Below are 455,644 nucleotides of genomic sequence, written 5' to 3'. Positions count from 1 at the left end.
TCGACCGCGCCACGGACTGGCGCGCGGGAATCTCCCGGTTGCAGCTCCCGTTGCTCGTCATGGGCGGCAGCTCGGACCGGCTGGCCACGGCGGAGAACGTGGAGTCCCAGTTCGCGCTCGCCACCTCGCCGGACCGCGCGCTGCACATCTTCGGCAGGGACCACGGCGACAAGATGGACTACGGGCACGGCGACCTCATCTTCGGCGCCGGTGCGCCCCAGGAGGTCTACCCCCTCATCCGTGAGTGGCTGGAACAGCATGCCACGCGGCTTCCCTCCGAGGACGTGCCTCCTCCGGGGTGAGGTCCGCACCGCTCATCGACGAGTGGTTGGAGCGCCAGGCCACGCGGCTTCTCTCCGAGGGCGTGCCGCCTCTGGCGTGAGGCCCTCGCCGCGCACCAGGCGGAGCAGTCAGCGGGGCTCGGCTGGCTTTTCCGCACGGCCCGCGACGCAGGAGGACGACAGGCCGCGCGCGTCCTCCGAGCGCACGCGCTCCAGGCTCACGCGCGTTCCGCCCTGACAGTCCGCCCACACGAGCCCGTCCGCCAGTCCGCTCGCGGTGAGCACGTCCACCCGCAGCTCCCCCTGCCCCTGGACCGTCAGGGCCGCTCCGGCGCCGTCGATGACCACCCCCGTGGCCTCCAGCCGGGCCTGCGTGTCCACCGCCAGCCCCGAGTACCGACACCCGCGCAGCTCCGCATCGCGCAGCTTCACCCGGGCCGCCTGTGCCGCGAGGACGCACGAGCCCGCCACGTCACGCACCACCACGCCTTCCACGTCCGCTTCCACCTCACGCAGATGCAGGCCGTCCCCGGCCGAGCCATCCGCCGAGCGCACGCGGAGGATGGTGCCGTCGCGCAGCCGCAGCTTTCCGTGCAGGGCCGACAGGCCGTACTCGGCCGAGCCGTCCACGCGGAAGCGCTGGACCTGGAGGTCCCCGCCCACGAGCTGCAGCCCGCCGTAGTCGCCGCTGTCCCGCACCACCACGTCCTCGAGCACGCCCCGGGTCCCCACCACGCCCAGGCCGGCGCGCGCGGCGCGCACCGAGGTGAAGCGCCGCACCTCGAGCATCCGCGCCCGGGTGGCCGACAGGCCGTACTCGTGCCCCGTCACCTGTACGTCCTCGAGGACCAGCACGCCGTCCACCACGGAAAAGGCGGAGCCCTTGCCACCCTCCGCCATCGAGTGCCGCACCTCCGCGTGCCCGGCGTCCACGCCGACCGCGGAGTCCGGGCCGGAGAACTTCACGCCCTCCAGCTCCACGCGCGCCTGGGCCCCGCGCACCCGCACAGCGCGCCGGTAGGGGCCGGTGAAGGCGCTGGCGGTGATGCGTGCCTCCACGGCTCGGACGTCGGGTGCCCGTGGCGCGGCATCCGCCGGCTCGCTTCGAACCACTGCTGCGCCCGGCGCGGCATCCACCGACGTGCCTCGAACCACTGCTGCTCCCGACACGGCCTCCGTCGGCGTGCCTCGAACCGCTGCTGCTCCCGGCGCTGCATCCGCCGGCGTGCCTCGAACCGCGGGGGCTTCCGGCGCACTCACCTCCGCCCCGCCTTTCGCTTCCAGCCGCGCGCCCTCCACCAGCACCCCCGTGGTTCCCGATTCGGTGGCCTCGAAGCGGCCGGACTCCACCTCCAGCCGCCCGGCCTCCACCCGCACCGCGCCCGTCCGCTGGCCGCTGAAGCCCACCCGCTCCAGCCGCACCCTTCCTCCCCCCACGTCCAGCCCCCAGCCCCCACCCCGCACCGCGAGGTCCACGAGCACCGCATCCCCACCCGCCCGCAGCACCGGCGCCTCCGCCCCTTCCGCGGACAGCACCGAGTTCGCCCCCTGCCCCTCCAGCCGTACACCCTCCGGCAGCGAGAAGGGCCCCGGGTACGTCCCCGCCCCCAGGTGCACCGTGAGCGGACCGGGTCGGATCAGCGCCTCGGCCAGCGAGCGCAGAGGCTGCTCCCGCGTGCCGTCCCCGGCCCCAGGACCCGCCGCGTCCACCCACACGTGGGTGCGGGTCTCCCCGCCAGGGCGGGCCGCCTCGCGGGGCGACGGGCCCCGGCAGGTACACAGCGCGAGGAGCAGCGGGAGGACCGTTCGGAAGAGCACGCGGCCGGGCACTCTAGCGCCTCCCCGCACGGGTTCGCGGGAATGCGATCAGCACCACCCGCCAAGTGATCAATATTCCAAACACTTTCTCCCAATCACGATCACACACCCCACTCAAACCCTCACTGCGGGTGGAGTGTTGGAATGTGACACGCGCGGCGGACTTCTCCTCTGTAAGCCCGCTGTTTCAGAGAGCCAACTTTTCGTCCGAGGCCGATTTTCCGGCCCCGGAGCGCGGCCAGCATTGACAGGGAAAAGAGCGATTTGTTACCACCGTTCGGGTCAAGCACTATCAAGAACAGACAACGCAAGGACGGAGGGGCGTAATGACCAAGGCAGAGCTCGTCGAGGTGGTGGCGGCGCAGACACGTCTCACCAAGAAGTCCGCGGCGCAGATCCTCGACATCGTCTTCACCAACATCGGCAAGGCGGTGAAGAAGGACGCCCGCTTCAGCTACCCCGGCTTCGGCACCTGGTCGGTGCGCTCGCGCAAGGCACGGAAGATCCGCAACCCGCAGACGAACGAGATGATGAAGCTGAAGGCCTCGAAGACCGTCGGCTTCCGGCCCGCCAAGGAGCTGAAGAACTCGCTCTGAGCCGTCCGTCCGCCCTGGCGCGGAAGGCCCCGGTCCTCTTCAGGGGCGCTGACCTGACGGTCGGCGCCCCTGATGCGTTGCGGGGTCCGTGGGCCCGACACCCCGTGCCATGGGCGGGCCCTCCACCGCGGACGCCTCGTCGCCGCCCAGCGCGTCCAGCGGGTCCAGGGCCTGGCCGTCGCGCCACAGCTCGAAGTGGAGGTGGACGCCGGTGGCCAGCCCCGTCTCACCGGCGAGGCCCAGCGCGTCGCCTCGCTCCACGATTTCGCCCGGCTCCACCAGCACGCGCGACAGGTGGCTGTAGCGCGTCACCCAGCGGCCCGCGTGCTGCACCTCCACCTGGTTGCCGTGGTCGCCGTTCCACCCCGCGCGCAGCACCACGCCCTTCTCGGCGGTGTAGATGGCCTGTCCCTGCTGCGCGGCCAGGTCCACGCCGAGGTGGCGGCGGTTCTCCCCCGTAATCGGGTGCCAGCGATGACCGAAGAGGCTGGTGATGGAGACCGGAGCCAGCGGCCACGCCAGGCGCGGCAGCCCGTTCGTTTCCTCCGGATGCTCCAGGCGGCGCAGCTCCGCCATGCGCACGGCGAGCCGGCCCACGCGCAGCACCACCGCCTCCGCCAGCGCTCCCGGCATGTCGCCGTAGGTCCGTCCGTCCTGCTCCAGCTCGGCCTCCAGCACGCTCCGGGCCCGGAGCACGTCGCGAGCGTCCGTGCCCTTCACCGGCCGCGCCAGGAAGCCGTCCAGCGCGCGGTTCATCGCCTCCCAGTTCTCCGCCTGTGAGGCCGGCATCGCCCCGCCTCGCGTCACCTGGGCGCGGTACGCCCGGGCCCGCTCGGTGAACGCCGCGAGCGCGCCTTCGAGCGACCCGGAGAGTTCGGCGGAGGACGCGTACCCCGCGGGCTCGCGCGGGACGGAGGGACGCGAGTGCTCGTCGTCCGGGCCCCGGGCGCCGTAGAGCTCTTCGAAGCTCATCTTCGGCTCCGCGCGTGGCGCGGCGCAGGAGCAGGCAGTGAGGAGGATGAGGAGGCTGAAGCGGCGCACGGCACGGGCAGCCTACCACGCCCCGCCCGGGCCCCTCCTCACGCTCCGGGAGTGGGCGCCGGGTGTCGGACAGTCCCGCGTTTCACATGGCGTGGGGACGCGGGCCCCCCCGTGGGGAAGTGGAAGGAGCATTCCTTCCGGGGCACCGCCCCGAAGGGCCGAGGCGGAGTGCCTGCCCCGCGCCGTGACTCAGGCGACAGCGCCACGGATGCGGGCCACGGCCTCGTCGATGTCCGCGGCGGACACGTCGAGGTGGGTCACCAGGCGCAGCGTGCGCGGACCGCCGGCGGGATTCGTCAACACGCCCTGCTTCGCCAGCAGGGCCACCATCTCCGACGCGGGCCGCGAGAACTCCGCGAAGACCATGTTGGTCTCCACCTGCGCCGCGTCCACCTTCACGCCCGGAATCTCCGCCAGCCCGGCCGCCAGCCGGCGCGCGTGCGCGTGGTCCTCGGCGAGCCGGGCCACGTGATTGTCGAGCGCGTACAGCGCCGCCGCCGCCAACATCCCGGCCTGCCGCATGCCGCCGCCCAGCCGCTTGCGCAGCCGCCGCGCCTCGAGGATGACGTCCGCCCGGCCCGCCAGCACCGAGCCCACCGGCGCGCCCAGCCCCTTCGAGAAACACACCGACGTCGTGTCCGTCAGCTTCGACCACGTGGACACCGGTACGCCCGCGGCCACCTCGGCGTTGAACAGGCGCGCGCCGTCCAGGTGCACCGCCAGCTTCGCCTTCCGCGCCGCCTCCACCACCGCGCGGAAGCGCTCCACCGGCCACACCGAGCCGCCCCCGCGGTTGTGCGTGTTCTCCAGCGACAGCAGGCGCGTGCGCGGCGCGTGGATGTTCTCCGCGCGCACCGCCTCCGTCACCTGCTCCGGCGTCAGCAGGCCGCGCTGCCCCGGCAGCTGCGCCGGCTGCACGCCCCACAGCGCGGGCACCGCGCCGCCCTCGTACTGGATGATGTGGCTGCCCGCTTCAGTGAGGACCTCGTCGCCCTGGCGGCAGTGCGCGCCGATGGCAATCTGGTTGGCCTGCGTGCCCGACGGCACGAAGACGGCCGCCTCCAGCCCGAGCCGCTCCGCCACCCGGGCTTCCAGGCGGAGCACGGTGGGGTCCTCGCCATAGACGTCGTCTCCCACGTCGGCCTCGGCGATGGCGCGGCGCATGGCGGGGGTGGGCTTCGTGACGGTATCGGAGCGGAAGTCGATGGGCTTCATGGGTCTCTCGAAAAGGGTGGGCCCTGGCCGGTGCTTGGGCTCGCGTCAGGGGTGACATACAACGGCCGCGTGCCAGGACGTGAGAACGCAGCGGAGAAGCGCAGGCGCGCGGTGGCGGTGATGGACCGGCTGCAGGCCGACATGCCGGACGCCCGCATCGAGCTGGACTACCGGACACCCCTCGAGCTGCTGGTGGCGGTCATCCTCTCCGCGCAGTGTACGGACAAGCGCGTCAACCTCGTCACCCCCGCCCTCTTCCAGCGCTTCCCCGACGCCCGGGCGTATGCCGGAGCAGAACCGACGGACGTGGAGCCGTTCATCCGCACCTGCGGGCTGTACCGCGCCAAGGCGAAGAACATCGTCGCCGCCGCCCGGGCCCTCGTGCAGGAGCACGCCGGCCAGGTCCCCCTCCAGCGGGACGTGCTGGAGCAGTTGCCGGGCGTGGGGCGCAAGACGGCCGGCGTGGTGTGCATCCACCTGGGCGGCGACGCGGCCTTCCCCGTGGACACCCACGTGAAGCGGCTGGCGTACCGGCTCGGCTTCACCACGCGGGAGGACCCGGACAAGGTGGAGCTGGACATGCAGGCCGTGCTGCCCGCGGAGCGGTGGACCCTGGGGCACCAACTCCTGGTGTGGCACGGACGGCGGACGTGCTTCGCGCGCTCGCCCGAGTGCGGGCGCTGCGTCGTCGCGGACCTGTGTCCGAAGAAGGGCGTGCGCGCGGCGGCGGGGCCTCGCGAGGCCTCGGCCGTCGGTGTTGCTACCGCGAAGCCTGCGCGCCCGACTCGCGCGAGGTCTTGAGGCGCTTCATCCGCTTGCGGATGAGCTCGCGCTTCAGCGTGGAGACGTGGTCCACGAAGACGGTGCCGTTGAGGTGGTCCGTCTCGTGCTGCACGGCGATGGCGAGCAGCCCGTCGCAGCGCAGCGTCTGCTCCTGGCCCTCCACGTCGAGGAACTTCACCGTGACGACGGCGGCCCGGTCCACGTCCTCGGACTCACCGGGGATGGACAGGCAGCCCTCGGTGTAGGTCGTCTCGCCCTCCAGGGCGATGAGCTCCGGGTTGATCATCGCGATGGGCTTGGACTCGGGCTGGCTGGGGGTGGTGTCCAGGACGATGATGCGCTGGAGCACGCCCACCTGCGGGGCGGCGAGCCCCACGCCTTCGGCGGAGTACATCGTTTCGAACATGTCCTTCACGAGGACTCGGACGGCGTCGTCCACCTTCGCCACGGGCCGGGCCTTCTGCTTCAGGACAGGGTCGGGCCAGATCAGGATCTCGCGAACCATGGGGGCCGTCTTAACTCCAACCGGAGCGGCCGGGCAACCGCCGGTGACGGCCCCGGGCCTCCGGATGCACGGCGGGCCGCCGTGCGTCAGTCGAGCAGGCTGCGGGCGTACTCCGCGCGCAGCCGGTCATCTCCCAGCGCCTGGGCGGCCTCGGAGAGCACGCTGCGAATCTGCTGGGCGCGGTGCTGGAGCGCCGGGTCCGGATGCCCGGCGAAGCGCAGCGGGTGGAACTCGGCGGCCAGCAGCTCGTAGGCGCGCTTGACCTCCTCGCTGCCCGCCGTGCGGGTCAGCCCCAGCACGGTGAAGTAGTCGGCGTCCTGAATCTCCTCGAACTTCGCCTCCAGGCGGCGCACGTCCAGCTCCGGAGGCAGCTCGCCGCTGTCCTCGTCGCTGGCGTCCTGGAGCGAGATGAGGCCGAGCGTCCGCGCCACCGCGAGCGACTTGAGGGCGGACTCCTGCGGCAGCCCCGCGCCCAGCAGCAGCGCCTCCAGCGTGTGCTCGCCGTCCACCTGGGAGAGCAGCTGCAGGTCACGCGAGGACAGGCCGAAGTCGTCGGGGGCCAGGTGGAGGTCGCCCCGGGTGACGCGGGCGCGCAGGCTGCCGGCGGCCTCCAGCAGGGACTCGGAGGAGAGGGTGTTGCGCAGCGCCTCGGCCAGCAGGTGCAGCGGCGGACGCGTGGCGGCGGCGAGCGCCACCTCGTGCGGCGCGGGCTCTGGCACCAGTCGGTAGAGCGTGGAGGGCTCGGCGAGCGCGTCGAGGAAGACCTGCTCCGTGTAGCGCTGCACGAGGGGCACGGCCTCGGACTCGCGCAGGTAGCCGCGGCCCCGGAGGGCGTCCAGCAGCGCGCTGGTGGTGGCGCTGCGCACCAGGCGCAGCTCGCCTTCCTGGCGCGCGTCGATGAGGCCATCCGCGCGGGCCCGGTCGATGAGCGACTCCCCCGGTGCGGAGGAGACGGCACCGACAAGCGCACCGTCCCGCAGCCAGAGGACGCGCAGGGCGTTCATCACCTTCAGCTCCAGGCGCATCTCCATGCGCGCCTCGCAGAGCCGGAGCACCAGCTTCGCGAGGCCGTCCTGGGTGACGCTGCCGCTGCGGGCCACCGCCAGCTCGGGCCGGCCGGGCGGGGCCTCCAGCGGGAGGAGCGAGGCGCGGGCCTGCGCGGCGGCCTCCTCGGCCTCGCGGCGCCCGCGCTCTTCCAGCTCGTGGCGCTCGCGCTCGGCCTGGGCGCGCTGCTCGATGGAGTCGGCTTCCAGCTGGGCCTTCTCCGCTCGCAGGGCTTCCATCGCCTTCTCGAGGGCCTCGCGCGCCTCGCGCTCGCGTGCGAGTTCCTGGCGGATGACCTCGGAGGCCTGGCGGGCCTGCTCGAGCCGCCCTTGGAAGGTGGTGAGCTGGGTCTCCGCGGCCGTGCGCTGCTGGGTCTCCGCGTCCAGCCGGACTTCCAGGGCGGTGCGGTGGCGGCCCTCGGCCTTCGCGCGGGCGGCCGCTTCGGTGGCGGCCTGCGCGGCCTGCTGCACGCGGGCCTCGGCTTCCGCGCGGGCCTTGGACTCGGACTCCGCGCGGGCCTCGGCCTCGGCGCGCTGCTTTGCCTCGGACTCCGCACGGGCTTCCGCCTCGGTGCGCTGCTTCGACTCGGACTCCGCTCGGGCTTCGGCCTCGGTGCGATGCTTTGCCTCGGACTCCGCTCGGGCTTCCGCCTCGGTGCGCTGCTTCGCCTCGGACTCCGCACGGGCTTCCGCCTCGGTGCTGGACGTCACTCCGGCTTCAGCGCGAGCCTCGAATTCAGCACGGGCCCGGGCCTCGGACTCGGCGCGCTCCTCGGCCTCCGCGCGCTGCTTCGCCTCGGCGACAGCGCGCGCTTCGGCTTCGGTCCGCTGCTTCGCTTCCGCCTCGGCGCGGGCTTCCGCCTCAACACGCTTCGTCGACTCCGCCTCGGTGCGGGCTTCCGCCTCGGCACGCTTCGCCGACTCCGCCTCGGCGCGGGCCTCGGCTTCGGTGCGCAGCTTCGACTCCGCCTCGGCGCGGGCCTCGGCCTCTTCACGGAGACGGGCTTCGGCTTCGGCTCGGGCTTCCGCCTCGGCGCGCTGCTTCGACTCCGCTTCCGCACGCGACTCCGCGGCCTCACGAAGGCGGGCTTCCGCCCGGACGCGGTCCTCGGCCTTCTGGCGGGCCTCTGCTTCGGACTCCGCGCGCTCCTCCGCCTCGGACTGCGCCTGGGTCGCCAGCTCCGCGCGGACCTCTGCTTCGGCTCGGGCGCTGGCTTCGGACGTCGCCCGGGTCTCCGCCGCGAGCCGGGCCTCCGCCTCGGCCTCCGCGCGCGACTCCGCGGCCTCACGGGCGCGAATCTCCGCATCCGCCCGGTCCTCCGCCGTGGAGGTCGCCGTCTCCGCCGACTCGGCGCGAGAGTTCGCATCCCGGCGGGCCTTCGCCTCGGCCTCGGCGCGGCCTTCGGCCTCGACGCGTCCGGCCGCCTCGGACTCGAGCCGCGTCTCGATTTCCTTCAGCGCCTGCATCGCCGCCTTGGCGCGAGTCTCCGCCGCGGCGCGGGCCTTCGTCTCCTCCCGGAGTCGCGCCTCCAGCTTCTCGATGCGCACCTGCAGCTCGCTGCGCGCCAGCGCCTCCGCGTTGGAGCGCACCTGGGCTTCGTCGCTGGCGGAAGAGGCGTCCTGTGCCCGGACCTCCGCTTCCACCCGGGCCCGCTCCTGCGCTTCGGCTCGTGCTTCCGCGTCGATGGCGCGGGTCTCCTGCTCGGCGCGCGCTTCCGCTTCCTCGCGAGCCCGGTCCGCGGCCTCCTCCGCACGCGCCTGCGCCTCGGCGCGGAGGCGGGCCTGCTCCTGGACCTCCGCCTTCAGCGCGTCGAGCTGCCCGCGCAGCTCGGTGAAGTCCTGCTCGCGCTCCTCGATGCGTCCCAGCGCCGCCCTCGCGGCGGCGTCCACGGTGGCGCGCTCGCGGGCCTCGGAGCCAGCACGGGTCTCCGCCTCGTCGAGCTTCGCCTGGAGCGTGGCCACCTGCTCGCGCAGCTGCTCCAGCGCTCCGGCCCGCTCGGACTCCAGCCCGACGTCACGCTGCTGGGCGACCTCGAGCCGAGCCTCGGCCTCCCGGCGCAGCAGCTCGGCTCGCGAGTATTCCTCTTCCAGCGCCGCGAGCCGCTCCTGAAGGGCGTGGGCCTGTTGCTCCACCTCGAGCCGCAGCGCCGTCTCGCGCGAGTGCTCCTCGTCGAGCGCCTGCTCCCGATGACGGGCCGCCTCCGCCAGCTCCTCCGCCACCAGCCGGAGCGAGGCCTCCTGCTCCCGCGCGGCCTCCGCCTCGACTCGCAGCGCGGCCTCGCGGTCCAGGATGCCGCGCAGCGACTCGCTCAGCTCGCGCGCCTCCACGAACTGCTGCTCCGTCTCGCGGCGGAGCGCGATTTCCTTCTCCAGCTCGGCGCGCACCGCGTGCACCCGCTCGTACGCCTCCTCGAGCTGGCGCTCCGCCTCTTCCTGCTGTGCCTGCCACTGCGCCAGCAGCGCAGGCGCGGCAACGGACATGGCGACAGCGGCCTCCGCCCCGGGGGCCGGCGACGGCTCCGCGAAGGAGGAATCCGCCGCGTCGCCCGGCGCGTCCGCGTCCATCCCATCCGAAGGAAGGGCCGGGGACTCGGGCTCCATTCCGGCTTGCGGCCATTCCAGGAGCGTCGTCGGCCCGGCCTGGGGCGCGGCGGCGGCATTGTCCGTGTCCGAGTCGAACCAGTCCGCACCCGCGTGGGTGTCCGGCGCAACGGTGTTCGTTACGTCTGGGGCGGCGCCGCTCGGTTCCGAGATGTCATCCGGCTCCGCGCTGCTCCAATCCTCATCCGACCCCGCGGCCGGGGCCGTCTCGCCCTCGTCGGATGAGGACGTGCCCGACTCCGCCGCCTCGCGAGCCCGCACCGAAGCCTGCAGCTCCGCCTCCAGCACATCCCACGCGGACGGCACGGCCTCCTCTTCACCCGCGCCCTCCGCGAGCTCCCCGTCCGCCGTGCCCCCGCCCTCGAAGGAGTCACCCGCCGAGGCGCTTGCGTCGACAGCGCCCGTCCCCTCCGGCAGTCCCGCCGTGGGAGGCTCCTCGCCCAGCTCGGCCTCCGTCCCCCACTCCGAGCCCTGCTCGCTGAAGGACGCCTCCGCCGTCAGCGCACCGCTCGCGCTTCCTCCGACGGCCACGGCCGCCGGAGCCGTCTCGCCCCACCCCACCGCCATCCTCGCGGTGTTCTCCATCTCCGGGTCCGGAGGCAGCTCCATCCACGACGGAGTCTCCGCCGCGGCCGCCGCGAAGGGCTGCTCTCCCGGCGTCACGTCGGAGGGCCCACCGCCCTGCTCGGCTCCCGGCGTGTCGACGTCGAAGAACCCCGCGTCTCCCAGCCGCGGCGCCGGAGTCACCGGACGCGCCGCGGACTGCGACACGGGCTCCTCCGTCCACGCGAGCTGCCCCGGTGGCGGCGCAAGCTCCGACTCCAGCTCCGCCTGCTCCCGTGCCAGGGCCGCGTCAATCTCCAGCTGCGCCAGGCGCTCGGTCTCCGCGCGGACCTCCGCGTCCACGTCACCGCTCCCGGACGCAAGCTCCGCACCCGGCTCCTCGCCGGACGTCCCCGCCCCATCCACCGCCGCCGCCGCCGGGGCTTCCGCGAAAGCCTCGGGTGCGTCCTCGCCCCAGCTGTCCGCCGGGTCCGCGCCACCCGACGCGAGCGCCGTGTCGATGGAGGCCATCGCCTGCGCCTCCACCTCCTGGTGCGCCAGCTCCATGGCGGAGAACATGACGAGCGTCGTCTGGTGGTCCCGGTTCCGGGCCTCCTCGTGCGCGTTGCGCTCCTCGCGCGTCATCGCCGCCACTTCCCAGTCCGTCTGGTGCAGCGGCGCCAGGTCGCCGAAGAGCGCGTTCGCCAGCGTGGGGTCTCCCCCCACAGGGCGCGGCGCCGTCGCGTGCCACGCCTCACCGTCATCCGCCTGGGCTCCGGCGCCGGACGCGGGCAGGCTGCGGTTCTCCACCACGTGCCAGGCGTCCGCCTCCGTCGGCGCGCGGAGGAGCGAGGTCACCAGGGCCATGAAGCCCGTGCCGTCCAGCGGCAGCGTGGCCACCGGGGCGCTGAAGCCGGGAATCGGCTCGCCCAGCAGCAGCACGCGGGCCTTCTTCCCATCCGGGTGCTGGAGCAGCTCCTCCAGCACCACGTGGCCGCGTCCGCTCTCCACCCCCGGGGCGAGCACGACGAGCACGGGCTGGTGGTGACCGAAGCCGATGAGGGCGTCCGCGGCGGAGGTGGCGAGGATGACCTCGTACCCTTCACGCGTGAGCAGACGCCGCACCGCGGCGATGGTGGCGATGTCGTCGTGAACGAGGAGGACCGGTGCGCCCATGGGGGGCACTGAGTCTACAGCATGGCCCCCGGATCCACGTCGATCACGACCTTCACTCCGGAGGGGACGTCCCCCAGGGCCGCTTCCATCCGGCCGAGCAGCGGGGCAAGCGACGCATGCGTCGGCCCCTTCACGAGCAACTGCCAGCGCGTCTTCCCCCGGATGCGGGAGATGGGCGCCAGCGCCGGCCCCAGCAGGCGCACCCCCGCCGAGGCCGGCGGCATGTGCCGCGAGACGAGGTTGCCCAGGTGCCGCGCCACGCTGGCCACCTGCTCGGGGTGCTCGCCCTCCAGGCGGATGGCGGCCATGCGCGAGTAGGGCGGGTACGCCAGCGCCTTGCGCCAGTCCAGTTCCTGCTTCGCGAAGCCGTCGAAGTCGTGGGCCAGCACGCGCCGCACCGGCTCCGCCTCCGGGTTGTACGTCTGCACCAGCACGCGCCCCGGGTCCTTGCCCCGTCCCGCGCGCCCGGACACCTGGGTGAGCAGGTGGAAGGTGCGCTCGGCGGCGCGGAAGTCCGGGATGGCCAGCGACGTGTCCGCCATGACGACGCACACCAGCGTCACGCCCGGGAAGTCATGCCCCTTGGCCACCATCTGCGTGCCCACCAGCACGTCCAGCTCCCGGCGGGCGAACGAGGCCAGCATCTCCGTCAGCCGCTCCGCGCTGGTGGCCGAGTCCCTGTCCAGCCGCGCCACGCGCGCGGTGGGGATGCGCTCGAGGACTTCGGCCTCCACCTTCTCCGTGCCGATGCCCAGCTTGAGCATGGGGCCGGTGCACTCCGTGCACCGCTCGGGCACCGGCATGGCCAGCCCGCAGTAGTGGCACACCACCCGGTTCTGCGAGCGGTGGTGCGTGAGGCACACGTCGCACTCGCTGCACTTGAGCGACAGGCCGCACACCTCGCACAGGAGCACCGTGCTGTGGCCGCGCCGGTTGAGGAAGAGGATGACCTGCTGCCCCCGGCCAATCGTCTCCTCCATCGCCGCCAGCAGCGGCGGGCTGAGGATGGGCGCCTCCTCCGTCACCACGCCCTCGCGGGGACGCTCCACGCGCAGGTCCACCAATTCGATGGTGGGCATGGGCCGGTCGTCCACGCGGTTCTTCAGCTCCAGCAGCCGGTAGCGCCCGCGCCGCACGTTCTCCAGCGTCTCCAGCGACGGCGTGGCCGAGCCCAGCACCACCACCGCGTTGGCCTGCTTGCCGCGCACCACGGCCAAGTCGCGGGCCTGGTAGCGCAGCTTCTCCTCCTGCTTGAAGGAGGGGTCGTGCTCCTCGTCCACGACGATGAGGCCCAGGTTGTCCACCGGGGCGAACACCGCCGAGCGCACGCCGACGGCAATCTTCACGTCGCCCCGGCGCAGCGCCTGCCAGTGGAAGAGCCGCTCGCGGTCCTTCAGCGCCGAGTGCAGCACCGCCACCTCCGCGCCGAAGCGGCTGCGGAAGCGGCCCACCAATTGCGGCGTCAGCGCGATTTCCGGCACGAGGATGAGGCTGCCCTTGCCCTGCGCCAGCGCATGCTCCGCGGCGCGCAGGTACACCTCCGTCTTCCCGCTGCCGGTGACGCCGTGCAGGAGGAAGGGCTGGAAGTCGCCGGTGTCCAGGGCCGCGCGCAGCTCCGTCACGGAGGTGGCCTGCTCCGGGGTGAGGCGCTCGGGGCGGCCCTGCATGAGGCCGTCCTTCACGCCGGCCTCCAGCTTCTTCTCTTCAATCCGCGCCATGCCGCGCGCGGCGAGCTTCTTCAGCGTCTCGCGCGCGCCCGGAATCGCGTGGGAGACCTCCTCCAGCGGCGCGCGCCCTCCCACGGCCAGCAGGTAGGCGAGCGCGGCGGACTGGGCGGGCGCCCGGTGGAGCTCCGGGGGCACCTCGTTGATGAGGGCCACCGCGAAGAGCTGCACGTCGGGCTTGGCTTCCTTCTCGTCCACCGCCTTGGACAGGCCGGGCGGCAGCGCGCCGCGGATGACCTCGCCCAGCGGGTAGCGGTAGTGCACGGCCGCGAAGCGCAGCAGGGCGATGAGGTCCTTCGGCAGCGACGGCGAGTCCTCCAGCACGCGCTGGATGGGCTTGAGCTTCACGCCCTCCTCGGCTGGAGGGGAGGCGGGCCCGAGGTAGAAGCCCAGCGCGGTACCCCGGCCGAAGGGCACCAGCACGCGCTGGCCCGGCGACAGCTGGCCGGCGAGCGCGTCCGGCACCTTGTAGGTGAACTCGCCCCGGACGGGGCGGCCAACGGCGATGGAGGCCAGGACGGGAGCGTTCACTGCGCCGCCCACTGTAGCGGCGCCTTCGGGCTCGGACAGTTCCCGGCGACTCCTCGCACCGGAGGTGCGCACGGACATGGAACCCCGGGTGGGAGGGGCCTCCGTCCGCTCCGCCTGCGTGTCGTCCCACAAGGCTTGCTGCTCCATGATGCTCCCTTCAACCGCCGCCCCTGCCCCTTCCGTCCTGCTCCCGGGTGACACAGTGCCCCGCGGGTCTGACATGCCCTGCCGGGTCCTCCGGGGCGGCCACGACTTCCGTGTCGCCCTTGCATCCGGGCACCCGCGTGACTAGCGGCTGTCACGCCGGAAGCCCTCGAGCAGGCACAGCGGGTGGAACCGGGCCGCGAGGGCAGTGCCCTGCGAGCGGCGGGCGGACACCGGAGGCCCACGCCTCGACGGTGTCGCCAGGGGCACGGATGGCGGGGACGGCGCGCCACCCGTGCCGCGAAGCAGGGACTGCGGACTACTGGCCGGTGGCCTTCTTCCAGGACGGGCGGCTGCTGATGCGGCTCCACCAGGCGGCCACGTTCTTGTGCTTGTTGAGGACGTCCGCGCCGCCAGAGGCCGCGAAGAACTCCATGTACGGCATCCAGGACACCTCGGCGAGGGAGAAGCTGTCACCCGCGAGGAACTGCTGCTTGCCCAGCACCGGGTCGATGATGCCGAAGACCTTGTCCACGCCCTGGAGCCCTTCGGAGACACGGGCCTCGTCCGGCGCACCGCCGCCCATGTGCGGCTTGAAGAGGCGCTCCATGATGACCTTCATCGCCGAGGGCGAGAAGTAGGACTGCTCCACGCTGATGTACTGCTCCATCATCCCGAAGGCGCGCGGGTCCTTCGGCGAGAGCGAGGTGCCCGGCAGCTTGCGGTCCAGGTAGCGGATGATGGCGCGCGACTCGTAGAGCATCGTGCCGTCGTCCTCGAGCGCGGGGATGACGCCGAACGGCTGACGCGCCAGGTGCGCGGGCTGCTTGTGCTCGCCCTTCAGCAGGTCCACGAGGACGAACTGGGCCTCCTGCCCCTTCTCCGCCAGGGTGGTGAGGACCTTGCGCGTACAGGTGCTCATCGGGTGGCCGTACAGCTTCATGTGTCACTCCTCTTGTGTGGCGGGCCGGGTGGAGCCCCGGCCGGGCGCGGGCGGACTCTGCGTCGCCGGCCGCACGCGCCGCAAGCCTCCAGACGCGAGAGGTATGACCGCGCACACCGCGGCCGCATGTCGGGCCGCGTCAATGGCACGCGGGTGTGACGGAACGACTACGGCGTGAAGAGCTTGTCCGCCAGCGTGGCGCGGCTGTCGCCCTTGAGCGCGGTGAAGCGCAAGGCGCGCTGGCCGCCGCGCCAGACCTCGATGGTGCGCGGCATCAACTCGCCGGTGGCCGGCGACGTGTAGTCGAGGAAGCGGATGTCCCAGGCGGTGTTGGCGGTGTCCGTGTAGCGCAGCCGCGCCGGCTGGAAGGAGTTCTTGTAGACCCAGAACTGCGGGCGGCCCTCGGCCATCTCGCCGATGACGTACGCCACCTCGCCGCCGAAGCGGGCCAGCCCGGTGCGCCCCGTCTCCACGCCCAGCGTCTGCAGGTGCTGCTGCAGGGCCTCCTTGAGGTCCTGCACGTTGCCGCCGCCAGCGGCCAGAATCGGACACACCTGGGAGACGAGCACCGACATGGACGGCACCTCGGTGCCCTCCGAGCGGCGGCGGCCTCCCGCATGGATGGCGGCGGCGCGCGCGTTGCCGTCGGGCACGGAGGCGTCGAAGCGGCAGCGCCCCGGCACGCGGACGGAGAGGATGCCGTCGCCCTGCACCTCCGGGCGGTCCGTGGGCGTGCCCAGCGCCGCCCCCGCTTCCTTCACGGCGGAGCCGCTGAAGCTGAGCGAGCCTTCCACGCGGAGCGAGGACAGCTTGAGCTCGTCGCGCTCGGCGACCATGCGACGGAGGATGGAGCCTCCGGGCAGCACGTACGCGCCCGCGGCGAAGGAGACCAGGACTGCCAGGAGTGCGGCGGTGCGCTTCACGGCTTCTCCGTCTTGACGACCTCGCGCGGGGGTTCGGACCACCGGAGGGGCCCGGGCGCGGAGGCGGAATGGGTCAGATAGCCCACCTTTGGGGTTCGGAATGTATTGATGGCACCCGCCCCCTTCAAGCTGGATAGGATGCCAACGTCATGCCGCTCCGCTCGACTGTCCTGCTGATTGCGCTGTGTGTGTCCACCGCCGCCCTGGCCCAGCCCGCGGAGGACCTGCGGGATGTGACGAGCGCACGGGCCTACGGGATGGGCGGCGCCTACCGGGCGCTGGGCCTGGGCGCGGAGTCGGTGCTGGGCAACCCCGCCGCCATGGCCCTGTTCCCCGCCTACCGGGTGGAGGGCACGGGCGCGTGGGACGTCAATTCGAAGGAGGGCCTGCTGGGCATCTCCGTGCTGGACGCGTCCCTCGGCAAGCTGGCCATGGGCATCGACTACCACTGGGTGAGCCTGGGCCGCGGCGGCGCGCGCTCCAGCGCCCACCTGAGCTCGCTGGGCGTGGCGCTGCCACTGAGCCAGGCGGTGATGGTGGGCGCGGTGGCGCGCTACCTGCGCCTGAGCGGCGAGGCGCGGTACGCCAACTCCGTCACCGCGGACGCGGGCCTGCTGTTGCGGCTGTCGCCGCAGTTCATGGCGGGGGTGTCCGCGCACAACCTCATCGACACCGACAACTCGGAGCTGACGCGGTACTTCACCGGACACCTGGGCTTCCTGACGCAGCAGCTGACGGTGGCCGTCGACGTGCGCGCGGACTTCGTCACCGACGACAAGAGCACGTTCACGTACAGCGGGGGCCTGGAGTACCTCTTCGGGCAGCTGCTGCCAGTGCGCGCGGGCTACACGTACGACGGCTTCAAGCAGGTCTCCCAGTTGAGCACGGGCCTGGGCTTCATGACGGAGACCGGCGGCGGGCTGGACGTCGCCTACCGTCACGACCTGGGGGGTGAGAAGGGCCGGCTCCTGGCGCTCACCATCCGGATGCAGCTGAACTGAGTCAGCGCGGCGCGCGCAGCTCGAGGTAGCGCTCGGACGCGGCGAAGCGCAGCAGCTCCACCAGCTCCGCGTCCGGGTTGTGGCGCGCGCGCAGCACGGCGAGCGCCGGGCCCACGCTCCCGCAGGCGACGAGCCCCGCGCGGTTGGCGGAGTCGCGCGCCGCGTCCGCGAGCGAGGAGGCGTTGAAGTCGCGGGTGCCGGGGTCCAGCAGTGCGACGGCGCGCTCCAGGGCGCGTGGCGAGAGGGACTCGCGCACCACGCGGGCGTCGGCGCTGGAGGCGCGCGGGTCCTTCAGGATGGTGGACAGCAGGGCCAGGGCGCGCAGCAGCTGGCCGCCCTTGAGGGCGCGCAGGGCGAGCAGGTCCGGGGACAGCGACAGCAGTGCGCGGCCGGCGTGGAAGCGCAGCTCGGCGGCGGACGGCGGCTGCTGGACGGTGAGTCGCCCCACGAGCAGGCGCGGCTGGCCCACGTGGACGGCGGTGAAGGGCGGGCCCTCGTCCTCGGCCAGGACGAGCTCGGGCAGGTTGACGTCGAGCACGCGCGCGGCGGTGTGGAGCGCGTCGAGGACGGCGGGGGCGCCGGGGCCGGAGCCGGCGCGCAGGGGCGCGGAGGTGCCGGCGGCGCGCCCCTGGGCGGGGAAGAGGCGGCAGAGGGCGATGCCGGCGCAGGCGAGCAGCTCTCCCGAGGGCGTGCGCAGGCCGGGGTGGCGCAGGCCGGCGCGCTCCTCGGAGGTGAGCGGCGGGCGCTGGGGGCGCGGGGGCGACGCGGGGGACTCGCGGCCCTCGAGCGCGTCGGCGATTTCGCGCATGAGCGAGGCGCGGCCGGAGTCTCCCCGGCTGTCGAAGTACTCGGCGGACTCGCGGTAGGGCTTCGGGTCCAGCGGGCGTTCGCGCAGGTGCCGGAAGAAGTTGGGCTCGGTGTCGGGGGACGGCTCGGAGACGACGGGGGCCTCGCGCGTCTCGGAGGAGCCGGGGCCCACCCGGGCCGCGGGCTCGGGAGGCTTCGCGGCGGACGGGCGGGCCGGAGCGGGTGCGGAGACGGTGCCCTCCCCTCGCGCGCGGACGATGCGGCGCACCGGGTCCATGCGGCCGGGCGGCGCTTCCCAGGAGATGACGCGGGTGTTGGCGACGGGCTCATCGGAGCCCAGCTCCATGGACCCTTCGTCATCCATGAGGTCCGTGGCCTTCGCGGCACGGGCCGGTGACTCGCTGTCGGCGGCGCCCGGACGGGGCGGGGACGCGGTGGAACGGGCACTGAAGCCGAGGGCCCGCGTCGGCGGGATGGGCTCGTCGTCGCCCAACATGGGAGCGCGTGGCGAGGGCGGCGGGGGCGCGGCCTTGTCCGCGCGCGCGGCCGGGTTGCGGGACTTCGGCGCGGGGTCGGCGTCTCGCGGCGCGGGAGCGCGCGAGGGCGGTGAGGCTTGCGAGACTGGTGCGGCGGCCGTGGAGCGTGGCTCGCCGCGCAAGGGCGGCATCGCGGGAGGGTTGGCGGCGGGAGCGGTTGTGCCTGGCGCGGGGGCGCGTGGCTCGGCTCGGGCCGAGGGGGATGGGGACGCGCCGCCTGGCGCGGGTGCACGCTGCTCGGAACGGGCGGGCGACGCGGCGGGCGCCCCCGGAGCGGGAGCTGCGCCACCTGACGCGGAGGCACGCGGCTCGGCGCGGCTTGCTGACGCGCCAGGAGAAGCCGGAGCGGGAGCTGCGCCACCTGACGCGGAGGCACGCGGCTCGCCGCGGCTTGCTGATGCGCCAGGAGAAGCCGGAGCGGGAGCGCGCTGCTCCGAACGGGCGGCCGGCGAACCAGGGGACGCGGCTCCACCAGGGGCAGGAGCGCGCTGCTCCGAACGGGCGGCCGACGAACCGGGGGACGCGGCTCCACCAGGGGCTGGAGCGCGCTGCTCCGAACGGGCGGCCGGCGCGCTGGCGGGAGTTGCTCCACCCGACGCGGCTCGCGGCTCGCCCGCGGGCGGGCGCTCGCCACGTGGCGGCGCGGATGAAGCCCCACTGGCCCCGGCAGGAGCCGCCGTGCGCTCCGCACGTGCCGACGGAGCGTCCTTCTCCCTGGAGGACTGCGCGGCCTTCACCGCTGAAGACGCCGATGCCCGCTCGGCCCGTTTTCTCGAACGCGCGGAAGGCCCCGGTGAGGCCTCGTCACGGGACGCCGGGGACTCATCGCCTCCGCGCCCCTTCGCGCCTGCCTCGGCCTTGTTGGAGGCGGCCGGCGCTTCGACAGCAGCGGGCGGGACGCTGATGTCCGTGTTGGAGGTGATTTCGTTGGCGAGCGCCTCGATACCCGAGGGCGTGAGGGACAGCGTCGCGGGAGCCGGGACGAGCGGCGACTTCGGCCCGCTCGGCTCGCGCCGAGGCGTGGCGCTGCGAGGCGGCTCGGGAGGCGGAAGCTCGCGCTCCTCGCGCGCCTGTCGCAGGCCCTCCGCCCTGCGCGCGTACACCTGCGCGCGCTCGGGATTGCGCAGCACCTCCCGCCAGAGCCGCGCGAGCCGCTCCCAGGCCTGCTCGCGCTCCGACTCGTCCTCGGTGGCCGTCGCCGCGTGTTCGAGCGCCCAAGCCGCCTCGCCCATGTTGCCGCGCGCGGTGAGGCGGTCCACCAGCAGCAGCCACGCCTCCTTGTGGCCGGGCTCGTAGCGCACCGCCTGGCGCAGCTCGTTCAGCGCGGACTCGCCGTCGCCCAGCGCGTCCAGCGTGGCCACCAGCTCCAGCCGGGCCTGACGTGCCGCGGGGCCTCGCGACTCCCGGGCGAGCTGGGCCCGGAGGTGCTGGCCGAGCGTCTTCGGGTCCCCCAGCTTCCGCGCGAGCGCCACCAACTGCGCGCGGGCATGCTCGCTGTCGGGGCTCTCCGCGAGCACCTCCGTCCAGGCCCACTGCGCCAGGCGCAGGTCGCCCAGGGACTCCTCCGCCGCCTGCGCGAGCATGCGCAGCCCCTCGAGCCGGTCCAGCGCGCGGCGGGGCGCGGTGGCGAGCGCGAGCCGGAGCCGCTCGGCGATGGCGGGACGCTCCGCACCGGAGACACAGCGCAGGAGCCCCGCGAGCACGGGCAACATCCCCGGCGCGAGCGCCTCCGCCGCCTCGAAGTCCGAGCGCGCCCTGTCCGGCTCGCCCATGTGGAGCCAGCGCTCTCCGCGCGTCAGGAGCGCACCGGCGCGAGCCCGGGCCGTGCGGGCCCGCTGGATGGCCTCATCGAGCGCGCGCCGCACCAGGGAGGCATCACCGCGCGTGGACAGCAGCCGCACCTGCTCACGGAGCGCGGTGCGGTCGCCGGTCAGCTCGACGATTTCCCGGTACATGCGCGCGGCCCCGGAAGGGTCCTGGAGCTCGTTCTCCATCACCTCCGCGAGACGGGTCAGCGCCTCCGCGCGCACGGTTGCGTCGCTCGCCCGGTCCGCGCGCTTGAGGTAGAGCTGCGCCAGCTCGCGCCAGGCCTGACGCGCGATGAGCTGGGCCTCCAGCTTCTGCGAGCGGGCCAGCTCCTCCGAGTCCTCGGCGCGTGGGCCCGGCGTGGCGGCACGGCCCGCCGCCTGGGGGTCCGCGCCGTCCATTCGAGCGCGCCCCGTCGCCGCCGCGTTCGCCCCCTGAGCGGGAGCGGCAGTTGGAGGCGTGGCCTGTCCCGGTGCGGGAGCACCGACGCGGGCGGGAGCGGAGCCCGCGAGCGCGGCCTCCAGGTCCGCCATGGAGACTTCCTGCGTCTCCGCGGGCGATGCCGCCGGAACAGCCGCCTGCTTCTCGGGAGCGCTGGTGGCGGGCACCTGCGTGCGCTCGGGAGCCGCCCCCGAGGTCCGAGGCATCCCCTTCTCCGGCGACTTCGCTTCCGGAGGAGCGCTCCGGGGTGCATCGTCCGGCGGGACGGGTGGAGCCTCGAACGTGAGCTCGCTCGTCGGCTCGTCATCCGCCCAGGGGTTGGCGCGAGGGACCAGAGCCCTGCCATCCCGTACGGGAGGCTGCTCACGCTCCTCGAGCTCCGCGGGAGACTCCGCCCACGGGACGGACAGATGCCGTGAATCACCGGCACGCTGTGAGGGAGCGGCCTCACCCGCGCGAGGTGGCGCCTCCGCGGGCTTGCGCGACTCCGCGGAAGGTGCGCCCGAAGGCAGCTCGATGGCGGGCATCTCCACCACCGTCGGACGCGACTCAAATGCGGGCGCGCGCGAAGCCACGCCCACTCCAGGCGGCTCCCCCGTCGTCGCACGCACCTTGGGAGCTGGCTCGCTTGAAGCCGCTCCCACCGCGGGCATCTCCACCACCGTCGGACGCGACTCAAATGCGGGCGCGCGCGAAGCCACGCCCACCCCAGGCACCTCCCCCGCCGTGGAACGCGCGTTGGAAGCCGGCTCGCCTGAAGCCGCTCCCACCGCGGGCAACGCCCCGGCCGTCGGACGCGCGGGAGAAGTGGGCTCCTCCGAGACCATCCCCACGGCGGGCATCTCCACCACCGTCGGGCGCGACTCGGGGACGGGCGTGCTCGCGGCTGCGCCCACCGCGGGCAGCTCGACCGCGGACCTGCTCGACGGCGCGCCGCCCAGCGCCTTCGCCTCCACCACGGCCGCGCGGTGCTCCTCCGTGGGCGGAGCCACCTCCACCGCCGGAAGCTCCACCTCCGTCTTCGAGCGCGTCTCCGCCAGCGCGGAGCCGACCGCAGGAAGCTCCGCCTCCGTCCGCGTGCGCGGCTCGGACTGGGGCGCGTCGGGCATCCGTCCTGGCGTGGACCAGGGCACATGCGGAACGGGTGTCGACGCCGAGGGGAAGGCCACGGCCGTCTTTTCCCGGGGCTCGGAAGGCGCCGCCGTGGGGAAGGCCACGGCCGTCTTCTCGCGAGGCACGGCCGCCTTCGATGCACTGGTGGCGGACGACTCGACGAGCGTGTCCTCCCGGTAGCTGCTGGAGCCCTCATCCCAAACGGCTGGGGCCTGGACCGCGCCCTTCAGGGTCGGCAGCTTCCCCAGCACACCGCTGGCACCGGGCCTACCCGGCTGCGCCTCCGTGCCCCCACGAAGCCCGCGCTCCCGAAGCACCTGGAGCACGCGCCGGGCCCGCCGGTCCTCCGGACGCTCCGCCAGCACCGCCTCCAGCGCGGCGATGGCGCGGGGCTCCTGTCCCACCCGCCGCAGCACTCGCGCGAGCTGCCGTCGCACCGCGCGGCGGACCTCGGGCATCTGCGCCTGCGTGGCGTCGAGGAGGGTAATCGCGGCGGCCTCGGTGCCGGCGAGCAGGGCGAAGCGTACGAGCGCGGCGGCCAGGCGCGGCGTCATGGGCTCGGTGCGGCTGGCGCGGGCGAGCTGGCCGAAGGCACGGGCGGCGGAGCCCTCGCGCAACATGTCCACGGCGGACCGCAGGTGCCGGTCCACCGTGTCTCGCGCAGCCTCCTCCGGCCTCACGTCGGGCGCGCCGGCTCGCAGCGCGTCCTGTCGGGCGGCTGCGGGCTCCGGCGTGCCGGCGCTCTTGCCGTTTCTCACGCCACCCATGGGTGGGGCAGTCTACACAACGATGCCCGTCCCGGTTGTTACCGTCCTTCTCCCTGCAAGAAATGCCGGGTCCACCGTGGCCCGGGCCGTGGAGAGCCTCCTGGCGGGCACCCTCCGGGACGTCCGCATTCTCGCCGTGGACGACGGTTCCACCGACGGTACGCGCGGGGTGCTGGAGGGGCTGGCCGCCCGGGACGCCCGGGTGGAGGTACTTGACGGCGGGGGCCGGGGGCTGGTGGCGGCCCTGAACCTGGGACTGGGCGTGGCCACCTCGCCCTACGTGGCCCGGATGGACGCGGACGACGAGGCCCTGCCCCGACGGCTGGAGGCGAGCGTGGCGGCCCTCGAAGCCGAGCCCCACCTCGCCGGCGTGGGCACGGGCGTGGAGGTCTTCCGGGAAGACCAGCCGGTGAGCCCCTCCTTCCATGCCTATGCGACGTGGCTCAACGGGCTCACCTCCGCCGAGCGCCTCTACCGCGAGCGCTTCATCGAGAGTCCCGTGTGCCACCCGTCGGTGTGCCTGCGCCGCGACGCCGTGGTGGCCGCGGGCGGCTGGCGTCACGGAGACTTCCCCGAGGACTACGCGCTGTGGCTGGAGTTGATGGACCGGGGCCACGGCCTGCGCAACGTCGCGGAGGTGCTGCTGCGCTGGCGGGACAGCAGCCAGCGGCTGACGTGGACGGACCCGCGGTACGCGGTGCGGCGCTTCACCTGGACGAAGGCGCGCTACCTCGTGCGCGGACGGGGGCCGCTGGCGGACGGGCGCCCGTGCACCGTGTGGGGCGCGGGCCCGAGCGGAAAGACGCTGGCGCGCTTCCTCCGCGAGGAGGGCGCGACGGTGGAGCGCTTCGTGGAAGTCCACCCGCGCAAGGTGGGCACGCGCATCCAGGACACGCCCGTGGTGTCACCCGACGCCCTGGGCCCGCCCGGACGGAGCCACCTGCTGGTCTGCGTGGGCGTACGCTGGGCGCGCGAGGAGATTCGCGCGGACCTGACCTCACGAGGCTGGGTGGAGGGGAGGGACTTCACCTGCGCGGCGTGACGCTGCACGTGCTCGCGGGAGATGCGGCCTGACGCGAGCGCGGTCGGGAGCTGCTGGCCGCGGTCGCAACGTCGGGGACGCGGGCCGACCAGGGCCGGATGCCGGGTGAGTACCTCCTCGCGGCGGACGAGCTGGGCGGGGTGCCCTGGTCGCAGCCCCCGGCCACGGCGCGAAGTCCGTGACTCAGCGCCCCTCCGCGCCCCCGAGGGGCCCCCGCGGAACCGCGACACCCGCCGCCGTGAAGAAGCGCAGCAGGTCATCCGGCACCACCGCCTCCACCCGCAGCACCTGTCCCGTGCTCGGGTGTCCCAGCTCCAGCGCCTGCGCGTGCAGCAGACAGCGGGGCGCCTCCACCCCGCCCGCCTTCTTCGCCCCGCCATAGCGCGCGTCGCCGAGAATCGGCGCTCCGAGCGCCGTCAGGTGCGCGCGGAGCTGGTGCGTGCGGCCCGTGTGCGGCAGCAGCTCCACCACGCAGAACTCCGGGCCCGCATGGAGCGTGCGGAAGTCCGTCAGCGCGGGCACACCGTTGGCCGCGCGAGTCGCCCGCCAGCGCCCGGGGCGTGACGGGTCCTTCGACAGCGGCAGGTCCACCGTCCCCGACGGCGGCAGCCCCGGCCCCGTGGCCGCCACGTACCGCTTGCGCGCGCGTCCCTCGCGGAACTCCGCGGCCAGCGCCGACGTCGCCTCCGCCGACTTCCCGAACACGGTGACGCCGGACGTCTCGCGGTCCAGCCGGTGGACCAGCCCCGCCTCGCGGCCCAGGTGCGCGCTGACGAGGTCCACCAGGCTCCCACCCACGCGGCCCTCGGTGGGCTGCGCCGTGAGTCCCGCAGGCTTGTCCACGGCGATGACGTCCGCGTCCTCGTAGAGCACGCGCAGCACCGGTGCCGGGGCCGACTCCGCCAGGGCGCTCTGCCCGCCCTCCTCCAGCACCACCATCACCACCTGCCCCGCCGTGAGCTTCGCCGCCGCGTCCCGGCTGCGCCGACCCGCGATGTACACCGCGCCCACGTCCACCAGCTTGCGCGCCTCCGCCTCCGGCATTCCCAGCTCGGAAGCCACCGCGTCCGCCACGGCCCGCCCCACCACCGCGCCCTCCGCGCGGAATGTCCTTCGCTTCACGGCCGCACCTCACTCACGAACAACCCTCCACCGTGCAAGCCCGCTTCCTTCCGGTGCGGAAGGCCGTTCGCCGCATGCGGCCGCCTCACGAACAGGGCGCCACGCTCCACGGTGGTCCCTTCGCGCGGAACAGGCCTCGCTTCAAGCGCGAAGCTCCACCTCGTCCCAGGGGCCATGGCCACCCTGCATCCGGGCAGGCCCCTCCACCCCGTCCCGCTGCCGCCCTCCACGGGCAGCCCCATCCATGCACAGGGCTCGGGTGTCATGCGGCGGCACTCTACGCCCGCATCGCCCTTCCGCGCCGCCCGCTTCCTGTTACCTTCCGCGCCCATGGACCGTCCCCTGCACTCCGTGCGTACGCGGCTGGACGACTTCCTCGCCGAGCTGGCCACGCTCCACTACCGGCATGGCGCCGGCCTCTCGCCGACGCTTCCCGTCTCCAGCCTCCACGCCTCCTTCCCCGAGCTGTCCTCCCCGGACACCTTCGCCGCCGCCAACGAGGCCCTCGCCAAGGCCCGCACCAGGGACGACCCGCTCGCCGTCCGCCGCCTCCAGTTGCTCCGCGAGCTGGTGGCCACCCAGGTGGAGGAGGCGCTCGCCGCCCGTCCCGCCGAGGCCGTGGCCACCCTGGAGGCCCAGTCCCAGCTCCCCGTCGATGACAGGACGCTGTCCCTCGCCGAGGCGCTCGACGAGCTCCCCCGCGAGCCCAACCGCGCCCGCCGCACCCTGCTGGAGCGCGCCATCGGCAACTTCCTCTGGGAGCGCCGCGGCCCCTATGGAGACAGGCGCGAGGCGGCCCTCGTCGCCGTGGAGCGGCTGGGCGCGAAGGACTACCCCGCCCTGCGCGAGGACGTCACCGGCATCGCCTACGGCAAGCTCGTGGAAGCCGCCACGGAGACGCTCCGGCGCACCGAGGACGCCTACCGCGACGTGCTCGCCTACGTCCTCAAGAAGGTGGACCCGCTGCTGCGCCCGTTTCCCGCCGGAGAGGCGCGCCGGCATGACCTCCAGCACGCGCTCCAGGCGCCGTGGATGTTCCCCTTCTTCCGGCGCGAGGACACCTTCCCCGCGGTGGTGCGCTGGCTCGGGGAGTGGGGCCTCACGCCCAACGCCGGGGGCCGCATCCGCATCGACGACGAGGCGCGCCCGGGCAAGTCGCCCCGCCCCTTCGTCGCCAGCGTGCGCGTGCCGGACGAGGTGCGCCTGGTGATTCAGCCGCAAGGCGGCATGGACGCGCTGGGCAGCTTCCTCCACGAGATGGGCCACGCGCAGCACCGCGCCCACGTGTCGGACACGCTGCCCATGGAGCTGCGCCGGCTGGGCGACGCGTCGGTGACGGAAGCGTACGCGGCCCTCTTCGAGCGGCTGCTCCTGTCCCCCAGCTGGCTCAAGCGCTACCTGGATTTGCCCACGGTGACGGCGCGCGACACGGTGCGGCTGGCCGCGTTCCAGGCCCTCGCGGTGCTGCGCCGCCACTGCGCGAAGCTGTCCTACGAGCTGTCGCTCAGCACGCGCGGCCCCTCGGTGGAGCGCGCGGACGAGTACGCGGACGGCCAGCGCCAGGCGCTCTTCGTCGAGCCGCACCCGGGCTACTTCCTCCATGACGTGGACCCGCAGCTCTACACGGCCCACTACCTGCGCGCGTGGGCGCTGGAGACGCGGCTCACTGCCCGCCTCACGGAGCGCTTCAACGAGGACTATTGGAGGAATCCCGCTGCGGCCGCCTGGCTCGAGGGGCTGTTCGCGCGGGGCGGTACGGACGACGCGGAAGGACTGGCCACAGAGGTCTCGGGCACGCCGCTGGCAGTGCCCGAGGCCGGGGAGCGCCTCGTGGCCATCCTCAACCGGTAGTGGTGACTCCGCGAGACGACTACTTCTTCTTGCGGAGCGCCCGGACGATCTTGTCCTTCGTCGCGTTCGCCGACGCCTTGGCGGGCGCGGGCGTGGCGGGCGTCATCACCTGCTTGTTGTTGCCGCTGGCCACCGGCTTGCCGCCCGCACGGGCGCGCATGGCCTTGAGCAACTGCATCTCGATGACGAGAAGCTCGTCGCCGAGTTCCTCGTTGTCACCCGCGGCGCGGGGAAGTGGAGCACGGGTGCTGGAAGCGCCGGCACCGTGCCGCATGCGCAGAACCCTCTCCTCCTCGGCCGACAGCGTGCGCGTCTTCTCCAGCGCCGCCTTGACCTCCTTGGCCGTCACCGTGCTACTTCCGACCTTGCGCTCCATCGCCGCTCCCTTGCTGTGTGGCCCGCTGAACGTCCGTACATGTCGGACGCGTCCGAGCCGCAACCGTCGGGGATTGTAGAGGACGCAAGAGTGAGCGCAAATTTTCTTCCAACAGGTCGCTGCCGGGCTGTAGCGCCCGGGGCCTCGCGCTACAGGCGGAAACCGAGCCCGAGGTACCCCGAAGTCAGGGCCTGCCGTTCACCGGAGAACGGGTCTCCCCCGGCGGAGAAGTTCTGGTAGCGGGCCTCGGCGGAGAGGAAGAGCTGGCGCCCCAGCTCCACCCCCACCCCACCACACAGCTCCGCGCCCACCTGCAGCGCGCGCGAGGCGGCCACGTCCTGCTTCTCGTGGGCCACCAGCAGGCTGGCCCCGGCGCCCAGGTAGGGCCGCACGCGCCGGGGGCCCGGGGGCGTAATCCGGATGGACATGGGGGTGGCCTCGGTGCGCCGGCGGCTGGAGGCCACGTGCCCGCCCACCTCCATGACGGCGTACGCCTTGCGGTAGCCCCAGGCCAGGCTCGCGCTGTAGCCCCGCTCGTGGGCCCCGTCCGTGTCCGTCAGGACGTAGGCGCCCACCGGTGCGACGGTGACGCCCAGGTTGCGCAGGGGCGGCTCGGCGCGCGCCACGGGGGCGGCGAGGCCGGCGAGACAGGACAGGAGGATGGCGAAGCGACGCATGCCCGGCCGTTGAGCAAGGCACACGCCATGCCCGAAAGGCCCAGTGAAGTCAGGTGCTTGCGGGAAGGGAGCGGGCGCCCTGCCACCCGCGTCCGGGCGGGACGGTCAGGGCAGGCGAGCAGCCGCATTCCCAGTGTGAGCCCAGCGCGCCGGGCCCACATGACGCGGGGGCCAGGGGTGTGCCGCACCCGGTGGCCCCACGCGTCGACTCAGTTGCCCTCTTCCTCCTCGGGCCCGGGCGGGGCCTCGGCGCCGGGCTTGTCCTTGTCGGCGCCCTCGGGCTTCTTGCGCTCGATGCCGAAGGCGTCCAGCGCGTCGGCGATGCCCTGGGGCTTGTCCGCGTCGGGGAGGAAGTCCTCCGGCGGCTGGAGCTTCGGGTCCTGGCCCAGCTCGCTGAGGGCGGACTCGAGCGTCAGGCGCAGCTCGGCGGCCTCGGGCGTCTTCTCCGAGGGCACGCCGATGCGGCCGTCCAGCCGGGCCTTGAGGACCACGGACGTCTCCGCGTCCACCACCACCTCGCCGTCCAGCGAGCGCGGCACGCGGTGGGCGAAGAAGGCGGCGCGGCGGCGGGTGCTCTCGTCGGCCCCGCCCTTGGGCTCGAAGGCCGCGGGCAGCGGCCGGCCGGGGGTGCCTTCCGACGCGGGGCCCAGCGTCACGACGTAGCGCCACGCGGTGCGGCCCTCGTACGTCATCGTCCCCTCGGGGGACAGCTTGAGGCGGCCCTGGAAGAGGCTGTCGAAGTCGCGGATGGCGCCGGTCAGCTCCGTGCGGGTGCGCTCGGCCATGCCGCGGTCGCGAAGGCGCTGACGGAACGGGCCGTAGCGGTTGCGGGCGAACACCTGGCCGCCCACGCGCATGACCTCCAGGCCCTGGTCCCTGGAGTTCTCCAGCACGCCGTGGAAGTCACCGGAGACACCGCCGGGGCCGGCGCGGAAGGTGCGCGTCTCGGTGAGCTTCACCGGGTTGGAGTTGGCGGAGGACCACTCGTAGGTGACGCTGGACTGGAAGCGATGGGGGCCCAGCCGCTCGGTCACCTCGGCGGCGTCCATGCCCAGGATGCGGCGGGCCACCTGGGGGTTGCTGGCGACATCCTCGGGGGGCAGCTTCTGCTTCGCGGAGGCCACCACCTTCGGCGGGTCCTCTGGCGAGAAGATGCGTGCCTTGGCCGCCTTGTCGACCGGGTCGGAACAGCCCGCGGCGGCCAGCGCCAGGGCGAGGGTGAAGGCGGACTTCTTCAAACGGCTCACGGCTCCTCCAGAGGGGTACAACAGGGCCGGCAAGTTACGTGGGGCATACAGGTGCGGCAAGCAGTGGCTTGCGTGCAGCCGTGCAAGGGATAGAACGCCCATCTCATGCAGAACCTGCGCGACAAGTTATTGAAGGCGGGCCTCGTCACCGAGGAACAGACCAAGAAGGTGGAGTCCTCGCCCGGCCAGACGGAAGCCCGACGGTCCCCTCCCCAGGAGGGCGGCCGTCCAGGCGGAAACCGTTCGGCCCCTCCTCGTGACGAGAACCGGACACACGGAGGTCCACCGAGCCGTGAGGGCGGTCCCCGCGAGGGAGGTCCCCGCGAAGGCGGGGGCCGCCGCGATGCCGGTGGCCGTCCTCCTCCCGGAGGCGGTGGCCGCTTCGGCCCTGGCGGCGGTGGCCGTCCGGGTGGTGGTCGTCCCGGGGGCGGCGGTGGCCGTCCGGGTGGCCCCATCCCGCGTTTCGGCGGCCCGCCCCAGCAGGGGCGCCCGGGTGCCGCCGCGCCCGAGAAGGCCATCCCCAAGCTGCCGCCCATGCCCGGCTCCAAGGCGTATCAGCGCGCCGAGTCCAAGAAGCAGGTGGAAATCGACCGGGCGCTGAGGGAGCTGGTGCTCGGCGCACAGGTGCCCGTGGAGGCCGGCGAGACGGCGTTCTACTTCATGACCCGCAAGGGCAAGCTGCGGCGGCTGGAGCTGAGCCCGGCGCAGGCGAAGCAGCTCGAGGACGGGGAGCTCGGCGTGGTGGAGCGCCCCGAGCCCGCGCAAATCGAGCACTCGCTGGTGCCCTCGGCGGCGGCGGAGCAGATGTACGCGCTGTCGAAGAAGGCCGTGCGCTTCCTCAACCGCAAGGACAACCCCGTCGGCTTCATGAACGACGAGGAGCTCAAGGCCCAGCAGGCGTCCGAGGCCGCCGGCACCGCGCCGGAGCTGTCGGATGAGGCCGAGGGTGGCGAAGCCGCGGAGGGCGCCGAGGGTGAGGGCGCCGCCGAGGCCGCTCCCGAGGGCGCCGCCGAGGAGTCCTCCGGGCAGACGCCCGAGGGCGGCGACAAGGTCGGCGGCGGCTGAGCCGTCCCCTTCCCCTCCCCTGCTCACATCGGGGAGGGGGACCCGCACCGCATCAGCGGGCGTCGGCGGAACGCGCCGACGCCGACGCGGCTCCTGTCATCACCTCGAGCGGGTGGGGCCATCGCCACGGGCCCTGGCGCCTCACTCCGGCATACCGAGGAGCGGAGCCCGTAATGCCTCCGGGTCGCGACAGCGCACCGTGCGTGCGGGACTGATGCCCGCCGACAGTGGCGTTTCTGGCGCCCCGCAACCCGTCGTGGGCCTCGGGGTTAACATCGGCACGCCATGGTGGACCCCTACCTCCGGTTGCTGCCCGTCTTCTTCGTCATCTCCGGACTGGTGAAGGCCGTGCCGGTGACGGTGGGCTTCGCGTTGAGCCGCACGCGACTGGCCGAGCGCTGGCGCGTGTACCGGCGCGCCCTGGCACCGGGACAGCTCGAGAGCGAGGCGCGGGCGGCCATCGGCGTGGTGGTGTGCGACGCGCTGCTCATCACCGCCTTCCGCGCCGCCAACGAGCACCGGCTCGCGCCGTTCAGCGTGGGCGTGGCGCTGCTCAGCTTCGCGTGGATGTTCGTGGGCTTCGAGGTGTGGTTCTACGTGACGCACCGGCTGCTGCACACGCGCGCGCTCTACCGGCTGCACGCGCAGCACCACGTGGCGCAGGTGACGGACCCGCTCACGTCGCTGTCCTTCTCCGTGGTGGAGCGGCTGGTGCTGATGGGCGGCGGCTTCGGCCTCGTCCTCCTGGCCATGCGGTTCATGCCCGTCACGCAGGTGGGCATCATGGCGTACATCCTCACCAACTACGCCCTCAACGTGTTCGGCCACGGCAACACGGAGTGGCTGCCCGAGCGCTTCGTGCGCTCCCCGGCCGGGCGTTTCTTCTTCACGCCCACGTTCCACGCCCTGCACCACGCGCGCTACCAGGGGCACTACGGCCTCTTCACGCCGGTGCTGGACCGGTGGCTCGGCACGACGTTCGACGACTACGTGGAGGTCCACGCCCGCGCGCGCGCCGGCGAAGGGCTGGAGCGAATCGGCGAGCGCGTTCGCTCTGCGAAACAGCCCACCGCGCTCGCGCCCACTCCCTGACCCGGGGCACGGACGTGGTGCATGAGCGTTGATGCCGGAAGCAAGCTCCGGCGCTACGCTCCCGGCCCATGACGACAACCCGCAAGACTGTGGTGGTGACGGGCGCGAGCCGGGGCATCGGCCGTGCCGTGGCGCTGGCCTTCGCTCGCGAGGGCCATGGAGTCTGGGCCCTGGCACGCTCGGCGGACGCGCTGGCGTCCCTGCGCGCCGAGGGCGGCGACAACATCCGGCCTCACGCGGTGGATGTCGCGGACGAGGCGGCCCTGCTCGCCATCAGCAAGACCATCCTCGCGGACGGCGCCCCGCGCGTGCTCGTGAACAACGCCGGCATCACCGTGTCCGCGCCGCTGACGAAGACGCGCACGGAGGACCTGGCGCGCGTCATGGCCGTCAACGTCACCGCGCCCTTCATCCTCTGCCGCGAGCTGATGCCGGCCATGGCGCAGGCGGGCGGCGGACGCGTCATCAACATCGGCTCCATGGCCGCGACGCGCGGGGTGAAGTACACGTCCGCGTACTGCGCGTCCAAGCACGCGCTGCTGGGCCTGTCGCGCGCGCTGGCGGCGGAGTACGCGAAGAAGCAGGTGACGGTGAACGTGGTGAACCCGGGCTGGGTGGAGACGGACATGTTCACCAACGCCACCGCCGCCATCAGCAAGAGCACCGGCCGCACCGACGAGCAGGCCCGCGAGACGCTCGCGTCGATGAACGCCATGGGCCGCATCATCCAGCCGGAGGAAGTGGCCGCGCTCTGCGTGTTCCTCGCGTCGGACGCGGCGGGCGGCATCACCGGCGCCGCGTACGCCATCGACGGCGGCGAGCAGGGCTGACACTTCACTCCCAATCCGCCTGACTGGCTGCCCGGCCGCCACTCGTGGCCGGGCCTGTTGCGCACCGGGCACCTCATCCCCAGTCTCCGCCATCGCCCGGACGGCAACGGGTGCTTCGCGATGAGGAGGTAGGGCGTGAGGCGGTGGTGGGGTGCGGTGCTGGGCGTGTGTGTGTGGGCGGGTTGTTCGGCGGAGCACGGTGGAGGGGCGGCGGCGGAAGCACCCGCGCAGGAAGGGACGCCCGTGGCCGAGACGCCTCCCGCGGAAGCGGGAGACCCGGTGGCGGAGCAGCAGCCTCCCGCCGAGGAGCCCGCGCCTGGAGACGCCGGTGTGCCCGACGAGCCCACACCGCCCGCGGCCTGCTCGGGGCCGGACGGCACGGCGCGGCTGGCGTGGAGCTACGACGCCGCGTGGGACCAGAGCGTGGACTTCCGCGGGACGATGGACGCGGACGGCCGGACGTACTGGACGGAGTGCGAAAGCTCGTACTGGTCCGACAAGAACCCGAGCCAGCTCCAGTGCCACCTCGTCTCCGCCACGCGCGACGGCGCCATCCGCTACCGGCTCCTGCTGCCCCGGAGCGGGCTCACGGCCGTACACGCGGTGGACCCGGCGAGCCTCTACCTGACGTCCGGGAACACCACCCTCTCCGCGCAGGCGCTCGAGGATGGCCGCGAGCTGTGGAGCGCCGACCTCGCGAAGCTGCGCACCGAGGACCCGCAGGAGGCCCGGATGTTCCTCATCGACTCCGTGTCGCTCGGCTCGCCGTACGTGCTCGCGGTGCTGCGGAACACCTTCGAGGACGTGGACGGGAAGACGCTGCTCGTGGCGCTGCGCGCGGACACGGGCGCGGTGGCGTGGACGGCGCTGACACCCGCGCTGCGCACGCCCGTGGTGCTGGACGCGGAGGGCAACGTCTACGGCGGTTCCTTCGATGCCACGGCCGGGGAGACGACGCTCTTCTCGTACACGCCGGAAGGCCAGCCGCGCTGGCAGGTGCGCCGCGCGGGTGAGCTCCGGCCCTCCGCGGTGGAGGGCGGCAGGCTCGTGCTGGACCGCGCCGAGGTGGCCGACGCGGCCACGGGAGCGCCGGTCGCCACGCTGGCCACCGCGACGATGGTGGACGGCTACTTCTCGCTCGGCCTGTCCAGCTCCGCCCATGGGCGCGTGGCGCTCCAGGGGAGCTCGCTCTTCCTCCCGGCCCCGCCGTGCACCGGCGCGGGCTGCCCGACGCAGCAGCATCCCGGCCGCACGTTCCTCTACGGGCTGAGCCCGGAGGACGGCTCGCCGCGCTGGCACCGGGCCGTGGGCGCGTGGCCCATGTCGCCGCTGCTCACCGGGCGCGGCTCGCTGCTCCTCGTGGACCGCCCGGCCCCGGAGGGCTGCGAGGACAGCAACAGCTGCGTGGGAGATGACTCGTCCAGCGACTCGTTCCTGCGGGAGCTGGCGGTGGACGACGGGCGGGAGTTGGCCGCGTGCGCGCTGCCGGGCAGGGCGCCCTACATCACCCCGCCCGCGCTGCACACGGGGCGCGTGGTGCTGGGCGCGTGGACCAACTGGCTCGCGAGCAATGACTGGACGCGGCGCATGAGCATCCGCGCCTTCGACCTGTCCGTGCCCACCGGGCCCGCGGCCACCGGCTGGGTGAGCGCGGGCGGCGGCAACTCCCGCTCGGGTCGGGCGGCGCCGCGGCCCTGAGCCGGACCGTGCCGCTCAGAGCTGGTAGCGCCCGACGATGGCGCCCAGCTCGCTGGACGCGGTGGACAGCTGGATGGCGGCCTGCTCGCTGTCGGCCATGCGCTCGACAATCTGGTCCGCCAGGTCCGCCATCGAGCTGAGCGCGGCGAACAGCTCCGCGATGCCGGCGTCCTGCTGGCTGACGGCATCGGCGATGCTGCGCACCGTCTGGCCGTTGGTCTGGATGATGGTGGCCAGCGAGCGCAGGCTCTCGCCCGCGGCGCGCACCTGCTCCAGGCCACCCTCCACCTCGCGCGCGCCCCCTTCGCTGGTGCGCACGGCGTCGGAGATGGCCCGGCCGATGTCACCCAGGATGGCCTGCACCCGCGTCGTCGCACCCGCGGACTGGTCCGCCAGCGAGCGCATCTCCCGCGCGACCACCGCGAACGAGCGACCCGTCTCGCCGCTGCGCGCCGCCTCGATGGAGGCATTCAGGGCCAGCACGTTGGACTGGTCCGCCAGGTCCTTCACCGTGCGGGTGATGTCCCCCACCTGCCGCGTGCGCTGGTGCAGCTCGGAGATGGTCCGCCCCATCTGCTCCACGTGCGAGCGGATGTGGGTGAGCCCGCCCACACTGCCGGACACCGCTTCCTCGCCCGCCCGGCCGAACTCGGTGGCCCGCTGCGCCTCGCGCTGGATGGCCTCCACCCGCTTCGCCGCCGCCTTCGAGGCCTCCTGGAGCTGCTGCGCCGCCAGCTGCGTCTCGTGCAGCGCCACCGCCTGCTGCCCCACCGCCTCGTTCTGCACCGACGCGGACTCGGTGAGGTGCGTGGCGGCGGCCTCCAGCCGCTCGGACGAGGCGCGCAGCGCCAGCAGCATCGTGCGCAGCTGCGCCATCAGCGCCGAGAAGGACCCGGCAATCTGGCCAATCTCGTCCTGCGAGCGCACCTCCAGCGTGCCGCGGAAGTCGCCCTCCGCCACCACGTGGGCCGTGGCGGCGGTCAGCTCGCGCAGCGGCGCCATCATCCGGCGGATCAGCATGAAGACCCCCGCTCCCGCGGCCAGCGCGAGCGCGCCGTTCAGGAAGAGGAGCCAGAGCAGGGTGCCGAAGGAGAACGTCCCCGAGCCGGCCCCCACCACGGCCGCCGTGAGCGCGACGCTCACGAGGGTGAGGACGAAGAGGACCAGGGTGACGGCCACAGACAAGCGCGTGGCAAGGCTGTACGTCATTCGCTGCGAAGCCAGGGAGGGGAGCACGAGGAGGTACCGCCAAGCCTACCCCGACCCGTATGCCATTGTTGAGGGGTGAGCACTGAAATCAGACGTTGCCAGGAGGTCTGAATGACCCTGGTGGACCCGACAGGGCGCCACGGGTCGCCCTCATCCAGGTGACGTTCACGGTCGTCCGTGGATCTCCAACCGTGCGCCAACACGGCGACACTGTCCGCGACGCCGCATTGACGGGGGCACAACCCCTGCGCTCCCGTGTGCGCCATGCGCCCGCCCTCCCTGCTTCCGGCCATGGCCCTGCTCGCCCTCTCGCCCACAGGGCTCCGGGCCGAGGAAGCCCAGGCCGAGGTCCGGGCGAAGGCGGAGCCCGCTCCCTCGCCGCGCAACTTCGGCAACCTCCGCGTCGGAGGCTCCACGGCCAACGGCAACGGCCGGCCCGAGCTGTGCCTGGAGCTGTCGCCGGTGTCCGTCCTCTCCGTGGAAGGCTGCGGCACGGGCAGTGGATTCCTGCACGGAGACCCGGAGCCGGAGGTGGCGCACTTCCGCGCCAAGCTGCGCCTGTTGTCCCTGGACGCCGAGGACTGGGGCACCCTCCAGCCCTTCGCGTCCGCGGGCATGGCCGAGGCGCAGGTGGGCGAGGACGACCCGGGCTTCCAGTTCTCCGGCACGGACGCACGCCGCGTGTCCACGACGGGGCCGGAGCTGGGCGTGGGGCTGCGCTACCTGCGCCCGCTGGCCTCCGGCTTCGAGCTGGTGGGCGACTTCAACCTGGGCATGGCCTGGCTGCCACATGCCCCGGAGCTGGTGAAGCCCCAGGACACGTGGCTGCCCTCGGCCAGCCTCTCCTTCGGCGTGGGCTTCTGACGCTCACGCCTCCGCCGGGACGCGCAGCACCACGGCGGTGATGTTGTCCTTTCCACCGGCCTCGTACGCGTCCGCGACGAGCGCGTCACACACCTCGCGCGCCGAGGACAGCGTCAGGCGCCGCATCAGCCCGTCCAGGCCCAGCGGCTCGTAGAGCCCGTCCGAGCACAGCAGGAACACGTCCCCGGGCTCCGGGCGCAGCCGCTGCACCGTGGGCTCCGCGTTGTCCGTGCCCAGCGCGCGGGTGATGAGGTGCCTCAGGTTCCCCGCGCCGCCCGGCGGCTCCATGCCCGCCTCGCGCAGCTCCTCGATGAGCGAGTGGTCCCGCGTCAGCATCTCCAGCTTGCCCGCGCGCAGCCGGTACAGCCGGCTGTCACCCACGTGGGCCACGGCCGCGCCGTGCTCGCTCACCGCCAGGGCCACCACCGTGGACGCCATCTCCCTCAGGCGGCCCACGCGCTGCGCCTGCAGGTTGCGCTGCGCCAGCGCCGAGCACGCCGACAACAGGTTCTCCTCCCGGCTGCGCCCCGGGTCCGGCACCGTGGGCCACGTGGAGTCCCGGTCCTGCTCCAGGCGCAGGCCGAAGCCCACGAAGGTGTCCACCACACACCGGCTGGCCACCTCTCCACCCTCTTGTCCGCCCAGCCCATCCGCCACGACGAACAGCCCCAGCTCCGGCAGGACGCAGAACGCATCCTCGTTGTGCGGCCGCCGGCCAATGTGGCTCTGTCCCGCGCTGTCCATTCTCATGACTGCCTCCTCGGGCCTCTCCCCCAGCAAGCGGGAGGCCAGCGCCCGCTCCCCCGGTCGGGCTCCAGAACGGATACCTCCGTTCTGGGAACTGCTGGAGTGTGAGTGCCACAGGACCCCGACATCCAAGCCCCACCCGTCCGCTGGCCGACGCTGCGAGCGCCTTCCATCCATCAACGCGCACCTGGGCGTGGGGTAGACACCCCACTTCGCGGGGCCCGGACTGGAATTGAACATCTGAACGGAATGACGGCCGGACTGATCGACTCGATGGGGCCCGGCACGCCCCGGGTGACACGCCAGGTCGTTGGAGGCCCTGGCAACTTTCCTGGCGACCGCGCGACAATCCCGATGCGGCCACTCGTGCGTGCCGCGTGGGGTGCCTGATGTCATCCATCCGTCGCGTGCTGTCCGGCATCTCCTCCTCCATCTCCCGCACCCGGCTGGAGGTGGAGACGGAGCCCGTCACGCCGCTCACCCCGCGCGAGCCGCTGCAGCCGGTGGCGCCCGTGCGTCGCGGCTACTCCGACCAGAGCGACTTCCAGGTGGACGGAGAGGACCTGGGCGCGCCGCTCGCCGCGGATGCGTCCGACTTCACGGGCCGCGCCTCGTCGTCCGGGCCCACGCCGGAGCAGCTGCGCGTGTTCTCCGGGGAGAGCTCCTTCGAGGCCGCGGGCACGCGCTCGCGCTATGCGCAGATGCTGGGCTCGCAGCTGCCGTCGTCGCTGGGCGCGCCCCAGGAGCGCTCCGGCGGCGCGTCGGCGGCGTCGGGCGGCCGGGGCCGGGGCCTGGACTCGGCGGGCATGGAGGACCTGCTGTCGCCCGACGAGGCCGCGTGGGAGCTGCAGAACCTGGACACCTCCACGCCCAGCGTGGTGGAGCCGGAGGACCTGCTCTTCATGCTGGACCCGCCCGGCTCCGCGGGCCCCTCGGACCCCGTGCTCGAGCTGGGCCTGGACGACATCTTCGAGGAAGGGCCGGCCGGCATCTCCGGCGCGAGCGCCGCGACGACGCCCCAGGCCGTGGACGCCATCGACGACGTCGGCATGGACGCGCTCGACGACGCCAACCACGTCCCGCCTGAGTTCCTGGACCCCGCCGTGCGGCCCGCCGGTCCGGACGAGTTCCTCGCGGACACGAACGATTTGGGCTCGATGGTGCCGGAGGAGCCCTCCGTGAGTGACGCGGCCCTGGCCGGCGTGCTGGCCCCGCTCGCCGCCAACCCCGCGGCCGCCAGCGCGCCGGTGGCCGCGGCGCTCGCGTCGCAGGCCGTGGAGGCGGTGGCCGACTCGTTCGAGGTGGAGCCGCCAGCCCAGGCCACCGTCGACCTGGGCGCCGCCGCTCCGGGTGAGCCCGCTCCGCAGCCGTCCGTGACGTCCGAGAGCTGAAGCCCTTCAGGGAGCCTTGGCGTCGGCCCGCGCCGCGTCGAGCTGCGCCTGGGCCTCGTCCACGTCCTTGGTGAGCTCGTGCACGTAGCGCATGCGCTCCTCGCTCTGCCACTCGGCGGAGGAGAAGGTGGAGGCGGCGTACTCGTTCGTCGTGTGGACGTAGCCGCGCAGGCTGGTCATCAGCTCGCGGTCCGGGTCTCCGGACTCCTTGAGGAGGAAGCCCTCCACGTCGCGCAGCTTCAGCGGGAAGGTGGGCACCTCGTCCAGCACCAGCTTGCCGAAGACGGTGAGCTTCACCTCCTGCGGCCCCTCCTTCAGCTCCTCGTTGAAGGACACGTGCGCGAAGGGCACGCCGCTCTCGTCGTCCACGCGGCCCGCCACCACGTACCGTCCGGCCTTGCGGACCTGAATCCCGAGGTAGAGCTGGAGTGAGCCCGCCTCCACCACCTCGCGCACCTGGCCGGTGAACAGCGCCGGCGGAGACGGGGTGTAGAGGACGTCGAAGAAGGCCGCCCCCTGCGACGTGCCGGAGCTCACGCGCACGTCGACGCGCAGCGTGCCGGAGAACATCGGGAAGCCCTGCTTCGACGGCTGGAGCCTGCCGGTGAAGATGCCGTCGCCCGCGAGCGAGTCGCCTCCGGCGCCGTTGTCCACGAAGGCCAGCGGCACGGCGGCCGCCGCGGCGCCGCCCGTCATGTGCTCGGCCTCGTGCGCGGTGGCGGACACCACCTGGCAGGGCCTGGGCGCGCGCTGCGCGTCCTCGCAGGAGACGAAGAAGTGCACCGTCTCGTCACCGACGACGAAGACGCGGTCCTGCTTCAGCTTCAGCTGCACGTCCTGGTTGTCGCGGCTCAGCGGGCGCGTGCGCTCCGGCTCGGCCAGGTCCATCTGGTCCGGCTGCTCGCGGCTGGGGCGCGAGTCCGGCGGGTAGCGCGTGGCGGCCACGTACGTGTCCAGCGTGCGCTTCGCCCGCTCCAGCCGCTGCTCCCACAGCGTGCGCCGGGCCTCGCGCTCGGCGACCTCCGGGTCCGTCGCGCCCGCCTGCGCGGCGCCCGCCGCCAGGGGCGCTTCATGGGCCGCCCTGCCCTGCCCACCGGCGAGCTTCCCGGGAGCTTCCGGTGGCCCACCGGCACGCGCCGCCTCGTCCGCAGACGTGGAGGCGCTCGCGGTGGATGACGCGCCGGCACCGCCATCCCCCGTCCACCACCACCCGAGCAACCCCAGCGCCACGGGGATGAAGACGAGGGCCCACCGGGCGCGGCGGGAGCGGGAAACAGGAGGAGGGACGGTGCCGGGAGCAGTCATATCGCTTCGGGGGGGCGAGGCTCAGCGAGCGTAGTTCACCATGTCCTCGCGGACCTTGGCGACGATGCCACCCCAGTTGCCGTTGGCGTAGTGGTTGTAGGCCTCGCCGTCATCGCGCAGGTCCACCGAGTGGTAGCTCCACTTCGCCTTGCCGTCGCTGCACGCCGCGGTGCCGGTGTTCAGCGTGCCGCCGCAGAACCAGTCACCGGGGTTGCACTGCGAGCTGCCCGAGCTGCCGGACACGCCGCCAGTCGAGTGGTAGGACACCGCCTCGTCGTCCTGGCCCGGGAGGATGCCGGAGTACGCCGTGCCCTTGGCGCCCGCGAACATGTAGAACCAGATGTTGCGCGTGGTGTTGTGGTTGTACATGGCGCGCGCCGTCGTGGTGACCAGGTCGCTCACCAGCGGCTCGCTCACCGCCCACTCGCCCACGTCCGCCAGCTCGCTGCCGCCGCCGGCGCCGGACGCCACGTCCACCCACTTGATGTTCCAGCCCGTCTGCGTGGTGCCGTCCGTGTTGCCACACACGCCGCTCGAGTTGGGCACCGCGTTCTTCTTGTAACGCGCCGAGCCACCGTACAGCGACAGCGCGTAGCCGATCTGCAGGTCGCCGGCGCTGTGCGCGGCGATGTAGCACCAGTTGGCGCCGGTGCAGAAACAGTCCAGCGCGTCACGCACGCGGTAGTTCTGCCCGCCGATGCGCTGCCGGCCATCCCAGTTGACGGCCTTCTTGTTCACCCCGGCCGCGGTGGTGGAGGGGCCCCAATAGCTGAAGTCGTTGTAGTTGCCGGCCTGCGTCGAACCACCGTTACGGCCGTGAATCCACAGCGTGTAGTTGGTGGCGGCGGCCTCCGTGCCCGCCAGCAACGTGGCGGCGGCAACGGCCATACCGATGAACTTCTTCATATTGAGCGCCTCGCTCCGAGATGAGGGAAGACCCTGCACGGTGGGGGACCGGGCGGGGAAGCGCACACTCTAGGACGTCGGGCTGTAAAAGGTCGAGGTCACGGAAATCTTGAAGTGCGGGAAAGAACTGACACGTCGCGTCACACAATGACGCTGACGCACCAGGGCTCTGGCCGCGTGCGTCGGCGTCAGCGCGTGGCGATGACGTAGCGCTCCAGACGGGCGAGGGCGTCGGGGAGGTTGAGGCGGCCCAACCCCAGGCGGAAGTGGTTGCCGGGGAAGTCGTAGACGTCACCGGGCAGGAGCAGCACGCCCTCGCGCGCGACGAGCTCTTCGGTGAAGCGGGCCACGGGCGTGTCGCGCAGCAGGCGCGGGAAGGCCACGCTGCCGGCGCGCGGGCGCACCCAGCGGAAGGTGTCCGCGTGGCGCGCGAAGAAGGCGTCCAGCAGCGCGAGGTTCGCGGCGAGGATGCCGCGGCTGCGCGCGAGCACCTGCTCCTTCGCGCGCAACGCCATCAGCGCGAGCACCTCGCTGGGGGCGCTGTTGCAGATGGTGGTGTAGTCCTTGAACGCCATGCACCGGCGCAGCACGTCCGCGTCGCGGCAGGCAAGCCACCCCACGCGCAGCCCCGCCAGTCCCATCGCCTTGGACATGACGCCCAGGCTGATGCCGCGCGGCGTGCGCTCGGCGGCGGAGGGCAGCGTGTCGCGCGCGTCGTACTCCAGCAGGCGGTACACCTCGTCGGACAGGAGGTAGATGCCGCGCTCGTCGGCCAGCGCGCACAGCGCGTCGAACGTCGCCCGGTCCGGCAGCGCGCCGGTGGGGTTGTGCGGGAAGTTCACCACCAGCAGGCGCGTGTCCGGCCGCAGCGCGCGGCGGAGGGCGTCCAAATCCAACGCCCAGCCGTCCTCCTCGCGCAGCGGCAGCAGCGTCACCTCCGCGCCCGTGGCGCGCGCGACTTCGTAGAGGGACTGGTAGCCCGGCCAGGTGACGACGGCGTGCGTGCCCGGGCCCAGCAGCACGTTCATCAGCACGAAGACGGCTTCCTGCGCGCCGGCGAAGGTGAGCACGTCCTCGGCCGCGAGGCCCGGGTAGAGGGCGGCGAGCTCCTGCCGCAGGGCGGGCAGGCCGGTGGACTCCGTGTAGCCCAGCGTCAGCCCCTCCCAGCGGGCCAGGGCGTCCGGGTCCGCGAGCGCCAGCAAGTCCTTCAGTCGCCAGCCCTCGAGGTCCGACGAGCACAGCAGGTAGGGCGCGGAGAACTCGTACCGCGCGAAGTACCGCTCCAGCTTGAAGTCGGGGATGCGCATGGCCCGCCTGTCTGCCCTCTCCGGCGCCGGGCGTCCAGCGGCCTTGCGAGGCGCGGCCACTGTCCCCGGGGCGGAGCTTCGCCTGGACCAGGGCCCGTGCCGTCCGGGCAGGCGAGCGTCCTCGGAGGCGTCTTGGGGGGAGGACGGCGCCGGCCGATGCATAGCTTGAGTCGCGTCCTCCTGAAGCCCACTCGTGGGAGCCCGCATGCCGACGCTCGACATCCCCATCAAACTGTTGGACCCGGATGGCGGTTGGGTCAACGCCCCGGTCCATGTCTCGGAGCTGGATGAACTACCCGTCCTCCTCCACTTCTTCACCATGAAGGACGCGCAGACCGTCTCGGACTTCGATGAGCTGAAGCGCTTCATCGGAGAGTTCTCCCCGCGGGGCCTGCGCGTCATCAGCGTGGACGTCACGCACTCCGAGAAGGAGCTGCGCGACACCAACGCGGTGGAGGCCTTCGCGCGCAAGCATGACCTGACGCACCCCATCGCCGTGGACGACGGCTCCATGGCCCAGGCCTACGGCGTGACGCAGACGCCGGCGTGGCTCGTGTTCGACGGGGAGGCGGGCCGGCTGCGCCACCACTTCACCGGGCGCAACGGCGCGCACCACGTGCGCCAGGTGCTGGACCGCTTCACCCGGTACGACACCTCGGCCGCCGCCCCCGGGCCCTGACGCCGGGGCCTTCGCGCACCCGCCACACGGAGAACCGCACATGGCAGATCGCCGCAAGGACAAGGACGCCTCCCGCATTTCCCTGGGGACGCTGGCCGCCGCCGGTGTCGGCGCGGCCCTGGGGCTGCGCAGGATGCTCAAGCCGCGCTTCCAGTTCGCCGGCCGCACGGTGCTCATCACCGGCGGCTCCCGGGGGTTGGGGCTGGTGATGGCGCGACAGCTCGTGAGGGAGGGGGCGCGGGTGGCCATCTGCGCCCGCGAGGAGGCCACGCTGGAGCGCGCGCGCGAGGAACTGGAGCGCAGCGGCGGCGAGGTGCTGGCCATTCCCTGTGACGTGAGGGACCAGGTGCAGGTGGAGGCCATGGTGGCCGCCATCCACGAGCGCTTCGGCGTGGTGGACGTCCTCATCAACAACGCGGGCGTCATCCAGGTGGGCCCGCTGGAGTCGATGACGCTGGAGGACTTCCGCGAGGCCATGGACACGCACCTGTGGGCGCCGCTGTACACGACGCTGGCGGTGCTGCCGGAGATGAAGCGGCGCGGACAGGGCCGCATCGTCAACATCTCCTCCGTGGGCGGCAAGGTGAGCATCCCCCACCTGGTGCCGTACGCGGCGAGCAAGTTCGCGCTGGTGGGGCTGTCGGACGGGCTGCGCGCCGAGCTGCGGCAGGACGGCATCCTGGTGACGACGGTGTGCCCCGGCCTGCTGCGCACCGGCAGCCCGCGCAACTCGTACTTCAAGGGCAACCACGAAAAGGAATACGCGTGGTTCACCGTGGGGGACTCCATCCCCTTCATGTCCATGAACGCGGAGACGGCGGCGCGGAAAATCCTGGAGGCCTGTCAGCGCGGTGACGCGGAGGCGCTGGTGGGCCTGCCGGCGAAGCTGGGCGCCCTGGGCCGGGCCCTCGCGCCCACCCTCACCGCCACGCTCTCCGCCTTCGTCAACCGCTCCCTGCCACAGGACAGCAACCCGGACCGCGTCCGGGGCAGCGAGAGCGAGACGCCGCTCACCCGGTCCTGGCTCACCGAGCTGACGCGCCGTGCGGCCGAGCGCAACAACGAGAACGAGGTGCCCCTCCACTGAGGCACCCCGCCCCGCCGCCCTCCCCACCTCGAACCCGATTGGAGCCACGAATGAATGCCATTGACCTGCTGAAGCAGCAGCATCGCGAAGTGGACGTGCTGTTCGAGCGCGCCGTCCGGGCGGCGAAGCCGGGCGAGAAGGTCAGCCTGCTCGGGCAGCTGGCCGAGAAGCTCACCCTCCACGCGCGCATCGAGGAGCAGCACTTCTATCCCTTCGCCCGGAGCAAGGGCATCCAGGACATGGTGGACCACTCCCTCCAGGAGCACTCGGAGGTGAAGCGGCTCATCGCGAACCTGCTCCAGTCCAAGCGCAATGACCCGAGGCTGGACTCGGAGCTGGCCAGGCTCCAGCAGTCGGTGCAGCACCACGTGAAGGAAGAGGAGGAGAAGCTCTTCCCCCGCCTGACTGGCGTCGCGTCGGCGGAGGAGCTGGACGGGCTGGGCGACACCCTCCAGCAGTCCGCCGACGAGCTGTCGAACCAGGAACTGCTCCAGATGGCGGAGAACGAGGGCGAGGCCCTCCCGCCGGTGCAGTCCTAGTCAGTCCTTCGCGTCCATCTCCGCGCGCTCCATGGCCCAGTGGCCGCGGTGCTCGTACGCCAGGGCGAGCTGCTCGCGCAGGGCGGACAGCATCTTCGTGTTGCCCTCCTGCTCGTAGCCCTTGAGGGCTTCCTGGCACCGGGGGACGCGCTGGAGGAACTCCTTCAGCGCGTCCACGGACAGCTCCTTCACGTACATCCCGTACCCGAGCTTCTCCAGGTACAGCGCGTTGATGACCTGCTCGAACTGGCCCACCAGCGGCACGCTGAGCACCGGCTTGCGCAGGTACACCGCCTCGCTCATCAGCGTGTAGCCGCCGCTGGCCACCACGCCGCGCGCCGTGCGCAAATCGTCGATGAAGCCCTTCTCGCTGAAGGGCCGGTACGTGAGGTTGCCGTCCACCAAATCTTCGGTGATGTCCCGGCGCAGCCCGTACACGCGGCAGGGGATGCCCGCGGCCTTGAGGATGTCCGGCAGCGCCGTGTTCGTCGTCGCCGTCTGGTACACGAGCAGGTGCTCGCCCGGCTCCGACTTCGCCTCCAGGATTTCCGGCCGCAGAATCGACGGTGCCAGCGTGGTGCGGCGCTTGCGCACCGGCGGATAGAAGAACGTGGTGACGAGGTAGTGGAAGGCGCCCGGCAGCTTCGCCTTCACAATGGCCCGCGAGGTCTCGAAGCTGTCCTCGTACCCGGCCAGCAGCTCCGGCTCGTGCTGGCAGCGGTTGATGACCTGCATGTTGTCCACGCTGATGACGGGCAGCCGGTGCGTCTTCGCGAACAGGTAGCTGAACGTCTCGAAGTCGCTGACCACCACGTCCGGCTTGAAGTCATCCACCAGGTCGAAATACTGGCGGATGTTCTGCGGCAGTCCCTTCAAGGCGCCCGACACGTTCTGCAGCACCGTCTGCAGCTTCCTCACCGAGTTGCCTTCGTACGCCAGCGTCAGGCCCCAGATGCCGTGCACGTTCTGGAAGCGCTTCTTGAGGTAGTCCTGGGCCCGGCCGGAGACGACGATGTGGACCTCGTGCTCCTTGGTGAGCTCCTCGAGCAGCACGCGCGAGCGCGTCGCATGGCCCATGCCTTCGCCGACGACACCGTAGAGGATTCGCATGGCCCGGCAGCATACGCGGGCCGCCCCCTCCCCGTTGAGCCCGCCCCCGCCCCGGGGCTATAGCGGCCCCATGCCCTCCCCTCCGGAGCCCTGCCCTCCACGGCGTTCGTCTGTCGGCCGCTCGGCCGCGCTGGGGCTGTGCGGCGGCCTGCTGCTCGGGGGACTCGGCCTGCTGGCCGCGGGCCTGCGCGCCCTCTTCACCGCCGTGGACTGCGCCGGCCTGTCCGGCCCCGAGTGCGACTTGCTCCAGCAGGCCACCCGCGAAGTGGGCCGCATGCAGGCACTCAGCGGCGGCGCCCTCACCGCCCTCGGCGCGTCCCTCTTCGTCCTCCTGCGCCCCCGCCCTCCCGCGCCCTGAACGGCCGGGCAGGCCCGGGCCCGGTAAGGTCATTTCGCGGCGCCCGGTAGGCAAGCTAATTAATTCTGGCCTAATCATTAGGTTTGGGAGTAGGAGGCGACCTTATGCAGCTCGAATCCCTGAAGATGTTCTGCGACGTGGTCGAGACGGGCTCGTTCTCCCGCGCCGCGCAGCTCAACCATGTGACGCAGTCCGCGGTGAGCCAGCAGATCCGCGCACTGGAGAACCGCTACGAGCAGAAGCTGCTCTCGCGCAGCGCGCGGCAGGTGACGCCGACGCCCGCGGGCGAGCGGCTGTTCCGCGGGTGCAAGGAAATCCTCGCGCGCTTCGCGGAGGTGGAGCAGGAGATTCGCGAGCAGGCCACCGAGGTGGCCGGCACCAGCACGGTGTCCACCATCTACTCGGTGGGTCTGCACGAGCTGAACGCGGTGCAGAAGCAGCTGCTCAAGGCGCACCCCAAGGTGAACATGCGCCTGAACTACCGGCGCAACGACCAGGTGTACGACGACGTGATTCTGGGCGCGGCCGAGATTGGCATCGTCGCGTATCCGCAGCCGCGCGCGGGCGTGGACATCCTCCCGTTCCGCGACGACAAGCTGGCGGTGGTCTGCGCGCCCAACCACCCCTTCGCCACCAAGCAGAAGGTGAGCCTCACCGCGCTGTCCGGCGTGCCCTTCATCGCCTTCGACCGCGAGGCGCCCACGCGCAAGGCGCTGGACAGGCTCTTCCGCGAGAAGAACATCGACATCAACCCGGTGATGGAGATGGACAACGTGGAGACCATCAAGCGGGCGGTGGAGATGGGGCTGGGCGTCGCCATCCTCCCCATCTCCACGTCCCAGAGCGAGGTGAAGGCCGGCTCGCTGGTGGCCAAGCCCTTCGCCGAGGGGCCCGTGTCGCGCCCCATCGGCCTGCTCATCCGCAAGGGCAAGTACCTGGACCGCGCGTCCGCCGCGGTGCTGGAGGCCTTCAAGGCCGCCGCCAGCCTGCCCTCCGCCGACGAGGCGTGACGCCTCGGTAGGGCTTTCAGTCAGTAGAGCTTCCGGAGGCGCGCGGCGAAGAACCCGTCGAAGCCCTCCGGCCCCGGCAGCGTGCGCAGGTACGCCTGTGTCAGCGGCAGCTTGAGCCCGGGCAGCACCGGCGGCTCCGCCGTCCACTCCGGGTGGCTGCGCAGGAACATCTCCACCTGGTCCTGCGCCTCCTGCGCCTCCACCGTGCACACCGCGTACACCAGCAGGCCCCCGCCGGGCACCGCCTCCTGGCAGTTCTCCAGAATCCGCCGCTGCAGCGTGGCCAGCCGGGAGAGGTCCTCCTCCTTGCGGCGGTAGCGCAGCTCCGGGTGGCGGCGCAGCGTGCCCAGCCCGGAGCACGGCGCGTCCACGAGGACGGCGTGGAACTCGCCCCACGCTTCCGGGAAGGGCTCCGCCGCGTCGTGCGCGTAGGCCTTCAGCCGCCCGGTGAGGCCCAGGCGCTTCGCCTCGGCGTCAATCTTGCGGAGCTTGTTCGCGTGGAGGTCCACCGCCACCACCTCGTGCTCCTGCGCCAGGTGGCACGCCTTGCCGCCCGGGGCGGCGCACGCGTCCAGCACGCGCGCCGTCTCCGGAATCGCGCCGTAGACGCCGACGAGCTGGGCGGCCTCGTCCTGCACCTGCCACAGCCCCTCCGCGTAGCCGTACAGGTCCTCCACCCGGCCCACCGGCGGCAGGGTGATGCCCACCGGGGACACCGTGGTGGCCTTCGCGTCCACGCCCGCTTCCTGGAACTGGGCGAGCAGCGCGTCGCGCGTCACCTTCGCGGTGTTGGCGCGCACCACCACCGCGGGGGACTGGTTGTTCGCCACCAGCATGGACTCGGCGCGCTCGCGGCCGAACTGGCGAATCCACCGCTCCACCAGCCAGCGCGGGTGGCTCTCGCGCACGGACAGGTGCTCCACCATGTCCGACGTCGGAGGCAGCGGCGGCCCCGGCAGGTCCGCGAGCTTGCGCAAGATTGCGTTGGTGAAGCCCGCCGCGCGCGCGAGGCCCACTTCCTTGAGGGCCTGCACCGTCTCCGCCACCGCCGCGCGCGCGGGCACGCGGGTGTGGAAGATTTGGTAGGCGCCGATGCGCAGCGCCGCCAGCACCTTGTCCTCCAGCGCGTCCAGCTTGCGGTCGGCGAAGCGGGTGATGGCGTAGTCCAGCGCGAGCTGCCGGCGCGTGCTGCCGTACGCCAGCTCGGTGACGAGCGCGGCGTCGCGCGGGTCCTTCGGCGGGGACTCGGACAGGAGCGTGTCCAGCACCACGTTGAGGTACGCGTCCGTGGCGCGCACGCGCGACAGGACGTTGATGGCCAGTGCGCGCGCGTTCATCCTTCGTCCAGCCGGGTCAGCATATCCACGAGCTGCTCATCCGAGAGCCGCGTCGCGGGCAGCGTGGAGAGGGTGAGGCTCTGGAGGCTCTCCTCCAGCAGCTCCCGGTGCCCGCTCTCGGCGGGGGCGCCGCGCTGCACGGCCTGGTACTGCGTGCGCGCCCAGGCGGCCAGCTCGGCCGGGGTGAGCTTGCCCGCCAGCCGGTCGGAAATCTTCTGCCGCACCAGCGCCCGCGTGAGCAGGTCCGACGCGGGCGAGGGGGACTTCGCGCCCCGCCCCAGCGTCTTCCCCGGACGGGCCTCCGCCGCCTCCTCCTTCACGGGGGCCAGCTTGCGGCCCAGCGTCTTCGTGGACCCGCCGGCTTCCGCGGCACGGGCCAGCGACTTCGCCGTCGAGCCCACGGACTTCACCAGCGACATCGGCACGGGCTTCGCCGCGGGCGCGGCCGCCTTCGGGGCGGGCTCGTCCTTCTTCCGGCCGAGCGTCTTCTTCGGCCCCTCCTGCTCCGGCGTGAAGACGCCGCTGGCGAAGGTGTCGAGCGCCTGGAGGTACGGCTCGAAGCCGCCCTGCGTGCCGTGCACCTGGAGGACACACGCCTCGCCCACCACGGACTCGCGGGCCGGCGGGCGCAGGAGGACTTCAATCGCGGGCAGCCCCACCGCCTCCAGCCCTTCCTTCAGCGCGTACGAGCCGAAGAGGCCGGCGGGGTTGATGAGGATGCCATCCACCGCCTCGCGCTCGGCGGCGAGCGTGTCCAGCAGCACGCCCTCGTGGTTGGACTGGACCACCTTCAGCTCCAGCTCCAGCTCCTTCGCCCGCTCCTTCAGCGCGGCGTCCAGGTCCGACAGCCGCCCTCCGGACGTGCCCTCGCGCACGCCCAGGAGGTTCACGTTCGGCCCGTGCAACACCAGCAATCTCATGCCCATCCCCGCTTGCCCTCGTTCACGTTCAACACCGCCCGCCCCGCGCTAGCTCGCACTGAAGGGAAAGGTGCCCGGCGCCAGCTTGTGTCCCGCCAGGAAGTCCGCCGCGCTCATCACCCGCTTGCCCTCCGGCTGGAGCTCCAGCAGCACGAGCGAGCCCTCGCCGCAGGCCACCTCGATGCCGTCCACGTTGGCCGCGAGCACCGCGCCGGGCGCGCCCGTGCTGCCCGCTGCCCGCACCTTGTGCACCTTCAAGAGCTTCCCGCCCAGCGTGGTGAAGGCGCCGGGCCACGGGGTGAAGGCGCGCAGGCGCCGCTCCAGCTCCACCGCCGGCTTCGTGAAGTCCAGGCGGCCCTGGTCCTTGTCGATGATGGGCGCCAGCACCATGCCCTCGGACGGCTGCGGCACGGGCTTCAGCTCTCCACTGAGGTACTTCGGCAGGAACTCGCGCAGCACCTCGCCCCCGAGCGCGGCCAGCTTCACGTGCAGCGAGGCGCTCGTCTCGTCCGGCGTCATCGGCAGCCGCTTCATCGCCAGCACCGGACCGGTGTCCAGGCCCTCGTCCATCACCATCAGCGACACGCCGGTCTCCGCGTCACCGTGGGCGATGGCCCACTGGATGGGCGCGGCGCCCCGGAAGCGCGGCAGCAGCGAGGCGTGCACGTTGACGCAGCCCATGCGCGGCAGGTCCAGGATGTCCTTGGGCAGGATGCGCCCGTACGCGGTGACGACACAGATGTCCGGGTGGAACTTGCGCAGCTCCTCGGAGAACGGCGGGGTGCGCAGCTTCACCGGCTGCAGCACGGGCACGCCGCGCGACAGGGCCAGCTCCTTCACCGGCGGCGCGGCCAGCGTGTTGCCTCGGCCCTTGGGCTTGTCCGGCTGGGTGACGACGGCCACCACGTCGCCCAGCTCGAAGCAGGCGGCCAGCGACGACACGGCGAACTCCGGCGTGCCCATGAAGATGATGCGGGGTCGGCTCATAGCGGTTGCGCTTCTCCTGGGCGGGCGACTCAGGCCACGGACTTGAAGGTGCCGCCGGTGGGATTGTCCACCGCCTGACGCTTGCGGGCGTGGAGCGCGGACAGGGTGTCCAGCGCCGCACGGGCCTCCGGGGTGGTAGCCGTGCCCTTGAGGGCGTCCAGCGCGGACTCCAGGGCGTGCGCCTCGTCCGCCTCCCGCTGGCGGATGCGGTCGAACGCCTCGCTGAAGCGCTCGAAGAAGCGCTTGAGCTCGTCGCCCTTGCGCAGCGGCCGCAGCCGCGGATAGCGCCCCGCGGCGAGCGCCGCCACGTAGAGGCTCATCACGTGCACCGGCCCGGCGACCCGGTGGGTGAAGAGCAGGCCGAACAGCCCCAGCGCCACGCCCGTGCCCACCGTGCCCAGCCCCGTGAGCCACAGCAGCGACTCGCCGCCGTCCACCTCCGAGGCGATGGCGGACACGTGGATGCGGTGCGCCAGCAGCCCGAAGACGAGGATGCTCCCCGCGCCAATTCCGGCCAGCAGGGTGATGTATTTGAGCTGGAACTCTCGGTCGAGGATGTACGTCCGACGGGCATACGAGGGGCGCGTCGGCTTCTGGGAGTCATCGGCCATGTCGTTGACCAGCGTACCCCAGGAGACCTGGGTGGTTTGCTTCCTTCGTGCCAGGAGGTTTACACGGAAGACAGGACAAACCCGCAGACGCAAAGGAGACCGCATGTTCCGCTCCCTCGCCGCGTTGTGTGTCGCGCTCTCGTTCCTCACGCTGGGAGGTTGCAAAGGCGACCCGGCAAGTCCGGAGTACTGGGAGGCGAACATCCAGCAGTCGCGGCGTCCGGAGGACCGCATCCGCATGGTGGAGGCGCTGCGGACGTCGGGGAAGCTGAACCCGTCCTTCCTCCCCATGCTGCACGAGCACCTGGCGAGCGAGAAGAAGCCCGAGGTGCGCGCGGCGCTGGCGCGGGCCCTGGGCGACCTGAAGTCCACCGACTCGGTGGAGCCGCTGAAGGCGGCGCTGGACCCCACCGCCGCGGACATGTCCGCGCAGCTGGCCAACAAGGCCATGGTGACGACGCTGGGCGCCATCGGCGACGTGCGCGCGGTGCCCGCGCTGGTGCCCCTGCTGCGCGCGAAGGACAACTACACGCGAATCGAGGCCGTGCAGGTGCTGGGCGCGATGAAGGCGAAGGAGGCCGTGGAGCCGCTCATCGCGCTGGCCACCGACGACACCGTGGAGCCCTTCCTCAACAAGAAGGCCATTGAAGCGCTGGGCAACATCGGCGACCCGCGCGCGGCGCCGGCGCTGGTGCGGATGCTGACCAAGGAGCGCAAGGGCAAGTCCTTCTACGTGGAGAGCTCCTTCGCGCTGTTCCAGCTGGGCCAGCCCGCCGCGGACGCGCTGCTGCCCGCCCTGGAGGGCCGGGACGCGGACCTGCTGAAGTGGGCGCAGTCCAACGGCGTCAACCCCGCCAGCTATCCGATGAAGGCGGCGACGGTGCTGGGAGACCTGCGCGAGAAGCGCGCGGTGGGGGGACTGATGAAGCAGCTGTCCTTCACGCATTCGGACGCGCAGATTCAAGCGCTGGTGCGGATGCAGGCCGCGGACGCGCTGGCCCGCATGCGCGCGCCGGAAGCCGTGAAGCCGCTGGCGGCCATGCTGACGGAGACGGACCCCACGGTGCGCGACGCCTACGTGCGCGCCCTCACGCGGCTGGGCGGGCGTGACGCGCTGCCGGCGCTGGAGAAGGCCGCGGGCACGGGCGACTTCGACACGCGCGAAATCGCGGTGCGCGGCCTGGCCATGCTGGGGGACGGGCAGGACCTGCCGCTCCTGCAGAAGCTCATCGCCGCCGAGCCGGCGCGCACCGCGGCCGACTGCAAGAAGACGGGCGAGGAGGGCTGCGACAACCCGGCCGCGCTGGGCAAGAAGCGCGCGGACCAGCTGGCCCGCTACACGAAGCTGCTGGAGGCAGCGCAGGCGTGCACGGGCAACGCGGGCTGCTGGGCGCAGCGCCTGGAGAAGGCGGACCCGCTGATGCTGGAGCGCGCGGCGCTGGAGGTGGGCCGCTCCGGCTCGGCCGAGCACGCGGGCGCCCTGGCCGCGCGCCTGGGCGAGCGCAACACCGAGTCGCGCATGGCGCTCATCCTCGCGGTGGGCTGGCTGCTGGAGGACTCGAAGGACGCCGCGGCGAAGGTGCGCGACGGCGCGCTGCCGGCCCTGCGCAAGCAGCTCCAGGACGAGCAGGGCATGACCCAGTTCGCCAGCGTCAACGAGGACCTGCGCCGGCTGGTGGCGCGCATCGACCGCATCTGAAGACGGCTCACGTGAGCAGCACCGGCGGCAGGCGCTCCGCCGCGTGGTGCAGCACGGAGAGCTGGCGGACCAGCCGCTCCCCCTGGGTGCGGGACAGCGCGTCCCCCTCCAGGGGCGGCGAGTCCGCGGGCAGCGGCCCCGGCGCCCTGCGCTGCTCCACCGCCGTGGCCAGCTCCTCCAGCACGGCGGCGGTGTAGCGCGCCACGGGCTCCAAATCCCGGGCGCCCGGCCCGCGCCCGCTGGTGGACAGCGCCGTCACCGCGGACGTCAGGCGCCGCGAGTAGGTGAGCAGCGCCATGACGGGCTCGAGCTGCCGCGCGGGCCCCTTCCACTCGGTGAGCATCCGCTGGAAGGAGGCCTCCGCGGAGAGCAGCGCCAGGCCCATGCGCCGGCGGGCCTCGCGCACGGCGGGCTCGGCGTCGGAGCGCGCGGCGGCCACCTGGCGCAGGTAGTCGCGGTCCGCGCGCAGCGCGGAGGCCACCTGCTCGGGGAAGCGCAGGTGCTCCGGGCTGGGCCACAACAGCCGCGCCCCCATGAGCGCGAGCACGCCCCCCAGCAGCGTGTTGACGATGCGCACCCCGGCCAAATCCCAGTCGCCGGACTGGAGCTCGGCGAGCAGCACCAGCGCGGGCGTGAGCAGCACCTGGAAGGCGGGCAGGCTGATGGGCTGCACGCTCATGGCGAAGGCGAACAGCACCATGATGGCCACCAGGATGACCACCGGGTCTCTCACCAGCGCGACGAGCCCCGCCGCCAGGGCCGCGCCCAGCAGGGTGCCCGCCACGCGCTGCAGGCTGCGCTGGAGCGTGAGCCCCGAATACGGCTGGAGGACGATGATGACGGTGATGATGACCCAGTAGCCGTGGTCCAGCCCCAGCCCCCGCACGAGCGCGGTGGCGAGCGCCGCGGAGACGCCCAGCCGCAGCGCGTGGCGGAAGATGACCGAGCCGGGGTCGAGGTTCTCCCGCAGGGGCTCCAGCAGCGAGGGCGCGGGAGCGACCTCGGAGCGGGGCCCCAGCGGCAGGGCCTCCGGCACCGGCTTCCCGTCCTCCAGTCGCGCGGCCACGTCGAGGAGCGCCTGGGTGTACTCGTGCAGGCGGCCCAGCAGCGCGTGCGTGTGGGCGTAGGCGGCGCGGGCCGGCTCGGGGAGGGGCTCCTGGGCGTCGAGCATCTCCAGGGCCTGGCGCACCCGCTCGGGGCCACAGGCCTTACGCGCGTGCACGTCCTCGCCCTTCTCCAGGGCCCGGGCGATGCGCCGCAGGTCTTCGGCCAGCTCCGCCAGGGCGCGCTGCACCTCGGCGCGCAGGGCGAGGTAGCGGGGCTCGCGCGGCGCCAGCTCCAGCGTTTCCGTCAGCGCGACGAGCAGGGGCACCAGCGCGTCGGCGCCCTCGCGCAGCACGAGCAGGTGCTCACCCCGCCCGCTCTCCCCCACCCGGCTCCGCCGCGTGGCGGCGAGCACGGAGCTGGCGGTCTCCAGGGCCTGACGGATGCGGGGCTCCCACGGCACCGCGGGCACGGTGAATGCGGAGGCCGCCGGGCCTTCCAGGGGCCAGCGCCCCACCTCGTCCGCGCGCTCCGCGAGCACGTCGTAGCAGCGGGCGATGGACAGGCGCGCGGGACGGTACGGGCGCAGGGGCCACAACAGCAGCGCGAGCAGCATCGCCCACACGCCGCCCACCACGAAGAGGCCGGAGCGCGCCAGCGCATCGGCGAAGTCGTGCGCGGGGAGCGACAGCGACACCACGGAGAAGTTGGCGAGCACCACGCCGAGGAAGCCGGGCGTGTCCCCATAGGAGCGGGCGAAGCCGCACGCGGTCACCCAGCACAGCGTGAGCCCGACGGCGGCCCAGGTCGGCGGGTGCGCGGCCGAGACGAGCCCCACCACCGCGCCCATCAGCGTCATGGCCCCCATCGCCAGGGCCCTGTCGCGGTACGGCCCACCCCGGTCGACGAGGGTGACGAAGAGGCCCGCCAGGCCCACCCAGGTGGCCGCGGGCAGGTGCAGCGCGGCGGCCACCGCCATGGGGACACCGACGGCGAGCGCGGCGCGCAGCCCGGCGCCCATCGCGGGCCGCGCGGGCTCCACGTGGAGGAAGGACTGGAGCTGGCGCCGCAGGGGACTCATGGGGCGGAGGGTTCACCCGTCCATTCCAGGACTCCGGGCCCGGCGGCGGCGCGGAAGCAGTCGGAGAACCATGCCAGGGCCATGCGCGCGGCGGCGACGAGCGGGGCATCCTCGGGGAAGCCGCGCGAGGCACCTTCGACGAACCGCAGGGCCTTGCGAGTCGTCAGCGCGTCGAACACGCGGCGGTTGAGCGAGACACGGTCCGCGTCGTCGCCCGCGGCGAGGAGCAGCGTGGGGGCGCGCACGTCGTGGAGGAATTCGCCGGCCATGTCGGGCCGCCCGCCGAAGGTGACGACGGCCTGGACACCGTGAGGCTGGTGCGCGGCGGCCACGAGCGCGGCGGCGGAGCCCAGGCCCGAGCCGAGGTAGCCCACGGGCAGCAGGGACAGGGAGTCGTCGCGCTGGAGCCAGTCGCGGGCGACCTCCAGCCGGTGGGCGACAAGCTCCACGTTGGAGCCCTCGCGCAGCGTCCACTCCTGGGCCAGCTCCTCCTCGGCCGTGCGGAGCCCCAGCTTCAGCGTGGCGAGTCCCGAGTCGTGGAGGATGCGGGTGACGTGGCTGCTCCGGCGGCCGTCCTGGCCGGCCCCATCGGTGGCGAGCACCACGAGGCCCGAGGCGCGCTCGGGCACGGAGAGCTGCCCTTCCAACAGCCGCCCGGCGACACCAATCTCCACGTCACGGTCGTGTACGCGCATCGACCCTCCTCCCGACGCGGGCACAGCGTGTGCCCGGACCTGTTCAGTAAAGGTGGTGTCCATGGGCGCTCCTGGCCCGGGCCCCCTCCCCGGGTGCAAGGGGAGCGAGCGGCCGTGCGCTGCGTAGGACTCCGCCGCCGGGACAGGTGCCGGAGCCTGGAGCCGTGCTCACGGGAGGGGGCACCATGCGCGGCGCGCGCCACCTGCGTGTAGCCACTTGCGTTACAAGTGCAACCCGCCTGTGACACCACAGGTCACAGGCGTCGTCGCGCCGCACGCCATTTCAAGACATTCCGCGTTGGCACGGTGCCTGCCTACGGCCGTCGCCGCGGGATGAGGCAGGGTCATGGACCCGCGCTCATCCCCTCCAACCACGCCAGGGAGTCGCCCATGAAATCGGTAGCCGGAGTTCTTGTGATGCTGGGGATGATGCTGACCGCCTGCGACTCCATGCCGCCTGAGATGGACCCGGCCCAGCAGGAGACGGCCACGCTTCCCGAGGAGCAGGAAGTGACGCAGCAGAACACGCCCGTGAATGGGGACTGCACGGCGAGCATCTACTGTGGGAACTGGGCTTCGTGCACCGGTTCGCAGGGCCGGTGCCAGGCCATTCCCGCTTCACAGAATGGCTACTACTGGGGCGCCGTGCAGTGCACCACCGGCACTTCGACCGTGAATACGGTGGCCTGCAACCCCATCATCGTTCCCACGTGCGGCTGTACTCAGGACGGATGTTGCTCCGAGGTGTGTCTCCGGGACCCGGACTGCGGCGTCTGCGTCTCTGGCAAGTCCTGCACCTCCGACAGCCAGTGCGGCGGCACGATGAGTGGCAGGTGCAATGCCACGACCCGGAAGTGCGGCTGCTTCCTGTAGGCGCGCTGGCATCCCCACGCATCAAGACCAGCAGTGGGCGTCGACGCCGGTCATCCGTCCGTAGGACGGATGACCGATGCGCGGAGGAACACGGGGCCGGTATCGTCGTCCGCCATGGATACCCGCTCCCTGTCCGAACGGCTCACCATCGCGACGCCCTGCAAGATGCGCTGGGACGAGATGACCGGTGATGCGCGCGTCCGGCACTGCGGCGCCTGCCAGCTCAACGTCTACAACGTGAGCGAGATGAGCACCTCCGAAGTGGAGGCGCTGCTCCAGCCCGGTGGGCGTGTCTGTGCCCGGCTCTACCGCCGGTCGGACGGGACAGTGGTGACGGGCGACTGCCGGCGCGTGTGGCGCGAGCAGCGCGAGGAGGCGACCACGCTGCTGGGTACGGCCGTGACGGTGACGGCCGCGCTCTCGCTGGTCGCGTTGATCGGCCTGCTCACGCTCACCCTCTTCGGCGACAACATCCGGCGCCTGTTCGGTGCCACCGCGGGAGCCCTGCCGATGTCGCCCCCGAGCACGCCGACCTCGTCCTCCCGCACGCTCGCCACTCCGGGGATGAGCCAGAACCATTATTAGAAGCGGCGGCGGTGGCCACATGCGGGTTGCTTCGGCTCCCGTGGCCGGAGAGGCTGTCCGACGTGTCACGCCTTCTCGCGGCCCTCCTCGTCCTGTCCGCCCTGCCCGCCACGGCCCGGCCCCCGAAGCTCACCCTGTTCATCAGCGTGGACGCGCTGGGCAGCGACCTGCTCCTGCGCAACCGTTCGCGCCTCACTGGCGGACTGGGGAAGCTGCTCGACGCGGGGGCGTTCTACCCCTACGCGCGCTACGCCTACGCGGAGGCCCGGACCGCACCGGGCCATGCCACGCTGGCCACCGGTGCGAACCCGTGGCGCCACGGCATCGTGGACAACGACGTCCATGACCGTGCCACGGACCAGGACGTGCAGGCCTACGTGGACCCGGCGTACGCCATCCTGGACGGCGTCACCGCCCCGACGTCGGACACCAGCCCCGCGAATCTGATGGCGGAGACGCTGGCGGACCGGCTGCGCGTGTCCACGCAGGGCCGGGGCAAGGTGGTGGCGCTGTCGTTCAAGGCACGCTCGGCGATTCCGCTCGCCGGGCGACTGGGACAGGCGTGGTGGTTCGACGAAGCCACGGGGAAGATGGTGACGAGCACCTGGTACGCGAAGACGGTGCCCGCGTGGATGCAGGCGCTCAACGCGCGGAAGCTGGCGGACGCGGACTTTGGCAAGACGTGGGAGCTGCTGCGTCCGCGCGCCGAGTACGTGGGCGAGGACGACCGCGCCGCGGAGCCGCCGAACCCCTACGGCATGGGCCGCACGTTCCCCCACGCGCTCCACGGTGGGCTCGAGGCGCCGGGTCCCGCGTCGTACCGCGTCTTCGCCGTGTCGCCGCGCTCCCATGACCTGCTGGTGCAGGCGGCGAAGGCGGCGCTGGCGGGCGAGGGCCTGGGCAGAGACGACGTGCCGGACCTGCTCGCGGTGAGCTTCAGCGGCACGGACGCGGTGTTCCACGCCTTCGGCCCCACCTCGTGGGAGATGCAGGACACGCTGCTGCGCCTGGACCAGGCGCTGGGCGAGCTCATCACCGCCGCCGAGCGCGCGGCGGGAGGCCGGGCGAACCTGGTCATCGCGCTGTCGGCGGACCATGGGGGCGCGGAGCTTCCGGAGGCCTGGGTCCAGGCGGGCGTGCCCGCGGCACGCATCCTCCCGGTGGAGGTGGCCAGGGGGCTGGCGCAGGAGCTGCGCGCGAAGTTCGGCGTCGACGTGACGGTGAGGCAGCTGACGTTGGATGTGTACCTGGGCGGCAAGGCCCTGGAGTCGGGACAGGTGGAGGGCGTGGCGGTGCGGCGCGCGGCGGCGGCGTGGCTGGCGAAGCAGCCCTTCACGGTGATGGCGGTGGCGAAGGACGACCTGGACACGACTCCGGACCTCGCGGGGCTGGTGGCGCCGCTGCGGCGCGGCTACTACCCGATGCGCAGCGGAGACGTCCTCTTCGTGTCGAAGCCCTTCCACGTGGTGAGCGACTACCCGCGCGGGACGAACCACGGCACGCCGTACGCGTACGACACGCAGGTGCCCGTGGTGTTCGCGGGCCGAGGCGTCAAGCCGGGCCTGTACCTCCAGGAGATGGACCCGGTGGACGTGGCGCCCACGCTGTCCGCGCTCCTGGAGATGGGAATGCCCGCGTCGGCCGAAGGCAAGCCCCGCGCGGAGGCGCTCTCGGGGCGGTGAAGACCCCACCGAGGCTGAGCGGCGTTCCGTATAGCATGCGTCCGCCATCTCAGGAGGGGGGATTTCGCCATGCAACTCCACCGTGGAGCTGTCGTTGCGGTGTGCATCGCCGGACTCGGACTCGCGGGCTGTGGGGACGACACGGAAGCGGCCTGCGAAGACGGCAGCTCCGAGCCCCGCTGCGTCGAGGAGCCCACTCCCGAGCCGGTGCGCCTCGTCTTCCCCGACGCGGTCCTCATTCCCGGGCCCACGGGTCCACGGCAGCGCTCCATCCCCAATGACCCGAAGGACACGACGTTCGCCCGGGGGTACTTCTGGTTCGAGGGCAAGGCCGCGAACGCCTACCGCTTCTCCTGCGTGTCCTCGATGAGCGCGTGCATCGTGACGGTCTATGACGGCAACGGACAGGGCCTGAAGGCCGTCTCCGGTGGCGGCCCGGAGGGCACCGCCATCGTGACCTTCTGGAACCCGCGGCAGGAGAAGGTCTACATCGAGCTGAAGGCCCGGGACTTCGGACTGGGCGCCCCGGTGAGCTGGTCATTCGAGGACCTGGGCCCGGACGACCGTTCCAATGACTCCCAGGGCTCCATCGCGGGCACCCTGGGCACTTCTCTCTCGGGGCGGTTCGACTACCCGGGGGACGCCGACGTCCTCCGGTTCGACCTCCTCGGCAGCCACTACTACAAGTCCACCTGCACGAGCCCGGCGCCGCTGGACTGCCGGGTCTACGTCGGCCACGAGTACCAGGCCCTCCAGCAGTATGGCCTCCGGCCCACCTATGTCCGCACGCTCAGCACGGGAGCGTTCTTCTTCTCCCTCAATGTCTCCGGGGACGGAGTCGGGGCGTGGAGCCACCAGCTCGAAGACATGGGTGCGGATGACCGGATGAACACGGCGGAGTTCGCGGACGAGCTGAAGCTCCCCGCGGCTCCCATCCACGGACGCATCGAGGTACCCGTCGACACGGACACCTTCCGCTTCACCCCGGCCAGCACCGACTCGCGGTATCGCTTCGCGTGTGAGCTGGCCGCGGATGGCCAGCCCTGGGGCATCGAGCTGAGGGACTCGAGCGACATGGGCCTGGCAACCGCATCCCTCGAGCCCGGCAAGCCGAGCGCCCTGACCTTCACTCCCCCTCGAGGCCAGCGCTTCGCCATCGCCGTTTCCGCCGGCGGCAAACCGGACCGGATGGGGGACTACACCTGCCAGCTCGAAGACCTGGGGCCCGACGCGGGCGGCTGAGACTGTCCGGGCTCAGACCACCACCGTCCCGGCGAGCTGATTGTTGCCGCGGCGCGGGCCTGCAAGTTGCCTCCCAGCCTATTCTTGGGGCCCGTCCCGCGAGGTGCACGTACCCCATGCTCAAGCCCGTCCCCCTGCGCTCCTGGGGCCATGTCGAGCCCATGCCCAAGAGCGGGCGTGCCAGTCATGTCTGGAAGCACTTCTACAGCCCCGTGCAGCGCTGGGACTCGCTGGCGAAGGTCGACATCCGCGCGCTCCGAAGCGCATCCGAGGGGTGCGGCTGTCCCCCGCTGCCACTGAAACCACGCGGTGAGGTTCCCAGCACGGACGAGCGCTGCATCGCGCTGCTCAATCAGCATCATGACCAGTACTACGGACCGACCTACCTGGCCGAGCTCGGCAGCAAGGAGACCCGTTGCGCCAGGCAGCGCAGCAGCGAGAAGAAAAGCTCCTTGTTGTGCTGCACGCCTCGGGGCGTGCTCATCTCAGTGGGCCTGCAACCTCCAATCTGCGTGCTGACCGCCTTCCGCCCGGACCTGCCCATTGAGGACTCCACCGGGAGTGATACGGCCTTCCACAAGAAGGCCCTGCAAAGATGGATGAAGGGAGTCGGAATGTCCGTCCCGGGGGGCTGGAAGGCCCATGTGCTTCAGGAACTGGAGGCAGTCTCCAAGGCGCCCCTGTCGACCACGAACGATGCGTGGAACCTGGTCTGGGCCATCGCTCACGGCCGGGCGCTGGCGCCCCAGGGACCGGAAGTGGACGCACGCCTTCACGCGGCGGAGGCCCACTACGAGAGCCACCGGCAGCAGGTCCTTCAACTCCTGCAGGGAAAGCTGCGCGTCGAGCCCTTGCTGTCGGGGCTGGACGGCTCGCTCCAGGATGGCGAGGCGGACGAAGCCCAGGACAGGCTGCTGGCCCTCGAAGACGTCCTCGCGGTGTCCGAGGTGCTCGGCTTGGAGCCGCACGTGCAGCGCATCCTCGCGGAAGTCTCCCGGCAGGTCGCGCATGCACCCGCCATTCTGGCCGGATTCGATGAACTGGCCCGCCAGCGTCTAGACCTGGCGGGACCGGCCGCTCACGCGCTCTGGAGCACAGTGCTCGCTGCTGCATCACGCGTGCCCTCCCAGCGGCTTCCGGCGACGCTCGATGACTGGCTCGCACGGCTGGACGAGGCCAGGTCCCGGTTCGTGCACGATGTCGCGAAGGCGCTGGAGCGCTTCGAGGTGAGCGCCGCCAGCGTGAAGCCCGTGGTGGTCCTCGGACGTCCTCCAAGCCGGTTCGACGTCGGCGTCGAGGGGCTCTGCCCACCCGCGTGGCAGCTTCGCTTGTTCCTGGTCGACACCGCGCATCCCAGGGGTGAGCCCCTGCAGGAGGGAGGGGACTACCAGCGCAAGGGCGCACGCTGGACCTTCGCGTCCTGGCAGCTCCATGGGCATGAAGATGCGGCGCTTCTCGTCGCCGTTGCCGCCCCTGTGCTCCCGGAGGTTACCTCGCTGGACGCACTGCTCGATGCCGTCGCATCCATTCCAGAGGCTCGGGTGACGGAGGTGCTGCTCAGCCCACCCAGCGAACGAATGCCCTGAGAGACCACGTCTGCTCCTGCTGGCGCTGGGCCCGGCCTCCGAGTGCCGGGCCTGTCTCGGGGGCATTCAGTTGCAGGAGCGCCGCGGACAGGTCCGTGTTGCGGGCAAGGGCCTGGAGCAGGGCATGCCCCACCTTCCAGGCGGGGTCGAGCAACACGGGCCACAGGGGCGCCACCACGTTCCGTGCACCTCCCGCGAGCAGCGCGCCCGCGAGCCCCGTGGCCTGATGGAGCCAGTCCCCCACGCGCCCCGTCTCGCACGAGAGGAGGATGAAGGTGGTGCCCGCCACGAGATGCGGGTCCTCGGCGAGGCGCTGCATGGTCAACGGCGCCACGGCACCGGAGTCGTCCACCAGGAGCATTCTCGCGTCGGTCGGGCCATCCACCTCGCCGTGACACAGCAGCATCGCCACGTCCACCTCGGCCAGCTCGCGGAGGAGAGCCTCCGGAGAGGCAGGCCCCTCCACCAGCTCCGGACATGGGAATCCGAGGGCCCGTCCCCAGCGGGCCCCGCGGCTCAGTCGGACGCGCAGGGCCCCCATCCCCTGGGCCGCGAGCGCCAGGGAGGCGCCCAGCTCGACGGAGTCACGAATCGACCGGTCTGAATCAGGGCCTGGATCGGCTACGGCCAGCAGCGTGCGCCGTGGGCGAGGCGGCGCCGCCCGCGTCTCCAGGTCGAGCCGCACCGCGCACGTGACGGGCAGCGATGGCCAGAGGTCCGCGGGAGCCAGCACCCGCAACACGCCCCCGGGCACCCATAGAAGCTCGGAGGGAGCCTTCGGCAGAAGGCTCGCCAGCGGGGTGAGGACGCATCGTCGCGCCCACTCCAGCGAGGCACGGTACTCGTCTCCCGCTCCCTGCGCGGAGAGACTTCGGGCCACGGTCTCCGCATCGTGCGGTGGCGCGCTCGCCACCAGGTTCGCAATGAGGACCCGCGGCTGTTCTCCGTGGGTGAGGACGGCGACCAGCATTCCCCGGGTGCCCGGCAAGACGGCGACCGCCGCCGAGCCCGGACGCGAGCGCAGCCAATCCCATGTCCCTTCGAGCGTCGGCTCTCCCTGGAGGAACGAGGGCACGTGCCGCCGGATGGCGTCCAGCGCACGACCGATGCTGCGCCCGTGCCCAGAACGGCTCGCCTCCAGCCATTCGACCCAGGTACCATGCGGCACACCTTCGGGACGGGCCGTGCGCCCCGCGAGTCGGCGCTGGGCCGCGCCGGCTGCACGCACCATCCACCGAAGGACGGGAGTCGTCCGCTCCTCCCCCGACAGAACGAACTCCAGTCCTTCGGAAGTGCCCACCGGCCCACGCTCCACGAGCCGGCGAGCGAAGCGCTCCGCCATCGCGGCTGAGAGCCCTGCCTCCATGACGCCCGCCTGCGCATCGAAAAGCAGGTACGGCCTCGCCTCGTCCATCGCGCGCCAGCCCTCCGAGGATGCCGTCTCGAGCGCGGCCATCGACGGTGCCATCTGCGCGAGCGTCATCATGGTCGAAGCCGACTGAAGGAGTCGCTCGTGGCTTCCAATGAGCTTCGCTGCCGCGAGTGCGCCGCGCAGAGCACGCCGGCCGCGTTCCCAGTCCTGACGGACGACAGACGTGGGCAGCGAGGCGGACGCGAGCAGGAGCACCGTCGCCCTTGCCATGATCTCGCACGTCTCCCAGTGGTGGACCGGGTTGCGCTCCAACGTGCGGAACTGGAGGGCCTGCTCCGAAAGCTGGAGTCCTTCCCGGAGCCACTCCTGCCGGGTGCCCAGCCGGATGAGCGTGTCGGCCAGGTTGTGCACGGTATACGCCCGGACCTCCTCCGGCACGTCCGGCCCCAGCGACGAAAGGCGCTGGCGCCAGAGCCGCACCGCCTCCTCATGCCGGCCCTCGGCCAGCTCCAGGTCCACGAGACAGATGGTCTGGTAATTGTCCGCGCTGTGCAGCTCCGAGGGCAAGAGAAGGGAGCGGTCGAGGCTCGCGAAGACCTCCCGAGCCTCGGAGAGCCTGGCTTTGTTCTCGGGAGGCGGCAGCTTGGCGCCCATCATCGTCAGCTGGACGGCGAGTGTCAGCCGGGCCTTGGCCAGTTGCTCGGGAGGACCGCCTTCGTCGAGTCGTTCCCTGGCGGCGGCAATGCCTTCCTGCAAGTCCTCCCTCGAGGCGCCCGAGCCTTGCTCGGTCCGGAGCTCGGCGAGGTTCGACCGCACGTGCGCCGCGATGTCGCGCTCACCGGCGGCCTCGTACTCACGGACGCATTGCTCGTACAACCGCTCGGCCTCACCGAGACGCACCTGCGGATCCAGGTCCGTGCGGTAGCGCGTCGACCGGGCCAGGCTCTGCAGTGCGGACCGAGCCAGCTCTCCCGATGGTCCCGCAGCTTCGCGCACCTCCCGCGCGATTTCGGCAGCACGACGGAAATCCCGGACGGGGTGGCTGGAGTGATTCACGGGAGCCCAGACCCGTCCCAGCTCCAGCAGGAGCCGCAGCCGGAGGTCCCTCTCGGACATGCCCCGAACGAGCTGCTCGGCTTCGCCGGCCACGCGTGAGACTTCATCAGCCCGGGCCAGTCCGAACTCGGCCACATGGGCCAGCAGTACGGCCCTCCCCACGGCCGCACCGGGACGTGCGGCTACATCATCAACCCTCGCGAGTCGGTCCGCTCGCTCGCGAATCGCCTGTGGTGAGCGGTCTTCCGACTGGAGCGCCTGCTCGAAGCGCTTCTGGGCCTCTTCGGGCTCCAGTCCCAGCTGTCTGGCCTGACGCTCCAGCAGGCGCGGATCCGGGGAGTGCAGGCATGCAACGGCCTCGATGAACGCGACACCCGCCGGGTGCTCGACATGGGCACGGGCCGCGGCCATCACATCCTCGGGCACGACTCCCGCCAGTCCTCGCTTCGCGAACCGGACCTCCTCCGCCAGCTCCGGATGCTGGGACGCCAGTAGCTCCAGCTGCGCGAGCAGTGAAGCGTCGCCGGGATGGAGGCGGATGAGGCGGGCCAGCAGTTGCACCTGCATGGCGGCAACCGGCGTCCGGTAGTGCCCCTTCGCATGGCGCTCCGCTTCATTCATCCTGTCCAGGGCTCTCCGGAGGCGGAGCGACTCCTCCCGTCCCGGCTGTTCGCGCTCGGCCTGCGCGGCGGAGACCAGCGTCTCGACCCGAAGGAAGTCGGACTTCCGCACCGCGAGGGCGCGTTCGAGGAGCGCCAGGGCCTGGACGGCATCACCTTCATGCCCACGCGCCAGCAAGGCGTCGGCCTTCACCTTCCAGAGCTGAGCGGATTGATGCTCGTTGAGCCCCTCCAGGGTCTCCGCCTCCGCATAGAGCTCCAGGGCACGTACCAGGTCGGGAGCCCGCCCACGGCGAAAGGCATTCCCCGCGGACACGAGTACCGGGAAGAGCGTCCATGCATCGAGCCCGGCGCGACGCGTCTCGGCGAGGGCGGCCTCCAGAATCGGCCGGGCATCCTCGAACCGCTCCACCTCCATGCGCTGGACGCCCTGAATCAACATCGCTTCCACCCGCTCCTGGGGGGTTCGCGCGAACGCAAGCAGCGCCTCGACGGCCCTTTCATGGTCGGAGGCATCACTGGCCTTGCGGCAGAGCATCACCTGGAGCCGAAGCAGGCGGAAGCTGGGGCTCTCCGCCGCGAGCTTCGCCACGCGCGCTCGCAGCCCGCGCAGCGACGCGGCCGCCGAGGCGCGTCCCACTTCGTCCGCCAGGGCATCGAGTCCGCCCAGGTCACTCTCCCGTGCGAGCCACCACTCCAGTACGTCTTCCACGCGGTCGGGTCGGACCTCGAGGACGATGAGCATCGTGGCCCGCGCTTCGGTCCCCAGTACCACCTCTGCCGGGACAGGCTTGCCCTGGGCGAGAGCCACGGCCCACCCAGGCACCTCATCACAGGCTCCGCGAAATTCCGCAGACAGCGCCTCCGGACGTGCGGGCAGCTGTCGCGGTGACCTCAGGCACGCCTGTATCCATTGCAGCCGCATGCCCAGGGCCCTCGCCTCCTCGGAGGGCCGGATGCGCCCGAGCAATTGCTCCGCCACCGAGAGGGCCTCCGGGTGGACCAGCGGGCCCCGGAGAAGCAGGCACTTCACGACGTGGCAGCGGTAGCTGGAAAGCTCCTCCTCGGGCAAGGGCAGCTCGCGCGTGAACCACCGGCCGAGTGCGGCAAGGGAGGGCGTGGACACCGCCACGTCCAGCGACATCTGGTCGAGTCGAATCCGCGCGTGCGCCCTGGAATTGAAGGTCCGGGCCCGGGGCTCTGTCCCGAGCAGCCGCTCGGCCCGCTCCGCGTGCCACCATGCGCGCTCCAGCAGCCCCCGGTCCTTGCGTCCACACATCCACAGTCCCATGGCGAGGTCCGTGCGGATGTAGGGACTGTCATGCGTGCTCTCGAGCAGCTTCTCGACCTCATCGCACCAGCGCAGGCGCTCCGTGCTGGCGTCGTCTGGCAGCAAGGTGATGAGCAGCGCGGCGGCTTGCAGGCGGCGCTCTGGCTCCCGCGAGGTGGCCAAGGCCTCGCGAAGGGCGTCCAGCGCCTCCGAACGCCGTCCTTCGGCCTCCAGGAGCCGAGCGCGGACCGCGACATCCCGGATGATGTGCCCCCCCTCCTCCAGCAACTGGCGGCGCAGGTCCGCTGGAAGGAAGTGGAGGTGATTGGCCACCGCGTCCTGAAGCTCGGTGTCAGATGGGTCATCCCTCGGGAGCTGACGCGAGAGGTATCGCCGCACAAGCCCGATGAACTCATCGGAGGGCGCGTCCTCGAGCCTGGGTCTCAGCCGGATCAAAGACAGCAGCGTCTGGGCCGGAGTGCCCGACAGCCGGGCTTCTGCCTCGAGGAGCCGAGCCCCGGCCTCGCTGTCGCGACCTGCTTCAGCGTCGAGCATGACAAGGAGTCGGGTGGCATCGAGCAGGCCCGGATTGTCTCCTGAGCTCCGTGACTCCGCGAAGGTGAGCTCCAGCTGATGGCGGGCATCGTCGAGCTGCTCCTCATCGAGCAGCGCCTGGGCAAGATGCAGTCGGATGAGGTTGCGGTTGGGACCGGGCTTCTGGCGGACCATCAGCTTGAGGGCGTACTCGAGGTGACCGATGGCCTCGGCGGCGCGGCCGTGACGCCGGAGGACGTCCCCCAACGCGGCATGGGCTTGTGATGCGTGGACGTCGCCAGCTTCCGTGGGCAAGACCTTCACGGCCTCCTGTGCGACCTGGATGGCGGAGGCGCGCTCCTCGGCTCCACCGTGCAGGAGCAGGAGCTGCGCGAGAGACGCCAGTCGCGTGGCCTTCACCGCGGGAGGGGCTGTCATGGCCGCAGCCTGCCGTGCATGCGCGACGGCCCGGGAGGCGGCATCCACACGGCCGTGCGCGATGCCTCGACCTTCCAGCTCGGCCAGGATGTCGTGCAGATCCCCTTCCATGCCGAGCAGCCGGGCACGCGGGAGAAGCGCCTCGATATGGGCAATCCGCTCTTCGAGCTTGCCCGAAGGCAGGTGCTGGCGTCCCGGTAACGAGAGGAACTCAGCGCGTGCCAGGGCGCAGTCGGCCTCCAGTTCCACCAGCGTGAGTTCACGGGCATGCGCCAGACTCGCCGCAGCCCTCAGGTCTTGAATCGCAACGTCGAGCAAGGCGGGCTCCTCCTGAGCGAGCCCGAGACGGGTATTGCCCCGCCGGAAGAGCAGGTCGGCCATTTCCTCGTCGGAGGGAGGCGGAGTCGCGAGCAGTCCATCCAGCAGGCTCAAGCGGAGTGGGAAGAACTCCGTGCGCCCGAGCGAGTAGAGAGCACTGATTGCGATGCGCGCCGTCGGATACCGCAATGGACTCGCATGCGCGGGCCCGTCCAGCCAGCGCAACAACTGCATGCAGAGCACCAGCCGAGGCAGCAGGTCGAGCTCATCGAGCTTCGGGAGGATGAGCCCGAGAAGCGCTTCTGGGAGCGGCGACGGTGGCTCTCCCTGAATGGCTTCCAGCAGCGAGCCCGGAGTGACGCCGTGGATGCCCCCGGCCATACGGGCCAGTTCCACGGCCCGGGAGCGGAGTCGCTCCCACTCACGCTGAGCGCGGGTGAGAGCCTTTTCATCGTCAGCCGGGACGTGTGCCATGCAATGGCAAGGATAGCGCACGCGGCGGCGCTGGGATGAAGCGGGGCTCCACGAAGAACCGCAGTGGCTGGCCACCGCGCTCCTGCGCGGCGGCCTCATGCACCAGGCCGCCGCGCACCTTCAGCGCAGCCAAGACGAGGTCCCTCACAAGTGGCCCTCATCCGGGATGCGTACGAGACCTGGGAGCCTCCGGAGCCTCACCGAGCGGCAGGCAACGGCTGCAGCCGATGGGTCTCCACCTCCAACACGTCACCGGTGTCGATGAATCGAACCCTCGCCAACTCGGGCCCCCCTTTTCCAGAGAACGCGAGAACCTCGACCTCCCGAGGCGGCCGCCCGAAGATGGGTAGGCTGCTGGCGCAGAGATAGCGTCGGCCCAACGCCAGCGTCACCTCGCGGGTCTTCCCCTGCGGCCCGTGACTGACAATCGTCCACTCCTCATCGGAGGGCTCGAAGACATTCTCCTCGAACTCGGCATTGTAGTGGTCGTTGTCGGGCTCATACTCATGCCGTCGGAGCATCTGGTCCGCCGCCAGCAGCGCCGCGAGGCACTCCTTCGCCCGCAGTGCCAGGGCGTGCTGGCCCGCCTCATTCCAATGCTGCCGGACGGTCGCACGGACAGGCTCGGCCACCCCGTGGAACACGTTGTCGAAGAGGTCCCCCCACAACGCGGGCAGGTCCCGCAGCGAATAGATGTCCGAGTAGGGGTCTACCTGCATCCACCCGGTCTCCTCGAGCGCATGCATGAAGATGTCGTGCGCGAACCTCAGCGGGGCATCGACCCGCAGGACCAGCCAGTCATCCATCCCGAAATCCAGCACCTCCCGCTGCCCACGCTGCTGAAGAGCCAGCGCCGCGGAGATGCGAGGAAGCAGCTCCGGGTGTCGACGCTCGACGGCATCGAGCAACCTACCCACGAGCCGCTCGAAGGCAGCGCGTGAGCGGAACCACTCCTCCGGAGGCATGTCCGCAACACGGAAGAAGAGAAGATCGCCGTCGTCCGCGGCCTGGAGACGCAGCTCCATCGGGCTTCGGGCCTCATCTCCACTGTCTTTAGGACTGGGCTTGCTGGGGGCCGGATTGAACTCCGCCCACACTGACGTGTAATTGCGTCCCGTTTCGGCTGCCACGGCACGGATTCGCTTCTTGAGGGTCTTGCGCTGCGTCATGTTCCACTCCCGTGCGCCAAGAGCGAAGGGACCCACGCTCCCGCTGCTCCAAGCGCGGAAGTGAGACGATGTTTCCCGAGGAGAAAACTCCCCTTCGCTCCATGGTGTGACCCGGCGTGGGCAGGTCAGCGGAGCTGGGCGCGGGAAGGCGCAACACATTGGTAATCCCTGCGCGGACAGCAGTCAAGAACTGGCGTTCCACTGGGATTGCCGCCGCAATCTTCCCACTCAACCGCCCCCCGGCAGCGTTCAAACGCGTCGGCTCCTGTTGGCGAGTGGCGGGAAAAGGGGCTCGCCCGCGTCCCGAAATTTTAACGACGGCGTACAGGGTGGCTCGACGAATTCACGAAAACGCTGAGGTCGCCGGAGCCGCAAGTACGCGCTGTGCACCGACCTCATGTCTCGGCGTGTTGACGCATGACGAAGCAGTGGCACCTGAGCGCGTGAGCCCGGGCGGAATCATCGTGAAATCCGTGTGAGGGGAATGTGTAGCGGGGCTCGTTCCGGGAGAGCGGGCGATTTGACGCCCCCGAACCTCGGGAGTCCCGACCATGTCTGCCGCCATCCGTACCCTGAACCTGTCCCTCGCCGCCGCGCTCTCGCTGGCGGCGCTTGCCCCCGCCCGGGCGGCGAGCTCCACGCCCCTCGTGGCCACCACCACGCCCGCCCGCGTCATGGAAGTCGCCCGCGTCACCGGTGAGCGAGGCAGCGCCGTCACGTGGCTGGAGAACTCCGAGGGAGGCGTGGACATCGCCGTCCAGGTGACCCCGCCCGGCCGGCCGCTCGTCGCGGCGGAGTTCATCGAGAAGCACACGCCGGGCGAGGTGTTCCTCGCGGTGGCCCCGCGGCGCATGGAGCTTCCTGCCGCGCTCGCGCGGCGTGAGGCGGCGCTGCTCGCGGTCGATGACGCGCGGCGGGCGAGCCTCCAGCGGGAGAACGCGGAAGCACTCGCGAAGCTGCCGCTCGTGGACGTGTCGGCCTCGTCGTCACTGGCGGCCGGCTGCACGGACGGGTTCCGCGCGGCGGTGGGAGACATCTACGGAAGCCCGACCTGCGGCCAGGCCGGCCTCGCCGTCGTCGAGTACGCATACTCGGGCGGCGACACCTACTGCACCAGCGGCTGTGACTACACGCTCGGGGCCCAGGACAAGGGCTCCTGCATTCCGGCCCTCAAGTCGTGCGACATCGTGGAGGGCTCCACGTACCTCCGCCGCCTGCGCACCACGACCCGGGGCAGCCCGGTGATGAGCCACAAGGGGCACGGGGCGCACTTCGGCGTCGCCAACTGCTCCGGCGACGGCCCGGTCGTGTTCAAGTTCCAGCGGGGCGCGAACGTGTACACGCAGCAGGTGGACGTCGGTGAGATGTACCACTACTACACGGGCCTCAGGACGCTCGCGCCGGCGTCCGCGAAGGACTTCGTCGCCTACGGGAACTGGAACAAGGGCGTGCCGCCCAGCGGGTCGACGTACCTGGACAACTACATCACCGTCGAGAACAACAGCGGCACGGACGACCGGGTGATTGCCTGCGGCGACATCCAGGTGAGCTACGACATGCAGGACATCACGTCCCCGACCTGCCACGGCCCCGACATCTCGCTGTGCTACGGCTCGGACTGCGACAGCGCCTGCTTCGACTGCTCGGGCGGCAGCTGCGGCTGAGCGCGCGGCCCCGCCCTACCCCACCTCGCGCTCCGGGATGAGCTCGTCGTTGTCCGCCTCGACGGGCTCCTCCTCCTGGAACGAGCTGGGCAACAGGCTGAAGGGCAGCACCTTCGTCAGGGCCGCCAGCAGCAGGAACCCACCCGGCGCCGCGAAGATGGCGAGCGCCGGAATCGCCTTCGCCACGTCGATGAGCTGCGCGCGCATCCGCTTGCGCTCCTCACCCGTCAGCTTCTGCCGCCGCGCCGCCTTCGTCAGCAGCACCGCCAGGTCGCCCGTCTCGCGGACCTCCTGCATGAGCCGGTGGAAGTTCTTCTCCAGCGTCTCCTGCATCCCGGCCACCATGTCCTCGCCCATGGCGCCCGCCGCGTCCGTCACCGTGAAGACATCCACCAGCGAGCGGTGCTGGGCGTAGAACTCCGCCATCTCCAGCTCCAGCCGGTGCAGCTCCTCCTTCGGCACGTGGAGCGCGTCCGCCAGCTCGCTGATGAAGACGCGCTCACGCCGCGTGCGCCGGCCATCCACCAGCGCCGCCAGCAGCGTCTGCTCCAGCAGGAAGTGCCGCATGTCCACGCTGCGCACCTGCTTCACCACGTCGCGCACCGAGCGCCGCCGCTCGAAGGACTGCTTCACCGCCGCCTTCAGCTCCGACTCCATGGCGTCCGGCAGCCTCAGGTCCTCCACCTGCCGCAGAATCGCCCGCCGCGCGGGCACCCCGGGCAGGCGGTCCACGCACGCCAGCCCCGTCAGCACGTCCACCAGCAGCGCCTTCTGCTTCGCCGCGAAGTACAGCCGCCGCTGCGCGCGCTCGCGCTGGAACCGCCCGGTGGAGAAGTAGTCAATCGCCTGCCGGCAGAACAGCTGCGCGTCCGCGTACTGCGCGCCGTTGTGCAGCACCAGCCCGTACACCGGGTCGCCCGCCAGCGTCGGCTCGCGCTTGCGCAGCGCCGCCTCCACCTTGCCCGCCAGCCGCTTCGGCACCGGCTTGCCGGCCGCCAGGCACTTGTCGAGCGCGTCCGCCAGGTCCAGCTCCCCGGTCAGCACCGCGAACAGCAACAGCAGTTGCTCCCCGCGAGGCCCCGCCGGAGCGCCCACCAGGTGGGCCAAATCAAGCGCCAGCCGCGTCAGCGTCTTCACCACCGCGCGGAAGAGCTGCTCCTCCAGCGCGCGCGCCTGGAACTCCGTGGGGGCGCCCGTGTCCTCCGGCGCGGGGGCGTCCGCGGGCGTGCCATACAGCAGCCCGCTGGCGCGCAGCGTGCGGCGCAGGTACGCGCGGGCCCGGGCCCGGCCAGACGCCAGCGGCGCGGCGGACGGCTCCAGCGAGGGCGAGCTCGCGGAGGCCATCGCCTCGTCCAGGAGCGGGAGCAGCCATCCCGCCTTGCTGAAGTCCAACACCGGTACACCCCCTCGACCGCCGCCGACGGTCCGGGAGCAGTGAGCCCCGGATGTAACCCAGGCGCTCTCCGGATTCCACCCGGCCTGGGGAGCGGTCCGTTCCCCAGGAGTCAGCGGCCCCAGAACCCGCGCTACTGGAGCGCCGCGGGGCCGCCGACCTGGGGAAATGGACTACAGGGCAGTGGCCTTGCCGGGCTCCAGGTCCACCACCTTCGCCGGGCCGCGCAGCGTCTTCAGCTCACCCCGCAGTGCGTCGGGGTTGCCCTGGAGCAGGGGGAAGGTGCCGTAGTGCATCGGGACGATGCTCTTCACCTTCAGCAGCCGCGCCGCCTGGGCGGCCTCCGCCGGGCCCATGGTGAAGTGGCCGCCGATGGGCAGCATGGCCACGGTGGGCTTGAACTGGGCGGCGATGAGCGCCATGCCCTCGAAGGGGCCGGTGTCACCCGCGTGGTACAGCGTGGGCCCGTTGTCGATGGCCACCACGAAGCCCAGCGGCGCGCCCGCGTACTGGGCCGGGGACTTGGGGTCCGCCTGGTAGCTGCTCGAGTGCACCGCCTCCACCAGGTGGATGGTGGCGTCCTTCACCTTGAAGGTGCCGCCCGCGTTGGCGCCCACGGCCTGGGCCTCCGGAAGACCCAGCAGGTTGACCAGCTCGAACGAGCCGAACACCTTCGCGCCCGTCTTCTGGGCCAGCGCCTTCGTCTCACCCACATGGTCGAAGTGGCCGTGGGTGACGAGGATGGCGTCCAGCGCCTCCGGCTGGGCCGCACCCTGCGGGGCCTTGGGGTTGGTGAGCCACGGGTCGATGGCAATCACCGCGCCGCCCGGGGTGCGCACCACGAAGGCCGCGTGGCCCCACCACGTCACCTCCGTCTTCCCCTTCGTGGCCGCCGCCGGGGCCTTCGCGGCCTTGCCCTGCGCCGGAGTGCCCTGCGCCGGGGCGGCCGGGGCCGGAGTGCCCTGCGCCGCCGCCGTCCCGCCGAGGGTCATCAGCGCACCCACCACCACTGCCATGAGCTGCGTCCGCATATGAGTCCGCTCCTGTGCGTCGAGATGTCGAGCTGCCGCCGTGGCGCCCTGGAGGCACCCCACGGCCCGGCCGCCGATTGTCACCTTCCGGGCAACCACTCAAGGGCCTGTCGCCCTCGCCTGCCGCCCGGAGGACAGATGCCCTGGAGGAAGGCGCGCCTCAAGCTCGAATCGACCGTCGACATGACGGGCACGCGGACAGCCGGAAGGACTCCCGGGAGAGCTGAGCTTCGTTCCCCGCACGGGGCGGCCCCGCGCTAACGTCCCCGGCCGCCGTGGACCACCGATTCCAAGTCAGCCTCCGTGGGGTCATCGACCTCCTGTCGCACCATCTCTACAGCTCGCCGGGCGTGTATGTGCGCGAGCTGCTGCAGAACGCCACGGACGCCATCCGCGCGCGCCAGCTGCTGGAGCCCGGGCATGCGGGCACCGTCCGGCTGGAGCTGATGGAGAAGCAGGACGGCAGCCCGCCCACCCTCCTCTTCAGCGACGACGGCGTAGGGCTGACGGAGGACGAAATCCACCGCTTCCTCGCCACCATCGGCGAGTCCTCCAAGCGCGAGGACGTCCTGGCCGCCCGCCGCAACGACTTCATCGGCCAGTTCGGCATCGGCCTCCTGTCGTGCTTCATGGTGTGCGACGAGCTGCTGGTGGTGACGCGCTCGGTGCGCGGGGACGGGCGGACGCTGGAGTGGCGCGGCCGTCACGACGGCACCTACGCCGTGCGGGAGTCCGAGCACCCGCTCGACAGGCCGGGCACCCAGGTCTTCCTGATGGCCCGCGCGGACATGACGGAGTGGTTCACCGCCGAGCGCCTGCGCCACCTGGCCCGGCACTACGGCGGGCTGCTCCCCTTCCCCATCCAGCTCACCGCGGGTGGCCGCACCGAGCGCCTCAACCCGGACGGCCCGCCCTGGCGGCGCGACTACGAGAGCGCGTCCGAGCGGCGCAAGGCGCTCCTGGCCTACGGGCGGGACGTGTTCGGCACGGACTTCATCGACTGCATCCCCCTGCGCTCCACGGCGGGCGACGTGGACGGGGTGGCCTTCGTGCTGCCGGCCTCGCCGCACTTCAACGCGCGCCAGAAGCACCGGGTGTACCTCAAGCACATGCTCTTGTCGGAGAGCGCGGAGAACCTGCTCCCCGAGTGGGCCTTCTTCGTGAAGTGCGTGGTCAACGCCAACGCGCTGCGCCCCACCGCCAGCCGCGAGTCCTTCTACGAGGACGAGTCCCTCGCCCTGGCGCGCGAGGCGCTGGGCCAGGGGCTGCGCACGTACCTGGTGGAGCTGGCGCACGAGGACCCGCGCGCGCTGCAGCGGCTGATTGCCCTGCACGGGCTGAGCGTGAAGGCGCTGGCGCTGGACGACGACGACTTCTACAAGCTCGTCATCCACTGGCTCCCCTTCGAGACGTCGCTGGGCGTCATGACGCTGGCGGACTACCGGCGCGCGCACCCGGTGGTGCGGTACACGCCCACGCTGGACGGCTTCCGGCAGGTGGCGCGGGTGGCGGGGGCACAGGGGCTGTGCATCATCAACGCGGCGTACACGCACGACGCGGCGCTCCTGGAGAGGCTGCCGCACGTAGTGCCGGACGCGCAGGTGGAGCCCTTCTCCGCGGCGGACCTGCCGCAGAGCTTCGAGGAATTGACGCTGGACGAGCGCGAGGCCGTCTTCCCGCTCTTGCGCATGGCGGAGCGCGTGCTGGCGCCGTTCCGCTGCGGCGTGGTGGTGAAGAAGTTCTTCCCGGCGGAGGTGCCCACGCTCTACAGCTCGGACGCGGAGGGCGCCTTCCGGCGCGACGCCGAGCGGGCGCGCGAGGAGTCCGACGACCTCTACGCCGGGGTGCTCGAGGGCGTCATGGCGGCGGCGGGCGGTGAGCCGGCGCAGCTGTGCTTCAACCTGCACAACCCGGTGGTGCGCCGGCTGGCGGCGGTGGCGGACCGCGAGGTGCTGAAGCTGTCGGTGGAGATGCTCTACGTGCAGGCACTGCTGCTGGGCCACCACCCGCTGAACGCGCAGGAGATGGCGCTGCTCAACCAGGGCCTGCTGGGCCTCATCTCCGCGCAGCTCGGCGGCACGGGCGAGGGTGGAGAGGGCGGCGAGGACGGCGGCGGACCTGGCTCGCGGGGGTTCCACTGATGTCCGGCGACTGGCGCGAGCAGGCGCAGGACCTGTGGGAGCGCGCGGACGCGATGGAGCCCGGCGAGGGCAAGGTGCGGCTGCTGGAGGAGGCGGTGCGGCTGGCGGACGCGCACGCGGACACGGGCCTGGGCTACATGCTGCGCGACTCGCTCATCGACGCGGCGACCTTTGGCGGCTTCCCGGACAAGGCGCTGGTGGCCTTCGCGTGGTGCCGGGGCCAGCAGAAGAAGGACCCGAAGCGCTTCGACCCCGAGGGGATGCTCTGGAAGCAGAAGTGGGTGGTGGGGCGCATCAAGGAATTCCCACACATCTCCCGCAAGCAGATTGCCGACGCGCTGGACGACGTGGAGCAGTGCTTCGCGAAGGCGGACGCGGGCCGGCGCTCGGTGATGAAGCTGCGCTACATGGCGGCGCGGGAGATGGGCGACGAGGCCGACGCGGAGCGCCTGTGGGCCGCGTGGCTGGAGTCCCCCAGGGACCACCTCACGGACTGCCGTGCCTGCGAGCTGGATGACGAGCTGGACCACCACGTCGACAAGGGCGAGTGGGAGCAGGCGCTGCGCAAGGCGCGTCCCATCCTGGAGGGCCGGCAGGGCTGCGCGGAGATTCCGCACCTCACCTTCGGCACGCTGCTGTACCCGCTCTTCAAGCTGGAGCACCTGGAGCAGGCGCGGGAGCTCCACCGGCGCGGCTACGCGATGGTGGCCAAGAATCGCGAGTTCCTCGCCACGGTGGGCGAGCACATGGAGTTCCTCGCGCTGACGGACAACCTGTCGCGGGGGCTGACGCTGCTGGAGAAGCACCTGGGCTGGGCGCTGGAGCATCCGAGCCACCGGGACAGGTTCACCTTCTACGCCTCGGCCGCGTTCCTCTTGGAGCGCATCCAGGCGGAGGGCGGCCGGGACACGGTGAGCCTGCGGCTGACGAAGGCGTACCCCGGCTACCGCGCGGACTGCGGCTACGAGGTGAAGGCGCTGCACGCGTGGGTGGACGGACAGGCGCGCGAGATTGCATCCCGTTTCGACCTGCGAAACGGCACGGACCGCTTCGCCCGGCTGCTGGCGCGCAACCGGACGCTGGCGGACGAGGCGCGGCCGTTCGCCATTGACTGACTCAGCCGTGTGACAACTGCAATCCCGTGGACAGAGTGACTGGCTTTAAGGCCCGCGTCTGTTCAATTCCCACGCGGATACGTGAAACCCGCAATACCGCAATGACTTGAGACTCTGTACCTGTTGGCCCGCGTCCGAGACGGGCGCCTCCGGCGAGTGATTGCCCCCGCTCGCCAGGGTCCTCCCAACAATGACAGGTGAGCTCATGAGCTTCGTGAAGAGTGTCGTGCTGGCCGCGTTCGCCGCGGGTGCCGTTGCGTGCGGTGGTGCTCCGGAGATGGATGAGAGCAGCGCGCCGGAGCAGGCCGCATCCGACACGACGAACGGATCGGCTGTCGAGCGCTACATCGGCACGGAACATCAGGGCGTGAATGGCGCCGGGCAGTGCTGCTGGGGCCGGTGCCGCGGCGGCTACTTCATCGTGAATGCCGCCGTCACGCAGGACTGCAACGGCTACATGGGCCAGACCTGCCAGTCCTACTACGGCTCGTACCTGCTGGACGCCGCCTGGGCGGACTGCAACGACAATCCCTGGACCTGAGTCCTCAGGGAGTCACAGCCCACCCCGGAGCGCTCCGGGGTGGGCTGTTCTTTTCACGCGGGCCCGGACCATCCCCCAGGTCCGGCGGCATGCACGACTCGACGCGCTCAGCGCTTGAGGTTACGGAACGGATTGTTGAACGGCTCCGGGCCCTTCTTGTCTCCAGCGCCCTGGGAGCCTGACGCCGGCTTGCCGCCCGGGCCCGAAGCACTGGAGCCCGGCGGGCCGGAAGGCCGGCCACCCGCACCCGGTAACGGCCTGCCACCGGAAGCACCACCCGCGCCGGAAGGCCGCGAGTCCTGCCGGTTGCCGCCGCGCTGCTCCGTCATCCGCCCAGAGCCCGTCGCACCGCCCACGGCCGGACGGCCCGAGGGCTGCGGCGCCCCACCCTCCTGCGCCGCGCGCACGGAGAGGGCCAGTCGCTTGCGCGCCAGGTCCACGGTGAGCACGCGCACCGTCAAACGGTCGCCCACCTTCACCACCTCGGACGGGTCCTTCACGAACTTCGTCGAGATTTGCGACACGTGCACCAGTCCATCCTGGTGCACGCCCACGTCCACGAAGGCGCCGAACGCGGTGACGTTGGTCACCACGCCCTGCAGCACCATGCCCTCCTTCACGTCCTCCAGCGAGCGCAGGTCGTCGCGCATCTGCGGCGCCGTGAAGTCGCCGCGTGGGTCTCTACTGGGCTTCTCCAACTCCGCGAGGATGTCCTTCAGCGTCAGCTCGCCCAGGTCCGGGCCCAGGTAGCGCTTCGCATCAATCTTGCGCACCAGCCCCGCGTTGCCCACCAGCGCGCCCACCTCCACGCCCAGGTCCTTCGCCATGCGCTCCACCACGGCGTAGCGCTCCGGGTGCACGGCGCTCGCGTCCAGCGGCTCCGGCCCGCGCACGCGCAAAAAGCCCGCCGCCTGTTCGAAGGTCTTCGGCCCCAGCCCGCTCACCTTCAGCAGCTCGCGGCGCGTGGTGAAGCGCCCCTTCGACGCGCGGTGCGCCACCAGCTTCTTCGCCAGCGATGGGCCCACGCCGGACACGTGCTCCAGCAACTGCGGCGACGCGGTATTCACGTCCACGCCCACCGCGTTCACACACGAGTCCACCACCTCGCCCAGCTTCTTCTTGAGCAGCCCCTGGTCCACGTCGTGCTGGTACTGCCCCACGCCGATGCTCTTGGGGTCTATCTTCACCAGCTCCGCCAGCGGGTCCTGCAGCCGCCGGCCGATGGACACCGCGCCGCGCAGGCTCACGTCCAGGTCCGGGAACTCGTCGCGCGCCACCTCGGACGCGGAGTAGATGGACGCGCCCTGCTCGCTCACCGACACCACGGGCACCGGCGAGCCCAGCGCCTTCAGCGTGTCCTTCACGAAGCCTTCCGCCTCACGGCTGCCGGTGCCGTTGCCCACGGCAATCAGCTCCGGCTTGTGCTTCTGCACCACCGCGGACAGCAGCTTCGCGGCCCGGGCGCGCTCGTCCGCGCTGCGCTCGGAGTAGAGCGTCAGCGTCTCCACCACCTTGCCGGTGACGTCCATCATCGCCAGCTTGATGCCCGTGCGCAGGCCCGGGTCCAGCGCCAGCACCGCCCGCGCGCCTGCGGGCGGCGTGAGCAGCAGGTGGCGCAGGTTCTCCCCGAAGACGCCGATGGCCTGCTTGTCCGCGCGCTCCTTCAGCTCCGCGCGCAGCTCCGACTCCAGCGACGGCCCCATCAGCCGCTCCCACCCGTCCTCCACCGCCGCGCGCAATTCCGGCGCGAAGAGGGACTGCGGCTTCGTCACCACGCGCGAGCCCAGCAGCGCCTTCACCTCGTCGTCCGGCAGGGAGAGCTTCACCTTCAGCACGCCCTCCTCCTCGCCGCGCAGCAGCGCCAGCACGCGGTGGGACGGGGCCTGCGACAGCGGCTCCTCGTGGCCGTAGTAGTTCTCGAACTTGGTCTGCTCGCCCTTCTTGGAGGCCACCACGTCCGAGCGCAGCGCGCCCCGCTTCGCGCACACCTCGCGGGCCTCGCGGCGCAAGCCGGCGTCCTCGGCCACGCGCTCGGCGCAGATGTCGCGCGCGCCCGCGAGTGCCGCGTCCAGGTCCGGCACCTCCTTCTCCGCGTTGACGAACGGGCGCACCTTCGCGTCCCTGTCGTCTCCGCGCTTCCCCTCCTGCTTCCACAACAGGTCCGCCAGCGGCTCCAGCCCGCGCTCGCGCGCAATCGCGGCGCGGGTGCGGCGCTTGGGCTTGTAGGGGAGGTACAGGTCCTCCAGCTCGGTGCGCGTCTTCGCGGCCTTGAGCGCCTTCTCCAGCGCGGGCGTCAGCTTCCCCTGCTCTTCAATCGTGCGGAGGATGGTGTCGCGGCGGGAGTCCAGCTCGGCGCGCTCGGAGGCGCGGTCCAGGATGGTCTGGATCTGGACCTCGTCCAGACCGCCCGTGACTTCCTTGCGGTAGCGCGCGATGAAGGGAACGGTGGCGCCCTCTTCGCTCAGCGCGAGGGTCCGGTCCACCTGCTCGGGCTTGAGGCCCAGCTCCTGGGAAAGCTCGACGGCGTAGGCGTGCATGGCGCTATTTCTATAACCCGGCCCTCCACGGCCTCCCAGAGACCGGCCGCCGCAAGCGACGCGTGGAGAACGCCCCACGCGTCCGAAGCAAGGCATCTCACCGCAAGTGCGCCTGGCCGCGCCGCCGCGCCTCCCACTCCGGCCGCAACAGGCCCCAGGTCTGCTGGTCCCTGCGCTGGCCCTGGTGCATGCAGTGGCCGCGCAGCGTGCCCTCCAGCGTGAAGCCCAGCTTGCGCGCCACGCCCTGCGATGCCGCGTTCTCCACCAGCGTCACCAGCCACAGGCGCTGCAGGAAGGGCAGCGCGGTGAAGAGCTGCTCCAGCACCAGCCCCACCGCGCGCGTGCCCAGCCCGCGGCCGTGGTACGCGTCGGACAGCATGTAGCCCAGCTGCGCCCGGCCGTGCAGCCGCGACACGTCCCGCGCGGACACCGTGCCGATGAGCCGCCCGTCATGTTCCACGAACCAGCGGAAGCCCTTCGCGCGCGAGTCCCCCAACGTGCCCGCCTCGGCGATGCGGTGCAGCAGCTGCTCGCGCGAGTCCTCCTCCGTGTCCACGAAGCGGCGCGCCCCGGGCTCCGCGCGCAGCACCATCCAATAGTCCACGTGTTCCGGCCGGGCCGGGAGGAGTCGCACCTCGGGAGCGCTCATGCCCGGCAGCCTACTCCCCAGGGGAGCCCCGCGCGCACGCCGCTGTCCACCGCACGACGTCGGGCCACGCCCTACCTTCCCCTCGGGGCGCGCTGGAATCCACCACCCTCCGGCCGCGCCCCGTGCCATGCGCAAGCCCGACGACGTCGAGGCAGCACCGAGGCCCACGCGAGGACGGCCCTCGTGGGAGGAGCTGGAGACGGAGGCCCGCGAGCGCTTCGGCGTGGAGGACTTCCGCCCCGGCCAGCGCGACATCATCCAGGCGCTGCTGGACGGCCAGGACGTGCTGGGCGTCATGCCCACCGGCGCGGGCAAGTCGCTCTGCTTCCAGCTCCCCGCCCTCTTCCTCCCGAAGACCACCGTCGTCGTGTCGCCGCTGCTGGCGCTGATGCAGGACCAGCACGAGAAGATGCTGGAGGCCGAGGTGGACGTGGCGCGCCTGGACTCCACCCTCACCGCGCGCGAGGCCCGCGAGACGACGCGCGAGCTGCGCCGGGGCGAGCACGGGCTCGTCTACGTCACGCCCGAGCAGTTGGAGAAGCCCGAGCGACTGGAGGCCTTCCAGAAGGCCGGCGTGTCCCTCTTCGTCGTGGACGAGGCCCACTGCGTCTCGCAGTGGGGCCATGACTTCCGCCCCGCCTTCCTCGCGCTGCGCGACGCCATCCGCGCGCTGGGCCGTCCTCCCGTGCTGGCCCTCACCGCCACCGCCACCCGCGCCGTGCGCGAGGACGTCCTCTCCCAGCTCGGCATCCCCGACGCGCGCGTGGTGTGCACCGGAATCCAGCGCGACAACCTCTTCCTGGAGGTGGCCCGCACGGTGAACCCCGACGCCAAGCGCGCCCGCCTGCTGGAAATCCTGAAGCAGCAGGAGGGCACCGGCATCGTCTACTGCGCCACCGTGCGCCGCGTGGATGAATTGTGGAAGTGGCTCACCGACGCGGGCATCGACGCCGCCCGCTACCACGGCAAGCTCAAGCCGAGGGAGCGCGAGCAGACCCAGGCGCGCTTCATGGACGGCGGCCACCGCGTCATCGTCGCCACCAAGGCGTTCGGCCTGGGCATCGACAAGCAGGACCTGCGCTTCGTCGTGCACTACCACTTCCCCGACTCGCCGGAGAGCTACTACCAGGAGGCCGGACGCGCGGGCCGCGACGGCCAGCCCGCGCGCGCCGTGCTCCTCTACCGGCTGGAGGACAAGCGCATCCAGAGCTACTTCCTCGGCGGCAAGTACCCGCACCGCGACGAGTCCCGCCAGCTCTACTCCGTCGCGCGCGAGCTGTTCGCCGCCGCGAAGGGGAAGGCCCTCTCCCTCAAGGCGCTGGCGGAGGCGTCCGGCCTGGGCCAGCGGCGCACGCAGGTGCTCGTCGCGTGGCTGGCCGGCGCGGGCATCCTCGAGCGCGGCACCCGCGGACTGAAGCAGCTGCGCGACTTCGAGAGCCTGGAGGAGCTGGACACCTTCCTCTCCGCCTACGAGGAGCGCCACCGCAGCGACCGCGAGCGGCTCCAGCGGATGATGCGCTACGGACAGACCACGCAGTGCCGCTGGCGCTTCCTCGGGGACTACTTCGACGAGGCCATGGACGAGGCCTGCGGCCACTGTGACAACTGCCGCGAGCGCGCCGCCGGCCACTTCGACGCGCCGGCCGCGAGCGCCGCCTCCTGAAACGGCCGAGGGCCGCGGCCGGGAAGCACGTGGCTCCCGGCGCGGCCCTCAGTCCCTCAGGCGACGGCTGTCGCTTCAGATGGCGGTGATGTCGCCGTCCTTGACGCGGAACTTCTTCGGCGGCAGGAACTTCTCCGCCAGCTCCGAGTCGGCGCGCAGCGAGTAGTCCTTCGCGATTTCCGTGCTGGGGATGAGGTGGAAGGTGGCGATGGCCTCTTCCTTCTTCACCTCGAGCACCACGAAGCCGTGGGCGTCGCCGTTGGCGAACTTCATGCCCTTGTTGCCCTCCAGCAGCGTCTTCTCCAGCTCCTGGACGATGTACTTGTGCACCGCCGCGCCCGAGCCGTAGCCCGCGCCCAGCAGGGCCCGGCCCGCCAGCTCCTTGATGGAGCCGGAGGAGATGGCCGGCGCCGTCAGCGTGGGCACGCCCACCTTCGTGGGGTCCTGCGGGTCCAGTCCTTCCACGGACGCGAAGGACGCGTGGATGTCACCGGAGACGAACATCGTGTTCTTCTGCAGGTTGTTCGCCTGGATGTACCCCAGCAGCTCCTTGCGCTTGGTGGGGAAGCCGTCCCACTGGTCCACGTTGAAGTAGAAGGACTGGCGCAGGTTCGCCTCGGGGATGTCCGTCTTCTGCGACAGGTCGTACACCATGGCGGTGAGCGACACGGAGGACACGCCAATCTTCCAGGTGTTGGCCGCCTTCACCGTCTCCTTGAACCAGGCCTCCTGGGCGTCACCCAGCGCATTCTCACTGGCCCGCGCGGAGAGCTGGTACTTGATGCCCGCGTACAGGTCGAACACCGGCTTCACGACGATGTAGCGAGAGCCCTGGATGGTGAAGTTCGAGGGCTTGCCCATGTGCACGTACGCCACGCCGCGCGGCGTCTCCGCGGTGATGGCGATGCGCGGAATGGCCGTCTGGCCCGCGGCCACGCGCGCCGCGCTGACGGCGTCGATGACCTGGTTGACGTAGAACAGCGACAGGTTGCCCTTCACCCACGTGGCCGCCTTCGCCGCGGCCTGCTCCTGGTTGAGGCCCGCCTGCACCGCCTGCTGCACGTACGCGCCCTGCAGGGCCGCCTTGTACGTGGCGAGCGGCGCCGCGTCGATGTCGACGTACGCGAACGTGTCACCCGCGAAGGCCGGCTTGTACGGCGCCGGCATCGTCGCCGCGTCGATGACCACCGTGCCCGGGTACGCGTCCTCGGGGATGAGGTGGTCCGGACGCATCGTGCGCAGGTCCATCACCATCAGCTTCAGGTGCTGGCCGAAGTCGAAGTCGCGCCAGATCTTCGTCCCACCCGCCTGGGCGGCGACCACCGCGTCGATGTCGATGGCGCCCTCGGCCGCCGCGGTGTTGTCCAGGGGGACGTACTCGAAGAAGGCCTGCTCCGCGTTCTTGCGGCGCTCCGTCTGCTTCTCGTTGAAGCGCCCGTCCGAGTACGTCGCGGTGTCGCCCCAGCAGTCATCGGAGAACTCGTGGTCGTCCCACACGATGATGAACGGGTAGCGCTCGTGGACCTTCTGGATGATCTTGTCCGTGCGGATGTTCTTGTAGAGGTCGCGGTAGTTGGACAGCGAGTTGGCCGCGTAGAAGGCCGTCAGGCCCGTGCCCTCGCGCAGCGCCTTCTCCGGCTCGCTGAAGACGATGGAGCGCGTGCCGTTGGCGTCCTGGAAGGACGCGTCGCCCGTCGTCTCGTAGATGTAGTCGCCGAGGAAGACGATGAAGTCGAGGTCCTCGTCGAGCTGCAGCAGGCGCTGCCACGCGTTGTAGTAGCGGCCGATGTAGTCCTGGCAGCTGGCGAAGGCGAACTTCACCGGCACGTCCGCGCCCGCGGCCGGCGCGGTGCGGGTGCGGCCCGTCGCGGTGCTGACCTTCTGGCCGTTCACGTCGACGGTGAAGCGGTAGTAGTACGTCGTGCGCGGCGACAGGCCGGTGACCTTCACCTTGAGGGCGTGGTCATGCGCCGCGAGCGCGGTGAAGGGCTCGTTCACCACCAGGCTGCTGAAGTCCTCGCTGGTGGAGACCTCCAGCTGCACCGCCCGGTTGGCGCTGGCGTTGTCCGGGTCCACCGCGCGCACCCACAGCACCACGCTGTCCGGGCGCGGGTCGCCCGAGGCCACCGACTGCGGGAAGAACTTCGCGGTGTCATCCGACGGCAGCGTCGTTTCATCATCGTTGCAGCCGACCGCGGTGCTCGCCGCGACGGCGACGACGGCTTGAAGGAAACTGCGACGCTTGAATGGGTCGAACAAGGCAGGACTCCGGGCGGGTTTTGGAAACTGAGAGCGCGGAGTCTAAGTCGCTCAACTGCCCGCCAGGAAACATCCGCATGCGCTCAACGCGCAACGCACCGTGTCATCCACCAGCGGTACGTGCGGGCAGGGCGCGGGGCGAAAAGCACGAGGGCCGACCCCCTCGCGGAAGGCCGGCCCTCGTACTCAGGCTGCATGGACCGGACTAACGCCGGCTCACTTCACGGCCTTCACGCGGGCGCGCTTCTCGCTGCCACCCTCGGCGGGGGCCTCCTCCGCGGCGGGCGCGGCGGCGGCGGGCGCCTTGGTGATGCCGTACTTCTCCAGCACGCGGGCCTCGATGTCCTTGGCCACCTCGGGGTGCTCCTTGAGGTAGTCCTTGGCATTCTCACGGCCCTGGCCGATGCGCTCCCCGTTGAAGGAGAACCAGCTGCCGCTCTTCTCCACGATGTTGTCGTTGGAGGCGAGGTCGATGAGGTCGCCCTCACGGGAGATGCCCGTGCCGTACATGATGTCGAACTCGACCTCCTTGAACGGAGGGGCCACCTTGTTCTTCACGACCTTCACGCGGGTGCGGCTGCCCACCACGTTCTCACCGTTCTTGATGGCGCCGATGCGGCGGATGTCCAGGCGCTGCGACGCGTAGAACTTCAGCGCGTTGCCGCCCGTCGTCGTCTCCGGGTTGCCGAACATCACGCCAATCTTCATGCGAATCTGGTTGATGAAGATGACGCACGTCTGGCTCTTGGAGATGGTGCCCGTGAGCTTGCGGAGCGCCTGGCTCATGAGGCGGGCCTGCACGCCCATGTGGGCGTCGCCCATCTCACCCTCGAGCTCCGCCTTGGGCACGAGCGCGGCGACCGAGTCCACCACCAGCACGTCGATGGCGCCCGAGCGCACCAGCATCTCCGCGATTTCGAGCCCCTGCTCACCGGTGTCCGGCTGGCTCAGGAGCAGGTCATCGGTGCGCACGCCCAGCTTGCGGGCGTAGCCCACGTCGAGCGCGTGCTCCGCGTCCACGTAGCCGCAGATGCCGCCACGCTTCTGCGCCTCGGCGACGATGTGGAGACACAGCGTCGTCTTACCGGAGGACTCCGGCCCGAAGATTTCGATGATGCGGCCCTTGGGCACGCCACCCACGCCCAGCGCGATATCCAGGGAGATCGAGCCCGTCGAAATGGCCTGGATGTCACGCATCAGCGGCTCGTCCTTGCCGAGCCGCATGATGGACCCCTTGCCGAACTGGCGCTCCACCGCGGACATCGCCAGCTCGATCGCCTTTTCCTTCTCCTGATTCACGGCCATTTCTGACTGCTCCTTGTATTGGCGGACCACCCCGGTCCACCTGAACGCGCTTTTAGTACGCGATGGGTAGACCCTAGTCCACCCCTCTGACATCCGTCCTGCATCCTGGCCTTCAGCTCTCGCGGAGGGCAGCCAGGAGGGCGGCCACCAGCCCGCCCAGGACGGCCCACAGGCCCACCTGCCCGTCCACGAAGAGTGGCGCCACCAGCCCGAGGCAGGTGACGAGGGCCAGCAGACCGAGCCCCACTCGGTATACGGCGGACTTCGGCGGGGCAAGCCACAAGGCCACCAGGGCCAGCGCAGAGAAACCTACCTGCGTGGTGACCAGGCTGTCAGGCCCGGAGGACCTCGCCAGTTCCTGGGCCACCTGGGCCAGCAGCCCCGCCAGCAGCACGGCGCCGGGGACGGCGGGGCCCATGGCGTGGCCCACGCCGCGGCGCCCGTGGGCGCGCAGGTGCTCCAGGTCCTCCGGCCGCACCTCCAGGGCGTAGGGGAAGCCCAGGGACAGCAGCGCCTCCACCGCCACCGCTCGGCAGGAGCGCCCCCGGGTGTCCACCAGCCCCTCCAGCTTCCCGGTCTCCAGGAGCCGGTGGAAGGTGTCCGCCACCTGACGGCTTCCCCCGTCCGAGGCCAGCTGCTCCAGCAGCGTGTTCAGCCGCAGGGCCAGCTCCGGGCGCTCCGCGGCGGGCACGCGGCGGACCTGCTCCGTCAGCACCAGCACCGGCAGCGGCAGCTCCAGCGGCGGGGTGGGCTTGCCCGGCAGCGAGAGCCGGGACGGCTCGACGGCGGCGGCGGGAGGGCGGCGCTCGCCCTCGCGGGAGTGGCGCGGGGACGGGGCCACCGCGTCGGGCGGCGGGGGCTGCTCCAGACGGGAGGGAAAGGGCCCCTCCCAGTAGGAGTCCAGGTCCTCGTCTGCTTCCACGGGCGGGGCGTCCTGCTCCACGGCGCCGGGCACGACGGGCTCCCAGGCCGCCACGTCGGGAGGCCGCGTCTCCGGGGCCTCCTCCGGGAGCCGGTGCGTAGGCGGATGTAGACGAGGGGCGTCCGGCACGGAGGAAACTGTAGCCACGGGCCCGGTCTGGGTTCAAAGCGAAGGCGCCCGCAACTTCTTGCGGGCAACGGGGTTGATGTCCGCCGTGGACCTGGATTCGGACGCACAGGCGATGCTGAAGGTGGCCGCGGGAGACCGCCAGGCGTTTGGCTGGCTGTTCGACCGCTACCACGCGAGCGTGGCGCGGTTCGCCTTCCGCTTCGTGGGGGACAGGGAGCGCGCGGAGGAGCTGACGCAGGACATCTTCGTGAAGCTCTACCGCCACGCGGGCGCCTACAAGCCGACGGCGCGCTTCAAGACGTTCCTCTTCCGGGTGGCCACCAACCACTGCCTCAACGAGGTGCGGCGAGGAGAGTACCGGGTGTCCCATACCTCGACCGAGGCACCAGAAGGTGAAGAGACGGCGACGGTGGAGATGGCGGGGCCGGAGGGGGACAGGCCGGACCAGGCGCTGGCGGGGCGGGAGCTGGAGCGGGTGGTGGGCGCGGCGCTGGGGGACATGAGCGCCCGGGAGCGCGCGGCCTTCACCATGTGCCGCTTCGAGGGCATGGCGTACCGGGACATCGCGGAGGCGCTCGAGGCGAGCGAGGCCGCCGTGAAGAGCCTCATCCACCGCGCGACGCTGGCGGTGGCGCGAAGGATTGAAGAGCTGCAGGCGGGCACCGCGCCCGCGAGGAGCAGGGCATGAGCTGTGGTTTCGAAGAGGACCTGACGGCGTACGTGGACGGGGAGCTGCCCCCGGCCCGGCGCGAGGAGGTGGCGGCCCACCTGGGCACCTGCGCCGGCTGCCGCTCCACGCACGCGCTGCTGAGCAGCACCGTGGCGCGGCTGGCGGAGCTGCCCGCGTACGAGCCCTCCTCCGCCACCCGGCGCGCGGTGATGGCGAAGCTGGATGCGCTGCCGCTGCCCTGGTGGAAGCAGCTGGGGAAGTGGCTGCGGCCCGCGGTGCTGGTGCCGTCGGCGGGCCTGGCCGCCGCGGTGGGCATGGCGCTGCTGCTGGCGGGCCCCGGCCCCGACGCACCACCCGAGCTGGAGGACCCGGCGGTGATGGAGCTGGCCGCCAACCTGGAGGTGGCCGAGGACTTCGAGGTGCTCGGCCTGGACAGCGCGGAGGATTTGGAGGTCGTCGCGAACCTCCACGAACTGGAGGCGACACCATGATGAAGCGACTGGACCTGGCCGCGCTGGGGCTGGTGGTGACGCTGCTGGCGGGCGCCACGGCGCGCGCGGAGACGGAAGCGCCCCGCACGGCGGCCGAGCGCTTCGAGCAGATGACGCCCGAGCAGAAGGAGGCGCTGCGCGCGAAGCTGCGCGAGTTCAAGTCGCTGCCTCCGGACGAGCAGGCGCGCATCCGCGGCAACCTGGAGCGCTGGCGCAAGCTGCCGCCCGAGGAGCGCGAGCGCATCCGCGCCAACCTGCGCGAATTGAAGCGGCTCACGCCCGCCGAGAAGCAGGCGCTGCGCGAGCGCGTGCGCGAGCTGAGGAAGCTGCCCCCCGAGGAGCGCGCGGAGATGCGCGAGCGCGTGCGGCAGTACCTGCGCGAGCACCCGGAGAAGCGCGAGCAGATGATGGAGAACATGCGGCGCTGGCGGCAGCTGTCGCCCGAGCAGCGGCAGGAGGTGCGCGAGCGCCTGCGCGAGAGGCGGCGCCGGTGAGCCCCGGCCTGACAGTGCTTCCGGTGGGGACAGGCCACACGCGCGAGGCAGTGCCGGTGAGCGACGGCTCGAGGCGCGCTCTTGCGACGCCTGGCCACGCGCGGAGCGTGGCCCGCTGGAGCCGCGCCGTCCCCCTGTTCCTCCTGGCCCTCGTGCTGGGAGCCCTCCCCGCAGCCGCGCAGGAGCCCGCGCCTCCTCCACCTCCCCCGTCCGTCCCCGCCCAGCCTCCGCCGTCCAGGGACACACCGCGCGCCCAGCCACCCCTGACCGACGAGGACCGCGAGGTGGTGGAGAACCTGGAGCTGCTCGAGAGCCTGGACGCGACCGAGGACCTCGATGTCCTGCTGGAGCTGGGCCAGAAGGACTGAGCCGCAACGCCACCGCCGTCCACGCCTGACGGAATGATGCAATCAAGTTGCATGCGCACGCATCGTGCGCGTTGCATGCGGCGGGGCGGCGAGCGACGGAAGCGGGCTTCGCGGTACACTCGGGGCCATGCTCGTCGCGGTCCCCCGCCCCGTCGAGGTGCCCTCTCGCCGCTTCGGCCACTACCTGCTGCGCACGCGCCTGGGCAGCGGAGGCATGGCGGAGGTGTTCCTCGCGGACGCGGTGGACGCGCGCGGCCAGCCCTTCAGCGTGGCGCTCAAGCTGATGCGCCGGGACGTGCCCGCGGAGGTCTTCGCCGACGAGGCGGACCTGATGGGCCTCTTGGAGCACCCCAACCTCGTGCAGCGGCTGGAGGTGGGCGAGGCCTTCGGGCGGCCCTTCATCGCCATGGAGCTGCTGGTGGGGGGAGACCTGGGCGGGCTGATGCGCGCGCTGCACCAGCAGCGCCGGCCCTTCCCTCCCGACATGGCCGTCCACGTGGGCATCGAAGTGCTGCGCGGGCTGGCCTACTTCCACCAGGCGCGCACGCGCAGCGGCCGGCCGCTGGGGCTGGTGCACGGCGACGTCAACCCCGCCAACATCTTCTTCTCCGGCGACGGTGACGTGAAGCTCGGCGACTTCGGCGTGGCCAAGGCGCACGGCGCGGACATCGGCCCCGCGGACGGCGTGGCCGCGGGCAAGCTGCACTACCTCTCCCCGGAGCAGACGCGCGGCGAGCCGCTCACCCCCGCCTCGGACGTGTTCGCCATGGGCATCGTCCTCCATGAGCTGCTCGTGGGCACGCACCCCTTCCAGCGCGAGTCCACGGACGTGCACGTGGTGATGGCGGCCATCCGCGCGGCGCGCCTCCACCTGCCCTTCACCATGGACAGGACGCTCGCCGCCATCCTCCGCAAGGCCCTGGCGCCGGACGTGGCCAGCCGCTACCGCAGCGCGGGCGAGCTCGCCGGCGCGCTCCTCACCTGGTCTTTGGACACGGGCCAGGACCCCACGCGCACGGACGTGCGGCGCTGGCTGGCGGACGTGCTCGGCCTCATCGGCTGAGACGACGAAGCCCGGGCCCCCTCGCGGGGAACCCGGGCTCCTTGAAGTCACTTCACGTCGAAGGTGACGGCGGCTACTCCACCGTCACGCTCTTGGCGAGGTTGCGGGGCTGGTCCACGTCATTCCCGCGCATCTCCGCCACGTGGTAGGCGAGCAGCTGCAGGGGGATGGTGGCCACCACCGGCGCCAGCAGCGCGCAGGCGGGAGGAATCCGGATGACGTGGTCGGCCAGGCTGGCGACATGCGCGTCGTCCTCGTCGATGACGGCGATGACCTTGCCGCCGCGCGCGCGGACCTCCTCGATGTTGCCGATGATCTTCTCGTAGGCGACGTGCGGCTGCTTCGGCGCAATCACCACCACCGGCATCTTCTCGTCGATGAGGGCGATGGGGCCGTGCTTCATCTCACCGCCCGCGTAGCCCTCCGCGTGGATGTACGAGATTTCCTTCAGCTTGAGCGCGCCCTCCAGCGCCACCGGGTGCATGGGGCCGCGGCCGAGGAAGAGGAAGTCCTGCGCGTTCATGAACTCACGCGCGACGCGCTTCACCTGCGGCTCGCACTTGAGGACGTCCTCAATCATCTTCGGAATCTGCGTCAGGTGCGTCAGGTGCTCCTGCGCCGCCTGCACCGTGAGGGTGCCGCGCATCCGGCCCAGCTTCACCGCCAGCAGGTACAGCGCCACCAGCTGCGTGGTGAACGCCTTGGTGGACGCCACGCCAATCTCCGGGCCCGCGTTGGTGAGCACGGAGAACTCGGCCTCGCGCGTCATCGCGCTGCCGATGACGTTGCAGATGGCCATCGCGGTGGCGCCGCGGGCCTTGGCCTCCTTGAAGGCCGCCAGCGTGTCCGCCGTCTCACCGGACTGGCTGATGGCGATGGCCAGGTGCGAGCTGTCGACGATGGGGTCCCGGTAGCGGAACTCACTGGCCAGCTCCACCTCGACGGGCAGGCGCGCCAGCGTCTCAATCATGTGCTTGCCGGCGACGCCGGAGTGCCACGAGGTGCCGCAGGCCAGGATGGTGACCTTGCTCAGCGAGCGGACCTTCTCCGCGGAGAGGTTCCAGCCCTCGAAGTGGACGTCGCCCTCGCTCAGGAGCATCCGGCCGCGCAGCGTGTCGCCGACGGCGCGAGGCTGCTCCCAGATTTCCTTGTGCATGAAGTGCTTGTGGCCGCCCTTCTCCGCCATCATCGGCGTCCAGTCGATGCGGCGCGTGGGGCGGTTCACCAGCTGGCCCTGGCGGTTGTAGATGTCGATCTTCGCGGCGGTGACGACGGCGAGGTCACCCTCGTCCATGTAGACGATGTCGCGGGTGTGCTCGAGCACCGCCGGCACGTCGCTGGCGATGAAGTTCTGCCCCTGGCCGATGCCCAGCACCATGGGAGACGCGTTCTTCGTGCAGACGATGCGGTTGGGGTCCTTCGCCGTCACCACCGCCAGCGCGTAGGTGCCCTTCACGTGCTCGATGGCCGCGCGCACCGCTTCCGGCAGCTCCAGGCCGCGCTCCAGCTCCTCGGAGATGAGGTGGGCGAAGACCTCCGTGTCCGTCTCGGAGGAGAAGGCGTGCCCGCGCGCGCGCAGCTCCTCCTTCAGCGCGAGGTGGTTCTCGATGATGCCGTTGTGCACCACCGCCACGTTCTTGTACGTGTGCGGGTGGGCGTTCTCGTCGGACGGACGCCCGTGCGTGGCCCACCGCGTATGACCGATGCCGATGGTGCCCTGCGGCTGATCCGCCACCACCCGGCTCTCGAGGTTGCGCAGCTTGCCCGTGGCTCGCACCACGTTCAGCTGGTTGCGGCTCACCACCGCCACACCCGCCGAGTCATACCCCCGGTACTCGAGCTTCTTCAGCCCGGACACGAGGATGGGAGCAGATTCCTTGTCACCGACGTAACCAACAATCCCGCACATATCGACCTCTCTCTCACGCCCACGCCCGCCAGAGCAATCCGGGGCATTCCCCTACAACCCGTGTGGGCAGTTCTCTGGCTGCCCACCAAGCAAGAGCCGCGCCGATCAGAATCAGCCGGCTTGAACCTTGGACGCCTTGCGCGCCTTCTTCGCGGCCACCCAGCCCTCCTTGGTGACCTGTGGCGTACGCGACACAGCGAGGCTCCCAGGCGGCACATTTTTCGTCACCGTGGTGCCCGCGCCGACATACGCGCCGTCGCCGACCTTCACCGGCGCCACCAGCTGCGTGTCCGAGCCGATGAACACCCCGTCGCCCATTTCAGTGAGATGCTTGTTCACACCGTCATAGTTACAGGTGATGGTGCCCGCCCCGACGTTGCACCCGGCGCCAATCTTCGCGTCGCCCAGGTACGTCAGGTGGTTGGCCTTGGAGCCCTTGCCGATCTGCGCCTTCTTCGTTTCCACGAAGTTGCCCAGATGCACATCTTCGGCCAACTCCGTCCCGGGCCGCAGGCGGGCGAACGGGCCAATGACGTTCCGCTCGCCGACCTTCGCCTCCTCCAGCACGGAGTAGGGCTTGATGACGGTGCCGTCCGCCACGGTGGAAGCGGTGATGACGCTCCCCTGACCGATGGTGACACCCTTGCCGATGATGGTGCCCGAGGAGAGCGTCACCGAGGGCCCCACCTCGGTGTCCGTGCCGATGACGACGCCCTCTTCGATGTAGGCGGTGGCCGGGTCCTGGATGGACACGCCCGCGCGCATGTGCGCCTCGTTGATGCGCTGCTGGAGCACGCGGGCGCGCGCCGCCAGCTCCACCTTGTCATTCACCCCGGCCGTCTCCGTGGCGTCCGCCTCCACCGAGCCCACCGGGCCCTCCTTCGCGGCCATCTCCACCAGGTCCGTGAGGTAGTACTCGCCCTGCGCGTTGGCCGGCTTGATTTGCGCCAGCGCCTTCCAGAGGAAGGCCGCGTCGACGGAGTAGATGCCCGCGTTGCACTCGCGCACCGCGCGCTGCTCCGGGGTGGCGTCCTTGTGCTCGACGATGCGGACCACCTTGCCACCCTCGCGGATGACGCGGCCGTAGCCGGTGGGGTCCTCCAGCTGGGTGGACACGAGCGCCAGGGGCCCGGCGGCCTTGTCGTGCGCGGCGAGCAGCGCCTGCAGCGTCTCGCGGCGCAGGAGCGGCACGTCGCCATAGAGGATGAGGACGCGGCCGGAGTACCCCTTCAGGGCCTCCTCCGCCGAGCGCACCGCGTCCGCGGTGCCGCGCTGCTCACGCTGCAGGGCGAAGTGCAGCGGGGCATCCGGGAAGAAGGCGCGAATCGTCTTCTCCACCGCCTCCGCCTGATGTCCCACCACCGGCACCACGGTGGAGGCGCCCAGTTCGAGGGCCCGATTCAGGGGATACGCACAAATGGGCCTGCCAAGGATGGGGTGAAGGACCTTCGCCTTCTCCGACTTCATCCGCGTGCCCTTACCCGCGCACAGCACCACCGCCGCCAGAGCTGTCATGCGGCGGAGAATTAGGGACAGGGAATCGAGTCGTCAACCGCACCCGCAGGAGAAGACTCCCCGGTGTCAACCGGCGGAGGCCGGGCGCTGACCGCGACACTCAGCGAGTTGCTCTGCACGGAAATCCCGAAGCAGGGCTTCAGGAAGACCGTCACCCGACCCGAGGGCGGTACCGACCCGGGCGGCGTCTTCTTCTCGGGCGCGACTGGCGTGCTCATACGCTCCCCCGATGACGGTTCAGGATTTCCAGAGGATGCACCCATTCAGGACACAATCCAAGAGGAAAAATTCTACCTCGTTGAAACCCTGGTTCTGGGAGGTTCGTTCGTGCATACCGGGAGTCCTGTAGTCCGTCAGGCGCTCCGGAGTCCCGACCCCGAAGGGTGGGTTTCTGTCCCCTGGGTAACACATCACCCAGAACGAAGGCCAGGCAGGGATGCTCAGGCGCCGCGAGGAGGCTGGACCGGTGAAGGACACGAGCTTCAGGAGTGAAGCGTCGCGCCTCGGCGCACGCGTGGCGGTGTCGGTGGTACGCAGCCTGGCGGTGTCGGTGGTGCTGCTGGCGTGCGTGGCGCACGCGGCGCGCCCGTACCGTGGCGGCGCGGTGGCCACGGCCTACCCGCAGGCGAGCGCCGCGGCGCTGGAGATGCTGGAGAAGGGCGGCAACGCGACGGACGCGGCGGTGGCGGCGGCCTTCGTCGCGGCGGTGGTGGGGCCGTACCACTCGGGCATCGGCGGCGGCGGCTTCGCGCTGGTGCACGACGGCAAGAGCGGCGAGACGAAGGTGCTCGACTTCCGCGAGGTGGCGCCGAAAGCGGCCACGCGGGACATGTACGTGAAGGACGGCAAGGTGGTGCCGGGCCTGTCCACGGACGGCCCGCTGGCGGTGGCGGTGCCGGGCGCGGTGGCGGGCTACCTGCAGCTCCTGAAGGAGCACGGGAAGCTGTCTCCGTCCGTGGTGCTGGCGCCGGCCATCGCCGCCGCGAAGAAGGGCATCTGGGTGACGCCGCGCTACCACTCCATGGGGGCCGGACGGCTGGAGTGCCTGCGCCGGGACACGGAGGCCTCGCGCGTGTTCCTGGTGAAGAACGCGCAGGGCGTGCCGGACATGCCCCCGCTGGGGCACGTCATCAAGCAGCCGGACCTGGCGCGCACGCTGAGCGGCATCGCCAGGGGCGGCGCGAAGGCCTTCTATTCGGGCACCGTCGCCAAGGCGATTGCGGACACGGTGCAGGCCGGCGGCGGCGTGCTGACGGTGGAGGACCTGGCCGCGTACAAGACGCGCCCCCGCCAGCCGCTGGAGGGCAGCTACCGCGGCCACCGCATCCTCACCATGCCGCCGCCGAGCGCGGGCGGCGTGGCCGTCCTCCAGGTCCTGGGCGCCCTGGAGAAGCTGCGCCCGCAGGGCATGGCCTTCCGTGACGCGGAGGCGCTGCACCTGTACGTGGAGGCGGTGCGGCGGGCGTACGTGGACCGGGCGAAGTACCTGGGCGACCCGGACTTCTCGGACGTGCCCACGGCGCGGCTGGTGTCGCCCGGCCACATCGCGGACCTGGCGGGCTCCATCGACGCGAAGAAGGCCACGGCGAGCGCGTCGCTGCTGCCGCCGGTGCCGGGCGCGCAGGGCTCCACGCTGCCGGACAGGCCCGCGGTGCCGTCGACGGAGCCGGAGCGCAAGAACACCACGCACATCTCCGTCATCGACAGGGACGGCAACGCGGTGGCCCTGACGACGACCATCAACTACGGCTTCGGCTCGTGCGTGGTGGCCAAGGGCACGGGCGTGCTGCTCAACGACGAGATGGACGACTTCGCGGCGCAGCCCGGCGTGCCCAACGCGTTCAACCTCATCACCGGCGAGCCCAACGCCATCCAGCCCGGCAAGGTGCCGCAGTCGTCCATGTCGCCCACGCTGGTCTTCTCGAAGGAGGACCCGAAGAAGGTCATGCTGGCGGTGGGCAGCCCGGGCGGCTCCACCATTCCCACCACCGTCATCCAGGTCATCAGCCACGTGGTGGACAGCGGCATGGACGTGGGGCGCGCGGTGAACGAGGGCCGCGTGCACCATCAATACATGCCGGACGAGGTGTGGGTGGACAAGTGGGGCCTGGAGCCGGCGACGCTGTCCGTGCTGGAGGCGAAGGGCCACAAGGTGCGCCGGGTGGACCAGTGGGGCGACGCGGAGGCGGTGTTCGTGGACCCGAAGACGGGCCTGCGCTACTCCGCGAGCGACCCGCGCAACGAGGGCGTGGCCCTGGGGCAGGACTGAAGCCTTGGCGGAGCCCGTTCCCATCTTCGACGCGCACCTGCACCCCGAGGGCCTGAGCGACCAGGACCTGGAGTCGATGCGCTTCTTCGGGGTGGAGCGGGCCCTGGTCGTGGCGCACCACTTCCCGGAGCCCACGTCCAAGGCGCTCCTGCGCCACTTCGATGACCTGGTGGAGCGCCAGCTCCCCCGGCTGGAGCGCGTGGGCATCCGCGCCTATGCGGCCCTGGGCGTGCACCCGCGCTGCATCCCCCGGCGCGGGCTGTCGGAGGTCCTCTCCGCCCTGCCCGACTACTTCCAGGGCGGCCGCGTGGTGGCCCTGGGCGAGACGGGGCTGCACGTGGGCGGCGAAGAGGAGGAGGAGGCCTTCCTGGAGCAGCTCGCGCTGGCCCGGAGCCTCAAGCTGCGCGTGGTGGTGCACACGCCCACCGTGGACAAGGAGCGCCACACCCGGCGCATCCTCACGCTCTTGCGCCAGTCCGGCGTGCTGGCCTCGCGCGTGCTGGTGGACCACGCCAACGCGCGCACGGTGCGCACCATCCTGGAGGTGGGCCACTGGGCGGGGCTGACGCTGCACCCGGAGGCGCTCAAGGCCGAGCGCGCCGTGGCGGTGGTGCGGCGGCTGGGCAGCGAGCGGCTGGTGCTCAACTCCGACGCGGGCGACGGCGCGGGGGACATCCTCGGCCTGGCGCGCCTGGCCAATCTCCTGGCCAAGGCCAACCTCTCCGAGCGCATCGTCCACCGCATCGCCCGCGACAACGCCATCCGCTTCTTCCAGGTGAGCAGCTGAGCGCCTGCCTCCCCGCTCGCTTCAACTTCTCACAGCCGGAGAGCCGACCCGGGTAGCGCCGGCCCTTCCCGCGGATTTCTGCGACGAAATGGCGCGCTCGTCGTCATTGCTGGAGGAGCTTGCAGCGGAAATACCCCACGCCCCCACCCGTTGCCCCAGCCCCTTTTCAGGGAGGGCATTTGCATCTGACGCTCGTCATCATCGTCACCCTCGCGCTCGCGGGGTGCGCCGGCCGCCCATCCTCCCTCAAGCCCGCCCCGCCGACCGGAGCCGCGCGGCTGGAGCCCGATGCGGGGCGCCACCTCGCCACCCCCCCCGAGCGCTTCCTCGCGGCCTGCGCGGAGGACATCCAGCGGGCCCGGGCCCACGTGAAGGCGCTGCTGGCCCTTCGCGCGCCGCGCGACACGGTGGCGGCCCTCACCGCCTACGACGACGCCATGGCCCTGCTGGACGACGCCGTGGCGCGCTCCGGAATCGCCGCCAACGCGCACCCGGACGCGGCCTTCCGCGAGGCGGGCCGCACGTGCGAGCAGGAGGTGGAGGCGGCGCGCACGGACCTCTCGCTGGACCACCGCCTGTACGAGGCGCTGGCCTCGCTGGAGCTGGACGGGCAGGACGCGGCCACGCGGCGCTGGGTGGCGCGCGTGCTGCGCGACTTCCGGCGCGCCGGCGTGGACCGGGACGCGGCCACGCGCCAGAAGCTGCGGCAGTTGCACGAGCAGCTCACCTGGCTGGGCCAGGAGTTCGGCCGCCACATCCAGGAGGACGTGCGGAGCGTGGACGTGACGCCCCAGGCGCTGGAGGGGCTGCCCGACGACTACGTGCGCGCGCACCCGCCCGGGGCGGACGGCCGCGTGCGCATCACCACCGAGACACCGGACTACCTGCCCTTCATGGCGTACGCGCGCGGCGACGCGGCCCGCGAGGCCCTCTGGCGCGTCAACCGGCGGCGCGGCTACCCGGGGAATCTCGAGACGCTGTCGCGCCTGCTCGAGGCGCGCCACGCGCTGGCCACGCTGCTGGGCTACCCCAACTGGGCCGCCTACGCCTCCGAGGACAAGATGGTGCGCGGGCCCCAGGCCGCCGCGGACTTCATCGAGCGGCTGTCCACCGCCGCCGAGGCGCGCGCGCGCGACGACTACGCCGCGCTGCTGGCGCGCAAGCGGAAGGACTCGCCGGACGCCACCGGCGTGGAGCCCTGGGAGCAGGCCTTCCTCGAGGACCGCGTGCGCGCCGAGCAGTACCACTTCGACTCGCGCGGGGTGCGCTCGTACTTCGAGTACACCCGGGTGAAGCAGGGCCTGCTGGACATCACCGCGGGCCTCTTCGGCCTCACCTACCGCCGCGTGACGGACGCGCCCGTGTGGCACCCGGACGTGGAGGCCTGGGACGTCTACGAGGGCGGCACGCGGCTGGGCCGCTTCTACCTGGACATGCACCCGCGCCCGGACAAGTACACGCACGCGGCGCAGTGGGATTTGGCCACCGGCCGCGCCGGGAAGGCGCTCCCGGAGGCCGTGCTGACGTGCAACTTCCCCCGGCCCGGCGCCCACCCCGCCCTGCTCCAGCACAGCGAGGTGCGCACCTTCTTCCACGAGTTCGGCCACCTCCTGCACCACATCCTCGGCGGCCGCACGCGCTGGGCCGGCCTGTCCGGCTCGCGCACCGAGCGCGACTTCGTGGAGGCCCCCGCCCAGGTGCTGGAGGAGTGGGCCTGGCGCCCCGAGTCCCTCCAGCGCTTCGCCCGGCACGTCGACACCGACGAGCCGCTGCCCGCGGACACCATCGCCCGGATGCGGCGCGCGGACGCCTTCGGCAAGGGCCTGTGGCTGCGCCAGCAGCTCTTCTACGCCGCCGTCAGCCTCCAGCTGCACACGGCCGACCCGGCGAACCTGGACACCACCACGCGGGTGAAGGCGCTGCATGAGCGCTACCTGCCCTTCCGCACCGCGAGCGACGCCTACGTCCACCTCTCCTTCACCCAGCTCGACGGCTACTACTCCTCCGCCTACTACGCCTACCTCTGGTCACTCGTCATCGCGCGGGATTTGCTCACGCCCTTCCAGCAGCACGGGCTGATGGACCCCGCCACCGCGCGGCGCTACCGGGACGCCGTGCTGGGGCCGGGCGGCTCCAAGGACGCGGCCGACCTGGTGAGGGACTTCCTCGGCCGCGAGTACGGCTTCGGGGCCTACACCCGTTGGCTGGACGGCGCCTGACGCTCCACGCCAGGGGCTGTAAAAGCACGGGGCCCCGCGATGTGAATCGCGAGGCCCCATGTGTTGTGAATCGGTCAATTCCCGTCAGCTCCGCCAACGCGGAGTGAGGCGTCAGTGCACCGCGGGTGCGAGCGCGGAGACTTCCGGCTGCAGGGTGATGGCCTGCGCGTCGGGGTCCAGCCGCACCTGCACGGGCACGCCCTGGAACCGGTACTGGGCCAGGGAATCCGCCGCTCCGTCGAGCAGAAGCTGGTAGCGCTCCTCCAGCTCCACCGCGATCAGCAGCATCGTCTCGCCCGCGTCCTCGACGCCCGGGCGGTACACCTGGCACCGCTGGAACCGCGCCCAGCGACCGTTCTCCATCTTCACCAGCTCGCCGTCGTAAGCCATGCGCAGCTCCTCTGCCGTAAATCCGACGGTTGGCAATGTAGGGACGAATTAACTTCGTGTCATCCCCCCTCCTGAAAATTCGTCAATGGCCTCGAAATCCAGTCGCTTACACGACGCTTTCAGGGGTGGCGGGCCCCCTCGCCAGCGACGACTGCCCAAAAGTGTAAATTTTCGGGCCTGTCAATCCAGTCAAGCAGCCTCGCGGGTCGGCTGCGCGATCATCCCCTTGGAAAGGCGGGAGGTCGGCGGGCGCCGGGAGGCCGGTGGCGTGTGGCCGGCGCGTCCCTTAAATTGCCCGGGATGAAGTTGCCCGGGCTGTTCCGCAAAGAGCGCACCACCATCCAGGCCGCGGACGCGCAGGACCACGCGGAGCGACTGCTCGCCGAGTCCCTGCGCATGCTCGGCCAGGTGTGCGCCAAGGTCGCGGACGCCATCGAGTCCCAGCGGCTGGCGCGCCAGGGTTATTCGCACAACACCTACCTGCGGCGGACGGACGGCGAGGCAGAGGACGGCGGCGCGAAGAAGGAGTAGGCCTTCCCTCCGTGCCGACCCCCACCGACGCACCCGAGCCGTGCCTCGCCCACTCGCCCACGTGGCGTGACACGGGCATCCGCATGCCCATGCCCGCGCTCTCCGACACGGAGGGGCTCCGCCTGCCCGAGGGGCTTCCCCCGGTGGTGGACGCGCACGTCCACCTCTTCCCGGACCGCGTCTTCGAGGCGGTGTGGCGCTGGTTCGACCAGTACGGCTGGCCCATCCGCTACAAGCTGCACACGCCCCAGGTGGTGTCCTTCCTGCTGTCGCGAGGGGTGAGCCGGGTGGTGGCGCTCCACTACGCCCACCGGCCGGGCATGGCCCGCGCCCTCAACGCGTACGTGGCGGAGGTGGCCCGCGCCGAGCCCCGCGTGCTGGGGCTGGCCACCGTCCTGCCCGGCGAGGAGGGGGCCGTGTCGATTCTCGAGGAGGCCTTCGCCCTCGGGCTGCGGGGGGTGAAGCTGCACTGCCATGTGCAGTGCTTCGCCCCGGACGCGCCCGAGCTCCACGAAATCTATGCCGCGTGCGCGAGGGCGGGACGGCCGCTCGTCATGCATGCCGGCCGGGAGCCCTCGAGCCCGGACTACAAATGCGACACGTACGCGCTCTGCGGCGCCGAGCGCGTGGAGCGCGTGCTCGAGGCGCACCCCACGCTGAAGCTGTGCATCCCCCACCTGGGGGCGGACGAGTTCGACGCCTACGCGCGCCTGCTCGAGCGACATGACAACCTCTGGCTCGACACCACCATGGCGGTGTCCGGCTACTTCCCCGTCCCCCTGCCCCGTGGGGCGCTGGAGGTGCGGCCCGAGCGCGTCCTCTACGGGACGGACTTTCCCAACATCCCCTACGCGTGGGACCGCGAGCTCAAGACGCTGCTCGGCCTGAAGCTGGGTGACGAGGCCCTGGCGGGCATCCTGGGTCAGAATGCACTCCGGCTGTATGGGGAATGAGGGGGGCCGGCGTGTCCTGGAGGGGCCCGGAGCAAGTCCTCCGTGCGGGAGTCGTTGGCTGTTGAAAAGTGGCGGAGCCCCTTCCGGAATGGAATGGGAGTTCCCATCTTGCCCCCCATAGAATTTCGCGGTCTGAGAGCCGCTGCTCCCCTGAGGCCCTGCCATGTCCCACATCCTGGTCGTCGATGACGACGCGAGTCACCGCACGCTCATCTGCGATGCCCTCGAGGAGATGGGCTACCGAACGGTTCAAGCGGCCAATGGTCGCGAGGCGCTCGACTTGCTGGAGGGCGACATGCCCTCCGCCGTGCTGCTGGACCTTCGGATGCCCGTGATGAGCGGCTGGGGTTTGCTCGACGCGCTGAAGAAGATGCCCCGCGCGCGCGGCCTGCCCATCATCATCATCTCCGGCTACGGCTTCGAGTGGGAAGCGGAGCTGGTCGGCGCCGCCGGCTACATCTCCAAGCCCGTGGACCTGGACAAGGTGCGGATGACGGTGCAGCAGATCGCCGGCCCGCCGGAGATGGCCTTCGTCCACTGACGTGCGGCGGCCCCGCCTCCCGCCCATCCTCCCATCGTCCGAGGGGGGCTGTACCGGAGTGCCGGGCTCGGGTGTGATGGCGGGCACTTCATGTCGCCCCCCTCCTCCGATGATTTGGCCGTCGACGCACGCGGGCTCGTCAAGCGCTTCGGCGGCTTCACCGCGCTCAACGGCCTGGACCTGCAGATTCCCCGCGGGGCCTTCTACGCGTACCTGGGGCCCAACGGGGCCGGCAAGTCCACCAGCATCGCGCTCCTGACGGGCGTGTATGGCCCGGACGCGGGCACCATCCGCATGCTGGGCGTGGACGCGGTGGCCAGGCCCATGGAGGTGAAGCGGCGCGTGGGCGTGGTGCCGGAGGAGCTGAGCCTCTTCGAGCGGCTCACCGGCCGGCAGTACCTCACCTTCTGCGCGCGCATGTACGGGCTGGACGGCGACGAGGCCGCCTCGCGCGCCACGGAGCTGCTGGAGCTGACGGAGCTGACGTACAAGGCCGGCGCGCTGGTGGCGGAGTACTCCAAGGGCATGCGGCGGCGGCTGGCCATCGCCGCGGCGCTCATCCACGCGCCGGAGCTGGTGCTGCTGGACGAGCCCTTCGAGGGCATCGACGTGCTGGCGGCGGGCGTCATCCGCGAGCTGCTGCGCGAGCTGAGCCGGCGCGGGGTGACGCTGCTGCTCACGACGCACGTGCTGGAAATCGCGGAGCGGCTGGCCACGCATGCGGGCATCCTCCGCGGCGGGCGGATGCTGGACCAGGGGCCGGTGGGGACGCTGCTCGAGCGGTACGACTGTCCCTCGCTGGAGGCGGTGTTCGAGAAGCTCATCGCCGTGCCGGCCTCGCGCAACGCGCGCCTGTCCTTCTACGCGGAAGCGGCGCCGGCCCCCGAGCCCGTGCCGCGCCGGGAGTCCGCATGAGCCGCCCGGCCGTGCCCGGCTTCCTGCGGCACCTGTGGCTGTTGTGGGGGCTGCGCTTCGACATCGGGCTCAACCGGGGGCCGGGGAAGAGCCGGCTGCTGGCGGTGGGCGTGTTCCTGGCGTCGAGCGCGCCCGGCCTCTTCCTGGGCCTGTTCTTCTTCGCGCTGATGCGGCTGGGGCCCGTCGCGCACAGCGGCGTGTGGCCGTACTTCATCCTGAACCTCCTCTGCTTCGTCACCTTCTCGGTGTGGGTGACGTGGCCGCTGCTGTCGGCGGGCGTGGATGACCACTCGGAGCTGAGCCGGTACGCGGCGTTCCCCATCTCACCGTACCGGCTGCTCATCGCCTCCACGGTGGCGAGCCTCTTCGAGCCGCGCGCGCTGGTGTTCTACGCGCCGCTCACCGGGGCGGCGCTGGGCTTCGCGTCGGTGCACCGGCTGAGGGCGCCGTGGCTGGCGGTGGGGCTGTACGTGCTGTTCGCGCTGTTGTGCGCGGCGTGGAGCCGGGTGGCGCTGTACGCGGTCATCAACGTGCTGCGCGCGAAGCACAGCGCGCGAATCATGGGCGGGGGCATGGTGGCGTTCCTCGTCGCCGCGTCGTTCATCCCGCCCATCGACACGTCGTGGCTGACGGAGGTGGGCGAGGCGGGGGTGAGCGCGCTGGACATGACGCTCATCATCAACGCGGCGGTGGCGCTGGGGCAGGTGCCGCCGGGCTTCTTCGGGGACGGGCTGGGACAGCTCGCGCTGGGGCGCCTGCGCATCGCGCTGATGGAGGCGGGCGGGCTGTTCTTCTTCGCCTCCGTGGGCATGGCGGTGGCGTACGCGCTGCTGATGCGCTTCCACCGGCAGGCGGGACGCGCGGGCGCTCGGGCGACGGACTCGGGGGACACCAATCCCTTCGCGCGGACGCGGACGCGGTTCTCCACGCTGGTGATGCGCGAGGCCCTGGACCTGTGGCGCAACCCGCGCGCGCGGCTGCTCGCGTCGGTGCCCTTCATCCTGGCGATTCTGTTGAAGCTGCTGTCCGGGAGGGACCTGTTCGTCTTCCTGCTGGGCGCTTCCGCGGACGCGTGGCTGATGGGCGGCCTGTGCATCTATGGCGCGGTGGTGATTGCGTCGACGTTCTCGCAGAACACCTTCGGCTATGACGGGCAGGGCTTCGCCGTGTTCCTGGCGGCGCCGGTGGACCTGGCGGACGTGCTGCGAGCGAAGAACGGGGTGCAGGGCGCGGGAGCGCTCGGCATGGCGGTGCTGGTGGCGCTGTTCTACCGGGTGTACTTCGGCTTCGGGACGATGGTGGACATGCTGTGCGCCATGGCGGCGGTGGCGGCGGTGGTGCCGGTGCTGCTGGCGGCGGGCAACTTCCTGTCGCTGCTCTTCCCGGTGAAGTTCCACGCGAGCCTGAAGCGGCGGGACAAGGTGCCGCTGACGGCGTCGATGCTCGGCATCTTCGCGGCCAGCACCGGGTGCATGCCCTTCGGCTGGGCCCTGCGGCTGGCGGGGAAGGACGGGCCCACGTGGCAGACGGTGGCGATGCTTGCGCTGTGCGCGGGCCTCAACGTGGCGCTCTACCGGGGCGTGCTGCCCCTGGCGCTGCGGCTGCTGGACCAGCGACGCGAGCGGGTGCTGCACGCGGTGACGCGGGAGTAGCGCCGGCCTGAGCTGACCGGACGCTCCCGGCACCGTCCTGTTCGGAAATGTCGGGACATTTCGCGTCTCGAAACCCCCGACATATCCGAACAGGAGGCCGCAGAGCCTGCCCGGGCGCGCCCAGCGCAAGGTCTGGAAGGAGCTCCGCGTCCAGGTTCAGTACGCGATGCCGTGCTTCGCGGCCTGCGCCTTCACACCCTTCATCACGTTGGCATCGAAGGTGTCTTCCTTCTCGGACACGTTCTTCGTGAGCCACGTGTCCCGGTCCGCCGCCAGCTTCGCGGCCTTGGCCTCCAGCACCTTCTTCTCCTCGGCGAGCTGCTTCACCTTCGCCGTCTGGGCCTCCTTGCTCAGGCCCTTCAGCTCCGCCGGCAGCTCCTCGCCCTTCACGCTCGCCAGGGCCGCGGGGGCCGCGACAAGGTCCACCGCGCCGCCCACCGCCTCCGGAGCGCTGCTCTCCATCGCGGCCGAGGCAGCCCCGGCGGAGGGCTTCGCCGCGGCGCGCGTCTTCTTCATGTAGCTGATGCGCTCCGCCGCGGCCTCGGGGGCCAGGCCCGCCATGGCATCGGCGCGGGCGCGATTCGCCGCCTGCACCTCGGCGCGGCCGGTGTAGAGCGTCTTCGACGCCAGCTCGGAGTTCACCTTCGCCAACTCGGCGTCGAACGGCGTGGCGACGGCGACCATGCCGCCGGACTGGTCGATGCTGTCGAAGGTGCCGTCCGTGAGCTTCGCCACGTGGCGCCAGGCCACCTCCGTCTCGCCGTCCGAGCCGCAGCGCACCGTGTTCACCACGATGTGCTTCTCCCGGGCGCGCTTCGCCCAGTGCTTGAAGTTCCAGTCGTCGTTGCGCTCGGCCGGGGGCGCGTCACCCACGAGGAAGATGACCTTCATCACCTCGCGGTTCTGGCTCCAGGACAGCTTGGACACGGCCTCGCCGAGGCCCCGGCCCACGTGCTCCGGCGCGTCACCGCCGCCGCCCGCCTCGAACCGGCGCAGGTTGGCGAAGACGGTGTCCAGGTCATCGCTCAGCTCGAAGCGCTTCGTCACGTAGTCGTCGCCCACGTCGCGGTACGCCACGAGCCCGACCTTGAGGTGCGGCGTCGGCCGGCCCTGCGCGATGCGGGAGGCGATGGAGTAGATCTTCCGCTTCGCGCCCTCCAGGAGCCCGCCCATGGAGCCGGTGGTGTCGAGCACGAAGACGACCTCGATTTCCGGACGCGCGCCCTGGGCCTGATTCGGCGCGACCTGCGCCGGCTGTGGAGCGGGCTTCGCGACCTCGGCGGGCTTCCTGGCCTGGGCGGCAGGGGGAGCCTCGGCCAGGGCCGGAGCAGAAGACAGGGTGGTGGCGAGCGCGGCCGACAGCACGGCTCGCGTCAGGGACTTGAGGTCCATGGCGTTCTCCAAGGGGACGGAAACAGCGGTTTTTGGATGGGTCCTGCGCGCGCGTTCGACTCGTTAACGGACGACCCCGCCGGAAGTTCTACGCCCCGGGTTGCATGAGCCACACCCGGGCGCCAGGCTCCCGCCGCGCATGCGCGTCTTCCACTCGGACAGCTACGAGGTGCCCCTGCCGCCCGGGCACCGCTTCCCCATGGAGAAGTACCGCCTCGTGCGCGAGGCCCTCGTGGGGCGCGGCGTCCTCCACCCCGGCTCCCTCACCGAGTCACGCCCCTGCTCCCGCGAGGCCCTGGAGCGCGTCCACACGCCGCGCTACCTCGACGCCTTCTTCCAGGGCACCCTCACCGAGGCCGAAATCCGCCGGCTCGGCTTCCCCTGGTCTCCCGCCCTCGTCGCGCGCTCCTGCGCCGCCGTGTCCGGCACCCTCGAGGCCGCCCGTGCCGCGCTCCGCGACGGCATCGCCGGCAACCTCGCCGGAGGCACCCACCACGGCTTCCCCGACCACGGGGAAGGCTTCTGCGTCTTCAACGACATCGCCGTGGCCATCCGCGCCCTCCAGGCGGGCGGCCACATCCGCCGCGCCGTCGTCGTCGACCTCGACGTGCACCAGGGCAACGGCACCGCCGCCATCTTCGCGGGCGACGACTCCGTCTTCACCTTCTCCATGCACGGCGAGCACAACTTCCCCTTCCGCAAGCAGCCCTCCACCCGCGACGTGGGCCTGCCCGACGACACCGGGGATGACGGCTACCTCGACGCGCTCGCCCTCCACCTCCCCGAGGTGCTGGACACCGCCGGCGCCGACCTCCTCTTCTTCCAGGCGGGCGTGGACCCGCTCGCCGAGGATGCGCTCGGCCGGCTCTCCCTCACCCATGCCGGGCTGCGCGAAAGAGACCGCATCGTGCTGGAGGCCGCCCGTCGCCGGGGGCTCCCCGCCGTGCTCACCCTCGGCGGCGGCTATGCGAAGCCGCTCTCCGCCACCATCGACGCGCATGTGGGCACGTATGAAACCGCCCTCGCGGTGTTTCGCTGAGCACGCCTGCTCTCGGGTCGTCTTGCTCGCGCGACGCGTCGGGCGGATGCTGGACCCCGCTATGAGACCCACGAACCTGAAGTCCACCTTCCGCTGGAGCCTTCTCGTCCTGGGGAGCGTGCTCGCCGCGTCGTGCGGCGGCAACGAGCCCTACTACAGCGTCGAGGTCAATGCGCCCGACACCGTCAGCCTCGCCCCCGGGGAGAACATCCCCGTGGAGCTGACGCTCACCCGCATCGCCGACAACCGCGGGAACATCCGCCTCACCCTCGCCAGAGCCCCCGAGGGCATCACCCTCCTGCCCGAGGTCCTCCTCCCCGCCGAGGAGGAGAGCATCACCGCCACCCCGACGCTCGCGGTGGCCTCGACCATCACCACCTCGGGCCTCGTCCAGACGCTGCTCCTGGCGGAGGACCCGACCAACGAGTTCGCCGCGGGCGCCACCTTCTTCATCGTCGTGCTCCCCAAGCCCGCGCCCCAGCCGGACTTCTCCATCGCCGTGGAGCCCCGCCAGGTGAACCTCTACGCGGGTCAGAGCGTCCAGGTGCCGGTGACGGTGACGCGGGCCGAGGGTTTCACCGGGAAGCTGACGCTGACGTTCGAGGCCGCCACGTCCCGCGTGAGGGCGGACCCGCTGACCATCGAAGCGGGCGAGACCACCCGGCAGCTCTTCCTCTACACGGACCGCTCCACCACGCGGCTGCCGCTGGCCGCCACCCTCGTCGCCACCAGCGAGGATGGGCGCAAGGCCACCACCGGCATCACCATCAATATCCGCTGAGCCAACGGCCTGCGCGGAGCGCGGCGTGTCTCCACGCGCGCTCCGCGAGTCCTCAGGCGAGGTCGAACAGCAGCGCCTCGATGGGCTCCTGTGCGGCGAGCACCAACCGCGCCTCCTCGGAGACGGCCACGCCGTCACCGGCCTTGACCTTCACCCCGTTCAGCGTGCCCGAGCCCCGCGCCACCTGCACCCAGGCGTGCCGGCCCGGCGCCAGCGCGTACTCCGCCTGCTCGCCACGGCCCAGCAGCGTGCCGTGCAGCACCACGTCCTGGTGCACCGTCAGCGAGCCGTCACGCCCGTCCGGAGACGCCACCACCCGGAAGCGCCCCTGGCGCTCCCGCGCGTCGAACGCCTTCTGCTCGTAGCCCGGCTTCAGCCCCGCCGCGTTGGGGAGAATCCATATCTGCAGCAGGTGCAGCGGCTCCTCGGAGGGGTTCATCTCGCTGTGCAGCACGCCCGTGCCCGCCGTCATCCGCTGCACCTCGCCCGGCTTGATGATGGCGCGCGTCCCCATGCTGTCGCGGTGCTCCACCGCGCCGCCCAGCACGTAGGTGATGATTTCCATGTCCCGGTGCGGGTGCATGCCGAAGCCCCGCCGCCCCGCCACGGTGTCCTCGTTGATGACCCGCAGCGCGCGGAACCCCATGAAGTCGGGGTCGTGGTAGTCCGCGAAGGAGAACGTGTGGTGCGAGTCCAGCCAACCGTGGTTGGCATGCCCCCGCTCTTCACCGGAGCGAACGTAGATCATGGCCTGCCTCTCTTCCTTTCCTTGTTGCAACACAGATGCGGCAGGGGCCGCCTGAGTTTCGGGGCGGCGGGACAGCAGCGCGCCGCCCGCGAGCCCGGACGCGCTGGCCACAAGCCCTCCCGTCACCTGCCGCCGGCTGAGCGGGCGGCCCGGCGCGCTCCCGCTCACGCCGCCTTCTCGGTCGCGGGCACCGCCACCGCCTGCACGTCCACGGAGATGTCCACGCGCTCGCCCACCAGCACGCCGCCGGTCTCCAGCGCCTGGTTCCACTTCAGCCCGAAGTCCTTCCGGTCGATGCTCGTCGACGCCTGGAAGGCGAGGCGCTCATTGCCCCACGGGTCCTTCATGCGGCCCAGCAGCTCCGCGTCCAGCACCACCTCGCGCGTGACGTCGCGAATCGTCAGGTCTCCCGTCACGCGGTAGTGGCCCTTGCCCGCCGCCTCCACGCGCTTGCTGCGGAAGATGAGCTTGGGGAAGGCCGCCACGTCGAAGAAGTCCGGCGAGCGCAGGTGGTTGTCGCGCTGCTCCACACCGGTGTCGAGGCTCGCCGCTTCAATCTTCACCTCCGCCGAGCCGCGCGTGAGGTCCTCCCCGTCCAGCACCACCTTCCCCTCGAAGCGGGTGAAGCGGCCGTGCACCTTCGCCACCACCATGTGGCGAACCATGAAGCCGAGGGTGGAGTGCGTCGTGTCGAGGTTCCAGGTCTGGATGGCCATGTTCGTTTCTCCCGTGTTCAGCGTGTCCTGACCCCTCCTTGAGCAACCGCCGGGCCACCGCTCAACCCACTGGAATCACTGAAAAGCACCACGGCTCCAGCAGGGATATCTATCATAATGATACGGACATCCTCTCATTGGGAGAGTCCACACCGGGCACCGGGCGGCGGTGCCGACCGGGCGGCCGCAAGACGGCGCTCCACGATGACGGCCGCGAGGGCTAGGTTGAGAGGCGCCATGAGCACCTCACCCGCCCGCCGACAGGCCGCGCACGATGCCCTCGCCCTGGATGACGAGGCCCTGCTGAAGGCCTGCGAGGTGGACTACTTCATCGCCTCCGGCCCCGGCGGGCAGCACCGCAACACCACCGCCAGCGGCGTGCGCCTCACCCATCCGCCCACCGAGCTGTCCGTCAGCGCCACCGAGCGCCGCAGCCAGGTGCAGAACAAGGGCGTCGCCCTGGACCGTCTGCGCGAGGGCCTGCGCGCCCTCACCGTCGTGCCCAAGGTGCGCCGGGCCACCAAGCCCAGCGCCGGCGCCAAGCGGCGGCGGCTGGAGGGCAAGAAGCGCACGTCCGAGAAGAAGTCCCTGCGCAACACCAAGACGCTCTGGTGACGTGTTGGCGGGTCAACACCCGGCTGGCACCCGAGGGAGCGTGCGCTACGCAAGCGTTTGCGGCCTCGCAAAGTTTGCGTAGCAAGAACCTGCGTCTGCTTACAGGGACACCGCGATTTTCTGAGTGCCCCGGGGGATGGCAGACAGGTTGAGCAGGGCACAGGGCGTGCAACCGGGTGGTGCGAAGTCGACCCGGGCAGGGTCGGCTCACCCCCACGGTACGGAGCTCCCCCCATGCCCTCCACGCCGCCCCCTTCCCTGTTCCGTCGCGCCCTGCTGGCGCTGGCGCTGCTGAGCGCGCTGCCGGCCTCGGCGACGGACATCGTCACCTTCAGCCGCGGCTCGCTCATCATCCCGGAGAACGCCACCTTCCAGCAGGGCTGCGGCGCGCTGTCGGCCTACGGGCTGGTGTGGCGCATCCTCCAGTCCAACCAGGCAGGCGGGCCCAACGCGGCCAGCCCCATCACGGTGTACCTGGCCATCAACGACCAGAAGCAGTCGCCCAACCGGTGCGTGCCCTCCAACCGGCACGTCCCTCCGACGCCGGCCGCCGACTCGAAGTGGAACGACGGCTGTGACTTCACCATCACCAATGCCACCGAGCAGCCGGTGGTGCAGGTGGACTACAGCGTCCCGTTCCCCGCCAGCGGCATCTACCCGTACGGGGACGTGCAGGACTTCGAGACGGACAGCGACGACGCGCGCCCGTACTTCGACAACACGACGCTGGACAACACCATCAACAACCCGCGCTTCTCCACGGTGCGCTACAGCGGCGGCGCGTTCATCTTCGCCGCGGAGGACGCCCGGCGCGTCATCGACTTCATCCGCACGGGCAGCGGCGCGCAGTCCCCGGAGAAGTTCCGGACCACCTGCGGCTGCGGCACCTTCACGAACAACAGCGGCTGCCACTACGTGCGCATGCACCAGGCGACCATCGAGTTCACCGCGCCCATCGCCCGCCGCATCAACCGCACGCCGCCCAAGATTGCGCTGCTGGACCTGGACGAGACGACGGACGGAGACAGGCCCGGCAACGGTGCCTCGTACGTCAAGGGCGGCATGCTGGACGACTACCTGCGCAACGCGGGCCTGGACTTCCCGGGCGCGGGCGGCTGCCCCGAGGGCACCTCTTCCTACTGCGCGCTCAACAACGGCCAGCCCGGCCTCATCTACGACGCGCTCCACGCCAACGCGGACCTCATCTCCACCGCCACCTTCCCCCACGGCCTGCTCAACGCGGTGGACCCCACCACCCGCAAGCCCCGCTACAAGGTCTTCTGGGCGCCGCACTGGGAGCTCGGCAACAGCTCCTACAGCGAGTACCGGCCCAATGGCGACGGCGCCACCACGCAGCGCGAGAACCTGCTGAACAACATCGCGTACTTCGGCAACCAGCGCGGCAACGGCATCTTCGCCGAGTGCGCGAGCATCCACTCGTACGAGACGACGAAGCGCCCGGACAACACGCCGGTGCTGTCCTCGCGCTTCCAGGGGGCGAGCAACTTCGTGCGCAACCCGCTCGGCGGCCAGGACGACACCTGGAGCGGGCGCAACTGCACGGACCCGGACTACCTGGCCCAGAGCGTGAGCCGCCGCGGGGGCTGCATGCTCTACCCGAACCCGGGCGACCCCTTCTCCCAGGTGGGCGACTTCAAGTTCGACAGCGTGGTGGGCCACACGACGAACTACAGCGCCACGTACAAGGCCGGCGTCCGGCGGCTCTCGGTGAGCTGGTACCAGTACGAGAACGGCGAGCGCTACGACGACGCCGCGGACGTCGCGGAGCACACCTCGCGCGGCCACGACTTCTTCTCCTTCAACCAGAAGGACAATGACCCGGAGAAGGCGACCATCGTCTACCTCGCGGGCCATGACTTCAAGGCGGACGTCGCCGGCACGCGCATCGTGCTCAACACGCTGCTCAACCTGGGCTCCGAGCCCGTCGGCAGCGAGCGCGCGGTGACGGCGCCCGTGGCCTTCGACGACACCAACGGCACCGACGCCAACGGCACGCGGGCCCTGGTGTTCGCGGCCACCTACGACGCCGTGTCGGGCTACCCGCCCGGCGTGGACACGTTCGACCCCATCCAGGGCTCCAGCTGGGTGTACCCGTACTTCCCCGGCCACCTGCGCGCCCACTCGCTCATCGGCGGCACCGCGCTGCGCGCGGGTGAGAGCGCGCTGGAGGACGCCACCCTGTGGGACGCGGACGCGATGCTGCCGCTGCCGCGCGCGCGCAACCTCTTCACCTACTTCGGCGGGCAGGTGACGCAGGACCCGGACCTGGGGCCCGGGCGGCGCGCGCCGCGCGGGGTGATGCAGGTGGGCTGGAAGCCGCAGGCGGTGGCGGGCACCGCCATCAACAACAGCTACGGCGCGGCGCCCAACCCGAACTGCGTGGACGAAATCAAGCTGGGCCAGGCCACCGCGAAGGACGGCTCGCCCCGCTTCGACTTCGTGAAGGGCGCCGACGGCGTGTGTGACTTGCAGCAGGCGGTGCAGTTCACCCCGCAGCTGCCGGGTGCGGACTTCGGCGTGGCCACGGAGGCCCTCAACAAGGCCGCGCTCGCGGCGGACTTCCACAAGGTGGCGCAGCTGCTCCAGCGCGTGCGCGGCTTCTGCTTCGCCACCACCACCGGTGTCGACGGCACGGGCCAGCCCGTCCTCGAGCCCTCCGACAGCCAGTGCAACAACCCGGACGCGGACAACCGCGCGCACCTGGGCGGCTTCGCCAACTCCACGCCGACGGTGGTGCCCCCCAGCCCGGAGATTCCGGACGACGGTGCGCCCCGGCCCACGGTGGTCTACGCGGCGGGCCTGGACGGGCAGCTGCACGCCTTCTACGTGTCCGGCGGCAGGGGCTACCGCGGGCCCGCTCCCGCCCGCGAGGCGCTCAACCGCCCCGCCAGCGAGACGTTCCCGACGGACTACGCCCAGTCCTTCAGCAACGGCACCCTGCCCCCGGCGGGCACGGAGCTGTGGAGCTTCCTGCCGGCCACGCAGCTGCCCTGGCTGCGCAGCAACAACGCGCGCGTGGACAGCGCACCCATCGTCCGCGACGTCTTCGCGGACTTCGTGGGCAGCGGCCGGCGCGAGTGGCGCACGGTGCTGGTGGCCAACGTGGGCAGGACGGGCCGCGACTTGTTCGCGCTGGACGTCACCAACCCGCTCAAGCCGGCGCTGCTGTGGCACCTGGTCGGCAGCCACGCGCAGACGGGCGCCTTCCCGCCGCACGCGCCGGTGGTGCCCACGGACCGGGACACCGGCGGCACGCAGTGGACGGTGAAGTGGCACGAGCCCACCTCGGTCTTCAAGCTGGCGCCCCAGACGGACGTGGGCCGCCTGCCCACCGGCCTCTATGACTACAGCGAGCTGGGCGGCGCGCGCGGCCTGTCCATGGGCCGGGTGCGGCAGGGCATGGAGCCCACCTACGTGGTGTTCGCCGCGTCCAGCAGCTCGGGGGCCCCGGGCTCGCCGGCCAAGGGCATCGAGGTCTTCGCCATCGACGTCGCCAACGGCCAGAAGCTCTGGCAGTGGGAGCAGCCGTACACGCAGGCGTGGGTGGACAACACCGCGCCCATCGCCCCCACGGTGCTGTCGGACACCGGCGGCGCGGCCCGCGTGTACGTGGGTGACATGGAAGGCCGCGTCTGGGAGCTGGACGGCGCCACCGGGATGAATGTGAACGTGGTGCGGCTGGGCCCCTCCTGCACGGACGCCCTGCCCTGCAAGTACGCGGCGCTGGACACCGGCTCCACCAACACCGAGCCCCGCCCCATCACCACCAACGTGGCCGTGGCGCAGCTGCCCGCGACGATGACGGCCGGCAGTGCGTTCGCCAGCTACCCGGGCGAGTCGCTCGCGCTGGTGGGCACCGGCGGCGTGCCGTGGGTTCCCGCCAACGTGGCCGGCCAGCTCCACGTCGCGCTGCTGAGCCCCAACCGGCGGCTGCCCATGGGCGTGGCCGGCAAGCTGCTGAACGGGACGCCGGTGACGGATGCCATGGCGCGCAACCTGGCCCTGAGCCAGGGCGTGCTGCAGGAGCCGCCGCCCTTCCCGCTGAGCTTCGCGGGGCCCAAGCACCTCTACGGCTCCATCACCGTGGCGGGCCGCACCGCGTACTTCAGCACCGCCAACGGCGCGGTGAGTGACTTGATGTCGCTCGGCGCGCTCACCACCGGCTCCACCTACCGCATGGACCTGGGGGACACCGCGACGTCTCCGACGGCCGCGGCGGTGACGCTGCCCGGTGTGTCGCTGGCCAACTACGGCGGCGTCGCCGTGTACCACCGCAACACGGGCACGACGTCCACCGACTACGTGGTGGGCCTGGGCGTCAGCCGCATCTCCAACACCGTCATCAGCAACACCACCAACACGGGCGCTTCGAGCCCCGATGCCTCCCTGCGCGTCAACGGCCGCGACGGCTGGGTGTTCCGGCTCCTCAACTGGAGCCAGAGGTTCTTCGAATGAGCACGCACGCGTTCGTCCCGAAGCGCCGCGCTGCCGCGCGCGGCTCCAGCATGCTGGAGGTCCTCATCTCCATGGCGGTGCTGGCGATGACAGCCGCCGGCGCGGTGGGCGGCATGCTGTCCGCCTCCCGCCACGTGCGCGACGGGCAGCTGTACCAGGGGAAGCGGCTGCTGGCGGAGGCCCGCACGCAGCGGCTGTGGCTGGCCAACAAGACGGAGATGTTGAAACAGGCGGTGCCCTACCCCGGCCAGGACCCGTACGGCATCCCGCTGGGCACCGCGCCCTGGCAGGTGGACGCGACGGCCGCGGTGGCCAACGACCCGGGCTCCGGCGCGTACTTCCAGCTGTCCGCCACCGGGGAGCTGAAGCCCGCCACCGGGATTCCGCCCGGCACGGCGTGCACCGACGCGGCGGTGCCCTCGGGCACGTTCTGCCGCGAGGTGCTCGTCACCCGGGGGATGCGCGGCGGCGCGGTACCGGGTCCCAACTCGGTCCTCCCGCCGGGCGCGACGGCCGTCACGGTGTGGACGCGCGTGTGGCGCAAGGGTGAGGACCCGTCGAGCGCCATCGTGCACAGCGAGGTCTTCGTCCAATGAGCTTGCGCAACCCCTGGCGGGTGCCCGCCTCGCGGCGTGGCATGACGCTGCTGGAAACGATGATTGTCGTGGTGCTGGCGGCCATCGTCATCGCCGCCGCGACGGCGCTGCTGCTGGCGGGCGGGCGCGTGGTGCACAACACCGAGCACACCGCGGACAGCCACGACCACTCCCGCATCGCGGCGGAGAGCATCATGAACCTGGTGCGGCAGGCCGGCGCGGGCGCGCCCGGCGGCCTGTGGGTCGTCCAGGGCGGCGTGCCCGTGCGCACCACGCCCATCTTCGGGCGCGACGGCACCACCGGCGCCGGCACCGTCGGCAACGTCACCACGGCGGACGGCAGTGATGACCTGTGGCTCGTGCTCCCGGACCCCAACTACATGGGCGAGCCCTGCTCCACCGTGGCGGGCCAGCCCTCCGGCGCCGCGGTGCCGGTGACACGGGCCGGCACGGGCGCGCTGAGCGTCAACTGCACCGCCAGCCTGCGCGCCGGAGCCCTCCACGTGGCCAGCAACATGACCACGAGCGCGCTCTTGTCCAACGTCCAGCTGGTTCCGGAGAACCCCAGCACCCCGGGCCAGGTGACCTACGCCGAGCAGGGCGTGACGGGCTTCTCCAACGCGCCGGAGAAGGGGGGCTTCCAGAGCGGTGACTGGGTGTACCCGGTGCGGCTGGTGCACTTCTACCTCGCCCCCAACCCGGCGACGGGGCGCTCGGCGCTGTACCGCACCGAGGGCCGGGTGGCGCAGGACGCGCTGGGCCGGCCCTACTCGGACGTCGCCACGCCGCCGCAGCTGGTGCAGGACTTCGTGGAGGACTTCCAGGTGGCGTACGGCTTCGACCTCAGCAACACCGGGGACCCCAAGGACTACACCTGGCAGCACGGCCTGTCGCCCACGTTCGCCGCGGGCCTGCGCACGGTGCGCGTCAGCGTGGTGGCCACCGGCCGCAGCCCCCGCCGCGACAGCCAGAGCGTCGCCGTGCTGGCCGCCGACAAGCCCCTGGACGTGGAGAACAACGTGCGTCCGCCCGCGGTGGCCGCGGATGGCTTCTACCGCAGCCTCTACACGCGCCGCCTGGAGCTGCCCAACCTGGCCGCGGCCAGCCTGTGAGCCCCGCCATGCGCCCTTCCGCTTCCCGTCATGCCCGTGGTTCCACCCTGCTCATGGTCATCATCGTGGTGACGGTGCTGATGGGGCTCATCGCCAGCATCCTCGTCTACGCCGGCAAGGAGCGCGGCCGCGCCGTGGCCGCCGGCCGCAGCGGCCAGCGCCAGAGCTGCGCGGAGAGCGGCCTCCAGCTGGCGCGCAGCTACTACGGGCGCAACTTCCACAACTGGAACAGCTACCTCGCCGCCCCGTCCACGTATGACCCGGTGCGCTCCAGCACCAACACGAACCCGGCCGACCCGAGCGCCACCGCGCTCCAGACGGCGCACCCGGAGCTGTTCGCGGACCTGGACGGCGACGGCAAGCAGGACGTGTTCCTCTACATCCGCGACAACGACGACGAGCTCTTCCCGCTGCCCGCCGAGCGCACCCGCGACAATGACCACAACGTGGTGGTGGGCTCCGTCTGCATCTCCAGCACGCTGACGCCGCGCAGTGAGAACACCGTGTCTCCCACCCTGCTCGCGCACGAGGGGCTGCTCAGCTACAACGGAGAGAACGCCAACTGCCTCACGTCCAACGCGGGCAACGGCACCGGCAACTGCAACTGACAACCGGGGGCCTCCCCCGGGAGGCCCTCATGTCCACCCTCGAAGCCGCCCTCGCCCTCGCGGTGGAAGCGCACCGCGGCCAGCGGGACAAGGCCGGCCAGCCGTACATCCTCCACCCGCTGCGGGTGATGATGCGGCTGGAGACGGACGCCGAGCGCACCGTGGCCCTGCTCCACGACGTGGTGGAGGACACGCCCTGGACGCTGGAGCGGCTGCGCGGGGCCGGCTACCCGGAAGACGTTCTCCGCGCGCTGGACGCCCTCACCCGCAGGGACGGCGAGACGTACGAGGCCTTCATCGAGCGGCTGCGGCCGGACGCGCTGGCCCGGCGGGTGAAGCTGGCGGACCTGGAGGACAACATGGACGTGCGCCGCCTTGTCGCGGTGACACCGAAGGACGCCGAGCGACTGGCGCGCTACCGCGCCGCCTGGAGCCGCCTGCGCGAGCCGTGAGCGCCCGCCGCCCGCGGGCCCTGGAGCACCACGGCCCGGTCAGCGCCACGAGGGCACTGCCGGGCCGCGTTGCTACCGGGGACTGCGCGCGCCTCAGGCCTTGGCCAGCTGGCGCAGCACGAACTGCAGGATGCCGCCGTGGCGGTAGTAGTCGAGCTCGTTCGGCGTGTCGATGCGGCACAGCGCGGTGAACTCCTTGGTGCCGCCCTCGCCCGTGGCCTTCACGGTGAGCTTCTTCTGCGGCGCCAGGTTCTCCGCGATGCCCGTAATCTCGAACTTCTCCTGGCCGGTGAGGCCCAGCGACTGCGCGTCCTGGCCCGCCTCGAACTGGAGCGGGAGCACGCCCATGCCCACGAGGTTGGAGCGGTGGATGCGCTCGAAGCTCTTGGCGATGACGGCCTTCACGCCGAGCAGCTGCGTGCCCTTGGCGGCCCAGTCACGGCTGGAGCCGGTGCCGTACTCCGCGCCGGCCAGCACCACCAGCGGCGTGCCCTCCTGCTGGTACTTCATGGACGCGTCGTAGATGCTCATCCGCTCGCGGGTGGGGATGTGGACGGTGACGCCGCCCTCCACGCCGGGCACCAGCAGATTCTTGAGGCGGATGTTGGCGAAGGTGCCGCGCACCATGACCTCGTGGTTGCCGCGCCGCGCGCCGTAGGAGTTGAAGTCCTTCGGCTCCACGCCCTCGGCCATGAGGTACTTCGCCGCGGGGCTCGTCTTGGCGATGTTGCCCGCGGGCGAGATGTGGTCCGTCGTCACGGAGTCACCCAGCAGCGCCAGCACGTGCGCGCCCTTGATGTCCTGCGGCGCCTTGGGCTCCTTCGGCAGGTTCTCGAAGAAGGGCGGCTTGCGCACGTAGGTGGACTTCGCGTCCCACTGGAAGGTGGAGCCCTTGGTCACCTGCAGCTGCTGCCAGAGCGCGTCGCCCTCCATGGCGTTGGCGTACTGGCTGCGGAACTGCTCCGGCTTCACCGAGGTGCGGATGGTCTCCTTGATTTCCTCGTTGGTGGGCCAGATGTCCTTGAGGAACACCGGACGGCCGTTGGGGTCCGTGCCCAGCGGCTCCTTGTCCAAATCCAGCCCCACCTCGCCGGCCAGCGCGTAGGCCACCACCAGCGGCGGGCTGGCCAGGTAGTTCATGCGCACGTGCGGGTTGATGCGGCCCTCGAAGTTGCGGTTGCCGGACAGCACGGCGGCCACCACGAGGTCCGCCTCGGTGACGGCGTTGGCGACGGGCTCGGGCAGGGGCCCCGAGTTGCCGATGCAGGTGGTGCAGCCGTAGCCCACCACGTGGAAGCCGACGGCCTCCAGGTAGGGCAGGAGGCCCGCGTCACGCAGGTACTCGGTGACGACGCGGCTGCCCGGGGCGAGGCTGGTCTTCACCCACGGCTTCGGGTTGAGGCCGCGCTCCACGGCCTTCTTCGCGAGGATGCCCGCGGCCACCAGCACCGCCGGGTTGGAGGTGTTGGTGCAGGAGGTAATCGACGCAATCACCACCGCGCCGTGGCCGAGCTGGTAGCTGGAGCGGCCCGCCTTCACGGTGGACGTCTGGGCCAGGCGCTCCGGGGGGACTTCCGCCGCGGGGGCCTTGGCCTTGCCGCCGCCCTCGTCGTCCTCGCCCTTGCTCTTGCCGGCGGCCAGCATCTCCACGAGCGACTTCTCGTAGCCGGACTTCATGTCCTTGAGGGGCACGCGGTCCTGCGGGCGCTTGGGGCCGGCGAGGCTGGGCACCACGGTGGCCAGGTCCAGCTCCAGCGTGTCGCTGAAGAGGGGGTCCGCCGCGCCGTCCTTGCGCCACAGGCCCTGCTCCTTCGCGTAGGCCTCGGTGAGGGCCACGACGTCATCCGGGCGGCCGGTGAAGCGCAGGTAGTTGAGGCTCTCCTCGTCCACCGGGAAGAAGCCGATGGTGGCGCCGTACTCGGGCGCCATGTTGGCGATGGTGGCGCGGTCCGGCAGCGACAGGTTCTTCAGGCCGTTGCCGAAGAACTCCACGAACTTGCCGACGACGCCCTTCTTGCGGAGCATCTGCGTGACGGTGAGCACCAGGTCCGTCGCGGTGGCGCCCGCGGGCAGCTGGCCCGTCAGCTTGAAGCCCACCACCTGCGGAATGAGCATCGTAATCGGCTGGCCGAGCAGCGCGGCCTCGGCCTCGATGCCGCCCACGCCCCAGCCCACCACGCCCAGGCCGTTGATCATCGTGGTGTGGCTGTCGGTGCCCACCAGCGTGTCCGGGTACACGGTGCTGCCCTCGCGGAACGTCACGCGGGCGAGGAACTCCAGGTTCACCTGGTGGCAGATGCCGATGTCCGGCGGGACGACGCCGAAGCCCTTGAATGCGCTCTGGCCCCAGCGCAGGAAGGCGTAGCGCTCGCGGTTGCGCTCGAACTCCAGCTCCGCGTTCTCCTTGAAGGCCGCCGTGGTGGCGAAGGAGTCGATCTGCACCGAGTGGTCGATGACGAGGTCGGCGGGGTTGCGCGGGTTGATTTTCGCCGGGTCGCCGCCCATGGAGGCGAGCGCCTCGCGCATGGCGGCCATGTCCACCACCGCGGGCACGCCGGTGAAGTCCTGGAGGAGGACGCGGGCGGGGTGGAAGGAGATTTCGACGTCCGGGGTGGCCTTGGGGTCCCAGGCGAGCATCTTCTCCACGTGCTCGCGCTTGACGACGCGGCCGTCCTCGTTTCGCAGCAGGTTCTCCAGCAGCACCTTGAGCGAGAACGGGAGGCGCTCCACCGCGGGGTGGGCCTTCGCCAGTTTGGCCAGGCTGTAGTAGTCGTACGTGGCCGAGCCCACCTTGAGCTGGGACTTCGTGCCGAAACTGTCGGTCATGTGCGTTGCCGTCCTTCCGTGCGCGGGATGCGCCGACTTGTAGGCCCGCCTTTGACGCGTTGCAAAGGGTTCCTGCGCGGTCATCCAGGGTCGGACGGTTCCCCCCCGAGGCGTCCAGTCCCGCTCATCGGAACCATGCGTACTGCTGGGGTTCTTGGAGCTGCATTGAAGTGGTAATGACCCCGCCCCCGGCGGGCGAGGCGTGCCCACCCACCCGGCGGCCCCTGCGGTTGACGGAGCCGCCGGGCGGCTTCAGACGCCGCTCCCTTCGGTACATTCGGCAACACGCCGTACCGGACGGTCTCCGGGCGGACCGGGCATGGGCACCCTCTCGACCTGGAAATCCGACCTGTCATCGGGGCTCGTCCAGTCGAACCCCGGCGCGGGCACCCACCGGCCTTCCTCCTCGTCCGCCAGGACATGCGGGTGGGTTCCGTGCGGTTTTCCGGGCAGCCAGCGGGTCCTGTAGTCCCCCTCGAGCTCACGGTTCACCCAGATGTAGCCGGGCTGGGCCTCCCATTCGCCTTCTTTCCGCAAGGGGACCACTCCACCACGAGCCGTCCCGGGTCTCCTCGGTTGCGCCATGTGTCCCCGGGCAGCGGTGCCCAGACGCCGCGCTCCTGCTGCGCGATGCGCTTGTCGTTCTGGGGATGCCGCTCGCTGGGAGTCCACTGCTTCGGCGGAGACTCAACCGCGCGCGGTGGGGGTAGGGCTCCAGGCGATGATTGCCGTGCGCCTGCGGCGGCACTCCCGGGGAATGCTGGATGCGCTCCGGAATCACGCACGCACTCGCCGCGAGGTCGTTGCTGTCTATCAAATCGCCGGCGTGAATGACTTCCTCATCCACGTCGCGGTACGAAGCACCGACCACCTCTTGAAGCTCAGCATGGAATCGCTGATCCAGTGGCCTGAGGTCGCCCACCTCGAGACAGCACTCATCTTCGATTACTTCAGGACCTCGGGCTCCCACTCAATCTCTTGGATGAGGAGCAGGAGAATGGCGAAGCAGGTGTCAGGAGCATCCCTCCGCCGTACCACGCTCTGCCTGGGGCTGATGGCCGGCGCACTCCAGACGGCCTGTGCCACGACTCCCGCCGTGACAGGAAGCATTCCTCCTTCCGCGTTCCAGTTCGCCAACGTCGTACCCCACACCGGGAAGAAGCCGGGCGGTTGGAAGGCGGTGCAAGTCACCATCCTCCTGGGAAGAATGTCTCCGGTCGCCCCAGAGGCTGCGTGATGCGATGTCGAGGTTGGCGTACCGGAGGTGGGAAGGCTGGGGCCCATTTCCGACGGGTATGCCAGAGTCGAGTCGTCTGTCGCGGCAACCGCCTCCGCGCGAGAAGTGCTGCTGGAACCGTTGCCGACCGCCCTGCTCTGCGACAACTTCCGAGGGGCAATGAAGCGCAAGCTCGATGTTCCCATCCCTGGCTGCCGAGTGACGGGCTTCCTGACAAGCGGCATTCCTCGAACAAGGTACCCCGAGGCCGCGCCCGAGGGACCATGAGCCAGGAGACCTCTCTCCCAGCCCTCGTGGAGCTCGCTCATCGCTACTGGCCCGCGAACGTCGCCAGCTCCGATGACCCGCGGTACACCGATTCGAAGGAGCTCCAGCGGCAGGCGGAAATCCGCGAGGTGGCCCTGAAGGACAGCGGCAGGTGGGAGGCATTGCTAGGGGAACTCGGACGAGCATTCCCGGATGGGGAACCCTGGGAACTGCCCTACCTGCTGCATGAGCCCTGCCGCTACGTCCGGATATCCGTCCCCAGCCCCGGGCTGACGGAAGGATCCGGGGAATTGCGCGAGCTCGCAGGCATGGTGAGCGTGCTCGCTCCCGTGTATGCCCTCTTCGGCTCCCGCCAGCGCTACGAAGGCGAACGCATGGTGTGGAATGAACTCTACTTTCCTCCACTCCCACTCGAGTTCCAGTCCCCGGAGGCCACACTCGCGAGGCTCATCGAAGCCCATCTCGGCTGCACCCGGTTGGACAACGACGTCCTCTTCACTCCGGTCACAGACCTGAAGGTCCAGAATCTCCGACTCGGAGAGGCAAAGCTCATCGACTGCCTCTTCTCGACGAGCCGGTGGTGAGACGCCCGCGCTACAACACCTTGCGGAAGGCGTACAGCACGCGCTCCAGGGCGCGCTGCCAGAGGGGGCGGCGGCGGAACTCCTCCAGCGTCACCTCGCGGCAATTCCCGCAGTCGGTGCGGAAGGACTCCTCCAGCTGCCGGCCCAGGCGGGGGTCGGCGAAGACGGCATTCACCTCGTGGTTGAAGGCCAGGCTCAGGCGCTCCAGGTTGAACGAGCCGATGGTGCCCCACACCCCGTCCACCACGGCCGTCTTCGCGTGCAGCACGCCGCGCTGCCACTCGAAGATGCGGATGCCCGACGCCAAGAGCTTCTCGTAGAAGGCGCGGGTGGCGAACTCCAGGACGGGGTGGTCGCTGCGGGCGTTGAGCAAGAGGTGCACCTCCACGCCCCGCTTCGACGCCTCGCGCAGCGCCGCCACCATGCGCCGGTCCGGAATGAAGTACGCGGCGGCGATGAGCACGCTGCTGCGCGCCCGCTGAATCGCGTGCAGGTACGCCCGGTGGATGCTCCTCCGGCTGGACAGCACCGCCAGGCCCACCTGCCCGCGCCCGGGCGCCCGGGGCTTGAAGTGGCGCAGCCCCGTGGCCAGCCGGCGGATGCGGTCCTGGAACATCATCCGCCACGTGGCCAGGAAGCGCCGCTCCAGCTCGTGCACCGCCGGGCCTTCAATCCGCAGCACGTCGTCCCGCCACGCCGAGCCCTGCCCTTCCGGGGCCCAGTGCGCGGAGATGTTCACCCCGCCCGTGAAGGCGACCTCGCCGTCCACCACCAGAATCTTCCGGTGGTCTCGGCGCAGCAGGTGGCGCAGCCCCCGCGACAGGCTGAAGGGCTTGAAGGCGCGGATGTCCACGCCGCGGGCGCGCAGCCCCTCGAAGAAGCTGCGGCGGCTCGTCCACGAGCCCACCGCGTCGTAGAGCACCTTCACGTGCACGCCGCGCTCGGCCGCCTCCGCCAGCGCCTGGCCGAACAGCTCACCGACGGCGTCGGTGATGAACATGTACGTCTCGAGCCGGATGTAGCGCCGCGCCCGGCGGATGGCCTCCAGCATGGCCGGATAGGCCTCCACGCCGTCGCGCAACAGCTGGCAGGCGTTGCCCCGCTGCACGGCGTGGCCGCGCGGCAGGTAGTACCGCGACAGGAGCAGCCCGGAGACATTCGGGCTCCACACGGGCGGGTGCTCCGGCACCACTCCGGGGGAGTGGTGGGGCACGAGCCCCGTCTCACCGTCGCTCGAAACGCCTGACTGCTCTCTCATCACCTCCGGGTCGCGCATGGCCACCCAACGGTGAGGATGCCCCGGCGGCGCGGCAACCCGAGGCCCCGACGCATGCCCGCCCGGCGGGTGACAGCGTTGGTTGGCGGACGGAGCAAGCCCCCGTCATACCGGGCGGGGGCTTTTTAAACCACCTTGGCTCCACTCCCGGCGCTACAGCCCGTACTCGGAGCGCTTGTTCTCCGCGCGCGTGGCACACGGCTGGTCGTACTCGGGGAAGTACTCCTTCACGTGGTCCAGCGTGGCGGAGGCGGCCTTGAAGTTGCCCTGGTTGTAGTAGCCCTCGACCTCCAGGAGCAGCTTGGCGCAGGTGCGGTCCAGCTCCTGCTGCGCCGCCTTCATGCGCTCCTGGGCCTCGTAGTAGAGGTCCGGCTTGGGCTCCGGGTGGGCCTCCAGCATCAGCCAGGACTCGCGGAAGGACTTCCACGCCTCGTAGCGGTTGCGGGCGCCAATCTGCGACGTCTCGACGTGCTTGCGGCCGCGCTTGTAGGACTCGTTGGCCTGCCGCGCCAGCTCCTCCGGGAGCAGGTCCGGCAAGAGCGCGCGCTCCACCCAGACATTCCAGATGGCCCAGGGCTCCTCGCCCGGCGGGTTCTTGGTGTTGTCGAAGATGATGCGGTTGGGCTCGCCCTTCTTGAGGTTGCCGGCGGGAATCATCAGCTCCAGCGGGCGGTCCTGGCTGGCCAGCGTGTCGGGCGGCACCTTGCCCACGTCCACGCCGTTGACGCTCACCACCACCTCGTCCTTGGAGATGCCCTGCGCCTGGTAGTGGAGGATGACCACCGCCTTGGTGGCGGCGGTGTACTCCCAGGAGAAGACCTTCATGTCCGGGCGCTCCCACGTCACGTCCGGCCCCAGGCCGAACGAGTCGCGGATGGGCTGCGAGCCGAGCACCGCGGGCTCCTCGCCCTTGCCCTGCGTCTCGCCCTCGCTGAGCACCAGCCAGTACAGCAGGCCGAAGAGGCCCAGCACCATGGCCGCACCGCCGCCGAGGATGCCGCTGCGGATGGCCGGGGTGGCGTCCGCCCAGAACAGCTTCGCGCTGGCGATGACGCCCGGGGACTCGCGGCGGATGCGGGCGCGGTCGGCCGCGGACAGCCCCCCGCCCGCGGGCTGGGAGCCCGTCGTCCGGGCCCGCACGGGGACGTTCGTGGCCGTGGGCGGACGGCGCGGGGCCGGGGCCGGGGCCGACGGGGCCGCGCGCTCGATGGCGGCCTTGGGGCCCGAGGCCCGGGACGGGGGGGCCTGCGGCGCGACGGCGGGGCGCGAGCCGGACTGCGTCGGGGAGACGGGGCGCAGTGCCCGGAGGTTGTGGCGGGTGGCGCCCTGGCGCAGCTCCTCCAGCTCCTCCTCATCCGCGCCCTCGGGCGCCAGCGCCGAACCCTTGTTGCGCTGACGCTTCAGCGCGTCCACGGAGACGATGCGAGTGCTGTTCGCGCCTTCCTGCGCGCCGGCGGGAACCTCTTCCTCACCGGTGGACGGCTCGTCCGTCATCATCACGAAGACGAACGTCACCGGCCCGAGCGTCAGCTTGTCGCCGTCCTCCAGCACCTGCGTGGACACCGGCGAGCCGTTGACGAGCGTCCCGTTGGCACTGCCCTGGTCCTCGACGGCGAAGGCCTCTCCGTCGAGGAAGATGCGGCAGTGCTTGCGGGAGACGCCCGGGTCGAATAGGGCGACGTCGCAGTCCGTCGACCGACCGATGAGGACGGAGTCCTGGTCGAAGACGAACTCCTTGCCGGCTTCTCTACCCTCGGAGATCGTCAGCTGGAAAGGCATGGGGGGCTACTATCCTACCGAGGCCCGCGCCGCCCGGGCAACGGCGACCCGCGCGCTGGCGGGTTCCATCACCTGGGCCTCGCCTCCGAAGGACAGCACCCACTGGGTGAGCCAGCGCTCGCTGTCGCCCGCCACCAGCACCTCGACGCCCCCGTCGGCGAGCGGGCGGGCGTCCCGGCCGAAGCGCTCCTTCACATAGGGCGCGGCCACCGGGGAGAAGCGCACGCGCACGGAGACCTCCGTGCGGCTGCGCGCCGGGTTGGGCACGTCCGCCCGGGCGTCCGGCGGCGGGAGGAAGGCGGTGTCCGTGACGGAGATGTCCTCCATCCGGTCCAGCCGGAACAGGCGCGCGTCCTGGCGCATGTGGTCGAAGCCCTGGAGGTACCACTGGCCGCGGTGGCTGAGCAGCTCGTACGGCCGCACCCGGCGTGACTCGGGCGCGCGGCCCGGCGTGGCGTAGGCGAACGTCACCTCCAGCCGCTCGATGATGGCGCGGGTGAGGGGCGCCAGCGCCTGGGGCGCCTCCGCCGAGGCGTCGATCTTCCGGTACATCTCCCGGTAGCGCTCGCGGGTGGAGGGCGGGAGGATGCGCTCCAGCTTCTGGAGGGCGCTCTGCAGCGCGTCCCCCGCGGCCGGGCGCAACAGCTCCGCCGAGGCGGCCAGTGCCGCGGCCTCGCCCGGCGTCAGCCGGGGCGGCGCGAAGAGGCGCTGATCCAGGTCCACGTAGACGCGATCATTGTCCACGTAGATGTCGATGTAGTCGTCCGGGTTGAAGGGCGGCCGGCCCACGCAGGTGAGCAGGTCCAGCTCCTCCAGCAGGTCCTCCCGGCTGATGTTGAGCGCCTTGGCGAGCGCCTCCACCGTGACGCCGGGGTGCTTGGAGACGTAGGGGACGAGGAACAGCAGGCGGCGGAGCCGCTCATGGACGTTGCTCATGCGCTCACCACTTCCTGCGGGTCCTCGTGACGCTCCAGGATGCGCGTGGCCATGGCCTTCAGCCGCGCCTGGGCACTCTCCGGGCCCTCCACGCGGCAGTCCGGTCCCAGCGCCAGGCAGTAGCGCACCAGGCCGTCCAGGAACGACACCCGCAGGCGGGCGCGCACCACGCCCTCCTCCGCCGGCTCCAGCATGGCGCCGGGCAACAGGCTGCCGGCGCGAGAGGCGAGCGCGCCCGACAGGCGCAGCGTCACCTCCACCGGCTCGTGGAAGCGGTGCTGCCACGGGAAGTACGCCACGTGGGCGTCCAGCGAGAAGTCCTCCGGCACCTGGAAGTCCGGCGTGCGCGGGCGCGCGGTGTTCACCTTCAGCTCGCGGACGCGGTGCACGTGGAAGGTCCGCAGGCCGCCGCGCAGGTGGCAGTGGCCCACCAGCGTCCACACGCCCCGGCGCAGGGCCAGGCCATACGGGTCCACCTTGCGCTGCGTGGTGGTGGGCTGCTTCGGGCTGGCGTACGTAATCTCCACCCACTTGCGCGCGGCACACGCGTCCCAGAGCTGCTCCAGGCGGGCGGAGAGCTCCTTCTCCTCGCCCTCCTGCACGGCGCCCAGCTCCATGCGCACGCGGGGCGTGGGCAGCGACTCGCCGGCGAAGAAGCCAATCTTGCGCAGCGCATGGGCCAGGTCGTCCCGGCCGGGGAAGGCCCCCGAGGCGAGCGCGGCGGAGCCGGCGGCGTACAGCACGGCCAGCTCCTCCTTGGTGAGGTCCGCCTCCGGCAGGTAGTAGGCGTCGCGGTCGACGATGTAGCCGTCCCTCCGCTCGTCGTCGCCCTGCACGTAGGTCAGCGGGAAGCCCAGCTCCACCAGCTCCGCCTTGTCACGCTCGAACTTGCGCTCGGCGGCGTCGTCGGAGCCGCCGTAGTCAGCGGGGAAGTGCTCGCGCAGCTCGGCCCAGGAGATGGGCTCACGCGCGTCGAGCAGAAGGGCCACGAGGTCGAGGATGCGTTCGGTGCGTTCCATTCGGAAGGTCGGCCACGATGCCGGGCGGGCCCCGGGAGGTCAATTCGGTGGACGTGATGATGGGAAACAGGCGGCGCGTCCGCCCGCGTCCGCCCGGATATCCGGCCCTGGCTGAACAAACAAGCAGGTAATCGCCTGTATGTCCGTTGGACTCCAGCCCGGAAGAGGACAACCCGGGGCGGGGGGCTCGCACTCGGGGCGCGACTGGGATATTCCTGGGACGTCTGAAGATGTGAGAAGCACCGGTGGCAGGCTGTGGCCAGCCGGACGCTGCGCGGCCGGGGCAGCGAGGGTGCTTCGAAGGGACCTCACCATGGGCCGCACCTCCCTCGTCCGTAACATGGTTGCCGGACTGGCGCTGCTGGTGGGGCTGTGCTCCGTCGTGAGTCCCGCCGCCGCCCGGGCCGAGCCGCTCTACTTCGCGGTGGAGGTCCGCCGCGAGGGCCGCGTCGTGGCCACCCCGAAGCTGCTGGGCGAAACGGGCCGCACCCTGCGCGCCGAGCGCCGCCGCCCGGGCGCGTCCCTTCCGGACTACCGCCTGGTCCTCACCCCGAAGGCCGCGGGTGACTCCTTCCTCCTCCAGCTGGACCTGCAGCTGCCGGAGGCCAAGGGGCACTCCGAGCTGGCCCTCCTCCACGGGCAGGAGCGCAAGCTCCAGCTCGGCCGGGTGCCGGGCGAGCTCGAGGTCCACCTGCTCCTGATGAAGGTGGACTCCCCGGAGTTCCGCGCGCTGATGCAGCTGGGCGAGGACTCCGAGCAGGGCTCCTCCACCTCCTCCATCTAGCCAAGGCGCCCTGCCCCGCCGCCTACAGCACCGCCAGGTCGTCGCGGTGCACCGCTTCATCCAGGTAGCGGTAGCCCAGCACCGCCTCGATGTCCCCCGTGCGCCGGCCGGCGATGCGCCGCAGCTCGTTGGCGTCGTAGGCGACGAGCCCCCGGGCGAACACGGCGCCGGACTCGTCGGACAGGTCCACCGGGTCTCCCCGGTCGAAGTCCCCCTCCACGCCGCGCACGCCGCTGGGCAGCAGGCTGCGCTTGCCGGTGACGATGGCCTCGCGCGCGCCCGCGTCCACGCTGATCCTCCCGCGAGGCCGCAGGGCATGCGCAATCCAGGCGGCCCGGGCGCTGCGGCGGCTGCCGGTGGGCTCGAAGAGGGTGCCCACGGGCTCGCCCTCCAGCACCTGCCGCAGGCGGCCGGGCACCGCGCCGGACGTAATCACGCAGCGGATGCCGGACTCGGTGGCCCGCGCGGCGGCGCGCACCTTGGTGGCCATGCCGCCGGTGCCCACGCCGCTGGTGGTGCCGCCGGCCAGGGCCAGCACCTCGGGCGTCACCTGCTCCACCGCGAGCATCAGCTCCGCGCCGTCGTCCCTGCGCGGGTCGCCGGTGTAGAGCCCCTCCACGTCCGAGAGGAGGACGAGCGCCTCGGCCTCCACCACGCCCGCCACCAGCCCGGCGAGCGTGTCGTTGTCGCCGAACTTCAGCTCGTCCACGGACACGGTGTCGTTCTCGTTGATGACGGGCACCACGCCCGCCGCCAGCAGCCGCTCCAGGGCGTGCTTCACGTTGAGGTACCTGCGCCGGTCCTGCACGTCCTCGTGCGTGAGGAGCACCTGCGCCACCGCGCGCCCCGCCCCGCTGAAGGTCTCCTCGTACGCCTGCATCAGCCGGCTCTGCCCCACCGCCGCGCAGGCCTGCTTGCCGGGAATATCCCTGGGCCGGGCCGGCAGCCCCAGCCGCTCCACGCCCAGGGCAATGGCGCCGCTGGAGACCACCACCAGCTCCCGGCCCTGAGCGGCCCACAACAAATCCCGGCCCAGCGCATCGAAATGGTCGCGGTTGAAGCGCCCGGTGGCGTTCGTCAGCGCGTTGGTGCCGATCTTCACCACCACGCGACGGGCGGCTCGCAGGGCGGTGCGGCCAGCGGAAATCGGACTCACGTCCGGCAGCGTAGGTCAGAAATGGAAGAAACGCGCGTCAGCCGTGCGTTCACACCAGTCACGGTTTTCGGAACGGGCCGCGACATGAAACCCACCGCACGGGTGACCATATAGAATTGTGGGGAACGGAGAAAACGGTTTGAAGGAAATCTACGGCAACACCCTGGGCCTGAAGTCGAGCGAGCAGCACCGGCTGCGAAACACCTTCCGGCGACGCGTGTCGCCGCACGAAATCGTGTCGCCCGAGCTTGCCCGCCACCTCACCGAGCTGTCGCGTGAGACGAACCGGCAGGTGGGTGTGCTCATCAACCGCAAGGGCGAAATCGAGCATGTGGTGGTGGGCAACGCGCACAAGCTGGAGCTGCCGGACATCGGCCGCGCCCGCGCGGGCCAGATTCGTCTGCGTGGCCTCCGCCTGGTCCACACGCACCTCAAGAGCGAGCCCCTGACGAAGGACGACCTGACGGACCTCGCGCTGCTGCGCCTGGACTGCGTGGCCGCCATCGGCGTGGGCGAGGAGGGCCTGCCCGGCGTGCTCCACTACGCGTACCTCGTGCCGGAGAACGGCACCGGCGAGTTCTGGCACGTCAGCACGCTGCCCTCCGTCCACGGGGAGCAGCCGAACCTGGAAGACACGCTGGGCGCGCTGGAGGAGGAGTTCAACCGCAAGGCGGCCGCCCGCACCGTCGGGGGCCGGGAGAAGGCCATCCTCGTGGCGGTGTGCCTGGACGGCAACCGCGGCAAGGCCGAGGCCAGCCTCGCGGAGCTCAAGGAGCTGGCGCGCACCGCGGGCGTGGAGGTCATCGACAGCGTGCTCCAGGTGCGCCGCGAGGCGGACCCGCGCTACCTCATCGGGCGCGGCAAGCTGGAGGACCTGAACCTGCGCTCCATGCAGTCCATGGTGGACCTGCTCATCTTCGACAAGGACCTCACCCCGTCGCAGGGGCGCCACATCGGCGAGGCCACCAGCCTCAAGGTGCTGGACCGCTCGCAGCTCATCCTCGACATCTTCGCGCAGCGCGCGCAGAGCGCCGAGGGCAAGCTCCAGGTGGAGCTGGCGCAGCTGAAGTACCGGCTGCCCCGGCTGGTGCAGAGCGACGACTCGCTCAGCCGGCTCGCGGGCGGCATCGGCGGGCGAGGCCCTGGCGAGACGAAGCTCGAAATCGACCGACGCCGGGTGCGCGACAGGATTACCAATCTGGAGAAGCGCATCGACGCGGTCAGCCGCGAGCGCAGCGTGCGGCGGGCCCAGCGCAACCGGCGCGAGCTGCCGGTCATCTCCATCGTCGGCTACACCAACGCGGGCAAGTCCACGCTGCTCAACGCGATTACCAATGCGGAGGTGCTGGCGGAGGACAAGCTGTTCGCCACGCTGGACCCGACCAGCCGGCGGCTGCGCTTCCCGCAGGAGCGCGAGGTCATCATCACCGACACGGTGGGCTTCATCCGCGATTTGCCCAAGGACCTGGTCGCCGCCTTCCGCGCCACGCTGGAGGAGCTGTACGACGCCAGCCTGCTGCTGCACGTGGTGGACGCGGCGGACCCGAGCTGCGACGACCAGGTGGAGGCGGTGGAGAACATCCTCGAGTCGCTGGGGCTGATGGAGAAGCCGCGCCTCATGGTGTGGAACAAGGCGGACAGGCTGTCGCCGGAAGAGGTGGAGTCGCTCCTGCGGGCCCGGGGCGGCGTGGCCATCAGCGCGGCGACGCGCGAGGGCCTGGCGTCACTCCTGGCCAAGGCGGACACCACGCTGTTCGCCGAGGGCGCCACCGAGGCCATCGGCGCTGTCTGACGCGGCCTCACGGTATTGAATCGACCGCGGCCCCGGTGCGCCTCCCACGAGAGGACGCCGGGGCCGCGGCGCGTGTCATGGCGGGTTGCGGCAGCGGTGGGCTCCCCCTAGAGTCCGGGCCGTGGCGATGACCTCCCCGTCGATGATGCTGTTGAACGTCCTGCTCTCGCAGCAGCCCGCTTCGGACTACGCGAAGCCGGACTCCTCCCTGTCCCCGAGCTACTTCGAGGTGCTGGAGCAGAACAGCCACATCGTCTACCCCGCGCTGGCGGTGCTGACGCTGGTCATCATCGCCGCGGGCATCCTCCAGGCGTGGCGGACGCAGGACCTGGACGGCCTGCAGAAGAACGAGTTCAAGCGCGCCATCGTCAACGAATTGCGCCGCAACATCAGCGGCATGCCCGGTGACCTGCTGGCGAAGTCGGTGGGGCTGGACCGGTTGAAGACGAACCGGCTGCTGGAGCAGATGCAGCAGGAGGGACTGGTGGTGAGCCACACCAACTCCCAGCGGCTCACCGTCTGGCGCATCCGGGGCGCGTCGCCCGAGCCGAGCGTGCGGAAGTACTGAGCGCGCCAGCGGGCGTCCGCTTCACCCCGCGTGCGTGCCTGTCGATACTCCGTATCGCGGTGAGTCCTCCGCCGTGACACCGCCGGTGCAGGTGCTTCCGGCTCATGAACAGCTTTCACACATTGCCAACTAGTCTCGTTTAACGCGTATGCCCGCCATGCTTGAATCCGGCGCATGCAAGAGACTCCGCTGGAGACGTCGGCCGATGAGGGAGCCATCGCCGTCGTCGGCATCTCCCTGCGCGTTCCGGGCGCCTCCGACGTCCGCCGCTTCTGGGCCAACCTCGCTTCCGGGGTGAACTCGGTCACCATTCTCGATTCGGAGCAGCGCGCGAAGGCCGGGATGCCGTCCGAGGAAGGGTGGCTGGCGGCGGCCGGGCTCATCGAGAACCCCGAGCTGTTCGATGCCGCCTTCTTCGGCTACTCGCCGCGGGAGGCCGAGCAGCTGGACCCCCAGCACCGGCTCTTCCTCGAGTGTGCCTGGGAGGGGCTGGAGTCCGCCGGCTATGCGGTGCGCTCCCAGCCGATGAACGTGGGCGTGTACGCGGGGACGATGCTCAGCACGTACCTGCTGAAGAACGTGCTGCCGAGCCTGGAGCGACGCTCCAGTGACTTGACGGAGAGCCTGCTCGGGACGAACCCGGACTTCCTGGCGACGCGGGTCGCCTACAAGCTGAACCTCACCGGCCCGGCGCTGACGGTGCAGACGGCGTGCTCGACGTCGCTCACCGCGGTCCACCTCGCGTGCCAGGGGCTGCTGGCCGGCGAGTGCGACCTGGCGCTCGCAGGCGCCGCAGCGGTGCGCACGCCCCAAATCACCGCGTACCGCATCCAGGAGGGCGGCGTCTCCTCGCCAGACGGCGTCTGCCGCACCTTCGACGAGAAGGCCGCCGGCACCGTGCCCGGCAACGGTGCCGCCGTGGTGGTGCTCAAGCGGCTCGCGGATGCGCTCGCCGACGGGGACCCCATCCGCGCCGTCATCCGCGGCACGGCCATCAACAACGACGGCAGCAACAAGGCGGGCTTCACCGCGCCCTCGGTGTCCGGGCAGGCCGCCACCATCCGCGCCGCGCAGGCGCTGGCCGGCGTCGAGCCCGGGAGCCTCTCGTACATCGAAGCCCACGGCACCGGCACCCAGGTGGGAGACCCCGTCGAAGTCACGGCGCTCAAGCAGGTGTTCCGGGGCGTGGCACCGGGCTCGGTTGGCCTGGGCGCGGTGAAGACCAACGTCGGGCACCTCGACACGGCGGCGGGCGTCACCGGCCTCATCAAGGTCGTGCTGGCGATGGAGCACGCGCTGCTGCCGCCCACGCTGAACTTCACCCGGCCCAATCCCCAGCTGGAGCTGGAGGGCAGCCCCTTCTACGTCGTCGCCCGGCCGCGTCCGTGGACCGGGCCCCGGCCCCTGCGCGCGGGGGTGAGCTCGTTCGGCTTCGGCGGCACCAATGCCCACGCCGTGCTCGAGGAAGCCCCGCCCGTGCCGGCCTCCGACGTGCCCCGCCGGGGCGAGGAGCTGCTGCTGCTGTCCGCCCGCTCCGAGGAGGCGCTGGAGCGGATGACCACGGAGCTGGCCGAGCACCTGGGCCGGGCCTCCGAGCCGCTGGCCGACGTGGCCCACACCCTCCAGACCGGGCGCAACCGCTTCGAGTGGCGGCGCTTCGTCACCGTGGGCCGCAAGGAGGACGCCCCCGCGCTGCTGACCGGGGCCCGTGGCGAGCCGCCCCGCACCGCGTTCGATGAAGCCGAGCGGCGCGGCGCCGTCTTCCTCTTCCCCGGCATCGGAGCCCATGGAGTGAACATGGGCGCCGGGCTGCTGCGCGAGCCCGTCTTCCGCGAGGCCGTCGACCGGTGCGCCGAGCAGGTCCGCCCCCTCCTCGGCGGCGACCTGCGCGAGGTGATGTTCGCGGGACCCGAGCGCTTCGACGCCGCGCGCCAGGAGCTGGACCGCCCGCAGTGGGTACAGCCGGCGCTGTTCACCTGCGAGTGGGCCATGGCGCAGCTCTGGCGCTCCTGGGGCGTCCAGCCGGAGGCCCTGCTCGGCCACTCGCTGGGAGAGTACGTGGCGGCGTGCCTCGCGGGCGTCTTCTCGCTGGAGGAGGCGCTGGCGCTCGTCGTGGCCCGTGGCCGCATCGTCGAGCAGCTTCCTCCGGGCGGGATGACGTCCGTGCTCGCCCCGGCGGAGCAGGTCGCCCCCATGCTGGGCTCCGAGCTGTCGCTGGCCGCCATCAACTCCCCGTCGGCGTGCGTCGTCTCCGGTCCGCTGGAGGCGGTGGCCGCGTTCGAGGCGGTGCTCGCCGAGCGGGGCATCCCGACCCGGCGCCTGCGCATCACGCGGGCCATGCACTCGGCGATGATGGAGCCGCACCTCGCGGACTTCGCGCGGCAGGTCTCCCGCTTCTCCCTCAAGGCTCCGACGCTCCCGGTGGTGTCGAGCACCACCGGACGATGGCTGACCGGGCGCGAGGCCACGGACCCCGCCTACTGGTGCCGTCACCTGCGGGAGACCGTCCGGTTCTCCGACGCGATGGGCCTGCTGCTGTCCTCCGGGGAGCGGGCGTTCCTCGAGGTCGGTCCCGGCACCACCCTCACCTCGCTCGCGATGCAACACCCGGCCCGCACCACGCAGCCGGCCATCGCCACGGCACCGGGGCCGTCCACACCGCCGGGCGGCCTGCTGGCGCCACTGGGTGAGGCGTGGCTCGCGGGCATCCCCATCGACTGGGAGCGCTTCCGGGATGGGGAGCGCCGCCGCCGGGTGACGCTGCCCACCTACAGCTTCGACCGCGAGCGGCACTGGATTGAGCCGGTGGCGGGCGCCGAGGAGCCGCGCCCGTCGCGCGCGCCCCGCCGGAGCGCGCGCCGGGGCGCGCCACCGGCTCCGCCGCGCAATGCCACCGAGGAGCAGCTCGTCGAGTGCTTCCGCCACCTGTTCCACATCGAGGAGGTGGGCATCCACGACGACTTCTTCGCGCTGGGGGGCGACTCGCTGGTGGCCATGCGCCTGGGCGCGCGCATCGAGGAGCGCTTCGGCGTCCGGTTGCCGCTGAAGGTGGTGCTGGAGGCGCCGACGGTGGCCCGGCTCGCGGAGCGGTTGGGTGCGCGCCATGACGCCGCGCCCGCGAAGCCGGCACCGCCGGACTGCCTCGTGAGGCTCCAGGAGGGCACCCACGGGACGCCCGCCTTCTTCGTGCACGCCATCAGCGGGCAGGTGCTCTTCTACCGGAGCCTGGCGCGAGCCCTCTCCCCCGAGCGGCCGGTGTATGGCCTCGAGGCCGTGGGGCTGACCGGGGATGGAGCGTGTCACACCACGGTGGAGCAGATGGCGACGCACTACCTCGACGCCATCCGGAAGGTGCGGCCCTCCGGGCCCTACCTGCTCGTGGGAGCGTCCTTCGGCGGGCTCGTCGTCTACGAGATGGCCCGCCGGCTGGCGGCCGAGGGGCAGCCGGTGCCGCTGTGCGCGATGCTCGACTCGCCCCCACCCGGGCACCGGGCGACCTGGCTCGGCGACGCCACGGAGCTGCTGGCGTACCTGGTGCGCGGCACAGTCCCTGCGGAGCGCCTGCGCGGCCTGCCACTGGAGGCCCAGGTGCGGCTGCTCCACGAGGAGGCGGAGCGGAAGGGCACCGAGCCCCTCTTCCCGAGCGTCGAGCAGGCCCGGCGTCAGCTCGCGGTATGGCTCGCGAACGGAGAGGCGCTGCACCGCTACGCGCCGCCGCGCTGGGAGGGCGGGGAGCTGCAGTACTTCCGCGCCATGGAGCCCCACCCCGAGGATGGAAACCCGGAGCTGAGCTGGCTGCGCCAGGGTGCCGCGGTGCGGATGGAGATTGTCCCCGGCAACCACGACAGCATGCTGCAGCCCCCCCATGCGGAGGGGCTCGGCGCGCGGCTGGCGCGGCTGATTCCCTAGTCCGAGCCCGGACGCAGGCGCCGCTGTCGCGAGAGGCGGCGCCGTCCCTCCGCCCTGTCCTCGGCGGAGGCCGCTGGTGCTGGCGGCTGCTCCGCCGCCCCGGAGCCCTTCGCCAGGTGCGCTGCCAGCGCGCGCACGGTGGGGAACTGGAACAGCTCCACCAGCGGCACCTTGCGGCCCACGCGCGCCTCCATGCGCGCGTGCACCGCCTGCAGGAGCAGCGAGTTGCCGCCCAGGTCGAAGAAGTTGTCCCCCGCTCCCACCTTGTCCAGCTTCAGCACCTCCGCCCAGAGCAGTGACAGCGCCTTCTCCAGGCCCTCCTCCGGCGCCAGGTAGCCGCTGCTCAGCTCGGGCCGGTGTGCATCCGGCACGGGCAGCGCCTTCCAGTCCGGCTTCCCGTTCGGCGTCAGCGGAAGCGCGTCCATCACCACGAAGGCCGACGGCACCGCGGGCTCCGGCAGCGAGCGCCGCAGCCACGCGCGCAGCACGTCGGTCGTCAGCGTCTCTCCCTGCGCGGGCACGACGTACGCCACCAGGCGCGTCTCGCCGGGCACGTCCTCGCGCCCCATCACCACCACGGACTGCACGCCCGGGTGCTCCGCGAGCGCCTCGCGCGCTTCCGCGGGCTCCACGCGCACGCCGCGCACCTTCACCTGCGAGTCGGCGCGCCGCAGGTACTCCAGCCGGCCGTCGTCGCGGAAGCGCACCACGTCTCCCGTCCGGTACAGCCGCTGTCCCTCCCGGAACGGGTCCGGCACGAAGCGCTCCGCCGTCAAGTCGGCCCGGCCCAGGTAGCCCCGCGCCTGCCCCGCGCCGCCCAGGCACAGCTCACCCCAGACGCCGGGCGGCACCAGGCGTCCGGCCTCGTCCATCACCCGCACCACGAGGTTGCGCGCCGGGGTGCCAATCAGGGGCTTCTCGCCCGGCTGGCACTCGCCCAGCGTGGTGCACACCGTGCTCTCCGTCGGGCCGTAGCCGTTGATGAAGCGCCGGCCCCGGCCCCAGCGCGACACCAGGTCCGCCGTGCAGGCCTCACCCGCGGACACCAATATCTTCAGCTCCGGCAGCTCCACGTCGGGCAACACCGCCAGCACCGACGGCGGCAACGTCGCCACGGTGATGCGCTCGCGCGCCAGCAACTCGGCCAGCGGCTCGCCCGGGGCCACCTGCTCGCGACGGGCCAGACACACCGTCCCGCCGGTCAGCAGCGGCGGGTAGATTTCCCACACCGAGGCATCGAAGCTCATCGGCGCGAACTGCAGCACCCGGCTTCCCGGCCCGAGCCCCAATCGCTCGCGCGCGATTTCGACGAGGTTGGCCACGCCCCGGTGCTCGAGCAGCGCGCCCTTGGGGCGGCCGGTGCTCCCCGAGGTGAAGATGACGTAGGCGAGGTTTCGAGGTGAGACGTCACGCACGGGCCGCCACGGCTCCGTGGGGACGGGCACCACCCCGTCCTCCAGCAGCAGCGTGGGCCCGCGATGGGACAGCCGCGAGGAGTACCGCTCGCGCGTCACCAGCAGCGCCGCGCGCGAGCTCTCCAGCATGTACGCGAGCCGCTCGGGCGGATGGTCCGGGTCCATCGGCAGGTAGGCGCCTCCCGCCTTGAGGGTGGCGAACATGCCCACCACCAGGTCCATGCCCCGCTCCACGCACAGGCCCACCAGCACCTCGGGCCCCACGCCCCGCTGGCGCAGCACGCCGGCCAGCGCGTTGGCGCGCGCGTCGAGCTGGGCGTAGGTGAGCGACTGGCCCTCCATCTCCAGCGCCACGGCGTCGGGCGTCCTCGCCACCTGCGCCTCGAACAGCCGGTGGATGCAGTCGCCCTCGAAGGGCGCTTCGCCGCCACCCCAGGCCAGCACCCGCGCCTGCTCCGCGTCGCTCATCAGCGGCAGCTCGCGCAGCGCTTGCGTGGGCCCGGCCACCACGGCTTGCAGCAGGCGCTCCAGGTGCCGGGCCAGCCGCTCGATGGTGGAGGCCTCGAAGAGGTCGGTGTTGTACTCGAAGGCGCCGTCCAGCCCGCCGGGTGACTCGCGCAGCGACAGCGCGAGGTCGACCTTGGACGTCTTCGCGTCGATGTCCACCAGTCGCGACGTGAGCCCCGGCAGCGACAGGCCCGACGTCGGCGCGTTCTGCAGCGCGAAGACCACCTGGAAGATGGGCGAGCGGCTCAAGTCCCGCCGCGGGCGCAGCGCATCCACCAGCGTCTCGAAGGGCACGTCCTGGTGCGCGAAGGCGCCGAGCACCGTCTCCCGGACCTGGTGCAGCAGCTCACGGAAGCGCATCGTCCCCGACGCGCGGATGCGCAGCGCCAGCGTGTTGACGAAGAAGCCGATGAGGTCTTCCACCTCCTTCGTCGTGCGCCCCGAGATGGGGGAGCCGAGCACCATGTCCCACTGCCCGCTGTAGCGCGCCAGCAGCACCTGGAAGCCCGCCAGCAGCGTCATGTACAGCGTCACGCCTTCGCGGCGGCTCAGCTCCTTGAGGTCCGCCGTCAGCGCCTCCGGCAGGTGCACCCTGTGCCATGCGCCCCGGAACGTCTGCACCGCCGGGCGGGGCTTGTCGAGGGGAAGCTCCAGCACCCCGGTGGCGCCTTCGAGCTGCGTGCGCCACCACGCGAGCTGCTCCTCCAGCACCTCGCCCTTCAGCCACGCGCGCTGCCACACCGCATAGTCCGCGTACTGCACCGGCGGCGCCGCCAGCCCCGCTTCCTGCCCCTTCACCTGGGCCGCGTAGAGCGCCCCCAGCTCCCGGGACAGCACGCCCATGGACCAGCCGTCCGCCACGATGTGGTGCACCACCAGCACCAGGACGTGGTCCGCGTCCGCCACCCGCAGCAGCGTGGCGCGCAGCAGCGGCCCCCGCTCCAGGACGAAGGGACGGCGGGCCTCCTCACCGCTCAACCGCGCCACTTCCTGCTCGCGGAGCTCCTCGGGCACGGCGCGCAGGTCCACCGCCGGCAGCGGCATGGGCATGGGCGGGCCGATGCGCTGCACCGCGCCTCCCGCGTCCTGATGGAACGTCGTCCGCAGCGACTCGTGACGCCGTACCAGCTCGGCGAGGCTTCGCTCCAGCGCGGGGACGTCGAGCGGGCCCTCCAGCCCCAGCGCCAGGGGGATGTTGTAGAGCGGGCTCTGGGGCTGGAGCCGGTCGAAGAAGAACAGGCGCTGCTGCGCGAAGGACAGCGGAAGCGCCTCCTCGCCCACCGGCGCGGGCATCAGCGGCCGCCGTCGCGACTCGGGCGCGCCCTTCACCAGGTCCTGGAGCCGCTCGGCCAGCATCGCCACCGTGGGCGCCTCGAAGAGCAGCCGCACGGGCACGTCGCGGCCCAGCGCCTCCTTCAGCCGTGACATCACCTGCATGACGAGCAGCGAGTGGCCGCCCCGCTCGAAGAAGTGGTCCTCCGCGCCCACGTGCCGCAGGCCCAGCAGCGGCGCCCAGGTGGAGGCCACCAGGCGCTCCATGGCCGTGCGTGGCGCCACGTGTCCTTCCGGTGCCGACGCCGCGGCTTCGAGCGCGGGCAGGCCCACGCGGCGGCCACCGGCGAGCGCGGCCCGCACCTTCACCGGCGTGGCGAGCTGCTCGCGGACCTCCAGCGTTCCACCCGGCCTCCAGCGTCCGAAGACGCCGGTGCGGTACATCCTTCCTCCCAGCTCGCCCCACAGCGCGTCGGGAACGAACCGCTCCACCGCGGACGTCACGCCCGCGAGCCGCGCGCCTCCGAGCCACAGCGCGCCCCACACACCTACCGGCACCGGCTCCAGCGTCTCGTCCAGCACGTAGACGCGGGCCTCCGGCCTCGGCTCCTCCGGCACCTCGAGCCCCTCGGGGACGGGCACGTTCGGCGGGTACTCCGTCCGGTACGCGTTCCACTCCACGAGGACGAGGTGCCGCTCCGCCTCGCTCAAGAGCGGCAGCGTGCCCGGCACGGCGTCCGGGCGCGCGACGACTCCCTCCAGCAGCCGTGCGAAGTGCTCCGCCATGCGGGCGACCGTCACCTCGTCGAAGAGGGCGGTGTTGTGCTCCCAGAAGCCCGTCAGCCCGTCCGCGTCTTCCCGCACCGAGAGCGCGAGGTCGAACTTCGCCATTCCCGGGTCGAAGTCCACCGCCGTCGTCGTCAGCCCTGGAAGGACGGGCGTGGGCCCCGGCCCGTTGAGCGCGAAGACCACCTGGAACAGGGGCGAGCGGCTCAGGTCGCGCTCCAGCCGCAGGTCCTCCACCAGCGTCTCGAAGGGCACGTCCTGGTGCGCGAAGGCGCCGAGCGCCGTCTCGCGCGTGTGGTGCAGCAGCTCACGGAAGCTCATCGTCCCCGACGCGCGGATGCGCAGCGCCAGCGTGTTGACGAAGAAGCCGATGAGCCCCTCCACCTCCTTCGCCGTGCGGCCGGAGATGGGCGAGCCCACCACCATGTCCCACTGCCCGCTGTAGCGCGCCAGCAGCGCCTGGAAGCCCGCCAGCAGCGTCATGTACAGCGTCACGCCTTCGCGCCGGCTCAGCTCCTTGAGCCCCGCGCTCAGCGCGGGTGACAGCCTCACCGGCAGGCTCGCCCCCCTGTACGTCTGCGCCCCGGGACGGGGCCTGTCCGTCGGCAGCTCCAGCACGGCGGGCGCGCCATCGAGCTGCTCGCGCCACCAGGCCAGCTGCCGCTCCAGCACCTCGCCCTTCATCCACGCGCGCTGCCACACCGCGTAGTCCGCGTACTGCACCGGCAGGGCCTCCAGCGCGGCGTCCCCACCCGCCACACGGGCCGTGTAGAGCACCTCCAGCTCCCGGCACAGCACGCCCATGGACCAGCCGTCCGCCACGATGTGGTGCAGCACCACCACCAGCACGTGCTCCTCGGGCGTCACGCGCAGCAGCGCCGCGCGCACCAGGGGGCCGTGCTCCAGGTCGAAGGGCGTCTGCGCTGCCTCCACCACGCGCCGCCGCAGCGCGGCCTCCACCGCTTCCCCGTCCCGGACGTCCAGAGCCTCCACCGGCAGGGGCACCTCCAGCTCCGGGGCAATGCGCTGCACGGGCTGGCCCCGCACCTCCGCGAAGGTCGTCCGCAGCGCCTCGTGCCGCCGCACCACCCGCTCCACCGCATGCGCCAGGGCGGCCACATCCAGCCGTCCCTTCAACCGCAGCACGAAGGGCAGGTTGTACGCATGGCCCTCCGTGTCCAGCTGCCGCAGGAACCACAGCCGCTGCTGCGCGAACGACAGCGGCAACGCGCCCTGTCGCGGCGCCGGCACCAGGGGTGGCGCCGCGAGGTCCAGCGCGCCTCGCAGGCCCTCCAGCCGCTCGGCCAGCTCGGCCACGGTGGGAGCCTCGAACAACAGCCGCACCGGCACGTCGCGGCCGAGCGCCTCGCGCAGCCGGGACACCACCCGCGTCGCCAGCAACGAGTGGCCGCCCAGCGTGAAGAAGTTGTCCTCCGCCCCCACGCGCTCCAGGCCAAGCAGCGGCGCCCAGATGCCCGCCACCACCTCCTCCATGGCCGTCCGGGGCGCCGACGTCCCCCCCGCGCCCGAGCCCTCCGCCTCCGGCGCGGGCAGCGCCTTGCGGTCCACCTTCCCGTTCGCCGTCAGCGGCAGCGCGGACAGGCGCACGAAGGCCGAGGGCACCATGAACTCCGGCAGCGCCCCCTTCATCCCCTCCCGGACCTGCGCCGGCGACAGGGACTGTCCTGGCGACTCGACGTAGTACGCGACCAGCCGCTTGCCGCCGACGCCGTCGCGCACCACCACCAGCCCCTCCTTCACCCCGGGACAGCGCAGCAGCGCGGCGTCCACTTCCGCCAGCTCGATGCGGTAGCCCCGCACCTTCACCTGGCTGTCGCGCCGTCCGAGGAACTCCAGCACCCCGTCCCCGCGCCAGCGCGCCAGGTCTCCGGTGCGGTACAGCCGCTCTCCCGGCACCCGGCTGAAGGGGTTGGGAATGAAGCGGTCGGCCGTCACGTCCGGCTGACCGAGGTAGCCGCGCGCGAGCCCGTCACCGCCGATGAACAGCTCTCCGGCCACGCCGGGGGGCACCGGCTCGAAGCCGGCGTCCAGCACGTACACCTGCGTGTTGCCGATGGGCCGACCGATGGGCACGGCCGCACCCACGTCCTCCAGCCGCGTCATGCGGTGGGTGGACGTGAAGAGCGTGCCTTCCGTCGGGCCGTAGCAGGCCGTCACCGGAATGCGCAGCTCCTCCAGCGTCTTGCGCACGTGCGGCGCGGACACGACGTCACCGCCCGTCAGCAGCTGCCGCACGCCCCGCAGGCCCTCCATCCGCAGGTCCACCATCTGGCTGAACAGACCCGCCGTCAGGTGCAGCAGCGTCACCCCGTGCCGCGTCAGCACCTCCGTCAAGAGGTCCAGGTCGCTGGGCGAGCGCGGCGGGAAGACCACTAGCCTCCCTCCGAGGCACAGCGGCCCCCACACCTCCAGCGTGGAGGCGTCGAAGGAGATGGGCGCGATGAGCAGGAACGTCTCCTCCGGCCCCAGCTTCGCGTAGGGCGCGCCGTACAGCAGGCGCAGCACGCCCCGGTGCTCCACGGCCACGCCCTTCGGGCGCCCCGTGCTTCCCGACGTGAAGTCCACATACGCCAGGTTGCGCCCGCCCACCGCCGCGCGCGGCGCCACTTCCGGGCGCGACGCCAGCGCCTCCTCTTCCACCAACATCAGCTCCGGCAGCGCCCGCGCCGGCAGCTGCCCCAGCAGCGCGCGCGTGGTGAGCAGCAGGCGCGGACGCGAGTCCTCCAGCATCTGCTCCAGCCGCTGCGCCGGGTAGCTGGCCTCCAGGGGCACGTACGCGCCGCCCGCCTTGAGGATGGCGAGCAGCGACACGATGAGCTCCACCGAGCGCTCCAGACACACCGCCACCAGCACGTCCGGCCCCACGCCCCGCGCCATCAGCGCCCAGGCGAGCTGGTTGGCCCGTGCATCCAGCCGCGCGTACGTCAGTCGCTCCTCACCGAACTCCAGCGCCACCGCGTCGGGCCGCCGCGCGGCTTCCGCCTCGAAGAGGTGGTGGACGCAGGCGTCCCGCGGGAAGTCCACCCCGGTGGCGTTCCACGTCTCCAGGACACGCTGGCGCTCAGCGGCCGGCAGCAGCGGCAGCGCGCCCAGCCGCGCGTCGGGCTCGGCCACCAGCCCCCGCAGCAGCGCGAGGAAGCAGTCCGCCATCCGGCCCACGGTGGACGGCTCGAAGAGGTCCGCGTTGTAGATGAGCTGGCCGGCGAGGTCGTCCTGCCCGGCGTCGACGAGCAGCAGCTCCAGGTCGAACTTGGCGACGGTGCTCGCGAAGTCCCACGTGCGCGCGGTGAGGCCCGGCAGCGTCACGGTGGGAGAGAACCCCTGCAGGGTGAAGAGCACCTGGAACAGCGGCGAGCGGCTCAGGTCGCGCTCGGGGCGCAGGTCCTCCACCAGCTTCTCGAAGGGCAGGTCCTGGTGCGCGAAGGCGCCCAGCACCGTCTCCTTCACCTGCCGCAGCAGCGCGCGGAAGGAGGCGCGGGCCTCCATGCGCGCGCGCAGGGCCAGCGTGTTGACGAAGAAGCCGACGAGCCCCTCCACCTCCTTCGACGTGCGGCCCGAGATGGGCGAGCCGACGACGACGTCCCACTGCCCGCTGTAGCGCGCCAGCAGCACCTGGAAGGCCGCGAGCAGCGTCATGTAGAGCGTCACGCCCTCGCGCCGGCTCAGCTCCCGCAGGGCCGCGCCGAGCTCGGGGGACAGCTTCACCGGGAGGCTCGCGCCCCGGAACGTCTGCACCGCCGGGCGCGGCCGGTCTCCGGGCAGCTCCAGCACGGAGGGCGCCCCGTCGAGCTGCTCGCGCCACCACGCCAGCTGCTGCTCCAGCACCTCGCCCTTCAGCCAGTCGCGCTGCCACACGGCGTAGTCCGCGTACTGCACCGTGGGCGGCTCCAGCGCCGGCGGCTGCCCCGTCATGTTCGCCGCGTACAGCGCTTCCAGGTCGTGGCACAGCACGCCCATGGACCAGCCGTCCGCCACGATGTGGTGCACCACCAGCACCAGCACGTGCTCCCCGGCCGCCACGCGCAGCAGCGTGGTGCGCAGCAGCGGGCCGTGCTCCAGGTCGAAGGCGCCGTGGAACGCGTCCTCCACGCGCCGCCGCAGCGCGTCCTCCACCGTCTCGCCGTCCCGCGCCGCCAGGTCCTCCACCGGCAGGGGCACCGCCAGCGCCGGGACGATTCGCTGCACCGGCTGGCCTCGCACCTCCGAGAAGGTCGTGCGCAGCGCCTCGTGCCGCCGCACCACCTGCGCGATGGCGCCCTCCAGCGCCGCCACGTCCAGCCGTCCCGTCAGCCGCAGGATGAAGGGCAGGTTGTACGTGGCCCCGCCCGCGTTCAGCTGGCCCAGGAACCACAGGCGCTGCTGCGCGAAGGAGAGCGGCAGCACCTCCGGCCTCGGTGCGGGCACCAGCGGAGGCCGCTGCGGGGGCGGCGCGCTCGAGGCCAGCTCCTGCACGCGCTCGACCAGGGCGGCCACGGTGGGAGCCTCGAACAACAGGCGCACCGGCACCTCGCGGCCCAGCACCTCGCGCAGCCGGGACACCACCCGCGTCGCCAGCAGCGAGTGGCCGCCCATGGCGAAGAAGTCGTCCCGCACGCCGACGGGACGCACGCCCAGCACCTCTTCCCAGACCTGCACCAGCTGCTGCTCCAGCGCGTTGCGCGGCGCCTCGTAGCCGCTCCCGAGCGCCTCACGGCTGACATCCGGCGCCGGCAGGGCCTTGCGGTCCACCTTCCCGGTGGGCGCCAGGGGCAGCGCCTCCAGCCGCATCAGCACGGAGGGCACCATGTACTCGGGCAGCGCGCGCGCGAGCTGCCGCTTGATGCCCTCCGGGCTCCACTCCGTGTCCGCGCCCTGCACCACGTAGCCCACGAGCCGCTTCGAGCCCACGTCGACCGTCGCCGCCGCGTCCTTCACGCCCGGCAGCGCGCGGAGCGCCACCTCCACCTCGCCCAGCTCCACCCGGAAGCCGCGCACCTTCACCTGTCCGTCCAGCCGGCCCAGGAACTCCAGGTTGCCGTCCCCCAGCCACCGCGCCTTGTCGCCCGTCCGGTACATCCGCCCGCCGGGAACGCCGCTCAGCGTGTCCGGGAGGAAGCGCTCCGCCGTCAGCTCCGGCCGACCGTGGTAGCCGTGCGCGACGCTGGCGCCGCCGACGTACACCTCGCCGGCCACGCCCACCGGGCTCGGCTCACCGCGCTCGTCCAGCACATAGACCTGCACGTTGTGGATGGGCACGCCCACCGGCGGCAGCGCGGGCCACTTCGACGGTGCGCCCCGCGCGCGCCATGCCGTCACCACGTGCGCTTCGGACGGGCCGTACTGGTTCTCCAGCACGCACCCGGGCAGTCGCTCGAAGAAGGAGACCAGCGCCGGAGTCACCTGGAGCTGCTCTCCCGCCGTCACCACCTCCCCCAGCGGAGGGAGCAGGTCCTCCTGCTGAGCCGCTTCGCACAGCGCCTGCAACGCCACGAAGGGCAGGTAGAGCCGCCCGACGTGGTGCTCGCGCATGAGGCGCAGCATGGCGAGCGGCTCCCGGCGCAGCTCCGCGGTGATGAGCAGCACGCGGCCGCCCAGGCACCACGTGCCGAAGAGTTCCTGGAATGACACGTCGAAGTTCAGCGAGGCGAACTGCAGCGTCGTCGCCTTCGGGTCCACCGTGCGCTCCATCAGCCAGCGCAGCTGGTTGCCGATGGCGCGGTGGGACATGACGATGCCCTTCGGCCGGCCCGTGCTCCCGGACGTGTAGACGAAGTAGCAGGGCGTCTCCGGCGACAGCGGCAGTGCGAGCGCGTGCGGGGGCCTCGCGCCAATCGCCTGCTCTTCCTCCTCCAGCCGCACCACGCGTGCCTGGAGCCCGCGAGGCAGCGCCTCCTCCAGCCGCCCCTGCACCAGCACCACCGGCGCGCCCGTGTCCTCCAGCATCTGCGCCAGCCGCTCGGTCGGGTAGCTCGCGTCCAGCGGGAGGAAGGCCGCTCCCGCCTTGAGCGTGGCCAGCACCGCCACCGGCATCCGCAGGCTGCCGCGCTCCAGGCACAACCCCACCGTGCCGCCCGGCTCCACGCCCAGCGCCACCAGGTGGTGCGCGAGCTGGTTGGCCCGGGCCTCCAGCTGTGCGTACGTCAGCGCCTCGTGCCCGTCCGTCACCGCCACCGCGTCGGGCGTGCGCGCCACCTGCGCCTCCACCCACTGGTGCATCAGCCCCGGCCTGTACCCGGCGTCGACGCACCCGCTCCACTCCTTCACGAGCCGCCCGCGCTCCTCGGCCCCCAGCAGCGGCAGCTCGAGGACGGGCGTCTCCGGCCGCTCCACCGCCGCGCCCAGCAGCCGCACGTAGTGCTCCGCGAGGCGGCGCACCGTCGCCTCGTCGAAGAGGGCCGTGCTGTACTCCCAGACGCAGACCCAGCCGTCCGCCGTCTCCCGCAGGAACAGCGTCAGGTCGAACTTCGAGATGCCGGGCTCGAAGTCCACCTCCTCCGTGTCCAGCCCCTCCAGCCGCACCAGGGGCGGCGCGCTCTGCAGGACGAACATCACCTGGAACAGCGGCGCGCGGCTCAAGTCCCTCACGGGCTGCAGCGCATCCACCAGCGTCTCGAAGGGCACGTCCTGGTGCGCATACGCCCCCAGGCACGTCTGGCGCACCCGGCCCAGCAGGCTCCGGAAGCTCTCCCCCTGCTCCACGTCCACGCGCAGGGCCAGCGTGTTGGCGAAGAAGCCGATGAGGCCTTCCAGCTCCCCCCGGTTGCGCCCCGAAATCGGCGTGCCCACCACCACGTCCCGCTGCCCGCTGTAGCGCGCCAGCAGCGCCTGGAAGCCCGCCAGCAGCAGCATGAAGGGCGTCACCGACTCCCGCCGGCTCCGCTCCAGCGCCGCGCGCATCAATTCCGCGGGCATGGGCACGTGCAGCACCGCGCCCTGGATGGACTGCACCGGCGGCCTCGGCCGGTCCAGGGGGAGCTCCAGCATCGGCGACGCGCCCCCGAGCTTCTCCTTCCACCAGGCGAGCTGCTCCTCCAGCACGTCGCCCTTGAGCCACTCGCGCTGCCACAGCGTGTAGTCCACGTACTGCACCGGCAGGCTCCGCGACGAGGGCTCCGTGCCGGCATGGAAGGTGGCGTACTGCTCGCGCAGCTCCCGCTCCAGCACGCCGAGGGACCACCCGTCACACGCGATGTGGTGCAGCGAGAGCAGCAGCACGTGCTCCTCCGCCTCCACGCGCAGGAGCCTCGCCCGCAGCAGCGGCCCCGCCGCCAGGTCGAACGGCAGCCGCGCCTCCTCCTCCGCGCGCCGCACCACCTCGCGCTCGCGCGCCTCCCGCGGCAGCCCCTCCAGCGACTCCACCGGCAGCGGCACCGCCACCTCCGGCGAAATCACCTGCACGGGCCGGCCTTCCCGTTGAGCGAAGGTGGTGCGCAGCACCTCGTGCCGGCGCACCACCTCGGCCAGCGCGCGCTGCAGCGCCGGCACGTCCAGCGGCCCCTTCAGCCGTGCGAAGAAGGGCGCGTTGTACGCGTAGCCCTCCGGGTCCAGCTGCGCGAGGAACCACATGCGCTGCTGCGCGAACGACAGCGGCGGCGCACCCTCCCTGGGCACGGGCACCACCGGGGGCGGCCTGCGACTCCGGGACGCCGGGGGCTTCGGCTCGCGCGCGCTCATGTCGGGACCTCGTTGTCGTGGAGACTCACACCGCCGGCACGGAGCGGCCCTGCTCGCGGAGCTGCTCCTCGCAGAGCGCGGCCACGTGCTCCAGCGTGTTGAACAGGTCCACCATCGAGAGCTGGACGTCCAGCTCCTTCTCGATGCGGTTGGCGAGCATCGTCGCCATCAGCGAGTTGCCGCCGATTTCCAGGAAGTGGTCCTCCGGGCGGACGACCTCCACCCCGAGCAGCTCTCGCCAGTAGCCGGACAACCGCTGCATCAGCGGGGTGCTGGGTGGGTCGTTGCTCACGATGTCACTCCTCCAGGGGCACGGCGGGGGCCGTGTTCAGCTCGGCTTCGCTGCGGACAGCTCCTTCAGGCGCTCCCTCAACAGGTACTTGCGAATCTTCCCCGAGGGCGTCTTCGGCATCTCCGCGACGACCTCCAGGCGGTCCGGCCAGTACTGGTTGGACATGCCGAGCCCCTTCAGGTGGTTGCGCAGCTCGGCCAGCGTCGGAGCGTCCTCGCGAGGCACCACCACGGCGCACACCCGCTCTCCGCCGATGCGGTCGTCGGAGTGGCCGACGACGGCCACCTCCTTCACCTTCGGGTGGGAGTAGAGCGCCGACTCGACCTCGACGACGGGAATCTTCTGGCCATACCGGAAGATGACGTCCTTGAGCCGCCCGACGATGCGGATGCCGCCCCGCCCGTCGTCCCGCGCCAGGTCTCCGGTGTCGAACCAGCCGTCCGCGTCCACGCACGCGGCGTAGAGGTCCTCGCGCTTGAAGTAGCCCAGGCACTGGCTGGCGCCGCGCACCAAGAGCCGGCCCGTCCCCTCCGGGTAGGGCGTGCCGTCCTCGGCCAGCGCGGGGACGACCTTCACTTCCATCCACTCCACCGGACGCCCGTCGCTGCTCGACGGCCACTCGGGCGGGTCCTCCCGGCGCGTAATCGTCACCGCGCCGTTCTCCGTCATGCCCCAGAGCGTGTGCAATTGAACACCGAAGTCCTCACGCACCGCGGCAATGAGGTGCGGCGGGACGGGGATGGAGCCCGTCGCGAGCCGCCGGAGCGACGATGTGTCACGCCCGTGTTTACGCTTCGCGGCAATCACATTCATGACGTATGTGGGAATCCCATACATGAACGTGACGCGCTGCTCCTCGATGAGGCGCAGCGTGAGCTCCGGGTCCCCCACGTCCATGTAGACGGCGGTGGCTCCCAGGAGGATGGGCATCAGGTACAGGTACGTGAAGCCGCTCGACGCGGTGAGCAACGACGGCAGGGACACCACGTCATCGTTGCCCAGACCCAGCGTGTCACTGAGCGCGCGGGTGATGCCGTAGTTGGTGTTGTGGGAGTGGATGACGCCCTTGGGCTCGCCCGTCGTCCCGGACGTGTAGAGCACGTTGCACAGGTCGTCCGCGCGCGCCGACAGTGCGTCCAGCTCGCTCTTCGGGCGCTCGTCCTCCCAGTGCCGCTGGAGGAAGTGCGTATCAAAATCCAGCTCACCGTCTTCACGCGGTGTCTGGGTATCCAGTCCAATGAGGATGCGATGTTTCAGTGTCGGCAGCGCGCGCGCCAGCTCCCGGGCCATGTCGCGGTGCGAGTGGCCCGTCCAGCTCGCCGGCCCGACGTAGACGGACGCCTCCGTCCTGCCGAGGATGAACTCCACCTCGCGGCGCCGGTAGTCCGGGGGAATGGGCGCGATAACGGCGCCGATGCGCGCGCACGCGAGCGCCAGCGCTGTAAATTGCCACCAATTCGGGAGCTGCACTGCCACCAGCTGCCCGCGACCCACGCCCAACGCCAGCAGTGCGGCCGCGAAACGCTCTGTGTATTGGCCCAGCTGCGCGTATGTCAGCCGGGTGACATCCTTCGCGAAGTAACGGGCGGCGACAATCGCCAGCTTGTCCGGATGGGCCTGGATGGCGCGGCGCAGATCGTCGAGTACCGTCTCGTCACGCCACCAGCCACGACTCCGATACAACGTCCCCATCTCCTGCGCCGGGCCCCTGCCGATACCTCCCGCCATCTCGCGCACACTCCCTGGGATTTGGTGGCCCACCGCGGCCGCGCGCGACCATAGCTTTCACCCGTTTTTCGTGCAAGGCTGCGATTCCGCACACTCCAGTGCTCAGTATCTCAATCACACACATTGACTTGCGCGCATCAGGTTTCCTAGCTTGCGCCGCAAAGCCAGGAATCTTCGACAGAGACGATGACGTCCGGACCCCCTGCGGACGGAATGACACCCATGGCCCAGGCACCCCTCGAGGAGCGCGCGCGTCGCATCCGCCGGACCATCGTCCGGCTCGCGGCGACGTCCACCGGCTGCCACCTCGGCGGCTCGCTGTCGGTGGTGGACGTCCTGGTGGCGTTGCTCGGCCGCGTCATGAAGGTGGACCCGGGGGCGCCCCGCGCCGAGGTCAGGGACCACCTCATCCTGTCCAAGGGCCATGCGGCCGCCGGGCTCTACGCCGCGCTGGCGGAGTTCGGCTTCATCGACGTCGAAGAGCTGGTGCGCGGCTACAACGCGGAGGGCAGCCACTTCACGGGCCACGTGAGCGCGAAGGTACCGGGGGTGGACTTCCCCACGGGCAGCCTCGGGCACGGCATCGGCCTGGGCGTGGGGCTCGCGCTGGGGCACCGGATGCGGCAGCGGCCCAACCGCGTCTACGTCGTCTGCGGCGACGGGGAGATGGGCGAGGGCTCCAACTGGGAGGCGCTCCAAATCGCGGCCCACCACCGGCTGCACAACCTCACCGTCATCGTGGACCGCAACGGCGGGCAGAACGACGGGCCCACCGAGTCCATCCTGTCGCAGAAGGCGCTCGGCGAGCGGCTGCGCGCCTTCGGCCTGCGGACGGACGAGGTGGACGGGCATGACCTGAATGCGCTGTGTACCGCGCTGGAGTCCCCTGGCGACGGGCCCCGCGCCCTCGTCGCCAACACGCAGAAGGGCGCGGGCGTGCCCATGCTGCGTGGCAAGGGCCCGCACTACGCCGTCTTCAGCGCGGACCACCTGAAGCGCGCGCTGGCCTCGCTCGGCGAGGTGGCGTCGTGACGGCCCCCGCGCAGGGCGGCGCGGACCTGGCCGTGGCACCGGAGGCGTGGCTGAAGGAGCACCCCACCCTCTCCAACCGGCAGGTGTTCCGGCACGCGCTGGCGCGCTTCGCGGACGACGATGCGCGCATCGTCCTGCTGGAGGCGGACCTGGCGGGCGGAGGAGACGCGTTCGAGGCGCGCCACCCCGACCGCTTCCTCAACCTGGGCATCTGCGAGGCGACGATGATTGACGCGGCGTGTGGCATGGCCGCCGCCGGACAGGTCGTCTTCGCCCACACCTTCGCCGCCTTCGGGGCGATGCGCGCGTGCGAGCAGGTGCGGCTGGGCATGGCCTACGGGCGCGCCAACGTGAAGCTCGTCTGCGACTACGGCGGGCTGTCCGGCGCCTTCTTCGGGCCCACGCACCACGCGATTGAAGACCTGGCCATCCTCCGCTCCATGCCGGGGATGACGGTGGTGTCCCCCGCGGACGCGCTGGAGACGGTGCAGGCCCTGCGCGCGCTCGTGGACTTCGAGGGCCCCGTGTACCTGCGGCTCGGCCGCAACCGGGTGAGCCGGCTGGACGTGGCCCGCCCCGACTTCCAGATCGGCCGGGCCGCGTGCCTGCGCGAGGGTGACGACGTGGGCGTCGTCGCCCACGGCGAGGTCGGCGTGGCCGTGGCGCTGGAGGCGGCCGGGCTCCTGGAGGCGCAGGGCGTCTCGGCGCGCGTCCTCAACATGCACACCCTCAAGCCGCTCGACGAGGCGGCGCTCCGCGAGACGGCGGAGCGCACGCAGCTCCTCTTCACGGTGGAGGAGCACTCCGTCGTGGGAGGCCTCGGGGGCGCGGTGTGCGAGAGCATCTGCGCGCTGGGGCTGGGCGCGCGAGTGGTCCGCGTGGGCATCCAGGACCGCTACGACCCCACGGCAGGCTCGCACGAGGAATTACTGAAGCGTCACGGGATTGATGGGGCCAGCCTGGCCGAACAGATTCTGCACGCACTGCCGCGCCCGCGCCGGGCGGCTCTGAAACCTGCCCTCAGGAGGGGATGAGAATGCAGCCGCAGAAGCACGAGAGCGTCGGAGTCAACGAGTGCCCCACGTGCGCCGCCCCCATCAACGGGGACCGGTTCCAGGTGGGTGAAGTGGTGACGTGCGGAGGCTGCTCGGCCGAGCTGGAGGTGGTGGGCCTGGCCCCGCTGCGCTTCGCCGAGGCGCCGGAAGTGGAAGAAGACTGGGGCGAGTGAGCCCGGTCATGAAGGTCAACCTCGTCTACACGCGCCTGCGCACCGAGGAGCGGATGATTGCCGACGCGCTGCGTGCGCGCGGCTGCGCCGTGGACTCGTACGCGGACGCGGGGCTGGTGCTGCCCCTGGACCGGGAGCGCTGGGGTGACGGCGCCCCCGTGCTCATGCGCAGCATGTCCTTCACGCGCGCGCGCTACCTCGCCTCCATTTTGGAGGTGAAGGGCTCGCGGGTGCTGAACAGCGCGCGCGCCATCGCCACGTGTGGCGACAAGGCGCTCACCACGCTGGCGCTGGCCGCGAAGGACGTGCCCATGCCCTGGGCCTTCCTCGGCTTCGAGGAGCAGGCCAGCGTGGCCGAGGTAGACCGCCGGGGCTACCCGTCGGTGACGAAGCCGGTGACGGGCTCGTGGGGCCGCATGGTGGCGCGCATGGACAGCAAGAGCGCGGCGGAAGGCCTCATGTCCATGCGCTTCGAGATGGGCGGCGCGGCGGACCATGTCGCGCTCGTGCAGCAGTACGTCGACAAGCCGGGCTACGACCTGCGCGTCTACGTCATGGGCAAGACGGTGGGCGGCATCCGCCGGCGCTCGGAGCACTGGATCACCAACACCGCGCGCGGCGCCATGCCAGAGCGGTACGACGTTCCGCCCGCCCACGCGAAGCTCGCCGAGCGCGCGGCCCAGGCCGTGGGCGGCGACATCCTCGCCGTGGACCTGCTGGAGACGCGGGACGGCCAGGTGCTGGTGAATGAAATCAACCACTGCGTGGAGTTCGCGCGCAGCATCGAAGTCACGGGCATTCCCCTCCCGGAGCTGATGGCGGACTACGTCCTCGGGGTGCTGCGATGACGCGCGTCGCGGTGCTGGGGGCCAGCGGCTACACGGGCGGCGAGGTGCTGCGGCTGCTGCTGGCCCACCCCGCCGTCGAAGTCGTGCAGGCCACGTCCGACCAGTTCGCGGGCAAGCGGCTGGACTACCCCCACCCGCACCTGCGGGGCATGAGCACCCTGCGCTTCGTGCCGCACGAGCAGCTGGCGTCCTGCGACGTCCTGTTCAGCTGCATGCCGCAGGGCGGGCTGCTCCAGCGCTGGCCGCGCGTGAGCGAGCTCGCGGGCCGCGTCGTGGACCTCAGCGCGGACTTCCGGCTGGAGGGCGCCGAGCATGCGCGCTGGTACCGCAAGCACCCGCGCCCCGCCCACGCGCCGGAGTTCGTCTACGGCCTGCCGGAGTGGACGGCCGACGCGCTTCCGAATGCGCGCCTGGTCGCGGTGCCCGGCTGCATGGCGCACGCGGCGCTGCTGGCCCTGCTGCCGCTGGTGCGCGCGGGGCTGGTGAAGCCGGACATCATCGTCGACGCGAAGACGGGCTCCTCGGGTGGCGGCGCCACGCCGGACCGCGCGTCCCACCACCCGGAGCGCGCCTCCGCGCTGCGCTGCTACAAGCCGGTGGGCCACCGGCACACGGGCGAGCTGGAGGGCATCACCGCGCGCCTCACCGGCCAGCGCCCCACCATCCACTTCAGCGCCACGGCCGTCCCCAGCGTGCGCGGCGTGCTGGCCACGGTGCACGCCTTCGCCGCGCGTCCCCTGGACGAGTCCGAGCCGCTGCGCGCCCTGGCCTCCAGCTACCGGGACAAGCCCTTCGTCCATGTGCTGCGGCCCAACGCGAGCGCGTCCCCCTTCCCCGAGCCGGGCCCGCTGCTGGGCACCAACCACTGCGACCTGGCCGTGGACGTGGACACCGAGCGCGGCCGCATCGTGGTGAATGCCGCGCTGGACAACCTGGTGAAGGGCGCGGCCGGTACCGCGGTGCACGCCCTCAACCTGATGCTGGGCAGACCCGAAACGGAAGGCCTCGGCTTCCGCGGCCTCCACCCCCTCTGACACGAGAGCGAAAGGCACACCATGAGCACCCTGTCCACGGAGCCTACCCCCCTGTCTCCCGGAGCCGTCTTCGCCGCCGCCGTGAAGAAGGATGGCACGAAGGCACGCGCCCAGTTCTCCACCACCATCACCGAGGACTTCCCGGGCTTCAAGCGCCGCCCCCGCGTGGCCGTGCGCGCCCTCTTCAAGGTGAAGCCGTCGGACAAGCCCCAGGCCCGCTACTGGTACGAGACGCACCCCACCACCGCGCCCGGCGCCAACGTGCAGGACGTGAGCCTGCGCCCGGAGGCCGCGTTCGAGTTCCACTTCGACCAGCAGCCGCTGCGGCCCACCACGGGCTGGATCCAGGTGCCGCAGAACCTGCTGGATGACCCGGAGGCGCTGGCGCAGTTCATCGACTTCCGGCTGCTGGTGCGCCTGTGCACGGCGGAGAACCAGGCGCTCACCATCGGCAAGGGCGGAGAGCGCGTGCGCGGCATCCTGGAGACGCCGGGCGTCACCCGGCTGCCGGCGCGCAAGGACCCCGTGTCCTCGCTGCTCGCCGCGTGCGCCGAGGTGGAGCAGATGGGCGGCTCGGCGGACGGCATCCTCATCAACTCGGTGGACTACTACCAGTACCTCCTCGGGCAGAACGGCCTGCTGGCGGAGCTGTCCGCCATGGGCATCCGCATCTGCCGCACGCGCATGGTGGCGCAGGGCCACGTCGTCGTCGGTGACTTCACGGCGGGCGCCACCATCTACGACTCCGGCCGCTCCGAGATCCGCTTCGCGGAGCCGCCTCCGGGCATCTTCCCGCGCGAGGGCCTGGCGGTCTGCGGCGAAATCTACGAGGCGCTCGCCGTCCACCTGCCCACGCACTTCTTCCACGCCGCGCTGCGATAATGAGTCCGCTCACCGTCCTCTACGTCACCGGCTGGTGCCGCAGCGGCAGCACCATCATCGGCAACGTGCTCAACGAGGTCCCGGGGTGCTTCCACACCGGGGAGCTGAGCTTCCTGTGGAAGAACGCCCATGGGAACGGCTCCAACACGTTGTGCGGCTGTGGCGCGCAGCTGGTGGAGTGCGCGCTCTGGTCCAAGGTGCTCCAGCAGGGCGTGGCCCCCGGTGAGACGCCGCGGGAGCACGCCGCGCGCGTGGTGCGACGGCAGCAGGACACGGTGCGCACGCGCCACACGCTGCGCGTGCTGCGGCAGGACACGCCCACGCCGGCTTTGCGCGAGCACGCCGAGCTGCTGGCGAAGACGTACCGCACCATCTCCGACGCCACCGGCGCCAGCGTCATCGTGGACAGCGGCAAGTTCCCCTCCGAGGCGGCGCTGCTTCCGCACGTGGAGGGCATCCGCCCCTACTACCTGCACCTGGTGCGAGATCCACGCGCCGTCGCGCACTCGTGGACGAAGACGAAGCAGTACGTCGTCCCCATGTCCGCGGCGCGCAGCACCGTGTACTGGCTCGGGTTCAACGTGGGCTCCGAGCTCGTCACGCGGCGCTACCCGGAGCGCTCGCTGTTCCTGCGCTACGAGGACTTCATCGCCGAGCCGGCCGCCACCGTGGACAGCCTGCTGTCGCTCATCGGGGTGGAGCGCTCGAAGAACCCGGTGCACGTGCGCACCGTCAACCTGGGGAAGAACCACACCGTCACCGGCAACCCGGACCGCTTCCTCAGCGGGCCTACGCTGCTGCGGGCCGGCGACGACACGTGGCGCAAGGAGCTGTCCACGCGGGCGAGGGCCGTGGCCTCCGCGCTGGCGTGGCCATTGATGGGGCGCTACCGCTACGGTCGCGCGTCGCCCCCGTCCCTGCACGTCGTGCACCCGGAGCAGGCAGTGAACGCCGCGGACTCAAGGAGGGACACCTTTGGAACTCGGACTGGCCAATAAAGTCGCCCTCATCGCCGGCGGCTCGAGCGGGCTGGGGCTGGCCGTGGCGGAGGAGCTGGTGAAGGAAGGGGCCCACGTCGCCATCGGCGCGCGGGACGCGGAGAAGCTCGCCCGCGCGGAAGCGAGCCTCAAGGCGCTGTCGCGCGGCGGGAAGGTGCTCGCCACCCCCGTGGACCTGAAGGACCACGGCGCCGCGAAGGCGTGGGTGGAGGACGTCGCCAGCAAGCTGGGCGGCATCCACATCACCGTGACGAACAGCGCCGGGCCGCCGCCGGGACCGGCGACTCAGTTCAACATCCAGGCGTACCAGGACGCGATGAACGTGGTGACGCTGCCCGCCATCAACCTGGCCCTGGCCGCGCTGCCGTACATGAAGGCCGCGCGGTGGGGGCGCCTGCTGCTCATCACCTCCGAGACGGTGGTGCGCCCCGTGGCGCGCTTCGCCCTGTCCGGCATGTCGCGCATGGGGCTGGTCGGCTTCGCGTCCGCGCTGGTGCAGGAGCTGGGCGACTGCGGCGTCACCGTCAACGTGCTGGCGCCGGGCTACACGCGCACGCCTCCGGTGGAGCGCTCCGCCGGGGCGGACGTGGAGGCCGGCCTGCGCGCCATGGCCGCGCACATCCCCATGCGCCGGGTGGGACGCGCGGACGAGTTCGCCGCCGCGGCCGCCTTCCTCGCGAGCGAGCGCGCCTCGTTCATCACCGGCACGGTGCAGCTGGTGGATGGCGGCGCGAGTGTCATCGGATGAGCCCCGCCTCGCAGCAGCACGGCGGGCGTCCGCCGCTGGTGGTGAAGATTGGCGGGGCCGCGGGCGTGGACCTCGACAATGTCTGCGCGGACGTGGCCGAGCTGGCCCGGCGCGGTGAGCGCGTCGTCGTGGTGAATGGCGGCTCGGATGCCGGGGACGGGCTGCTCAAGGCCCTGTCCATGGAGCGCCCCGAGGCGACGACGGCGTCCGGCAACGTGGTGAAGCTCACCAACGCGGCCACCCTGCGCGTGCTGACGATGGCGTGGGTGGGGGACGTGAACAAGCGCGCCGTCGTGGCGCTGCTCGCGAAGGGTGTGTCCGGCCTCGGGCTGTGCGGCGCGGACGGGCGCGTGCTGCTCGCGCGGCGGCGGCCGCCGCTGAAAATCCAGGACGGCGAGCGCACGCGCATCGACCGGGAGCACCTGTCCGGCGAAATCACCGAGGTGAACACGCGGCTGTTGGGCCTGCTGATGGAGCAGGGGCACGTGCCCGTCGTCTGCCCTCCGGCGGTGACGGAGGACGGGACGCTGGTGAATGTCGACGCGGACCAGGCCGCGGCGGCCGTGGCCACGGCGCTCGGGGCGCGGGCGCTGGTGATGCTCTCCAATGTGCCGGGGCTGCTGGAGGACCCGAAGAACCCGGCGACGCTGGTGCGCTGGAGTGATGACCTGGGGCGGGCCATGGAGCTGGCGGGCGGGCGCATGCGCTACAAGATGGAGGCGGCGCGGCGGGCGCTGACGGGCGGCGTGCCCGTCGTCCACGTGAGCGCGTCTCGCAATCCCCGGCCGGTGCTGTCCGCGCTGACGGGAGAGGCCGGCACGAAGCTCACCCTTCCCCAGGCGGTGGTCGATGCGGGCGCGTGAGGCAAGCCCGGACCTGCTCCGGTGGATGGTGGAGCAGTACAGCCCCAGTCACCACGAGGCCGCCTTCTCCCGCGCGCTGGCGGGCCGCCTGGAGCAGCGCGGCTGGCGCGCCCACGTGGACGAGGTGGGCAACACGATTGCGAGCCTCGGTGACGGGGACACGTGCATCGCGCTGCTGGGCCACATCGACACGGTGCCGGGTGAGGTGCCCGTGCGGCTGGAGGGCTCGCGCCTCTTCGGGCGTGGCGCCGTGGATGCGAAGGGGGCGCTCGGCGCCTTCATCGAAGCCGTCGAGCTGCTGGATGCGCAGGAGCGCGCCGGCAAGCGCTTCCTCCTGCTGGGCTGCGTGGAGGAGGAGGTCGCGATTACGCGGGGCGCGCTCCACCTGCGCGAGCACCACCGCCCGGACTTCGTCGTCAACGGCGAGCCGAGCGGCGCGCATGCCGTCACGGTGGGCTACAAGGGGCTCACGCGGCTGGAGCTGGAGCACCGCGCGAGCCGCCGTCACACGGCGAGCCGCGACTACCGCGCGCCGGCCGAGCACGTCATCGAGGCGTGGAATGCGCTGCGCCGGCGGTGCGACGGGTGGAACGAGGGGCGCACCCTCTTCGAGCAGGACCTGCCGTCGCTGACGTCGTTCCACACCGGCACGGAAGAGGCGGAGGAGTGGGCGAAGGCCAGCGTGAGCATCCGCACCGGACCTTCGTGCGAGAAGGAGGCGCTGCTCGCGAGCCTGGCCGGAGTGCCGGGCGTGAATGTGCACACCCTGTCGAGCAAGGGCGCGGTCAGCGCGAGCCAGAATGACGCCCTCACCCGGGCCTTCAAGCAGGCGCTGCGCGAGCGCGGCGTGCGCCCGACGTTGCGCTTGAAGACGGGCACGTCGGACTGGAACACGGTGGCGTCGGCGTGGCAGGTGCCCATCGTCGCCTACGGCCCCGGGGACTCCGCGCTGGACCACACGCCGAACGAGCACATCGACCTGGCGGAGTACGAGGAGGGCATCGCCGTGCTCTCGCGCGTGCTCGCCCTGCTCCCCACGAAGGACGGGACGCCGGGCTGAAGACGCGTGTCCCGGAGACTCACGTCTCCGGGACGCTGACCTCGCGCGGGCGCTGGGCGCGCAGTCCCACCATCACCACCAGGAACAGCACCGCGGCGGTGGCGGTGACAACCCGTACGCCCAGCCGGTCCGCGAGCGCGCCCTGCATCCAGACTCCCAGCGAGAAGCCGACGTTGAGCAGCACCGCGCTGAGACTGCTCACCCGCGCCGCCATCTCGCGGGGAGCGCGTTCCTGGCAGCGGGTGCCCAGCCCGGCGAGGGCCACCATGTAGACCGCGCCCAGCACGAAGATGGCGGCCATGGCCAGCGGCAGCGTGGGTGACAGCCAGTAGAGCGCCGCCACCGGCCCCAGCACCAGCAGCGTCGTGTCGAGCAGCCGCTGCCGCCCCCACCGCTCCGCCAGCGAGCCCACCAGCACCGACGCCACGAGCGCCCCCACGCCCTGCATGGACACGAGCATCGACGCCGCCGAGGCGTTCTGGCCGAACACCTTCAGCGCGAGCACCGGGACGAGCGTGATGAACGGCGTAATCAGCACCGCCATGACGAACATGGCCATCAGGGCGAGCCACAGGGCCGAATCCCGCCGCGACACCCGCACGCCCTCCGCGATGTCCGCCCACAGCCCCCGGGACGGCGCGGCGGAAGCCGGACGGCGCTGTGGGCGCACCGTCATCACCGTCCCGAGCACCGCGAGGAAGGATACCGCGTTGAGCACGAACACCCAGCCCACGCTGCCCACCGCGAGCAGCGGTGCCGCCAGCAGGGGCCCGAGGACGCGCCCCAGGTTGAACTGGGTCGACCCGAGGCTCATCGCGCTGTGCAGGTCCTCCCGCGGCACCAGCCCGGCAATCAGCGCCGTGTAGGCCGGCATGGCCAGCACGTGCACGCACCCGTTGAAGAAGGAGATGACCGCCACCGCCGGCACGGAGAGGTGGCCGGTGAAGGCGAGCACCGCCAGTATGCTGGCCAGCACCACCTGCGCCAGCGTGCACAGCGCGATGAAGATGCGGCGGTCGAACCGGTCCGCGAGCGCGCCCCCCAGCGGCGAGAGCACCACCGCGGGCAGGTACGTCAGCGCGGCGATGCCACCCGTCCACTCGGCCTTGCCCGTCACCGCCGTCACGTACACGCCGAGCGCGACCACCTCCATCCACGCGCCGATGTTGGAGACGAGCGCTCCACTCCACACGGCCACGAAGTCACGGTGCCCGAAGGCGCGGAACGAAGGCAGGCTCGACAGGCGGCGGGCAGTCACGAGCGGCACGTTCTACCAGGGATGACGAAGCGGAATGAGTCCCCCGGAGCGCGCCGCGAAGCGGGTGTAGGACGATAGGCTCCCACTGGACTTCACCAACTGAAAGACCCGTGCCATGCGTTCGCGCACCTCTGTCGCACTGCTGCTCCTGCTGTCGGCCTGCGCCACCTCTACGCCGGCCCCGAGAGCGTCGGCGGACACCTCCTCGAGGCTCGCCAACCTCCAGCGAGCAGCGGCGCTGCCCTGGAAGGACGAGGGGCGGTGCGTCGCCCAACAGGCTTCCCATTCATGGCCCCTGTTGGTGGAGCGGTGCTTTCACGCGCTCGACACCCGGAAGATTCAATTTCGCGATACCGAGCGCCGCTGCCCCGTGGCATCAGCGGACGTCGCCAGTCTGGAAATGATGGTCGGCATCTGCCTCCTGACACAGCCGGAGCTTGTCATGGGCGCGGTGGTCATCATCGGCGTAGTGGTGGTGGCGGTCGCCATCGCGGAAGCACTGGATGCGTACGAACTGGAAGGAAGCCACCCCGAGGATGTGAGGCCCGTGGCCGAAACAGGGCCCGCTCCGCGAGAACCCCTGGCGGAGCGAAGGCTCAAGCCGGAGCCCTCAGGGCAGGACGCGTTGCCCCCGGCGCCCCCCGTGCTACCGGCGCGAGCGCGCAGCGCGGATTGCACGCCCCAGCCCGTTCCACACCTGGGCGGCGATGCGCTGCACAACAAGTGCGCCGACAGGGTTCCGCAAAATGGTTTCCCCGGCTCGGATGTGCTCGTCAACGGGAAGCGTTTCGACGCGCTGCAAGTGCGCGCACGCGTGTTGTGGGAGGTCAAGACCGACAACTTCGATACGTACAAGGCCGCCCTCCGAGAAATCGTGATTGGAAAGCAGGTGTCGGAGTTGCAGCGCGAGCGCAAGCTTGCAAGTACCTGTGGATTCGACTTCCAGGTCGGTGTGCGAGGTGCTGCGCACAAAGCCGCATTGGAAGAAGTAGATGACACCCTGAAAATCGTCGTCATGGACTGGTGCTGAAATGACAGCCACGCGAGGCTCCCTCATCCTCAGTGCCTATGCGCCTGCGCTCGGGGGCGAAGCAGAGCGCACTCTCGCCATCGCCCATGGGATGGAACGTGCGTTTCCCGGCTTGCACTTGGAGTGGACCATCTCTGACGAGGGGGACTTCGTCTCATTGCCGCAGCGCGATGCGTGGGTCTCCGAGGCTGCAGCGCGCGACAAGCTCCCGATGCTCTGTAACGGCAACGAGGATTACCTCGTGACGTTGATGGGGTGGGAACGCCCGGCGGAAATCTCCACGGGGGGACAGCCACAGTTCGAAGTCCATGCGAAGCTGCCGCTGGACGCCGCCGTCATCTCGGCGGCAATCGACGTGCTGGAGGGCGTGGCGGAGGGTGCACGCGCTTTCGTGGGGCACGTGTCGCCAAACCTCCTGGCACAGGAGTTCGCACGGCAGACGCGTCACTCACCAAGCGACCCGGTCGTTACGGAGCGGGGGCTGCCGTCCATCAAGCTCCCCGAGGACATTCCCTCCCCTGAAATTCCGCGCTATCTCGGGTGGCTGAACTACTGGTCGGCCGCCGCCGCACGAGCCATCGGCTTCCCGGACCCGGCGCGCGACGCGGAGCTGCTCTCGCGGGCGCGGCGGACCGCGACGGGCGGGTGGGTGGTGCGGCTCACGGACGCGCCGCTCGACCTCGACAACCCCGCCCACCTCGACACGCTCAAGCGGGCCTACGAGCGCTTCCCGGAGATTGGCGGACGCTCGACGCCTTGAGCGGAATCAGCGCACCTCAGACGCCCGACAGCTCCGACTTCGGCTGGCGCGTCATCAGGTCCACCACCGCGCTCTTCGCGTTCTTCCCCTCGTAGGCAATCAGGTACACCTGATGGCAGATGGGCAGCTCCACGCCCAGCTTGACCTCCAGGTCCCGCGCGCTCTTCGCCGTCTTCACGCCCTCGGCGACTTCCTTCATCTCCGCGAGGATGTCCGGCAGCTTGCGGCCCTTGCCCAGCTCCATGCCCACGTGCCGGTTGCGGCTCAGCTCGCCCGTGCACGTCAGCACCAGGTCGCCCATGCCGGACAGGCCGGAGAGCGTCAGCGGGTTGGCGCCCCTGCGCACCGCCAGGCGCGTAATCTCCGCCAGCCCGCGGGTGATGATGGCCGCACGCGCGTTGTGGCCCATGCCCAGCCCGTCCGCCATGCCCGCCGCAATCGCGATGACATTCTTCAGCGCGCCGCCGTACTGCACGCCCACCACGTCCGTGGACGTGTAGCTGCGGAACGTCTCCGTCTGCAGCGCCTTCTGGCAGCGCACCGCCACCTTGTCCCAGTGGGACGCAATCGTCACCACCGTGGGCATCCGCTTCGCCAGCTCCTTGGCGAAGCTGGGCCCGGAGAGCACCGCGATGTACGGGTGGAACTCCTCCGGAAGGCAGTCCTCCAAGAGCTCCGTCATCGTCAGGAGCGTCTCGTTCTCGATGCCCTTCGCCACCGTGACGATGGGCACGTGGCGCGGCAGGTACGCCTTCGCCTTCGCCACCACCTCGCGCGTGGCGTGGCTGGGCGTGGCGAGCACCACCAGCTCCGAGCCGGCGAGCGCCTCCTCGAGGCTGTTGGTGGCCCGCACCCGCTCCGAGATGGGGATGCCCTTCAGGTACGTGCTGTTCTCGTGCTTCGTGTTGATGGCCTCCACCACGGAGGGCTCCCGGCCCCACAGCCGCACCTCGTCGCAGTTGACCGCGAGCACGTTCGCCAGGGCCGTACCGAAGGAGCCGGAGCCGATGACACTGCCACGCATGCAGGACCTCGATGGAGGGGGAGGCAGCCGAGGCGCCTCTAGAGACCGGTGACGATTCCGACGGAGAGGACGGGCATGAAGTCCGCGTCGTCGGGGCGGGTGCGCACGTCTCCACCCACCGTCACAGAGTAGGACGTTTTCTCGCTCAGGGGCACTTCGGCGCCGAGGCGGATGGGAAAGGCGTTGCCAGACACCATCGAGGGCGGCAGCCCGCCCAGCGGCGTGCGCTGAATCGGCTCGGTGTCCAGGGAGAGGTGGTAGCGCACGTCGAAGAACAGCCGCGTGGCCCGCGAGTCCGCCCTGCGCAGGCTGCCCACGATGCCGGGCTGCACGTTCCAGTTGCGCCGGCCGCTCAGGTAGCGCGCGCCCCGCAGCTCCACGCTCGCCGGCCGGAGGAAGAAGGCATGGCTGCCCTCCACCACCAGCCCCAGGCTCCAGCGCGGGCCCCCGTCCAGCACCATCCACCGCCCGCCCAGCCGCACCTCGTTCATCATCCCGTAGAGGCTGTCCACGCCGACCAGGGCGTCCACGCGAGGCAGCACGCCGTACGCCACCCGGGCGGACAGCGTGGGGAAGCCCAGCGAGAAGCTCGCCCCCAGGCCCCCCTTCCCCATCGTCCGCGCGCCCAGCACGCTCACGAGGTTGTTGATGGGCTGCGACTGCACCTGCCCACGGCGGGGACGGCCCGGCGGCCTTCGCGCGGGCGCGGCCACGGCGTCGTCGTCCACCGGCACCAGGGGCGGCACCTCCGGCAGCTTCGGCAGCGCCGCCGCGTCCTTCCCCTCCGGCACCGCCGTGGCGCCGGGGAAGTCCTCCCACGTGCCCTCGTCCGGAGCGCTGTTGCGCCGGGGCGCCTCCACCTCGCCGGGCGCCGCCCAGGACTCGTCCGCGGGTGGGTTGCGCGCGGGCGGAGCCTCGGGGGACTGCGCCAGGGCGGGCACGCCCGGGACGAGCAACAACAGGGACAGGAGGCGGGCGGGGACCATGGAAGCGGGCGGCAGCTTAGTCCACGGCGCGGGACGACACGAGCGAAGCCCGCCCGCTCCCCCGCCCGGCGGGAGAGCCGTTCGGAAGCGGGCACCGGCGCTCGCGGAAACGTGGCCGCGCGAGCCCGGCTCCGGTCTACATTCCGCGCCGCGCACGACGTGCGCCAGGGAGAGATGACCGGATGAGGGCAGGAGGGCGCGCGGCACTGGTGCTGGCACTGACGGTGGGCGCGTGTCGCGCCCGGAGCCCGGACGTCACCTCGGCGCCCGACGCGGGCGCCGGCATCCGGGCCCAGGCCGCGGACCTGCCGCTCCCCGGCTGCGACGTGCTCGTGCCTGCGGACGTGCGCGACCTGATGCTCCCCGGCTTCTCCATGAAGGAGGAGCGCGCGTGCCCGACGTGCGGGCCGCTGTGCACCTTCCGCTCCACGTCCGAGACGGACACCTCCGCGTCGGTGGCCTGGGACTGCAACCCCCGCCACACGCAGGCAGACGTGAAGGCGCTGATGGCCCCCACCCTGCGGGCCGGCGGTGAAGAAGTCCCCGCGCTGGGCCGCGCCGCCGTCCGCCGCGCTCCCGCGCAGGGCATGCTCCAGGTGATGACGTGGGACGACGACACGCCCTGCGCGCTCGTCGTCACCTGGCTGGGCGCGGACACGGACCGGGCGCTCGACGTCGCGCGCTCCGTCCTCGTCGCCACGACGCCGGGCGTGCTCGCCACGCCCGCCGCCACCGTCGACGCCGGCGAGCCCTGAAACGAAGGCGGGGGCCGGCCCCCGCGTGGCGCGGAGAGCGGCCCCCGTGACGTCAGGCCCCGACGGGCCCCGCGCTCACAGCGTGCGCAGGTACTCCACGAGGTCGTCGACCTCCGCGTCGCTCAGCTGCGCCGTGGAGCCGTGCCGGTTCGTGTCACGCCCCTGCACCAGCCGCTCCTTCAGCGTCAGGGCGCTGCCGTCGTGCAGGTACGGCGCCGTGCGCGCCAGGCCGAGCAGGGACGGCGTGTTGAGGCCCACCTTGCGCACCAGCGGGTCATCCTGGATGGGGCCGTTGGTGATGAAGGTGCCCACGTCGGCCTGCTTGTTGTTGGTGAGCGTCTCGCCCTCGTGGCAGGTGTCGCAGGCGGCCTTCTTGAAGACGAGCGCGCCGCGGGCCTGCGCGTCGGTGAGGGCCTCGCGCTTGTGCGGGTTGTCCGGCACGGGGATGACTTCGATGAAGGACGACAGCTGCGACACCATGACGCTGTCCAGCGCCGCGCCGCCCATGCGCTTGCGCACCGTGGTGTCCAGGAAGTCACGCAGCGTGGGGAACTCGCCGCTCCAGTGGAACGGGCCCGTCTTCGTCACCTTGCGGCCCGCGAGGCTGGGCGTCTGGCGCGGGCCGTCCGGGAAGCCCCACACGTGGCCGTCCTCGCGGCCGTCCAGGTGGCAGGACGCGCACGACGCGCTCACCGAGGGGCTCGTCATGCGCGAGTCCAGCGCCGAGTAGAAGAGCTTGCGGCCGGCGACGGCCTGCGGCTCCAGCACGTCACCCACCAGCACCAGCGGCGCCCCTTCCGCGCGCACGTTGGCCACGCCCGAGGAGCCGTCGCTCACCAGCGTCGTCACCGTGTGGTCGAACGCGTTGTGGACGAACGCCTTGCGCCCGTCGCGCGTCATGGCGATGCCGCTGGGCCCGGAGCCGACGCGCACCAGCTGGCGCACGCTGCTGCCGGTGAAGTTCACGATGTCCGGCCCCGTGCGGCGGTCCATGGGGATGACGGCCACGTTGTCCGTCTCGCGGTTCACCACGAAGACCCACAGGCCGGATGGGTCCACCACCGCCGCCACCGGGCCCTGGATGGCGTGCGTGGACTCCGGGCTGACGATGGTGGACGGCGGGAAGTCCGGCGTCTGCTCCGGGGGCGGGCGGCACTGGTCCAGGTCATCCACCACCGGCCGGCCATCCTCCGTGTCGAAGGTGATGATGCCCGGGGCCACCACGCCGGACGTGCTGCACGGGCTGCCGCCGCCATAGAGCGACCCGTCACCGCCCCCGGGGTTGCCCGTCACGGGACCACCGAGGGGGTCCTCGCGCGCCCACAGCACCGGCGCCAGCGCGCGCTCGCCGTTCGGCGTCAGCACCACGTCCGACATGCCGCGGGGCCGGAAGCGGATGTTCAGCGCCACGCCCGGCATGGGCTCATCCGATGAGCTGGAGCCGCCGCCGCCGCTGGAGGCTTCGTTGACGTTGGCGCGCGCGTACAGGTCCGTGCGCTCGCGCTGCACGCGGGGCCGGCCGGAGTCCGACAGGTCCACCGTCACCAAATCGCTGTGCCGGAAGAGGCTGATGAGCGCGCGCCTGCCGTTGTCCACCAGCGCGATGCCGCGCGGCTCCTCGCCCACCGGCAGCTCCCAGCGGACCGTCAGGTTGCGCGTGTCCACGGCCATCAGCGTGCCGTGCTCGGTGGAGTCCAGCGCGGTGCTGTTCACCACGTACAGCGTGTCCCCGCCCGGCGCGACGGCCAGGCCCATGGGCTCCACGCCCACCGGAATGCGCGCCGCCTCGTTCCAGTCACCCCGGCGGATGACGGACACGCTGCGCTCGGCGCGGTTGGAGACGTAGACGGTGTCGTCCGGCCCCACCACCACGCGCTCGGGGCCGAGCCCCACCTTCACCTCGCCCACCTTCTCGTTGCGCCCGGTGTCCACCACCGACAGCACGCCGTTGTCGGCGTCCACCACGTACAGGAAGGCGTCATCGCGGCTGAGCGCCACCGAGCCCGACGCGTTGTTCCACGTCGCCTCGGCCTGGCGGTCACCACACGCCGTCAGGCCCAGCATCGAAGCCAGCACCGCGGCAAGAACGTGCCGTCTCATTGGAAGGTCCTCCTCGCAAGCACCCGGCCCCGTCACCCACGGCCCGAGCCCGACTCCGTAGCGCCTGCGGTATGTAGCGGTGGGAAATGACGGCCGGCCCTGGTCGCTCGCCTCCCCCGCGGGCCCGCATGCTTGCACCAGAAGGCCCCGGAAGTCGATGTCCTACCCACCCCGGGTGTGGGTGGTGGACAGTCTCCGGGCGGGCGTTCTGCCTGAAACGTCGCGAGCGTGTCGCCCCGGGTGGGAGTAAAGGAGGGGGGTCGTGTCGCGCTCTCCGCCCGTCATCCTCAACTTCCGGCGCACGTTCGCCCTGCTCATCGTCCTGGTGGTGGTGCCATCCGCCGGCCTGTCCGGCTTCGGCGTGGTGGCCATCATCAACGAGCGCGCCGCGGTGGAGAAGCGCCTGGAGTCCGCCTGGCGCGGCACCCTGGAGTCGCTGTCCTCCGAGCTGCCGAAGGCGCTGGCCTCCGCCCACCTGGAGGAGGAGGCGGGCACGCTGCGCCTCGTCATGCCCGACGGGCGGGTGGTGTCCGAGCCGGACGGCACCTTCCAGGTGGAGGGCGGCCGCGTGCACACCAGCGACCCGCAGCTGGCGGAGGCCTTCAACGCCGTGCTCCCGGAGACGGGCGCGGTGCCCACCGAGCCCACCGTCTTCTCCCTGACGGCCAGCGGGCGCGCGGTGCTGGTGGCCGCCGAGCGCCAGGGCGACGTGGTGCGCGGTGTGCGCCTGTCGGTGCGGGCGCTGGAGTCGCTGCTGGCCGAGCGCGTGGACCCCCGCGTGGTGTCCGGCGAGCCGGTGCGCTTCACGCTGCAGCCCGTGCCGCGCGAGGTCAACGAGGGCGGGCTGATGGGCCGGCTGGTGTCGGAGGTGGCGCAGGCCCGCGCGAGCGCCCTGGGCCCGGTGGGGCTCGCCGAGCGCGTACTGCCCTCGCCGCTCCAGGACTTCCGGCTGGTGGTGCTGCCCACCGGCGAGGACCCGGTGGCGCGCGCCTCCACGCGCAACCGCGTGCTGTACGGCGTGCTCCTGGGCCTCTTCTACCTGACGCTCACCTTCGGCGTCGTCTACACCGGCCGCGCCCTCTACCGCGAGGCGCAGCTGTCCCGGATGAAGACGGACTTCGTGTCCCTGGTGAGCCACGAGCTGCGCACGCCGCTCACCTCCATCCGCATGTTCATCGAGACGCTCGCCCTGGGGCGGCTGAAGGACCCGGCGCAGATGCAGGAGGTGCTCACCCTGCTGACGCGCGAGACGGAGCGCCTGTCCATCTTCATCGAGCGGGTGCTGGACTGGGCGCGCATCGAAGGGGGCCGCAAGGTGTACCAGCGCGCGCCCCTGCCGGTGGCGGACCTGGTGGAGGCGTCCGTGGCGGCCTTCCGCGCCCAGCGGCTGGAGGGCGGCGTGGACCTGAAGGTGGACGTGCAGGGCGGACTGCCGCGGCTGGACGTGGACAAGGACGCCATGGCCGGGGCCCTGCTCAACCTCCTGCAGAATGCCTACAAGTACAGCGGCCCCGAGGACAGGCGCATCATCCTTGCCGTGCGCGGGGGACACCGGCACGTGGACCTTTCGGTGGAGGACAACGGCGTGGGGATTGCCCCGAAAGAGCGCAAGCGCATCTTCGAGCGCTTCTACCGCGTGGACAACCTGATGACACGGCGCACGGAGGGCAGTGGACTGGGGCTGGCCATCGCCCGGCGTATCGTCGAGGCTCACGGCGGACGCATCGGCGTGCACAGCGAGCCCGGCAAGGGCAGCCGGTTCACCATCCACCTGCCGGTGGGGAAGGCATGACGGAGACGACGCGTCGCATCCTGGTGGTGGAGGATGACTTGTCCATCCTCGCCGGCCTGTCCATGAACCTGCGCTTCGAGGGCTACGAGGTCCTCCAGGCCCAGGACGGGCGCACGGGGCTGGCGCGCGCGCTGGACGAGGCGCCGGACCTGGTGGTGCTGGACCTCATGCTCCCGGAGCTCAACGGCTTCGAGGTCCTCAAGGAGCTGCGCCAGCGCGGCCGGGACACCCCCGTGGTGGTGCTGTCCGCCAAGGGCATGGAGACGGACAAGATTCTGGGCCTCAACCTGGGCGCGGACGACTACGTGGTGAAGCCGTTCGGCCTCCAGGAGCTGCTGGCCCGCATCAAGGCCGTGCTGCGCCGGCGCTACCCCAGCGCGGGCGCGGCGGCGGCGCCGGTGACGTTCGGCGACGTGAGCGTGGACATGGCCGCGCGCACGGTGGCCCGCAGCGGCACGCCCGTGGAGCTGACGGCGCAGGAGTTCAAGCTGCTGGCCCACTTCCTCGGCCACCCGGGGCGCACCTTCACCCGCGACGAGCTGCTGTCCGGCGCGTGGGGCTACCACTACGAGGGCAGCGCGCGAACCGTGGACAACTTCATGCGCCAGCTGCGCCTGAAGTTCGAGCCGGACCCCGAGGCGCCCCGCCACTTCCTCACCGTGCGTGGCCTGGGCTACCGCTTCGAGCGGTAGGACGCCCATGCCGGCTCACGGCCCGGCGATGCCGATGTGCCGCGAGTCCTCCAGGTCGAAGGGCTTGCCGTCGAAGCGGCCGTAGCGCTCGCGCGGGACGAGGCCGGCGGCGTTGAGGGCCGTGTCCAGCTCCTCCGGGGAGAAGTGCCGCAGCTTGAGGCGGCGGATGGGGCTGGGGCCCCCGGGCTGCTTGCGCTCGCGCAGGTGCAGGGCGAACAGCGGGCGGCGCGGCTCCAGACCGGCGCCGGGCTCCTCGTCGTCTCGCGGGAGCACCGGCTCGCGGGGCGTGTTGAGCACGTCGTAGACGAAGGTGCCCCCGGGGGCGAGGTGGAAGCGCACCGTGGCCAGGAAGGCCTCCAGGTCGTCATTGCCCGGCATCAGCCCCAGCGCGTGCTGCGGGGCCAGCACCAGCGGGAAGCGGTCCGGCAGGCGCAGGGAGCGCAGGTCCATCACCTGGAAGCGCGCGCGGTTGGACACCTCCGCGGACTCCGAGGCGCGGCGCTCCTCGGCGGAGCGAATCATCACCTCCGACGGGTCCACGCCCACGGTGGTGAAGCCATGCTCGGCCAGGGCCCACACCACGCGGCCATTGGCGGCGCCCAGCACCAGCACGGGCCCGCCATGCTCGCTTGCCTGCCGCGTGTAGAAGAGGAGGTCCGGCTCCTGCCCCACCAGGGAAAGCGGCGTCCGGCCCCGCGCGTCGTTTCCACCCATCCCTCCAGGAACTAGCACGTTTCCAGGGCTCTTCGGGACAGCCACGTGCACACGGTGGGAAACGCCTTGCCCACCGCGTGTCCGGGAGCGGACGGTGGCCCCCCTCCCTGGGACATGCCGCGCTGGCACCCCGCTTGCGATGCAGCGGCGCGGACGCGGCCGCCCGTCATGGGACGGGACTGGCCGGTTTCTTACGTAGGGGTGGGTGGCGGATATGACGCGCGGATGGCGTTGGGCGGGCGCGCTCTTCATGGCGGGCGCGATGTGGACGGCGGCGGGCTGCGACTCCAAGGGCACCGACGAGTCGGAGCGGGGCAACCCCGGGCTGGATGACCCCAAGCCCCCGGACGAGCGGCCGGGAGACCCGACGCCGGCCCCGCTGCCGGACGCCGGTGGGGTGCCGGACAGCGGCACGGTGGACCCGGAGCCGGACGCGGGCACTCCGCCTCCGGACGGGGGCACCCAGCCCCCGCCCGACGGCGGCACCCAGCAGCCCCCGCCCGACGGCGGGACGACGCCGCCCCCGGACGGCGGCACGCCGCCTCCTCCGCCGGGCAAGAAGGTGGAGATTCCGCCCCTGCCCGAGCCGAAGCCGGGCTGGAAGTTCTACGGCGTGGAGCAGGGCGGCCCGCAGAAGGTGTACGGCGTCACGGCCGACGAGGGCGGCAACGTCTGGGTGGCCGGCGGCGAGGAGGGCCTGTTCCTCCTGAAGCCGGGCGCGGAGACGCTCCAGCGCTTCGGCATGGAGGACGGCCTGCGGCCCTACGGCTTCATGCCGGACGGCAGCACGCCTCCGGGCCCCAAGTACCTCAAGGTCATCTCCGTGTCCGGCGGCCCCGCGGGCACCGTCTTCGTGGGCTACGAGGGCATGCCCGGCGCGGGCGATGACCACTGCGAGAGCAACTGGGACGGCAAGAAGCCGGACCCGGCCCGCTACAAGAGCGGTGACGCGGACAAGGTGACGCTGCAGCGGGACGGCACGCTGAGCGTGGTCCACTACGACATCTTCTCCGGCCCCGGTGTGGTGGCCGACGAGATGCACGGACGCGAGAAGCTCTGCAACGTCCTCCGCATCCGCTACGACAAGAGCACGCAGAGCGTCTGGTTCGGCGGCAACCACGGCTTCGCGCGCGGTGAGGCCGAGTTCAAGGGCGCGCCCATGTGCAACGGGCAGCTCAACTGCTCGGGCGTGCTGGAGCACGTGCACCCGCACATCAATGCGTACAACAGCTCGGGCGGCGTGATTCTGCTCACCGACGCATACTACGGCGTGGGCCTGGACCCGAACGGTGACGTCTGGTTCGGCGGCTCGGACCGCAGCACGCGCTTCCTCTACGGGACGCACGGCGGCAACTTCTGGCGCGCCCAGACGGGCACGGAGAACAACACCGCCAACAAGCTCGACCTCTGGCCGGACGCCAAGCCCGAGTACTCCAAGCCGAACGAGCGGGTGACGGACGGCGTCTCCGGCATGGTGGTGGCGCGGGACGGCACGGTGTGGGCGAGCTCGTTCGGCAACGGCCTGGCGCACCTCGACTCGAGCGGCAACGTGACGCGGCGCATGGGCACGGAGTCCGGCCTGGTGGCCAAGCACCTGTCGGCCATCGCCATGGACCCGCTGGACGGCAGCATCTGGGTGGGCGCGTTCTGGGGCGGCGGCATCTCCCGCGTGAAGGGCGGCGAGGTCACCAACTACAGCCTGGGCGTGTTCGGCACCAAGTACGGCATGCTGCGCATCACCGACATCCAGGCGGACCGCTCCGGCGACAGGCGCCGCATGCTCGTGAGCTTCATCGACTACGACGACCCCAAGCGCCCCACGTGGGTGGCGGGCGGCATTGGCATCTACACGGGTGACTGACCCCACCCGGGTAGCCTGAAGGCGCGGCGGCCGTCCCCACTCACCAGGGGACGGCCGCCGTCTTTTTCAGGCGCGCCCTACTTCGCCAGCGCCTTGTACTTGTCGAACAGCGCCTGCTGGCGGCTGGTGAGCGGCACCTGCCTGCCCCCCAGCCACATGCCCACCGGCCGCGAGGACGACTCCAGCGGGTCGCCGTTCCACAGCACCAGGTCCGCCGGAGCACCGGGCGCAAGCCGGCCGCCGTCGAGGCCGAAGGCCTCCGCCACGTCCTGCGTCACCGCGCGCAGCGCGTCCGTGTGGGGCAGGCCCCACGCCACCGCATTGCCCGCCTCCTGCGCCAGCGTGCGCACCATGGGGGGCTCGCCCATCACGGAGATGAGCACCTTCACCCCGGCCGCGCGCAGGAGCGCCGCCGCGTCCAGCCGGCTGCTCAGCCGGTCGAAGTCCGCCGGCAGGTTCTGCGTGGGCTGGAGAATCACCGGCACCTTCGCCGCCGCCAGCTCCTGAGCCACCATCCACGCCTCGCTGCCTCCGGCGATGAGGGGCTTGAGCCCGTACTCCTTCGCCAGCGCCAGCGCCGCGCGGATGTCCGAGACGCGGTCCGCCCGCACCACCACCGGCAGCCTTCCGGCCAGCACCGGCTGCAGGGCCTCCAGGTCCAACCGGCTCGCCGCCACGTCGCGCATGCGGCGCTGCTCGAAGTCCGCCTTGCGCCGGCCGTACTCGCGCGCGTCGAACAGCAGCTCACGCACCCGCTCCAGCACCAGCGCCCGCGAGCCGGACACCGCGTCCCGGCCCGCCCGGCCCAGGTTGAGGTGCATGGCCAGCGGCGTCCTGCGGACGGTGCCGTCCGTGGTGACGAACGCGCTCTGCCCCGACACCAGCCCGCCCTTGGGCGCGGACACCACGCCGGTGACACCGCCCAGCCGCGCCACCGGGAAGACGGCCGACGCGGCGTTGAGGCTGTCCGCGGCCAGCAGCGCCGCGCGCACGTCCTGCTTCGCCGCGTCCCCGCGCAGCACGTCGTCCTGCGTGGACTCCTCCGCGCTCACCTCCACCAGGCCCAGCTCCGTCAGCGGGTCGATGAGCCCCGGCGTGAGCAGCCGCCCCTTGCCCTCCACCACCGCGCAGCCCGCGGGCGCCGGCACGGCCCCCGCCAGCACGGTGTGCACCTTCCCGTCCGCCACCACGACGGTGGCCTCCTTCAGCCACCCGGTGCCGATGAAGGCCGTCACGCCCTGGAACGCGGTGCACGCCTCCTTCGCCAGCGGCAGCGACGTGGCACACGCCCCCGCGTCGCAGCGCGAGGCCAGGCCCAGCGCCTCCAGGGTGGGCGCGGGCGCGGCGCTGGCCACCAGCTTCGCGGAGGTGGCGGCGCTGTCACCCACCTCGAAGTCGCTCGGCTCCCCCGCTCCGGTGGCCGCGTCATAGGTGACGACGCCGTCGGACCACACGCGCTGCGCCCGCGCGTAGACGCTCAGCGGGTGGCCCTTCCACAGCACCACGTCCGCCATCTTCCCCGGCTCCAGCGAGCCGGTGACGCCCTCCACGCCCATCATCCACGCGGCGTTGAGCGTCACCCAGCGCAGCGCCTCCTCCTCGGTGACGGGGATGCCGGACTCGCGCGCCCGCCACATCGCCTTGCCCGCCTCCTGGTTCAGCCGCTGGATGCCGTACTCGGAATCCGAGTGGATGACGGCCTTGCCGCCCGCCTGCGCCACCAGCGCCGCGTTCTCCGGGATGCCGTCCCACGCCTCCAGCTTGAAGCCCCACCAGTCCGCCCACGTGGCCACGCCCACGCTCTTCTCCGCGAGCCTGTCACGCAGCTTGTAGGCCTCCAGCGCGTGGTGGAAGGCGCGAATCTGGTAGCCCGCCTCGTCCGCCACCTGGAGCATCACCGCCATCTCGTCCGCGCGGTAGCAGTGGTTCTGCACCAGGATGTTGCCGCGCAGCACCTCGGCCAGCGTCTCCAGCTTCAGGTCGCGCAGCGGCTCGGGGCCCGTCTCGTCCGGCTTCTTCTCCTTCTTCGCGCGCCAGTCGTCCCACTTGTTCATGTACTCGCGCGCCTGCGCGAAGGCCTGCCGGTAGCCGGCTGCGTTGCCCATGCGCGTGGAGGGCGCCGTCTTCTTCCCCTCTCCGTAGACGCGCCGCGGATTCTCGCCGCACGCCATCTTCAGCGAGTCCTTCGCCCCCGGAAAGCGCATCTCCGCCGCCGAGCGGCCGAAGTGCAGCTTCACCGGGAAGCCCCGCCCGCCAATCAGGTTGGCGCTGCCGGGCAGCACCAGCAGCGAGGTGATGCCACCCGCCGCCGCGCGCCGCAGGCCCGGGTCCTGCGGCCAGAAGGCGTGCTCCGCGGAGATTTCGGCCGTCACCGGCGCGGTGGCCTCGTTGCCGTCGGCGTTGGAGAAGCTGGACGGCGTGGAGTACACACCCAGGTGGCTGTGCGCGTCGATGATGCCGGGCGTCACGTACAGGCCGGTGCCGTCCACCTCCTCCGCCCCCGGGGGCGAGGCCACGTCCGCGTTACGACCCACCGCGGCAAGCTTCCCGTCCACGAAGGCCACCGCGCCGTCTTCAATCGCCGGCCCGCTGGCGGGCATCACCGTGGCGTGCCGCACCACCACCGCGCGCGGCTGCTTCCAGACGCGGGCGGGCGCGGGCGGCGCCGGTGCGGGCATTTGCGAGGGGGGAGGCGCTTCGGGGACGGTGGCGCAGGCGGTGGCCAGCGCCAGCAACAGGAAGGGGGTGCGCATGGGGTGCCCCTCGTAGCAGTTCACCCCGGGTCCGGCCACGCCTGGCTGCCTGCCCTGTGGGGGCCACCCCCCAGGATGGAGTCACCACGCGTCGCGAAGCCGTCTACAATCCCCCGCCAGTCATGCCTGCCCTCCCGCCAGCTCCCATCCCCACCCACACCGTCGTCGGCGCCCGGGCCCAGGGGGAGCGGCTGTCCGCTCAGCACTTCCACCTCGTGCTTCTCGACACCGAGCGCGCCGGCACCGTCTTCCCCCTCGCCAACGAGCACCTCAGCGTGGGGAAGGCCCCGGACAACGACGTCGTCATCGACCACCCCACGGTGAGCCGCAACCACCTGGTGGTCCGCCGCCAGGGCGACCGCTTCCTCGTGCAGGACCTCGGCTCCACCAACGGGACGTTCCTGGACGGCGCCCAGGTGCGCGAGGCGTACCTGCGCCCCGGCGCCCTGCTGGAGGTGGGAGACGTGCGCCTGCGCTTCAGCCCGCAGGTGTCCCCCGTCCAGGTGGAGCCCACCGCCGAGGACCGCCTCGGAGACCTGGTGGGCCGCAGCCTGCCCATGCGGCAGATTTTCGCCCTGCTCCAGCGCATCGCCCCCACCGACTCCACCGTGCTGCTGGTGGGCGAGACGGGCTCCGGCAAGGGCGCCGCCGCCAAGGCCATCCACAAGCTCAGCCCCCGCTCCCCCGGGCCGCTCGTCGTCTTCGACTGCGCCAGCGTGTCCGACTCCCTCATCGAGAGCGAGCTGTTCGGCCACGAGAAGGGCGCCTTCACCGGCGCCGTCGGCCAGCGCATCGGCTGCCTGGAGCGCGCCAACGGCGGCACCCTCTTCCTGGACGAAATCGACGACCTGGCGCTGGACCTCCAGCCCAAGCTGCTGCGCGCCATCGAAGACCGCGAGTTCCGCCGGCTGGGCTCCTCCACGCCCATCTCCTTCGACGCGCGCATCATCGTCGCCAGCAAGAAGGACCTGTGGGCGGAGACGCAGGCGGGCCGCTTCCGCGAGGACCTCTACTTCCGCCTCTCCGTCTTCACCTTCAGCCTGCCCGCGCTGAGAGACCGCAAGGAGGACATCCCCCTGCTGGTGGACGCCTTCGCGGGCGAGGGCCTCTGGACGCGGCTGCCGGAGAAGATTCGCGAGCAGTTCACCGGGCACACCTGGCCGGGCAACGTGCGCGAATTGCGCAACGCCCTGGAGCGCGCGCGGCACATGGTGGACATCCCCGAGCTGGCCGGGGACACCCTCCTGCGCGAGTTCACCCGCGAGGCCCCCGCCGCCGCCGGTGACTTCCTCCCCGTGGAATTCACCGGGCCCTTCAAGGTCTGCAAGGACGAGCTGATTCGCGCCTTCGAGCGCGAGTACCTCACCCGCCTGCTGGGCCGCGCCCGCGGCAACATCGCCCGCGCCGCCCGCGAGGCGGAGCTGGACCGCAAGCACCTGTACTCGCTCCTGCACAAGTACGGGCTGGTGCAGAGCGAGGGGGACTGAAGGCTTCAGCGCGGCGCGCAGGCCGGGTCCAGCAGCTCCGGCCGGTACTCGAAGTGCATCGTGTCGTAGTGGTACCAGCGCCCGCCCCAGATGAAGCCCTCCGCCTCGAAGGCCTCCACCACGGCCTGGGGCACGGCGTTGCGCCATTGCGGCGGCGCCCTGGGCCGCTGCCACTCCCAGTAGTGCGCGCGCGCCGGGTTCAGGTCGATGGACACGCCGAAGGAGTGCGCGCTGCGCCGCTGGGTGTTGGCGATGGTGCGCCAGTTGAAGGTGCCGCCCAGGTTCGTGAGGAAGGGCTCGAGCGACGCGTCCTTCGCGAGCAGCGCCTCCAGCCGCGCCCCCACGCGCTGGAAGGCGGGCGCCACCTTGCGGTGGACCTTCAGCCGCTGGCCGAGGAGGCGGATGGGCACCACGTCCACCTGGGCGGCGGACGCGCCATAGGTGGCGTGGAAGAGCGGGTCGAAGCGGATGCGGCCGGGGTCCTCGTCCTCGCGCGTCACCGGGGTGGGCGGGCCGGTGCGGTAGGGAATGGAGAGGGTGTCCTCCAGGTCGGGGGACTCGAGCTTCCGCGCGAAGCTCTTCACCTGCCCGTCGTCGAACGGGTACGTGCGGCCGTCGGGAAGGCGGAAGCCCCAGCCGGACTCCAGGCGCACCGGCACCACGGCGGGGTACCACTTCGCCACGCAGGCCAGCGGCGCGGGCGGTGGGCCCACGGCCGGGGCGCCCGCCTCCGGGGACGCCGCGAGCAGCAACACGGCTGCAAAGCACACACTCACGCCACCCTCCCGTCATGCCGGGGAAAGTGCATCACAGCGGACGCAGCCACGAAGAGACCGTGACAGCCGTGGCGCACGTGGCATGGTGGCCCCGCACCCGCAGTCATGCCAACCCCCTGAGGAGGTTTCACGATGAAGCGTCCTTCCCCCTGGCTCGCCGTTGTGTGCGCGGGATTCATCTCCATGCATGCAACGGGCTGCTTCGGCCAGTTCAAGCTCACGCAGAACATCTGGGAGTTCAACAAGGGCATCTCCAGCCAGAAGTTCGTGCAGTGGCTGATGTTCCTCGTGCTCGTCATCATCCCTGTCTACGGGATTGGCGCGCTCATCGACGCGCTCATCATCAACAGCATCGAGTTCTGGTCCGGCAGCAACCCCATGAGCAGCGCCGACGGCGCGGACGACGGCACGCGCGTCGTGAAGCTCACCCCCACCGACACGCTGCGCATGTCGCGCGACGCCGAGACGGGCGTCATGCGCATCGAGCTGGACCGCGAGGGCCAGGAGCCGGTGGTGCGCTTCTTCGAGCCGCTCGAGGACGGCATGGTGGCGCGTGACGAGGCCGGCAACCTGCTCGTCCAGGCGCGGGCGGCGGCCGACGGCGCGGTGGCCGTGACGGACGCGGCCGGCACCACCCTCACCGTCCACGCCAGCGAGGCGGTGCAGCTCGCCCGCCGCGTGTACGAAGAGGGCGGCGCGGCGGCCCTCGCGAAGCACACCGTGGCGCAGACCGCCGTGTCCCGCGGCCTCGCGCTCAACGCCTGCGTGGCCCCGTAGCCACTCCGGCAGCGCCCTGTTCGGAAATGTCGGGACTTTTCGCGGCGCAAAACCCCCGACATTTCCGAACAGCACGCCCCTGCCCCGCCCGCTCGGCGGCGCCTGATTTCAGCCGGGCACGGCCCGCCTGCTACCGTACGGCCCATGTCGGTGCTGGTGCTCGGTGGTTCGGCGGTCGTCCCGTCCCTGTTGCTCTTCTGGTACGTCTACGCGCGGGACAAGCGGCCGGAGCCGCATGCCCTGCTGCTGAAGACGTTCCTCCTCGGGGCCGTCATCTGCGCGCCCGTGGTGCCCACGGCCCTGGCGCTCCAGAAGCTGGGCGCATCCTTCTCCGACGGCGTCTGGGGCTCCGCGATGGTGCGGGCCTTCCTGGGCGCCGCCATCCCCGAGGAGCTCTTCAAGTTCCTCGTGCTGTACCTCTACGTCTGGCGCAAGCCCGCCTTCGACGAGCCGCTGGACGGCGTGGTGTATGGCGCCACCGCGTCGCTCGGCTTCGCCACGCTGGAGAACATCCTCTACGTGGGCGAGCACGGCCTGGGCGTGGCCGTCCTGCGCGCCGTCACCGCCGTGCCGGGCCATGCCTTCACCGGCGTGGTGATGGGCGCCTTCGTCGGCCGCGCGCGGCTCGCCCCGGAGGAGCAGCGCCTGGGCCTGCTGGCCTCGGGGCTCGGCTGGGCCACCCTGCTGCACGGCCTCTATGACGTGTTCCTGATGACGGGCACCGGCTTCGCCGTGCTCTCGCTCGGCGTGCTCGCCATCGAGGTGCAGTGGGGCCGCAAGCTCTACCGCGCCCTGCGGACGGAGCAGCTCACCCTCGCGTCCGCGCCCGCCGGCGGGCTGCTCGCGGCGGAAGGGGCGCTGATGCTGCAGGGGCCGGGCGGACAGGTGACCACCGCGAGCCTCGTCGTGATGGGCCCGCCGCCCTTCGGGCCGCCTCCGGCCGGGCGGCCCGCGGAAGCCTCGCGCACCGTGGGCTCGTGGCTGAAGCTCATCCTTGGGGGCCTGGGCCTGACGGCGAGCAGTCTGTGGCTGCTCGTCTTCGTCGTGGCCCTGTTCCAGGAGCAGCCCGCGGACGTGGCGAGCTCCGCCGCCTGGGTCATCATGGCGGCCTTCTCGGTGGCCTTCACGCTGCTCTTCCTGTGGCTGTTCCGCTCGGGGCTGCGAGGGGCGGAAGCCCGCCCCGAGCGGTAGGCCCGGGCCTCAGGGAGGAGGCACGCCCGCGTCGAGCAGCTCGCCCGGCTCCGGGCCGAAGCTGGCGTCCGTCGCCACCGCGTTGAACGCGCCCTCCAGGCTGCGGCCCGCGCCGTAGCCCTCGCCCTTCTGGAAGGACATGGAGAAGTCCCCGCGCGTGGACTCGCCGGGGTTGCCGCCCGTGTCCAGCTGGAGGTCGCCGTTCTCCACCGGCGCGAAGGCGCGCGCGGGCTCGCCCGCGTTGAGGTGCACCACCGTGGCGCGCGCCAGCCCCGAGGGCGTGGTGCCCCCCAGGTCCACCTTCGTGCCGGGCCGCAAATCGAGCCCCTCGGTGGCCACCGTGAGGCGCGCCACCAGGTCCACGTCCAGCTCGTTGTTGCGGTAGTAGCTCACCTGCAGCGCCTCGGCGTTGCGCAGCACCTCCACGCGGGAGATGTCTCCCAGCGGGAAGAGCTCGGACACGCTGCCGGACAGCGTGTTGTCCTCCAGCCCGCAGCCCGCCAGGCCCGCGCCGGACGCGAGACCCGCGAGCCCGAAGGCCACCAGTGCCCGCGCCGCCCGGCTCATTTCTCCACCGCGAGCTTCAGGGTGCCGTTGTCCGCCGCCACCACGGGGGCCCGGTAGAGCACCACGCGCTTGCCGTTGGACAGGTACGCCAGCTTGGGAGACCAGCCGCCGCCCGCGTCCACCAGCGTCTCGCGCCAGATGCCGGCGATGCGCGTGGACACCACCAGCTCGTCGTCGTTCGGGTTGCAGCCGGTGTCGTTGCGGCCCGACTCCAGCGCGCAGTTGTAGAAGGCGATGGACGGCTCGTGGTTCACCGGGTCGAACGCCAGCGAGGGGTACCAGCCGCCGGTGCCGGAGTTGAACACGGGGTCCGGCGTGGACCAGTCCCCGGCCGCCGTGCACTTCGTGGCGGAGTCACCGTCGCACTCGATGTAGGTCAGCTTGTCGCCCGTCTTTTCGAGGGCGGCGATGCCGAAGCCCGCCGTCGCGTCGTAGGCCACGGAGGCGCCCATCTGCGTGTTGCTCACCTGCTGCACGCGCACCGGCGCGGTCCAGGTGGTGCCGTCCGCGTTGCGCCGCTGGAACATGACGTCCGTCCCGCTGGCCAGAGCGGCCTCGGGCGCCTTGTCGTAGACGACGGCCGGCTGCGCGCCCGCCATGATGAGCTGGATGTGGCCGCCGAAGCCGAGCTTGTTGTCAGCCGAGGAGGGCGCCACCATGCGGTGCTGCCACGACGTGGGGCCGCCCACGGCCAGCTCCACGTCGCTCGACTCCCAGTCCTGGCGCCCGGTGTTGCCCCGGTGCCCGTCCCGATAGGCGACGAGCGCCTGGCTGCCGGAGAAGACGATGGAGGGATTGAGGCCCACCAGGAAGCCGCCGTCATTCAAGTCGTTTCCTGTCCCGGCCTGGTTGGACATCGTCACGGCGATGCGCTCGGTCCACTTGCCGTCGGCGCCGCGGTACGCCACCGCCAGGTCGCTCTGGAACCAGAACGTGGAGGTGTCGCTGCCGCCGCCCAGGTACGTCACCGCCGGCTGCCCGTTCGGCCCGAAGGCCACGGACACGCCGTACACGCGCTGCACCGTGGCCACCGTCTCCGCGGGCTTCACCTGGCCGCCGTCGACCTCGCGGTAGCGCAGCGCGAAGTCGTTCAAGCCCGCCTGCGTCTGGCTGCTCAGCTTGACGAAGTACGCGATGCCGATGCGGTCCTGGGGGCCCACGGCCATGGCGATGGAGGAAATCTGGTGGAACTCGCTCGGCTCCGAGTCCACCACCAGCCGGGTGAAGGGCGAGTTGACGTTGGGGTCCTCCGGGGGCTTGTTGCCCGCGTCGGGGTTGCCCGGGTTGTCCTTGCCGCAGCCCACCAGCGCGAGTGCCGTTCCCAGTACCCAGGCGTGCCGTTTCATGTGCCTCTCCTTGCGTTGTCGGCCCTGTACGTCGTCGCCCGCATCCTATGCCAGCGAAGCGTCATGGGGAGCAGCCGAGCAGGTTTCATCTTCGCGGCGATACACGAGGGGGCTGGGTTAGACTCGGCGTCCCATGCCCCGCGCACATGCCCCCCGGAGCCGCCTGTCCCGGCGCTCCTTCATCCAGCGACTCTCCTTCTTCGGCGGGGGCGTGGTGCTGCTCGGCCCCGCCTGCAAGCGCTCCGAGGAAAAGGCCAAGGCACCGCCCGCGGACCCGGGGCCCCTTGGCGCCACCGTCAACGGCCAGGCGCTTCGTACCTTCTCGACATTCGAGTACGCCGCGGTGGCCGCCGCCTGCGAGCGCATCCTTCCGCGTGACGAGGATGCGGGTGCGCTGGACGCGGACGTGCCGGTCTACATCGACCGCATCCTCCAGACACCGGCGCTGGAGACGATACGCGACGACTTCCTCAGCGGCGTGGCCGCGCTGGAGCGCCGCGCGCAGCGCATGTTCCAGAAGGGCTTCTCCGCTCTCACGGCCGAGCAACAGGACGAGCTGCTCGCCATCTTCCGGGACAGCCCGCCGAAGAGCGGCGAGGCGCACTTCTTCGAGCTGCTCACCGTCATGACGCTGGAGGGCTACCTCGGGGACCCGTCCTACGGCGGCAACAAGGGGAAGGTGGGCTGGAAGCTGATGGGGTTCGACACCGTGGGCACCGTGGCCATGGCGCCCCCGGAGGGCCATGACGGCCCGAAGTGCCTGCGCGAGTGCGGGCTCCACCACGGAGGCGCCCCCAAATGAGCCTGCCCGAGGTCGACGTCTGCATCATCGGCAGCGGCGCGGGCGGCGCGCCCATGGCGCTGGAGTTGGGCCGCGCGGGCTTCAAGGTGGTGGTGCTGGAGAAGGGCCGCCACTACAAGCCGCAGGACTTCGTCCACGACGAAATCCTGAACAGCCGTCGCAACTTCTTCATGCCGCTGCCGTGGGAGGAGCCGCACCTGGTGCGGCACGGCGCGCGGGGCCGCTACGAGCGCTCCAACGCCGCGTGGACGGCCAACTGCGTGGGCGGCGGCACCGTGCACATGAGCGGCTTCTTCTACCGGCTCAAGCCGGTGGACTTCCGGCTGCGCTCCACGCTGGGCGCGGTATCGGGCAGCACGCTGGCGGACTGGCCCATCTCCTACGAGGAGCTGGCGCCCTTCTACGACAAGGCCGAGGCCGAGCTGGGCGTGTCTGGAGAGGCCGTGCCCCACCCCTTCGCGGAGCCGCGCTCGGGGCCCTTCCCGCTGCCCCCACTGGACGTGCACCCGGTGGCGGCGGAAATCGACAAGGCCTGCAAGGCCATGGGCTGGCACTCGCTGCCCACCGCGCGCGGCATCATCAGCCGGCCGTACCGGGGCCGCGCTCCGTGCTCGTACTGCGCGCTGTGCGGCAGCTACGGCTGCGAGACGGGCGCCAAGAGCGGCACCAACGCCAGCCTCATCCCCGCCGCGCTGGCCACCGGCAACGTGGACCTGCGCCCCGGCTGCATGGCACGCACCGTGGAGGTGGACAAGCAGGGGCGCGCGAAGAGCGTCATCTACCTGGATGAAGATGGCGTGGCCCAGGAGCAGCCCGCCAAGGTGGTGGTGGTGTCCTGCACCGCGGTGGAGAGCGCGCGCCTGTTGCTCAACTCCACCTCCAGCCGCTTCCCGCGCGGACTGGCCAATGGCAGCGGGCTGGTGGGCAGGAATCTCCTCTTCAGCTCCTTCGGCGAGTCGTACGCGACGTTCCGCGTGTCCAAGCAGGGCGAGGCGCGGCCGTGGCTGAAGGACCCGGCGCCCTTCGTCAACCGCAGCGTGCAGGACTTCTACCTCCTGCCCGACAGCCGCTTCGGCTTCCGCAAGGGCGGCACGCTGGGCTTCATGTGGGCGCACCCCAATCCCATCCATGCGGCGGTGGAGCTGGCCGGCGGCGGGAAGAGCGCGCTCTTCGGCAAGGCGCTGAAGGACCAGATGCGGGCGTACCGTGACTCGCGCATCCTCCAGTTCGAAGTCTACGCGGAGTGGCTCCCCACGCCGGGCACCTACGTGAGCGTGTCCGAGGACACGAAGGACAAGTACGGCATCCCCGTGGCGGCCATCACCGTGGAGCGCCACCCCATGGACTTCGCCGCCACGCGCTTCCTGGTGGAGCGCGGCGAAGAGGTGCTGCTGCGGCTGGACCCGGATGACGTGCGGCGCAAGGGCGTCATGGGCGAGACGACGATTCTGCAGCACGGCACCTGCCGCTTCGGCAACGACGCGGCGGCCTCGGTGCTGGACAAGAACTGCCGCGCGCACGAGGTGCCCAACCTCTACGTGGTGGACGGCAGCTTCATGCCCACCGGCGGCAGCGTGCCGTCCACGCTCACCATCGCAGCCAACAGCTTCCGCGTCGCGCACCACCTGGTGCGCGCGATGAAGGGCTGAGAGCGCGCGCTACCGGTTGCGAAGGGGCAGCACGTCCACCTTCACGATGTAGCGCGCCTGCATGTCGGACTCGAACTCGATGAGGTGGTCCCCCACGCCGGTGAGGTCCGCCTCGCGGGTGAACTCACCGGCCTTCTCCATGGTGTCGAGCACCGCGCGTCCGTCCGCCGCCTGGCGCGTGCGTGCGCGACAGCCCTCTTCATGGAAGAGGACCACCATCTCCTCGCCCACGGACGTCACGTCCTCCAGGTAGAAGCGCACCTTGACGGTGGCGGCCTCCGGCACCTGGACGATGAACTGTCCGCGTCCGGGGAAGCGTCCCTCCGCGTAGCTCTCCGTGCCGAGGATGCAGCCGGCCACGCGGCTGCACACGGGCCACGACGCGTCACAGGTGTCCTTCACACGCGGGCCGATGAAGTCCTCGCGCGAGCCCCCACACGCGCCCAGGAACACCGCGAAGGACAGCACCGCGGCCACCTGTGCGTTGCGCTGAAACACTGTTACAAACGACATCATCTTCTGAACCCTCAATCCGAGGAGTGGACGTCCATGCAACTGCGTACCCGGTGGCTCCCCCTATTCTTCTTCGCCCTGGCCGGCTGTGGAAACGAGACGGAGATTCCCAAGGAGCCGACGCTCTTCACGGACCGCGACGAGATGGCCTTCAACCGTGAGTTCGGCAGCGGCACCTTCATCAACACCACGGGCTTCAACTCGCTCGTCCTGGAGAACCGCGGCGAGGGGACGCTGCAGATTACCGGCATCACCATGTCCGCTCCGTCGCAGTTCAAGCTGGTGCTCCCGGAGGGCTTCACCGCCGAAACCCCGCTCGCGCTGGAGACGTACAAGCGCGCCTTCGTGCAGGTGGAGTTCCGGCCCACGGAAGAACGGGAGTACACCGGCACGCTCACCATCAAGTCCAACGCGGGCAACACGCCGGAGAAGGTCATCACCCTCGACGGCCTGGGTGTGGCCCCTACGCCGTAGCGGAACTTCCTCCCCCGGCGGGGTCGTCCATCCCCCTGGCGGGAGCTCTGGCTCCCGCCGTACCGCCGCCGCGCTCATGGCTGGCGCGTGAAGACGCAGCCCCCGGTGATGGGTGACACGCCTCCGTCCGACTGCGCCACGCCACCATCCGGCGCCGGGCACGTCACGCTGGCCCCGCCGTCCACCGTGTAGCTCTGGGGATAGGCGCCGTAGCCGGTGCGCAGCGTGTAGTTGACCCGCTCGTAGTCCAGGCGCTCGGACGCGGACACGTCCACCCGCATGGTGCCGCCGCGAATGAAGCGCCGCTCCAGGCAGCCGCACGCATAGGGCGCCAGGGTGACGACGGTGGAGCCCGGGCGTTCCTCCAAGGCGTACTGCGGTTGCAGGCTGCTCAGCGTCGCGTCGCTCGGCGTGTGCCAGGCGCGCAGCGCGTCCGAGCGGTAGGCCAGCGACAACGAGAGGTTGCGGCTGCCCGTCGTCACTGGCGTGCAGGTGCTGGTCCCAGCGTCCTGCGCGTCGCCGTCGCAGAAGGTGAGGTTCAGCGCCAGGCCGTGCGGCGTGCCGCCGTCCGCCAGCTTCTCCACCTCCCACTGCACCAGCCACGCGCGGTCCTCGGGGGCCGCCACGGTGGGGAGCTGGAACTGGTACGAGTCCACGTCCGAGGGCACCGCGTCGTAGTCCCCCGGCCCACGCACGCCCAGGCCGTTGGTGCGGTCCATGTTGTCGGTGCGCAGCCGGCCGTAGCCGTGGGACAGCTGGCCCGTCACCGAGAACTCGGCGGTGTCCGGCGGCGCGGGGAAGGCGGTGGTGGACGCGAGGTTGCGGGCCACCGGCCCCTCCACGCCGCCCGTGTAGCGCGACACCTCGTCCGCGTCCTCCGCGTCCCAGGTCACCTCCAGCCGGTAGTCGCGGTCATCCGCCCAGTTGGTGCCGTCGTCCTGGACGACGAAGTAGTACGTGACGGCGGTGGCGTGCGCGGGCACCGGAATCACGCCGCGGAAGTTGCTCAGGTTGGTGAAGCGCGGGTTGTCCGTCGCCTCCTCGCGGTAGGAGTGCGTGCACATGGGCGCCGGCAGGTCTCCGCGGGTGCAGTAGCCCTCCACCAGCTGGCGCGCGTCCGGGTTCTCCCCGTACCCCTTGGGGCAGGCGGTGACGTCGCTGAGGCAGGCGGTGCGCCACTCGCTGACGGTGGCGCCCTTGTTCACCAGGGTGAACACCAGCACCTGCCGGTCCGCCGTGTCCGGCAGCGGCGGGAAGCGCCCCCCCGTCCCCAGCGGCACCACGCGGTAGCGCAGCGCCGTGGGCGCGGTGGAGGCGGGCAGCCTCAGCGAGTACCAGTCGCGGTCCGGCACGTAGCCCAGGCGACCGGTGAAGGACACGGCGGCGCCGGCGCTGCCGGGCGTGGCGGCATCCAGGTTGCGCGCCGTGGCACCCGGCACGGTGTCATTGCCGGCGCCGGTGCGGTCCTGCACGTCCTCCTCGTCCATGACGCGCACCTCCACCTCGTAGCGCTGGTTCAGGTCGCCCTGGGCGGTCTCCTTGTCGTTGAGGCCGCGGTAGCCCTTCACCACCAGCATCCACGTGCCCGCGAGCTTCACCTTGCGCGCCGTGGCCAGCTCGCCGCCGCTCACCCGGGGCGGCACCTGGCCCTCGTCCTCCTTCTCCGCGAAGCCCGGGCGGCGCAGCTCGTAGGACAGGCGCCAGTTGGGGATGAACCCCTGGTCGGGCGCGACGAGGCGCACGTACGCCACCTTCCCCGCCGTCAGGTCGAAGGTGTAGTGGTCCACGTCGTTGTCCGTGGCGAGGTAGCCCGTCACCGTCCCCACCTGCTCGGCGCCTTCGGCGGCCAGGGCAAGCGCCGTGGGCGTCTGCTGCGTGTCGTTGGGCTCGTGCGTGTCCGGGTTGGTGGCAATCTCCACCTTCAGCCGGTACGTGCTCTTCGCGTCGTAGTTGGGCCGCGTGGGCACGTCCGGCGAGTCCTGCACCAGCACCAGCAGCGTCTTGCTCTTCAAGTCATTGCGCAGCGGCAGCACCATGTCCACCGGCCGCGGCGCGCCCTGGCCGTGCTTGTCCTCCTTCTTCACCAGCGCCACGTCGCTGCCGTTGGGCAGCGTCTCCAGCACGGTGATGGACAGGTTCACCGCGGTGCTGGCCGCGAGGTACACGCCGTTGACGTTGAGCAGCGTGCGCGCGCTGGTGTCCGCGGGCAGGACGATTCGGTACCAGTCCTGGTCGCCAGCCTTCGTCTCGCCCGCCTGCACGAGGAAGCGGTCCAGCGCCTGCCCCGGCTTCAGCTCGCACTCGGCCAGCGACAGCGCCTCCTCGCGGCTGTTGCAGAGGTCCTCCACGGGGTTGGTGCCCGCGTCCGTGTCCCCGTCGCCTCCTCCGGACGAGCAGGCAACGAGGGCGAGCAGCGCGAGCGGCAGCAGTCGGACGTGGGTGGGCATGGCGTGATTTCTCAAGGCGAGGGGGGCGCGCCGACGCGGCCGGGGCAGCCGTCGATGAACTGCTCGGGCTCCACGCGGATGACGCCGTCGGCGGGCGATTTGATGCCGCCCACCGGGTAGCGCACGGTGTCCACGCGGTAGGTGCGGACGAGGGTGCGCGCGGTGGGGTCGTCCGCGGGCACCATGGCCACGGACAGGGAGACGTCATTGAAGCCCGCCCCGCGCGTCACCACGCCCGCGTCGTCCGCGGCGGCGATGGTGGGCGCCAGGAGGATGTTGTCGATGCGCAGCGTGTAGCACTGGCGGCCCAGCGCATCCGGCGCCCCGTCCGCCTCGAAGGAGTACCGGTAGCCGTCCACCGACAGGTTCGAGGTGTCCACCTCCAGCGGGCGCGTGTGCAGGCGCAATTCGGCGCGGCTCGTCAGCCCGTCGTTGTCGGGGTCCTCGTCCAAATCGTTGCTGGCGCCCTGGGTGCCGCCGCGCCACTCCACCCCGTCCGGCACGCCGTCGCGGTCGCTGTCGGCCAGGTTGGCGTTGGTGCCGATGAACTGCTCGTCGCAGTCCAGCAGCCGGTCGCAGTCCGCGTCCTCCGCGCGCAACAGCGGCGGGCAGCCCTTGTCCAGCCCGCCGCCGTCCGGCAGCGCAATCTGCGTGGGGTCGAAGTCCACGCCGCGCTCGCGGAAGTACACCTCCACGCCGTCGCTGAAGCCGTCGCCGTCGGTGTCCATGAAGTTGGGGTTGGTGCCGACCTCCGCCTCGCGCGCGTCCGTCAGGCCGTCGCCGTCCGTGTCCGCTTCGTCCACCGGGCTGCCCGGAGGCGCGGAGAAGTTGGAGGCCACCACCTCCTTCACGATGAAGGAGCGGCGCACCTGGCCGAAGGTGAAGTCCAGGAAGTTGATGGGCTCGTTGTTGCGGAAGTCGCGGAAGTTGCCGCCGCCCAGCGTGGCCATCTGCTCCAGCCGGTCCGCGTTCTGGTTGATGATGAGCAGCGGGCAGCCGCCATCCCCACCGATGTTGCACGACGTCACCGGCTGCGTGGGCAGGAAGACGTGCACGGTGTTGACGCGCACGTCCTCGACCAGGTCTCTCAGCTGGCGGATGCGCACCACCGCGTCGCCCTGGAGGAGCTCGTCGTCCTGGTCGTTGGTGGGCTTGCCGTCCGACAGGAAGACGACGGAGTAGCGCGCCTGCGCCAGCGCCTGGGCGCCGCCCGGCTCCAACCGGCTGCGGGCGATGTCCGTGTTGATGAGCGAGTAGATGTCCGACAGCGGCTTGACGAAGTCCGTCGAGTCCCGGTTCGGGGAGTTGTCCGGGTTGCGAAAGGTGAGCAACTGCGCGGCGAGGCGGCGGCGGGTCGCGTCGTCCATCGACGACACCTGTACGAAGCCGTCCTCCGGCGGGTTGCCCGGCGTCTGGGTGAGGAAGGCGGTGGTGCTGCCCGCGAAGAGCATCACCGCGATGGAGACCTCCGGGTCCCTGGGCAGGTTCTCGAGCAACTCCACCAGCGCGGTGGCGCGCGTGCCGTCCGGGTCGCTCACGCGCATGGACTGCGAGGCGTCCATGGCGATGATGAGCTTGATGGGGCGCACCACCTCATTGCTGCCCACGGTGCAGAAGCGGCCATCGAAGGACACGGCCCGGTCCACGGGGACTTCCGTGTCGCGGCGCGGGTCGTACAGGTAGGAATCCGTGCAGGCCACCACCACCGCGAGCGCGCACAGGCAGCCCGCCAGCACCCGTCCGGCGCGGCTCACGGGTTGCTCCCCGCGCCCGCGGGCGGCGTTCCGACACAATCGTTCGCGTTGTTCCACGGGTTGCTCATCTGGTCGGGCCGGCGGAAGTTCGTATCCGTGAGGGACAGCTCGGGGCCCGCGGGGACGCGCACGCTGGGCGGCGCGTACTGGGCCCAGGCGCAGGCGGTGCGCCACACGCCGTAGTCGGTGGAGACGCCGCTCTCCGGCGCCTCGGCGAACCACACCTTGAAGAGGTTGTGGCCCTGCTTCACACCCGCGCGGTCCGGCGGGGTGACGAGCTGCAGGTTGGACACCGTGAAGTCGTAGCAGATGCTGCCGTCCTGGCGGACCTCGGCGATGCGCGTCTCGTACTGGTAGCCGTAGCGCTCGTAGAAGGCGCGGTCCCTGCGGGTGGGGTTGGTGCCCGCGCGCAATTCCGCGTCGTCCGGCAGCCCGTCCCCGTCCGTGTCCAGGCCCGACACGTTGGGCGCCAGCGGGTCCAGGCCCCAGCGCGCCTCCATGCCGTCCGGGGCGCCGTCGCCGTCGCTGTCCACGATGCCGGTGCGCGTGTGCAGGTACTCCTCCGCGTACTGCGACAGGCCGTCGCCGTCCGTGTCGCGGCACACACAGTCGCGGGTGAGCGGGGACGCCGGGTCGCACCCGCGCGCATCCCGGTCATTGCTGGCCTGGAAGCCCTGGTCCAGGCGGCGGGCCTCGAAGCCGTCATCCAGGCAGTCCAGGTCGCTGTCCGCGGTGAAGGTGTTCGTCTTGAGCGTGAAGGAGTTGTCCTCCGAGTCCGGCACGCCGTCCCCGTCGCTGTCCAGCGTGCGCCCCTCGTCACCCGGGCCGGAGCTGAGCGCCTCCACCACCAGCGACTTCATCACGTTGCGCGAGGCGAAGGAGGAGTAGTCCAGCGCGCCCAGCCCCAGGTTGGAGATCTCCGACGTGTCGTTGAACTCCTGGTACACGCCGTTGCCCATCTCCGCGAAGCGCCTGAGCAGCCACGAGGCAATCTTCTTCGCGGCCTCCGGGTACTGCGCCTGGGGCACGCCCGGGTAGATGCCGTAGATTTCCTGGCAGATGGGGCCGCAGGCGCGGACGGCCTCCTGGTTGAAGAGCAGCACCGTGTGCATGCGCACGTCGCCCACGTTGTACTGGTCCTTCAGCTCCATCAGCCGGCGCACGTAGCTGAACAGCTGGTAGTTCTGGTTGCGGTCCGTGCCCACCTCGAAGCCGTCAATGGCGTCGGTGGTGCTGGTGGCGTTGCAGAAGTCGAGGAGGGAGTCCGCCCACGTCAGGTCCGGGCTGTCCGGGCTGGCGTAGACGCTGAGGTTGTCGGAGGCGGAGCAGCGCGGGTACGGGGTGCCGTCGGTGAGGAAGACGACGACGTAGCGGGTGCGCGGCAAGAGCTCCGGGTTGGACTGCGCCACCGCGTTGATGTCGCTGGCGATGATGCTGTACGCGTAGGACAGGGCGCCCTGGTAGTCGGTGCCCTTGCCCAGCTGGCTCTGCAGGCCGTTGATGTAGGTGTCGATGTTGTTGTCCGGCCGCGCGAAGCGGCTGCCCACCGTGGTGGGCGGCCACACGTTGCGCACGTTCGTCTCGAACGGGGCGACGGACACCTGCACGTTGCCGCCCTGCGCGTTGACCTGGCGGAACTGGTCCACCAGGCGCTTGAGGGCGCGCACGCGCGCGGGCTCGGTGACGCCGTCGGGGATGGTGTCCCGCACCTCCGGGCGGTCGCAGAAGCCGCCCTCCAGCTGCGCGCCCGGCGGGTCGGAGATGCACATGCTGCCCGACTCGTCGATGACGACCACCACCTTCACCGGGAAGCCGGAGGGGTTGGGCGGGCGGGTGCACACCCGCCCCTGGAGCGTCAGCCGGTCATCGAGGTTGTTCTGCACCTCCGCTCGCGGCTCGAGCAGCGAGTCGGTGCAGGACAGAAGGCCCGCGGCCAGGAGGCCCGCCGCGAGCAGCGGGAAACGAACGAGGCGGCGCATGCGGAACGGTCCTCCTGGCATGGGACTGCGAGGTTACTGCTGACGACGACGGCGGCGCATCAGCACGCTGAGCAGCGCGGCGCCCAGCGCGGTGGCGCTGAAGCCCGCGGGCACCGAGCTGCAGTTGGTGCCTTCGTCCGAGCCCTTGCCCACCCGGACGATGAGGTTGGACGTGGAGACGCGCTGGTCGGGGAAGACGCGGTCGGAGAAGGCCAGACGCGCCGTCACCTGCAGCTCGTACTCGCCCTCCGCGTCCGGCGTGAAGGTCGGCACGCTGCCGTCCACGTAGGTGTACTGCCAGTCACGGCTGAGCGTCACGGCGCCCTGCGGGTTCTCCACCACCGCGTTGGAGCCCGTGGGGCGCTTCGTCACCGTCCACTTGTACTCCATGGCCGCGCCGTTGCGGTTGGCGAACAGCGGCGGGCGCAGCGCCTTGCCGGCCTCGTCCACCACCATGCTGCCGCCGCCGCTGATGGTGAAGGGCGCCTTCGGGTCCAGGCAGTCATCCGGGCGGGTGGCATCCAGCACCAGGCAGTAGCGCGTGTCGCACGCGTCGCCGGCGCCGTCGCGGTCATCGTCGAGCTGCTCGCGGTTGGCGACGGCCGGGCAGTTGTCCGCCGTGTTGAAGATGGTGTCGTCGTCGATGTCCGCGTCGCACGCGTCACCCTGGGCGTCCCCGTCCGCGTCCGCCTGGTCCGGGTTGGCCAGGCCGGGGCAGTTGTCGCCGTTGTCGGAGATGTTGTCGCCGTCCGCGTCCACGCGGCACTGGCTGGCGTCCTCGGGCAGCTTCTGGTCGGGGTTGGAGACGCGCGGGCAGGTGTCCTGGCCGTCGTTGTAGCCGTCGCCGTCGTCGTCGAGGTCGCAGACGTCACCGGCGAGCCGGGTCTCGGTGTCCTTGTTGAGGTTGCTCTGGTCCGCGTTGGGCACCAGCGGGCAGTTGTCCGCCGCGTTCAAGACGCCGTCGTTGTCCCGGTCCTCGTCGCAGTCGTCGCCCTTGCTGTCGCCGTCCGCGTCGCTCTGCGCGAAGTTGGAGAGCGTGGAGCAGTTGTCGCACGCGTTGCCCACCGAGTCGCCGTCCTCGTCCGTCTGGTCGCGGTTGGAGACGAAGGGGCAGTTGTCGCGGTCGTCCGCCCTGCCGTCGCCGTCCGCGTCGTCCGTGTAGGCCAGCGTGTCGCCGTCGTCCGTGTAGTTCACCCAGACGGAGCAGCCGCACCCACAGCCACAACCGCCGCCCTCCTCCTGGGGCTTGCCGCAGCTGTCGCCGAGGCACTCCGGATTGTCGGGGTTGTTGTTGGACTGCGCCTGGGCCACCGACGGGCTCAGGAAGAGGAAGGCCCCCAGCGTGAGAGCCGAAGCAACGCGAACGAGTGACATGGTGACTCCTTTCAGGGCCTCGCTCCTAGCAAGGAACGATCCGTACCCAACACTCGCGTGAAACCCTGGAGAATCAAGAGGTTGGAGACAGGCTGGGGAAGCAGGTCGAGGGGGTGTGGGGGGCACTCCCCATTGGAGGCGTGGGGTGGACTCCACACCGGGGGCGTGGATCAGGTTCCGAGGATGAAGTCGTTGGGGTCCAGGGGGATGGTGCCCGCGGGGGTGCGGCCGGCCTCTTCGCTGTACTGGATGGGCTGGATGAGGAGCGAGCCGATGCCGGCGCCGCGGGGGTCATTGTCCCGGCCGGCCTGGAGGTAGAGGTACACCTCGTTGGTGCCCGCGGGGATGACCTCGCCCGGGATGAAGGGGTGGGGCCGCTCGCGGGTGGGGACGACGGTGATGTTCTCCGCGCGCGCCGCGTAGCAGGTGCGGCCGTCGGCGGAGGGCTCGGCCTCCACCAGGTCATAGCCATAGCCGCGCTCGACGTGGAAGTCGAGGTCGGCGCTGAGCGGGTCGCCGTGCGCCTCCACCTCCGCGACGTTGGTGATGCCGTCGCGGTCCGAGTCCAGCAAATCTTCGGGGACGAGCGGGTTGGTCATGGACAGCAGCTCCACCAGGTCCGGCAGCGCGTCCCCGTCCGTGTCGCCGATGCACGGGTCCGTGCCGAGCACGCGCTCCTCGCAGGTGTTGAGCCGGTCCCCGTCCTCGTCGAGCGACAGGTTGCAGCCGTTGATGACGTCCGGCACCAGCGGGTCCAGGCCCATGCGGACCTCCAGGCCGTCCATCAACCCGTCCTGGTCCGAGTCCAGCACGAGCGCGTCCGTGCCGAGCGCGTCCTCGTCCGTGTCCGGCAGGCCGTCCCCGTCGCTGTCGGGGAGCGTCTGGCCGGCGCGCACCACCACGTTGCGGTTGAAGGCGACGAAGCGCTTGAGCCGCAGGGAGTTGGCACGCGCGGCGTATTTGATTCCGGTGAGGGCGCCGGGCAGGCCGGCGAAGTCCACTTCGATGGGCTCCGTGCCACCGGCGCTGGCGATGGCGGCCACGAGCTGGCGGGTGAGCGGGTCCGGCGCGGTGCCGCGCACGTAGATGGGCTGCACCACCACCTCGCCCGCGCCGAACTGCTGGGCGAGCGCCTTGATTTCGCCGGTGACGGCCGTCAGCTCGCAGCTGCCGCACTGGGCATCACAGGCGTTGCGCGTCGGCGAGTTGGCCGGGCCGCAGAGCGCCGTGGTGGTCAGGGCGAGGCAGCGCGAGTCGAGCCCCACGCCGAAGTCCTCGTTGTCTCGAGCACGGGCGCACGTCCTGTCGCCGGTGCGGACGATGACGACCACCATGTAGCGCGTGCGGGCCACCTCGCCCCGGCAGGACGTCTGCATGTCGCCGGACAGGAGCGTCTTGGCCAGCCGCAGGGAGGAGCGGATGCTCACCGGCCCCGACTCCTGGTACGACGCGTAGCGCGGCAGCGTGGCCTGGAACTCCGCGGCATCGGAGAAGCCACCCAGCAGGCCGGTGGCCACCGTGTGGTAGGCCACGAGCCCGAACTTCACGAAGGGGCCGGAGAAGCGGCTCGTCAGCGTGGACAGGCCGTCGGTGGCGTAGCCCACCATCTCCGCCTCCACGCCCGCTCCGCCTTCGATGGCGAAGAGCACCTTGGTGGGGAAGGCTTCACCGCCCGCCAGCGGAACGCAGACATTGCCGGAGAAGGCGGCGCGGTCCTTTCCATGGGGGCCCCGGCCGTCCAGGGCATACAGGCCCGCGTCGGAGCACGACAGCAACAGCACGGGAACGAGGAGCCAGGCGGAACGCGAGAGGGCGCGCATCTGTCGGATTGTACACCGCAGTTCCCCGCGCTGGCGCAAGTCACACCGACGCAGGTCGGGGATTCAGGGGGAGAGTGGCACAGCGAGAGCCGAGATTTCGGCTCGCCGTGGAACATGCGTGCCGGGCTGGTTGCTCTCCTGGCACCGGAAGCGGATGGACGCGCGGCGCTGTTTCAGAGCGTCAGCAGGAACGCGAGCAGGTCATCGCGCTCCTCCGCCGTGAGCGCCATGGCGTCGCCGTGCTTCGGCCCGGACGTCTCCAGCACCGCGCGCAGCGGGAAGCGCGTGCCCACCACCAGCCGGTCCTCCTTCACCGCGTATCCGGCCGTTGCGCTCGTCAGCAGGGGCCACACGTCCCACGTGCCCACGAGTGACGGAGGCGCCGCGCCGGGCACCAGCGTCTGCTGCTCCAGCCGCAAGGGCAGCGCCACCGGCGTGCCCACATCGAGGTACTGCCCGCGCGTCGCCGGGTCCTGGTCCAGCGTATAGAGCGGCGCGGGGTGGCACTCCACGCACCGGCCCTTCCCTTCGAACACCTCGCGCCCGTGCGCGGGCCGGCCCGTGCGGCCGTCCGGCAATTCCACCGCCTCCAGCGGCGCGCCGTCCTCCCCGCGGAAGGGGTTGGGCGGCGTGGTCATCAACGCGTTGAAGAGGGAGAGCGCATCCACCTCGCCCGGAGAGGGGTCCGGGTTGTGGAAGCGGTTGCGCGCGCCCACGAAGCTCGCCGTCTCCGCGAGGCTGTCCTGGCTGGCCGGCGTGAAATACGGGGGCGTATCGCGGCTGCCCAGCAGCGTGGTGGAGCGGTAGATGCGGTTGGGATGTGTCTTCTCGTAGAAGACGCCGCCGGTGTGCCCTTCGATGTGGCAGCCGTCGCACGTGATTCCGGTGCGCCCCAGGTCCACGTAATAGAGGACCTGGCCCAGGCGGCGCCGGGCCTGCGCGCGACCCGGCACCACCGGAAGCTGGCGCACCACGCGGGCCCTGCCCGCTCGCGCCTCGCGCACGTCCACCACCGCCACCGTCCGCGTGAAGCGGTTGAGCACGTAGAGCGTGTGCCCGTCCGGAGACAGCGCCAGCGAGCGCGGGCCGGAGTGGAGCTCCTCCCCTGCCCGTCCCTTCGTCCCGAAGTCCGCGGCCGGGCGGATGCGCGGCGTGCCGTCCGGCGGCGCCATCGCCACCTCCTGCAGCACCGCCCCGCGTGCGCCCTGCTCCGCGCCCGCCAGCGCCCGCGCGTCCAGCACCCGCACCCGGCCCAGGCCCACATCCGCCGCGTAGAGCAGGCCCGCGGCGTCATCCAGCGCCAGCCCCTCCGTCACCCCCGCGCCGAACCCCCGGTGCCGCACGTAGCCGCCCGTCGCCGGGTCCACCACCGCCACGCCGCTGTTGGCGCTCACCTCCATGCGCTTCGGGTTGGGGCCCACGTTGGGCCCCAGGCTCGCCATGAAGAGGCGGCCGAGCCGCTCGCTCGCCACCAGCGCGCGCGGCGCCTTGCCGCCCATCACCTGCGCGCGGAACGGCTCCGTGTGGCCGCCCAGAATCGACACGCCCGGCCCCGGCACCACCGTGGCAACAGCCGCGCCGTCCTCCTGCCGCAGCAGCTCCAGCTGCCCCGTCTGGAGGCTGCCCACCGCGAGCAGCCCCTTCCACCGCGCCAGTGCGCGGGGGTTGGGGTCCACCTCCTTCGACCAGCGCGTCTTCCCGTCGGCGAGCGACACCGCGTGGACGCGGTCCCTCACGTGCTCCGCGACGAAGGCCATGCCGCGCGCGCCATCCACCTCCAGCCCGTGGGCGCCGAGCGGCGCGGGCAGCACCCTGGGCGCACTCCCCGGCGCGTCCAGCGCGTACAGGCGCAGCTCCGGCTGGTAGCGGTGCACCACGCCCAGCCACGGCCGCCCCTGCGCATCCTTGAAGGTCGCGAGCGCGGAGGGCCCGTCACCCGCGGCGAGCTTCTCCACGCGTCCCGACTCCACGTCGAGGGCGAACACCGTGTCCGTGGGCGGCGAGGCGAGGAGCAGCGTGCGCCCATCCGGAGACAGCGCCATCGCCGTGAGGTCCACGAAGGCCGTGTCATTCACCACGGTGAGCCGCGCGGAGCCCTCCGTGCCCGAGGCCCCCGCCAGCCGCGCCTCCACCACCACCTGCGGCACGTCCTCCGGCAGCGCCAGGCCGGCCGGCAGGCGGGCGTAGGCGTGGCCCGCGTCCACCACCGTCAGCGGCAGCTCGCGCGACAGCGGTGGGCCCAGCGCCAGCCGCAGCCCGGGCACGAGCCGCTCTCCATATATAGACAGGGGCTGAGACGTCTCGTTGCTGGTGAGCCGGGGCCCCACGGACACGAGCCGCGGGCCCGGCGCGGCCCGCGCGGGCGTCACGGGGCCGGGGGCCGGCGCCTCCTCCGCGCCCCGGCGCAGCGCCACCACGCCCGCCGCGGCCAGCACCGCCACCAGCGCCGCGAGCACTCCCCACCTGCGAGCCATGCGTGTCACGAGACCTCCTCGCGGCAGCATCCTTCATCGCCCGTCACACCGCGATGGATTCGAGCCCTGCCTGCTCGGCAGGACTCCGACTTCGGGAGCGGAGAATCACGCCCTCCCACGCCATCTTTCCAGCGAGCCGGCAACAGCCGAGCCGTTTCGGGGAGCACGCGCCCCACATGGGGTGGAGTGCCCCCCACACATCTGTGTGCTCGCATTCCTCACGGCCCCGGAGTGTGCGTTGACAGGTCGGTACACGCATCGCTTAACCTGTTGATGATGCGACGCTTCCTCCTCTGCATGGCCGTCGCCCAGCTCCTCGGAATCGGCACGCTGCTCACCCCGAGTGACTCCTGGGCCCAGGGCCGCGGCCGTACGGCGCGCTCTGCGAAGTCGAAGTCCAGCAAGAAGGCCAACAACAAGGCCCCTCCGAAGATTGAGACGAAGGGCTCCGCGGTGACGGACCCGGTGACGGGCGAGCCCGAGGCCAGCGCCTCGGCCGCGCCGCCGCAGCGCGGGCCCGCGCGCATCGACTTCGATGACCGGCTCATCCAGGGCCAGACGAACAAGTCCGGAGCCGTCTATCTCTATGACCGCAAGGAGCTGAAGACGCGGTCGATGATCCGCGAGCGCGAGAGCTTCCGTTCCGAGACGCTCTCCACGGTGTACGACCAGTAGGGAAGCACCGCCCACCAGCCCTTGAAGGGAGCGTCACCGTTGAGCGGCCAGCCCAGCGTCCTGCAAGTCGTCATCCTCCGCGACGGCCTCCTCGTGGGGACGGAAGTCTTCGTCCCCGGTACCTACTCGCTCGGCTCGGACCCCACGTCCGACCTGCGCCTGGATGACCCGTCCGTGGAGCCGCGCCATGCGCTGCTCTACTTCCAGAACGGCCGCGCGGCCGTCCAGGACGCGGGCTCCGCCATCGGCCTCTTCGTCAACGGCCATCGCGTCTCCGCGTGTGAAATCCGCTCGGTGGACGAGGTGCTCTGCGGCCCCTTCGTCCTCAAGACTCGCGTGCTGGCCCAGAGGCCACAGGAGGCCAAGCCCCAGCCGCCGCCGGAGCTCGCCTCGCTGCTCGGCGCCCCGCAGCCGCCTCCGGCCGTGGCCCCCGTCGCGGCGCAGCCCGCGGCCGTGCGGCAGCTGCGCCCGGCGACGCAGGTGGCCCCGCCCCAGCAGCCGCTGGCCACCACCGTCCCCGCCGTGCGCGCCGTGCCGCAGGCGCCCCAGCCGGCCCAGCCGCAGCTGCGGCCGGTGCCGCCGCAGCAGCAGCCCGCCGCGCGCCTGGGCAACGCGGTGACGCAGGCCGCCTTCCCCCAGCCCGCGTCCGTGCAGGCCGCCGCGCCCGCCATCGTCCCCATGCCGGCGCCGCCGCAGCAGGTCGTCTCGCCCATGCCGGTTCCGGGTGCGCACGCGCCGTGGCCCTCGCAGCAGCAGGCCCCCGTGGCCGTGCCGGCCGGCACGCTGCCCTCGGTGCGCCGCCGCGCCACGCAGGAGCCGCCGCCGAGCGCCAACCCGGGCCTCCTGCTCGCGGACGACCTGATGGCGGACGTCGCGCTCGACGCGTTCCCCGAGTCCGACGGCCCGCTGCTCCAGGAGCAGCGCGTGGCCACGCGGCCCACGCACGCGCCGAAGCTGGCCCCGGGCAAGGGCGCCGCCCAGCTCTACCTGGAGCTGTACTGGGGCGCCATCCGCCGCGACGCGCGCCGCTTCGCCCCGGACAAGAAGAAGCCGGTGCAGGCCTCGCTGGACCTGCCGGAGGCCATGCCCCTGTGGGGCTTCACGCTCCCGGAGACGGGCGCGCCCTTCACCCTCGCCGAGACGCTCAACGGCGCCTTCCGCCTCTTCGTGCCCCCGGGCACCGAGGTGGAGCGGAGCGGCAATGACGGCCGCTTCGCCCCCGTCACCGGTGCCGCGCTCGAGTCCGACGGCAGCCGCCGCTTCATCACCCTGCGCGACGGCACCGCCGCGCGGCTGACGCAGGGGCACATGTCGCTGGTGGCCTACGCGGCCCCCAAGCCCGAGCGCGTCTTCGTCAACCCGCTGCGCGGCATGCCGTGGCTGGCGCTGGCGAGCTTCATCCTGTTCATCGGCGCCTTCGCGGCCTTCATCGTCCTCAAGCCCCAGAGCCCGGAGACGGCGGACTTCCAGCAGAAGAACCTGCCCCCCGTGGCCCTGCGCCTCATCGCCCCCGAGCCGAAGAAGAAGGAGGAGGCGAAGAAGAAGCTGGAGGCCCTCAAGCAGAAGGCGCCCAAGCCGGTGAAGGAGAAGGTGGCGGAGAAGGCCCCGCCCAAGCCGGTGGAGAAGGCGCCCCCGCCGCCGCCCAACAAGGCCGTGGCCGCCGCGTCGGAGAACAAGGCGCTCAAGGCGCTGGCGAAGCTGTCCGCCGCCGGGCCCGCCACCAATGACCTGCTCGCCGCCGTGGACAAGCTGGGCAGTGGCCCTGGCAGCAAGAACGTGAAGAACAGCAACTACAAGCTGTCGGGCCTCATCGGGAAGGCGCCCATCGCCAACGCGGGCCTGGGCACCTTCGGCCTGGGCGGCGGCGGCAAGGGCGGCGGCGCCACGCTGGGCGCGGAGCTGCTGCGCGGCAAGGGCGGCGGCGGCATTGGCGCGCTGGGCGTGGGCGGCGTGGGCAAGGGCAAGGTGGGCGGCACCGTCACCCGCGCCACGGCCCGCAGCATCGCCTCCACCCAGGGCACCGTGGACCGCGAGGCGGTGGCCCGCGTCATCAACAGCCACCTCAACGAGGTGCACGGCTGCTACGAGCGCGCGCTGCTGAAGCAGCCCGGCCTGGCCGGCAAGGTGGTGCTGGAGTGGACCATCGGCGCCGCGGGCCGTGTCGTGGCCGCGAAGACCAAGTCCTCCACGCTCAGCAACGCCGCCGTCGAGGCCTGCATCCTCTCCAGCCTCAAGTCGTGGACCTTCCCCGCCCCCAAGGGCGGCGTCGTCATCATCACCTATCCGTTCCTCTTCAACTCGGTCGGCTACTGACGCGGGGCTCCCCCCTCCCGCGTCCGTTCCCTCCAACCTCCAGGAAGCCCCACCGTGCGATACGCCCTGCTCATCCTCCTGTTCCTGGCGCCCGGCCTCGCCCGCGCGCAGGCCGAGGCGCTGGAGAACCCCGGCGCCGTTTCCGCCATCCAGGAGCGTCAGTACCGGATGCACCACGAGCTGCTGCTGGGCGTCGGCGTGCTGCCGGATGACGCCTTCTACAAGGGGCTCGTCGGCACCGTCTCGTACACGTACCACTTCAGCGACACCTTCGCGTGGCAGGTGGGCCGGGGCACGTACAGCTACAACGTGCAGACGGGCCTGCGCACCCAGCTGGAGCGCGACTTCGAGGTGGCGCCCACGGCCTCCGCCTACGAGGAGCAGGTCCAGTGGATGGTGGGCTCGGACCTGATGTGGAGCCCGCTGTACGGGAAGATGGCCGTCCTCAACAACAAGGTGCTGCACTTCGAGGCCTTCCTGCTCGGCGGCGGCTCCGTGGTGAAGATCAACCGCGCGGACGGCTTCCGCCCCGCGGCCAACGTGGGCCTCGGCATGCGCCTCTTCAAGGGCAACACCGTGTCCTTCCGCCTCGACGTGACGAACAACGTCGTCTTCACCGGCACCCGCAACATCAACAACGTCCTCTCGGTCCAGCTCGGCACCGCGTTCAACTTCGGCGCCACGGAATGAATCCCCGCTCACTCGTCGCCGCGCTCGCCAGCGCCGCGCTCCTCGTGTCCCCGGCACCCGCCGCCGCGCAGTCCAGCGGCGGCGCGCTGCCCATGCCCCCGCCTCCCTCCGGTGCCCAGCGCCCGGCGGGCGGCACCCCTCCGTCCGCCCCCGCGGCCAGCGGCAAGCCCGCTGGCGCGCAGGCGGCCCCTCCCGCGCCCGCCGCCACCGGCAAGCCGGCCGAGGCCGGCACGCCCGCCGCGGAAGGCGAGGCCGCTCCGAAGAAGCCGGATGCCGCCGCCGAGGCCGTGCCCGCCGCGCCGAAGAAGGTGGACAACGCCGTCTTCGACAAGGCGCTGCAGGACTACTTCGACGGCGACCCGCGCGCCGCCGCCGGGCCGCTGTACGCCTGGCTGCAGCAGGCGCCCAAGACGGACGAGAACTACGCCTGGGGGCAGTACTTCCTCGCGCGCAGCCTCATCGACCTGGGCCTGTCGCACGCGGGCGCCACGTACCTGTCGCGCATCGCCCGCGAGCGCACCAACCCCAACGTGATTCCCCGCGCGCTGGACTCGCTCAAGCAGCTCACCGACAGGCCGCACGACGAGGTGATGATCGACGAGCAGGTCTTCGGCGCGCTGGACCTGGGCTTCCTGCCGGAGGAGACGGGCGCGTACGCCCACTACCAGCAGGGCCTGGTGGACCTGCGCGTGGGCAACGAGCGCTGGGCCAACACGCACTTCGCCAAGCTGGCGGAGACCAGCGCCGAGGCCAGCCGAGCGAAGTTCGCGCTGCTCGTCACCCGCCTCAAGTCGGTGAAGGAGCCCTCCGAGGAGCTCATCACCGACTTCCTCGGCCTGTCCCAGGACGAGAAGCTCACCCGCGAGTCGCGCAACGAGGCGGCGCTCGCGGTGGCCCGCCTGCGCTACGAGCGCAAGGACTACAAGGGCGCGCTGGAGGCGTACAACCTGGTGAAGCTGCCCGAGCTGGACCCTGGCCGCGCCAGCCTCTACCTGGAGGAGGCGTGGACCCGCTACAAGCTGGGCGAGCTGCGCGCGTCCATGGGCATCCTCACCACGCTGGACGCCCCCGTCTTCCGCGACGAGTTCCTGCCGGACAAGTACCTGTTGCGCGCGCTCATCTACCGCGACCTGTGCCACTACCTGCCCGCCAAGCGCGCCGCCAAGGAGCTGACGCGCCGCTTCGCGGACTCGCTGGAGGCGGTGAAGAACCGCGAGGACCTCACCCAGGACGCGCGCCTGCGCCGCGCGGCGGATGCCCACGGCGGCACCCAGCGCGCCGCGCGCTTCGTGGAGCTCTTGGATTTGGAGGGGGAGCGCCTGGGCCGCTACGCCGGCAGCTTCGGCGAACAGCTCTTCGCCCACCTCACCAAGATGTACGACTTGTCCCGCGCCGAGGCGGTCCGCGTCCACGACGCGCGGCTGGCCGAGGCGGTGCGGCAGGAAGCGGACACGCTCCTGCGCGCCGCCGAGCAGGTGCGACTGATGGAGTACGAAGTGGGCCTGAAGCTGTATGAGCGCGTGAAGAAGGGCGCGAAGGTGGTGCCGCCGGAGGACGCGCAGGAGATGTCCCCCGAGCAGGTCGCCTTCCGCTTCAGCGGGGAGTACTGGAACGACGAGCTGAAGTCGTACCGGGTCCGCATCGAGAGCCGCTGCATCGAGGAGACCCCATGACCGGCCACCTGACCGGCCTGATTGCCGCCGCCCTGCTGGCGGCCGCCCCCGGAGCGCCCGGACGCGCGGGCCCCAACATCAACCCGATTGTCTCCAAGGCGAAGGAGCGCGACGAGCTCATCGCCAAGCTCAAGCGCGACATCTTCAAGGTGGACCGCTCCATCGGCGAGACGGAGAAGCTCATCTCCAAGAGCCGCAACGCGCCGTACCTGCCGGACCTGCAGTTCCGGCTGGCCGAGCTGTACGTGGAGAAGAGCCGCTACGTGTACTTCCTCCAGGCCGAGTCCCGGCCGGAAGGTGCGTCGGGCGCCATCGTCTCTCCCGAGACGCGGCTGATGAAGCAGAAGGCCGTGCAGATGTACTACCGGCTGCTGCGCGAGTACCCGGACTTCAAGGACGGCGACCAGGTGACGTTCTACCTGGCGCACGAGCAGCGCGAGTTGGGCCAGTTCGACGAGATGCTCAAGACGCTCGGCGACCTGACGCGCAAGTTCCCCAACAGCCCGCTGCGGCTGGAGGCGGAGCAGATCCTGGGCGACCACTTCTTCGACAAGGCGGACCTCGTCGAGGCGGAGAAGCACTACCAGGCGATTCTGGAGGCCCCGCCCTCCCCCGTTCATGATTTGGCCCGCTACAAGCTGGGCTGGATTCGGGTGAACCAGGCCAAGCACGCGGAGGCGGTGACGTTCTTCGAGGCCGCCGCCGCCAGCGCGCCGCTGCCGGGCGTGGACGCGAAGAAGGCGCTCAACGTCAAGCGCGAGGCGCTGCTGGACCTCGTCTACAGCTACACCGAGGCCCGCCCCGCCAAGGGCGCGCTCAACTACTTCGAGAAGCTCAGCGACAGCCGCGCCACCTACGCGCTCGCGCTGGACAAGCTGGGCAACCGCTACTTCATCAAGCAGCAGTACGAGTTCGCCATCCCCGCGCTGCGCAAGCTGATGGAAATCCAGCACGACCCCGAGCTGGACATGGAGCGCGGCCAGAAGCTCTATGACGCCATCAAGGCGTCCAAGGGCAAGGTGCTCCCGGAGCCGGAGGACCTGCGCTTCCTCGTGCGCGCCGCGGTGGAGAGCAAGACGGACCCGGAGCTGCCCGACGCGGAGCGCAAGAAGCACCTGGTGGAGCTGGAGGAGATGGCGAGAGACCTCTCCACGCAGCTGCACCTGGCCGCGCAGAAGAAGGAGGAGAAGGACCTCTACCTGCGCACGGCCGAGGCCTACGAGGCGTACCTGAGCCTGTTCCGGCCCGAGCAGTACGTGCGGCCCATCATGAAGAACCGCGCCGACGCGCTCTTCTCCGCCAACGCCTTCCCGGAGGCCGCGCGCCAGTTCGAGGAGCTGGCCCGCTACGAGTCCAAGGCGAAGGACGCCAAGGGCGAGGAGGAGGCCCTCAACGCGGCGCTGCTCGCGCACTTCGCCACGCTCAAGCCCGAGGAGGCGCAGAAGCGCAACGCCTTCGAGGTGGCGGACGCGCGCCAGGCCATGAAGCTCCTGGGCGCGCAGTTCGTGTCGCGCTACCCGCAGAGCGCCAACGCGCTGAACGTGAAGTTCAACATCGCCCGCGCCTACTACGAGGACGGCGAGTACCCGAAGGCGGCGGAGCTCTTCACCGCGTTCGCGCTGACGCACCCGCAGCACAAGGAGGCCGCCGTCGCCGGCAACCTGGCGCTGGACAGCCTGCGGCAGCAGAACGACTTCAAGGGCCTGGAGGAGACGGGCAAGAAGTTCCTCGCCGCGCCGCTGCCGCAGAGCTTCCGCGCGGACGTGCAGAAGATTCTCACCGAGAGCAAGGCCGAGGCGCTGGACGAGCTGGCCCTGCAGAGCGCCCAGGAGACGGGCGACGTCATCTCCGGCCTCGTGAAGGTGGCGGACCAGAACAAGAACACCGACATCGGCGAGAAGGCGCTGTACGGCGCCTTCACCGCGGCGCGCGAGAAGCGCGACATGCAGGCCGAGCGCGAGCTGGGCACGAAGCTGGCGCAGGACTACCCGAAGAGCCAGTACCTGTCGGACGTGCTCCTCACGCTGGGCCGGCACGCGGCGGAGTCCGCGGCGTTCGGCGAGGCGGCGAGCTGGTTCGAGCAGGTGGGCCAGAAGCTGGGCGGCGACTTCGCCGCGGTGGACGGCTGGCTGGCCGGCGCGCGGCTGCGCATGGCGCTGGGCGAGTACAAGGAAGCGGCGCGCAACCTGGAGGCCGCGGCGGAAGTGGCCGGCGCGCGCAAGGCCGAGGTGCTGGTGCTGCTGGCCGAGGCGCGGCTGAAGCAGAAGGACTACACCCGCGCGAAGACGGCGGCGGACGCCGCGCTGAAGCTGGACGGCACCAGCGCGGGCGCCGCGGCGGTGCTGGCCCAGGTGCAGGCGGCCACCGCGCCCACGGCCCCCGCCGACACGCTCATCGCCAGCCTCACCAAGGCGGTGCAGGGCCCCAACGGGCAGACGGAAGAGGCCGCCAGGGGGCTGTGGTACCTCGGCGAGGTCCTCTACCGCGGCTACAAGGATTTGCCCGCGGACAAGGTGGAGGAGAAGGTCGCCGCGCTGCAGGGGCTGGAGGGCATCTACACCCAGGCCGCGCAGCTGGGCTACCCGGAGTGGGCGGTGGCCTCGCTGTGGAAGCTGGCGCTGGCGTACGGCCACATCGCCGACGTGGTGGAGGCGACGCCGGTGCCGGCGGGCCTGTCCGCCGCGGAGACGCAGCAGTTCCAGGCCGCGGTGAAGGAGCAGGTGGCGCCGCTGAAGCAGCGCTCGGAGGAGGCCTTCAAGGCGTGCCTGTCGCGCGCCGAGTCGCTGGAGGTCTTCAGCGCCGCGGTGGTGGGCTGCCGCACGCGCTCGGAGACGGCGGCGCTGCCGGTGCCGCAGCCGGGCTCGCCCACGCAGCCGGCCGCGCTGGAGGAGCTGCGCAAGAAGGCCGAGCGCACGCTCAGCGCGGAGTCGCTGGAGGCGCTGGGCCTGGCGTACCTGGACGCGCGGCAGTACGGCATGGCGCAGCTCACCCTGGGCCGCGTCACGGAGCTGCAGGACACGCGGGCCTCGGCGCACTCCGCGCTGGGCGTGGCGCTGCTCAACATGGGTGACGCCATGGGCGCGCGCGAGGCGTACGCGAAGGCCATGGACGCGGACCCCACCTTCGGCAAGGCCCGCCTCAACCTGGCCGCGCTGCGCTGCCGCTTCGGCGACGTGGACGGGGCCCGCCGCGAGCTGGCCGTCCTCAAGGACGTCAACACGCTCACCGGCGCCGACGTGGACGGAGGGTGGAAGGCGTGCAAGTGAGCCTCCTCACGCCACGCGCCACGGCGCGGGCCCTGCTCCTCGGGGCCGCGCTCCTGGCCTCCAGCGGCTGCTCCTCCGAGGGCGGCGAGCTGGAGGGCAGCGTGGCCCCGCTCATGGACCTCCGCTACCAGCGGGCGGAGGCCCAGTGGTCCCCCGGCGAGCTGGCCATCAACTTCGTCACCCCGCAGGGCTCGGGGGTGAACACCGTGCTGAAGGTCAGCGCCTTCGTCGGGGACATGATTCCGGAGGGCTATGACGGCCCGCTGGAAATCAACCTCGCGGAGGAGCTGGAGGGCGGCGTGCAGCGCGGCGCCATTGGCCGCAGCGTGCTGGAGGAGCCGGCGCGGACCTTCCCCCAGCTGGAGGTCGGCGTGCTGAAGGTGGGCAGCACCTCCGTCGCCGCCGACAGCCGAATCACAGGCGAGTTCCACGTCACGTTCGTCAACGGCACCGACGTCTTTTCAGGCCGCACCATCTTCGGAAGCTTCGAGGCTACGGTCCAACAATGAAGCGCATCGTCCTCATCACCCTGCCCCTCCTCGCCGCCTGCGGCCCGCGCTACGGCATGCGCGTGCCCGACTCGATGGAGAAGAAGCTGCCCTACGAGGCGCGCATCGAGCTGCTGGAGGCGGAGAACGACCTGGCCCTCTCCATCGACAAGGTGGACGTGGCCGACAACGAGATTGGCCGCGCGCGCGACAACATCCGCCGGGCCCGCTCCCGCCAGGAAGCGGCCGAGGACGAGGTGGACCGCGCCACCGACGAGGTGTCCCGCGAGGTGGCGAAGCTGGCCATCGCCGAGGCCGAGGCCCGCGTGGAGTACCTGCGCGCGAAGCAGCGGCTCAGCGTGGGCCTGCGCGAGGTGGAGAAGCTGTCCCTGCGCTGCGCCTTCGCGAAGTTCGAGCTCGCCCGCCTGACGGTGGCCCGGAAGACCAAGGTGGAGGGCAGCGAGAAGCTGGAGCCGAAGGAGTTCGAGGAGCAGGTGTCCGAGTGCGAGGCCGAGGTGAAGGAGGAGCGCGCCGGCCTGGCCGAGGACGAGAAGGAGGAGAAGGCGGCGCGCGAGGCGTGGGAGGCGAAGAAGGCCGCGCTCGCGAAGAAGACCTTCGACGCACGGGCCAGTCCCTACGTGGAGAACCTCTAAAATGTCGACGACCGCCGGCTTCCTCGTCCTGCAGCTGCTGACCGCGCAGGCTCCCGCGCCGGACGCGGCGGCCCTCGAGCGCACCGCCGCCGTGGAGAGCGCGCGCCTGGAGCAGTCCCCCGAGGACGCGGACGCGCTCTACCGGCTGGGCACGGCCTTCCTCGCGCTCAACAAGCCGAAGAAGGCGGTGGAGCCGCTGACGAAGCTGGTGGCGCTGGAGCCGGACCTGGTGCCGCCCAAGCTGGCGCTGGCCCGGGCGCTGCGCCTGGCGGGTGACGCGGAGAAGGCGCGCACGGTGCTGGACACGGCCATCGCCGCCTTCCCGGAGGACTCCACGCTGCGCGCGGAGCGCGGCCTGCTGGCGCGCGTGCTGGACGAGTCGGACGTGGCCATCAGCCAGTACTCGGTGGCCTCGGAGCTGTCCCCGCAGGACGCGGAGCTGCGCTTCAACCTGGGCGAGGCCCTGCAGCGCGCCGGCCGCACCGACGACGCGATTGAGTCCTACCGCGAGGCGCTGAAGCTGGACGCCAAGCTCAACGTCGCCCGCGTCAACCTGGGCAAGGCGCTGGCGGAGAAGGGCCTCAACGCGGAGGCCAAGGAAACGCTTCGCGAGGCCACCCGCGAGAAGCTGGGCGACGCGGAGGCGCACTACAACCTGGGCGTCATCCTCATGCGGGAGAACGACCTGGCCGGCGCCATCGCCGAGTACCAGCGCACGCTCGCCGCGGAGCCGAAGCACGCGCGCGCGCACAACAACCTGGGCGTCGCGGTGAACGAGATGGGCGACCCGCGCAAGGCCACCGAGGCCTTCCTCAAGGCCATCTCCGCGGACCCGAAGTACGCCGAGGCGCACTTCAACCTGGGGCTCGCGTACTTCCAGCTCGGCGACAACGTGCGCGCCACCAAGTCCTTCGAGAAGGCGCTGGTGCTGGAGCCGCGCCGCGCCAGCGGGCCGTACACCCAGCTGGGCCACCTGTACCTCGCGCAGGGCAAGAAGAAGCAGGCGGTGGTGGCCTTCCAGAAGGCCATCGAGAAGAGCACCGAGGACGGGAAGAAGACGCCCGAGGCGTACCAGGGCCTCGCGCGCGCGTACCTCGGGCTGGGCAAGGCCGACGAGGCGGTGGCCACGCTGAAGACGGCGGTGGAGGCCTTCCCCAAGGACGCGAGCGCCCGGGCGGCCTACGGCGACGCGCTCAAGGCCAAGGGCGACCTGGACGGCGCCATTGCCCAGTACGAGGCGGGCGTGGAGCTGTCGCCCACCGTGGAGTACCGGCTGGCGCTGGCGGACGCGTACGCGAAGAAGCGGGTGAGCGCGAAGGCGAAGCCGCTGTACGAGGCGCTGCTGAAGGAAGAGCCGGGCAACCGCGTGGCGCAGCTGGCGCTGGCGGACCTGCTGATGGCCATGGGCGACTACGTCACGGCCGAGGGCCTGCTGAAGCCGAAGGAGGGCGAGGAGCCCGACACGGCGGCGCTGGCGCGCCTGGGCATCGTCCACTCGCGGCGCGGGCGGCCGGACCTGGCGGTGACGGAGCTGGAGGCGGTGGTGGCGAAGGACCCGGCGCAGCTGGAGGCGCGGGCCGAGCTGGGCTTCATCTACCTGCGCGGCGGTGACGGCGCGAAGGCGAAGAAGGTGCTGACCGCCGTGCTGGCGGTGGAGCCGCGCAACGCGCTGGGGCTCTTGTACCTGGGCCACGCGCTGTACCAGCAGGGCAATGCGAAGGACGCGGAGAAGTCCTTCCGCGGCGCCACGCAGGTGGACCCCAACTTCGCCGAGCCCTACAACGCGCTGGGACAGTTGCTGGAAGCCACGAAGCGCACGGACGAGGCGAAGCAGGCCTACGAGACGGCGCTGAAGCTGCAGCCGGACCACGAGGACGCGAAGAACGCCATCAAGCGGATGGCGACGGCGTCCGCGCCGACGCCGTAGCGCTCAGCCCGGCACGCCCAGTAGCACCGCGCCCACCGCGACGACGGCCGCGCCCGCGAGCTGCCTCCGCTCCAGCCGCTCGCCCTGGAGCGCGGCGAGCCCCAGGGCGAAGGCGATGGAGGTGTTGCGCAGCGTCAGCACCGCGCCCGCGCCGCTGCTTCCCAGCGCGGACAGCAGCAGCGCGAAGGACAGCGTGCAGACGATGCCGGTGAAGACGACGAGCCCGGGACGCACCACCGCCTCCCGCTTGAGCGTGCTCCAGCCGAGCTTCCGCACCCGCTCCAGGACGAGCACCGGCAGCGCGACGAGGAGCCCCGTGGCGAACAGCGCCGGCGGCTGCGCGCCCTCGCCGAGCGCCAGCTTGTAGCTCAGGTGGTAGCCGGCGATGCACACCGCCGCCAGCGCCGCCCACGCCACCCCCGTGGCCGCGGGTCCTTTCGGACGGGACAGGTTCATCACCACCAGCCCCCCGCCCAGCAGCACCGCGCCGGACACCCTCCACACGGATACGGCCTCGCCCAGCCACAGCACGGACACCGGCCACACGAGCAACATGGCCCCGCCGCGCGACACCGTGTACGCGAGCCCCAGCGGCGCCTGCTTCAGCGCCCGGGAGAGTGAAGCCAGGTAGATGCTCTCGCACGCCCCCGCGCCCAGCGCCCACGCGAGGCCACGCGCCGTGGGGAAGGCCTCCCCCCGCATCCCCAGCGTCCAGAGGGCGCCGCCCACCACCGAGACGGTGATGACGCTCACCACGCCCACCTCGGGATTCGGGTGCCGCTTGAGCAGCGCGTTCCACGAGGCATGGAGGAAGGCGGACGACAGCACCAGCACCAGCGCGACGGTCTCCAACGCGGCTCCTCCACGACGACGGAGGCCCGTGTCTAACCTGGATGTCGCATACGCGCAGGCTCCGCTCGACACCGGGAGCGCGATTCCCGGCTGTGCTCCCGGAGACGGGCCAGGAGCGTACTGTTCGGAAATGTCGGGACATTTCGCGGCGCAGAACTCCCGACATTTCCGAACAGGGACCTCACGGCGCTACGCCGGGACGGGCGTCACGCCGCCCTGCTGGATGCGGACCTTCGTCCCGTCGAACTTCGTGAACTGGAAGAAGGCGGAGTCCTCGTTGAAGGTGAGGCTCATCTCCTGGAGCAAGCCGATGGCTACCGACTCACCGAGCCGCAGCGACTCCGTGTAGTCGCTGCGCCAGTGCACGCCGGCCGCGTTGCGGAAGAGGGCGATGTTGCCCGCCAGCTTGTTCAGCTCGCCGCCCACCGTGAGCTGCGATGCGCCCGTGCCGGTGTAGGCCACCAGTGACAGGCCGTCCGCGGTGGGCACCACCGGCGACTCGATGAGGGCGCTCTCGTCGAAGAAGGCCTTGAGGAGGGTGGCGCACGCGCCGGAGATGGTGGCATGCCCCGCGCCGTAGGCCGGATGCGTGGGCGCGCCCTCCGGGTACGCCTGGGGCAGCAGGTACGAGCCGTAGCGCTCCGGGAAGTACGGCGCCAGCCCGCCCGTGGACAGCGACGTGGTGATGGACGCATGCAGCGGATACGTGCGCCGGCTGTTGAGCTGGTTGTCGACGCGGCCGCCGTACTCCTCCGGGCGCAGCCGGCGGTGCACGCCCCACTTCTGCCACCACACCGCGCGGCCGGCGAGGCCCGCCACCTCGATGAGCGACTGGAGCAGGTGGATGGGGCCGAAGGTGGTGAAGCCCACCTGCGTGCGCGAGTCCGCCGCCGTGCCCGGCGGGTCGTACGGGTTGCCGGAATTCTTCGCGAACTCCAGGTCCACCAGCGGGCGGCCGGTGCCGGTGGCGTTGCCCATGAACTGGTTCCCCACGGGCTCGGAGAGCAGGTAGTAGGCCGCGTTCCACCAGGCGTCCACCACCTGGTCGAAGTGGACGAAGTTGGCGCCGTCGCGCAGGTTGCGGATGAAGCGCCGCTGCGTCATGTCGAACTGGTCCTGGCCCCGGTCGTCGCGGCCGTTCTGCACGGCGAGCCAGTTGGCGTGCGTCGTCAGGTAGTCCGCCGCCGCGCCCAGCTCCGGGTAGCCCTTCACCGTCCACTGCCGCTGGTCGATGACGCGCGAGCCGAAGGTGATGTAGCCCTCGGCGGCGTCGCGCCCCTGCCCGTCCGGCTTGCGCGGGTCGATGTTGCCCTTGAGCAGGAACTGCGAGACGTACGGCCCCACCTGCTCACCGACGTAGACGCCCCGGAAGACGTTCTGCGCGGTGACGGGCACGGTGCCGCCGAACTGGGAGAACTCTCCGTTGAGCGAGCTGATGGCGCGGTTGAGGATGCTGCCGCTGGTGCCCGCCTCGGTGGCGTAGTTGATGAAGGGCACGTCCCGTGCGAGCGCCATCCAGTACAGCTCGCCCATCTCCGCCGCCGTCTGCTTGCTGTCGAAGCGCGGCGCGGGCGGCTGCGTCAGCGCCTGCGCGTCCGGGCCCTCCAGGTCGAAGGCGAGGCCCGCCTGGGGGTTGGTGAGCTTCTTGGCGGTGCTGGACGCGAGGATGATTTCCTCGAAGTCGCCCGGGTCGCGGCTCTGCAGGGCGCGCAGCAGGGTGCCGTACGAGTGGGGCTCCGGGTCTCCCACGGAGTCGTGGCGCAGGGACTTGGAGTAGTTCCCGATGAAGGGCTGGCTCGGGTAGTTGACCTCGTCGTCGTTGTTGAAGTGCTCGGGGTGCGGCCGCTCGGCGGCGAGCTCCGCGGCCTGCTTGCGCACCGCCTCCGACGAGAGCCGCCGCTCCTCCACGCGCCGCGAGCGGCCGCCGGGCGGCAGGTTGAGCGAGTCGAAGATGGCCACGCCCGGAGTGGCCGTCGTCTGGTAGGCGCCCGCGCCAACGCCGAGGAGCACCGAGGTGAGGGCGAACGGGGTGGCCTTGCTGAAGAGCGCGTTCCAGGCCCTGCCGTCCCGAGACACTTCCCAGTACGTCGTTCCGCTGGTCTCCCGGAACCGCCACCAGCGGTGGAGCTGCGGGTCGTACGTGACGGTGGCGAGGATGGTCAGTGTGCCGCCGACCTCCTGGCGAGCACTGAGGTGCGTTCCCTCCATGGTGATGTACAGCACGCCCGCGCTGCTCCCCGCCTTGAGGTAGGTCTCGGTGCCCGGAGTCGGCAGCACCTGGATGACCTCGACCGCCAGGAACGAGTCCGTCAGGTCGTACTGGCCCTGGGTCTGGTAGCCGACGTAGTTCTGCGAGCTGGAGGTGGGCACGGGGCGCAGCTCGAGCCGCTGGTTGACCTCCTTCGAGTCGTAGTACGCCTCCCACACCGTGGTGTTGATCGTGTTGTCGTTGAAGTTGTCAGTCAGGGTATGCGCCTTGGCCATGGTCGTCCTCGTCCCCCGAATGTGGAGTTCGGGCTGCTGGGGGCGTGCAACGACTTCTACGAGCCACGTCTGACATTGATTGAGAAAGCGAGAATAACCTTGCACCGATGATGCCCGGAACATGTCTTCAATGAGACACCTCCGGAGCAGCTCCACGCAGGCCCTTCCCGGAGCAGAGCACCCTCTTGCGACAGCCACGGGACCCACGGAGGAGAATCCCGGCTCGAGACATTGAAACTCCGCAAGTCTTTTCACGAGAGCAGCGGCTCATGACGGCTGTCTTCGGATGAAAAGACCCGCCAGGGCGTCAATGCCTCTCAGGGCGACGGCTCATCGGCGCCATCCGTCGTCGGGCGCCCACCCATCAGGAGCGAGGGAGGCAGCACGGGGCCGTCCGGCACGGGGCGCGACTCAGCGGTGAACGCGCGTCCGAAGGCGTAGCGCTCCTCGGCGTGGGCGCCGAAGGACGCGCCCTCGGAGTGTGCCACCAGGACCAGGTCTTCCGTGGGCGGAGCTCCCGTCCCGAAGGTGACGACGTACGCGATGGTGCGGACATCCCCTCCCGGCCCTTCGGGCACGGTGAAGTCCTCGGGGCCTTCGAGGAGCGCCGCGTCGCGCGGCAGCGAGATGCGCACGGCCACCGGAGCGCCGAAGCCCATCCGCCGCTCCACCTCCGCGACGAGCCGCACGCGTCCGGCCGACGACTCCACCACCGTCCAGCCCACCCGCATCGGCGCGGGAATGCGGGCGGTGAGCCCGGACAGCGGGGCACCGTGGACATGCGCCTCGGCGTGGTCGTCCGGCGCGACGGCATCCGACGGCGGGACTTCCTCTCCGGTGCCGCCCTTCCACTCGGCGACGCGCCCCACCCTCGTCTGCTCGCGAGCCGCCTTCCGCTCGCTTCGCGCGACGGAGGAGACTCCGGCCTCGGACGCGGCGGCCTCCACCGGCTTCGCGGCCGCGGGGCGCGGCACCTCCGGTGTGGCTTGCGCCTGCGCGTCCACGCGGGTCCGAATCCTGCTCCCCTGGGAGAAGGGCGGCGGCGGCTCGGGCCGCTTCCGCGCCTTGCCCCGGACGCGCTCCACGCCGGAGGCCACTCCCGCGGACAGCGCTCCCGCGAGGGCGAGGGCGAGTACCACTCCCGCGATTCTCCGCCGCGTCAGGAGCACGAGGGAGCCTCCCGGAGAGGGCGCGGACGCTGCGGTGTCCGTCGCGTCAGGAGCACGAGGGAACCTCCCGGAGAGGGCGCGGACGCTGCGGTGTCCGTCGCGTCAGGAGCACGACGGCACCTCCTGGAGAGGGCGCAGCGCGGGTCGTTGTTCAGGAGCACGAAGAAACCTCCCGGAGTGGCTTCAGGCGCAGCGCGAGTCGTCGCGTCAGGAGCACGAACGAACCTCCCAGAGTGGCTTCAGGCGCAGCGGGCTTCGTCGCATCCGGGGGCAGCACGAGACCTCACACGGGAAGCACGGCGTCATCACACTCACCGGCACAGCGGGGCATGACTGGGGTACGGGAACGCCACGGCGGGCTCGGTGGCCAGGTCCATCACCGAGCGGGGAAAGCCGTGGCACATCAGCGTGTCCAGGAAGTCCGCGAGGCACGGCGCGGAGGCGTCCGTCTCCTTCACATCCACCATCTTCCCGTTCTCCATCCGCCAGCTGTGCCGCAGGTAGCCCCGCGCCCACGGCGAGGCATTCATCGCGGGCGCGGCGAGCGCCTCGTACAGCGGCTGCCGTGACGCCGTGCCCCTTCCGAGCCGGTAGAGGATGGCGGCCACCTCGTTCTCGTCGATGCGCTGGAGCAGGCCGTCCGCGGGCTTCGGCCGCGTCCACGTGCCCGTCGCGGGCGCACGCGTCGCCAGGTCCACCCAGAACATCGTCCCGCCCTGCCTGTCGTAGTACCGCGAGCTGCCACGCGCGTCCGAGCTGAACCACGTGGCCCAGCCCTCGCTCCACGCCTGTCCGGGGAAGGTGGGCACGCCGATGAAGTGGGGACCGCCCTCCTCCGGGCTGCTGCCGTGGCTGGCCATCACCCAGTGCCCCAGCTCGTGCAACACCATGGCCTCGGACCACCAGGCCGCGTCCGCGTCGCCGGGCAGCCACACCTGCGCCTCCCACCTGCGCCCCGCCGCCGTCACCGGCCGGGGCGAGAAGCAGGCACCGCAGGACCACGTGGTGCCGAAGCCGAGCCACGCCACCACCGGCAGGCCCGGGCTCCCGTAGCGCTCCCGCGCGCGGTGCCACGCCAGGCGCAGCGAGTCGAACACCGCCGCGGCCCCCGAGCCATCCGACTCGCGGATGCTGAACACCGGCCGCTCCACCAGCGCCTGCGTGGAGCGAGACCAACTCCAGATGCGCGCCGACGCCCCCGGCACCGCGGGCACGCGCTGCTCGCCGGACAGCGCCGGGTCCGCCACCGCGTAGTCCACCGTCGCGGCGCTGCCCCGCCCGGCCGCGTAGACGACGATGCGGTCCTGCGACTGCACCCCGGCCGGCACGCGCACGGTGAAGTGCCCGTCGAAGTCCGTCACCTCCAGGTCCACCAGCGTCTCGCCCTGGTAGGACGCGACGAGGAAGCCGCCCGCCGGCACCCACTCCGCCTCCGGCGTCCAGTCGTGGAACGTGGCATCGGGCCGGCGGCGCGCGTAGCGCACGGTGCCGCTCAGCGTACGTCCCGGCGCGCCACACCAGCCCCGGCGCCCCGCCTCCACGCAGCCCGCCGTGCACTCCCGCGAGCGCCAGCGCCCGTCCACACACGCCTCCAGCCCTCCGGACGCCGCGCAGCGCGTGACGCCCTCCACGCACGCCGCGCCCTCCGCGCAGCGGGCTCCGGCGTCCTCCTCCACGCACGCATCCCCCACGGCGCAGTCCTCGCGCAGGAGCACGCCCAGCAGGCACCGCTCCACCACGCGAGTCCCCAGGCATCTGCCGCCCTCGGGCAGGGCCGAGCAGTCGACGGTGGCGCGCTGTGCTTCTTCCGGTGCATCGGCGCAGGCTTGCTCGACGCACGCGGCATCATCCGGCGCGCACGAGGCCTCGCACGGCTCACCGCCCTGCCCCGGCCCGCAGGCCAGCACGAGCAGCAGCAGGACCCAGGACGCCCGCAGTTCGAAACGCAACGCCGTGGAACCTCCAGCCCCGCCAATCCCCGTCAGGGCTCGCGCAGGACAGCACGCGCCGCGCGCCGGGCGGCAGGACCGGGGAGCCCACGGCTCTCCTGCCCGCTCGCTGCCGCCCCTCGGGGATGTCCTTCAACCGACACGCGCTGCCCCTCAAGCCTGCCCGCCTGCTCCTCGCGTCACACGTTTGCGATGCAACGAGTTGGCAGTGGGTCATTGTCCGGCAACGGGTGGCCGGGGACCCGCGGGCTCGCGCTTCGGCCGTGTGTTGTTAGAGTCGGCTGCTGATTCATTGTCAGGGAGGGGGCTCATGACCAGGACCGACACACAGGCCTCGCGGCTGGACCCACGGCTGGACCTTCCGAGCCTCGGCGTCCATGCGCTCTGGGCCGTGTGGCTGGTGACGACGGCCGTGCTCTGGAGCGGCTGGAGCGTGCCGGCGCGCGTGGGCGCCATGGTGCTCGGCTGGGCGGTGATGTTCTGGAACTACGCCGTGCTGCACAACCACATGCACGTGCCCATCGCGAAGCCCCGCGCACTCAAGTGGGTGGTGTCGCGCACGCTCGGGCTGGCGTGTGGCTTCGCGTATCGCGGCTACTACCTCCACCACTTCAACCACCACCGCTACAACGACGGCGACGGGGACTGGGGACGGCGCCACCCGGGCGAGGGCGCGCTGCGCTACTGCGTGCGCTGGGCGCTGACGCCGTGGTTCTGGCCCTTCGAGACGCTGGTCAAGGTGTGGGGCGCGTGCAAGACGCGCGGGCAGAAGGCGGAGCTGTTCATCGACTTCGCGGTGGTGGACGGCACGCTGCTGGCGCTGACGCTGTGGCAGCCGTCGCTGGGCCTGTCGCTGCTGGGCACGCTCATCGTCACGCAGACGTGCATCCACTACCTCAACCTCGCGGCCCACCTGGACGCGGATGCGCGGGAGCGCTCGCGGCTGGCGGTGACGTCCACCTCGCCCTTCTACAACCGCTGGTTCTTCAACGCCGGCTACCACCAGGCGCACCACCTGAAGCCGCAGACGCCCTGGCGCGCGCTGCCCGAGGTGACGGAGGGACTGGAGCGCCAGGGACAGCTCCCCGCCGAGCTCCGGACGGACGTGTCTCCCATCAGCCCCGGCTGGGCCGCCCGGGTGTTCAGCCGCGTGGGTGCCGAGCCCCAGGCCACGCCCGGAGCGAGCACGTAGCCTACGGCGTCACCCGCGCGGTGAATGCCGCGAGCAGCTCACGCCGCTCCGCCGCGTCCGTCACGCCGTCGAGCGCCGGGAAGAAGTACGTCTCCTCCCGCAGCTCGTGGTGGTGCGAGAGGTGCTTGAACGTAGTCTCAGCGTCCAGCAGCCGCAGCACGGCGCGCTTGAAGCCCGCGGACGCCGGCTCCAGGGCGCGCAGCTCCGCGCGGAAGCGCGCGAGGAACTCCAGCAGGCGTTGGTGCTCACCGGTGAAGAGCTCCGGCGAGGCGCCCCGGATGCGGCCGGCCCTCGAGAAGACGGGCAGCAGCAGCGCCTCCTCCGCTTCGAGGTGCCGCCGCAGCGCCGCCTCGTAGGCGTCGAGCCGCCGCGCCGCCAGCGACACGTCCAGGTCCAGCAGCGCGTCCTGGTGCTGGAGAAACTCCTCCTCCAGCTCGCGGTGGAGGGAGGCCAGGCTGGCGAAGTCGGAGAACGGCGGGCTCATGCGCGAAACCTCGCCGCACCTTCGCCGGAGCTCCGGACCCACGCAACCCCGGAGCCCGGCTGCCCGCCACGGCTGAAACCAGGGCACGGGAGGCAGGAAGGTCTATCCCGCCCGGAAGGACCCTGCTCTGCCCCCGTGCCCCAGAAGCTGAAGACGCCGGCGGTAGCGCCCCCGCCCCCTCAAGGAGGTGGGGCTGTCCTTCCGGCCGGAAGGACCCACGGCCCGGGCGCGTCCGGCCACTCGGCGATGACCACGTCGAGGCCGAACGTCTCGGAGATGAGGTCCGGACGCAGCACCCGCGCTGGCGGCCCCTCTTCCACCGAGCGTCCACCGGCCAGGAGCACCAGCCGGTGCGCATGGCGCGCGGCGAGGTTCAGGTCATGCAGCACCGCGAGCACCGCACCGCCCTCGCTCGCGAACCGCCCCGCCGCTTCGAGGATGAGGTGCTGGTGGGCGAGGTCCAGGCTCGCGGTGGGCTCGTCGAGCAGCAGGTAGCGGTGTCCCTGCTCCAGCGGCGCGGAGAGCTGGGCCAGCACGCGCGCGAGCTGCACCCGCTGCTTCTCTCCTCCGGACAGCGTGGGGTACGGCCGCGAGGCGAGGTGCCGCGTGTCGGTGGCGTCCAGCGCCGCCAGCGCCGCCTCCAGGTCCGCGCCCTCCGAGCCCCGGCCGACGTGCGGGCTGCGTCCGAGGAGCGCCACCTCCAGGGCCGTGAAGCCGAAGCCCAGGGAGGACTCCTGGGGCAGCACGGCGAGCCGTCGCGCCCGCTCGCGCGGCAGCCAGCGGTTCAGCGGCAGCCCCTCCAGCAGCACGTCCCCGGCCGCGAGGCGGAGCTCTCCCGACAGCGCCGCCAGCAGCGTGGACTTGCCCGCGCCATTGGGCCCCACGACGGCGACCACCTCGCCGGGCTGGAGCACCAGGTCGATGGGGCCGAGCACCCTGCCCCGCCCACGCCACACCTCCACACCGCTCGCGGTGAGACTCATGCGGCCCCCTTGCGCGCCAGCAGGCCGAGGAAGACGGGCACGCCCAGCACCGACGTCAGCGCGCCGACGGGCAGCTCCGCGGGCGCCGCCGCCACGCGGGCCAGCAGGTCCGCGGCCACCAGCAGCGCGGCGCCGAGCAGCGCGGAGGCCCCGAGCAGGCGCCGATGGTCCGGCCCCATCGCCAGGCGCAGCAGCGCCGGCACCAGCAGCCCCACGAAGCCGATGATGCCCGTGGCGGACACGGCGGCGCCCACGCCCAGGGCCGCGGCGAGGACGAGCCGGCGCTTGAGCCGCTCCACGTCCACGCCCAGGTGCCAGGCCTCACGCTCGCCCAGCAGCAGCAGGTTGAGGGCGCGGGCCTCGCGCAGGAGCAGCGCCAGCGCCACGCACAGCGGCACCGCGGCGGCGCCCACCACGTCCCAGGACGCGCCGCCCAGGCTGCCCCAGCTCCAGAAGGTGATGGAGCGCAGTTGCGCGTCCGTGGCCACCTGGGTGAGCAGGCCGATGCCCGCGCTCGCGCCCGCGCTCACCGCCACGCCCGCCAGGAGGATGCGCGCCGTCTCCGTGCGGCCGTCTCCCCGGCCCAGGCGCTGGGCCAGCAGCGTGGCGCCCAGCGCGCCCAGGAAGGCCGCGCCCGGCACGGCCAGCAGGCGCAGGGAGCCCAGCCGCGTGCTCAGGGACACGTCCAGGACGATGGCCGCCACCGCGCCCAGTGCCGCGCCGCTGGAGGTGCCCAGCAGCCCGGGCTCCACCAGCGGATTGCGGAACAGCGCCTGCAGCGCGGCGCCGCACGTGGCCAGCACCGCCCCCACCATGACGCCGAGCACCACCCGCGGCAGCCGGATGGAGAGCAGCACCGCCTCCTGCGTGGGCGCGAGCCGGCTTCCCGTCTGAAGGCCCAGGGCGTCGAGGACACCGCCCACCAGCGCCAGGGGCGGCACGTGCACCGCGCCCACCGCCAGCGAGGCCAGCGCCACGCCCACGAGCAACAGCGCGAGCAGGCCCCAGGGGCGCGGCGGAGACGGGAGCGAGGCGCGCCCCGGGTACCCGGCGGAGACGGGAGCGACGCCCGACGCGCTCATGGCCCGCTCCCCGCGGGCAGGCCCAGCCCGTCCTGCAGCCGCGCCACCGCCCGGCCCAGCGAGGGCCCCAGCGCCATGAAGTGGACGTCCTCCACGGTGACGAGCCGCCAGCCCTTCACCTGGGACAGGCCCGGCACGCGCCCCAGGCCCTCCGCGCCGCCCAGGGACGACGCGGAGCTGGCGGGGAGCAGGATGAGGTCGGGCGCGGCCTCCACCACCGCCTCCGCCGTCAGCGGCTTGTGGCCGCTGAAGCGGGAGACGGCATTCACGCCGCCCGCGAGCTGGATGAGCACGTCGGACGGCGTCTGCGTGCCCGCCACCATGAGCACGCCGCCTCCCCGCGCGTAGAGCGACAGGACGCGCGGCCGCTTCCCATCCTTCCTCGCGGCCACGCGCGCGGCGGCGCGCTCCAGGTCCTTCTCCAGCTCCGCGATGAGCGCCGCCCCCCGCGCGCTCCTGCCCAGCCGCTCGGCCAGGGTCCGGATGCGCTGCCGCGCCGCCTCCACCGTGGGGGCGTTGGACAGCACCAGCACGTCCACGCCCGACGCCTTCAGCTGCTCCAGCACCCCCGGCGGGCCCGCCTCCTCGGACGCCAGCAGCCGCGACGCCCCCGTCGCCAGCACGGCCTCCGCGGAGAGGGCGCGCTGGTAGCCCACCTTGGGCGTCCGGGCCGCGGCCTCGAGTGCGAGGCTGGTGTCATCCACGCCGACCACCTGCGCCCCCGCGCCCAGGGCGAACACCGTCTCCGTGACGGCCGGGCCCACCGTCACCAGCCGGGGCTCGGCGCCCGGGCCCTTCGCGGGCGCGGCGGAGGGCGCCGGAGCCTGGACGGCGGGCGCCGGGGGCGGAGCGGAGCCAGCCGCGTGCGCACTGGCCGCCAGCATCAGGCCGGCGAGCCACCCGGCCACTTCCCGAGCGCGACTCACGGGAGCACCTCCCGCGCGGGCAGCGACTCCGTCAACTCACGAATCAGCGTCTGCCACGCGGGCAGCTCGGGGAGCCCCGGCTTGCGCTGCCCGAAGACGAGCGCGATGTTCTCCCCGTCCGCGTCGAACAGCTCCAGCGACGTCACCACGCCGTCGCGCGTGGGCTTGCGCACCACCCAGGCGGAATGGATGTGGTCCGCGCGCACGTGCAGGTTGAAGCCCGGGTCCAACACATTCATCCACGGCCCCGTCGGGCGCACCGTGCGCACCGGCCCGGTGTGAATCTGGATGCAGCCCGGGTTGCCGACGAAGACCATGATGGGCAACCCCGACGCGGCCACCCGCTCCAGCACCCACGCGAGGGACGCTGGCGCCACGGGCGTGGCCAGCTCCCGCCCCACCAGCCTCAAGGCCTGCGTCCGCGCCACCTTCAACCGCTGGAGCAGCGGGAAGAAGTCATGCGTGTCCTGGAGCGCCTTCCAGCCGGCGCGCAGTCCCTCCACGTCCACCTCGGCATCCGGACGCGGCGCGTCCACCGGCCGGGCCGGCTCCACGGGCAGGGTCGGCTCCTGGTCCACATGGGGCAGCGCCTCCACCAGCGCGTCGAACGCCGCCGCGCCCGCCGCGTCCTCCAGGAAGACCTTGTGCACGGCCGTCCCCGATGCATCGAAGAACTGGAGGCTGCGCCGCGGGCCGTCCGCCAGGCGCTCGACCAGCGCGAAGCCGAAGCGCCAGCGCGCCAGGAAGAGGCGCAGGTCGATGTCCTCGTCCAGCACCAGGCCCCTGAGCCCGTGCAGCTCCACGTTGCGCCAGGTGCCCCGCTTCTCGTGGACCGCGTGCGCGTTGCGGGTGAGCGACATCACCCGCCCCAGCGACTCCAGCCGGGGCAGGAGCACGTCGAAGCGCAGGTCGAGTCGGACGGCGTCGTCGCCTATCCCCGTGGCGAGGAGCTCCGCCTCGCTCACGCCAAGCAGGTCCGCGGCATCACGGGCCCGCGTGCGGGGCTGGGATTGTTTCAGCGCCTGCCAGCGCTGGCGCAGGAGGGCGGGCCCGGTCGCCGCGCCCGTGACGGAAGGCTGTTGCTCCATGAGGGACACCTCGGCGTCGGAGCGCATCAGCGGGAGCCAGGGGCCACGTCGACGTGCCCCCCCGAGACGGGGCCGGACACCTTCGCCCAGCGCAGCTTCATCATCGCGGGCGTGCCCGCGTCGTCGTAGTAGGAGAGCAGCTCCAGCTTGAAGTACGCGGCCGCGTCCGAGCGCACCACGTAGACGCGCGGGCGCGGGGTGAGCTTGTGCGTCGCCACGTCATAGACGTACCAGCCGTCCCCCGCCTGGAAGACGGTGTCCGGGTCCGTGCCCATGTCCTCACCATCCGCCGCGTCGATGGTGTAGCCGCTCGCAGGGGCCTGGGTCACCTGAGCGAAGGTCTTGTCGGTGAGCACCGCCACCTGCACGCCGCCAGTGCCGCTCACGCCGCCGCGCGAGCGGATGCCGAAGCGCTGGAAGGACACATCCCAGACGGTGTCCTGCGCCGCGTCCACCTGCTTGCCCAGGTCCAGGTCCAGGCCAATCCACGCCTCCTTGCTCGTCGCGTCCACCGTGGTGGTGAACGAGCCGTCACCGTTGTCCTGGTGGCGCACGTGGGTGCCGTTCTCCGGCTTGGGGGAGCCGGGCGTCTCCGGCCCGTCCTGCGGGTCTTCCTGCTCATCGCCGGGCGTGGGCTCGAGGTCATCACCACACGCCGTCAGCAGGCCCGCCAGCAGCAGGGCGGAGGCCCGGAGGAAGACGCGGGAACGCGGAGAGAAGCGGGACATGAAGGCTCCTTCAGGTGGGGGGTTGGGAGTTCACAGCCGGGCGGACAGCCCGGCCTGGAAGGTGCGCGGAGGAATGGGCAGGTCCGTGGGGTTGCCCGCATCCGCGAGGTTGGTGCCCATGACGAAGAGCTGGAGCTGCTCGCGGAGCCTCCAGCCGACGCGGGCGTCCACGGTGACGTAGGGCCGGGCGTCGTAGGGCTCCGCCTCTCCGTCGCCGTCGGCGTCCGGGTAGAAGGGCCGCGCGCCCACGAGCGCGCCGCGCGCCCAGGCCTCCACGCCCGACTCGCGGTGGCGCCAGGACACCTGCGCCGTGAGCCGGTGGCGGGCCTGCCCCTCCAGCGCGCGTCCGGTGGACTCGGAGCGGCCGTCGGTGAGGGTGTAGGCCAGCTCCGCGCTGACGCGCCCCGGGAGGCGCTGGCGCACGCCCAGCTCGCCGCCGCGCTGCGTGGCCCGCGCCACGTTGACGTAGGTGAAGAGCGACGCCTCGCCCCCCTCCTGGAGCGAGACACCAATCATGTCCCGCAGCGTGTGGTGGAAGGCGCCCACCCAGAGCAGCGACTCGCTGGCGGGCCGCGCCTCCGCGGACAGCGTCACGCTGCGCGAGCGCTCCGGCCGGAGGTCCGGGTTGCCTCGCACGGCGTAGCCGACGGAGGGGTTCTCGAAGTCGAGCAGCAGCTCCTGGAAGCCCGGCGCACGGTAGCCCCAGCCGTAGCCGCCGCGCAGCGTGAGCCAGGACAGCGGGTCCACGCGCAGCGCCAGCCGGGGCGTGACGACCGAGCCGAACTGCGTGTCCGTGTCCACGCGCGCGCTGGGGACGAGCACCAGCCCCGGGCCCTTCGCCACCGTCCAGCTGTCCTGCGCGTACACGGAGCCCCGGGCCCGCCTTCCGCGCCCCGTCTCCAGCCGGTCCGACGACAGCCACTCGCCCAGCAGCTCCGCGCCCACCACCAGCGCGTGGCGCGCATGGGGCCGGGCGTCGAGCTGCGCGCCCAGCCGTCCCTGCTGGTCGCGCGTGTCCTCCACCGTGTCCAGCGCGGACGAGCGCCGCTGGTCCCGCAGGTAGCGCCGGTCGAACCAGGCATACGCGGCGTCCGCGCGCAGCGTCGCGCCGCTGCCCAGCGTCCAGGAGGGTGCCAGCCGCGCGGAGATGGAGTCATCCCGGCTCGCGCGGTCGAAGATGGCGCCCGCCACGCCCAGGTCCACGCCCCGCTGCGTGCGCCGCGAGTAGGACGCGCTCCCCTCCAGCACATGGCCGCTGTCGGCGCGCAGGTCCCCCTTCGCGGAGACGTCGAAGCCCTCCAGGCTGCTGCCCGTGGTGCCCACGTCCGCGGGCTCCAGGTCGTACGCGTCCGAGCGCTGCAGGCCGCCGCTGAGCCGCACGCCCCAGCCGTCGCCCCGGGCCTCGCCCGTGCCGTCCAGCTCCAGCCGGCTCAGGCTTCCGTAGGAGGCACGCAGCTCCGCGCCCAGGGGCCGCCGCGCGCGCCGGGTGATGAGGTTCACCACGCCGGCCACCGCGTCGCTGCCGTACAACGCCGACGAGGGGCCCTTGACGATTTCCACCTGCTCGACGTCTTCCAGCGACAGCCGGGACAGGTCCACGCCTCCGGCCACCCGCCCGGCGACGCGCTCGCCGTCCACCAGCACCAGCACGTACTCGGACCCGAGCCCCTGAATCTGGAGCGTCGCCCCGGAGAAGGAGTGCACGACCTGAAGCCCCGGGTGCGCCGCGAGCAGCTCCGCCGCGTTGCGCGCTCCGCTCACCAGGATGTCCGCGCGGGTGATGACCTCCGTGGCCACCGGCGTCTCGCCCAGCCGCTCCGCTGAGCGCGAGGCCGTCACCACCGTCTGCTGCACGGCGGATGCGTCCGCCTCGACTTCGGGCGCTGGCGCGGGCACGGGCGCGGGCGCGTCCACGCCGCCATCCGCGAGCGCGTCCACGCCGCCATCCGCGGCCGACGGAGCCTCACCCCACGCCGCCAGCGGCAGGGCACACGCCAGGATGAGAAGACACCCGCGCCAGGACATACCGCGTCCTCCGGCTCACGGCCGGCGGGCCTCCTGTAGGAGACCCCGTAGGGCGCTGGGCTCAAGGGCCTCTGGCCTCAGGAAAGACACCACTTCCGGGCCCGGAGGCCCGGTGACTACACGGACTCAGCGGCCTCTGCCGCGACACCTCGCGCTCAGCGGCCCCACCACGCCACCTCGCGCCCAGCGGCCTCTCCCGCGCCCACCCTCCGCCGCCACTCACACCTCGCGCTCAGCGGCCTTCGCCCCGCCCGCCTTCCACTCCGCCCTCCGGCGTCCGCTCCAGCGGCACCACGCGCGTGCGGTGGCACCGCCGGCACTTCAGCTCCACGCCCCCGGGCACCAGCCGCGCCAGGAGGCTGCCGCACAGACACCGCAGCTCCCCGTCCCCGCCCTCTGGCTGGCATCCCTCGCGCATCCCGGCTCCGTGGCTCGAAAACGGCACGGATGATATTGATACTGATTATCAGAGTCAACCATCAAGCCCAACTCCACCCCTGGCGGACGGCAAACAGGGGTGACTCAGTGGACCTTGGCGCGAGCCTGCGCCTCACGCGCCGCGCGGGACTTGCGCGTCACCATGCGGGCGATGCCGTAGTAGAGCTGGTCCTCGGTGTAGACGCGGCGCACGCGGCGGTGGGTGCCGGGGAGGTAGGCGGACCCGGGGCGCTCCAGCCACTGGAGGACGCGCACCTCGCCGCTGTGGGCCAGCTCGGTGAGCAGCTCCGGCGGGCACAGCTTGAGGTAGCGGCGCACCAGCGGCCCCAGCTTGCGCGAGAAGGCCTTGCCCAGCACCGCGTGGCGCCGGCCGGAGTGCAGCGTCCCGTCGAAGCGGCGCGACAGGTGGAAGAGTTCGTGCAGCACCGTCTCCACCCGGGCCTGGGCGGTGGAGGCGCGGAAGAAGAGGGGCCGCAGGGTGATGCAGTAGAGCATCCGCTTGCCGCGAATCCGGATGATGGGCTTGCGGCGGCCGGTGCGGTCCGTGCTCTTGCCGCCCCGGAAGCACAGCGGCTTCACGGTGCCGCGGGAGGCCCGGCGCGCCTCGCCGGCCACCACCAGGATGCGGCCCGGCTTCACATGGCCGAACTCCGGCATCTTCGCCGCGATGTCGCGGATGAGGGTGCGGAGCGTCTTGTTGAAGTTGGGGCGGCGTCGGGCCACGAGTGGTGGACAGTCTAGCGGAAAAGTCCTTGGGTCGGTCCCCAGGGTGGCCACAATGTCTAACGCCATGCGCTCGACTTCGCCCCTCTTCCTGCTGTCCGCCCTGCTCACCCTGGGCCTGGGGTGTGCCTCGGCACCCACGAAGCCCTCGGGACCGGCCGTCCTCACCTCCCAGGAGACCACCGTCCTGTCCCAGGGCATCACCGATGCCGCCGTGCGCTACCGCGCCCAGGTGGCCAGCCCCGCCTCCGGCGTGGTGGAGCGGGCGGACTACGAGCTCGTCTCGGACGGCCAGGTGGTGAAGACAGGGAGCGCGAAGCTGGACGTGCGGCTGGAGCCGGGCGTGCCCGCGGACATCTCCTTCGAGGAGCGCGCCCCCTATGTGAAGAACGCCGAGGACCTGACGCGGCTGAGCGCCCAGGGCGGCACGCTGCTGCTCGCGCTGCGGGGCACGCTGGTGGTGCGCTCGGGAGACCAGGAGGAGAAGGTCCCCTTCGCCGCCAGCCGCGCGGCGCGCGTGCCCCGCCTGCCCACGGTGGTGGTGGAGGAGCTGGACGGGGCGCGCTACTCGCCCGAGGAAGTCCAGATCAACCTCCGCCTGGGTGTGCGCAACCCCAACCCCTTCCCGCTGAAGCTGGAGGGGATGACGTTCCAGGTGTCCGTGGCGGGAAAGAAGCTCGAGACGGGGACGCTCGCCCAGGCGGACAGTGTGGATGCGTCCGCCACGGGGGTGTACCCGGTGGAGGTGGCGGTGACGAAGGACACGTATGGCCCGGACGTGAAGGCGCTCATCGCCAAGGGCGTGCTGCCCTACGGGGTGACGGGCGAGCTGACCGCGCCGCTGATGCGCGTGCCCTACTCGCTGTCCGGTGAGGTGAAGCTGAACGTGTCCCGGTAGAATGCCGCGCGCGTGCCCATCTACCTTCTGAGTGACGAGCACCCGGAGCTGTTCCCCCCTCCGGAGCGTGCCGACAAGAGCGGCGTGCTCGCGGTGGGGGGCGACCTGCGGCCGGAGCGGCTGCTGGCCGCGTACTCGCGCGGCATCTTCCCCTGGTACAGCGAGGGGGACCCCATCCTCTGGCACTCGCCGGACCCGCGCTTCGTGCTGGAGCCGGGCCTGCTGCACGTGGGCCGCTCGCTGCGCAAGACGATGGCCCGCGGCGCCTACGAGGTGCGCTACGACACGGCCTTCGAGCGCGTCATCGAGGAGTGCGGCCGCGCGCCGCGCCCCGGGCAGACGGGCACGTGGATTACCGACGAGATGCTGCGCGCCTACGTCACGCTGCACGAGCTGGGCTTCGCGCACTCGGTGGAGGCGTGGGCCCAGGGCGAGCTGAAGGGCGGCCTGTACGGCGTGTCCCTGGGCGCGGCCTTCTTCGGGGAGAGCATGTTCGCGCTGGCGCCGGACGCGTCGAAGGTGGCCTTCGTCGCGTCGGTGGAGCGCTTCAAGTCGTGGGGCTTCCAGCTCGTCGACTGCCAGGTGGAGACCGAGCACCTCGCGCGCTTCGGCGCGGAGCAGTGGCCGCGAAAGCGCTTCCTCGCGGCGCTCGCCCGCGCGCTGAAGGAGCCCACCCGCCGCGGGAAGTGGACGGAAGCGGCGCCGACCTGAGAAGCCGCCCGGGGCCTCAGTGCCCGGACGCGGCGGACGCGGTGATTTCCTCGGACATCTGCCAGGTGAAGGCGAAGGGAACACTGGAGCGCGGCGTGCCGGGCACGCCCGACGCCGGCTTGCGGAACTGAGCGGCCTTCCAGCCGAGCACCCCCAGGGACGCCAGCCCCAGCAGCACGGGGACCACGGTGAGCGCACGCAGGCCGCGCGGCCGGGGCGCCCCGAGCCCACAGGCGGAGACCGTGAGCAGGAGGGGAACGGGGAGCCGGCTCGAACCGAGCCAGGAACGCAGCTTCGCGGAGAGGGAGAGGGGGCTCATGGCCCTCAACGGTAGGGCGTGTGCCTGCTCCTGGCGGGCCCGGCACGCACGCCCGGCCGTGGAACGAGCCAGAGAGCGGGCCATGCGTCCCAGGCCCGCCCAAGGCTCCCAGGCCGCCCCGCACACACATCCGGCGCCACCCGTCCCCTGGCGTCGGACACAGGCCCTGGAATCACAACCCAGACAGCAAAACCGCACCAACACCAAACCCCCACACCGCCCATGGCAAAGCCAGACGAACAGCCATACCAGCAAAAGGCCCCATCACCAGAACAGACATCATCCACAAGTCCGTGATTGCAATTGCAATCACAAAACCCTATTCAGACAGGGTGCGGGCCACCGCACATCCAGGTGCCGGAGGGGCACCTGACAACCCGAGGGACAACCATGAACCGTCAGGTCCGAGGCGTACTGCAGCTGGTCGCAGTGGTCGGAGTGGGTGCCGTCGTTGGCTTTGGTGTGAACACCGCATTTGCCCGGCCGACCGAGCCGAAGACGAACGTCCGGTGCAACCCGACCAACCTCACGTTCTGCAGGGACTACTGCGCCCCCTTCGGCGGCGCGTGCATCGAGTACGGCGACGGCGACTGGCGTTGCGAGTGCCTCAACTGATGGACTGTCTGGGTTTCGCCTGAGCAGCGACGCGGCAGCGCCCGGAGTGCGGAGCGCTGCCGTGCCTTACTGGTGGCGGCGGCCTCGTGGCGAGGCCCGCCGCTTACAGCCGCTTGCACGGAGACAGCGTGCGCTTCGCCGTGAGGAGGTCCTCCTCGGAGGGGCTGCCATAGCGCACGGACTTCGGCGCCGCCTTCGGCTTCGCCACGTCATGCACGTAGACGACGCCCAGGTTGCGGCTGAGCACGGTGCGCAGGCCGGTGCTGTCGTACAGCGCCCCGAAGAAGGCGCCGCCGGACTTCAGCTGCATCGGCGCCATCGCGTCGGGCGGGCGCAGCAGCAGAATCGAGAAGTCCTCCGTGTGCCAGTCACACGGGTCCTTCTTCCCCTTGCGCTCCATCCACGACACCGTGAGGTCCGTCACCGCGCTGCCGTCGTCCCACCGGCTGCCGAAGCTCTCCCACAGCCGCATGCACTCGGGGGCCTCGCAGTCGCGCGAGGGCACGAAGTCCATCACCTCCAGCGGCATCCCCACGCCCGCGCGCCCCGTGTCGTTGTCATTCGCCCGGCGCAGCTTGCACCCGTTGGGCGCGTCCTTCTGGCGCACTGCCACCGGCGTGCCGGACAGCCGGCCCGGGGGCAGCAAGTCGCACCCCACCTCCAGCTCCGCCATGAGGTACGTCTTGCGGTCCTCGTCCGTGCCCATGCGCACCGCCCACCAGGTGATGGGCACCGCGCGGCACGCAGGCGCGTCCGCCTTGCCGAACACCCACAGCGGCACGGCCGGGTCCGGTGCACCCAGCTTGCGCACGTCCTCCGGCGGCACCAGCTTCACGCCGGCACGGAGGGCCTCGCCGCCCCGGAAGAAGGTGTCCTTCGCGGGGGGGATGATGGCCTGGTGCGCCAGCCAGCCCGAGCCGGCCAGCCCCACCAGCGTGCGCGAGGTGAAGGGCACCACGTCCGGCTTCACCGGGCAGCCCCGCTCCGCCTCCTCCATGGGAATGACTCTCGCCTCGCCATCATCCTGCGCGAGCGCGCCTGGGGGCGTCAGCAGCAACAGGCCCAGCACCAGCGCCTGCGAAGTCAGCCGGACCACGGACATCATCGGGCTCCTTCCCTCGGGGTAGAGGCCCGTCGTCATACCTCAAGATGCCCACGCGTGAGGCAGCACGCGCACCCGCGCTCACGGCTTGCGATTCCGCTTCCGCGGTGGAGGCAGCACCTCCACCGGAACCGGCGCCTCCACCTCCACGGCCGGCCCCGCGTCCGGCGCCGCCACGGGCGCTTCGGGGGCCTTCACCTGGACCTCGTCATTCAGGGGCACGCGGCCCACGGAGCGGCGGAACAGCTCCCACAGCGCGCGGTGGTGCACCTGGGGCGTCGCCGTGCCGGACAGCACGATGCCCGCGCCGCTGTAGCGCGCCTCCAACCCCAGGGGTTGGAGCCCCACCCCCACCGACGCGAGCTGCTCCTGGAGCACGGCCACGTCGAAGGTCAGCTCCAGCTCGCGCGCCACGTACGCGTCCGTGCGCAAGAGCTCCATCAGCGCCGTGCGGCACGCGGCGTCCTTCACCGTGGCGGACAGGCCGCGCTCCGCGCCCTCCGTCGTCTTCAAGTCGGGGCACGCCTTGCGCGCTGCGGCCAGCCGGGGCGCGACGTCCTCCGGCGGAGGGGTCCCCACCGTGAGGCGCCACACCGCGAAGCGCCCCCCGGCATACAGGAGGAGGAGCGTGCGGCCCGTCGAGTGCCCGGTGAGCAACAGTTCGTTGCTGCCGGGGAGCACCTCCGCGGTGGCCACGGAGCCATCCTCCACCTCCACCCAGTCCACGGTGGACAGCTTGTGGAAGCGCTCCTTCCCGGGCTCCAGCGGGACGGACAGGTCCACCGGCCAGGCGCCGGCCAGGGCCGGGAGGAGGGCCAGGAGTGCTCCAACGGCGTACATGCGAGCGGGCATGGGGGCTCCGGCGGGGTGGTGCGTACCCCTAGCACGGGATAAGAGAGAGCCTCTATGCCTACCTGGACCCTCTGGGTCGCCTGCCTGGCCTTGTGCTTCATCCGGGCCCTGGTCGCCGCCGCGGAGTCCGCGCTCTACGGGACGTCGGACCTGCGCGCCCAGGAGCTGGTGGAGTCGCAGCCCGGCGCGGCGAGCCGCCGAGTCTATCGGCACAAGACGAACCGCGAGGCCACCGCCACCGCGCTGCGGCTGGGCACCCTGCTCAGCGGCTTCCTCGCCGCCGCCATCGGCGCCTTCGTCCCGCCCCGCATGCTGGACATGACCCAGTACGGGGAGGCCGCGTGGCTGCCCGTGGCCACCGTGGCCGCGGGCGCCCTCTTCGTGGGCGTGCTGGCCAGCCTCATGGAAGTCACCATGCGCGGGCTGGCCAACGCCAACCCGGAGCGCTGGGCGCTGCGGCTGTCCGGCGTGGTGTCGCTGCTGGTGCTCGTGCTCTACCCGCCCATGCGGCTGACGCTGAGCCTGCTCAACCTGGTGGCGCGCACCTTCGGCCGCACGCTGCGCTTCGAGCCCCCGCCGCCGCCGCTGGAGGAGCTGGAGAAGCTCCTGGCTGCGCAGGCCGCGAAGAACGAGGTGGACAAGAGCGCCCCGCAGCTCATCCGCTCCATCTTCGAGCTGTCCGACAAGCGCTGCCGCGACGTCATGGTGCCGCGCACGGACGTCATCACCGTGGACATCACCGTCTCCACCGACGAGCTGCTGCGGCTGCTGGCCGAGGAGAACCACTCGCGCATCCCCGTCTACCGGGACGACGTGGACCACATCATCGGCGTGCTGCACGCGCGCGACATCATCCCCCTGCTCCAGCACCCGGAGCTCATCGTCCTCCAGGACATCATCCGCCCCGCCCACTTCGTGCCCTGGCTGAAGCCCGTGGGGGACCTGCTGCGGGACATGCAGAAGCGGAAGATCCACATGGCCATGGTCGTCGACGAGTACGGCGGCTTCATGGGCATCGTCACGCTGGAGGACATCCTCCGCGAAATCGTCGGCGACATCGGCGACGAGTTCGAGGTGGAGGAGAAGCAGGTGGAGAAGCTGGCTGACGGCAGCTTCCTCGTGGAGGCCTCGCTGGAGGTGGACACCTTCACCCAGGCGTTCGGCTTCCCCCTGCCCGAGGGCGACTTCGACACGCTCGGCGGCTACCTGTCGTCGCTCGCCGGCCACCTGCCGGACGTGGGCGAGCGCTTCACCTACAACGGCTGGCAGTTCGTCGTCGCCACCAAGGAGGGGCCGCGCATCGACCGCGTGCGCATGTCCCGCCTGAAGTCCGCCACCGGCAAGGACGGGCGCGACGGGAAGGACGGCCGCGAGCCCCGCGACGGCCCTCCTCGCGACGGCAAGGACTCCGGCGTCCGCGACACGCGCGTGGAGAGCGTCACCGCGAAGAGCTGAAGCGTCAGTCCCCTTCCGGGCCGTTCAGCGGCGGCACGTACGCCAGGGGCAGCGCGCGCGTGTCGTCGAAGGGCGCGCGCCGCTCCGTGCCGCCGAAGCGCAGCACCACGCCGCCGCTCACCCGCACCCGGCGCGACACCGGCTCCGCGCCGCCCGTGGACGCCTCGCTGGCCAGCGGGAAGAACACCCGCAGCGGCAGGCGCCCGTCCGCGGGCAGCGCCACGGCCACCTGCTGCGTGCCCGTGGCCACGCGCCGCCCGTCCACCCGCAGCTCGAAGTCCACGGCGGACACGCTCGCGGCGTCCGAGGACGGGTTGGCCACCTCCAGCCCCAGGTCCAGCACGCCCGAGCCGTCCGGCCGGAAGTCCACGGCGACGGAGTCCACGCGCACGGCCTCGTCATAGGCACGCGGCCGGAAGGGCACCGAGCCCAGGCACCCGGACAGGACGCCGCCACACAGCAGGGCGATGACGGCGCGGCGCATGGGCCTCGACCTGCTCACGGGGGCCGGAGCGCCCTCACCACCCGGCGCCGTCGAGGCGCGGCGCCTAGGCATCGACTCACCAGCGGAGGCCGGAGCGCCCTCGCCACCCGGCGCCGTCGAGGCGCGGCGCCTCGGCATCGACTCACCAGCGGAGGCCGGAGCGCCCTCGCCACCTGGCGCCGTCGGGGCGCGGCGCACGCGGCTCAGCCACCCAGCAGAGGCTGGAGCGCCTCCACCGTCAGGGGCCAGCCCGCGCGCTTGGACAGCGCCTCGAGCGCCTTGAGGAACTCCGCGGCCGTCTGGAAGCGCCGCGCCCGGTCCGCGAAGAGCGCCTTGCGCGCCACCTGCACCGCGTAGTCCGGCAGGTCCGGCGCCACCGAGGACAGGAGCGGCACCCGCGCGTCGCGCACCCGGTGCATCAGGTCCGCCTCGTTGTCCCCGGAGTGCAGGCGGCGGCTGGCCCACAGCTCCCAGAGGATGACGCCCAGCGCGTACAGGTCCGTGCGCGCGTCCACCGGCTGGCCCAGCACCTGCTCCGGGCTCATGTACGGCAGCGTGCCGCGCAGCGCGCCCGCGTCGCCGCGCATCAGCCCCTCCACCTCCGCCACGCCAAAGTCGGTGAGCTTCACGTCGCCGTTGATGCCCAGCAGCACGTTGGCCGGATTCACGTCGCGGTGGACGATGGTGGCGCCGTTCTCCCCCACCTTCGCCCGGTGGATGTAGTCGAGCGCCTTCGCCAGGCACCAGGCGATGTAGCAGGCGGACTCGGGCGGCATGGCCGCGCCGGCCTTGATGAGCAGCTCCTGCATGTAGCCGAGCGTCCGGCCACTGACGAGCTCCTGCACCATGAGGTAGTCCGGCCCCGCCTTGAAGAGGCGGTAGGTGCGGACGATGTGCGGGTGGCGCAGGCGCACCGTCAGCTTCGCCTCGTCGACGAACGCCTTGACGTACGCGGTGTCACTGCGGAACGAGGGGTGCAGTCGCTTGATGACGACTTCTTCCGGTTCGCCTGGCGAGCGCTGCGTGGTGGCCCGGGCACGCGCCTGGTACACCTCCGCCATGCCGCCTACGGCCAACCGGCCGACCACCTCATAACCGCCCAGGTCCGGAGCTTCCGCCACGCGACAAGACTACTGCGAATTTCCGTCCGCACCCACTATTCCGCCATGAGGGCGGCGTAGACGGCCTCGTATTTCCGGGCGGAAGCGTCCCAGGAGAAGTCCTTCTCCATGCCCCGGCGCCGGAACTCCTCCAGCCGGGACGGGTCCGCGTAGAGGGCGAGGGCCCGGCGGATGGCCGCCAGGAGGGCGGCGGGGTGGAACGCCTCGAAGAGGAGGCCGGTGCCGTCCAGCCCGCCCTCCACGGTGTCCACCAGTCCCCCCGTGGCCCGGACGATGGGCACCGTTCCGTAACGAAGTGAATACATCTGGTTCAGCCCGCACGGCTCGTACCGGCTGGGCATGAGGAAGAAGTCCGCGCCGGCCTCCACCAGGTGCGACAGCGCCGCGTCGAAGCCGATGTGCACGGCCATCTGCTTCGGGTGACGGGCCTGCAACGCGCGCAGGCCGTCCTCCAGCGGGCCCTCCCCGCTGCCGATGCCCACGAAGCGGATGTCCGCCTGGAGCGCGGTGGGCAGCACGTCCAGCAAGAGGTCCATGCCCTTCTGCCACGCCAGCCGGCTGACGATGGCGAACACCGGCGCGTCCCCGTCCGGCAGCCCGAAGCGCCTGAGCAGCTCGCGCTTGCACACCGCCTTGCCCTGCAATTCACGCGGGCCGTAGCGGGCCGGGAGGACGGGGTCCGCCTGGGGGTCCCACTCGTGCGCGTCGATGCCGTTGAGGATGCCGTGCAGCCGGTGCGCGCGGCGGCGCAACAGGCCGTCCAGCCCGTAGCCCTGCTCCGGCGCCTGGATTTCGCGCGCGTAGGTGGGCGACACCGTGGTGAGCGCGTCGGAGAAGACGAGCCCGCCCTTGAGGAAGTTGACCGCGTCGTAGAACTCGAGCCCGCCCTCGGAGGTGAACAAGTCCCAGGGCAGCCCCAGTTCGTCCATGACGCCCTTGGGGAACTGCCCCTGGTAGGCCAGGTTGTGGATGGTGAAGACGCTCTTCGCGCGCGACAGCGCGGTGTTGCGGAAGCCGCGCTGGAGCGCCACCGGGGCGAGGCCCGTCTGCCAGTCGTTGGCGTGGACGATGTCCGGGACGAAGCGCAGCCGCTGCGCGGCCTGGAGCGCGCCCACCGAGAGGTAGGCGAAGCGCCGCGCGTTGTCGCCGAACTCGCCCCACGCGTCGCCGTAGAGGCCGGCGCGGTTGCCGTAGAAGTGCTCGTTCTCCAGGAAGAGGACCTCCAGCTTCTCCGAGAGGCGGGCGGAGAGGATGGGGCCGGACGCCTCGCCGGAGGGGAGGCGCACCACCAGCGACTGGCCGGTGGGGGTGAGCCGGGAGGTGTCGCGCACGTCGCGGTAGCGCGGGGTGACGACCTTCACGTCATGGCCCAGCGAGGCGAGCGCGGCGGGCAGGGCCCCGGCCACGTCTCCCAGGCCCCCCGTCTTGGAGAAGGGCGCCACCTCCGAGGAGATGAAGAGAATCTTCATGGGCCCACATTGACGTGTGGCCGGCATGAGTCAACCGCGAACGTGCGCCCGGGGCGGCCGTCCCCTATGTTTCAAACGTGCATATTCCACCGGACCCCATCCAGCGTTTCGCGGACCTCTTCGAGCGGGCGAAGAAGGCCGTCCCCGTGGACCCCAACGCCATGGTGGTGGCCACCGTCGGCGACGGCGGCCGCCCCAGCGCGCGCGTGGTGCTACTGAAGGACTTCGATGCGCGCGGCTTCGTCTTCTTCACCAACTACGAGAGCCGCAAGGGACGCGAGCTGCTGGCGCACCCCTTCGCCGCCCTGTGCTTCCACTGGGCGCCGCTGGAGGAGCAGGTGCGGGTGGAGGGCCGGGTGGAGCGCGTGTCCGACGCGGAGGCGGACGCGTACTTCCACAGCCGGGCGCGCGGCAGCCAGGTGGGCGCCTGGGCCAGCCTCCAGAGCCGCCCCCTGCCCTCCCGCGACGAGCTGGACGCGCGGGTGGCGGAGGTGGAGGCGCGCCACGCCGGCAAGCAGGTGCCCCGCCCGCCGCACTGGTCCGGCTTCCGCGTGGTGCCGGACCGCATCGAGTTCTGGCACTCCCGCCCCAGCCGGCTCCACGACAGGCACGTCTACCTGCGCGAGGGTGACGGCTGGCGCACGGAGATGCTGTACCCGTAATGCCTCCGGCGGCTGGCGCCCTACCAGGGGACTTCCGCGCCCTGGTAGTCGAAGAAGCGGCCGGTGTGCTCCGGCCCCATGCCGTCGATGATGCGCAGCATGCCGCGCACGGAGTCCGACGCCGGCAGGGGCGCCTGCGGCCCGCCCATGTCCGTCTGCACCCAGCCGGGGTGGAGCACCACGGTGGTGAAGCCCTCCGCGCGCAAGTCGTTGGCCAGCGTGCGCACGCCCATGTTCAGCGCGGCCTTGGACATGCGGTACGCGTAGGCCCCACCCTCGGTGTTGTCGGAGACCGAGCCCATGCGCGAGCTGACGTGGGCCACCTTGCGCACGCCGCCGCGGCGCAGCGCGGGCAAGAGCGCGGAGGTGACGCGCAGCGGCCCCAGGGCGTTGATGGCGAAGGTGCGCGTCAGGTCCACGTAGTCCACGTCGGAGAGGGCGCACCACAGGCCGGGCACCCCGGCGTTGTTGATGAGCACGTCCACCGGCGCGGCGCAGACGTCCGCGGCGAACGAGCGGATGCTGGCGTCGTCCTCCACGTCGAGCGCATGGATGCGCAGGCGGTTGCCCACCTCGCGCGCCAGCGGCTCCAGCCGCTTCGCGCCCTCGGGCGAGCGCACCCCCGCGTCGACGGTGTCCCCTCGCCGCAGGAGCTGATGGACGAACTCGAGCCCGATTCCCCGACTTGCTCCGGTGATGACGTAGCGCATGAGAGGCATTAACGCGCCGAATGGACCGCGCTGGCAAAACGCGCTTGTTGACGAGTGGGGAGTGTGAATGGGGAGTGCATGCTGGTCACCGGAAGCCCTGCTCACAGGTGGGGGTTGCGTGATGGTGTTTGAATGCACTGGGCATGGAAGGACAACCCGATGAGTGTCGTCGTCGTGGGAGGCGGGATTTCAGGACTCGTTGTAGCGCACCGGTTGCGCTCGCGCGGTAGGGATTGCGTGCTCCTGGAGTCCTCGGCCCGGTTGGGTGGCGCGGTGGGGACGCGTGCGCGAGGGGGGTACCTCGTGGAGCAGGGGCCGAACAGCTTCCTGGACCGCGAGCCGGCCACGCGCGAGCTGGCGGCGGCCCTCGGCCTGGAAGGACGCATCCGCGCGGCCGACCCGGCGGCGAAGCGTCGCTATGTGTACACGCGCGGCCGACTCAGGTCCGTGCCGGCCTCTCCCCCCGCGTTCCTCGGCTCGGACATCCTTCCGCTCGGCGCGAAGCTGCGCGTCATGGGGGAGCTGTTCACCGGCCGCGCGCCCCGGGGCGTGGACGAGTCGCTGGCGGACTTCGGCCGCCGGCACCTGGGGCGCACGGCGACACAGGTGCTGCTGGACGCGGTGCAGACGGGCATCTACGCGGGCGACGTGGAGCGGCTCAGCGTGGCGGCGACCTTCCCTCCCCTGGTGAAGCTGGAGCGCGAGCACCGCAGCCTCATCCTCGGCGCCATCCGCGCGCAGAAGGCGCAGAAGGCGCTGCTCGCGGGCGCCACGGGAGGCGCGGCCCCGGCGCCGAAGCTGAGCGGCGCGCTGAGCACGTTCGACGGCGGCCTGCAGACGCTCATCGACGCGCTGGCCTCGGCGCTGGGCGACGCGGCGCACCTGGGTGCCACGGTGGAGGCACTGGAGCGGCGCGAGGACGGCTGGCGGCTCCGGGTGCACGAGCACGGACGCGGCGCGGAGCTGTCCGCGAAGCACGTGGTGCTGGCGGTGCCCTCGCACGTGGCCACGGGGCTCTTGCGGCCGCTGGACGCGACGCTCGCCGCGCAGGTGGCGGGCATCGAATACGCGCCCATCGCCGTCGTGCACCTGGGCTTCGACGCGGGGACGACGCCCGCGCCGGACGGCTTCGGCTTCCTCGTGCCCTCGGGCGAGCGACGGCGGCTTTTGGGCGCCATCCACGCGTCCACCACGTTCCCCTTCCGCGTGGAGGGCGGGCGGGTGCTCTACACGTGCATGGTGGGCGGGGCGCGCCAGCCCGAGCTGGTGAAGCAGGACGAGGACGCGCTGGTGGCGCTGGCCCGCGAGGAGCTCCAGGCGCTCGCGGGGGTGACGGCGACCCCGTCCTTCAGGGAGGTCATCCGCTGGGAGCGCGGCATTCCCCAGTACAACGTGGGACACCTGGAGCGCATGTCCGCCATCGACGCGGCGCTCCAGCGCTGGCCGGGCCTCCACCTGGCGGGCAACGCCTACAAGGGCGTGGGCCTCAATGACTGCATCCGCAACGGGGCGCAGCTCGCGGACGCGCTCGCCGGGGCGGTGTAGGCGTCGCGGAAATAGCCCGGGCGACCCTTCGTTGTCCGTTAGCGACCGCTCGGGCCGGGAGCGTCAGCACAGCCAGGGAAGACGCGTCAGACTGCAAAGGCATGCTTCCCGGAGTCAGGAGCCCATCATGCTTGCCCTCCCCTCCCCCCTCCTCGTCCTCGCGGCCATCCTCCTCTTCCCCATCGTCCTCGCCGGCAGCATGGTGCTGGACGTCATGGAGACCGAGCTGGAGGAGGGCCCCGCGCGCTGAGCGCCCCGGCGGGGTAGGCTCCCGCTGGCGCATGTCGGAGAAGTCGGAAGCATCCATCGTCCGTGCCACGTGGCGGGCCCTCGTGGAGCCCCGGAGGCTGTTGCCCATCCTCCTGGTGGCCGCGCCGCTCGTGGCCGCCCAGGGGCGCTTCAGCCACGAGCCGCTGGCCGTGTACCTGGGCGTGCTGATGTGCCTGCTGTTCGTGGCCGTGGCGCCCGTCTCCTACCGCTTCCTCTTCCCGGAGGGGCTGGACCTGAGCCACGGCGGCATCCGCCTGCTGCTGTACTGCACCGTGGGTGTCGGCGTGGTGCTCACCTCCGGCTTCGTGCTGCCGAAGCTGCTCGGCATGGGGCCCACCTTCCTCACCCAGCGCCTCAACCTCGCGGTGTGCGGCGCCCTCTTCCTCGTGGGGGGCTGGGGCCTGGGGCGGGACATCGGCTTCGAGGAGAGCCTGGTGCGGGAGCGGGCCCGCGCCGCGCGCTTCGCCCTGGAGGCGGAGCAGGCGCAGTTGCTCGCGCTGCGCAGCCACCTGGACCCGCACTTCCTCTTCAACACCCTGAACGCCATCGCCGAGTGGTGCCGCGAGGACGGCGCCGTCGCCGAGGCCGCCGTGCTGCGGCTGTCCACCATGCTCCGCTCGGTGCTCGCCGGCGTGCGCAGCGCCACCTGGCCCCTGTCCCAGGAGCTGGAGCTCGTCCGCACCCTCTTCGAGCTGCACCTGCTGAGAGACCCGGACCTCTTCCAGCTCGGAATGAACGTTCCTTCCGGTGTGGGGGACCTGCCCGTCCCGCCACTGGTGCTGCTGCCGCTGGCGGAGAACGCCGTGAAGCACGGCCCCGCCGCCGGCCACCGGGGCCGCCTGTCGCTGGACATCGCCGTGCGCGGCGACGAGGTGGAGGTGGCGATTGAGAACCCCGGCGCCTCCAAGGGCCCGCGCGAGGGCAGCGCCGGCCTGCCCACCGTGGAGCGCCGCCTGGCCCTGGCCTATGGCGGCAGGGCCCGCCTCACGCTGGAGAGCGCGCAAGCGCGCACCCGCGTCACCGTCATCCTGCCCCGCTCGGGCCCCCTGCCTGGAGTCGTCACGTGAGTCAGAGTCTGCGTGTCCTCGTCGCCGATGACGAGCTGCTCGCCCGCAAGCGCCTGTCGCGCCTGCTGGCCGCCTTCCCGGATGTGGAGCTGTGCGGCGAGGCCGCGGACGGAGAGGCCGTCCTCACCGCCGTGCGCGCCGGGGGCGTGGACGTGGTGCTGCTGGACATCCACATGCCCGGCCTCAGCGGCCTGGACGCGCTGGCCCTGATGCCGGAGGGGCGCCCCCGCGTCATCCTCTGCACCGCCCACGCCGAGCACGCCGTGGAGGCCTTCAACCACGGCGCCGTGGACTACGTCCTCAAGCCCGTGGAGCCCGCGCGCCTGCAGAAGGCGCTGGAGCGCGCGCGCGCCCGGCTGGAGGAGCCCGCGCGCGAGAGTCCGGCCCCCGCCGGCACGGAGAAGGGAGCGGCGGCTCCGGCCTCGCGCGGACTGGGGCGGCTGCCCATCCCCACGCGGCAGGGCATCGTCCTGGTGGACCCGGAGACGATTTCGCACGCGGCGCTGGAGGACGAGCTGGTGACGGTGTTCACCGGCCAGGGCGACTTCCTCACCGACTTCACCCTCAACGAGCTGGCGGAGAAGCTGCCCGCGGAGCGCTTCCACCGCGTCCACCGGCGCGCGCTCCTGAACCTGTCCCACGTCACCCGGCTGGAGCCGCTGGACACGGGCGGCTACCTGGCGCGCACCGTCCGGGGCCACGCGGTGGAGGTGAGCCGCCAGTCCGCGCGCGAGCTGCGGCGCATGCTCGGCCTCCGCCGGGGCGCCGAAGACGAGGGCTGAGCCCGGACCTTCCGGGCGCCCGGCGTCGCACGTGCCTCACGACGGGAGATGAAGCCCGGCCGCGGCGAGGGAGGGCCTCCGTTGCCCCTCCCCACGGGCGCCTGCGCTCCGCTGCTTCCGCGCCGGCCCGCCTGCGGCCACTGCTCTTCATCCTGCTGCTTCGCTGCCCTGCTTCACGTCACTGCACGCGGGCTGCCGCGTCGCGGCCCCGCGCTGCTTCCACTCAGTCCACGCTGACTTCGATGGTGACGACCTGGCCATCCACGTCGCGCGAGAAGACGACGGTGCCGTGGTCGGTCCACTTCGGCGCGTAGCCCTCGCCCAGGCTGTAGGCCTCCACCACGTTGAGCGAGCGGTCGAAGCGGATGACGCGCACGTCGCCATTGGTCAGGCTGGTGGTGCTGTAGACGATGATGCGACGGTCCGCGTCCCACTCCACCGTGGTGCTCGAGAGCGGGTTGGGGACGTAATCGGAGCTGCTCCCGGTGCAGTCCTCGTTCGTCACCTGCTCCAGGTCGACGCCGGTCTCCTTCACCTTCCAGAGCGACGCCATCCCCGAGCGCTTCGTGGACTGGAACAGCAGGTTGCGGCCGTCCGGCGTCCAGACCGGCTCGGTGTCGTCATTGCCGCGCGTCACCCGCACGCCCTGTCCCGAGCGCGTGTCATACACGTGCAACTCCGCGCTCGTCACCGGGTCGCCCGCATCCCACGAGTCCGGCAGCTTCGAGTACGCCACCTGGCGGCCATCCGGCGACGGCACCGGCGCGCCACTGCGCTCCGCGAGCAGCCAGGTGCGGCCCTTCTTGTCCACCGCGTACAGCTGCAGCGACGGCGTCTGGTAGACGATGATGCGACGGTCGCTGGTGGCACCCTCGTCACCGCTCTCGTCCAGGCGCTGCGACTGCGTCGCGTACGGCTCGGCGCCGCCGGAGGCCTCCGCGCCGCCCGCCTCGCCGCACCCGGCGAGCGCCAGGGAAGAGGCCATCCACAGCGCGACGGTCTTCCGGGAGAGACGACTTCGGACTTCGGTTGGATGCATACGGTCCTCTGGTTGGAAATGTCCTACGAGAGGGCGGGCTTGACACCGCGTCAGGCCCGAACTCGCGGGTATTTCACGTCAGATTTCCTCAACAATCCACACAGTCCTGAATGACACCGGAGCGTCGTCGCCCAGACGTCGATTTGTCAGTGTGACGCGTAGAGTTGTGGCACCCGCGCCGCATCCTCACCCAGGACTTCAGAGAGAACACGGTAAGCGGGGGTGGGGAGCGTGGCACCGGCACGTGCACAGCGGGCGGCGTCGTCCAATGTGAGCGTGGGCGGGGCGCAGTAGGACTCGCGCCAGTGCTCCACGAGCTCCCGGGAGAAGACGCCCTCCAGCTGCGCCATGCGCTGCTCCAGCCAGGCGTGAGGGGGCGTGAAGGACACGTGCTGGGGGGACACGTTGGCGTCGGAGAAGGAGACGTCGTGCTCGTAGCCGGACTCGGAGAACTGGTCCTGGAGCACGGCGGTGAGGGGGCCGCGCCGCGCGTCGAGCACGCCGGAGGAGGACAGGGCCACGCGGTGGTCCACGGACAGGCGCAGCGCGTGGTACTCGAAGGTCCTCGCCACGTCGCGGAACTTCGTGACTTCCACGGTGAAGGTGCGGGTGTACTTGCGCGTCTTGGTGACGGTGCGCTTCTTCTTCTCGCCCTTGTCGTCCGTGTACTCCTCCTCCTCCGTGTAGGGCTCTTCAATTGTCTCCGTGCGGTCCTCGTGGTCCGTGTACGGCACCTTCTCGTAGTACGGCGCGGTGAGCTCCACCTTCTGGCTGTCGCGCGAGGTGGAGAAGCGTCCGGCCAGCGTGAAGTCCGTCCGGGGCGTGGCGTTGGGGGAGAACCAGGGTGAGGCCTCGAAGGCGCGCGTCAGGCGCTCGCGCAGGCGGTTCACCTGGGCCTCGTCCAGGCCGGAGATGTCGCCCTCGAAGGAGGCGGGGCCGAACAGCTCCGGCGCGGCGGGCGGCTGGGGCGCGTACTCGCGCCAGTGGGAGCAGTAGCGGAACACCAGCTCCTTCCAGTGCGGAGTGTCCTCGCTGCTGACGGTGCGAAGCCGCTGGCAGGCGTCCTTGCCGCTCTGGAGCACCGCGTTCTCCATCTCCCGCTGGATGACGACCATCTCCCGGTGGGCCAGCAGCGGTCGCTTGCGAATCAGCGACGCCTCGGCCGTCAGCGCCTCGCCCTTCTGGGCGGGGGCGCCGATGAGCGTGCGCAGGTGCTGGTGCGTCCCGCCCATCTCCTCCAGCAGCGAGCTCTCCAGCGCGCCGTTGAGGTGCGACTTCCACCGGGCGCGGTGGTCGAGGAAGCTCAGGAGGTCTGCTTCCGCGTCCTCGTCGCGGCCCTCCAGCCGGTAGCGCCGGGCATTGCCCAACAGCTGCTCCAGCGCCTTCCTGCGCAAGTCGTCGCGGGCGGAGATGAGCTCCGTGTCGTGGGGCGTCTTGCTGACGAGGTCGTCGTAGATGGCGGCGGCCTCGACGAACTGCCCCTTGCGGGCGAGGTCATCCGCGCGGCCGCGCAGGGAGGTGCAGGCGCACAGCAACAGGAAGGGCAGCAGTCGGAGGAGTCGGACCATGAGCGGCCGGGAGGTGAGCGGAAGGCTGCGCGGGAGTCCCGCCAGCCCGCTGACGTGGCAGGCAGGCGGATATTCACCGGCCGGCGCACCCTCCTGCAATCCGCCCCCGGAACGGAGGGCCGGGCCTACTCCACCGGCCAGGTATGCAGGGGCTCGCCCGAGTCGGCGTGGAGCAGGTAGCGCTCCAGCATCGCCGCCAGCGCGTCCGGGCGGGGCATCCGCGCCTCCAGCCGCGCCAGCTCCCGCCGCTGCCAGCGCGCGCCCGTGCGCCCGAGCGCCACGCGCCGCTCGATGATGCCCAGCATGGCGTCCGCCTCGGCCGCGTCCACGCCGGCCTTCACCAGCCCCCGGTGCGCCAGCGGCAGCAGCCGGGGTACCAGCTCCACCACCGACACCGGCCTGGGGCTGGGCGCCGCGTCCGCGGGCCAGAGCAGCTCCGCGTCCAGCCCCTGGCGCGCCGCCCGGATGAAGTTGCCGTACGCGTGCACGAAGGGCAGCGCGGGCAGCAGCGCGTCCACCTGCTCCGCCAGCGCCAGCGTCAGGCCCAGGAGGAAGGCGCCGTTGGCCACCATGTCCACCACCGTGGGGCCGGCCGGCAGGGCGCGCAGCTCGATGCGCAGGTGGCCGGAGTCCTTGGGGTCATAGATGGCGCGGTTCCACGTCCACACCGTGCTCTGGTGCAGCCGCAGCTCGTCCAGCCCCGGCAGCCCGCCGGCCCGCACGCGCTCCAGCGGCGACTCGCGCCCCAGCACGGGCAACAGCGGCGGGTGCAGGGCCACCGCTTCCGCGAACAGCTCGTGGGCCCCCTCGCGGACCCAGCCGTGCCCGAAGGACACGCGCGCGTGCGGATGGAAGCCGCCCTCGCCCGGCTCGCCGCGGTCGTCCACCGCCTGCCGGAACAGCGCCACCCGCGTCTCGTCCCACAGCCGGTGCCCGAGCAAGAGCGGCGAGTTGCCGGACACCGCCAGCACCGGCGCCGTCGCCAGCTGCGCGGCGTTGTAGGCCCGCGCGAAGTCCGCCGGAGCCACCCGCAGGTGGTACTGGAGCGACGTGTTGGCGCCCTCCAGCGTCACGTCGTCCCAGGTGAGCGCCAGCGTGTCCTCGCCGCGGATGGACACGTGGAAGGGCGCGGCGCGCCTGTTGCGGATGGCCGCGGACAGCGCGCGGTAGCGGGCCTGCCCCGTCATCGCGCCGCTGCCCAGGTCCGCCTCGCGCAGCGTGGGGAGGATGCCGATGATGGCCACCCGCGCGCCCTGCGTGGCCGCCGCGCGCCGCACCTCGCGCAGCGTGTCCTCGAACTCCGCCTTCAGCGCGGCGAAGGGCCGCCCGGCCAGCGGCCCCGGGCGCAGGTTGACCTCCAGGTTGAAGCGGTCCATCTCCAGCGTCACCCGCGGGTCCACCGTCTGCGCCAGCACCTGACGGTTGATGGGCAGCGGGAAGCCCGCCGCGTCCACGAGGAACAACTCCAGCTCCGCGCCGATGGTGCTCGGCCCCACCCCGAAGCCCGGACGCGCCAAGAGCGCGCGCAGCGCCTCCAGGCTCTCCTTCAGCCGCCGCGAGAAGCGCTCATGGTCCTCCGGGCGGAACTCCTCCTGCTGGATGGCCAGACCCATATGGGTTCAAGGTGGGCACGACTTCATTCCCCGGCACGAGGACGGTGGGCTCGCCAGCCCGCCCGCTCCGGGCCCCGAGGCCCGGGCCGGCTCGACTCCCCGGCGCGCGGCCGGCAGATGCCCGCCCGCCGGGTGTGTTATCTCCGTCCATGGCCATGCCGTCCGACACGCCCGCCAACCTGTACGACTTCACGCGCCCCGCGCTGGGGGAGCTGCTCTCCGGCTGGGGCTTTGGCCCCTACCACCGCGACCTGCTGTGGACCGCGCTGTACCGCAAGCAGGTGCGCTCGCTGGACGAAGTGGAGGGGCTGCGCCCGGACCTCCAGGCCGCCCTGCGCGAGCGGACCCGGCTGGGCCACCTCGCCACGCACACCGAGACGTTCAGCAGCGACGGCCACACCCACAAGCTGCTGCTCAAGCTCGACGACGGGCAGACGATTGAGACGGTGCTCATGCGCTTCAAGGGCCGCGCCACCGTGTGCATCAGCACGCAGGCCGGCTGCGCCATGGGGTGCGTCTTCTGCGCCACGGGGCAGATGGGGCTGTCGCGCCACCTGACGCCCGGCGAAATCGTGGGCCAGGTGCTGCATGTCAATCGCATCCTCCGCGAGTCCAACGAGTCGCTGCGCAACGTCGTCCTCATGGGCATGGGCGAGCCCCTGCACAACTACGACGGGACGATGGCCGCGGTGGACGTGCTGGTGGACGCGCTCGGGCTGGCCATGGGGCCGCGCTTCATCACCCTGAGCACCGTGGGCGTGGTGCCCGGCATCCGCCGGCTCGCGGACGAGGAGCGCCCCGTGCACCTCGCCGTCAGCCTCCACGGCGCCACCGACGCCGAGCGCGCCGCGCTGGTGCCCGCCGGCCGCCGCTGGCCCCTGGACGAGCTGATGGACGCGTGCCGCTACTACAGCGAGAAGCGCAAGCGCCGCATCTTCTTCGAGTGGACGCTCATCTCCGGCCGCAACGACACGGCCGAGCACGCGCACACGCTGGGGAAGCTGCTGCACGGCATGGACGCGCACGTCAACGTCATCCCCCTCAACCCCACCGTGGGCTACGACGGCGGCCCCAGCCGCCCGGAGTCCGTGCGCGCCTTCCAGGACGTGCTGACGTCCTACGCGGTGCCCAGCACGGTGCGTCAGCGTCGGGGCATCGACATCGACGCGGGCTGCGGCCAGCTCAAGTCCACCGTGGAGCGACGCTCGCGCCGTTCACTTCCGACCAGCCCTTGAGGGCAGGGTGGGAACGACGGGCGGGTGTCACCGGCGTCCGTTAACGTGCGCGACCTTCCCGACCCTGAGGATTGTGCATGTCCCCGACTCCCACCGCAGCCGCCGCCGGCACCTTCAAGCTGGGCGACCTCACCGTCAACCGCATGGGCTACGGCGCCATGCGCATCACCGGCGAGGGCATCTGGGGCGAGCCGAAGAACCCCACCGAGGCGAAGGCCGTGCTGCGCCGCGCCGTGGAGCTGGGCGTGCAGCTCATCGACACGGCGGACTCGTACGGCCCCGACGTGTCCGAGCGCCTCATCGGTGAGACGCTCCACCCGTACCCCGCCGGCGTCGTCATCGCCACCAAGGGCGGACTCGTGCGCCCCGGCCCCGGCGACTGGAGACGCAACTGCAGCCCCGCGCACCTCACCCAGGCGCTGGAGGGCAGCTTGAAGCGCCTGCGCGTGGAGCGCATCGACGTGTACCAGCTCCACGCGGTGGACCCGCGCGTGCCGCTGGAGGAATCCGTGGGCACCCTCGCGCGCCTGCGCGAGCAGGGGAAGATCCGCCACGTCGCGCTGTCCAACGTGTCCGTGGAGCAGCTGCGCGCGGCGCGGCGCATCGTCCCCATCGTCTCCGTGCAGAACCGCTACAACCTCACGGACCGGCAGAGCGACGACGTGCTGGCGGAGTGCGAGCGCGAGGGACTGGGCTTCCTCCCCTACTTCCCGCTCGCGGCCAACGCGCTGACGGGGAGCACCAGCCCGCTGGTGCAGGCGGCGCAACGCCATGGCGTGACGCCCGGGCAGCTCGCGCTCGCATGGCTGCTGCACCGCTCGCCCGTCATGCTCCCGATTCCCGGCACCTCCTCCGTCAAGCACCTGGAGGAGAACGTCGCCGCCGCACAGGTCAAGCTCACCGCGGACGAGCTGCGCGCGCTGGAGCGCGCCTGACTCACTCGAAGGTGCGGCCCCCGCCCCACACCCACGTGTGTGCGTCCTGTCGGTGACGGACACGTTGGGTGAAACCGGAGGGGGGCCCTTGCACGCGACATGGACGTGGGCACATTCTTTCCATCGGTTTCATCGGGGAGGTGGGCGATGCTTTCCATCCAGGAGCACGCAACGCTGGATGAAGCGAGCAGCGACTTGCTCGACTTCGTCCTCGAGCCGTCCAACTGGCTCTCGGTGGCGCAGATGGACCCGGCCGCATGGCCCGGTCAGAACGCCGTCTATCAGCGCCGCGTCGGCACCCTGCGCGTCTGCGCCTCGGTGGACGTGGGCGCCACGCTGGACGTCTACCTGCACGTCGCCTTCCGCGCGCCGGGCCTCACCCCCGTGAAGGCCGCGGACCACCTGGAGGGCTTCCTCAAGCAGCGCATGCCGCTGACGCCCAACTCCGAGTGGCAGGTGGAGGTGGACGAGCGCCGGTGGATCCACTTCTCCCGGCGCTACGCGGCCCCGCACCTCAAGGCTTGAGCGACTTCAGGCGCCCGGGCCGTCGAGCTCACGGCTTGAGCGACTCCAGCTGGTAGTGGCGCAAGGGCTGCGCCACGTTCTTCACCGGCGTCTCCGACAGCGGACCGAAGCGCAGCCCCTGGAAGAAGGGCTCGCGCGACGTGGCCAGTACGTCGCGCACGCTCGCCATCACCAGCGTCTCGCGGAAGCCCGCCAGGGACTGCAGGCGCGCCGCCTGGTTCATCCCGCTGGAGAAGGCCGTGTACTGCCGGTTGGGGCCGAACAGGCCGCAGTTGGCGTTGGCCAGGTTGACGCCCACCGCCACGCCCAGCCCGGGCAGCTTCACCCGCTGGCACAGCGCCGCGACTTCCTCGCGCGCGCCGAGTGACGCGGTGAAGGCCTGGATGTCGCACGCGGCCCTCACCGCGGCCTGCGCGCGCTCCAGCCGCGAGGACTTGAAGAAGGGCGGGCCGAAGAGGCCGATGACGCAGTCGCCGACCATCTTGTCGAACACGCCGCCGTGCTCCCAGATGCAGCCCACGGCGCGCTCGCTCCACTCGTCCACGAAGCGGCCGATGTTGCGCGGGCTGTCGAAGCCGTGCTCGCAGATGCGGGTGAAGCCGTTGATGTCCGCGAAGAGGATGCCGACTTCCTGGTCCTGCGCGCGCAGGTGCTGGGCGTAGTTCGGGTCCTGCAGCAGCGCGTCGATGACGGCGGTGGGGAAGAACTGCGACAGGTGGATGCGCTCGCGGTTGTAGTCCAGCAGGCGCTGGCTGAGCGTGGAGGCCAGCACGCGGATGAGGTCCATGGAGTACGCGGAGAAGCCCGCGTCGCTCCAGATGACGATTTTTCCCAGCGGCTCGCTGGAGGCCGCGCCGGAGATGAGCACCGCCTCGGTGGTGCGGCCGCCGAAGAGCTGGCGCAGCGCGGCCTCCTCGCTCGCGAGCAGCCGCGGGCCGTGCTGGCGGATGGCCTTCTCCAGCACCGGGCTGGGCTGCTCGCCGCTCTCGAACTCCAGGTAGCCGTTGCGGTAGGTGCGGTAGTGCAGCACGTGGGGCTGCACGGCGTCGCGGTACAGCAGGAGGAAGCCCGGCAGCCGCACGCGCTGCGCCAGCGTCAGCACCGCCTGGTCCATGCCCGCCTCGAAGACGGGGTTGGCCAGGTGCGCGTTGCACTGGAGGATGAGCTGGTGCTTCTCCGACGCGGTGTGCACGAGGCACAGCACGGTGTCGAGCTGCTCGGCGACGGTGTCCAGCACGCGCAGCGCGCGCGCCGCGGCCTCCGGGGCGGTGAGGTCCCCGGGGAAGAGCATGCCGAAGGTGCCCACGCGGGTGCCGGCCACGTCCAGCGCCTGGGTGACGAGCGTATCGCCCTCCACGCGCCTCGCGCCGGACGGGCCCTCCAGGAGCGAGCCGGGGAAGCGGTCTCCCCAGTCGCCCTCGCTCCAGGTCTGCTCCACCAATTCCTCGTCGCGGGTGGTGATGGCCACGGCCCGCGCGCCGGTGAGCTTGAGGACGGACGGGAAGCAGCGCCGGAACGACCAGGCGAGCGTCTCCCGCTCGCGGAGGCTCTCCTCGAGGAGGTCATCCACGGCGCGCTGGAGGGTGCGCAGGGCCTTGTATTCTTCGAGGGTGAAATCGCTGGGCGAAGGCTGCGGCGCGTTCGGCATGGAAAGGGTTTCTACCGCCGCTTGGCCGTGCTGTCACAGGGCGGGAGCGTGCGGCTGTCCCCCCACGACTCTTCCGCCTTCGACTTCGATGACCCAGTACCCCTCGTGGCCGGCCTCGGTGGAGGAGCCGGCACCGAAGAGGTGGGGCCGGTCGGCGGTGGCCGGGTGGTGGTAGCGCTCGTGGATGTGGCCGTGGAGGACGGCGAAGCGCGGGCCGGGGAGCAGGCGCAGCAGGGCGTCCGCGTCCCGCAGGCCGTGGTTCCACCGGTCCGCGCGGCCCTTCCGGTTGCGGGGCGCGTGGTGGACGACGACGAGCACGGCGCGGCCGTCCAGGCGGGCGTCCTTCAGCAGGGCAGCCAGGCCTCCGAGCTGGGCCTCGCCGATTTCGCCATAGGGGAAGGCAGGCAGGGGGGCGCGGCGGGTGGAGAGCAGGCCCACGACGGCGGCGTCGGCTCCGACGAGCCGGACGAAGGGATAGGGGCCCTCGCGCTGGTACTCGGGAAGGTCGCTGTGCAGCAGCTGGCCGAAGTGCCGGCCGAAGCGGTCGGCGCGGATGCTGCCCGGGGTGAAGACATCGTGATTGCCGGGGACGACGGTGAAGCGGCGGGGGTCCTCGGCCAGCGGGCCCAGGGCCCTGCGGGCTCCGGCGAACTCGCCGTCGAGCGCGTAGGCGGTGAGGTCGCCGGAGAGGATGACGTGGTCCACGGCGTGGGCCTCGGCGTCACGGACGATGGCGGAGAGGACCTGGGGGGCGCGGACGTAGCGCTTCGCGCGGCCTCCCAGGGTGAGCTCGACCAGGGCGAACCAGCGCCGCCAGCCGAGCCGGAGCAGGGGGAGCGTGGTGTAGTCCTCGGTGATGTGGACGTCGGAGCAGTGGACGAAGCGCATTGGGGGTATCCCGCCTGGGGAACGGCCGGCCGGAGGGCGGCATTCTCTCCGGTTCCGGCCTCCAGGGAAGAACAACCCGGAGGCGCGCTGAGATATCCCCCCTTCCGCAGACGCGTGCGGCTTTGTCTTGTCGCTCGACGCGCTCGTCTTGGGCTCGCAGATGAGCCATTGAGGGCTGATTGGAGGCGGTGCGGTGGCCGTCTCGAAGTGCCGCTCATGGGAACAGGCCGGGGGGCTATGATTTGCGGACCATGCGCGTCGTTCACGTTTTGTGGTTCGTATTGCTCGCCGCGCCCCCGTTGGGCTGTTCCACCGTCCCGCGCGCGCCCATGCAGCAGGCCTGGGATGAGGCGGAGGTGGGGTGCGACGAGTCTCCCGACGACCCATGCGTCAGCCTCCTGTGCTTGGGGGCGGCCTGCGGCTTCTACCGCTGCGGGGACCTGCCCGGTGAAGTCGAACTGGCGCGCTTCCCTCCTGCGCGCCCGCCCGCAGCGGCGGCCGCACCTGGCATGGGGCCTCGGCGAAACCAGGGCGCGGCGCAGAACCTGCCCAAGGGCGCCGTCATGGTCTTCCCCAACTGGAACGGGGCCCCCGACCGAATCACCCCGCCATCACGCCAGCTCACGCCCGGGCAATGGGAGAAGCACCACATCTTCCCGCAAGCACGAGAACTCAAGGAGTGGTTCGAAGCCCAGGGCGTCAAGATTCACGGCTACACCATGCCCATTCCGCGCGAGCTTCATCAGCGGATTCACAACGTGGGGGGACGCGGGGGGCCGTGGAACCAAGCATGGCGAGACTTCAGGAAAGCGAAGCCCAACGCGAGCCCAACGGAGATTTTCAAGCACGCCGGGGAACTCATCCACCGCTTCGACCTCATCGGAGGGCACATTCAGCCCTACCATTCGCGCCCCGGAGCGTGAGGGCGCATGAACCGATTCTTCTGGGTGGATGAGGACAGGGCCGTCGTGGACAGGTACGGCGGGGAGGCGCATGGGGCACACACGTGGAAGCTACCCGGCGCGAAGTGCGACACATGCGGCGTCATATGGAGCGGCGCAGGCCACAAGTACCCGTGCGTCGACCTGTCGCAACTGCCCGAGCAGCGCGAGTTCCTGAAGGCCAGACCCGAGCCCTTCCGTGAATTCGCACGTCTGCGCGAGCTGGTGCGTCCCCTGGCGCCCCCCCATGCCGTGCTGCCACCCGGTACAGGCTTCGGGCCGCTGCTGGGAACTGCCTTCGGAAGGCTTCCGTCCTTCAGTTGGATAATCGAGGTGCTTCTTGTGCGCCGAGACGCGCTGGAACGTCTCCAGGCGGAAGGCGTGCGCGGGCTGCTGGGCTGTCGCACGGAGCTGCGATTCCGCCAGAAGAACCCACCGGAGATGCTGGAGCTTCAGATTGAGCCGCACGGCCGCTTGCATCCGGACTGCATCCCCCCAGATGAGCCGCCACCGTGTGCCACCTGTGGGCGGTTCGGACTCACGCGGCCAGATGAACCCATCCTGGACGCGGCATCCCTGCCCCCAGCACTGGACCTGTTCCGGGTGGGGAACTTCGCCACGATGGTCATCGGCACCGAACGGTTCGTTGAGGCTGTACGCCGCCTGGAACTGGACGGCCTCACCTTCCGCGAACTGCCGACGCGGTAGCCGCGGCTCCAGGGCGGGGATGTTCATGCCCTGGAGGCGGCCAGGCGGAGGTTGAACTACCGCATTCCGTCCGATTCCACCGCGTCGGGTATTGTCTTCCCCGACGATGATTCGAACCGCGCTCCTGCTCAGCCTCATCCTCGGTGTCCTCCCCGCCGTCTCGGAGGCCGGCGCGCCCAGGAAGGCGCGCGCCGTGAAGGTCGCCGTCCTCCCGTTCCAGGCCGTCTCCGCCGACGTGCCCACGCGCACCGGGCCTCGTGTCACGGCACGCCTCGCCGCGGAGGTTCATGCCGCGGCGGGCCTCGCGCTTGCCGAGGTACCCCGGGCCCCCGAGGCGCCCCCTGGCGGGCCCGCGTCCGTGGCGCGCGCGGCGGGAGAGGCCACCTCCACGGCTCAGGCCGGTGCACGCGGGACCGCGCAGGACACCAAGGCCACCCCTGCCGTGGCACGTGAGACCGCGAAGGAAGCCACTGCCACGCAACGCGACGCCGTGCAGGCACCCACCGCTGAGCCTCTCTCCGTGGCGCGCGAGGCCATGAAGGAGGCCACCGCCGCACGGGACGCCCGTGACTTCAAGCGCGCGGACGTCGCAGTGACTCGCGCGCTGGAGGCCTACGCCGCCGGGGCCGCGCAGCTCACGGAGGCCTCCGAGCTGGCGGACGCATACGCCCTCCGCGCCGCCGTTCGCTACGCCACCGGCCGTGACGCGGACGGCGCCGCCAGCCTCACCCAGGCGCTCGCCCTCGCACCCCACCGTCCCCTCCCGCTCGCCGCCACCTCTCCCCTCTTCGCGAAGACGGTGGAGCGCGTGCGCGCCGCGCAGCAGTCCGCCCCTCGCGGCGGCGTGCGCTTCGAGTCCATTCCCTCTGGACTCGCGGTGACGCTCGACGGCAGGCCCCTGGGCACCGCGCCCCTGCGTGTCACGGACGTGCCTCCCGGCGCGCACCTGTGGCGCTCGGTGCTTCCCTCGGGCGATGTCGTCGGTGGCGTGGTGGAGGTGGCTCCGGACAAGCAGGCCGTGGTGCAGGTGCGCCCCTCCGGCACCGGCCCCGACGCGGCGCTCGCCCTGGCCCTCGCGAGCAACCGACTGGACGCCTCGGCGCTGGAGGCCGCCTCGGCGCTGGGGCGCGCTGCGGGCGCGGACCTCGTGGTGCTCGGCACGGTGGCGCGCACCGTGACGGGCCTCGCGGTGGATGCGTTCGTCCTCGCCCCCGGAGACACGACGCCGCGCCGACTGGCCCGCCTGTCGGTCGACACGGAGTTGCTGGAGGCCAGCGCGCCGCTGCGAGAAGGCGTCGCCACTCTCGCCGCGCGCGGCGTGGAGGCCGGCGTGTCAGAGCCCCTGCCCGTGGTGCCCGCGCCCGGCGAGGCCTTCGCGCCCCCGCCCTCGCAGGTGCCGTACCCCGTGAGCGTGGAGCCCGCCCCGGAAGCGCCGAAGCCCACCGCGCCGGCACCTGACCGCAAGCCCCTGCAGCCCATCCGCAAGCCCCTGGTCCGGCCGTGACCTCGTCTGGCACCAGCTCCGGCCCCCACGCCCCGGGTCCGTCCGTGAGCCCGTCTGGCACCAGCTCCGGCCCCCAAGCCCCGGGGCCGTCCGTGAGCCCGTTCCGCGGCCGCTTCGCGCCCAGCCCCACGGGGCGCATGCACCTGGGCAACATCCGCAGCGCGCTGCTCGGGTGGCTCCAGGCTCGCGCCGCCGGGGGCCGCTTCCTCCTGCGCATCGAGGACCTGGACCGCGCGCGCTGCAAGCCCCAGCACGTGGATGACCTGATGCGCGACCTGGAGTGGCTCGGCCTCACCTGGGACGAGACACCCCTCTTCCAGAGCCAGCGCGACGACGTCTACCGCGACGCCCTCGCGAAGCTGGAGCGCGACGGCCTCGTCTACCCGTGCTTCTGCACGCGCGGAGAAATCGCCCGCGCCGCCAGCGCCCCGCATGGCCTCTCCGAGGAAGGCCCCCGCTACCCCGGCACCTGCGCGCACCTCACCGCCGACCAGGCCGCCGAGCGCGCACGCACCCGCGCGCCCGCGTACCGCTTCCGCGCCCGCCCCGGCGAGGTGCGCTTCGAGGACGCGCTGCTCGGCCCGTACACGCAGGACGTGGACGCCGTGGTGGGCGACTTCGTGGTGCGCCGCAACGACGGCGTGGCCAGCTACCAGCTCGCGGTGGTGGTGGACGACGCGGCCACCGGCATCTCTCACGTGCTGCGCGGGGACGACCTGCTGTCCTCCACGCCCCGGCAGCTCCAGCTCTACGCGGCGCTCGGCCTCCCCGCGCCGTCCTTCCTCCACGTCCCGCTGGTGCTCGGGGAAGACGGCAAGCGGCTCGCCAAGCGCGAGGGCGCCTTCGCCCTGGCAGAGCTGCGCGAGCGGGGCCTTCCTCCCGAGCGCGTCCTGGGCCTGCTCGCCGCGTGGAGCGGGCTGGGCGAGGGCGCCCCGGTGACGCTGGCGGAGCTGGTGAGCAGGTTCCGAATCGAAGCGCTGCCTCGCACGCCCGTGGTGGCCCGCGAAGCGGTGCTCGTCGAAGCACTCGGCCTGCGCTGAGCTTCCACTCCCCCCTCCCCCCAGGACATCCGGGCGACGGGGAATCGTCCCCCCCTTGTCACATGCCCATCTTTGCCTCGGACCCGAGCGTCCACTCCATGCGGGCGCTCCTCGAAGCAAGGAGAGGCAACCATGGCAGCCATCGTGGAGAACGAAAGACCCGCCGTCGTCCCAGCCGTCGCGGGAGTTCCCTCCAAGCTCAGCTGGAGCGCCATCTTCGGAGGCACCTTCGTCGCGCTCGGCGTCTGGATTCTCCTCTACTCCCTCGGCCTCGCGCTCGGACTGTCCGCGATGGACCCGAGCGACCCGAGCAGCGCGAAGTCGGCGGGCATCGGCACCGGCATCTGGAGCCTCATCGCGCCCCTCATCTCGCTCTTCGTCGGCGGCTTCGTGGCCGCGCGCACCGCGGGCGTGCTGGACAAGGGCGGCGGCGCGCTGCACGGCGCCGTGCTGTGGGGCCTCACGACGCTGGCGGGCGTCATCCTCATGAGCATGGCCATCTCATCGCTCATGGGCGCGGTGTTCAACGTCGGCAAGACGGCGGTGGGCGCGGCGGGCTCGGCCGTGGTGGGCGCCGCCTCGCAGGGCGGTGAGGCCGCGAAGAGCTTCGGGCTGGACGCCAATGACGCGCTCGGCCCCATCAACCAGCGGCTGACCCAGGAGGGAAAGCCCACCATCACCGCCGACCAGCTCCAGGCGGCCACCGGCGACGTCCTCAACACCGCGCTGCGCACGGGCCAGTTGGACCGGGAGGTGCTCGTCACCTCCATCGCGGACAACACGAGGCTGTCCCGCCAGGACGCGGAGGACGTCGCCACCCGCGTCGAGCAGCAGTTCAATCAGAAGAAGGGACAGGTGCGGGAGCAGGCGGGCCAGATTGGCCAGCAGGTGCAGGAAGGCGCGCTCAAGGCCGCGGACACCACCGGCCGCGTCTTCTGGGGCATCTTCGGCGCCCTGCTGCTGGGCCTCGTCTCCTCGGTGCTGGGCGCCACGGTGGGCGTGAGCCGGCGCCAGCGCGTGCGGGCGGAAGGAGTCGTCGTGCCGGGCCCGCGCCGCGAAGTGCATCCGTAGAGAGGGAGCATCCTCATCCACGGACATCCACATCGACGGCAGCCGCTTCGACGCCAGGCGCTGCCGCTGCCGCTGCGGCCGCGTCCGCCTGGCCGGGTCCGCGCGCCACCGCTGAAGTCACGGGTGTCGCGGCTCCGCCTGCTCCCGCGCGTAATGCGTTGGCGGCAGTCCGACGTGGCGAGAGAAGGCGACGCTGAAGGTGCTCGCGGAGCTGTAGCCGACCTGCTCCGCGACCTCGGCGACGGTGACCTCCTTGCGCCGCAGCAGGTCCTTCGCCAGGGCCATGCGCCAGCCGAGCAGGTACTCCATCGGGGCAACGCCCACCGCGCGACTGAAGCGCTCGAAGAACGACGAACGGGACAGCGCGGCCTCCTTCGCCAGCTGCGCAACCGTCCACGCCCGGGTCGGGCTCTCGTGCATCCGTCGTATCGCGACGGCAAGGCGCTCGTCGGCGAGCCCGCGCAGCAGGCCCGGCGACGCCGCGGTGCCCGCCGTGGAGCGGAGGGCTTCGATGAGAAGGACCTCGAGGAGGCGGGCGAGGATGACCTCGCGCGCGGGCCGCCGCTCGCGGGACTCCTCCCTCACGAGCTCCACGAGGGTGGCGAGCCTCCGCTCGCCGCGAACGTGCACGAACCGCGGAAGGAGCGAGACGAGCAGGCTCGCGTCCGGGGAAGCGAAGACGCAATACCCCACCAGCATCCGAACATCCGGCGGGCCACCTGGATTGCCGTGTCTGATTTCGCCGCCGGGCAACACGACGTGCGCGGTGTCGCGCCTCCCTCTCGGCGGCTCGAGGCTCGACGCCGTGAAGTCGAACGCCGAGGGAATCAGGACGAAGTCCCCCTTTTCGAGGCGCACCGGCTCTCGTCCGTCGACCGCGAGGCGGCTCGCCCCCTCGAGGACCGCGCAGTAGAAGGGCCGCCCGGCTTCCGCGCGCCGAACGCTCCACCGGCCTGCCCCGCTGACGAGCTTCGAGAACGGGGCGCCCGGCTGGAGCAGGGTGACGACTTCCGCGAGCGGATCGATCATGTCCGGACTCCTGCCAACGAAATACGGACTTCCTATTGTAGTCCGTCCGGCCTCCGCTCCCTATCGTCTTGGGAGTCAAACCCCACCGACAGGAAACGCCATGAAGACGATTCTGATCACCGGCTGCTCGTCCGGCTTTGGCCTCGACACCGCCCGCTACTTCCTCGAGCGCGGCTGGAAGGTCATCGCCACGATGCGCACGCCGCGCGAGGACGTGTTGCCCCGGTCCGAGCAACTGCGCGTGCTCGCGCTCGACGTCAATGACCCGCGGAGCATTCGTGAAGCGGTGGAGGCCGCGGGTCCCATCGACGTGCTGGTCAACAACGCGGGCGTTGGCCTGCTGGGCGTCTTCGAGGGCACCTCGATGGAGACGGTCCGCGCCACCTTCGAAACGAACACGTTCGGTGCGATGGCCGTGACCCAGGCGTTCCTGCCTCAGTTCAGGCAACGCAAGGCGGGGGTCATCGTGAACGTCTCGTCGAGCACGACGCTGAAGCCGCTCCCGATGCTCGCCGTGTACACCGCGAGCAAGGCGGCGCTCAACGCGTTCACCGAGTCGCTCGCGCTGGAGCTCCAGCCCTTCAATGTGCGGGTCAGCCTCGTGCTTCCGGGGCAGGCCCGCGAGACCTCCTTTGCCCAGAACGCACAGGCCTGGATGCAGAAGCAGGGCGTCGCCATCCCCGAGGCGTACTCCGACTTCGCGCGGAGCGTTTTCGAGAGAATGACGGGGCAGCAGTCGGGGCTGTTCACCCGGTCGCTCGACGTGGCGGAAGCCATCTGGCGTGCGGTGAACGAACCGTCGGGCCCGCTCCGCCAGCCCGCCGGCGCGGACGCCGTGGAGCTGGCCAGGTCGCGCTGAGCCCAGGGGTCGCGCCGCTCCAACGAGGAGGAGGGGCGCCAACCTCGCCGGAAGCATCGTCTTCGGAGGCGAGGGGAGCAAGGCACGGTGGGCGAGGGGCCGCGCGGGAGAACACCCGCGCTCGCGAGGCCCGGTCCGCGCCCCCGCGCGTGCGTCCCCACGCGCGAAGCGTCGCTTTTCGCACGGAGCGCCGCCCATGTGGGGGCGATGCGCTAACGTCGAGCGAAGCTGATGCGGCGAGGGGCCGCTGGACCCGGCCGCCCGGGCCACGTCCCCTCCTGAAAACTCCCGACGGGGGACCCATGACCCGGAGCACCACCTCCCTGCTGTTCCTGGCCGCGCTCACCACGCTCGTGAGCGGCTGCTTCCTGCGCACCGACTACCTGCTGAGCGAGCTGAACAAGCCCTCGGAGCCCAAGGCCGCGCCGCCGCCCATTCCCGCCCGCGAGCGCGTGGCGCGCCTGACGCGCTCGCACCTCGTGGACTCGTACGTGGACCCGCGCGAGGTGGCCCGCTGGATGTCCGCCATGGGCCAGTCGCCCCAGGTCATCCTCGACCAGGTGGAGTGCCTCCGCAGGACTTCCGGCGGCACCAACCAGGCCTGCTTCCAGACCTTCATGGACAAGGCCGTGTCGGCGCCGCTCTGGGGCCTGCCGCCGCCTCCGAAGGACGTGGACCCCATCAACCCGGCCGCCGCGGAGGTGGACGCGGCGCGCTTCCTCGGCAACGCGCTGGGCATCGCCCAGTCGCTGGTGTCCCTGCAGGACTCGCTGCAGGAGCCGGTGGGGCCGGAGGTGCTCGGCCCGGGCATCCTCGAGGGCGCCGAGTCCGCCGCGCAGTACATCAGCGCCCGCCGCTGGCACCGCACGCTGGGGCGCCCGTCCAACGCCGTCGTCCTCAGCGGCGGCGGTGCCAATGGCGCATTCAGCGCCGGCATCATGTGGCGGCTGCTCGGCATCCTCCAGCAGTGCCGCGGCAAGCCCGCCCCCGAGGGCTGCGGCGATGCCCGCATCGACCTGGCCGCCGGCACCAGCACCGGCGCGCTCATCAGCACCCTCGTGGACCTGTTCCACACGCCCGGCCAGGAGGACAAGGCCCGGCAGATGCTCATCGAGAACTACACCTGCTCGGTGGAGTCGGACCTGTACTGCGTCAACTCCACCTGGATATGGAAGATTGCCTCGGACCTGCGCGGGCTCGTCCGCTTCGACGGCGTCGAAGCCAAGCTGCGCGGCGCCGTCACCCCCGCGCAGCTCACCAACGACACGGAGCTGGTGACTGTCTCGGTGGACTTCAACACCGGCGACGTCTACGGCATCAGCGACCAGGACCCGCAGGACATCAACCCGAGGGCGTCCGAGAAGCAGCGCGTGGACGGAGTCATCAACGCCGCGGTGGCCTCCATCGTCGAGCCCGTGCTCGCCGAGCCGGTGCCGTGGCTGCCCTCCAACGCCGGCCGCTTCCGGGGGACGTTCCTCGACGGCGGCGTGCGCTCCGGCCTGCCGCTGCTCCAGGCCGTCCAGCGCGGCGCCGAGCGCGTGCTCATCATCTCCACTGGCGGCCTCCAGGCGGAAACCGCCAACCCGCCGCCCCATGCCGTCAGCACGCTGATGCGCACCATCGACCTGTTCGTCACGCAGCCGCGCGTGGGCGAGGTGCAGCAGGGCGAGCTGGCCGCCGTGGGCCGGCGCTTCGCCGAGTACAACGTCTGCGAGGAGCGGCTGGCGGACGTGGACAACGAGGGCAACATCGGCCCGTTCTGCCGCCGCACCGGCCCGGGCTTCGTCCCGAAGGAGCCCGTCGCCCTGCAGGCGGCCACCAGCATGTGGCTGGGCTCCGCGCGCTTCGACCAGGTGGCGTCCAGCTGGCGCTCGGCGTGGATGTTCCGCCCGGAGTCCCAGCTGCAGACGGCCAGCGGCTACTCGTTCTCCCCGGACGTCATGCGGCCGCTCTTCCAGGACGGCGTGAAGACCTTCCAGCAGCGGTGCACGGAGGTGCTGCGCCTCTTCGACATCCGCGGCGACATCGCGAAGCGCGAGTGCGACAAGCCCGTGGACGCGGCGGTGGCCGAGGCCGAGGCGCAGTTCGCCCCGGTGGGCCAGTGCACGGCCAAGAAGCCGGAGCAGCGCGATTGCGACTGACCTCCGAGCAGATGCGGCGCGTGGTGCACGCCATCTCCGCCGGCACGGACCCGGCCCCGCCGCCCGTGTCCCCGCGGGCCGCCCTCTCCGTGCGGCCCCAGGTGAGGGCCCCCCTGCTCGCGAAGGAGCACGCGCGCTGGTGGACCGCGCCCAACGTGGTGGGCCTGTGCTTCGCGCCCAAGCTGAAGCGCGGGCGCGTGGACGACCTGGCGCTCCAGGTGCTGGTGCGCCTCAAGCGTCCGAAGAGCAGGGTGGCGGCAAGCCGCCGCATTCCCGACTCGGTGAACCTGGAGGCGCTGGGGCTGCGGGGCCGCGTGCCCACCGACGTGCGCGAGGTGGGCACGCCGTGGCTGGAGTCGCTCATCAGCAACGAGCGCCCGGTGCTGCCGGGCTTCAACATCAGCCACCGGCGCGGCGGCTCCGGCACGCTGGGGTGCGTGGTGCGCTCCTCCGAAACGGACGAGTTGCTGGGCCTGTCCTGCGCGCACGTCATCGGCAACTACGGCCGCGGCGCTCCCGGGGACCGCGTGCTCGTCCCGTCGAAGGAGGAGGCAAGGGACCACGGAGGCCTCGCGGCGGCGCGGTTCGGCACGCTCGTGCGCATGGGGCCGCTCGTCCCTGGCCGGGAGCAGGCCGCCACCAACGTGGACGCGGCGACGGTGCGCCCGGACAGGCCCGAGCTGCTCGGCACGTCCATCGCCGTGCTGGATTTGACGCCCCTCCGAATCCGGGACGACGTCCCCCTCGACTTGCCGGTGCGACTGGTGGGCGCCACCAGCGAGAAGGTGTCCGGCACCATCGCGGCGCTGCACCTCACCATCGGCCTGCCCTACCCCACCGGGGACGGTGGCGAGCAGGTGCTCTGGTTCGCGGACCAGCTCGGCGTCACGCCCTGCACCCACCCGGGAGACTCAGGGGCGCTGGTGGTGGACGACGCGGGCGCGGCGGTGGGCCTGCACCAGGCGGGCGCCGAGGGCCTGAGCGTGTGCACGCCCATCCGCCGCGTGCTCGACAGCGTCGGGTGCACCCTGACGGTGGAGTGAGACCTATCCTTTGCGGTGGGCGCCCATTGCCGGGCCCCGCGTGAGCGCATGTCCAACCCTTCCGTCATCCGCTGGGCCATCCTCCCCCTGGTGGGCCTGGGCATCCTGGTGCTCGCCGCCGCGCTGTCCTGGTGGCTCATCCGGCCCGTGGAGCCCCCCCGGCCCGAGCAGGCGCCGCCGCCCCCCATGGAGGCCGAGCGCCCCGAAGACCCCTCGCTTCCTCCCCTCGAAGCGCCGGCCGTCGTCCCGCCCCCGGCCTTCCCCTCCCACCCGAGCCAGCTCCCCGCGACAGCGGCACCGACACCGACACCGGCGCCGCCCCCCACCGCCACCGCGACGCGGCGGGTGGCGGAGGTGGAGCCCGTCATCGAGACCACCACCGGGCGTATCAGCCCCGACGACGTCCGCGTCGCCATCCGGGCCGTGACTCCGCTCGTGCAGCAATGTTTCGAGGACGCAGCACAGCGGAACCGGGGGCCACAGACGGTGCGGCTGCGCTTCACGGTGGAGGGGCGGGAGGCGGAGGGGCAGATGACGGGCGGGGAGCTGCTGGCGAGCACCATTCCGGACCCGATGGTGCAGGCGTGTGTGCTGGACTCGCTCCTGGACGCCCGGTTTCCCGCCCCGCCGGGTGGGGGGAAGGCAACGGTCGTCTACCCCTTCGAGTTCCGCGTACCGGAGGAGGCTGGCCGGTAGGGGCGGGTTTTGCGTAAGGTGGCGCTCCCCCACCCCTTCATGCCCGTCACCGTCGAACAGCTTGGGACCCAGGACGCGGAAGCCCTGCGGGCGCTGCTGTCGAAGGACCCCATCCACAACCTCTACCTGCTGGGGTTGCTGGAGGAGTTCGGCATCGCCCCGCGCGGGCGGGTGCCGTTCGCCTTCTACGGGCGCTTCGACAACCAGGTGCTCACGGCCGCCGTCTTCGTGGGCGGCGAGGGCGGGCTGGTGGTGCCCAGCGCGAGCGACGCCAGCGCCACCAGCGTCATCGCGGACGCGCTGGCCTCGTCGCTGAAGCTGCGGGGCACGGTGGGGGACAAGTCCGCGGTGGACGCGCTGGTGCGCAGCCTGTGCCAGGGCAAGCCGCGCCTGTCGCGCACGCAGCGGCTGTTCAGCGTGTCCGCGGATGACCTGGGCCCCTTCACCAACCCGCTGCTGCGGCTGGCGCGCGAGGAGGACCTGCCTCGGCTCCTGCCCCTGGCGCAGGGCTTCGTGCGCGAGGCGCTGGAGAGAGACCCGCTGGCGGAGGACCCGCGCGGCTACGAGGCCCGCGTCGTCCAGCGCGTGCGCCAGCGCCGCACGTACGTGCTGGAGGAGGCGGGCGGGCTGGTGTTCAAGGTCGACATCGGCAGCCGCTCACAGTACGGCGCGGAGCTGGAGGGGCTCTACACGCTGCCGGCCGAGCGGAAGAAGGGCCACGCCACGCTGTGCCTGGGCCAGATTTCCCGGCACCTGCTGTCCTCGCTGCCGCGCCTGACGATGCGAATCGACGAGCGCGACGAGAGCACCGCCCGCATCGCCCGCAAGGTCGGCTACCTGGCCGGCCGCACCCAGCGGCTCGTCCTGGTCGACTAGCCCCGCCGGGCCTGGTGGACTCTGCTCCAAGGTCGTCCGTACCCTGCCTGCCATGCTGAAGCCGACCATCCGGTCCGTTCTCGCGTTTGCCTGCGTCCCGCTGGCGCTGGGGTGCTCCAGCTCCGCGCACTCCACGGCGAAACGCGACCTCTACGCACAGTCCACCTGCATGGACAGCGAGACGTGCTGCTTGCAACGGAACCCGGGGGTCCCCGAGGCGTGTGGCTTCACTGCATCCGAAGCCGCCATCCTCATGGCTGGCGCGAAGGAGGCCGCCGACAGCGCCAGCAGCGCAGCTGTTCCCTGGGACGACTCGCACAACGCCGACCTGCCCGAATGGAAGCGGCGCTGCATCCGGAACTACGGTGATTGCCAGGAGCGCGGCTGGACGGGCTCCTGCTACGACTGCCTTCGCTACTGCGAGGGACAGCAGGAGTGGCCTGACGACAAGTGCAGCCCTCCAGAAAGGAAGAGGAAGTAGCGCATGACCGGGCAGCTCGATTGGGACCCCATCCGCGCGCTGGCTCGCCGGGTGCTCCGCGAAGGGGCTCCACTCGTCCTTGCTGACGATGTGCGCGCGCTGCTCACGCGCTCCGCACGTGAGGTCGCCATCAGCGACGAGGACACCGCGCGAGCCCTGGCTTCGGATGACGGAGCGCTGGAACTTCTCCGAGAAGTTTCACGACGTATCCGTGAAGGCTCCAACAGGCTCTCCGACGCCCTTCACTCCATGTACCGCCATCAGGACGCCGGCGACTACGACAGCGCACGCCAGTTGATGCGTGACCTGCTCGCCGTTGAAGTCGTCCCCTTCTATCGGGACATCGCAGAGGGGCAGCTCGACGCCATGGAGGACAAGCCGTGAGTGTGACGGTAGCCGGATGCTCGATGAGCGGGCAGGCTTGACCGAATCGCGGCGGAGTGACGGTGCTCCCGGTCCCCTGGCACATGTCACCGTGCACAGCAGGCGGAGGGATGGCATACAGTCCGCGCCCGCATGAGCCGTCCCACGCCTTCCCGCCGTCCCCTCTCCGGAGAGGGTCCCGTCATCCTCCACGCCGCCACCGACGCGCGCTGGCTGCCGCTGGCACTCGAGCGCTTCGACGAGGTGCTGGTGGACCATGCCCACTGCGAGAAGAAGGCCGCCGCCAACGCGCTGTCCCTCCTCCAGATGTACCCGGACCTGCCGGGGCTGCCGGCGCAGATGGCCCGCCTGGCCCGCGAGGAGAGCGCGCACCTGGCCAAGGTGCTGGAGCTCATGGACGCGCGCGGCCTGACGCTGACGAAGGACTCTGGCGACCCGTACGCCCAGGCCCTGCAGAAGCTGGTGCGCACCCCGTCCGCGGAGCGCCGCGTGGACCGGCTCCTGGTGGCCGCCGTCATCGAGGCCCGCTCGTGCGAGCGCCTGTCGCTGCTCGCCGAGGGGCTCACCGACCCGGCGCTCGCGCGCTTCTACGGAGAGCTGGCCCAGTCCGAGGACGGGCACCAGTCCCTCTTCTTCCGGCTGGCCGTCACCGCCGCCAACGGCGACGAGGCCCCCGTGCGCGAGCGGCTGGAGTGGATGCTGGAGCACGAGGCCCGCGTCATCACCGACGTGGGCCTGCGCGCCGCCATCCACTGAAGCCGCGTCAGGGCGACTGGGCCGTCGGCCCCGGGCTCGCGGGCGCCACGGCGCTCACCGGCGTCCCGCGCGCGGGCTGCTCGCCGGCCGCCTTCTGGAAGGGCCACACCCAGGGCACGGCCACCACCAGCGCGGCCACGAGCAGCGCGGTGAGCGGCGTGCCCAGCCGGAAGAAGTCCGTGAAGCGGTAGTGCCCCGGGCCGTAGACGAGCACGCAGCTGGGCTCCAGCGGGGTGATGAACGAGCAGCTGGCCGCCAGCGTCACGCCCATGGCGAAGGCGCGCGGGTCCACGCCGAGCTGCTCGGCGGCGTTGAGCGCCACCGGCAGCACCACCAGCGCCGCGGCCTGGTTGCTCATGGGCGCCGACAGGACGATGGTCAGCACCATCAACAGCCCCAGCACCGTGCGCGGCCCACCGTACGCCCCCAGCTCCGCCACCGCATTGCCGATGTACTTCCCCGCGCCGCTCTCCTCCATGGCCAGGCCCAGCGCCATCATGGAGCCGATGAGCAGCACCACGCGCCAGTCCACCCGGAAGGCGATGCGCGCATCCACGCACCCGGTGGCAATCATCGCCAGCATGCCGGTGAGCCCCGCCACCGACAGCGGCACCAAGCCCAGCGAGCCCGCTCCCAGCGCCCCCAGGAAGAGCACCACCGCCAGCAGCGCCTTGCGGTGGCGCGGCGGCTGGTAGTCGTGCCCGCCCAGCACCACCAGGTTGGCGCCCTTCGCCAGCTCCGACACCTTCTCCTTCGGCCCGCGCAGCAGCAGCACGTCGCCCACCGACAGCGGCATCATCGACAGCGAGCGCTCGCCGAAGATGCGCCCCAGCAGCTGCAGCTTGGTGACGCGCTGAATCGCCGGCTTGCGGTGCAGCGCCAGCGCGACCAGGCCGTAGCGCTCCAGGAACAGCGTCTCCTTCAGGCTGCGCCCCACCAGCGGGCTGCCCTGCGGCACGCTGGCCTCGATGAGGACGCTGTCCTTGTCGCTCAGCTCCGTGTCCGACAGCCGCACGTCCGGCCGGATTTCGATGCCGCGCAGGTCCTTCACCCGGAGGATGTCCTCGCGGTTGCCCTCCACGATGAGGCGCTCGTCGCCATGCAGCCGGTACGTCGGCACCGCCGGCAGCGTCTGCCCGTCGCGGATGATGCCGATGACGCGCAGGCCGAGCCCCTCCGTGATGTCCGCCAGCTCCTTGCCCACGTAGCGCGAGTCCGCCGGCAGCATCGCCTCCGTGAGGTAGTCGCGCAGCGTCCAGTCGTCCACGCTCCCCTGCCCCTCGCGCGCCGGCAGCAGGAGCGGCCCCAGCAGCACCACCACGAGTATTCCGATGACGGCCAGCGGGAAGCCCACCGGCGCCAGCTCCGTCACGCCGATGGCCGGCATCCCCATGCGCTGCAGCGCCGCGGACACCACCAGGTTGGTGGACGTGCCGTAGAGGAAAATCATGCCGCCCAGCATCGACGCGTAGGCCAGCGGCAGCAGCACCTTGCTCTTGGGCACCTTGGCCCGGTGCGCTGCGCCAATGGCCACCGGCAGGAAGGCCGCCGTCGTCACCGTGTTGGAGATGATGGAGGAGAAGGCCGCCACCGCCACCATCATCGCCATGACGAATGTCTGGTGGCCGAAGCGGGCGAAGAAGGCCAGGCGCTGCCCGATGAGCTGCACCACACCCGTGGAGGCGAGCCCCTGCGTCATGGCCAGCAGCGTGAAGATGAAGATGACGGTGTCGTTGCTGAAGCCCTCGAAGGCCTGCGTCGGCGTGAGCACGCCCGTCAGCGCCAGCAGGCACACCACCACCAGCGAGCTGACCTCGATGGGGATGGTGTCGAAGGAGAACAGCACCAGCGCGACGACGACGATGCCGAGGACGATGGCGATGGTCATGAAAGGGGCCCGCCACCAACCTGTGCCCTCTCCCCCCGCGGGGTCAGCCCCCTGGCGCACTGCGCCGTCCACTATTGAAAGCCCGGTCGCTGGTACGTGGAATCAGGAGCGCCCTGCCCGGAAGGCCGGTTCACCGCCGGACGCCCCCTCGCGAGCACCGCCGTCCGAAGGTCTCCCGTCTGGCCCGACGCGTGCTTGGGGCCCTGCCACCATGTCCGGCCCGCACGACCTCTTCGTCCGCTACACCTTCGGCCACCCCGAGCGGGCCGCGGCCGAGCTGCGCGCCGTGCTGCCCGCGCACGTCGTCTCCGCCGTGGACTGGACGTCTCTGCGCAGAGAGCCCAGCAGCGTCGTGGACCCGGAACTGCGAGAAACCGAGAGCGACCTGCTCTTCACGGCGCGCCTGCGCACCGGCCCCCCGCTGCTGCTGTACGTGCTGCTGGAGCACCAGTCCACGGTGGACCGGTGGATGGCGCTGCGCATGCTGCGCTACGTGGTGCGCCAGTTGGAGCGCTGGCGCCAGGAGCACCCGGACAGCACCGAGCTCCCGCCCATCCTCCCGCTCGTCATGTACCACGGGCCCGAGGGGGCCTGGACGGCGCCACGCCGGGTGGAGGAGCTCTTCGCGTTGCCGGAGAAGGAGCGGGCACGGTGGCGTGCACTGGTACCGCGCTTCGAGTACCTGCTCGATGACCTGACAACGGAGCGTGAGGAGGCGCTGCGCTCGCGGACTGGTCCACCCCTGGCCCGGCTGGCATGGCTGGCGTTGCGGTACGGGCGCAGCAGAGCGCTGGCGCGGAAACTGCCGGAGTGGGTGGCGCTCTTCGCGCAGGTGCAGGCAGGCTCCGAAGGCACCGACGGGTTGGCGGTGCTCATCCGGTACCTCATGTTGACAGGAGACGAGGCCACGCGTGAAGCCACCGGGCAGGTGTTACATTCGGTGCTGGGTGAGCAGCGCACGGAGGAACTGATGCGGGGCTACGGCGAGGAACTCATCGAGCGGGGACTCCAGCAGGGCCTGGAAAGAGGCCGGCAGGAGGGCCTGGAGCAGGGACTGGTTCGCGGACGCGCCGAGGCCATCCTGCGGATCCTCACCGCGCGGGACGTGCCGCTGAACGAATCGGCCCGGAAGCGCATCCTCTCCTGCACGGACATGGCCACGCTGGACCGCTGGTTCGACAAGTCCCTGAGCGCCACCACCTTCTCCGAGGTGTTCGATGACCGGGCGTAGTCGCCGCTGACAGCGTCGTCAGGTGCGGGCCTCCGTACGCGGTAAGCCCCCTGGCGCAGTGTGTCGTCAACTACTGGAAGCCCGGTCGCTGATAAGTGGAATTAGGAGAGCCCTGTCTGGTGGCCCGGTTGACTGCCGGACGCCAGTTGCATTCCCGGCCTCCTTCCAGAAGGTTTGTCGTCTCTCCCGTTGGTAGGTTCCGGCCCCCTTGGGACCGTACGCGGGAATCCCTATTTCGAGACGACACGAGGATACTTCGATGGCTTCGACGCAAGCGGCGGCGGTGGGTGAGAAGGCCCCCACGAAGAACCCCACGCTCCTGGCCTGGGTGGCCAAGATGGCCCAGATGACCCAGCCGGACAGCATCGTCTGGTGCGACGGCTCCGAGGAGGAGAAGAAGCGCCTGACGGAGCAGGCGGTGAAGGAGGGAATCCTCATCCCCCTGAACCAGGAGAAGCGCCCGGGCTGCTATCTGCACCGCTCCAACCCCAATGACGTGGCGCGCGTGGAGCACCTCACGTTCATCTGTACGCCCAACAAGACGGACGCCGGCCCCACCAACAACTGGATGGACCCGGACGAGGCGTACACCAAGCTGGGCCAGCACTTCGACGGCGCCATGAAGGGCCGCACCATGTACGTGGTGCCCTACGCCATGGGCCCCATCGGCAGCCCCTCCACCAAGATTGGCGTGGAGCTCACCGACAGCGTCTACGTGGTGCTCAACATGCGGATCATGGCCCGCATGGGGAAGCAGGCGCTGGACATGCTGGGCGACAGCGACGACTTCAACCGCGGCCTGCACAGCACCGGCGACGTGAATCCGGACCGCCGCTACATCTGCCACTTCCCCCAGGACAACACCATCTGGAGCTTCGGCTCGGGATATGGCGGCAACGTGCTGCTCGGGAAGAAATGCCTCGCGCTGCGCATCGGCAGCTACCTGGGCCGCGAGGAGGGGTGGCTCGCCGAGCACATGCTCATCCTCGGCGTCACCAGCCCCAAGGGTGAGACGACCTACGTCGCCGCCGCCTTCCCGTCCGCCTGCGGCAAGACGAACTTCGCGATGATGATTCCTCCGGCCGAGTACAAGGGCTGGAAGATTGAGACCGTGGGCGACGACATCGCCTGGATGCGCCCCGGTCCGGATGGCCGCCTGTACGCCATCAACCCGGAGGCCGGCTACTTCGGCGTGGTGCCCGGCACCAACTACAAGACCAACCCCAACGCGATGGAGACCATCGCCAAGGACACCCTCTTCACCAACGTGGCGATGACGCCGGATGGTGACGTGTGGTGGGAGGGCAAGGACGGCGAGGTCCCCGAGGAGCTCACCGACTGGCAGGGCCGCCCCTGGAAGAAGGGCAGCGCGGAGAAGGCGGCGCACCCGAACAGCCGCTTCACCGCGCCCATGAGCAACAACCCGGCGCTCAGCCCCAAGGCGAACGACCCGATGGGCGTGCCCATCTCCGCCCTCATCTTCGGCGGCCGCCGCTCCAACACCATCCCGCTCGTCATCCAGGCGTTCAACTGGACGCACGGCGTGTTCCTCGGCGCCACCATGGGCAGCGAGACGACGGCCGCCGCCACCGGCAAGGTCGGCGTCGTGCGCAGAGACCCCATGGCCATGCTGCCCTTCTGCGGCTACCACATGGGCGACTACCTCCAGCACTGGCTGGACATGCAGAAGGCCATTCCCCAGCTGCCGAAGATCTTCCAGGTCAACTGGTTCCGGCAGGACAAGAACGGCAAGTTCGTCTGGCCGGGCTTCGGGGACAACATGCGCGTGCTCGAGTGGATCGTGAACCGCGTCCACGGTCGCGTGCCCACGAAGGAGACGCTGCTGGGCTGGGTGCCGCGCGCCGACGAGGGCCTCAACCTCAAGGGCCTGGACATCTCCGCCGAGGCCGTCGCCGAGGCCACCTCCATCAAGGAGGACGAGTGGAAGACCGAGCTGAAGAGCCAGGAGGTCTTCTTCGAGCAGCTGGGCACCAAGGCCCCCGAGGCCCTCATGCTCCAGCGCAAGCTGCTCATCTCCCGCCTGGAGTCCTGAGCCTCCCTGTAGCGACCTGAAGCCGCCGTCCGGGGCTTCCTTTCGGGGCCGCTTCCCGCCTGCTCATGCCGGGCGTGGGGCGGCCCCGGTGTGTTTTCACGGGAAGTGAAGACGCCCTCTTCGCCGTGCGGGCGGCTCCGGGCTAGGCTCGGGGGCACCATGAGACTGGCTTTAGTGTTGTCGGTGGCCCTCGCGCTGGCGCCACCGGTGGCGCTCGCGCAGCGCGGCGGCGCCCGGAATCCGACGGCCCTCATCCGTGAGGGTGAGCGGCTGTACCAGGCAGGGAAGTACCGCGAGGCGGCCGAGGCGCTGAAGAAGGCGCACGAGCTGTCACCCAACCCGAAGCTCATCTACAACATCGCCGTCGCCCTGGAGAACGCGGGCGAGCTGCGCGAGTCGCTCTCCTGGTACCAGCAGTACGTCGGCAACACGGAGGGCACGGACCCCACGCTGCTCAAGCGCAGCGCGCGCGGCATCGACCGGCTCCAGGTCCTCATCAAGAAGGAGGAGCAGGCGCAGGCCACCGCGGACGCCGAGCGCGAGAAGCTGCAGGCGGAAGCGGACGCCGCGCAGCGCCGCGCGGAGCAGGAGCAGCTGGCGGCCCGGCGCGCCGAGGAGGAGAACCAGCGCCGGCAGCAGGCGGAGAACGAGCGCGCGCTGAAGTCCTACAAGCGCCAGAAAATCGCCGCCTTCGCCGTGGGCGGCCTGGCGGTGGCCGGCGTAGGCGCGGGCGTGCTCTTCGGCATGCAGGCGCGCGACGCGCGCGAGCAGTTCGACGCCGCCCGGAACCTGGAGGACAAGCAGGCCCGCGCGGACGACACGAAGAGCAAGGCGCTGCTCGCGGACATCGGCTTCGGCGTGGGACTGGCCGGGGCGATTACGGCCATCATCCTCTACCCGAAGGATGGGCCGCCCGTGGAGGGCGAGGTGCGGGTGACGCTGGCGCCCCGGGGCGCCGGAGCCGGAATGGAGGTCAGCTTCTGATGCGCGCGCTGAAACTGATGACGTGCTGCACCGTGCTGCTGTCCGGCTGCACCTTCACCACCGCCGGTGGGCTCACCGAGTGCGAGACGAGCGCGGACTGCGACTCGGCGCAGGTGTGCAACGCGGGCTTCTGCCTGCCGCAGCCGGTGGGCTGCGGCGACGTGTTCGGCCCCGTCTCCAAGCCGAACACGATTCCGCTGGGCGCGGCGCTGCCCCTGACGACGTCCGAGGGCAAGGACGAGTCGGAGGAGCAGGCGCTCAACTCCATCAAGCTGGTGATTGAAGAGGTCAACCAGCGCGAGGGCATCAACGGCCGCAACTTCATCCTCTACATCTGCGACACCGGCTCCGACGCCGCGCGCGCCCGCGAGCAGGCCGAGTGGCTGGTGACCGAGAAGCAGGTGCCGGTGGTCTTCACCTCCGGCAGCGCGCAGACGATTGCCGCCTCCAGCGTCACCATCGCCGCCGGCGCGCTGATGATGACGCACACGTCGACGAGCCCGGACATCGCCACGCTGCCCGACAAGTCTCAAGGCGCGGCGGGGCTGGTGTGGCGCACGGCGCCCTCGGACACGCTGCAGGGCCGCATCATCGGCGACCTGCTGCAGGGCACCATCACCGTGGCGGACGGGACGGCGCCCTTCGCCAACACGAACAAGGTGGTCCTCGCCTACGTGGACGACCCGTACGGCCAGGGCCTGTCCGCCACGGTGCTCCGCCGGCTGACCACGCCGCAGGTCATCTCCGCGAAGTACAACCGCAATGCGGACGTGACGCCGGCGGTGACGGCCATCAGCGCCAACCTGCCCGACATCACGGTGATGGTGGGCTTCTCCGAGGACAACGCCAAGATCATCAACCAGCTCGCCACCCAGGGCACCAAGGGACGGAAGTGGTTCTTCACGGACGCCGGCAAGGACCCGGGCCTCATCACCAACCTGGGCGCCAACAAGGACCAGGTGAATGGCTCCTACGGCACCGCCCCGGCCCAGGCCCGCGTCGACGCGGACGAGTACCGGCAGTTCCGCAACCGCTTCCAGGCCGCGTACGGCAAGGACCCGGGCCAGTTCTCCTTCACCGCGCACGCGTATGACGCCATGTACCTGGTCGCGCTGGGCACCGCCTACGCGGCGGGGCCGGACGCCAGCAAGCCGCAGCCCATCACCGGCGCCCGCATCGCCGAGGGGCTGACGCACGTGACGCCGGGCGCGGGTGTCACCGCCCCGTCCTTCGCCCTGGGCTTCACCGACTTCATCAGCGCCCGGGACGCCATGCGCACCGGCACCATCATCAACGTGAAGGGCGCCAGCGGCGACCTGGACTTCAACAACGAGACGGGCGAGGCCCCGTCCGAATACGAGCTGTGGAAGGTGGAGAACGGCGCCTTCAGGACGGTGCAGCTCATCAAGCCGACCGCGGACTGACGGGGCCCTCCCCCAGCACCCGCGCCAGCACCTCCACGGCGGCGGCGAAGACCTCGGGCGTCGGCAAGAGCGACAGCACGAGGAAGGCGCCGCCGCCGAAGTCGTAGAACCAGCCCGGCTGCACCCGCACGCCCGCGTCCAGCAGGGCCAGGCAGGTGGCCTCCTCGCCGGGCTCCGCCGGAATCCGCAGCACCGCGCTCCACCCGCCGTGCGCGGGCACCACGTCCCACGTGGCGCCCGCCGGGCGGGCCCCGCGCAGCCGCTCGCGGTTGCCCCGCACGCGCTCCAGCACCGCCGCCTGGAAGCGGGGCACGTGGGCCAGCAAGTCCGGCAGCGCGAGCTGCACGGGCGTGCCCACCGGCAGGTACATGTCCGCCAGCCACTCCAGCCGGGCCAGCGCCTCGTCGCGCAAGGCGGGCGGGCCGCCCACGTGCATCCACCCCAGCTTGAGGCCGGGCAGCCCCGCCACTTTCGACAGGCCGGACAGCGCGAAGGTGAGCGCGGGCAGCGCGCGCCCGGCCACGGTGGGCACGCGCGCGGGCTCGGCGTCCCAGGCGAAGTCGCTGAAGACCTCGTCGGACACCAGCGCCAGTCCGTGGCGCGCGCACGCGTCCGCCAGCGCCGCCAATTCGCCCTCGTGCAGGTAGTGGCCGGTGGGGTTGCCGGGGTTGACGACGAGCACCGCGCGGGTGCGGGCGTCTCGCGCGGCCTCCACCTCGTCCACGTCCAGGCCGAAGCCGTGCACGCGGGGCAGGCGGTAGGGCCGCGTCTCCACGCCCTCCAGGCGCGCCAGGTGCTCGAAGAGGGGGTAGCTGGGGGCGGGCACGAGGACGTTGTCCCCGGGCTCGCACAGGAGCTTGAAGAGCCACCCGTAGGCCTCGCTGGTGCTGGCCGTCAGCACGAGGTGCTCGGGGGACACGGCCGCGCCGCGGGCCGTCAGGTGCGTGGCCAGGGCGTGGCGCGCGGAAGGAAGGCCAAGGCTTCGCGGCGCGTAGCCACAGGCGCCGGGAGGGGCGAGCAGGCCTTCCGCGGGGGCGGGCAGCCCCACTCGCGTGGGGTTGGACTCGGTGACGTCCAACAGGGGGAGCCCGCGGGCGCGGTGCCGGGCGAGCGCCTCTGCCAGCGGGTTCGGAGTGCGCGGGAAGTCGGAGCGGGCGGAGAAGCCGCTCACAGGCCCGTCTGCAGCATGGCGTTGGCCACGCGGCGGATGAGCTCCCGGCGCAGCTCCTTGCGGCAGTGCTCGATGGCCTTCTCGTGAGGCCGGGGCAGCGCGGGGTCTCGGGTGCGCAGCGCGGTCCGCAAGACGAGCTCGACCTTCGAGGGCTCGATGTGGAACAGCCGAGGCCCCTCCTTCTGGAGGAAGTAGCTGAGCCCCCTCTGGTCGATGAGCTTCGTGAAGAAGCGCCGGACGTCCGCGTGGAACGTGAGGTCGATGATGTCCGCCATTCGCAACGCGTTCTCGCGCGGAAAAAACGGCCCGTCCATTTCACGACCGCGTGACTCGAAAACTTGCGCGACCTGTAGCACTCGTCCTGTAGCGAAAACGCGCCGGAGGCCGATTTTCCGGCCTCCGCGCGTTCAGGGCACCAGCGCGCGCAGGGCCTTGCGGAACGCGGCGTGCCGTCCGCGCGCGTCAGGCAGGTACGGCACCGGTCCCAGCACCGGGACGCCGTGGCGCTCCTCCAGCAGCAGGCGGTTGTCGCGCTCGGACGAGTCCCTCGCGGGGGTGCCGCGCGACAGCAGCACGGCCTTCACGGGGATGCGGCGCGCGGCGAGCGCCTGGAGCGACAGGGCCGTGTGGTTGAGCGTGCCCAGGCCCGCGCGGGCCACCAGCAGCACGGGCAGGCGCAGGGTGGCGATGAGGTCGATGACGTCGTGCCGCGAGTCCAGGGGGACGAAGAGGCCGCCGGCCCCCTCCACCACGGTGGTGCCGTGGGAGAGCCGCTTCCACGCGGCCAGGGTGACGTCCCAGTCCGGCTCGCGGCCCAGGCGGCGCGCGGCCACGCCGGGGGCCAGGGGCGCGCGGAAGCGGTGGGGGCAGAGGGCGTCCACGGGCAGCGTGCTGCGCGCCGCCTCGCGCAGGGCCAGCGTGTCCGCCGGGGCGCGCAGGGAGGCGCAGCCACTCTCGTAGGGCTTGAAGCCCTGGGGCTCGTGGCCCGCGTCCGCGAGCAGCGACAGCAGCGCGCACGAGGCCTGCGTCTTGCCCACGCCGGTGTCGGTGCCGGTGACGAAGATTTGGAAGGGCCGGCTAGCCATGGTGCACTCCCACCCGGCGCAGGGCGTCCAGCGCCAGGTCCACGTGGCCCAGGGTGTGGGCGGCGGAGAGACAGAAGCGCAGCCGGCTGGTGCCCTCGGGCACGGTGGGCGGGCGGATGGCCTTCACCAGCACGCCCGCCTCGCGCAGGCGGCGCGCGGCGTCCAGGGCGCGCTCGGGCTCGCCGAGGACGATGGGGAACACCGCGCTGCGGGCCTCGGCCCTCAGGCCCAGCGCGCGCAGCCCGGCCGCGAAGCGGCGGATGTTGCGCCACAGCCGCTCGCGCAGGGCCGGGTCTCCCTCCACGGCGTCCACCGCGGCCTCGGCTGCGGCGCACAGCGCGGCGGGCAGCGCGGTGGAGAAGACGAAGGGCCGCGCGCGCGACACCAGCAGGTCCGCCACCGCCCGCGAGGTGGCCACGTACGCGCCCAGGCCTCCCAGCGCCTTGCTGAGCGTGCCCATGCGCAGGTCCACGCGGGACTCCAGGCCCAGCTCCTCACACAGGCCGGCGCCGCGGGCGCCCAGCACGCCGGTGGCGTGGGCCTCGTCCACCATGAGGGCGGCGCCGTGCGCCTCGCAGGCCTCGACGATGGCGCGCAGCGGGGCCACGTCGCCATCCATGGAGAAGACGGTGTCGGTGACGACGAGCTTGCGCCGCGCCGGCGTGTCCGCGAGGGCACGCGCGAGCGCCTCCACGTCCGCATGCGGGTAGACGACGACGCGGGCGCGGGACAGGCGGCAGCCGTCCACGAGGGAGGCGTGGTTGAGGGCATCGGAGAAGACGGCGTCCCCGGGGCCGACCAGCGCGGGGAGGATGCCGGTGTTGGCGGCATAGCCGCTGTTGAAGAGGAGCACGGCCTCGGCGCGCTCGAAGGCGGCCAGGCGTGCTTCCAGACGGTGGTGCGCGGACGTGTCGCCCACGACGAGCCGGCTGGCGCCGGTGCCCATGCCGTAGCGCTCCAGCGCGGCGGCGGCGGCGGCGCGCACGGACGGCGAGGCGGCCAGCCCCAGGTAGTCGTTGGAGGAGAAGTTGACGAGCGTCTCCCCACCCACGCGAACCACCGGGCCCTGGGGCGAGTCGAGCGGCTCCAGGTGCCGGCGCAGGCCGCGTGCGGAGAGGACCGCGAGGTCCTCCCGCGCCCACGTGGAGGCCACGCCCCGGGCGGCAGGCGCCGGCTCCGTGACACCGGGCCCCGTCGGCGCAACGGGCTCCGGTACCTCCGGAGCCCCCTGCCTCCGTGCATCGGTGACAGGTGTCTCGGGGCCCGGCGCTTCCGGGGCGGGAAGGGCCAGCGCCACGTCCTCCGCCGCGCTCCCCTCCCCGGCCTCGCCCCGGGCCGACGATGTCGTGACGCTCACGCGCTCCGCCCTACCCGTCCCGCCGGGGCTCCAGCGGGCGGATGCCGGCCTTCTCCAGCAGGGCCATGTCCTGGCCGTACTCGGGGTTGCCGGTGGTGAGCAGCTTCTCGCCGAAGAAGAGCGAGTTGGCGCCCGCCATCATGCAGAGCAGCTGCGCCTCCTCGTTCATCTGCTGGCGACCCGCGGACAGGCGCACCATGGACTGCGGCATCAGGATGCGCGCCGTGGCGATGGTGCGCACCATGTCCACCGTCTCCACGCGGGGCTGCTCGGCCAGCGGCGTGCCCTCCACGGCCACCAGCGCGTTGACGGGCACCGACTCCGGGTGGTGCTCCTGGTTGGCCAGCGTGCGCAGCAGGTTGCAGCGGTCGTCCACCGACTCGCCCATGCCGATGATGCCGCCGCAGCACACGGAGATGCCCGCCTCGCGCACCCGGTTGAGCGTCTTCAGCCGGTCGTCATACGTGCGGGTGGAGATGATGTCGCCGTAGTGCTCGGGCGAGGTGTCCAGGTTGTGGTTGTACGCGTCCAGGCCCGCCTCGCGCAGGCGCTTCGCCTGGCTGTCGGTGAGCATGCCCAGCGTGGCGCACGCCTCCATGCCCAGGGCGCGCACGCCGCGCACCATCTCCAGCACGCTGTCGAACTGCGGGCCGTCCTTCACCTCGCGCCACGCGGCGCCCATGCAGAAGCGCGTGGCCCCGGCGGCGCGGGCCTTCGACGCGGCCGCCAGCACCTCCGGCACCGCCATCAGCCGCTCCGCCTTGACGCCCGTCTTGTAGCGGGCCGCCTGCGGGCAGTACGCGCAGTCCTCGGAGCAGCCGCCCGTCTTGATGGACAAGAGCGAGCACAGCTGCACCTTGTTGTCCTGGAACACGGCCCGGTGGACCGTCTGCGCCCGGTGGACCAGGTCCAGCAGCGGCATGGCGTAGATGGCGCGGACCTCGGCGAGCGACCAGTCATGGCGCACCTCGACGCCCGGAGGCGGCGGCGCGGCCGTGTGGGAATGGCCGTGAAAGGACTCGCTGGGGGCGGAAGCGTCGGGCATGGGCTCCTCGGCAGGTTTGAGGAGCGCGAAGGTGCGCGGGTGGCGGGAAGTTGTCAACGCCGCTGAGCGGACAGGTTGACGACTTCCCACGAAAGAGAAACGGGCCGGCGCCCACGGGGAAGCCCCGGGGCGCCGGCCCTGCGCTCGTCATTCCATCCCGTGCGCGTTGCGCACCGCGAAGCGGGCGCTAGACGCGGACGCGGCGCCGGCCGCCGGCCATGCCCACCAGGAACAGCACCAGGAGCGCGCCGAGGACGGAGAACAGCAGGCCGGTCGGGTGCAGGTCGAAGATGCGGCCGTCACTGCGGAACAGCGAGGCGATGAAGCCGCCCACGAACGAGCCGGCGACGCCCAGCAGCGTGGTGGCGATGAGCCCCATGGACTGGTTGCCCGGCATGACAGCGCGAGCGATGAGGCCGGCGAGAAGACCGATGACCAGGAAAGCGATGATCCCCATGACTACCTCCCTTTTGCTTGAGGGGCGCCGCGACTCGCGTCGCCCATGAGCAGCAAGGTGGGACGCTCCTCCTTCCCGTACAACTTGACAGCAGGGGGGTTGACACCGTGCCTGCCTGCTCTCCTGTCTGGCCAACCTGTAAGGGCGTAAAAACGTCAGGGTTCCGCGCTATGGCTCCCCCATGGCGAAGGCGAAGACGCACTACACCTGTCAGGCCTGCGGGTATCAGACGGCGAAGTGGCTCGGGAAGTGTCCGGACTGCGGCGCGTGGAGCTCCCTGCTGGAGGAGGCGGGAGCGAAGGACGACGAGAAGCGCCCGGCGTGGGGCGCCTCGGGAGGGGCCTCGAAGCCCGTGCGCCTCAAGGAGGTCACCAGCGAGACGGAGGTGCGGCGCCGCACCGGCATCGCCGAGTTCGACCGGGTGCTGGGCGGCGGCGTGGTGAGCGGCTCGCTGGTGCTACTGGGCGGAGACCCGGGCATCGGCAAGTCCACGCTGCTGCTCGCGGCGGTGGACAGGCTGGCGCGTCACGGGCCGGTGCTCTACGTGTCGGGTGAGGAGAGCCTGCGGCAGACGAAGATGCGCGCCGAGCGGCTCCGGGTGGAAGGCGACGCCCTCCACCTGTTCGCGGAGACGGACGCGGAGCGGATACTTTCGGCCGCCGAGGCGCTCAAGCCACAGGCGCTGGTGGTGGACTCCATCCAGACCATGTACCTGCCGGAGCTGGGCAACGCGCCGGGCAGCATCACCCAGGTGCGTGAGGTGGCGGGCCGGCTGATGGCGTACGCCAAGCGCACCGGGGTGCCCACCTTCCTCGTGGGCCACGTGACGAAGGAGGGCTCCATCGCGGGCCCGCGCGTGCTGGAGCACATGGTGGACACCGTCCTCTACTTCGAGGGCGAGCGCGGACACCCGTTCCGAATCCTGCGCGCGCACAAGAACCGCTTCGGCTCCACCAACGAGATTGGCGTCTTCGAGATGAAGGGCGCCGGGCTGGTGGAGGTGTCGGACCCGTCCGCCCTGTTCCTCTCGGAGCGCCCGGTGGGCAAGTCCGGCAGCGTCGTCACCAGCACGCTCAACGGCACGCGCCCCCTGCTGGTGGAGGTGCAGGCGCTGGTGGCGCCCACGGGCTACGGCACCGCGCGGCGCACGGCCATCGGCGTGGACGGCAACCGCGTGGCGCTGCTGGCGGCGGTGCTGGAGAAGAAGGAGGAGATTCCGCTGGTGGGCTGCGACCTCTTCGTCAACGTCGCGGGCGGCATGCAGCTCAACGAGCCCGCGTGTGACCTCGCGGTGTGCGCGGCGCTGGTGAGCAGCCTGCAGAACCGGCCGCTGGACGCGCAGACGCTGGTGCTGGGCGAGGTGGGCCTCGCGGGCGAGGTGCGCGCGGTGGGCCAGGTGGAGCCACGCCTGGCCGAGGCCGCGAAGATGGGCTTCCAGCGGGTGGTGATGCCCGCCGGAAGCGCACGGCGGCTCGAGGGCGCCGGGAAGATGAAGGTGGTGGGCGTGGAGACGCTCGGCGAGGCGCTGGCGGCGATGTTCGACTGAAGCACCGCGCGCCAGTGCCTCCGAGCCTCCTTCGGGGCCCGTGCGCCTACGGCGCTGCGGGCGTCTTGAACTCGGGGATGAGCCCGCCGGTGAGGCGGATGCTCTTCATCACCTTGTCATGCGGCATGGCGCCCACCTGGTGGAAGGACATGAGGGCGTCGATGCCCAGGGCCTCGTAGCGCTTGAGCCGCTTTCGCACCTGGTCCTGGGTGCCGACAATCAGCGAGTCCTGCTCGCTCAGGACTTCCCACACCTGCCCGTCCGGCACGTCCTCGCCGCCGACGATGCGGCCCAGCAGCCGCTGGGCCCGGGACTGGGGCGCGTTCGGGTCCTTCTTGCGCATGAGCTGCCCCGTCAGGCCGCCGCCCGCCGGGTCCTTCGCCAGCGACTCCAGCTCGGCGGCGGTGCGCATGAAGGCCTCCCTCGCCTCGAAGAAGGTGAAGGAGCCATTCGTGTACCAGGCCGCGGCCTTCGCGGCGCCGTTCTCCATCGCCTCCTGCTCGCTGTCCGCGCAGTGGACGAAGGTGAAGAAGGCGACCTGGTCGTTGACGAACTCGCCCACCGGCTCACAGCGGGTGCGCAGGGCCTCGCGGTAGATGTGAATCATCTCCGCGACTTCTTCGGGTGAGGCCCACAGCGTCACGCCCAGCGCGCCCACGCCGTTGCGTCCCGCCTGCTCGAACGAGGCCGGGCTGGAGCACGCCTGCCACAGCGGCGGGTGCGGCTTGCGGTACGGCTTGGGGATGACGTTGATGTCCTTGAGCCGGTAGTCCGGGCTGTCCCAGGAGAACTTCTCGCGGGTCCACATCTTGGGGACCATCTCGAAGGCCTGCTGCATCTGCCCGCGCGTGGAGTCCGGGTCGATGTTGAAGGTGCGCCACTCGGGGATGGTGCTGCGCGCCAGGCCCAGCTGGAAGCGGCCCCCGCTCAGGTGGTCGATGAAGGCCCCGCGCTCGGCGATGCGAATGGGGTGGTTGAAGCGCCCCGGCGCCAGCACCGACGAGTGCCCCACGTGCATCTTCTTCGTGCTCATGGCGATGGCCGTGAGCATGACCTCGGGCGCGGAGCTGTAGCTGAACTCCACGGCGGCGTGGTGCTCCACCTGCCACCAGACGCCATAGCCCATCTCATCCGCCAGCTTCGCCTGCTCCAGCGTTTCCTGGATGAGCCGGTGCTCGTGGTCCGGGCCGGTCCAGTGCTCCTTCGGGTGCTGCATCTCCGAGAAGATGTCGAGTCTCATGTCCCCCTCCTCTGCTGCACGGGTATGCGCCGCCCTCCGGGGCAGGGCGCCCACAGCCTAGACCAGGCGGGCAGGCGACTGAGATACACGTATCATCCCGGTGGTAGGCGGCTGGGCGACATCGCGGATGCTGACGACACCGGTGTACAATTGAAGCGCCGAGGCTCCACGAGAGAGCGGGCGTTCGCACCGCCGGCGTGAAACAGACACGCCACCCATGAGAGGGATTGTCTGCCCGCTCTGCCTCCAGGCGCATTCTCCTCTGGGAACCAATGCCTTGCATTCCCGCCACCCCACCGGCCTGACGTCCTCGGGGAGTGCCGAAATGACTCACAACATGGCTTGAAAGTCGACGGCGGCTTTTGATGTTTGTGCCCCCACTTGCCAGGCACCCCTTGCACGCCGGTCATCCCCGACGCGGCGGTTGAGCAGGCGAGGGCCCCTTCCGTCCGTCGTGTTCGGAGAAGCGGGGCCCGTGTCCGCTCACATTCCCTGGCTGCTGGAGCACCATGAGAAAGCAGCTCAAGTGGTTCATGTTGGCAGTCGGCGTCCAGGCCACCGCGTGCGGTGGCGCGTCCGACTTTCAAGGAAGCACGCCCGAGGTCACCACCCCCGAGGTGACGGCCCCCGAGGCCCCCACGCCGTCCGAGTCCGCGCCCGTCGAGGCCGACGCCACGGCGGTGGACCCCAATAGCATCTACGCGGACGCGCTCGGCTCGGGCTGGGCGGACTGGTCCTGGGCCACGCACAACCTCGCGGCCACCTCCCCTGTCGCGTCCGGCACGCGCGCCGTGTCCGCGACGTTCGGCGCCTGGACGGGGCTGTACTTCCACCACACGGGCGTCCCCACCACGGGGCTCGAGTTCGTGGAGCTCCAGGTCCACGGCGGCGTGACGTCCAACCCCGCCCTCACCGCGTATGCCACCGTCGCCAACGCCGCCCGCCCCACGGTGGGGGTGAACCGGTACTGTGACGGCGGCACCATCAAGGCCAACGCCTGGACGCGGTGCCGCGTGCCGCTGTCCGCGCTCGGCGTCGCCAACGTCACGATGGACGGCTTCGTCATCCAGGAGGGCGCCGGCCGCTCGCTGCCGGTGATGACCTTCGACAACCTCCGCCTGGGCACCTCCGTGGCCACGCCGTCCGCCCCCACCGGGCTGAAGGCCACGCCGTCCTCGACGAACGTGTCCCTGGCGTGGACCGCCGTCAGCGGCGCGACGGGCTACCACGTGTACCGCGCCACGTCCCAGGCGGGCACGTACACGAAGCTCACGGTGACGCCCGCCACCACCGCCACGTACAAGGACGCCGCCGTCACCGCCGGCGCCACGTACTGGTACGCCGTGTCCGCGGTGGGCACCGGCGGCGAGGGCGCCCGCTCCGCGGCCGTCTCGGCCACCGTGCAGTCCCCGGTGCCGACGGTGGCCATCTCCGTGACGCCCACCAGCGCGTCGCTCACGAAGGGCGCCACGCGCACCTTCACCGCCGCCGTGACGGGCAGCACCAACACGTCCGTCACCTGGTCCGTCCAGGAGGGCGCGGCTGGAGGCACCGTCACCAACGCGGGCCTGTACACCGCGCCGCAGACGGCGGGCACGTACCACGTCGTCGCCACCAGCCTGGCGGACACCACGAAGAAGGCGACGGCCACCGTCACCGTCACCGCGTCCACGCCTGTCACCGGCAAGTGGGTGTCTGGTTACTACACGGGCTGGAACGCGGACCTGTACCCGCCGGAGAAGGTGGACTTCAGCGCGATGACGCACATCATCGTCGGCCGCGCCACGCCCCGCACGGACGGCACGGTGAGCACGGCGTTCGACAACTCGAACGGCCCGGCCATGGCGCGCACCCTGGCGACGCGGGCCCACGCGGCCGGCCGCAAGGCCATCATCATGGTGGGCGGCGCCGGTGAGCACGCCAACTGGGTGGGCGCCGCCAGCAACGCCAACCGCGCGAAGTTCGTGCAGAACCTGCTCTCCGCCATGGACAGCCTCGGCTACGACGGGCTCGACATCGACTGGGAGCCGGTGGAGACGGCGGACAAGCCCAACCTGCTCGCGCTGGTGAAGGAGCTGCGCGCGGCGCGGCCGGGCATGCTGCTCACCTTCCCCATCGGGTGGATCAACACCAACTTCGCGTCCGACGTGGACCCCTGGTACGCGCAGCTCGCGCCGTACCTGGACCAAATCAATGTCATGTCCTACGAGATGATTGGCCCGTGGGACGGCTGGCAGTCCTGGTACACGTCCGCGCTGCACGGCCACACCGGCAACCACCCCACGTCCGTCTCCGCCAGCCTCAACGGCTGGGTGAGCGCGGGCATCCCCAAGGCGAAGCTCGGCATGGGCATCCCCTTCTACGGCATGGCGTGGCGCAACATCTCCGGCCCGTACCAGAACTTCACCAACTGGTCGGACTACGTGGGCAGCGACAACTCCTTCACGTACAAGAAAATCCTCCAGCTCTCCAAGTCCGGCACGTACCACTGGGACGCGGTGGCCGGCGCGAGCTACGTCACCTTCAACACGCCCGTGGAGGACGGCACCGTGCGGTGGATTTCCTATGACGCCCCGCAGACCATCGCCGCCAAGGGCGCGTACACCCGCGACAACGGCTTCGGTGGCACCATCATCTGGACCATCAACCAGGGCTGCACCGACCCCGTCACCGGCGCCAACCCGCTGCTGGACGCGGTGAAGAGCGCGTTCCTGCAGTAGCGGGAAACGGAAGAAGGGAGGAGCGGGGCCACCCGCCACGCTCCTCCCTCCCGTGTCACTCACCCGGCCTGGGGCAGACCCGGAGGGGGCATGGCGTTCGTCCCCGGGGCGCCTTCAGGCAGCACGGCGTAGCGCAAGAGCAGCACGCCGTTCTTGTAGACCTTGGTGGAGAGCAGCTCCAGGCTGAGCGTCGCCTGGAGCCGCGTGACGAGCGGAATGCCCGAGCCGAGCAGCAGCGGGCTCAGCTTGAGCACCACCTCGTCGACGAGCCCCGCGTCCAGCACCTTCGATGCGAAGTCCGCGCCGCCCGCGAGGTAGAGGTCCTTGCCCGGGCGGGCCTTGAGCTGCCGGATGACGCCCAGGGCGTCGTCGGCCACGAGCTTCACACGCGGGTTCGGGCTCTCCTTCATGGAGCGCGTGAAGACGTAGGGCTCCATCATCGGATAGGGGTCCGTCACCCCCACCTTCAGGCCCTGCTCGTACGTGCGGCGCCCCATCAGGACGGTGTCGTACGTCGCGAAGGACGCGAGGTAGTCGGTGATGTGCTCGCTGTCCTTCACGAGCCGTTCCTGCATGAAGGCCCCGTAGGTGTCGTCCTCGTGGGCGATGAAGCCGTCGGCGGTGGAAGCAACGTGGTACTTGAGCTTTCTCATACAGAATCTCCAAGAGCAGCGCGTACGCCCGGAGCACCGGGCGGATGGGAATGGAATTCGCGGCGGGGACTCGGGGGACCCACACGTCCGGACGGCAATCCTCGACACACCACGGCCAGGCTGCCGGGGCGACGAAGGAAGTCTCGGGAAGTGGGTCAGCGAGTGGAGATCATGGGACGACGCCGTGAGGCGCCGACGGGGACATTAAGCACGCCCACCGAGCGGCCGCAACCGGGTTGCACGCCCGGCTGTGTCTTGCCGCACGTCACATCCCAGGTCGGCGCGGTCCACCTCGAAGGGGGCATTGGCGCCTCCCCGAACAGGAGACGCCATGCCCGAACAGGAATCCTACATCCCAAGCACGGGGCGGCCCGCGAAGGCCGACCCCATCCTCCAGCAGGGCTCGACGGGGTCCGCCGTCGTCGAGCTGCAGATGCTGCTCACCCAGGCCGGCTTCAGCCCCGGCGCCGCGGACGGTGACTTCGGCGCGAAGACGAAGGCCGCGGTGATGAGCTTCCAGCGCGCGCGGGGACTGACCGCGGACGGAATCGTCGGTCCCGTCACCTGGACCGCGCTGCGCGCTTCCGCGCCCACGCCCGCGCCCGTGAGCGGGCTGCGCGCGAAGATTGTCGCGGAGGCGCAGTGGGCCCTCTCCAACGCGGCCGGCATCCACTACCAGCAGCTGCGGCCCATGGACGGCATCAACCAGCGCCGCAAGCTGCCGCTCAACACCGACTGCTCCGGGTTCGTCACGCTCTGCTACAAGTGGGCCGGCGCCGGAGACCCCAACGGGCTCGGCTTCAACGGCCAGGGCTACACGGGCACGCTGCTGGGCTACCTGACCTCCATCCCCCAGTCCCAGGTGAAGCCGGGAGACCTCTGCCTCTGGGCGCGCAACGGCAAGGGCGAGCACGTGTCCATGGTCAGCGAGCCGGGCAGCGACCCGCTGCTCATCTCCCACGGTGAGGAGTCCGGCCCGTACACCGTGCGCTTCTCCTCCTCCAACCGCTACCACTCGGGCGCGACGGTGTACTGGCTGAAGCTGCCCTCGGTGGACGGCGCCACCCGCGAGGCCCCCAAGGGAGCGCCCCAGATGCGCATGCGGCAGGCCGAGGTGGGCGACGCCTCCGACGCGCCCAGCGAGGCCGGGCTGGCGCGAGAGAGCGAGTCCCCGCCCGTCACGCACTGACGGGGCCCTCGGAAATCCGAGTCCCGCCGGGCGCGCGTGGCACGGCTGGCGGGAGGACGACGCCCTCGGGACACTCCCTCGTCCCGAGGGGCATGCGGCACCTGGCTTGCACACGTCAGGGGCCGTCATGCCGTCCCACCGGAGGAGTTCCTCGTGCGCTTCACCCCTGTCCTGATGCTGCTGGCCACCGCGCTGCTCACCGCCTGCGGAGACGAGGAGGAGCTGGTCGTCTGCCCCGCGATATGGATTCCCGCGGCGCAGGTCACCGTGGTGGACGCCCGGGGACAGGTCGTGGAAGACGCCCGCGTCACGTACCGCCACGACGGGGGCGCCGAGCAGGCGGCCTCCTGCGCCCAGCCGGGGCAGACCCAGGGGAGCTGCCTCGAGTGGGAGACCCGGAACAAGACGGGCGAGTACGTGCTTCGCGCCACCAGCGCCGACGGGCAGCGCAGTGTCGAGGAGGAAATCACCTCGACGGGCGGCGAGTGCGGCCCCATCGAGTCGGTGAAGGTCCAGCTCACCCTCCCGGACTGAGCACGTGGCCGTTGAAGGTTCCGCGCCCGGAGGCCTTCAGGGCGCGGGGAGCGGCGGCGCTCGGGTAGAGTCCGACGCGCACATGGCCGACGGCGCCGGACACAGCTCGCGGTGGAGGGACGCACTGGGCTCGCTCTCGGCGCGGCTGCTGGTGGCGTTCCTCGTCCCCACCCTGCTGTTCGTCGCGGTGGCGGGCACGGCGGTGTACCAGCTGGCGCGCGCCATCCTCGAGGAGGAGCTGGGCACGAGCCTCTCCGCCATCGCCGCCGCCACCGCCAGCCAGGTCAACGGCGAGCGCATGCTCACCGTGGAGCCCGGCGACGACGTCACCGGCACCCGCACCTGGCGCAACCTGGTGCGGACGCTGGAGGGCGTGCGCGAGGCCAGCGGCGTGCGCCGCGTCTACGCCGTGGACGCGCAGGGCCGCGTGCGCGTGGACGTGGGCGGCGGCCTGCCCGTGGGCGTGGAGATGCCGGAGCTGGCGCGCGACAGGTTGGAGCTGACCCGCGTCTTCGCCGGGGAGCGCGCCGCCAGCCAGGTGCTCTTCACCGGCACCGACGGCCGCCTCTACAAGACGGGTTATGCCCCCGTGCGCCAGGACGGCCGCGTGGTGGGCGCGGTGGGCGTGGAGGGCAGCGCCGCCTTCTTCGGGCCGCTCCAGTCCCTGTCGCGCACCTTCGTCATCATGGGCGCCGGGGCCCTGGCCGCGCTCGCCGTCATCGCCCTGCTCACCGCGCGCGGGCTGGCCCGCCCGCTGCGCCGGCTGATGGACTCCGCGCTGCGCATCGGCCGCGGAGACCTCACCACCCCCGTTCCGTCCGAGCCCACGCGCGAAATCGGCGTGCTGGCCCGCGAGCTGGAGGTGATGCGCGGCGCGCTGGAGAGCCGCGACAGGCAGCTCAAGATGATGCTCGCCGGCGTGGCCCACGAGGTGCGCAACCCCATTGGCGGCATCGCCCTCTTCTCCGGCATCCTCCAGGAGGACCTCCAGGCCGGCGCCCACTCCGAGGCCGGCGAGCACGTGAAGCGCATCCAGCGCGAAGTGGCCTACCTGCAGCGCATCGTCGAGGACTTCCTCGCCTTCGCCCGCGAGCAGCCCCTGGCGCGCGCGCCCGTGGAGGCCCCCGAGCTGCTCTCCGGCGCCTGTGAGCTGCTGGCCGTCGAGGCGGGCGCCCGGGGCGTCGCCGTCGAAGTGGACGCCGCGCCCGCGCGGCTGGAGGCGGACGGCAGCCTGCTCACCGCGGCCCTCGTGAATCTGGTGAAGAACGCGGTGCAGGCCTCACCCGCCGGAGGCAGGGTGCGCGTGTCCGGCAGCGCGGGGGACGGCCGCTACACCATCCAGGTGCGCGACGCCGGGCCCGGTGTGCCCGAGCCCGAGCGCGAGCGCATCTTCGAGCCCTTCTTCACCACGCGCGAGAAGGGCACCGGCCTGGGCCTGCCACTGGCGCGCAAGATTGCGCTGGCGCACGGAGGCGAGCTGCGGCTGGCCTCCGCTCCGGGCGACACCACCTTCATCCTCACGCTGCCGCTGGGAAGTGGAGACGCCACGCCGCCGCCGGGAAGCGGCGCGCTCAGCTCGCCGCGGTGAACTGCCCCGCCATCCGGCCCACCTCCTCGGAGACGCTGGACAGCGTGGCGGTGGCCTCCTGCGTGGACTCCAGGCGCTTCAAGGTGGAGTCCATGATTTGCGACAGGTCGCCGATGGCGGTGAAGATTTGCGAGAAGCCGGCGTTCTGCTGCGTCACCGCGGCGGCAATCTGGCGGGCGGCCGTGGAGTTCTCCTGGGAGATGCGCGACAGCTCCCGCAGCGAGTCTCCGGACGCGCGCATCTGGTCCAGGCCGGTGCCGATGGTGCGCACCCCCTGCTCGCCCATCAGCGCCGCGTCGCGGATGCCCTGGCTGATTTCCTGGAGGATGCCGCGGATGCGCCGCGTGGACTGGATGGACTGGTCCGCCAGCCCGCGAATCTCCCGGGCCACCACCGCGAACCCCTTGCCCTGCTCGCCCGAGCGCGCCGCCTCAATCGCCGCATTCACGGCCAGCAGGTGCGACTGGTCCGCCAGGTCCTTCACCGTCTCGGTGATGTCGCCAATCTGCGTGGTGCTCTCCGCCAGCCGCGCCAGCCGCTGCTGGATGCCGTCCACCGCGCGGCGGATGTCGGCCAGCCCGGTGACGCTCTGCTCCACCGCGGCCTCGCCCTTCTGGCCCAGCTCCTCCGCTCGGCGGGCCACCTGGAGCACCGCGTCCGCGCGGTCGGCCGCCATCAGCGACGTGCGCTTGATTTCCTCCGACGTCACCTGCGCCTCGTGAAGCGCGGCCGCCTGACGCACGAGGCTCTGCTGCTGCTCGTCGTTGGCCGCCCGCAGGTGGCTGCCCGCGTCGCCCAGCTGCGTGGCGGACGCCTGCAGCGCCAGGGGGAGCTTGCGCAGCTTGGCCAGCACCGCGTTCATGCCCGAGGCCAGGGTGCCAATCTCGTCCGTGGACACCCAGTCTGGCGAGATGGTGCGGCCATGCGCCAGCGCCTCAATCGCCACGCCCACCGCGCCGGTGCCCTGCGCCTGCCGACGCGCGAGCATGTACGTGGTGATGGTGGGGAGGATGAGCACCAGGCCCGCCACCCACGCCATGGAGCCCAGCAGCTCCGTCAGCAGCGAGCCGCCCAGCGAGTCCAGCACCTGCCGGGAGGTGATGGCCCCATCATTGGCCAGCTCCGCGCGGAGCACGTCCCGCAGCCCCAGCATCTTCACCGTCATCACACAGCCGCTCAGCAGCAGCGTGGAGACGATGGAGGCCACGAAGGTGAAGGGCAGGAACCAGGACTGGCGCGGCCAGAAGAAGCCGCCGCCGCGGGGCGTGACGCCCGGGTGCAGGCGCTGCTCCTCCATCGCGAGCGGGACGAGCCGCTTCTCCAGGCTCAGCGCGATGGGGAACGACATCACCACGCCGAAGCAGAAGGCGATGGTGGAGCCCAGCACCACGCGCAGCACCTCCTTGTCGAACTCGAGGCACACCGGGATGCTGAAGCTCAGCCCCCCCAGCGTCCACGCCGCATACGTGGTGAAGACGGTGCTCTGCCACGGCAGCCGGAGGATGCGCCCCAGGCGCTCCCCCGGCGCGTCCCCCTGGCGGTGCCGCAGCGCCCGCGCCGCGAGCAGGCGCAGCGCCGCGTACGGATAGATGGTGCCGAAGAAGAAGATGAGCGCGGGGGCGATGCGCGTGGTGGCCCACAGCCCCTCCTCGCTGTTGAGCCCCATGGACAGCGCGATGAGGTACGCGCAGTTCAGGCCGGGCAATGCCACCCAGCTGATGAACGTGAGCGCGCCCTTCCTGGCGAATTCACCGATGACCTGCTCATCCAAGTTGCCCATGACTCGTGTCCCCCCGGACGTGAGCGCGCCCCGCAGCGTGGCTGTCCCCCCGGACGTGGCATGTAACCGCGTTGTTTCCGCGGCCGCGCATGCCCCCGCTCACCCAATGCAGCTTAGTGAGCAACGCCTCGCGGATACCAGCCACCGGGTCCGATTCGAATGCTCACAACTGTGAGAAAGAAATGGAAACCCTGCACTCCCAGCGTGGATGTAACGGTTCAGGCGTACCGGCGCTCTACCCGCATGTGCAGACCGCCGGACGGGGCAATGGTGACCGCCCGACGTTGGGGCCTCACCTGCGCGTCCATGGGGGCCAGCTCGAAGCGCGAGAGCACGAGTCCGAGCACCACCTTCATCTCATACAGCGCCAACGCCATACCGATACATCGGCGCACACCGCCTCCAAAAGGCAGATATTCGAAGGGCGACCAGGCGCGCTCCAGGAAGCGCTCCGGGCGGAACGCATCCGGCTCCGAGAAGGTCTCCGGGCGGTGGTGGGCGAGGTAGATGCACGCGGCCACGGTGACGCCCGCGGGCACCTCGTGGCCCTGGACGCGGAAGGGCACCTGGGTGCGGCGTGCGACGACGGGGATGATGGGGTGCAGCCGCAGCGTCTCCTGGCAGACGGCCTTCAGCCAGGGCGCGGCGCTGCCGGCGAGCGCGGCCGGTGTCGGCTCCGCCCCCAGCCCGCGCAACTCCTCGCGCAGCCGCTCCAGCGCGCCGGGTGAGGCGTGGAGCCAGTGCAGCGCCCAGGCGATGGCCGTCGCCGTCGTCTCGTAGCCCGTCACCACCAGCGTCATCAGCTCGTCGCGCAGCACGCCGTCCTCCAGGGGCGCGCCGTCCTCATAGGTGGCGGCCAGGAGCATGCCGAGGATGTCGCCGCGCTCGCAGTCCTTCACCTCGCGCCGGTGGCGCACCTCCTCCAGGAGGAGCTGGTCGATGCGCTCCAGGCCGCGCTGGTAGGCGGCCCACGCCTCGGACTGCTGCTGCTCCTCGCGCAGCTGGCCGAGGTTGCCGAGGTTGAACTTGGAGTCGTTGAGGAAGGCCTGGATGCGCTCGCTCAGCTCGCTGGCGCGGGCGCCGCCCTCCAGGCCGAACACCGCCGTGAGGATGACCCGCAGCGACACGCGCTGCATGACGTCCTGGATGACGACGGGCTGCCCGGGGCGCCAGTCCTGGAGCGCCGCCAGCGTGGCCTCGCGCACCTGCGCGCCATACTGCTCGATGCGCCGCGAGTGGAAGGCCGGCCCCAGCATGCGCCGCTCCCGCTGGTGGGGCTTCTCCTCCAGCAGCAGCAGCGAGTGCGCGCCGAGCAGCGGCCGCAGCACCACGTTGCCCTCACCCGCGTGCAGCACCGCGGGGTCCGCGGAGAAGATGTCCCGCAGCGCATCCGGGTGGGAGAACATCGCGAACGTGCCGTGACTGCCGAGCTCCAGCGTGAAGGCGTCACCCAGCTTGTCGCGGCAGCTTCGCAGCAACTCATACGGACGCGCTCGCCACAGCAGGGATTGCTGCACCGCTGGAAGCTCGACGCGTGGAGGCAGTGAATTGACAGGCAGCATGCAGAAGCTCCCCCCGAGCTCCTGACGCTACTCCCCCGGGCCCCCGGTGGCTTCGTGAGGCCCGGTAGGGCTCTTCCCGACAGCCAGGGGAGTCAACAGCTCGCATGTCCCCTGTGCGTCGCTTGGGGCCGCCATCTGTCTTTCAGTGCGCAAGAACCAAGGAATGATACAGAGTCATGATACACCCGCTTCTCTTGCTTAGACCATCCCTGTATCTTTTTATCATTCGTTGATTTCAAGCCGGGTGGGGTGGGTTCGGCGCGGTGGGTGGAGGTCTCCCGGGCAATGGGGCGCATTGCTGCTCCTGGATTGGACAACCGGGTCCTGGTTCGCCAGCGACCCAGTGACGGGGGGTTCCGCGATGCAGACCGGGAGCAACACCGATTCCATTCTTCATGCCGTGGTGGCCGCGACGCGGGCCGCATGCCGACTGCCATTGCCCGAGGTCATCAGCCGCGGGCATTGCTTCGTCACGGACCTGGGCTTCGACTCGATGAGCATCGCCCGGCTCGCCCTGGAGCTGGAGGACCGTGTCCAGCAACCGGTGCTGCTGGACGACTGGATTGCCAGCGAGCCGGACCCGTCCGCGCTCACCGTGGGCTCGCTCTGCAACTACGTCGCCGCGCTCGGGTAGCCCCATGTCCACGAAGCTCTTCGGGACGCAGTGGGCGGGCGATGTCCTGGTGCTGACGCTGGACACCCCGGGCTGTGACTTCAACATCTTCAGCCACGAGGCGGCGGTGCAGCTGCTGGAGCTGCTGGAGGGCGTGGACCGCGAGCGGGTGCGAGCGCTCGTCTTCCGCAGCGCCAAGCCGGGCAGCTTCATCAATGGCGTGGGGCTGATGATGGCGGGCACCGCCCAGGTGCCCGAGGACATCCCCCGCATGACGGAGACGGTGACGCGGGCCTACCGCGCGGTGCGCGAGTTCCCCGCGCCCACCATCGCCGCCATCCGGGGCAACTGCTACGGCTGTGGAGTGGAGTTCTCGCTGCACTGCGACTACCGGGTCGCCGCGCGCACGTACGAGACGCACTTCTACATGACGGAGCTTGCCGAGTACCTGTTCATCCCGGCGTTCGGCAGCACACAGGATTTGCCCAGGCTCATTGGCCTGGAGAGCGCCACGGACGCGCTCCTGTGGGGCCAGCGCTGGTCCGCTCCGGAGGCGATGCGCCGGGGGCTGGTGGATGCCTGCTTCGATGACGAGGACTTCGACGACAGCGTGACGCGCTTCGTGAATGCGCTGCTGGAGTGCGGCGCGCCCAAGCGCGGGCAGGTGGACGCACCCGCCCGCGCGCCCGTGCCGACCGACTTCGAGGCGCACACGCGCGCCCGGATTTCGAGCCTGCCGCCGAGCTACCAGCCCGTGTACTCGGAGTGCTTCGACCTGATGCTGCACGCCTCGCGGCGGGCCCGGGCGGACGCGGCGGACTACCAGCGGGAGGTGGAGGCCTGCGGGCGCTCGGTGGTGAACCCCATCGCGAAGGCCGCGCTCTCCATCTTCTTCGTGAAGCGGCTCGCGCAGCACCACAGCCTGCGCGAGCACGAACTGCCGCCGCTCACGCACCTGCTCATCGACACCGAGGACGCGCGACTCGCCGCGTTCGCGGAGGAACTGCGCACCCGGCGCGTGCGCGGCCTGGCGGTGGAGGTGGCGCCGAGGACGCCGCCGCCGGGCGCTCCGGCGGTGCACGTCGCGCGCTACGCCCCCGAGCACGGGCCGCTGCCGGAGGGCACCGTGTCCCTGGCGGTGGACCTGGTGGAGGGCGCGCTGCTGGGTGCTTCGGACCTGGTGCTGTACGCGCCGCTGCTGGAGGCAGGCCTGCCGGTGGTGGAGGTGCGCGCGGGGAAGGACCAGCCCCCGGACAGGGCGCGTACCCTCTTCGCCCTGCTGCACCGCGCGGGCTTCCACCCGGTGCTGTCGCGCTCGACGGAGGAGCCGGTGCTCAACGCCCTGCTGGGCGCGTACCTGGGCCCGCTGGTGGCGCATGTGCTCGCGGGAGGAGAAGCGCGCGACGCCCTCGCCACGGTGCGCACCATCGGCTTCGTGCGCTCTCCGGCGGAGCTCATCCGGGCCCTTCCTCGCGCCACGCTGGCGCTGGCACTGGCGCCGCACCTGCCGGGCGTCGCCCTGCTCAAGCGCATCGAGCGGGCACTGGACGCGCTCGCTACGGCGGAGCCTCGGGGAGCGCATGGCTCCGCGCCGCTCGCGGACGCGGTGTTCATCTCGCTGCTGGGCTTCGTCACCCGGGCGCTCGCGGAGCGCACGCTGGGGCACCCCACGGTGGTGGACGTGCTGGCGCGGGAGCTCATCGACTTCCCGCTCGGGTACGGGAGCCTGTGCCGCTACCTCACCCGCGAGCGGGCCTCGCGCCTGCTGACGTCGGAGGCGGTGCGGGCGCTGCTGCCACGCGGGCCCATGCTGGCGCTGGAGGCCTTCGCATCCACGGGGCGAGACTTCTACCCGCAGGCGAAGCCGGCCGCGCGCCCCGCCAGCCCGGCACCGGCCGTGGCCTCGGCGGTCGCCGCGCAGCCCGTGCCGGAAGCGCGGGCGCCATCCACTCCAGAGCCCTCCGCGACTCCGCAGCCGAATCCACAGGCGCTGCATGTCTGAGCCACGCGTCGCCGTCATCACGGGGGCGGCGGGTGGCATCGGTCGAGCGGTGGTACGGCGCCTGCTGCGCGCCGGGCTGCACGTCGTGGCGACCGACCACGCGGAGGAGTCCCTGCGCGGGCTGGCGGAGGTCAGCGAGGACCAGCCCCGACTGAGCTGCGAGGTGATGGACGTGGCGGACGTGGCCTCCGTGCGCCGTGTGGCCGCGAACATCGACGCGGCCCACCACCGCGTGGACGTGCTCGTCACCTGCGCGGGTGTCTTCCAGCAGGTCTCCGCGCTCAAGGACGACGCGGAGGCCGTGGAGCGCGTGCTGCGCATCAACCTCACCGGCACGCTTCACACCACCACGCACTTCGGCGCCATCATGGCGCGCACCGGCGGGCGCATCGTCCACGTGAGCTCCATCGCCGGGCTCACCGGGGCCGCGCTCGCGGGGCCGTATGCGGCGTCGAAGGCGGGGATGGTGGCGCTCACGCAGTCGCACGCGCGGGAGCTGGCGCCGCACGGCATCTCCGTCAACGCCGTCCTCCCCGGCTACGTCGACACGCCGATGGCCGCGCCGATGCGCGCCACGCTGCAGCAGTTCGTCATGCCTCGCGTCCCCCTGCGCCGCTTCGCGCAGCCGGACGAAGTCGCCGAGGTCATCGAGTTCCTCGCCACCTGCAAGACGCCCTACCTGACGGGCGCGGCCATCCCCATCGACGGAGGTCTGCATGTCGGCTGAGCCCGTCCTCACGGCCCCGTCGTGGAGGCAGGAATCCGCGGCCTGGCTTCCCGACCCGGCGCTCACCTTCCCCGAAGCCTTCGCGCGGCGCGTGGCCCAGACGCCCGACCAGCCCGTGCTCCAGGTGGTCAGCTTCGCCGGACGCGAGCCCCAGGCGCGCCCGTTCACCTACGCGGCGCTCGCGAGCGGAGTCCATCAAGCCGCCGCGCTGCTCGTTCGCGCGGGCGTGCGGCCGGGAGACACCGTGCTGCTGTGCGTGTCCCGGGCGGATGCGTTCTTCTCCTTCCTCGTCGCCACGCAGGTGCTCGGCGCCATCCCCGCCCCGCTGCCGTCGATGGCGGATTTGCAGATGCAGTCGTACCAGTCCCGCCTCCGCTCCGTGGCCCGCGACGCGAAGCCGCGCGCCCTCGTGGTGGACGACGCGCGCGCCCGGCAGGCCGTGGCCGGGGCGCTGGAGGATGGGACGCTCGGCGTCGTGGAGGTGGCGGAACTCGACGGTGAGCCCATGCCCCTGGCGCGCGCCCTCGATTGGGGCTGCCGGCCAGAAGGCCTCGCCTTCCTGCAGTACACGTCCGGCAGCACCGGCGAGCCGAAGGGCGTGGTGGTGCGGCACGACAACCTCGTCGCCAACCTCCGCGCCATCATCGAGGGCGGGCGGATGGACGGGCGCGACGCCGTCTACTCGTGGCTGCCCGTGTTCCACGACATGGGGCTGGTGGCCGGGCTGCTGCTGGGCGTGTACCTGGGCATTCCCGCCTACGTCGCGCCGCTGAAGAGCTTCGTCTACCGCCCGGACTCGTGGCTGCGGGCCATCCACCGCTTCCGCGCCACGTTCAGCCCCGCACCCAACTTCGCCTACCACCTGCTCGCGCACCGCATCCCCGAGAGCGCGCTGCGCGAGCTGGACCTGTCCTCCTGGCGGCTCGCCTTCGACGGCGCGGAGCCCATCGACCCGCGCACGGCCGAGGCCTTCATCCGCCGCTTCGAGCCCGCCGGCTTCCGCGCCACCAGCTTCCGCCCCGCCTACGGGCTGGCCGAGGCGACCCTGGCCGTCTCCTTCGCTCCACCGGATGCCCCCCTGCGCTGTGACACCGTGGAGCGCGAGGCGCTCGCGGCCCGGGGTGAGGCGCGGCCGGTGGAGACCGGGAGCGCGGACAGCACCACCGTCATCAGCGTGGGCCGAGCCGTGCCCGGGCACCGGGTGCGCATCCTCTCCACGGAGGACGGGCGGGAGCTGCCAGAGCGGCACCTGGGCGAGGTGGCCGTGTCGGGCCCGTCCGTGACGCCCGGCTACTTCCATGAGTTGCGCGAGGGCGGAGCGCCGCGCACGGAGCTGCGCACCGGAGACCTGGGCTACCTCGCCGAGGGCGAGCTGTTCATCGTCGACCGGCTCAAGGACCTGCTCGTCGTGGGCGGCCGCAAACATGCCCCCGCCGACGTGGAGCGCGTGGTGGGCGCGCTGGACGGCGTGCGCGGAGGCGCGGTGGTGGCCTTCAGCGTGCGGGGCTCGGAGGGCACGGAGGAGGTCGTCCTCGCCGTCACCCCGGAGGCGGGCTCGGAGCTCGACGCGCTGGAAGGAGTGGTGCAACGGGCCGCGCAGGAGCACTTCGGCTTCCCGGCGCGCGTGGTGCTCGTCCGCCCGGGCGCACTGCCGAAGACGTCCAGCGGCAAGCTCCAGCGCTCCGCCTGCCGCGCGCGGTACCTGGACGGGACGCTCCAGCGTCTCACGCGCGTGCCTGCTCCGGCGACGTAGTCCCTCCCGTCAACGGCATTGACGGTGGGTGCCAACACCGTGGACAGGCTTGCCATGCGTGAGGCCGCTGTCCACCCGGAATGGCACCACGCCTGAGCACCTCAACGGTGCGGCATCCGCCATGCACCATCTCGCCGTGCCCGAGCGCGCGCGACATGACACGCGGGTGCGTGGGCAGGGGTGTCCCATGCGTGATAGCCGGTTCTTCCTCTGTCTGTACGTGACGCTCTTCCTGGCGCTTCCCTCTGCCTGCATGGAGACGGCGGGGCTCGCGGCTCCGGAGAGCGGCTGGGTCGCCTATCCCCTCTTCACGTTCATCATCCCCATCTTCGTGCTCATACAGGCGGTGCCCACCGTGGCGGCCATCGTCACCGCCCGGTTCGTGTACGGCCCGCACTTCCGGCCGCGGCACGCAAGGGGCTTCTGGCGCACGAGGAACGTCGTCGCATGCGTCTCCGTGCTGGCGATGCTCGTGGTCACCGTGGAATTGATGTTCCTCTTCTCGGGTTCCCACCGCATCACCCGCTTCGATGTGCAGTTCGCACTCCTCTTCGGAGCGGGAGCCGCCTGGGTCTACGGAAATCTCGCGGCCCTGCTGTGCCTCATGGTGGAGCTCTGTCGCGGCCATGACGATATGGCACGTGGACCTGGACGTTGAGCGTCGGGCATGAGGCCCGCGTTCATGTCCCCGCTGAAGTCGCTGACCGTGCTCGCCTCGGTCCTTGGACTCGCCTGCGCTTCATCCGCCTCACGGGAGCCCTGGCCCGAGGAACGCTTCCCCGTGGAGAAGCGGCCGGCAAGGTCACCCGACTGCGCCTTCGACCTGTACGAGCAGTTCGCCCCCACGCGGCCGTACCGGGTCATCGGCACGGTGCCGCTCACCCTCGCCGTGTCCGGGCGTGACGACGCCTTCTCCCTCAAGGGCTTGATGCGCAAGACGGTCTGCAAGACAGGCGCGGACGCGGTGCGCCTGGAGCCGCTGCAGACCCGCATCATCGGGCGCGCCTTCGAGCGGGAGTTCCGCGCGAGCCTCCTCGTCTACACGGAGGCCCCGCCTGCCCCCTAGCGTGAGGCCGCGGACACCACGCGCCGCGCCTTTTCCAGCATCCGCCGCAGCGGCGCCTCATCCGCGCGCGCGAGCGCCTCGTCCCAGGTGAGCCACTGCACCCCGGTGGACTCGGCCGGGTCATGCACCAGCGCCTCCGGGTTCTCCGCCACCAAGAGGTAGCGCACGTCCAGGTGGTGATGCTCCGGCTCGTCGCGGCGCGCCGGAATCGTGTGGATGTCCACGTCCAGCGGCCGGGGGGCGGCGGGGTGCACGTGGACACGGCAGCCCGTCTCCTCTCGCGCCTCGCGCAGCGCGGTGGCCTCCATGGCCCCGCCGTCCGCCGCGTCCGCATGCCCGCCCGGCTGCAGCCAGCGCTTCAGCTTCCCGTGGTGCAGCATCACCACGCGCGCGCCTTCCGCGTCCACCACCACCGCGCTGCCAGTGAAGTGGGCCGTGGCCTGCGAGCGCGAGAAGGGCTCTTCCAGCGTGGCGGCGAAGTGGCGCATGCGCTCCAGGTCATCACGCTCCTTGTCGTCCGTGGCGACATGGCGCGCGAGCAGGGTCAGCAAGGGCGTGGGAGCCTGGGAATCCATGCCCATCCACGTACCGTCCCGCGACGGCACGCGCCAGTGCCTTCGCACGGCAGGCGTGCAGGCGGCACGAGCCGGTGTAGGGTGCCGCCCGGGTGTGTTCTCATGCAGGCGCACCCGGGGCGGCCGGTCCCCGGCAGTGCATGGAGAATTCGAGCAACGCCATGGCGCGCATCCTCGTCATCGACGACCACGACACCCTGCGCGAGGGCATGGCCCTCACCCTCACCCGCGCCGGTCACACCGTCTCCGCGGTGAAGAGCGGCGCGGACGGGCTGGCCGCCTGGCGCAAGACGCCCTTCGACCTCGTCGTCACCGACCTGAAGATGGACGGCATGGACGGCATCGAGGTGACCCGGGCGCTCAAGGCGGTGGACCCAGCCGCCGTCGTCATGGTGGTGACGGCCTTCGGCACGATTGAGACCGCCGTGCGCGCCATGCAGGAGGGCGCCTACGACTTCATCACCAAGCCCTTCCCGCCCGAGGTGCTGCGCGCCAAGGTAGACAAGGGCCTGGAGCTGTCCACCACGCGCCGCCAGGTGGAGAAGCTCACCGCGCGCACCGCCGCGCACGACGCGGACGCGGCCCTCACCCACGGCAGCCTCGTGGGCGACAGCGAGCCCATGCATCGGCTCGTCGCCCAGGTGCGCAAGGTGGCGCAGAGCGAGGCCACCGTGCTGGTGCGCGGCGAGAGCGGCACCGGCAAGGAGTTGGTCGCCCGCATGGTCCACCAGATGTCCCCGCGCAAGGACGGCCCCTTCGTCGTCGTGCACTGCGCGGCGCTCGCGGAGACGCTGCTGGAGAGCGAGCTGTTCGGCCACGAGCGCGGCGCCTTCACCGGCGCGGTGAAGCGCAAGCTGGGCCGCTTCGAGCTGGCCGACGGCGGCACCCTCTTCCTCGACGAGATTGGCGAGATTCCCGCCTCCGTGCAGACGAAGCTCCTGCGCGTGCTTCAAGAAAAGGAAATCCAGCGCGTAGGCGGCGAGGAGACGCTCAAGGTGGACGTGCGCGTGGTGAGCGCCACCCACCGTGACTTGCAGGCCGAGGTGAAGGCGGGCCGCTTCCGCGAGGACCTCTACTACCGCCTGCACATCGTCCCGCTGATGCTGCCGCCCCTGCGCGAGCGGCCCGAGGACATCGCCGTGCTCGCCCGCCACTTCGTGGCCAAGCACGCCGCCCGCGTGAATCGCCGCGTCACCGGACTGGACGAGGGCGCCCTGCGCGCGCTCGCCCGCCACGCATGGCCCGGCAACGTGCGCGAGCTGGAGAACGTCATCGAGCAGGCGCTCGTCTTCGCCGAGGGCGAGGTGCTCACCGACGTGGACCTGCCCTCGCACCTCACCGGCGGCACGCCGCGCATGGACGCGGGCCTGCCCGTGCCCCATGGAGACAGGCCCCTGCCCGACATCCTCGAGGACCTGGAGCGGCAGCTCATCGCCCGCGCGTACGAGAAGGCCGGCCGCGTGAAGACGGAGACCGCACGCCTGCTCGGCATCAAGACGTCCGCGCTGTACTACAAGCTGGAGAAGTACGGCTTCCTCCCGAAAGGGACGCCTCCCGAGGAGGGTTGAGCCTCGAAAATCCGTGACACCCCGACCCGCCACCATGACTTTCCACCGCCGTCCCACCCCCTCCCACTCCCACCCGGTGACTCCAAGCCACTGGAATCACCCGGCTTTTCCCGCCGGAGTCGTACCGGAGGACAGGGTCGGTCTGGCATCCGCCTTGCTCAGGAAGCCCCGTCGATGAACCCCCGCCTCCCCGCCCTCCTGCTGTGCCTGCTGCTTGGCGTGCCCGCGTGGGGCGCGTCCGAACTGGAGGCGGTGCGTGGGCGGGCGCAGACGGCGCGCACGGAGGTGCGCTCGCTGCGCGGCCAGCAGCAGTCGCTGCGCGACGAGCTGAACGGGCTGGCGGCGCGAATCGAGGCGCTGAAGGCGGAGCGCCAGGGGCGGCTGACGGCGGGCACGGAGCTGGAGGCGGCGCTGCAGCGCTCGCAGGAGCTGAGCGGCTCGCTCACCGGGCTGGCGCAGTCGGTGGCGGCGGCGGAGGGCGAGTCGGAGCGCGCGCACCTGGCACTGCACACCTCGCTGTCGGAGGAGCTGTCGCGGCTGCGCGCGGCCTGGGATGCGACGTCGGACCGGGGCCAGCGCGCGAAGCTCCTGGAGGCCATGCGCACGGTGCGCGCCGAGCGCGAGGCCGTGCGCGCGGCGCTGCCGGCCTCGCGGGTGCCGGCGCTGGACGGCACGACTTCCGGCGGGGATGACCCCGAGGATTTGCTGGAGCAGGCGGACACGCTGCGCGACACCGAGGACAAGGTGCGCGAGCGGCTCAAGGCCCTGCGCGGGCGCATCACCGAGGTGCGCGAGGAGCGCGACCTGGACCGGCGCATGAACGACTTCCTCGGCGAGGAGTCGATGTTCGACGAGCAGGACCGCCGGCTCCGCGTGCGCCTGTCCGGGGACCGCGTGCAGGTGGACCGCGGCGGGAGTCGGGGCGGCAGCCCCGCCTTCCAGGAGGACATGGCGGGCGCTCCCCCCGGGGACCCCGCGCCACAGCCGGAAGTCGACACGCCCGGCAACGGCCCTGGCGAAGTGCCCCGAAACTACGTGCCGGTCGCCGGCCCGGCGCGCGCGAGCGACCGCCGGCCGCAGGTGGAGTCGGTGCGCGCCCAGGCGCTGGCCGCGGGCGGGCCGGTGGACCTGGCCGCCCTGGAGGCCGAGGCCGCGAAGCTGGAGTCCCTGGCCCGCGAGCTGGACGGCCGCGCCTCCTCGCTGGAGCACCGCGCCCAGGAGCTGCAGAAGCGCTGAAGCGGCCCGCTACAGCAGCCCGCCCTCCACCTCGAGCGTCACCACCGCCTGCAGGCGCACCTCGCGCTCCGGCATGCGCCCGCGGCCGCGGACGATGATGCTCATGGTGGGCGCGGACACGAAGGGCTGCAACTCCGTGTCGTCCACCTCCAGCGAGAGGACGGGGTTGGGCGGCCGGAGGTTCAGCCGGGAGATGTCCTGCCGCCGGGCGATGCGCTCCTCGCGGTCTCCGGCCCGCGCGAAGAACTCCACCGAGTCCAGGAAGGTGAAGTCCTGCTCGTTGGGACTGAGGACCTTGAGCGTCAGGGACTTCACCTTCGCGGACGTCACGTCGCTCTTCTGGACGTCCTGGTTCTTGAAGTCCTGGTTCTTGTCGAAGTCCAGCCCCGCGAAGCTGCTGATGCTCGGGAAGGCGTTGAGGTCGGTGGTGGCGCCGGGGGGCCCCGCGGGCACGGTGGCCTCGCCCTTCAGCTCGGTGGTGAAGGAAGAGGGGGCACAGGCGGCGAGCCCGAGGCCCGCCGCCGCCAGGAGGGACACGAGGCGCATGTATCAAGTGTATCGGTCCGCCGGGGGGCCGTCACCGTCGAGGCCCGCCTGCCGGACGGACGGGCGCGCCCTCCCGCGAGTGGGGCGTGCAGGCGCCGGGCCGGTTATGGTGCGCGCGTCGTGGCCCGCTCCCGCCCACACCTCCTGCTTGCCCTCTGCGTGCTCGCCGCCGGCCCCGCGCCCGCGGCCGAGTGGGAGGGTGCGCTGAAGGCCACCAGCCGGATGCTGGTGGACACCAACGCCTCGCGCGACTTCGCCGACGCCAGCACGGCCGCCAACAACGGCCTGGACGGCGCCTTCAGCCTGCTCGGCTCCGCGGAGGGGCGCGGCACCTTCGAGCGCTCGCAGCTGGTGGGCCGCTACGAATTGGGCGTGCGCAAGTACCTGGGCTTCACGGACGAGGACACGCTGGTGCAGGCCGGCGCGCTGGAGGGCTCGCTCGCGCTGGGGGCCGAGTTCGGCGTGGGCCTGGAGGGCCACGCGAAGGACAGGCGCGGCGGCTCGCGGGCGTACTCCGACTTGGGGACGAGCGCCTTCGTCGAGTACGCCCCCGACGTGCGCCTGGCGCTGCGCCTGCGCGCGGGGGCCCGGCGCTTCGTGTACCGGCCGGACGCCACCGCCAACTTCGGCGGCCCGGAGGTGGGCGTGCTGGGCCGCTACCGCTTCGACCGCCGGCACAGCGTGTCCGTCTTCGGGGACTGGGGCTCGCGGGGCTATGGCACCCAGGCGCGGACGCGGCCCGGAACGACGGTGCCCTCCCCGGGCCGGCGCGAGGACGGGGCCCTCACCGCCGGCGCCTCGTACAACTACCGGGGCCCCGTGGCGCTGGGCCTGACGTACGCCTACCAGGAGTCCACCTCCAACAGCTTCGGGGAGACGGTGCTGCGACACCGCGTCACGGGCAACGCCGGGGTGCGCCTGCCCTGGCGGGTGACGCTGCTGGCCCAGGGCTCGCTGGGCTTCAGCACCTACCCGGACGGCATCTTCCTCTCCCCCGAAATCATCCTCGTGGAGGAGGACGAGGGGCAGAACGCCCTCTCCCTGAAGCTGGCCCGCCCCGTGACGGCGAAGCTGGACGCGGAGGTGTCCTGGGGCCTGTGGAGCACGCGGCTGCCCCGCAATGGGCTCACCTACACGCGCCAGGTCTTCGGCATGGGCTTCACCTGGCGCGACTGACGCGCGGGCCTGCCCCTCAGTCCAGGTCGGCGATGCGCTCGTCGATTTCCTCGGCGAGGCCGGGGTGTCCCTGGGCCAGGGCGTGCTCCTTCGCCCGGCCGAGCACCTCCCGGGCCTTCGCCGTCTCCCCCGCCCCTGCCCAGGCGTCGCCCAGGGCCACCAGGGCGGCGGCATACCCCGGGTCCAGCCGGACGGCGGACTCCAGGGCCCGGGCCGCCTCAGCGTATTCCCGCCGCTCCAGGTACAGCTTCCCCAGGGAGAAATGGCTCATGGGGGAGTCTGGGAAGTTGGCCACCATCTTCTTGAACTGCTCCAGCCGGGCGTCGCTCATGGACACCAGGAGATATTGGACCGCTGTCCCCTTGCCAAGGGTGCGGTAGGGTGCGCGGCACATGGCCACAAAGAAGAAGACGAGCGCGAAAAAGAGCGCCGGCAAGGCACCGGCGAGGAAGAAGACGGCGGGCAAGGCCCCCGGGGGCAGGAAGCCCGCGGGCAAGGCCCCGGCGCGCAAGAAGACTGCGGGCCGGGCCCCGTTGCGGAAGAAGGCGAAGCTGCCAGCCGCCCCGCAGCAGAAGGCCGGCCCCGCGGAGAACCCCCAGGCGAAGGCGCTGGCCCAGCGCATCGCCCAGCTCCTCGTGGACAAGAAGGCCGTGGACGTCGTCATCCTCGACGTGCGGGGCATGACGTCCTACGCGGACTACTTCGTCGTCGCCTCCGGCGAGAGCGACCGCCAGGTGAGCGCCATGGCGGAGAACGTCCAGGTGCAGCTCAAGACGCCCGACGAGGGCGGCCACCGTCCCATCGGCACCGAGGGCCTGGAGACGGGCCAGTGGGTGCTGCTGGACTACGGCGAGGTGGTGGCGCACCTGTTCCTCACGGACCTGCGCGCGCACTATGACCTCGAGGGCCTCTGGGCCGACGCGGCGCGGGAGAAGGTGGCCTGAAAGTCAGGCTCCTCTCCATCGGCAAGGACCGCTCGGGCCTGTATGAGCCCGCGGTCCAGGAGTACGCCAAACGCCTGGGGCACTACACCCGCTTCGAGCTGGTGGAGCTGCCCGAGGCCAGCGGCAAGAAGCTCAAGCCGGGCGAGGCGAAGGCCGCCGAGGCCGACGCGATTCTCGCGAAGCGCAAGCCGCAGGACTGGCTGATTGCGCTGGACGAGCGCGGCTCGCTGCTCGACTCGGTGGAGCTGAGCCGCTACGTCGCCAAGGCGCAGACGGGCGCCAAGGACTTGCTCTTCATCATCGGCGGCGACGAGGGGCTGGACACGCGGGTGCGTGACGCGGCGAACCTCACGCTGTCCCTGTCGAAGATGACGCTGCCGCACCGGCTGGCGCGGGTGGTGCTCATCGAGCAGCTCTACCGCGCCTTCACCATCCTCAAGGGCGAGCCCTACCACAAGTAGGCAGCCGGGCAGGCTCGGGGACACCGGGCCTGTCCGTCAGGGCGGCGCCGGGCGTGGCGTCTGCGGGCCCATGAGCACCGCCGCCTCTCAAACCCCTTCCTCCGCGCCCACCGCGCACGTCCGCGTCATCGCCTCGCCCCAGTCGTGGGTGGAGGGCGAGGCGGTGCGACAACTCGAAGCCATGGCGCGACTGCCCGGCATGCGCCTGGCGGTGGGGCTCCCGGACCTGCACCCCGGCAAGGGCGCACCGGTGGGCGCCGCCTTCACCTCCGAGGGCTTCCTCTACCCCTATCTCGTCGGCAACGACATCGGCTGTGGGATGGGGCTCTTCGACGTGGACCTGCTGGCGCGAAAGGCGAAGGCGGAGCGGTGGGCGTCGAAGCTGGATTTGGAGGGGCCGTGGAGCGGGGACGCGGAGGGCTTCCTCGGGGAGCACGGGGTGAAGGCCACCGGCTTCGAGGCGGCGCTGGGCACGGTGGGCGGCGGCAACCACTTCGCGGAGGTGCAGCGGGTGGATGCGGTGCACGACACGGAGGCCTTCGCGGCGCTGGGGCTGGCGGCGGACCGGCTGCTCCTCCTGGTGCACTCCGGCTCGCGCGGCCTGGGTGAGGCCATTCTCCGGGCCCACGTGGACCGGCACGCGGCGGGCGGGCTGGTGGACGACTCGGCGGAGGCGCGGGCGTACCTCGCGCGGCATGACTCCGCGGTGGCGTGGGCCCGGGCCAACCGGGCGCTGGTGGCCCGGCGGGTGCTGGACGGGATTGGCGCGGTGGGCCGGCGGGTGCTGGACGTCTGCCACAACAGCGTCACCCCGCTGAAGGTCCACGGGCGCACGCAGTGGCTGCACCGCAAGGGCGCGGCGCCGCACGACGAGGGCCCGGTGGTGATTCCCGGCAGTCGCGGCGCGCTGAGCTACCTGGTGACGCCGGTGGGAGACGGGGCAGGCAGCGCGCACAGCCTGGCGCACGGCGCCGGCCGCAAGTGGACGCGCACCGCCGCCCGGGAGCGCATCAAGGAGCGCTTCACCGCCGAGTCCCTCACGCGGACCTCCTTCAAGAGCCACGTGGTGTGTGAGAACAAGGACCTCCTCTTCGAGGAGGCGCCGCACGCGTACAAGGCCATTGACCGGGTGGTGACGGACCTGGTGGAGGCGGGCCTGGTGCGGGTGGTGGCCACACTGGCCCCGGTGCTGACGTACAAGACGCGCTCCAAGGCGGAGTAGCCCGCTCCGCCACCGAGGACGCCCCGATGAAGCCCTTCGTCGCACCGGACTCCCCGCGGGTGCCCTCCGCCATGGAGGAGAACCTGGCGGACCACATGACGTACCTCGCGCGCCGGCTCCCCGAAGCCACGGTGCGGGACGAGCCCGGGCTGCTGCTCGTCGACTCCAGCCTTCCCACCAACACATTCAACGTGGTGTGCCGAACGCGGCTGGGGCCACGGGACGCGGACGCGAGCATCGCCGCCGCCGTGGCGCACTTCCGCGCGAAGTCCCTTCCCTTCTCGTGGTGGGTGGGCCCGGGCGCCCTGCCGGAGGACCTGGAGGCGCGCCTGACGGCCCATGGGCTGACGTGCGCGGAGGCGGAGACGGGCATGGCCGCGGACCTGTCTCGACTGCCGGCACTCACGCTCCCCGCGGGGCTCACCCTCCGCCGCGTCTCCACGGAGCGCGAGCTGGCGGACTTCGCCCGGGTCGTCGCCCGCAACTGGGAGCCGATGGACCCGAGCGTGCTGGACTTCTACGCCCGGACGGCGCACGCCGCGCTCGCGCCCGACAGCCCCGTCCGCTTCTACGTGGGCTACCTGGAGGGCGAGCCGGTCGCCGCCAGCGAGTGCTTCCGGGCGCACGGGGTGGCCGGGCTCTACTCGGTGGCCACCGTGAAGGCCGCCCGGAGGCGGGGCCTTGGCACCGCGCTCACGCTGGCACCGCTGCTGGATGCCCGGGAGGAGGGCTACCGGACGGCCACCCTCCAGGCATCCGCGGAGGGCCAGGGCGTCTACGCCCGGCTGGGCTTCGAACCCCGCGGCACCTTCCGGGAGTACCAGTAGGGGGCCGGACACGGCGCCCGGCGCGGCGCATTTTTGTCCCCTCCGCCCGCCGCCCCCATGGTTAGGGTTCGGCCATGACTCCCGCGCACAAGGTCCTGCTCTGCATCCTGGACGGCTGGGGCATCCGCCAGGAGCGTGATGCGAACGCCATCCTCCTCGCCGGCACGCCCCACCTCGACAAGCTGGCGAGCCCCTACCCCTTCACCGAGCTGCAGACGGCCGGCCTGGCCGTAGGCCTGCCCGAGGGGCAGATGGGCAACTCGGAGGTGGGCCACACCAACATCGGCGCCGGCCGCATCGTCTACCAGGACCTGGTGCGCATCAACCGCGCGGCCGAGTCCGGTGAGCTGGGGCAGAACCCCGTGCTGCGCGCGGCCATGGACGGCGTGAAGGCGGACGGCAAGGCGCTGCACCTGCTCGGGCTGGTGTCCCCCGGCGGAGTGCACTCGTCCATGGAGCACCTGTACGCGCTCTTGCGCGCCGCGCGCGAGCGGGGCGTCCCCCATGTCTACGTGCACGCCTTCCTGGACGGGCGCGACACGCCGCCGCAGAGCGCGCTGGGCTACGTGGAGGAACTGGAGCGCTTCCTCCATGAGACGCACACGGGCCGCATCGCCACGGTGAGCGGGCGCTACTACGCCATGGACCGCGACAAGCGGTGGGACCGGGTGCAGCTCGCCTACGAAGCACTGGTGTATGGCCGCGGCCCCAAGGCGCCAGACGCGCTGAGCGCCATCCGCGCGTCCTACGCGGAGAAGGTGACAGACGAGTTCGTGAAGCCCACGGTGCTGGCCAGCGGTGACGGCACGCCGGTGGGCCGCATCCAGGACGGCGACACGGTGGTCTTCTTCAACTTCCGCGCGGACCGGGCGCGGGAGCTGACCCGGGCGCTCGCGTACCCGGACTTCAAGGAGTTCGACCGGGGCGGGCTGCGGCTGGGCCGCTACGTGTGCATGACCCAGTACGATGAGACGTTCGATTTGCCCGTGGCCTTCGCGCCGGACCAGCCGCAGGACATCTTCCCGGAGCTGCTGTCGCAGAGGGGCCTGCGCCAATTGCGCACGGCGGAGACGGAGAAGTACGCGCACGTGACGTTCTTCTTCAACGGCGGCCGCGAGGTGGTGTACCCGGGCGAGGACCGGCACATGGTGCCCAGCCCGCGCGACGTGAAGACGTATGACTTGAAGCCGGAGATGGCCGCGCGCGAGGTGACGGCGGAGCTGGTGCGGCGGCTCGACTCGGGGACGTACGACTTCGCGCTGGTGAATTTCGCCAACCCGGACATGGTGGGGCACAGCGGCCAGCTGGAAGCGACCATGAAGGCGGTGCGCGTGGTGGACGAGTGCCTGGGCGTGCTGGGCAAGGCGTGCGAGCGCAACGGCTGGGTGATGGCCATCTCCGCCGACCACGGCAACTGCGAGCAGATGGTGGACCCGGTGACGGGCGAGCCGCACACCGCGCACACCCTCAACCCGGTGCCCTTCCACCTCATCCATCCGGACTTCCGCGGGCAGAAGCTGCGCCCCGGCATCCTCGCGGACATCGCGCCCACGCTGTGCAAGGTGATGGGGCTGCCGCAGTCGAAGGAGATGAACCGGATGGGGCTGTTCCCTTGAGCACCGCGGGGCCGTGCCGGTGCTGAAGGCGCTGCTGGATTTGCTCTACCCACCTTCGTGCATTGCCTGCGCGAAGGTGCTGCCGGGCCCGGGGGCCTTCTTCTGCGAGCCGTGTGACACCGCGCTGGAGCGGCTGCCGCCCGCGTGCTGCCGCACCTGCGCGGAGCCCGGGGCCTTCCCGGGTGGCGCCTGCCCCCGCTGCCGCGCGGCGCCGCCTCCGTTCTCCCGGGCCTGGGCACCGTTCGCGCACGAGGGGCCGGTGGCGCGCGCCATCCACCGGTTCAAGTACGAGGACCATCCGGAGCTGGCCGCGCCGCTGGGGGAGCTGCTGGCCGGTGAGGCCCGGGCGTTCCTGCGACAGGCACCGAAGCACGTGGTGGCGCTGCCGCTGCACACGCGCCGCTATCACTCGCGCAAGTACGACCAGGCGCAGCTGCTCGCGGGGACGCTGGCGAAGGCCACGGGCCGCGAGGCGCCCATGGGCTGGCTCACACGCACCCGCGAGACACAGCGGCAGGTGGGGCTGAGTGAAGCGGAGCGCGCGCACAACGTGGCCGACGCCTTCACCGCTTCCGCCGCCGCGAAGGGCCTTGAGGTGCTGCTGGTGGATGACGTCTTCACCACCGGCGCCACCGCGCGTGCCGCCGCCACGGCGCTGCGGGAGGCTGGCGCGGTCCGAGTCGAGGTGCTGACTGTGGCGCGGGCCTTCAGCCTCGCCTGAGCCGCCCGAGGCAGGCGGAGTGGCCGAGCCTCCAGGTGCCGGCCCGTCCTCTTCGCCCTCCTCCGCGCATTGCCCGGGTGCGGCCGAATCCCTCCTGGGGACTTGGAAACCGCCTGGCCTCCGCTGTCACGAGGCCGCCATTGCATGCCCCGGAAGGGCAGCCGCGTCTGGACTCCGGAAGTATACCTCCCCCTGCTTTCCGGTGTCTCCATGACGCCCCCAAGGTCCAGGGGCGCAAGCGGTACGTCATCAGCAACCCTCGCTGCCACTGACCCAGCTTCTCGCGCTCCTGGCGGCCTGCATGCCAGACGCGGTCGACCAGGCAGTGGCCGGTCTGCCCCAGGACTTCCAAGCCATTCTCCAACGTGTCCTGCGACGCAAGCCAGCCGGCCGCTACGCCACGGCCGGGCAGATGCGGGACGCGTTGCGCGCATGTCTCGCACGCGAATGGCAGGCCGGCCCCTACGGGCGCCAGGAAGCGGCGGCGGAACTCGCGCAGCTCATCAGCAAGGCCAGCGCCGCGCGGGACGCGGTGGACGTGGGGGATGAGCGCCTGTTCCCGCGGGGCCGGAGTCACATGAACTGGACGTCCTGGCGGGAGGCCGGAAGCGCCGGACGTAGCGAGCCGCCACGCTCGCGGCGCTCCAGCGGCCCTTGGGAGGCGATGGGGGCGACGGCTAGCGTGACAGCGCGCGGGCCATGACGACGAGCGCCTCCAGCTTCTCCTCGTCCAGTTCGCGCGCCAGTGTCACCAGCCGGCGCAGCAGCGGCGGTTCCTTCTGCGCGCCGCGCCGGGCCTCCTTGTCGGGCCGGGCCATTCCCAGCAGCTCGTCCGTGGGGGTGCGCAGGGCCATGCTCAGACGGCGCATCATGCCCGTGCTGGGCACCATCTTCCCGCGCTCCACCCGGCTGTAGACCATGGGATTCATGTCCACCATGGCGGCCACCTCCACCTGTGTCAGCCCCAGGCGCGCCCGAGCTTCGCGCATCGCCTTGCCCACCATCATTCCCAGTTGTTCGTCCATGCGTGCGGGTGAAGGTAGCGCACCTCGACCTGCGCGGCTTCATCCACCGGGCATTCTTTTGATGGATGGTGATATGTATCCCCGAGGTATATCCCGTGATAGACTTGAAGCCTGGGAGCGCCGCCCGCTGCCGCCCGCGGTGCGGCCACCTGGGGCCGTGCACGGCCGCGTTCCTGGGCCAGCTACCGCCCCTCTACTTCTGGAGGAAGTCCTGATGCGCCTGGGCGGCGCCGGTATTCATGAAGAAGGCAAGGGCGTCGCCGGCCGCCGGGAGGCGGGCACATGAGAGCCCCCTCTTCGCGGACGTGGAGCCCGGCACGGATGTGGGTGGCTTCTCGGTGGCGGGGCTGATGGGCCGGGGCGACTGCGGCGCCGTCTTCCGCGCGCGCCGCGGGGGCCACGCCTTCGCATTCAAGTTGCAGTCGCTCTCCGCGCCAGGTGGGTGGGCGCAACGCGAGGTGGCCATCCTCAAGCGGCTGGGCCACCCCAACGTGGTCCGCTTCCATGCCTGCGGGCTCTGGCCGAACAGAGCGCTCCTCGGACACCACGAGCCCGGGGCCGTACACGCTGACCGTCTGGGCCACGGGCGGCAAGCGGCCTCTCATCCTGGGCAACATCCGTTTCCCTGATGCCCCGGTAGAACGGACGCGCCCCTGACACGCGGTGGGCGGCAGGGGCACGTCTCAACGCAGGAACCTTCCGGCGTCAGGCGTCGCGAGGATTACCCGCCCGCCATGCGTCGAAAGAAGCCGCCCAGCCCCTGCGACGTGTTGCGCGGCACACCCTGGACCGGGCTGGTGGGCTGAGTGGGCGTGTGCTGCTGGGCGCCCGGGGCCTTCTCGGTGGGGGCGATGACTGCCGGATGGGTCTGCGGCGGGAGAATGCTCAAAACGGGGGTGTCCTTGCTGGCAGTGCTCTGCACGCTCGCCGCCGGGCTGACCGGGACGGCGGTGTCGTCATTGTGGGCCATGACCTGGGCCGGTGACACGGCGGGCGCCGCGGCGTCGGGAGTGCCGCTGGACGCAGGGGCGTGCACCACCGCTGAGACGTCTTGCGAGGTGGGCTCGTCCACCAGCGCCGCCGCCAGTCGCTTCATCTCCTTCTCCGGGATATCCCGCAGGGTGATGAACAGCTCGCCCAGGTGGTTGCGCGCATCCACTCGGATGCTGAGGCGGTCGGTGAAGTGCCGCTGGAGGTTGTCACGGTAGTGCTGCACGCGGGCGACGGCGGCCTCCGGCAGCGGCTGGACTGGCGAGCGCTTGTGCTTCACCGCATTCTGCAAGTCCTCCACGGAGCAGTCCGCGAAGGGCATGGGCAACACCGTCCCGTCTTCCTGGGGCACCGCGATGGGCAGGGCGCCCGGGTCGCTCTGCGCCACGGTGATGCCTTCCAGCCTCGCATACGACAAGAGCGTAGAGAGGTTGCGCATGCCGTACTTCACCGCCACGTCTTCCGAGAAGGAGCGCGCCACCACGCCGTTCAGCGACAGGCTGGCCTGGCTGACCACCCTGACACGCTTCTTGAAGAAGTCCTGGGCGTCCTTGAAGCCGCTCTTCTGGGCCAGCCCGCTGTCCACGACGTAGTTGTAGAGCCGGCCAATCTGGTGGCCATTGCGGTGGCCCTGCTCGACGAGCGTCAGGATGCGCTCGTGCACCTGCTCCAGCGTCAGGTCAGGCGAGGGCATGGTGTTGTTTCCGTTGAGTTCTTCCATGGTGCTTTCTGTGTCGCGCCGCGTGATTGCGGCGCAACGCGGGAGAGCAGGGACCGGGCCAATGCTGGCACCGTGTGATTACGCCAGCTTGCGTGCAAGTTCGGGCTCTGATTGGTCCCGAGACGGGCCTGTCATCTCGAACGCCGGACGGCTGGCCGCCATGACGGAGGCCCTCACTTCCGCACGTGCAGAAGTGAGGGGTGGCGCCTGCGCTGGATACCCTGCTTCTGCACGTGCAGAAGTGAGGGGTGGCGCCTGCGCTGGATACCCTGCTTCTGCACGTGCAGAAGTGAGGGGTAGCCCCCAGGCTGGGGGCGCCACGTTCGCCCCGAATACCGCTCTCGGAAGGATTTACGGCATCTCTCGCTCCGCGGTGCTGCACAGAGCAGCCGAGCAGTCGCCGTCGCTCGACTCGCTGCCTGAAGCCCTCCTGAACGCGGCTTCGCGACGCCGGTCCCCACCAGGTGACGAGGAGGAGTAGCCTCGCGGCATGCGCTGGCCCCTTCCCGTCCTCCTCGCATTCGTCGCCCTCCGCTGCGCCCACGCGCCCGAGCCGGCGACTCCTGCTTCCGCCCCTGCCCCCGTGGCGGCGGCGCCCACGTATCCCGAGCCGCAGCCGCCCACGCTGCGGCTGCCCGACACCGTCCGCCCCGTCCACTACGCGCTGGACCTGAAGCTCCTCCCCGCCGAGCCCACGTTCTCCGGCGCCGTCGCCATCGACGTGGAGGTCCGCGAGCACGTGCGCCAGGTGTGGCTGCACGGCCAGGACCTGGAGATAACGCAGGCCCGCGTGGAGACGGGCACACGCACCCTGGAGGCCCGCGCCGTCACCGCCAGCGATGGCCGCCTCGGGCTGCTGCTCCCCGAGCCCCTCCCGGCGGGCAAGGCCGTCATCCACCTGTCCTTCACCGGCCACATCGACCGCGAGCGCAGCCGCGGCATCTACGGCGTGGAGGAGCGCGGCGAGCCCTACCTCTACACCTTCTTCGAGCCCGTGGACGCGCGCCGCGCCTTCCCCTGCTTCGACGAGCCGGGCTTCAAGGTGCCCTGGCGCCTGCGCTTCACCGTGAAGGCCGGGCACGTGGCGCTCGCCAACCACCCCGTCGTCTCCCGCGAGCCGCTGCCGGAGGGCCTCGAGCGCGTCACCTTCGCGGAGAGCCGCCCCATGCCCAGCTACCTCGTGGCCTTCGTGGTGGGCCCCTTCGACGTGGTGGACGCGGGCACCGTGGGCCGCAACGCCGCGCCACTGCGCTTCATCGTCCCGAAGGGCCGCGGCCCCGAGACGGCGTACGCGGCCAGCGCCACCCCGCGCATCGTCCAACAACTGGAGGACTTCTTCGACCAGGCGTACCCGTACGAGAAGCTCGACGTGGCGGTGGTGCCCCGCTACTGGGGCACCATGGAGCACCCGGGCATCGTCGCGCTCGGCCAGCCCCTCACGCTCATCCGCCCCGGCGAGGAAACGCTCGCGCGCCGCAAGTGGTACGTCAACATCGCGGGACACGAGCTCGGCCACTACTGGTTCGGCAACATCGTCACCTGCAAGTGGTGGGACGACATCTGGCTCAACGAGTCCCTCACCTCGTGGCTGGACAGGAAGCAGATGGACGGGTTCGACCCGGGCTGGGGTTTCTCGCGCGAGGCCAGCATGCACTCGCTGTCCTCCGCGCTCGACGCGGACGCGCTCTCGGCCGCGCTCCCTGTGCGCAAGCCGGCGCAGACGCATGACGACGTGCTCGGCTCGTTCGACAACGGCACCACCTACGCCAAGGGCTCGGCCATCATCGCCATGTTCGAGGCGTGGCTCGGCCCGGAGAAGATGCGGGACTTGCTGCGCGTCCACATCCGCAAGCACGCCTGGGGCGTGGCCACGTCCGAGGACTTCGCCACCACCCTCTCCGAGGCCGCGAGCCCCGACCTCGCCCGCTCGTTCCGGAGCTTCATCGACCAGCCCGGCGCCCCGCGCATCTCCGCCGAGCTGCAGTGCAAGCCGGGCACGCCCACGCGACTGAAGCTGTCGCAGGAGCGCTTCCTGCCGGCCGGCTCCACCGGCAGCACGAAGCAGACGTGGTCCGTGCCCGTGTGCGTGCGCACCGGCACGGGCGGCGGCTCGCACCGCGTCTGCACCATGCTCAGCGAGGCCACCGGCGAGCTGTCGCTGCCCATGCGCGACTGCCCGAAGTGGGTGCTGCTCAACGCGGGCGGCATGGGCTACTACCGCGCCAGCTACACGCGCGAGCAGCTCGCGCAGGTGCTGGCCGCGCCGCCGAAGAGCCTTACCGTGGAGGAGCGGCTGGCCCTGCTGGCGGACGTGGAGGGCTCGGTGCGCCGGGGAGACTTGCCGCTCGGAGAGGCGCTGCGGCTCGTCCCCGCCACCGCGCGCGACGAGGACCGCCTCATCGTCCAGCGCGGCGCCCGGCTCCTCCAGCTCGTCAACGAGAACGGGCTGTCCGCGGCGGACCGCACCCGCTTCCGCGCCTGGGTGGGCGGAGTCTATGGCCCCCGCGCCCGCAAGCTGGGCTGGGAGCCGAAGCCGGGCGACAGCGACGACGTGAAGCAGGAGCGCGCACGGCTGCTGGAGCTGGCGGCGCTGCGGGGAGAGGACCCCGTGCTGAGCAAGGAGGCAGGCCAGCTCGCCAGGGGATGGCTGGCGGACCGCAAGTCCCTGGACCCGGAGGCGGTGCCCCTGGTGCTGGCGGTGGCCGCACAACATGGAGACAAGGCCCTGTTCGACACCCTCCTCGCCCAGGCCCGCAAGACGGAGGACCGCAACGAGCGCAGCCAGTTTCTCACCACGATTGCCACCTTCCGCGACCCGGCGCTCGTGAAGCAGGCCTTGCCCCTCGTGACGAGCACCGAGATGGACCTGCGGGATACGAAGGTCATCCTCACCGGCGCCTTCATGACGGCCGACACGCGCGAGCTGGCCTGGGCCTTCTACCGGGAGAACTTCGACGCGCTCGCGGACCGGCTGCGCTCGGACGAGCTGGGCTGGCTCGTCAGCCTCGTGGGCAACCTCTGCGGCACCGAGCGCCACGCGGAGGTGCAGGCGTTCCTCGCGCCCCGCGTCCCCCGCCTGGAGAACGCGCCCCGCGCGCTGGCCCGGGCCGAGGAGTCCATCCGCCTGTGCGCCGAGTCCGACCGCCTCCATCGCGAGGGTGTGCAGTCCTTCCTGCGCGCGCCCCCCACGGTGCCCGCACCCACCCGAACGCGGTGAGGGCCGGTGGCCAGTCCATCCTCCGGGAATGAATCGCCCCGGGGGACGGGCCGCGTTACACAGCACGCATGTTCGACGCCGCACGCTACCTGGAGCGCTTCGGAGCAGACGCGAGCACACCGCTCGCGCAGCTGCACCGGGCCCACCTCCAGGCCGTCCCCTTCGAGAACCTCGACATCCACCTGAAGCGGCCCATCCGGCTCGACGAGGAGGCCTTCTTCGAGAAGGTCGTCCTCCAGCGGCGCGGCGGCTTCTGCTACGAGCTCAACGGGCTCTTCGCGCGCCTGCTGCGGACGCTCGGGTACGGCGTGACGCTGCTGTCAGCGCGCGTGGCCACGCGGCCCGACGGCGGCGAGTACGGCCCGGAGCACGACCACCTGGCGCTCATGGTGGAGGACGCCGCCGGCCGCTGGCTGGCCGACGTCGGCTTCGGGGAATGCTTCGTGGAGCCGCTGCGGCTCGACGAGCGCGGTGTCCAGACGCGGGCCGGGCGTGGCTACCGGCTCGTCGAGGACGCAGGACGGCTCGTCTACTGGAGCGAGACCCCGTCGGGTTGGGAGGCGCAGTACACCTTCACCCTCGCCCCGCACGCGCTCGCGGACTTCGCCGGTATGTGCCTTCACCACCAGTCGTCGCCACAGTCCCCCTTCACGCAGCGGCGCCTGTGCACCCGGGCCACGCCCGAGGGCCGCATCACGCTGAAGGAGGGCGCGCTCGTCGTCACCACCGGGGACGGGCGCCAGGAGCAGCCGCTCGCGGACGAGGACGCCTGGCGGGACGCGCTCGCGCGGCACTTCGGCATCGCCCTCCGCTGAGCGCATGGCGTAGGCACACCTACCTGCGTCCCGGGTCGCCACGACACCGGCGCCCACTTGTCAGCTACCCGTCAAAGCGATACGCCTGCGCCTGCCTGCTCCGGAAGTCACGGAACGCACTCCAGAAGCGACACCATGATGAACGCCGGCACAGAGGGCAGAGCCGAGCCGTACCTCCACTTCGTCGTGGGCGGTGAGCACTACGCCGCGCCCAGCGCCTGCGTGGCGGGCGTGGTGTCCGAGGCCCGCCTGGAGCCGGTGAAGGGTGCGCCGCCCCACGTGCGCGGGGTGCTCGTCCAGGAGGGTGAGACGGTGCCGGTGGTGGACCTCTCCCACCTGCTGGGCCAGGCGCTGCGCACCGTGCGCGCGCGGCCCACCGTGGTGCTGGCCCAGGTGCGCTGCTGCGGCGAGCCCCTGCGGCTGGGCCTCGCGGTGGACGGCGTGGGCGCGCCGCTGGTGCTGTCCTCGCGGGACGTGGTGCCGGCGCCCTCCTTCGGCGCCGCCATGCCGGTGGACTTCCTGGTGGGCATGGGCCGGCACGGCGAGGGGCTGGTGCTGCTGATGGACGTGGAGCGCGTCCTCACCGAGAGCCAGCTCCACTCCGCCATCCAGCTGGCGTCGCCCGTCGGGCCCCGGGGCCACGGCAACTGACGCACCCACACCTACCTCGTCCCCTGCAGTACCCTCCGCGACGTTTTCGGTTGCCTGCCCGCCGCCCGGGGCCGCATGCAGGGGAAGGCCCGAAGAGGGCCACCTGTTCATCGCCGTCGGCGCCCCCTGTTTCGCTCGCGGGCGCCCCTACCGTAGACGTCAACGAGGAGAACGGATGTCCCGCTTCACATGGCTGGCCGCGGTTTTCGTGCTCACCTGCCCGCTCTGGGCGCAGGCGAGGCCGGCAGCGGACGAGACTGCGCGCGGGTACGCGGCCGAGGCGCTGAAGCAGGCCTCCTCCCCCCGCGGCGCCGCCGCCCTGCTGCGGATGCACGCCCTGGTGGATGACGTGGAGGACCTGACGCCGCTCATCAGCACCTACTCCCTCATCGCCTCGCGGCGCACGTCGGACCCGAACACCCGCGCCACCGCGCAGATGCTGCTGCTCGAGACTGAGCGCGCTCGCGGCCGGCTGGTGCGCGCCAACGAGGTGAAGCAGTGGCTCGGCTTCGTCGGCGACTACTACGTCGTCGGCGGCTTCGAGAACGAGGGCAAGGCCGGCTGCGACACCGACTTCGGCCCCGAGGCCGCCAACCTGGACCTGGCCGCCACGTACCCGGGCGCCAAGGGCCGCGAGGCCACGTGGCGCAAGCTCACCGCGAACACCACGGACGGCTACGTGGACCTGGCCACCGCGGTGCGCCCCAACCGCGAGACGGTGGCCTACGCCGTCACCTGGCTGGAGGCGTCGCAGGAGACGCGCGTGGCCATGGGCGTGGGCACCTCCGGCGCGTTCCGCTTGTGGGTGAATGGCCAGCTCGCTGCGAAGGAGGACCGCTACAACCTGCCCCGGCCGGACCAGTCCCGCGTGTCCGTGAAGCTGCGCAAGGGCCTCAACCGCGTCCTCGTGAAGGTGTGCCAGGAGTCCGGCCCGCTGGGCTTCTACCTGCGTCAGGAGACGCCCTCCGTGCGCGCGTCGCTGCCGGCGAAGGCCCCCGCGCTGGAGCGCGGCGCCGCCCCCGCGCCCCAGTCGCTGCCCACCCTCACCTCCGCGCTGCGCACCCTCGTCGAGAAGAACCCCAACGACGCCGAGTTGCGCGGCGACTACGCCCGCGTGCTGGGCTTCTTCCGCGCCTATGACGAGCGCGAGCACACCGCCACCGTGGAGGCCACGCGCGCCGCCGAGGCCGCTCCCGGCAACGCGGGCCTGCAGCTGCTGGCCGCGAGCCTGCAGCGGGACGACTTGAACGAGCGCCGCCGCTTCCTCGAGGCCGCGCTGAAGGCGGACCCGGACTCCGTGGCGGCGCGCGTCGCGCTGGCCGACCACGAGCTGGACCGCGGCCACCCGGAGCGCGTGGAGGGGCTGGTGGCGCCGGTGCTCCAGAAGGACCCGGACTCCGCCTCCGCCCGGCTGATGCTGGCGAATGCCGTGGAGGCGCTGAACGAGCGTCCCCGCGCGAGCGCGCTGGTGGAGGAGGCCTTCCGCCGTCAGCCCCGCGTGCCCCGCGCGGTGCGCGCCGCGGCGCAAGCCTCCCGGCAGCTCGGCCGCAACCGCGAGGCCATGGACCGGATGCGCGTGGTGCTGGCGCTGCGCTTCGATGACGTGAATACGCGCCGCGGGCTCGCCTCGCTGCTGGCCGACGCCGGCCAGGTGGAGGCCGCCCAGCGCGAGTACGCGCAGCTGGTCACCCTCAACCCCTTCGACAATGGCGCGCGCGTGCGGCTGGCGGAGCTGAAGGCCAACAACGGCGCGGTGGAGGAGGCGGTGGCCCTCTTCGCCGAGGCCCGCGCCCTCTCCCCCGACGAGCCCGAGGTGTACGAGCGCGAGGGCCGCGCCCTGCTGGCCGCCGGCCGCCGTGAGCCGGCGCTGGCCGCCTTCGAGAAGTCCCTGGCGCTGCGCCCGCAGAACCCGGGCCTGAAGGAGACGCTGCGCACCCTCAAGGGCGAGACGTCCGGCACGGGCATGCAGTACCTGGTGGACGCGAAGGGCCTGGAGAAGGAAGCCGAGGCCTACGTCCACGAGGACGCCGTGTACCTGGTGGACAGCACCTACGTGCGCGTCCAGAAGAGCGGCCTGTCCAGCCGCCTGTCGCAGATGGTGGTGAAGGTGCTCAACGCGCGCGGCGTGGACGCCTTCCGCATGATGCCCATCACCTACTCGCCGGACCGCCAGGAGGTGCGCATCCTCAAGGCCCGCGTGGTGAAGGCGGACGGCTCCGTGGTGGAGAGCTACGGCGAGAATGACCGCAACATCAACGAGCCGTGGACGGGCATGTACTACGACGCCCGCGCCAAGGTGCTGTCCTTCCCCTCGCTGGCCGTCGGCGACCTGCTGGAGCTGACGTACCGGCTGGACGACACCGCGCAGGACAACCTCCTCTCCGACTACTGGGGGGAAGTGGAGAGCGTGCAGGGCGTCTACCCGAAGGTGCGCTTCCAGTTCCTCGTGGACATGCCCAAGGAGCGCCCCCTCTACTGGAACAAGAGCAAGCTCACCGGCGTGCAGGCCGCGCAGGAGCCGGTGGACGGCGCTCGCGTGCTCTACCGGTGGAACGCGAAGCACGTCTCCAAGGTGGTGCCGGAGCCGGGCATGCCGGGCTGGGCGGAAGTCGCGCAGAACCTCCACGTCTCCACGTACCAGACGTGGGACCAGGTGGGCCGCTACTGGTGGGGCCTCGTGAGAGACCAGCTCCAGCCCAACGCCGAGCTGCGGCAGACGGTGGACCAGGTGCTCCAGGGCGTGGACCGCAAGGACGAGCTGGCGGTGGTGCGCGCCATCTACAGCTTCGTGGTGACGAACACGCGCTACGTGGCGCTGGAGTTCGGCATCCACGGCTACAAGCCGTACCGCGTGGACCGCGTGCTGGCGCGCCGCTTCGGTGACTGCAAGGACAAGGCGAGCCTCATCCACTCCATGCTGCGCGTGGCGGGCGTGGACAGCCGGCTGGTGCTCCTGCGCATGCGCAACCTGGGCGCCATTGGCGAGGAGCCGGCGAGCCTCGCGGCCTTCAACCACGCCATCGCCTACGTGCCCAAGTTCGACCTGTACCTGGACGGCACGGCGGAGTTCCACGGCGCGAAGGAATTGCCCAGCGCGGACCGCGTGGCCAACGTGCTGGTGGTGGAGCCGGACGGCAAGAGCACGTTCCTCACCACGCCCGAGGCGAAGGCCGAGGACAACGCCACGCGGCTGACGCTGGACGTGGCGCTGAGCGCCAATGGCGCCGCGCAGGTGACGGGCGCGAGCACGGTGGCCGGGGAGAGCGCGCCGGACTACCGCCGGGCGTACCGGCCGGAGGCCACGCGCAAGTCCACCTTCGAGCGCGCCTGGGCGCAGAGCTTCCCGGGCCTGACGGTGCAGGAGGTGAAGCTCAACGACACCACGCGGCTGGACGAGGACGTGGCGCTGGACTTCAAGATGAACATTCCGCGCTACGCGGAGGTGCTGCCCAACGGCATGCGCTTCCTGCCCTTCGGCACGGGCCGCACGTACCAGCAGGCGTATGCGTCGCTCGCCGAGCGCCGCTTCGACCTGGTGATGCCGGGGCCGTGGCTCAACAGCTTCACGCTGCGCTACGCGCTGCCCGCCGGCTGGACGGTGGCGGAGCTGCCGCAGGCGGTGGAGGAGAACACGAAGTTCGGCTACGTGAAGCTGAGCTACCGCGTGGACGGCGGCAAGCTGGTGGCGGACGGGCAGATGGCCCTCACCGCCGCGCGCGTGAAGGCGGAGGACTACGACGAGTTCCGCGCGTTCCTCGGCCGCGTGGACCGCGCCTTCGGGCGCCGGGTGCTCATCCAGGGCCCCGGCAACCGCACCGCGGCCTCGGCGCAGTAGCGCCATTTCAGGCAGTGACACGGCCCGCCGGTGGAAGGCCTCTTCCCCCCGCGGGCCGTCGTCTGTCCGGAGCCGCCGGCTACGGCTGCGAGGGCGCGCTCAGGGCGGCGGAGATGATGCCCGCCGCGATGCGGGGCTGGTCCTGTCCCATGCGGAGCGTGTTGACGGAGAAGACGAGGCGCCGCCGCAAGTCCCGCGTGGCGCCCATGCCGTTGTTGTAGCCGTGCCGGTCTCCGCTCTTCCCCCACAGGGTGAAGCCGTTGACGACGAAGCGGCCCAGCCCCGCGGCGAAGCTGGCGCGGCCTCCCTTCATGTCCGGCACGTCCGGCACGGTGAACATCTCCTCCAGCTGGGCGCGAGGCAGCAGCCGCCCCTTGAAGAGCGCGACGAGGAAGCGGTCCAGGTCGGCGGTGGTGGAGAGCATCTCCCCCGCCGCCCAGGGCACGGACTGGCTGGCCACGGTGACGTCCACCAGGCACATGCCCCGGTACGCGGTGGCCCCGTCCGGGCAGCCGTCCTCCTCCGGTGCGACGACTTCATAGCCATGGGCATGCGGCCCCGGAATCGTCACGCTGCTCCCGGGCACGGAGGTGTCCCGCAGGTGCAGCGGGCGGAGGATGCGCGAGTGCACCTCCTCGCCGTAGGGACGGCCCGTCACCTTCTCGATGAGCAGCCCCGCGACGATGTAGCCGATGTTGCCGTACTCCTGCCGCGTGCCCGGCGCGAAGCGGGGCCCCGCCGGCAGCGACAGCGCGACGAGCTCGCGGGGGCTGAAGCGGCGGTAGCGGTTCTCGAAGAACCACTCGGGGTCCTTCTGCGGCACCGGCACGCCGGGCAGGCCGTGGGTGTGGTTGAGCAACTGCCTCACGGTGATGGGGGCATAGACGCCGTCGGGCAGCAGGCGCGGCAGGTAGTGCTGGACGGGCCGGTCCAGGTCCACCCGGCCCTCGGCGACGAGCTGGAGCACCACGGTGGCGGTGAATACCTTCGTCACGCTGCCGATGCGGAAGCGCGCGTCCGCGGGAATCGGAGCCCCGGTGCGGATGTCCGCCACGCCCGAGCTCCCGAGCCAGTGCCCGTCCGCGCCACTCACGCGGACCAGCGCGCCCGTCACCTCCTCATTCGGCAGGTGGCCGATGGCCTGGCGCAGGGCCTCGCGATTCAACGGCGGCAGGGGTGACTGGCCTGTCTCCAGCGCCAGCCCGCCCGACTCCAGCTCGCCCACTTCCGGCTCGCTTCCAGACGGTGCCTCGGGTCCGCAGGCGGGGGCCATGAAGCTCGCGAGCAACGCCATGCCAACCCGCAGTCCGCGGTGAAGGACAGCCATGTTCCATCTCCTGTTGGGGGAAGGCCGGCGGCGGCCGGCTGGAGGATGGAACACCAGCGCCTCGCGGCGCTGTCACCAGGGCGTCAGGAGAGCAGTGCGCCCAGCAGCTTGCGGACCTCACCGGGCCCGTTGACGCGGAAGGCGGCGCGCGTGGGCTTGTGGCCCGCGTTGATGGTGAGCCCGCCCGGGGGGATGGCCGCGAAGAGGTCCTCGTCCGTGCGGTCATCGCCAATGGCCACCACCAGCGTGCCCGGCGCGAGCCCCTGCGTGGCCTCGCCCACCACGCGGCCCTTGTGCACGCCGTGCGGCCGCACCTCCACCACCCGGTCTCCGGGCAGCACGTCCATGTGCTGCCCGGCGAAGGTCTCCATCAACAGCAGGCGCAGCTCGCGGGCCTGGATGGCGCCGAACTCCGGGTCCACCATCCGGTAGTGCCACGCCAGCGACGCCGTCTTCTCCTCCAGGAAGGAGCCCGGCACCCGCTCGCAGAAGGCGCCCAGCACCGGCCGCGCGCTGGCCTTCCACTCGAAGGACACGCCCTCCAGCATGCGCCATGGCTGGCCCGGCCGCGTGCGGGACCAGAGGCCGTGCTCCGCGTGCAGGCTGATGGGCAGCTCGCCGAACCACGCCTCCAGCGTCTCCCTGGGCCGGCCGCTGACGATGCTCAGCGAGGTGGCCGGCCGCGCCAGCAGCTTCGCCAGCAGCGCCCGCAGGGCGTCGTCCGGCGCGGCCAGCTCCGGCCGGGACGCGAAGCCCACCAGCGTCCCGTCGTAATCCAGCAACAGGTGCAGCCGGGGTGCCGCCTTCATCAACTCCAGCGCCTCGGCGGCGCTGCCCGTCTTCCGCTCCGCCATGGAGGGCAGGGACTGGAGCCGGCTGAGGAAGCTGCCCGTCCACCAGTGCACGTCGTGGGCCTTCACGCCCTCCCGCAGGGCGCGCATCCGCTTGCGGCGCTCGTCCTCCCCCAGCTCCAGTGCCTCTTCAATCGCATCCGCCATGGCCTCCACGTCGAACGCGTTGACCATGAGGGCGCTGTCCATCTCCGCGGCGGCGCCGGCGAACTCGCTGAGCACCAGCACGCCGTCCTCGTCCGGGCGGGCCGCGCAGAACTCCTTGGCCACCAGGTTCATGCCGTCGCGCACCGGGGTGACGAGCATGACGTCCGCCGCGCGGTACAGGCTCACCAGCTGCTTCTCGTTGAAGGAGCGGTAGAGGTAGTGCACCGGCACGTTGTGGACGCCGCCGTACAGGCCGTTGATGCGGCCCACCAGCTCGTCCACCTGCTCGCGGTAGGTGGCGTAGGCCTCCACCTGGGTGCGGCTGGGGACGGCCACCTGGATGAAGCGCAGGCGCCCGCGCCAGGCGGGCTCGCGCTCCAGCACCCGCTGCACGGCGAGCAGCCGGCGGGGAATGCCCTTGGTGTAGTCCAGCCGGTCGATGCCCAGGAGGATGCGCTGCCCTTCCGCCTTCCGGCGCAGGGTGGCCACCTCCTCCAGCACGCCCGCGTCGTTGGCGAGCGACTCGAAGGCCGCGGCGTCGATGCCCATGGGAAAGGCGCCCACCCGCACCTCGCGGCCGTCCCAGATGACGCGGTCGATGTCCGTGTCCAGCCCGAGCTGCCGCATCAGCGCCCCGGAGAAGTGCCGCACGTAGCTCACCGTGTGGAAGCCGATGAGGTCCGCGCCGAGCAGCCCCTTGAGCAGCGCCTGGCGCCGGGGAAGGGTGCTGAAGATTTCCGAGGACGGGAAGGGAATGTGGTGGAAGTAGCCGATGCGCGCGTCCGGCAGCCGCTGGCGCAGCATGCCGGGCACCAGCATGAGCTGGTAGTCGTGCACCCAGATGGTGTCGCCCGGCTGGTAGTGGCGCACGACGAGGTCGGCGAAGCGCTCGTTGACCTTGCGATAGATTTCCCAGTCCCGGTCCTGCCGGGGGATGCGGTCCACCATGTAGTGGCACAGCGGCCAGAGGACGCGGTTGGCGTAGCCCTCGTAGTAGCGGCTCACCTCGCTGGCGCTGAGGTACAGCGGCACGCAGCGCAGCCCTTCGAGCTGGGCTTCCACCTTGGCACGCTGGGCGTCCGTCAGGCGGGAGACATCTCCGGGCCAGCCCAGCCACACGCCGCCGGAGCGCTCATGGGGGCGGCTCAGGCCGGTGGCCAGGCCGCCCGCGCTGCGCACCACGGAGACGTTGTCCTTCTCCGTCTTGACGGTGACGGGGAGGCGATTGGAGACGAGCAGGAGTCGGGACATAGGCCCCTGACGCTTATTCACTCCTTCCGGGAATGGCCATCGTTGAAAGGGGCAGCGTGCTGGATGGTGGACCCTCGGGCCCGCCCGGCGGGGCCCAGCCCAGGCGAGTCAGCAGCGCGGGCTCGCGGCCCGGCTTCCAGATGAAGGCATCCAGTACGTAGTGCGTGGCCTGCGGCAGCGCCAGCAGCGGCACCACCAGGGCCAGCAGGTCCTCCGGCAGGTCCACGGTGCCCACCCCGAAGAGGGGGGCCCGCTCGTGCCAGATGAGCCAATCCCAGAGCCCCTCCTCCAGCAGGGCCAGTGCCACGAGGAACAGGACGAAGCCCGGCAGCCCCGCGCGCAGCAGGGCTCCGCCCATGCCATAGCCGCCCTCCGCGCGCCGTCCGCGCGCGTAGCGGAACAGCAGCGCGAAGTACGGGACGCCGTGGAGCACGACGTTCATCACCGTGAAGGCGAAGTCATCCTTCGCCAGGACGATGCCGCCGAACCACGCCACCCACGTGGCCACCACCAGCAGCACCTTGCCCGCCTGCACGCCCTCGCCCCGTGCCACGCGCAGGGCCTGCAAGCCCATCCAGGCCGCGAGGACGACGGCATGGATGGCTAGCGCCACCGTCCCCACCCTGCGGGGAAGGCCGGCGAGGAAGTCGCCCTCCACGAACCACCAGAAGTCGCGGGGCAGATTGGCATGCCACCAGACGACGGGGCCCAGGGTGGCGGCGTAGATGGCGGCGGCGTCCAGGCGGCGCTCGGCGGTGGAGGCGCGGGCCTTGCGGCCGTAGAGGGCCACCCAGCCGTACTGCTGGCGGACGAAGTGCGTGAGGGCCACGTAGGCGAACAGCGTCCAGAAGGCCCGGGGGGACACGAGGTACGCCGTCACGCCCGCGACATACGCGGCGAGCGGCGCGCCCAGGTAGAGGCCGGGGCGGCGGCTCAATTCGCCGGTGTCCAGGTAGGTGCGGAACAGGGTGGACCAGACATGGGCCACGTCCACGCAGACGACGAAGAAGACCCAGGCCCACAGCGGCGTGTCCCCCGTCGCGCCCAGCCACGGCGCGGCGAGCACGAAGGCCACGGATAGCAACGCGCTGCCGGCGAAGACGGTCAGGTCCACTCCCGGACTGAACAGCCAGCCCTGGGAGGGCGAGAGGAGGCGGGGCATCGGAGGCGTGCAGGTTATCAGCTCTCCTGCCCCGCCCCGAGCCCCCCACGCGCTAACGCACGACGATGTTGACCACCTTGTCGGGCACGACGATGACCTTGCTCACCGTCTTCCCGCCCTCGAGCTGCCGGACGACGTTGGGCAGCGCCAGCGCCCGCTCACGCACCTCGGCCTCCGGCGTGCCGCGCTCCACCTCCACGCTGCCGCGCAGCTTGCCGTTCACCTGGACGGCGTACGTCACCTGCGCGTCCACCGTCAGCGCCACGTCGAACGCGGGCCAGTCCTGCTCCAGCAGGAAGCCCTTCCCGCCGAGCCGCTCCCACGCCTCGTCCCCCAGGTGCGGCGCGAAGGGGCCCACCAGCTTGACCAGCGTGACGAGGTCCTCGCGCGTGCTCCCCTTCGCGGTCAGCTCGTTCGTGTACGTCATCAGCGCGGCGATGGCCGTGTTGAACTGGAGCCGCTCCAGGTCCGCCGTCACGCGCTGAACCGTCTTGTGGCGCGTTTTCAGGTGGGGGTCGCCCTCGGGAACGCGGGACGGCGCGTGCTCCTCGACGAGGCGCCACACACGGCGCAGGAACCGGCCGCAGCCCTCGATGGCCCTCGGGTCCCAGGGCTTGGGCAATTCGAACTCACCCATGAACAGCTCATACAGGCGCAGCACGTCCGCGCCGTGCTCGGCCACCACGGTGTCGGGGTTGACGCCGTTGAGCTTGGACTTGGCCATCTTCTCGACCTGGACCTTCAGCGTCTCGCCCGTGGCGCGCAGAATCGCCGTCTCGCCGCGCAGCTCCACCTCCTCCAGCGCGTGGTAGTGCTCCGCCGAGTCCACGTACGTGTACGCCAGCACCGTGCCCTGGTGGCGCAGCTTGCGGAACGGCTCCTTCGTGGAGACATGGCCCAAATCGAACAGCACCTTGTGCCAGAACCGCGCGTACAGCAGGTGGAGCACCGCGTGCTCGGCGCCGCCCACGTACAGGTCCACGTTCATCCACTGGCGCTCGGCCTCCTTCGACCAGGGCGCCTTGTCGTTCGTCGGGTCCAGGTAGCGCAGGTAGTACCAGCACGAGCCGGCCCACTGCGGCATGGTGTTCGTCTCGCGCCGCCCCGGGCCTCCGCACTTCGGGCAGGACGTCTCCAGCCACTCGGGGATGGTGGCCAGCGGGGACTCGCCGGTGCCGGAGGGCTCGTAGCGCTCGACTTCGGGCAGCGTGACGGGCAGCTGGTCCTCGGGCACCGGCACGGCGCCGCACTTCGCGCAGTGGATGATGGGGATGGGCTCGCCCCAGTAGCGCTGGCGCGAGAAAATCCAATCGCGCAGGCGGTAGCTCACCGTGCGCTTCCCCTGGCCCCGTGTCTCCAAGGTGGCCACCACCCGCTGCTTGACGTCGGCGGTGGGCATGCCGTCCAGCTCGCCCGAATTCACCGCGACACCGCTGCCCGTGAAGGCCTTGTCCGGCTCCACCACTGCACCGTCCGCCGGGCGCACCACCTGGCGGATGGGCAGGCCGAACTTCACGGCGAACTCGTAATCTCTCGCGTCGTGCGCGGGCACGGCCATGATGGCGCCGGTGCCGTAGGAGGCCAGGACGTAGTCCGCAATCCAGATGGGGATGCGCTCACCGTTGATGGGATTGACGGCATGGCTGCCCGTGAAGGCGCCCGTCTTCTCCTTCGCCAGCTCCGTGCGCTCCAAATCACTCTTGAGCCGCGCGGCCGACTGGTAGTCCGTCACCGCGGTGCGCTGCTCCGGCGTCGTCAGCGACTCGACCAGACCGTGCTCGGGCGCCAGCACCAGGTACGTCGCGCCGTACAGCGTGTCCGGGCGGGTGGTGAACACGCGAATCCCGGCTTCTGCCGCGGGCCCGTCCGCCACGCGGAAGGACACCTCGGCGCCCTCGGAGCGGCCAATCCAGTTGCGCTGCATGGCCAGCGTGGACTCGGGCCAGTCGACCTCGGCCAGGTCCTCCAGCAGCCGGTCCGCGTACGCGGTGATGCGCAGCATCCACTGGCGCAGGTCCTTGCGCTCCACCTGGGTGCCGCAGCGCTCACACCGGCCTCCGGCGGCCTCCTCGTTGGCCAGGCCCGTCTTGCACGAGGGACACCAGTTGATGGGCATCACGCTCTCGTACGCGAGCCCCTGCTTGAACAACTGCAGGAAGATCCACTGCGTCCACCGGTAGTAGCGCGGGTCCGTGGTGTTGACCTCGCGCTCCCAGTCGTAGGCGAAGCCCACGGAGTCAATCTGCCTGCGGAAGTTGGAGACGGCCTGCTCGGTGGTGACGCGCGGGTGGATGCCCGTCTTGATGGCGTAGTTCTCCGCCGGCAGGCCGAAGGCGTCCCAGCCCATGGGGTGAAGCACGTTCCAACCCTGCATCCGCTTCCACCGCGTCAGCACGTCGGTGGCCGTGTAGCCCTCGCAGTGTCCGACATGCAGCCCCGCGCCGGAGGGGTACGGGAACATGTCGAGTGCGTAGAACTTCGGCTTCTTCGGGTCGAACGTCGTCCGGTGCAGGCGGGCGTCGCGCCAGCGCGCCTGCCATTTCGGCTCTACCTCACGGGGGTCAAAGGGCATGGTGCCTTTTAGTACGCCCACGTCGCGGCATTCCTGACCTGACCCGACGGGTCGTCGCCAGCAGGACCGCCCCACCGATGCGATATGACCCCAGCACCATGCGCAGCGCCCCGCTGTCCCCACACAGTCCCACTCCGCCGCCCCGGACGGCGACCGACAGCGCAACGGGAGCGCTCCCCCCTCCCCCTCCCCGCTTCCGCCGCAAGCTGCTGGTGGTGATGCTGCTCGCGGGCCTCGTGCCCCTGGTGCTGCTCGGCCTGCTCGCGCAGGACGCGCTGGAGCGGGTGCTGTCCGTCTCCGTCGCCCCCGTGGAGGGCGTGCTGGACGGCGTCTCCGCGGACCTGGAGCGACGGGGCCTGCCGCAGGACGCACTGAACGAAGCCCGCCTCAACCTCGCCCAGGCGGAATTGGCGCGGCGGGCCCTGGTGCGCCGCGTGCCCACGTTCATCGCCGCGCTGGTGCTCGTCTCGGGTGCGGTGCTCGCCCTGTCCGCCGTGCTGCTCGGCCGCGCCCTCACGCGTCCCGTGGCCACCCTCACCGAGGGCATGTGGGCCTACGCGCGCGGAGACCTCACCGTGCGCCTCGCCGCGCCGGAGGCCCCGCGCGATGAGCTCCAGTTCCTCCTGGGCCAGTTCAACCGCATGGGCCAGGAGCTGCTCGCCCAGCGCGAGCGCCTCAAGTCCGCCGAGCAGATTGCCGCCTGGCAGGACGTGGCCCGCGCCCTGGCCCACGAGCTGAAGAACCCGCTCACCGCAATGAAGCTCTCGCTCGCGCGTCTGTCCCGCACGGACGCGAGCATGCCCACCGACTCCACCCGAATCTCGGAGGCCGTGGCCCTCCTCCAGGAAGAAGTCGACCTCCTGATGCGGATGACCCAGAGCTTCTCCACCTTCGCGAGGCTCCCCGCCCCGCGCTTCCAGGACGTGGCCCTGCGCCCGCTGCTGGCCGAGGTCTGCACGCTCTACGCGGGCACCTCGCCCGTCCCCGTGGAGCTGGCCGCGGGCCCCGACGCCTCCCTGCGCGCGGACCCGGACGGACTGCGTCGCCTCTTCGGCAACCTGGTGAAGAACGCCACCGAGGCCTCCGCCGCCGGAGCCCCACCCGTGCGCGTCGCGCTGGAGCCCCTCGAAGGCGGCACCGTACGCGTCACCGTGACGGACGGAGGCAGCGGCGTGCCCGCCGTGCTGGAAGGCCCGGCCCTCACGCGCGGCCTCTTCAGCACCAAGCCCGAGGGCAGCGGCCTGGGCCTGCCCATCTCCCAGAAAATCGTCCACGAGCACGGCGGCACGCTGCGCCTGGAACCCGCGTCGGGGGGCGGTACGCTGGCGCGCGTGGACCTGCCCCTCATTCCTCCCTCCGCCCCGGCCACCGCATGAAGCCCGGCCCTCGCATCCTCGTCGTCGATGACGACCCCGGCGTCCTCAAGGCCCTGCGCGGGCTGCTGAGCGACGAGGGCTTCACCCCGGTGGAGGCCCGCTCCACCGCGGAGGCCACGCGGCTGCTCGACGCACCCGAGGGCCTGCCCGCGGCGATGCTGCTCGACATCCGCATGCCCGGAGAGACGGGACTGGAGCTCCTCGCGCGCCTGCCCCGCCCGCTGCCCGTGCCGGTGGTGGTGCTGTCCGGCGAGGCCTCTCCCGCGGAGGCGGTGCAGGCGCTGAAGCTGGGCGCCACCGACTTCGTGGAGAAGCCTCCCTCGCCCGAGCGGCTCCTCACGGCGCTGCGCAACGCCATGGTGCTGGGCGAGCTCCAGGAGGAGCGCGAGCGGCTGCTGGACGCGCTCGCCCGCCCCGGGCACCTCGTGGGAGAGAGCCCCGCCATGGAGGCGCTGCGCCGGCTCATCACCCGCGTGGGGCCGAGCGACACGGCGGTGCTCATCACCGGCGAGACGGGCACCGGCAAGGAGCGCGTCGCGCGGGCGCTGCACCTGGCCTCGGGGCGCAAGGGCCGCCTCGTCGCCGTCAACTGCGCGGCCATTCCCTCCACGCTGCTGGAGAGCGAGCTGTTCGGCCACGAGAAGGGCGCCTTCTCCGGCGCGGTGTCCCGGCGCGCGGGCCGGATTGAGCAGGCCCACGGCGGCACGCTGTTCCTGGACGAGCTGGGTGACATGCCGCTGGAGCTCCAGGCCAAGCTCCTGCGCGTGCTGGAGACGAAGGAGGTGGAGCGGCTGGGCGGCTCGGTGCCGGTGCCGGTGGACGCGCGCATCCTCGCGGCCACGCACCAGGACCTCGCCCGCGCGGTGAAGGAGGGCCGCTTCCGGCAGGACCTCTTCTTCCGCCTCAACGTGATGCCGCTGCAGCTTCCGCCGCTGCGCGAGCGCCCGGATGATTTGCTCCCGCTGGCCCGCGCCTTCGCCGCCGAGCTCGCCGGGCCCTACGTCCCGCTGGTGCTGGCCCCCGGCGCGGAAGTGGCCCTGCGCGCGTACGCCTGGCCCGGCAACGTGCGCGAATTGCGCAACCTCATCGAGCGCCTCAACCTGCTGCGCGGAGACGGTCCGCTCACGCTCAGCCCCGAGGCCATCCAGGGCCCGCTCGCCCCCGCCGCGCCCGCTCGCCCCGCACTGGGCGACAAGAGCTACCGCGAGCACGTGGAGGACTTCGAGAAGGAGCTCATCCGCGCCGCGCTCCAGGAAGGCGGCAGCATCGCCGGGGCCGCGAGGCTGCTGCAGGTCGACCGCGGCAATCTCTATCGTCGCATCAAGACCCTGGGTCTGCCTGTCTCCTGAGTTCCTTCGGACACCTCTGTCTGGATTTGACACGCTGTGCGGGCTGCTGATTCCATCCGAGCGCTCGGACTGCTCCGAGAGGGGGACCCGCCATCCAGGTGGGCCGCGAGGGACGAGGAGTCACGCACATGAAGACGAAGAACCTGCTGATGGGCTGCGCGGTGGGAGCGCTGGTGGCGAGCACGGCGGCGTGGGCCGGCTACAAGAGCACCTTCTACGTCAGCGTCAACACGACGACCCGCGTCGCCTACGGCTCGATGGGCTCCGCCCGGGGTAGCACGGACGTGAACCAGTCCATCGGCTGCATGGTGCAGGGCTTCAGCAGTGGCACCAACACGGTCATCTGCGAGGCCTATAACGCGAGCAACGTCTCCGCTTACTGCACGTCCAGCGCGCCCGCGATTGTGACGGCGGCGTCGTCCCAGACGGATGCCTCGTACATCTACTTTACCTGGGACGCGAGCGGCACCTGCACGTCCCTGACCGTGGGCAACGACTCGAGCTACGCGCCGCGCCAGCCGTAGCGCGCGTTCCTTCCGCGCCGGGAGCCTTCCGTGTTGCAGACCTCCGTGAAGCAGGCCCTGCTGGCCCTCGTGGCGACCTTGGCGCTCGGCGTCGCGCTCGGGCTGGCCCTGGGGCGGGCCGCGCCTCCTCCCGCTTCCCGGTGTGAGGAGGTGCTGAGCGCGCTCGAAGGGCAACAGGCACTCCTGGAAGCACTTCCGGCGCTGCTGTCCGCCCAGGCCAGCTCACGACAGGTGCAATGCGCGGTGGCCACCCCCTCCGGCTCCGGAGGGGACGCCGCCGCGCTGCGGGCGGAGCTGGCGCAGCTGCGTGAGGAGCTGGCCCAGACGCGAGGCGAGCCTCCCAGCGCCCCCGAGCCTCCGCCCGAGCCGCCTCCTCAAGCCCTCGCCGCCCAGCAACAGGGGCGGCAGCTGGTCGAGGAGGCCACGCGCTCCGGGCAGTGGAGGACCGAGGACGCGCAGGCGCTGCGGCTCCTCCTCGTCGACATGAACGATGCCCAGCGTCAGGATGTCATCCAGCGGCTCATCACGCAGCTCAATGCGGGCAAGCTGAAGTCGCAGGGGCGGGGCCCCATCTTCTAGACACCCAGGAGGCACGCGTGCGCATCCGCTTCGCACCCATACTCGGGTTGCTCCTCGCCATCGGCGGCGCAGCGCTCGCGGGGGAGCCCAAGGCCGCTGATGCACCCGCGAAGGCCGTCGACCCGTACCAGGGGCCCGAACCCCTCGTGGTCTTCATGCGGTCCCCACCCACGGGCGAGCTGGACGACAAGACAGCCCTCGTCCTCTACGAAGACCGGACCCTCATCTACCGGGACCCTCGAGAGCCGCGGTTCTTCAACTACCGGACCGCGCGGCTCGAGAAGCCTGCCTTCGACGAGTTCCTCGCCAGGGTCCGCAAGCACTGCGCGGATGCGAGCTGGAAGCCGCGCTACGCGCTGTATGAAGAACACGAAGCGCCCACGTGGCACCTGCTCGTGCGGCTCCAGGACTGCACCGTCACCACGGCGCTGCAGGGCTTCGGTTCGTTCTCCAAGTCCGACGGAAAGAAGGCGCCGGCCGAGCTCGTCGACCTCTTCAGGTACCTCTATGACTTCGAATCCGCCGACACCCGCGAGTGGGAGCCCGCCTTCGTCGAGGTCCTGTTGACGCCCTACCCGGGCAAAGGCGGCTACAGAGTTGACTGGCCGGCGCATTGGCCCTCCCTGGAGAAGGACGCGAGACAGCTTTCAGGGGGCCGACGGGGAATCCTCCTGCCGGCAGACCAGCGCGCCACCCTGGAAGAATTCCTCAGTCGCAAAAACTGTGAAGACCCCCTCATCTGGGTGATCGGCCGCAGCAGATGGACGCCCCGGACGCGCCTCGTGCTTCCCCAGGAGCCCGTGTGGATGCGCGCCTTCGGGAAGGAGTCCCTCTGAGCGGAGCGCCGCGCCCACCGCGCTCCGAGTCGCACTCCCATTGACACCCCCCGTGCGGCCACGCAACCCTGGCCGCATTGCGTCGATAATGCCTCCTGGACGCCGGAAGCCCCCACCGGGAGAGCAGTTTCATGTCGAACCGCATTGGCCGCCCCTCACTCACCTCCACCGTGCCGACGCCGGCCGCGCCCACCCCGGACCGCGCCGCACGTCCCGCTGGAGCCGAGAAGGCCCCCACCTCCCGCCCCCTGACCGACGGGTTCGAGTCGGGCGCCACCCGGCCAGGCCAGACGTCCCCGCGCGGCGCCGCGCTGCTCACGGGCGCGCCGGCCTCCGTCGCTCCGTCGAAGGCGGCCGAGCTCCAGCCCCAGGTCCACGGCGCCACCGGCTACGAAGCCCACTTCGGCAAGAGCGGCCGCACCGCGGGCGCCGTCGTGGAGGGCCAGGGCCAGGTCGCGCTGCCCACGGGCAACGGCCGGGGCCCCTCGTTCCACGCGGAGGCGGGCAAGCCGCTGACGGTGACGGTGGACCCCGAGCGCGTGTCGAAGTCGGCCGAGAAGGCCGAGCTGGTGTGGCGCGTGGCCCCGGGCGGGACGGAGGTCGCCATCCCCCTCACGGACGGCTCGCGCGACGCGAGCGGCCGGCTGAACATGCTGCCCGCGAAGATTGACGTCCCGGAGGACGCCTTCGGCACGCTGCGCATCTCCATCCGCACCACCAGCGCGGACGGCAAGCAGTCCAGCTCGTGGGACCCCAGCTCCGACGCGGCCATTGCTCCGAAGGAGGGCGCGGCCGTCGTCTTCTCCGACGACTGGAAGACCCAGGTCGAGGGCAAGCTGCGCGCGGGCGACAAGGTCGAGATTGCGTATGACCGGGACAGGCTCGCCGCGATGCTGGGCGGCGTGACGCCCTCGGACGTCGTCGCCTGTGTGTCCTTCAACGGCGAGCCCCCCCGCGAGGTGCCGCTCATCATGCAGCCGGGTGAGGGCGGCACGCAGGGGAGCATGTTCATGCCCTCGCTCCAGGTGCCCATGGAGGCGACGGAGATGACCCTGTGGTTCAAGGGTCAGGGCGCCGGCAACACGAGCTACGACTCGTCCTTCGGACAGAACTTCAAGTTCAAGGTGGGCCCCGCGCGCGACGACGCGGACCCGTCGTGGAAGGCGGAGCTGCTGCGCAGCAAGAGCTTCCCCAACCTCCAGGCGGAGGACTTCGTCGGCATTGGCCCGTCGTCGCAGCGCTACAACTGCATCGCCTGGACGCTGGGCATCCAGGACCAGTGGGTGTGGCCGGGCACGCGCGTCGAGGACTTCGACAAGCTGTACGCGCAGCAGGGCTACCAGCCGCTGTCCTCGGTGGACCTGAGCAACGACCCGAACATGGAGAAGGTCGTCGTCTACGGGCTCAAGCCCAAGACGGGCACGGGCCCGGTCGAAGTGACGCACGGCGCGCTCATGGACGAGCAGGGACGCCTGACGAGCAAGATTGGCACCCAGCCGCTCATCCGCCACAACAGCGCTGACGACCTCACCGGTCCTTCGTATGGTGAGCCGGTGCGCGTCTACGTCCGTCCCCGTCAGCCCGCGGTGAACAACTCATGAGCGGAGTGAGTGCCCGCTTCGAAGCCCTGGCGAAGGAGTGGGAGGCGCACTGCGCGGAGCACCGCGAGGCGTCCAACCCCTACGTGTTCCTCAACCACCCCTCGTTCGAGGCCATCGTCGCCCTGGGCCGGCCCGCCGTGCCCCTGATTGTCGAGCGCTACCGCGAGGGGAGCGTCTTCTGGGGCGCGGCCCTGCGGCGCATCACCGGCGTCACCACGTTCGGTGACGGCGTCGTGGGCAACCTGGACGCCACCCGGCGCGGCTGGCTCAAGTGGTGGGAGGAGCACCAGGCGTCCTCCGGCGGCCGGAAGGCCTGAGCGGCCTCACGGCCGGCCCGCATCCGCGGGTGGCGCCGGGGCGTTGGAGGCGACGGCGCGCAGCGGCGCATCGCGCCCGAGGCTGATGAAGGGCGCCCAGTAGTAGGGGTGCGGTCGCGACTCGCGCAGGGCCAGCATGGCGTCACGGAGCGCGGCGGAGCGCCCCCGGCCCGCGAGGAGGTGGCGGTAGTAGTCCTCCATGAGCAGGCGCGTCGTCTCGTCGTTGATCTTCCACAGGCTCATCACCACCGTCTCCGCGCCCGCGATGACGAAGGCGCGGCGCAGGCCCTGCACGCCCTGGCCAGGACGGGCGGCGCCCCGGCCCGTGTCGCAGGCGGACAGCACGACGAGCTCGGTGCCCCACAGGTCCAGTCCGGCCAGCTCCTTGGCCGTCACCATCGAGGTGGACCGGGGTCTGCCGGCCCGCGGCGCGGCCGCGCTCGTCTCGGGAAGGACCAGGCCCGAGCGCACCAGCGGGTCGGGGGGAAGCTGGCCGAGGCCCGGGGCGCCCAGCCCGCCGAACGAGCCCACCGCGCGAGCGTCCGGTGCGCGGGCGTCGTCGTCCAGGAAGAAGCCGTGGGTGGCGATGTGGAGGATGCCGGGAGCGGAGAGCTGGAACAGCCGCTCGCGACTGGCGTCCGCGCCGAGGAAGAGCTGGGCGTCGGGGAAGGAGCGCTGGACGGACTCCGCTTCCCGCCGCGTCCCGGGGAGGGCGCCCCAGGGCTGCTGCGCGAGCTCCGCGCGCAGCGCGGTGGAGGGCCGCGCCCTCTCCGGTGGGGCGGCACGTCGCGCCGGGCCGTGCCTGGACGTGGCCCCGGCCGGCTCGGCGCCGAAGTCCGGGTCCGCGAGCACGACCACCGAGCGCGCCGCCGGAAGACCCGAGGTGCGTGGCAGCAAATCCTTGCCCGAGGTGAGCCAGGTGACGTCGAACGTGTCGACGAGAAAGCCCGTGCCGTCATGCAGCGCGGCGAAGGGCACGAGGCCGAGCTGGCCATCGGGCGCGAGGTAGAGCCGGCGCGTGCCACCTGGCAGGGGCAACAGGGGCTGGAAGACGCGGGCGTGGAGCGCCTGCGAAGGGCCCGTGAAGCCCACGTCTCGGCTGGTGATGGCGCGGTTGAAGCGCGAGGCCGCGAAGTCGATGGGCGCCGCGGGCCCCAGGTCCACCGCGCGGCTGCTCCCGTCCGGGAAGAGCACCAGCGCCAGGTAGCGGAGCGGGTCCGTGGGCTTCGGCGCCCCCGTCGCGCCGGGCGGCGGCACGAGCGGACGGTCCCCATGCGCGATGAACTCCACCAGCGCGCCGTCCTTCGGGAGCGAGGCGGCCACGCGCTCGACGATGGTGTCGGGGGACGGCAGCGCGGTGAGCGCGCGCAGCGGCGCGGAGCGCATGGCGAGGCTGGCCTCGAGCGCATCGGCCTGCTCGCCAAGCGTCTGCAACCGCTGCTGGTGCTCCGCGGGGGGCACCGGGCCGGGGCCGTCGAGCGACAGCCGCGCGAGCTGCGAGCGCAGGCCGCGCAGCAGGAGGAAGCGCTCCCGGTCCGCATCCCCCAGGCTGCGGTAGACGGCATGGGAGGTGCCGGCAATCTCCCCTACGGAGCGGCCCTTGCGCAGCAGCACCGCGGACAGGGCGAGGCGCCGCACCCGGGCGTCCTCAGGATGCGCGCGCAGCAGCGCGTAGAGGCGCTCCTCGTCGCCGCGAATGTGCTGGAGGAAGCTCGCCAGGTACGCCTCGGAGAAGCCGAGCGACTCATTGCGAAGGTGCTGCTCGGAGATGCCGAACGCGCGGGCCAGCAGGGGCAGCGCCTCCGCCAGCCGGTGCTGCGCGAGGGACAGCACGGCCAGACGGTCGAGCGTGAGGGCGACGTCGGGATGCCCCTTTCCGAGCGCCGCCTCCTGGATGCCCAGCGCGCGCAGCAACAGCGGCTTCGCCCGCGCATACGCCCCCTGGTCCTGGTAGAGGCTCGCGAGCTTGCCGAGCGTGAGCGCCACGTCGGGATGTGTCCCCCCGAGCGCCGACTCCTGGATGGCGAGCGCCCGCTTCAGGAGCGGCTCCGCCTTTGCGTACTCGCCCTGCCGCCGATGGGTGGCGGCCAGCTCGTTCAGGGTGAGGGCGACATCCGGGTGGCGCTCGCCGAGCGTCGCCTCCCAGATGGACAGGGAGCGCAGGAACAGTGGCTCCGCCCGGGCATGGTGCCCCGCCGCCTGGTGCATGAGGGCAAGCCTGTGCAGGCATGAGGCGACCCGGGGATGGCTCGCACCGACGGTGCCCTCGTAGATGGTCAGCGCGCGCTGGAGGTAAGGCTCCGCCTGCGCGGGGAGCCCCATGTCCTGATAGATGGCGGCGAAGCGAATGAGCAGGTCACCGACGTCGGGATGGGATTTGCCAAGGGCCCCCTCGTAGAAGGCAATCGCGCGCGCCCCGAACCGCAGCCACTGCCGGACCTCCTCCGGGTTGTAGAGGTAGGCCAGGTTGTCGAGCGATGTCGAAATACGAGGGTGGAGCCGTCCCAGGGCGGCCGCCTCGTTGATGACGAGCGCTCTCTCGTGGAGCGGCTCGAGCCGTCCCTCCAGATTGATGAGCATGCTGGTGACACCGGCGGCGTTGCCGTCGAAGGTCGCCTCCAGGATGCGCAGCGCGTGCTCGTAGAGCGGCACGCTCTGGCCGTACATCCCCTGGATGTCATAGAGCTGGGCGAGGTGCAGGAGCGCATCGGAGACCTTGGGATGCTCCGGCCCCAGGGCCGCCTCATAGGCCGTGCGTGCGCGCTGGTAGAGGTCCTCGGCCCGTGCATAGGCGCCCTGCTCCTGGTGGAGGAAGGCGAGGTTGCTCAGCGAGTACGCGACGAGGAGCCGGTTGCCGCCGGCCGCCACCTCGTGGAGCGCGAGGGCGCGAGTGTAGAGCGGCTCGGCCCGGGCGTACTGCCCCCGGAGCTGGTACACGGCCGCGAGGTCCTCCAGCGACGTGGCGACGTCGGGGTGCCCGGGGCCGAGCGCCGCCTCGCGCAAGGCCAGCGCGCGCTCCAGCAGCGGCTCCGCCCGGGCGTACAGTCCCTGGAACTGGTACACGCGCCCGAGGTGGCGGAGCGAGGTCGCCACGTCGAGCGAGTCCCTGCCAGGCGCCGCCTCGCGGAGGGCCAGCGCACGCTCCAGCAGGGGCGCCGCCTGGCCATAGGTCCCCAGGTCCGCGCGGAGGTTGCCAAGCAGGTCCAGAGAGGCCGCGACGTCGGGATGGTGGGGGCCCAGCGCCGCCTCGCGGAGGGCCAGCGCGCGTTGCATCAAGCTCTCCGCCCGGGCGTACTTCCCCTGCAACCAGAGCACCTCACCGAGGACGTGCAGGCAGCTCGCGACGTCGGGGTGGGCGCCTCCCAGCGCGGCTTCGCGCAATGCGAGCGCGCGCTCCACCTTCGGTACGGCGTCGGCGTACCTGCGTGCGGCCTTGAGCGTCAGGCCCTCCGCGAGTGCCGCTCGCGCCTCCGCCAGGCGCACGGGAGGGCCTGACGCCGCCACTCCCACCGTGCACCACAGCACCGCAATCGCCACGCATCCGAGCACTCGCCCCACGTTCACCTCCCGGAGCTCCGACGGCGTCCTTCCCTCCCCCCAGGCCCGTGCAATCGCCGCAGCGGATGTCAGTATCACATCGCTGCTCGACATCAGGATGTGCCCGTGACATCGACGGGCTCGCCCGCCCCTCGTCCTTCCAGGCACTTGCCTCATGCCGGCGGTTGGAACGGCATGTGCTCTCCCCTCCGGACATGAACCGCTTCGCGCTCTTGCTCTGCTGCCTCTCCCTCGCCGCCGGTGCGCAGCCGGCCCCGGCCCCATCCATGCCCGGCCCCGAAGATGCCGGGACGACCTCCTCCTCCCTCCCCGCTCCCGCCGTGGACGCCGGCACGGAGTCCATGCCCGTCGAGGTCCGGCCCGCCGCTCCCGCGCGTGTCCGGAGCCAGGACCGCGACGACGCGCGGCCCCCCGAGGAGCGCAACGAGGCCCGTGACGAGGGCGACGACGAGGATGCCCGGCCCGGCGCCGAGGAGCACAACGAGGCCCGCGCGGAGGCCTCCGAGGACGCGCGGGACGAGTGCCCCGACGACTACGGCGACGAGGAGGAGGAAGAGGACGCGGACGACGCCGCCATCCTCGCCCCGCTCCAGTTCAGCGTGGACGGGCGCCCGCTCACCCCCGGGAGCATGGAGCTGCACGGCCTCCAGCGCCTCACGGACGCGCAGGTGCGCGCGCTCATCGGAGCCCCCCTCACGGCCACGCCGGAATCCCTCACCCCCAAGCAGGCGCAGACCTTCCTCCGCCGCCTCGCGCGCACGGGCCTCTTCGCCCGCGTCGAGCCGCGCCTGCGCGCCTCCGAGCAGGGCCCCGCCGTGCTGGAGGTCCACCTGGAGGAGAACCCCACGGTGACGTCCGTGGAGCTGGACGGCTTGCAGGACCTGCAGGCCCGCGAGGTGCTGGAGGAGTTGTTCCGCCTTCCCCACCGCTTCCCCTCCGAGGACCGGGACGAGGACGAGGACATCATCGCCACGCTGCGCGTGGACTCCCGGCGCGGGACGCTGTCCGTCGTCCGCCCGTGCCCGCCGCCGCGCCCGCCGCGCGAGTGGCTGGCCCGCGAAGAGCGCGGCGAGTACCGCCGGGGCATCCTCCTGGGCGGCGTGGCCCAGGCCCTGGAGCGCACGCTGAGGGACTTGCGCGACGACGGCTACCTCCTCGCGAGCCTCACCGCCACGCTGCACCCGGATGGACGGCTGGCGGTGACGGTGGACGAGGGCCGGCTGGAGTCCGTGGACGTGGAGGGCGTGGGCCCGGAGATGGCCACGCGGGTGCGCGAGGCGCTGGACCTGAAGCCCGGCGACGTCTTCCTCCGCAGTGACGCGCGCCGCGCCATGCAGCGCGTGGAGTCGCGGCTGCCCTTCCTGGAGCCCGCCGACGTGGATGACGACGACGACGGGCTGGACCGCCGGGCGAGCATCATTGAAGAGCGCGCCGCCGACGGCACGCGCCACTACCGCACGCAGGAGGACGAGCGGCGCCAGCGTCGCCGGAATGAGAAGGTGGAGTTCGAGCTGAGCTGGAGCCAGCTCGTCGACTGGTGGGAGACCGGCCGCGACGGCGAGGGCATCTCCCTCGACGGCAAGCGCCTCGTCGTCCACGTGCGCCCGCGCCGGCCGGACATGGACGTGGACCTGCTCCCCGTCCACACCCAGGTGACGGGCTTCGCGCCGGGCCTGGCGGGCCACCTGCGCATCTGGGACCCGAAGGACCGGGCGCACCTCACCGCGGACGCGGCCCTCTTCATCCCGCTGCGGCTGGGCGGCCAGCGCCTGCCGGACGACCCCGAGGGCACGAAGCGCCAGCGCCGGCTGAACCTGCTGGGCGGCGTGAAGGCGCAGGTGCCCGCCATCGGCCTCGCGGAGCTCGGCGTCCAGGGGCATGACTTCACGGACACGATGGACCGCTGGCGGCTGGGCGACATCGACTCGTACATCTACTCGTTCCTCATCAACCGGCCGGACCGCGAGTACTTCCGCCGCAAGGGCTTCTCGGCCTTCGCCACCTGGCGCTGGTCCGAGGAATGGCTCGCGGGCGTCGAGTACCGGGCCGACCGCTACGAGTCGATGCAGAGCTTCACCCCGCCGCTCACCCTCTTCCGGCGCGACTCGTCGCCCTTCCCCAACGCGCCCGTGAGCGAGGGCCGCTTCAAGTCCGTGGTGATGCGGCTGGAGTACACCAGCAACGCGGAGACGAACACGCGCGTGGGCTCGCTCTTCCGCACGCCGGAAACGTCCCTCTTCGAGCGGGATGGTGACTGGGAGCACAGCGCGTCCCTGCGCGGGCTCCTCACGCTGGAGGTGGGCGACGGCCCTGGCGCTTCCGGCGCGGATGCGCGCTTCTGGAAGCTGGTGAGTGACGTGTCGCTGGACGTGCCCACCGGCTGGAAGACGGGGGTGCATCTGCGCGTGCGCACCGCCGGCGGCAACGACTTGCCCGAGCAGAAGCGCGAGGCGCTGGGCGGTTGGACGGCGCTGCGCGGCCACGGCTTCAAGGAGTTCCGGGGGGACGTGTCGCTGCTCACCACCGCCGAGTACCGGTGGCACGCGTTCGGCGTCTTCGCGGACGTGGGCTCGGTGCGCGCGGACGACGCGTGGACGGAGGCGAAGCTGGGCCTGGGTGGCAGCTTCCACTTCGGCGACGACGTGCGGTTCGACGTCGCGTGGCGCACCGACGACAAGGCCACGGCCACTCCCGAGGCACGGCTGCTCTTCGTGCGGACCTTCTGAGGCGTATGGCACGGACGTGGATACGGGCGGGCAGGAGGCTCGGCGCGGCGTGGGTGGCCGCGGCGGGACTGCTCGCGCCCATGGCCCACGCGGAGGAGCCGCGTGCGTCCTGCACGGCCACCCTCTCCGGGCGGCGCGTCGTGGTGCGGCCGGAGGCGTTCGCCTTCATCTCCCCCGAGCTGGACCGGCTGGTGCGGCTGGGGATGGCGGGCCGGGTGGAGGTGGAGGTGACGCTCCTGAAGCGCCGCTCGCTGTGGTTCAACGCGCGGGTGGACAGCACGCGGCTCACGCAGGTGCTCGCCTTCACGCGCGGCGGCTACGTGCTGGATGGGCGCTCGCTGCCGGAGGGGCCGGGGGTGCTGGAGCTGGAGCGCGTGGCCTGGACGCTGGAGGACCGGCCCGGGGCGGAGGACCTCTTCCTGGTGCAGGTGGAGGTGCGGCTGCACGTGGTGACGGCCGCCAGCCTCGGCCGGGTGGCGTCATGGCTCACGCAGGAGAAGAAGGACGGCGAGGCAGAGGGCTCCAGCCTCACCAGCACCGTGCTCCGCTCCGTCGCGGAAGACTTGTCACGCGGCGCCTCGGGGCGCTGTGACGTCAGCCGCGCGCCCTGAGCGGTGCACGGCAATCCCAGACTCATGCATTGCCCGGCGCATGCGTCGAGGCGAGGAGGACCGTCATGTCCCGTTGGATGTCCCTGTTGCTCGTCATGGCGTCGGCGTGCACTCCCTGGCCCGAGCCCCTCTCGCGTCCCCTGGACTTCGACTCCGTGGCGACGGAGGTCATCGCACAGGTACGGCGCTTCACACGCACGGAGCCCCGACGGACGGTGCACGTCTACGTCCCCGACGGGGTGGAGTCCGGGGGCAGCCGCGTGCCGCTCCTCTACCTGGAGGAAGGACGGGCCTTGTTCTTCCCCGAGGGCGCGGCAAGCACCGCGCGCGCGGTGGTGCCCAGGCCGAGCGAGCTGGTCGCGCTGGGTCAGCGTCGGGACATCGTCATCATCGCGGTCGACCCGGAGCCTTCCGCCGAAACGGCCTCCGCGCCGTACGGCCGGACGCGCTACGTCACCCACGTCGCCACGCGCCCGCCACCGACCTGAGCGGACGGGTGGCGCCATGACGCGTTCATGTGACTCGTAGTACCCGCAGGCATCGACATCAGAATCGGGAGAGATGATGCGCAAGGACTCGTGGCTGTTGCTGGCGGCGCTGCTGCTGGGGAGCATCCAGGCACAGGCGCAGGAGGCGCCGGGCCCTCATGACCGGGCCGAGGCCATCAAAATCATCGCGGAGCTCCGCAGAATCGTGGCGCCCGAGGGGCTGGAGCGCACCGAGAAGGTCCGCATCGGAGGCATCGACCAATGGGTCTCGGTCCGCAGCCGCGACCTGCGCAACCCGGTGCTGCTCGTGCTCCATGGGGGTCCCGGCTGGGTGGCGATGCCGACGAGTTGGTATTTCGCGCACGGCTGGGACGAGTTCTTCACCGTCATCCAGTGGGACCAGCGCGGCGCGGGCAAGACTTATGTCGCGAACGACGCGGCCACCGTCACCCCGACGCTCACCGTCGAGCGGATGCACGCCGATGCCGAGGAGGTCGTCAGCTGGGCGCGAAAGACTTTCGGCAAGGAGAAGCTCTTCGTCCTCGGCCATAGCTGGGGCAGCATCCTGGGGCTCACCCTCGCGCAGAAGCACCCCGAGTGGCTCCACGCCTATATCGGCGTCGGACAGGGCATCGACGCGCGGGAGAGCGAGCGGCGCGGCTGGGCCTGGACGATGGAGCAGGCGCGCGCGGCGAAGAACGAAGAGGCCATCCGAGACCTCGAATCCATCGCGCCCTACGCCGTCGGCAAGACGCCGGTGCCGTTGAAGAGCATCCTGCTCCAGCGCCGCTGGCTCAGCTTCTTCGGGGGGGCCGCCTATCGGCGTCCGAACGCGAGCTTCGAGGCCGCGGCGGTGAACCTGTCGCCCGAATACACCGACGAGGACGTGCGCCAGGTCTGGAAGGCGGAGGCAGTCTCGGTCGAGAAGCTCCTGTCCCCGGTGCTGACGGCGGACCTGTCGCAGGTGAAGCGGTTGAAGACGCCGCTGCTCCTGTTCCTCGGGCGCCACGACTACAATGTCTCGGCCACGGTCGCCGCCGAGTGGTTCGCGGGCGTCAAGGCGCCGTCGAAGCAGCTCGTCTGGTTCGAGCAGTCGGCGCATGAGCTGATGACCGAGGAGCCGGGCAAGGTGCTGCTCTCGCTCGTCCGTCATGCCCGCCCGATTGCCGAGCGCGCGGGCGATGTCGCGCCCGCCGACGCCCGGTAGCCTCGCGGGCGCCCCCCTCCCTGGGTGGGCAGGGACGGGGCGGGAGCGCTCAAAAACCGCCCCTCCCGCTCCGGGCGCTGCTGGCCATGGGCTCGGCATCCTTCATAGGCTCCGGCCATGACGAGCCCGCTCCCGCAGCCCGCCCCTCTCCACGCCGAAGCCTCCCCGCACCCGATGCTGTCCGCCGCCGAGGCGCTGTTCCCCCGCCTGTCCGCGCGCTCGGATGAAATCGAGAGCGCCCGCCGGCTGCCTCCGGACCTGGCGGCCGAGCTGGCCCGGGACGGCTTCTTCCGGATGATGATTCCGGAGTCCCTCGGCGGCCTGGAGCTGCACCCGGCCGTGTCCTTCCAGGTCATGGAGGCGCTCGCGAAGGCGGACGGCTCCACAGGGTGGTGCGTGATGATTGGCGCGGCCACCGCGCTGACCTCCGCGTACCTCTTCGAGCCGGCGGCCCGCGCCGTCTTCTCCCGTCCGGACGTCATCACCGGCGGCGTGGCGGCCCCCATCGGCCGCGCCGAGCGCGTCGAGGGCGGCTACCGCCTCAGTGGCCGCTGGCCCTGGGCGAGCGGCTCGCAGCACTGCCACTGGCTGGTGGGCGGCGGCGTCGTGACGGAGGGCGGCAAGCCGCGCATGGTGCGCGAGGGCGTCCCGGAGACGCGCACGTTCTTCTTCCCCGCGGAGCGCGCGGTGCTGCACGACACGTGGTTCGCCTCGGGGCTGTGCGGCACCGGCAGCGGCGACATGGAGGCGAAGGACGTCTTCGTGCCGGACGAGTACAGCTTCTCCCTCGTGGGCCAGCCCCCGCGCGTGGCCCGCCCGCTCTACGGCTACCCCTTCGGCCTGCTGGGAATGGGCATCCCCGCCGTGGCGCTCGGCATCGCCCGCCGCGCCATCGACGAGCTGAAGGTGCTGGCCACGCAGAAGACGCTGATGCTGGAGCGGCGCCTGCTGGCCGCGCGTCCCGCCGCGCAGGAAGCGGTCGCCGACGCCGAGGCCACCGTGCGCTCCGCCCGCGCCTTCATGCTGGAGGCCCTCCACACCATCCACGCCGAGTCCACGCGAGGCCCCGTCTCCGTGCGCACCCGCGCCGAGCTGCGCCTGGCGATGACGCACGCCACCCGGGCCTCCGCGCGCGCCGTGGACCGCATGTACGAGGCCGCGGGAGGCAGCGCCGTCTTCCGCTCCAGCCCCCTGCAGCGCTGCTTCCGCGACGTCCACACCGCCACCCAGCACGCCATGGTGTCCCCGGCCACGCTGGAGCTCGCCGGCGGCCTGCTGCTGGGACTGGAGCTGCCCACCTTCACGCTGTGAGGCCCACGGGCTCGCGGCCACTATTCGTCAGCCCGGCGCGGCGAAGCGTTGAGAGGCGAGCACCCACACCGGTGTGACGTGCGGAGCGATTGAGGCGCCCGGGCGCTGTTCCTAGGTTGGCCGGCCTCAGACACCGGTGTGCGTGCCCCCGGGGCACGCGAGGAGGAGCCATGAGCCTGCAGGACAGCTACAAGGACGTGCTGGACGTCGCGAAGAGCGTGGGCGCGCAGGTCGAGTCCCGCGAGGAGAACGGCAAGCTCATCATCAAGGGGAAGGCGAACTACGCGTTCGACCGGGACCGCATCTGGGACCAGATCAAGGCGAAGCACGCCAACTGGCAGAACGAGGTCATGGTCATGCTCGACGTGACGAACAACGAGCCGTACGGCGTCTACACCGTCCAGTCGGGCGACACGCTGAGCAAGCTCGCCAAGGACATCTACGGGGACATGAAGCTCTACCCGAAGATTTTCGAGCTCAACAAGGACCAGCTGAAGAACCCGGACACCATCAAGGTCGGCCAGGTGCTGAAGCTGCCGCCCAAGTCCATCGCCAACGCCTGAGGCGGTACGTCTGAAGTGAAGGGCCCGGGGCCGCGTGCGCCGGGCCCTTCTTCTTGCGGGCCGCCTACAGCCAGCTCGCCTCGCGCCGGCCCAGCTCCGCCAGCACGCGCTCCGCGGCCTTCACGCCGAACCAGTTGGCCTCCTCGAAGAGGGCCATGCCGCCCAGGTCCGTGTGCGCGAAGTGCAGGTTGCGGCCCAGGCTCTCGCGGGCCGCCTTCTTCTGCGCGCCCCACATGAAGCCCGGCGAGGGCCGCACCATGGCGTGCCCCCAGCGCTGCACCTCCAGTCGCTGCGCCTGCTCGGCGATGCCCGGGTGCGCCGGCAGCAGGTCCGCCATGACGAGCGCCTCCCAGTCCGCGTAATTCGCCGACAGCGCCTTCTCGCGCTCCGCCTTCGCGTCCGCGCCGGCCATGGGCAGGTACCAGGTGAGCACCGTGGGCCCGCGCTCGTCCTGGAGCAACTGCTGGTGCGTGGCGACCACGTAGCCCAGGCTGCGGCTCTCGTAGAAGACGTTGTCCCAGGCCAGCGGGAAGCCGCGCGAGCGCGGCGGCGAGGACAGCGTCAGGTTGGCCACCACCCAGGGCCCGTAGGTGAAGGCGCCCAGCCAGTCGGGACGCTGCGTCCGCCAGGGCGCCACCACGTGCGCCGCCACGAAGCGCGGGCAGGCCAGCACCACCTGCCGCGCCTGGAAGGAGCGGGGCTTGCCGGTGCCGGCCTCCAGTGCGTCCACGCGGCAGCCGCCCTCGTTGGGCGTCACGGTGTGCACCAGCACGTTGCGCTCCACGGCGGCGGGTGGGAGCGCGGCCTGGAGCTGCTTCACCAGCCGGCCATTGCCCTCGGGCCAGCTCAGGAAGCCCTCGCTGCGCTCCCCCTTCCCGTCCTGCCGCGCGGCGAAGTACCAGATGCCCGCCCACGCGGAGACGTGCTCGGCCGTGGTGCCGTAGTCGTCGCGGCAGGCGTAGTCCACCAGCCACTTCAGCCGCGCCGACGTGAAGCCCTCGCGCGAAAGCCACGCGGCCATGCTGAGCGCGTCCAGCGCCGTCCACTCCGCGTCGTCGCTGGACAGTCCGGAGGGCACCGCGAAGGCCTTGCGCCCCTTCGCGTCGCGGGCGGCGGCGAAGGCATTCATCCGCGCGTCGAAGCGCTCCAGCTCCGCCAGGTCCGCGGGGCTGGCGCCCGCGCGCAGGTAGAGCCCCTCGTACCAGTGGCCCCGGTAGAACAGGCGCTCCTCCGGCTCGTGGATGAGCAGCGTCTCCTCGAAGGTGGGGTAGCCCTCCGCGTCCACCCCGGTGACGGCGCCCATCTCCCGGAGCAGCCGCACCACGGGGCCCCGGTCCTCCAGCGGCGCCGGCAGGTAGTGCGCGCCCCACGGGTACGCGGACACGGCGTTGTGGCCGGAGCGCGACGTGCCGCCCGCCTCCGCCTCCAGTTCCAGCACGCGCACGCCCTTCACGCCCGCGCCCGCCAGGCGCCACGCGGCGGACAGGCCCGCCACGCCCGCGCCCACCACCAGCACGTCCACGGGCTCCAGCACGTCCGCGCGCGGCAGCGGCCCGCCCCGCAGCTTGTGGCCCACCTCCACCGCGCGGTCGATGATGGCGCCGGGGACAACTTCACGGGGCCCGGTGCGCTTGCACGCGCTGGCCGCCACCGCCGAGCCGAGGAACGCGGCCACCAGCTCGCGCCGCGTCAGGTCCATGAATGCCACGCCTCGCCGGAGGGGGACGCAGCAGCCCGCGTCAGTTCCACCGCCGCCACTCCTCCTCGTAGTAGTGCACCAGCACCTGGTTGTTCAGCCGGTTCACCTCCGCCGGCAGCGGGCTCATGTCCGGGGCGAACTGCGTGAGCGACTCCAGCGTGGGCTCGTCCAGGAAGAGCAGCCCCTCGGGCAGCGGGCGGCGCCGGCCCGGCGGCTCGTGCGCCACCAGCACGAAGCCCCACTCCCCGAAGGACGGCACCAGCGCGTGGTACGGCTGCGTCCAGAAGCCCGCCGCCTTCAGCGTCGTCGCCACGCACCAGAAGGAGCGCCGGGCGAACAGCGGGCTGGTGCTCTGCACCACCGCCACCCCGTCCGGCGCCAGCCGCTTCTTGAGCAGCTTGTAGAAGCCCGTCGTGTACAGCTTCCCCAGCGCGAAGTTGTTCGGGTCCGGGAAGTCCACCACCACCACGTCGTACTGCTCGTCCCCTTCCGCCAGGAAGCGCATGGCGTCCGTGTTCAGCACCCGCAGCTTCGGGTCCGACAGCGAGTGCCCGTTGAGCTTCGCCAGCTCCCCGTAGCTCGTCGCCAGCACGGTAATCGCCGGGTCCAGGTCCACCAGCGTAACGGAGCGCACCTGCGGGTGGCGCAGCACCTCGCGCGCGGCCAGCCCGTCCCCGCCGCCGAGGATGAGCACCCGCTCCACCTTCCCCGCCCGCACCATGGCCGGGTGCACGAGCGACTCGTGGTAGCGGTACTCGTCGATGCTGGCGAACTGCAGGTTGCCGTTGAGGAACAGTGAGAAGCCCCGCTTGCCGCGCGTGAGGATGATGCGCTGGTACGGCGAGCTGGACGCGTGCACCACGTCGTCCGCGTAGAGCTGGTCCTCGTAGAACGTCGTGAGCCGGTCTCCCAGCACGAAGCCCACCAGCAGGAACACCGTGAGCACCACCGCCTTGATGCGCAGCCGCAGCGGGTTGCCCAGGAGCGGCTCCAGCAGCCACGTGCTCCACAGCCCCACGGCCGCGTTGAGCACGCCGAATATGAGCGAGGTGCGCACCAGCCCCAGCTTCGGCACCAGCAGGAGCGGGAAGGCGACGCTCGCCGCCAGCGCGCCCAGGTAGTCCAGCGACAGCACCTGGCTGACCAGGTCCTTGAACTTGAGCTGGTCCTTCAGGATGCGCAGCAGCAGGGGAATCTCCAGCCCCACCAGCGTGCCAATGGCAATCACGCTGCCGTACAGCGCCACCTGGAACAGGCTCGTCAGCGTGAAGGTGAGGAACAGCAGCGGCGCGCACAGGCCGCCCAGCAGCGCCACCGCCAGCTCCACCTCCACGAAGCGCTGCGCCACCCCGCGCTCGATGTAGCGCGACAGGTAGCTGCCGATGCCCATGGCGAACAGGTAGCCGCCGATGACGGTGGAGAACTGGGTGATGGAGTCGCCGAGCAGGTAGCTCGCGAGCGCCCCGACGACGAGCTCGTAGATGAGCCCGCACGTCGCGATGACGAGGACGGTGATGTACAGCAGCGTCTTGTTCAAGTCGTCACTTCACTTCGGGCGAGGCAGCGGGCGCAAAGCGCCCTCAACCCCCGATGGCGGCCGCCACGATGATGGCCAGGCCGATGATGAAGGAGCCGATGACGATGCCGACCGCCGTGTTCTGGTCGACCTCCAGCTCCTTGTGCACGTCGAAGGGCAGGATGAGGCGGATGACATAGAAGCCCGCCACGAACACCGCCAGGCCGATGAGCGAGTACACGACGCTCGCCAGCACTCCATCCAGGCTCACCACCACACCGAGCAGCAACATCACTTGCCTCCCATGTAGCCACCGGTCCACAGCAGGATGCCGCCCGGCCCGCGCCGCACGTTGCCCGGCACCTGGTCCTTCTGCTCGCTGCTGAAGGGCGACCACCCCGACATCGTCAGCGCCGCATAGCCCAGCAGCACCAGCCCACCGAAGTACTTCATTCCGTGCCTCCGTGAGTCATGGACCTCAATCCGCGAAGTTGCTCTCCGACCAGCGCTGCGTCTCGAAGCCGTGCGAGCGGAACAGCGCCCACGCGGGCCCCACCAGCAGCAGGACGAGCGCGAAGCAGAACCAACTGCCCTGGGGGGCGTCGTGGGTGAGCTTCACGTTGAAGGCGCGCGAGCGGGCCGGCCCCGGGTCGAAGGACGCCGTGGTGCGCAGCACGTACTTGCCCGGCGGCAGCGGGGACAGCGTGGTGCTCCCCGAGCGCGAGCCCTCGCTCCACGAGCCGTCGCTGTCACTGCCGCTGTAGTAGCTCAGCTCCTCGTAGAACCCCACCACCTCGCCCGTGTCCTGGTTCACCAGGTCGCCCTGGACGCCCAGCCAGTCGTTGTCGAGCCCGGCGGCGGAGACTTCCACCTCCATGTTGCCGCGCTTGGACAGCTCGAAGGGCTTGCTGAACTCCATCGCCGTCGGCGTACCGGGCTGCGCGTCCGGGGGCACCACCACCGCCATCTCCTGCACCACGCGGTTCTCCGCGCGCACGGTGAAGAAGCCGGCCATGACGAGCAGCCCCGCCAGCCAGGCGAGCGTCCACAGGAAGGTGGAGCGCATCCCCGCCTTGTGCGGGTTGGGCTGGCTGGGGGCGATGCCGTGGGGCGGCGGCGGGGACTCCTTCAGCTTGAAGGCCTCCTTCACCACGCCGGGCGCCAGGTACTCGCCGTGGGTGTACGTCACCTCGTCCTCGGTGGCGTCCACATTCACGGAGTACGGCGGCGCCACGTACTCCGTGGCCTGCGCCCGCTCTCCCGCCGTCACCTCCCAGTAGAACTCGCCCTGCACGGCTTCCGTGACGGCGGTGACGTTCTGGAAGGCCTTGTAGCGGCGGCGGTCGTAGAAGGCGGCCACCTGGGGTGCCAGCTGCACGTCACCGGCGGCCATCGGCTTGAGGAACACCCAGTGGCCGTTGGAGTGCATCAGCCACGTGAAGCCGCGCGCCGGGTGGTAGAGGAGGTACTCCTCCCACGGGTAGCGCACGCCCTCCACGGTGCACGAGCGCACCAGGTAGCCGATGCACAGCCACTCCGTGCCCTCCAGCGTCCCCTTCGCCCCCAGGGGGATGAGGGGCGCCTCGGTGGGCTTCTCCAGCAGGCGCAGGAAGGACAGCTGGCCGTGGCTGACGTCCAGCAGCGCGCCGCAGTAGGGGCACGCCACGCGCAGCGACTTGTCCGGCGCGCGCAGCTCCAGCGGGCCGTTGCAGTTGGTGCAGCGCGCCTGCTTCATCTCCACCTTGCGCGCGCGCGGGCGGAGCTGGCTCGGGGCAATGCCCAGCTGCTCCAGCTTCAGCGCCTCGCCGGTGAAGACCTCCGGGTCCTGCCCGCGCGTGCCGAAGTCCAGCGTGAGGAAGGTCCCCTTGCCGCCGGTGGCGTCCACGTACCAGGCGTCCTGCGTGGGGTCCACGTCACTGGGAAGCTGCCCCTCCGCGGACACCACCTTCCCGTGGCCGCGCTCCTCGATGACCCACGAGCGCTCTCTCAGGCGCAGCCGCTCGCCGGGGTGCAGGTCCTCCAGGACGAGGCCCTCTTCCACGCCCGCGTCGAAGAGCAGGTGGAAGGCGCCCTCGGACTCGCTGATCCACCCGGTGCGGTCGTCGTCGAACTCGACGTACCACTCGTCCCAGGGGCCGGCGCCGTGGTCCTTCTGGAGGTGGCCGATGATGCGGTAGCCCACCCTGCCGTGGCGCCCCTCCGCGCCCAGCTGCAGCGGCGAGTCGGTGGGGACGATGCGGCCAATCTTCCCGTGGGCCTCGAACGTGGCCCCGCTGCGCGCCACCACCGTCTGGCAGTGCGCGCACACCACCACCTGCGCCGAGCCGGCGGTGAACTCAATCAGCACACCGCATGATGGGCACTGTCCCTGCTGCGTCACGCCACCCCTCCCCGCTTCAGCTCTCGCACGTGGCTTTGCGCCGCGCCCAGGTGCCGCGCCAGCAGGGACTCGAAGTCCGGGCGCGCGCGGGTGCGGCGGCAGTAGACGTTGAGCGCGGCGAGCGCGGCCGCGTCCTCGAGGCGCTCGGGGGCGCAGCCACTGGCGTCAACCAGCCACTCCTGTCCGGTGGTCAGCGTCGGAACTCCTCCTGCGTGACGGCTTCTTAGCATGCCACCTGCCCTCGAAGGTGAGTCCATGTCGGCCATGCGGGCAGGCGGGGTGGGGCCGTTGGCGCCCGGGGACGGCTTCCCGGTACGCTTCCGCGGAAGATGACGCAGTCGCTGCCCGACGTCGCCCTTCCGCCGCCCACCCCCACTCCCGCCCCGGCCCGCGAGTCGGGTGCCATTGCCCGGCTGTCGCGGAGCCTGCGCGGCCTGCCTCCCGCGGAGCGCTGGTGGGGCCCCGGCTGTGGTGGCCTGGCCGGCTGGCTGCAGCGCTCCGCGCAGGGGCTCCCGGGCGAGGACCTCACCCCGCGCTTCAAGGCGCTGCTCTCGCGCGTGCGCGAGGGCGAGCCGGTGCTGCCGGACGCGGCGAAGCGGCACCAGTACGTGCTGGTGCGCGGCATGCTGGGGGACGAGCTGCCCGGCTACCTGCTGGACAATGTGCAGCGGCTGGAGCGCCGGGGCCTGGACGTGCTCGAGGCGCCGGTGGACACCGAGGGGCTCATCACCGACAACGTGGCGGTGCTGCGCGAGGCGCTGCTGGACGCGGAGCACTTCGGCCGCTCGGTGGTGCTGGTGGGCCACAGCAAGGGCGCCGTGGAGTGCACGGCCACGCTGGCCCTGCACCCGGAGCTGCGCCGGGTGGTGCGCGCGGTGGTGACGCTGCAGGCGCCCTACGGCGGCTCCTCCCTGGCCCATGACCTGGCCACCACGCCGGACATGCGGCGGCTCATCGACTTCGCCTTCCCTCTGCTGTTCCATGGGGTGTCCCGGTCCGTGGAGGAGCTTTCCTATACAAGTCGGATGGAGTTCATCCGAAAGCACCCCTACCCGGCCGGCATTCCCACCGTGTCGCTGGCCACCTCGCGCCTGTCGCGCCTGTCCAGCCTGTACCCGCTGCAGCGCTACCTCCGGGACAGGTACGGCTACGCGGCCGACGGCCTGGTGACGGCCCTGGACGCGGAGGTGCCCGGCGCGGGCGTGGTGCGCCTGGACGACATGGACCACGCGGAGGGCGCGCTGCGCGCCCTGCCCGGGTTCAACCGCTACCACCCCGGCGACGTCACCGAGGCCATGGTGGCCCTGGCGCTCGACGCCCGCTGACGTCAGGCCGGCGCCGTCAGCTTCACCTTCTTCATCACATGGTCCACGGTGGCCAGGTGCAGCGCCAGGTCGTACAGCCGCCGGGCGAGCGCCGCGTCCTCCTTCACCGCCCGACCCAAATCCTTCCGGGCCACGCCGGACAGGCCGGCGAGCTCGTCGATGAGCGCGTCCGTGGCCTTCTTCTCCGGCTGCACGCCGTCCCGCGTGGCGATGGCCCGCAGCGCCAGGGCCAGCGTCAGGCGCCGCGCCGCGTCCGCGCGGGTGAGCGCGTCCTTCTGCCACCCCTCCAGCGCCTCCTGCAGCTCGTCCGGCTGGAAGGCCTTGCGCGCGAGGATGGGGCGCTCGGTCTCCGCCCAGCGGCGGCGAATCTCCTCGTCCACCAGCGCGGTGGACAGCGACACCTGCGTGCGCTCCACCACCGCGTCCAGCACCCGCTCCTGGGTGAGGCGGTCCATCTCCTCGGTGCGCTCGCGGGCCAGCTCGTCGCCTAGGTGGCGCATGACGTCCGTGAGGCTGCCCATGCGCAGCCGCTTCAGCAGCTCCGGTGAGTCATCCGCCAGCAGCCGCAACTCCTGCGCCGCCTTCACGTCCAGGAGGAAGCGCGCCGTCTGCCCGCGCAGCGCCTCCACGGGGTAGCTGTCCGGCAGCTTCAGCTCGATGCCGAAGGACTGGCCCACCTTCGCGCCCGGGAGCGCCTCGAAGAAGCCGGGCAGCACCGGGTCCGCAATCACATGCGTCCGCCAGTCCTCCCGCGCGGAGAAGGGCAGCAGCCGGCCGTTGGCGAAGCCGAGCACGTCCAGGAGCACCTCGTCCCCGACGCCCACGTCCTCGCCCGGCTTGCGCTCGCGGCGGTCGGCGTGCTGGCGGCGGAGCGCATCGAAGCGGTCGACGAGGTCCTGCTCCGTCAGCGGAGCCGGGCGCACCAGGGCCACCGTCAGCCCCTCCAGCGAGGGGGCGGTGACGGTGGGGAGGTCCACCGGCTCGGTGCTGTCCAACGAGAAGGCGGAGGGCATCCGCTTCATGATGCCGAGCGCGTGAAGCTCGGCCAGCGAACGCGCACCGCCGCCCTTCGGGTCGTCCTTCGTCGTCATGACGCGAGTATGCGTCGGGACGGAGGCGGCTAGAAGAAGGAGCCGACGAAGCTGGACACCGTGGACACGGCGGCGCCCACCTGGCTGACCACCGGGATGTTGGTGGCGGCGGCGATGGAGCCCAGCGCGGTGATGCCGGCCGTCACCTTCTTGCCCGTGGAGGCGTTCGGGTCGGCAATCGTGCTCACGGCGGCGGCGGTGTCCGCCACGGCGATGGCCACGTTCAGGCCCGGGGCGAAGCGGCCGGCGGCACGGGCCGCCGCGGTGCCACCTTCGCGCAGGGCGTGGCGGGCGGCGTTGGCGCCCAGGCGGCCGGCGACCTCCAGGCCCTCACCCGCCGCGCGGGCGGCCACGTTGCGCACCACCTGGCGCGAGGCCCCTTCCACCGCCTCGCGGGCGGCGGCGCCAGCGACGCGGTTGGCCACCGCGCGGCCGGCGTCCGGGGCCGCCTGCGTGAAGGCCGTGCGGGCCGCGTTGGCGGCGGCGCGGTAGTTGCTGACGTTGCCGGCCGTCTCCAGGCCACCCTTCACCACGTTGAGGCCGGTGGAGGCGGCGCTGGCCACGGAGCCCGCCGCCTTGTTGGCGCCCTCCAGCGAGGGGTTGCGGAAGAAGTCGCGCGTGTCGCGGAAGGCCAGGTAGGCGGCGCCCGGCAGCTGCGCCACGCTGGCGGCGGTGCCCGCGGCGCCGGCCCAGCGCGCCCCACGGGTGTTGACGCCCTCCACGGTGCCGGCGCCGGCACGGCCCGGAATCTCCCAGGGGCCGAAGCGCTGCGGGCCCGGGGCGTTGCGCACCTGGGTGGCGGCCACGCCGTCGGAGATGGACTTCGCGCCGTTGGCGACCTGGCTCACCCGGTTGTGGGCCGTCTCGAACCGGTCCGCCTGCGGCTGCGCCGGAGCCGGCGGCCGGGGCGCGGGCGGCGTGGGACGCGCCGTCGGAGTAGGCGTCGGGGCGGGGCGGGGCTCGTTACGGATGGGCGCCATGAGAAAGGGACTCCAAGGGGATCTTCGCGAATCGCTATCCGGATCATCGCGCCTTCCGCCCCGGAGTTGCTTCGGGGGCGGGGGGGCCGTGTCTTTTTTACTCCAGGTGCGTGACAGTGGACAGGGGGCCCCCGCGTAAACCCCTGGAATCCGTCGAAGGTGGCGTCTAGGTTCGCCCGCCATGCGGACCCGAATCCTGACGACCGTCCTCCTCAGCCTTTCCCTCGCAGCCTGCAAGGACTCCGACAAGAAGGAGCCCTCCAGCGCGCCTCCCACCCCGCCTCCGGCCGCGCAGACGCGACCCGCGCAGCCCTCCGGGACGCCCGCGCAGCAGGCCCCCGCCGCCACGCCGCCGCCCGCCGAGGCCGCCGCCTCCGGTGAGTGGACGAAGAAGGTCCAGGCCGGCCAGGAGGTCTACGCCACCCTGAGCACCAACCAGGGCGCCATCACCGTGCGCCTGTTCTCCAAGGACGCGCCGAAGACGGTGGCCAACTTCGTGGGCCTCGCCACGGGCGAGAAGCCGTGGACGGACCCCACCTCCGGCCAGCGGGTGACGGACCGGCCGCTGTACCAGGGCGTCGTCTTCCACCGCGTGATTCCGGGCTTCATGATTCAGGGCGGAGACCCCACGGGCACCGGCCGCGGCGACCCGGGCTACCGCTTCGAGGACGAGTTCAAGAGCGGCCGCACCTTCAACAAGCCCGGCCTGCTGGCCATGGCCAACGCGGGCCCCGGCACCAACGGCAGCCAGTTCTTCATCACCACCTCCACGCCGGACTACCTCAACAACAAGCACACCATCTTCGGTGAGGTGGTGCAGGGCTATGACGTGGTGGAGAAGATCTCCAACGTCCAGCGCGACTCGCGTGACAGGCCGCAGACGCCGGTGGTCATCGAGAAGATTTCGATGAGCGACCAGGCCCCGGCGGGCGCGAAGTGATGGGTGGCCGCACCGCTCGACGCCTCGCCACGCGGCTGGGTGAGCTGGAGTGCAACGTCGTCGACGCGCTCCCCGACGGCGCGGCGCCCGAGCTGGCCGTCATCCTCTGTCACGGCTTCGGTGCTCCTGCGACGGACCTGGTGCCGCTCGCGCCGGAGCTGATGTCCGTGGAGGCGTCGCTCGCCGACCGCGTGCGCTTCATCTTCCCCGGCGCGCCGCTGACGCTGGCGGAGTGGGGCATGCCCGCCGGGCGCGCGTGGTTCCACCTGCCCGAGGCCATCATGCGCGGGCAGCTGCGCGACTGGGACCTCTTCGCCCGCGAGGTGCCCCCGGGCATGTCGGCCGCGCGCCGGGCGATGATGAGCGTGGTGGAGGCGGTGTCCCTGTCCATGAAGCTGCCGTATGGCCGCATCGTGCTGGGCGGCTTCAGCCAGGGCGGCATGGTGACGACGGACGTGGCGCTGCGGCTGGAGGAGGCGCCCGCGGGCCTGTGCATCCTGTCCGGCACGCTCACCTCGGAGGCGGAGTGGCGGCAGAAGGCGCAGGCCCGCAAGGGGCTGCCCGTGTTCCAGGCCCACGGCCGGGACGACACCGTGCTGCCCTTCGCCGCCGCCGAGCGCCTGCGCGACGTGTTGACGGAGTCCGGGCTGGCGGTGGACTTCCACCCCTTCGACGGGCCGCACACGATTGACGCCGAGGAGCTGGAGCGGCTGGCCGCCTTCCTGGTGGCGCGGCTGGGAGGGCGCTGACGGCATGTACCACGCGAAGGAGCTGACGGTGGCCACCCGGGGCCGCGGCTTCACCGACATCACCGCCGACGTGCAGCGCGCGGTGACGGAGAGCGGCGCGAGGCAGGGGCTGTGCACGGTGTTCCTGCACCACACGAGCGCGTCGCTGATTCTGTGTGAGAACGCGGACCCGGACGTGCGCAGGGATTTGGAGTCCTTCTTCGCGCGGCTGGTGAAGGACGGGGACTCGCTCTTCGTGCACGACGCGGAAGGGCCGGACGACATGCCCGCGCACGTGCGCACGGTGCTCACGCAGAACTCGCTGAGCATCCCCGTGAAGGACGGCTCCGCGGACCTGGGGACGTGGCAGGGCGTCTACGTCTGGGAGCACCGCACGTCGCCGCACCGCCGCCGCGTCACCGTGTCCGTGGTGGGGTGAGCACGGCCCGGCAGGACAGACCGGGCCGCGTCTGCTTGAAAGCGCCGAGCCAGCGCATCAACCACAGACGAAGAAGTCGTAATGGAAGACGAGTCCGGAGCTGGCACCCGTGGAATCCACGACGGTGACCCTGTACCGGGACGAGTAGTCACCGGGCGAGGTCGCATCGGGCTCCCAGCAGCTGAACGACTTGCTGGGCGAGGTCCCGTTGCCGTGGCCGATGAAGTACGTCTGCATCGGGACGAACAGGTTGCGCTGCTCGGACCAGTTATAGGTATACGGGGGCACACCGCCGGAGACGGACGCCGTGCAGGTGACGTCCTGATAGGACGTGCGGCTGCAAGAGAGTCCGGCTGACAGCCCGGCCTCGGAGGTCCCCAGGGTGGAGCCCTCCTCCGTCGCGGAGTCGAGCCCCTCCTGCGGAGGACCACCACACGCCGCCAGCATCAGCGTCGCGGGAACGAGGAGAAGCGCATCACGAAGGGACAAGCGTCGCATCGGGTCTGCCTCCAGTCAGGTGAGGCGCGGGAGTGCGCCTCCCCAAAGACAGACGTCAACACACCTACAATGGAAATCAAGAAACGCCAGCAACAGCCTGGCACCCAGGGTCAGACGTCCGACAGCCGCGCTACCGCTCCCGACGCGCGGTGGAGGCGACGGTGACCTTGCGCTCCTGGCCCTTCGCTCGCGCCTGCCCGCGGATGCGCACCCAGGAGCCGGGGGCGTCCGGTGTCGCATGGACCATGGACCAGCCGGTGGGGACCTCGGGCGCGGCCCAGGTGTAGAGGGCGCGGGCGTCCTTCGGCGCCAGGTTGATGCAGCCGTGGCTCATCGGGTCGCCGAAACGGTCATGCCAGTAAGCGGTGTGCAGCGCGTAGTCGTCCTGGAAGAACATGGTCCACGGCACCGTGGCCACGCGGTACGTCTCGCTGCCGGTGGTGCCGTTGCCCGTCATGTCCGCCTCCGCGAACTTGAGCCAGATACGGTAGAGCCCCTCCGGTGTGTCCGTGCCCGGCTTCCCCGAGGAGATGAGCGTCGCGTACACCGGCCGCTCGCCCTCGTAGGCCACCAGCACCTGCGCCTCCAGGTCCACGTCCAGCCACCGCTCGCCGGGCTCCACGCCGGGCGGCGCGGGCGTGAACCAGGCCACGTGCAGGTCATCCCGGGCCACCCAGTGGTTCTCCGAGATGAGCACCCAGTTGCCATCCGCGGACAGCTCCCGCACCGCCACCAGCGTGCGCGGCGGCAGCACCGTCTCCCGCGCGGCCTTCGCGTCCGGCGCCACGCGCACGTCCACATCGGAGCTCGGCCGCAGGCGGGACTGGGCCCACGCGAAGGGCGTCGGCAGCTCCGCGAGCAATTCCGCGCCCACGCCCTCGAAGGAGGAGGGCCGGTACTCGCGCAGCACGCGCGCCTCCAGGTACTGGCCGTCCGCGGTGCGCCAGAAGGTGCGGCGGCCCACGCGCACCTGCCCGCGCAGCTGCACCGTCACCGAGCCCTTCAGCAGCACGCCCTTCTTCTTCCTCTTCGCCAGGGCGAGGCTCGGGTACGCCCGCACGCGCCGGCCCACCACGCGCGCGTAGACGCCCGGCGTCAGCTCGCCCTCGCGCAGCTTCGGCAGGTCACGCACGCGGGGCTCGCGGAAGTTGGGCTCCAGGTAACGGTCGCAGACCCAGCCGCGCGGCTCGATTTGAATCCACGCATCGCAGTCCGGCCCGCGCATGGCCGTGTCGCCCTTCCAGCGCACGCGCATGTCCTGGGCCACCGTGCCCAGGGGTGGCGCATCCCGGCGGGGCTCCTGGCGCACGGCGATGGAGCGCCTCACCCGCAGCGAGCCCGCGTCGGGCGCGTAGGGAATGGCGAAGGGCGCCGTCCCCGCATCCGCGCCGCCGAGGGGCTCCGAGTCCGGCTCGAACTCCTCGGGGTCCAGGGACGGGTCGATGTCGCCCAGCACCAGCCCCGTGTCCTCCAGCGGCTCGCCGTCGGGCCCGAGCACCAGCTCCACGCCCGGGTTCTTCCGGTCCGGAATGACGACGAGCTGCTCGGCGGGCGGAGGCTCCACGTCCTCCGCCTCCCCATGCGGCGCGGGCCTGGGCATGACGCTGAGCGCCGGGTCGTTCGCGAGCGCGGGGCCCTCGGCTCGCGAGTCGTCGGAGTCGGAGGACTCGGAGGCCACCCTGGGCGCTGCCTTCGCGTCGGTGGAGGCCGTGCCACCATCCGGCGCGGTCCGCTGCCACGCGGCGAGCAGCTCTTCCGAGGAGGGTCCCTGAGCGCTCAGGCCCCCGTCGGAGGACGGAGCGACACCCGTCGCCGGCGCGGCCGCCGTGACGGGCGGCTCGCCCGCGTCACTCGCGCCGGCTCCCGCTTCCACCAAGGCGTTGGCACCGGTGGCCGACGCCCCCGAATCGGCGTCTGACGGGAGCGCAGCCACCCGCGCCGCGCCAGCCTCAGGCGCACGGCCGTCCTGCGCGGGCACGACGGCCACCGCCGCATCCAGCGCGGCCCCGCTCCCTCGCGAGCCCACGCCGTCCAGGCGCGGCGCCTCCGGACTGGAAGCAGGAGCACACGCGAGACCGGGCAGAAGCAGAGCGAGCGGGAGCCAACGACGCATGGATGCGACACGGTACGTAGGTGCTCACCGAGTCACAACGTCGTCCGAGGTGAGGTCGCCTGCGCTCGACTCCGCACGGGTGTGCATACCGTGCGCCCGGAGCGGCGGTTGTCACATGCAACGGAATGTCTCAGTCCGCGCGAGGCGAACGTGCGCTCACTTCCGAGAACCCACGGTGAGGTACGCGTTGAACAGGCCGGCCTGCGGGCCGGTGCCCAGCTCCGAAGAGACTTTGTCCAGCAGGGCCCGCTCGACGCCGCCCCACTTCTCACCGAGCGCCCTGCGCGCCAGCACGACGGGCGCGGCCGAGCGCACCATCGCGTCCACCAGCGCCGCCGTCGAGGCGTAGTCCACGCGGGCACTCGCCTCGTGCACGGAGACGTCCACGAAGCCCGCGTCGGACATCTCCCGCTGACACGTCTCCGGGTCCGACAGCGGCATCATCCCGTCGCGCGGCGCCCCGCCCCCGCCCCCTCCCCCGCTCATCAGCTCCGCGAAGCTCCGGTAGAACACGTTCATCACGGGCGAGCGCTCCAGCGGAATCCAGCTCGACACGACGGCGCGGCCTCCGGGGACGAGCACGCGCAGCAGCTCGCGGAAGCCGCGCGGCCGGTCGGGGAAGAACATCAGCCCGAACATGGAGAACGCCGCGTCGAACGTCCGCTCCGCCAGCGCCAGCGCCATGCCATCCCCGACGAGCGACTCGACCTCCAGCCCCTCTGCCGTCGCGCGCTCGCGCAGCGTCGCAATCATCCGGGGCGCGAAGTCCACCGCCGTCACCCGCGCGCCTGCCCGTGCCGCGAGGAGCGCCAGCGTCCCGGGCCCCGCCGCCACGTCCACCACGCGCGAGCCCCGCCCCACCGCCGCCCGAGTGAGTGCATCCCGGGCGAAGTTCTCGAACACCGGCTGCAGCTCGCGCACGTACTCCGGCACGACCAGCTCCCAGGCATCGGGGACGGAGAGGGGCGACGGGGTCGACATCGGAAGGTCTCCTCCAGGAAGGGGCTGCACGGGCTTCAACGACGCCAGGGTCACCGCAGGACGCCCACCACGCCCTCGGGGAGCGAGGTGCCCGCCGGCCACAGGACATACGCGGCATGGCGCGAGTGGCGCCAGGCCCGCCAGAGCTGGTCTCGCTTGTACGTCACCGACACCGTCTCGTCCGTCTTGAAGGCGGGGTCGTTGCACACCACGTCCCCCTCCGGGGTGAAGCCCTTCACCACGATGAGGTGCCCGTCCGAGCGGCGCACGGGAGAGCCGGCCAGCGTCCCCTCCTCGTACGCGATGCTGATGCTGACGGGGATGCCCGCGGCGATGAGCCGCTCCACCTGGTCGAAGCCATCCAGGCGCAGCACCATGCCGTGCAGCGCCCCGCCGCCCATGGCGGACGCGTACGCGGTGTTGAAGGGCCAGTTGCCGGTGCCCCGGTACGCCCAGTCATAGGTGCGCTCGGCCGACGCGGGCACCGTGGTGTGCAGCTCCGGCCGCCCCAGCTTCTGTCCCCAGTAGCCGAGCAGCATCGTGGTGGACGTGGGCGAGCACCACACCGGCCCACCCTCCGGATAGAGCATCTGCGAGTAGCCCGGCACGTCCAGCACCGTCCCCCACGCCGCGCGCGCCGACACACCGTCCTCGGCGAGCCCGCGCTTGTCGCTCACCGCGGCCGACAGCGCGCGCACGTGGGGCGTGGCGTCCGGCCGCGAGGAGTAGAGCCACACCTTCATCCGCAGCGCGTCCGCCCGGCGCTGGAGGTTGAGCGTGTCCGTGGACACCGCGCCATTCGCATCGCGCTGGCCGTCCACGCTGTGCCGCGCCACCGGCGCCGAGTCGAAGGCCCACACGCCCAGCTCGTAGTCCTTCGTCCAGGCGCCGTCGATGCGCGCGGCGAGCGTCACCTTCAGCCACGTCCCCGGCGGGGTGAGGGCGTCGAAGGAGGGCACCACGGTGGTGAACCCACCCGGGACGAGCTGCGTGTCGGAGACCGCCAGGCCCTGGCGATAGCCTCCACCGACGTAGCGCGTGCCCCCATCCGCCTCCACGCCCGAGGCGAACGGCTCGCTGACCGTCGGCGCCGCCGCGTCCAGCTCCAGCGCGCCATCCGCCGCGAGCACCGTCCCCTCGCGGGCGAAGCGCTCGAAGTCCCGCTCCGCCGCGCTCCGGCGCCACAGGCGCGCCGGGGGCCCGGCCTCCACGGGCGCCTCCTCGGGGCCACGCGGCTGGGAGACACAGGCCGTCATGTTGGAGGCCAGCAGAAGCGCGAGCGTCGGCAGGGAGCGGGAATTCACGGCACGGAGTCTGGAGGCCCCGGGCCCCGGGGCACAAGGCACATCCGCGCGGAGGCCCCGGGACGTTCACCGACGAGGAGCTTCTGCAGCCCTGTCCCCCGCCCCGGGGTACGTTGCGAGCCTGAAGTCTCCCCGGAGGATGTACCGATGAAGAAGTCCCTCGCCGCGTGTCTCGTGTTGCTCGCCCTGGCCGCTCCCGCCCTCGCCGCTCCGAAGGGAGAGGAGGCCGCCGTGCTCGAAGCGCTGCACTCGGGCTGCGAGTCCTTCCGCACCGGCAACGAGAGCCTCGCGGCCGAGTTCCTCGGCGACGGCTTCACCCTCATCGACACGTCCGGCAACCTCACGACGCGCGAGGAGACCCTCACCGAGCTGCGCAACAAGGAGCCCCGCTACGAGGTCTTCCGCAACCACGACATGAAGGTGAGGCTCTACGGCGACACGGCGGTGGTGAATGGCACCACCTCCGTGAAGGGCGTCGCCGGGGGCAAGGCGTTCGCCGCCGAGCTGCGCTTCACGGACACGCTCGTGAAGCGCAACGGCCGGTGGCGAATCGTCGCCAGCCACGTGTCCCCGCTGCCGAAGCAGAAGGAAGAGAAGAAGGAGGAGAAGAAGGGCGAGGCGGCGCCGGCCACGCGCTGAGCGCCCGCGCGGGCCGTCCGGGGCCCGGGACGGAGAGTGGCCGGCCCCCCTGATTCGTTGGAGGTGCGGGCTCCTGGCCGCATGGCCGCCCGCCCTCCCGCCGAGCCCGTGTCCACCACCGTCCTTCCCTCTGGTCCGCCCGGAGGGTATTCACCCAGGGAATGAAGGACGCCGAGACCTCCCCCGCCCTGCCCGAATCCACCTCACCGGCCGCCGTGTCCCTGGACGAAGTCCGCCAATGCACACGGCTGCTGCAAGCCATGGCCGAGAACCGGCGCCTGGTGACGGAGCTCCCCGAGGAGGAGAAGATTGCGTTCCTGAGCGCGGCCACCCGCGTGGTGTTTCCGGACCGCCAGACGAAGTCGCGGCTCACGAAGACCCTGCGCAGGGAGCGCAAGCAGGCGAAGCAGACGCATGACCGCGAGGTCCGCGCCACGACGGAGATTCGCTCGCTGCGCCGGTCCGCCGTCTTCACCGTGCCCCTGCTCCCGCCCCCGCCCCCTTCCGAAGGGCCGGAGCGGCTGCTGGCGGTGCCGCGCAAGTGCTACGTGTGCAAGGCGGAGTACCGCAAGCTGCACTTCTTCTACGACACCCTGTGCGTCGAGTGCGCGGACTTCAACTACGCCAAGCGCACCCAGCGCGCGTCGCTGACCGGGAAGGTGGCGCTCATCACCGGCGCCCGCGTGAAGATTGGCTATCAGGCGTCGCTGATGCTGCTGCGCTCGGGCGCGAGCGTCATCGCCACCACCCGCTTCCCCCAGGACGCGGCGCAGCGCTACCTGCGCGAGCCCGACTTCGCGGAGTGGTCCCACCGGCTGCACATCCACGGGCTCGACTTGCGGCACGCCCCCAGCGTGGAGCTGTTCGCGAAGCACGTGGAGCAGACGCACCACCGGCTGGACATCCTCATCAACAACGCCGCGCAGACGGTGCGCCGTCCCCCCGGCTTCTATGAGCACCTCCTGGAGGGAGAGCTGCGCCGGATGGACGAACTGCCGGAGGCGGCCCGTCCCCTGCTCGCGGGACACGCGGCGTGCATCGCGTCGCTGAACCCGGCCCTCGGCGCTGGCGGCGCGGACGCCCAGGCGCTCGCGCCCACGTGGCGCAGCAATGACCCGGCAATGGGCATCCACTCGTCCGCCGCGCTGTCCCTGCTGCCCTATACGCAGGAGCAGGAGGGCGACACGCGCGCCCTCTTCCCCCAGGGGCGGCTGGACGCGGACCTGCAGCAGGTGGACCTGCGCGGGATGAACTCGTGGCGGATGAAGCTGGCGGACGTGTCCACGGCGGAGATGCTGGAGGTCCACCTCATCAACGCGGTGGCGCCCTTCATCCTCTGCGGGAAGCTCAAGCCGCTGATGATGCGCGGGCGCTCCACGCCCGGCCACATCGTCAACGTCTCCGCCATGGAGGGCAGCTTCTCGCGCGGGACGAAGACGGACCGGCACCCGCACACCAACATGGCGAAGGCCGCGCTGAACATGATGACGCTGACCTCCGCGCCCGACTACGCGAAGGACAACATCTTCATGAACGCCGTCGACACCGGCTGGGTCACCGACGAGGACCCGGCGGTGCACGCGGAGCGCAAGCAGCAGGACCTCGACTTCCAGCCGCCCCTGGACATCGTCGACGGCGCGGCCCGCGTGGTGGACCCGGTCATCTCCTCGGAGAACTCCGGCGAGTACGTGTGGGGCAACTTCTTCAAGGACTACCGCCACACCGCGTGGTGAAGGCGGGCGGCCCCCCGCCGCGCCTGTGCGCACCGGACATGAGGCCGGCGGCTGACTTGCGGCGCGCCCCATTGAATGGTCCGCTGCGTCCCGCCGGGTCCTGCCCGGGCACCCACCGCCACCCCTTGTAGAGCCCGCCCGGACCATGCCCCTCCGCTCCCGTCATCCCCGGCCACTGCGATGGCACCTGGTGAGGCTCGTGCTGGGCGCGCTGCTGCCCGTCGTCGTCTTCTCGTGCATCCTCTTCGTCTTCCTGGCGCGCGCGGAGCGCTCGGCCTCCGAGCGGCGGGTGCTCACCTCGGCGCGCTCGCTGGCGGAGGCGTTCGACAGTGAAACGGCCGGCTCGCTGCGCACGCTCCAGGCGCTGGCCGCCTCCGCGTCGCTGGACGAGAAGAACCTCCAGCGCTTCCGGGTGCAGTGCGAGCGCGTGCTGCGGACGCAGCGCGGGTGGGTGACGCTCCTCCTCACGTCCCCGGAGGACGTCCCGCTGCTGAACACGGGCTTCCCCGAGGGCAGCGCCCTGCCACCCGTGGCGGAGCCCGAGAGCCTCGTCCGGGTGCGAGAGACGCTGCGGCCCCTGGTGGGCAACCTCGCCGTGGGACGGGGGCCCCGGAAGCAGCTCGCCGTGCCCCTGCGCGTCCCCGTGGTGCGTGACGGGAAGCTGCGCTACGTGCTCACGGCCGTCCTCTCCGTCGACGCGCTCCGCGAGGTGGTGGCCCGGCAGGCCTCGGACGACATCGAGTGGACGCGCACGCTGGTGGACCCACGCGGCATCGTGGCCGCCCGCACCCGGGACCCGGCGCGCTTCGTGGGGCAGTCCGCGACGGCCACGTTCCTCCAGCGCACGCGCGCCGCGCACGAGGGCGTCTACGCCGACCACTCCATGGAGGGCGAGCCCGTCTACGCCGCGTTCAGCCATACGGAATCCGGCTGGGCGGTCACCGTGGTCAGCCCGCGCCACGTGCTGGATGCCCCCGTGCGGCGCTCGCTGCTGGCCGGCGGACTGCTCGGGCTGGCCATGCTGCTGTTGAGCGCCGCCGGGGCGTGGGCGCTGTCGCGGCGCATCGGACGCTCCATCACCGACGCGGCGGACGCGGCGGACGCGCTCGCCAGCGGCGCCCCGGTGCGCGTGGACGCCTCGGACGTGCGCGAGCTGGCGCGGCTCAACGAGGCCCTGGTGCGCTCCGGGCACCTGCTGGAGGCGCAGGACCGCGAGCGCGAAGCCCACCTGGAGGTGGCCGAGGCCGCCCGGGCCGAGGCCATCGCCGCCACGCGGGCGAAGGACGCCTTCCTCGCCATGCTCGGCCACGAGCTGCGCAACCCGCTGGCCCCCATCGTCAGCTCGCTGGAGGTGCTGCGCCTGCGCGGGCTGGCGCAGACGCCCGAGCACGAGGTCATCCGCCGCCAGCTCAGCCACGTGGTGCGGCTGGTGGATGACTTGCTCGACCTGGCGCGAATCGTCCGCGGGCAGATGTCGCTCCACCGCGCGCCGCTCGAGCTGTCCACGGTGGTGGACCGGGCGGTGGAGGCGGTGACGCCGCTCCTCGAGCAGCGCCAGCACGCGCTCGACCTGGCGGTTGCCGCCAGGGGGCTGCCCGTCCTGGGCGACGCGGACCGGCTCACGCAGGTGGTGACGAACCTGCTCACCAACGCGGCGAAGTACACGCCGCCCGGGGGGCGGCTCCAGGTGCGCGCGGAGTCCGGCGCCGAGGAGGTCGTCCTCACCGTCTCGGACAACGGCGAGGGCATTCCCCCCGAGCTGGCGGAGCACATCTTCGCGCCCTTCGTGCAGGGGCCGCGCTCGGTGGACCGGAGCGCGGGAGGGCTGGGCATCGGCCTGGCGCTGGTGAGCAGCGTGGTGACGGCGCACGGCGGCCACGTCAGCGTGCACAGCGACGGGGCCGGCCGGGGCAGCGCCTTCACCGTCCGGCTGCCCCGCCACGCCGCGCCCCCGGAGGCGCCCGCGGAGCCCGCCCCGCCTCCGCGCCCGGCCGACAAGCGCACCGAGCCGCTGCGCGTGCTGGTGGTGGACGACAACGTGGACGCGGCCGAGGCGCTGACGGACCTGCTGGAGATGTCCGGCTACACGGTGGCCATGGCGCATGACCACCGCCAGGCGCTGCAACGGCTCGACGGCTTCACGCCCGAGGTGGCCATCCTCGACATCGGCCTGCCGGAGGTGGACGGCTACGGGCTGGCCGCGCTCATCCGCGAGCGCCTGGGCGACGCGAGCCCCACGTTCGCCGCCCTCACCGGCTATGGCCAGCACGAGGACCGGGCACGCAGCGAGGCGGCGGGCTTCCAGCGCCACTTCGTGAAGCCGGTGGAGCTGGCCGAGCTGGTGGCGTTCCTGGAAGAGGCCCGCCAGCCGCGCCGCGGCGCCGCCTGAGACGCGGCCTTCAGCCCCGGTGGAAGCGGGGCAGCCGCACCCGGAACAGCGTGCCCGTCTCCCGCGTGGAGGTCACCTGGACGTGGCCCCCATGCGCGGTGACGATTTCCTGCACGATGAAGAGGCCCAGCCCCACGCCCTTCAGCGCGTCGCCGCCGGCGTCCGCGCGGGTGAAGGGCTGGAAGAGCCGGGGCAGCAGCGAGGGCGGAATGGGGTTGCCCGCGTTGACCACCTCCAGCACCACCACGGTGCCATCGCCGTCCCCCCGCACCTCCACGGGGACGCCCCGGGCGCCGTGCGTGAAGGCGTTGACGACCAGGTTGCCCAGCAGCTGCGTCAGCCGGTCCAGGTCCCACTCGCCCGTCAGGTCGCCGCGCAGGTCCAGGTGGATGTCCCGCTCCGGGTAGGCGGCGAGCAGCTCGTCCACGACGACGTGGCAGGCATCCTCCAGGCTCATGCGCCGGCGATGGATGGGCAGCGCGCCGCCCTGACTCACGCGCGCGTAGTCCAGCAGGTCGCGGATGAGGTGGTCCATGCGCTGCACGCTCGTGAGGATGCGGGCCGCGCGCTTGCGCTGGGGCGAGTCGGGAGCGCTGTCCTTCAGCAGCAGGGTGCTGGAGGTGGCAATGGCCTGCAGCGGGTTGCGCAAATCGTGCCCCACGATGCCCATCAGCCGGTCTCTCGTCTCGGCCTCGCGGCGCAGGGCCTCGCGCATCTCGTGGTGCGAGGTGACGTCCATGGACACCGCCACGCCCGCGAGCGGCCGCCCCTGCGCGTCGTGGACCCGCGTGGAGCTGAGGTCGATGTGCTTCACCGTGCCGTCGTTCATGCGCAGTCGCACCGGCTCGCTCAGCACCGTCTCCCCCCGCAGCAGCGAGCGCGCCAGGGGCCACTGCTCGGGCCGGTAGGGCGTGCCGTCCGGGTGGGTGCCCTGGTAGGCCCCGTACCCGGGGATGCCCTCCGAGGCCACGAAGGGGTGACCCCAGATGGACTCCATCGCCGCGTTGCCCCGGGTGAGCCGGCCGCCGGGCTCGGCGATGACGACGCCCACCGGGAGCTGCTCCAGCACGGCTTCCAGCAGACCGCGCTCGGTGGCCAGCCTGTCGCGGAGCTGCTCGGCCTCCTCGCGGGCGCGGCGCTCGGCCTCGTACAGGCGCGCGCGCTCCAGCGCCAGGGCGCACTGCTGGCCGAGCGACTCCATGAACTGGAGCAGCTCCGGCTCGAAGGTCTGCGCGTGCGCGAAGGAGAAGCCGAAGGCGCCGAGGATGCGCCCGTCCACGCGCAGCGGCAGCGCGGCGAAGGCGCGGCCCAGCAGGGACGGCGCGCCCCTCAGGCCCGGGTAGTCCCGGAAGAGGTCGTCCAGGTCCGGGTACAGCATGGTACGGCCCGTGCGCACCGCCTCCCGGTACATGACGGGTGTGTCCACGGGGAAGCGCCGCCAGGCGTCCAGCGTCCCCTCGGGGAAGCCGTGCGCGCCGCGCAGCTCGAAGGATTGGCCGTCCTCGCTCAGCAGCGCCAGCGAGGCGGTGACGGCCTCGAGCGCCGCGGCGCCCTCGCGCACCACCACGTCGGCCACCTCCTCGGGCCGCAGCGCGCGGGACAGCGCGGCCGACACCGCCGCCAGCCGGTCCGCGCGGAGGCGGGAGCGCCGGGACGTGGTGACGTCCTTGAGGATGCCGGTGATGCGCAGGGGCCGCCGGTGCGCATTGAAGTGCACCCGGCCGAACGCGGACAGCCAGCGCTCCTTCTCCACGAGGGGGCCCGCCGCGCGAAAGTCGATGCGGAAGCTCCCGTCCCCCTCGGGGTCGAAGGCCGCCTGACGGGCGGCGTCCAGGCGGGGACGGTCCTCCGGGTGGATGCACTGCTTGAGGCGCTCATCGTCCAGGGGCGTCCCGGCGGGCAGGCCCAGCAGCCCCAGGCTCCTGGCACACACGCTTCGCTGGCCGGTGAGCAGCTCGGCGTCCCAGGTCCCCAGGTCCGCGCCCTCGAGCGTGAGGCGCAGCCGGTCCTCGCTCGCGCGCAGCTGCTGGGCGATGCGCCCGGCCTCCTCGCCCCGGCGCAGCTCGGTGATGTCGGAAATCATGCCCACGTACCCGGCGACGCGGCCGTCCACGTCCACGTGCGGCAGGTAGTCCGCCTGGACCACGCGAGTGCCGCCATCCCTGTAGGGCATGGCGCGCTCGAAGCGCACCGGCTGGCCCGACAGGGCCGCTTGCAGGTGGGGGAGGACGGCCCGGTAGGCGGACTCGCCCAGCACGTCACGCACGCGCCGGCCGAGGACCTGCTCGCGAGGCACGCCGAACCAGCGCTCGTAGGTCTGGTTGCAGAAGCGGTAGCGCTCGTCGCGGTCCACGTACGAGAGCAGCACCGGCGCGGCATCCACCGTCACCAGCAGCTTTTCGATGAGGCCCCGGTCGTCCAGCACCCCGCCCTCGCGGGGACGCTCGCGGTCCAGCACGAGCAACCGGTCGATGACTTCACGCAGGGAGGTGACGGACGGGGATGGAGTCATGACGGGGGGATGTGAGGGGAACAGTAGTGCGCACCCGTCCGCCCCACCCGGAGGGTCCGCCGCCTGATTGGCACCTGACGGAACGAACCGCAAGACCCCGCACCGTGCTCTGTCCGGCGGCCGGACAGGTGAGGGCCGTGTATCAGGCCAGACATGGCGTATGGCGAAGGGGACGTGCGACTCGAATGCTGGACCTCATACGAGTACGGGCGCTGGAGGATGGCGCGCAAGGGACGAGGGACTTTCGCGGCTTCCCCCGTTCAGCGTGTCAGTAGCGCTTTCTAGGCTTTCCTTGCCGTGCAGGGGTCCAGGCCCCCACGGCTGACGGGCAATGTCCCGAGGAGACAGCCATGAAGCGAGTGTCCCTTTTCTGCGCGGTGATGATGTCGGTGCTCTTCGCCGGTCCGGCCCATGCCGCGCTCGTCACGGCGACGGGCTACGTGTGCTTTGCGACGTACACGCGGCAGAACAACGTCAGCTATGGCCAGGGCTACGTGAGCGTCCAGGTCCACAACGCGCCGGGCTGCACCGGGGGCGTCGTCGGGACGTACCAGTACCTGGGCACGGGCGCGACCGCTGGCGGCTACCAGCACACCGAGGCCGAGCGGCTGCAGCTCTTCGAGCGCGCCACCATGGCGGCCACCCAGGGCACCCGCATCAGCATGCTCGTCGAGAGCGTGGGCGGGGGCATCTTCAACACGACCTACTACGCGAACTGAGCCAGGGCGGGCACCGAGCCACTCGACTGGGACCGCGCGGAGCGGCCCCGGTCGAGTTTCCCGTGACGCACGCCTACCGGTGCCGCGGCACCGGTGCGCACCGGGAGCAGGCACTCAGCGACAGCACCACCCGCACGAAGACAAGGCGCACCGCTACGACTCCGCCCCACCCTCCGACTCCAGCAGCTTGTAGAGCGTCTTGCGGTCCACATCGAGCAGCCGCGCCGCCTCGCTCTTGTTCCCACCCACGTGCTGGAGCACGTGCGCCGCGTACCGGCGAGACAGCTCCGCGAGGCTCGGCATGTCCCCCGCCAGCCCCGTGAGCTTCTGCGTCGCGTCGCCAATGGGCTCCGGGAAGTCCTGCGGCCCGAGCACGCCCGTCACGTTCAGCGCCAGCGCCCGCGCCACCACGTTCTCCAATTGCCGCACGTTGCCCGGCCAGTCGTAGCCCGTCAGCCGCGTCATCGCCTCCGGCGTCACCACCGGCCGCACCCCGCCCCGCGCGTGCCTCGCCGCGAAGTGCTCCACCAGCGCCGGCACGTCCTCGCGCCGCTCGCGCAGGGGCGGCAGGTGCAGGTGCACCACGTCCAGCCGGTACAGCAAATCCTCGCGGAAGTGCCCTTCCGCCACCCGCGCCTTCAAGTCCTTGTTCGTCGCCGCCACCACCCGCACGTCCACCTTCACCGGGACGCTCTCGCCCACGCGGCGAATCTCGCCCTCCTGCAGGACGCGCAATAACTGCGACTGCACCTTCATCCCCACGTCGCCAATCTCGTCCAGGAAGAGCGTCCCGCCGCTCGCCTCCTCGAAGACGCCCCGCCGCGCGCCCGAGGCGCCCGTGAAGCTCCCCTTCGCGTGGCCGAACAGCTCGCTCTCCATCAGCGACTCGGTAATCGCCCCGCAGTCCACCGGGATGAACGGCCCGCTCGCGCGCGGCGAGCGCTTGTGCAGCGCCCGCGCCACCATCTCCTTCCCCGTCCCCGTCTCGCCCGTAATCAGCACCGGCACGTTGCTCGCCGCCGCGCGCGCCACGTGTTTGTACACCTCCAGCAGCGCCGGGCTGCGCCCCACCAGCACCAGCGAGGTGCGCTCCACCTGCTGGCGCAGCGAGCGGTTCTCCTCCACCAGCCGCTTCTGCTCCAGCGCCCGCCGCGCCACGCGCAGAATCGCGTCCACGTCGAACGGCTTGGCCAGGTAGTCGAACGCGCCCAGCTGGATGCTGTCCAGCGCCCCCTCGATGTTGCCGAAGGCCGTCACCACGATGACCGGCGTGTCCGGCAGCTGCGTCTTCGCCGCCTGCAAGACTTTGAGCCCATCCCCCGGCTCGGGCATGGCCATGTCCGTCATCACCAAATCGAAGGGCCCCTCCGCCAGCCGCTCCGCCGCGCGCTTCGGGTCCGCGGCCTGCGTCACCGTCCCCAGCGTGCCCAGCAGCCGCTGGAGCAAGTCACGGGCCTGGGGGTCATCGTCCACCACGAGGATGCGGGCTGTGCTCATGTGCCGACCTTGCGCATTCCGGAAGCGGCGGAGGCCCCCTGTGACTCACCGATGCCACCCGCCGCCACCGGGCGCACCACGCGGGGAAAGCGCACCACCACCCGCGTGCCCCTCCCCTCTTCCGAGCGCACCACCAGCGTGCCGCCGTGCGCCTCCACCACGCGCTTCGTGGTGACGAGCCCCAGCCCGTGCCCCGGCAGGGTCCGCACCTCCGGCGCGCGGAAGAAGGGCTGGAAGAGCGAGCCCAGCGTCGCCGGCGCCATGCCGATGCCGTTGTCCTCCACCTCCAGCACCGCCTCCTCGCCCTCGGTGGACACCCGCACCCGCACCTTCGGCTCCGCCCGGCCCGCCGTGTACTTCACCGCGTTCGTCAGGAGGTTGCGCGCGCTCACCTGCAGCAGCTGCCCCGGGCAGTCCACCGCCACGCCCGGCGACAGCTCCCGCTCCAGCGCCACGCCCTGCGCGGCCGCCGTCTGCGCCACCTCCAGCAGCACCGTGGTGACGGCCGTGTCCAGCTCGCCCACCGTGCGCTCGCCCCGCGTGCCCGCGCGGCAGAAGCGCAGGAGCGCCTCAATCAGCTCGCCCATGCGCAGCGCGCTGGACTCGCACTGCGCCAGCATTTCCAGCGCCCCCGCGTCCTTCACCGCGCCCGTGCGGCGGATGAGCGTGAGGTAGCCCTTGAGCGGCGCCAGCGGGGAGATGAGGTCGTGCGCCACGCGCCGGGTGAAGGCGTCCAGCTCCTGGTTGTGCCGGCCCAGCTCCTCCAGCTGTCCCTGAATCGTGGCGTCCTGGCGCTTGAGCAGCGAGGTGATGTGCCAGCCCACGCCCAGCGACAGGAGCAGCGCCAGCAGCGTGGCGCTCGCGCCCAGGGCGGTGTTGCGCACGCGCAGGTCCGCCAGCCGGCCCACCAGCTCGCGCGCCTGGTCCGTGTTCTCCTGGGCCAGCTTGCCGGCCAGCGTGTCCAGCTCCGCGGCCAGCGGGCGGATGCGCTCGGCCAGGTGGCGCCGCGCCCGGTCCGCCTCCCGCCGCTGCGACAGCACCGCCGCCGTGCGCACCTGGTCCGCCAGGCCCTGACAGCCGGCGTTGAAGCGCTGCCACGCCGCCTTCTCGCCCGGCGGCAGGTTGCGCGTGTACGCCTCCGACGAGGCGCGGATGTCCGCGAGGATTTCCTCCATCACCGCGTCGGCCGCGCCGCGCTCGGCGTCGTCGGTGGCGCGGATGTGCGCCTCAATCGCGGACTCCAGCGACAGCGCGTCCACGCGGATGCGGCCGATGAGGCCCGCGCGCTCCAGCGCCTCCTGCACCAGCGCGTCCACCTGCCGTCCCGTGCGCACCTCCGTCCACAGCGTGAAGGAGGTGACGGCGGACAGCAGCACCACCACGAAGAAGAAGCCGGCGCGGTAGCCGCGGATGGGCGTGCGGGAGCTCACGGGGGATGATTCCTCTACCACGGCGGTGCCCGCGTCGCGCGCGCCCGCCCGTCACGTCCTACGGAGCGCCCGTCTTGCCGCCGTCGCGCGGCGTGGTGCCGGACTGCTGCGGAGGCTGCATGCGCCGCCGGGCGCGCTCCAGCGCGGACTCGTACCAGACGTCCGACAGCTCCTCGTGCATCTCCTTCAGTTCCTTCAGCTCGTGGAGCTGCCGCTCCAGCACCAGCAACTGCGCGTTGTGCTCCTCCAGCGCGTGCCGGTCCGCCTCCGTGCGCACCAGCTCCTCCAGCACCGCCGCGCGCCCCTGCTCCGCCTCGGCCCGCTCCAGCGCCAGCCGCTCCAGCGCGGACTCCAGCGCGGCCATCCGCGTCGCCAGGGCCTCGGTCCGCTCGCGCTCCGCCTCGTACTCGCGCCGCCAGCGCTCTGCTTCCAGCACCTGGGCCTCGAGCTGCACGGGGGAGATTCCCGCACACCCGCCTCCCAGCCATGCCACCGCCGTCACGAGCCGCAGGGACCGCATACACCGTCTCTCCCGCGCCGCGGCCGCGCGGCATGCGCGGCGTGAGGCCCGGGCCTGCCACCCATTGCCACCGGGTAGCGGATGCAGCTTGCTCAACTGCTCCGGTGTCGTCAAAGCGACAGGTGCTCGCCTGGGGAGCAGGCCCCCACCGTTGCTTTACCAACCGTGGAGTTTCTCCCCAGCGACATGCCGCTTGCGCACGCGCCTCCCTCTGAGCGGGGCCCTGGCACGCCGGCTGCTCAAGGGACGGGCATCAACGCGACGCAATCCAGCGTCGTCCCCCCCGAACGGAGCTTTCCATGAAGACCGTGTTCGCCGCCGCCCTCCTCGCCGCCGCCACCGCCTTTGCCAACACCCCCGCTCCGGCCGCCGCGGAGACGAAGCCGGCCGCCGCCGAGGCCAAGCCCGCCGAGGCCGCTCCCGCCGCCGAGATGAAGGCCCCCGAGGCCGCTCCCGCCGCCGAGGCCAAGGCCGAGGCGAAGCCGGAGGCCAAGCCCGCGAAGAAGTCCGGCAAGAAGGCGGCTCCCAAGACGGAGACCGCCGCCGACACCAAGTAATTCCAGCTTTCCAGGCTCCAGAAGCAACTGCGGGGGTGCCTCTCCAAGGGAGGCGCCCCCGCTGTCTTTTTTCCGGGTCCGACACCACCCGGCCCCTGCGTCGGCGCGGGCACGCACTGCGGGAAGGGTGAGAGGTCTGTTTCACCCCGCCCGGGTCATTCCTCCCAGAGCGCCGTTGCGTCATTCAGTGAGTTTGAGATTTGACAGGAACAGAGGAATCCTGCTTAATGTGACTTCAGTGAATGACAGACGGTTCCGGACAGTGACGGAACTCGTTGGCCCCCCCTCATCCTGGAAAGCCCCCCATCAATGATTGAAGCCTTCGCGAAGGTGTCAGAAGCCTCGAAGATGCTCCTGGACAAGGGCCTGGGCGCGGCCACCGGCGCGGAGGCGCTCCGCATGGTGGCCCACGCGCTCGGCGTGGACCGGGCCTACATCTTCGAGAACCGCGTCCACGGCACGTACGGCCGCTTCATCACCGACATGCGCCACGCCTGGGCGGAGGCGCCCACGCCGTCGCCGCTGGCCAACCCGGTGCTGCGCGCCTTCTCCTTCCGGGACTTCGCGCCGGGCTGGGTGGACATGCTGGAGGCGGGCATGGTGGTGGCCTGCCCCACGCGCGACGCGCCGCCCATGATGAAGGACCTGCTGGAGCGCCAGGGCACGCAGTCGGTGCTGCTGTGCCCCATCCACCCCTCGCGGCAGCAGTGGTGGGGCGTGGTGGGTTTCGAGGACTGCCAGCGTCCGCGCGCCTGGAGGCCGGAGGACATCAGCCTCCTCAAGTCGCTGTCGCGCGCGGTGGCCGCGTCGGTGCGCCACGGACAGATGCGCTCGTCGCTGGACCAGGTCCGCAACAGCCTCCGCCAGGCCGTGGGCCGCACCCCGGTGTCCGGGCACTGAGGGTCGCCAGGTCGCCTGCCTGGGGGGGCAGCAGCGACCCGCGATGACCGCCTCGTACGTCCCCGCGTTTCTGCTACCCTGGCGGCCCCTCGCTCACCGCCATGTCCTCAATCGACCCCACCGCGATCAGCCGGCCCCGCTCTGCGGACCTCATCAGCGGCTACCACCTGGAGAAGCTGGTCGGTAGCGGAGGCATGGGAGAGGTACACAAGGCCACCCAGCTCTCGCTGGGCCGCACGGTGGCCGTGAAGCTGCTCAACCCGGAGCTGGCGAAGGACCCGTCCTTCATCGCGCGCTTCCAGAAGGAAGCCGCCGCGCTGGCCGCGCTGAGCCACCCGCACATCGTCTCCATCGTCGACAAGGGCAAGACGGAGACCACGTACTACCTGGTGATGGAGTTCGTGGACGGCCCGTCGCTGCGCGAGCTGATCCGCGCGCCGGAGCTGGACGTCGCGGGCGCGCTGCGGCGGATGCTCGAAATCTGCCGGGCCATCGAGTACGCGCACGGCCGCGGCGTCATCCACCGGGACTTGAAGCCGGAGAACATCCTGCTGGACCAGCAGGCCGGCGGCATCGCCAAGGTGTCGGACTTCGGGCTGGCCTCGTTCCTCGCGGACGCCAGTCCCTCCTCGCGCTACGCGCTCACGTCCACGCACGTGTCCATGGGCACGCTGTCGTACATGGCGCCCGAGCAGCGCGTGGACGCGAAGAACGCGGACGCGCGCGCGGACATCTTCTCGCTGGGCGTCATCCTCTATGAGTGGCTCACCGGCGAGGTGCCGCTGGGCACGTTCGACCCGCCCTCGCGGCGCAAGCCGGGGCTGGACGCGCGGCTGGACAACATCGTCACCCGGTGCCTCAAGCCGGACCCGGATGACCGCTACCCGTCGGTGACGGCGCTCATCGCGGACCTGGAAGTGATGGTGCCCGGCAGCCTGCCGTCGCTGCTGCCGGTGAAGCTGACGCGCATGCAGCGCTTCCGCCAGGGCGCGCGCAAGGTGTTGCGCCGCGCGAGGCAGACGGCGGAGGTGGTGACGGTGCTCGCGGCCCTCGGCGTGCTGGGTGTGGCCTGGCTGCGCACCACCGAGCGGCCTGCGGTGGTGCAGCCGGGCGCGGCCCTCTCCGGGGAGTTGGGTTCCCTGTCGCCGCGCACCGGCCCGGGACGCCTGGAGACGGGCCAGGAGAAGCGCACGGTGTCGGTGGGCGACGGGCCGGACGCGCCGTCGCTGCTGGTGGCCGGCCGGGAGGTGGCGTTCGAGGAGAAGGCGCTCATCTTCCCTCCGGAGGACGAGGAGTCGCCCGTGGGCCTCGCCCGGGTGGACGTGGTGGGGATGGACGGCGACATCGCCTCGCTCAGTGCCCGCGTGCGTGCCGAGGCCCCGCCGCTGACGTGGGAGCGCCGCGCGCGCGCCATGGCCTTCGGACCTCCGTCGGCACCAGAGGCCGCGCTGCTGCTGCTGGGCACCAAGGGCCGCTACGTCGCGCTGGTCCACAACGGCGCCAGCGAACCGCTGCAGCTGGAGTGGGCGCTGGGCGAGCGCCGCGGCACCATGCTGGGCCTGGCCTCCCCCGAGGGCGAGGCGGCGCTGGAAATCAAGGTGGACGCGGACGGCATCCTCCAGGCGTACGTGGGCCGGGGCAAGGACCAGCGCGCCATCGCCGAGCCCCTCAACCTGGGGCCAGGGTGGATGGAGCACTTCGGCAACGAGCCCGTGCCCGCCTTCGGCTGCATCGGGGGCACCTGCCGCGCCGAGGGACTCACCTATGTCGTGCGCCAGGCCCCGCCTCCGGGGACGACGGCCCCGGTGCCGCCCATTCCGGTGGCGAAGACGGTGACGGCCACCACGGTGCCGGCCAAGGCGGTGACGCCCAAGAAGGTGACGCCGCCCCCGCCGCCCAGGAAGCAGCCCGTCAAGGCGCCTCCCAAGGGCGGCAAGCGGCGGTAGCGCGGGCCCCCAACGCTCGCAACCGACATCCCGGCGCAGGGGAATATGGCCACCCACGAGGGATTGCATTATCCCTTCGGCCCTCCTATGCGCACCTTCCGAAGCGGTCTCGCCGCGCTCGCAGTCCTCGCAACCCTGACGGGTTGCCCCCGCTCCTCCTCTTCCGTCACCCCGCACGTGCTCGAGTCCGCCGCCGAGCGGGCCCAGAAGGGCACCGACGAGGCGCGCACGCTCGCGCTCGCGGGCTTCCACGCGTACCTGGTGGCGGGTGACGCCGTGCTGGCGCAGCAGCGCTTCGACTCGGCCGTGGCGAAGGACGCGGGGGACGCGTACGCGCTGGCCGGGCAGCACCTGCTGGCCCGGCGCGCGGGCCGCACGGACCGGGCGGTGACGGCCGCGCTGGAGCTGGCGGCGCGCTCGCCCCGGCACCCGCTGGCGGTGTTCGCCGCGCGCTACGTGCTGGACTCGGTGGGCACGGCCAAGGCGCTGGACGACGAAATCCTCCAGGGCGTGGACCGGGCACTGGCGGCGGGCGCGGCGGGAGAGGCCGCCTTCCTGCTGCGCGGCGCGCGCCTGTCCGTGCAGGTGGTGCGGGGCGACGCGAAGGCGCGAGACGCGGCGCTGCGCGAGCTGGGCGGCGTGGGCGAGGCGGCCCTCGTGGGCCCCTTCTCCCCCTTCCACGTGCTGGCCTGGGACGAGGAGGACCCGGTGCGGAAGACGGGCTCGCTGGCGGGCCCCTTCACCGGCGCCTTCGGTCCGCTCACCCCGCGCACGCTGCGCGCGCCGGACGGGCGGCTGGACCTGGGCGGCGAGCCCGGCGAGGGCGACCTGTACCTGTGGGCCTTCGACGCGGAAATCACTGAGCCGGGCGCGTACGTGGTGCGCTCGGTGAGCGGCACGTCGCACCAGGTGCTGCTGGACGGCTCGCCGCTCCTGGAGCGCCGGGGCTTTCAGCGCGCCTCCTCCACCGTCACCGCGCGCACGGTGGACCTGCCCGCGGGCAAGCACCGCTTCCTCATCCGCCAGCTCAAGGCCGGCACCTCCGGCGTGCTCACCTTCTCCCTGCTGCGCGTGGACGGGCGCCCCTCCGGCGTGCGCTTCACCGCCGCCACCGGGCCCGCGCCCCAACCGTGGGGCCAGGGGCTGGAGTCCTCCGAGGAGACGCCGGGCGTCTACCCCACGGCGGAGTCGCTGAAGACGGCGCTGGAGGGCGAGGCGGGGACGCTGCTCGCCACCGTGCTCGCCGTGCGCGACGGCATGGGGCGGGACGCGGACGGCTCGCGGCGGCTGATGGCGGCGGTGGAGGCCAACACGTCGGCCCTGCTGACGCTGCGCGCGGAGCTGTCGGTGGTGGACCGCACCGTGCCCACCAAGGTGGCGCGCGGCCGGGCCACGCGCGACCTGGAGGCGGCGCTGGCGAAGGACCCGGGCAACGTGTCCGCGCAGCTGGTGCGCGCGGACCTCTTCCTGGACGACGGCCAGCCGGCCGCGGCGCTGGAGACGCTCAAGGCGCTGGACACGACGAAGGGCCCGCCCGCGTACCTCGCGTCGCTGACGCGGGCGCGCGCGGCGCTGGCGCTGGACGTGGAGTCGCTGGCGGAGGAGTCGCTGCAGGCCGCGCTGGACGCGCAGCCGGGCCTGTGTGAGGCGCTGGGGCTCCAGTACAGCCTGGCGCGCCGGCGCGACGCGGTGGAGCGCGGGGACACGCTGGTGGAGGCGCAGCGCGGCTGCCCCGGCATGGTGGTGCGGCAGGCGGAGCACGCGCGCACCCGGGGCGACGTGGAGGCCTCGGCGAAGCTGTACGTGGACCTGCTGGCCAGGGACCCGGCCAGCGTGAGCACCGGCACCACGCTGGCCAACCTCTACGTGGCCCTGCGCCGCTACGACGACGCCACGGCGGTGCTGCGGGATTTGGCGAAGGTGTGGCCGCGCAACGCGGACCTGGTGAAGCGCATGGCGGACGTGCGCGAGTACGCGGGCCAGCCGGCCGAGGCGCTGGCGCTGCGCGAGAAGGCGCTGGCCATGGAGGGGGAGGACCTGTCCCTGCGCCGCGCGGTGGAGCGGGCGAAGACGGGCCGCGAGGTGCTGCAGGAGCACGCCATCGACGGGCGGGAGGCCATCCGCGCGTATGAGGCGGAGCCCGTCGGCGGCGGCGCCGCGTCCGCCTTCGTGCTGGACGCGGCCGCGGTGCGCGTCTACCCGGACGGCAGCATCGTCAACCGCATCCACACGGTGCAGAAGGCGCTGGAGCAGTCCGGCGTGCAGGAAATCGCCGAAGTCACGGTGCCGCGCGGCGCGCAGGTGCTGGCGCTGCGCACGCTGAAGGCGGACGGCCGCGTCCTGGAGCCGGAGAACATCGAGGGCAAGGACACGGTGAGCCTGCCGGGCGTGCAGGTGGGTGACTACATCGAGGTGGAGTACCTGCTGGCCGAGGGGCCCCGCGGCCCCGCGCAGCCGGGCTTCACCGCGTCCGCCTTCTACTTCCAGATTGCCAACCAGCCCAATGCGTGGACGACGTACACCGTCGTGGCGCCCAAGGGCGTCGGCATGAAGGTGGACGCGCACGGGATGAAGGCGCCCGCGCCGAAGGTGAACGGCGACGTGGAGGTCTTCCACTACGAGGCGCGCCGGGTGCCGCCGTTCATCGCCGAGCCGGACGCGCCGCCGTCCTCCAACGAGTACCTGCCCTTCGTGCTGGTGGGCGCCGGGGCCACGGGCAACGACGGGCTGGTGCGCGTCTACGGCGACGTGTTCCAGGAGCGGTGGATGCGCACCGCGGAGGTGGAGGCCTTCGCGCGCAAGGCGGCGGAAGGCAAGCAGGGCCTGGAGGCGGTGAAGGCGCTGCACGCGGCGGCGATGCAGCGCTTCTCCGGGCGGGACTCGGGGCTGGGCCAGTCCGCGGCGTCCACGGTGGCGCAGGACCGGGGCAGTCGGCTGATGGTGATGAAGGCCGGGCTGGACGTGCTGGGGATTCCGGCGCGGGTGGTGGCCATCCGCACCTTCAACACGGACCCGGCGCCGTACCTCTTCCCGCAGGACAGCCTGCTGCCGTTCGCCGCGCTCCGCGTGGACGTGCCGGGCAGCGAGCCGGTGTGGGTGGACACGTCGGTGCGCTTCGGCCCCTTCGGCGAGCTGCCGGAGTCGGCCATGGGCGGGCGCGAGGCGTACCTGCTGCCGGAGCCCGGCAAGCCGCTGGAGAAGGTGGCGACGCCGCCGGTGAAGGAGGCGCCCGGCAAGGAGGTGCGGCTGAGCCTGAAGCTGGACGCGGACGGGCAGCTCACCGGCAAGGGCGAGGAAATCTACTCCGGCTTCGAGGCCGCGCAGATTGCCGAGGCCTTCAGCCAGCTGTCGGCGGAGAGCCGCAACCAGGCGCTCCAGGGCGCGGTGGCGCGGTACTTCGGCGGCGCGGCGCTGTCGGCCGTGAAGCTGGAGCACGAGGAGCAGGTGGGCGCGCCCTTCGTGCTGCGCTACGAGTTCACCGTGCCGCGCTTCGGCCGGCAGGAGGGTGACAAGCGGATGGCGCTGGGGCCCCTCACCTTCCCCGCGCAGCTCGGCCGCCGCTACGTGCAGCTGAGCACGCGCACCACGCCGCTCTTCATCGACAACACGGAGGCCAGCCGCACGCAGGTGACGCTGGAGCTGCCCGGCGGCTGGAAGCTGACGGACCCGCAGGCGTCGCTCGAGGTGGACAGCACCTTCGGCAAGTTCAGCCGCGCGGAGAAGCAGGAGGGCAACACCCTCACCATCAACGAGTCCCTGCGGATGCCCCGCACCCGCGTCGCGCCGAAGCAGTACGAGCAGTTCTCCGGCTTCACCGGCGACGTGGACCTCATCCAGACGCGCGAGCTGGTGCTGGTGAAGCAGTAGGCGCGGGCTAGCCCTCGGACGTCCGGGGACGCGGCGGGACGACTTCCGCCGCGGACCCGTCCGGGCTGGCGGTCTCCGGGACGACGGACGCCACCGTCGCCCGAGCCCCCGCCTCCTCCAGGAGGGACGCGACGGCCGCGTGCCCCTCGGCGCGGGCCACGTCCACGGGCTTCTGGCCCAAATCGTTCGTGGCGAGCGGGTTCGCCCCCGCGGCCAGCAGCCCGGCCACCAGGTCCTCCAGGCCGCGCAGCGCCGCCAGGTGCAGCGGGGTGAACTCCAGCGGCCCCCGGGCATGCGGGCTGGCGCCGTGGGCCACCAGCAGCGACGCCAGCGCGGTGCGCTTGTAGGCCAGCGCCAGCATCAGCGGCGTCTGCCCCAGGCAGTCCAGCGCGTCCACCGCGCAGCCCAGCGCCAAGAGCCGCCGCGCCACCTCCACCGAGCCGGAGCGGGCGGCCACCTCGTGCAGCCCCGTGAGCTCCCGCTCGTCCACCGCGTCCCAGGCGGCGCCCTTCTCCAGCAGCACCTCCAGCACGGCGAGCTGCCCGGCGCCGCACGCGAAGTGCAGCGGGGTGGCGCCCGGCCGGGCCGGCACCTTGTCCGAGGTGGCCCGCCGCGCCCGCTGATTCACGTCCACCCCCAGCTCCAGGAAGCGCCGCACCAGGTCCACGTGGCCGTGCAGCGCCGCCACGTGCAGCGCGCTCTGCCCCCAGCCGTCCACGCCCGCCGGGTCCACCCCGCGCGCCAGCAGCAATTCCACGATGTCGCGGCTGCCACGGGACGCGGCGGCCTGGAGCGGGCCCCGCACGGACTCGCGGGCGGCCACGAGCGCCTCCGGCTTCCTGCGCAGCAGCGCCTCCACCCGCGCGGCATTCCCCTGCCGGATGGCGGCCACCAGGTCCCCGCGTGAGCGCAGGACGCGGCGAACGAGCAGCGACAGGACCACCAGGGCTACCACGGCGGCGGCGAGGTACATGCCGGGAGTTTCTTCTGATTTCCCAGTCTTGCAACAGTGGGCAGGCAACACTTCGCGTTCCGCGTGAATAGAAGCGTCGGGTGCCCGTCCCTACCTTCAGACCAGGGCCCGGGTCTCCCTCTCGCCCTGCCGCGGAGAAAGTTCCGCATCCAACGGAGATGACGTCATGACTCCTCGATTCTGGGTCTGCCTGGTGGCCGTGCTGGCGGCGCCGACGGTGTACGGACAGACGACTCCGGTTCCCGCGCAGGACCCCGACGACTCCCGCTATGCGTCCGACGAGGGCGACTACGACGACGGCGCTCCGCAGGAGGATGACGTCCCCACCGCGCCCATGGCCCCTCCCGCGCTGCCCGATGAGCGCCCCTCGGCCCGGCCCTACGCGGGCGCGGTGTGGGCCTCCGGCCACTGGGACTGGGATGGCAGCCAGTGGCGCTACGTCAACGGCTCCTGGGTGGCGGCGATGCCGGGCTACCGCTTCATCAACGGCTACTGGGAGCAGGACAGCCAGGGCTGGCGCTGGGTGCCGGGCGGCTGGGCGCGGCCGGACTCGAACATGGTGGAGATTCCCGTCGAGCCCTCGGGCGAGGCGCTGACCACCACCCAGGCGCCGCCCGCGCCCCAGGTGGAACTGCCGCCGCCCGCGCCCGCCGAGCACCTCACGTGGACGCCCGGCTACTGGTACTGGGAGGGGGACAACTGGGTGTGGGTGGCGGGGACGTGGGTGGAGCCGCCCCGGCCCGGCCTGGTCTTCGTCTCGCCCCGCTGGGTCCACCGGGGCCCGTCCTGGCACTTCTCCTGGGGCGGCTGGGCCGTCCGCGGCTCGGTCCGGGTGACAGTCCCGGTGTACCCCTACGTGAGCGTCCGCACGCGCTGGGGCGTCCCCCACGGCTACCGCTACACCTGGTACCGCTACCCGGCCTACCACCACGGCTACCGGGTGCGTGACTACGGCTACCGCAGCCGCCACTACGTCTACCGGAGCCACGACCGCGGCTACCGCAGCCGGGACTACGGCTACAGGGACCACGGCTACCGGAACCACGACAACGGCTACCGCGGCCGCGACAACGGCTACCGCGGCCGCGACAACGACTACCGGAACCGGGGCTCCAACCGCTGGGGCGAGTCCCGCTCGCACGGCTCGCGCTCCCACTCCGCGTCTCCGGGGGGCCCGCACTCGCGCGGTCGCGGCAACGACCGCCACTGAGCGCGCCGCTCCGGCGGTGAACGGGCCCTGGCCTTCTGGCCGGGGCCCGTTTTCGTTCAGGCGTGGACAGGCGCGGATTTGCGACTCGCGCAAAACACGATTAAACAGCAAAAGACAAGGTGCTTAATGACCCTCTACGGAGTCATCAATGACACCTCGACTGCTGTCTCCCCTGCGCTTCACGTGGTTGCTCGTACTGGCCCTGGCCTGCGCGCCGGAACCCTCCTCGGAGGGGACTGACGGGGCGGAGCTGGAGGGTGCGGCCTCGGCCATCACCCTGCCCCCGTCGTACACGGACGCGCTGGTGGCGACCGTGGGGCAGCCCACGGCGCTGACCTTCACGCCGGATGGGCGGATGCTCATCACCACGCAGCCCGGGAGGCTGCGCGTCGTGTCGGGCGGCGCGCTGCTGCCGACGCCGGCGCTGGACCTGGCGTCCCGGCTCTGCACCAACTCCGAGCGCGGCCTGCTGGGCGTGGCGGTGGACCCGGCCTTCTCCACCAACCGCCACATCTACCTCTTCTACACGTTCAACAAGTTCAGCACCTGCACGACGAACATCGCCAACGTCGCCGTCAACCGGGTGTCGCGCTTCACGCTGCCGGACACCAACGTGGTGGACCCGGCGAGCGAGCTGGTGCTGCTGGACAACATCCCCTCCACCGCGGGCAACCACAACGGCGGCGACCTGCACTTCGGTCCGGACGGGCTGCTCTACATCAGCGTCGGTGACGGCGGGTGCCAGCTCGGCGACCCGAGCCGCTGCGCCGGGCAGAACACCACCGCGCGCCGGCTGGACGTGCTGCTGGGCAAGCTCCTGCGCATCCGCAAGGACGGGAGCATCCCCACGGACAACCCCTGGTACGCGGCCTCGGGCAGCCGCCGCTGTGGAAACCCCGCGGGCGTCCCGACCGGCACCGGCCCCTGCCAGGAGAGCTACGCCACCGGCCTGCGCAACCCGTTCCGCTTCGCCTTCCAGCCGGGCACCAGCACCTTCTTCATCAACGACGTGGGCCAGGGCGTCTGGGAGGAAATCGACGAGGGCATCAAGGGCGCGGACTACGGATGGAACACGCGCGAGGGCCACTGCGCCAACAACTCCACCACCAACTGCGGCGCGCCGCCCGCGGGGATGACCAACCCCCTCTTCGACTACAAGCACGGCACCAACGACGCCAGCTCGCCGTTCCAGAACTGCAACTCGATTACCGGCGGCGCCTTCGCGCCCGTCGGGGCCTGGGCGCCCGGGGACGACAACGCGTACTTCTTCAGCGACTACGTCTGCGGGAAGGTCTTCAAGCTGACGCGCTCGGGCGGCACGGTGGCGGTGAGCGCGTTCGCCACCGGCCTGGGTGGCAGCTCCGCGGTGACGCTGCGCTTCGGCCCCTCGGGCACGGGCCAGTCGCTCTACTACACGACCTACGCGAACGGCGGCGAGGTGCGCCGCATCAACTACACCGGCACGAGCAACCGGCCGCCGGTGGCCGCCGTCTCCGCGTCCCCCACTACCGGCCCGACGCCGCTGACGGTGTCCTTCAACGGCGGAGCCAGCAGCGACCCGGACGGTGACGTGCTGACGTACGTATGGAGCTTCGGGGATGGCAGCGTGACGGTGCAGACGACCACGCCCACCACGAGCCACGTCTACGCGACGAGCGGCGCCTTCACGGCGTCGCTCACCGTGCGGGACGCGCGCGGGGCCACGTCCGCGCAGGCGGCCACCGTGCGCATCGACGTGGGCAACACCGCGCCGGTGCCCACCATCACCTCGCCGGCCACCACGCTGCGCTTCCGGGTGGGCCAGACGCTGGTGCTGACGGGCAGCGCCACGGACGCCGAGGACGGCACGCTGCCGGACAGCCGCCTCACCTGGGAGGCGCTGCTCCACCACGACAGCCACACCCACCCGCTGCTCACGGCCACCTCCGGCAACAACCTCACGCTCACCGCGCCGGCGCCGGAGGAACTGGCCGCCGTCCCCACCAGCTTCGTCGAGGTGCGGCTCACCGCGACGGACTCGCAGGGGCGCAGCACCACGGTGGTGCGCAACGTGCTCCCGAACATCGTGGACGTGACGCTGGCGTCGGTGCCCTCGGGGCTGGCGCTCGGGGTGAATGGCAGCACCGTCACCACGCCGGTGACGCTGAAGTCGTGGGAGGGCTACACGCTGAATGTCACCGCGCCCGCGCAGGCGGACGGGACGGGCGCGTGGAAGGTGTGGGCGTCATGGTCCGACGGGGGCGCACGCGCGCACGGCTACGTGACGCCGGCCACGGCCTCCAGCCTCACCGCCACGTACCAGGACGGCCTGCGCGCGCGGGTGGACTTCCTGCCGGCCGGGGCGGCCGTGCCCGCGGGCTACGTCGCCGACGCGGGCCTCGTCTTCGGGGCGCGGGGCAGCGGGCTGAGCTACGGGTGGAACGCGGACAACAGCGCGCAGACGCGGCAGCGCAACAGCACCACGTCTCCGGACGCGCGCTACGACACCCTCACGCACCTGCAGAAGCCGGAGAATCCGAACGCCACGTGGGAGCTGGCCGTGCCGTCGGGGAGGTACCGCGTGACGCTGGCCGCGGGTGACGCACTCCACTTCGACAGCGTCTTCCGGCTCGCGGTGGAGGGGCAGCTCGTGCTCTCCGGCACGCCGACCACGGGGGCGCGCTTCGTCACCTCCAGCGCGGACGTCACCGTCACCGACGGGCGGCTGACGCTCGGCAGCGGCAGCGGGGCCTCCAACAACAAGGTCTGCTTCATCGACGTGGAGCAGCAGGAGTAGCGCTGCCCGCTCGCGCGCCAGCGTGCCCCGGAGCCACGGGGCGTGCGCTGGCGCGCGGGCCTCGCGGGGCCGCCGGCAGCGCTGACGCTCGACCCAAAGTCCGTGCCCAGCCGTCGCGCCTGAGCAGCTTCGGCCCCCGCCAGGGAGCGCACGACACCTGCCCCGCTCACGCCAGCATCAGCCCAACGAAATACCCGCGCGGCTTTGGGGCATCACGCGGAGGGGCGCCCACGCACCGCTCACACCGAAGCGCGTGCGCGGCCACTGCGCCTGCGCACCTTCGGCCCCGCGAAGGAGTACACGGGCACTGGCCCCCGCTCACTTCGGCATCAGCGTCCGGGCCACGTGCTGGACGTAGTCGGCGCGGGCGCGGCTCGAGCTCAGCGCCTCCGGGCTGGCGATGGCGAGGTGCAGGAGGCCCACATACGTGGAATACGCCTGCAGGGCCCAGTTGCGCGCCTCGCGAGCCGGCAGGCCGAGCGCCCGGTACAGCTTCACCAGGTAGTCGATGCGCCGCTGTGACACCCGCGCGAGGACCGGCTGGATGCGCGGGTCCGCGGCGGCGCCCGCGACGATGGCGACCTCGATACGCCCATGCGGCCCCGCCTCGAACGTCAGCGCCAGCAACTGGCGCAGCCGCTCCCTCGGCTCCGGCAGGGCCTCCAGGCGCTGGATGGTGTCCGTGGTGGCCAGCTGTTCCCAGCGCGCGAGCGCGGCCTGGAGCACGTCCGCGCGGTCCTTGAAGTGCCAGTAGAAGCCGCCCTTCGTCACGCCCAGGCTGCGGGCCAGCCGCTCCACCGACAGCGCGTCCACGCCGTCCGTGAGACTCCAGAGGGCGGCATCCGCCCAGTCCTCCGCCGACAGGCCCGGCCCCCGGTTCCGCTTGCGGATGTCCTCGATGCTGCGGAAGGGCGCCGGCTCCGGCGGGCGGGAAGTAGTGCGTCTCATCGTTGACCGCAGTCTGGCGGACCCCTTCCCTGGCGTCCAGGACGCGCCCCCGGTGGCTCGGCTCTATACGGTACCGTATCGGAATACGGTACCGTATCCGACGACAGGCACGGAGGCCGCGCATGCGAGTGACGAACGGGTCGCTGCTGATGCTCACCGGAGCGCTTCACGAAGTCGTGGGTCTGGTCCTCTTCAAGGACCCGCTGCTGGAGATGGCGCGAGCAGGCGTGTTCGACAGCGTGGGCGCGGACACCAGCGCCCGCGCGGCGGCCTTCTGGTTCCTGGCGGCGGGCGGCTTCATGTTCCTGGCCGGGACCCTGTGCCGCCATGTGGAGCATGCGCTGAACCGCCCGCCCCCTGCGGGCTATGGCTGGGGACTGCTCGGGCTGGCCCTCTTCTGCGTGGTGCCCATGCCCGTCACCGGGGCGTGGCTCTTCGTCCCGCTGGGCCTGCGCGTGCTCTTGCAGTCCCGGAAGCCTTCCGCGCTGCCGGAGGCGCTGCGCCCGTTCGCACAGGGCGCGGACCATGTGGACGTGAAGACGGTGGAGTCGGAAGCCACGCTGCGCGAGTTCCTCGCAGCGCTGATGTCCTACCAGCCGGCGTGGGTGACGGCCCTGTATGGGGTGCGCGCCGTCTTCGTGCGGCTGCTGGGGATGCGCCAGCACGGCCTGCCCCGGCCTCAGGCCCTGCGCCCGGAGGACATCCCGATGACGCCGGGCAGCGCGGCCTCGTTCTTCACGGTGCGCCACGCCGAGGAGGAGCACCTCTGGGTGGTGGCCGCGACGGACAAGCACCTGGAGGCCACGCTGGCCGTCGTCATGGAGCCGGAGCGCACGGGAGGCCCGCGGCGGCGCTTCCACGTCGTGACGCTGGTGCACTACCGGAACTGGGCCGGGCCCGTGTACTTCAACGTCATCCGGCCCTTCCACCACCTCGTCGTCGGGGGCATGGCCCGCAACGCGGCGGGCGCGCCGAGCCCCGCGTGAGCTGAAGCGGCCGCGGCGAGCCCTCGCCCGGGGCTCGCCGTACGAGAGGCTCAGGGAGGCAGTCCCACCGCGAGCACCGCGCTCAGCTGGGCGGCCGTGTACTGCGTTCCCCAGATGCCGTTGACCACCAGCGTCACCCAGTCCGCGCCGACCGCCACCTTGCCGGTGGTCGGCTCGTACAGCAGCACGCGCGGGTCCATGAGCTCGCGCAGCAGGGGCGCCACGGCCCGCACGTCACGGCCCAGCCACTGCAGCACCCGTACGTCCCACAGCCAGGTCGCCAACGTCACCTCCGTGAAGGGGACGACGAGGAACTGGGTGGGGCGGCCCAGGTCCGTCAGCAGGTGTCCCAGGCTCACCGTCTCGACGACGCTCCAGTACGTGGCGACCAACGGTCCGTGGGAGAGGTCCCGGCTGTTCCAGTCCACCGGGTCCCAGTGCTGGAAGTAGAGCGGCGTCACGAGCGGCCCCATCAAGGCCGAGAGCGTCTGTGTCTGCTCCACCGGCACGAGGGTGTCCCAGTCCTCGTGAAGCACGAGGAAGGGCACGCTCAGCTTCGAGGCGAGATGCTCACGCGTCCACCGGCTGAAATCCCAGCCCGGAGGCTGGCCGGTGGTGGCGAGGATGCGGCGGAGGTAGGGCTCGAAGAACGTCGAGTACTGCCCGAGCTTCACCGGGTCCGTCACCCGCGTGGGGAGGACGTTGAAGAGGTAGTCCACCTCGCGCGCGAAGTCGGAGAGCGGGAAGAGGGCCACACCGACGCGAGGACGCGCGCCGACCGGAGCATCGGCCGCGGCGTACAGCGCCTCGAAGCCACCCCATGAGCCGCCGTGGATGCCGATGCGCGAGCGGTCCACACCCGGCGCCTGCTCGAGGAAGCGCATCCCCGCGTGCATGTCGTCGCGGTCGTTCTGGATGTCGCCGCCCGCGTAGAAGCGGCCGAAGACGGCCAGCACGCCGAAGTCGTGGAACAGGTAGGAGAAGGCCTCCGCCGCGATGGAGTCGGGCGTGCTGAGCGAGTAAGCGATGGCCGAGGAGCCCGCGTGGTAGTGCGGCTCGCTGTCGTCCGGGTGGATACCGTTGCCCCGCGCGGCCCACTTCGCGTCCACCGCCTCTCCCGTCCAGGAGATGCCGTCGTAGGGACGTGTGAGCATCATCGTGGGCGAGACGCCCGGCTGGCGGGGTGGGAACCACTGGGCATACGTGGCCGCCTTGCCGGGCTCCTGCAATCGCAGGAACTGGTACGGCCACACATTGTCCCCGACCACGGTCTGCCCCGTGCCGAGCACCGTCACCGCGAGGTCTCCATCAGCCGCGAGGGCGGGCCGGCCCACGAGGGCCAGCCCCAGCAACGTCAGTAGGAAGGAGCGCATACCGCCTCAGACACAGCTGAGAGCTTTTCGTGAAAGCGGGGCGCGCGGATTCCTACTTCGCCTCGATGGGCGGCGGCCCGTCCTTGAAGATGGCCACCTGCGGCTTGCCGTCCTCGCCGATGTAGCCGCGGTACATGCCGCTGGAGTTGAAGGGCGTGGTGATGTTGCCCTGCCGGTCCATGGCGATGACACCGCCCTCGCCGTCGGCCTTCCGCAGCACATCGTTGATGACGACGTCGGCGGCCTCGGACAGGGGTAGCTCGCGCTCTCCGGCACGCCGGCCACGGGAGCGCGCTTCATCACCTCCAGCGCGAACGTCACCGTGACCGACGGGCGGCTGACGCTCGCAACGGGAGCGGCGCCTCCAACAACAAGGTCTGCTTCATCGACGTGGAGCAGCAGGAGTAGCGCTGCCCGCTCGCGCGCCAGCGTGCCCCGGAAGCCACGGGGCGTGCGCTGGCGCGCGGGCCTCGCTGGACCACCGCGGCGCACTGCATTAGGACTGGAGTTGAAGCGCGAGCGCCGGGTCGGGCCCTGTCACTCCCTCAATGGAGCGGTTCCGAATGCGTCGGCTGAAGCTGCTTCTGACCTGTGTGGTTCCGCTCCTGCTCGCGGGTGCCGGTGGGACGGACGCGGTGAGGGAGGGCTCCACCGGGGACGTGGCTCCGGTGGACCGGAGCACCTTCGTGGAGGGGACCACGGGGCAGGGCGATGGAGTCCTGCCCGGTGCCTTTCTGCCTGAAGGCTGGGAGCACCTCGTCTGGGGGGCTGGCACGGGCCCACTCGATGGCGCCGTTGCCGTGCGGCCTCCGGTGCGGCGCGGAGGCGCGGCAAGGGCGCTGCGTCAGCCTCCACTGCTCGCTCCTGCCCGGCCGACGCCGCTGCAGGCCCAGGTTCGCGCGCAGCGGACCGCGAACCAGGCGGTGGTGCTCCAGGCGAGGCAGGCCTACTTCCAGCGGCTCAAGGAGGCGCAGGCGACGTATCCCAACAGCCCGGGCTACGAGAACCACCACCTGATACCCAGGTACCTGGGAGGTCCGAAGGCGGGGCAGACGAACCGACTGCCCACCGCGTACCACAAGGCCATTACCCAGGCGTTCCGCCGTGAGTGGCAGTACGGTCAGCCGCAACCCAGCCCTCAGCGACTGACGGACATCCTCGTGTGAGTCTACGCTCAGTATCCGATTCCCCAGCTCATCGGCATCACTCCTTGAACATGCGCGAGACCTTCGAGTTCAGAATCGCGGAAGAGCGCGCCCGGAAGTTCCTTGAGCCCGGCGTGGGTACTCCCCTGGGCGAAAGTTTGCGGAAGGTGATGCTTCCAGGTGATGACCGACTCGTTCAGGAGATCGGCAACATCGAGCGGTCTCAGATGAAGAAGGGAGACATCTTCTTCACCTACTGGCGCATCCATCGCAAGTACACGCAGGAAGAGCTCGAATCCGCGGAGCTGCTGAACCTCATCATCCGCACGTACTTCGAGCCGCCGGGTACCGATTTCGGCACGGAGTACGACGAGTCGGCCGCGTGCACGCACTGTGGCGCGGGAGCACCCTTGAAGTCCGAGCTCATCCTCAACACGAAGCGCGTCTCCAGGAACAAGGACATCGCCCAGACCATCGCAGGCGAGGTCGTCGTGTCCTCCCGGTTCGTGGCGGCCTTCCAGCAACATGGCCTGCGGGGAGCGGAGTTCCGTCCCGTCCTCCACAGCGGGCGCAGGAGCACCCCGTCCTCCGAGTGGTTCCGCCCCGTGTTCACCTCGAAGCCCCTGACGCTGGATTCGAGGACGGTGGCGGGAAACCACCCCTTCGACCTCGACGAGCGCAATGAGCACCGTTGCCCCAAGGGACACCTCGCGGGGCTCAACCAGGTCTCCGAGCTGTACCTGAAGCGCGCCAGCCATGATGGCAGCGACCTGTGCCTCACCGACAAGTACTTCGGCTGCCGACGCGGCGACCTGCGGCCCGAGCGCCGGTTGCTCATCTCCCCCAGGCTGCGCGACGTGCTGAAGGCCATCGACGCCAAGGGCTACACGCTGGAGGTCGCCCACTTCGTCTGAATCCCGCGGACGACGGCCCTCCTCACCGATTCACGAGGAGGAGGGCCCGTGCGGCGTCAGGAGGAAGAAGCGCATCCCCCTACTTCGCCTCGATGGGCGGCGGCCCGTCCTTGAAGATGGCCACGTGCGGCTGGCCGTCCTCGCCCATGTAGCCGCGGTACATCCCGCTGGAGTTGAAGGGCGTGGCGACGTTGCCCTGCTTGTCCATGGCGATGATGCCGCCCTCGCCGCCGGCCTTCAGCAGCACGTCGTTGATGACGAAGTTGGCGGCCTCGGGCAGGGGCGACCGCTGGTACTCCACGCGGGCGCAGATGTCGCGCGCCACGGTGTAGCGGATGAAGAACTCGCCGTGGCCGGTGGCGGAGACGGCGCAGCCCGGGTCGGCATAGGTGCCGGCGCCGATGATGGGCGCGTCACCCACGCGGCCGAAGCGCTTGTTCGTCATGCCGCCGGTGGACGTGCCCGCCGCGAGGTTGCCGGCCTGGTCCAGCGCCACCGCGCCCACGGTGCCGAACTTGTGGTCTCCCGTCACCGGGTCATACCCGGGCTGGAGCGAGGACGACGGCGGCTCCCCGCGCTCCTTCTGCAGCGCGCGCTGGAGCCCCTGCCAGCGCTCCTCCGTGTAGAAGTACTTCGGGTCCACCAGCTCCACGCCCTGCGTCTTCGCGAAGGCCTCGGCGCCGTCGCCCACCATCATCACGTGCGGCGACTTCTCCATCACCGCCCGGGCCAGGTCGATGGGGTTCTTCACGCGGTGCAGGCCCGCCACCGAGCCCGCCATGCGCGTCTTGCCGTCCATGATGGCGGCGTCCAGCTCGTTGACGCCGTCATGGTTGAAGACGGCGCCCTTGCCCGCGTTGAAGTGCGGCGAGTCCTCCAGGATGCGGATGGCGGCGCCCACCGCGTCCAGGCTGCTGCCGCCCCTGGCCAGCACGGCGTGGCCGGCCTGGAGCGCCTGGGTGAGCACGGCGCGGACCTGGGCCTCGCGCTCGGGGGAGAGGTTCTCCCGGGAGATGACGCCCGCGCCGCCGTGGATGACGAGGCCCCACTTCGGCTTCACCGCGGGCGCATCTTTCGTGGAGAGGCGGGACTCCTCCACCCGGGCGGACTCGACGCTGGTGCAGCCCACGGGGCCGAGCAGCAGCGCGGTGCCCGCGAGCAGGCCACGGTGAAGGGGAGAGAGCGAGGCGAACATTCGGGGGACCTCCGGGAGCATCCGAGGGGACGAGGACCGCGCGTCATCAACCGGAACCGCCTGGGAGGAGCGCACGCCGTGTGCCGCCACCCACCGGTTCGCCGGGTCGGTAGCACGCCCTCCAGGGAGGCACAACGCCCCAGCCGCGAGCGCTGACGGGCCGGAGGGAGAAGGGCCTCCCTGCCCGCCCCCTCCTCCATTCACGGAGCCGCCGGCCATGCACAGGGTCAGGAACGACAACCTTCCTTTCCGGATGACAGGGGCGAGAGATGAAGAAGCTCAAGGGGCTGCGAGTGGCCGTGCTGGCGGCGGATGGCTTCGAGCAGGTGGAGCTGACCCTTCCCGTCAAGAAGCTGAAGCGCGAGGGCGCGGACGTGACGATTGTCTCGCTCCACTCGGGGAAGATTCGGGGGATGAACCACCTGTACCCGGGGAAGCGGGTCGACGTGGATGCGACGCTCCACGAGGTGAAGGCCGCGGACTATGACGCGGTGCTCATCCCTGGCGGCCTCGTGAATCCAGACACCCTGAGGCAGAGCGCGCTGGCGCAGGACTTCGTGCGCGACGCGGACACGCTGGATTTACCCATGGCCATCATCTGCCACGGGCCGTGGCTGCTGGTGTCCGCGGGTCTCATCGAGGGACGCAAGGTCGCCTCGTGGCCGGCCATCAAGGACGACGTGAAGAACGCGGGCGGCGAGTGGGTGGACGCGTCCGCCGTCCGGGACCGCAACTGGGTGTCCAGTCCGGGCCCGCAGCACATGCTCGCGTTCCTCGACGGCATGGTGGAGCTGTTCGCGGAGAAGATGCCGGAGGTGGAGGCGCGCGTCCCGGCCCACGTCGAAGCGCCCCGGAAGCGGTGGCCGAAGCTGCTCGCGGGGAGCCTGGCCACGGCGGTGCTCGGCGTGGGCGCGCGCAGGCTGGCGGCCCTGCGCTGAAGTCACCGCCGCCGCGCCGTCACATCCACCCGAGCTGGAGCTTCGCCACGTCCGTCATCCGGTCCTGGCTCCAGGGCGGGTCCCACACCAGGTCGACGTTGGCCTCCTTCACGCCGGGCACGGAGGACACCTTCTGCCGCACGTCGTCCACCAGCACCGGGCCCATGCCGCAGCCGGGTGCGGTCAGCGTCATCTGGATGTCCACGCGCTGCCCACCCTCGGGCAGCGGCTCGGCCTTGCACGCGTACACCAGGCCCAGCTCCACGATGTTCACCGGAATCTCCGGGTCATACACCGTGCGTAGCTGCTCCCAGACCTGCTCCTCGTTGAAGGTGCCGTCGTCGGCGGCGGCCTTCTCCTTCGGCGCGTACTCCTCGCCCAGCGCACCGCCGTCCCTCTCGTCGATGCGGAAGAGCTGGCCGTACGGGTCCTGCACGGTGATGTTGCCGCCGAGCGTCTGCATCACCCGCAGCTCCGCGCCCGCCGGCAGCAGCACCCGGTCTCCACTGGGGATGATGGTGGCGGATACGTCCTGCCCCAGCACCGCGGTCATTCCTCTCATGGTGCTCATCCCTCCCCTACTCCGTGGACACGGCCTCGCCGCGTCCGTCCAGCGCCGCGCGCAGCGTGTGCCACGCGAGGCTCGCGCACTTCACCCGGGCCGGGAACTCGCTCACGCCGGACAGGACGGCCAGCTTCCCCAGCGCGTCCACGTCCATGCCCTCCGGCCCCTCCGTCACCAGCTTGTGTACCCGCTCGAAGAGGGCCTCGGCCTCCGAGCGTGTCTTGTCCTTCACCGCCCCCGTCATCAGCGACGCGGACGCCTTGGAAATCGCGCAGCCCTGCCCCTGGAAGCCGATGTCGCGGATGACGTCGCCCTCCACCTTCAGCGTCACCGAGAGCTGGTCGCCGCACAGCGGGTTGTGCCCCGCGGCCTCGGCGTTGTGGCCCTCCACCACGCGGTAGTTGCGGGGCCGCTTGGAGTGCTCCAGGACGACCTCCTGGTACAGGTCCGACAGGTCCGAGCTCACTTGAACACCTCCAGCACCTTGTGCAGCCCGCGGACGAGCGCGTCCACGTCCTCCGTCGTGTTGTAGAGCGCCAGCGACGCCCGCGACGTGGCCGGCACCTTGAAGTACTGCATCACCGGCTGCGCGCAGTGGTGCCCCGTGCGGATGCAGATGCCCTCGCGGTCCAGAATCGTCCCCACGTCGTGGGGATGGATGTCTTCCAGGAGGAACGACAGCACCGCGGACTTCTCGCGCGCGGTGCCCACGATGCGCAGGCCCGGCACCGACTCCAGCGCCTTGGTCGCGTACGCCAGCAACTCCTGGTCGTGCGCGGCGACGTTCGCCATCCCCAGCGCCTCCAGGTATTGGATGGCCGCCGCCAGTCCCACCGCGCCCGCCAGGTCCGGCGTGCCGGCCTCGAAGCGGTGCGGCACCCGGTTGTAGGTCACCTTCTCCATGGTGACGGAGAGGATCATGTCCCCGCCGCCCTGGTACGGAGGCAGCGGCTCCAGGCGCTCCAGGCGGCCGTACAGCACGCCGATGCCCGTGGGGCCGAACATCTTGTGCCCGCTGAAGGCGTAGAAGTCGCAGCCCAGGTCCTGCACGTCCACGGGGAAGTGCGTCACCGCCTGCGCCCCGTCCACCAGCACGGGGATGCCCTTGGCGTGCGCCCGGCGCGTCAGCTCCTTCACCGGCACCACCGTGCCCAGCGCGTTGGAGACGTGCGTCACCGCGAGGATGCGCGTGCGCTCCGTCATCAGCGCGTCCACGGCGTCCAGCTTCAGCTCGCCGCGCTCATCCACCGGGATGACCTTCAGCACGGCGCCGGTCTGCTCGCACAGCATCCGCCAGGGGACGATGTTGGCGTGGTGCTCGATGTGCGTAATCAGCACCTCGTCGCCCGGGCCCAGGTGCTTGCGGCCGTACGTCTGCGCCACCAGGTTGATGGCTTCGGTGGTGCCGCGCACGAAGATGATTTCCTTCGCGTCGCGGGCGTTGATGAAGCGGCGCACCGTCTCTCGCGCGCCCTCGTAGGCCTCGGTGGCGCGCTCGGAGAGCACGTGGACGCCGCGGTGCACGTTGGCGTTGTCGTGCTGGTAGAAGCGGACGATGGAGTCGATGACCGCCTGCGGCTTCTGAGAGGTGGCCGCGCTGTCCAGGTACACCAGCGGCCGGCCCCGCACCTCCTGACGGAGGATGGGGAAGTCGGCGCGAACCTTCTGCACGTCGAAGCCGCTCATGCCCGCACCTCACGCCGGGCCGCGCCCGGAAGCTTCAGGGCCAGCAGGCCCTCTACCCTGTCGCGCACCGGCCCCGCCGGCACCGCGTCCACCACCTCGCGGGCGAAGGCATACGTGAGCAGCCGCTCGGCCTCCGCCTGCGGAATCCCGCGCGAGCGCAGGTAGAACAGCGCCGCCGCGTCCAGCCGCCCCACCGCCGCGCCGTGCGCGCACTTCACGTCGTCCGCCAGGATTTCCAACTGCGGCCGCGCGTCCGCCTGCGCCGACTCGGACAGGAGCAGGTTGCGGTTCTGCTGCCGAGAGTCCGTGCGCTGCGCATCCGGCCGCACCCGGATGAGCCCGTGGAACGTGCCGCGCGACGTGTCGTCCAGCACGCCCTTGTACAGCTCGCGGCTGGTGCAGCGGGGTACCGCGTGGTCCAGCGCGGTGCGGTTGTCCAGGTGCTGCGCGCCCCGGCCCACGTAGAGGCCGTTGAGCGTCGCGTCGCCGCCCTCGCCCGCGAAGGCGGAGTGCACCTCGTTGCGGGACAGCGCGCCGCCGAAGGAGAAGGCATGCGACGCGAAGCGGCTGTCCCGCCCCTGCCGCACGTGCAGCCCGCTCACGTGCACCGCCGCGTCCGACTCCGCCTGGAGCTTGTAGTGGTGAAGGCTGGCGTTGTCCTCCAGCGTCACCTCCGTCACCGCGTTGGTGAAGGTGGAGCCCGTGCCCACGCCCGCGTACGTCTCCACCAGCGACGCCTCGCTGCTCTCGCCCGCGAGCACGAGGATGCGCGGGCTGGCCAGCACCGGCGCGTCCCCGAGCGTGAGGAAGAGGAGTTGCACCGGCACCTCGCTCACCGTGCCCGGGGCCAGCCGCAAGAGCGCGCCGTCCTCCAGCAGGGCCGCATTGAGCGCGGTGAGCGCCGACTCGCCGGCCAGCGCCCGCTGTCCCAGGACGGCCTCCAGCAGCTCACCGTCCTCGCGCAGCGCGTCCCGCAGCGGCTTCAGCGTCAGCCCGCGCGGAAGTCCGGCCAGCGACGACAGCTCCGGAGCCAGCCGCCCGTCCACGAAGACGAGCCGCGGGCCCGGCAGCCCGAGCCGCTCCACCACCGCCGACAGCGCTCCCGAGCCGCGCGCATCAGCGGCCGGAATGAACGTTCCTTCCGCACCGGTCGCCAGCCGCCCCGCCCCGGTCGGAATGAACGTTCCTTCCGCGCCGGTCGCCAGCCGCCCCCCGCCCCGCGTCTCTCCAGGTGGAAGGAACGTTCCTTCCGCGAGCGGCGCCAGCCGGGTGTACTTCCACGCCTCATCGCGATTCGTCGGCAGCCCCAGCCGCTCCAGGTGCGCAAGCCCCTCGGCGCGCACGCGCTTGAGCCACGCCGGCGCGGACGCGTCCGCCGCATGAAGGCGCGAAGCCACGTCCAGGTAGTGCGCCAGGGCCGGCGTCATCGCCGTGCCTCCCCGCCCTTCGGTGCGCCCGGCTTGCCGTCCTGCAGGCCCAGCCAGCCGTAGCCCTTCTCCTCCAGCTCCAGCGCCAGCTCGCGCCCGCCCGAGCGGATGATGCGGCCCGCCGCCATGACGTGCACCCGGTCCGGGACGATGTAGTCCAGCAGCCGCTGGTAGTGCGTAATCAGCACCATGCCGCGCTCCGGCGAGCGCAGCGCATTCACGCCGCCCGCCACCGTCCGCAGCGCGTCGATGTCCAGGCCCGAGTCCGTCTCGTCGAGAATCGCCAGCCGCGGCTCCAGCACCGCCATCTGGAAGATTTCGTTCCGCTTCTTCTCGCCGCCGGAGAACCCCTCGTTGACCGAGCGGTTCATGAACGCCGCGTCCAGCTGCACCAGCTTCGACTTCTCCTTGGCCAGCTGGAGGAAGTCCATCGCGTCCAGCTCCTCCAGCCCCCGCACCCGGCGCTGCGCGTTGAGCGCGGTGCGCAGGAAGTGCAGGTTGCCCACGCCCGGAATCTCCACCGGGTACTGGAACGCCAGGAAGACACCCGACGTGGCGCGCTCCTCGGGCGACAGTCCCAGCAGCGGCTTGCCGTCGAACAGCACCTCGCCCTGCGTGACTTCGTAGCCGTCACGGCCCGCGAGCACGCTGGCCAGGGTGCTCTTCCCGGAGCCGTTGGGGCCCATGATGGCGTGCACCTCTCCGGGGCGCACCTCCAGGTCGATGCCCTTGAGGATGTCCTTGCCCGCCACGCGGGCGTGCAGATTGCGAACGGTCAGCAGTGCCATGACCTACCCCACGCTCCCTTCCAGACTCACTCCGAGCAGCTTCTGCGCTTCCACCGCGAACTCCATCGGGAGTTCCTTGAACACCTGGCGGCAGAAGCCGTTGACGATCATCGACACCGCGTCCTCCTGGGAGATGCCGCGCTGCCGGCAGTAGAAGAGCTGGTCCTCGCCAATCTTCGACGTGGACGCCTCGTGCTCCACCTGCGCGGACGCGTTCTTTACCTCGATGTACGGCACCGTGTGGGCGCCGCACTTGTCGCCGAGGAGCAGCGAGTCGCACTGCGTATAGTTGCGCGCGTTCTCCGCGCTCTTCAGCACCTTCACCAGGCCGCGGTACGTGTTCTGCCCGCGTCCGGCGGAGATGCCCTTGGACACGATGGTGCTGCGGGTGTTCTTCCCGATGTGCACCATCTTCGTGCCGGTGTCCGCCTGCTGCAGGTTGTTGGTGAGCGCCACCGAGTAGAACTCGCCCACCGAGTCATCGCCCTTGAGGATGACGCTCGGGTACTTCCACGTAATCGCCGAGCCGGTCTCCACCTGCGTCCACGAAATCTTGGACCCGCGGTGCGCAATCCCGCGCTTGGTGACGAAGTTGTAGATGCCGCCCCGTCCCTCCGCGTCGCCGGGGTACCAGTTCTGCACGGTGGAGTACTTGATGTTGGCGCCGTCCAGCGCGACCAGCTCCACCACGGCCGCGTGCAGCTGGTTGGTGTCGCGCTGGGGCGCGGTGCAGCCCTCCAGGTAGCTGACGGTGGCGCCCTCGTCCGCGACGATGAGGGTGCGCTCGAACTGGCCCGTCTCCGCCGCGTTGATGCGGAAGTACGTGGACAGCTCCATGGGGCAGCGCACGCCCCTGGGCACGTAGACGAATGAGCCGTCGCTGAACACCGCCGAGTTGAGCGCCGCGAAGAAGTTGTCCGAGTACGGCACCACCGAGCCCAGGTACTTCTTCACCAGCTCCGGGTGCTCGCGCACGGCCTCGGAGAAGGAGCAGAAGATGACGCCCGCCTTGGCGAGCTTGTCCTTGAACGTGGTGGCCACGGACACCGAGTCGAAGACGGCGTCCACCGCGACGTTCTGCAACAGCTTCTGCTCGTGCAGCGGAATGCCGAGCTTCTCGTACGTCTTGAGGATTTCGGGGTCGACCTCGTCCAGGCTGCCCTTCTTCGGCTTCTGCTTCGGCGCCGAGTAGTAGCGGATGGCCTGGTAGTCGATGGCGTTGTACTTCACGGCCTGCCAGTTCGGCTCCTTCATGGTGAGCCAGTGGCGGAAGGCCTTGAGGCGCCACTCGAGCATGAAGGCGGGCTCGCCCTTCTTCTCGGACAGCTGGCGGATGACGTCCTCGCTCAGCCCCGGGGGGAAGGTGTCCGACTCCACCTCGGTGACGAAGCCGGCCTCGTACGGGCGGCGGGTCAATTCCTGGAGGGTGTCGGTGCTCATGAACGGACTCCTGTGGCGGAAGCGGAAGCGGTGGGGGCGGCGCCGGCCGGAGCCGCGGGCCGCGACGGCACACCCAGGCCCACCAGGCGCTCGGGGATGCGGGGCGCGGGGGCGACGAGGTCCGCCAGCGTCAGCCGGCCCAGCGCGTCTTGAATCGCGGTGTTGATGAGGCGCCAGTGGCCGCGCACGTGGCACACGGACTCCAGCTCGCACGGGGCGCCGCCCGAGGTGTGGACGCCGCACTCGGTGAGGGCGACGGGGCCCTCCAGCGCAGTGACGAGCTCCGCCAGGGTGAGCTCGGCCGGTGGGCGAGCCAGGCCATAGCCGCCGTTGGCTCCGCGGTGGGACACCACGAGGCCCGCCTGGAGCAGGCTCTTGAGCACCTTGCTGGCCGAGGGCAACGGCACGCGGGTGCGCGCCGCCAGCTCGCGGGTGGTGCGCGTGTCACCCTCCGCGCGAGCCAGCTCGGTCATCAGCACGATGCCGTAGTCGGTCATCTTGCTCATCCGAAGCATGGGTGCGGGTGTCTCCTCTCCGGGTCGGATACCTGCGGGGGCCCCGGGACTCCCGGGGGGCGTCATATGTAATGTGGACCAGTTCAGTCCACATTGCATTTTGAGGCACTGGCCGGGAGCCGCTGGTTGGAGGGCAGGTAGGAGAGGGCTAGGGTGGCAGGCCCCGTCCCGGAGGAGCCCACACGATGCGTCGTCCCCTGCTGCTGCTCGCCACCCTGGCCCTGGCCGCGGTGGCCTGCGAGAAGAAGTCCACGCCCGCGCCCGCCGAGCCCGCGCCGGGCGGCCAGAGCGCCGGGGCCCAGGCGCCCGGCCCGGCCCCGGCGGATGCGAACACCATCCTGCTGGGCGAGGTGGGCAGCCTGACGGGCTCGGAGGCGACCTTCGGCGTCTCCGCGCGCAACGGCATCGAGATGGCCATCAACGAGGCCAACGCGGCGGGTGGGGTGAAGGGCAAGAAGCTGGCCGTGCGCGTGTACGACAGCCAGGGCCGTCCGGAGGAAGGGGCCCAGGCGGTGACGCGGCTCATCACCCAGGACAAGGTGGTGGTCATCCTGGGCGAGGCGGCGTCCTCGGTGTCCATGGCGATGGCGGAGAAGGCACAGGCGGCGAAGGTGCCGATGATTACGCCGACGTCCACGAGCCCCGAGGTGACGAAGAAGGGCGACTACATCTTCCGCGTCTGCTTCATCGACCCGTTCCAGGGCCTCGTCATGGCGAAGTTCGCCCGGGAGAACCTGAAGCTGTCGAAGGTGGCGATGCTGCGCGACAACAAGAGCGCGTTCTCCATGGGGTTGGCGGACGTGTTCAACGAGAAGTTCACGGAGTTCGGCGGCAAGGTCGTCGGGGACGAGAGCTACTCGAAGGGTGACACGGACTTCCGCGCGCAGCTCACGGCGCTCAAGCAGCTCAAGCCGGAGGCCGTCTTCGTGCCGGGGTACTACACGGACGTGGGCATCATCGCGCGGCAGGCGCGCGAGGTGGGGCTGAAGGTGCCGCTCTTGGGCGGTGACGGCTGGGATTCCGACAAGCTTTTCGAGCTGGGCGGCTCCGCGCTGGAGGGCAGCTACTTCTCCAACCACTACTCGCCGGACAACCCGGACCCGAAGCTCCAGCAGTTCCTGGCGAAGTACAAGCAGACCTATGGCAGCGTGCCGGACAGCGTGGGCGTGCTGGCGTACGACGCGGCCCAGGTGGCGATTGAAGCGATGAAGCGCGCTCCTGACTTGAGCGGCCCGGCCCTGCGCGACGCGATTGCCGCGACGAAGGACTTCCCGGGCATCTCCGGCCGCATCACGCTCGACGCGAATCGCGACGCGGTGAAGGAGGCCGTGGTGCTGAAGGTGGCTGGTGGGAAGGCGGAGTTCGTCACCACCGTGAAGCCGTAGAAGGCTCCGGGCGGTTCCAGAGAAGAATGTGGCGCCCCTCCGGCCAGATGCCCATCATCGCCGGAGGGGCGTTTTCAGTTTGAGGTGAGGAGGCGGTTCATGGAGTTCACGCTGGAGGTGCGCAACTTCCGTGGCCTGCGCCGCGTCGAATGGACGCCCTCGGGTGTGTGCGCCGTCGTGGGGCCCAACGGTAGCGGCAAGACGACGCTCATCGATGTGCTCCAGCTCTTGAGCGATGCGGTGAGCCAGGGCTTCACCAGGGCGCTGGAGCAGCACGGTGGCGCCCATGGCCTGCGTCACTTCGGAGCGCCTGATGATGAACCGGTCCTTTTTGGCGCCCGGCTCGGAAACATCCATTGGACGTTCCAGCCGGAAGTCAGCCTCGGCCCCGGAGGGGCTCGCATTCCCTTCACCGAGAAGTTCCTGAAGGACAATACGGTCATCTTCGAGCAGAACCGAGAGAGTCCCTCGGCCGGACGTCATGGGTCTCATCTGCCGGATGACCGGTTGTTCCGCCACGTCCCCGATGAGCTGGTCCTCGGTACTTCCAAAGAGGATGTCCTGGGCCTCATGTCGAGGATGGGTGGCTACCGTCACCACCGTCATTACTCGCTCCCATCCCTGCGCACCGAGGGCTCTCGACTGAGCGGGGAGCTGACGCTCGCAAAGGATGGACGCAACGTCTTCTCGGTCCTGATGAATTGGCGCAACCGGCGGGACGAGGCTGAGCGCATCCGGTTCGTCACGGACAACCTGCGAACCTGCTTCCCAGAGTTGATGGAGGACTTCTCCTTCCCCATCGCCGCCAACATCGTCTCGTGCGAGGTACATACGCCGCGCGGAGACACACTGACACCCAGCCTGCTGCCGGATGGATTCCTCGTCATGATGATCCATCTCTGCGCCATCGCGTCTACGGAGGAGCACTCCGTCGTAGCGGTCGATGAGCCGGAAAACGCGCTGCACCCCTTCGCCATCCGGCAGTTGGTCGCGGCATTCAGGGAGTGGTCTGACAAGCACGATGTCACCGTGCTCCTGGCGACCCACTCGCCCGTCCTGCTCGATACCTTCAAGGAACATCCCGAGAAGGTCTTCGTCATGGAGCCGGGCCACGACGTATTGCCGGTGCCGCTCGACAAGCTCAAGACGCGGAACTGGCTGGCACACTTCTCGCTCGGAGACCTCTACGAGCGCCTCCAATACGGAGCGCCGACAGGGGTCGAAGAAGAGTGAGCGCACGTGTCGGGCTGCTGGTGACGGGGAAGTGCGAAGAGAAGGCCCTGGCGGACTCCCTGGGACGCATCTTCCCCGAGGCCCGATTCGAAGTTCTCAACCGCATCGAGTCCTTCACCAGCGCTGACCTGCGGGACGTACCGGAGTCGAACGTACCGACGACGCTCGATAAGTTCGCCAGGAACATCGTCGCGGCAGTGGAGGACGAGCCACCTACTCTGGTGCTGGCCATCGATGACCTGGAGCTCGTCAATGCGCCCCATCCCGAGCTGGTCGGGAGCCGCGTCCGGGACGCAGTCCGCCGGCATCTCGAAACCCACGACTGGTCGTCGGAAGCCACGCGCCTGAAGGTTGTCGACCGCGTCCGGGAACGCTGCTCGTTCCACCTGTTCGCGCCCATGGTCGAGGCCTACTTCTTCGCCGAGCCCGAGGCGCTCAAGCGCGCAGGAGCAACACGGCCTGCACGCCTCGACACCACCACCGCGCCCGACCTGGAGGACTTCCTCACGGACGACCCGGATTTCCTTCAACACCCCAACGTCCCGCACCAGCAGAAGCGGAAGTCCTGGGCGAACCCGGAGCGCGCCCGGCATCCAAAGCACTACCTGCGCTTCCTCTGCGAGCCGACGAACCCCCTCACGGACCGCTACGCGGAAACACGCGGAGGAGCCGCCGCCCTGAGCCATCTCGCGTGGAGACAGGTGTTCGAGCACGCGGACCGTGTCCGCCTCGCCCGCTCCCTCTTCGAGGACATCGCCGACGCGCTCGGCGTCGCACACCCGTTCCCTGGGAGAACCACCCGGCCACGGCGAGCTTCAAGACGGCGAGCGTCCTCCGAAACCTCTGACAGCCGTCAGGGAATGGGCGACTGGATGATGTAGTAGATGCCCTGGAAGTACCGCTGCAGGCCGTTGATGAGCTGCACCAGGAACGGCCAGCCCAGCACGGTGAAGCCCAGCATCGCGGCGGTGATGGCGGAGTACTCCACCATCGCCTGACCGCGCGCTCTCGCGAGCAACCCGGCCTTCATTTCCCACCTCCAGCGGGCGCGGGAGCGTTCCCAGGCACCGGTACCTTGGCAGGAGGAGGCGGCGCCTTCGCCGCGCTCTCACAATCCTCCAGACACTTCTTCTTCGTGTCCGCGACGAGCTTCTGGCACTTCGCCAGGGCCGCGCCCGCCTTCGCTATCTGCTTGCAGGTATCGTCGAAGGCGACCGCGTCGTCTTCACACCTGCGCGTGCACGCATCCGCCGCGCCCGCGGGCCCGGCGGCGAGCCACACCCCCAGCCCGGCCAGCACGGCCAGCGCCCCCTGGGTCATCTTCATCGGTCCTACCCTCCAGAATCCCGTCATGGCGTGCCGCCCCGTCGCAGCAGGGACAACTGCAGCTCCACGCCCGGAGCACGCTCGCGCAGCACCGCCCGGCCCCGAGTGCCCTGCCGCTCCAGCTCGAAGGCGACGCCCCCCGTCTGTATCGGCTCCGTCCCCCCCGCCTGCCAGCCCTGCTCCCGCAGCACCGCCCGGTACCGCGCCTCCGCCCCTCCGAGCGTGTCCTCCGGCATCTTCCCGGACACCACCTGGTGCGTGGCCCCCTCCATGTCGAACGTCATCGCCATCGGCTCCATGAGCCCCGACGGCACCGGCACCCACGCCGGCACGCCCCGGCCCCGCTCCAACAACCCCTTCACCTGTCCGGACGACACGAAGACCAGCGTCTCCCCGCCCTGCGCCAGCACCGACACCAGCCGCACCTCGAGCGAGTCCGGGCTCCAGTAGCCCACGTACCCACCATTGTCCCCGTGCGTCTCCCGGACGACGGGCAGCCCCATGTCCAGCAGCACCTTCGCGTAGTGCCCCAGCACCTGCGCCGGCGTGTCCCGGGTGGAGAACCACGCCACCGCCATGGACGTGTCCGGTCCCAGGTAGTCGGCCGCCAGGACCTCGGGGCGGCTGCTCGTTCGCGGGTAGGGCGGGAAGTGCGACAGCGCCCGCTGGAGGATGGCCTCCTCGGCCGGCGTGCGCGTCAGCCCGCGCGTGGAGCCCTCCTCGCCGTGCCCGGGGAACGCTGGCGGCTCCCACTCTCCCGACGGCGCGCTGCCGCCGTACGAGACGCGCTCCCAGGCGAAGCCGATGAGGCCGCCCACCACCGCCACGGAGAACAGGAGGGCGGGGATGCGGACGGCCCGCCCGGACGCCGCCACCATCAGCAGGGCTCCTCGGGCTTGCACCCCATGTACCCGGTGCTGCGCGCATCCCAGGTCTTCTCGTTGCCGTCCTGGTCCCAGTCGCGCCACTCGCTGTTGAAGTAGCTCTGCGAGCTGCCCTGCTGGGTGATGCTCTCCTCCGGCGGGCCGTCCCCGAACGCCTTGATGGCCATGCTGGCCTCGCGCGGGTCATCGCCCGCGGGCTTGCCGTCCAGGCTCATGTTGTCCTCGAGCAGCTTGTTGCTGATGGCCTCCTCGACGTAGTCGGAGGCCGCCTGCTGCATGTCCGAGTACCCCTGGTTCTCCTGGTGCTTGTACAGGTGGGACACGCGCTCGAAGAGTTCCCCCGACTTCGCGCCGGGCCGGATGTCGGCGGGCTCGGTGAGCGCCCAGGTGTCGGTGACGACGGAGAGCCGCTCCCACGGCAGCAGGTAGACGTCGCCGGCCACGCCCCCCGGGTCCGCCTGGTACGTGCCGCCCCGGGCGTTGTTGTGGACGCCCGCGCCCTTGTCCTGCTTGTCCTTGGCCAGGTCCACCCTGGAGAACTCCGCGAAGACGCTGCGCTGCAAGAGGTAGTTCTGCACGCCGATGCGCGCCGAGCAGCGGATGAGGCCACCCTTGCCGTACTCGTCCATGTACGACTGGTGCATCGACACCCCGTACGCGCCCACCTCGGAGCCGCCCCCGTTCAGCGTGCACTCCACCTGCTGGGAGCCGGGGTTGAGCCAGCAGGCGTGGGACACGATTTCCTGGTGGTGGATTTCCTCGTCCCCGCACTCGCGGGGATTGGGGCCCGTCTCGAAGCTGTCGATGCCCGACTCGTGGTCGCAGTACGTCTGGCGCGCGTAGCCCTGGACCATGCCGAAGCCCGCGAAGCTCTCGCCGCCCTGCGGCGCCTTGGCGTAGTCCTGGACCACGTAGTCCCAGACGGTGGCGAGCGCGGCCTCCTGCGCATCCAGGGTGTGGCGCAGCAGGTCGTCCAGGAAGAGCGAGTAGAGGAACACGGGGATGATGACCAGCATGCTCAGCGCCAGCTCCACCGAGGCGGCGCCCCGGGCCGCACGGGCCTGCGCGCGCCTCACAGCGACACCCCCGGCACGCGCGCCAGCTGGGCCGCGTCCTGGTTGCCCGCCGCCTCCAGCACCTGCCCCGCCTCGTCACCGTCCCGGAAGGGGTGCAGCTTCGCGCGCCAGTAGGGGCCGAAGAGGTTGGGCGGCTCGCGCCAGCCGTTCTCCCCGAAGCGGTGGTAGTAGACGAGCGCCTTGGACAGGCCCACGCCCTCGTCCGCGGACAGGGTGATTCTGCCCGAGCCCTGCGCGCCGTGCTTGAACTCCAGCGTGGCGGAGGAGTTGAGCTCCCAGGGCGTCTTCTTCGGGTCCCCGCCCCGGAACTGCTTGGTGACGTAGCTGTACACGCGCGGCTGGCCCCAGTCCCGCGTCGCGGAGGGGTTGGCGCGGAACTTCATGAAGCAGTTGCCGGACTGCGAGCAGGCCGTCAGCGCCCGGGCGTTGACGCCCTCGAACGGGTGCTGGCCCGAGTGCGCGCCGCTCGGCTCGTGGCCGCCGTTGCTCTGGTCGCTCCAGACCTCCGCCGAGTAGGGCGACGTGCCCACGCCGTGCTTCCACTTGTGGAAGATCATCCCCTCCTCCGACGCCGCCACCACGAGGCCCGAGTTGCCGCCCTGCTGGCCGGAGCCGTTGACCTCGCCCTTGTCCTGCACCGTCTTCGCCGTGCCCACGTGGCGCAGCACCTGGTAGTTGCCCTCGTTGGGGATGTCCTCGAACTTGTCCATGAAGTCCGAGTGCAGGTACGGAGGAATCTGGATGGAGGGCATGCCGCCCGTCTCACGCGTCGCCGGCCAGCCGGAGCGGCTCGCGTTGGCCACCTCCGTCATCACCCGCGCGCGGGCCTCGGGCTCGGTGCTCTCCACGCTGCCCTCGCAGTCCATGCCATCCACCGCGCAGTTGAACTCGTTGGCGTTCATGCCGCCCACCTGCTGCGCCAGGAAGGTGGCGCCGGGGGCGTTGTATTCCGTCAGCTGCTCCAGCCCGCCGCTCCTGCCGTCCTTCACCGACTTGAGCGTGTTGTCGTGGACCGACCGCTGGGCGATGTGGAGGTTGTCCACCATGAGGTCCAGGCCCTTCATGGCGTTGACGAAGCCCGTCTCCCCGCCTCGGACCTGCTTGTCGTAGTCACTGCCCTCCTGGCTGAACCGGCTGGCAATCTGCACCGCCTCGGCGGCGTGGAAGCAGTGCTCGATACAGGTGTAACACATGCATCGAATCACCTCGATGGCGGCAATCTGGTAGAAGTTGTTGCGCGCCGCGCGCATCATCTCGCCCGTGACGCTGGCGGCGGCCACGTACGCGTGGATGCTGTTCATGGCCACGTACGAGCCGGCGATGGCCCGGTTGCCCACCGCGTAGTAGTTGAGCGCGCGCGCCTCCAGCACCGCCATGGAGTAGGCCAGCGCGTCGCTGTGCTGCTGCAGGCTCATCTTCTGGCGCAGCGCATGGCTGAGGTTGAAGCTCAGCGTCACCATCAGCGCGAGCACCAGGAGGGACAGGGCGCTGAGCACCATGGCCTGCCCGCGGCGTGCCCTCATCCTCATTCGTAGGAGAACGGGAACTTGCATAGGTTGCTCTCGGGCAGGCTGTTCTTGTTCAGGTAGAAGTTGGATTGCATCCGCATGGTGTAGGTGGCGCGGATGGGCATGATGTAGACGTCCTGCGCGGCCGCGTCGTCGTACGTGCTCTCCGACTTGCCGGCGCTCGCGAACCTGCGCCCCTGCACCTTGTCCTTCTCCGCCTGCTTCATCTTCCCCATGCGCAGCACGGACGTCACCTCACGCCCGCGGGCCGCGTGGTAGATGACCCAGTCCGCGAAGGGGATGATCATCCGGTAGTTGAAGGTCACCTGGACGCGCAGCTTGGTGCGCGTGCTCTCCCGCCACCCGTCCGGGCTGGTGTTCTTCGGGTCATCGAAGTCCAGCTCCGACGAGCCGGAGGTGATGTCCGACTTTATCGGCCCGCAGATGGTGACCTCCGCGTACTTCAGCGAGACGCCGGGCATCTCGTTCGTCGACAGCTCGTTCCACTTGGTCTCGAACTCGCTCGCGCTGCCGACGGGGCGGATGACCTCGATGCCGTCCTGGCCGCCCGTGCGGGTGCCCACCATGGGCAGCAGCACCGCGAGCGCGGCCTTCTCCATCACGTCGACGTTGGCGTTGTGCAGCGAGCCGGCGCGCACCGCCTTGTAGGCGGCGTACTTCGTCATCAGCCGCGCCTGGTGCATCAGCCCCAGCTGGAGGATGCCCAGGATGAGGAAGACGAACAGCGGCAGGACGATGGCGGACTCCACCGCGGCCTGGCCCGACTGGGTCTCCGTCCCCGCGCGGAGTGGATTCGTCGAGCGACGCATGTGCGGAAACTACTTGGGGTTTCCAACATGGGGCAATTCCGACAAGTGGCCGCGCGAGCACGCCCGGACAGTGAAGCCTCGCTGCAAACAGACAGACGCAGCGCATGCCCTAAGTGGTTCCACGGAAGGTGTAGACGTCAGGCCCCAGCCATTTTCCCATTCGCTACGAAAACAGGGCCGCTCCCCGCCTGCTCGCCTGCCGCTGAAGCAGGGAATTACCGGCGCTTCACGATTTCCTGGATGAGCTCCACGTAGCGGCGGTTCTTGGGGTTGAGCTTGAAGGCCTTGCGGAAGGCGTCTTCCGCCAACGGCCACTGCGCCTCGCCCTGCGCCACTTCTCCGAGGAAGGCCCAGCCCTCCTCCAGGCCCGGCTCCTGGCGCACCACGTCCTGTAGCTCCTGGAGCGCGAGCCGGCCATGCGCCTCCGGCTTCATCAGGTAGCGCGCGAAGGCGCGGTGGGCCTTGTAGAGCGGCTTCGGGTCGATGTCGCACGCGTACTCGAAGTACTCGAAGGCGCCCGCGAAGTTGCGCGCGTCCAGCCGGCGCTTCGCCTCGTCGAACTGGGTGCTGGCGTCCAACAGGTCCGTGCGGATGCGGAACTGCTCCGCCGTGCTGGGCCGGTTGGTGCCGCGCTCCTTCTCCCGCTGCGCGGCGCGCCGCTTGCGCCAGAGCAGGTTCTGCTCCGCGTCCGACAGCGCGCCGAAGGCCTTCGCGTACGCGGCCAGCAACGCCTCGGCCTTCTCGCGCAATTCGGGCGTCTGGAAGCGCAGCGGCGAGTGGCGGTCCGCCCAGGCGAAGAACGCCTTGCGCAGCGGCACCGGCTGCACGTCCTCCGGCACCTCCAGCAGCGTGAAGGGGTCCTTGCTGCGGTGCGCGAGGAAGGCGCTCACCAGCGCGTTGCGCGCCGCCTCGTCCTCGTCGGAGAAGGGCGTGCCCTGGGGCTGCTGCGCCACGGGCACGGGCGCCGGAGTCTCCACGGGCACGGGGACGGCCACCGGCTCTGGCACCGGGGCCGGCGCTGCGGCGGCCAGCTTCGCCGCGCGCTCGTCCACGTCCTCCGAGAAGCCCGACACCTCCAGCAGGCACAGCGCGTACAGCCGCCGCAGCACCGTCTCCGTGTCGAAGCCGGTGCGCTCCAGCAGCTCGTTGAAGGTGGGGCGCTGGCGCAGGGCCTGGAAGAGGCGCGCGTCCTTGGAGGACAGCTTCAGTCCCGCCTCCACGCCGGGCATCTGCCCGAAGCGGCGCTCGTCGGTGAAGGTGAAGTGCGTGGCCACCGCGTCGAAGGGCATCACGCTGGCCACGCCGGTGAGGATGAGCTGCGCGGTGTTCATGCGCACGCTCGCGTCCGGAGTCTCCACGTCCGCGATGAGGCGGTACTTCGCGTCCGTCCACCGGAAGCAGTCGAGCAGCTTGTGCGCGAGGTTGGCCTGCAGCTGCTTGTAGAGGTCGAAGGGGCTGATGAGCCCCTTCTGGATGAGCAGCGCGCCCATCTGCAGGCCCGACGACACGCTCTCCGCCAGCGTCTTCTGGTAGTCCGCCTCGGCGAGCCGCCCCTTCTCCACGAGGTACTTGCCCAGCGTCTCGTGCAGCAGGTTGGACTGGCACGCCACCGGCGCGCCGTCCTCGAAGACGATGCGCTTCTCGCGCTGGCGCACCTTCAGCTCCAGCGTGCAGGTGCGCTCCTCCACCATGAGCGAGTGCAGGAGCAGCGGGAAGGGCGTGTCGGCCAGCGTGCCGTCGCGCTGACGGAGCACCTGCGAGGGCGTGGGGAACATGCGGTGGGTGCCTCCGGTGCGGCGCTATTCGCCCAGGTCCTCTTCCAGGCCCGAGGCCGTGGGTGCCTCATCGTAGTACCCGTGGCCGTACGTGGGCGGGTTGGACTGCACCTGGCGCATCACCCAGCCGGCGGAGCCCAGCACCACGGCCAGCGCCGCGGCGTACATCAGCGGCCGGCTGGGACGCGCGCGCCAGGCCCACTTGCGCTCCCGGCGGCGCTGGAAGCGCGGCGCCACCACGTAGTCGCTCCACGACAGCTCGCGCATCCGCTGCGCCTCGTCCGCCCGCCCCGCCTTCGCCAGCGCCTGGGACAGCAGGTAGCGCCCCTCCACCGAGCCGTGCCGCACGGTGTTGAAGCGCTCCAGCGCCTCCACCGCGCCCTTCGCGTCCCCGCGCTTCAGCCGGAAGCGGCCGCGCTCCAGGTGGATGGCGCCGAGCTGGTAGCCCTCGTCCAGCCGCTCCGCCTCGTCCAGCAACAGCTCGCCCCGCTGCGAGTCCCCGGCGCCCAGGTAGGCCACGCCGAGCAGGTACAGCGTGTCCACGTCGTCGTCGCCCGCCTCGAGGTTGGGCTTGAGGATGTCCACCGCCTCCGCGTACCGCTTCTGCGCCACGCGGATGTCCGCCAGCTCGTGCCGGGCGCGCCGCTCATGCGGGTTGGTGAGGATGACGCCGGCCAGGTGTCCCGCGCGCTGGAAGCGCTTGAGCATCCGCACCGGGCTGGGCAAGAGCTGCCACGTGAAGCGGTCCGCCGTGAAGACGATGACCACCATCAACGCCAGCGCCACCCACGGGCTGCCCGTCAGCATCGTCAGCAACACCCACAGTATCCACTTGCTCATTCGCCCCTTGGCTCCTTCACAGGCGCCGCACGGTATCAGGGCGAGAACGCGCACAGGGTGAGGATGCGCCGTACAGACGGGATGCGCGTTCCGCTGGCTCGCCGGGACGGCAGCAACCCGGGCTTGCAGCCTGGCAGCCGTTTACGCACCCGGGTGCTCGATGAACCGGAGGGTCGTCTGCGAGGGAGGCGCTGACCTGCTCCGCCGACACGTCGGTCGCTCTATACCCAGTGCTATGCGGGCGGCTCCAGGCACGTCAGGCCCGCGTCCCCCATGCGGCCCTTTTCAGCCCCTCTACAACCGCCCGCACCCTCAATCAGGCCCCTATCCCTCCTCTATAGTCTTCCAGGTGGTCCGGCTTCGGGGGTTCCTGTGCGTCCAGTCGGAGTTGTCGCGTTGTTGCTGCTCGCGTCGGGGTGTGCGGCCACTCGTGTCGTCCAAATAGATGCTGGGAATGGGCAGCGAGTCATCCACGAGTCGGTGGACGTTGAGCCGGTCGAGGTGAACGAGGCGGAGTTCAAGGCTGCCCTCACGCGGCTCATCCTCGACCTGCGCATGGACGTTGCCTTCCGCGAGACCGATGCGGCGGACCAACGTAGCTGGGCCCGGTCCAGGACCCTGCTTGCGTCCTCGAAGGGCATCGCGGCTTCGGGGGCGGACGGTACCCCCGAGTCGTTGTATGCGCGCATCTGCCCCGACCCAGATGACTGCCTGCCCCTCGTGGGCGGGACGGGACTGACGTTCTCGCGCAAGGACCGGACGCTGATGGCGTTGTCCTTCGCGCTCGATACGGTGTGGGAAGGCGTCGAGGCTGAAGTAGGCAAGCTGCTGAACCCGGCCGCACTCAAGGCCATGGTGACGTCGGCGGCCCTCACCGTGCTTCTCACGATGGCCCTTCCCGAGCCCGTCACCAAGGTCGTCGCGGTGGCCCTGACGGCAGCGATGGTTGCGTACCTTGGTGTCGTGCCGGTCTGGGAGATGGGGCGAGGCTTCGTCCGGTTGTGGGACGACGCAGAGAGAGCCACGAGCATCATCGAGTTGCAGGACATCGGCCACCGCTTCGGAAAAGTGCTCGGCACGAACGGCACGCGCGTCCTGGTGCTGCTGGTCACTGCAGCCCTCGGCGGAAAGGGTGCGATGGCGGCCCAGGGGCCCAAGCTCCCCGGCTTCGCCCAGGCGGCCGTTCGGGCAGAGGCTGAGGCCGGCTTCCAGCTCGGGGCAGCCATGAGCGGCGGCGTGACCTCCATCGCGATGCCCGCCGCGGGTGTTCTGAACGTTGCCCTGGCGCCTGGAGCAGCCGCTGCGCTGGCGATGTACTCAGATGGGCGGTTTCCCGGTGACGAGGTGGGGCCCGTTCATCACATCTGCACGAACAAGAACCCGACTTCGGATGTTACAGGGGGTCCTTGGACGCCAATATGCGAGAAGATTTTCAAGAAGGCCGGCATGACGCTTGAGGACGCGGCAAACAAGGTGCGGCTCAATGGCCACGAAGGGCCTCACCCCGAGCTGTATCACAAGAAGGTCGTGAGTCGGCTACAGGATGCCGTCAGTCGCTGCAAGACACATGAGACCTGTCGCGCGAGGTTGATGGAGGAGCTTGCAAGCATTGCCAACGAGCTTCTGACGCAAGGCTCTGAGTTGCGAAACTTCATTGTCAAAGTGGAGGGGTGAGGTGGAGCCTCAATTTCATTGGGTTGAAATGGGCGATGTACCCCAGTGGCTCATTGAAACGCCGACACGGGATTCCGGTGAGGCGTTTGATGAGCCTTGGATGTTCGCAGAGGGTCGCGTGCTTCCAGCACCTGGGCCCATCAAGGCCCAGATTTCACATCCTGGCAGGAAGCGAACGTTTGTGTTCTCTGTGATAGAGAAAGCCCCCATCGTCAGCGAAGAAGTCGCGAACGTCTTCAGGACACTGGCTCCCGACGATGTTCAGCTCTTTCCGGTGTCTATAGAGGGAGAATCCGAGCAGTACTTCGTTGTCAATGCAACCAAGGTTGTTGATTGCATCGATGAAGCGAAATGCCGAGAAGTGCAGCACCATCCCGAGGGCTCTTTCCCTGAATACGAGGGCGAGTACCGCTGGGTCTACGGCCTCCGCATCGACCCCTCGAAAACCGAGGGCGCTCATGTCTTTCGGCTGAAGAAGTTCAAGACTGCGTTCGTCGTGTCGGACGACGTCAAGGCAGCCCTCGAAAAGGTCGGGAACCTGGGCGTGTCGTTCGAGCGGGTGACGGCGCCCAGTGGAGGACAAGATGAGCAGCATGCCTGAGTGGCGGGAGTTCAGTGTTGGCGTGCGGTAAGCGTTCACGGGGGCAGGCGACTGTGAGCGTGAACTGAGATTACGAGCCGGGCAGCAGCGAGGGCGCGGGAGTGCCGTGGAGATGAGCTTCGAGGGCAGCCGTGAGATAGTCGAGCACGTTGCGCTCCTGCTTCCTGAGGCTCATCACGGCGGTGAGGATGCGTTCGACGAAGTGGCTGCCGTCCTCGCTCTGGGTGCCGAAGTTCGTCTTGCGCCAGATGACCGCATGGCGCACGTCCCTCTCCGCGACGTTATTGGTGGGCTCGACACCCTCGGTATTAATCGACATCCTCACAAGCCTGAGACAGCAAATGCTTTCTGGCACCTTCCCATGAACAACATGGAGCCACCTCTGAAGCTATTTACGTTTGACGGAGAGGAGCATTGCGAGTTCGTTCAGCCAGCCCATCCTGACAGCTACGCGTTGATTGACGAGCTCATCAATGGGACCCCACGCGGGGACACCTGGGCTCCTTTTGCCGTGAAACTCATCAACCAAGGCGAGCGGCGTCGTCTCCTGCACCGGGCGGATGCGCCATTTCTGTTCAACAGCATGCTCGTTCTCAGGATGAATGCCATTGAACTGTTGAAGCCACTCCTCATGAACCATGGCGAGCTGCTACCCCTGGCATGCGAGCAGGCCGAGCTACGCGTCTTCAATCCCTTGCACGTACTCGATGCGCTCGACGAAGAGGCCTCGAGCGTCAAGCGGCTCAACGATGGACGCATCTGGCAGGTCACCAGGCACGTATTTCGTAAACCCCTTGTTCAGACATCGCAGGCCTTCAAGGTCACAAGCCTCCACCCCAGCCCCCTGTTCATGGGCGAGGAGTTCGTGGAGCAGTGGCGCGCCGCTGGCCTCAGGGGAATCGAGTTCCGGCAGGTATGGGAGGGCTGACGCCCACCCGGGACAGTAGGAATCGAGCAGCCAGACGGTGTCAGAGCAGCCGCGCGCACACGGCGCTGTGCACGTCCGCGCCCTTCTCCGTCAAGGCCAGCCGCCCGTCCTTCAGCGTCGCGAAGCCGTGCTCCACCAGCCGTGCCACCTCCGCGCGCCGGGGCTCCACCTTCTGGCCGTACCGCTCGCACACCGCTTCCCAGTCCACCCCGGACACCAGCCGCAGGCCCATGGCCAGCCTCTCCGCGAACAGCTCCTCCGGCCCGAGCGCCTCGCGGCCCTCCTCCGGCAGCCGCCCGGCCTCCGCCTCCACGAGGTACTTCTCCGCGCTGCGCAGATTCACGTACCGGTGCGGCGTGGGCGTAAGCAGCATCCCGGACGCGCCCACGCCCAGGGCGAGGTACTCGCCGCCCGTCCAGTAGAGCGCGTTGTGCCGTGAGCTGTAGCCAGGCAGCGCGTGGTTGGAGACCTCGTACCGGTGCAGCCCCGCCGCCCCGTACACCTCGCGCACCACGCGGGCCATCGCCACCACGTCGTCGTCCGGGGGCAACTCCAGCTCGCCGCGCTTCAGCCGCTTCGACAGCGGCGTGTCCTCGGCCAGCACCTCGCGCTCCACCGTCAGCGCGTACGTGGACAGGTGCTCGGGCGCCAGCGCCACCGCCCGCTTCGCGTCCGCCTCCACCTGCGCCACCGACTGGCCGTGCACCCCGTAGATGAAGTCCATGGCCACGACGTCGAAGCCCGCCCGGCGCGCCGCGTCCACCGCCCCCTCCACCATGGCCGCGTCGTGCGCGCGCCCCAACGCCTTCAGCGTCTCCGCCTGGAAGGACTGCACGCCCAATGACAGACGATTCACCCCCGCCGCCCGGTAGCCCGCGAAGCGCTCGGCGTCCGCGCGCTCCGGGTTGGCCTCCAGCGACACCTCCACGTTGGGCGACACCGACAGCCGCGAGGAGATTCCCTCCAGCACCTGCGCCACGTAGCGCGGGTGCCACAGCGAGGGCGTGCCGCCGCCGAGGAAGATGGACTCCAGCGGCTTGCCCTTCAGCGAGGGCAGGGCGGCCACCCGCGAGTCCAGCTCCGTGAGCACCGCGCGCGCGTAGCGCTCCTCGGGCACCTGCCGCGCCACCGCCACCGCGAAGTCGCAGTACGGGCACTTCGCCAGGCAATAGGGAAAGTGCAGGTACAGCCCGAAGCGGGCCGCCTGCATCCCCGTGAGTGAGTCCACCGGCGCGTCGAAGGGCATGAGGGGGAAACCTCTACTTCTTGCCCTTCAATTGCGCCTCCAGCCGGGCAATCTTCGCCTTGTAGCCAGCCGCGTTCTCGAGCGCTGTCTCGGCTGCCATCAGCTTGCGCTTCAGGTTGGCGACGTCCGCCTTGAGCCCCTCGCGCTCGGACTCCCAGTCGGCCGGGGCCGCCGAGGCCGCCGCCCCCGCGAGCTTCTCCTCGAGCGCCTTGCGGGCCTCCTGCTCGGCCTTCAGGGAGGCCTCCGCCTGCGCCAGCTTCGCCTCCGCCGCCGCGCGCGCACTCGCCGCCTGCGTCGCCTTCGCCTCGGCGTCCGTCCGGGCCTGGCCCGCCTGGGCCAGCTTCGCCTCGGCCTCCGCTCGCGCCGCGCCCGCCTGCGTCGCCTTCGCCTCGGCTTCCGCCCGGGCCACTCCCGCCTGCGACAGCTTCGCCTCGGCTTCCGCGCGGGCCGCGTCCGTCTTGCTGGCCGCCGCCGTCTGGGCCTTGGCCGCCTGGAGGGCGCCCTCCAGCATCTTCACCTGCTGCTGCAGGCGCTCCGACTTGTCCGCCTCCGCTCGCGCGCCCTCCAGCTCCTCCTGGAGCTCCGCCAGCTTCGCCTCGGCGCCGCCCTGCCCCACCGTCAGCGCGTCCACGCGCGCCTCGGCCTCCGCCGCCTTCACCTCCGCGTCCGCCCGCTCGGCCTCCGCCGCCTCGCGCCGCACCCGCTCCAGCGACACTTCCTCTTGCGCCTGCGCCGCGGCGCTCTGCGCCTGCGTCAGCGCCCCCTGCAGCCGGGCCAGCTCCGCCTCGCGCTGCGCGGACGCCGCCTCCAGCATGGACACGCGGGCGGCGAGGCCCACGCGCTCGGCGTCCTTGGTGGCGACCTTCATCTCCGTCGCGGCGAGCTGCTTCTTCAGCTCCTCGCGCTCGACCTGCGCGGCCTCCACCGCGCCGGACAGCTCGGCCACCCGGGCCTCGGCCTGGTGCACGGCCTCGCCCAGCGCCGCCGCGTCCGACTCCATCCTGTCGCGCAGCGACACCTGCTCGACTTCGGCCACCTCCAGCGCTTCCTTCAGCGCCGCGGCCTCGCCCTCGGCCACCTGCGCGCGCTCGCTGGCCTGGGACAGCCCCTCCTCCAGGGCCTGCGTCCGCTCCGCCGCCTTGGAGACCTCGGCCTCCAGCCGCGCGTTGAGCTTCGACAGCTCCGCGGTGCGCCCCTCCAGCGCCTGGCGCAGCGCGGGCAGCTCCGCGGCCTCCGCCGTGCGCGCGGTGAGCGCCGCCCGCAGGCCGACGATTTCCGCGTCCTTCAGCGCCAGCGCGCGCTCCAGCTCCGTCACCTGCCCCTGCAGGCCGCGCAGCCCGTCCTCCACCACCGACAGCTGCTTGCGCGCCGCGTCCCGCTCGGCCTCCAGCGTGCGGGCCCGGTCCTGCGCCTCCTCCAGCGAGCTCTTGGACCACTCGCTCTCGGACTCCAGCGCGCTCAGCCCGCCCTGCGCCTCCGCCAGCGCCGCCTCGAGCTGCCCGGTGCGCAGCGCCAGCGACTCCCGCTCCGCGCTGACCGCCTCCAGCTCGCCACCCAGCCGCTCCACGTCGGCGATGGCCTGCTGGTACTGCTCCTGCACCGCCTCCAGCGCGCCCTGCGCTTCCGACTTCTGCGCGGCCAGCTCCGCCACGCGGTCCTGCGCCAGCGACAGCGCCTCCTTGGCGCCAATCAGCTCCTCGGCCACCGCCCCGCGCGAGCCGCGCTCCTCCTGCAGGTCCGCGGTGAGGCGCGGGACTTCCGACTCCACCTCGGCCAGCGCCCGCGACAAGTCCTTGCGGTCCGCCTCCGCCGAGGCCAGCTCCGCCTCCAGGGCGGACACCTTCGCCTCCGCCTCGGCGGCCCGCGCCTCCGCGCCCGCCAGGGCCTCGGACACCTGGGCCAGCTTCGCGGGCGCGTCCTTCACCGCCGCCAGCTGCGACTTGGCCTCCGCGGCCTCCTTGCGCGCCAGCGTCAGCGACTGCTTCACCCCGTTCAGCTCGCCGTCGCGCTCCGCGTACAGGGTGCGGGCGCGGCCCAGCGTCTCCGTCTTCTGGCGGACGACGGCGCGGAAGTACTCCAGCTTCTCCTCCGGAGAGCCCCCCATGGGCATCCGGATTTCGGGCGGCTCCCCGAAGGGGTCATTGCCCGGCACCCGCACGGCGCGTGCCGCCGGGGCCGCACCTCCAGCGGGCACGGCGGACGCCGTCCCCAGGGCGGACGCAATCGCACCGGGGGCCGCCACCGGGGAGGCGGGCGCACCCGTGCCAGCAGGCGCGGCGGCCTGGGGGGCGGCCGGACGGCGGGGTGGCAGCGGTGGCGGAGCAGCGGGCGGTGGGGCCGAGGGCGGGGGCTTCGGCTGGGGCCTGGGGACAGCGGCGACGGGGGCGGGGGGGGCCGCTCCGGCGCTGGTGTCGTCCAGGCCCAGGCTTTCGAGCATGTCCGCGAACGGATCCACCTCTTCCGGAGGTGACGGCATGGGCCCGCCCACGTTACCGCCCACAGGCGCGCATCACCAGGGACGCGTAGGGCGAGGGGGAGGGCCTGCTCCGACCTTCCGGCCGGACGGCAGCCATACAGTCCCCTCGACGCCGGGGGGGCCGGACGTTAGCCAGTAGGGGAAAACATCACACCTTGTCTTGCCGGCCCCGGGGGCCGGTGACAGCTTCGGACGTTCCTTATGGCCATCCGCTACGCGCTACCCAACGGGCTCACCGTTGTCTTCGAGGAGCAGCACGCCGCCAAGGTCGCGGCCTTCCAGGTCTGGGTCAAGGCCGGGAGCGCCGACGAGCGGCCGGACCAGGCGGGCCTGGCGCACCTGCACGAGCACATGCTCTTCAAGGGCACCGAGCGCCGCGGCCCCGGTGAAATCGCCCGGGACGTGGAGTCCCACGGCGGCGAAATCAACGCCTGGACCTCCTACGACCAGACCGTCTACCACATCGTCATCGCCAGCCAGTTCGCCCGCACGGGCCTGGACATCCTCGGCGACGCGGTGCGCCGCTCCTCCTTCGACGCGGACGAATTGGCCCGCGAAATCGAGGTGGTGTGCGAGGAAATCAAGCGCAGCCAGGACACGCCCTCGCGGCGCGCCTCGCGTGACTTGTTCTCCACCGCCTACCAGGTGCACCCCTACAAGCTGCCCGTCATCGGCACCGAGCAGAGCGTGCGCAGCTTCACGCGGGAGAAGGTGCTGGAGTTCTACCACCGGCACTACACGCCGAAGAACCTGGTGCTCTCCGTGTCCGGCGACTTGCGCGAGTCGGAGCTGCGCGAGTGGGTGGAGGACATCTTCGGAGGGGACTGGGGCCGCCCGTACGAAGGCGGGGTGAAGCGCCCGGACGAGCCCCTTCCCACCGGCCGCCGCGTGCTGCTGCGCCCGGACGACGTGAAGGAGGCGTGGCTGCACCTGTCCTTCGGCATTCCCCAGGCGGACCACCCGGACACGCCCGCGCTGGACGTGCTGGCGATGATTGCCGGCCAGGGCGACGCGTCCCGGCTGGTGCGCGAGGTGAAGCGCCGCCACAACCTGGCCAACGACGTCCACACCTTCGCCTATACGCCCAGGGACCCGGGCCTGTTCTCCGCGTCGCTGACGACGCAGCCGGCGCACGCCGCCCGGGCCATCGAAGAGACGGCCCGCGTGCTGGCCACGCTGCGCGTGACGCCGGTGACGGCGGAGGAGCTGGCCACCGCCAAGTCGCTGGTGGAGGCCGAGGCCGTGTACCAGCGCGAGACGGTGCAGGGCGTGGCCCGGAAGATGGGCTTCTACCAGTCCGGCATGGGCAGCCTGGAGGCGGAGGCGCGCTACTACGAGGCCGTGCGGGGCCTGACGCCCGAGCACCTGCGCTCGGCGGCGGAGCGCTACCTGCGCTTCGACCGCGCCGTCGTCACCGGCCTCTTGCCCCCCGGCACGGACTTCACCGAGGCCCAGGTGCACGCGCTGCTCGACAAGGTGGACCGCGAGCCGGCCGCCCCCCCGCCCGAGCGCAAGCCGCGCAAGGTCCCCGCGGGCGAGCCGTCCATGCGGATTGCCAAGGCGGCGGCGTCCGGCCCCAGCGACATCATCGTGGAGAAGCTGCCCTCGGGCGCGACGCTGGTGGTGCGCGTGGAGCCCGCGGTGCCGCTGTTCGCCATGCGCGCCGCCTTCTCCGGGGGCCTGCGCTACGAGACGCCGGCCGACAACGGCATCAGCACCCTGCTCACCCGCTGCCTCACGCGCGGCACGCCGTCGCATGACGCGGAGGACATCTCCCACCTCATCGACGCGTATGCCGGCAGCCTGGGCGGCCAGGGCGGGCGCAACTCGGTGAGCCTGCGCGGCGAGTTCCTCTCGCGCCACTTCGAGCCGGCCTTCCGCCTCTTCGCGGACTGCCTCCTCAACCCGTCCTTCCCCGAAGTCGAGGTCGCCCGCGAGCGCACGCTGCTGCTCCAGGACATCCTCACCCGCGAGGACAAGCCGTCCAGCGTGGCCTTCGACCTGTTCGGCAAGACGCTGTACCAGTCGCACCCGTACCGCCTGCCGTCGCTGGGCGAGCAGGCCTCGGTGGAGACGCTGACGCCGGAGAAGCTGCGCGCGTGGCACGCGGCGCACATGGACCCGTCCCAGCTCACGCTCAGCGTGGTGGGCGACGTGAAGGTGGACGAGGTGCTCGCCCTCGCGCGCGAGTACTTCGGCGCCTCGCGCGGGAAGGCCGTCCCGCCACCGAAGGTCGCCGCCGAGCCGCCTCCCGAGGCCGCGCGCGAGGCGAAGAAGGTGCTGGCGCGGGCCCAGTCGCACCTCGTCCTCGGCTTCCCGGGCGCTCGCCTGGATGAGCCGTGGCGACACGCGCTGGAGGTGCTGTCCACCGTGCTGTCCGGCCAGGGCGGGCGGCTCTTCGTCGAGCTGCGCGACAAGCGCTCCATGGCCTACAGCGTCAGCTCGTTCGCGATTGAGGGCGTGGACCCGGGCTACTTCGCCGTCTACATGGGCACCAGCCCGGAGAAGGTGGACGCGGCGCTGGCCGGCATCCGCGCGGAGCTGCAGCGCGTGCGCGACGAGCCCATCCCCGAGGAGGAGCTGGCGCGCGCGAAGCAGCACCTCATCGGCACGCACGAGATTGGTCTGCAGCGCAACGGCGCCCGCGCGGGGCTCCTGGCCATGGACACCTGCTACGGCCTGGGCCTGGACAACTTCCTCCACTACGCGGACCACGTGGCCGCGGTGACGTCGAAGGAGGTCCAGGAGGTGGCGCGCCGGGTCATCGACTTCGACCGCGGCGCGCTCGCCATCGTCGGCCCGTAAGGCTCCGGAGCGGCTCCAGAGCGGCTCCGGAGCCTACTTGCAGGCGCGCGCGTCCACGTGGCGGCACACGTGGACGCTGCGCGGCACCTCCACCCAGGAGATGTCCTGGGCGGGGCTGTCGTTCTGCCGCAGCGTGTCCTGCGTGGGCGACTTGCCCACCCCCATGTCCAGCGTGGTGTAGCGGATGGCCCCCGTGCGCGAGAGCGTAATCACGCTGGCCGGCTCGGCCGGCGGTGACAGCACGTCGCGCGACTTGAAGGGCATGTAGCCCACCAGGTTGCCGTCGTCGTCGAAGAGCTTGAAGCCCTCCGCCTGGTCCGGCCAGCCGGTGATGATGTCCATCTGCCACGAGCGACCCACGTCCCCCGCTCCCGCCCCCCGGCAGTCTCCGGGCAGCGTCAGCGGCGGCAGGAAGGACGGCCAGGAGACGATGCCGCCGAGGATGCTCGAGCCCGCGGCCGTCTTCTCGTCCAGCCCGCCGTAGCGGACGAACCAGCCGGCGCCGGTGGTGGACGCGCGCGGCAGCGCGGCCAGCGCCTCCGGGGTGATGTAGCTCTGCAGGTCGCCATCCGGGAGCCTTCGAGACCGCAGCACGTTCGGGGGCACGGTGACGTCGCGCAGGCCGCAGCCCTGGCCGGTGGGGCACGCGTCATCCGTGTCCGTCCAGCGCTGACCGTCCAGCACCTGCGCGGAGGCCGCGTCCGAGAACACACGCGCGCCGCCGTAGTTGTAGAAGCCCACGTAGGTGTTGCGCGGCACCTGGCTCCGGTCCCCTTCGCTCAACTGCAGCCGGCCCTTGGTGCCCGAGGCGAGCCGCTGCGTCTCGCACTGCCACTGGCTGCCCTGCAGCGTGCACTCGCTGCGCGAGCCCGACGGCACGCTGTCGGTGGGCGGGAATTTGTAGCTCCCCGAGCCCAGCGCGCCGCCGCCGCAGTCGATGGACAGCCGCGTCAGCTCCAGCTTCCCGGGCGCGCAGACATTCACCGGCGCGCCCGACGTCATGTCCTGGTTCCGCGTGAGCACGCCGCCGGAGTACTCGAGCACATGATTGCGCGACACGCCTCCCACCGCGCCAGCCAGGGAGAGCGAGACGTCGCACTTCATCCGCACGCAGGCCAGGAGGTTGTCGGGGCCGCACGCGTCGCCCTCGGTGTCGCGCAGGTGCTGCCGGTCTCCCGTGCCCAGGTACGTCCGCAGCCAGCCCGTCTCCGGCTGGAGCGTGTTGGAGGCGATGTTGAAGAACGGCGTCTTCTGGTGGGCGGGCTGGCCCTTCGCAATCTCGAACGTCCGCGCGCCGTGCCAGTTCGTCACGGTGCCGGAGGTGTCGTCGCCCGGCTCGAAGAGGCGGAACGTCCACACCTGCCCGCCCAGGTCGCCCACCACCACCGTGTCGAAGAAGCCGTCCTGGTCCGCCTTGATGTCCAGCGCCTTGCCCACGTCCACCAGCGCGGGCGCGGCGGCCACCGGCATCAGCGTGTCCGCGCCGAACGTCCACAGCTTCTGCCCCGTCCACGCGTCCAGCACGTACAGGCCGCGGCCCCGGGTGAGGTCCGCGCTGTAGCCGCCGTTGAGGAAGACGGCCCAGCGCTCCTCCCAGCCGCGCGCCTCGCGGGAGCTGCGCAGGCGCACCGGGCCGATGGGCGGCGGCTTGGGCGCGAAGTTCATCCACGCCTGCCCCATGCGGGCGGCTTCCGCGTCGCACGCCTGGGGGAACATCCAGCGGAACGGGCCGGCCGCGCCCGCGGCATTGGCCAGCATCCCGTACGGGTCCGTCACATCCAGCGCGCTGTAGCGCTGTCCCCCTTCCCGCTCGGTGATGATGGCCAGGGTGCGGAACTCCCCCGGCTGCTTCACGCCGTCGCCCCGATTCTTCCCCTCGGCCGGGTCCACCCGGTTGTCGTCGAGCCCGTCCACCCAGACGTCGCGCACCATGGCCGTGCCGTCCACCAGGTACTCGTGGCCCCGGACGAGCAGCCCCAGCTTGGGCAGCAGGTCCGGAGGGATGAAGGCCCACAGCTCCTGGCCCGTGCCCAAATCATAGAGGTCGTCCAGCGCACTGCCCCGCTCGCGGGTGGTGATGGCCCGCCCCGCGTGCACCGCGTGCAGCATGCCGCCGTTGCTGCCCACCAGCAGGAAGCGGTCCCTACGGCCCTGGTCCTGGAGGTACTGGCCATAGGCGCCGTAGTTGCCCTCGGCCAGGCGCAGCGGCGGCTGCATGGGCGTGGCCCGGTAGCAGGGCTTCGCCAGGTTGCCGCCGCCGCACACCGGCTCGGCCGTGGGCGGCGTGCCCTCCTGCACGTAGTCCGCGTAGAGCGTGCGCAGGCACTGCGGGGCGAGCCCGAGGTCACACAGGAAGGGCTCCGCGGGCGGCTCCACCAGGATGGGCGACGAGTGGAAGATGTCCCCCAGCTTGCAGGAGCGGCTGCCGTCCCCCACACACGGCCGGTCCTCGTCGCGAGCGCCATCGCCGTCCGCGTCGAAGACGTCCTGTCCCCGGACGAAGGCGACGACGGCGCGGGCGCACTCGAGCTGCTCCGCCGCGGCGCCCGTCCACACCCTGTCCAGCCGGGTGAAGACGTCCGCGCAGAAGGTGTCACCACCGGCCAGCAGCAGCGGGCTCAGCTCGTCCGCGTGCTGCAGGTCGAAGGGCACGGGCGGGTTGTCCTCCTGGTCATACCGCCCGTTGCCATCCCGGTCCTTCAGGGTGAAGAGGCAGCGGCCGCCCGTCTCGCTGATGGGCCGGCCCGGGCTGCCCAGCTGCTCGCATGGCGCGGAGGCGCTGCGGCGGCCCACCGTCTCGCCCAAGTCCCAGAAGGGCACCGCCGGGTCCCCGCCCTCCAGCCGCCCCTCGGCGTTGCGGCGGGCCGTGTGGGCCTTCACCCAGTCGCCGGAGACGTTCTCCTCGACGATGTTGTCGCGCGTGAAGGCCGTGGGCTGCGGCACGTTGCCGGGCCCGGGCGTGAAGCCCGCCGGGCGGTCCAGGTAGAACGAGTCGTCACAGTCGCCGTCGCCATTGAGGTCCAGCGGGTCTCCCTGCTGCGTGCGGGCGCGGGCCCCGTCGCAGCCCTGGGCGAACTCGCCGTAGAAGTAGAAGCGGTAGAGGTGGCCCTCGTAGGGCTGGCCCTTGCGGGGGATGAAGCGCGGCACGTACGCGGAGGTCTGCGCGCTGCCGGCCTGCACGCTGGCGACGCTGGCGGAGGAGAACGAGGTGGCCGTCTCGCGCAAATCCCCAATGGCCGTCATCAGCGCGTCGCGGAGCTGGCCCGGCTCGTCCGCGCGGTAGAAGTGGCCCCCGCCCGCGCGCGCCATGCTGCGCAGCATGGGGCTGTTGTCACCGTAGCCAATCGTGTACGTGCGCACCGACTGCGTGCCGTCCAAATCCCCGCGCAGGTCCGCGTTGGCGAGGAAGAAGGCGACGTCGTCCATGAAGTTGCGGTTGCGCGCATCGCCCCCCTTGGGGCCGCTGTCGTCGTCATCCACCCCGTCACCGTCGGTGTCGATGAAGTAGTCGCAGTCCTCCTTCGTCGCGCCGTACAGGTCGCAGTAGTTCACCCCGCCCGGGTCCACCGCGTCGGTGGGATTGAAGGTCAGCGGCGTGCCGTCCGGGTGCTTCGCGCCCCGCTCCACCAGCAGGTTCAGCATCCTGGAGACGGGCACGGTGTTGTCATTGTCCGGGCGGCCGTCGGACAGGATGATGACGGCGTTGGCCTGGCACGCGGCGCACACGGACTTCTGCTCGCCCGGGCCCTCCAGCGGCAGCGGGTCCTCGTAGTCACCGCCCAGGTGGGTGAAGTCGAACTCCTTGCGCGCCCACGTCAGGCCCGTGCCGGCCGTGTCGCCGCGCGTGCCGGCCGGCTCACCGGGGTAGCCCGCGGTGGCGCCCACCGGGTTGGTGAACCACTTCTCCCAGATGCCGTCCTGCCGCTGCGAGGAGAAGTACGCCCCGAGGCTGTAGAGGGACTCGCCGATGGAGCGCTCACTGTTGATGAACTCCACCGCGTTGACGGCCGCCACCAGCCCGGAGCGCTGCAGGTCGCTCTCGGAGAAGAGGGGCCAGGTCTTGTCGCACGTCGGGAGCACGGGCCGCAGGAGCCAGGCGGGGTCGAAGAGGTCGTCGCTGTGGCTGAACGTCGCCACGCCCATGCGCAGGTCGGGCACGGTGTTGACGACGTCCTTCAGCACCTTGCGCGCGATGACGAACTTGGGCGGCCGCACGTTCAGCACGCGGCCACTGAGCACCCAGCGGCGGCGGGCGCCTCCGCCTTCCGTCCCGCCGCGGTACCAGCCCGCGGTGCGCAGGCAGGCCTCGCAGGCCGCCTGCTCCGCGGAGTTGAGGGACCACAGCCGGCAGGCGTCCCCGGGCTGGGTGAATCCCCGGGTGCCATTGAAGTGGCGCAGGACGGCATACCGCTGCGTCGAGTCACCCTCGGTGTCCGAGTTGCCTTCCTTCTGCAGCGGCAGCCGCGTGCCGTAGGAGACGTAGTACTGGTCCGGGTCGAAGAAGGCGCGCCCGCCGCCCAGCGTCGTGTCCGGGTCGAACACGCGCGAGCCGTTGAGGCGCGCGTCGGAGGACTGGAGGTCGAACCAGGCCATGCCCGCGCGCAGCGTCGGGTCCTCGCAGCCGGTGACGGTGGGGCCGGGCTCCGGCAGCGGCGTGTGGAAGTCCTGCATGGAGGCGTTGTTGCCGAGCAGGAAGATGGCCGCGGGCGGACGCGAGCGGGCCTCGAAGAAGTCCTTGTCCGCGCCGGAGGGGGTCTGGAGCATCGCGTCCCCCATGGCCACGGGGCCCGTGCAGCACGCGGCGAGCGGCGGCGGGGCCATGGCGCCGGAGACGGCGAGCCCGGTGGTGAGGAGGACGGCGCCCCCGGCCACGGCGCCCACCAGGGCGGCGCGACGGCGCGGGAGATGACGACGGAAGAGGGAGGACAGGCGCATGGGGGCGCTCCTGTGTGGGAAGGGAATGGGGCTACAGGCCGAAGCGGAGGGTGAACTCGACCTCGCTCTCCGCGCCTCGGGCGTCCAGGCAGTGGACGATGACTTGATAGGTCTGCCCGCCGAGGCCGGAGGCGGGAGCGACGACGTTGGTGAGGTCCCTCGCGCTGGAGCGGCGGCCGTGCGTCACCTGCGGCACCAGCCTCACGCCGCTGACGGTGGGCGCCTCGCCCACGTGCCCGCTGCGGATGCAGCGCGCGTCATCGCCGGACACGCCGCCGTCGCAGCCGGGCAGGCCCGCCAGGTCCAGGCGCTGGTCCGTGGGGGTGAGCTGCGTGGGTGAGCTTCCGATGAGGCGGAAGCGGGACAGGAGGTACTGGCGGCCGGCGTCGGCGCAGGCCACCAGCTCCTCGCTGGAGCGGAAGCTGCTGGCCGCGCCGCGCTCGGCGCCGGAGAAGCCGATGGCGGCCATGGCCAGCACCGTCACCACGGCGAGCAGCACCACCACCAGCAACAGCACCGAACCGCGGGGAGAGGACGTGGGCTTCATGGTTCAGCCTCCAGCACAGAGGAGCCCGTCGGCGGGCATGCGGCCCGTGCATGCGCCGGGCGTGGTGGTGTCCTGGGAGTAGGCCGGCAGCGGCATCTCCGTGGAGCGCAGGTTGCGGGGCACGAGCGTCGTCTCGTAGAGGAAGCGCCGGTAGCCGGCCGGCGCGGGCAGCGCCGTCTCACCCACCATGGCGGGGATGCGGGCCTCCATCCCCGCCTCGCGCAGCACCGAGTCCGCCACCGAGGCGCGCGCCACCAGGCGCAGGCGCACGGCGCGCACGTTGGCCGGGTTGTCGTTGCGGCGCAGCGGAGAGCCCGACGGCGTCTCGTAATCCGGAGGCGGGTGGGCCACGTCCCACCGGGGCACGAAGGCGTCACCGCTCTCCCGCAGGAAGGTGACGCGCAGGGCTTCGATTCCCTCGGCTACCGGCTCGCCCACCGCGTCCGGCCGCTCGCCCAGCCCGTGCGCGCGGAAGAGGTAGGGCCGGGGCGGCGTGCCCGGCAGGCCGTCGTCGTCCACCAATTGCACCGAGTAGTCGTGCACGTCCACCTTGAAGACGCGCGCGGGCAGCCCCGCCACCCCGTCGAAGCAGGGCTCGTCGAACACCGCCCCCAGGTCCGGGAAGGTCCCCGTCGCGGGGTCCAGCGGCAGCACCGTGGAGCCATCCGACGCGGGCACGTCCACGGACAGCCGGCCGTAGCCCCAGCGCATCGCCCCGGGACAGACGACCTGGAGCACCTGCCCCCGCCGCAGCGACACGGGCAGCGACGTCACGCTGATGCTCCCGGCGGAGGCGCCTCCCGTCTGCGCGACGGCGGCGCTGAACATCAAGTCCCGCGAGCGCACCACCAGCCGGTCCGACGCGTTGGGCCCCGAGCCCGCCCAGCCGTCCGGCAGGCCGAAGGCATACGCGGGCTCCAGGCCGTAGCCCGCCATGCGCAGCTGCCTCGTCAAATCATGCAGCGCCTGGCGCATACCGGCCTGCCCGCCGCGGATGCCCTCCTGCGTGTAGATGCCCCGGGTGAAGGCGATGAAGGCCGCGGCCACCGCGAGCACGGTGAGCATGGCCACCGAGGTGCCCATCAACATCTCAATCAGGGTGAAGCCCCGCCGAGCGCGCATCACCGACCCCCGCCAATTCCCGTGAGTGACACCGGGTTGAACTTGATGACCTGGCTGGAGACGCGGCGGACCGTGCGGCCCTCCTTCCACGTCACCAGCACCCACACGACCTTGCGCGCCCCGGAGTGCGCCTGCGCCGCCGGCACCGGGAGGCCGTCCGCGTCCACCTCGTTGACGACGAAGTAGCGCCGGTAGCGGTCCCACTGCCCGGCCCCCACGGGGAAGTCCGACTCCGGCAGCCCGTGCCAGGGCTGGGAGCGCAGCTGCGCCTCGCCATGGAGGCAGGCGACGTAGGCATTGTGCCCGGGCGCCGCCGCGTCCAGCAGCAGGCCGGCCGCGTCGGTGGGGTCCTCCGCGCACGGCGAGCCCGAGGGCACCAGCCGCGCGTCGTCGTACGCCCAGAGCTGTACCTGCGCCACCAGGTCCGTGGCCACGGCCACCGCATGCACGTGGCGCCGGGCGGCGGCGGTGGCCGTGCGCGCCTGGATGATGGCGCCGAGCAGGCCCGTCATCCCCAGCATGAAGACGATGGAGGCAATCATCGCCTCGATGAGTGTGAAGCCGGCGCTCCGGCGTGAGGGCTTGCGAGTCATGGCAGTCACGGGTGGCCGTCGAAGGAGCGGATGAGGCCGGTGCCCAGCAGCACGAGCGCGCGCACCTCGGCGCCCTCGCCATGCCCACCGAAGACGATGGAGCCCGCGCCGCGCACGTCCTCGCCCCCCTGCGCATCGAGGAGCGACACGCGTCCGTCCGGCTCGAAGAGGATGGCGCCGCGCACCGTGCCCCCGGACGACGAGCAGAAGGTGCAGGGCGCGTTGTCGGGCACCTGGCAGAACGGGGGCGGGAAGGCCCAGGCGCCATCCGCGCGGCCCGAGGCCAGCTCCACCGAGGGCGCGCCCGCGTCGCCGCAGCTCGCCCGGATGGGAGGGCTCACCAGCGAGCGGAAGCCCCTGGGCGCCAGGCGCACGGCGTCGCCGAAGTGGCCCGCGTCCAACACGCGGAACGCGGCGCCGGAGGGCGCGGGCAGCGGCGGCACCAGCTCCTCCGGCGTGCGCCAGCGCGGGGACTCCGACATGGCCTCATCCAGCAGGAACCACGGGTCCACCAGCGTCCAGAAGCGGATGCGCGCCTCCGTCCCGGGGGCCCCCTCCGCCGTGTCGATGAGCACCGCCGTGCGCACCCCACGGCCCATGCTGTGCGCGCGTGCCGCGGACAGCGCGGCATTCAGCTCCAGCACACCGCCGGACATCCGCGCCCGCGCGGGCAGCACGCCCAGCGCCATGACGGACAGGGTGACGAGGATGGCGAGGATGGCGAGCACCACCACCATCTCGATGAGCGTGAAACCCCCAGGGCGACTTCGCATCGGCACTCCGCAACGGCTGCACCGCCGTGGACCCGCTGCGGGAGACAGGAACCTGCTTCGAGTACGTCGCGCCGACGCCCCCGCCCCAGCCCCCCGAGCTGTGAGACCTTGTGCGGACCCGTGCCCCCAAGAATGCGTGCACGTCCGCTCGCCGCCCGCCAACCCCGCCCGGAATGAACGGTGGACATGGCTTTCCGGTTCCACGCCGTACCGGAGGGCAGGTGCGTGGATTAGCGAACGGTGCTCCGTGAAACGAAGGGGCGGATGTCCGCCGCGCGCCTGCGCGGGTGTTGGCCCGGAGGCAGGCGCCTACTCAGCGCCGAGGGCCACGTCGAGCGCGTCCAGCAGCGCGCCCGTCGGAGCACCGGGAAGCGCGGTGCACATGCGCACGAGGCCGCGCTTCATGCGCAGCCGGTGCGGGTGTTCCTGCGCCTCGCGGGCCAGCGCCTCCGGCGTCACCGGCTGCGCCAGCAGGATGGCGCAGGTGCGGAACGTCTCCAGCGTGTCTTCACCGTCCGACTGGAGGGTGACGGGCTCGCCGTCCAGCAGCAGTCCGGTGAAGGTCTCCTCGCGCACCTCGTCCGCGGTGAGCACCAGCGTCCCGTTGGACGTGAGGCGGGGCGCGGGTGGTGGCCCCCTGCCGCCGGCCAGCTCCACCAGGCCATCCACGGGTGTGTGCTGGCAGGGCAGCTCGCGCAGGGCCACCATCTCATCCCCCTTGCGCGTCTCGCGGACCTCGCCGCTTCGGGAGAGCATCACCAGGCCCGACACCAGCGCGGGCACCCCGAGGATGAGGAGCCCCGCGCCCCACGCGGTGGCCAGCTTGCGGTTGGACGCGCCGTAGTGGCCTTCAGGGTCGATGGCGCTCGTGTGCGGCGCGTCCGAGAAGAGCGAGCGTCCCAGCACCAGGGCTCCGCCCACGGCGGTGAACATGCCGCCGGTGCTCACCGCCGCCGCCGCGCCCCGGTTGGAGTACGTGGTGGTGACGGTGTCCGCGTACTCCTCGTGGAACTCCGTGCGGCAGACGTCCGCCGCGGTGAAGTGCAGGGTGAGGCGGGGCCACTGCGCGTCGACTCGCGCGTAGGCCAGCCGCTCTCCCAGCACCTTCTGCTGGGTATAGGTGCGCACCACGGGGCCGCGCTCGGTGCGCCGCTCCATGTCCAGGGGCGCGCACCCCACCGCGAGGACGAGCACCGCCGCGCCGAGCCGCTTCATGGCTGACCTCCCTCGGGCCGGAAGAAGCCCGCCACGTCCTGGCACTGGTTGAGGAAGCGCAGGGCGTCGTCACACGACGTGGGCGTCTCCGTGGTGGTGCCGTTGCTCAGCAACAGCTCGCGGCAGTCCAGGAAGCGCTCGCGCGAAGGCGTGGTGAAGGTGAAGTCCTCCGCCCCGCACCCGGTGCGTTCCTCCAGCGAGAACTGGCAGTCCAGGCCCGTGGCGAGCTGCGAGCCCACGCCGGGACAGGTGGCTGTCTGGCACAGCCGGTTGACGACATCCTGGCAGACGGCTGCGTCCGGCGCGGCGGGGCCAGAGCAGGCAGTCAGACAGAGCAGGGGCCACAAGACGTGAATGGTTCTCACGGGGCTTCCACGCTAGGCACAGGGGGATTAAACGGCCCGCATGTCCCAGACCTATCTGTCACTCACAGTGGAGTTGCCCGAAGAAGCGTCGGAGGCCGCACAGGATCTCCTCCATGAGTCGGGTGCACTAGGCCTCGAAGTGAGGGATCGCGAGACGCCCCCGATGCCGGGAGTCCGCGGCCCGAAGCCAGGCGAGGCCATCGTCATCGGCTACTTCGAGGACCGCGACACGGCCGAGGCCGCGCAGGCCGAGGTGGAGGCGACCTTCCCCGCCGCCCGCGCGGGATTGGAGGAGCAGCCGCAGCAGGACTGGAGCAACCAGTGGAAGTCGCTCATCAAGTCCGTGCACGTGGGCCGGCTGTGGGTGGGGCCGCCGTGGGACGTGGCGAACGCGCCTGCGGACGCGGTGCGGCTGGTGATTGAGCCGAAGATGGCCTTTGGCACGGGAGACCACCCGACGACGGCGCTGTGCCTGGCAGCGGTGGACGCGTACATGAAGGACCACCCCGGCGCGAGCGTGCTGGACGTGGGCACGGGGACGGGCGTGCTGGCCATCGCCGCGAAGAAGCTGGGCGCGGGCCGCGTGGTGGGCACGGACAACGACCCGACGTCGGTGGAGCTGGCGCGGGAGAACCTGACGGACAACGGGACGCCGGACATCGACGTGTCGGGGAAGGAGCTGACGGCGGTGGAGGGCACCTTTGATTTGGTGCTGGCCAACATCCTGGCGAACACGCTGATCGAGCTGGCGCCGCTGATTGCGCCCAAGGTGAAGGACCGGGCGATTCTCGCCGGCGTGCTGGCACACCAGCGCGCCGACGTGGAGGCGGCCTACCGCAACCTGGGCTTCACCGTACTCGCCGGTGCCCAGCAGGGCGAGTGGGTGCGCATCGACTTGCAGCGGTAGCGCCCACTACTGCGTGGGCGCGACCGGCCTGGTGGGAGTGGAGGCCACCGCGGTCTCCACTGCCGCGCCACCTGTCGCGGCAGTCTCCCTCGGCGCCTCGGGCAACCCACCCATGCTGGCGGACAGCACCTCGGTGGCGGGGCGCGAGGCACGCTCGGACGCCTCACGGGCGCGGGTGCCCTCGCCATCGTCCACGAGCTGATACAGCAACTGGATGCGCATGGCCTGGGCGTCCTGGGACAGGCGCATGGCCACGTCCCGCAGAACGGGCGCGCTCAAGCCATCCGTCTTCGCCAGCCCCTCGAACCCCTCTGCCTTCGCCTCGACGGCGCCAGTGACATACCAGACCAGGTCCCTGGCGCCGCGCAGGCCCTTCTTCTCCAGGTCCACCCAGGCCTCGGGCAACGCCTGGGCCAGCAGGGCGGAGTCAATCCACCCGAGAATCTGGTGCTTGTCGAAGTTGGTGTTGCGCTGGAGCCGCAGGGGGTCCGCCATCGCCATGCCCACCACGTCGTGGATGCCCTCCTCCTGGAGCCGCTCCTCGATGGGAGGGGTGATGCCGCGAATCATCGCCAGCGGCATGGAGCGCTCGGGAGGGACGTACGTGGGCTCCTTCCCGATTCGCTGCGCCTGCCGGGCGATGGCCTGCGCCACATACCGAGGCGCCATGCCGACACCGAGGTACAGCACCTGCATGCCCCACTCCGCGGGCTTGCCATTTCCTCCCAGGCCCGCGACCCACACCTTCGACAAGGCCGCGGCCATCAAGGGCCCCAGGGCCAGGGTGACGGCACACCAGAAGGCAGCTCCGCTGGTGATGTCATGGCGGAAGCTCCGCTGGCCCAGGTACAACAGCACGTAGACGTACGCGCCCAACGCCCCCAGACGCGCTGCTTCCAACGTGCTGTCGGCAATCCTCTGCGTCCCGTCCTTGACGAGCACGACGTTCAGCGCGCCCTCCGAAACGGGGTTGAGGACATAGGCGGCGACGGCGCCCATGGCGATGATGGCCAGGGCGGGCAGCCCATAGCGCAGCGCGATGTTGTTCGTATTGAAGTAACGGTCATTCGCTTCGACCATCTCCTTGAGGTTGGCCATGTCGCGATGGCCGAACCTATTGCCCTCCAATACTTTTCGAGAGATGAGGCGGGGCTTGATGAGCCCCAGGTAGAGCCCGTGGTGGAAGACCAGCAAGGCAGGCAGCGCCGACAGCGTCCAGGTCCAGAACGCGTACCGCGGAAGCAGGTTGCTCGCCAGGGCCGCGAAGATCATGGCCACCAGCACCAGGCCCCAGAATGTCCGCTCTCCCTGGAGCTCCTGTCGCAAGCAGAGCATCCCCAGCAGCACCAGGACCACGAAGACCAGGAGCACGCCCGTCCCGCTCCGCTTGCGGTTCTCCTGGGCGGGAGCCTCCCCTGGCGGTGGCGCTTTGACTTCCGAGGCCGCCTTGTCTTGGGTGGCGACTCCGGTTTGCTTTGCCGCCTTGCCTTGTGTGGCGGCTCCGGCTTCCTGGGCCACCTTGCCTTCACGGAAGTACGTTTGAAGCACTCCGGGCCACTTCCCTGGCAGGACGGCGCCCAGGTAGTTCACCGCCAGGACTCCCGCGGCGAGGATGAACAGCGATACGCCAAGCACGACCCGGAGTGCCTGCCAGGTTTTCGACCCGCGACTGCCGGATTGCGCTGCACCCAAGGCATGCGCCTCGGCCTGTGGCTCTTGCTGTGACATGTGTTCCCCCGACTGCCGCACGCCCCCAGTCTAGGCGTGAACGAAGGCCGGACGAAACCGGGGCCTGGCGGCGTCAGGGAGCCGGGTCAAGGTCTACTCAACCCGGGAGCGCGGCCTACTCGCCCGTCCGCGCGCGCACGGGCCGCAGGTCCCGGTCCAGCTCCACCACCGCGGTGCCCAGCCCGCCGCTCTGCATGCGCGAGTAGCGCACGTCGCGGATGGCGACGCGCCAGCCGGCCTCCGTCTGCGCCACGTCGTACGTGGGCAGGCGCAGCCAGTTGGCGAGCCCGCGAATCTCCGGCGCGGAGAGCGCGGCCTGGATGACGGGGCTGGGGTTCGGCTCGCGCGGCTGGCTCGGGCCGCTGAAGTGGAAGCGGTTGTCCTCCGCCTCCAGGAAGTCCGCGCTGACGAAGTGATAGCGGTCCGGCGCCAGCGCGATGATGTCCCGCACGAAGGGGTTGGCCGGAATGGGCCCGGCGATGGTGCGCTCCACCGGCAGGTTCTGCTCGCGCAGCCACGCCAGCGCGCCCGGCGCCGCCACCTGCGAACCCACCAGGATGGCGCCCAGGTACAGCACGAGCCCCACGCCGCACACCGTGGCCACGCGCTGCGCCGACACCGCGGGCGTGCCACGCAAGCGCAGCCACAGGATGGCGATGATGCCCACGCTCCACAGCACCTTGGCGGGCCAGGGCACGAAGTCGGGAATGGTGACGAGCGCGGTGGTGGCGGCGCCCAGCACCAGCCAGCCCGCGACGGAGCGGCGCGTGCGCGCATCCGCCATCACCACCGAAGCCCCCGCGAGCAGCCACACCCACGGGTCGATGATGAAGAGCGCGTCCCCGTAGAACCACGTCCCATCGAAGGGCATCAGCAACCGCACGCCGTACGTGTTGAGCCAGTCCAGCGCGGGATGGCTGAGCACCGACAACACCGAGCACACGAGCAGCGGACCGAAGCGCGCGGGAGCCAGCTCCGGGTGCCGCCGCCTGCGGACGTGTCTGTCCCAGAGCAGCATCAGCCCCGTGAGCACGAACGGCCACAGGGACAGCGCGAGCACGCCGTGCGTCCACCCCCGGCGCCAGTAGAGCGAAGCATCCGAGCCCGCGAGGGCGATGACGGCATCCACGTCCGGGAGGTTCGCGCCAATGACGAGCGTCGCGGTGGCCAGCGGCGTGGTCCGCTTCAGCCCCGCCTCCGCCATCCACGCACCGACGAGCGAGTGGGCCAGGTTGTCCATGGGCGCGAAGCACTCCAGTGAATGGACACCCCGGCACCACGAGCCCGGTCATCCAAGGGGAACTCGAGTATAGAAGAGGCGCGATGAGCAGATGGACCAATCCAGACGAGTGGGCCCGGCTGTGCAGCGGTGAGGCGTGTGTCATCTGCCTTCGCGGAGGCCCGCTGGACGTCCTCACGGAGCTGGAGTCCTCGTGGCTCACGCTGGGCGAGGACTCGCCGATGCGCGGCTACTGCTGCCTCGTGTTCCGCCGCCACGCCGTGGAGCTGCACGACCTCACCCCGGACGAGGGCGCAGCGTTCATGCGTGACATCCAGCGGGTGTCCCGCGTCCTCAAGCCGCTCACCGGCGCGGTGAAGCTGAACTACGAGGTGCACGGCAACTCCCTGCCCCACCTCCACATGCACTTCTTCCCGCGCTACGTCGGGGACGCATTCGAGGGCGGCCCCATCAACCCTCGCGCGGTGATGGGCCCGGTGTACGCCCCCGGCGAGCTCGAGGCGCTCCGCCAGCGCCTCCGTGCCGCGCTGGGCGGCGAATAAGCCGGGCCGGCACGGGCTCGACCTGTCGCCTGGCTCACGTCCGGACGAAATGACGGGTGGCTGACGTCCAGGGGCGGACGCAGATTGCCGGCACCATGACGCGTCCCACGGTGCTCCTCCTCAATGCCAGTGAGGACCTCCTATCCATCCTGAGTGAATTGCTCCAGGCAGAAGGGGTGAATACGGTCTGCGCGCGCATCGCGAACATCGAGCGGGGCCGCGAGGACTTCCCCAAGCTGGTGCTGCAGCACGACCCGGCGGCCATCGTCTTCGACGTGAGCGTCCCCTTCGGCCGGAGCTGGGCCACCTTCCAGGAGCTGTCCACGCGCCCCGAGGTCTCCGGCCGCCCCTTCGTCCTCACCACCACCAACCGGGAAGGGGCGGCGGAATACACCGGGCGGGACATCATCGAGCTGCTCCTCAAGCCCTATGACATCGGCCAGTTCCTCTCCGCGGTGAAGGGGGCGCTGAGCCGCTCCTCGCCCATCCCGCGTGGACGGACGCTGATGGCGGGCCCGGAGGACGACGCTCCCCCGGAGCTCTCCTCCTGAGACGGGAGCGCCCGCCTGTACCTCCGTGCTGGCGCCGGTGCCCAGGCCCACCGCTTCGCCCTGGCCTCGCGCCGCACCGGTGCCCGCGCCACGTTGGGCCCCGCGCCCGGGACGGGGTAGCGTCTCCGCCCGCGTGGAGACGCCGACCCCTTCCAGGCCCCCGGCCGACGTCCGGTCCCAGCTCGTGGGCCCGCTGCTCGCGTACCTGCGCGCGACGGGGCATGACCCGGCGCCGCTGGTGGAGCGCTTCCGCCTTCCCGCCAACGCCGCGTCCCTGCCCGAGGTCAGCCTCCCGCTGGCCACGCTGCACGCCTTCCTCGACGCCGCGGAGGCGCTCTCCGGCGACGCCTTCCTCGGACTGCACGTGGCGCAGCGGGTGCCGCGCGGCACCTACGGCCTGGTGGAGTACATCGCCCGGGCCTCCGCCACGGTGCGCGACACCTTCCGCGCGCTGGCCCGGTACATGGCGCTGCTGGAGCCCGCGTGGCACGCGTCGTTCCAGGGCACGGACGACGGCGGCGGCACCTTCGCCTACGGCATCCCCGGCGAGCCGCTGGCCTACGGCCGCCACGCCAGCGAGTACGGCCTCGCCCTCTTCGTCCACGTGGGCCGCCAGCTCACCGAGCGCCCGTGGACTCCGCGCGCCGTCGCCTTCGCCCACCCCGCGCCCGTGGACGTGCGCCCCCTGGTGGAGCACTTCGGCGTCACCCCGGCCTTCGGCGGCGGCCTCAACGCCCTCACCCTGGACGCGGCCAGCCTGGACATGCCCGTGGTGGGCGCCGACCCCGTCCTCCTCTCCGTGCTGGAGCGCGCCGCCGGGACACCTCCGCCGGCCGCCGCCCCTCCGCCCGTGCCCGACTTCGTGCAGCGCGTGCGCGAGGCCATCCGCGCGGCCCTGAGCGAAGGAGCGCCCCAGGTGGGTGACGTGGCGAAGGGGCTCCACGTCAGCCTCCGCACCCTCCAGCGCCGCCTCACCGAGCACGGCACCTCCTTCCAGGACGAGGTCGACACCGTGCGCCGGGAGCTGTCCTTCCAGTACCTGAAGGACCCGCACCTGGGCGTCAGCGAGGTGGCCTTCCTCCTGGGCTACGCCGAGCTGAGCACCTTCGACCGCGCCTTCAAGCGCTGGACGGGTTTGACGCCCCGCGTCTGGCGCGAGGGCGCCGAGGGCTGAGCCCCGGCAGGTGGCGTCCGCTGCCAGGAGATTGGCGCGTGCGGCCAGGAAACGCAGGCCGGCTTCACCTACCGTGCACGTCCCGCATTCCCTTTCCCCCGGAGGACGCATGCTCAAGCCCCAGGTGGTCGCCCTCTTCGACGAGTACTATTCCTCGCACCAGCACCCCACCAACCGCCTCACGCACAAGATTGCAATCCCTCTCATCGTCCTGCACATCGTCACGATGCTGGACTGGGTGAAGCTGGTGGCCCTGCCGGTGCTGCCGGGCGGAGTGCTGACGCTGGGCATGGTGGCGTGGGCGCTGACCGCCATCTGGTACCTGCGGGCGGACGTGAAGCTGGGCCTCATGGTGGTGCTGTTCATGGCCGCGTGCTTCCCCGTGGGCCGCATGCTGCCGACCTGGAGCGTGGTGGCCATCGCCGTGTTCGGCTGGCTGGTGCAGCTGGCCGGGCACAGCGTCTGGGAGAAGAAGTCCCCCTCGTTCCTCACCAACCTCGTCCACGCGCTGGTGGGGCCGCTGTTCTTCGTCGCGGTGCTCTTCGGGGACTACGTCCTCAAGCCCGTGCAGCAGGCGGCCGCCGCCCCGGTCCGCGCCTGAGAGTGCCACGCCCATGAGCTTCGCCGACAAGCTGCGCGCCTGGATGCCCCTGCACGAGAACGGCGTCAGCCGCGCCGTGCACTTCGTGGGCGCGTACATGTTCACCTTCGCCCTGCTGGTGCCGCTGAGCCTCGTGCGCGTGCCGGTGGGAGGCCTTGAGCTCACCGCGGCGCACGCGCTGGTGATGGCCGTGGCGCTCTACGCCGTCTCCCTGGAGTGGACGGCGGGGCTGCTGATGGCGCTGCCCCTGGTGCCCACGCTCGCCGCCGCGCAGTCGGTGGCGGGACTGCCGGGAAGCACCGCCGCGGGTGTGGCCGTGGGCGTCATGGCGGTGCGCTTCGCGCTCGTCGTCGGCGCGCACGTCGTCTTCGAGAAGAAGACCCACGGCCTGTCGCTGGGCGGGCCGCTGCTCTTCTTCATCGAGCCCGTGTACCTGCTCACCCTCGCCCTGTTCGCCCTGGGGCTGAAGCGCGAGCTGCACGCCCGTGCGACGGCGGGCGGCGCGCCCGCGGCCCGGCTGGCGACGTGACGGGCTGAAGCAGCACGGGCCGCCGCGCCAGAAGCGCGTCGAGCGGCGAGCCCCCCCGCGGCGCGACGACTACGTGCCCGCGGCGACCGGGAGGGGCGGGACGACGGGCGCCAGCTCCGAGGCGGGGAGCCGGCCTTCGAGCGTGTAGACGACCACCGCCTCGCGCCGGCCCCTCACGTGCGTCTCCGGCAGGCGCTCACCGACGAAGCGTCCACCGCCCTGCCGCCAGGTGCTCTCGCTCACGAGGATGTCCACGCCAAGCGCCTTGGTGAGCCCCTCCACGCGCGAGGCCAGGTTCACCGCGTCGCCGATGACGGTGTACTCGTGCTGCTCGGCGCCCCCGAGCATGCCCGCCGCCACCACGCCGGTGTGCAGGCCGATGCCGATGCGCAGCCGGGGCTTGCCCTGCTGCTCCCGGTGCGCGTTGATTTCCTCCAGCCGCGCCCGCATGTCGAGCGCCGCGCGCATGGCCAGCTCCGCGTGGTCCTCGCGGTGGTCCGGCACGCCCCAGCACGCCAGCATCCCGTCCCCGAGGAACTTGTTCACGATGCCGTCGCGCGCCATGACGATATGGGACATGTGCCCGAAGTACGCGTCGAGCAGCTCCAGCACCTCGCGTGGCTGAAGCGTCTCGCTCAGCGCGGTGAAGTCGCGGATGTCGCTGAAGAGGATGGTCACCTCGCGCTGCACCGGCTCCAGGGACACGTCCCCCAGCCGCATCACCCGCTCCACCACCTGCTTTGGCAGGAAGCGGGACAGCCCGTCGCGGCGGCGCAGGTTGAGGAACATGCCGCCCACCTCCGCGTTCGTCAGGGCGATGAGCGCGCCCAGGGCCACGTAGCAGCACACGACGAAGCTGACGCGCGCCGCGGAGCCGTGGTTCGTCACCCCCGCGAGCAGCGCGTACGCCGAAGACGACAGCGCCGTGGACAGCAGCACGTGCAACCACGAGTAGCGCGCCACCGAGAACGCCAGCACCATGCCCAGGCTGGCCGCGAGCATGCCGGCGTCGAAGTGGTTGGAGCGCGTGAAGGTATGCCACGCCATGTAGGAGAAGAAGCCGGTGTCCACCACCGTCGTGGGCAGCGGGAACCACCGGGCCTTGTTGGCGTGCGGCTTCTGGAAGCGCAGCACGATGAAGGCGACGAGGGCGAACAGCGCGTAGCCGCCGATGGCCAGCATGCGCTCCAGGTCCATCACCGGCCGGATGCGCTCTCCGGTCAGCTCCGCGAGGACGCCCTGGGTGAACGCCAGCAACCCCAGCACGGCGAGGCGGAGGAAGGACACCCGACGCTCGCCCACCAGCGAGCTCTCCGCCAGCACCACCGCCTCGTTGGCGCGGCCCTGCTCGAAGCGGGCCGCCGTGGTGTCGCGGCCCATTCCGTGGCGCTTGTGACGTCGGCGCATGATGAGGTGTTCCTCCAAGTCGTTCGAGCGGCGGCCTTCAGTGGAAGCGCAGCGCGCCGGTGGCCCGCAGCTCGCCCACGGGCTCGCCCCGGGTGGTGCGAAGCACCGGCTCCGCATGGTGCCTCAAGTCCGCCAGGGGCAGCGACAGTCCCCGGCGCTCGGCCACCTGCCCCAGCACGGACAGCAGGGCGGGAGCCGAGCAGCGCCCGTCCCCGTCCTCCACCTTCAGCGCCAGGCCCAGCCCCAGCGCCGGCAGCGCCGCGCAGTAGATGCCCTCCGCACCCACCTTCGCCACCACCGCGCCCCGCGCCGCCGCCAGGACGTCCGTGCACGGCCGCCCGGTGCCCGCCACCAGCTCCGGGTGCGCCACCATGGCCTCACGCAGCCGCCGCGCCGCGGGCTCCGGAGAAACGCCGAAGCGCGCGTAGGAGGTGGCCATGGCGCGCAGGGACAGCGCGAAGCACACCGCCGTACACCCATCCACGCCCAGCCTCACCGCGTCGCGGGACTGGCCCGTCCAGCGCAGCACCTCCGCCAGGGCGCGCTCCTGCACCGGGTGGCCGGCGCGCTCGTAGCCCTGGGTGGCCCAGCCGTGGTGCCGCGCCAGCGCGAGCATGCCGGCGTGTTTGCCCGAGCAGTTGCTCCAGCGCGGGGTGATGACGACGCCCGCGCGCAGCGCCTCGTCCGCGACGGCCTGGGACAGCGGCGGGTGCGGGCCACAGGCCAGCTGGTGCTCCTCGCAGCCGCACGCGCGCAGCATGGACGCGGCGAGCGCCCGGTGCATCGGCTCGCTGGAGTTCGAGCCACACGCCAGCGCCAGCTCGCGCGAGCCGAAGCCGTAGTGGTCTGCCGCTCCGTCCTGCACGAGCGGCAGCGCCTGGAAGGGCTTGGCCGCGGAGCGCCACCAGGTGAAGCGCAGCGGGTCCCCGGCCTGCGCGACGAGCGCGCCCTCCGTGTCCACCACCGCGACGGACACGGCGTGGACGGACTCGACCAGCCCCGAGCGGGTGGTCTCGATGGTCAGCGTGGACATGGCCCCGCCAGATACCAGGACCGGCGCCGCTTTGCTCGGCCCCTTCCCCTGCGTGGGCCGTCCGCCTCCCTGCCTGCCTTACGCCACCCGACAGCCCGGGAAGCGACGGCGCGGAGCAGCGCGCTGGCGCGGGGCGGCGGCTTGCTGTTGAAGTCGCGCCCCCTTGCCTGACGCGGGACGCCCCGAGCCCGCTGGAGGAAGCCGCCGTGGTCCGCCTCTTCGTCCCGCTGCCCGAGCCCGCCCCCGCCGTGGTGGAGCTGACCGGAGAACGCCGCCACTACCTCCTCCACGTGCTGCGCCTGGTGGAGGGCGACGCGCTGGAGGTCTTCGACGGCACGGGCCGCGCCTTCGAGGCGCGCGTGGCGGGCGTGGGCGCGGAAGCGGTGCGCGTGACGCTCGGCACCGCGCGCGTGGCGCCTCCCCGCCGCGCGGTGAGCGTGCTGCAGGGGCTGCCCAAGGGGGACAAGCTGGAGTGGGTGCTGCAGAAGGGCACGGAGCTGGGCGCCACCGCGTTCTTCCCAGTGGCCACCGCGCGCAGCGTGGTGAAGCTGGAGCCGAAGCGCGCGGAGGAGCGCACCGCGCGGTGGCAGAAGATTGTCGAGGAGGCCTCGCGCCAGTGCCGCCGCGACGACGTGCCGCGCGTGGAGACGCCGCGCCCCCTGCTGGAAGCGGCGCGCGCGCTGGCGGCTGGCACGGTGCTGCTGGTGCTGGATGAGGAGGAGTCCGCGGTGCCGCTGGGCGAGGCGTTCCGCGCGGCGGGGCCGGGCACGCCGGTGGCCCTGGTGGTGGGCCCCGAGGGCGGGCTTGCGCGCGACGAGGTGGATGCACTCGGCAAGCTGGGGGCGCGAAACGTCACCCTGGGAAAGCGCATCCTTCGTACCGAGACCGCGGCTCTGGCGGCTCTGGCGGTGATGATGCACCTGGATGGGGAACTCGGGTAGCGAGCGACCAGTCGTGCGCCCGGGCCCGGCGGGTTCCCAATGTCGGATGGTGATTCCTAGGTTTCTGCCGTCCGGGACCTGATGGTCCCTCAACACAGGAGAGACACTCATGGGGATCATCGCATTCATCGTCATCGGCCTCATCGCGGGTCTCATTGCCCGCGCCATCCTCCCGGGGCGGCAGAGCATGGGCCTGGTGGCGACGACGTTGCTCGGTATGGTGGGCTCGCTCGTGGGCGGCCTGATTGGCTCGCTCTTCCAGCGTGATGGCCGTCTGTTCGACCTGCATCCGTCGGGCATCATCATGTCGGTGATTGGCGCCATCGCCGTCCTCTTGTTGGTCGGGGCAGCGGGACGACGTCGGGTTCATGCCTAGGGGTGACTCACCCCATACGGAACGTCTCGAACGGGACGGTCGATACAGCGGTTGACGAGCCCCTGACGGTTCCTCAAGCGAGGAACCTCGGGGGTTCGCACTTTTCTTGCCCCCCGCGCGTGAACGCCCTTTCATGTGGATGTCGTTCAAGCCGGGAGGAGTCCGTTGTCCAAGTGCCTGAAGTGCGGTGCCATGCTTCCGCCCGTGGGGGATTGCACCTCCTGCGCATCAACCCTCCACGACACCCCGGTGCCGAGCCTGCTCGACCGGGACATCCGGATTGACCGTCGCTCGGCGGAGCGCGCCTCGGAGCCGGCCTTCGTCGAGAGCGCGAACGCGCCGCCGTCCGTGGCGCCGCTGTCCGGGCTGCTGCCGACGCCCGCGGCTCCGCGCGCCGCCGCGCCGCAGCCCGGCCACCCGGGTGTCGCCGCTCCGCGCATGCCCGCGCCCCAGCCGGGTGTCGCCGCTCCGCGCGCCGCGGCTGCGCAGCCGCCTGTTCCGCCCGCCGCTCCGCGCGTGGCGCCTGCGCAGGCCGCGCCCGGTGCCGCTCCGCGCGCCGCCGCGCCGCAGGCTCCGGCCCCCGCCGCCACGCCGCGCGTGGCACCGCCGCAGGCTCCCGCCGCGCCACGCGCCGCGCAGCCTCCGGCCGCCGGCTCTCCGATGACGCCCGCCTACGGCACGCCCACGGCCGCCACGCCCCGCGCGCCCGCGCCGTCCGGCCTGCCCCGCATGGAGTCCCCGGCCCCCGCGCCGTCCGGCCTGCCCCGCATGGAGTCCTCGGCTCCCGCGCCGTCCGGGCTGCCCCGGATGGAGTCTCCGGCCTCCGCGCCGTCCGGCCTGCCTCGCATGGAGTCCCCGGCCCCCGCGCCGTCCGGCCTGCCTCACATGGACGAGCTGCCGGTGACGGCCGCGCCGTCCGGCCTGCCCCGCATGGAGTCGGTGCCTCCGGCGTCCTCCGCCGCGGCCACCGTGGGCATCGCGCGCTCCGAGGCGATTCGCGCCCCTGCCGCGAAGAGCGTCTCCGCCACCGGCAACCCGGCGGAGGTGCACGCGCGTCCGGCCTCGCTGTGGCGCCGGCTGCTGTCCTTCACCGTCGACACGGCGGCCATCGCCGGCGTCGCGGCGCTCTACATCACCCTCGCCTCCTCGGTGACGGGGACGAAGGCGCCCGAGGCCGGGCTGGTGGGCCTGGATGCCTTCGTCGCGTGGCTGCGCGCGCTCCATACCGTCCTGCTGCCGGGGTTTTTCCTGGTGCTGGTCCTGGCGCTCGTGTACTGCGCGGTGGCGGCCTTCCTCTGGAACGGGCGCACGCTCGGCCGGCTGCTCCTCGGGCTGCGGCTCGTGGACACGCACGGCGTCGCCCCGGCGCCGGGTCGCGCCATCGTGCGCGCGATACTCGCCAGCCTGTCCTTCGTGCTCTTCCTGGGCGGATTCTGGATGGCGCTTTTCGACCGGCGCGGGCAGACACTGCATGACAAGCTGACGTCCACCTTCGTCGTCCAACCCAGCTGACCCCTCCGTTTCATTGTGCCTTGCGGCCGCGGCCGTAAGATGCCGCGTCCTACATGCCCGCCCGCCTCGCCCAGCTCCTCGTCTCGCGCATGCTTCTCTCGCAGGAGAAGGCGGGGGAGGTGCTGCGCCAGCACCAGGCACAGGGCGGGCACATGGACACCGTGCTGCTCGAGCACGGCGTCGCCGGTGAGGCGGACGTGCTCGCGCTGCTGGGCGAGGTCTCCGGCTTCCGGCCGGTGAACCTGATGGACTTCGAGCCCAACACGGACGTCGCCTCCTTCATCCCCCCGAAAATCGCCGAGCGCCTGTGCGTGGTGCCGCTGTCCCTGGACGGCAACACGCTGCACGTGGCGTGCGGCTATCCGGTGCCGAAGAAGGAGCTCGACGAGGTGGGCTTCCTGCTCGGCAAGCCGCTCGAGCTGTGGGTGGCCACCGAGGTGCGCATCCGCGAGTGGGTCTCCACCATCTACCGGCAGCCGCTCTCGCCGCGCTTCTCCCAGCTCGCGGCCGCGCTGGACCCCGAGAGCAAGGCCGCCACCCCGCCCGCGCCGCCGCCCCAGGCCCAGGAGGACTCACTCACCGCGGACATGGTGGAGCGACTGGCGCGCTCCGTGGCGCAGGAGCCGCTGCCCTCCGAGGTGCGCTCCGCGCCGCGTGAGCCGGCCGCGCGCGCCGAGCCTCCCGCGCGAGAGCCGCAGCGCCCGCCCCCGCCGCCGGCCGAGGCGCTCGCCCCGGCTCCGCCCGCCTTCGTCCGTGCTCCGCTCCGGCTGAACATGCCGAAGGGCGAGCAGGCCGCGCCGCCGCCTCCGCCCGCGAAGGCCGCGCCGGCCGTCGTCGCCGCTCCGCAGCCGCCCGTGGCGACGGCCGCCCCGCCCGCCGTTTCCGCTCCGCAGCCCGTGGCGAAGGCCGCGCCGCCCGTCGTCTCCGCTGGCTCGCAGCAGCCCGCACCGAAGGCCGCCCCGCCCGTCATCGCCGCTGGCCCGCAGCAGCCCGCACCGAAGGCCGCCCCGCCCGTCATCGCCGCCAGCCCGCAGGCCGCCGTCGGCGGCGCTCCACAGTCCTCGGCGAAGCCCGCGGTGGCCACCGCGCCGGTGGCTCAGCCCGCGGCAGCGTCGACGCCGGGCCCGGCCAACGGCGCTCCCCGGACCGCGACTCCGCCCACGCCTCCGCAGCGGCCCGCCTCGGGCACCCCGCAGGTGTGGCCTCCCGCGCCCGCCGCCGCGCAGCCGGGTGCCAACGCCGTCGCTGGCACCCCGCAGGTCTGGCCGCCGGGCACGCCCGCGCAGCCGCCGGCCCCCGAGTCCCCTGCCACGCTGCGCTTCGCCTCGCCGCTGGCCAGGGCCGACGTCCCGCCGGCGCCCGCGCGCGCCGCGGAGCCCGCGTTCCTCGTCTTCCCCAACCCCAACGCCGCGCCGAAGCCGCGCGCCTCCGAGCCGGCCGCGCCCGAGGCCCGCCCGCAGCCTTCCGCCGCCGCGAGCCAGGACGTACCGGACTGGACGCTGTCCCAGGCGCGCGCCGCGCTGAAGGAAGCCACCAAGGACCGGGACCGGCTCATCGACGTCGCGCTGCGCTTCGGCCGCCGCACGTTCGACTACGTGGCCTCCTTCGCCGTGGTGCGCGGGGCCGCGCAGGGCCTGGAGGCCCGTGGCGAGGGCATGGCGGGCGAGCAGCTCACGCAGGTGTCCGTCCCGCTCGACGCGAGCAGCGTCTTCCGGACGGTGGCCGTCACCCGTGGCAGCTACGCGGGCCCGCTGCCGCCGGACGCGCTCACCCGGCACTACCTGGAGCTGTTCGGCCGGCAGACGCCGCGCACCGTCTTCCTGTACCCGGTGGAGGTGAAGGGCCGGCTGGTGGCCATCCTCTACGGCGACTGCGGCCAGAAGCCCATCAGCCAGCGCCGCCTGTCCGACTACATCCTGTTCTGCCAGGACCTGCCGGCCGCCTTCCAGGAGCTCATCCTCTTCCGCAAGCAGCGCGTGTCGGAGCTGCGCTCGACGGAGGAGATGGAGCTGACCATCGACGTGGATGTGCCGGTCGCCGCCCTGCCGGCCCCCGCGCCCGCCGTCGTCGCGGGCCTGGGCTGGAGCCCCTTCTTCGGCCGGGGCGCCACGGGCAACATGGGCCGCGCCGCCGCGCTGCCTCCGCGCGCGCAGTCGCAGGAGGAGCGCCCGCCGCCGGACTTCGCGCCGCTGCTCAAGCGCCTCACCGGCCCGGACGCCGCGCAGCGCGCCAACGCCATGGCGGAGCTGGCGCGCTCGCCCGAGGCCAGCGCCAAGGTGCTGTCGCAGCACTTCCCCGGCCCCACCGCGTGGAGCCGCCTGCCCGTGGTGGAGCTGCCCGAGGCGGACGAGCTGGGCCCCATCCCCGGCGCCCTCTCGCGGCTGGGCCGCCCCGCCGCGCACGCGCTGGCGCCGCTGCTGGACTCGCATGACGCGGACACGCGCTACTTCGCGCTGCTCACCGCGGGCAACCTGCCCTACGTGGAGCTGGTGGACGGCGTGCTGCGTGGCCTGTTCGACATGGAGCCGGACATCTCCAGCGCCGCGCGCGTGGCCGCCTCCGCCCTGAAGCAGCTGCCCCGGCTGGACGCGGCCCTGCGTGACTTGCGCCAGGAGCTGGGCAACCGGGACGCGATGCGCCGCTCGCTCGCCGCGCGGGCCCTGGGCGCGCTGCACGACCGGGAGGCGATTGAGGGCCTCATCCAGCTCACCGGCAGCGACGACGAGATGTGCGCCCAGGCCGGCGCCGAGGCGCTGCGCGAGGTGACGCGCGCCACCTTCGGACTCAGCCCGCGCCAGTGGGCGACGTGGTGGGCGGAGAACCGCAGCCGCCGCCGCGCGGACTGGCTCGTCACGGCGCTGCGCCACCGCGAGCTGGACGTGCGGCTGGCGGCGATTGAAGAGCTGAGCCGCGCCCTCAACGACACGCTCGGCTACTACGCGGATGCCCCCGAGGCCGAGCGCGAGGTGGCGGTGCGCCGCTGGGAAGCCGCGGCGGTGGACCCGGCCAACGCGCGCCGGCTGGGCATGCTGTAGCCCTCCCCTGCCTGGGGGCCCGGGAGGTCGCCACCGGGCCGATGCTGGTAGCCTGCGGTCATGCTCCTCGCGCAGCTCTCCGACCTGCACATCAGCACTCCCGACTCGGACGTGGAACGCAGCTCCGACAGCTCTCCGTTCCTGGAGCGCGCGGTCCAGCACCTGTGTCGCCTGGAGCCGCGCCCGGACGCGGTGCTGATAACGGGAGACCTCGTCCACGACGGGCGCCCCGAGGAGTACGTCCGGCTCGCGGCCCTGCTGAAGCCGCTGCCCATGCCCTGGTTCGTCATCCCCGGCAACCACGATGACCGGGAGCACCTGCGGACCGCCTTCGGGCACCTCGGCTACCTTCCCGCGAAGGGCTTCCTCCACTACGTGGTGGAGCAGGGCCCGCTGCGGCTCATCGGCCTGGACACGCACGTGCCGGGCAAGCCGGGCGGACTCCTGTGCGGCGAGCGGCTGGCGTGGCTCGACGCGCGCCTCGCCGAGGCCCCGAAGAAGCCGACGCTGGTGTTCATGCACCACCCGCCCTTCCTCACCGGCCTGCGCGTCATGGATGGAATGGGGCTGGAGGGCGCGAATGCGCTGGCCGAGGTGATTGGCCGCCATCCGCAAGTCGAGCGCGTCCTGTGCGGACACCTGCATCGGCCCATCGTGAAGCGCTTCGCGGGCACGGTGGCCAGCACCTGCCCGAGCACCATGCTCCAGCTGGTGCTCGACCTGGAGGTCCCCGGCCGCCTCGCCATGGTCCGCGAGCCGCCCGCCTGCCAGCTGCACCTGTGGAGCGAGTCCGGGGGGCTCGTGACGCATACGAGCTACATCGACGACTTCCGGTCCCGCGCATGAAGCCGCTGTCGTCGCACTGCACCGCGTACGGGAGCCCCCCATGACGGGCGGGATGTGGCTCAGCCTGGTGGCGTGCCTGGGGCTGCTCGCGCTGGCGGGAATCGCGCTCTCGCGCGTGGGGAGAAGCCCGCTGGCGCTGCCGCTGTCGCTGCTGTCCATCACCCTGGCCACGTGGAACTTCTCCGGCTTCGCGCTGGAGCGCTCGGGAGACCCGGGCTGGCCGCTGGTGGGCTTCGCGGCGGGGCTGATGACGGTGCCCTGCACGCTGCACTTCATCCTGTCCTTCGTGGGAAGCCGGCGGCGCCTGGCGTGGGCCATGTACGGCACCTACGCCGTCTCCAGCGCCCTGGGCATGGCGATGATTGCGGGGCTGGGCGCGCCCTCGCTGGTGGAGCGCCTGCTCACGCTGCGCTTCGGCCTCCTCGTGACGGTGCTGGTGGGGCCGCCGCTCGCCGGTGGCTTCGCGCTGCTGGTGCTGCACCTGCGCCGGGCCCAGCACGCGGACGAGCGGGCGAGAGCGGGGCTGGTGCTGCTGGGCCTGACGCTGCTGGTGGCGTTGCTCCTGACGGAGCTGACGGCGGAGCTGGGGCTCGACGTTCCACGGCTGGGCAACCTGGGCACGCTGCTGGGCGTGCCGGTGATGGCCACGGTGGCGCTGCGCTTCGGCCTCTTCGGCCGGGACGCGGGGGCGCCGCGCATGGCGCTGCACGCGGCGGTGGTGGCGGGCGCGGGCGTGCTGGCGTACCTCACCGTCTTCCGCTTCTTCGCCGGGCAGGCTGGCACGCTGGTGGTGTGCACCACCGCGGTGACGTTCGGCCTGGTGGCCGCCACGCGCCGGGGCGTCACCGCCTTCGTCACCCGGAGCGAGCGGATGGAGCGGCTGGCCACGCTGGGCCGCTTCTCCGCGCAGATGGCGCATGACCTGAAGAACCCCATCGCCGCCATGAAGGGCGCCGCGCAGTACCTCAAGGAGGAGCACGCGCGCGGGCAGCCGTGGGACGGGCACGGGGAGTTCCTCGACCTGCTGCTGGAGCAGGTGGAGCGGCTGGACCGGGTGGTGGACACGTACCAGCGCCTCGCCCGGGTGGAGCCGCTGCCGCGTCCCGTGGACCTGGGCCGGCTGGTGGACGGCGTGCTGTCGCTCCAGTCCTTCGCGAGCCCGGGCCAGGTCTCCATCGTCCGCGAGCTGACGCCGGGCCTGCCGCCCTGCTCGGGGGACGAGGACCTGCTGGCCAACGTGCTGGAGAACCTGGTGCGCAACGCCTTCGAGGCGATGACGAAGGGCGGCACCCTCACGGTGCGCACGCTGCGGGACGGCGCGGGCGTGGCGCTGGAGGTGGAGGACACGGGCGAGGGCATGGACGCCCGCACCCGTGAGCGCGCCTTCGACGACTTCTTCACCACCAAGGCCACGGGCAGCGGCCTGGGGCTGGCCTTCGTGCGGCGCGTGGTGGAGGCGCACGGCGGCGAGGTGTCCCTGACAAGCCGTGAGGGCCACGGTACGGTGGTCCGCCTGCGCCTGCCGTCGGGCGTCCAGGACCTGTCGAACGGGGAAGGAGAGGCCGCGTGAGCGAGCCATTGAAGGGGAACGTACTGCTGGTGGATGACGACCCGGCGGTGGCCAAGGTGCTGGGCGCGCTGCTGACGCAGGCGGGGCTGACGACGCACACCGCCCGTGACGGGCAGGAGGCGCTCGCGCTGCTGGGGCGCAAGCCCATCGACGTGGTGGTGAGCGACGTGCGCATGCCGGGCATGGACGGCATGCAGCTGTTGGGCGAGGTGTCGCGAAGCTGGCCGGACGTGCCCGTCATCCTGCTCACCGCGCACGGCACGGTGCCGCTGGCGGTGGAGGCGATGAAGGCGGGGGCGGCGGACTTCGTGCTCAAGCCGTTCGACCGGGAGGAGATTCTCTTCACCATCCGCAAGGCCCTGCTGCGCGCGCACGACGACACGGCGAGAGAGCCGCTCCGCGGGCCCGGCCCCTTCATCGGCCGCAGCAAGGCGATGGCGGACGTGCAGGTGATGCTCGCGAAGGCGGCCACGGGCACGGCCACGGTGCTGCTGCGAGGCGAGTCCGGCACCGGCAAGGAGCTGGCGGCGAAGGCGGTGCACGACGGCAGCCCGCGGCGCGCGGGGCCCTTCGTGAAGCTGCACTGCGCGGCGCTGCCGGACACGCTGCTGGAGAGCGAGCTGTTCGGCTACGAGAAGGGCGCGTTCACCGGCGCGGCGACGCGCAAGCCCGGACGGGTGGAGCTCGCGCACGGCGGCACGCTGTTCCTGGACGAGGTGGGCGACATCCCCCTCTCCATGCAGGTGAAGCTGCTGCGAGTCATCCAGGAGCGCGAGCTGGAGCGGCTGGGCGGCACGCAGCCGGTGAAGGTGGACGTGCGCTTCGTCGCGGCGACGCACCAACCGCTGGAGGAGCTGGTGAAGGCGGGCCGCTTCCGCGAGGACCTCTTCTACCGGCTCAACGTGGTGCCGGTGGAGCTGCCGCCGCTGCGCACGCGCCCGGAGGACATCGAGCCGCTGGCCCGGCACTTCCTGGAGGCGCACGCGAAGGCCAACGGCCGGCCGCCCTTCACGCTCACCGCGGAGGGGCTGGCGGTGCTCCAGGCGCAGCCGTGGCCGGGCAACGTGCGCCAGCTCCAGAACTTCCTGGAGCGACTGGTGGTGCTGTCGGACGGGCAGGTGCTCACGGGTGAAGAGGTGACGCGCGAGCTGGCCCGCCAGCCGGGCCTGTCCCCCGCCCCCACCGTGGCCGCGCCGGCCGCGCAGCCCGGAAGTACGGGCGGCACCACGGACTCGGGGCTCACGCTGGAGTCCCAGCGCAAGGGCATGGAGCGCCAGGCGATGGTGGACGCGCTGAAGCGCGCGGGTGACAACCGCACGCTGGCGGCGCGGCTGCTCGGCATCAGCCGGCGCACGCTCTACAACAAGCTGGAGGAGCACGGGCTGCTCTGAGGCAGGGGCCGGGTCGTGACACCGGCTTCACGCAGTAAGCCCGTGTTTCTGCTTTGCTCCCGCCGGGGCCGGACAGTGCCGCCCCGAAAAGCGAGAGCCTCGTGCAGAAAACCACCCCCTATTCACTCCTACCGTTCCTCCTGGCCCTGTCGGGCACCCTCCTCGCCTCGGGCTGTGGCGCCGGTGAGCAGCCCCCGGCGCCCGTCGAGCAGGCGCAGTCCGTCGCGACGGACGCGCAGGACCTCTACGTCGACACCACCTCCCTCTGGGGTTCCCCGGTCATCAGCGTCTGCTGGGAGAACCCGACGACCGCGAACGCCACCGAGCGGGCCTGGGTGCAGAACGCAGCCGAGAGCACCTGGGGCAGTGTCTCGCGGGTGGACTTCGTCGGCTGGGGCACGTGCACCTCGACCTCGCGCGGCATCCGCATCCGAATCGCGGACACGGGGCCACACGTGAAGCAACTCGGCAGCCGGCTGGACGGCTACGTCAACGGCATGGAACTCAACTTCACCTTCGTCAACTGGGGCCCGAGCTGCCAGTCCCAGCGGGAGTTCTGCATCCGGGCCATCGCGGTGCACGAGTTCGGCCATGCGCTCGGCTTCGCGCACGAGCAGAACCGCCCGGACCGCCCGTCCACCTGCACGGAGCCCGCGCAGGGCTCCAACGGCAACCTGATGATTGGCGCGTGGGACCTCCAGTCGGTGATGAACTACTGCAACCCGAACTGGAATGGGAACGGGCAGCTCAGCGCGACCGACATCGCGGGCGTCGTGCAACTCTACGGTGACGTACTGTGGAGCCGGGAGTTTGGCTACAACCAGGGCTGGCGTGTGGAGATGCACCCGCGCACCACCGCCGACGTGAATGGGGACGGACGTGCGGACATCGTCGGTTTTTCCAATGGAGGTGTGTACGTCGCGCTGTCCACCGGCACCGGCTTCACCGCTGGCCAGTACTGGCTGACGGAGTTTGGCTACAACCAGGGCTGGCGCGTGGAGATGCACGCGCGCACCGTCGCCGACGTGAATGGGGACGGCCGCGCGGACATTGTCGGCTTCTCCACTGTGGGTGTGCACGTCGCGCTGTCCACCGGCACCGGCTTCACCGCTGTCCAGTACTGGCTGGCGGAGTTTGGCTATGACAACAGCGTTGGAGGCTGGCGCGTGGAGATGCACCCGCGCACCGTCGCCGACGTGAATGGGGACGGACGTGCGGACATCGTCGGTTTTTCCAATGGAGGTGTGTACGTCGCGCTGTCCACCGGCACCGGCTTCACCGCTGGCCAGTACTGGCTGACGGAGTTTGGCTACAACCAGGGCTGGCGTGTGGAGATGCACCCGCGCACCGTCGCCGACGTGAATGGGGACGGACGTGCGGACATCGTCGGTTTTTCCAATGGAGGTGTGTACGTCGCGCTGTCCACCGGCACCGGCTTCACCGCTGGCCAGTACTGGCTGACGGAGTTTGGCTACAACCAGGGCTGGCGCGTGGAGATGCACGCGCGCACCGTCGCCGACGTGAATGGGGACGGCCGCGCGGACATTGTCGGCTTCTCCACTGTGGGTGTGCACGTCGCGCTGTCCACCGGCACCGGCTTCACCGCTGTCCAGTACTGGCTGGCGGAGTTTGGCTATGACAACAGCGTTGGAGGCTGGCGCGTGGAGATGCACCCGCGCACCGTCGCCGACGTGAATGGGGACGGCCGCGCGGACATCGTCGGCTTCGGCAACGCGGGTGTGACCACGCACTTGAACTGAGGTACCCGGAATCTTTTAAACCTCGCGCCGCGCGCCGGCCCCACGGCGCGCGGCCCCGAGTTCGGTGCCCGCTCAATCGCCCGTAAGCACTGCCACCCCCGCCAGCGCCTCCATCTCGTCGTGGAACGCGCGGATGAGCGCATGCGGGTCCGGCATCCGGCCCGCATCCGCGGCCACGCCCACCGTCACCTGCCCCGCGTAGCTGAAGAGGCTCACCCCCAAGCCCAGGTGTCCGGCCTGCGGCACCCAGAACGTCAGCCCGCCCAGCTTCGTGCCCGCGACGGACACCGCCTCGCGCGGGCCGGGGACGTTGGTGGCCACCAGCGTGGCCTTGGAGCCGAAGGCGTCCACCATCGCCCGCTCCACCGCCGCGGGCGCATACCCCAGCACCTCCAGCGCGCCGAACGTCAGCACCGCCTCCGGCGACTGCTTCACCTGCCCCATCCGCCGGGCCAGCTCGCGCAGCCGCCGCTGGGGCTCACCGAGGTGCACGGGCAGCCGCAGGAACACCACGCCGAAGCGGTTGCCCAGCTCGCGAGGCACCGGCGCGTCCAGCGGCCGCAGATTCACGGGCACCAGCGCATGGACGTCCTCCGTCGACGCCTCGCGCGCCTCCAGGTAGCGCCGCAGCGCCCCCGTCACCGCCGCCAGCAGCACGTCGTTCACCGTGCCGCCCAGCGCCCGGCCCACCGCCTTCACCTGCTCCAGCGGCACCGGGGAAGACCACGCCGCGAGCTTCTGCGTCCCCAGCGGCCCGCGCAGCGGCGTGTGCGGGTCCGGAGGAATCACCAGCAGCTTCCCCAGCGCCGCCGCGCCCCGGGCCCCCTGGCGCACCAGGTCTCCCGCGAGGATGGGCTCCGCCGCCAGCTCCGCTCCCTTCTTCAGCACCGTGCGCGCCGTGCCCGCCACCGCCCGCGCCCCGCGCACCCACCGCGCCAGCCCGCTCGACGGCGCACGCCGCGGCTCGCGCAGCTGCGCCGCCACGCCCTCCTCCGCGCCCTCCATGTCGGTGAGCGTCAGCAGCACCCGCGCCAGCGCAATCCCATCCGCGAGGCAGTGGTGCAGGCGGCACAGCAGCACGTCGCCGCCATCCGCCCCCTCCAGCACGTGGAACTGCCACAGCGGCCGCGAGCGCTCCAGGGGCGTGCTCATCCACTGCCCCACCAGCGTCTCCAGCGCGGCGCGGTCTCCCGGCGCTGGCACCGTCAGGCGCGACAGGTGCGCGTCCAGGTCCAGCTCCGCCACCTCCTCCCAGTGCGGGACGGCCAGCCGCCCCGGCACCACCCGCTGGCGGAAGCGCGGGTAGCGCTCCACCAGCCGCTCACGCACCACCGCGCGGAGCCGCTCGAAATCCAGCCGGCCCTCGAACCAGAGCACGGCGGTAATCATCATCAGGTTGGCGGGTTCCTCCATGTGGAACCACAGCGCGTCCACGCTCGCCATCCGCTCCTGCGCCGCCATCGCTCCACGTCCCTCCGGGTGTGCCGGCCGGGTGCCTCCCGGCCGGACTGCTCATGGACTCAAGCTCTCGAGGTCCGCCCTCACATGAAGGCGAGCCAGAGCAGGGTGCCCAGCCCGCCGAGGATGATGCCAGCGATGGACTGTCCCCTCCTCCCGATGGGCGGGTGCGCGTCCGGATTCACCCGGCGCAGCGCGATGATGGAGCAGATGAGCGCGAGGATGCCGATGCCGGGAACGAACAAGCCGAACACCCCCAGGAGGATGCCCATTCGCGCCATCGGGTTGTTGTTGTAGATGTCCCACGCCTTCTTCAGCGCCCCGGGGGGAACCTCCTGCTTGAAGAAGAGCTTGTTGCGGGTGTCGTTGTAGGCGGCGATGGTGAGGAGCAGCGGAATGACCGCGCGGAACGCCAGCGCCGGCTCCGCCACCAGCGCCCCCACCCCGATGGAGACGATGGGCACGCCGATGAGCGCCGGGCGCGCCCACGGCATGCCCAGCCAGAAGCACACCCCTACCCCGCCCGCCAGGAGCCCGACGCCCCCCAGGGGTATCGCCTCGAGCTTGCCTTCCGCGAAGGCGAGGGCCGCGATGGCGAGGTTGACCAGCGCGCCGAGCCCCACGAACCAGGCCCAGCCGTCGCGCCGGCCCCAGCACTTCAGCCGGAAGGCCTCCAGGTAGTTCAGCTCCGGGCGCGCGGCGCAGGCTCCGCAGTACGCCTCCCCGCTCATCACCTGGCGGTCCTGCTCGCAATAGAAGGTGCCGCACCGGGTACACGTCCCCAGGGCGGGCCGGTCCGGGTGGACGTGACACCGGCCGCCTTCGACCTCGAGCGCATGGGACAGCGGCTGGGCGTTCATCGCTTCCCCCTCCGGAGAGTCACGAGAGCTTCGCACAACCCATGTCCCGTCCGCGTCCCCCTACTGCTTCTCCGGCTCCGGGGGCCTGCGGTCGAACTGGAAGGTCTGCTTGCTGGCGTCCTCCACCATCAGGGTGAGGATTTCCTCCTCGATGTCCCAGCGGTACGTGCCGCCGCGGAACTTCAGCTTCTTGCGAGACAGCGGGATGACGCGCTTGTCGCCGCACACCGGGCCCACCGCCTGCCCGTCCTTCGTGCGCAGCGTCACCCGGTCCTTGCCAGCCAGCTCCACCGTGCCCCAGGCGCGGACCACCAGCTCGTTGCCCCGTCCCAGCGTCGCCTCCTCCAGCGTGGTGCGCAGGATGAAGCAGCCGTTGGGCAGCACCTGCAGCGTGCGCTCATAGTCCGCGCGCGGCTGCGCCTCGATTCGCTCGGGCCCGCCGTCCACCTCCTCCGGCAGGCTGGCGGCGGACAGCGTCCAGGTGCCCAGCAGCTCCTCGGGGAGCTTCTTGGCGGAAGCGGGCAGCCCCTGGCACGGGTCCACCCGCTCCTTCTCCGGGCTCGGCGGGGCCGGCTCGAAGGAGCGCTTGCAGGTATTGCCACACGTGCGCGCGGCGCACTGCGTGTCGTCCGGCGCGCAGCCCGCCTTCTCCGTGCAGAGCTTGAGCCGCTCCAGCGCCTTCTCGCAGTCCTCGCGCATGCACCGGTCCACGCACTCGGCGTCGATGCACTCGGCCACACACGCCCAGTTGGTGGCGCCGCACACGCCGGCCACGGTGCGCGGGCGCTCGGAGCTCGTCTGGGCGGCGGCCAGCACCGCGACGCCCAGCGACAGGGACACGACGACGAGGAGGACTCGGGAAGAGGGCATGCCGTTGCGAGAAAGCTAGCCACACCCCTCCCGGCGCTCACCCTCGCGCCGCACGGGCTGTCCACCCGCGAGCACTGCGACTGCCCTCAGGTGAACTGCCAGCGCCAGGTGCGCACGTCGCTCGGGTCCACCAGCTCCAGCTCGAAGGAGAGCGTGTCGAAGCGCTCGAACTCGCGCGAGTCCACGCGCAGGAGCGTCATGCCCGCGTGGTTCTGCCCGCGCAGCGGCGACACGGTGAAGGACAGCTCCGCGTCGAAGGCCACCTTGTAGAAGAGGCAGAAGCCGTCCACCCGGCCCTCGTCCACCACCGGCCGCTCGTAGCGCACCCGGTGCGGCAGGCCGTCCGCGGCCATCGTCTCCAGGTCGAAGGCGAAGGCAGGCTCCGGGTCGCACAGGAGGTGGTCCACCTCATACGAGCGGATGACGCGCGTGAAGTAGGACGGGTTCATCGCCTCGCGCAGCGTCTGCAGGCAGCTGTAGTCCACGCTGGGGAAGCGCTGGCTCCAGATGAAGGGGATGCAGGCCTCGTCGCGCAGCTGCACCGGCTCCACGAAGACCTCGAAGCGGTTGGGGAGGATGCGCCCGCCCGGCTTGAGCATCCGCGTGCGCAAATCCAGCATCCTCGGCACCAGCCCCGCGTCGAAGAGGGCGTCGCCCAGCAGCTCGTGCAGCAGCACGTCCACCTTCTCCGGCGGCTGGTACTGCCACGGGTGCGAGCGCACGAAGTCGATGTGCTCCAGCCCGTTGCGCCGCGCCACCCACTGCGCCGTGTCCAAGAGGCGCGAGCCGTCCACCGCGTACAGCTTCTTCGGATGGCGGCTGGCCGCGAGGAAGGTGCGCAGCCCCGTGCCGGTGCACGCGTCCATCACCACCTGCCCGGGCCGCACGTACCGCTCGCACGCCCGCTGCCAGACCTCCACCCGCTCCGGGTCCGCCAGCGCGTGGTCCTGCGGCGCCGGGCTGGAGAGGGACAGGAAGTCCGGCGTCACGTTCCGCAGCGGGAACTGGGACACCAGCGGCAGATGGCTCAGGCGTGAACGCAGGTCCATCAATGCCTGTCGAGGCAGGTCGAGCAGATTCGGCATGGCATCCCCCCGGATGCTTGGATGTTTCGAGCCACAGACCCCGGCCGTGCCTGCACCGGGATTTCCCACCATGCGGGACTTACGGACTCGGGCCCATCGAGCCGGAGGGCAGGAGGACTGTCCCGGTGTGAACAGGCCCTGCCCGCGTCATGACTTCAGCTTCGCGCCGAAGGCCAGCAGCCGCTCGCGGGCCTTCAGCAGCTTCTCGCGGGGAATGGAGAATACCGCGCGCACGCGCTCCGCGTCTCCACACCACGGGCCGCCGTTGAGCACCACGTGGGTGTGCGCGTAGATGAGCGCGGGCAGGTTCTCCGGCGTGAGGCGCTCGCCGTCCACCTCGCGGCCCAGCCACGCCGTCATCCGGGGCGCGAGGAAGAGTCCGCCCGCGTCGCTCGCGTCCGAGCGTCCGTCGCCCGGCAGCGCCTGCGCCAGCAGCTCGCGCTTCTCGGCCAGCTCGCGGCGCATCTTCGTCAGGAAGGTGCGCAGCGCGCGGTGCCGTGACGGGTAGAGGAGCTGTCCGTCCGGGCTGCGCGCATAGGCCGCGTACAGGTACGCCGCGGCGCGCGCCGTCACCAGGTGCAGCACGCCCGGGCCGCTGTCGCGCACCGCCGCGGCCAGGGCCCTGTCGCGCGTGGCCAGCCAGCCCACGCGCAGGCCGCCGGCGGCGAACTCCTTGGACAGGCCGCCCAGCAGCACCGTGCGCGCGCCCACACCGGGCACCGCGCCCTCCAGCGTCACCGGGCTGTGCACCGTCTCCGCCGTGGGGCTGGTGAGGTTGACCAGCCCGAAGATTTCGTCCGACACCAGCAGGCACCGCTGCTCCACTACATAGGTGGCCAGCGCCACCAGCTCCTCCTGCGTGAGGTAGGCGCCGGTGGGGTTGGAAGGCTGGGAGACGACGACGGCGTCCGGGGCCCCGCCGCCCTGCCCCCGCCGCGCGAGCAGCCCGGACAGCGGGCCCTGCTCCACGTCACAGCCGGCGGACACGAAGGTGGGCGGCAGCACGCCGTAGCACGGCGTGGCCAGGAAGACGCGCGGCGCGCGCCCCAGCCTCCGGCGCAGCGCCACGCCCAGGTGGTGGATGAGCGGCCAGACGCCCGGCGCCACCGCCAGGTCCTCCGGCGCGTAGCGCGCGGCGCGCGACTCCAGCAGGAAGGCGGCCACCGCCTCCGTCAGCCCCGTCTGCGTGCCCGATTCGCGCGGCGCGGTGCCCGCCGCGATGAGCCCCTCCACCAGCGGCGCGGGCAGCGGCCCCTCGTTCTCCCCGTAGTCCAGGCGCACCAGCTCCGCGTCGTCCTCGCGGAACACCTTCGGCGCGAAGGCGGGGAAGGTGGCGAGCTTCGCGATGCGCCTGGAGCGGGGCAGCGGCACCGCCGGGGCCTTGCGGGCCGCGGGCGCCTCCGGCTCCGTGAAGGAGATGCGGAAGGACAGCAGGTCCGCGAAGGTGCGCTCGTAGAACCACTCCGCCAGCGTGCTGATGCGCGAGTACGTCACCTCCGCCGCCACCTCCAGGTCCGCGCGCAAGGGCTCCGGCACGGGGAGCAGCAGCGTCAGCTCCAGGTCCGGCCACACCGCGTTCTTGATGAGCCCGTAGAGCACCACGAGGTTCGGCGCATACGGCTCGCGCGCGAGGAACTCGAAGAGGGTGTGGGGCTCCACCGCGCCGGTGATGTTGAAGAAGGCGCTCTCGTCCAGCACCACCCAGATGCCCCGCCGCGCCGTCTCCGCGAGGATGTCGCGCAGCACCGCCAGGTTGGTGCGCTCGCCCGGCTCCACCGTCAGCAGCACCAGCTTCACGTCGAAGGCCGTCAGCAGCTGGCGGACCTCGTCCAGCGTGGTGTGCGTCACCGTGGTGCGCACGCCCGCCTTCTCCAGCGCCCGCGCGTAGAGCGGCTGCAGGTTGCGCGACACCAGCACCTCGTCGCCCGCGTCGCACGTGGCCATCAGCAGCGAGTAGACGGCCTGCTCCCGCTCGGGCGCGACGAACAGCTCCTCCTCCGTCAGCTGGAGCCCGAAGTACCGGTCCAGGTAGCGCACCACGCGGCGGCGGAAGGACGCGTCCCCCGCCTCGTGCGCGTACGGCATCAGCGGCCCCTTCGCCAGCCGCGCCGCCAGCTCCGCCACGAAGCCCAGCTGCTCCGCCGACGCCGCGCCCAGGTCCAGCTCCTCCTGCAGCGACGCGGCGCCCAACTCACGCAGGGCCGCGCGCAGGGCCAGCGTCTCGCGGGGCAGCGCGAGCTGCGCTTCCCACACCGCCACCTCGTGCCACACCGGGTGGCCCGCCTGCAGCCAGCCCAGCGCCGTGGCCGCGCGCAGCGGCTCCGGGCTGCGGGCCTCCATGAAGAACTCGAACTCGCGCCCGGTGCGCTGCTCCAGCGCCACCAGCGGGCGGATGTCCGTGTCCGCCGCCTGCATCACCCGCCGCGCCACGCGGACCCTGGGCGTGAAGCCGCGCCGGGTCAGCATGCGCTGGATGATGGGACGTCCCGGCCGGCCCGCCAGGTTGAGCAACAGCCGCCCTCCCGGCGACAGCCGCTCCGGGGCCTCGTCCAGCAGCCGCGCGATGAGCCCCAGCCCGAAGTGGTCCTCGTAGACGTTCTGCAGCGTGCAGTAGTTGGACAAGTCGTACAGCGCCTGCTCGTCGGCCTGGGACAGCTCGGCCGGCAATTCCTGCTCCTCGCCGCGCAGCACCTGGGGGATGCAGCCCACCACGAAGTCCCACGGGGCCTCCGAGGGTACGCCGCGCAACAGGTCGCTCTCCCCGAAGGACAGGCGCGCCACCAGCGCCTCGTCGCCGTTGAGCCACGCGTTGCACCGCGCCACCACCGGCGAGTGCGGGTTGAGGTCCGCGCCGTGCACGTGCGCCAGCCGGGTGAACTTCGCCAGGGCGATGCAAATCCAGCCCGAGCCCGCGCCCACCTCCACCAGCCGCTTCCCCGCGTACTCGTCCAGCGGCACGCTCAGGAGGCCCTCCATGAAGGTATAGGCCCACGCCTCGGGGGCGAAGATGGACGGCAGGAGGAACAGCTCCAGCCGCTCCTGGGACGCGCCCACCGCCACCGTCACCGTCACCAGCCGCAGCGGCGCCGTCTCCGGACGGCCGCGGGCGGCCTCGGCCAGCTCGCGCAGCTCCGTCAGCGCCCGGGGACGGCGGTCCGGGTGGGACAGGTCCTCCGACAGTGCGCGCAGCAGGTGGAAGGCGTCGCGAGGTGAGGCGGGGTAGGTGGCCATGACGCGCGGACTGTCCCGGGGGACCCGTCGCCTGTCAACGACGACACCTATCTCCTGTCCACGAGTCTCGTGGCGCCCCGACGCAACAGGTTGGCGCCCCGGGACGAGTCAAGAATTCAAGGCATGGCCGTAATAAGGGGTGAGCGGTCCGGCGCGCGGGACTGACGAAGCAACATCGATGTCGCTCATGCCTGTGGATGGAACCCCGTAGTGGAGAGGGGGAAGTGATGGAGATGAACATCTGGTCGCCGGTGCTGACCGGCGTGGTGGGGATGACGAGCGCGCAGCCACTGTCGCAAAGGGTCTCCAGGGACCCCGCGCGCAAGCGGTGGGAGGCGCAATCGTGGCGGAGGCAGCTTCGCAACCCGGGGGAGTACGAGACGCCGGTGGCGCGTGGCGCGCTGGTACAGGCGCTGGTGGCGGAGGGCCTCACGGTGGACGCGGAGGTCGCCCGCTTCGCGGGGGCGGCGGAGGACCGGGCCTGCATCAGCATCGCGCAGGTGGTCCGCTTCGCGGACACGCTGGCCTTGCGCATGGCGCTGGCCCGCACGGATGACCAGGTGCTGCAGCTCGCGCACCTGCGCCGCAACGCCGAGGAGCTGGCGGAGCGGATGATTGAGTGGGCCAACGCCGGCCGCCTCTAGCTTGAGGCACGGCGGGCGCCCACATGAGGAGCGGCATCATGATGAGGGCAGCCCGTCCCAGACAGCCGCGCCGGGAAGTACCGGCGCGCGACACACCCGTGGGGCCACGCACGCGCCGCTCCCACGCGCCCGGTGCGCTGCGACGCGCGTCCGGGAGGAAGATGACCGTGACTCCAGACGGGCTGGCGCCGCCCTGCTGGCTCGCCCGCCTTCTCTCGAACGGGTGACACTCCGGGAGGGGGAGCGGGCGCGTCATCCTTGACAGCCCCGGAGCCCGGCTGTTCTCACGGGGGCATGTTCTCCTCGCTCGTCCTGGCGGCCACCCTGGCCGCGGCTCCCGCTCCCCGCTCCGCCGCGTCGGCGCAGACTGTCGTCCACGTCCCCAAGCTGGATGCGATGGCGGGCCTGTCCGCGTTCCTGGAGCGCGCGGGCACGCACGCGGCGCTGCTGCGCCCGTCCGCCTGGCGCGCGGAGCTGCACCCCTTCCTCGTCATCGACCCGACGAAGCCCGAGACGCTCTCCGAGGCGGGGTTGGACCCGGCGGGCCCGGCCACGGTGTCCCTGCGCGAGGACGGCCGCGTGTCCTGCCTGCGCATGAAGGACGCGAAGCGCTTCCAGACGAAGGCGGCCGAGGCCATCGCCGCCGCCGGGGGTGACGAGGCGAAGCCCGCCACGTCGAAGGGCGTGACGACGGTGAGCGTGTCGCGCGCGGCGGGCGGCAGCATGGGCTATGCCCTCAAGGGCCAGGACGTGTGCTCCTTCGGCGCCACCGAGTCGGGCGGCCCCGCGCTGCTGAAGGAGGCGGTGAGGCTGGTGGGCAGGGCCCCCGCGCCGGACGCGCGGCTGGGCAAGGTGACGGGCGTGGCGTACCTCGCGTCCGGCGACACGGTGCTGGGGCTGGACGGCACGGGCACGGCGCTGAAGGTGGACGGCACGGCGCTGAAGCTGCCGCTGCCGCCCCTGCAGGCGAAGGGCACCAGCCCCTACGGGGCGATGAAGGCGGACGGCATGCTCTTCTCGCGCGCGGCGGTGGCCCCCGCGGGCGTGGCGCAGGCGGTGGGCTCGCTGCGCGCCACCATCCAGTCCGTGTGCCCCGCGTGTCCGAAGGAGCAGGTGCAGGCCATGGCGGACGCGGTGGGCAAGCAGCTCACCGGAAATCTGTTGGTGAACATGGACACCGTGCAGGTGCGCGGCTCGCTGCGCGCGCCGGAGACGCGCTTCTTCGCCGTGCGCCAGGCGCTGGCCGCGGAGGTGACGGACGCGGCGGCGGTGAAGTCCGCGCTGGCGCCCATGTCCAGCTTCCCGGGCGCGAAGGCGCTGGCGGACGGCTGGGCCCTGACGGTGAAGGGCGGCAGCGTCTTCGTGCGGCTCAAGGACCAGCAGCTGGTGGTGGGCAACGACGAGGCGGTGACGCAGGCCACGCTGGCCGCGCTGCCGGCGGCGGGCGCGAAGCTGGAGCGCGCGGCGGACTTCTCGCTGGACCCCAAGCGCCTGGCGCGCGGGCTCAACCAGGTGTCGCTGTCGGACGTGCTCGCGGACGAGCAGCTCGCCGCGCTCTTCGCCATCAGCTCGGAGCTGGGCCCGCTGCTGGAGCAGAGCGACCGGATTACGGGGTGGATGGACAGCGCCCCCGGCGGCGCGCACCGCTTCTTCCTCACCTGGACGCTGCCGGCGGCGAAGTAGGCCCGCCCGCCCCCACCTGGAGCGCGGCCCCGCAGTGACGGGGCGTTCCAGACGCCGGGGAAGCGCGGCATGATAGATGGCGGGAACGCACGCGCCGGGCAGCCCCGGGCGCTCGCGTGACTCGAGGGGCGCCGTTGCCGCCCCATGAGGGGGACCTGCCGAGATGATGATCTTCCTGCCCCTGGGTGTGGACGGAGCGGAGCTGGACCGCCTGCCCCGCGTGTCCATCGGCATCGCCGTCGTGTGCGCCCTGGCGTTCGTCGCCACGTGGGTCATCCCCGCCGAGCCGCTGGGCGTGGGCGATGACGACGTGAATCAGCTGGCGGAGCAGTCGCTCGAGCACTCCGAGCTTCAGTTCCCCGCCACCTGCTCCGAGCGCTTCCTGTCCGACCATGGCCGGAAGCTGATGGCGCGCCTGCGCGAAAAGGTGAAGGAGAACGACGACCCGTCCGTGGACGTGGCGAAGCGCCAGCAGCAGCTGGACGCGCGCTGCGATGAGCTCATCGTCAGGACCGACAGCGCGTCGCTGCGGCGCTTCGCGCTGGTGCCCGCGCGCGGCATCGCGCAGCCCGGCTGGCTGACGTACATGTTCCTGCACCTCGGGTGGATGCACCTGCTGGGCAACCTGCTCTTCTTCTACGTCGTGGGCCTGCTGCTCGAGGACGCCTGGGGACGGCCCCTCTTCGCGGCCTTCTACCTGGCGGGAGGCCTGGTGGCGGGCCTCGCCCACTTCGCCATCGAGCCCTCCTCGCAGGGGGTGATGGTCGGCGCGTCCGGCGCCGTGGCCGCGTGCATGGGCGCGTTCTGCCTGCGCTTCGCGCAGCGCCGGGTCCGCGTGGGCTACTTCATCTGGTTCCTGCGCATCTGGCGCGGCACCGTGCCCGTGCCCGGCTGGGCCTGGGCGGGCCTGTGGTTCGGCAACGAGGTGCTGAACTACCTCCTCTGGGGCAACAACACGGGCGTGGCGGTGATGGCCCACATCGGCGGCTTCGCCTTCGGCTTCGCGGGGGCCTCGCTGATGCGCGCCACGCAGCTGGAGGAGCGCGTCGTGGCACCCGCGCTCGCGGCGGCCCAGGGCGGCTGGGTGGCGGACCCCCGCGTGGCGGAAGCCCAGGCGGCGCTGGACCGGGGAGACCTGAAGGAGGCGCGAGAGGGCTTCATGCGCGTGCTGTCCGGCCAGCCGGACCACACGGACGCGCTCCTGGCCCTGGGACGGATGGACCTGGAGGACGGGAAGCTCCAGCTCGGCCTCACGCGGGTGGAACGGGCGCTGAACGTACTGGCCGGACGCGCGTCGGCCGAGGCCCTCTGGCTCGCGGTGGAGCAGCTCGGCACGCTGCTCCCCCTGGAGCGGATGCGCCCCGCCACCGCCTGGCGCGTGGCGCAGGCCCTGGAGGGAGAGGACGCCCCACCCGCCGCGACGCCCACGACGGAGGCCCTGTACGTCGTGGCCGGTACGGCCTCGGGCGCCGTCGCCGTGCGCGCCCTCATCCGCGCCGCGGAGCTGCGGCTGGCGCAACACAAGCATCCGGAGAAGGCGGGCGAGTACCTGGCCCGCGCGAAGCCGCTGCTGACGGGAGACACCGCCACGCTGGCCGAGCGCGTCCAGGCCCTGGAGGCGGAGGTGGCGGCGGCGCTGGACAGGGGCGGCCGGCGCGGGGTGGAGCCGGGCCAGTCCGCGCCCGCCATCGACGCGCCCGCCGCGCCGCCGCGCATCATCCCCTGCCGCCTCCTGAGCCTGAGCGACAAGGCCGTGAGCCTGGAGTCCGCCAACGGCCAGCGCCGCACCCTCGCGGTGACGGAGGTGCTGGCGGTGGCCGTCGGCATGCTGCCCATCGCCGGGGCGCCGGGCACCCCGCCCCGCCAGACGGTGCTCACCGACCTGGTGGTGTCCTGGGGCAGCGGCGCCCAGGGGCCGGTGGTGCTGCGCATCAACGTCCCCGGGCTGTCGCTGCCCCAGCTGTACCCGGGCCTCGCCCAGCGCGACGCGTTCGCGAAGCTCCTCACGGACTTGCTGGAGGCCTCCTCCGCCACCGCGCTGCCGGACAGCGCGTCGCTCAAGCAGGGCCGGTACCCGCGGTTCGCCAGCGAGGCCGAGCTGAGCCAGCAGTTCTACGGCGTGGGCGCGGCGGCGGCCTGACGCGCCCTCACGCGGGGCGCTCCTGCTGGAAGTCCCGCGGCCTGGGCCCGGGGCGCTCCGCCCGCGCCTCGTACAGCGCCAGCCCGCGCTGCACGTCCGCCAGGTCCAGCGTGCCCACCAGGCTCCCGTTCGCCGCCACCACGGCGAGGTGCGGCACCTCGTTCTCCGCCATGCGCCGCAGCGCGGTCCACCCGTCCTCCTCCATCTCCGCCATCAGCGCCGGCCGCATCAGCTCGCGCGTGGTGCGCGTGGCCCGCTCCACCTCCGGCACCTGCTGCACGGGCTCCAGCCACACCCAGCCCACGGGCCGCCCGTCCTCCGTCACCGGCAGCACCAGCCGCCGCGCCTGCCGCAACGCCCACATCGCCTCCCACAGCGACGACGACGCCTCCACGCCCGCCAGCCGCGGCGTCATCAGCGCCGACACCGGCACGCGCGCCAGCGTGTCCTTCATCCGCACCTGCCGCGCCTCGCCCTCCGCGCCCAGGTAGATGAACACCGCGATGACCACCAGGAACGGGTTGAGGACCAGCGCGCCCACCAGGCCGAACAGCACCGCGAAGCCCTTCCCCATCAGCGACGCCACCCGCGTCGCGCGCACCGCCCCCAGCTTGCCCGTCAGCGACGCGCGGACGATGCGCCCCCCGTCCATGGGGAACGCGGGCAGCAGGTTGAAGGCGCCCAGGAAGAAGTTGAGGCTCGCCAGGTAGAAGCACGCGAACTGGAGGTTGAAGGAGCGCGTGCCCTGCAAGAGCCACGTCAGGACTCCGAAGATGGCCGCCATGAGGAGGCTGGTGAGCGGCCCCACCAGCGCCATCAGCGCCTCGTCCCTCGGGCGCGGCGGCGCCTCCGTCAGCTCCGACACACCGCCCACCATCATCAGCGTAATCGAGCGCACCCGCCCGCCCCGGGCCAGCGCGTAGACGGTGTGCGCCAGCTCGTGCACGAACACGGAGAAGAACAGGCCCACCGCCACCCCCAGCCCCCACCACGCGGGCGAGCCGAGCAGCCGCTCCGGAGGCACCTCGGCCACCTCCGCCGCCTGGCGGAAGGCCCCGCCGAAGCTGAACGCCAGCAGGGGCAGGATGAGCAACAACGTGAAGTGGACGCGGATGGGAATGCCGCGAAACGCGCCCACCTGCAAAGAACCCCGCGCAGCGCGCATGGCGGACCTCCAGGCCCGAAACGTCCGTCCCCGCCGCCCGGTCCGCACGGACCCGGGAGTTGCCCGTTCGGCCGCCCGCCTCCTGAGTGTCCGCTCCCGGTCGCTCGGGATGTCCGCCCGCGAGCACCGCCCCACCTCACGCGCCCGCCTCCGTCCCCCCCGGCGCATACCCTGAAGGCCCCCCCAGGACGCCCGGCGCGGCGGCGTCCCCACAGCTCGAGAGGCAGGCATGCGCAACCCCGTCGCGTATGCCCGGACAGCGTGGCGCATGGCGCGCGCGCTCCGGGACCCGGAGCAGCTCCAGGACATCCTGGAGCTGGCCGCGGTGCTCGCCCCACCCGCCGCCATGCGCAGGCTGGTGGAGCGGCTGATGCAGCACGACTCCGCCGCCCGGGCCTTCGTCGAGCGGCCGCGCGTGGGCTTCCTCCACCTGGCCTCGCTGCGCCACCTCCCGGAGGGGACGCTGGGCCGCGCCTTCGCGGACCATCTGGTGGAGAACGGATTGGACCCGGACGCCCTCCCCGCCCTGGAGGCCCACACGGACGAGGAGTACGTGCGGGCCCACATGCTGGAGTCCCACGACGTCTGGCACGTCCTCACCGGCTTCCACACCGACGTGGCCGGAGAGCTGGGCATCCAGGCCTTCAGCCTCGCCCAGGTGGGCAGCCCCTTCGCCCTGGGCATCCTCGCGGGGGGGCTGGCCAACACCCTCCTCTACGCCTTCTCCGAGCGGGACGTGCGCATGCGCGCCATCGTCCGGGGGTACCTGCTGGGCCACCGCGCGCGCCTGCTCTTCGGCGCGCCCTGGCGCCGGATGTGGGAGCTGCCCCTTGCCGAGGTGCGGCAGCGGTATGCCCTGGACCTCGAGGCGGTGGAAGCCGTGCTTCCGGGGAGCGCGGAGCCCGCCCAATCGTGCTAGAGGGGGCGCCCATGGACGAGACCTCCGAGAACCCCCTCCGCGCACGGCTCCAGCAGCTGGAGAAGCAGGCCGAGCTGGGCGGCGGTGCCGACCGCATCGCCAAGCAGCACGAGGCCGGCAAGCTGACGGCCCGCGAGCGCATCGACCTGCTGCTCGACCCGGGCTCCTTCTGCGAGCTGGACAAGTTCGTCACCCACCGCTCGAGCGACTTCGGCATGGGCGACAAGAAGATTCCCGGCGACGGCGTCGTCACCGGCTACGGCACCGTGGAAGGCCGCAAGGTCTTCGTCTTCGCCCAGGACTTCACCGTCTTCGGCGGCTCGCTGTCCGGCGCCTATGCCCAGAAAATCTGCAAGATCATGGACATGGCCACCCGCGTGGGCGCGCCCGTCATCGGCCTGAACGACTCGGGCGGCGCGCGCATCCAGGAGGGCGTGGAGAGCCTCGCCGGCTACGCGGACATCTTCCTGCGCAACACCCTGGCCTCCGGCGTCGTCCCCCAGATTTCGCTCATCATGGGCCCGTGCGCGGGCGGCGCGGTGTACTCGCCGGCGATTACGGACTTCATCATGATGGTGAAGGACACCTCCTACATGTTCATCACCGGTCCGGACGTCATCAAGACGGTGACGCACGAGGAGGTGACGAAGGAGGCGCTGGGCGGCGCGCTCACGCACAACCAGAAGTCCGGCGTGGCGCACTTCGCGGCGGAGAACGAGCAGGCCGCCATCGTCATGACGCGCGAGCTCTTGTCCTTCCTGCCCTCCAACAACCAGGAAGACCCGCCCGTCCAGCCGTGCGAGGACGACCCGTTCCGCGCCGAGGCGTCGCTCAAGGACATCGTCCCGAGCAACCCCAACAAGCCCTACGACATCAAGGAAGTCATCAAGGCCGTCGTCGACGACAAGCACTTCTTCGAGGTGCAGGACCAGTTCGCCAAGAACATCGTCGTCGGCTTCGCGCGCATGAACGGCCGCAGCGTGGGCATCGTCGCCAACCAGCCCGCGGTGCTGGCCGGCGTGCTGGACATCGACGCGAGCGTGAAGGCCGCGCGCTTCGTGCGCTTCTGCGACTGCTTCAACATCCCCCTCATCACCTTCGTGGACGTGCCCGGCTTCCTCCCCGGCACCTCGCAGGAGTGGGGCGGCATCATCACCCACGGCGCCAAGCTGCTGTACGCCTACGCCGAGGCCACCGTCCCCAAGGTCACCATCATCACCCGCAAGGCCTACGGCGGCGCCTACGACGTCATGGCGTCCAAGCACATCCGCGCGGACATCAACTACGCCTGGCCCACGGCCGAAATCGCCGTCATGGGCCCCGAGGGCGCGGTGAACATCATCTTCCGCAACGAGCTGCTCAAGGCCCCCGACGCCGCGGCGGAGCGCGCGAAGCTCACCGCCGAGTACCGGGAGAAGTTCGCCAACCCGTTCAAGGCGGCGGAGCTGGGCTACATCGACGAGGTCATCCGTCCGGAAGACACCCGTTCCCGCGTCATCCGCGCGCTGGAGATGCTGAAGGACAAGCGCCAGGAAAACCTGCCGCGTAAACACGGCAACATCCCGCTGTAGGCTGTTCCCCGGGCGGGAGGGCTGCCCTCCCCTGGCTGGAGGGCAGGCAGGCACGCGCCATCCTGGAAATTTGAGGGTGGCGCGCGGGCTTTCAGGTTGCCAGGAAAGGAACCCATTTTGTCCCACCGCCGACTCATCCTCTTTCTCTCCGACGTTGAAGGTAACCTCACCGCGCTGCGCCAGACGCTGAAGCGCGTATGTGAGGCAGTCGACCTGGCCACGCCTGAAGTGAAGTGGCTGGAGTCGCCGCCCGAGGGCCTTTCCGAGGCGGGCTGGCACGCCGCCGAGCTGGAGCTGCCCCCCGCTCCCGGCCGCAAGGCCCGCAAGTCCGAGCAGCCCTTCCTGGAGGAGCAGCTGGACGCCATGACGCAGGCCCTGGCGCAGGAC

General features: G+C 71.6%; 363 protein-coding genes and 2 pseudogenes (2 of these 365 only partly in view). 197 read left to right on the top strand and 168 right to left on the bottom strand.

Going from position 1 to position 455,644, the window contains the following annotated elements; all coding sequences use genetic code 11:
* Positions 1-302: the 3' portion of an alpha/beta fold hydrolase gene (locus ACX9TP_RS09100; protein ID WP_482979340.1), read on the top strand. 817 nt of this gene lie to the left of the window's left edge; 302 of the gene's 1,119 nt are visible here — the last part of the coding sequence; its start codon lies off the left edge, out of view; it ends in the stop codon at positions 300-302.
* 108 nt (positions 303-410) lie between these two features.
* On the opposite strand, the gene ACX9TP_RS09095 is transcribed toward ACX9TP_RS09100, so the two are convergent.
* On the bottom strand, positions 411-2,099 hold the full coding sequence (locus ACX9TP_RS09095; RefSeq protein WP_482979339.1) for a hypothetical protein: 1,689 nt from the start codon (positions 2,097-2,099) through the stop codon (positions 411-413).
* Positions 2,100-2,425: 326 nt separating this feature from the next.
* On the opposite strand from ACX9TP_RS09095, the gene ACX9TP_RS09090 reads away from it, so the two are divergent.
* Positions 2,426-2,695: an HU family DNA-binding protein gene (locus tag ACX9TP_RS09090; protein ID WP_410467121.1), complete on the top strand. Its 270-nt coding sequence runs from the start codon at positions 2,426-2,428 to the stop codon at positions 2,693-2,695.
* A 39-nt stretch (positions 2,696-2,734) separates the two neighbouring features.
* Here the strand turns inward: ACX9TP_RS09090 and ACX9TP_RS09085 are convergent, their stop codons facing one another.
* Complete coding sequence (locus tag ACX9TP_RS09085) at positions 2,735-3,736, bottom strand: M23 family metallopeptidase (protein ID WP_482979338.1); 1,002 nt, start codon at positions 3,734-3,736, stop codon at positions 2,735-2,737.
* A 189-nt stretch (positions 3,737-3,925) separates the two neighbouring features.
* The gene (ltaE, locus tag ACX9TP_RS09080; protein ID WP_482979337.1) at positions 3,926-4,951 is read right to left on the bottom strand and encodes a low-specificity L-threonine aldolase; all 1,026 of its coding nucleotides are present in this window, start codon (positions 4,949-4,951) and stop codon (positions 3,926-3,928) included.
* A 30-nt stretch (positions 4,952-4,981) separates the two neighbouring features.
* On the opposite strand from ltaE, the gene nth reads away from it, so the two are divergent.
* Positions 4,982-5,752: an endonuclease III gene (nth, locus tag ACX9TP_RS09075; protein ID WP_482979336.1), complete on the top strand. Its 771-nt coding sequence runs from the start codon at positions 4,982-4,984 to the stop codon at positions 5,750-5,752.
* On the opposite strand, the gene def is transcribed toward nth, so the two are convergent.
* The 5 genes from def to ACX9TP_RS09050 all read right to left on the bottom strand — a co-directional run bounded on the left by def (position 5,712) and on the right by ACX9TP_RS09050 (position 15,867).
* A complete protein-coding gene (gene def, locus ACX9TP_RS09070; protein WP_482979335.1) occupies positions 5,712-6,239 on the bottom strand; it encodes a peptide deformylase in 528 nt (175 codons plus the stop codon). The two genes, nth and def, sit on opposite strands and share 41 nt — an antisense overlap.
* Before the next feature lie 86 nt (positions 6,240-6,325).
* Positions 6,326-11,602: a DnaJ domain-containing protein gene (locus ACX9TP_RS09065; RefSeq protein ID WP_482979334.1), complete on the bottom strand. Its 5,277-nt coding sequence runs from the start codon at positions 11,600-11,602 to the stop codon at positions 6,326-6,328.
* Positions 11,603-11,616: 14 nt separating this feature from the next.
* On the bottom strand, positions 11,617-14,004 hold the full coding sequence (gene priA, locus ACX9TP_RS09060) for a replication restart helicase PriA (RefSeq protein WP_482979333.1): 2,388 nt from the start codon (positions 14,002-14,004) through the stop codon (positions 11,617-11,619).
* A 316-nt stretch (positions 14,005-14,320) separates the two neighbouring features.
* Positions 14,321-14,944 (bottom strand): glutathione S-transferase family protein, encoded by a 624-nt coding sequence (locus tag ACX9TP_RS09055; RefSeq protein ID WP_482979332.1) that lies wholly within the window; start codon positions 14,942-14,944, stop codon positions 14,321-14,323.
* 167 nt (positions 14,945-15,111) lie between these two features.
* Positions 15,112-15,867 carry a hypothetical protein gene (locus tag ACX9TP_RS09050; protein WP_482979331.1) on the bottom strand — a complete coding sequence of 252 codons (756 nt, stop codon included), beginning with the start codon at positions 15,865-15,867 and terminating at the stop codon, positions 15,112-15,114.
* 149 nt (positions 15,868-16,016) lie between these two features.
* On the opposite strand from ACX9TP_RS09050, the gene ACX9TP_RS09045 reads away from it, so the two are divergent.
* A complete protein-coding gene (locus ACX9TP_RS09045) occupies positions 16,017-16,868 on the top strand; it encodes a PorV/PorQ family protein (protein ID WP_482979330.1) in 852 nt (283 codons plus the stop codon).
* 1 nt (position 16,869) lies between these two features.
* Here the strand turns inward: ACX9TP_RS09045 and ACX9TP_RS09040 are convergent, their stop codons facing one another.
* Entirely contained in the window at positions 16,870-22,338 is a 5,469-nt protein-coding gene (locus tag ACX9TP_RS09040) for a tetratricopeptide repeat protein (RefSeq protein WP_482979329.1), read from the bottom strand.
* Positions 22,339-22,414: 76 nt separating this feature from the next.
* On the opposite strand from ACX9TP_RS09040, the gene ACX9TP_RS09035 reads away from it, so the two are divergent.
* The gene (locus ACX9TP_RS09035; protein ID WP_482979328.1) at positions 22,415-23,380 is read left to right on the top strand and encodes a glycosyltransferase; all 966 of its coding nucleotides are present in this window, start codon (positions 22,415-22,417) and stop codon (positions 23,378-23,380) included.
* 183 nt (positions 23,381-23,563) lie between these two features.
* Here ACX9TP_RS09035 and ACX9TP_RS09030 read toward each other — a convergent pair whose 3' ends face one another.
* Positions 23,564-24,502: an RluA family pseudouridine synthase gene (locus ACX9TP_RS09030; protein ID WP_482979327.1), complete on the bottom strand. Its 939-nt coding sequence runs from the start codon at positions 24,500-24,502 to the stop codon at positions 23,564-23,566.
* 330 nt (positions 24,503-24,832) lie between these two features.
* On the opposite strand from ACX9TP_RS09030, the gene ACX9TP_RS09025 reads away from it, so the two are divergent.
* Complete coding sequence (locus ACX9TP_RS09025; protein ID WP_482979326.1) at positions 24,833-26,353, top strand: peptidase M3; 1,521 nt, start codon at positions 24,833-24,835, stop codon at positions 26,351-26,353.
* A 19-nt stretch (positions 26,354-26,372) separates the two neighbouring features.
* Here the strand turns inward: ACX9TP_RS09025 and ACX9TP_RS09020 are convergent, their stop codons facing one another.
* From ACX9TP_RS09020 to ACX9TP_RS09010, 3 genes are all read right to left on the bottom strand, one after another.
* The gene (locus ACX9TP_RS09020; protein WP_482979325.1) at positions 26,373-26,729 is read right to left on the bottom strand and encodes a hypothetical protein; all 357 of its coding nucleotides are present in this window, start codon (positions 26,727-26,729) and stop codon (positions 26,373-26,375) included.
* Positions 26,730-26,878: 149 nt separating this feature from the next.
* A complete protein-coding gene (locus ACX9TP_RS09015; RefSeq protein WP_482979324.1) occupies positions 26,879-27,406 on the bottom strand; it encodes a hypothetical protein in 528 nt (175 codons plus the stop codon).
* A 209-nt stretch (positions 27,407-27,615) separates the two neighbouring features.
* Entirely contained in the window at positions 27,616-28,653 is a 1,038-nt protein-coding gene (locus ACX9TP_RS09010) for a hypothetical protein (protein WP_482979323.1), read from the bottom strand.
* Between the two features lie 534 nt (positions 28,654-29,187).
* Here ACX9TP_RS09010 and ACX9TP_RS09005 point away from each other — a divergent pair.
* The 4 genes from ACX9TP_RS09005 to ACX9TP_RS08990 all read left to right on the top strand — a co-directional run bounded on the left by ACX9TP_RS09005 (position 29,188) and on the right by ACX9TP_RS08990 (position 33,338).
* On the top strand, positions 29,188-29,718 hold the full coding sequence (locus ACX9TP_RS09005) for a DUF2058 family protein (protein WP_482979322.1): 531 nt from the start codon (positions 29,188-29,190) through the stop codon (positions 29,716-29,718).
* Between the two features lie 285 nt (positions 29,719-30,003).
* Positions 30,004-30,810, top strand: coding sequence for a sterol desaturase family protein (locus ACX9TP_RS09000; RefSeq protein ID WP_482979321.1), 807 nt, complete (start codon positions 30,004-30,006; stop codon positions 30,808-30,810).
* A 68-nt stretch (positions 30,811-30,878) separates the two neighbouring features.
* The gene (locus tag ACX9TP_RS08995; protein WP_482979320.1) at positions 30,879-31,640 is read left to right on the top strand and encodes an SDR family NAD(P)-dependent oxidoreductase; all 762 of its coding nucleotides are present in this window, start codon (positions 30,879-30,881) and stop codon (positions 31,638-31,640) included.
* 243 nt (positions 31,641-31,883) lie between these two features.
* Entirely contained in the window at positions 31,884-33,338 is a 1,455-nt protein-coding gene (locus ACX9TP_RS08990; protein WP_482979319.1) for an outer membrane protein assembly factor BamB family protein, read from the top strand.
* 15 nt (positions 33,339-33,353) lie between these two features.
* Here the strand turns inward: ACX9TP_RS08990 and ACX9TP_RS08985 are convergent.
* A pseudogene (locus ACX9TP_RS08985) lies at positions 33,354-34,382 on the bottom strand (methyl-accepting chemotaxis protein); the annotation flags it as partial.
* Positions 34,383-34,811: 429 nt separating this feature from the next.
* Between ACX9TP_RS08985 and ACX9TP_RS08980 the strand changes: the two are divergent.
* Positions 34,812-35,411, top strand: a complete 600-nt coding sequence (locus ACX9TP_RS08980) for a hypothetical protein (protein ID WP_482979318.1) — start codon at positions 34,812-34,814, stop codon at positions 35,409-35,411.
* A gap of 3 nt (positions 35,412-35,414) precedes the next feature.
* Here ACX9TP_RS08980 and ACX9TP_RS08975 read toward each other — a convergent pair whose 3' ends face one another.
* Positions 35,415-36,161: a PP2C family protein-serine/threonine phosphatase gene (locus tag ACX9TP_RS08975; RefSeq protein WP_482979317.1), complete on the bottom strand. Its 747-nt coding sequence runs from the start codon at positions 36,159-36,161 to the stop codon at positions 35,415-35,417.
* A gap of 386 nt (positions 36,162-36,547) precedes the next feature.
* Between ACX9TP_RS08975 and ACX9TP_RS08970 the strand changes: the two genes are divergently transcribed.
* Positions 36,548-37,549, top strand: a complete 1,002-nt coding sequence (locus ACX9TP_RS08970; protein WP_482979316.1) for a hypothetical protein — start codon at positions 36,548-36,550, stop codon at positions 37,547-37,549.
* Positions 37,550-37,555: 6 nt separating this feature from the next.
* On the opposite strand, the gene ACX9TP_RS08965 is transcribed toward ACX9TP_RS08970, so the two are convergent.
* The 3 genes from ACX9TP_RS08965 to ACX9TP_RS08955 form a co-directional block, all read right to left on the bottom strand.
* Positions 37,556-38,854, bottom strand: a complete 1,299-nt coding sequence (locus tag ACX9TP_RS08965) for a choice-of-anchor X domain-containing protein (protein ID WP_482979315.1) — start codon at positions 38,852-38,854, stop codon at positions 37,556-37,558.
* Positions 38,855-38,875: 21 nt separating this feature from the next.
* Positions 38,876-39,760, bottom strand: coding sequence for a hypothetical protein (locus ACX9TP_RS08960; RefSeq protein WP_482979314.1), 885 nt, complete (start codon positions 39,758-39,760; stop codon positions 38,876-38,878).
* A gap of 188 nt (positions 39,761-39,948) precedes the next feature.
* Positions 39,949-41,067 carry an aminotransferase class I/II-fold pyridoxal phosphate-dependent enzyme gene (locus ACX9TP_RS08955; protein ID WP_482979313.1) on the bottom strand — a complete coding sequence of 373 codons (1,119 nt, stop codon included), beginning with the start codon at positions 41,065-41,067 and terminating at the stop codon, positions 39,949-39,951.
* Positions 41,068-41,272: 205 nt separating this feature from the next.
* Here ACX9TP_RS08955 and ACX9TP_RS08950 point away from each other — a divergent pair, with 205 nt between their 5' ends.
* The 3 genes from ACX9TP_RS08950 to ACX9TP_RS08940 are packed head-to-tail and all read left to right on the top strand — an operon-like array spanning position 41,273 to position 43,372.
* Positions 41,273-41,746, top strand: coding sequence for a TlpA disulfide reductase family protein (locus ACX9TP_RS08950; RefSeq protein WP_482979312.1), 474 nt, complete (start codon positions 41,273-41,275; stop codon positions 41,744-41,746).
* Positions 41,747-41,786: 40 nt separating this feature from the next.
* On the top strand, positions 41,787-42,833 hold the full coding sequence (locus ACX9TP_RS08945; protein ID WP_482979311.1) for an SDR family NAD(P)-dependent oxidoreductase: 1,047 nt from the start codon (positions 41,787-41,789) through the stop codon (positions 42,831-42,833).
* A 50-nt stretch (positions 42,834-42,883) separates the two neighbouring features.
* Positions 42,884-43,372, top strand: coding sequence for a hemerythrin domain-containing protein (locus ACX9TP_RS08940; RefSeq protein WP_482979310.1), 489 nt, complete (start codon positions 42,884-42,886; stop codon positions 43,370-43,372).
* On the opposite strand, the gene ACX9TP_RS08935 is transcribed toward ACX9TP_RS08940, so the two are convergent.
* Positions 43,373-44,482, bottom strand: coding sequence for an MJ1255/VC2487 family glycosyltransferase (locus ACX9TP_RS08935; RefSeq protein WP_482979309.1), 1,110 nt, complete (start codon positions 44,480-44,482; stop codon positions 43,373-43,375).
* Between the two features lie 70 nt (positions 44,483-44,552).
* Between ACX9TP_RS08935 and ACX9TP_RS08930 the strand changes: the two genes are divergently transcribed.
* The gene (locus ACX9TP_RS08930) at positions 44,553-44,840 is read left to right on the top strand and encodes a hypothetical protein (protein ID WP_482979308.1); all 288 of its coding nucleotides are present in this window, start codon (positions 44,553-44,555) and stop codon (positions 44,838-44,840) included.
* A 104-nt stretch (positions 44,841-44,944) separates the two neighbouring features.
* On the top strand, positions 44,945-45,850 hold the full coding sequence (locus ACX9TP_RS08925) for a LysR family transcriptional regulator (protein WP_482979307.1): 906 nt from the start codon (positions 44,945-44,947) through the stop codon (positions 45,848-45,850).
* A 20-nt stretch (positions 45,851-45,870) separates the two neighbouring features.
* On the opposite strand, the gene rsmB is transcribed toward ACX9TP_RS08925, so the two are convergent.
* The 4 genes from rsmB to ACX9TP_RS08905 are packed head-to-tail and all read right to left on the bottom strand — an operon-like array spanning position 45,871 to position 49,705.
* Positions 45,871-47,187, bottom strand: coding sequence for a 16S rRNA (cytosine(967)-C(5))-methyltransferase RsmB (gene rsmB, locus ACX9TP_RS08920; protein ID WP_482979306.1), 1,317 nt, complete (start codon positions 47,185-47,187; stop codon positions 45,871-45,873).
* Positions 47,184-48,107: a type II 3-dehydroquinate dehydratase gene (locus tag ACX9TP_RS08915; protein ID WP_482982137.1), complete on the bottom strand. Its 924-nt coding sequence runs from the start codon at positions 48,105-48,107 to the stop codon at positions 47,184-47,186. Before ACX9TP_RS08915 ends, rsmB begins: the two co-directional genes overlap by 4 nt.
* 48 nt (positions 48,108-48,155) lie before the next feature.
* A complete protein-coding gene (gene fmt, locus ACX9TP_RS08910; RefSeq protein WP_482979305.1) occupies positions 48,156-49,094 on the bottom strand; it encodes a methionyl-tRNA formyltransferase in 939 nt (312 codons plus the stop codon).
* A 29-nt stretch (positions 49,095-49,123) separates the two neighbouring features.
* Complete coding sequence (locus tag ACX9TP_RS08905) at positions 49,124-49,705, bottom strand: signal protein (protein WP_482979304.1); 582 nt, start codon at positions 49,703-49,705, stop codon at positions 49,124-49,126.
* 103 nt (positions 49,706-49,808) lie between these two features.
* Here ACX9TP_RS08905 and ACX9TP_RS08900 point away from each other — a divergent pair, with 103 nt between their 5' ends.
* Entirely contained in the window at positions 49,809-51,404 is a 1,596-nt protein-coding gene (locus ACX9TP_RS08900; RefSeq protein ID WP_482979303.1) for a HEAT repeat domain-containing protein, read from the top strand.
* 7 nt (positions 51,405-51,411) lie between these two features.
* On the opposite strand, the gene ACX9TP_RS08895 is transcribed toward ACX9TP_RS08900, so the two are convergent.
* Together ACX9TP_RS08895 and ACX9TP_RS08890 are read right to left on the bottom strand one after the other, a co-directional pair.
* Positions 51,412-53,529, bottom strand: a complete 2,118-nt coding sequence (locus ACX9TP_RS08895; protein WP_482979302.1) for an FUSC family protein — start codon at positions 53,527-53,529, stop codon at positions 51,412-51,414.
* The gene (locus tag ACX9TP_RS08890; RefSeq protein ID WP_482979301.1) at positions 53,526-54,224 is read right to left on the bottom strand and encodes a dienelactone hydrolase family protein; all 699 of its coding nucleotides are present in this window, start codon (positions 54,222-54,224) and stop codon (positions 53,526-53,528) included. The genes ACX9TP_RS08895 and ACX9TP_RS08890 overlap by 4 nt, the downstream gene beginning before the upstream one ends.
* Positions 54,225-54,614: 390 nt before the next feature.
* Here ACX9TP_RS08890 and ACX9TP_RS08885 point away from each other — a divergent pair, with 390 nt between their 5' ends.
* The 5 genes from ACX9TP_RS08885 (at position 54,615) to ACX9TP_RS08865 (ending at position 60,192) form a co-directional block, all read left to right on the top strand.
* Entirely contained in the window at positions 54,615-55,097 is a 483-nt protein-coding gene (locus ACX9TP_RS08885; protein ID WP_482979300.1) for a hypothetical protein, read from the top strand.
* A gap of 114 nt (positions 55,098-55,211) precedes the next feature.
* Positions 55,212-55,682, top strand: a complete 471-nt coding sequence (locus tag ACX9TP_RS08880) for a hypothetical protein (protein WP_482979299.1) — start codon at positions 55,212-55,214, stop codon at positions 55,680-55,682.
* Positions 55,683-55,744: 62 nt separating this feature from the next.
* Positions 55,745-57,364, top strand: coding sequence for an alkaline phosphatase family protein (locus tag ACX9TP_RS08875; protein WP_482979298.1), 1,620 nt, complete (start codon positions 55,745-55,747; stop codon positions 57,362-57,364).
* 69 nt (positions 57,365-57,433) lie between these two features.
* Positions 57,434-58,606: a hypothetical protein gene (locus ACX9TP_RS08870; protein ID WP_482979297.1), complete on the top strand. Its 1,173-nt coding sequence runs from the start codon at positions 57,434-57,436 to the stop codon at positions 58,604-58,606.
* Between the two features lie 212 nt (positions 58,607-58,818).
* Positions 58,819-60,192, top strand: coding sequence for a hypothetical protein (locus tag ACX9TP_RS08865; protein WP_482979296.1), 1,374 nt, complete (start codon positions 58,819-58,821; stop codon positions 60,190-60,192).
* Here ACX9TP_RS08865 and ACX9TP_RS08860 read toward each other — a convergent pair.
* Together ACX9TP_RS08860 and ACX9TP_RS08855 are read right to left on the bottom strand one after the other, a co-directional pair.
* Complete coding sequence (locus ACX9TP_RS08860) at positions 60,164-66,181, bottom strand: CHAT domain-containing protein (protein ID WP_482979295.1); 6,018 nt, start codon at positions 66,179-66,181, stop codon at positions 60,164-60,166. The two genes, ACX9TP_RS08865 and ACX9TP_RS08860, sit on opposite strands and share 29 nt — an antisense overlap.
* Positions 66,182-66,471: 290 nt before the next feature.
* Positions 66,472-67,443 carry a hypothetical protein gene (locus ACX9TP_RS08855; protein WP_482979294.1) on the bottom strand — a complete coding sequence of 324 codons (972 nt, stop codon included), beginning with the start codon at positions 67,441-67,443 and terminating at the stop codon, positions 66,472-66,474.
* A gap of 551 nt (positions 67,444-67,994) precedes the next feature.
* Here ACX9TP_RS08855 and ACX9TP_RS08850 point away from each other — a divergent pair.
* Positions 67,995-69,107 carry a hypothetical protein gene (locus ACX9TP_RS08850; RefSeq protein WP_482979293.1) on the top strand — a complete coding sequence of 371 codons (1,113 nt, stop codon included), beginning with the start codon at positions 67,995-67,997 and terminating at the stop codon, positions 69,105-69,107.
* A 15-nt stretch (positions 69,108-69,122) separates the two neighbouring features.
* Here the strand turns inward: ACX9TP_RS08850 and ACX9TP_RS08845 are convergent, their stop codons facing one another.
* Both ACX9TP_RS08845 and ACX9TP_RS08840 read right to left on the bottom strand, forming a co-directional pair.
* Positions 69,123-70,502, bottom strand: coding sequence for a hypothetical protein (locus ACX9TP_RS08845; RefSeq protein ID WP_482979292.1), 1,380 nt, complete (start codon positions 70,500-70,502; stop codon positions 69,123-69,125).
* Between the two features lie 171 nt (positions 70,503-70,673).
* Positions 70,674-71,531: a metal-dependent hydrolase gene (locus ACX9TP_RS08840; RefSeq protein WP_482979291.1), complete on the bottom strand. Its 858-nt coding sequence runs from the start codon at positions 71,529-71,531 to the stop codon at positions 70,674-70,676.
* Positions 71,532-71,806: 275 nt separating this feature from the next.
* Here ACX9TP_RS08840 and ACX9TP_RS08835 point away from each other — a divergent pair, with 275 nt between their 5' ends.
* The 3 genes from ACX9TP_RS08835 to ACX9TP_RS08825 all read left to right on the top strand — a co-directional run bounded on the left by ACX9TP_RS08835 (position 71,807) and on the right by ACX9TP_RS08825 (position 75,328).
* Positions 71,807-73,672 carry an HSP90 family protein gene (locus ACX9TP_RS08835; RefSeq protein ID WP_482979290.1) on the top strand — a complete coding sequence of 622 codons (1,866 nt, stop codon included), beginning with the start codon at positions 71,807-71,809 and terminating at the stop codon, positions 73,670-73,672.
* The gene (locus ACX9TP_RS08830; RefSeq protein WP_482979289.1) at positions 73,672-74,787 is read left to right on the top strand and encodes a hypothetical protein; all 1,116 of its coding nucleotides are present in this window, start codon (positions 73,672-73,674) and stop codon (positions 74,785-74,787) included. The genes ACX9TP_RS08835 and ACX9TP_RS08830 overlap by 1 nt, the downstream gene beginning before the upstream one ends.
* Positions 74,788-74,992: 205 nt before the next feature.
* On the top strand, positions 74,993-75,328 hold the full coding sequence (locus ACX9TP_RS08825; RefSeq protein ID WP_482979288.1) for a hypothetical protein: 336 nt from the start codon (positions 74,993-74,995) through the stop codon (positions 75,326-75,328).
* A 107-nt stretch (positions 75,329-75,435) separates the two neighbouring features.
* Here the strand turns inward: ACX9TP_RS08825 and ACX9TP_RS08820 are convergent, their stop codons facing one another.
* Complete coding sequence (locus ACX9TP_RS08820; RefSeq protein ID WP_482979287.1) at positions 75,436-77,865, bottom strand: Tex family protein; 2,430 nt, start codon at positions 77,863-77,865, stop codon at positions 75,436-75,438.
* Positions 77,866-77,962: 97 nt separating this feature from the next.
* The gene (locus ACX9TP_RS08815; RefSeq protein ID WP_482979286.1) at positions 77,963-78,514 is read right to left on the bottom strand and encodes a GNAT family N-acetyltransferase; all 552 of its coding nucleotides are present in this window, start codon (positions 78,512-78,514) and stop codon (positions 77,963-77,965) included.
* 127 nt (positions 78,515-78,641) lie between these two features.
* Between ACX9TP_RS08815 and ACX9TP_RS08810 the strand changes: the two genes are divergently transcribed.
* A complete protein-coding gene (locus ACX9TP_RS08810) occupies positions 78,642-80,177 on the top strand; it encodes a RecQ family ATP-dependent DNA helicase (protein WP_482979285.1) in 1,536 nt (511 codons plus the stop codon).
* A 75-nt stretch (positions 80,178-80,252) separates the two neighbouring features.
* Here ACX9TP_RS08810 and ACX9TP_RS08805 read toward each other — a convergent pair whose 3' ends face one another.
* The 3 genes from ACX9TP_RS08805 to ACX9TP_RS08795 form a co-directional block, all read right to left on the bottom strand.
* A complete protein-coding gene (locus tag ACX9TP_RS08805) occupies positions 80,253-82,436 on the bottom strand; it encodes an alkaline phosphatase D family protein (RefSeq protein WP_482979284.1) in 2,184 nt (727 codons plus the stop codon).
* A gap of 216 nt (positions 82,437-82,652) precedes the next feature.
* Positions 82,653-83,741 (bottom strand): recombinase RecA, encoded by a 1,089-nt coding sequence (recA, locus tag ACX9TP_RS08800; protein ID WP_482979283.1) that lies wholly within the window; start codon positions 83,739-83,741, stop codon positions 82,653-82,655.
* A gap of 112 nt (positions 83,742-83,853) precedes the next feature.
* A complete protein-coding gene (locus ACX9TP_RS08795; protein WP_482979282.1) occupies positions 83,854-84,663 on the bottom strand; it encodes a hypothetical protein in 810 nt (269 codons plus the stop codon).
* 205 nt (positions 84,664-84,868) lie between these two features.
* Between ACX9TP_RS08795 and ACX9TP_RS08790 the strand changes: the two genes are divergently transcribed.
* The 5 genes from ACX9TP_RS08790 (at position 84,869) to ACX9TP_RS08770 (ending at position 87,878) form a co-directional block, all read left to right on the top strand.
* A complete protein-coding gene (locus ACX9TP_RS08790; RefSeq protein ID WP_482979281.1) occupies positions 84,869-85,480 on the top strand; it encodes an RNA polymerase sigma factor in 612 nt (203 codons plus the stop codon).
* Positions 85,477-85,953, top strand: a complete 477-nt coding sequence (locus ACX9TP_RS08785; protein ID WP_482979280.1) for an anti-sigma factor family protein — start codon at positions 85,477-85,479, stop codon at positions 85,951-85,953. The genes ACX9TP_RS08790 and ACX9TP_RS08785 overlap by 4 nt, the downstream gene beginning before the upstream one ends.
* A complete protein-coding gene (locus ACX9TP_RS08780) occupies positions 85,950-86,447 on the top strand; it encodes a DUF3106 domain-containing protein (protein WP_482979279.1) in 498 nt (165 codons plus the stop codon). Before ACX9TP_RS08785 ends, ACX9TP_RS08780 begins: the two co-directional genes overlap by 4 nt.
* A 107-nt stretch (positions 86,448-86,554) precedes the next feature.
* The gene (locus ACX9TP_RS08775) at positions 86,555-86,815 is read left to right on the top strand and encodes a hypothetical protein (RefSeq protein ID WP_482979278.1); all 261 of its coding nucleotides are present in this window, start codon (positions 86,555-86,557) and stop codon (positions 86,813-86,815) included.
* Positions 86,816-86,942: 127 nt separating this feature from the next.
* On the top strand, positions 86,943-87,878 hold the full coding sequence (locus ACX9TP_RS08770) for a serine/threonine-protein kinase (RefSeq protein WP_482979277.1): 936 nt from the start codon (positions 86,943-86,945) through the stop codon (positions 87,876-87,878).
* Positions 87,879-87,951: 73 nt separating this feature from the next.
* On the opposite strand, the gene glmS is transcribed toward ACX9TP_RS08770, so the two are convergent.
* Positions 87,952-89,787 carry a glutamine--fructose-6-phosphate transaminase (isomerizing) gene (glmS, locus tag ACX9TP_RS08765; protein WP_482979276.1) on the bottom strand — a complete coding sequence of 612 codons (1,836 nt, stop codon included), beginning with the start codon at positions 89,785-89,787 and terminating at the stop codon, positions 87,952-87,954.
* Between the two features lie 111 nt (positions 89,788-89,898).
* Positions 89,899-91,302 (bottom strand): bifunctional UDP-N-acetylglucosamine diphosphorylase/glucosamine-1-phosphate N-acetyltransferase GlmU, encoded by a 1,404-nt coding sequence (glmU, locus tag ACX9TP_RS08760; RefSeq protein WP_482979275.1) that lies wholly within the window; start codon positions 91,300-91,302, stop codon positions 89,899-89,901.
* A gap of 466 nt (positions 91,303-91,768) precedes the next feature.
* On the opposite strand from glmU, the gene ggt reads away from it, so the two are divergent.
* The 3 genes from ggt to ACX9TP_RS08745 all read left to right on the top strand — a co-directional run bounded on the left by ggt (position 91,769) and on the right by ACX9TP_RS08745 (position 96,577).
* A complete protein-coding gene (gene ggt, locus ACX9TP_RS08755) occupies positions 91,769-93,571 on the top strand; it encodes a gamma-glutamyltransferase (protein WP_482979274.1) in 1,803 nt (600 codons plus the stop codon).
* Positions 93,572-93,575: 4 nt separating this feature from the next.
* Positions 93,576-94,358 carry a TatD family hydrolase gene (locus ACX9TP_RS08750; RefSeq protein WP_482979273.1) on the top strand — a complete coding sequence of 261 codons (783 nt, stop codon included), beginning with the start codon at positions 93,576-93,578 and terminating at the stop codon, positions 94,356-94,358.
* A gap of 179 nt (positions 94,359-94,537) precedes the next feature.
* The gene (locus ACX9TP_RS08745) at positions 94,538-96,577 is read left to right on the top strand and encodes a M3 family metallopeptidase (RefSeq protein WP_482979272.1); all 2,040 of its coding nucleotides are present in this window, start codon (positions 94,538-94,540) and stop codon (positions 96,575-96,577) included.
* Between the two features lie 111 nt (positions 96,578-96,688).
* On the opposite strand, the gene ACX9TP_RS08740 is transcribed toward ACX9TP_RS08745, so the two are convergent.
* Entirely contained in the window at positions 96,689-96,967 is a 279-nt protein-coding gene (locus ACX9TP_RS08740) for a hypothetical protein (RefSeq protein ID WP_482979271.1), read from the bottom strand.
* 300 nt (positions 96,968-97,267) lie between these two features.
* Between ACX9TP_RS08740 and ACX9TP_RS08735 the strand changes: the two genes are divergently transcribed.
* The 5 genes from ACX9TP_RS08735 (at position 97,268) to ACX9TP_RS08715 (ending at position 101,559) form a co-directional block, all read left to right on the top strand.
* Positions 97,268-97,498, top strand: a complete 231-nt coding sequence (locus ACX9TP_RS08735; protein ID WP_482979270.1) for a hypothetical protein — start codon at positions 97,268-97,270, stop codon at positions 97,496-97,498.
* A gap of 83 nt (positions 97,499-97,581) precedes the next feature.
* Positions 97,582-98,451, top strand: coding sequence for an amidohydrolase family protein (locus ACX9TP_RS08730; RefSeq protein WP_482982136.1), 870 nt, complete (start codon positions 97,582-97,584; stop codon positions 98,449-98,451).
* A gap of 163 nt (positions 98,452-98,614) precedes the next feature.
* Positions 98,615-98,992 (top strand): response regulator, encoded by a 378-nt coding sequence (locus tag ACX9TP_RS08725; protein WP_163996180.1) that lies wholly within the window; start codon positions 98,615-98,617, stop codon positions 98,990-98,992.
* A 90-nt stretch (positions 98,993-99,082) separates the two neighbouring features.
* Positions 99,083-99,907 carry an ABC transporter ATP-binding protein gene (locus ACX9TP_RS08720; protein ID WP_482979269.1) on the top strand — a complete coding sequence of 275 codons (825 nt, stop codon included), beginning with the start codon at positions 99,083-99,085 and terminating at the stop codon, positions 99,905-99,907.
* On the top strand, positions 99,904-101,559 hold the full coding sequence (locus ACX9TP_RS08715; RefSeq protein ID WP_482979268.1) for a hypothetical protein: 1,656 nt from the start codon (positions 99,904-99,906) through the stop codon (positions 101,557-101,559). The genes ACX9TP_RS08720 and ACX9TP_RS08715 overlap by 4 nt, the downstream gene beginning before the upstream one ends.
* A gap of 156 nt (positions 101,560-101,715) precedes the next feature.
* Here ACX9TP_RS08715 and ACX9TP_RS08710 read toward each other — a convergent pair whose 3' ends face one another.
* A complete protein-coding gene (locus ACX9TP_RS08710) occupies positions 101,716-102,951 on the bottom strand; it encodes a vWA domain-containing protein (protein WP_482979267.1) in 1,236 nt (411 codons plus the stop codon).
* A gap of 139 nt (positions 102,952-103,090) precedes the next feature.
* Between ACX9TP_RS08710 and ACX9TP_RS08705 the strand changes: the two genes are divergently transcribed.
* The gene (locus ACX9TP_RS08705) at positions 103,091-103,990 is read left to right on the top strand and encodes a histone deacetylase family protein (protein WP_482979266.1); all 900 of its coding nucleotides are present in this window, start codon (positions 103,091-103,093) and stop codon (positions 103,988-103,990) included.
* A gap of 61 nt (positions 103,991-104,051) precedes the next feature.
* Entirely contained in the window at positions 104,052-104,771 is a 720-nt protein-coding gene (locus tag ACX9TP_RS08700) for a hypothetical protein (protein ID WP_482979265.1), read from the top strand.
* 52 nt (positions 104,772-104,823) lie between these two features.
* On the opposite strand, the gene ACX9TP_RS08695 is transcribed toward ACX9TP_RS08700, so the two are convergent.
* A complete protein-coding gene (locus ACX9TP_RS08695; RefSeq protein ID WP_482979264.1) occupies positions 104,824-105,519 on the bottom strand; it encodes a pirin family protein in 696 nt (231 codons plus the stop codon).
* 164 nt (positions 105,520-105,683) lie between these two features.
* Positions 105,684-106,235 carry a YceI family protein gene (locus ACX9TP_RS08690; protein WP_482979263.1) on the bottom strand — a complete coding sequence of 184 codons (552 nt, stop codon included), beginning with the start codon at positions 106,233-106,235 and terminating at the stop codon, positions 105,684-105,686.
* Positions 106,236-106,472: 237 nt separating this feature from the next.
* Here ACX9TP_RS08690 and ACX9TP_RS08685 point away from each other — a divergent pair, with 237 nt between their 5' ends.
* From ACX9TP_RS08685 to ACX9TP_RS08660, 6 genes are all read left to right on the top strand, one after another.
* Positions 106,473-106,850, top strand: a complete 378-nt coding sequence (locus tag ACX9TP_RS08685; protein WP_482979262.1) for a peptide chain release factor-like protein — start codon at positions 106,473-106,475, stop codon at positions 106,848-106,850.
* Between the two features lie 234 nt (positions 106,851-107,084).
* Positions 107,085-111,326: a hypothetical protein gene (locus ACX9TP_RS08680; protein ID WP_482979261.1), complete on the top strand. Its 4,242-nt coding sequence runs from the start codon at positions 107,085-107,087 to the stop codon at positions 111,324-111,326.
* Positions 111,323-111,922: a PulJ/GspJ family protein gene (locus ACX9TP_RS08675; RefSeq protein WP_482979260.1), complete on the top strand. Its 600-nt coding sequence runs from the start codon at positions 111,323-111,325 to the stop codon at positions 111,920-111,922. The genes ACX9TP_RS08680 and ACX9TP_RS08675 overlap by 4 nt, the downstream gene beginning before the upstream one ends.
* Positions 111,919-113,034: a PilW family protein gene (locus tag ACX9TP_RS08670; RefSeq protein ID WP_482979259.1), complete on the top strand. Its 1,116-nt coding sequence runs from the start codon at positions 111,919-111,921 to the stop codon at positions 113,032-113,034. Before ACX9TP_RS08675 ends, ACX9TP_RS08670 begins: the two co-directional genes overlap by 4 nt.
* A gap of 8 nt (positions 113,035-113,042) precedes the next feature.
* A complete protein-coding gene (locus tag ACX9TP_RS08665; protein WP_482979258.1) occupies positions 113,043-113,642 on the top strand; it encodes a hypothetical protein in 600 nt (199 codons plus the stop codon).
* Positions 113,643-113,671: 29 nt separating this feature from the next.
* Entirely contained in the window at positions 113,672-114,094 is a 423-nt protein-coding gene (locus tag ACX9TP_RS08660; RefSeq protein ID WP_482979257.1) for an HD domain-containing protein, read from the top strand.
* Between the two features lie 93 nt (positions 114,095-114,187).
* On the opposite strand, the gene acnA is transcribed toward ACX9TP_RS08660, so the two are convergent.
* Positions 114,188-116,920: an aconitate hydratase AcnA gene (gene acnA / locus ACX9TP_RS08655; protein ID WP_482979256.1), complete on the bottom strand. Its 2,733-nt coding sequence runs from the start codon at positions 116,918-116,920 to the stop codon at positions 114,188-114,190.
* A gap of 721 nt (positions 116,921-117,641) precedes the next feature.
* Between acnA and ACX9TP_RS08650 the strand changes: the two genes are divergently transcribed.
* Entirely contained in the window at positions 117,642-118,157 is a 516-nt protein-coding gene (locus tag ACX9TP_RS08650; RefSeq protein ID WP_482979255.1) for an Lrp/AsnC ligand binding domain-containing protein, read from the top strand.
* Between the two features lie 263 nt (positions 118,158-118,420).
* Positions 118,421-119,008: a hypothetical protein gene (locus ACX9TP_RS08645; protein WP_482979254.1), complete on the top strand. Its 588-nt coding sequence runs from the start codon at positions 118,421-118,423 to the stop codon at positions 119,006-119,008.
* A gap of 10 nt (positions 119,009-119,018) precedes the next feature.
* Here ACX9TP_RS08645 and ACX9TP_RS08640 read toward each other — a convergent pair whose 3' ends face one another.
* The 4 genes from ACX9TP_RS08640 to ACX9TP_RS08625 all read right to left on the bottom strand — a co-directional run bounded on the left by ACX9TP_RS08640 (position 119,019) and on the right by ACX9TP_RS08625 (position 124,018).
* Positions 119,019-120,266 (bottom strand): phospholipase D-like domain-containing protein, encoded by a 1,248-nt coding sequence (locus tag ACX9TP_RS08640; protein WP_482979253.1) that lies wholly within the window; start codon positions 120,264-120,266, stop codon positions 119,019-119,021.
* A gap of 171 nt (positions 120,267-120,437) precedes the next feature.
* Positions 120,438-122,063 (bottom strand): FHA domain-containing protein, encoded by a 1,626-nt coding sequence (locus ACX9TP_RS08635; RefSeq protein WP_482979252.1) that lies wholly within the window; start codon positions 122,061-122,063, stop codon positions 120,438-120,440.
* Positions 122,064-122,072: 9 nt separating this feature from the next.
* The gene (locus ACX9TP_RS08630; RefSeq protein ID WP_482979251.1) at positions 122,073-122,999 is read right to left on the bottom strand and encodes a helix-turn-helix transcriptional regulator; all 927 of its coding nucleotides are present in this window, start codon (positions 122,997-122,999) and stop codon (positions 122,073-122,075) included.
* On the bottom strand, positions 122,996-124,018 hold the full coding sequence (locus tag ACX9TP_RS08625) for a helix-turn-helix transcriptional regulator (protein WP_482979250.1): 1,023 nt from the start codon (positions 124,016-124,018) through the stop codon (positions 122,996-122,998). The genes ACX9TP_RS08630 and ACX9TP_RS08625 overlap by 4 nt, the downstream gene beginning before the upstream one ends.
* Positions 124,019-124,331: 313 nt before the next feature.
* Here ACX9TP_RS08625 and ACX9TP_RS08620 point away from each other — a divergent pair, with 313 nt between their 5' ends.
* Positions 124,332-124,802 (top strand): hypothetical protein, encoded by a 471-nt coding sequence (locus ACX9TP_RS08620; protein WP_482979249.1) that lies wholly within the window; start codon positions 124,332-124,334, stop codon positions 124,800-124,802.
* A gap of 22 nt (positions 124,803-124,824) precedes the next feature.
* On the opposite strand, the gene proB is transcribed toward ACX9TP_RS08620, so the two are convergent.
* Entirely contained in the window at positions 124,825-125,958 is a 1,134-nt protein-coding gene (proB, locus tag ACX9TP_RS08615) for a glutamate 5-kinase (RefSeq protein ID WP_482979248.1), read from the bottom strand.
* Between the two features lie 139 nt (positions 125,959-126,097).
* On the opposite strand from proB, the gene hflX reads away from it, so the two are divergent.
* The 3 genes from hflX (at position 126,098) to ACX9TP_RS08600 (ending at position 132,227) form a co-directional block, all read left to right on the top strand.
* Positions 126,098-127,750 carry a GTPase HflX gene (gene hflX / locus ACX9TP_RS08610; protein ID WP_482979247.1) on the top strand — a complete coding sequence of 551 codons (1,653 nt, stop codon included), beginning with the start codon at positions 126,098-126,100 and terminating at the stop codon, positions 127,748-127,750.
* 127 nt (positions 127,751-127,877) lie between these two features.
* Entirely contained in the window at positions 127,878-128,318 is a 441-nt protein-coding gene (locus ACX9TP_RS08605; RefSeq protein WP_482982135.1) for a hypothetical protein, read from the top strand.
* Positions 128,319-128,492: 174 nt separating this feature from the next.
* A complete protein-coding gene (locus ACX9TP_RS08600; RefSeq protein WP_482979246.1) occupies positions 128,493-132,227 on the top strand; it encodes a type I polyketide synthase in 3,735 nt (1,244 codons plus the stop codon).
* On the opposite strand, the gene ACX9TP_RS08595 is transcribed toward ACX9TP_RS08600, so the two are convergent.
* Genes ACX9TP_RS08595 through ACX9TP_RS08585 form a run of 3 tightly spaced genes read right to left on the bottom strand, consistent with a single transcriptional unit; the run spans position 132,224 to position 145,865 of the window.
* On the bottom strand, positions 132,224-143,881 hold the full coding sequence (locus ACX9TP_RS08595; RefSeq protein ID WP_482979245.1) for an amino acid adenylation domain-containing protein: 11,658 nt from the start codon (positions 143,879-143,881) through the stop codon (positions 132,224-132,226). The genes ACX9TP_RS08600 and ACX9TP_RS08595 overlap by 4 nt on opposite strands.
* Positions 143,882-143,906: 25 nt before the next feature.
* On the bottom strand, positions 143,907-144,173 hold the full coding sequence (locus ACX9TP_RS08590; RefSeq protein WP_482979244.1) for a phosphopantetheine-binding protein: 267 nt from the start codon (positions 144,171-144,173) through the stop codon (positions 143,907-143,909).
* A 36-nt stretch (positions 144,174-144,209) separates the two neighbouring features.
* On the bottom strand, positions 144,210-145,865 hold the full coding sequence (locus tag ACX9TP_RS08585; RefSeq protein WP_482982134.1) for an AMP-binding protein: 1,656 nt from the start codon (positions 145,863-145,865) through the stop codon (positions 144,210-144,212).
* A 258-nt stretch (positions 145,866-146,123) separates the two neighbouring features.
* Between ACX9TP_RS08585 and ACX9TP_RS08580 the strand changes: the two genes are divergently transcribed.
* Genes ACX9TP_RS08580 through ACX9TP_RS08535 form a run of 10 tightly spaced genes read left to right on the top strand, consistent with a single transcriptional unit; the run spans position 146,124 to position 154,594 of the window.
* Positions 146,124-146,933 (top strand): transketolase, encoded by an 810-nt coding sequence (locus ACX9TP_RS08580; RefSeq protein WP_482979243.1) that lies wholly within the window; start codon positions 146,124-146,126, stop codon positions 146,931-146,933.
* On the top strand, positions 146,930-147,967 hold the full coding sequence (locus ACX9TP_RS08575; RefSeq protein WP_482979242.1) for a transketolase family protein: 1,038 nt from the start codon (positions 146,930-146,932) through the stop codon (positions 147,965-147,967). Before ACX9TP_RS08580 ends, ACX9TP_RS08575 begins: the two co-directional genes overlap by 4 nt.
* Positions 147,968-147,969: 2 nt before the next feature.
* The gene (lysW, locus tag ACX9TP_RS08570) at positions 147,970-148,161 is read left to right on the top strand and encodes a lysine biosynthesis protein LysW (protein WP_482979241.1); all 192 of its coding nucleotides are present in this window, start codon (positions 147,970-147,972) and stop codon (positions 148,159-148,161) included.
* Entirely contained in the window at positions 148,158-149,009 is an 852-nt protein-coding gene (locus tag ACX9TP_RS08565; RefSeq protein ID WP_482979240.1) for a RimK family alpha-L-glutamate ligase, read from the top strand. The genes lysW and ACX9TP_RS08565 overlap by 4 nt, the downstream gene beginning before the upstream one ends.
* Positions 149,006-150,043 carry an N-acetyl-gamma-glutamyl-phosphate reductase gene (gene argC / locus ACX9TP_RS08560; protein ID WP_482979239.1) on the top strand — a complete coding sequence of 346 codons (1,038 nt, stop codon included), beginning with the start codon at positions 149,006-149,008 and terminating at the stop codon, positions 150,041-150,043. Before ACX9TP_RS08565 ends, argC begins: the two co-directional genes overlap by 4 nt.
* A 21-nt stretch (positions 150,044-150,064) precedes the next feature.
* Positions 150,065-150,925 carry a family 3 encapsulin nanocompartment shell protein gene (locus tag ACX9TP_RS08555; RefSeq protein ID WP_482979238.1) on the top strand — a complete coding sequence of 287 codons (861 nt, stop codon included), beginning with the start codon at positions 150,065-150,067 and terminating at the stop codon, positions 150,923-150,925.
* Positions 150,925-151,923 (top strand): sulfotransferase, encoded by a 999-nt coding sequence (locus ACX9TP_RS08550; RefSeq protein WP_482979237.1) that lies wholly within the window; start codon positions 150,925-150,927, stop codon positions 151,921-151,923. Before ACX9TP_RS08555 ends, ACX9TP_RS08550 begins: the two co-directional genes overlap by 1 nt.
* Before the next feature lie 43 nt (positions 151,924-151,966).
* A complete protein-coding gene (locus tag ACX9TP_RS08545; protein ID WP_482979236.1) occupies positions 151,967-152,671 on the top strand; it encodes an SDR family oxidoreductase in 705 nt (234 codons plus the stop codon).
* The gene (locus ACX9TP_RS08540) at positions 152,668-153,534 is read left to right on the top strand and encodes a [LysW]-aminoadipate kinase (RefSeq protein WP_482979235.1); all 867 of its coding nucleotides are present in this window, start codon (positions 152,668-152,670) and stop codon (positions 153,532-153,534) included. Before ACX9TP_RS08545 ends, ACX9TP_RS08540 begins: the two co-directional genes overlap by 4 nt.
* Positions 153,521-154,594 carry a M20/M25/M40 family metallo-hydrolase gene (locus ACX9TP_RS08535; protein WP_482979234.1) on the top strand — a complete coding sequence of 358 codons (1,074 nt, stop codon included), beginning with the start codon at positions 153,521-153,523 and terminating at the stop codon, positions 154,592-154,594. Before ACX9TP_RS08540 ends, ACX9TP_RS08535 begins: the two co-directional genes overlap by 14 nt.
* Positions 154,595-154,613: 19 nt before the next feature.
* On the opposite strand, the gene ACX9TP_RS08530 is transcribed toward ACX9TP_RS08535, so the two are convergent.
* Positions 154,614-155,861 (bottom strand): MFS transporter, encoded by a 1,248-nt coding sequence (locus ACX9TP_RS08530; RefSeq protein WP_482979233.1) that lies wholly within the window; start codon positions 155,859-155,861, stop codon positions 154,614-154,616.
* Between the two features lie 106 nt (positions 155,862-155,967).
* Between ACX9TP_RS08530 and ACX9TP_RS08525 the strand changes: the two genes are divergently transcribed.
* Both ACX9TP_RS08525 and ACX9TP_RS08520 read left to right on the top strand, forming a co-directional pair.
* A complete protein-coding gene (locus ACX9TP_RS08525) occupies positions 155,968-156,882 on the top strand; it encodes a DUF6310 domain-containing protein (protein ID WP_482979232.1) in 915 nt (304 codons plus the stop codon).
* 1 nt (position 156,883) lies between these two features.
* Entirely contained in the window at positions 156,884-157,642 is a 759-nt protein-coding gene (locus ACX9TP_RS08520; protein ID WP_482979231.1) for a DUF5953 family protein, read from the top strand.
* 16 nt (positions 157,643-157,658) lie between these two features.
* Here ACX9TP_RS08520 and ACX9TP_RS08515 read toward each other — a convergent pair whose 3' ends face one another.
* A complete protein-coding gene (locus ACX9TP_RS08515) occupies positions 157,659-158,666 on the bottom strand; it encodes an NAD(P)H-dependent glycerol-3-phosphate dehydrogenase (protein ID WP_482979230.1) in 1,008 nt (335 codons plus the stop codon).
* Positions 158,667-158,704: 38 nt separating this feature from the next.
* Positions 158,705-159,652 carry a hypothetical protein gene (locus ACX9TP_RS08510; RefSeq protein ID WP_482979229.1) on the bottom strand — a complete coding sequence of 316 codons (948 nt, stop codon included), beginning with the start codon at positions 159,650-159,652 and terminating at the stop codon, positions 158,705-158,707.
* Positions 159,653-159,834: 182 nt separating this feature from the next.
* On the opposite strand from ACX9TP_RS08510, the gene ACX9TP_RS08505 reads away from it, so the two are divergent.
* The gene (locus tag ACX9TP_RS08505) at positions 159,835-160,407 is read left to right on the top strand and encodes a hypothetical protein (protein WP_482979228.1); all 573 of its coding nucleotides are present in this window, start codon (positions 159,835-159,837) and stop codon (positions 160,405-160,407) included.
* A 75-nt stretch (positions 160,408-160,482) separates the two neighbouring features.
* Here ACX9TP_RS08505 and ACX9TP_RS08500 read toward each other — a convergent pair whose 3' ends face one another.
* A complete protein-coding gene (locus ACX9TP_RS08500; protein ID WP_482979227.1) occupies positions 160,483-162,507 on the bottom strand; it encodes a c-type cytochrome in 2,025 nt (674 codons plus the stop codon).
* A 262-nt stretch (positions 162,508-162,769) separates the two neighbouring features.
* Between ACX9TP_RS08500 and ACX9TP_RS08495 the strand changes: the two genes are divergently transcribed.
* Entirely contained in the window at positions 162,770-164,299 is a 1,530-nt protein-coding gene (locus ACX9TP_RS08495; RefSeq protein WP_482979226.1) for a sensor histidine kinase, read from the top strand.
* Positions 164,296-164,991 carry a response regulator transcription factor gene (locus ACX9TP_RS08490; protein ID WP_482979225.1) on the top strand — a complete coding sequence of 232 codons (696 nt, stop codon included), beginning with the start codon at positions 164,296-164,298 and terminating at the stop codon, positions 164,989-164,991. Before ACX9TP_RS08495 ends, ACX9TP_RS08490 begins: the two co-directional genes overlap by 4 nt.
* Positions 164,992-165,006: 15 nt before the next feature.
* On the opposite strand, the gene ACX9TP_RS08485 is transcribed toward ACX9TP_RS08490, so the two are convergent.
* A complete protein-coding gene (locus ACX9TP_RS08485) occupies positions 165,007-165,705 on the bottom strand; it encodes a class I SAM-dependent methyltransferase (protein ID WP_163996221.1) in 699 nt (232 codons plus the stop codon).
* A gap of 214 nt (positions 165,706-165,919) precedes the next feature.
* Between ACX9TP_RS08485 and ACX9TP_RS08480 the strand changes: the two genes are divergently transcribed.
* Entirely contained in the window at positions 165,920-167,566 is a 1,647-nt protein-coding gene (locus tag ACX9TP_RS08480; protein ID WP_482979224.1) for a hypothetical protein, read from the top strand.
* Positions 167,567-167,643: 77 nt separating this feature from the next.
* On the opposite strand, the gene ACX9TP_RS08475 is transcribed toward ACX9TP_RS08480, so the two are convergent.
* The gene (locus ACX9TP_RS08475; RefSeq protein ID WP_482979223.1) at positions 167,644-170,319 is read right to left on the bottom strand and encodes an amidohydrolase family protein; all 2,676 of its coding nucleotides are present in this window, start codon (positions 170,317-170,319) and stop codon (positions 167,644-167,646) included.
* A gap of 122 nt (positions 170,320-170,441) precedes the next feature.
* On the opposite strand from ACX9TP_RS08475, the gene ACX9TP_RS08470 reads away from it, so the two are divergent.
* Positions 170,442-171,806, top strand: a complete 1,365-nt coding sequence (locus ACX9TP_RS08470; protein WP_163996224.1) for a sigma 54-interacting transcriptional regulator — start codon at positions 170,442-170,444, stop codon at positions 171,804-171,806.
* Positions 171,807-171,811: 5 nt separating this feature from the next.
* Here ACX9TP_RS08470 and ACX9TP_RS08465 read toward each other — a convergent pair whose 3' ends face one another.
* Positions 171,812-172,582, bottom strand: a complete 771-nt coding sequence (locus tag ACX9TP_RS08465; protein ID WP_482979222.1) for a M15 family metallopeptidase — start codon at positions 172,580-172,582, stop codon at positions 171,812-171,814.
* Between the two features lie 132 nt (positions 172,583-172,714).
* On the opposite strand from ACX9TP_RS08465, the gene ACX9TP_RS08460 reads away from it, so the two are divergent.
* Both ACX9TP_RS08460 and ACX9TP_RS08455 read left to right on the top strand, forming a co-directional pair.
* Positions 172,715-173,359, top strand: coding sequence for a DUF3332 domain-containing protein (locus ACX9TP_RS08460; RefSeq protein ID WP_482979221.1), 645 nt, complete (start codon positions 172,715-172,717; stop codon positions 173,357-173,359).
* A gap of 144 nt (positions 173,360-173,503) precedes the next feature.
* Complete coding sequence (locus ACX9TP_RS08455) at positions 173,504-174,550, top strand: PrsW family intramembrane metalloprotease (protein WP_482979220.1); 1,047 nt, start codon at positions 173,504-173,506, stop codon at positions 174,548-174,550.
* 9 nt (positions 174,551-174,559) lie between these two features.
* Here the strand turns inward: ACX9TP_RS08455 and ACX9TP_RS08450 are convergent, their stop codons facing one another.
* Both ACX9TP_RS08450 and ACX9TP_RS08445 read right to left on the bottom strand, forming a co-directional pair.
* Positions 174,560-175,117 carry a hypothetical protein gene (locus ACX9TP_RS08450; protein WP_482979219.1) on the bottom strand — a complete coding sequence of 186 codons (558 nt, stop codon included), beginning with the start codon at positions 175,115-175,117 and terminating at the stop codon, positions 174,560-174,562.
* Positions 175,114-176,463: a hypothetical protein gene (locus tag ACX9TP_RS08445; RefSeq protein ID WP_482979218.1), complete on the bottom strand. Its 1,350-nt coding sequence runs from the start codon at positions 176,461-176,463 to the stop codon at positions 175,114-175,116. The genes ACX9TP_RS08450 and ACX9TP_RS08445 overlap by 4 nt, the downstream gene beginning before the upstream one ends.
* Positions 176,464-176,596: 133 nt before the next feature.
* Here ACX9TP_RS08445 and ACX9TP_RS08440 point away from each other — a divergent pair, with 133 nt between their 5' ends.
* Both ACX9TP_RS08440 and ACX9TP_RS08435 read left to right on the top strand, forming a co-directional pair.
* Positions 176,597-177,265 (top strand): gluconate 2-dehydrogenase subunit 3 family protein, encoded by a 669-nt coding sequence (locus ACX9TP_RS08440; RefSeq protein WP_482979217.1) that lies wholly within the window; start codon positions 176,597-176,599, stop codon positions 177,263-177,265.
* Entirely contained in the window at positions 177,262-178,914 is a 1,653-nt protein-coding gene (locus ACX9TP_RS08435) for a GMC family oxidoreductase (RefSeq protein WP_482979216.1), read from the top strand. The genes ACX9TP_RS08440 and ACX9TP_RS08435 overlap by 4 nt, the downstream gene beginning before the upstream one ends.
* 9 nt (positions 178,915-178,923) lie before the next feature.
* Here ACX9TP_RS08435 and ACX9TP_RS08430 read toward each other — a convergent pair whose 3' ends face one another.
* Entirely contained in the window at positions 178,924-179,412 is a 489-nt protein-coding gene (locus ACX9TP_RS08430; RefSeq protein ID WP_482979215.1) for a hypothetical protein, read from the bottom strand.
* A gap of 51 nt (positions 179,413-179,463) precedes the next feature.
* On the opposite strand from ACX9TP_RS08430, the gene ACX9TP_RS08425 reads away from it, so the two are divergent.
* On the top strand, positions 179,464-179,901 hold the full coding sequence (locus ACX9TP_RS08425) for a hypothetical protein (protein WP_482979214.1): 438 nt from the start codon (positions 179,464-179,466) through the stop codon (positions 179,899-179,901).
* Positions 179,902-179,975: 74 nt separating this feature from the next.
* On the opposite strand, the gene ACX9TP_RS08420 is transcribed toward ACX9TP_RS08425, so the two are convergent.
* From ACX9TP_RS08420 to ACX9TP_RS08395, 6 genes are all read right to left on the bottom strand, one after another.
* Positions 179,976-182,348, bottom strand: a complete 2,373-nt coding sequence (locus ACX9TP_RS08420) for a hypothetical protein (RefSeq protein WP_482979213.1) — start codon at positions 182,346-182,348, stop codon at positions 179,976-179,978.
* An 11-nt stretch (positions 182,349-182,359) separates the two neighbouring features.
* Positions 182,360-184,102 (bottom strand): vWA domain-containing protein, encoded by a 1,743-nt coding sequence (locus tag ACX9TP_RS08415; protein ID WP_482979212.1) that lies wholly within the window; start codon positions 184,100-184,102, stop codon positions 182,360-182,362.
* Positions 184,099-186,081, bottom strand: a complete 1,983-nt coding sequence (mtsD, locus tag ACX9TP_RS08410) for a cell-cell cohesion protein MtsD (RefSeq protein WP_482979211.1) — start codon at positions 186,079-186,081, stop codon at positions 184,099-184,101. The genes ACX9TP_RS08415 and mtsD overlap by 4 nt, the downstream gene beginning before the upstream one ends.
* A 33-nt stretch (positions 186,082-186,114) precedes the next feature.
* Positions 186,115-187,455, bottom strand: a complete 1,341-nt coding sequence (mtsC, locus tag ACX9TP_RS08405) for a cell-cell cohesion MYXO-CTERM protein MtsC (protein ID WP_482979210.1) — start codon at positions 187,453-187,455, stop codon at positions 186,115-186,117.
* 170 nt (positions 187,456-187,625) lie between these two features.
* Positions 187,626-189,275 (bottom strand): calcium-binding protein, encoded by a 1,650-nt coding sequence (locus ACX9TP_RS08400; RefSeq protein WP_482979209.1) that lies wholly within the window; start codon positions 189,273-189,275, stop codon positions 187,626-187,628.
* 173 nt (positions 189,276-189,448) lie between these two features.
* Positions 189,449-191,539 carry an MtsA protein gene (locus tag ACX9TP_RS08395; protein ID WP_482979208.1) on the bottom strand — a complete coding sequence of 697 codons (2,091 nt, stop codon included), beginning with the start codon at positions 191,537-191,539 and terminating at the stop codon, positions 189,449-189,451.
* A 483-nt stretch (positions 191,540-192,022) separates the two neighbouring features.
* On the opposite strand from ACX9TP_RS08395, the gene ACX9TP_RS08390 reads away from it, so the two are divergent.
* The 8 genes from ACX9TP_RS08390 to ACX9TP_RS08355 are packed head-to-tail and all read left to right on the top strand — an operon-like array spanning position 192,023 to position 203,434.
* Positions 192,023-192,424 (top strand): hypothetical protein, encoded by a 402-nt coding sequence (locus tag ACX9TP_RS08390; RefSeq protein ID WP_482979207.1) that lies wholly within the window; start codon positions 192,023-192,025, stop codon positions 192,422-192,424.
* Between the two features lie 39 nt (positions 192,425-192,463).
* Positions 192,464-194,737, top strand: coding sequence for an AgmX/PglI C-terminal domain-containing protein (locus tag ACX9TP_RS08385; protein ID WP_482979206.1), 2,274 nt, complete (start codon positions 192,464-192,466; stop codon positions 194,735-194,737).
* Between the two features lie 54 nt (positions 194,738-194,791).
* Positions 194,792-195,427, top strand: coding sequence for an outer membrane beta-barrel domain-containing protein (locus tag ACX9TP_RS08380; RefSeq protein ID WP_482979205.1), 636 nt, complete (start codon positions 194,792-194,794; stop codon positions 195,425-195,427).
* A complete protein-coding gene (locus ACX9TP_RS08375) occupies positions 195,424-197,100 on the top strand; it encodes a hypothetical protein (protein ID WP_482979204.1) in 1,677 nt (558 codons plus the stop codon). The genes ACX9TP_RS08380 and ACX9TP_RS08375 overlap by 4 nt, the downstream gene beginning before the upstream one ends.
* On the top strand, positions 197,097-200,366 hold the full coding sequence (bamD, locus tag ACX9TP_RS08370; RefSeq protein ID WP_482979203.1) for an outer membrane protein assembly factor BamD: 3,270 nt from the start codon (positions 197,097-197,099) through the stop codon (positions 200,364-200,366). The genes ACX9TP_RS08375 and bamD overlap by 4 nt, the downstream gene beginning before the upstream one ends.
* A complete protein-coding gene (locus tag ACX9TP_RS08365) occupies positions 200,363-200,875 on the top strand; it encodes a hypothetical protein (RefSeq protein WP_482979202.1) in 513 nt (170 codons plus the stop codon). The genes bamD and ACX9TP_RS08365 overlap by 4 nt, the downstream gene beginning before the upstream one ends.
* On the top strand, positions 200,872-201,507 hold the full coding sequence (locus tag ACX9TP_RS08360; RefSeq protein WP_482979201.1) for a hypothetical protein: 636 nt from the start codon (positions 200,872-200,874) through the stop codon (positions 201,505-201,507). Before ACX9TP_RS08365 ends, ACX9TP_RS08360 begins: the two co-directional genes overlap by 4 nt.
* 1 nt (position 201,508) lies before the next feature.
* Positions 201,509-203,434 (top strand): tetratricopeptide repeat protein, encoded by a 1,926-nt coding sequence (locus tag ACX9TP_RS08355; protein ID WP_482979200.1) that lies wholly within the window; start codon positions 201,509-201,511, stop codon positions 203,432-203,434.
* A gap of 3 nt (positions 203,435-203,437) precedes the next feature.
* Here ACX9TP_RS08355 and ACX9TP_RS08350 read toward each other — a convergent pair whose 3' ends face one another.
* The 4 genes from ACX9TP_RS08350 to ACX9TP_RS08335 form a co-directional block, all read right to left on the bottom strand.
* A complete protein-coding gene (locus ACX9TP_RS08350; RefSeq protein WP_482979199.1) occupies positions 203,438-204,286 on the bottom strand; it encodes an EamA family transporter in 849 nt (282 codons plus the stop codon).
* A 189-nt stretch (positions 204,287-204,475) separates the two neighbouring features.
* The gene (locus ACX9TP_RS08345; RefSeq protein ID WP_482979198.1) at positions 204,476-206,770 is read right to left on the bottom strand and encodes a vanadium-dependent haloperoxidase; all 2,295 of its coding nucleotides are present in this window, start codon (positions 206,768-206,770) and stop codon (positions 204,476-204,478) included.
* Between the two features lie 317 nt (positions 206,771-207,087).
* Positions 207,088-207,909, bottom strand: a complete 822-nt coding sequence (locus ACX9TP_RS08340; RefSeq protein ID WP_482979197.1) for a hypothetical protein — start codon at positions 207,907-207,909, stop codon at positions 207,088-207,090.
* A 341-nt stretch (positions 207,910-208,250) separates the two neighbouring features.
* Positions 208,251-209,888, bottom strand: a complete 1,638-nt coding sequence (locus tag ACX9TP_RS08335; protein ID WP_482979196.1) for a hypothetical protein — start codon at positions 209,886-209,888, stop codon at positions 208,251-208,253.
* A 310-nt stretch (positions 209,889-210,198) separates the two neighbouring features.
* On the opposite strand from ACX9TP_RS08335, the gene ACX9TP_RS08330 reads away from it, so the two are divergent.
* A complete protein-coding gene (locus ACX9TP_RS08330) occupies positions 210,199-211,080 on the top strand; it encodes a fatty acid desaturase family protein (protein WP_482979195.1) in 882 nt (293 codons plus the stop codon).
* 1 nt (position 211,081) lies between these two features.
* On the opposite strand, the gene ACX9TP_RS08325 is transcribed toward ACX9TP_RS08330, so the two are convergent.
* The 9 genes from ACX9TP_RS08325 to ACX9TP_RS08285 all read right to left on the bottom strand — a co-directional run bounded on the left by ACX9TP_RS08325 (position 211,082) and on the right by ACX9TP_RS08285 (position 219,557).
* Entirely contained in the window at positions 211,082-211,564 is a 483-nt protein-coding gene (locus tag ACX9TP_RS08325; protein WP_482979194.1) for a hemerythrin domain-containing protein, read from the bottom strand.
* 179 nt (positions 211,565-211,743) lie between these two features.
* Positions 211,744-212,547, bottom strand: coding sequence for a heme ABC transporter ATP-binding protein (locus ACX9TP_RS08320; protein ID WP_482979193.1), 804 nt, complete (start codon positions 212,545-212,547; stop codon positions 211,744-211,746).
* Positions 212,544-213,629: a FecCD family ABC transporter permease gene (locus ACX9TP_RS08315; protein ID WP_482979192.1), complete on the bottom strand. Its 1,086-nt coding sequence runs from the start codon at positions 213,627-213,629 to the stop codon at positions 212,544-212,546. Before ACX9TP_RS08315 ends, ACX9TP_RS08320 begins: the two co-directional genes overlap by 4 nt.
* Entirely contained in the window at positions 213,626-214,555 is a 930-nt protein-coding gene (locus ACX9TP_RS08310) for a heme/hemin ABC transporter substrate-binding protein (RefSeq protein ID WP_482979191.1), read from the bottom strand. Before ACX9TP_RS08310 ends, ACX9TP_RS08315 begins: the two co-directional genes overlap by 4 nt.
* A complete protein-coding gene (locus ACX9TP_RS08305; protein ID WP_482979190.1) occupies positions 214,552-215,670 on the bottom strand; it encodes a hemin-degrading factor in 1,119 nt (372 codons plus the stop codon). The genes ACX9TP_RS08310 and ACX9TP_RS08305 overlap by 4 nt, the downstream gene beginning before the upstream one ends.
* On the bottom strand, positions 215,670-216,371 hold the full coding sequence (locus tag ACX9TP_RS08300) for an HmuY family protein (RefSeq protein ID WP_482979189.1): 702 nt from the start codon (positions 216,369-216,371) through the stop codon (positions 215,670-215,672). The genes ACX9TP_RS08305 and ACX9TP_RS08300 overlap by 1 nt, the downstream gene beginning before the upstream one ends.
* Positions 216,372-216,401: 30 nt before the next feature.
* Positions 216,402-218,396, bottom strand: a complete 1,995-nt coding sequence (locus ACX9TP_RS08295) for a TonB-dependent receptor plug domain-containing protein (RefSeq protein WP_482979188.1) — start codon at positions 218,394-218,396, stop codon at positions 216,402-216,404.
* Positions 218,397-218,628: 232 nt separating this feature from the next.
* Positions 218,629-218,814, bottom strand: a complete 186-nt coding sequence (locus ACX9TP_RS08290; protein ID WP_482979187.1) for a hypothetical protein — start codon at positions 218,812-218,814, stop codon at positions 218,629-218,631.
* A 104-nt stretch (positions 218,815-218,918) separates the two neighbouring features.
* The gene (locus ACX9TP_RS08285) at positions 218,919-219,557 is read right to left on the bottom strand and encodes a hypothetical protein (protein WP_482979186.1); all 639 of its coding nucleotides are present in this window, start codon (positions 219,555-219,557) and stop codon (positions 218,919-218,921) included.
* Between the two features lie 67 nt (positions 219,558-219,624).
* Between ACX9TP_RS08285 and ACX9TP_RS08280 the strand changes: the two genes are divergently transcribed.
* Entirely contained in the window at positions 219,625-220,455 is an 831-nt protein-coding gene (locus ACX9TP_RS08280; protein WP_482979185.1) for an LEA/WHy family protein, read from the top strand.
* A gap of 12 nt (positions 220,456-220,467) precedes the next feature.
* Positions 220,468-221,166, top strand: coding sequence for a leucyl/phenylalanyl-tRNA--protein transferase (gene aat / locus ACX9TP_RS08275; protein WP_482979184.1), 699 nt, complete (start codon positions 220,468-220,470; stop codon positions 221,164-221,166).
* 16 nt (positions 221,167-221,182) lie between these two features.
* Here the strand turns inward: aat and ACX9TP_RS08270 are convergent, their stop codons facing one another.
* The gene (locus ACX9TP_RS08270) at positions 221,183-221,485 is read right to left on the bottom strand and encodes a hypothetical protein (protein WP_482979183.1); all 303 of its coding nucleotides are present in this window, start codon (positions 221,483-221,485) and stop codon (positions 221,183-221,185) included.
* A 462-nt stretch (positions 221,486-221,947) separates the two neighbouring features.
* Here ACX9TP_RS08270 and ACX9TP_RS08265 point away from each other — a divergent pair, with 462 nt between their 5' ends.
* Positions 221,948-222,100 carry a hypothetical protein gene (locus tag ACX9TP_RS08265; protein WP_482979182.1) on the top strand — a complete coding sequence of 51 codons (153 nt, stop codon included), beginning with the start codon at positions 221,948-221,950 and terminating at the stop codon, positions 222,098-222,100.
* Positions 222,101-222,203: 103 nt separating this feature from the next.
* Here the strand turns inward: ACX9TP_RS08265 and ACX9TP_RS08260 are convergent, their stop codons facing one another.
* Together ACX9TP_RS08260 and ACX9TP_RS08255 are read right to left on the bottom strand one after the other, a co-directional pair.
* On the bottom strand, positions 222,204-223,205 hold the full coding sequence (locus ACX9TP_RS08260; protein ID WP_482979181.1) for a hypothetical protein: 1,002 nt from the start codon (positions 223,203-223,205) through the stop codon (positions 222,204-222,206).
* Positions 223,206-223,283: 78 nt separating this feature from the next.
* Positions 223,284-224,054: a hypothetical protein gene (locus tag ACX9TP_RS08255; protein WP_482979180.1), complete on the bottom strand. Its 771-nt coding sequence runs from the start codon at positions 224,052-224,054 to the stop codon at positions 223,284-223,286.
* 54 nt (positions 224,055-224,108) lie between these two features.
* On the opposite strand from ACX9TP_RS08255, the gene ACX9TP_RS08250 reads away from it, so the two are divergent.
* The gene (locus tag ACX9TP_RS08250; protein WP_482979179.1) at positions 224,109-225,509 is read left to right on the top strand and encodes a hemolysin family protein; all 1,401 of its coding nucleotides are present in this window, start codon (positions 224,109-224,111) and stop codon (positions 225,507-225,509) included.
* Between the two features lie 4 nt (positions 225,510-225,513).
* Here the strand turns inward: ACX9TP_RS08250 and ACX9TP_RS08245 are convergent, their stop codons facing one another.
* From ACX9TP_RS08245 to glgA, 3 genes are all read right to left on the bottom strand, one after another.
* Entirely contained in the window at positions 225,514-225,993 is a 480-nt protein-coding gene (locus ACX9TP_RS08245) for a hypothetical protein (protein WP_482979178.1), read from the bottom strand.
* Positions 225,994-226,196: 203 nt separating this feature from the next.
* Positions 226,197-227,114, bottom strand: a complete 918-nt coding sequence (locus tag ACX9TP_RS08240) for a serine/threonine protein kinase (protein WP_482979177.1) — start codon at positions 227,112-227,114, stop codon at positions 226,197-226,199.
* A gap of 35 nt (positions 227,115-227,149) precedes the next feature.
* The gene (gene glgA / locus ACX9TP_RS08235; protein WP_482979176.1) at positions 227,150-228,583 is read right to left on the bottom strand and encodes a glycogen synthase GlgA; all 1,434 of its coding nucleotides are present in this window, start codon (positions 228,581-228,583) and stop codon (positions 227,150-227,152) included.
* Positions 228,584-228,660: 77 nt separating this feature from the next.
* Between glgA and pdxH the strand changes: the two genes are divergently transcribed.
* Positions 228,661-229,245, top strand: a complete 585-nt coding sequence (pdxH, locus tag ACX9TP_RS08230) for a pyridoxamine 5'-phosphate oxidase (RefSeq protein ID WP_482979175.1) — start codon at positions 228,661-228,663, stop codon at positions 229,243-229,245.
* Positions 229,246-229,265: 20 nt separating this feature from the next.
* On the opposite strand, the gene ACX9TP_RS08225 is transcribed toward pdxH, so the two are convergent.
* Positions 229,266-229,955, bottom strand: a complete 690-nt coding sequence (locus ACX9TP_RS08225; RefSeq protein WP_482979174.1) for an SDR family oxidoreductase — start codon at positions 229,953-229,955, stop codon at positions 229,266-229,268.
* 159 nt (positions 229,956-230,114) lie between these two features.
* On the opposite strand from ACX9TP_RS08225, the gene hemG reads away from it, so the two are divergent.
* The 4 genes from hemG to ACX9TP_RS08205 all read left to right on the top strand — a co-directional run bounded on the left by hemG (position 230,115) and on the right by ACX9TP_RS08205 (position 233,619).
* The gene (gene hemG / locus ACX9TP_RS08220) at positions 230,115-231,500 is read left to right on the top strand and encodes a protoporphyrinogen oxidase (protein ID WP_482979173.1); all 1,386 of its coding nucleotides are present in this window, start codon (positions 230,115-230,117) and stop codon (positions 231,498-231,500) included.
* Between the two features lie 127 nt (positions 231,501-231,627).
* The gene (locus tag ACX9TP_RS08215; protein WP_267856288.1) at positions 231,628-231,750 is read left to right on the top strand and encodes a hypothetical protein; all 123 of its coding nucleotides are present in this window, start codon (positions 231,628-231,630) and stop codon (positions 231,748-231,750) included.
* A gap of 31 nt (positions 231,751-231,781) precedes the next feature.
* The gene (locus tag ACX9TP_RS08210; RefSeq protein WP_482979172.1) at positions 231,782-232,837 is read left to right on the top strand and encodes a sensor histidine kinase; all 1,056 of its coding nucleotides are present in this window, start codon (positions 231,782-231,784) and stop codon (positions 232,835-232,837) included.
* A complete protein-coding gene (locus ACX9TP_RS08205) occupies positions 232,834-233,619 on the top strand; it encodes a LytR/AlgR family response regulator transcription factor (protein ID WP_482979171.1) in 786 nt (261 codons plus the stop codon). The genes ACX9TP_RS08210 and ACX9TP_RS08205 overlap by 4 nt, the downstream gene beginning before the upstream one ends.
* 223 nt (positions 233,620-233,842) lie before the next feature.
* Here the strand turns inward: ACX9TP_RS08205 and ACX9TP_RS08200 are convergent, their stop codons facing one another.
* The 3 genes from ACX9TP_RS08200 to ACX9TP_RS08190 form a co-directional block, all read right to left on the bottom strand.
* Positions 233,843-234,604: a hypothetical protein gene (locus ACX9TP_RS08200; RefSeq protein WP_482979170.1), complete on the bottom strand. Its 762-nt coding sequence runs from the start codon at positions 234,602-234,604 to the stop codon at positions 233,843-233,845.
* Positions 234,605-234,804: 200 nt separating this feature from the next.
* Positions 234,805-236,226 carry a hypothetical protein gene (locus ACX9TP_RS08195; protein ID WP_482979169.1) on the bottom strand — a complete coding sequence of 474 codons (1,422 nt, stop codon included), beginning with the start codon at positions 236,224-236,226 and terminating at the stop codon, positions 234,805-234,807.
* Between the two features lie 125 nt (positions 236,227-236,351).
* Positions 236,352-237,839, bottom strand: a complete 1,488-nt coding sequence (locus tag ACX9TP_RS08190) for a glutamate-cysteine ligase family protein (RefSeq protein ID WP_482979168.1) — start codon at positions 237,837-237,839, stop codon at positions 236,352-236,354.
* Between the two features lie 155 nt (positions 237,840-237,994).
* On the opposite strand from ACX9TP_RS08190, the gene rlmN reads away from it, so the two are divergent.
* From rlmN to ACX9TP_RS08175, 3 genes are all read left to right on the top strand, one after another.
* Entirely contained in the window at positions 237,995-239,074 is a 1,080-nt protein-coding gene (gene rlmN / locus ACX9TP_RS08185) for a dual-specificity RNA methyltransferase RlmN (protein WP_482982133.1), read from the top strand.
* Between the two features lie 77 nt (positions 239,075-239,151).
* Complete coding sequence (locus tag ACX9TP_RS08180) at positions 239,152-240,009, top strand: aldo/keto reductase (RefSeq protein ID WP_482979167.1); 858 nt, start codon at positions 239,152-239,154, stop codon at positions 240,007-240,009.
* A 147-nt stretch (positions 240,010-240,156) separates the two neighbouring features.
* Positions 240,157-240,534 carry a hypothetical protein gene (locus ACX9TP_RS08175; protein ID WP_482979166.1) on the top strand — a complete coding sequence of 126 codons (378 nt, stop codon included), beginning with the start codon at positions 240,157-240,159 and terminating at the stop codon, positions 240,532-240,534.
* Positions 240,535-240,562: 28 nt separating this feature from the next.
* Here the strand turns inward: ACX9TP_RS08175 and ACX9TP_RS08170 are convergent, their stop codons facing one another.
* Complete coding sequence (locus ACX9TP_RS08170; protein WP_482979165.1) at positions 240,563-242,182, bottom strand: adenylate/guanylate cyclase domain-containing protein; 1,620 nt, start codon at positions 242,180-242,182, stop codon at positions 240,563-240,565.
* A gap of 33 nt (positions 242,183-242,215) precedes the next feature.
* Positions 242,216-243,070 carry a metallophosphoesterase family protein gene (locus ACX9TP_RS08165; RefSeq protein ID WP_482979164.1) on the bottom strand — a complete coding sequence of 285 codons (855 nt, stop codon included), beginning with the start codon at positions 243,068-243,070 and terminating at the stop codon, positions 242,216-242,218.
* Between the two features lie 251 nt (positions 243,071-243,321).
* Between ACX9TP_RS08165 and sitA6 the strand changes: the two genes are divergently transcribed.
* The 5 genes from sitA6 to ACX9TP_RS08140 all read left to right on the top strand — a co-directional run bounded on the left by sitA6 (position 243,322) and on the right by ACX9TP_RS08140 (position 248,334).
* A complete protein-coding gene (gene sitA6 / locus ACX9TP_RS08160; protein WP_482979163.1) occupies positions 243,322-243,993 on the top strand; it encodes a SitA6 family polymorphic toxin lipoprotein in 672 nt (223 codons plus the stop codon).
* Positions 243,994-243,999: 6 nt separating this feature from the next.
* Positions 244,000-244,719 (top strand): SitI6 family double-CXXCG motif immunity protein, encoded by a 720-nt coding sequence (gene sitI6, locus ACX9TP_RS08155; RefSeq protein WP_482979162.1) that lies wholly within the window; start codon positions 244,000-244,002, stop codon positions 244,717-244,719.
* A 106-nt stretch (positions 244,720-244,825) separates the two neighbouring features.
* Positions 244,826-246,223, top strand: a complete 1,398-nt coding sequence (locus ACX9TP_RS08150) for a PEGA domain-containing protein (RefSeq protein WP_482979161.1) — start codon at positions 244,826-244,828, stop codon at positions 246,221-246,223.
* A 92-nt stretch (positions 246,224-246,315) separates the two neighbouring features.
* Positions 246,316-247,263: a tRNA glutamyl-Q(34) synthetase GluQRS gene (gene gluQRS / locus ACX9TP_RS08145; RefSeq protein WP_482979160.1), complete on the top strand. Its 948-nt coding sequence runs from the start codon at positions 246,316-246,318 to the stop codon at positions 247,261-247,263.
* Positions 247,264-247,395: 132 nt separating this feature from the next.
* Entirely contained in the window at positions 247,396-248,334 is a 939-nt protein-coding gene (locus tag ACX9TP_RS08140; RefSeq protein ID WP_482979159.1) for a hypothetical protein, read from the top strand.
* Positions 248,335-248,451: 117 nt separating this feature from the next.
* On the opposite strand, the gene ACX9TP_RS08135 is transcribed toward ACX9TP_RS08140, so the two are convergent.
* The gene (locus ACX9TP_RS08135; protein ID WP_482979158.1) at positions 248,452-249,363 is read right to left on the bottom strand and encodes an AraC family transcriptional regulator; all 912 of its coding nucleotides are present in this window, start codon (positions 249,361-249,363) and stop codon (positions 248,452-248,454) included.
* A 100-nt stretch (positions 249,364-249,463) separates the two neighbouring features.
* Between ACX9TP_RS08135 and ACX9TP_RS08130 the strand changes: the two genes are divergently transcribed.
* The 8 genes from ACX9TP_RS08130 to ACX9TP_RS08095 all read left to right on the top strand — a co-directional run bounded on the left by ACX9TP_RS08130 (position 249,464) and on the right by ACX9TP_RS08095 (position 256,599).
* Positions 249,464-250,222 carry an SDR family oxidoreductase gene (locus ACX9TP_RS08130; RefSeq protein WP_482979157.1) on the top strand — a complete coding sequence of 253 codons (759 nt, stop codon included), beginning with the start codon at positions 249,464-249,466 and terminating at the stop codon, positions 250,220-250,222.
* 302 nt (positions 250,223-250,524) lie between these two features.
* Positions 250,525-252,363: a patatin-like phospholipase family protein gene (locus tag ACX9TP_RS08125; RefSeq protein WP_482979156.1), complete on the top strand. Its 1,839-nt coding sequence runs from the start codon at positions 250,525-250,527 to the stop codon at positions 252,361-252,363.
* Positions 252,354-253,406, top strand: coding sequence for a chymotrypsin family serine protease (locus ACX9TP_RS08120; protein ID WP_482979155.1), 1,053 nt, complete (start codon positions 252,354-252,356; stop codon positions 253,404-253,406). The genes ACX9TP_RS08125 and ACX9TP_RS08120 overlap by 10 nt, the downstream gene beginning before the upstream one ends.
* Positions 253,407-253,454: 48 nt before the next feature.
* Positions 253,455-254,102: an AgmX/PglI C-terminal domain-containing protein gene (locus ACX9TP_RS08115; RefSeq protein WP_482979154.1), complete on the top strand. Its 648-nt coding sequence runs from the start codon at positions 253,455-253,457 to the stop codon at positions 254,100-254,102.
* Between the two features lie 39 nt (positions 254,103-254,141).
* Positions 254,142-254,978 (top strand): GNAT family N-acetyltransferase, encoded by an 837-nt coding sequence (locus ACX9TP_RS08110; RefSeq protein ID WP_482982132.1) that lies wholly within the window; start codon positions 254,142-254,144, stop codon positions 254,976-254,978.
* A 253-nt stretch (positions 254,979-255,231) separates the two neighbouring features.
* Complete coding sequence (locus ACX9TP_RS08105) at positions 255,232-255,459, top strand: hypothetical protein (protein WP_482979153.1); 228 nt, start codon at positions 255,232-255,234, stop codon at positions 255,457-255,459.
* A 3-nt stretch (positions 255,460-255,462) separates the two neighbouring features.
* Positions 255,463-255,843, top strand: coding sequence for a DUSAM domain-containing protein (locus ACX9TP_RS08100; protein WP_482979152.1), 381 nt, complete (start codon positions 255,463-255,465; stop codon positions 255,841-255,843).
* 132 nt (positions 255,844-255,975) lie between these two features.
* Positions 255,976-256,599, top strand: coding sequence for a MiaE family protein (locus ACX9TP_RS08095; RefSeq protein WP_482979151.1), 624 nt, complete (start codon positions 255,976-255,978; stop codon positions 256,597-256,599).
* 7 nt (positions 256,600-256,606) lie between these two features.
* On the opposite strand, the gene ACX9TP_RS08090 is transcribed toward ACX9TP_RS08095, so the two are convergent.
* Positions 256,607-258,487, bottom strand: a complete 1,881-nt coding sequence (locus ACX9TP_RS08090) for an SLC13 family permease (RefSeq protein ID WP_482979150.1) — start codon at positions 258,485-258,487, stop codon at positions 256,607-256,609.
* A gap of 211 nt (positions 258,488-258,698) precedes the next feature.
* Between ACX9TP_RS08090 and ACX9TP_RS08085 the strand changes: the two genes are divergently transcribed.
* The 4 genes from ACX9TP_RS08085 (at position 258,699) to ACX9TP_RS08070 (ending at position 264,179) form a co-directional block, all read left to right on the top strand.
* Complete coding sequence (locus tag ACX9TP_RS08085) at positions 258,699-259,718, top strand: Rpn family recombination-promoting nuclease/putative transposase (protein WP_482979149.1); 1,020 nt, start codon at positions 258,699-258,701, stop codon at positions 259,716-259,718.
* A gap of 259 nt (positions 259,719-259,977) precedes the next feature.
* Positions 259,978-261,771: a phosphoenolpyruvate carboxykinase (GTP) gene (locus ACX9TP_RS08080; protein ID WP_482979148.1), complete on the top strand. Its 1,794-nt coding sequence runs from the start codon at positions 259,978-259,980 to the stop codon at positions 261,769-261,771.
* A 159-nt stretch (positions 261,772-261,930) separates the two neighbouring features.
* Positions 261,931-262,755 (top strand): hypothetical protein, encoded by an 825-nt coding sequence (locus ACX9TP_RS08075; RefSeq protein ID WP_482979147.1) that lies wholly within the window; start codon positions 261,931-261,933, stop codon positions 262,753-262,755.
* Positions 262,755-264,179, top strand: a complete 1,425-nt coding sequence (locus ACX9TP_RS08070; RefSeq protein WP_482979146.1) for an ABC transporter substrate-binding protein — start codon at positions 262,755-262,757, stop codon at positions 264,177-264,179. Before ACX9TP_RS08075 ends, ACX9TP_RS08070 begins: the two co-directional genes overlap by 1 nt.
* On the opposite strand, the gene ACX9TP_RS08065 is transcribed toward ACX9TP_RS08070, so the two are convergent.
* The 6 genes from ACX9TP_RS08065 to ACX9TP_RS08040 all read right to left on the bottom strand — a co-directional run bounded on the left by ACX9TP_RS08065 (position 264,160) and on the right by ACX9TP_RS08040 (position 269,294).
* Positions 264,160-265,350 carry a pyridoxal phosphate-dependent aminotransferase gene (locus ACX9TP_RS08065; protein ID WP_482979145.1) on the bottom strand — a complete coding sequence of 397 codons (1,191 nt, stop codon included), beginning with the start codon at positions 265,348-265,350 and terminating at the stop codon, positions 264,160-264,162. The two genes, ACX9TP_RS08070 and ACX9TP_RS08065, sit on opposite strands and share 20 nt — an antisense overlap.
* On the bottom strand, positions 265,347-265,625 hold the full coding sequence (locus ACX9TP_RS08060) for a hypothetical protein (protein WP_206721553.1): 279 nt from the start codon (positions 265,623-265,625) through the stop codon (positions 265,347-265,349). The genes ACX9TP_RS08065 and ACX9TP_RS08060 overlap by 4 nt, the downstream gene beginning before the upstream one ends.
* Before the next feature lie 132 nt (positions 265,626-265,757).
* Positions 265,758-266,435, bottom strand: coding sequence for a dethiobiotin synthase (bioD, locus tag ACX9TP_RS08055; protein ID WP_482979144.1), 678 nt, complete (start codon positions 266,433-266,435; stop codon positions 265,758-265,760).
* Positions 266,428-267,588, bottom strand: coding sequence for an 8-amino-7-oxononanoate synthase (gene bioF, locus ACX9TP_RS08050; RefSeq protein ID WP_482982131.1), 1,161 nt, complete (start codon positions 267,586-267,588; stop codon positions 266,428-266,430). The genes bioD and bioF overlap by 8 nt, the downstream gene beginning before the upstream one ends.
* A 214-nt stretch (positions 267,589-267,802) precedes the next feature.
* Complete coding sequence (bioB, locus tag ACX9TP_RS08045) at positions 267,803-268,837, bottom strand: biotin synthase BioB (protein WP_482979143.1); 1,035 nt, start codon at positions 268,835-268,837, stop codon at positions 267,803-267,805.
* 187 nt (positions 268,838-269,024) lie between these two features.
* A complete protein-coding gene (locus tag ACX9TP_RS08040; RefSeq protein ID WP_482979142.1) occupies positions 269,025-269,294 on the bottom strand; it encodes a GlsB/YeaQ/YmgE family stress response membrane protein in 270 nt (89 codons plus the stop codon).
* A gap of 181 nt (positions 269,295-269,475) precedes the next feature.
* On the opposite strand from ACX9TP_RS08040, the gene radA reads away from it, so the two are divergent.
* On the top strand, positions 269,476-270,840 hold the full coding sequence (gene radA, locus ACX9TP_RS08035) for a DNA repair protein RadA (protein WP_482979141.1): 1,365 nt from the start codon (positions 269,476-269,478) through the stop codon (positions 270,838-270,840).
* A gap of 46 nt (positions 270,841-270,886) precedes the next feature.
* Here radA and ACX9TP_RS08030 read toward each other — a convergent pair whose 3' ends face one another.
* A complete protein-coding gene (locus ACX9TP_RS08030) occupies positions 270,887-272,080 on the bottom strand; it encodes an LLM class flavin-dependent oxidoreductase (protein ID WP_482979140.1) in 1,194 nt (397 codons plus the stop codon).
* A gap of 509 nt (positions 272,081-272,589) precedes the next feature.
* Between ACX9TP_RS08030 and ACX9TP_RS08025 the strand changes: the two genes are divergently transcribed.
* Complete coding sequence (locus ACX9TP_RS08025; protein ID WP_482979139.1) at positions 272,590-274,800, top strand: glycosyl hydrolase family 18 protein; 2,211 nt, start codon at positions 272,590-272,592, stop codon at positions 274,798-274,800.
* A 59-nt stretch (positions 274,801-274,859) separates the two neighbouring features.
* Here ACX9TP_RS08025 and ACX9TP_RS08020 read toward each other — a convergent pair whose 3' ends face one another.
* The gene (locus ACX9TP_RS08020) at positions 274,860-275,453 is read right to left on the bottom strand and encodes a dihydrofolate reductase family protein (protein ID WP_482979138.1); all 594 of its coding nucleotides are present in this window, start codon (positions 275,451-275,453) and stop codon (positions 274,860-274,862) included.
* A 331-nt stretch (positions 275,454-275,784) separates the two neighbouring features.
* On the opposite strand from ACX9TP_RS08020, the gene ACX9TP_RS08015 reads away from it, so the two are divergent.
* From ACX9TP_RS08015 to ACX9TP_RS08005, 3 genes are all read left to right on the top strand, one after another.
* Positions 275,785-276,642 carry a C40 family peptidase gene (locus ACX9TP_RS08015; protein WP_482979137.1) on the top strand — a complete coding sequence of 286 codons (858 nt, stop codon included), beginning with the start codon at positions 275,785-275,787 and terminating at the stop codon, positions 276,640-276,642.
* Between the two features lie 153 nt (positions 276,643-276,795).
* Complete coding sequence (locus tag ACX9TP_RS08010; protein WP_482979136.1) at positions 276,796-277,176, top strand: hypothetical protein; 381 nt, start codon at positions 276,796-276,798, stop codon at positions 277,174-277,176.
* 82 nt (positions 277,177-277,258) lie between these two features.
* A complete protein-coding gene (locus tag ACX9TP_RS08005) occupies positions 277,259-278,764 on the top strand; it encodes a sensor histidine kinase (protein ID WP_482979135.1) in 1,506 nt (501 codons plus the stop codon).
* Here ACX9TP_RS08005 and ACX9TP_RS08000 read toward each other — a convergent pair.
* A complete protein-coding gene (locus ACX9TP_RS08000; protein WP_482979134.1) occupies positions 278,748-280,544 on the bottom strand; it encodes a methyl-accepting chemotaxis protein in 1,797 nt (598 codons plus the stop codon). The genes ACX9TP_RS08005 and ACX9TP_RS08000 overlap by 17 nt on opposite strands.
* 218 nt (positions 280,545-280,762) lie before the next feature.
* Positions 280,763-282,106 carry a cytochrome P450 gene (locus ACX9TP_RS07995; protein WP_482979133.1) on the bottom strand — a complete coding sequence of 448 codons (1,344 nt, stop codon included), beginning with the start codon at positions 282,104-282,106 and terminating at the stop codon, positions 280,763-280,765.
* Positions 282,107-282,467: 361 nt separating this feature from the next.
* On the opposite strand from ACX9TP_RS07995, the gene ACX9TP_RS07990 reads away from it, so the two are divergent.
* From ACX9TP_RS07990 to ACX9TP_RS07965, 6 genes are all read left to right on the top strand, one after another.
* Entirely contained in the window at positions 282,468-282,740 is a 273-nt protein-coding gene (locus tag ACX9TP_RS07990; RefSeq protein ID WP_482979132.1) for a hypothetical protein, read from the top strand.
* Positions 282,741-282,744: 4 nt separating this feature from the next.
* Complete coding sequence (locus ACX9TP_RS07985) at positions 282,745-284,721, top strand: enoyl-CoA hydratase/isomerase family protein (protein WP_482979131.1); 1,977 nt, start codon at positions 282,745-282,747, stop codon at positions 284,719-284,721.
* A complete protein-coding gene (locus ACX9TP_RS07980; RefSeq protein WP_482979130.1) occupies positions 284,714-285,448 on the top strand; it encodes an SDR family NAD(P)-dependent oxidoreductase in 735 nt (244 codons plus the stop codon). Before ACX9TP_RS07985 ends, ACX9TP_RS07980 begins: the two co-directional genes overlap by 8 nt.
* On the top strand, positions 285,438-287,201 hold the full coding sequence (locus ACX9TP_RS07975) for a fatty acyl-AMP ligase (protein WP_482979129.1): 1,764 nt from the start codon (positions 285,438-285,440) through the stop codon (positions 287,199-287,201). The genes ACX9TP_RS07980 and ACX9TP_RS07975 overlap by 11 nt, the downstream gene beginning before the upstream one ends.
* Positions 287,202-287,388: 187 nt before the next feature.
* Positions 287,389-287,859, top strand: a complete 471-nt coding sequence (locus ACX9TP_RS07970) for a hypothetical protein (protein ID WP_482979128.1) — start codon at positions 287,389-287,391, stop codon at positions 287,857-287,859.
* Positions 287,860-287,883: 24 nt separating this feature from the next.
* The gene (locus ACX9TP_RS07965; protein ID WP_482979127.1) at positions 287,884-288,267 is read left to right on the top strand and encodes a hypothetical protein; all 384 of its coding nucleotides are present in this window, start codon (positions 287,884-287,886) and stop codon (positions 288,265-288,267) included.
* Here ACX9TP_RS07965 and ACX9TP_RS07960 read toward each other — a convergent pair.
* Positions 288,264-288,842, bottom strand: coding sequence for an NUDIX hydrolase (locus ACX9TP_RS07960; RefSeq protein WP_482979126.1), 579 nt, complete (start codon positions 288,840-288,842; stop codon positions 288,264-288,266). The two genes, ACX9TP_RS07965 and ACX9TP_RS07960, sit on opposite strands and share 4 nt — an antisense overlap.
* Before the next feature lie 161 nt (positions 288,843-289,003).
* On the opposite strand from ACX9TP_RS07960, the gene ACX9TP_RS07955 reads away from it, so the two are divergent.
* Positions 289,004-290,410 carry a sigma-54-dependent transcriptional regulator gene (locus tag ACX9TP_RS07955; protein ID WP_482979125.1) on the top strand — a complete coding sequence of 469 codons (1,407 nt, stop codon included), beginning with the start codon at positions 289,004-289,006 and terminating at the stop codon, positions 290,408-290,410.
* A 174-nt stretch (positions 290,411-290,584) separates the two neighbouring features.
* A complete protein-coding gene (locus tag ACX9TP_RS07950) occupies positions 290,585-291,646 on the top strand; it encodes a TetR family transcriptional regulator (protein ID WP_482979124.1) in 1,062 nt (353 codons plus the stop codon).
* Positions 291,647-291,655: 9 nt separating this feature from the next.
* Here the strand turns inward: ACX9TP_RS07950 and ACX9TP_RS07945 are convergent, their stop codons facing one another.
* Positions 291,656-292,192: a hypothetical protein gene (locus ACX9TP_RS07945; RefSeq protein ID WP_482979123.1), complete on the bottom strand. Its 537-nt coding sequence runs from the start codon at positions 292,190-292,192 to the stop codon at positions 291,656-291,658.
* 120 nt (positions 292,193-292,312) lie between these two features.
* Between ACX9TP_RS07945 and ACX9TP_RS07940 the strand changes: the two genes are divergently transcribed.
* Entirely contained in the window at positions 292,313-293,368 is a 1,056-nt protein-coding gene (locus tag ACX9TP_RS07940) for a hypothetical protein (RefSeq protein ID WP_482979122.1), read from the top strand.
* Between the two features lie 16 nt (positions 293,369-293,384).
* On the opposite strand, the gene ACX9TP_RS07935 is transcribed toward ACX9TP_RS07940, so the two are convergent.
* Positions 293,385-293,699 (bottom strand): tetratricopeptide repeat protein, encoded by a 315-nt coding sequence (locus tag ACX9TP_RS07935; protein ID WP_482979121.1) that lies wholly within the window; start codon positions 293,697-293,699, stop codon positions 293,385-293,387.
* Positions 293,700-293,760: 61 nt separating this feature from the next.
* On the opposite strand from ACX9TP_RS07935, the gene rsfS reads away from it, so the two are divergent.
* The 6 genes from rsfS to ACX9TP_RS07905 all read left to right on the top strand — a co-directional run bounded on the left by rsfS (position 293,761) and on the right by ACX9TP_RS07905 (position 299,159).
* Positions 293,761-294,312, top strand: coding sequence for a ribosome silencing factor (gene rsfS / locus ACX9TP_RS07930; RefSeq protein ID WP_482979120.1), 552 nt, complete (start codon positions 293,761-293,763; stop codon positions 294,310-294,312).
* Positions 294,309-294,773 (top strand): 23S rRNA (pseudouridine(1915)-N(3))-methyltransferase RlmH, encoded by a 465-nt coding sequence (locus ACX9TP_RS07925; RefSeq protein WP_267863418.1) that lies wholly within the window; start codon positions 294,309-294,311, stop codon positions 294,771-294,773. The genes rsfS and ACX9TP_RS07925 overlap by 4 nt, the downstream gene beginning before the upstream one ends.
* Positions 294,774-294,843: 70 nt before the next feature.
* On the top strand, positions 294,844-295,995 hold the full coding sequence (locus tag ACX9TP_RS07920; RefSeq protein WP_482979119.1) for an RNA ligase RtcB family protein: 1,152 nt from the start codon (positions 294,844-294,846) through the stop codon (positions 295,993-295,995).
* A gap of 26 nt (positions 295,996-296,021) precedes the next feature.
* A complete protein-coding gene (locus tag ACX9TP_RS07915) occupies positions 296,022-296,822 on the top strand; it encodes a GNAT family N-acetyltransferase (protein ID WP_482979118.1) in 801 nt (266 codons plus the stop codon).
* 74 nt (positions 296,823-296,896) lie between these two features.
* On the top strand, positions 296,897-298,438 hold the full coding sequence (gene gpmI / locus ACX9TP_RS07910) for a 2,3-bisphosphoglycerate-independent phosphoglycerate mutase (RefSeq protein WP_482979117.1): 1,542 nt from the start codon (positions 296,897-296,899) through the stop codon (positions 298,436-298,438).
* Positions 298,439-298,457: 19 nt separating this feature from the next.
* Complete coding sequence (locus tag ACX9TP_RS07905; RefSeq protein ID WP_482982130.1) at positions 298,458-299,159, top strand: ComF family protein; 702 nt, start codon at positions 298,458-298,460, stop codon at positions 299,157-299,159.
* Between the two features lie 677 nt (positions 299,160-299,836).
* Here the strand turns inward: ACX9TP_RS07905 and ACX9TP_RS07900 are convergent.
* A complete protein-coding gene (locus ACX9TP_RS07900; RefSeq protein WP_482979116.1) occupies positions 299,837-300,184 on the bottom strand; it encodes a helix-turn-helix domain-containing protein in 348 nt (115 codons plus the stop codon).
* A gap of 721 nt (positions 300,185-300,905) precedes the next feature.
* Positions 300,906-301,895: a hypothetical protein gene (locus ACX9TP_RS07895; protein WP_482979115.1), complete on the bottom strand. Its 990-nt coding sequence runs from the start codon at positions 301,893-301,895 to the stop codon at positions 300,906-300,908.
* Positions 301,896-302,385: 490 nt separating this feature from the next.
* Here ACX9TP_RS07895 and ACX9TP_RS07890 point away from each other — a divergent pair, with 490 nt between their 5' ends.
* The 4 genes from ACX9TP_RS07890 to ACX9TP_RS07875 all read left to right on the top strand — a co-directional run bounded on the left by ACX9TP_RS07890 (position 302,386) and on the right by ACX9TP_RS07875 (position 310,413).
* A complete protein-coding gene (locus ACX9TP_RS07890; protein WP_482979114.1) occupies positions 302,386-305,112 on the top strand; it encodes an ERAP1-like C-terminal domain-containing protein in 2,727 nt (908 codons plus the stop codon).
* Positions 305,113-305,180: 68 nt separating this feature from the next.
* Complete coding sequence (locus ACX9TP_RS07885; protein ID WP_482979113.1) at positions 305,181-305,927, top strand: arylamine N-acetyltransferase family protein; 747 nt, start codon at positions 305,181-305,183, stop codon at positions 305,925-305,927.
* A gap of 135 nt (positions 305,928-306,062) precedes the next feature.
* Positions 306,063-306,578, top strand: coding sequence for a chemotaxis protein CheW (locus ACX9TP_RS07880; protein WP_482979112.1), 516 nt, complete (start codon positions 306,063-306,065; stop codon positions 306,576-306,578).
* Positions 306,579-306,753: 175 nt separating this feature from the next.
* Positions 306,754-310,413, top strand: a complete 3,660-nt coding sequence (locus ACX9TP_RS07875; protein ID WP_482979111.1) for a DUF3857 domain-containing protein — start codon at positions 306,754-306,756, stop codon at positions 310,411-310,413.
* A 79-nt stretch (positions 310,414-310,492) separates the two neighbouring features.
* On the opposite strand, the gene ACX9TP_RS07870 is transcribed toward ACX9TP_RS07875, so the two are convergent.
* From ACX9TP_RS07870 to leuS, 4 genes are all read right to left on the bottom strand, one after another.
* A complete protein-coding gene (locus ACX9TP_RS07870) occupies positions 310,493-311,740 on the bottom strand; it encodes a serine hydrolase domain-containing protein (RefSeq protein ID WP_482979110.1) in 1,248 nt (415 codons plus the stop codon).
* Positions 311,741-311,823: 83 nt separating this feature from the next.
* On the bottom strand, positions 311,824-313,989 hold the full coding sequence (locus ACX9TP_RS07865) for a bifunctional alpha,alpha-trehalose-phosphate synthase (UDP-forming)/trehalose-phosphatase (protein ID WP_482979109.1): 2,166 nt from the start codon (positions 313,987-313,989) through the stop codon (positions 311,824-311,826).
* A 13-nt stretch (positions 313,990-314,002) separates the two neighbouring features.
* Positions 314,003-315,151 carry a hypothetical protein gene (locus ACX9TP_RS07860; RefSeq protein WP_482979108.1) on the bottom strand — a complete coding sequence of 383 codons (1,149 nt, stop codon included), beginning with the start codon at positions 315,149-315,151 and terminating at the stop codon, positions 314,003-314,005.
* A gap of 52 nt (positions 315,152-315,203) precedes the next feature.
* Positions 315,204-317,723: a leucine--tRNA ligase gene (gene leuS, locus ACX9TP_RS07855; RefSeq protein ID WP_482979107.1), complete on the bottom strand. Its 2,520-nt coding sequence runs from the start codon at positions 317,721-317,723 to the stop codon at positions 315,204-315,206.
* Between the two features lie 218 nt (positions 317,724-317,941).
* Between leuS and ACX9TP_RS07850 the strand changes: the two genes are divergently transcribed.
* The 7 genes from ACX9TP_RS07850 (at position 317,942) to ACX9TP_RS07820 (ending at position 324,305) form a co-directional block, all read left to right on the top strand.
* Positions 317,942-319,099 (top strand): sensor histidine kinase, encoded by a 1,158-nt coding sequence (locus tag ACX9TP_RS07850; protein WP_482982129.1) that lies wholly within the window; start codon positions 317,942-317,944, stop codon positions 319,097-319,099.
* Complete coding sequence (locus tag ACX9TP_RS07845) at positions 319,096-320,448, top strand: sigma-54-dependent transcriptional regulator (protein WP_482979106.1); 1,353 nt, start codon at positions 319,096-319,098, stop codon at positions 320,446-320,448. The genes ACX9TP_RS07850 and ACX9TP_RS07845 overlap by 4 nt, the downstream gene beginning before the upstream one ends.
* Positions 320,449-320,576: 128 nt before the next feature.
* Positions 320,577-320,972 carry a hypothetical protein gene (locus ACX9TP_RS07840; protein ID WP_482979105.1) on the top strand — a complete coding sequence of 132 codons (396 nt, stop codon included), beginning with the start codon at positions 320,577-320,579 and terminating at the stop codon, positions 320,970-320,972.
* Positions 320,973-321,002: 30 nt separating this feature from the next.
* Complete coding sequence (locus ACX9TP_RS07835; RefSeq protein WP_482979104.1) at positions 321,003-321,551, top strand: hypothetical protein; 549 nt, start codon at positions 321,003-321,005, stop codon at positions 321,549-321,551.
* Positions 321,552-321,568: 17 nt separating this feature from the next.
* On the top strand, positions 321,569-322,387 hold the full coding sequence (locus ACX9TP_RS07830; protein WP_482979103.1) for a hypothetical protein: 819 nt from the start codon (positions 321,569-321,571) through the stop codon (positions 322,385-322,387).
* A 131-nt stretch (positions 322,388-322,518) separates the two neighbouring features.
* Entirely contained in the window at positions 322,519-323,988 is a 1,470-nt protein-coding gene (locus ACX9TP_RS07825; protein WP_482979102.1) for a DUF6209 family protein, read from the top strand.
* Positions 323,985-324,305 (top strand): hypothetical protein, encoded by a 321-nt coding sequence (locus ACX9TP_RS07820; RefSeq protein ID WP_482979101.1) that lies wholly within the window; start codon positions 323,985-323,987, stop codon positions 324,303-324,305. Before ACX9TP_RS07825 ends, ACX9TP_RS07820 begins: the two co-directional genes overlap by 4 nt.
* A 6-nt stretch (positions 324,306-324,311) precedes the next feature.
* Here the strand turns inward: ACX9TP_RS07820 and ACX9TP_RS07815 are convergent, their stop codons facing one another.
* Positions 324,312-327,863, bottom strand: coding sequence for a CHAT domain-containing tetratricopeptide repeat protein (locus tag ACX9TP_RS07815; protein ID WP_482979100.1), 3,552 nt, complete (start codon positions 327,861-327,863; stop codon positions 324,312-324,314).
* Between the two features lie 176 nt (positions 327,864-328,039).
* Here ACX9TP_RS07815 and ACX9TP_RS07810 point away from each other — a divergent pair, with 176 nt between their 5' ends.
* The 6 genes from ACX9TP_RS07810 (at position 328,040) to ACX9TP_RS07785 (ending at position 334,769) form a co-directional block, all read left to right on the top strand.
* The gene (locus ACX9TP_RS07810; RefSeq protein ID WP_482979099.1) at positions 328,040-330,589 is read left to right on the top strand and encodes a BamA/TamA family outer membrane protein; all 2,550 of its coding nucleotides are present in this window, start codon (positions 328,040-328,042) and stop codon (positions 330,587-330,589) included.
* A 5-nt stretch (positions 330,590-330,594) separates the two neighbouring features.
* Positions 330,595-331,200, top strand: a complete 606-nt coding sequence (locus ACX9TP_RS07805) for a hypothetical protein (protein ID WP_482979098.1) — start codon at positions 330,595-330,597, stop codon at positions 331,198-331,200.
* A 65-nt stretch (positions 331,201-331,265) separates the two neighbouring features.
* Positions 331,266-331,688: a hypothetical protein gene (locus tag ACX9TP_RS07800; protein WP_482979097.1), complete on the top strand. Its 423-nt coding sequence runs from the start codon at positions 331,266-331,268 to the stop codon at positions 331,686-331,688.
* A gap of 73 nt (positions 331,689-331,761) precedes the next feature.
* Positions 331,762-332,895, top strand: coding sequence for an alpha/beta fold hydrolase (locus ACX9TP_RS07795; protein WP_482979096.1), 1,134 nt, complete (start codon positions 331,762-331,764; stop codon positions 332,893-332,895).
* A gap of 117 nt (positions 332,896-333,012) precedes the next feature.
* The gene (locus ACX9TP_RS07790) at positions 333,013-334,206 is read left to right on the top strand and encodes an acyl-CoA dehydrogenase family protein (protein WP_482979095.1); all 1,194 of its coding nucleotides are present in this window, start codon (positions 333,013-333,015) and stop codon (positions 334,204-334,206) included.
* 170 nt (positions 334,207-334,376) lie between these two features.
* The gene (locus ACX9TP_RS07785) at positions 334,377-334,769 is read left to right on the top strand and encodes a LysM peptidoglycan-binding domain-containing protein (protein ID WP_482979094.1); all 393 of its coding nucleotides are present in this window, start codon (positions 334,377-334,379) and stop codon (positions 334,767-334,769) included.
* Between the two features lie 64 nt (positions 334,770-334,833).
* Here ACX9TP_RS07785 and ACX9TP_RS07780 read toward each other — a convergent pair whose 3' ends face one another.
* From ACX9TP_RS07780 to ACX9TP_RS07755, 6 genes are read right to left on the bottom strand one after another with little or no spacing between them, the layout of a single operon-like run.
* Positions 334,834-336,468, bottom strand: coding sequence for a flavin monoamine oxidase family protein (locus tag ACX9TP_RS07780; protein ID WP_482979093.1), 1,635 nt, complete (start codon positions 336,466-336,468; stop codon positions 334,834-334,836).
* Between the two features lie 40 nt (positions 336,469-336,508).
* Positions 336,509-338,005 (bottom strand): polyamine aminopropyltransferase, encoded by a 1,497-nt coding sequence (locus tag ACX9TP_RS07775; RefSeq protein WP_482979092.1) that lies wholly within the window; start codon positions 338,003-338,005, stop codon positions 336,509-336,511.
* 43 nt (positions 338,006-338,048) lie between these two features.
* On the bottom strand, positions 338,049-338,276 hold the full coding sequence (locus ACX9TP_RS07770) for a DUF350 domain-containing protein (RefSeq protein ID WP_482979091.1): 228 nt from the start codon (positions 338,274-338,276) through the stop codon (positions 338,049-338,051).
* Entirely contained in the window at positions 338,276-338,437 is a 162-nt protein-coding gene (locus tag ACX9TP_RS07765; protein WP_482979090.1) for a hypothetical protein, read from the bottom strand. The genes ACX9TP_RS07770 and ACX9TP_RS07765 overlap by 1 nt, the downstream gene beginning before the upstream one ends.
* Positions 338,438-338,462: 25 nt before the next feature.
* A complete protein-coding gene (locus tag ACX9TP_RS07760) occupies positions 338,463-340,364 on the bottom strand; it encodes a DUF4178 domain-containing protein (RefSeq protein ID WP_482979089.1) in 1,902 nt (633 codons plus the stop codon).
* Entirely contained in the window at positions 340,361-340,594 is a 234-nt protein-coding gene (locus ACX9TP_RS07755) for a hypothetical protein (protein WP_482979088.1), read from the bottom strand. Before ACX9TP_RS07755 ends, ACX9TP_RS07760 begins: the two co-directional genes overlap by 4 nt.
* Positions 340,595-340,693: 99 nt before the next feature.
* Between ACX9TP_RS07755 and ACX9TP_RS07750 the strand changes: the two genes are divergently transcribed.
* Positions 340,694-341,689: a lipase family protein gene (locus tag ACX9TP_RS07750; RefSeq protein ID WP_482979087.1), complete on the top strand. Its 996-nt coding sequence runs from the start codon at positions 340,694-340,696 to the stop codon at positions 341,687-341,689.
* A 2-nt stretch (positions 341,690-341,691) separates the two neighbouring features.
* Here the strand turns inward: ACX9TP_RS07750 and ACX9TP_RS07745 are convergent, their stop codons facing one another.
* Both ACX9TP_RS07745 and ACX9TP_RS07740 read right to left on the bottom strand, forming a co-directional pair.
* Entirely contained in the window at positions 341,692-342,780 is a 1,089-nt protein-coding gene (locus ACX9TP_RS07745; RefSeq protein ID WP_482979086.1) for a trigger factor, read from the bottom strand.
* A 29-nt stretch (positions 342,781-342,809) separates the two neighbouring features.
* Positions 342,810-343,760, bottom strand: coding sequence for a hypothetical protein (locus ACX9TP_RS07740; protein ID WP_482979085.1), 951 nt, complete (start codon positions 343,758-343,760; stop codon positions 342,810-342,812).
* Between the two features lie 181 nt (positions 343,761-343,941).
* On the opposite strand from ACX9TP_RS07740, the gene ACX9TP_RS07735 reads away from it, so the two are divergent.
* The 3 genes from ACX9TP_RS07735 to ACX9TP_RS07725 are packed head-to-tail and all read left to right on the top strand — an operon-like array spanning position 343,942 to position 345,867.
* Positions 343,942-344,700, top strand: a complete 759-nt coding sequence (locus ACX9TP_RS07735; RefSeq protein WP_482979084.1) for a peptidylprolyl isomerase — start codon at positions 343,942-343,944, stop codon at positions 344,698-344,700.
* The gene (locus tag ACX9TP_RS07730) at positions 344,700-345,449 is read left to right on the top strand and encodes an alpha/beta hydrolase (RefSeq protein WP_482979083.1); all 750 of its coding nucleotides are present in this window, start codon (positions 344,700-344,702) and stop codon (positions 345,447-345,449) included. Before ACX9TP_RS07735 ends, ACX9TP_RS07730 begins: the two co-directional genes overlap by 1 nt.
* Before the next feature lie 4 nt (positions 345,450-345,453).
* Entirely contained in the window at positions 345,454-345,867 is a 414-nt protein-coding gene (locus tag ACX9TP_RS07725) for a secondary thiamine-phosphate synthase enzyme YjbQ (RefSeq protein ID WP_482979082.1), read from the top strand.
* Between the two features lie 57 nt (positions 345,868-345,924).
* Here the strand turns inward: ACX9TP_RS07725 and ACX9TP_RS07720 are convergent, their stop codons facing one another.
* From ACX9TP_RS07720 to ACX9TP_RS07705, 4 genes are all read right to left on the bottom strand, one after another.
* On the bottom strand, positions 345,925-346,365 hold the full coding sequence (locus ACX9TP_RS07720) for a hypothetical protein (protein WP_482979081.1): 441 nt from the start codon (positions 346,363-346,365) through the stop codon (positions 345,925-345,927).
* Between the two features lie 130 nt (positions 346,366-346,495).
* Entirely contained in the window at positions 346,496-348,238 is a 1,743-nt protein-coding gene (locus ACX9TP_RS07715) for a L,D-transpeptidase family protein (protein WP_482982128.1), read from the bottom strand.
* A 396-nt stretch (positions 348,239-348,634) separates the two neighbouring features.
* The gene (locus tag ACX9TP_RS07710; protein WP_482979080.1) at positions 348,635-349,459 is read right to left on the bottom strand and encodes a class I SAM-dependent methyltransferase; all 825 of its coding nucleotides are present in this window, start codon (positions 349,457-349,459) and stop codon (positions 348,635-348,637) included.
* A 50-nt stretch (positions 349,460-349,509) separates the two neighbouring features.
* The gene (locus ACX9TP_RS07705) at positions 349,510-350,763 is read right to left on the bottom strand and encodes a peptidase C39 family protein (protein WP_482979079.1); all 1,254 of its coding nucleotides are present in this window, start codon (positions 350,761-350,763) and stop codon (positions 349,510-349,512) included.
* Positions 350,764-350,910: 147 nt separating this feature from the next.
* On the opposite strand from ACX9TP_RS07705, the gene ACX9TP_RS07700 reads away from it, so the two are divergent.
* The 3 genes from ACX9TP_RS07700 (at position 350,911) to ACX9TP_RS07690 (ending at position 355,524) form a co-directional block, all read left to right on the top strand.
* Positions 350,911-351,402, top strand: a complete 492-nt coding sequence (locus ACX9TP_RS07700; RefSeq protein WP_482979078.1) for a nuclear transport factor 2 family protein — start codon at positions 350,911-350,913, stop codon at positions 351,400-351,402.
* Positions 351,403-351,563: 161 nt separating this feature from the next.
* The gene (locus tag ACX9TP_RS07695; protein ID WP_482979077.1) at positions 351,564-353,135 is read left to right on the top strand and encodes an SDR family NAD(P)-dependent oxidoreductase; all 1,572 of its coding nucleotides are present in this window, start codon (positions 351,564-351,566) and stop codon (positions 353,133-353,135) included.
* 145 nt (positions 353,136-353,280) lie between these two features.
* Positions 353,281-355,524, top strand: a complete 2,244-nt coding sequence (locus tag ACX9TP_RS07690; protein WP_482979076.1) for a hybrid sensor histidine kinase/response regulator — start codon at positions 353,281-353,283, stop codon at positions 355,522-355,524.
* 10 nt (positions 355,525-355,534) lie between these two features.
* On the opposite strand, the gene ACX9TP_RS07685 is transcribed toward ACX9TP_RS07690, so the two are convergent.
* The gene (locus ACX9TP_RS07685; protein ID WP_482979075.1) at positions 355,535-358,036 is read right to left on the bottom strand and encodes a PAS domain-containing sensor histidine kinase; all 2,502 of its coding nucleotides are present in this window, start codon (positions 358,034-358,036) and stop codon (positions 355,535-355,537) included.
* Positions 358,037-358,386: 350 nt separating this feature from the next.
* Here ACX9TP_RS07685 and ACX9TP_RS07680 point away from each other — a divergent pair, with 350 nt between their 5' ends.
* Positions 358,387-358,755, top strand: a complete 369-nt coding sequence (locus ACX9TP_RS07680; RefSeq protein WP_482979074.1) for a hypothetical protein — start codon at positions 358,387-358,389, stop codon at positions 358,753-358,755.
* Between the two features lie 153 nt (positions 358,756-358,908).
* Here ACX9TP_RS07680 and ACX9TP_RS07675 read toward each other — a convergent pair whose 3' ends face one another.
* The 3 genes from ACX9TP_RS07675 to ACX9TP_RS07665 are packed head-to-tail and all read right to left on the bottom strand — an operon-like array spanning position 358,909 to position 362,202.
* Positions 358,909-360,252 (bottom strand): sigma-54-dependent transcriptional regulator, encoded by a 1,344-nt coding sequence (locus ACX9TP_RS07675; protein WP_482979073.1) that lies wholly within the window; start codon positions 360,250-360,252, stop codon positions 358,909-358,911.
* Positions 360,249-361,682 carry a sensor histidine kinase gene (locus ACX9TP_RS07670; RefSeq protein WP_482979072.1) on the bottom strand — a complete coding sequence of 478 codons (1,434 nt, stop codon included), beginning with the start codon at positions 361,680-361,682 and terminating at the stop codon, positions 360,249-360,251. Before ACX9TP_RS07670 ends, ACX9TP_RS07675 begins: the two co-directional genes overlap by 4 nt.
* 58 nt (positions 361,683-361,740) lie before the next feature.
* The gene (locus ACX9TP_RS07665) at positions 361,741-362,202 is read right to left on the bottom strand and encodes a hypothetical protein (protein WP_482979071.1); all 462 of its coding nucleotides are present in this window, start codon (positions 362,200-362,202) and stop codon (positions 361,741-361,743) included.
* A gap of 299 nt (positions 362,203-362,501) precedes the next feature.
* On the opposite strand from ACX9TP_RS07665, the gene ACX9TP_RS07660 reads away from it, so the two are divergent.
* From ACX9TP_RS07660 to ACX9TP_RS07645, 4 genes are all read left to right on the top strand, one after another.
* Complete coding sequence (locus ACX9TP_RS07660) at positions 362,502-362,759, top strand: hypothetical protein (RefSeq protein ID WP_482979070.1); 258 nt, start codon at positions 362,502-362,504, stop codon at positions 362,757-362,759.
* Between the two features lie 309 nt (positions 362,760-363,068).
* Positions 363,069-363,659, top strand: a complete 591-nt coding sequence (locus ACX9TP_RS07655) for a GAF domain-containing protein (RefSeq protein WP_482979069.1) — start codon at positions 363,069-363,071, stop codon at positions 363,657-363,659.
* 101 nt (positions 363,660-363,760) lie between these two features.
* On the top strand, positions 363,761-365,605 hold the full coding sequence (locus ACX9TP_RS07650; protein WP_482979068.1) for a serine/threonine-protein kinase: 1,845 nt from the start codon (positions 363,761-363,763) through the stop codon (positions 365,603-365,605).
* A gap of 87 nt (positions 365,606-365,692) precedes the next feature.
* Positions 365,693-369,472: a hypothetical protein gene (locus ACX9TP_RS07645; protein WP_482979067.1), complete on the top strand. Its 3,780-nt coding sequence runs from the start codon at positions 365,693-365,695 to the stop codon at positions 369,470-369,472.
* 7 nt (positions 369,473-369,479) lie between these two features.
* Here the strand turns inward: ACX9TP_RS07645 and ACX9TP_RS07640 are convergent, their stop codons facing one another.
* The gene (locus tag ACX9TP_RS07640; RefSeq protein WP_482979066.1) at positions 369,480-370,445 is read right to left on the bottom strand and encodes an ankyrin repeat domain-containing protein; all 966 of its coding nucleotides are present in this window, start codon (positions 370,443-370,445) and stop codon (positions 369,480-369,482) included.
* A gap of 166 nt (positions 370,446-370,611) precedes the next feature.
* Between ACX9TP_RS07640 and ACX9TP_RS07635 the strand changes: the two genes are divergently transcribed.
* Together ACX9TP_RS07635 and ACX9TP_RS07630 are read left to right on the top strand one after the other, a co-directional pair.
* Complete coding sequence (locus ACX9TP_RS07635) at positions 370,612-371,655, top strand: hypothetical protein (RefSeq protein ID WP_482979065.1); 1,044 nt, start codon at positions 370,612-370,614, stop codon at positions 371,653-371,655.
* Positions 371,656-371,803: 148 nt separating this feature from the next.
* Positions 371,804-374,431 carry a PQQ-dependent sugar dehydrogenase gene (locus ACX9TP_RS07630; RefSeq protein WP_482979064.1) on the top strand — a complete coding sequence of 876 codons (2,628 nt, stop codon included), beginning with the start codon at positions 371,804-371,806 and terminating at the stop codon, positions 374,429-374,431.
* Positions 374,432-374,749: 318 nt separating this feature from the next.
* Here ACX9TP_RS07630 and ACX9TP_RS07625 read toward each other — a convergent pair whose 3' ends face one another.
* Positions 374,750-375,379 carry a TetR/AcrR family transcriptional regulator gene (locus tag ACX9TP_RS07625; RefSeq protein ID WP_482979063.1) on the bottom strand — a complete coding sequence of 210 codons (630 nt, stop codon included), beginning with the start codon at positions 375,377-375,379 and terminating at the stop codon, positions 374,750-374,752.
* Between the two features lie 122 nt (positions 375,380-375,501).
* Here ACX9TP_RS07625 and ACX9TP_RS07620 point away from each other — a divergent pair, with 122 nt between their 5' ends.
* Positions 375,502-376,365 (top strand): DUF6463 family protein, encoded by an 864-nt coding sequence (locus ACX9TP_RS07620; protein WP_482979062.1) that lies wholly within the window; start codon positions 375,502-375,504, stop codon positions 376,363-376,365.
* 50 nt (positions 376,366-376,415) lie between these two features.
* Here the strand turns inward: ACX9TP_RS07620 and ACX9TP_RS07615 are convergent, their stop codons facing one another.
* Together ACX9TP_RS07615 and ACX9TP_RS07610 are read right to left on the bottom strand one after the other, a co-directional pair.
* Positions 376,416-377,738: an alpha/beta hydrolase family protein gene (locus ACX9TP_RS07615; protein WP_482979061.1), complete on the bottom strand. Its 1,323-nt coding sequence runs from the start codon at positions 377,736-377,738 to the stop codon at positions 376,416-376,418.
* Positions 377,739-377,790: 52 nt separating this feature from the next.
* Positions 377,791-377,958 (bottom strand): isoaspartyl peptidase/L-asparaginase, encoded by a 168-nt coding sequence (locus ACX9TP_RS07610; RefSeq protein WP_482979060.1) that lies wholly within the window; start codon positions 377,956-377,958, stop codon positions 377,791-377,793.
* Between the two features lie 343 nt (positions 377,959-378,301).
* On the opposite strand from ACX9TP_RS07610, the gene ACX9TP_RS07605 reads away from it, so the two are divergent.
* Together ACX9TP_RS07605 and ACX9TP_RS07600 are read left to right on the top strand one after the other, a co-directional pair.
* The gene (locus tag ACX9TP_RS07605; protein ID WP_482979059.1) at positions 378,302-378,904 is read left to right on the top strand and encodes a hypothetical protein; all 603 of its coding nucleotides are present in this window, start codon (positions 378,302-378,304) and stop codon (positions 378,902-378,904) included.
* Between the two features lie 206 nt (positions 378,905-379,110).
* The gene (locus tag ACX9TP_RS07600; RefSeq protein ID WP_482979058.1) at positions 379,111-379,797 is read left to right on the top strand and encodes a hypothetical protein; all 687 of its coding nucleotides are present in this window, start codon (positions 379,111-379,113) and stop codon (positions 379,795-379,797) included.
* A gap of 79 nt (positions 379,798-379,876) precedes the next feature.
* Here the strand turns inward: ACX9TP_RS07600 and ACX9TP_RS07595 are convergent, their stop codons facing one another.
* Complete coding sequence (locus ACX9TP_RS07595; protein WP_482979057.1) at positions 379,877-380,992, bottom strand: isoaspartyl peptidase/L-asparaginase family protein; 1,116 nt, start codon at positions 380,990-380,992, stop codon at positions 379,877-379,879.
* A 269-nt stretch (positions 380,993-381,261) separates the two neighbouring features.
* On the opposite strand from ACX9TP_RS07595, the gene ACX9TP_RS07590 reads away from it, so the two are divergent.
* Positions 381,262-381,930: a type 1 glutamine amidotransferase domain-containing protein gene (locus ACX9TP_RS07590; protein WP_482979056.1), complete on the top strand. Its 669-nt coding sequence runs from the start codon at positions 381,262-381,264 to the stop codon at positions 381,928-381,930.
* Between the two features lie 19 nt (positions 381,931-381,949).
* Here the strand turns inward: ACX9TP_RS07590 and sufT are convergent, their stop codons facing one another.
* From sufT to ACX9TP_RS07555, 7 genes are read right to left on the bottom strand one after another with little or no spacing between them, the layout of a single operon-like run.
* Positions 381,950-382,492, bottom strand: a complete 543-nt coding sequence (sufT, locus tag ACX9TP_RS07585) for a putative Fe-S cluster assembly protein SufT (protein ID WP_482979055.1) — start codon at positions 382,490-382,492, stop codon at positions 381,950-381,952.
* Positions 382,493-382,508: 16 nt separating this feature from the next.
* Positions 382,509-382,961, bottom strand: coding sequence for a Fe-S cluster assembly sulfur transfer protein SufU (gene sufU, locus ACX9TP_RS07580; RefSeq protein ID WP_482979054.1), 453 nt, complete (start codon positions 382,959-382,961; stop codon positions 382,509-382,511).
* On the bottom strand, positions 382,958-384,181 hold the full coding sequence (locus tag ACX9TP_RS07575; RefSeq protein WP_482979053.1) for a SufS family cysteine desulfurase: 1,224 nt from the start codon (positions 384,179-384,181) through the stop codon (positions 382,958-382,960). The genes sufU and ACX9TP_RS07575 overlap by 4 nt, the downstream gene beginning before the upstream one ends.
* On the bottom strand, positions 384,178-385,608 hold the full coding sequence (sufD, locus tag ACX9TP_RS07570; protein ID WP_482979052.1) for a Fe-S cluster assembly protein SufD: 1,431 nt from the start codon (positions 385,606-385,608) through the stop codon (positions 384,178-384,180). Before sufD ends, ACX9TP_RS07575 begins: the two co-directional genes overlap by 4 nt.
* Complete coding sequence (gene sufC / locus ACX9TP_RS07565; RefSeq protein ID WP_482979051.1) at positions 385,605-386,396, bottom strand: Fe-S cluster assembly ATPase SufC; 792 nt, start codon at positions 386,394-386,396, stop codon at positions 385,605-385,607. The genes sufD and sufC overlap by 4 nt, the downstream gene beginning before the upstream one ends.
* A gap of 3 nt (positions 386,397-386,399) precedes the next feature.
* Positions 386,400-387,836 (bottom strand): Fe-S cluster assembly protein SufB, encoded by a 1,437-nt coding sequence (gene sufB / locus ACX9TP_RS07560; protein ID WP_482979050.1) that lies wholly within the window; start codon positions 387,834-387,836, stop codon positions 386,400-386,402.
* A complete protein-coding gene (locus tag ACX9TP_RS07555) occupies positions 387,833-388,351 on the bottom strand; it encodes an SUF system Fe-S cluster assembly regulator (protein ID WP_482979049.1) in 519 nt (172 codons plus the stop codon). Before ACX9TP_RS07555 ends, sufB begins: the two co-directional genes overlap by 4 nt.
* Positions 388,352-388,536: 185 nt before the next feature.
* Between ACX9TP_RS07555 and ACX9TP_RS07550 the strand changes: the two genes are divergently transcribed.
* From ACX9TP_RS07550 to ACX9TP_RS07540, 3 genes are all read left to right on the top strand, one after another.
* The gene (locus tag ACX9TP_RS07550; protein ID WP_482979048.1) at positions 388,537-389,736 is read left to right on the top strand and encodes an ABC transporter substrate-binding protein; all 1,200 of its coding nucleotides are present in this window, start codon (positions 388,537-388,539) and stop codon (positions 389,734-389,736) included.
* A 99-nt stretch (positions 389,737-389,835) separates the two neighbouring features.
* Positions 389,836-390,969, top strand: coding sequence for an AAA family ATPase (locus ACX9TP_RS07545; RefSeq protein ID WP_482979047.1), 1,134 nt, complete (start codon positions 389,836-389,838; stop codon positions 390,967-390,969).
* The gene (locus tag ACX9TP_RS07540) at positions 390,966-391,850 is read left to right on the top strand and encodes a hypothetical protein (RefSeq protein WP_482979046.1); all 885 of its coding nucleotides are present in this window, start codon (positions 390,966-390,968) and stop codon (positions 391,848-391,850) included. The genes ACX9TP_RS07545 and ACX9TP_RS07540 overlap by 4 nt, the downstream gene beginning before the upstream one ends.
* Here ACX9TP_RS07540 and ACX9TP_RS07535 read toward each other — a convergent pair.
* From ACX9TP_RS07535 to ACX9TP_RS07500, 8 genes are all read right to left on the bottom strand, one after another.
* Positions 391,823-391,999 (bottom strand): hypothetical protein, encoded by a 177-nt coding sequence (locus ACX9TP_RS07535; protein WP_482979045.1) that lies wholly within the window; start codon positions 391,997-391,999, stop codon positions 391,823-391,825. The genes ACX9TP_RS07540 and ACX9TP_RS07535 overlap by 28 nt on opposite strands.
* Entirely contained in the window at positions 391,996-392,295 is a 300-nt protein-coding gene (locus ACX9TP_RS07530; protein WP_482979044.1) for a hypothetical protein, read from the bottom strand. The genes ACX9TP_RS07535 and ACX9TP_RS07530 overlap by 4 nt, the downstream gene beginning before the upstream one ends.
* A 23-nt stretch (positions 392,296-392,318) precedes the next feature.
* Positions 392,319-393,173, bottom strand: a complete 855-nt coding sequence (locus tag ACX9TP_RS07525) for a hypothetical protein (RefSeq protein ID WP_482979043.1) — start codon at positions 393,171-393,173, stop codon at positions 392,319-392,321.
* Positions 393,173-394,255, bottom strand: coding sequence for a hypothetical protein (locus tag ACX9TP_RS07520; protein ID WP_482979042.1), 1,083 nt, complete (start codon positions 394,253-394,255; stop codon positions 393,173-393,175). Before ACX9TP_RS07520 ends, ACX9TP_RS07525 begins: the two co-directional genes overlap by 1 nt.
* Positions 394,252-395,778 (bottom strand): hypothetical protein, encoded by a 1,527-nt coding sequence (locus tag ACX9TP_RS07515; RefSeq protein WP_482979041.1) that lies wholly within the window; start codon positions 395,776-395,778, stop codon positions 394,252-394,254. The genes ACX9TP_RS07520 and ACX9TP_RS07515 overlap by 4 nt, the downstream gene beginning before the upstream one ends.
* Before the next feature lie 2 nt (positions 395,779-395,780).
* The gene (locus tag ACX9TP_RS07510; RefSeq protein WP_482979040.1) at positions 395,781-396,593 is read right to left on the bottom strand and encodes a TadE/TadG family type IV pilus assembly protein; all 813 of its coding nucleotides are present in this window, start codon (positions 396,591-396,593) and stop codon (positions 395,781-395,783) included.
* A gap of 215 nt (positions 396,594-396,808) precedes the next feature.
* Complete coding sequence (locus tag ACX9TP_RS07505; RefSeq protein WP_482979039.1) at positions 396,809-398,368, bottom strand: DUF4388 domain-containing protein; 1,560 nt, start codon at positions 398,366-398,368, stop codon at positions 396,809-396,811.
* Positions 398,369-398,392: 24 nt separating this feature from the next.
* The gene (locus ACX9TP_RS07500; protein WP_482979038.1) at positions 398,393-399,208 is read right to left on the bottom strand and encodes a hypothetical protein; all 816 of its coding nucleotides are present in this window, start codon (positions 399,206-399,208) and stop codon (positions 398,393-398,395) included.
* Positions 399,209-399,580: 372 nt separating this feature from the next.
* Between ACX9TP_RS07500 and ACX9TP_RS07495 the strand changes: the two genes are divergently transcribed.
* Both ACX9TP_RS07495 and ACX9TP_RS07490 read left to right on the top strand, forming a co-directional pair.
* Positions 399,581-400,882: an AHH domain-containing protein gene (locus ACX9TP_RS07495; protein ID WP_482979037.1), complete on the top strand. Its 1,302-nt coding sequence runs from the start codon at positions 399,581-399,583 to the stop codon at positions 400,880-400,882.
* A gap of 1 nt (position 400,883) precedes the next feature.
* The gene (locus ACX9TP_RS07490; RefSeq protein ID WP_482979036.1) at positions 400,884-401,483 is read left to right on the top strand and encodes an imm11 family protein; all 600 of its coding nucleotides are present in this window, start codon (positions 400,884-400,886) and stop codon (positions 401,481-401,483) included.
* 70 nt (positions 401,484-401,553) lie between these two features.
* On the opposite strand, the pseudogene ACX9TP_RS07485 reads toward ACX9TP_RS07490, so the two are convergent.
* Positions 401,554-401,796, bottom strand: a pseudogene (locus ACX9TP_RS07485) (hypothetical protein); the annotation flags it as partial.
* 48 nt (positions 401,797-401,844) lie between these two features.
* On the opposite strand from ACX9TP_RS07485, the gene ACX9TP_RS07480 reads away from it, so the two are divergent.
* On the top strand, positions 401,845-402,411 hold the full coding sequence (locus ACX9TP_RS07480) for an imm11 family protein (RefSeq protein ID WP_482979035.1): 567 nt from the start codon (positions 401,845-401,847) through the stop codon (positions 402,409-402,411).
* 40 nt (positions 402,412-402,451) lie between these two features.
* Here the strand turns inward: ACX9TP_RS07480 and hemW are convergent, their stop codons facing one another.
* Both hemW and ACX9TP_RS07470 read right to left on the bottom strand, forming a co-directional pair.
* Complete coding sequence (hemW, locus tag ACX9TP_RS07475; protein ID WP_482979034.1) at positions 402,452-403,657, bottom strand: radical SAM family heme chaperone HemW; 1,206 nt, start codon at positions 403,655-403,657, stop codon at positions 402,452-402,454.
* A gap of 13 nt (positions 403,658-403,670) precedes the next feature.
* A complete protein-coding gene (locus ACX9TP_RS07470) occupies positions 403,671-406,133 on the bottom strand; it encodes a coiled-coil domain-containing protein (protein WP_482979033.1) in 2,463 nt (820 codons plus the stop codon).
* A 201-nt stretch (positions 406,134-406,334) separates the two neighbouring features.
* On the opposite strand from ACX9TP_RS07470, the gene ACX9TP_RS07465 reads away from it, so the two are divergent.
* Positions 406,335-408,938 carry a M16 family metallopeptidase gene (locus tag ACX9TP_RS07465; protein WP_482979032.1) on the top strand — a complete coding sequence of 868 codons (2,604 nt, stop codon included), beginning with the start codon at positions 406,335-406,337 and terminating at the stop codon, positions 408,936-408,938.
* Positions 408,939-408,971: 33 nt separating this feature from the next.
* Here the strand turns inward: ACX9TP_RS07465 and ACX9TP_RS07460 are convergent, their stop codons facing one another.
* The 7 genes from ACX9TP_RS07460 to ACX9TP_RS07430 form a co-directional block, all read right to left on the bottom strand.
* Complete coding sequence (locus ACX9TP_RS07460; RefSeq protein ID WP_482979031.1) at positions 408,972-413,873, bottom strand: pilus assembly protein; 4,902 nt, start codon at positions 413,871-413,873, stop codon at positions 408,972-408,974.
* A gap of 31 nt (positions 413,874-413,904) precedes the next feature.
* Positions 413,905-414,420: a hypothetical protein gene (locus ACX9TP_RS07455; RefSeq protein WP_482979030.1), complete on the bottom strand. Its 516-nt coding sequence runs from the start codon at positions 414,418-414,420 to the stop codon at positions 413,905-413,907.
* Between the two features lie 3 nt (positions 414,421-414,423).
* Positions 414,424-415,542 carry a PilW family protein gene (locus tag ACX9TP_RS07450; protein WP_482979029.1) on the bottom strand — a complete coding sequence of 373 codons (1,119 nt, stop codon included), beginning with the start codon at positions 415,540-415,542 and terminating at the stop codon, positions 414,424-414,426.
* Entirely contained in the window at positions 415,542-416,135 is a 594-nt protein-coding gene (locus tag ACX9TP_RS07445) for a type IV pilus modification PilV family protein (RefSeq protein WP_482979028.1), read from the bottom strand. Before ACX9TP_RS07445 ends, ACX9TP_RS07450 begins: the two co-directional genes overlap by 1 nt.
* Positions 416,136-416,140: 5 nt before the next feature.
* The gene (locus tag ACX9TP_RS07440; RefSeq protein WP_482979027.1) at positions 416,141-416,908 is read right to left on the bottom strand and encodes a pilus assembly FimT family protein; all 768 of its coding nucleotides are present in this window, start codon (positions 416,906-416,908) and stop codon (positions 416,141-416,143) included.
* Positions 416,909-417,217: 309 nt separating this feature from the next.
* Positions 417,218-418,123, bottom strand: coding sequence for a hypothetical protein (locus ACX9TP_RS07435; protein ID WP_482979026.1), 906 nt, complete (start codon positions 418,121-418,123; stop codon positions 417,218-417,220).
* The gene (locus tag ACX9TP_RS07430; protein WP_482979025.1) at positions 418,120-418,488 is read right to left on the bottom strand and encodes a hypothetical protein; all 369 of its coding nucleotides are present in this window, start codon (positions 418,486-418,488) and stop codon (positions 418,120-418,122) included. Before ACX9TP_RS07430 ends, ACX9TP_RS07435 begins: the two co-directional genes overlap by 4 nt.
* A 40-nt stretch (positions 418,489-418,528) precedes the next feature.
* On the opposite strand from ACX9TP_RS07430, the gene prmA reads away from it, so the two are divergent.
* Positions 418,529-419,395 carry a 50S ribosomal protein L11 methyltransferase gene (prmA, locus tag ACX9TP_RS07425; RefSeq protein ID WP_482979024.1) on the top strand — a complete coding sequence of 289 codons (867 nt, stop codon included), beginning with the start codon at positions 418,529-418,531 and terminating at the stop codon, positions 419,393-419,395.
* A 6-nt stretch (positions 419,396-419,401) separates the two neighbouring features.
* On the opposite strand, the gene ACX9TP_RS07420 is transcribed toward prmA, so the two are convergent.
* Positions 419,402-420,766, bottom strand: a complete 1,365-nt coding sequence (locus tag ACX9TP_RS07420; RefSeq protein WP_482979023.1) for a hypothetical protein — start codon at positions 420,764-420,766, stop codon at positions 419,402-419,404.
* A 472-nt stretch (positions 420,767-421,238) separates the two neighbouring features.
* Complete coding sequence (locus ACX9TP_RS07415) at positions 421,239-422,363, bottom strand: metal-dependent hydrolase (RefSeq protein WP_482979022.1); 1,125 nt, start codon at positions 422,361-422,363, stop codon at positions 421,239-421,241.
* An 83-nt stretch (positions 422,364-422,446) separates the two neighbouring features.
* Here ACX9TP_RS07415 and ACX9TP_RS07410 point away from each other — a divergent pair, with 83 nt between their 5' ends.
* From ACX9TP_RS07410 to ACX9TP_RS07390, 5 genes are all read left to right on the top strand, one after another.
* Positions 422,447-422,905 carry an HIT family protein gene (locus ACX9TP_RS07410; RefSeq protein ID WP_482979021.1) on the top strand — a complete coding sequence of 153 codons (459 nt, stop codon included), beginning with the start codon at positions 422,447-422,449 and terminating at the stop codon, positions 422,903-422,905.
* Positions 422,906-422,961: 56 nt separating this feature from the next.
* A complete protein-coding gene (locus tag ACX9TP_RS07405; protein WP_482979020.1) occupies positions 422,962-423,456 on the top strand; it encodes a hypothetical protein in 495 nt (164 codons plus the stop codon).
* A gap of 133 nt (positions 423,457-423,589) precedes the next feature.
* Positions 423,590-424,630, top strand: a complete 1,041-nt coding sequence (locus ACX9TP_RS07400) for an AraC family transcriptional regulator (RefSeq protein ID WP_482979019.1) — start codon at positions 423,590-423,592, stop codon at positions 424,628-424,630.
* 109 nt (positions 424,631-424,739) lie between these two features.
* A complete protein-coding gene (locus ACX9TP_RS07395) occupies positions 424,740-425,231 on the top strand; it encodes an Mpo1 family 2-hydroxy fatty acid dioxygenase (protein ID WP_482979018.1) in 492 nt (163 codons plus the stop codon).
* A 13-nt stretch (positions 425,232-425,244) separates the two neighbouring features.
* The gene (locus ACX9TP_RS07390) at positions 425,245-425,760 is read left to right on the top strand and encodes an Mpo1 family 2-hydroxy fatty acid dioxygenase (protein ID WP_482979017.1); all 516 of its coding nucleotides are present in this window, start codon (positions 425,245-425,247) and stop codon (positions 425,758-425,760) included.
* 69 nt (positions 425,761-425,829) lie between these two features.
* Here the strand turns inward: ACX9TP_RS07390 and ACX9TP_RS07385 are convergent, their stop codons facing one another.
* Both ACX9TP_RS07385 and ACX9TP_RS07380 read right to left on the bottom strand, forming a co-directional pair.
* On the bottom strand, positions 425,830-427,167 hold the full coding sequence (locus ACX9TP_RS07385; RefSeq protein ID WP_482979016.1) for an adenylate/guanylate cyclase domain-containing protein: 1,338 nt from the start codon (positions 427,165-427,167) through the stop codon (positions 425,830-425,832).
* Between the two features lie 37 nt (positions 427,168-427,204).
* Positions 427,205-428,200, bottom strand: a complete 996-nt coding sequence (locus tag ACX9TP_RS07380; protein ID WP_482979015.1) for an asparaginase — start codon at positions 428,198-428,200, stop codon at positions 427,205-427,207.
* A gap of 206 nt (positions 428,201-428,406) precedes the next feature.
* Here ACX9TP_RS07380 and ACX9TP_RS07375 point away from each other — a divergent pair, with 206 nt between their 5' ends.
* The 8 genes from ACX9TP_RS07375 to ACX9TP_RS07340 all read left to right on the top strand — a co-directional run bounded on the left by ACX9TP_RS07375 (position 428,407) and on the right by ACX9TP_RS07340 (position 439,631).
* Complete coding sequence (locus ACX9TP_RS07375; RefSeq protein WP_482979014.1) at positions 428,407-429,141, top strand: 16S rRNA (uracil(1498)-N(3))-methyltransferase; 735 nt, start codon at positions 428,407-428,409, stop codon at positions 429,139-429,141.
* Positions 429,142-429,250: 109 nt separating this feature from the next.
* Positions 429,251-429,517: a GlsB/YeaQ/YmgE family stress response membrane protein gene (locus ACX9TP_RS07370; RefSeq protein WP_482979013.1), complete on the top strand. Its 267-nt coding sequence runs from the start codon at positions 429,251-429,253 to the stop codon at positions 429,515-429,517.
* A 192-nt stretch (positions 429,518-429,709) separates the two neighbouring features.
* Entirely contained in the window at positions 429,710-431,029 is a 1,320-nt protein-coding gene (locus ACX9TP_RS07365; RefSeq protein WP_482979012.1) for an RDD family protein, read from the top strand.
* A gap of 53 nt (positions 431,030-431,082) precedes the next feature.
* Positions 431,083-434,064: a GspE/PulE/PilB domain-containing protein gene (locus ACX9TP_RS07360; RefSeq protein WP_482979011.1), complete on the top strand. Its 2,982-nt coding sequence runs from the start codon at positions 431,083-431,085 to the stop codon at positions 434,062-434,064.
* A 60-nt stretch (positions 434,065-434,124) separates the two neighbouring features.
* On the top strand, positions 434,125-434,910 hold the full coding sequence (locus tag ACX9TP_RS07355) for a phosphodiesterase (RefSeq protein ID WP_482979010.1): 786 nt from the start codon (positions 434,125-434,127) through the stop codon (positions 434,908-434,910).
* Positions 434,911-434,950: 40 nt separating this feature from the next.
* Positions 434,951-436,480, top strand: a complete 1,530-nt coding sequence (locus tag ACX9TP_RS07350; protein WP_482979009.1) for a sensor histidine kinase — start codon at positions 434,951-434,953, stop codon at positions 436,478-436,480.
* The gene (locus ACX9TP_RS07345) at positions 436,477-437,871 is read left to right on the top strand and encodes a sigma-54-dependent transcriptional regulator (RefSeq protein ID WP_482979008.1); all 1,395 of its coding nucleotides are present in this window, start codon (positions 436,477-436,479) and stop codon (positions 437,869-437,871) included. Before ACX9TP_RS07350 ends, ACX9TP_RS07345 begins: the two co-directional genes overlap by 4 nt.
* Positions 437,872-437,972: 101 nt before the next feature.
* Positions 437,973-439,631, top strand: a complete 1,659-nt coding sequence (locus ACX9TP_RS07340) for an FG-GAP-like repeat-containing protein (protein ID WP_482979007.1) — start codon at positions 437,973-437,975, stop codon at positions 439,629-439,631.
* 72 nt (positions 439,632-439,703) lie between these two features.
* On the opposite strand, the gene ACX9TP_RS07335 is transcribed toward ACX9TP_RS07340, so the two are convergent.
* The 5 genes from ACX9TP_RS07335 to ACX9TP_RS07315 form a co-directional block, all read right to left on the bottom strand.
* Positions 439,704-441,092, bottom strand: coding sequence for a WS/DGAT/MGAT family O-acyltransferase (locus ACX9TP_RS07335; RefSeq protein WP_482979006.1), 1,389 nt, complete (start codon positions 441,090-441,092; stop codon positions 439,704-439,706).
* Positions 441,093-441,172: 80 nt separating this feature from the next.
* The gene (locus tag ACX9TP_RS07330; protein WP_482979005.1) at positions 441,173-441,949 is read right to left on the bottom strand and encodes a B-box zinc finger protein; all 777 of its coding nucleotides are present in this window, start codon (positions 441,947-441,949) and stop codon (positions 441,173-441,175) included.
* Positions 441,950-442,009: 60 nt separating this feature from the next.
* On the bottom strand, positions 442,010-442,819 hold the full coding sequence (locus tag ACX9TP_RS07325; RefSeq protein WP_482979004.1) for a hypothetical protein: 810 nt from the start codon (positions 442,817-442,819) through the stop codon (positions 442,010-442,012).
* An 86-nt stretch (positions 442,820-442,905) separates the two neighbouring features.
* Positions 442,906-443,904, bottom strand: a complete 999-nt coding sequence (locus ACX9TP_RS07320; protein ID WP_482979003.1) for a class I SAM-dependent methyltransferase — start codon at positions 443,902-443,904, stop codon at positions 442,906-442,908.
* Between the two features lie 147 nt (positions 443,905-444,051).
* A complete protein-coding gene (locus tag ACX9TP_RS07315) occupies positions 444,052-447,135 on the bottom strand; it encodes an aminotransferase class I/II-fold pyridoxal phosphate-dependent enzyme (protein ID WP_482979002.1) in 3,084 nt (1,027 codons plus the stop codon).
* A gap of 227 nt (positions 447,136-447,362) precedes the next feature.
* On the opposite strand from ACX9TP_RS07315, the gene ACX9TP_RS07310 reads away from it, so the two are divergent.
* The 3 genes from ACX9TP_RS07310 to ACX9TP_RS07300 all read left to right on the top strand — a co-directional run bounded on the left by ACX9TP_RS07310 (position 447,363) and on the right by ACX9TP_RS07300 (position 451,602).
* Positions 447,363-447,779: a hypothetical protein gene (locus ACX9TP_RS07310; RefSeq protein WP_482979001.1), complete on the top strand. Its 417-nt coding sequence runs from the start codon at positions 447,363-447,365 to the stop codon at positions 447,777-447,779.
* 294 nt (positions 447,780-448,073) lie between these two features.
* Positions 448,074-449,462, top strand: coding sequence for a hypothetical protein (locus ACX9TP_RS07305; protein ID WP_482979000.1), 1,389 nt, complete (start codon positions 448,074-448,076; stop codon positions 449,460-449,462).
* Between the two features lie 163 nt (positions 449,463-449,625).
* The gene (locus tag ACX9TP_RS07300) at positions 449,626-451,602 is read left to right on the top strand and encodes a rhomboid family intramembrane serine protease (RefSeq protein WP_482978999.1); all 1,977 of its coding nucleotides are present in this window, start codon (positions 449,626-449,628) and stop codon (positions 451,600-451,602) included.
* Positions 451,603-451,609: 7 nt separating this feature from the next.
* Here ACX9TP_RS07300 and ACX9TP_RS07295 read toward each other — a convergent pair whose 3' ends face one another.
* Positions 451,610-452,767, bottom strand: coding sequence for a M50 family metallopeptidase (locus ACX9TP_RS07295; RefSeq protein WP_482978998.1), 1,158 nt, complete (start codon positions 452,765-452,767; stop codon positions 451,610-451,612).
* Positions 452,768-452,996: 229 nt separating this feature from the next.
* Here ACX9TP_RS07295 and ACX9TP_RS07290 point away from each other — a divergent pair, with 229 nt between their 5' ends.
* From ACX9TP_RS07290 to ACX9TP_RS07280, 3 genes are all read left to right on the top strand, one after another.
* A complete protein-coding gene (locus ACX9TP_RS07290) occupies positions 452,997-453,686 on the top strand; it encodes a Coq4 family protein (protein ID WP_482978997.1) in 690 nt (229 codons plus the stop codon).
* Between the two features lie 11 nt (positions 453,687-453,697).
* Positions 453,698-455,257 carry an acyl-CoA carboxylase subunit beta gene (locus ACX9TP_RS07285; RefSeq protein WP_482978996.1) on the top strand — a complete coding sequence of 520 codons (1,560 nt, stop codon included), beginning with the start codon at positions 453,698-453,700 and terminating at the stop codon, positions 455,255-455,257.
* Between the two features lie 117 nt (positions 455,258-455,374).
* On the top strand, positions 455,375-455,644 hold the 5' portion of the coding sequence (locus ACX9TP_RS07280) for a hypothetical protein (protein ID WP_482978995.1). 339 nt of this gene lie beyond the right edge of the window; only the first 270 of its 609 coding nucleotides appear in the window; it begins with the start codon at positions 455,375-455,377; its stop codon lies off the right edge, out of view.

This window comes from Pyxidicoccus sp. M15 (assembly GCF_056858435.1).
This window is presented reverse-complemented; position numbering and strand designations above follow the sequence as displayed.

What these genes read in the sequence shown, in the direction of transcription:
- ACX9TP_RS09090 (WP_410467121.1), top strand. Translation starts at nt 2,426, where the DNA reads ATGACCAAGGCAGAGCTCGTCGAGGTGGTGGCGGCGCAGACACGTCTC.
- ltaE (WP_482979337.1), bottom strand. Translation starts at nt 4,951, where the DNA reads ATGAAGCCCATCGACTTCCGCTCCGATACCGTCACGAAGCCCACCCCC.
- def (WP_482979335.1), bottom strand. Translation starts at nt 6,239, where the DNA reads ATGGTTCGCGAGATCCTGATCTGGCCCGACCCTGTCCTGAAGCAGAAG.
- ACX9TP_RS09065 (WP_482979334.1), bottom strand. Translation starts at nt 11,602, where the DNA reads ATGGGCGCACCGGTCCTCCTCGTTCACGACGACATCGCCACCATCGCC.
- priA (WP_482979333.1), bottom strand. Translation starts at nt 14,004, where the DNA reads ATGGAGCAGCAAGCCTTGTGGGACGACACGCAGGCGGAGCGGACGGAG.
- ACX9TP_RS09055 (WP_482979332.1), bottom strand. Translation starts at nt 14,944, where the DNA reads ATGAAGCTGTACGGCCACCCGATGAGCACCTGTACGCGCAAGGTCCTC.
- ACX9TP_RS09045 (WP_482979330.1), top strand. Translation starts at nt 16,017, where the DNA reads ATGCCGCTCCGCTCGACTGTCCTGCTGATTGCGCTGTGTGTGTCCACC.
- ACX9TP_RS09040 (WP_482979329.1), bottom strand. Translation starts at nt 22,338, where the DNA reads ATGGGTGGCGTGAGAAACGGCAAGAGCGCCGGCACGCCGGAGCCCGCA.
- ACX9TP_RS09025 (WP_482979326.1), top strand. Translation starts at nt 24,833, where the DNA reads ATGGACCGTCCCCTGCACTCCGTGCGTACGCGGCTGGACGACTTCCTC.
- ACX9TP_RS09020 (WP_482979325.1), bottom strand. Translation starts at nt 26,729, where the DNA reads ATGGAGCGCAAGGTCGGAAGTAGCACGGTGACGGCCAAGGAGGTCAAG.
- ACX9TP_RS09015 (WP_482979324.1), bottom strand. Translation starts at nt 27,406, where the DNA reads ATGCGTCGCTTCGCCATCCTCCTGTCCTGTCTCGCCGGCCTCGCCGCC.
- ACX9TP_RS09005 (WP_482979322.1), top strand. Translation starts at nt 29,188, where the DNA reads ATGCCCGGCTCCAAGGCGTATCAGCGCGCCGAGTCCAAGAAGCAGGTG.
- ACX9TP_RS09000 (WP_482979321.1), top strand. Translation starts at nt 30,004, where the DNA reads ATGGTGGACCCCTACCTCCGGTTGCTGCCCGTCTTCTTCGTCATCTCC.
- ACX9TP_RS08995 (WP_482979320.1), top strand. Translation starts at nt 30,879, where the DNA reads ATGACGACAACCCGCAAGACTGTGGTGGTGACGGGCGCGAGCCGGGGC.
- ACX9TP_RS08980 (WP_482979318.1), top strand. Translation starts at nt 34,812, where the DNA reads ATGCGCCCGCCCTCCCTGCTTCCGGCCATGGCCCTGCTCGCCCTCTCG.
- ACX9TP_RS08975 (WP_482979317.1), bottom strand. Translation starts at nt 36,161, where the DNA reads ATGAGAATGGACAGCGCGGGACAGAGCCACATTGGCCGGCGGCCGCAC.
- ACX9TP_RS08970 (WP_482979316.1), top strand. Translation starts at nt 36,548, where the DNA reads ATGTCATCCATCCGTCGCGTGCTGTCCGGCATCTCCTCCTCCATCTCC.
- ACX9TP_RS08965 (WP_482979315.1), bottom strand. Translation starts at nt 38,854, where the DNA reads ATGACTGCTCCCGGCACCGTCCCTCCTCCTGTTTCCCGCTCCCGCCGC.
- ACX9TP_RS08960 (WP_482979314.1), bottom strand. Translation starts at nt 39,760, where the DNA reads ATGAAGAAGTTCATCGGTATGGCCGTTGCCGCCGCCACGTTGCTGGCG.
- ACX9TP_RS08955 (WP_482979313.1), bottom strand. Translation starts at nt 41,067, where the DNA reads ATGCGCATCCCCGACTTCAAGCTGGAGCGGTACTTCGCGCGGTACGAG.
- ACX9TP_RS08950 (WP_482979312.1), top strand. Translation starts at nt 41,273, where the DNA reads ATGCCGACGCTCGACATCCCCATCAAACTGTTGGACCCGGATGGCGGT.
- ACX9TP_RS08945 (WP_482979311.1), top strand. Translation starts at nt 41,787, where the DNA reads ATGGCAGATCGCCGCAAGGACAAGGACGCCTCCCGCATTTCCCTGGGG.
- ACX9TP_RS08940 (WP_482979310.1), top strand. Translation starts at nt 42,884, where the DNA reads ATGAATGCCATTGACCTGCTGAAGCAGCAGCATCGCGAAGTGGACGTG.
- ACX9TP_RS08935 (WP_482979309.1), bottom strand. Translation starts at nt 44,482, where the DNA reads ATGCGAATCCTCTACGGTGTCGTCGGCGAAGGCATGGGCCATGCGACG.
- ACX9TP_RS08930 (WP_482979308.1), top strand. Translation starts at nt 44,553, where the DNA reads ATGCCCTCCCCTCCGGAGCCCTGCCCTCCACGGCGTTCGTCTGTCGGC.
- ACX9TP_RS08925 (WP_482979307.1), top strand. Translation starts at nt 44,945, where the DNA reads ATGCAGCTCGAATCCCTGAAGATGTTCTGCGACGTGGTCGAGACGGGC.
- rsmB (WP_482979306.1), bottom strand. Translation starts at nt 47,187, where the DNA reads ATGAACGCGCGCGCACTGGCCATCAACGTCCTGTCGCGCGTGCGCGCC.
- ACX9TP_RS08915 (WP_482982137.1), bottom strand. Translation starts at nt 48,107, where the DNA reads ATGAGATTGCTGGTGTTGCACGGGCCGAACGTGAACCTCCTGGGCGTG.
- fmt (WP_482979305.1), bottom strand. Translation starts at nt 49,094, where the DNA reads ATGAGCCGACCCCGCATCATCTTCATGGGCACGCCGGAGTTCGCCGTG.
- ACX9TP_RS08905 (WP_482979304.1), bottom strand. Translation starts at nt 49,705, where the DNA reads ATGGCCGATGACTCCCAGAAGCCGACGCGCCCCTCGTATGCCCGTCGG.
- ACX9TP_RS08900 (WP_482979303.1), top strand. Translation starts at nt 49,809, where the DNA reads ATGTTCCGCTCCCTCGCCGCGTTGTGTGTCGCGCTCTCGTTCCTCACG.
- ACX9TP_RS08895 (WP_482979302.1), bottom strand. Translation starts at nt 53,529, where the DNA reads ATGAGTCCCCTGCGGCGCCAGCTCCAGTCCTTCCTCCACGTGGAGCCC.
- ACX9TP_RS08890 (WP_482979301.1), bottom strand. Translation starts at nt 54,224, where the DNA reads ATGCGCGTACACGACCGTGACGTGGAGATTGGTGTCGCCGGGCGGCTG.
- ACX9TP_RS08885 (WP_482979300.1), top strand. Translation starts at nt 54,615, where the DNA reads ATGAAATCGGTAGCCGGAGTTCTTGTGATGCTGGGGATGATGCTGACC.
- ACX9TP_RS08880 (WP_482979299.1), top strand. Translation starts at nt 55,212, where the DNA reads ATGGATACCCGCTCCCTGTCCGAACGGCTCACCATCGCGACGCCCTGC.
- ACX9TP_RS08870 (WP_482979297.1), top strand. Translation starts at nt 57,434, where the DNA reads ATGCAACTCCACCGTGGAGCTGTCGTTGCGGTGTGCATCGCCGGACTC.
- ACX9TP_RS08860 (WP_482979295.1), bottom strand. Translation starts at nt 66,181, where the DNA reads ATGGCCGGGGGCATCCACGGCGTCACTCCGGGCTCGCTGCTGGAAGCC.
- ACX9TP_RS08855 (WP_482979294.1), bottom strand. Translation starts at nt 67,443, where the DNA reads ATGACGCAGCGCAAGACCCTCAAGAAGCGAATCCGTGCCGTGGCAGCC.
- ACX9TP_RS08850 (WP_482979293.1), top strand. Translation starts at nt 67,995, where the DNA reads ATGTCTGCCGCCATCCGTACCCTGAACCTGTCCCTCGCCGCCGCGCTC.
- ACX9TP_RS08840 (WP_482979291.1), bottom strand. Translation starts at nt 71,531, where the DNA reads ATGCGGACGCAGCTCATGGCAGTGGTGGTGGGTGCGCTGATGACCCTC.
- ACX9TP_RS08830 (WP_482979289.1), top strand. Translation starts at nt 73,672, where the DNA reads ATGTCCGGCGACTGGCGCGAGCAGGCGCAGGACCTGTGGGAGCGCGCG.
- ACX9TP_RS08825 (WP_482979288.1), top strand. Translation starts at nt 74,993, where the DNA reads ATGAGCTTCGTGAAGAGTGTCGTGCTGGCCGCGTTCGCCGCGGGTGCC.
- ACX9TP_RS08820 (WP_482979287.1), bottom strand. Translation starts at nt 77,865, where the DNA reads ATGCACGCCTACGCCGTCGAGCTTTCCCAGGAGCTGGGCCTCAAGCCC.
- ACX9TP_RS08815 (WP_482979286.1), bottom strand. Translation starts at nt 78,514, where the DNA reads ATGAGCGCTCCCGAGGTGCGACTCCTCCCGGCCCGGCCGGAACACGTG.
- ACX9TP_RS08810 (WP_482979285.1), top strand. Translation starts at nt 78,642, where the DNA reads ATGCGCAAGCCCGACGACGTCGAGGCAGCACCGAGGCCCACGCGAGGA.
- recA (WP_482979283.1), bottom strand. Translation starts at nt 83,741, where the DNA reads ATGGCCGTGAATCAGGAGAAGGAAAAGGCGATCGAGCTGGCGATGTCC.
- ACX9TP_RS08790 (WP_482979281.1), top strand. Translation starts at nt 84,869, where the DNA reads ATGTCCGCCGTGGACCTGGATTCGGACGCACAGGCGATGCTGAAGGTG.
- ACX9TP_RS08785 (WP_482979280.1), top strand. Translation starts at nt 85,477, where the DNA reads ATGAGCTGTGGTTTCGAAGAGGACCTGACGGCGTACGTGGACGGGGAG.
- ACX9TP_RS08780 (WP_482979279.1), top strand. Translation starts at nt 85,950, where the DNA reads ATGATGAAGCGACTGGACCTGGCCGCGCTGGGGCTGGTGGTGACGCTG.
- ACX9TP_RS08770 (WP_482979277.1), top strand. Translation starts at nt 86,943, where the DNA reads ATGCTCGTCGCGGTCCCCCGCCCCGTCGAGGTGCCCTCTCGCCGCTTC.
- glmS (WP_482979276.1), bottom strand. Translation starts at nt 89,787, where the DNA reads ATGTGCGGGATTGTTGGTTACGTCGGTGACAAGGAATCTGCTCCCATC.
- glmU (WP_482979275.1), bottom strand. Translation starts at nt 91,302, where the DNA reads ATGACAGCTCTGGCGGCGGTGGTGCTGTGCGCGGGTAAGGGCACGCGG.
- ACX9TP_RS08740 (WP_482979271.1), bottom strand. Translation starts at nt 96,967, where the DNA reads ATGGCTTACGACGGCGAGCTGGTGAAGATGGAGAACGGTCGCTGGGCG.
- ACX9TP_RS08735 (WP_482979270.1), top strand. Translation starts at nt 97,268, where the DNA reads ATGAAGTTGCCCGGGCTGTTCCGCAAAGAGCGCACCACCATCCAGGCC.
- ACX9TP_RS08730 (WP_482982136.1), top strand. Translation starts at nt 97,582, where the DNA reads ATGCCCATGCCCGCGCTCTCCGACACGGAGGGGCTCCGCCTGCCCGAG.
- ACX9TP_RS08725 (WP_163996180.1), top strand. Translation starts at nt 98,615, where the DNA reads ATGTCCCACATCCTGGTCGTCGATGACGACGCGAGTCACCGCACGCTC.
- ACX9TP_RS08720 (WP_482979269.1), top strand. Translation starts at nt 99,083, where the DNA reads ATGTCGCCCCCCTCCTCCGATGATTTGGCCGTCGACGCACGCGGGCTC.
- ACX9TP_RS08715 (WP_482979268.1), top strand. Translation starts at nt 99,904, where the DNA reads ATGAGCCGCCCGGCCGTGCCCGGCTTCCTGCGGCACCTGTGGCTGTTG.
- ACX9TP_RS08710 (WP_482979267.1), bottom strand. Translation starts at nt 102,951, where the DNA reads ATGGACCTCAAGTCCCTGACGCGAGCCGTGCTGTCGGCCGCGCTCGCC.
- ACX9TP_RS08705 (WP_482979266.1), top strand. Translation starts at nt 103,091, where the DNA reads ATGCGCGTCTTCCACTCGGACAGCTACGAGGTGCCCCTGCCGCCCGGG.
- ACX9TP_RS08700 (WP_482979265.1), top strand. Translation starts at nt 104,052, where the DNA reads ATGAGACCCACGAACCTGAAGTCCACCTTCCGCTGGAGCCTTCTCGTC.
- ACX9TP_RS08695 (WP_482979264.1), bottom strand. Translation starts at nt 105,519, where the DNA reads ATGATCTACGTTCGCTCCGGTGAAGAGCGGGGGCATGCCAACCACGGT.
- ACX9TP_RS08690 (WP_482979263.1), bottom strand. Translation starts at nt 106,235, where the DNA reads ATGGCCATCCAGACCTGGAACCTCGACACGACGCACTCCACCCTCGGC.
- ACX9TP_RS08685 (WP_482979262.1), top strand. Translation starts at nt 106,473, where the DNA reads ATGAGCACCTCACCCGCCCGCCGACAGGCCGCGCACGATGCCCTCGCC.
- ACX9TP_RS08680 (WP_482979261.1), top strand. Translation starts at nt 107,085, where the DNA reads ATGCCCTCCACGCCGCCCCCTTCCCTGTTCCGTCGCGCCCTGCTGGCG.
- ACX9TP_RS08675 (WP_482979260.1), top strand. Translation starts at nt 111,323, where the DNA reads ATGAGCACGCACGCGTTCGTCCCGAAGCGCCGCGCTGCCGCGCGCGGC.
- ACX9TP_RS08670 (WP_482979259.1), top strand. Translation starts at nt 111,919, where the DNA reads ATGAGCTTGCGCAACCCCTGGCGGGTGCCCGCCTCGCGGCGTGGCATG.
- ACX9TP_RS08665 (WP_482979258.1), top strand. Translation starts at nt 113,043, where the DNA reads ATGCGCCCTTCCGCTTCCCGTCATGCCCGTGGTTCCACCCTGCTCATG.
- ACX9TP_RS08660 (WP_482979257.1), top strand. Translation starts at nt 113,672, where the DNA reads ATGTCCACCCTCGAAGCCGCCCTCGCCCTCGCGGTGGAAGCGCACCGC.
- acnA (WP_482979256.1), bottom strand. Translation starts at nt 116,920, where the DNA reads ATGACCGACAGTTTCGGCACGAAGTCCCAGCTCAAGGTGGGCTCGGCC.
- ACX9TP_RS08650 (WP_482979255.1), top strand. Translation starts at nt 117,642, where the DNA reads ATGATTGCCGTGCGCCTGCGGCGGCACTCCCGGGGAATGCTGGATGCG.
- ACX9TP_RS08645 (WP_482979254.1), top strand. Translation starts at nt 118,421, where the DNA reads ATGAGCCAGGAGACCTCTCTCCCAGCCCTCGTGGAGCTCGCTCATCGC.
- ACX9TP_RS08640 (WP_482979253.1), bottom strand. Translation starts at nt 120,266, where the DNA reads ATGAGAGAGCAGTCAGGCGTTTCGAGCGACGGTGAGACGGGGCTCGTG.
- ACX9TP_RS08635 (WP_482979252.1), bottom strand. Translation starts at nt 122,063, where the DNA reads ATGCCTTTCCAGCTGACGATCTCCGAGGGTAGAGAAGCCGGCAAGGAG.
- ACX9TP_RS08630 (WP_482979251.1), bottom strand. Translation starts at nt 122,999, where the DNA reads ATGAGCAACGTCCATGAGCGGCTCCGCCGCCTGCTGTTCCTCGTCCCC.
- ACX9TP_RS08625 (WP_482979250.1), bottom strand. Translation starts at nt 124,018, where the DNA reads ATGGAACGCACCGAACGCATCCTCGACCTCGTGGCCCTTCTGCTCGAC.
- ACX9TP_RS08620 (WP_482979249.1), top strand. Translation starts at nt 124,332, where the DNA reads ATGGGCCGCACCTCCCTCGTCCGTAACATGGTTGCCGGACTGGCGCTG.
- ACX9TP_RS08605 (WP_482982135.1), top strand. Translation starts at nt 127,878, where the DNA reads ATGACCTCCCCGTCGATGATGCTGTTGAACGTCCTGCTCTCGCAGCAG.
- ACX9TP_RS08600 (WP_482979246.1), top strand. Translation starts at nt 128,493, where the DNA reads ATGCAAGAGACTCCGCTGGAGACGTCGGCCGATGAGGGAGCCATCGCC.
- ACX9TP_RS08595 (WP_482979245.1), bottom strand. Translation starts at nt 143,881, where the DNA reads ATGAGCGCGCGCGAGCCGAAGCCCCCGGCGTCCCGGAGTCGCAGGCCG.
- ACX9TP_RS08585 (WP_482982134.1), bottom strand. Translation starts at nt 145,865, where the DNA reads ATGGGGACGTTGTATCGGAGTCGTGGCTGGTGGCGTGACGAGACGGTA.
- ACX9TP_RS08580 (WP_482979243.1), top strand. Translation starts at nt 146,124, where the DNA reads ATGGCCCAGGCACCCCTCGAGGAGCGCGCGCGTCGCATCCGCCGGACC.
- lysW (WP_482979241.1), top strand. Translation starts at nt 147,970, where the DNA reads ATGCAGCCGCAGAAGCACGAGAGCGTCGGAGTCAACGAGTGCCCCACG.
- argC (WP_482979239.1), top strand. Translation starts at nt 149,006, where the DNA reads ATGACGCGCGTCGCGGTGCTGGGGGCCAGCGGCTACACGGGCGGCGAG.
- ACX9TP_RS08555 (WP_482979238.1), top strand. Translation starts at nt 150,065, where the DNA reads ATGAGCACCCTGTCCACGGAGCCTACCCCCCTGTCTCCCGGAGCCGTC.
- ACX9TP_RS08550 (WP_482979237.1), top strand. Translation starts at nt 150,925, where the DNA reads ATGAGTCCGCTCACCGTCCTCTACGTCACCGGCTGGTGCCGCAGCGGC.
- ACX9TP_RS08540 (WP_482979235.1), top strand. Translation starts at nt 152,668, where the DNA reads ATGAGCCCCGCCTCGCAGCAGCACGGCGGGCGTCCGCCGCTGGTGGTG.
- ACX9TP_RS08535 (WP_482979234.1), top strand. Translation starts at nt 153,521, where the DNA reads ATGCGGGCGCGTGAGGCAAGCCCGGACCTGCTCCGGTGGATGGTGGAG.
- ACX9TP_RS08525 (WP_482979232.1), top strand. Translation starts at nt 155,968, where the DNA reads ATGCGTTCGCGCACCTCTGTCGCACTGCTGCTCCTGCTGTCGGCCTGC.
- ACX9TP_RS08520 (WP_482979231.1), top strand. Translation starts at nt 156,884, where the DNA reads ATGACAGCCACGCGAGGCTCCCTCATCCTCAGTGCCTATGCGCCTGCG.
- ACX9TP_RS08515 (WP_482979230.1), bottom strand. Translation starts at nt 158,666, where the DNA reads ATGCGTGGCAGTGTCATCGGCTCCGGCTCCTTCGGTACGGCCCTGGCG.
- ACX9TP_RS08510 (WP_482979229.1), bottom strand. Translation starts at nt 159,652, where the DNA reads ATGGTCCCCGCCCGCCTCCTGTCCCTGTTGTTGCTCGTCCCGGGCGTG.
- ACX9TP_RS08505 (WP_482979228.1), top strand. Translation starts at nt 159,835, where the DNA reads ATGAGGGCAGGAGGGCGCGCGGCACTGGTGCTGGCACTGACGGTGGGC.
- ACX9TP_RS08500 (WP_482979227.1), bottom strand. Translation starts at nt 162,507, where the DNA reads ATGAGACGGCACGTTCTTGCCGCGGTGCTGGCTTCGATGCTGGGCCTG.
- ACX9TP_RS08490 (WP_482979225.1), top strand. Translation starts at nt 164,296, where the DNA reads ATGACGGAGACGACGCGTCGCATCCTGGTGGTGGAGGATGACTTGTCC.
- ACX9TP_RS08485 (WP_163996221.1), bottom strand. Translation starts at nt 165,705, where the DNA reads ATGGGTGGAAACGACGCGCGGGGCCGGACGCCGCTTTCCCTGGTGGGG.
- ACX9TP_RS08480 (WP_482979224.1), top strand. Translation starts at nt 165,920, where the DNA reads ATGACGCGCGGATGGCGTTGGGCGGGCGCGCTCTTCATGGCGGGCGCG.
- ACX9TP_RS08475 (WP_482979223.1), bottom strand. Translation starts at nt 170,319, where the DNA reads ATGCGCACCCCCTTCCTGTTGCTGGCGCTGGCCACCGCCTGCGCCACC.
- ACX9TP_RS08470 (WP_163996224.1), top strand. Translation starts at nt 170,442, where the DNA reads ATGCCTGCCCTCCCGCCAGCTCCCATCCCCACCCACACCGTCGTCGGC.
- ACX9TP_RS08460 (WP_482979221.1), top strand. Translation starts at nt 172,715, where the DNA reads ATGAAGCGTCCTTCCCCCTGGCTCGCCGTTGTGTGCGCGGGATTCATC.
- ACX9TP_RS08455 (WP_482979220.1), top strand. Translation starts at nt 173,504, where the DNA reads ATGTCGGTGCTGGTGCTCGGTGGTTCGGCGGTCGTCCCGTCCCTGTTG.
- ACX9TP_RS08450 (WP_482979219.1), bottom strand. Translation starts at nt 175,117, where the DNA reads ATGAGCCGGGCGGCGCGGGCACTGGTGGCCTTCGGGCTCGCGGGTCTC.
- ACX9TP_RS08445 (WP_482979218.1), bottom strand. Translation starts at nt 176,463, where the DNA reads ATGAAACGGCACGCCTGGGTACTGGGAACGGCACTCGCGCTGGTGGGC.
- ACX9TP_RS08440 (WP_482979217.1), top strand. Translation starts at nt 176,597, where the DNA reads ATGCCCCGCGCACATGCCCCCCGGAGCCGCCTGTCCCGGCGCTCCTTC.
- ACX9TP_RS08435 (WP_482979216.1), top strand. Translation starts at nt 177,262, where the DNA reads ATGAGCCTGCCCGAGGTCGACGTCTGCATCATCGGCAGCGGCGCGGGC.
- ACX9TP_RS08425 (WP_482979214.1), top strand. Translation starts at nt 179,464, where the DNA reads ATGCAACTGCGTACCCGGTGGCTCCCCCTATTCTTCTTCGCCCTGGCC.
- ACX9TP_RS08420 (WP_482979213.1), bottom strand. Translation starts at nt 182,348, where the DNA reads ATGCCCACCCACGTCCGACTGCTGCCGCTCGCGCTGCTCGCCCTCGTT.
- mtsD (WP_482979211.1), bottom strand. Translation starts at nt 186,081, where the DNA reads ATGCGCCGCCTCGTTCGTTTCCCGCTGCTCGCGGCGGGCCTCCTGGCC.
- mtsC (WP_482979210.1), bottom strand. Translation starts at nt 187,455, where the DNA reads ATGTCACTCGTTCGCGTTGCTTCGGCTCTCACGCTGGGGGCCTTCCTC.
- ACX9TP_RS08400 (WP_482979209.1), bottom strand. Translation starts at nt 189,275, where the DNA reads ATGCGCGCCCTCTCGCGTTCCGCCTGGCTCCTCGTTCCCGTGCTGTTG.
- ACX9TP_RS08390 (WP_482979207.1), top strand. Translation starts at nt 192,023, where the DNA reads ATGATGCGACGCTTCCTCCTCTGCATGGCCGTCGCCCAGCTCCTCGGA.
- ACX9TP_RS08375 (WP_482979204.1), top strand. Translation starts at nt 195,424, where the DNA reads ATGAATCCCCGCTCACTCGTCGCCGCGCTCGCCAGCGCCGCGCTCCTC.
- bamD (WP_482979203.1), top strand. Translation starts at nt 197,097, where the DNA reads ATGACCGGCCACCTGACCGGCCTGATTGCCGCCGCCCTGCTGGCGGCC.
- ACX9TP_RS08360 (WP_482979201.1), top strand. Translation starts at nt 200,872, where the DNA reads ATGAAGCGCATCGTCCTCATCACCCTGCCCCTCCTCGCCGCCTGCGGC.
- ACX9TP_RS08355 (WP_482979200.1), top strand. Translation starts at nt 201,509, where the DNA reads ATGTCGACGACCGCCGGCTTCCTCGTCCTGCAGCTGCTGACCGCGCAG.
- ACX9TP_RS08345 (WP_482979198.1), bottom strand. Translation starts at nt 206,770, where the DNA reads ATGGCCAAGGCGCATACCCTGACTGACAACTTCAACGACAACACGATC.
- ACX9TP_RS08330 (WP_482979195.1), top strand. Translation starts at nt 210,199, where the DNA reads ATGACCAGGACCGACACACAGGCCTCGCGGCTGGACCCACGGCTGGAC.
- ACX9TP_RS08325 (WP_482979194.1), bottom strand. Translation starts at nt 211,564, where the DNA reads ATGAGCCCGCCGTTCTCCGACTTCGCCAGCCTGGCCTCCCTCCACCGC.
- ACX9TP_RS08320 (WP_482979193.1), bottom strand. Translation starts at nt 212,547, where the DNA reads ATGAGTCTCACCGCGAGCGGTGTGGAGGTGTGGCGTGGGCGGGGCAGG.
- ACX9TP_RS08315 (WP_482979192.1), bottom strand. Translation starts at nt 213,629, where the DNA reads ATGAGCGCGTCGGGCGTCGCTCCCGTCTCCGCCGGGTACCCGGGGCGC.
- ACX9TP_RS08305 (WP_482979190.1), bottom strand. Translation starts at nt 215,670, where the DNA reads ATGCGCTCCGACGCCGAGGTGTCCCTCATGGAGCAACAGCCTTCCGTC.
- ACX9TP_RS08300 (WP_482979189.1), bottom strand. Translation starts at nt 216,371, where the DNA reads ATGTCCCGCTTCTCTCCGCGTTCCCGCGTCTTCCTCCGGGCCTCCGCC.
- ACX9TP_RS08295 (WP_482979188.1), bottom strand. Translation starts at nt 218,396, where the DNA reads ATGTCCTGGCGCGGGTGTCTTCTCATCCTGGCGTGTGCCCTGCCGCTG.
- ACX9TP_RS08290 (WP_482979187.1), bottom strand. Translation starts at nt 218,814, where the DNA reads ATGCGCGAGGGATGCCAGCCAGAGGGCGGGGACGGGGAGCTGCGGTGT.
- ACX9TP_RS08280 (WP_482979185.1), top strand. Translation starts at nt 219,625, where the DNA reads ATGCGCTCGACTTCGCCCCTCTTCCTGCTGTCCGCCCTGCTCACCCTG.
- ACX9TP_RS08270 (WP_482979183.1), bottom strand. Translation starts at nt 221,485, where the DNA reads ATGAGCCCCCTCTCCCTCTCCGCGAAGCTGCGTTCCTGGCTCGGTTCG.
- ACX9TP_RS08260 (WP_482979181.1), bottom strand. Translation starts at nt 223,205, where the DNA reads ATGATGTCCGTGGTCCGGCTGACTTCGCAGGCGCTGGTGCTGGGCCTG.
- ACX9TP_RS08255 (WP_482979180.1), bottom strand. Translation starts at nt 224,054, where the DNA reads ATGCCCGCTCGCATGTACGCCGTTGGAGCACTCCTGGCCCTCCTCCCG.
- ACX9TP_RS08250 (WP_482979179.1), top strand. Translation starts at nt 224,109, where the DNA reads ATGCCTACCTGGACCCTCTGGGTCGCCTGCCTGGCCTTGTGCTTCATC.
- ACX9TP_RS08245 (WP_482979178.1), bottom strand. Translation starts at nt 225,993, where the DNA reads ATGCGCCGCGCCGTCATCGCCCTGCTGTGTGGCGGCGTCCTGTCCGGG.
- glgA (WP_482979176.1), bottom strand. Translation starts at nt 228,583, where the DNA reads ATGAAGATTCTCTTCATCTCCTCGGAGGTGGCGCCCTTCTCCAAGACG.
- ACX9TP_RS08225 (WP_482979174.1), bottom strand. Translation starts at nt 229,955, where the DNA reads ATGCGCTACGTCATCACCGGAGCAAGTCGGGGAATCGGGCTCGAGTTC.
- hemG (WP_482979173.1), top strand. Translation starts at nt 230,115, where the DNA reads ATGAGTGTCGTCGTCGTGGGAGGCGGGATTTCAGGACTCGTTGTAGCG.
- ACX9TP_RS08215 (WP_267856288.1), top strand. Translation starts at nt 231,628, where the DNA reads ATGCTTGCCCTCCCCTCCCCCCTCCTCGTCCTCGCGGCCATCCTCCTC.
- ACX9TP_RS08210 (WP_482979172.1), top strand. Translation starts at nt 231,782, where the DNA reads ATGTCGGAGAAGTCGGAAGCATCCATCGTCCGTGCCACGTGGCGGGCC.
- ACX9TP_RS08200 (WP_482979170.1), bottom strand. Translation starts at nt 234,604, where the DNA reads ATGGCCTCTTCCCTGGCGCTCGCCGGGTGCGGCGAGGCGGGCGGCGCG.
- ACX9TP_RS08195 (WP_482979169.1), bottom strand. Translation starts at nt 236,226, where the DNA reads ATGGTCCGACTCCTCCGACTGCTGCCCTTCCTGTTGCTGTGCGCCTGC.
- ACX9TP_RS08190 (WP_482979168.1), bottom strand. Translation starts at nt 237,839, where the DNA reads ATGGGTCTGGCCATCCAGCAGGAGGAGTTCCGCCCGGAGGACCATGAG.
- rlmN (WP_482982133.1), top strand. Translation starts at nt 237,995, where the DNA reads ATGCCGTCCGACACGCCCGCCAACCTGTACGACTTCACGCGCCCCGCG.
- ACX9TP_RS08180 (WP_482979167.1), top strand. Translation starts at nt 239,152, where the DNA reads ATGTCCCCGACTCCCACCGCAGCCGCCGCCGGCACCTTCAAGCTGGGC.
- ACX9TP_RS08175 (WP_482979166.1), top strand. Translation starts at nt 240,157, where the DNA reads ATGCTTTCCATCCAGGAGCACGCAACGCTGGATGAAGCGAGCAGCGAC.
- ACX9TP_RS08170 (WP_482979165.1), bottom strand. Translation starts at nt 242,182, where the DNA reads ATGCCGAACGCGCCGCAGCCTTCGCCCAGCGATTTCACCCTCGAAGAA.
- ACX9TP_RS08165 (WP_482979164.1), bottom strand. Translation starts at nt 243,070, where the DNA reads ATGCGCTTCGTCCACTGCTCCGACGTCCACATCACCGAGGACTACACC.
- sitA6 (WP_482979163.1), top strand. Translation starts at nt 243,322, where the DNA reads ATGCGCGTCGTTCACGTTTTGTGGTTCGTATTGCTCGCCGCGCCCCCG.
- sitI6 (WP_482979162.1), top strand. Translation starts at nt 244,000, where the DNA reads ATGAACCGATTCTTCTGGGTGGATGAGGACAGGGCCGTCGTGGACAGG.
- ACX9TP_RS08150 (WP_482979161.1), top strand. Translation starts at nt 244,826, where the DNA reads ATGATTCGAACCGCGCTCCTGCTCAGCCTCATCCTCGGTGTCCTCCCC.
- ACX9TP_RS08140 (WP_482979159.1), top strand. Translation starts at nt 247,396, where the DNA reads ATGGCAGCCATCGTGGAGAACGAAAGACCCGCCGTCGTCCCAGCCGTC.
- ACX9TP_RS08135 (WP_482979158.1), bottom strand. Translation starts at nt 249,363, where the DNA reads ATGATCGATCCGCTCGCGGAAGTCGTCACCCTGCTCCAGCCGGGCGCC.
- ACX9TP_RS08130 (WP_482979157.1), top strand. Translation starts at nt 249,464, where the DNA reads ATGAAGACGATTCTGATCACCGGCTGCTCGTCCGGCTTTGGCCTCGAC.
- ACX9TP_RS08125 (WP_482979156.1), top strand. Translation starts at nt 250,525, where the DNA reads ATGACCCGGAGCACCACCTCCCTGCTGTTCCTGGCCGCGCTCACCACG.
- ACX9TP_RS08115 (WP_482979154.1), top strand. Translation starts at nt 253,455, where the DNA reads ATGTCCAACCCTTCCGTCATCCGCTGGGCCATCCTCCCCCTGGTGGGC.
- ACX9TP_RS08110 (WP_482982132.1), top strand. Translation starts at nt 254,142, where the DNA reads ATGCCCGTCACCGTCGAACAGCTTGGGACCCAGGACGCGGAAGCCCTG.
- ACX9TP_RS08105 (WP_482979153.1), top strand. Translation starts at nt 255,232, where the DNA reads ATGGCTGGCGCGAAGGAGGCCGCCGACAGCGCCAGCAGCGCAGCTGTT.
- ACX9TP_RS08100 (WP_482979152.1), top strand. Translation starts at nt 255,463, where the DNA reads ATGACCGGGCAGCTCGATTGGGACCCCATCCGCGCGCTGGCTCGCCGG.
- ACX9TP_RS08095 (WP_482979151.1), top strand. Translation starts at nt 255,976, where the DNA reads ATGAGCCGTCCCACGCCTTCCCGCCGTCCCCTCTCCGGAGAGGGTCCC.
- ACX9TP_RS08090 (WP_482979150.1), bottom strand. Translation starts at nt 258,487, where the DNA reads ATGACCATCGCCATCGTCCTCGGCATCGTCGTCGTCGCGCTGGTGCTG.
- ACX9TP_RS08085 (WP_482979149.1), top strand. Translation starts at nt 258,699, where the DNA reads ATGTCCGGCCCGCACGACCTCTTCGTCCGCTACACCTTCGGCCACCCC.
- ACX9TP_RS08080 (WP_482979148.1), top strand. Translation starts at nt 259,978, where the DNA reads ATGGCTTCGACGCAAGCGGCGGCGGTGGGTGAGAAGGCCCCCACGAAG.
- ACX9TP_RS08075 (WP_482979147.1), top strand. Translation starts at nt 261,931, where the DNA reads ATGAGACTGGCTTTAGTGTTGTCGGTGGCCCTCGCGCTGGCGCCACCG.
- ACX9TP_RS08070 (WP_482979146.1), top strand. Translation starts at nt 262,755, where the DNA reads ATGCGCGCGCTGAAACTGATGACGTGCTGCACCGTGCTGCTGTCCGGC.
- ACX9TP_RS08060 (WP_206721553.1), bottom strand. Translation starts at nt 265,625, where the DNA reads ATGGCGGACATCATCGACCTCACGTTCCACGCGGACGTCCGGCGCTTC.
- bioD (WP_482979144.1), bottom strand. Translation starts at nt 266,435, where the DNA reads ATGGCTAGCCGGCCCTTCCAAATCTTCGTCACCGGCACCGACACCGGC.
- bioB (WP_482979143.1), bottom strand. Translation starts at nt 268,837, where the DNA reads ATGCCCGACGCTTCCGCCCCCAGCGAGTCCTTTCACGGCCATTCCCAC.
- ACX9TP_RS08040 (WP_482979142.1), bottom strand. Translation starts at nt 269,294, where the DNA reads ATGGGGATCATCGCTTTCCTGGTCATCGGTCTTCTCGCCGGCCTCATC.
- radA (WP_482979141.1), top strand. Translation starts at nt 269,476, where the DNA reads ATGGCGAAGGCGAAGACGCACTACACCTGTCAGGCCTGCGGGTATCAG.
- ACX9TP_RS08030 (WP_482979140.1), bottom strand. Translation starts at nt 272,080, where the DNA reads ATGAGACTCGACATCTTCTCGGAGATGCAGCACCCGAAGGAGCACTGG.
- ACX9TP_RS08025 (WP_482979139.1), top strand. Translation starts at nt 272,590, where the DNA reads ATGAGAAAGCAGCTCAAGTGGTTCATGTTGGCAGTCGGCGTCCAGGCC.
- ACX9TP_RS08020 (WP_482979138.1), bottom strand. Translation starts at nt 275,453, where the DNA reads ATGAGAAAGCTCAAGTACCACGTTGCTTCCACCGCCGACGGCTTCATC.
- ACX9TP_RS08015 (WP_482979137.1), top strand. Translation starts at nt 275,785, where the DNA reads ATGCCCGAACAGGAATCCTACATCCCAAGCACGGGGCGGCCCGCGAAG.
- ACX9TP_RS08005 (WP_482979135.1), top strand. Translation starts at nt 277,259, where the DNA reads ATGGCCGACGGCGCCGGACACAGCTCGCGGTGGAGGGACGCACTGGGC.
- ACX9TP_RS08000 (WP_482979134.1), bottom strand. Translation starts at nt 280,544, where the DNA reads ATGGGCAACTTGGATGAGCAGGTCATCGGTGAATTCGCCAGGAAGGGC.
- ACX9TP_RS07995 (WP_482979133.1), bottom strand. Translation starts at nt 282,106, where the DNA reads ATGCTGCCTGTCAATTCACTGCCTCCACGCGTCGAGCTTCCAGCGGTG.
- ACX9TP_RS07990 (WP_482979132.1), top strand. Translation starts at nt 282,468, where the DNA reads ATGCAGACCGGGAGCAACACCGATTCCATTCTTCATGCCGTGGTGGCC.
- ACX9TP_RS07985 (WP_482979131.1), top strand. Translation starts at nt 282,745, where the DNA reads ATGTCCACGAAGCTCTTCGGGACGCAGTGGGCGGGCGATGTCCTGGTG.
- ACX9TP_RS07980 (WP_482979130.1), top strand. Translation starts at nt 284,714, where the DNA reads ATGTCTGAGCCACGCGTCGCCGTCATCACGGGGGCGGCGGGTGGCATC.
- ACX9TP_RS07975 (WP_482979129.1), top strand. Translation starts at nt 285,438, where the DNA reads ATGTCGGCTGAGCCCGTCCTCACGGCCCCGTCGTGGAGGCAGGAATCC.
- ACX9TP_RS07970 (WP_482979128.1), top strand. Translation starts at nt 287,389, where the DNA reads ATGCGTGATAGCCGGTTCTTCCTCTGTCTGTACGTGACGCTCTTCCTG.
- ACX9TP_RS07965 (WP_482979127.1), top strand. Translation starts at nt 287,884, where the DNA reads ATGTCCCCGCTGAAGTCGCTGACCGTGCTCGCCTCGGTCCTTGGACTC.
- ACX9TP_RS07960 (WP_482979126.1), bottom strand. Translation starts at nt 288,842, where the DNA reads ATGGATTCCCAGGCTCCCACGCCCTTGCTGACCCTGCTCGCGCGCCAT.
- ACX9TP_RS07955 (WP_482979125.1), top strand. Translation starts at nt 289,004, where the DNA reads ATGGCGCGCATCCTCGTCATCGACGACCACGACACCCTGCGCGAGGGC.
- ACX9TP_RS07950 (WP_482979124.1), top strand. Translation starts at nt 290,585, where the DNA reads ATGAACCCCCGCCTCCCCGCCCTCCTGCTGTGCCTGCTGCTTGGCGTG.
- ACX9TP_RS07945 (WP_482979123.1), bottom strand. Translation starts at nt 292,192, where the DNA reads ATGCGCCTCGTGTCCCTCCTGGCGGCGGCGGGCCTCGGGCTCGCCGCC.
- ACX9TP_RS07935 (WP_482979121.1), bottom strand. Translation starts at nt 293,699, where the DNA reads ATGAGCGACGCCCGGCTGGAGCAGTTCAAGAAGATGGTGGCCAACTTC.
- rsfS (WP_482979120.1), top strand. Translation starts at nt 293,761, where the DNA reads ATGGCCACAAAGAAGAAGACGAGCGCGAAAAAGAGCGCCGGCAAGGCA.
- ACX9TP_RS07920 (WP_482979119.1), top strand. Translation starts at nt 294,844, where the DNA reads ATGAGCACCGCCGCCTCTCAAACCCCTTCCTCCGCGCCCACCGCGCAC.
- ACX9TP_RS07915 (WP_482979118.1), top strand. Translation starts at nt 296,022, where the DNA reads ATGAAGCCCTTCGTCGCACCGGACTCCCCGCGGGTGCCCTCCGCCATG.
- gpmI (WP_482979117.1), top strand. Translation starts at nt 296,897, where the DNA reads ATGACTCCCGCGCACAAGGTCCTGCTCTGCATCCTGGACGGCTGGGGC.
- ACX9TP_RS07900 (WP_482979116.1), bottom strand. Translation starts at nt 300,184, where the DNA reads ATGGACGAACAACTGGGAATGATGGTGGGCAAGGCGATGCGCGAAGCT.
- ACX9TP_RS07895 (WP_482979115.1), bottom strand. Translation starts at nt 301,895, where the DNA reads ATGGAAGAACTCAACGGAAACAACACCATGCCCTCGCCTGACCTGACG.
- ACX9TP_RS07890 (WP_482979114.1), top strand. Translation starts at nt 302,386, where the DNA reads ATGCGCTGGCCCCTTCCCGTCCTCCTCGCATTCGTCGCCCTCCGCTGC.
- ACX9TP_RS07885 (WP_482979113.1), top strand. Translation starts at nt 305,181, where the DNA reads ATGTTCGACGCCGCACGCTACCTGGAGCGCTTCGGAGCAGACGCGAGC.
- ACX9TP_RS07880 (WP_482979112.1), top strand. Translation starts at nt 306,063, where the DNA reads ATGATGAACGCCGGCACAGAGGGCAGAGCCGAGCCGTACCTCCACTTC.
- ACX9TP_RS07875 (WP_482979111.1), top strand. Translation starts at nt 306,754, where the DNA reads ATGTCCCGCTTCACATGGCTGGCCGCGGTTTTCGTGCTCACCTGCCCG.
- ACX9TP_RS07870 (WP_482979110.1), bottom strand. Translation starts at nt 311,740, where the DNA reads ATGGCTGTCCTTCACCGCGGACTGCGGGTTGGCATGGCGTTGCTCGCG.
- ACX9TP_RS07865 (WP_482979109.1), bottom strand. Translation starts at nt 313,989, where the DNA reads ATGTCCCGACTCCTGCTCGTCTCCAATCGCCTCCCCGTCACCGTCAAG.
- ACX9TP_RS07860 (WP_482979108.1), bottom strand. Translation starts at nt 315,151, where the DNA reads ATGCCCCGCCTCCTCTCGCCCTCCCAGGGCTGGCTGTTCAGTCCGGGA.
- leuS (WP_482979107.1), bottom strand. Translation starts at nt 317,723, where the DNA reads ATGCCCTTTGACCCCCGTGAGGTAGAGCCGAAATGGCAGGCGCGCTGG.
- ACX9TP_RS07850 (WP_482982129.1), top strand. Translation starts at nt 317,942, where the DNA reads ATGCTGCTCGCGGGCCTCGTGCCCCTGGTGCTGCTCGGCCTGCTCGCG.
- ACX9TP_RS07845 (WP_482979106.1), top strand. Translation starts at nt 319,096, where the DNA reads ATGAAGCCCGGCCCTCGCATCCTCGTCGTCGATGACGACCCCGGCGTC.
- ACX9TP_RS07840 (WP_482979105.1), top strand. Translation starts at nt 320,577, where the DNA reads ATGAAGACGAAGAACCTGCTGATGGGCTGCGCGGTGGGAGCGCTGGTG.
- ACX9TP_RS07825 (WP_482979102.1), top strand. Translation starts at nt 322,519, where the DNA reads ATGTCGAACCGCATTGGCCGCCCCTCACTCACCTCCACCGTGCCGACG.
- ACX9TP_RS07820 (WP_482979101.1), top strand. Translation starts at nt 323,985, where the DNA reads ATGAGCGGAGTGAGTGCCCGCTTCGAAGCCCTGGCGAAGGAGTGGGAG.
- ACX9TP_RS07805 (WP_482979098.1), top strand. Translation starts at nt 330,595, where the DNA reads ATGGCACGGACGTGGATACGGGCGGGCAGGAGGCTCGGCGCGGCGTGG.
- ACX9TP_RS07800 (WP_482979097.1), top strand. Translation starts at nt 331,266, where the DNA reads ATGTCCCGTTGGATGTCCCTGTTGCTCGTCATGGCGTCGGCGTGCACT.
- ACX9TP_RS07795 (WP_482979096.1), top strand. Translation starts at nt 331,762, where the DNA reads ATGATGCGCAAGGACTCGTGGCTGTTGCTGGCGGCGCTGCTGCTGGGG.
- ACX9TP_RS07790 (WP_482979095.1), top strand. Translation starts at nt 333,013, where the DNA reads ATGACGAGCCCGCTCCCGCAGCCCGCCCCTCTCCACGCCGAAGCCTCC.
- ACX9TP_RS07785 (WP_482979094.1), top strand. Translation starts at nt 334,377, where the DNA reads ATGAGCCTGCAGGACAGCTACAAGGACGTGCTGGACGTCGCGAAGAGC.
- ACX9TP_RS07780 (WP_482979093.1), bottom strand. Translation starts at nt 336,468, where the DNA reads ATGGACCTGACGCGGCGCGAGCTGGTGGCCGCGTTCCTCGGCTCGGCG.
- ACX9TP_RS07770 (WP_482979091.1), bottom strand. Translation starts at nt 338,276, where the DNA reads ATGTTGCTGCTCGGTGTGGTGGTGAGCCTGGATGGAGTGCTGGCGAGC.
- ACX9TP_RS07765 (WP_482979090.1), bottom strand. Translation starts at nt 338,437, where the DNA reads ATGAAGTACTTCGGTGGGCTGGTGCTGCTGGGCTATGCGGCGCTGACG.
- ACX9TP_RS07755 (WP_482979088.1), bottom strand. Translation starts at nt 340,594, where the DNA reads ATGCTAAGAAGCCGTCACGCAGGAGGAGTTCCGACGCTGACCACCGGA.
- ACX9TP_RS07750 (WP_482979087.1), top strand. Translation starts at nt 340,694, where the DNA reads ATGACGCAGTCGCTGCCCGACGTCGCCCTTCCGCCGCCCACCCCCACT.
- ACX9TP_RS07745 (WP_482979086.1), bottom strand. Translation starts at nt 342,780, where the DNA reads ATGACGACGAAGGACGACCCGAAGGGCGGCGGTGCGCGTTCGCTGGCC.
- ACX9TP_RS07740 (WP_482979085.1), bottom strand. Translation starts at nt 343,760, where the DNA reads ATGGCGCCCATCCGTAACGAGCCCCGCCCCGCCCCGACGCCTACTCCG.
- ACX9TP_RS07735 (WP_482979084.1), top strand. Translation starts at nt 343,942, where the DNA reads ATGCGGACCCGAATCCTGACGACCGTCCTCCTCAGCCTTTCCCTCGCA.
- ACX9TP_RS07730 (WP_482979083.1), top strand. Translation starts at nt 344,700, where the DNA reads ATGGGTGGCCGCACCGCTCGACGCCTCGCCACGCGGCTGGGTGAGCTG.
- ACX9TP_RS07725 (WP_482979082.1), top strand. Translation starts at nt 345,454, where the DNA reads ATGTACCACGCGAAGGAGCTGACGGTGGCCACCCGGGGCCGCGGCTTC.
- ACX9TP_RS07720 (WP_482979081.1), bottom strand. Translation starts at nt 346,365, where the DNA reads ATGCGACGCTTGTCCCTTCGTGATGCGCTTCTCCTCGTTCCCGCGACG.
- ACX9TP_RS07710 (WP_482979080.1), bottom strand. Translation starts at nt 349,459, where the DNA reads ATGTCGACCCCGTCGCCCCTCTCCGTCCCCGATGCCTGGGAGCTGGTC.
- ACX9TP_RS07700 (WP_482979078.1), top strand. Translation starts at nt 350,911, where the DNA reads ATGAAGAAGTCCCTCGCCGCGTGTCTCGTGTTGCTCGCCCTGGCCGCT.
- ACX9TP_RS07695 (WP_482979077.1), top strand. Translation starts at nt 351,564, where the DNA reads ATGAAGGACGCCGAGACCTCCCCCGCCCTGCCCGAATCCACCTCACCG.
- ACX9TP_RS07690 (WP_482979076.1), top strand. Translation starts at nt 353,281, where the DNA reads ATGCCCCTCCGCTCCCGTCATCCCCGGCCACTGCGATGGCACCTGGTG.
- ACX9TP_RS07685 (WP_482979075.1), bottom strand. Translation starts at nt 358,036, where the DNA reads ATGACTCCATCCCCGTCCGTCACCTCCCTGCGTGAAGTCATCGACCGG.
- ACX9TP_RS07680 (WP_482979074.1), top strand. Translation starts at nt 358,387, where the DNA reads ATGAAGCGAGTGTCCCTTTTCTGCGCGGTGATGATGTCGGTGCTCTTC.
- ACX9TP_RS07675 (WP_482979073.1), bottom strand. Translation starts at nt 360,252, where the DNA reads ATGAGCACAGCCCGCATCCTCGTGGTGGACGATGACCCCCAGGCCCGT.
- ACX9TP_RS07665 (WP_482979071.1), bottom strand. Translation starts at nt 362,202, where the DNA reads ATGCGGTCCCTGCGGCTCGTGACGGCGGTGGCATGGCTGGGAGGCGGG.
- ACX9TP_RS07660 (WP_482979070.1), top strand. Translation starts at nt 362,502, where the DNA reads ATGAAGACCGTGTTCGCCGCCGCCCTCCTCGCCGCCGCCACCGCCTTT.
- ACX9TP_RS07655 (WP_482979069.1), top strand. Translation starts at nt 363,069, where the DNA reads ATGATTGAAGCCTTCGCGAAGGTGTCAGAAGCCTCGAAGATGCTCCTG.
- ACX9TP_RS07650 (WP_482979068.1), top strand. Translation starts at nt 363,761, where the DNA reads ATGTCCTCAATCGACCCCACCGCGATCAGCCGGCCCCGCTCTGCGGAC.
- ACX9TP_RS07645 (WP_482979067.1), top strand. Translation starts at nt 365,693, where the DNA reads ATGCGCACCTTCCGAAGCGGTCTCGCCGCGCTCGCAGTCCTCGCAACC.
- ACX9TP_RS07640 (WP_482979066.1), bottom strand. Translation starts at nt 370,445, where the DNA reads ATGTACCTCGCCGCCGCCGTGGTAGCCCTGGTGGTCCTGTCGCTGCTC.
- ACX9TP_RS07635 (WP_482979065.1), top strand. Translation starts at nt 370,612, where the DNA reads ATGACTCCTCGATTCTGGGTCTGCCTGGTGGCCGTGCTGGCGGCGCCG.
- ACX9TP_RS07630 (WP_482979064.1), top strand. Translation starts at nt 371,804, where the DNA reads ATGACACCTCGACTGCTGTCTCCCCTGCGCTTCACGTGGTTGCTCGTA.
- ACX9TP_RS07625 (WP_482979063.1), bottom strand. Translation starts at nt 375,379, where the DNA reads ATGAGACGCACTACTTCCCGCCCGCCGGAGCCGGCGCCCTTCCGCAGC.
- ACX9TP_RS07620 (WP_482979062.1), top strand. Translation starts at nt 375,502, where the DNA reads ATGCGAGTGACGAACGGGTCGCTGCTGATGCTCACCGGAGCGCTTCAC.
- ACX9TP_RS07615 (WP_482979061.1), bottom strand. Translation starts at nt 377,738, where the DNA reads ATGCGCTCCTTCCTACTGACGTTGCTGGGGCTGGCCCTCGTGGGCCGG.
- ACX9TP_RS07605 (WP_482979059.1), top strand. Translation starts at nt 378,302, where the DNA reads ATGCGTCGGCTGAAGCTGCTTCTGACCTGTGTGGTTCCGCTCCTGCTC.
- ACX9TP_RS07600 (WP_482979058.1), top strand. Translation starts at nt 379,111, where the DNA reads ATGAAGAAGGGAGACATCTTCTTCACCTACTGGCGCATCCATCGCAAG.
- ACX9TP_RS07595 (WP_482979057.1), bottom strand. Translation starts at nt 380,992, where the DNA reads ATGTTCGCCTCGCTCTCTCCCCTTCACCGTGGCCTGCTCGCGGGCACC.
- ACX9TP_RS07590 (WP_482979056.1), top strand. Translation starts at nt 381,262, where the DNA reads ATGAAGAAGCTCAAGGGGCTGCGAGTGGCCGTGCTGGCGGCGGATGGC.
- sufT (WP_482979055.1), bottom strand. Translation starts at nt 382,492, where the DNA reads ATGAGAGGAATGACCGCGGTGCTGGGGCAGGACGTATCCGCCACCATC.
- ACX9TP_RS07575 (WP_482979053.1), bottom strand. Translation starts at nt 384,181, where the DNA reads ATGAGCGGCTTCGACGTGCAGAAGGTTCGCGCCGACTTCCCCATCCTC.
- sufD (WP_482979052.1), bottom strand. Translation starts at nt 385,608, where the DNA reads ATGACGCCGGCCCTGGCGCACTACCTGGACGTGGCTTCGCGCCTTCAT.
- sufC (WP_482979051.1), bottom strand. Translation starts at nt 386,396, where the DNA reads ATGGCACTGCTGACCGTTCGCAATCTGCACGCCCGCGTGGCGGGCAAG.
- sufB (WP_482979050.1), bottom strand. Translation starts at nt 387,836, where the DNA reads ATGAGCACCGACACCCTCCAGGAATTGACCCGCCGCCCGTACGAGGCC.
- ACX9TP_RS07555 (WP_482979049.1), bottom strand. Translation starts at nt 388,351, where the DNA reads ATGCTTCGGATGAGCAAGATGACCGACTACGGCATCGTGCTGATGACC.
- ACX9TP_RS07550 (WP_482979048.1), top strand. Translation starts at nt 388,537, where the DNA reads ATGCGTCGTCCCCTGCTGCTGCTCGCCACCCTGGCCCTGGCCGCGGTG.
- ACX9TP_RS07545 (WP_482979047.1), top strand. Translation starts at nt 389,836, where the DNA reads ATGGAGTTCACGCTGGAGGTGCGCAACTTCCGTGGCCTGCGCCGCGTC.
- ACX9TP_RS07535 (WP_482979045.1), bottom strand. Translation starts at nt 391,999, where the DNA reads ATGAAGGCCGGGTTGCTCGCGAGAGCGCGCGGTCAGGCGATGGTGGAG.
- ACX9TP_RS07530 (WP_482979044.1), bottom strand. Translation starts at nt 392,295, where the DNA reads ATGAAGATGACCCAGGGGGCGCTGGCCGTGCTGGCCGGGCTGGGGGTG.
- ACX9TP_RS07525 (WP_482979043.1), bottom strand. Translation starts at nt 393,173, where the DNA reads ATGGTGGCGGCGTCCGGGCGGGCCGTCCGCATCCCCGCCCTCCTGTTC.
- ACX9TP_RS07515 (WP_482979041.1), bottom strand. Translation starts at nt 395,778, where the DNA reads ATGAGGGCACGCCGCGGGCAGGCCATGGTGCTCAGCGCCCTGTCCCTC.
- ACX9TP_RS07510 (WP_482979040.1), bottom strand. Translation starts at nt 396,593, where the DNA reads ATGCGTCGCTCGACGAATCCACTCCGCGCGGGGACGGAGACCCAGTCG.
- ACX9TP_RS07505 (WP_482979039.1), bottom strand. Translation starts at nt 398,368, where the DNA reads ATGTTCCCCACGCCCTCGCAGGTGCTCCGTCAGCGCGACGGCACGCTG.
- ACX9TP_RS07500 (WP_482979038.1), bottom strand. Translation starts at nt 399,208, where the DNA reads ATGAGCAAGTGGATACTGTGGGTGTTGCTGACGATGCTGACGGGCAGC.
- ACX9TP_RS07480 (WP_482979035.1), top strand. Translation starts at nt 401,845, where the DNA reads ATGAACAACATGGAGCCACCTCTGAAGCTATTTACGTTTGACGGAGAG.
- hemW (WP_482979034.1), bottom strand. Translation starts at nt 403,657, where the DNA reads ATGCCCTTCGACGCGCCGGTGGACTCACTCACGGGGATGCAGGCGGCC.
- ACX9TP_RS07470 (WP_482979033.1), bottom strand. Translation starts at nt 406,133, where the DNA reads ATGCCGTCACCTCCGGAAGAGGTGGATCCGTTCGCGGACATGCTCGAA.
- ACX9TP_RS07465 (WP_482979032.1), top strand. Translation starts at nt 406,335, where the DNA reads ATGGCCATCCGCTACGCGCTACCCAACGGGCTCACCGTTGTCTTCGAG.
- ACX9TP_RS07460 (WP_482979031.1), bottom strand. Translation starts at nt 413,873, where the DNA reads ATGCGCCTGTCCTCCCTCTTCCGTCGTCATCTCCCGCGCCGTCGCGCC.
- ACX9TP_RS07455 (WP_482979030.1), bottom strand. Translation starts at nt 414,420, where the DNA reads ATGAAGCCCACGTCCTCTCCCCGCGGTTCGGTGCTGTTGCTGGTGGTG.
- ACX9TP_RS07450 (WP_482979029.1), bottom strand. Translation starts at nt 415,542, where the DNA reads ATGCGCGCTCGGCGGGGCTTCACCCTGATTGAGATGTTGATGGGCACC.
- ACX9TP_RS07445 (WP_482979028.1), bottom strand. Translation starts at nt 416,135, where the DNA reads ATGACTCGCAAGCCCTCACGCCGGAGCGCCGGCTTCACACTCATCGAG.
- ACX9TP_RS07440 (WP_482979027.1), bottom strand. Translation starts at nt 416,908, where the DNA reads ATGCGAAGTCGCCCTGGGGGTTTCACGCTCATCGAGATGGTGGTGGTG.
- ACX9TP_RS07435 (WP_482979026.1), bottom strand. Translation starts at nt 418,123, where the DNA reads ATGAAGCGGCTCGGCGCGGCGGTGCTCGTCCTCGCGGTGGGGTGCGCG.
- prmA (WP_482979024.1), top strand. Translation starts at nt 418,529, where the DNA reads ATGTCCCAGACCTATCTGTCACTCACAGTGGAGTTGCCCGAAGAAGCG.
- ACX9TP_RS07415 (WP_482979022.1), bottom strand. Translation starts at nt 422,363, where the DNA reads ATGGACAACCTGGCCCACTCGCTCGTCGGTGCGTGGATGGCGGAGGCG.
- ACX9TP_RS07410 (WP_482979021.1), top strand. Translation starts at nt 422,447, where the DNA reads ATGAGCAGATGGACCAATCCAGACGAGTGGGCCCGGCTGTGCAGCGGT.
- ACX9TP_RS07395 (WP_482979018.1), top strand. Translation starts at nt 424,740, where the DNA reads ATGCTCAAGCCCCAGGTGGTCGCCCTCTTCGACGAGTACTATTCCTCG.
- ACX9TP_RS07390 (WP_482979017.1), top strand. Translation starts at nt 425,245, where the DNA reads ATGAGCTTCGCCGACAAGCTGCGCGCCTGGATGCCCCTGCACGAGAAC.
- ACX9TP_RS07385 (WP_482979016.1), bottom strand. Translation starts at nt 427,167, where the DNA reads ATGCGCCGACGTCACAAGCGCCACGGAATGGGCCGCGACACCACGGCG.
- ACX9TP_RS07380 (WP_482979015.1), bottom strand. Translation starts at nt 428,200, where the DNA reads ATGTCCACGCTGACCATCGAGACCACCCGCTCGGGGCTGGTCGAGTCC.
- ACX9TP_RS07370 (WP_482979013.1), top strand. Translation starts at nt 429,251, where the DNA reads ATGGGGATCATCGCATTCATCGTCATCGGCCTCATCGCGGGTCTCATT.
- ACX9TP_RS07365 (WP_482979012.1), top strand. Translation starts at nt 429,710, where the DNA reads ATGCTTCCGCCCGTGGGGGATTGCACCTCCTGCGCATCAACCCTCCAC.
- ACX9TP_RS07360 (WP_482979011.1), top strand. Translation starts at nt 431,083, where the DNA reads ATGCCCGCCCGCCTCGCCCAGCTCCTCGTCTCGCGCATGCTTCTCTCG.
- ACX9TP_RS07355 (WP_482979010.1), top strand. Translation starts at nt 434,125, where the DNA reads ATGCTCCTCGCGCAGCTCTCCGACCTGCACATCAGCACTCCCGACTCG.
- ACX9TP_RS07350 (WP_482979009.1), top strand. Translation starts at nt 434,951, where the DNA reads ATGACGGGCGGGATGTGGCTCAGCCTGGTGGCGTGCCTGGGGCTGCTC.
- ACX9TP_RS07335 (WP_482979006.1), bottom strand. Translation starts at nt 441,092, where the DNA reads ATGGCGGCGCAGGAGCGGATGGCGAGCGTGGACGCGCTGTGGTTCCAC.
- ACX9TP_RS07330 (WP_482979005.1), bottom strand. Translation starts at nt 441,949, where the DNA reads ATGAACGCCCAGCCGCTGTCCCATGCGCTCGAGGTCGAAGGCGGCCGG.
- ACX9TP_RS07325 (WP_482979004.1), bottom strand. Translation starts at nt 442,819, where the DNA reads ATGCCCTCTTCCCGAGTCCTCCTCGTCGTCGTGTCCCTGTCGCTGGGC.
- ACX9TP_RS07320 (WP_482979003.1), bottom strand. Translation starts at nt 443,904, where the DNA reads ATGCCGAATCTGCTCGACCTGCCTCGACAGGCATTGATGGACCTGCGT.
- ACX9TP_RS07315 (WP_482979002.1), bottom strand. Translation starts at nt 447,135, where the DNA reads ATGGCCACCTACCCCGCCTCACCTCGCGACGCCTTCCACCTGCTGCGC.
- ACX9TP_RS07310 (WP_482979001.1), top strand. Translation starts at nt 447,363, where the DNA reads ATGGAGATGAACATCTGGTCGCCGGTGCTGACCGGCGTGGTGGGGATG.
- ACX9TP_RS07305 (WP_482979000.1), top strand. Translation starts at nt 448,074, where the DNA reads ATGTTCTCCTCGCTCGTCCTGGCGGCCACCCTGGCCGCGGCTCCCGCT.
- ACX9TP_RS07300 (WP_482978999.1), top strand. Translation starts at nt 449,626, where the DNA reads ATGATGATCTTCCTGCCCCTGGGTGTGGACGGAGCGGAGCTGGACCGC.
- ACX9TP_RS07295 (WP_482978998.1), bottom strand. Translation starts at nt 452,767, where the DNA reads ATGCGCGCTGCGCGGGGTTCTTTGCAGGTGGGCGCGTTTCGCGGCATT.
- ACX9TP_RS07290 (WP_482978997.1), top strand. Translation starts at nt 452,997, where the DNA reads ATGCGCAACCCCGTCGCGTATGCCCGGACAGCGTGGCGCATGGCGCGC.
- ACX9TP_RS07285 (WP_482978996.1), top strand. Translation starts at nt 453,698, where the DNA reads ATGGACGAGACCTCCGAGAACCCCCTCCGCGCACGGCTCCAGCAGCTG.